We start from the raw sequence: 460,183 nt of genomic DNA on the forward strand, positions 1-460,183 counted from the left end.
CAAGTCCTCATGCACATGTCCGCCAAGCGCACAGTAGACCAGCCACTGGCGGTCCTGCACATTGATGGCAAAACCATCGATCAGCGCCTGTTGTTCATCGCTCTGGGCAACGAGGTAGAGGCGGTCCTGGTTTTCGGCGTGCAACATCAAAAAGCTCCGGGTCATCAAAAGGTCGACAGGGTCGCCTGTATTGATGACGAGCGGATGACAGATGAAATTTAACGACAGTTTGTCGCCAAGGCCGGGCGCCACGGTGCGACTTGGGTAGAATGCTGGCCTTTGCCACTGCTCACACCGAGGTTGCGTGATGTCCTTGCAAGTGCTCTGGGGGTTCCTGGCCGCCCATCCCACCAAGCTGATCAACCTGCTGGCGCTGCTGCTGACCTGCCCGGGCGGTTTGCTGCTGCACAGTGCGCGGCGGCGCGAGGCCGAAACCCGCGCGTACATGGCAGTAGACGAGGGGGTAGTGGACGCCTTCGAGCTTCGTGTGCCGAAATACTTCTACATCCTGGGCTTTTCGTGCCTGGCGATGGCGCTGCTGCTGTCCTGGTTCAGCACCTGGATCTAAGAACCATCGGGGCCGCGTTGCGGCCCAATCGCGACACAAGGCCGCTCCCACAAGGGTGGACGCAATTCCCTGTGGGAGCGGCCTTGTGTCGCGATTGGGCTGCAACGCAGCCCCCGGGATCAATCAGGCGACCGGCGTCTGCTGCCTGACCTGATACTGGTTGCGCACCGGCGTCGCATACTGCAACACCAGGTACGGCCGCTGCTCTTGCGGGCAGGCATCCAGACGCCGTTGCCATTCTTCCTTGGCCTTGGCCAGCTCATCCGCCGGGAACACTTTCTCGGCGCTTGGCACCTGCAGGGCTTCGTCCTTGCCTTCCCACATCGCATACGCCAGGTAATGCACCGGGAACAGTCGGTAGCCCCCCAGAATCTGCCGGTCGATCTCTGCCGCCAGCTGTTTTGTGTCTTCGTGGTACTCGGTGACCGGCGGCGCGAAGTTGATGTGGACTCGGCCCTTGTAGCCGGTAATGCCTTTGGCAATGCTGTTGTCATCTTCGCCCGGCGCCTTCTTGTAGGTGCCGGTTGTGGCGCGGATGTACAGCTCGCGGGCCTTGGCCTGGTCGCACGGGTCGTATTCGTAGCTGATCGACACCGGGGTCAGGTTCAGGCTCTGGATAACCGCACCGAACGGCTCGTCCTTGCGGCTCATGTGGAACATCTTGAGGATCGCCGAGTCGGTACGGTCGTCACCGTCCTTGGCCCGACCTTCGGCCTGGGCAATCCAGATCGAGGTGGCATCGTTGCGGATCGAGTGGTTGATGTAGGCCGATAGCAGTTGGTAGGCAGCCAGTTTTTCGCGCCGCCCGCTGATCGAACGGTGCACGATGAAGCTCTTGTTCAGGCGCATCATGTCGCTGACAAAGGGCTTTTGCAGCAGGTTGTCGCCAATGGCGATGCGCGGCGTGGGCAGGCCGGCGTGGTACACGGCATAGTTGACGAAGGCCGGGTCCATGACGATATCGCGGTGGTTGGCCAGGAACAGGTAGGCGGTGCCGGCCTTGAGCTGTTCCACACCCGAATAGGTGACGCCGTCGGTGGCGCGATCGATGGTCTGGTCGACGTAGTACTCGACTTTGTCCTGCAGGGTCGAGACACAGGTAACGCCGGCGAATTCCTTGCGCAGGCGGCGTGCGATCAAGGGCTTGAGCAACCAGCCGAGAGCACCGGCCGCACGCGGAAAGCGGAAGTGAGTGAGGATATCGAGGAATGCCGGGTCGCTGAGCAGGCGTGCCAGAACGGCAGGGACCTCAGCGTCGTCGTACGGTCGGATGGCATCGAATTCGCCCATCATGCTCTCTTGTTGGAAACGGCTAGGGTAATAAGGTAGGGACGGGCTCCGAAAAACGGCTCGGACGCACACAGACCCTGTAAACAGACCGGCAATTATACGCATAAGTCACTGCGGAGGCCGCGATGCTGGAAACCGACTTCTATGATTGCCCTTATTGTGGCGAACGTGTGGAAACTACCGTCGATCTGTCTGCGGGCGACCAGGTTTATACCGAGGATTGTCAGGTGTGCTGCCAGCCTGTGGTGTGCATTCTGCAGGTGCATGGTGACGAATGGATGCTTGAAGTCCGTCGCGAGGACGACGCCTGATGCAGCGCATCTACGAACCGGAAAGCCTGCTCGAGGCGCAAATGCTGGCAGGTATGCTTGCCAGCGAGGGGATCGATGTACACGTGGTCGGCCGTGACCTGCTCGGTGCCGCCGGCGAGCTGCCCTTGCAGGGCCTGCTGGGGCTTATCGTGGCTGATGAGCAGGCCGAATGCGCACGGCAGCTGATCGATGCGTACAATGATGCCCAGCCACTGGTTGGCGACGAACCGGAGCATGTCCCCGGTACCTTGATCTGCTAGGTTCTGAATTCGCCCATGTGTGGACGTTATGCCCTGTTTCGCTGGCCCCAGGCCCTTGCCAGTCTGCCGGGTTTTCCCGTCGGCCAGCCGGCCCAATGGAATATATCGCCAGGGGCGTCGGTGCTGATCCAGCGCCAGCTTGATGGCCAGCAGCAACTGGCCAAGGCGCGCTGGGGGTTGACCCCGGCCTGGCTCACCGACCTGTCCCGTACCCCCGCCCATGCCCGGGCCGAAACGCTGGCCGAGCAACCGATGTTTCGCGATGCATTTCGCCAGCGTCGCTGCCTGATGCCGGCCAACGGCTTTTACGAATGGCGTGGCAACGTGCGCAAACGCCCGTTCTGGTTGACCCCGGGGGAGGGCGCGTCGCTGTATTTTGCGGCGGTGTGGGAGGCCTACCCGGTGCAGGACCAGGTATGGCTGAGTTGCGCGGTGGTGACCCAGGCGGCCATGAACCAGCGTCGGCCGCTGATACTGGACGAGGCCGGGCAGGCGGCCTGGCTCGACCCGGACACGCCGGTTACCCGCTTGCACGAGCTGCTGGCCAGCCCACCTGCGACGTTGCGTGAGCGGGCCCTGGCCAACTTCGTCAATGACCCGAAGCTGGATGCGCCGGAGTGTCTTACCCCGGCTTGATGGGGGGCTGTGCCGGCCCTTTCGCGGGCAAGCCCGCTCCTACAATGATCGTGTTACCCCTGCGGTAGGAGCGGGCAAGCCCGCGCCTACCCACGGTTGTGTTACCCCTGTAGGAGCGGGCTTGCCCGCGAAGAGGCCGGTACAGGCGACGAAAATCTTCCCTGCGGCTATGGCAGCCACTGGCGACTCGGCCTAGGATACGCCGCATGTGGATAGGGAGTGTTTTCATGCGTAAGTCTTTTGTCGTCAGCCTACTGAGTGCTGGCATCCTGCTGGCCGGCTGCCAGGCGGTGAATACCACCAGCGGCGGTGCTGTTGGCGTCGAGCGCCAGCAGTACATGTTCAGCATGCTCTCGACCGATGAGGTCAACCAGATGTACGCCCAGTCGTATCAGCAGACCTTGGGTGAAGCATCGAGCAAGGGTGTGCTCGACAAGTCCAGCGCCGATGCCAAGCGTGTGCAGGCCATTGCCAACCGCCTGATCGCCCAGGCGCCCAAATTCCGCCCGGATGCCGCGCAGTGGGACTGGCAAGTCAACGTGATCAAGAGTGATGAACTGAACGCCAACTGCGGCCCGGGCGGCAAGATCATCGTCTACACCGGGCTGATCGATCAGCTCAAGCTCACCGATGCGGAAATTGCCGCAGTGGTGGGGCACGAGATTGCCCACGCCTTGCGCGAGCATAGCCGCGAGGCCATGTCCAAGGCATACGGTGTGGAAATGGCTCGTCAGGGTGCCGGTGCCATCTTCGGCCTCGGCCAGAGCAGCATGGCCATGGCCGACACGGTGGTGAACTACGCCATGACCTTGCCCAACAGCCGGGCCAACGAAAACGAGGCCGACCTGATTGGCCTGGAGCTGTCGGCCCGTGCCGGCTACGACCCGAATGCCGCGATCACCTTGTGGAACAAGATGAGCAAGGCTTCCGAAGGTGCACCGCCTGAGTTCATGAGTACTCACCCGGCGTCCGCGAGCCGTATTGCTTCGCTGCAGGCGGCGATTCCGAAGGTGATGCCGCTGTATCAGGCTGCAGCCAAGCAATAAATGCCTGAATCCTGGGGCTGCATGGCAGCCCCCGGTTTTCCCTTTATCCAATCCAGCCACTGGCCTTCATTGCCGAATAGACGGCCACGATCGCCAGCACGAAGAACGCCGTTGCCGCCAGGCGGCGAATCAGCGTCAACGGCAGTTTGTCAGCCGCGAAGTTACCCGCCAGTACCACCGGCACGTTGGCAATCAACATACCCAGGGTAGTGCCGATAATGACCATGATCAGGTGCGGATACTGCGCAGCCAGCATCACGGTGGCGACCTGGGTCTTGTCACCGATTTCGGCCAGGAAGAACGCAATCAGTGTCGTCAGGAACGGCCCGAAACGGCGAGCCGGGTTCTCGTCGTCATCCATCTTGTCCGGTACCAGGGTCCACAGTGCGGTGGCGGTAAAGCTCGCGGCCAGGATCCAGTGCAGTGCCGAATCGCTGAAGAAGCTGCCGACCCAAGCCCCCACGGCACCGGCTGCGGCATGGTTGGCCAAGGTGGCGGCGATGATGCCGGCGATGATCGGCCAGGGTTTGCGGAAGCGGGCAGCGAGAATGAGTGCGAGCAGTTGCGTCTTGTCGCCGATCTCGGCCAGGGCAACGATAGCGGTGGGGACCAACAGTGATTCCAGCATCAGGATTCCTACGGGGGCGGGTCGACACGGCTATGACACGTACAGCCTCCCCGCCCCGGGTAAGGTGTGCGTGTCATAGGTCTTGTCAAACCCTCGATCCGTCTATGCGGATCTCGCCATGCAGGCGTGCATGGTGGGTCGCACGCGCCATGGTCTGTGGACCAAGTATGTTGACACGTACCGGGCGAGCTGGGTGCTCGCGGGAGACTACTCCCCTAGGACGGTGCGGATTCTGCCTAGACAAAACGCTTTCGGCAAGCGCTGTTTTTATCCGTGAGTGGCCTGGTAGATGCGGAAACCGTCGGCCTCGTCACGTACCTGGCAGTTGCCCAGTGCCCCTTCGATCAGTGGCTGGTAACGCAGGAAACTGTTGGCCACCAAGCGCATTTCGCCACCTTTTCGCAGATGAACGGCGGATTTTTTCAGCAAGTTTTCCGAAGCCTGATAGTTGGTATGAACGCCGGTGTGGAATGGCGGGTTGCTCAGGATAAGGCTCAGTTCGGTAGGGGCGGCGTCGATGCCATCGCCGCTGATCACTTCGCCTTCCAGGCCGTTGGCAGCCAGCGTCAGGCGGCTGGCGGCCACGGCGAAGGCATCCACGTCCAGCAAGGTCACCCGGCTTTGTGGGTAACGGCGTTTGAGCGTGGCCCCCAGTACCCCGGCACCGCAGCCAAAGTCCAGCATGTGACCACCGGGCAGGCCGTCAAGATGCTTCAGGAGCAGGGCCGTACCTCGGTCGAGTCGGCCATGGCTGAATACCCCAGGCAGGCTGACCACCTGCAGCGGGCCGTCTTCCAGGGCCAGCTCGAAGCGCTCGGCCAGGCTTTCCAGCGGTTTTGCCTGCGGCGCCTGGTCGATGGTCACTTGCCACAGCTGGCAGTGCCGGGCGCTGTCGAGCTTGCGTGGCTTGCCAAAGGCCGCCAACTGCTTGGCCGCGCCCTCGATGCCACCGCGCTTCTCACCGACCAGGTACAGCTCGCGGCCAGCCAGGCGCGACGCCAGGGTGTTGAGCAGATAGGCGGCCAGCTCGCGGGATTTGGGCAGGAACAGCACGGCGCTTTCGAATGCTGCGGCAGGGGCCTCGACGCCGTAATGGCTGCGGCCTGCGAAGCGGCTTTCGAGCATGGCCTGATCGCCGGCATGCCAAGTCCAGGCCTGGGCCTGAGGCAACTGGCCGAGCAGGTCGTCGGCGGGGGCGCCGGCGATCAGCAGCGGCCCCTGAAACAGCTCTGCCTGACGGAGCAACACTTCACTGCGCGGGTCCATGGACGACGTCTCCTGGAAAAAAGTGGCGCAGTGTAGCAGAGGCGGGCGCCTGGCTCAGCTGACCACGCGGCGTGGCTGCCCGGCGAAGAAGGCCTGGGCGTTCTCGCTGAGCTGGCCGACGATGCGCTGGCGCGACTCCACGGCACCCCAGGCGCTGTGCGGGGTGATGATCAGGCGCGGGATGCCGGGCTCCAGCAGCGGGTTACCGTTGACCGGCGGTTCCACGCTCAGCACGTCGGTGGCCACGCCGCCCAAGTGACCATCGCGCAGGGCATCGGCCAACGCCTGTTCGTCGATCAGGCCGCCACGGGCGGTGTTGACCACCAGTGCATTGGGCTTGAGCAGGGCCAGTTCGCGGGCGCCGAGCATATGCCGGGTGTGCTCGTTCAGCGGGCAGTGCAGGGTCAGGGCGTCGATTTGCGGCAGCAACTCGTCCAGCGGCAGCCGGTCGGCGCGCTCCGGGCGGCCAGGGATCTGCCCGCTCAATACGCGCATGCCGAAGGCTTCGGCCAGCCTCGCCACTGCGCTGCCCAGTTCGCCGTGGCCGAGCAGGCCGAGGGTTTTGCCCTCCAGTTCGACGATAGGAAAGTCCAGCAGGCAGAACTGGCTGGCCTTGGCCCACTGGCCTTCGGCCACCGCCTGGTTGTAGTCGCACAGCCGGGTGGCCAGGGCCAGCAGCAGGGCCAGGGTATGCTGGGCGACAGACGGCGTGCCGTAGCCCTGGCAGTTACACACGGTGATGCCCTGGGCGCGGGCGGAGGCCAGGTCGACATTGTTGGTGCCGGTGGCGGCCACCAGGATCAGCTTCAGTTGCGGGTTGGCGGCCAGGGTAGCGGCGTCGAGCATGACTTTGTTGCTGACCACTGCCACGGCGCCCTGCAAGCGTTCCGCGACCTGGTCCGGGCGGGTGGCGGCGAACAGTTCGAACTGGTCGAACTGCTGCTTCAGGGGCGAAAGGTCGAGGTCGCCAAGGTCCAGGGACTGGTGATCGAGAAACACGGCGCGACGCGGGCTGGGCATGAAGATCTCCGGTGGCAGGGGGGATAAGGGTGTTGTGGCCATTCGCGGGCATGCCCGCACCCACAAGGTCACCACAACCCTTGCAGGAGCGGGCTTGCCGGCGAAGAGGCCCTCGGCTTCAGCACAAACCTGAAGCCGCCGCCGCAGTGTCTAGCTCAACCTTGCTGCCCGTCAACGCCCGCCACTCATACCTCTGCCACGCAAATCATTCCTTCGGCTGATTTGGCCGTCACATTGGCGAACTACAGTAAACCCAGACTTATCCGGCCCGCTTTTCAGAAAAGGGATCCCCATGTTGCAGACACGCATCATCAAGCCCGCCGAGGGCGCCTATGCCTATCCATTGCTGATCAAGCGCCTGCTGATGTCCGGCAGTCGCTATGAAAAGACCCGCGAAATCGTCTACCGCGACCAGATGCGGCTGACGTATCCACAGCTCAACGAGCGCATTGCACGCCTGGCCAATGTGCTGACCGAGGCCGGGGTCAAGGCCGGTGATACCGTGGCAGTGATGGACTGGGACAGCCATCGCTACCTGGAATGCATGTTCGCCATCCCGATGATCGGCGCTGTGGTGCACACCATCAACGTGCGCCTGTCGCCCGAGCAGATCCTCTACACCATGAACCATGCCGAAGACCGCGTGGTGCTGGTCAACAGCGACTTCGTGGGCTTGTACCAGGCCATCGCCGGGCAGCTGACCACTGTCGACAAGACCTTGCTGCTGACCGATGGCCCGGACAAGACTGCCGAACTGCCCGACCTGGTCGGGGAGTATGAGCAGCTGCTGGCTGCCGCCAGCCCGCGCTACGACTTCCCGGATTTCGACGAAAACTCGGTGGCCACTACCTTCTACACCACTGGCACCACCGGTAACCCCAAGGGCGTTTATTTCAGTCACCGCCAGCTGGTGCTACACACCCTGGCCGAGGCCTCGGTCACCGGCAGTATCGACAGCGTGCGCCTGCTGGGCAGCAACGACGTGTACATGCCCATCACCCCGATGTTTCACGTGCATGCCTGGGGCATCCCCTACGCTGCCACCATGCTCGGCATGAAGCAGGTGTACCCGGGGCGCTACGAGCCGGACATGCTGGTCAAGCTTTGGCGTGAAGAGAAGGTCACCTTCTCCCACTGCGTACCGACCATCCTGCAGATGCTGCTCAACTGCCCGAACGCCCAGGGGCAGGACTTCGGCGGCTGGAAGATCATCATCGGCGGCAGCTCGCTCAACCGTTCGCTGTACCAGGCCGCCCTGGCGCGTGGCATCCAGCTGACCGCCGCGTATGGCATGTCGGAAACCTGCCCGCTGATCTCCGCGGCACATCTGAACGATGAACTGCAGGCCGGCAGCGAGGATGAGCGCGTCACTTACCGTATCAAGGCCGGTGTGCCGGTGCCGTTGGTCGAAGCGGCCATCGTCGACGGCGAAGGCAACTTCCTGCCCGCTGATGGTGAAACCCAGGGCGAGCTGGTACTGCGTGCGCCGTGGCTGACCATGGGCTACTTCAAGGAACCGGAGAAGAGCGAGGAGCTGTGGCAGGGCGGCTGGCTGCACACCGGTGACGTCGCCACCCTCGACGGCATGGGCTACATCGACATCCGCGACCGCATCAAGGATGTGATCAAGACCGGTGGCGAGTGGGTTTCCTCGCTCGACCTGGAAGACCTGATCAGCCGCCACCCGGCCGTGCGCGAAGTGGCGGTGGTGGGGGTGGCCGACCCGCAGTGGGGTGAGCGCCCGTTTGCCCTGCTGGTGGTACGTGACGGCCACGATATCGACGCCAAGGCGCTGAAGGAACACCTCAAGCCATTCGTCGAGCAAGGTCATATCAACAAGTGGGCGATTCCAAGCCAGATCGCCGTTGTTACTGAAATTCCCAAGACCAGTATCGGCAAGCTCGACAAGAAACGCATCCGCCAGGACATCGTCCAGTGGCAGGCCAGCAACAGCGCGTTCCTTTCCACGTTGTAACTGTTGTGCGGGTCGCGCACGTCAGAGCGTGACCCGCACGCTAGAGAGCCCGCCGCCTTGCCAAACGACAGAAATGCGCCATCCTTGAGCACTACCAGCCCGCAACCGGAGCAAAACTGCAGCGAGTTGGTGGCATGGAGCGCAAATCACACTTTAGAGGGATCAAGCGCCTGTGCCTGCTGGCTATAGTCGGGGCCAGGGGATTTTCAGGAATGGGGGAGGGCGACATGCGCAAGCTGTGTCGCCGCGGGTGCAAGCCTGCAAACCGGTCGCTCGGGCCGTTCTTGAAAGGACTCACTGCCATAACAAAAAAGTACATGGAGTAGCGTCGATGAAATCTGCAAACCTGTTCTGGCGCCGGGCCAAGCTGCCCTTGGCCGTCAGCCTTGCTTCCACGCTCGCAAGTCCTGCTTTCGCTGTCAGCTTCAACATTGGTGAAATCGAAGGCCAGTTCGACTCGTCGCTCTCCATCGGCGCCAGCTGGTCGACGGCCAACCCCAACAAGAACCTGATAGGGGTGAACAACGGCGGCAAGGGCCTTTCACAGACATCCGACGATGGCCACCTGAACTTCAAGAAGGGCGAAACCTTCTCCAAGATCTTCAAAGGCATTCATGACCTGGAGCTCAAGTACGGCGACACCGGTGTGTTCGTGCGCGGCAAGTACTGGTACGACTTCGAGCTGAAGGACGAACACCGCGAGTTCAAGGACATCAGCGACTCCAATCGCAAGGAAGGCGCCAAGTCGTCCGGCGCCGAGCTGCTCGACGCCTTTGTCTACCACAACTACTCCATCGGCGATCAGCCTGGCTCGGTGCGTTTTGGCAAGCAGGTAGTGAGCTGGGGCGAAAGTACCTTCATCGGCGGCGGCATCAACTCGATCAACCCCATCGACGTGTCGGCGTTCCGCCGCCCCGGGGCCGAGATCAAGGAAGGCCTGATTCCCGTCAACATGTTCTACATCTCGCAGAGCCTGACCGACAACCTGTCGGCCGAGGCCTTCTACCAGCTCGAGTGGGACCAGACGGTCGTCGACAACTGCGGCACCTTCTTCTCCCAGCCGGACATCATTGCCGATGGTTGTACCGACAACTTGCGCGTGCTCAATAGCAGCCGCACGGTGCCGGGCGCTGCGCAGCAGTTCCTCGCCTCGCGGGGCGTGAACATCAACGAAGAGGGTGTGATGGTGCGCCGTGGTGCCGACCGCGATGCGCGTGACAGCGGCCAGTTCGGTGTAGCCATGCGCTATATGTTCGAGCCGTTGGACACGGAGTTCGGCGCCTACTTCATGAACTACCACAGCCGTGCACCCATCTTCAGTGCCACAGGGGCTCCGCCGTCCGTGTTCGCTGGGCTGAGCGCCCTGCCTGCACAGCTGCGCGCATTGGCGCCTCTGATTGTGGCGGGTAATTCCGAGTACTTTGTGGAATACCCCGAGGATATCCGCCTCTATGGCTTGAGTTTCTCCACCACGTTACCCACTGGCACCGCCTGGAGCGGCGAAGTCAGCTACCGCCCTAACGCGCCAGTGCAGCTCAATACCACGGATATCCTGTTCGCCGGTGTCCGTCCCATTGGCGGCGCGTTGAGCAACGCATCGTTGCTGACCGGTACGCCGGGGCAAGACCTGCATGGGTATCGCCGCAAGGAGATCACCCAGTTCCAGACCACCCTGACCCATTTCTTCGACCAGGTGATGGGCGCCAGCCGGATGACAGTAGTCGGTGAAGTGGGTGTCACCCATGTCGGCGGCCTGGAGAATGCCCACGATACCCGCTACGGTCGCGACCCGGTGTTCGGCCCAGGTCCATTGCCATCCACCGGTGGTGCCGATACCTGCCAGGCGCTCAATGGCAGCACCATCGCTGGCGCGGGTGCGGGGACATCCACCACCAACCTGAACCGCAAATGCGAGAACGACGGCTACACCACCAGCACTTCCTGGGGTTACCGCGCCCGTGTCATCTGGGACTACAACGACGTATTCGCGGGTATCAACCTGAAGCCGAGCGTGGCCTGGTCGCATGACGTGTCCGGCTATTCGCCGGGCCCTGGTGCCAACTTCGAGGAAGGCCGCAAGGCAGTCAGTCTGGGCCTGGACGCCGAGTACCAGAACACCTACACGGCCAGCCTGTCGTACACCAACTTCTTCGATGGCAAGTACAGCACCGTGGATGACCGCGACTTCGTCGCCCTCAGCTTCGGCGTGAACTTCTAAGCATACAGATCCAGGACGACACGACATGAACAAGACCAGAAGTCTACTGCAAGCCGGTGTACTGGGCCTGTCCCTGCTGGCGACCAGCGTCATGGCTGCGGTATCCGCCGACGAGGCGGCCAAGCTGGGCAGCACCCTGACCCCGATGGGTGCCGAGAAGGCCGGCAACGCCGACGGCTCGATCGGCCCGTGGGAGCCGCTGTCGAAGACCGCAGGCAGTGTTGACGGCAAGGGCTTCCTGTCCGACCCGTACGGCAGTGAAAAGCCGCTGTTCACCATCACTGCGCAAAACGCCGAGCAGTACAAGGACAAGCTTTCGCCGGGCCAGCTGGCCATGCTCAAGCGCTATCCGGACACCTTCAAGATCCCAGTATTCAAAACCCATCGCGGCTCCACGGTACCTGCGGACGTGTTCGCCGCCATCAAGAAAAACGCCACCCAGACCACGCTGACGGAAGGCGGCAACGGTTTGAACAACTTCAACACGGCGGTGCCGTTCCCGATCCCGAAAAGCGGCCTGGAAGTGATCTGGAACCACATCACCCGTTACCGAGGGGGCAGTGTCAGCCGCCTGGTGATCCAGGCCACGCCACAGCAGAACGGCTCTTTCAGCCCGGTTTACTTCTCCGACCAGTTCGTCTTCCGCGACAAGATGAAGGATTACGACCCGAACAACCCAGGCAACATCCTGTTCTACTTCAAGCAGGAAGTGACCGCGCCAGCGCGCCTGGCCGGGACCGTGCTGCTGGTGCACGAAACCCTCGACCAGGTGAAGGAGCCGCGCAAGGCGTGGATCTACAACGCCGGCCAGCGTCGCGTGCGCCAGGCGCCGCAAGTGTCGTATGACGGCCCGGGTACCGCCGCCGACGGCCTGCGTACCTCGGACAACCTGGACATGTTCAACGGTGCGCCAGACCGCTACGACTGGAAGCTGGAAGGCAAGAAGGAGCTGTACATCGCATCGAACGCCTTCAAACTGGATGATCCGAAGCTCAAGTATGCCGACATCATCAAGGCTGGGCACATCAACCAGGACCTGGCCCGTTACGAGTTGCGCCGCGTCTGGCACGTAGTCGCAACCCTCAAGCCAGGCCAGCGGCACATCTACGCCAAGCGTGATTTCTACATCGATGAGGACACCTGGCAGGCCGCAGTGATCGACCAGTACGACGGCCGTGGCCAACTGTGGCGCGTGTCCGAGGCCCATGCTCAGCCTTATTACAACGTGGAAGTACCTTGGTACACCCTGGAAACCATCTACGACCTGCAGTCCGGTCGTTACCTGGCCCTGGGCATGAAGAACGAAGAGAAGCGCGCTTACGACTTTGGCTTCAGTGCCAGCAAGGCCGATTTCCAGCCTGCAGCGCTGCGTCAGTCGGGTATTCGCTAAGCTGAAATCACTGAACGCCGTGTGATCCCCAGAACGCCCCGGCTCGCCGGGGCGTTTCTATTTCCTGAACCGGCCTCTTCGCGGGCGAACCCGCTCCTACAGGCTCCGCGCAGCCCTGTAGAAGCGGGTTCACCCACGAAGAGGCCGGACAACGCAATAAGCCGCCTGAATACCTCCCCAAACCCCCGCCCCAGCCCCTGTCCATCAGCCATGTTGCTTTTTGTCGCAGTCTTTTCCATGCCAATTGCGTCCATCATCTTCAAATGCGCAGCGTTAACGGCTAGTCTCGCAAACATCCATACCGCCGTTGTCTTCCAACCAGAACGAGCCGGCCATGACAGATCTGTCCCGTACGCATGGATTCGCGAGTCAGGCCCTTGGCCTGCGGGACGGGCGTTTCTTCCGGCCACCGCTGCCGGATGGCCATGTGCAGCGCCTGCGTTTGTGCCAGCGGCTGGAAGCCGGTTTGGGCGGGCGGCTGCTGCTGGTCAATGCCCCGGCAGGTTTCGGCAAAAGCTCCCTGGCCATCGAGTTTTGCGAAACACTGCCCGAGCACTGGCGTAGCCTGTGGCTTGGCCTGAGCCAGCGGGACGCCGACCCTGGCCGCTTCCTTGAGCGCTTGCTTGAAGGCCTGCAGCAATACTGCCCGGCACTGGGCGGCCAGGCCATGGGCCTGCTGAAAATGCGCCAGCGCCATCAGCCGTTTGCCTTTGAAGAGTGGCTCGACGGCCTGCTCGATGAGCTGGCGCTGTACCTGCAAGCTGATACGCCGCTGCTGCTGGTACTGGACGACTATCACCTGGCCCAAGGGCCGGTGCTTGACCGTTGCCTGCAGTTCTTCCTCAATCATCTGCCACCCGGCCTGGTGTTGCTGGTGACCAGCCGCCAGCGGCCAGACTGGCACCTGGCGCGGCTGCGCCTGTCCCGGCAGTTGGTCGAGCTTAACGAACAGGACCTGCGCCTCACTGCGGATGAGTCGTTGGCAGTGATCGGTCGCCAGCCTACCGGCCTGCGCGGCCAGGCACTGGACAACCTGATCCAGCGCAGCGACGGCTGGGTCGCCGGGCTGCGTTTCTGGCAGCTGGCGGCCAGCGACAGCGCCGACGAGCAAGCCTTGCCCCAGGCGCTGCATGGTGGCGAGGGACTGATCCGCGACTACCTGCTTGAAGAAGTCATCGATAGGCTACCTGCAGACGTGCAGGCTTTCTTGTACGAAACCGCCTGCCAGGAGCGTTTCTGCGCTCCGCTTTGCGATGCGATGCGTGGCCGCCACGACAGTGCCGCCGTCCTGAGCTTCCTGCAGGCGCATCAGGTGTTCCTTGTGCCGCTGGACGAGCATGGGCACTGGTTCCGCTATCACCATTTGTTCTCCGACCTGTTGCGCAGCCGCCAGGCGAGCGAATCGCAGGTCGCTCTGCATTTGCGGGCCTGCCGCTGGTTTGAAGCTCAGGACCTGCTGGACGAGGCGGTGGAGCAGGCTTTGCGTGCCGGCCACCTCGATGTTGCCGCCGACCTGGTGCAAAGTCTGTCCGAGGAGCAACTGCTGGCCGAGCAGAACGTCGGCATGTTGCTGCGTTGGAAGATGGACCTGCCCGACAGTCTGTTGATCAGCACGCCGCGGCTGATCGTGCTGTACAGCTGGGCGTTGGGCCTGGCTTGCCAGCTGGATGCTGCCGAGGAACTGGCCGGTTACCTCAGTCGCTTTCTGCCCGCGCCTTCGGCGACCGCGCAAAAGTCGATGCTGGCCCAATGGCTGGCACTCAGTGGGGTCATTGCCCGTGGCCGTGGCGACCGCGAGCGCACCCTGGCCTATTGCGGCGAAGCGCTGCAGAGCCTGCCGAGCAAGCGCTACGGCCAACGCCTGGTATGTTTGTCGACGCTGTCCAACCTGGCCATTGCCGATGGCGACTTCTGGCGGGCCCGAGGCTGGAACCGCGAGGCCCTGGAGCTGGCCCAGCGGGTCGGTAACCCCTTGTTCGAGGCGCTGGCGCATTACGACCGGGCGCGGGTGCTGCATGCCCGTGGCGAGGTGCTGCGCGCGCTGGACGAAGTGCGCCAGGGCCTGCAACGTCTGCAAGGGCTTTCGGCGCAGCGGCTGTATGCCGTGCGTGCGCGGTTGACGCTTTACGAAGGTTACCTGCTGGTCTCGCGTCTGCAGCCAGCTCAGGGCCGCGCGCGTTTGCGCGCCGGGCTGGGTGAGGCGCGAGCGTGCCGGGACATCAGTGTGCTCATCGGTCATTGCGTGATTGCCACGCTTGATGGCCGGGAAGGTCACTTTGCCGAGGCTTTTGCCGAACTGGCCGAGGCCGAGCGCTTGATGCACATCTGGGATGTGCCCCCGGTCTACTACCTGGCCATGATTACCCTGGTCAAATGCGAACTGTGGCTGGCCCAGGGGCGTACCGACCTGGCGGAGTCCTGGCTGCAGCGCCTGGGCCAGACCTATGGCGGCGAGCAGCCGGCGGCGGCACCGGAATTCCATCCGCTGCTGCCGTTGCACATTGCGTTGCAGCAGGCATTGCTCGATCGCATCCAGTTGCGTAGCGACGATGCCGTGCAACGCCTGGCATGCCTGGTAAAGCGCGGCCAGGCCAGTGGCGGCATGATGCTCGCCGTCAGCGCCCTGTGCCAATGGCTCTCCCTGCTGTTGGACGAAGGCAAGGAAGGGCAGGCCGCGCAGTTGCTGCCAAGTTTGCTGGAAGCGGCGCATGGCGGTGTGATACAGCCAATGCAGCCACTGCTGGAAAAACACCCGCAATGGCTTCATGAACAACTGCAGGCAGGCGCCGCTTGCCCGGTTCAGGCGGAACTGCTCAAGCACCTGCCGTCAGTGCCAATTGCCAGTACGGGCAACGGCGAAGCGCTGAGTGGCCGCGAAATGGCTGTGCTCGAACTGATTGCCCAAGGCTGTTCCAATCAGCAGATCAGCGAGCAGCTGTTCATTTCCCTGCACACGGTGAAGACCCACGCCAGCCACATCAACAGCAAGTTGGGCGTGGAGCGGCGCACCCAGGCGGTGGCCAAGGCCAAATCCCTGGGGTTGCTGGCGTGATACTGGCCCTGCAGGTCATTGCTCGTTAAAGTGATGGCCTGAAGCCATAGTTTTTGGCCGACAATGCTCTACCCTCATCTTTCCCGACCAGCTGCCGATACAGCGATCGGTGGCATCGCCTCGCGCGATTTTTCAATCATTCCAAGGCAGGTCGTGTTGATGCTGCAGTACGGGCAAAAGAGCTTTCTGATCGTCGACGACTTTACCGACTTTCGTACGTCGACCCGTTCCATGTTGCGCGAGTTGGGCGTGCGCGACGTGGACACCGCTGACAGCGGCGAGCAGGCGCTGCGCATGTGCGCGCAGAAGCGCTATGACTTCATCCTGCAGGACTTCCATCTGGGTGATGGCAAGAAGAACGGGCAGCAGGTGCTTGAAGACCTGATCATCGACAAGCACATCAGCCATGAGTGCGTGTTCATCATGGTCACTGCCGAGAGCAGTCAGGCGATTGTCCTTAGCGCCATCGAGCACGAGCCCGATGCCTACCTGACCAAACCGTTCAACCGGGTTGGCCTGGCCCAGCGCGTCGAGAAACTGTTCCAGCGCAAGACGTTGCTGAAGCCGATCCTGCAGGCGCTGGACCGCAACCGTCCGGCCGAAGTACTGGCGGCCTGCGCCGAGCTGTGCAAGAAGGATCCGCGTCTGGCGCCCTTGTGCTTGCGCTACCGGGCCGATGCCCTGCGCAACCTCAACCGTTTCGAGGAACTGGAAAAATTCCTCAAGGCCATCCTGGCCAGCCGTCCGCAGCCGTGGGTATATGCCGCGTTGGGCGCACTGATGCACAAGCGTGGTCAGAATGCCCAGGCCCAGGGTGTATACGAGCAGGCGCTCAAGGCGTTCCCGATCATGCCAGGCCTTTACGATGGCATGGCCGAGGTGCTGGTGGCGCAGGGTGATACCCGGCGCGCGCAGAACTTGCTTGAAGAAGCCGTGCGCCTGTCGCCTTTGTCGGTGCGTCGGCAGTCGACGCTGGGCAAGCTGGCGCTGGAGAATGAAGACTTCGAGAGCGCATCGAAGGCGTTCCGCCATGCGGTGAACCAGGGGCAGAGTTCGCGCTACAAGGATGCCGAAAACAACCTTGGCCTGGTGCAGGCGCTGATGAGCAAGAATGCAGGCTTCGGCCTGGACGCCCGCACCCGGGTCGAGATTAACACCACGCTCAGCGAAGTGGCCAAGGAAAACCCCGAGGACCAAGGCCTGCAGGTGCGTGCGCGGATGATGAAGGCTGCCAGCCTGCAGCAGGCCGGCGACCCGGAAACGGCCGGCAAGCTGACAGAACAGGCGATTCAGCGCCTGGACAAGATGAACCAGTTCTTCTCTGTCGATTCGGCCCTGACTGTCGCTGCGCAACTGCAGGCGATGGGGCAGGAAGCCGCCGCCATCGGCGTGCTGAAGAACTGCGTGGAAAGTTATGGCGATGACCCCAAGGTCATGGAGAAAGTGGGCAAGCTGACGGATGACCCCAGTGTGCTCAACGCCATTACCGAAGCGGTCACCCTCAATCGGCAGGGTGTGCGCAGTTACCAGGGAGGGCAGCTTGGCGAGGCGTTGCAACTGTTCCGAAAGGCATTGGGTTTACAGCCGAAGAACATCAGCATCGCCCTCAATACCGCCCAGGCGCTGCTGCGCATCGGCGGTGACAACCCTCAGCCTGCGATCATGCAGGAGTGCCGCGACGCCTTGACCAGCGTGGCCGGTATCCCTGCCAGCGACAATCGCTATGACCGTTACCGCAAACTGCACATCCGAGTGTTCGGCGCATGAATCAAGACAATCAGGGGCTGGATTTTTCCACGGTGATCGCCTCCACCGTGCACGACCTCAAAAGTTCGTTGTCGGCGCTGATCCAGTCCCACAGCCAGTGGGTGGAACGCTTGCCCGAGGAACTGCGCGGCGGTGCCGAACAGGGGATCATGGAGCATGAATTTCGTCACCTCAACGGCATGCTGGTGCAGTTGCTGGGCTTGTACAAACTGGGTGTGAACCAGTTGCCGGTATGCCCGGACTACCATGAGCTGGATGATTTCATCGAAGCCCAGTTGGCGGCGCACGAGGAAGTACTCAAGCACAACGACATTCTCGCCACCTGGCGTATCGACACCGACAACCCGCTGGGTTTCTTCGACCGCGAACTGGTGGCCTCGGTGATCTCCAACGTTATCACCAACGCCACCCGCTTTGCCGGGCACGCCTTGCTGATCACCATCGAAGAGGCCGATAACCAGTTGGCCATTTGCGTCAATGATGACGGCCCGGGTTATCCAAAGCACATGCTCGAGCGCCAGGAGGAGTACATCCAGGGCATCGACTCGACCAGCGGCAGTACCGGCCTTGGGTTGTATTTTGCGGCGCGGATCGCAGCGTTGCATGAAAGCGGCGGGGTGCGCGGGCGGATCGAGATCTCCAACGGCGGGGCGCTTGGGGGTGGGTTGTTCAGGTTGTTTTTGCCTTGAGGTATTGGGTGCCTGGGCGATCGAGCGCCGCCCGCGCGGCGCATCGCGAGCAAGCTCGCTCCTACATTTGTTTCGGGCCAGTATTGCCTGCACCCTCGCGCGCGACCGCCTTGTTTGTTCCACGCAATATCGAGGTGGGCACCAAGGTGGCGCGCACCTCCGCCTCAGGAATAACTGGCCCGAAACAAATGTAGGAGCGAGCTTGCTCGCGATGCGCCGCGCGGGCGGCGCTCGAGCTCACAGGCGCCACTTCGCTCAAGACATGAACCTCGTGCACCCACCCCATTTTCCTGTCAGGCTCCCAGCAGAACCCAGCTTCACCTGCGAGAACACCATGACCCAAGCCCCGCCTGCTCTCATCCGCGAAACCTTCCCCGTCGGCCCCTTGCAGTGCAACTGCACGCTGATCGGCGACCCCCTGACCAAGAAAGCCATGGTCGTCGACCCGGGTGGTGATGTGGACAAGATCCTTGCCCGCCTGCAGGTCCACGGCCTGACGCTGGTGAGCATCATCCACACCCATGCGCACTTCGACCACTTCCTCGCGTCAGGCAAGCTCAAGGAGCTGACGGGTGCCACGCTGCACCTGCACAAGGACGACCAGATGCTGTGGGACAACCTTGAGATGCAGTGCCAGATGTTCGGCGTACCTTACACCCCGGTACCGGCACCGGACCGCTGGCTGGGTGATGACGAAGAACTGGCCTGCGGCTGCGGTGTGGCGTTGCACACGCCAGGCCATACCCCGGGCTCGATGAGCTTTTGGTTCGCCGACGCCAAGTTGTTGATTGCCGGTGACACCCTGTTCCGCCGGGGGATTGGCCGCACCGATTTGTGGGGTGGCGACCAGCGGGCAATCGTGCGTTCCATCAAGGAGCGGCTGTACCGGCTGGACGAAGAGGCCATCGTGGTGACCGGCCACGGGCCCGACACCCGTTTGGGCGACGAGATGCGGGAAAACCCATTCGTGCGTGCCTGATGGCACATGAAGGCACTTTCATGGAATTTTTCGTTGCCGATGCGTTCCAAGGCTGGCATAGAACCCTTTGGGATCTGCCGCATTTATGAATTTCAGTAGGAGCTTGTCCATGTTCACCATGCGTCGTCTGATTATCGTCGCAACCGCCGCTGCACTGATGACCGGCTGTGCCGGCCAGAACCCCTACGACAACCAGGGTCAGGCGCAGGGCTCCACAGGGATGAGCAAGACCGCCAAGTACGGCGGCCTGGGGGCGCTGGCCGGTGCCATCGCCGGCGCTGCCATCGACCACAACAACCGTGGCAAGGGTGCACTGATCGGTGCTGCCGCTGTGGGTGCCGCTGCAGCCGGTTATGGCTATTACGCCGACAAGCAGGAAGCCGAGCTGCGCGCGCAAATGGCCAATACAGGTGTGGAAGTGCAGCGTCAGGGTGACCAGATCAAGCTGATCATGCCGGGCAACATCACCTTCGCCACCGACTCGGCCAACATCGCCCCAAGCTTCTACTCGCCGCTGAACAACCTGGCTGGCTCGTTCAAGCAATTCAACCAGAACACCATCGAAGTGGTTGGCTTCACCGACAGCACGGGCAGCCGCCAGCACAACATGGACCTGTCCCAGCGCCGTGCGCAGGCGGTCAGTACCTACCTGACTTCGCAGGGTGTGGATGCCTCGCGTATCTCTGTCCGTGGCATGGGCCCGGACCAGCCGATCGCCAGCAATGCTGACGCCAATGGTCGTGCGCAGAACCGCCGTGTGGAAGTGAACCTGAAGCCGATTCCGGGTCAGCAGTATGAGCAGCAAGGTCAGGTTCAGCAGTATCCCTGATTGACCTTCAGGGCTGCTTTGCGGCTCTGTGGGAGCGGGCAATCCCGCTCCCACAAAGCTTGCAAAGAAGCCTCTGCTTTTAGCGCGCCACGCTGGCCTGAATCGCCGTCAGGGCAATGGTATGCACGATATCGTCAACCTGCGCCCCACGCGGCAAGTCGTTCACCGGTTTGCGCAAACCCTGCAGCATCGGCCCCAGGCTGACCCCGTCGGCACTGCGCTGCACCGCCTTGTGGGTCGTATTGCCGGTATTCAGGTCGGGGAACACGAACACCGTGGCGCGCCCGGCCACCGGGCTCGCCGGCGCCAGCTCTCGTGCGATCGCCGGGTTGGCCGCTGCGTCATACTGCAACGGCCCATCGATCAGTAGCTCCTGGGCCGCGTCCTGTGCCAGGCGTGTCGCTTCGCGCACTTTCTCGACTTCTTCATCGCTGGCCGAATCGCTTGAATAACTGATCATCGCCACCCGTGGCGCGATGCCGAAGGCCTGCGCCGATTCGGCACTCTGCTGGGCAATCTCCGCCAGCTCGGCAGCGCTTGGGTGCGGGTTCATCACGCAGTCGCCGTACACCAGTACCTGCTCGGGGAACAGCATGAAGAACACCGACGAGACCAGGCTCGAGCCGGGTGCGGTCTTGATCAGCTGCAGGGCCGGGCGGATGGTGTTGGCCGTGGAGTGCACCAGGCCCGAGACCAGGCCGTCTACTTCGTCCAGGGCCAGCATCATGGTGCCGATCACCACCGGGTCTTCCAGCTGCTGCTCGGCCATCGGTGCGTTGAGGTTCTTGCTTTTGCGCAGCTCGACCATGGGTTCCACGTAGCGCCCGCGAATCAGTTCGGGGTCGAGAATCTCCAGCCCTGGCGGCAACGTGATGCCCTGGGCGCGGGCCACGGCGTCGACGTCTTCGGGTTTGGCCAGCAGCACGCAGCGGGCGATGCCGCGGGCCTGGCAGATGGCTGCGGCCTGCACCAACAGTGGCTCGGCGCCTTCTGGCAGGACGATGCGCTTGTTGGCTTGCTGCGCACGCTGGATCAGCTGGTAGCGGAACACTGCCGGCGACAGGCGCAGTTCGCGCGGCGTGCCGCAGCGTTGGTGCAGCCAGGCCGCGTCGAGGTGGCTGGCGACGAAGTCGGTGATGAACTCGGCACGCTCGCGGTCGTCCACCGGGATTTCGCGGTTCAGCGAGTTGAGCTGGTTGGCGGTGTCGTACGAGCCGGTGCTGACCGAAAGGATCGGCAGGCCGGCCTGCAGTGCACCGCGGCACAGGCCGAGGATGCGCACGTCAGGCTTGCTGTCGCTGGTCAGCAGCAAGCCGGCCAGGGGGACGCCATTGATCGCTGCCAGGCTGACAGCGAGGATGATGTCGTCGCGGTCGCCCGGGGTTACCACCAGGGTACCCGAGGTCAGTAGCGGGACCGTGTTGGCCACCGTGCGTGCACAGATGATGATCTTGCTCATGCGCCGCTGCTCGTAATCGCCGGCATTGAGCACCTGGGCGCCGAGCAGCTCGGCCACATCGCGTGTCCGCGGTGCGTTCAGCTCGGGCTGGTAGGGGATGCAGCCAAGCAGGCGGAAGTCATTGCCACGCAGCAATGGCGAGTGCTCGCGCAGGCGGGTGGCGAAGTCCGCCATGCTCTCGTCGGTACGCACCTTGTTGAGGATCACCCCGAGCACTTTCGGGTCGCGTGGGCCGCCAAACAGTTGGGCCTGCAGTTCGACCCGCCCAGACAGCTCGCTGAGCACTTCGTTTTCCGGGGCCGATACCAGGATTACTTCGGCATCCAGGCTCTTGGCCAGGTGCAGGTTGACCCGTGCTGCGTAGCTGGCGTGGCGTGTGGGCACCATTCCCTCGACCACAACCACGTCATTGCCGACGCAGGCTTGCTGGTAGAGGCGGATGATTTCTTCAAGCAGCTCGTCCAGTTGGCCATCGCCGAGCATGCGCTCGACGTGGGCCAGGCTCAGTGGGACCGGTGGCTTGATGCCGTGGGTGCGGGCGACCAGTTCGGTGGAGCGCTCGGGGCCGGTGTCACCCGGGTGGGGCTGGGCGATAGGCTTGAAGAAGCCGACCTTCAGGCCGGCACGCTCCAAGGTGCGCACCAGGCCCAGGCTGATCGAAGTCAGGCCGACACCAAAGTCGGTCGGCGCAATGAAAAATGTCTGCATGCGTGCTTCTCGAAATAAGCGGTGCAAGAAATTAACGGTCAAGGGTAGCGCTATCGGCCCCTTGTGCGCACCAGCCGCAAGCGAAAGGTTGGCCGATGTGTTGCGCACGTTGTGCCGGGTCGAGCACCCAGGGGCGTGCCTGCCACGGCGGCTGGTGGCGCAGGTGCTGGGTATGGCCGCACGAAAGTTCCACCACCCAGTGGCCTTCTTCGTCCCGATGAAAGCCGTTGATCCGACTGATGGGCCGTTGCTCGTCTGCACCACGTTCGCAATCGGACGATGGCAAGGTTACACTTGTCCGCTCTACATTCTTTTGCAAAAGGTCTTGCCCCATGCTGATCGCCGCCAACAAGGCTGTCTCCATCGACTATACCCTGACCAACGACGCCGGGGAGACCATCGACAGCTCCGCCGGTGGCGCGCCGCTGGTTTACCTGCACGGTGCCGGCAACATCATCCCGGGCCTGGAAAAAGCCCTGGAAGGCAAGCAGGCTGGTGACGAGCTGAACGTTTCCATTGAACCTGAAGAGGCCTACGGCGAGTACCTGGCCGAACTGGTCAGCACCCTGAACCGTAGCCTGTTCGAAGGTGTCGACGAGCTGGAAGTGGGCATGCAGTTCCACGCTTCGGCGCCGGACGGCCAGATGCAGATCGTCACCATCCGCGACATCGACGGCGACGACGTCACCGTTGATGGCAACCACCCGCTGGCCGGTCAGCGCCTGACCTTCCAGGTCAAGGTTGTGAACGTGCGTGACGCCAGCGACGAAGAAATCGCTCACCGTCACATCCACGGTGAAGGTGGCCATCACCACTGATTTTCTGCGCTAAGCTCAGAAAGTCGCCAGGCGCTCGGGCAAGCCGATTTGCCTTCCTACGGGAGGTGAACGGTTTGGACGAGCGCCTTTTTAGTGGGCGAAATTCGCCTGCACGGCAACCGGGAACCTGAGAGGGGATTTCATCATGAGTGCATTTCACGACCTGAAACTGGAAGCGCTGAACGGCGGAGAGCTGCCCCTCGCACCCTTCAAGGGCCAAGTGGTGCTGGTGGTCAACGTTGCCTCCAAATGTGGCCTGACGCCGCAATACAAGGCCCTGGAAAACCTCTACCAGATCTACAAGGACAAGGGCTTCAATGTGCTTGGCCTGCCGTGCAACCAGTTTGCCGGGCAGGAACCGGGTAGCGAAAAGGAAATCCAGGACTTCTGCAGCCTCAACTACGGGGTCAGTTTCCCGCTGGGGAGCAAGCTGGAGGTCAACGGGCCGCAGCGCCATTCGTTGTACCGCCTGCTGGCAGGTGAGGGGGCCGAGTTCCCCGGTGACATTACCTGGAATTTCGAGAAGTTTCTGGTGGGCAAGGATGGCCGGGTGCTGGCGCGTTTCTCGCCGCGCACGGCGCCGGATGACCCAGCGGTGGTGCAGGCCATCGAGAAAGCCCTGGCCTGAAGAGTGCCTGACGTGATGTTTTGGCACCTGTGAGATCGAGTGCCGCGCGGGTGGCGCTGGATCTCACAGGCGCTGCAAAAATTGCGCAGAACGCCCAGCCGTAGCACCAGGTTGCCGGCATGCGCTGTTCAGATACCCCTCGAACTGTTCGACAATCGCCGGCCAGCCCTGACGGCTGGCATGCTGTCGCGCATTCAGGCGCACCCTGCGCAAGGTCTCCACTTCTTCCAGCAACCAGCACGCTGCATCGACAAACGCTGCCTGGTCCCCCGGCATGGCCAGCGCGCCACTGTGGCCATGGCGAATATGCTGCGCGGCGGCCGCCTCGTCATAAGCACCTACCGCCAACCCTGAGGCCATGGCTTCGAGCACCACATTGCCGAAGGTCTCGGTCAGGCTCGGGAACAGGAACAGGTCGCCGCTGGCATAGTGCTCGGCCAGTCGTTCACCGCGCTGGGCGCCGCAAAACACGGCGTCCGGTATCTCTTGTTCAAGCCTGGCGCGCTGAGGCCCGTCGCCGACCATGATCAGGCGCAGGCGCTTCTGTGGATAGGTCGTGCGTAATGCCTCAAAGCAAGGCCTTAGGAGGCCTAGGTTCTTTTCCGCCGCCAGTCGCCCGACATGCAGTACGGCGATATCCTCCGGGCCTAGCCCCCAGCTTTCGCGCAGGGCCTGGCTGCGCCGGGCTGGATTGAACAGGCAGGCATCGACCCCTCGGGCCAGCAGCTCCAGGCGTTCGAAGCCGCGACGCTCCAGCTCCAGGCGCTGGCTGGCACTCGGCACCAAGGTGATTGCCGTGCGCCGATGGAACCAGCGCAAGTAGTGAGTGAGCAGGCGCGCCAGCAGGCCAAGGCCGTACTGGCCGGAATACTGCGGGAAGTTGGTGTGAAAGCCACTGACCACTGCCACCCCCAGGCGTCGGGCCGCGCGTAGGGCGCTGAGCCCCAGCGGCCCCTCGGTGGCGATGTACAGTACATCCGGGCGCTGCCGGCGCCAGCGGCGCAACAGCTTGTGCATCGACACCTCGCCCCACTGCAAACCCGGGTAGCCCGGCAGCGCCCAGCCACGGCACAGCATCAGGTGCGGGTCGTTGTACGCGTGCCCTTCGCCTGCCTGGCGTGGGCGCACCACCTCGACCTCATGGCCGCGTTGGCGCAACCCTTCACTGAGGCGGCCAAGGGTGTTGGCCACGCCATTGATCTCGGGTGGGAAGGTTTCGCTGACCAAGGTAATGCGTAGGGCGGGTGTATTCATGACAAAAAGTTTCCGCCTGCCGGGTTGCGCTAATGTGACCGCCTTGTGACGTAAAGATGACGCCTGACCGCTGGCACGTTTGCCTTCATGAATATTTCCTCGCACAGCACTCAAGAAGGTGTCCCCGGCAGCCGATGAAGATGCATTCGACTACGTGATGCGCTCCAGGAGAGCGGTGATGTTCAACAACAAGCTCAAGCAAGAAATCCGGCAACTGCGCGAAGACCTGATGTCCATCGAACAGGTCAAGAGTAGTCTCGACAGCGAGATGCTGGTGCTGCAGCTCGACCCTCAGGGACGGATCGAGATGGTCAACGGCAACTTCGAGAGCGAGATGCTCTACCGTGCCGAACAATTGCTTGGACGCAATATCGAGGACATCGTCCCCGCCCACGTAAAGTCGCTGGACTTCTACCAGCGCATGAAAAGTGCGATCAGCCGTGGCGAACACCTGAACGGTGCGTTCCGTCTTCTGCGGGGCAATGGTCAGGAAGCCTGGCTGCGCTCGATCCTGCAGCCGGTGAAGAACAGCGAGGGGCGCATCAAGTACTTCACCCTGCATTCCAGCGACCTGACCCGAACCATCGAGACCTCACGCGAGCACGAAAGCCTGATCAAGGCCCTGATGCGCTCTACTGCGGTGATCGAGTTCGACCTCGACGGCATCATTCTCACTGCCAACGATCGTTTCCTGGCCACCGTCGGCTATCGCCTGGAGCAGATTCGCGGTAAGCACCACCGCATGTTCTGCGAACCGCAGGAGGCCAACTCGGCCGGCTACCAAGCGTTCTGGGACCGGCTGCGCCGTGGCGAATATGTTGCCGAGCGCTTCAAGCGCATCGATGCCCATGGCCGGGTGATCTGGCTGGAGGCCTCGTACAACCCGATCTTCGATGCCCACGATGTGCTGTACAAGGTGGTCAAGTTCGCCACCGTGATCACCGATCAGGTCAACCAGGAGCTGGCAGTGGCCGAGGCGGCAGATGTCGCCTACAACACCTCGCTGGGTACCGATGTCAGTGCTCGCAAGGCCACCGAGGTGGTCACCCAGACTGTCACCGTGATGCGTGGACTGGAGGCTTCGATGCAAGAGGCGGCCGACGGGATCCAGGCGCTGGATACCCAGTCGCGGGTGATCGGTTCGATCATCAAGACCATCAGCGACATTGCCGGGCAGACCAACCTGTTGGCCCTTAACGCGGCCATCGAAGCCGCCCGTGCCGGTGAGCAAGGGCGGGGCTTTGCCGTCGTTGCCGACGAAGTGCGCCAACTGGCCTCTCGCACCAGCACCGCCACCGAAGAAATCGCCCGGGTGGTACAGCAGAACGAACAACTGGCGCAGGCGGCAGTGTCGATCATCGACACCAGCAAGCGCCAGGCCGAACAGGGGCTGGCGCTGGCGGATGAGACGGGCAGCGTGATTGTCGAGATCCAGGACGGGGCGAAGCGGGTAGTGGACGTAGTGGGGCAGTTTTCCAGCCGGTTGAGTCTTTGATATGGCTTGGGGTTTGTAATGGCCATGGGATCGAGCTTCGTCTGCGCGGCGCTCGATCTCAAGAACGATAAAAATTTCCAGCCTTACCCACAGCAACAACTGAACAGCTGAACTTCGCCGAGCATGCCGGAAACGAAGTCGCATTTTCCTATAACTGACTCAGAAACCTCCGATCCGAATCCATGATGGGATTTCCCCCTGCACACGTTGTCAGGGAGACACCTCATGTACCTGGATTACCTCGTGCCCTCCTGGCACGAGATCGAGTCACGTGTCATCGCCATGGTGGGCTACCCAAGCGGTGGCCAGTTCCGCACCAGCCTCAATGAAGAGGTCGCCTCACTGGGCCTCAACCTGCGCCGGATCGAAGCTGTCCGCACAGCCTTCTACCACGCCGAATGGCAGGCGGCGCACCTGCTACGCAGCGCTTCGCCGACCTCGACATCAACAGCATCGTCGACGAACTGCTGAGGGTCGTGCAGCAGATGGCGATGATCGTCGTCGGCAGCACCGTTACCGGTGGCCTGCTTGGCGCAGGGGTAGGCGCATTCGCCGGCGTCGCCGGAACCATACCGTTCGCTGGCGCAGGCGCGGCCATGGGCCTCAAGGTCAGTGGTTGGATCCTTGGCGCGCTGGGGCTGGCTTGCATTGCCGAGTTCTTCATCGAGGGCTTGCCCAGAGAGCGAGAAAAAAGGAGCAAGAATTTATCAAGGAAAGATTGAAAAAGAGCTCAGGAAAACCATGGGCCCATTTGAAATGCAACGGGTTGCAATAGAAAAAGCCAGAAACCGGATGTCAATTACAGCAGCACTGCACAATCCGGATCTCGTCGCCGGAGGTAGAGACGTCATATCGGACTTTGGGGACCGCCAGGTTAACTCAGTGATAGGCGCCCAATGGAAAACCAGGATACCCAACTTAAAGAAAACGGCCGAAAGGGTACCCCTGGAGTCCAGAGGCTCAATCCGCATGAATGTCAAATTACATAAGTGCTAAGTGAGACGGTTGAAATGGATAAAGTATTTGCCAATTTGATTGAGAATTTCGGTCCGCCGATTGAGCGCCGGGAAGTACCTGGCTCCACAATCGAAAGATACAGAGACAAGCTTCCTCCCAAGCTTTTGGAATATTGGTCCGAGCATGGGTGGGGGGGCTACGGTGAGGGCATATTCTGGCTAGTCAATCCGCAAGAATATGACTCCGTAGTTTCCTGCTGGATTGCAGGCACGGCACTTGCTTCGTACGACAGCTATCATTTGGTTGCAAGAAGTGCCTTCGGAGACTTGTATCTTTGGGGAGAAAAAACTGGATTTTCATTGGAAATAACAAGCGTTGGGTCTCAGTACATATTTTATCGAACTGAATTCACAAAGGAACAACTAAATACTGAGCTTCAAGGCTTTATTTTGTCAAGAGAAGTGGAGTCAATGGATTTCAATGGTCTCTTCAATCCCGCCAAGGAAAAACTGGGTAGGCTTAAACATGACGAGATGTACGGCTTTTTCCCCGCGCTCATGCTGGGCGGGGCAGACTCCCTGCAACATCTTAGAAAAGTCAGCGCTGTTGAACACTTGATCTTTCTGGCGCAATTGACAGATTTTCAACCTTACTCCTTTTCCGAGCAGCCAGATTAATGCCGCAGTCAACCGCCAGGCTGAGCAAAGGCTGGCGCTGGCCGACGAGACTGGCAGCGTGATTATAGGGATTCAGGACGGGGCGCAGCCGGTGGTGGATGTGGTGGGGCAGTTTTGCAGCCAGTGGGGCAGTGAACCAGGCCAGGCACGCTCTGCTTTTTTGTGGGAGCGGCCTTGTGTCGCGATAGGGCCGCAGAGCGGCCCCAGATTTCAGCGCCACTGCACAGATTGCCGGGGCCGCTTTGCGGCCCTATCGCGACACAAGGCCGCTCCCACAGGGGCCCGCGCCATTCATGTCAATCGCACACGGCCCAGGAATCAGCTCCGCTCCCGCACCCAGAACAACGTAGCCCCGGCCACTGCCGCCGGCATCATCAGCACGTTCACGCCTGGAATCATCAGCGCCAGGTAGGTGATGCCGCCAAAGCCCAGGCTCTGCCAGCGCTTCTGCCGCAGCCAGGCGAGCATGTCCTGCCAGCTCATCTTGTTGTTGTCCGCCGGGTAGTCGATGTACTGGATGGCCATCATCCACACGCCAAAGATCAGCCACAGCGGCGCAGCCACCACGTTGACCACCGGGATCAGCGACAGGATGAACAGGCCGATGGCGCGTGGCAGGAAGTAGCCCAGCTTGCGCATTTCGCGGCTGAAGGTGCGCGGTACCATGGCTGCCAGCTCGCCCCAGCTGAAGGCTGGGAAGGTGTCTTCGCCACGCACTACCACCTCGACCTTTTCCGCCAGAAAACCGTTGAACGGCGCGGCAATGATGTTGGCCACCAAGGTGAAGGTGAAGAACACCATCAGCACCAGCAAGGCAACGAACAGCGGCCAGAGGATGTAGCTGAGGAAGCTCAGCCAGTCAGGCAGCGTGGGCATCAGGGCATCGAGCCACAGGCCGAACTGGTGGCCGGCGAAGTAGATCAGGCCACCGAACAGCAACAGGTTGACCGCCAGAGGCAGCAGCACGAACAACCGCAGGTTGGGGCTCAGCACCAGTTTCAGGCCTTCGCGCAGGTATTGGGGGCCAGAGAGGACAGGGGCTTGCATCTAGATACTCCGCAGAGAAGGAAAACGCGCTGACCTTACCGAGTTTGCCGCGCCGACGAAAGGCACGCCGTGGGCGGGAAACGGGATGTAACAAAAGCGCCCGGGGCTTGTTTATCGATGAAATCGCAGCATAGGCGATGCCTATGAGGTGGATTGTCTAAGGATATTTCCTTAATCTTTGCGACCTCGCTACAGTGCGCTCAACTTTTCGCTTTGCGGGCCTGCGCGTTTTAGCCTTCCCCAAGTGCTGCGTGGGTCCTTTTTAATTTCTTGGCTGGCGCAGCCGGTACACCGATGCCGGCCCTGCGGCCCGCTCGACAGGAGTTCGACATGTCTGAAGTACGTCATTCGCGCGTCATCATTCTCGGTTCCGGCCCTGCCGGTTACAGCGCTGCGGTGTATGCCGCCCGTGCCAACCTCAAGCCGCTGCTGATCACCGGCATGCAGGCGGGTGGCCAGCTGACCACCACCACCGAAGTCGACAACTGGCCGGGCGACCCCCACGGCCTGACCGGCCCGGCTCTGATGCAGCGTATGCAAGAGCACGCCGAGCGTTTTGAAACCGAAATCGTCTTCGACCACATCAACGCTGTCGACCTGGCCAACAAGCCGTTCACCCTGCAGGGTGACAGCGGCAAGTACACCTGTGATGCGCTGATCATCGCCACTGGCGCCAGCGCTCGCTACCTGGGCCTGCCGTCGGAAGAAACCTTCATGGGCAAGGGTGTTTCGGCCTGTGCCACCTGTGACGGTTTCTTCTACCGCAACAAGCCGGTCGCCGTGGTCGGTGGTGGTAACACTGCCGTGGAAGAGGCACTGTACCTGGCCAACATCGCCAGCAAGGTGACCCTGGTACACCGTCGCGAAACCTTCCGCGCCGAGAAGATCCTGGTCGACAAGCTGAACGCCCGTGTGGCCGAAGGCAAGATCGAGCTCAAGCTCAACGCCACCCTGGACGAAGTGCTGGGTGACAACATGGGTGTAACCGGTGCGCGCCTGAAGAACAACGACGGCAGCAGCGACGAAATCAAGGTCGACGGCGTGTTCATCGCCATTGGCCACACCCCGAACACTTCGCTGTTCGAAGGCCAGCTGACCCTGAAAGACGGCTACCTGGTAGTCAACGGCGGCCGCGAAGGCAACGCCACCGCGACCAACGTCGAGGGTGTGTTTGCCGCTGGCGACGTGGCTGACCACGTTTACCGCCAGGCCATCACGTCGGCCGGTGCGGGCTGCATGGCGGCGCTGGATGTCGAGCGCTACCTGGACGGTTTGGCCAACGCCTCGTCCTGATCTGAGAAAAAGGGGGGCAAAGCGCCCCCAATAAAAAACCGGCCAAGCGCCGGTTTTTTATGGTCTGCAATCAGCTCACAGGCTCAGTCGCATCGACAGGTCCACCGCTTTCACATCCTTGGTCATGGCGCCAATCGAGATGTAGTCCACCCCCGTCTCGGCAATCACCCGCAGGGTCGTTTCGTTGACCCCGCCGCTGGCTTCAAGTTTGGCTTTGCCAGCGGTAATGCGCACGGCTTCGCGCATTTCGTCCAGGCTCAGCTCGTCGAGCATGATGATGTCCGCGCCAGCGGCCAGCGCCTGGCGCAGTTCGTCCAGGCTTTCGACCTCGATTTCCACCGGCTTGCCCGGCGCAATGCGGTGTGCTGCGGCCACCGCCTCGGCTACGCCGCCGCTGGCGGCGATGTGGTTTTCCTTGATCAGGAAGGCGTCGTACAGGCCTATGCGGTGGTTGTCGCACCCACCGCAGGTCACTGCGTATTTTTGCGCCAGGCGCAGGCCCGGCAGGGTTTTGCGGGTGTCCAGCAGGCGCACCTGAGTGCCTGCAACCAAGTCGGCGAGGAAGCGCGCACGGGTGGCGACCCCCGACAGCATCTGCAGGAAGTTCAGTGCGCTGCGCTCCCCACTGAGCAGCGAACGGGCCGGGCCTTCCAGGTGGAACAACGGCTGATTGGCAGTGGCCTGCTCACCGTCGGCCACCTGCCAGTGCACAGCAACGCGCGGGTCGAGCTGGCGGAATACGGCATCGACCCAAGCGGTACCGGCGACCACGCAGTTTTCACGGGTGATGATGGTCGCTTTGGCCAGGCGCTCGGCCGGAATCAGTTGCGCGGTGATATCGCCACTGCCGATGTCCTCCAACAGCGCGCGGCGCACGTTGGCTTCAATTTCAGCGGTCAGGTCGGCAAGGCGTAGGTTCGGCATGGTCGGCTCCACAAGCTAGGTGCCCGCGATTATAGGGCAGGGGGCCGGTGTGTACAGCCGCCTTGGCGCTGACCTTTGGTCGGGCGTTGTGAGTAATCGGAGCCGATCAGGGTCATTAGCCAGCCAGCGAAACGGCGCTGGTAGCTATACGGTTTTTTACCGATAATGGCGACTGGTATTTGGCGCCATGGCTTTGACGATTTTCAGCCCTTTCGGGCAAGACACCCTGCAAGGAGTCCAGGATGCAAAAAGAAGGCAAGGTGGTGCCCTTGGCGGCAGCCATCGACCGAGGGGGGCGCACGCCTCATCCTTGCCTTCCGGTCGTGTTGCTGCAGGTGCGCGACAAGGCCGCGTTGCAGTTGCGTCAGGGCCTGCAGGACTTGTTCGACAATGCCGATGACATGCTCTTCGAAATGGCCGACAAGGCCTCGGACCGCGGTGACCAGAACCTGTACTTCGAGGCCATGCGTGACCTGCGCCTGAAGCGCAAGAGCATCGAGCGTGGTTTTCTGGATACGTTCCATGATGCTTTCCTCCGAGCCGGCCAGGTCGACTTGCTGGCAAACCTGGTCGAGCCGGGCAACCCGCGCAGCAAGGCTCAAATGGAGCGGGCCGCCGCCATCGAGGGCATGGTGGCGCGGGTACTGTCACGCGATGGCATTGCCCTGCAGCAACTGGGTCTGCGCCTGCAGGCATTGCTCGACCGCCCCCTGTACGAGCAGCACAACCCATTGGGGCCAGCCGCGCTGTGTCGTTACTTCCTCGAGGCCGGGCGTAATCTGGGCGTTGGCCTGCGGGTCAAGCTGGTGCTGCTGAAGCTGTTCGAGCGTTATGTGCTACGTGATGCCGATGTGATCTATGGCGAAGCCAATCAGTTGCTGGCCGCTGCCGGCGTACTGCCCGAGCTGCAACCGGCGCCGCGCCGGCGTGCCGAAGACCGGCGCATGCGTGCGCGACCCGGGCCGGCGAACCTTGGCCAGGAGGAGGGGGCGGACGCCGCAGGGCAGGCGTTGTTTGCCTCGTTGCAGGCACTGCTGGCGCCGGTGCGCGGGCAGTTCGCTCCGCGCTTGCACGCGGTGGCTGCCGCCCAGCCGATCAGTACCGCTGACCTGCTCCGGCTACTGTCGCATTTGCAGCGCTATGTGCCCGCCACGTACGAGGCCGATGACTTCGAGCTCGGCCAGCAGCTTGAGCAGCTGCTGTTGCGGGTCAGCGTGCGCAGCGGCACGCGCCGGCGCCTTCACGTGGCTGATGAAGACATGATCAACCTGGTTGGCCTGCTGTTCGCGTTCATCCACAACGATGACAACCTGCCGGCCAGCCTGCGGGCGCTGATTGCGCGCCTTCATATTCCCCTGCTCAAGGTGGCATTACTGGACAAGGGGCTGTTCAGCCGGAGTAGCCACCCGGCGCGCCGTTTGCTCAACGAAATCGCCGGCGCCGCGATTGGCTGGGAGTGCGGCAGCGAAGGCCAGCGTGACAGCTTGCACGTGCGGGTAGAGCGTATCGTCCAGCGTTTGCTCAATGATTTTGCCGACGATGCCAGCCTGTTCGCCGAGTTGCTCGACGACTTCCTGGCATTCAATCAGGACGAACGGCGACGTAACGAGTTGCTGGAGCAACGCACTCGCGACGCCGAAGAAGGCCGTGCCCGGGCAATGCAAGCCAGGCAGCAGGTGCAGCACGTGCTCAACCAGCGCCTGCGTAGCCGGGTACTGCCGCAGGTGGTGGTGCAAATGCTGGTGCAGGCCTGGAGCCAGGTACTGCTGCTGGCTTGGCTGAAACAGGGCGAGGGCTCACAGGCCTGGCACGACGCAGTGCAGACGATGGACATGCTGCTGGCCAGCATCACGCCGCCACATGAGCCACAAGCCTTGCTGCAGCAAGTGCCAGGCCTGCTCAAGGCGCTGCGCGATGGCCTGGCCAGTGTAGCCCTGGACGCGGTGGCGACCCGCGAGTTCTTCCTGCAACTGGAACAGTTGCACCTGCGGGCCTGCGCAGGTAATGAGGCGCTGCCGGGCAGGGAGGGCCAATCCTTGGGCGATGTGCGGGTGGCCGAAGAGATTGTGCTGGCTATTGCCGAAGAGCCCGCCTGCGTGCCCCTGCACGCTGCCGACGGGCAGGCTGCAGCGCTGCGCCAGGCGCAACGCCTGCGCATCGGCACCTGGGTCGAGGTGCTCGACGAGGATGAACCACTGCGCTGCAAGCTGGTCGCGCGCATTGACAGCAGTGACAGGCTGGTGTTTGCCAACCGCACCGGCATGAAAGTGCGCGAGTGGAGCAGCGCCAGCCTGGCCCAGGCACTGCAGCGGCACGAAGTGCGCGTACTGGATGACCGCCTGTTATTCGAACGGGCGCTGGAGGCGGTACTTGAGAGCTTGCGGCAAGGGCAGGCGCAATAGGCAGACTCATTACAATCATTCACATGCACACGGTGTTGGCCGCAGGGCATACTGTGGGCATGTTCACGGCGTTTTTCAGGATCTGCCCATGCAATTGGACCGTGCCACTGGCTGGTTCCACGGAATCGGAATCACCCACTGCCCCTCGCCGAACTTCAATGCGCGCCCCGAAGGCGAATCGATTTCCCTGCTGGTGATCCACAACATCAGCCTGCCCCCGGCCTGTTTCGGCACGGGCAAGGTGCAGCAATTCTTCCAGAACCGCCTGGCCCCTGATGAACACCCGTATTTTGCCAGCATCAACCACTTGACTGTGTCGGCGCACCTGTTTGTCGAGCGTGACGGCGCGGTGACGCAGTTCGTGTCGTTGCATGACCGTGCCTGGCATGCGGGTGTGTCGAGCTTTGACGGGCGCGAAGGCTGTAACGACTTTTCCATCGGCATCGAGCTGGAAGGCACCGACGACCTGCCCTATACCGATGCCCAGTATGCGGTGCTGGAGCAACTCACCCGGCACATCCGCAGTGCCTGGCCGGCCATCGACCTGAACCGCATTCAGGGCCACAGCGACATTGCCCCGCAGCGCAAGACCGACCCCGGCCCGGCCTTCGACTGGCCGCGCTACCGCCAGGCGCTGCAGCACAACGAGGACAAGGCATGAGTTTTCTGGTGTTGGTGCTGGCGCTGTGGGTCGAGAAGTTTTCGGCGCTGCGCCATAAGGTGCAGCGTGACGGGTTCTTTCTTGGTGAACTGGTGCGCCTGGAACGCAGCGGCAAGGTGCACCCGTGGTGGACGTTGGCCATCCTGGTGTTGGCGCCGGTAGCGCTGCTGGTGTTGCTGCTGCATGTGCTGGAGCCTGTGGCGTATGGTTTGCTGGCGTTGCCGGTGCACCTGCTGGTGCTGATCTACAGCCTGGGCCGCGGCGATGCCAAGGCATCGTTGGGGGCGTTTCGTGATGCCTGGCGGCGGGGGGACGATCAGGCGGCGCTGCACGTAGCCGAGCGTGACCTGGGCCTGGTGGCCGATGAACCCCACAGCCTGCTGGTACGGGTGCAGGGTAACTTGCTGTGGCAGGTGTACCAGGGCTTTTTTGCGGTGATCTTCTGGTATTTCGTACTGGGCCCTGGCGCTGCGCTGGCTTATCGATTGTTGGCGCTGTGTAGCGAGCACAGCAAGCAGCCGGCTTTGAAGGCGCGTGCCGAGCAGTTGCGGCACATCATGGACTGGTTGCCGGTGCGGGCGCTGGCGTTGAGCTTTGCCCTGGTGGGCAACTTCCTCGCGGTGACACGGGTGATGCTGCACGAGGTGCTCAACTGGCACATCAGCGCCGGGCACCTGGTGGCTCGGGTGGGGCGGATTGCCGATGACATTCCCGAGGAAGAGGACAGCCAGCGCGGTTTGGGGCGGCTGGACAGTCTGTGGGAACTGCTGTTGCGCTGTGCAGTGCTGTGGTATGCCGGGTTCGCGCTGTGGACCGTGCTGGTCTGATTCGGGGCCAATCGCATCCCACGCGAATCCCGGTCACCCGAGTTTCACCAGCCGAACAACGTGCAAGCATTGCGGGTGCTGGCCTGTGCCAGCACCTCGACATCCAGCTCCATCACGTGCGCCAGCGCCGTGGCAATTTCCGGCAGATGCTCCGGGCTGTTGCGTACCCCCGGGTACATCGCCGGTGCCATGTCCGGTGCATCAGTCTCCAGCACCACACTGTCCAGTGGCAGCCGCGCCAGAGTCTTGCGCAGCCGCAGCGCCTGCGGCCAGGTACCCGCACCGCCTAACCCAAGCAGGAAGCCCAGCTTGATGTACTCGCGGGCCTCTTCGTAGCTGCCGGCAAACGCATGAATCACCCCCGCCCGCGCTGGCTTGTAGCGCTTGAGTGTGGCAATCACCTGGGCATGGCTGCGGCGCACGTGCAGCAGGGCCGGTAGTTCGAAGTCGCAAGCCATCTGCAGTTGCGCTTCGAACAGCGCCTGCTGGCGGGTCTTGTCAAGGTCTGCGAGGTAATAGTCCAGGCCAAACTCACCTACGGCACATAGCCGCGGGTTGTCGCGCAGGCGCTCCAGCCACTCGCGCAACTGCACCAGGTGCTCAGGGCGATGCTGGTCGAGGTAGACCGGGTGCAGGCCAAGCGCGGCGAACAGGCGCGGCTCGGCGCAGGCCAGCTCCCATACGCGCTGGAAATTCGCCTGGTACACCCCCAGCACCACCATCCGCTCCAGTCCACGGGCCGCCGCGTTGGCCAGCAGGCGCGGACGGTCGGCGTCGAAGTCGGGGAAGTCCAGGTGGGTGTGGGTGTCGATCAGGCGCATGTTCAGGCTGCTGAGATGCGTTGCTTGAAGGTGCGGCCAACGGCGTGCACGCCGGGTTCATAGCGTTTTTCCTCGATGGCGGCCAGTGCCAGTTCAAGCGCAGTGGCGGCAATGTGGCCATGCTGCTGGGCCATGGCATTGACCGGCAGCGGCAGGAAGTCGAGCAACTGGTTGTCGCCAAAGGTACCCAGCTGCAGTTGGCGCGAGTCGACCGGGCGCGCCTGCAGGGTGTCGAACACGCCCTGCAACAGCACGTACGAAGTGGTCACCAGAGCATCCGGCAGGCCCCCCAGGTCGTCGATCAGTTGCTGCATCAGGCGTTGGCCGCACTCACGGCTGAACGCTTCGCCCTGATAGCGGCGCACTTCGCCGGTATAGCCTTGCAGGGCTTCGTCGAATCCGCCGGCACGCGCCTGGCTAACCGACAGCTCGGGGCGTGCGCCAATCAGGGCGATGCTGCGTGGGGCCGAGCTGAGCAGGCTGGCGGCCAGCTGGCGGCTGGCATCGCGGTCGTCGCTGATCACCGAGCAGAAGTGTGCGGGGTCCAGACGGCGGTCGATGGCAATCACCGGCAGGCCTTTGTCCTGCAGCTCGCGGTAGCTGTCATCTTCTGGCGGCAGGCAACTGGCAACGAACAGCGCATCGCATCGGCGCGCACGGAACAGTTGCTGCAGTTGGCGCTCGCTGTCTGGCTGGTCGTCGCTGCTGGCGATCAGCAGCTGGTAGCCGCGGGCGCGGGCGCCTTGCTCCAGTTGCTTGGCAATGCGGGCGTAGCTGGGGTTCTCCAGATCCGGGAGAATGAAGCCCAGGGTGCGGGTATGCCGGCTGCGCAGCCCAGCAGCCTGCGGGTTGGGGGTGAAGCCGTGGGCTTCGACCACCGCGCGTACCCGCTCGACAGTACTGTTACTGATGCGCTGCTGTTCAGCCTTGCCATTGATGACGTAGCTGGCAGTGGTCACGGACACACCGGCCAGACGGGCGATATCGCTGAGTTTCACCGAATTTTCCTTGTTATTACCGGGGCTGGCTGTAAGGCCGGACCGGGTAGTTTGACCCGGTACAGGCATCACGCGCAGACGACCATTGTCGCAATTGTCCGACAGGATGGGGCTTTTTACTGGGCAGATTATCGAGTAACGTGGCCGTCTGGTCAGATTAAACGTTTCAGCTGCCGAATTTTCTGCCTCGGCTGCCACCTGCGCAAGGCTGCTGAACTGGCCCTTTATGTGAATTTCACAACAATACTCCAGTACCCGAACGGGAACTGCAAAAGGAGAAGGTCATGCTCGAGCTCGCCAATGAGCAGATAGCCATGGGCCAGAAGGCCGCCGACAAGGCCGAGGCATTGCGCCTTTTGGCGGATCGGCTGGTTGCGGACGGCCTGGTTGCCGACGGTTACCTGCAAGGGCTGCAGGCCCGGGAGGCACAAGGCTCCACGTTTCTTGGCCAGGGCATCGCCATTCCCCATGGTACGCCGCAAACACGTGACCTGGTGTATGCCACCGGCGTACGCCTGCTGCAGTTCCCCGAGGGAGTAGACTGGGGTGACGGGCAAATGGTCTACCTGGCCATTGGTATTGCCGCCCGCTCCGACGAACACCTGCGCCTGCTGCAGCTGTTGACCCGGGCGCTGGGCGAGACCGACCTGGCCGAAGCCTTGCGCCGTGCCAGCTCTGCCGAAGCGCTGCTCAAGCTGCTGCAGGGCGCGCCCCAGGCGCTGGCGCTGGATGCGCAGCTGGTCGGCCTGAACGTGCCGGCAGAAGACTTCGACGAACTGGCCTGGCGCGGTGCCCGCCTGCTGCAACGTGCCGACTGTGTCGACAGTGGCTTTGCCGCCGTGCTGCAGCAGGCCGAGCCGCTGCCGCTGGGTGAGGGCCTGTGGTGGCTGCACAGCGAGCGCCAGGTTCGTCAGCCGGGCCTCGCCTTCATCACCCCGCAGCAGCCGCTGCGTTACCGCGACCAGCCGCTCAACGGTCTGTTCTGCCTGGCCAGCCTTGGCGCCGCTCACGAGGCCCTGCTCGAGCGTCTGTGCGAAGTCTTGATCGAAGGCCGCGGGCAGATGCTCTACCAGGCCACCAGCAGCCGTGCGGTACTGGAAGTGTTGGGCGGTGAAGCGCCGGCGGACTGGCCTGGCGCACGTGTCGTGCTGGCCAATCCACATGGCTTGCATGCGCGCCCGGCCAAGGTGCTTGCACAACTGGCCAAAGGCTTTGAAGGGGAAATCCGTGTGCGCCTGGTCGATAGCGCGCAGCCAGCCGTATCGGTGAAGAGCCTGAGCAAGCTGCTCAGCCTCGGCGCACGCCGTGGTCAGGCACTGGAACTGGTCGCCGAACCGAGCATCGCTGCCGATGCCTTGCCGGTGCTGCTGGCGGCTATCGAGCAAGGCTTGGGTGAAGAGGTAGAACCGCTACCGCAGAGCGTCGCGCCCATTGCCGATAACGTACCCGAAGTACTGCAAGCGCCAGCGGCCGGCAGCCGTATCCAGGGTGTGGGCGCCGCCCCCGGCATTGCCAGCGGCCCGGCGCATGTCTGTGTCGAGCGTGAGTTCGACTATCCCTTGCGGGGGGAATCGTGCGCCCTGGAGCGGCAGAAACTGCGCGAAGCCTTGGCTACCGTCAATGGCGAACTGCAGGCTTTGGTCCTGCGCAGCGACAAGGCCATTGGCGAAATTTTCGTCACCCACCAGGAAATGCTTGCCGACCCGGCCCTGAGCGACGATGTCGAACAGCGCCTGGCCCAGGGCGAAAGTGCTGCGGCCGCGTGGATGGCCGTGATCGAAGCTGCGGCCCGTCAGCAAGAGGCGTTGCACGATGCGCTGCTCGCCGAGCGCGCCGCCGACCTGCGCGATATTGGCCGCCGCGTGCTGGCGCAGTTGTGTGGGGTGCAGGCGCAGGCTGAGCCCGAGCAACCCTATGTGCTGGTGATGACCGAAGTCGGTCCATCCGATGTCGCCCGCCTGGACCCCAACCGGGTTGCCGGCATTGTCACCGCCCAGGGCGGGGCCACGGCCCACAGTGCCATCGTCGCACGGGCGTTGGGCATACCAGCAGTGGTCGGCGCGGGTGCATCGATACTGCTGTTGGAGAGTGGTACGCCGCTGCTGCTCGATGGCCAGCGTGGTGTGGTCAGCGTCGCACCGCCAGCGGATGAGCTTCAGCGGGCGCTGGCCGAGCGTGACCTGCGCGAGCAACGCCTGCAGGCCGCCTGGGCCAACCGCTTCGAGCCGGCCATCACCCGTGATGGGCATGCCGTCGAGGTGTTTGCCAACATCGGCGATAGCAACGGCATCGCCAAGGTGGTGGAGCAGGGCGCCGAAGGTGTCGGCCTGCTGCGCACCGAACTGATTTTCATGGCCCACCCTCAAGCGCCGGATGTGGCTACTCAGGAAGCCGAGTACCGTCGCGTGCTCGATGGCCTCGATGGGCGCCCGCTGGTGGTGCGCACCCTGGATGTTGGCGGCGACAAACCGTTGCCTTACTGGCCGATCGCTGCCGAGGAAAATCCCTTCCTCGGCGTGCGCGGCGTGCGTTTGACCCTGCAGCGCCCGCAAGTGATGGAAGATCAGTTGCGCGCGTTGCTGCGGGCCGCCGACCAGCGCCCGTTGCGTATCATGTTCCCGATGGTTGGCCAGGTGCACGAGTGGCGTGAGGCTCGGGCCATGGTAGAGCGCCTGCGTGCAGAAATCCCGGTAGCCGACCTGCAACTGGGCATTATGGTCGAGGTGCCTTCAGCGGCCCTGCTGGCAGCGCAATTGGCGCGCGAGGTGGACTTCTTCAGCATCGGCACCAACGACCTGACTCAATACACCTTGGCCATCGACCGTGGCCACCCCAGCCTCTCGGCACAGGCCGATGGCCTGCACCCGGCGGTATTGAGCCTGATCGACATGACCGTGCGCGCCGCCCATGCCCACGGCAAGTGGGTGGGCGTGTGTGGCGAGTTGGCGGCCGACCCGCAGGCGGTGGCCGTGCTGCTGGGGCTGGACGTGGACGAACTCAGCGTCTCCGCGCGCAGCATCGCCGAAGTCAAGGCACTGGTTCGCCAGGCCGATCATCAGACAGCCCGCGCCCTGGCGCGCGAGGCCCTGCAACAGGACAGCGCCGCAGCAGTTCGCGCGCTGGTGGAGCGTTACTGAATGGCCAAGATCCTCACTCTTACCCTGAACCCTGCGCTGGATATCACCATCGGCCTGGACACTCTGCGCCCAGGGCAGGTCAACCGTAGCCAGGCGCAGCACAGTCACGCCGCAGGCAAGGGGCTGAACGTTGCCCAGGTACTGGCCGACCTGGGGCACAGCGTAACCGTGGGCGGTTTCCTCGGGCGCGACAATCTGCAGCCCTTCGAGGCGCTGATCGACGGCCGCGGTTTTACCGACTGCTTTGTCCGTGTGTCGGGCGAAACCCGCAGCAATATCAAGCTGGTCGAGGCCGATGGCCGCGTGACCGACATCAACGGGCAGGGCCCGGAGGTCGACGAGGCGGCACGCAGTGCCTTGCTGCACAGGCTGGAACAGATTGCCCCCGGTCACGATGCCGTGGTGGTGGCCGGTAGCCTGCCGCGTGGAATCAGTGCCGACTGGTTCCGCCAGTTGCTCGAACGGTTGAAGGCCCAAGGCCTCAAGGTAGTCCTGGACAGCAGTGGTGAAGCCCTGCGTGTCGGCTTGCAAAGCGCGCCCTGGTTGGTCAAGCCCAATACCGAAGAACTGGGCGAAGTGCTGGGCCTGGCTGTGGATAACCTGGCGCAACAGCGCGCCGCCGCCAAGCGCCTGCTGGACAGTGGCGTTGAACACGTGGTGGTGTCTGCGGGCGAGCAGGGCGTCACTTGGTTCAGTCGCGATCTGGCCCTGCAGGCCCGCCCACCCAAGGTGCGGGTGGCCAGCACGGTGGGGGCGGGGGATTCGCTGGTGGCCGGCATGGTCCACGGCCTGCTGCTGGCCGAGGCGCCTGCACAGACGTTGACCCGGGCCACTGCCATCGCCGCCCAGGCCGTTACCCAGGTTGGCTTCGGCATCCATGACCGCGAGCACCTGGCGCAGTTGGAAGCGGCCGTGCAACTGACAGAACAACAAGAGGGTTGCCGATGAACATTGCCATAGTCACCGCCTGCCCCAACGGCCAGGTATCGAGTGTACTGAGCGCACGCTTGCTGTCCGCCGCTGCCCAGCGGCGCGGCTGGAGCACCAGCGTCGAAGTGCAGAATACTGAACACCCCGAGCGGCAACTGAGCGCTGCACAGATCGCCGAGGCTGACTGGGTGCTTGTGGTCAGCACCGGGCCGGTGGACCTGGCCCGCTTCGTCGGCAAGCGCCTGTACCAAAGCACGCCGTCCCAGGCGCTGGCTGATCGCGAAGGCTTTCTCGACGAAGCGGCGGCCAACGCCGAACTGCTGGCCGCTGTGACAGGCACCCCCGCCGCAGTTGGCAGTGCTGGCGCCCGCATCGTTGCCGTCACGGCATGCCCGACCGGCGTAGCCCATACCTTCATGGCCGCTGAAGCCTTGCAGCAAGCCGCACAACAACTGGGCTACCAGCTTACCGTCGAGACCCAGGGCTCGGTCGGTGCGCGCAACCCCTTGTCCGCTGACGCCATCGCTGCGGCCGACGTGGTGCTGCTGGCCGCCGACATTGAAGTACCCACTGCACGTTTCGCCGGTAAACGTATTTACCGTTGTGGTACCGGCATTGCCCTCAAGCAGGCCCGCGCTACCCTGGACAAAGCCTTGGCGCAGGCCACGGTGGAAAACGCTGCCGACGCTGCAGCGGCGACCACGCCGGCCAAGGGCGAGAAAACCGGCGTGTACAAGCACTTGCTGACCGGTGTGTCGTTCATGCTGCCGATGGTGGTGGCCGGCGGTCTGCTGATTGCCCTGTCGTTCGTGTTCGGTATCGAGGCCTACAAAGAGGCGGGCACCTTGCCGGCGGCGTTGATGCAGATTGGCGGTGAAGCCGCCTTCAAACTGATGGTTCCGCTACTGGCAGGCTATATCGCCTGGTCCATCGCCGACCGCCCCGGGCTGGCCCCGGGCATGATTGGCGGCCTGTTGGCCAGCACCTTGGGGGCCGGCTTTATCGGTGGCATCGTCGCCGGTTTCCTCGCCGGTTACAGTGCCAAGGCCATTGCCCGATGGGCGCGCTTGCCCAGCAGCCTGGAGGCGCTCAAGCCGATCCTTATCATTCCATTGCTGGCCAGTCTGTTCACCGGGCTGGTGATGATCTACGTGGTCGGCCAGCCGGTAGCGGCGATGCTCGAAGGCCTGACGCACTTCCTCGACAGCATGGGCACCACCAATGCCATCCTGCTGGGGCTGTTGCTGGGCGGCATGATGTGCGTCGACCTTGGCGGGCCGATCAACAAGGCCGCCTATGCGTTCTCGGTGGGGCTGCTGGCCTCATCGAGCTACGCGCCAATGGCGGCGACCATGGCCGCCGGCATGGTGCCGCCGATTGGCTTGGGTATTGCCACCTTCCTGGCCAGGCGCAAGTTCGCCCAGAGCGAGCGCGAGGCGGGCAAGGCGGCGCTGGCGCTGGGGCTGTGCTTCATCTCCGAGGGGGCGATTCCGTTTGCCGCCAAGGACCCTTTACGGGTGATTCCGGCCAGTATCGCCGGTGGTGCGTTGACCGGGGCATTGTCGATGTATTTTGGCTGCAAGCTGATGGCGCCGCATGGCGGCTTGTTCGTGTTGTTGATCCCCAACGCGATCAACCATGCGTTGCTGTATTTGCTGGCGATTGTGGCGGGTAGCCTGGTGACAGCGGTGGTGTATGCGGTTATCAAGAAGAGCGAGGGTGTGGAGTTGGCCGTGGCGCCTGCTAAAAGTGTATGAGCAGACCTCGTTCTGTGGGAGCGGCCTTGTGTCGCGAAAGGGCCGCGAAGCGGCCCCGGCATTGTTTGCATCGACGCTGAAATCCCGGGGCTGCTGTGCAGCCCTTTCGCGACGCAAGGCCGCTCCCACACGGATCGCGCCAGCTTTCAGAAATTGAGCAAGACAGTTGCTCCCACAGAGCCCGTGTTGGCCTTTCAACGGCGATGCTTCTGCCGCAACGGCACCAGTAGATCACCCAGCCCGTTGTGATCGATCTCATGCATCAATGCCAGCAACCCGCCCAGTTCTCCTGCCGGGAAGCCCTTGCGCGCAAACCACGCCAGGTAGTCACCGGGCAGGTCGGCAATGATCCTGCCCTGGTACTTGCCGAACGGCATGCTGCGGGTCACCAGTAGTTCGAGGGTTTCCGGCTTCATCTTCGCGCACCTGGCTGTGGAAAGGCGCCGACCATACTGCAATCTGCACGAAGCCCCAAGCGGCAATCATGCAGAACGCCGTAACCAACAGTCGCCGATCAAGCTGTAAGTTATTGAATAGTAAGGGGTTCGCGTTTTTTAAAAGCGTGGCACGAACACTGCAATTCTCTAGAGGACTATCACCTGCCAAGGAGTTCGACCATGAGCAACCCCAACAAAGACGTGATCGACGTACTCAACGACCTGATCGAGTACAGCAAGGATGGCGAGAAAGGTTTCAAGGCCTCGGCCGATGATGTAAAGAACCCCGAACTGAAAGCGTTCTTCGTCCAGCGTGCGGGCGAGTGCGCCAACGCTGCCAGTGAATTGCAGGGCGAAGTGCGCCGCCTGGGCGGTGATCCGGAAACCTCTACCAGCATCAGTGGCGACCTGCACCGCGGCTGGGTCAACCTCAAGTCGATGGTCACCGGCAAGGACGAAGAAGCCGTGCTGAACGAGGTGGAGCGTGGCGAGGACCACGCCCTCAAGGCCTACAAGGAAGCCCGCGAAAAGCTGGTGAAACTGGGCCGCACTGCCAGCGACATGACCTACAGCCTGGTGGAAAAGCAGCTGCAAGGCGTGCAGCGCAACCATGACCAGGTCAAGGCCCTGCGCAACGCTGCCCGCGCCCGCTCCTAATCGAGCGGGCCCTCTACCCGATTTCGGCCATTGGCCTTGGCGCGGTAGAGCGCTTCGTCCGCAGCACCCAGCACCCTGCCAAGGTCGTGCTGGGTGCCGGACAGACCGATACCGATGCTCACGGTCACTGCGTGGGCATCATCCGCAAACGGTGCCAGCGCCTCGACGCTGGCGCGGATGCGTTCAGCCAGTAGCTGGGCCCCGGCCAGATCGGTTTCCGGCAGCACTACCTGAAACTCCTCCCCACCATAGCGCGCAGCCAGGTCTGCCGGGCGACGAATGCAGGCTTCGATGGCCTTCGCCACTTCGCGCAAGGCATGGTCGCCACCGGCATGGCCATGGCGCTGGTTGAATGCCTTGAAGTGGTCCACGTCCACCATCAGTATCGCCAACGGCTTACGGCTGCGTTGGGCGCGGGCCCATTCCTGGCGCAGCACATGGTCCAGCCTGCGGCGGTTAGCCAGGCCAGTCAGGCTATCGGTGGAAGCGAGCATGGCCAGGTTTTCTTCGGCTTCGTGGCGGCGGCGCAGTTCGCGGCCAAGCAGCAACGTCAGCCACAGAATGCCCACGCACAGACCGCCGGTGGCGACGCTGACCAGAATGGCGGTGCGGCGCCAGGACTGAAACACCTCGTCGGCCGAATCCACCACCAGTACGATCAGGGGCAATTGCGCGACCCGGGCGAAGGTGAATATGCGCGGCTTGCCGCTGCTGTGGGAGCGGGCGGTGAAGTTACCGCTTTGTTCACTGAGGATGCGCTTGAAATTGGGCCGTTCGGTGTAGTAAGTGCCAATCAGCGGGTCTTGCGCGGGGGAGGGCTGGCGGACGAGCAACTGCCCGTCGGTATTGAACAGGTTGATGCTGCTGTCGTGGCCAATGTCCAGGCGCTGGAACAACTCATTGAAGTACGACAGGCGCAGCGCACCCGCTGCCAACCCGGCGAACTCGCCATTGGGGCCCGAGATGCGTCGGCTGAAACTGATACACCAGTCCAGGTCGCCAAGCTTGGCCTTGAACGGGGGGCCCACCAGCAAGCCGAGGTTGGCATTGTGCTGGTGGGCCTTGAACACCCCGGTGTCGCCGAAGTTGGCCTTGCGTGGCACGCTGCTGGTGGAGTCGCCGACGACATTGCCTTGCTTGTCCAGCCACAGCACGTCACCGCGCTTGCGGTCGACGAAGGCTTCATTGAACAGCAGGCGCTGGCGTATCGGGCCGGGGACTTCCGGCAGTTCCTTGCGCCCGACGGCCCAGATCAGGCCTTGCAGTGATTGGTCGTAGAGTTCGACGTTGCGCAGAATGTCGCTTTCGATCAGCTGGACGATGTTGTTCGACGAGCGCACCGCCGACTGCTCGACACTCTCGCGCTCGCGGGCAAGCAGGTAGCTGACGATGGCCACGATGGCGAGCACGGCAAGGCAACTGCCCAGATTGAGGATCAGCTCGGGGTGCGACCTGTAGATTGCGAAACGCGGGGATTGGGTGGGCATGCTCGCTACTGCGTGGGCAGGGCCATTCGCGGCGGCGGTATTCTAGGGAAGCAGGGATTGTCGGACAAGATTTGTCCGACGGAAGCACGGTGTACTGTTCTTTTCGAGTTGCCGTGTGCCCCTGTAGGAGCGGATTTACCCGCGAACATCGGCGAAGCCTTCTTCGCGGGTGAACCCGCTCCTACACTGGCAGCAAAAGATCAGAACACGTTCAGTGGGTAGTCGACGATGACCCGCACTTCATCGTTGTCGCTGTTGCTGTCGATCGACGCATAACCCTGGCTGCCGCGGTGGGTGGCATAACGCACCAGCACCGACAGGTCCTTGAGGTCACCTTCCTGGAACACGTATTTCACGTCCAGGTCGCGTTCCCAGTGCATGGCGTTCTTGCCATCTTCACGGTAGTAGTCGTAGTGAGTGGTGTCCTGAGTGGCCTTGGTCAGGTCAGCCTCGCCGCGCGAGTAGGACAGCGAGGTAGACAAACCAGGCACGCCGACACCGGCGAAGTCATAGCCGTACTGCAGTTTCCACGAACGCTCGTTCGGCGCGTTGAAGTCCGAGTACATGCGCGAGTTGTCCAGGTACACGCTGTCGCCCAGGTTGATGTAGTCGAATGGCGTGTTGCCGTTCACTCGCTGGTAGGCGGCGGTGACGCTGTGGAAGCCTGCGTTGACGGTGAAGTGCACGCTGTAGGTGTTGTTGTCGATCTTGCCTAGCAGGGCCTGACCGGTGTCCTGGGTGTGATAGAAGTGCACGCCTGGGTTCAGGCTGACCAGGTCATTGACCACATAGGTGTAGTCGAAGTCCGCGTAGTACTGGTTCCAGATGTCCTTCAGCTCGGCGGCGTACAGGTTGGCGGTGATGTGCTCGGTACCGCTCCACGACGCGCCGGCCCAGTTCAGGTGCTTGCTCTTGTCGTGCTCGTCCAGTGACCCGTAGTAGGTGTCGATGCGGCGGTGGCCGCTCTGGTTGTACGGGTGGGTGAAGCTGACCTGGCCGCCTTCGAGCAACAGGCCATCAATGCTGGTGTTGGTCAGGCTTACACCGCGGAAAGTTTGCGGCAGCATGCGCGTTTCACCGCCGGCGATCACCGGGTTGGTGAGGAACAGGTCACCGGCTTTCAGTTCGGTGTCGAAGGCCTTGAGCTTGACCGCAGCACCGGCAGTGGAGAACGAATGCGGGGCAGCGCCCAGTTCGCCGTCGTCCTTGATGTGTTCGGGCAGGATGCTGGTGCCGGCATGGCCGCCACCGCCGTCGAGCTTCAGGCCCAGCATGGCATGAGCATCCAGGCCAAAGCCGACCACACCTGGGGTGTAGCCCGACTCGAAACGCGCTACCGCGCCTTGGCCCCACTCGCGGGTGTCGCGCACGCCGGCGTTGTGGTTGTCGCGGTTGAAGTAGGCATTACGAAAATGCAGGTTGAAGGACGAACCTTCGATGAAGCCATCAGCCTTGTCTTCATCTGCCTGGGCGGCGAAAGGGATCGTTGCAGTCAACGCAATGAAAAGCGGGGTAAAACGAAACGCGGAAGGCACCGGTACTAGCTCCTTTGGTCTGACGGTGGGGCAGTTTTTATATTTGAATGTGCGTCTTTTTATAGGTACACGTTACAGCCGGGCTGAGTGTTAAAGCACATAAAAAAAGCCGCTGATCGGCAGCGGCTTTAAAAGGCTAACATATCGGCACCGGAGGTGCCCATGGCGTAGCCAAGGGAAAGAAGGAACAGCGACAGCGTTTGATCAGCTGTCGGCATTGGCATCGACGTTCACTTTGGAAGCTGTCTGTTTCGCGTCTTTTGCGGTATCTGCCTTGTTTGCGGCAACAGCCTCACGGGCCTCTTGATGGACCGCCGCGAACGCTGCATTACGGGTAACGAAAGCCGGGGATTCTTCGGCCATGGCCAGGGGCGACAACAACAGGGAAGACAGGACGAAGACGCTGGCAATACCCATACTGTTGGACATTTGAAACTACCTTCTTGCGGTGCAAGTGCTAATGAGGACAGGGGTAAAGTTAGTCCTTTCAGTGCACTCGAAACAGAGCGAAGTGCGATAAGCACTGTTGCGCAAAAGGTAACGATCCTTGCGAAAATCAATAGGACTTTCGGCGAAAGTCCCGTGCTAGAGCACCTGCACAGGGTGCCGCCTTGGGCAAAATGGTCAGGCTAGAAACCGATAAAGGCGTAATAAACCGGGGTTTGATGGGTTGTGCGCAAACCCAGTGCCTGCAAGCTTGCCGTCAGCGCTTCATCCTGCACATGCAAGGTCCACTGTGCCGCTTCATTCCCCTGTACCTGCGCCAGTGCCGCAGCAAAGGCCCCCATATCCGGCAAGTAGGCGGTAAACCCATTCCCCTTGAGCGCACTGGTCGTCATGCCCAATGCCTGGCACACCGCCACCTTGGCGGCAATGTCATCGCGGTCGGCCTGGCGCGAAGCCTGTACCAGTGCCTGCAGTTCCACATCGACCAGTTGCGCGCCATGAATCAGCTCCGGCCCCTGTTGCCAAGCCTCAGGCGGGCAGTCTTTGCTGTCTGGCCGCAGCGGGATATGCGGGTTGATTTCTACCGGATAGATGCGACACACCAGCGGGCGCTGCTCATAGATGGTGCAGAGGTCGTTGGCGTCGAGGTTACGGCAACGTCCGGGGTTGAATGCAGCAAAGGTCACCGAGACGCGTGCCTCGCCCTCGCCACAATGCACTGGATGGGAGCGTCGCAGCACATGGTCACGCTGCTCCAGCGGCATGCCGGGGCCGTCCACGACGAAGGCCTCGATCAGTACCACCACCTGGCCGGCATCGTCCGCCCAGCGACGCGCTTCGGCCAGCGTCAGTGGCACATGGTGGCCGGTGCAGCATTTGCCGCAGCCGGTACAGCCGAAACGTAAGCGGTCGGTCACTTGGCCTCCGGGCTCCATTCACTGACGAAAGCACGCTGGTGCTGGCGGTCGTACAGGCACAGTTCGGTGCCGGTGCGCTGCTGCATGTGCTTCTGTGGGTAGACGCCTTCGATCAGCAGGGCACTCATGCCGACCTGGTCATCAAACTCGGCGGGCTTGCCGCGGGCATGGGCGTCCTTGAACTGGCTGGCGGTCAGGCAAGCCTTGAGCATCTGCTGGCGTTGCTCGTTCCAGGCCTGGCTACTGGAGGCCTGGGCAATACCGCTGAAGAGGGCGCAGCTGATCAAGATAGAGCTGAGAAGCTTCATACGCGATTCCGGCAATTTTCTTGCGAGGGGCGCGAATTATGCCCGAGTCACCCCCGGCGGCAAGCCGGGGAGTTTGTCGCTGAATATATCAGTGCTCGGCGAACACCACGGTACGCGCAGCCACCACCAGACAATCGGTCAGCTCTGGCGAGGAGAACTTGGTAAGGATGGCATTGGCCCCGGCCTGGGTCGCCTTTTCACTGCTCATGGCACTGTCCAGCGAGGTGTGCAGCAGCACGTACAGGTGCTGGAAGTCGGGGGTTTCACGCAGCGTGCGGGTGAAGGCGTAGCCGTCCATTTCGCTCATTTCGATGTCGGAGACGATGATGTTGATCTCCTGCGCGGTGCCTTGCAGCTCCAGCAGCACGTTGATGGCGTCTTTGGCGCTGCGCGCGGTGTGGCATTCGATACCGAGGTTGCGCAGGGTGTGCACTGACTGCTGCAGGGCCACCTGGCTGTCGTCCACCACCAGGATGTTGGCGGCGGCCAGCAGGCTGGCGTCTTCTTCGCTCAAGGTGCCGTGCGCTGGCTCGGCGACGGGCGGGGCGATGGCGTGTATGACTTTTTCGATGTCCAGCACCTGCACCAGGGTGTTGTCCACGCGCGTCACACCGGTGATGAACGAGCGGGTGCCCGAGGCGTAGGGCGGCGGTTTGATGTCGGTGCTCAGGCAATGCACGATGCGGCTGACTGCCTGTACATGCAGGCCTTGGCGTGAGCGGCTGATCTCTGTAACGATCAGGCAGCCACCCTGCGGGTCGACCAGTGGCTGTTCGCCAATGGCGCGAGACAAGTCGATGACCGACAGCGAGTGGCCCCGCAGGGTTGCCACACCTTTTACGTGGGGGTGTGACTCGGGCAGCTTGGTCAGCGGCGGGCAGGGGATGATCTCGCTGACCTTGAGCAGGTTGATTGCCATCAGCTTGCCGCTGCGCAGGGTGAACAGCAGCAGGGATAGCGAATCCGCGCGGGCATTTTGCGTGGCCATGGTGACCTTCGGTGGGGAGCAGGGGATATCCGGTTATCGGCCTGTTTTGGTCGGGCTTTAGGCAATTTGCACAGAACTCAGGAGTGCTTGGGCCCCTTGTGGAAGCGGGTATGCCCGCGAAACGTGCGTCGCGGTGCATGGCACCGGCTTCGCCGGTGTTCGCAGGCATGCCCGCGCGCACAGGGATGTGTGTAAATAACTGGATCAGCGTTCGCGCAGGGCCTCCTTGGCCCGGTTCAGCGGCTTGATCAGGTAATCGAGGATGGTTTTCTCGCCCGTTCGGATATCCACCGTGGCAATCATCCCTGGCACGATCGCAAAACGCTTGCCGGCCTTGTTTTGCAAGCTGTCCTGTTCGGTGCGGATGAACACGCGGTAGTAGTAGATTTCCGGTTTGACCTCGTCCTGCAGGGTATCCGGCGAGATGCCCACCACCTTGCCGTCCAGCCCACCATAGACCGAGTAGTCATAGGCACTGATCTTGACCTTGGCCGCCTGGTCGGGGTGAATGAAGGCGATGTCCCGTGGCGCGATGCGGGTTTCGATCAGCAGGCGTTCGTCCATCGGCACGATCTTCATCACCTGGCCACCGGGCTGCACCACGCCACCCAGGGTGTTGACCTCGATGTCCTTCACGATACCGCGCACCGGCGAGCGCAGGGTCAGGCGGGTGAGCGAGTCGCTGCGCCCACGGATCACTTCCGACAGGGCGTCCGCTTCGGCGCTGGCCTTGGCCAGTTCTTCCCGGGCGCGTACCAGATAGTCTGAGCGCGCCTCGTTGGCTTTGAGTTCCAGCTCGGAACGCTGGCGGTTCAGGCGGATCACTTCAACCCGGCTGGAGGCCCCCATCTTTGCCAGGTTCTCGGTGATTTTCAGCTCGCTGCGCACCAGCTGCAACGAGTCCTGAATGCCCGCCAGGGTCTGTTCCAGGCCGCGGCGGCGGGTCTGGTACAACGCGGTTTCGGCATCGATCAGGTCGGGAGAGTCGCGCAGGCTCGCCGGGAAGGTCAGGGGCTTGCCGGTCACCTCTGCCTGCAGGCGAGCCTGACTGGCTTTGGCAGCCCGGTACTTGGCCTCGCTTTCACCCACGCTGGAAGCCGTCTTGGTCGGATCGAGCTGGGCCAGCACTTGGCCGCGCTCGACCAGGTCGCCTTCGGCCACGCTCATCTGCGCGACGATACCGCCCTCGAACGACTGAATGACCTGCTCTCGCGAACTTGGGATGACCTTGCCTGTGCCGGTGGACACCTCGGTCACCTCGAACCAGGCCGCCCAGGCCAGGAACGCCGCCAGCATCAGCGCGCAGAGGGTGATGATGCGGCCGGCGCGGAATACCGCCTGGTCGTCCTGCCCGTCCAGGTAGGAAGCCGGGAGTTCATGGTTGCTCATGCCTGGGCTCCCTGCAGTTTGGCCAGTGCGGCATCGCGCGCGTCATCGATGACGATGCGCCCGGCGTCCAGCACCAGGATGCGGTCGACCCGCTGCAGAACACTCAGGCGATGGGTTGCGATCACCAGTGTACGGCCCTGACAGAAGCGCTCCAGGTTATCCAGCAGCTTGCGCTCGGTCATGTCGTCCAGCGACGCGGTCGGCTCGTCCAGCAGCAGTACTTGCGGCTGGCGTACCAGCAGGCGCGACAGCACCAGGGCTTGGCGCTGGCCGCCAGACAAGCCCAGGCCTCCTTCGAGGATCAAGTGGTCCATGCCCTTGGGCAGGCGGCGGACGAAGTCCAGTGCGCCAGTGGCGGCCAGCGCGGCCACCAGTTCCTGGTCGCTGGCCTGGCCGGCGCCGAGGGTGAGGTTTTCCCGCAGGGTGCCGTGGAACAGCCTCGCGTACTGCGGCAGCAGGCCGACGTCACGGCGCAGGTCAGCAGGGTCGAGGTGGGCCATGGCGATGCCGTCCAGGCTGATCTCGCCCTGTACCAGGTCCATGGCCCCACCCAGCGCCTGCAGCAAGGTTGATTTGCCGGCGCCGTTGCGGCCCAGCACGGCAATGCGCTCGCCCGGCTGGATGTCCAGCCGGCCAATGTTCAGCACTGGCGGGTAGTCTTCGCTGTAGCGGAAGTTGGCCTGGCGCAGGCGGTACTCGCCGTGAATGGCTGGCAGGTGCACGCGGGCTTCGCCTTCGGGGTGGTCGACTGGCGACTGCATCAGCTTGTCCAGGCCTTGCAGCGCTACCTTGGCCTGCTGCCAGCGGGTCAGCACATGGGTCAGCTGGGCGAGCGGTGCCATCATCCGCGACGAAAGCATGGATGCCGCCACCAGGCTACCCGTGGTGAGGTCGCCGGCGATGACCATGGGTGCGCCGATCACGATGACCACGGCAAACACGGCACCCTGCACGTTCTGCGTCCAGGTCACCAGGCCGTTGGTGAGGGTGCGCAGGCGCAGGTTGGTGTGCGCGCAGGCCGCGTTGTACTGGTTCCACTGCCGTTCGAAGCGAGCCTCCGCCTGCAGTGCCTTGATCTCGTCCAGGCCTTGGATACTTTCAACCAGCATGGCGTTGCGCAGCGCCGACTCACGCATCGAGGCATTGGCCAACCGTGCCAGGCGCCGTTGTGCAAGCAACCCGGGCAACACCATGGCCAGCAGCGCGACCAGCGGGATGAACACCAGTACGCCGCCGATCAGCCAGAACACGAACAGGAACAGCAGGAAGAACGGCAGGTCGGCCAGCACCGTGGCGGTGCTGGACGTGATCAGGTCGCGGATCGACTCCAGCTCGCGCAACTGCGAGATGAACGAGCCGGTGGACTTCGGCCGCACCGAGTTGCGCAGGCGCAGGGCATGGCCGTAGACCAGGTCGCTCACCCGCAGGTCGGCGCGCTTGCCGAGCAGATCGGTCACCTTTAGCCGCAGCAGGCGCATGCTGAAGTCGAACACCAGTGCCAACACCACACCGCCAAACAGGACGTAGAGGGTGGGCAGGGATTCAGCCGGTATCACTCGGTCGTACACCTGCATCGAGAACAGCACGCCGGCCAGCGCCAGCACGTTGGCCACCAGTGAAGCGATCATCACCTGCCCATAAGGGCGCAGGTCACGCAGTACGATGCGGGCGAACCAGTGGCGGTCGTAAGGCGCGGTGTAGTCGTCGGTGCGCACATCGCGCAGTGGCCGGGCCGGGCGCAGCAGGGCCACGCGGTTGATACGGCCTTTCAGGGTGTCGCGGGGCAGACGCGAAGTCAGGCCCTGGTCACCGGCGAACACCACTGCCAGGTCGTCCTCTTCGGTCACCGACTCGACCACCGCCAGCTGCCCATCGTCCAGCTCCAGCACCAGCGGCGTGCGCCATTGCCGCAGGCCCTTGGCATCGAAGTGCACGAAGCGCAATGCCAGCCCCGCCTGACGTGCCATGTGGCGGAGGATTTCATTCAACGGGCGGGCATCCTCCGCAGCGGCTAGGCGAATACGCTGGGGTGATACGTCCAGGCGGTAGTGGTGCGCCACCTGCAACATCACCTCAAGCCAGGGGCCAAGGTCTGGCCGGTGGGCGGCGGCCTGCTCCGGCGCGGGCGCCTGGTTGGGCAGGGTCACATCGATCGAATCACTCATGGCTGGATCTCCACACCTTGCAGGTTGCGCCCCTCAAGGCCAAAGGCCGTGCGCAGGGCGCCGGTGTTGTACAGGCAGTCGACATCCAGGCGCAGCAGATCGGAGCGGGTGCCGGCAAGTTCGAAGCGTGACTGGTAGATCTCCTGCTCGGCGTTGAGCAGGTCGAGCAGTGGCCGTGTCCCCAGGTCCAGGTACTGACGCCCGTAGAGCATGCGTGCCTCCTGGATGCTGACCTGGCGTGCTTCCAGCGAGGTTAGCCGGCGGCCCAGCCCGGAGGTTTGCGCCTTGGCCTCGGCCAGGCCTCGACGCGCTTGCAGGCGTGCGGCGTCTTCGGCGGCGTCGGCGGCGGTCAGCGCGTGGCCGGCGGCGCGGGTACGGGCGCTGATGGAGCCCCCTTGGTAGATGGGGACTTCGACGTTCAGGTAGATGCCCGCCTGGGTGCGGTCCAGCCGTGCGTTATCGCGGTTGTAGTCGTCGTCCAGGTAATGATTGACCTGCGGTTGCAACGACAGGGTAGGGTAGGCCTCCGCCTTTGCCTGGGCCAGCTCGGCCTGGCCCTGTGCGCGCTGGGCCAGGGCCATCAGCACGGCGGGCAGGCGGTCATCACCCTGTGCAGGGCGCTTGCAGGCCTGGTTCAGCTCGGCGGGTGAGCCTTCGGCCAGTGCCGGTGGGGTAACGCGGCCCATCAGCGCCGCCAGGGTCGAGCGCCAGCGCTCGTACTGCGACTGGTACTCTTCCAGGGTGGCACGGGCGCTTTCCACGCGGGACTCGGCCTGCACCACGTCGGAACGGGTACTGGCGCCCATGTCGCTGCGCTGGCGCGCCATGCCGGCAATGTCGCCCACGCCGCGAATCTGGTCGCGGGCAATCGTCATCAGTTGCTCGTAGCGGCGGGTTTCGATCCAGGCATAGGCTGTGTCGCGCGCCAGGTCGTCGACCACCAGCAGGATATTGGCCTGGGCGCGGGCGGCGGCCGCCTGGGCCGCGTTGACGGCGCTGTCGACCTTGCCGAAGTCATAGAGCATTTGCTTGAGCGACAGGTTCAGGGCCTGGCTATTGCGGTCGCCGCCATAGCCGGTGTCATAACCGGTGCGCAGGCCACCGGAAATCTGTGGGTAATACCCCGCACGGGCGACGTTGATGCCTTCGCCCTGCTTGTAAAGGTTGCCGATGGCCTCAGCGATGCTCGGGTGCCATTGCGCTGCCTGCAGCACCGCGTCGGTAAGGCTCAGCCGTTCGCCACTGGCGACCGGGGCCATGCCGATGGGGGGGCGGGCGGGCACCGCTTCGGGCGCATCGCGTAGCAGCGACGGCCCGATCTGGCGCAGGTGGGGGTCTATATCATCGGCTGCCTGGGCAACCGGGTGGAAGTTCAGGGCCAGGAGCCCGAAGGCTCCCAGCAACAGCGGTGACAGCGGACTGCTTCGCTTCACATAGTTCCCTTACTGCTGGTCGTCCATGCCGCCGGGTATTCACCCGACGGGTTTACAGCGGCCTCAAACCACATGGATACCGTTCTGTACCCACAGGTGATGGCTTGGATCCTCCTGGGCCGTGTACTGGTTATAGTCGATGCCGTCGGCAGTTTGGTTCCCGACCAGCGTCCAGTTGTCCGTCATGTGAACTGAGTCTTTGTCGTCCCCCTTGATGATCAGTGTGTCGGTACCGGTTTCGGTGATCGCCACCACATCCGCCAGGTTGAGGGTGAGCGCCACCGAACTGGTGTCGTTGAGGTCGAGGATTTCGATGTCGTGTACGCGCCCGGCCAGGTTGCCCAGGTCAATGCTGGCATCACCGCCGCCCCACAGCAGGGTGTCGGTTCCCGAGCCACCGTCGACGCTGGCGAAGTTCTGGTCGACCACCACCAGTGTGTCGTCACCCGCACCACCCTGCAGGGTGATGTGGCCACCCTGGCTGCCATCGAGGTGGTCGTTGCCGTCAGTGCCGGCGATCACATCGGTGGCCGCTGCCAGGCTGGCGAGTGCCGCGGACTCGTCGCCGGTATCGGCCAGCAGCGATGTGGTGGCGGTGAGGCCGGCGGCGCTGTCCACGTTGATGGTGAGGGTTGCGGTGTCGGTCGTGCCGTTCGGGTGGCTTAGCTCGTAGGTGAAGGTGTCGTGCTGGCCCACCACCGCCGAGGTGAGCCCTGCGTTCAGGGTGTAGGTGTAGCTGCCGTCGGCATGCACCAGCAACGTGCCGTAGGTGCCGGCCACGCTTACCCCGTTGTAGCCCGGGATGGTGTAGGTGTTGGCCGCTGTCAGCACGCTCAGCACGGTCAAGGCCGAACCGACATTGTCGTCAGCCAGCAGGTTGCCGGTGGCGGCTGTCGCGCCACTGACCACGAACTCGGTCAGGTACGTTGTAGTGGTGTTCAGGCTGGTGGTGATGGAGCTGAGCAAGCCGATGCCGCCGGCGGTGACACGTACGTGGTAGGTACCGGCGCCCTGGTTCTCGAAGGTATACCCGGCGCCGCCGCCCAGTATGCTGACCAGCGAACCACCTGGCACCGACTGCACCAGCACGTACTGGCCGGTGGCCGGGTTGAGCTTGAGCAGCTCGATGGTGGTGCCGTTGAGCAGGCTCAACAGGTTGGTGGAGTTGACCACCACCTGCAGGTCGGCCGTGGTATTGGCGGCAACCGTGGTGGTGTAGGTGGCCTGGCGGGTACCGATCACTGGCAGGTTCAGCGAGCCCAGCGTACTGCTGCTGGAGTCCACGCGGTTGTCCAGGGTGACCTGGCTGGTACCAACGTCGTTGACTGCGTCGACCACCGTGGCCGGTGCACCGTAGTTGGTGTCGCTCCAGACCTCCGTGGCTTGCGGGCTGTCGATGCGCACGTACAGGTTGGCGGCATCGGACAGGCCGTTAGGGTGCACCAGTTGGTAGCTGAACACGTCCACCTTGCCGACACTGTTCGGGCTGCCGTTCGGCGTGTAGGTGTAGCTGCCGTCCGCACGGATCACCAGGGTGCCGTACTGGCCCTGAACCGTCGTGGCGGTCCCGGCCGAGACGTAGCTGCCGTTTTTGAGCACTTGCAGCACGGCGGCGCTGTCCGGGCCACGAGCATCCACTGCGCCATCGGTACCCACGTCGGTAATGACGTTGCCAGAGGTGGCAATGCCGGTGCCGGTGAATTGGGTCAGGCTGGTGGAGACGATGTCCAGCGTGGTGCTCACTTCGGTGATCAGGCCGATGCCGCCACTGCCCACGGTCAGTCGGTAATCACCGGCTTGCAGCACGCCGATGTCCACCTGCAAGCCGATTGGCAACACGATCAGGTCGAGCAGGCCCTGAGTGTTACCGGTGGCGATGGTCACCCAGGTGCCGCTGGCGTCTTTCACCTGCAGGGTGAAGCTGGTGTTGTTGAGCAATGCCAGCACGCTGTTGGTGGTCAGCGTGAGGGTAGGGTCAGCCGTGGTGCCTGCTGCCACCGTCCAGGTGTAGGTCTTGGAGAACCCCGACAGTAGCGTGGTGAAGCTGTCGGTGTAGGTCTTCGTGGCGCTGACCGCTGCCAGGTTGACCGTGGCCGTGGCCAGGTTGTCGCTGGCGATGACCGGCGCGTTGGCATCCACATCCGGTGCAGTGACGTTGACGTTGCCCGACACGTTGCCGCGCGGGTCGCTGAGGGTCACCGAAAGGATCTGGCCGTTGTCCTGAGGCGGGCTCAGGGTCACGGTGAAGGTGCCGTCCGCCTGCACCGTCGCGGTCTGCAGCACGGTCCCGCCGGCGCTGCGTACGGTGACGGTGGCACCCACTTCGCCCGTACCGGTGAGGGTACCGCCGTCGGCACTGAACAGCAGGTTGCCGGCAGCCGCAGGCGGGGTCAGGTCCGGTGCGGTCAGTGCAGTGCCCGTGGACACGTTACCGGCGCTGTCGGTGAGGGTGACGCTGAGCGCCTGGTTGTCGATCTGCGCCGCAGTCAGGCTGACCACGAACAGGCCGTTGCTGCCCACCGTTGCGGTACCCAGTACGGTACCGGCGCTGTTGCGCACGGTGACCGTGCTGCCGACCTGGCCAGCACCACTGACCGAGGTGCCGTTGGCGTTGATGGTGGCCAGCGGGGCGGCTGGCGGGGTGGTGTCCGGCGCAGTCAGGCTGGTGCTGGCGGACAGGTTGCCGGCAGCATCGGCCTGGCGTACCACCAGCAGTTGCCCGTCGTTCTGTGGCGAGGTCAAGGTAATGCTGAAGGTGCCGTTGGCTTGTACCACACCGGTACCCACCTGGCCGTTCGGGCCTTGGACGGTAATGGTAGCGCCCGCCTCACCGCTACCGGTAAGCACGGTACCGGTGCCGTTGATGGCGACGTTGGTGGGGGCAGCAGGTGGCTGCAGGTCTGCGGCGGTGTAGCTTGTGCTGCCGGACACATTGCCTGCAGTGTCAGCCTGGCTCACGCCCAGTACCTGGCCGTTGAGCTGCGCGGCGTTCAGGTTGACGGTGAACACGCCACCGCCATTCACCACCGCCGTGCCGAGCACGTTGTTGCCGGCATCACGCACTGTCACCGTGGCACCGGCTTCACCCGTGCCGGTCAGCACCAGGCCATTGACAGACAGGCTGGTGACCACCGGGTTGGTCGGTGGCGTGATGTCGGCCGCTTGCAGGAAGGTCGGCTGCGATTCGCCGCCTATCAGCGCCACCGCTGTCACCGAAATGTGTTCGCCATTGAGCTGGGCTGCGTCCAGCGTCAGGGTGAAGGAGCCGTTCAGGCTTGCGACCCCTGTACCGATCAGGTTGCCTGCAGCGTCGTACACGCGAATGCCCACACCGCTGGGTGCACTGCCTGTCAGGGTCAGGCCGTCGCTGCCCAAGGTCACGTCGGTGGGCGGCACGGGTGGTGCGATCAAGGGTGTGAGGTAGGTCGCGACCGCAGACGTATTGATGCCGTCGGACTGTGTCACTTCCAGGGTTGCGAGCGAGCCCGCCGCCGGCACCAGCGTTATCTGGAAGTTGCCAGCGGCATCCACCACGCCGGTACCGATCACGTCTCCGTCGAGGCTGACGGTAACCGTGGCATTGGCTTCGCCCTTGCCGGTCAGCACGTTGAAGGTGTTGTTGATCGCCAGGTTGGTCACCAGGTCGGGTGGCGAGGTGTCGTTGGTCTGGTAAGGGACAGCCACCGAAGCGTTGCCAGCATCATCCGTGGACACCACCGTCAGCAACTGGCCGTTGTTCTGTGCCGGGCTGATCGGCACAGTGAACTGGCCGTTCTCACCCACTTCCACCGTGCCCACGATGTTGTTGTTCGGGCCGCGCACCGTGATGGTGCTGCCGGCTTCGGCCGTACCCGTCATCGACGTACCGGCTGCGTTGAGCAGCAGGTCGGTCGGCTGCACCGGTGGCGTCAGGTCTGGCGCAGTCACTGCCAGCGGTACCGACGGGTTGCCAGTGGCGTCCTGAGCGATGATGGTCAGCGTTTCGCCGTTGATTTGCGGGCGGTTCAGGTCAAGGACGAAGGTGCCGTCCGGCTCCACCGTTACCTGGCCCAGCAGGTCGCCGTTGTTGTTGACCACCGTGACGCGGGTGCCGGCTTCGGCAGTACCGATCACCTGGGTACCGCTGTCGTTGATGGTGGCGACCACGGCGGCCGGTGGTGTGGTGTCCACCGCCGTGACCGAACTGATTGGCGAGATGTTGCCGGCTGCATCGGTCAGGGTGACCTGCAGCACCTGGCCATCGAGCTGCGCTGCATCCAGCTCGACGATGAAGGTCCCGTCGACGCCCACTGTGCCGGTACCCACCTGCGTGATACCGACGTACACGCGCACGGTGGCGCCCACTTCGCCGACACCGCCCAACTCGTCACCTGCCGCATTGAGCCGCAGCTCGGTTGCTGCCGCTGGCGGCGTGAGGTCCGGCGCTTGCACGTTGACCGGCAGGCTGACGTTGCCGGGGGGATCGGCCTGCAGTACCGACAGTGTCTGGTTGTTGATTTGTGCGGGTGACAGTTCGACGCTGAAGCTGCCATCAGCCAATACGATACCCGTGCCCAGTACGGTACCGGCCGCGTTACTGACGATTACCGTGGCGCCGGCCTCGCCCAGGCCGCTGACCACACTGCCGTCGGTGTTGATCACCACTTGGGTGAGCGGGTCGGGCGGGGTGAAGTCGGGGGTTTGCAGGGTTGCCACTGCCGACACGTTGCCGGCCGCATCGGCCTGGGTGAAGCTGAGCAGCTCGGCGTTGCCCAGTGCCGGGCTCAGCGTGATGGTGAAGTGGCCACTGGCATCGACGGTGGCGCTGCCAATTTCCTCGCCTGCCGGGTTGGTCACGGTCACCCGCGCGCCCACTTCGCCGCGGCCGGTGAGGGTGACACCATCACCGGAAACGGCCAGTTCGCCGGGTGCCGTTGGCGGTGTGGTATCGGGTGCGGTGATGGCGCTGGCAGCAGACTGGTTGCCGGCCGCATCGGTCAGTACCACCTGCACCTGTTGGCCGTTGGCCTGAGGCGATGCGAGGCTGACCTGGAAAGTCCCGTCGGCGCGCACCGTGGCGCTGCCCAGCACCGAACCATCGGCGGCGAGCACACGCACGGCGGCACCCGCTTCGCCGGTACCGTTCAACAAGCTGCCACCCCCGGCGAAAGCCAGGTTGCCGGCAGCATCCGGCGCGACGCGGTCAGGGGCTGTCAGGCTGACGCTGTTGGACTCGTTGCCGGCCACATCGGACTGGCTGGCGCTGAGCTGTTCGCCGTTAATCTGCGCGCTGTTCAGGTTGACATTGAAGTTGCCATTGGCATCGACCACGGCAGTGCCCAGGTCGACACCGCCTTCGCCAATCACGGTAACGGTGGCACCTGCTTCACCGCGGCCACTGAGTACCAGGCCGTCGTTGGACAACGCCAGGTCGGTGAGGGGTTGCGGTGCCGTGGTGTCCGGGGCCTGTAGGGTAGCGGGCAGCGATACGGTGCCATCGGGGCCTGTTGCGCTGACCTGCAACACTTCGCCATTGGCCTGTGCACTGCCGAGATTGACAGTGAACGTGCCGTCGTTGGTGACCGGGCTGCTGCCCAGCAATACGCCGTTGGGGCCGTACACCTTGATTGTGCTGCCCGCCTCGGCGGTGCCGCTCACCGACAGGCCGTCGGCCGCCAGTATCAGGTTGTCCGGCGTGGCCGGTGCCAGCACGCCAGGCGCCGTCACGCTCTGTGCAGGGGAGACATTCTGTGCGGCATCGGCCTGAACCACGCTCAGGCTTTCACCCGTGATCGCTGCCGGCGACAGGGATACGCTGAAGTGACCGTCGGCGGCCACTGTAGCGTTGCCCAGCACGGTACCGTCCGGTGCCCGTACGGTCACGGTTGCGCCTGCTTCGCCATCGCCTGTCAGGGTGGCGCCATTGGCGGAGACAGCCAGGTTGGTCACGGCGGCCGGCGGCGTGGTGTCGGCTGCGGTGTAAGGTGCGGCCGGCGACACGTTGCCGGCTGCGTCGGTGGCGGTCACCTGCAGCGTCTGGCCATTGGTCTGGGCACTGTTCAGGGTGACCTGGAAGGTGCCGTTGCCACTGGCTACCGCTGTGCCCAGCACGTTGCCGCTGGCATCGCGCACGGTCACGGTGCTGCCGGCTTCGGCGTTACCGGTCAGTTGCAGCCCGGTACCGGACAGCACCAGTGCTGTCGGTGCCGTAGGCGGGGTGAAGTCTGGCGCGGTGACCGCCACGGCGGTGGAGGTGTTGTTGCCCGCGTCGGTCTGCGTAACGCTCAGGTGCTGGGCGTTGAGCTGGGCGCTGTTCAGGGTGAGGGTAAAGCTGCCATTGGCCGCCACCAGGCCGGTGCCGATGATGGTCCCGTCCTGGCCGTGAACGGTGACCGTGGCACCGGCTTCGCCCAGGCCGGTCAGGGTCAGGCCGTTGTTGTTCAGCACCACGTTGGTCAGCGGCGCGGGTGGGGTCAGGTCCGGGGTTGTCACATTGATTGCCGGCGAGGTGTTGCTGGCGGCATCCACTTGCGTCACGCCGATGACCTGGCCGTTGGTTTGCGGCGTGTCGAATGTCACCGTGAAGCGACCGTCAGCGCCCACCGTGGCGGAGCCGAGCAAGGCACCGGCGGCGTTGCGTACCTGTACCGTGGCGCCCGCTTCACCGCTGCCGGAAAGCTGCCGGCCGTCCTGGCTCAACACCGGGTTACTGATGGCCGCTGGCGGCGTGTGGTCTGGCGTGGCCAGGCTGGCCGGGCCGGACACATTGCCCGCGGCATCACTGAGGGTGACCTGTAGCGGGCTACCGGTCACCTGCGCGCTGGGCAGGGTGATCTGGAACTGGCCGCTCTGGTTGACGGTGCCGGTGGCCAGGATGGCGCCGCTGGCGTCGCGCACGGTGACGCTGGCACCGGCTTCGCCCTGGCCGCTGAGCACGGTGGCTGCGCTATTGAGGCTGAGGTTAGTGGCCGCCAGCGGTGCCTGCAGGTCAGGCGCTTGCAGGGTGGCCGCGAGCGAAACGTTACCTGCAGCATCAGCCTGGGTGACGATCAGGTTCTGCCCATTGGCCACGGCCGGCGAGAAGCTGACGCTGAACAGGCCATTGCTCGCGACGGTTGCAGTCCCCAGCAAGGTGCCTTGTAGGTCTGTCACGCGCACAGTTGCACCCACCTCGCCTTGGCCGGTCAGCGTACTGCCGGTGGCGTTGAGGTTTACCTGCGTCGGCGCGTCCGGTGCCGTGGTGTCATTGGCCACGATAATGGCCGGCACCGAAGGCTGGCCATCGACGGTAGCCTTGGCACTGACCTGCAAGATCTGGGCGTTGAGCTGGGCGTTCTGGAGGAACACACGGAAGGTACCGTCGCTGCCGACCGTGGCGCTGCCCAGCGTGGTGCCCCCGGAGGTTACGGTAATCAGCGAGCCGACCGTACCCTGGCCGGTCAGCAGGAAACCGTCGGCGCTGATGGCAAGGGCTGAAGGCGTGGCCACTTCGGTACCGGTCGGGCCAGCCAGTGGTATTTCAGGCGATTCGTTACCGGCAGGGTCGATCACCACCACATCGACGGTTTCACCTGATGCCAGCGGTGGGGCGACCGGGATCACGAAGGTGCCGTCCGGCCCTGTAGTTACAGTGCCGCGCACGGTGTCATCCGGGTTGCGGACTTCCACTGTGCTGCCAGGCTCGGCTGTGCCGCCGACCGTGCTGCCATCCGGGCTTACGGTAAGCCCGGTCGCCGGTTCTGGGTTGGTCGTGTCCGGCGCGGTGACAGAGACCGGCGCCGAGTCGTTGCCGGCTGCGTCGGTCACTACCACGGTTACGGTCTGGCCGTTGTTCTGCGGTGTATCCAGCGGCACGCTGAAACTGCCATCCGGGTTGACCGCAACGGTGATCACATTGCCGGCCCCATCGCTCACGGTCACCGAACTGGCGCCAGGTGCGTTACCGGTCACAGCCGTGCCATCGCTGCTGACTGCAACGTCGGTGGGCAGTGCCGGTGGCGTGATGTCAGGCGCAAGGATCTGGCTGGGCTGCGAAATGTTGCCGGCCGCATCGGTCAGCGTCACATCCAGGGCCTGGCCGTCCAACTGGGCGGGCGATAGTGGGACCGTGAAGCTGCCGCCTGCGGGCACGACGACGGTGCCTACCAACGTGCCGTCGGCAAGCTTCACTTCCACCGTGGCGCCAGCTTCACCGGTACCCTGGATGGCACTGCCGCCCGGGGTGATCGTGAGGCCGGCAGGTGCAGCTGGCGCGGTACTGTCGTCAGCGGTGAAAGTGGCCGACGGCGAGGCATTGCCGCCGCCATCGATCAGCACCACCGACAGCACTTCACCGTTGGTCTGGGCCGGGGAGAGTGCCACTTCGAACGTACCGTCTGCATTCACCGGGATGGTGCCTAGCAGGTTGCCTGCGGCATCACGTACCTCTACGGTGCTGCCTGCCTCGCCCTGCCCGCTGAGCAGTGTGCCGGTAGGATCAAGGCCCAGCCCTTGCGCCGGCAGCGGTGCCTCGAAGTCAGGTGCGGTCACGGTGCCAGCGGGCGAGCCGTTGCCGCTGTTGTCCGCCTGAGTGACAGACAGCGTCTGGCCATTGAGCTGTGGCGGGTCGATGGCCACCTGGAAGGAGCCATCGGGCTGGACCGTTGCGGTGCCCAGTACTGTGCCGCCAGTGCCGGTCACGGTCACCTGCGCACCCGGCTCGCCGCTGCCGCTCAGGCTGCTGCCGTCGCCAGCCAGGACCAGACCGGTGGGGCTATCGGGTGCCTGGGTATCCGGTGCCGACACGTCGACTGCCGCCGACAGGTTGCCGGCCGCGTCGCGTTGCTCCACGGTCAGTGCCTGGCCGTTGGTTTGCGGCGTGTCGAGGGTGATTTCGAAAGCGCCACCCGCGCCAACCACCGTGCTGCCCAGCACGCTGCCATCCGGCCCGCGCAGGGTCACGGTGGCGCCCGGTTCGCCGTTGCCGGTGATCGTGGTACCGGTGCCGTCGATGGCCGGGTTGGTGACCACTTGCGGCGGGGTAGAGTCGGGGGCGGTGAAGTCCACCGGCCCTGCGCTATTGCCCAGGTTGTCGGTCGCTTCGACGGTCAGGCTTTCGCCATTGCGCTGTGGCGCGTTGAGGGTGACGTCGAAACGGCCGTCGCCGCCCACGGTGGCAGTGCCCAGCACATTGCCGTCGGCGTCACGCACGGTGACGATGGAGCCGCTTTGACCCTGGCCGGTAAGGTGAATGCCAGCGGTATCGATAGCCAGCCCGGAGGGTTGCAGCGGGCCGTCGGTATCGGGCGCGACGATGTTGGCGGTCGAGGTGTTGCCAGCGGGGTCGCGCAGGACCACGTCCAGTTCCTGGCCGTCGGTCTGCGCTGGGTTCAGGACCACGCTGATCACACCGTCGGCACCGACCTGGGCGTTGCCCAGCACAGTGCCGTCGGCGCTGATGACCTGCACGGTGGTGCCCGGTTCGCCGCGACCGGTGAGCAGGCCGCCATCGGCACTCAGTTGCAGTTCACTGGCTTCATTGGGCGGGGTGATATCGGGCGCGGTGATCTGGGTCGGCAGCGAACTGTTGCCAGCTTCGTCGACCGCGACGACATCCAGTGCTTCCCCGTTGGCCTGTGCCGGGGTCAGGCCGATGGTGAAGCTGCCATCCGGGCCGGCCTGGGTGCTGCCCAGGACATTGCCCTGCGCGTCACGCACTTGCACCTGCGTATCTGCCGGTGCGGTACCGGAAACACTGGAGCCGTCACCGGCCACCACCACGCCGCTCGGGCTTTCGGGCAGCGGTGTATCGGCAACGGTCACGCTGACCCCTGCCGAGGTATTGCCAGCGGCATCGGTCTGCACCAGCACGAGGTTCTCACCTGCGGCCAGCGGTGCCTCCAGGTCAATCACGAAGGTGCCATTTGGCGCCACGGTGCCAGTACCGATGACTGCGCCTTGGGCATCACGCACTTCGACTGTGGCACCAGGCTCACCACGGCCAGACACGGCCAGGCTGCCATCGCCTGCCAGCACGTCAGTGACGATCGCCGGTGCGGTAATGTCCGGGGCCACGTAACTCAGCGGCACCGAGGTATTGCCTGCCGCATCGGTCACGGTGATGGACAAGGTTTCGCCATTGGCCTGGGGCGGGTTGAGGGTCAGGCTGAAGCTGCCATCCGGCTCGGCAATGACGCTACCGATCAGGTTGCCCAAGGCATCTTTGACCTCAATCCGTGCGCCCCCTTCTGCAGTACCGACCAGGCTGTCACCATTACTCAGCACCAGGTCGGTGGGTTGCAGCGGTGCTACCTGGTCGGGCGCCGTCAGCGGGCTAGGTGTAGAGACGTTGCCGGCGGCATCGGTCAGGGTCACTTGCAGGGACGAGCCATCCACCACCGGGGTTGGCAGTTGCACATTGAAGCTGCCATCGGGCTGAACGGTGCCGCTCACCAGCACCTGCCCCTGATCGTTGCGCACCTCCACGGTGGCGCCCGCTTCGCCGCGCCCGGAGACTGTGCGGCCATCGTTACTGATGGCCAGCTCGGTAGCGGGCTCCGGCGGTGTGGTGTCGCCGCCGTTGTCCACGATCGGTGCGGTGACGTTGCCGGCCGTGGAGGCGTTGCCTGCGACATCGGTGGCCGTCACCTGCAACTGCTCGCCTGCCACTTGTGGCGGGGTGAGGCCGATGCTGAAGGCACCGCTGGCCCCCACCACGACACTGCCCAGTACACTGATGCCATCGGCGGCCAGCACACGGACGGTGCTGCCTGCTTCGGCGCGGCCGCTGACAACGGTACCGTCGCCACTGATTGCCAGATCGCTTGGCGCCACAGGCGCGGTGATGTCTGGTGCGGCGACCTGCACCGGCAACGACGAGGTGCCGTTGTTGTCGATCGCCACCACGTCCAGTAATTCGCCATTGGCCTGGGCCGGTGTGAGCACCACGGTGAAGGTGCCCTCGGCACCCACCACGATGCTACCGACCATCGTGCCGTTGGCATCATGCACTTCCACGCGGCTACCAGCAGGAGCAGAACCGCTGATGCTGCTGCCATCGGCGGCGACGACCAGTTCGCTCGGGCTGGTCGGGGTGACCACCAGTGGCACGTCGTAGGTCAGCGCTTCAGAGGCGTTGCCGCTCGGGTCGGTCTGTACCAGGCTCAGGCGTTCACCCGGCAGTGCAGCCGGATCGAGGTCGATCAGGAAAGTACCGTTCGCGGTCACTGTGCCGGTACCGATCAGCGTGCCATTGGCATCGCGCACCTCGACGGTAGCACCGGCTTCGCCGCGACCGCCCAAGGTCAGGCCGTCGGCGCCGACGACAATGTTGCTGACTGCGGCAGGCACGGTGATGTCCGGGGCCTCGAACTGCAGGGGTGAAGAGACATTGCCGGCGGCATCGATCAGACGGATGTCGAGGATTTCGCCATTGGCCTGGGCCGGCGACAGGGTGATGCTGAAACTGCCGGTTTCAGTGACCAGGCCAGTGCCGAGCAAGTTGCCCAAGGCATCGCGTACCTGCACGGTCGCGCCTGGCTCGCCGTTGCCGCTCAGGGTCACGCCGTCGGCCAAGGCCACGCCGCTCGGTTGGGCCGGGGCCTGCAAGTCCGGGGTAACCACCGACGCCGGGGCAGAAGCATTGCCGCTGGCATCGGTCAGCACCACTTGCAGGTTGCTGCCATCTTTCACCGGTGGGTCAAGGGTGATCTGGAAGGTGCCGTCCGGGTTGACCGAGCCGTTGGCCAGTACATTGCCCTGGGCATCGCGCACCTGCACGCTGGCCCCGGCTTCGCCGCGGCCATTGAGCTGGGCCCCGGCCAGGCCGACTACCAAGTTGGTTGCGGCATCCGGTGGTGTGGTGTCGCCACCGTCGATGTCCGGCGCGGTGATGTCGCCGGCCGTGGAGGTGTTGCCGGCGGCGTCGGTGGCGGTGATTTGCAGTACCTCGCCGTTTACCTGTGGCGGGTCGAGGGTGATGCTGAAACTGCCAGTGGCGTCGACCACCACACTACCCAGCACGGTGGTGCCATCGGCGGCCACCACACGCACGGTGCTGCCCACTTCGGCGCGGCCGGTGACCTCGCTGCCGTTGGCACTGATCGCCAGCTCGCTCGGGGTGACCGGCGGTGTGATGTCTGGCGCAGCGATTTGCACCGGCAGGGACGAAGCGCCGGTGCCATCGATGGCCACCACGTCCAGCAGTTCGCCGTTGGCCTGGGCCGGGTTGAGGATGACGGTGAAGGTGCCACCGGCACCTACCACCACACTGCCGACCAGTGTGCCGTTGGCATCGTGTACTTCCACACGGCTGCCCGTCGGGGCCGTACCAGTGATGCTGGCGCCGTTCGCAGCCACCACCAGGTCGCTTGGGCTGGCTGGGGTCGTGGTTGCCGGGACTTCATATTGCAGGGCTTCAGAGGCGTTGCCGCTCGCATCGGTCTGCACCAGGCTCAATTGCTCGCCCGGTTGCGCGGCTGGGGTGAGGTCGACCAAGAAGGTTCCGTTGGCGCCGACTGTGGCGGTGCCTATGACAGAGCCGTTGGCATCACGTACCTGTACGGTAGCACCGGCCTCGCCACGGCCACTGAGCACCAGGCCATCGGCGCCCACCACGACGTTGCTGACGGCAGCTGGCGGCGTGACGTCCGGTGCAGTGAACGCCAGCGGCGTTGAACTGTTGCCGGCGGCGTCTACCACGCGAATGTCCAGGGCCTCACCATTGGCCTGGGCGGGGAACAGCGTGACGCTGAAGGTGCCGTCTTCGTTGACCAAGCCAGTGCCGATCAGGCTGCCGCTGGCATTGCGCACCTGTACGGTGGCACCGGGCTCGCCGCGGCCGGTAAAGGTCACGCCATCAACCAAGGCCAGCTCGGTTGGCTGCGCTGGGGCCAGCAGGTCTGGCGCGGCGACCGAACCGGGTTGCGAGACATTGCCGGCAGTGTCGGTCAGGGTCACTTGCAGGGTACTGCCATCGGTGATGGCCGGGTTCAAGGTGATGGCGAAGGTACCATCGGGATTGACTGTGCCCGTGGCAACTACGGTGCCTGCGTCATCGCGCACCTGAACGCTGGTACCGGCTTCGCCACGACCGCTGAGTTGGCTGCCGGCAGCACTGATCACCAGGTTGGTCGGGGTCTGCGGTGGCGTTGTGTCGCCGCCATCGATGTCCGGCGCGGTAAGGTTACTGGCGGTGGAGGCGTTGCCTGCCGCATCGGTGGCCGTCACTTGCAGCACTTCGCCGTCTATCTGTGGCGGGTCGAGGGTGATGCTGAAGCTGCCGGTAGCGCCAACTACCACGCTACCCAGCACAGTGGTGCCGTCGGCGGCCAGCACGCGTACGGTGCTGCCCGGTTCGGCACGGCCGGTGACCACGCTGCCGTCGGCATTGATCACCAGTTCGGTCGGTGCGGCAGGGGCGGTGATATCCGGTGCGGTGATTTGGGCGGGCAGCGAGGAAACGCCGCTGTCATCAATGGCGACCACGTCCAGCAGTTCGCCGTTGGCCTGGGCCGGGTCGAGGGTAACGGTGAAGCTGCCGTCGGGGCCCGCCACCACACTGCCAATCAGCGTGCCGTTGGCGTCATGCACTTCCACACGGGTGCCGGCAGGTGCGGTACCGCTGATGCTGCTGCCGTCTTCGGCGAATACCAGGTCGCTGGGGCTGGCAGGCGCAGTGGTGACCGGGACTTCGAATTGCAATGCCGAGGAAGCGTTGCCGCTTGGGTCGGTCTGCACCAGGGTCAACTGCTCGCCCGGCTGTGCGGCCGGGGCGAGGTCGATCAGGAAGGTGCCGTTGGCACCGACAACACCCGTGCCGATCACGGTGCCATTGGCATCGCGCACTTCGACAGTGGCACCTGGCTCGCCGCGACCGCTCAGGGCCAGGCCGTCAGCACCAACCGTAATATTGGTTACTGCCTCAGGTGGGGTGATGTCCGGCGCATCGAATTGCAGTGGCGCCGAGGCGTTGCCGGCGGCATCCACCAGACGCACATCGAGCGCTTCACCATTGGCCTGGGCAGGCGACAAGGTGAGGCTGAACAGGCCGTCGGCACCGACGACACCGGTGCTAATCAGGTTGCCGGCAGCATCGCGCACTTGCACGGTAGCGCCGGGCTCGCCGCGACCGGTGAAGGTGACGCCATCGGCCAGGGCCAGGTCAGTCGGTTGTGCGGGCGGCAGCACGTCAGCCGAGGTGACCGAGCCCGGTTGGGATACGTTGCCGGCGGCATCGGTGAGGGTGACTTGCAAGGTGCTGCCGTCGTTCACGGCAGGGGCCAGGGTGACGGTGAAGGTGCCATCTGCAGCGACAGTGCCGGTCGTGAGGATGTTGCCTGCCGCGTCACGTACCTGCACGGTGGAGCCGGCTTCGCCTCGACCGCTGAGCTGGCTACCGGCAACGCCGATCACCAGATTGGTCGGTGCTTCAGGCGGGGTGGTATCGCCGCCATCGATGTCCGGCGCGGTGACCGAGCTGGCAACGGAAGTGTTGCCAGCGGCATCGGTCGCGGTGGCCTGCAGCACTTCGCCGTCAACTTGTGGCGGATTGAGGTTGAGGCTGAACACGCCGGTCGGGCCGACCACGGCAGTGCCCAGTTCGGTGCCGTCGGCAGCCACGATGCGCACGGTGCTGCCCGGTTCGGCACGGCCGGTGATAACGCTGCCGTCCGCGCTGACCGCCAGTTCGGTTGGGGCGGCAGGGGCGGTGATGTCGGGCGCGGTGATTTGTGCGGGCAGCGAGGAAACGCCGCCGTCATCAATGGCCACCACGTCCAGCAGTTCGCCGTTGGCCTGGGCCGGGTCGAGGGTAACGGTGAAGCTGCCGTCGGGGCCCGCCACCACACTGCCAATCAGCGTGCCGTTGGCGTCATGCACTTCCACACGGGTGCCGGCAGGTGCGGTACCGCTGATGCTGCTGCCGTCTTCGGCGAATACCAGGTCGCTGGGGCTGGCAGGCGCAGTGGTGACCGGGACTTCGAATTGCAATGCCGAGGAAGCGTTGCCGCTTGGGTCGGTCTGCACCAGGGTCAACTGCTCGCCCGGCTGTGCGGCCGGGGCGAGGTCGATCAGGAAGGTGCCGTTGGCACCCACCACACCCGTGCCGATCACGGTGCCATTGGCATCGCGCACTTCGACAGTGGCACCTGGCTCGCCGCGACCGCTCAGGGCCAGGCCGTCAGCACCAACCGTAATATTGGTTACTGCCTCAGGTGGGGTGATGTCCGGCGCATCGAATTGCAGTGGCGCCGAGGCGTTGCCGGCGGCATCCACCAGACGCACATCGAGCGCTTCACCATTGGCCTGGGCAGGCGACAAGGTGAGGCTGAACAGGCCGTCGGCACCGACGACACCGGTGCTAATCAGGTTGCCGGCAGCATCGCGCACTTGCACGGTAGCGCCGGGCTCGCCGCGACCGGTGAAGGTGACGCCATCGGCCAGGGCCAGGTCAGTCGGTTGTGCGGGCGGCAGCACGTCAGCCGAGGTGACCGAGCCCGGTTGGGATACGTTGCCGGCGGCATCGGTGAGGGTGACTTGCAAGGTGCTGCCGTCGTTCACGGCAGGGGCCAGGGTGACGGTGAAGGTGCCATCTGCAGCGACAGTGCCGGTCGTGAGGATGTTGCCTGCCGCGTCACGTACCTGCACGGTGGAGCCGGCTTCGCCTCGACCGCTGAGCTGGCTACCGGCAACGCCGATCACCAGATTGGTCGGTGCTTCAGGCGGGGTGGTATCGCCGCCATCAATGTCCGGCGCGGTGACCGAGTTGGCAACGGAAGTGTTGCCAGCCGCATCGGTTGCGGTGGCCTGCAGCACTTCGCCGTCAACTTGTGGCGGATTGAGGTTGAGGCTGAACACGCCGGTCGGGCCGACCACGGCAGTGCCCAGTTCGGTGCCGTCGGCAGCCACGATGCGCACGGTGCTGCCCGGCTCGGCGCGGCCGGTGATAACGCTGCCGTCCGCGCTGACCGCCAGTTCGGTTGGGGCGGCAGGGGCGGTGATATCCGGTGCGGTGATCTGGGTAGGCAGCGAGGAAAGGCCGCCGTCATCGATGGCGACCACGTCCAGCAGTTCGCCATTGGACTGGGCCGGGTCGAGGGTTACGGTGAAGCTGCCGTCGGGGCCAGCCACCACACTGCCAATCAGCGTGCCGTTGGCGTCATGCACTTCCACACGGGTGCCAGCAGGTGCGGTACCGGTGAGGGTGGTGCCATCAGCATTGATGGCCAGATTGCTCGGGCTATCGGGCGCAGTGGTCAGCGGTACGTCGTACTCAGTAGCCACGGACGCATTGCCGCTTGGGTCGGTCTGCACCAGGCTCAACTGCTCGCCTGGCTGTGCGGCTGGGGCGAGGTTGATCAGGAAGGTGCCGTTGGCACCGACCACACCCGTGCCGATCACGGTGCCATTGGCATCACGCACTTCGACAGTGGCACCCGGTTCGCCGCGACCGCTCAGGGTCAGGCCGTCAGCACCAACTGTAATATTGGTTACTGCCTCAGGTGGTGTGATATCCGGCGCATCGAATTGCAATGGGGCAGAGCTGTTGCCGCCGGCATCCACCAGACGCACGTCGAGTGCTTCACCATTGGCCTGGGCAGGCGACAGGGCAATGCTGAACAGGCCGTCGGCCCCGACGACACCGGTGCCAATCAGGTTGCCGGCTGCATCGCGTACCTGCACGGTAGCACCGGGCTCACCGCGACCGGTGAAGGTGACGCCATCGGCCAGGGCCAGGTCGGTCGGTTGTGCGGGCGGCAGCAAGTCGGCCGAGGTGACCGAGCCCGGCTGCGATACGTTGCCGGCGGCGTCGGTGAGGGTGACTTGCAAGGTGCTGCCGTCGTTCACGGCAGGGTCCAGGGTGACGGTGAAGGTGCCATCTGCAGCGACGGTGCCAGTCGCGAGGATGTTGCCTGCCGCGTCACGTATCTGCACGGTGGAGCCGGCTTCGCCTCGACCACTGAGTTGGCTGCCGGCAACGCCGATCACCAGATTGGTCGGTGCTTCAGGCGGGGTGGTATCGCCGCCATCGATGTCCGGTGCGGTGACCGAGCTGGTAACGGAAGTGTTGCCAGCGGCATCGGTCGCGGTGGCTTGCAGCACTTCGCCGTCAACTTGTGGCGGGTTGAGGTTGAGGCTGAACACGCCGGTCGGGCCGACCACGGCAGTGCCCAGTTCGGTGCCGTCGGCAGCCACGATGCGCACGGTGCTGCCCGGTTCGGCACGGCCGGTGATAACGCTGCCGTCCGCGCTCACGGCCAGTTCGGTCGGTGCGGCAGGGGCGGTGATGTCGGGCGCGGTGATTTGGGCGGGCAGCGAGGAAATGCCGCCGTCATCGATGGCCACCACGTCCAGCAGTTCGCCGTTGGCTTGTGCGGGATTCAGTTCGATGCTGAAGCTGCCATCGGCGCTGGCAATGGCACTGCCAATCAACGTGCCGTTGGCATCATGCACTTCCACACGGCTGCCGGCCGGCGCGGTACCGGTGAGGGTGGTGCCATCAGCATTGATGGCCAGATTGCTCGGGCTGTCGGGCGCGGTGGTCAGTGGTACATCGTACTCGGTAGCCACCGAAGCATTACCGCTTGGGTCGGTCTGCACCAGGCTCAACTGCTCGCCCGGCTGTGCGGCTGGGGCGAGGTTGATCAGGAAGGTGCCGTTGGCACCGACCACACCCGTGCCGATCACAGTGCCATTGGCATCACGCACTTCCACAGTGGCACCTGGTTCGCCGCGACCGCTCAGGGCCAGGCCGTCAGCACCAACTGTAATATTGGTTACTGCCTCAGGTGGTGTGATGTCCGGCGCATCGAATTGCAATGGGGCAGAGCTGTTGCCGCCGGCATCCACCAGACGCACGTCGAGTGCTTCGCCATTGGTCTGGGCAGGCGACAGGGTGAGGCTGAACAGGCCGTCGGCACCGACGACACCAGTACCGATGACAGTACCGCCGGCATCGCGCACCTGCACGGTAGCACCGGGCTCGCCGCGACCAGTGAAGGTGACGCCATCGGCCAGGGCCAGGTCAGTCGGTTGTGCGGGCGGCAGCAAGTCGGCCGAGGTGACCGAGCCCGGCTGCGATACGTTGCCAGCGGCGTCGGTGAGGGTGACCTGCAAGGTGCTGCCGTCGTTCACGGCGGGGTCCAGGGTAATGACGAAGGTGCCATCTGCAGCGACGGTGCCGGTCGCGAGGATGTTGCCGGCCGCGTCACGCACCTGCACGGTAGAGCCGGCTTCGCCTCGACCACTGAGTTGGCTGCCGGCAAGGCCGATCACCAGATTGGTCGGTGCTTCAGGCGGGGTGGTATCGCCGCCATCAATGTCCGGCGCGGTGACCGAGTTGGCAACGGAAGTGTTGCCAGCCGCATCGGTTGCGGTGGCCTGCAGCACTTCGCCGTCAACTTGTGGCGGATTGAGGTTGAGGCTGAACACGCCGGTCGGGCCGACCACGGCAGTGCCCAGTTCGGTGCCGTCGGCAGCCACGATGCGCACGGTGCTGCCCGGCTCGGCGCGGCCGGTGATAACGCTGCCGTCCGCGCTCACGGCCAGTTCGGTCGGTGCGGCAGGGGCGGTGACATCCGGTGCGGTGATCTGTGCGGGCAGCGAGGAAACGCCGCCGTCATCGATGGCCACCACGTCCAGCAGTTCGCCGTTGGCTTGTGCGGGATTCAGTTCGATGCTGAAGCTGCCATCGGCGTTGGCAATGGCACTGCCAATCAGCGTGCCGTTGGCGTCATGCACCTCCACACGGGTGCCGGCCGGCGCGGTACCGGCGAGGGTGGTGCCATCAGCATCGATGGCCAGATTGCTCGGGCTGTCGGGCGCGGTGGTCAGTGGTACGTCGTACTCGGTAGCCACCGAAGCATTGCCGCTTGGGTCGGTCTGCACCAGGCTCAACTGCTCGCCCGGCTGTGCGGCCGGATTCAGGTCGATCAGGAAGGTGCCGTTGGCACCGACCACACCTGTGCCGATCACAGTGCCATTGGCATCACGCACTTCCACAGTGGCACCCGGTTCGCCGCGACCGCTCAGGGCCGTGCCACCTGGGCCGACCAGAATGTCGGTGACCGCCTCGGGCGGTGTGATATCCGGGGCTGTGAACTCCAGCGGTATCGAACTGTTGTCGGCGGCATCCACCAGACGCACGTCGAGTGCTTCACCATTTGTCTGGGCAGGCGACAGGGTGAGGCTGAACAGGCCGTCGGCACCGACGACGCCGGTGCCAATCAGGTTGCCGGCAGCATCGCGCACCTGCACGGTGGCACCAGGCTCACCGCGACCGGTGAAAGTGACGCCATCGGCCAGGGCCAGGTCAGTCGGTTGTGCGGGCGGCAGCACGTCAGCCGAGGTGACCGAGCCCGGTTGGGATACGTTGCCAGCGGCGTCGGTGAGGGTGACTTGCAAGGTGCTGCCGTCGTTCACGGCAGGGTCCAGGGCGATGGCGAAGGTGCCATCTGCAGCGACGGTGCCAGTCGCGAGGATGTTGCCTGCCGCGTCACGTACCTGCACGGTAGAGCCGGCTTCGCCTCGACCGCTGAGCTGGCTACCGGCAAGACCGATCACCAAGTCAGTCGGGGCTGCGGGTGGCGTGGTGTCGATCCCGTCGATATCCGGTGCGGTGACTGCGCTGCTTGGCGATGTGTTGCCAGCGGCATCGGTCGCGGTGGCCTGTAGCACTTCGCCGTCAACTTGTGGCGGATTGAGGTTGAGGCTGAACACGCCGGTCGGGCTGACCACGGCAGTGCCCAGTTCGGTGCCGTCGGCAGCCACGATGCGCACGGTGCTGCCCGGCTCGGCACGGCCGGTGATAACGCTGCCGTCCGCGCTGACCGCCAGTTCGGTTGGGGTGGCAGGGGCGGTGATGTCGGGGGCGGTGATCTGTGCGGGCAGCGAGGAAACGCCGCCGTCATCAATGGCGACCACGTCCAGCAGTTCGCCGTTGGCCTGGGCCGGGTCGAGGGTGACGGTGAAGCTGCCGTCGGGGCCAGCCACCACAGTGCCAATCAGCGTGCCGTTGGCGTCATGCACTTCCACACGGGTGCCGGCCGGCGCGGTACCGGTGAGGGTGGTGCCATCAGCATTGATGGCCAGATTGCTCGGGCTGTCGGGCGCGGTGGTCAGTGGTACGTCGTACTCGGTAGCCACCGAAGCATTGCCGCTTGGGTCGGTCTGCACCAGGCTCAACTGCTCGCCCGGCTGCGCGGCTGGGGCGAGGTCGATCAGGAAGGTGCCGTTGGCACCGACCACACCCGTGCCGATCACGGTGCCATTGGCATCACGCACGTCCACAGTGGCCCCCGGCTCGCCACGACCGCTCAGGGCCGTGCCACCTGGGCCGACCAGGATGTCGGTGACCGCATCGGGCGGTGTGATGTCGGGGGTTGTGAACTCCAGCGGTATCGAACTGTTGCCGGCGGCATCCACCTGGCGGATGTCCAGGGCTTCGCCGTTGGCCTGGGCAGGCGACAGGGCAATGCTGAACAGGCCGTCGGCCCCGACGACACCGGTGCCAATCAGGTTGCCGGCTGCATCGCGTACCTGGACGGTAGCACCGGGCTCACCTCGACCGGTGAAGGTGACACCATCGGTCAGGGCCAGGTCAGTCGGTTGTGCTGGCGGCAGCAAGTCGGCCGAAGTGACCGAGCCCGGCTGGGATACGTTGCCGGCGGCGTCGGTGAGGGTGACTTGCAAGGTACTGCCGTCGTTCACGGCAGGGTCCAGGGTAATGACGAAGGTGCCATCTGCAGCGACGGTGCCGGTCGCGAGGATGTTGCCGGCCGCGTCACGCACCTGGACGGTGGTGCCCACTTCGCCTCGACCACTGAGCTGGCTGCCGGCAAAGCCGATCACCAGATTGGTCGGGGCTTCAGGCGGGGTGGTGTCGCCGCCATCGATGTCTGGGGCGGTGACCGAGCTGGCAACGGAAGTATTGCCAGCGGCATCGGTCGCGGTGGCCTGCAGCACTTCGCCGTCAACTTGTGGCGGATTGAGGTTGAGGCTGAACACGCCGGTCGGGCCGACCACGGCAGTGCCCAGTTCGGTGCCGTCGGCAGCCACGATGCGCACGGTGCTGCCCGGTTCGGCACGGCCGGTGATAACGCTGCCGTCCGCGCTCACGGCCAGTTCGGTTGGTGCGGCAGGGGCGGTGATGTCGGGTGCGGTGATCTGTGCGGGCAGCGAGGAAACGCCGCCGTCATCAATGGCGACCACGTCCAGCAGTTCGCCGTTGGCTTGTGCGGGATTCAGTTCGATGCTGAAGCTGCCATCGGCGTTGGCAATGGCACTGCCAATCAGCGTGCCGTTGGCGTCATGCACTTCCACACGGGTGCCGGCAGGTGCGGTACCGGTGAGGGTGGTGCCATCAGCATTGATGGCCAGATTGCTCGGGCTGTCGGGCGCGGTGGTCAGTGGTACGTCGTACTCGGTAGCCACCGAAGCATTACCGCTTGGGTCGGTCTGCACCAGGCTCAACTGCTCGCCCGGCTGTGCGGCTGGGGCGAGGTCGATCAGGAAGGTGCCGTTGGCACCCACCACACCCGTGCCGATCACAGTGCCATTGGCATCGCGCACTTCGACAGTGGCACCCGGTTCGCCGCGACCGCTCAGGGCCGTGCCACCTGGGCCGACCAGAATGTCGGTGACCGCCTCGGGCGGTGTGATATCCGGGGCTGTGAACTCCAGCGGTATCGAACTGTTGCCGGCGGCATCCACCAGACGCACGTCGAGTGCTTCACCATTGGCCTGGGCAGGCGACAGGGTGAGGCTGAACAGGCCGTCGGCCCCGACGACACCGGTGCCAATCAGGTTGCCGGCAGCATCGCGCACCTGCACGGTAGCGCCAGGCTCACCGCGTCCGGTGAAAGTGACGCCATCGGCCAAGGCCAGGTCAGTCGGTTGTTCAGGGGCTGTGGTATCTGGGTTGTCGACGTCCGGCGCCGTGATGCTAGCAACTGGCGAGATATTGCCAGCCGCGTCTGCGGCGCTGATCTCCAGGGCCTGGCCGTCGATTTGTGGCGGTTGCAGAGTGATGCTGAACTGGCCGTCCGCACCGGCCACCGCAGTGCCCAGCAATATACCACCTGCGCCTCGCACGGAAACCGTCGAGCCGGGCTCGGCACGACCGGTGAGGGTGTTACCTTGCTCATTGATAGCCAGGTCGGTCGGCGCCAGTGGTGCAGTTGCGTCCGGCGCAGTGACAGTGCCAGGCGCCGAGACATTGCCGGCGGCGTCGGTCAGGGTGACATCAAGGTTTTCGCTGTTGATCTGCGGCGCATTCAGCGTCACGTTGAAACTGCCGTCGGCACCCACTGTGCCGCTGCCGATCAGGTTGCCGGCGGCGTCGCGGATGTTCACCGTGGTGCCTGCTTCGCCACGGCCGGTCAGACGCAAGCCATCCGGCGAAACCAGCAGGTCGATCGGTGTGGCCGGTGCGCTGGTGTCGGGGTCGGAACCGCCGCCGCTGCTGCTGCTGCCGCCGCCGTTGTTCGCCGCCGCCGCTGCGCCGCCCACGCCGAGCAGGCTGAGCCCGGCTATCGCCCACGTTGGCATGGCGCTACCGGCGGTGCCAATACCCGCGACCAGTTCGTCCAACGAGGCCACGTCTTCAAAAGTGAAGCCGGTGAACGCTGCTGCATCGTACTGGGCATGCCACAGGGTGCCATCGTCGCCGACGAAGACCATATCGCTGCCGACCCCGGCCTGGTCTACGGCGAAGAAGTTACCGATGGTGACCTTTTCGCCTGACTTCAGGGTGATGATCAGGTCCTGCCCGCGCTGGGTGACCGTGGCCACTTTGTCTGGAGAAACCGGTACCTGCACGACGCTTGGTGCTTTGAGATTGATATTGCCCCAGGTGCTCTGAGTGGCGACTTCGGATTGCTTATCGGCGACGACGATGTTGTCCATGGATGCTCCCTGCTGATATCCGGATCCCCCGGCCCGAGTGTTCGGGCCACAACCGACGTAACAGAGCCCTTTCAGGGGTCTTACGCACAGCCTCGACCAGGCAGTCGACAAACGGGTGGTTAGGGAGATATAGCAGCCGGTGCGGAAGCAACCAGATGGCTTTCTGGGTTAATCCTTTGGTAGAAAAGCCTCAGCGAAGCCCTAGCCTGCGGGCCAAACGGCTCAGGTTTGCGCGGTCCAGACCGAGTTCGCGGGCCGCTGCTGCCCAGTTGTCCTGATGCCGCTGCAGGCAGGCTTCGATCACCTGTCGCTGGTAAATATCGACGGCTTCACGCAAGCCGCCTTCCGGCGGGGTGACCACTTGCAGCGGTGCAGCGGGGGAGGGCAGCGTGCCTGGCGTGGTTGCCGACACACGCAGGTCCAGGTCGATGGCTTCGAGGGTGAGGATACGTGGCCGATCAGGGTGCTGGCCCAGCGCCTTGAGTGCCGAGCGGCCGATCAGGTGTTCCAGTTCGCGCACGTTGCCTGGCCAGTCGTAGGCGATCAACGCGGCTTGGGCCTCATGGCTCAGGCGCAGGCTGTTCAGGCCCAGCCGTGAACGGTTCTGTTCGAGGAAGTAGCCCGCCAATAGCAGCACGTCTCGCCCACGTTCGCGCAAAGGTGGTACGTGCAGCGGGTAAACGCTGAGGCGGTGATAGAAGTCGGCGCGAAAGTTGCCCGTACGCACCTCGGCAGCGAGGTCGCGGTTGGTAGCGGCGATCAGGCGCACGTCCACCCGGTGCTCGCGGTCCGAACCCAGGCGCTGCAGCTGGCCGCTTTGCAGCACGCGTAGCAGTTTCGCCTGCACCGTCAGCGGCAGTTCGCCCACTTCGTCGAGGAACAGCGTGCCGCCGTTGGCCAGTTCGAACTTGCCGCGGCGCTCGCCATGCGCGCCGGTGAAGGCGCCGCGCACATGACCGAACAGTTCGCTTTCCACCAAGGTGTCGGGCAGGGCGGCGCAGTTGAGGCTGACCAGCGGCTTGTCGGCGCGGTTACTGGCCTGGTGCAGGGCCTGGGCTACCAGCTCCTTGCCAACCCCGGTTTCGCCGGTGATCAGCACGGTCAGGTCGCTGCTGCCGACCAGACGAATTTCCTCCACCAGGCGTTTGTGCGCGGGGCTCTGGCCAATCAGCTCTCTATCCTGGCCGCTGGCCTGACGGTAGAGCTCGGCGCGATGGTGTTCGTCTTCGGCGCGCAGGGCCAGGTGCTCGATACGCTCGGCCACGGTAACGGTGGCGGCAGCCAGGCTGGCAAAGGCCTGCAGGGCATCCAGCTCCAGGCTCTGGAACTGCCCGGGGGTGAGGGCGTCGAGGGTGACCAGGCCCCATGGGCGCTCATCGACCATCAACGGGCAGCCCATGCAGTCGTGCACTTCAAGGTCGGCATCGGGGGCATTGACCAAACCATCGTAGGGGTCGGGCAGTTCGGAATCGCTGGCGAATCGGGTGGGTTCCGGGCGGCTGAGCAGTATCTGGAAACGCGGGTGCTCGCTGACCCGAAAGCGCCGGCCGAGGGTGTCGGGGCTAAGGCCATCCACTGCCAGCGGCACCAGCCATTCACCATCCAGTCGCAGCAGTGCTGCAGCATCGCACGGCAGCAGGCCACGCATGGCTTGCAACAGGCGGCGGTAGCGTTCCTGGTCGGGCAAATCGCGGGACAGGTCGCTGACCAGGGGCAGGAGGGTGGTGAGCAGTGGCTGTGTAGTCATATGGACTCCTATGGGTCGATATGACTATACGCAGAGGTGGGTCGTTTTGACATGATCTGCATCAAACCCCTGATTTTACTGGCGATAAAAGTTGGCACGATTGCTGTAATGGCAGGGGCAGTCATTTGAAGCCACAGGCTCAGGAGTTGTTGCAATGCTCAATGCCGAACAACGTGCAATCATCAAGGCCACTGTACCTCTGCTGGAAAGCGGCGGCGAAGCGCTGACCACCCACTTCTACAAGATGATGCTCAGCGAGTACCCCGAGGTACGGCCGCTGTTCAACCAGGCCCACCAGGCCAGTGGCGATCAGCCGCGTGCGCTGGCTAACGGCGTGTTGATGTATGCCCGCCATATCGACCAGCTGGAGCAACTGGGCGGCCTGGTCGGGCAGATCATCAACAAGCATGTTGCCCTGCAGATTCTGCCGGAGCACTACCCGATTGTCGGAAGCTGCCTGCTGCGCGCCATCGAGGAAGTGCTGGGCAAGGACATTGCCACCCCTGCGGTGATCGACGCGTGGGGCGCGGCCTATGGCCAGCTGGCCGACATTCTGATTGGCGCTGAAGAAAACCTCTATAAAGAGAAGGAAGAGGCCGAGGGTGGCTGGCGCGGTACCCGTGAATTCCGCCTGGTACGCCGCGAGCAGGAAAGCAGCGAGATCGTTTCGTTCTACTTCGCCCCGGTGGATGGCATGCCGGTGCTCAAGGCAGAACCTGGCCAGTACATCGGTCTGAAACTTGACCTTGACGGTGCCGAGCAGCGCCGCAACTATTCCCTGTCGGCGCTGTGCGACGGCAAGGAATACCGCATTAGCGTCAAGCGCGAGGCGGGCGGCAAGGTCTCCAACTACCTGCACGATGAGCTGGTGGTGGGCGATACCCTGCAACTGTTCCCGCCTGCGGGTGACTTCACCCTGGCAGCCAGCGACAAGCCGCTGGTGCTGATCAGCGGAGGGGTGGGCATTACCCCGACCCTGGCGATGCTGCAGGCAGCACTGCAAACCCGGCGCGAGGTGCATTTCATCCACTGTGCGCGTAACGGCGCGGTGCATGCCTTCCGGGACTGGATCGATGGCCTGGCGGCGCGCCATCCACAGCTCAAGCGCTTTTACTGCTATGCCGAGCCGGAAGGTGGCGCAGCGGCCGACGCCGTGGGTTTGCTCAGTGAAGACCTGCTTGCCGAGTGGCTGCCGCAGGAGCGTGACGTGGACGCCTACTTCCTCGGCCCCAAGGGCTTCATGGCGGCGGTCAAGCGCCAGCTGAAGGGCCTGGGTGTGCCGGAGCAGCAGAGCCGCTACGAGTTCTTCGGGCCGGCGGCAGCGCTGGAGTGATGTAGCACCTGCGCCGGCCTCTTCGCGGGCAAGCCCGCTCCCACAGGTATTGCACCGGTCTTGAATGTGGTGCAGTAGGAGCGGGTTTACCCGCGAAGGGGCCGGTACAGGCTTATAAAGTACTCGTCCCCCCGCTGCAGCACACCTTTCTGCCTATATATAAAGGAAAGATGAAACCGGGCGCTGCGCTTTCATCCTTAATCATCCTTTAATCACGGTATCCTTCACTCCCGGGTGTCGAGGGGCTTGCCCCTGCGCGGCACCTGGGCAGCCGTTTTTTTGCCGGCCGGCGTTGAACCGACGTCGTTGCGGCCGGTCTCAGCCACACTGGATAGCCTTGCGCAGTGCTTCCGCGACGCTCCCTCGGCATGCTCACAGGCCATGCCCAGCGTGTAGACTTGCGCCCAGGCAGGCGGACCACGCTGCCACTATCCATCGAAGGAACCGGCAATGAACGAACAAACATCGCGCCTAAATCGGGAACGGCGCTTTCTGGTGCTGTTGGGGCTGATCTGCCTATCACTGATCGGCGGCGCCCTCTACATGCAGGTGGTGCTAGGCGAGGCACCTTGCCCGTTGTGCATCCTGCAGCGTTATGCGTTGCTGTTCATTGCCGTGTTTGCCTTCATCGCTGCGGCGATGCCTGGGCGCCGCAGCCTGACCTTCTTCGAGGCATTGGTGGTGCTCAGTGCAATTGGCGGAATCGTTGCGGCTGGCAACCATGTGTATATACTCGCCAACCCCATGGTCAGTTGCGGTATCGATACCCTGCAGCCGATCGTGGATGACCTGCCACTGGCAAAGCTGTGGCCACTGGCGTTTCAGGTCGACGGCTTCTGCAGCACGCCGTATCCGCCGATCCTCGGCCTGTCGCTGGCGCAATGGGCACTTGTGGCGTTCGTGCTGACCGCCGTCCTCGTCCCGCTCGGTATCTACCGCAATCGACGCCAGGCTTAGACAAAAGTCCCGAATTGCATGGGGTCTTTTGCACCGCATGAGAAGAGGGAAAAGTTGCGCACCGCTTGATCCAGATCAACCCGCAGGCCTTGCAGAATGCGGCTTTGAGGCCTAGCAAGCGGGGTGCGACAAACTGTCGCGAAGTTGAATTATTGAGCAGCATTGTTACGGATTCTGTAAAAGACTGTTGCTCAATAAGTCATAGTCAAGGGTTGGCGACCTATCTACAATCGCCCCCAATTTCCGTTCGGCACTGCTTGCGAGTCGCAGGATTGAAGGAAGCCCCAGCGCTCCTTTTTGCTGACTTCGTCAAGTTTCGCCCAACGGCGATACCGGGCGGACACCCCTCCGCGTTTTCCCGCACCAAATGGACTTGGTCTGAAGTACAGGCCTGTTGCCTACGAAACCATAAGCACCGCTAACCCGCTTGAAGCCAAGGTCCTGCAGTCGGACCCCAGGCAGGAGCGAGTACGGGCGCGAAATGCCTCACTTGGCAGGACGAAGTGTTGGCTACCAAAACACAAATTGCATTGAAGCAAGCTGATCTAGAGGTCGTGAGATGAGTAAAAAGCGTTACCCCAGACTGTTTGGCATATTGCCCTTTTTAGGCATGCTTTTACTCAGTGGGTGCAACTGGACCCTGCTCGACCCGAAGGGCCAGGTCGGCATTGAGCAAAAGAACCTGATCCTGATCGCTACCGGCCTGATGCTGCTGGTGGTAATCCCTGTGATCATCATGACCCTGGCGTTCGCCTGGAAGTACCGTGCTTCCAACAAGGCAGCCACTTACACCCCTGACTGGTCGCACTCGACCAAGATCGAGGCCGCGGTATGGATCATCCCGATCCTGATCATCATCGCCCTGGGTTACGTCACCTACCACTCCACCCACAAGCTGGACCCTTATCGTCCGCTGGATTCGGACGTTAAGCCGATTCAGATCGACGTGGTCGCGCTGGACTGGAAGTGGCTGTTCATCTACCCGGAGCAGGGCATTGCCACGGTCAACAAGATCGTCTTCCCGGCTAACACTCCGGTCAACTTCCGCGTCACTTCCGACGCCGTGATGAACTCGTTCTTCATCCCGGGCCTGGGCGGCCAGATCTACGCCATGGCCGGCATGACCACCAAGCTGCACCTGATCGCCAACGAAAATGGCGAGTTCGACGGTATCAGCGCCAACTACAGCGGTGCTGGCTTCACCGGCATGAAATTCAAGGCTACTGCCACCTCTCAGGAAGACTTCGACAAGTGGGTCGCTGAGGTCAAGCAGTCGCCGAAGAAGCTGGACAAGGCCGAATACGACGCCTTGGCCAAACCAAGCGAAAACAACCCGGTCGCGCTGTATAGCGAGGCTTCGCCTGAGCAGTTCCAGCTGATCGTCGACAAGTACGAAGGCATGAACCGCGGTCGTAGCCACGAAGAAGCAGGCAGCAAAGATCTGGCCACAACCAAGGGTGTGGAATCGAGTATGCAACCAGCTGCCGGTGCAGAGGAGTAAGAGATGTTCGGTAAATTAAGCCTGGAGGCGATACCCTATCACGAGCCGATAGTCATGGTGACGCTTGCCATGATCGCGCTCGGCGGTATCGCTGTCGTCGGTCTTATCACCTATTTCCGCAAGTGGACCTACTTGTGGAGCGAGTGGCTGACTACTGTCGACCACAAAAAGATCGGCGTGATGTACATCATCGTCGCGATGGTCATGCTGCTGCGTGGCTTTGCCGACGCCATCATGATGCGTACCCAGCTGGCTGCCGCAACCGGCGGCTCCGAAGGCTATCTGCCGCCTGAACACTATGACCAGATCTTCACCGCTCACGGTGTGATCATGATCATCTTCATGGCGATGCCGTTCTTCACCGGCCTGATGAACCTGGCGGTTCCTCTGCAGATCGGTGCACGTGACGTTGCCTTCCCGTTCCTGAACTCCCTGAGCTTCTACCTGCTGCTGGCAGGCGTGCTGCTGGTCAACATCTCGCTGGGTGTTGGTGAATTCGCCAAGACCGGCTGGGTTGCCTATCCGCCGCTCGCGGGCATTCAGTACAGCCCTGGGGTGGGTGTCGACTACTACATCTGGGCGCTACAGCTATCCGGATTGGGTACGACGCTTACCGGCGTGAACTTCCTCGTCACCGTGATGAAGATGCGCGCACCTGGCATGAAACTGATGGACATGCCGATCTTCACCTGGACCTGCACCTGGGCCAACGTACTGATCGTCGCTTCGTTCCCGATCCTGACTGCTGCACTCGCTCTGCTGACTGTTGACCGTTATCTGGACTTCCACATCTTCACCAACGAGCTTGGTGGGAACCCGATGATGTACGTCAACCTGTTCTGGGCGTGGGGTCACCCTGAGGTTTACATCCTGATCCTGCCGGCCTTCGGCGTGTTCTCGGAAGTCACTTCGACGTTCTCTGGCAAACGCCTGTTCGGCCACCACTCGATGATTTACGCATCGGGCGCGATCGCCATCCTCGGCTTTGCTGTATGGCTGCACCACTTCTTCACCATGGGTGCCGGCGCCAGCGTCAACACCTTCTTCGGCCTGGCGACGATGCTGATCTCCATTCCGACCGGTGTGAAGCTGTTCAACTGGCTGTTCACCATGTACCAAGGCCGTGTGCGCTTCACCGCACCGATGCTCTGGACCCTGGGCTTCATGGTCACCTTCTCCATCGGTGGCATGACCGGCGTACTGCTGGCCGTTCCGGGTGCTGACTTCGTCCTGCACAACAGCCTGTTCGTAATTGCGCACTTCCACAACGTGATCATCGGTGGCGCGGTATTCGGCTACATCGCCGGTTTCGCCTTCTGGTTCCCGAAAGCCTTCGGCTTCACCCTGAACGAGAAGTGGGGCAAAGCTGCCTTCTGGTTCTGGCTGTCGGGCTTCTACGTTGCGTTCATGCCGCTGTACGCCCTGGGCTTCATGGGCATGACCCGTCGTCTGAACCACTCCGACAACCCACTGTGGGAACCCTACCTGTACGTAGCCGTTGTCGGCGCCGTGCTGATCCTGTTCGGTATCGCTTGCCAGCTGATCCAGATCTTCGTTTCGGTCCGCGACCGCAACCAGAACCTGGACGTGACCGGCGACCCATGGGGCGGCCGTACCCTGGAATGGTCGACTTCTTCGCCACCTCCGTTCTACAACTTCGCTCACATGCCTGAGAAAGTTGGCCTGGACTGCTGGCACGAAGCCAAGGAAGCGGGCGTTGCGTACAAGGCCCCGGCCAAGTACGAAGCCATCCACATGCCGAGCAACACTGCTACCGGTCTGTTCATGGGCCTGTTCCTGACCGTCTTCGGCTTCGCCTTCATCTGGCACATCTGGTGGCTGGTGGGCGCGAGCCTGGTTGCAACCATCGCTGTCTTCGTTCGCCACGCTGCACGTGACGACCAGGGCTACATGGTTCCGGCCGAAGAAGTGGCGCGCATCGAAGGCGAGCGTATGAAAGCGCTGGCCAAAGCAGGTGCTCTGCCTGCCGGCGCACGTGTCGAATCGTTTGAGCGGGTGTAATCAATGTCCAGTCAAGTAATGCACGGCGGCGCTGCTCATGGTCACGACCATGGGCATGACGACCACCACCACGACTCGGGCCAGATGACCGTACTGGGCTTCTGGCTGTACCTGATGACCGACTGCATCCTGTTTGCGTCGCTCTTCGCCACCTACGCGGTGCTGTCCGGCAGTTTTGCCGGCGGCCCGTCGGGTCATGACATCTTCCAGCTCGATTTCGTAGCTGTTGAAACGCTGTTCCTGCTGCTGTCCTCGATCACCTTCGGCTTCGCCATGCTGAAGATGTTCGATGGCAAGAAAGCGGGCGTACTGGGCTGGTTGGCTGTGACCTTCCTGTTCGGTGCAGGCTTCATCGCGATGGAAATCTATGAGTTCCATCACCTGATCAGCGAGGGCTTCGGCCCGCAGCGCAGTGGCTTCCTGTCGGGCTTCTTCGCCCTGGTAGGTACCCACGGTCTGCACGTGACTGCTGGTCTGATCTGGATGGCAATCATGATGTACCAGATCAACAAGCACGGCATCACGCCGACCGCCAAGACCCGCATGAGCTGCCTGAGCCTGTTCTGGCACTTCCTGGACGTGGTCTGGATCTGCGTATTCACCGTCGTTTACCTGCTGGGGGTTCTGTAATGGCTAACGCACACGACACTCATCACGAAGGTAATCACGGCAGCGTCAAGTCGTACATGATCGGTTTTGTACTGTCGATCATCCTGACTGCGATCCCGTTCGGCCTGGCCATGACTGCCAGCCTGCCGAAGAACCTGACCGTTCTGATCATTGTTGCCATGGCCGTGATCCAGGTAGTTGTTCACCTGGTTTACTTCCTGCACATGGACCGCTCGAAAGAGCAACGCAACAACGTTTCGACGTTCCTGTTCACCACCCTGGTGATCGCTCTGCTGGTCGGCCTGTCGCTGTGGATCATGTTCAGCATCCACTTCGAAATGTTGGCCAAGTGAGGTAAGACTGCATGTCCGTTAAGCACTTTATCCAAATCACCAAACCGGGGATCATTTTCGGTAACGTGCTTTCCGTGGCAGGCGGTTTCTTCCTTGCCTCGAAGGGCCATGTGGATTTCGCCCTGTTCCTGGCGGTGGTGATCGGTACTTCGCTGGTGGTCGCGTCCGGATGCGTGTTCAACAACTGCATCGACCGTGACATCGACCACAAGATGGAGCGCACCAAGAACCGCGTCATGGTCCAGGGCGGCATGTCGCTGCCCCTCGCGCTGATCTACGCCACCCTGCTCGGGGTGGCGGGTTTCAGCCTGCTGTATGTCCAGGCCAACCCGCTGTCTGCGTTCTGCGCACTGATTGGCTTTGTCGTCTATGTCGGTTTCTACAGCCTGTGGCTGAAGCGTAAATCGGTGCACGGCACCTTGGTCGGCAGCCTGTCCGGTGCCATGCCTCCGGTGATCGGCTACTGCGCCGTGAGCAACAGCTTCGACCTGGCTGCGGTAACCCTGCTGGTGATGTTCAGCCTGTGGCAAATGCCGCACAGCTTTGCCATCGCGATCTTCCGCTTCAAGGATTACAGCGCTGCCAACATTCCGGTCCTGCCGGTGGCACGTGGCATCCTCGCGGCGAAGAAGCAGATTGTGCTGTACGTGCTGGCCTTTGTGCTCGCCACCTTGATGCTCACCCTCGGCGGTTACGCCGGCCTCGGCTACCTGGCCGTGGCAGCTGCCATGGGCCTGTACTGGCTGTACATGGCCTGGGGTGGTTACAAGGCCGAGGACGACAGCAAGTGGGCCCGCAAGGTGTTCGGCTTCTCCATCCTTACCGTCACTGCCCTGAGCGTGATGATGGGTGTGGACAGCCAGACCGCTGCGGATGTGCTGATGACCTACGCACGCTGAAACTGCTGCCTGTTTCACGAAAACCCCGGCCACTGTGCCGGGGTTTTTTTTGGGTATTTTTCCTGTGCCGGCCTCTTCGCGGGTAAACCCGCTCCTACAAGGTTCCTGTAGGAGCGGGTTTACCCGCGAAGAGGCCAGCACAGGAAAATATAAATCTCTGATTTTCAAACAATAGATCTGAAAAGTTCTAACAAAACAGGAAATTATCCTTTACAAGGATCCTGTTTCGGCACTATCTTCTGATTCAGGCCGCCACATCGGCCAGCGTCGCTCGGACGGTTCCGGGCGCTTACGTCCTCAGAGGAAGCCATGGCCAACCCAGGTTCGCCGCGCCGCTTTGCGCGCATCGATCGTCTCCCCCCTTACGTCTTCAACATCACTGCCGAGCTCAAGATGGCCGCCCGCCGCCGTGGCGAGGACATCATCGACCTGAGCATGGGCAACCCCGATGGCGCCACCCCGCCGCACATCGTCGAGAAGCTGGTACAGGTCGCCCAACGTGAAGACACCCACGGCTACTCCACCTCGCGCGGCATCCCGCGCCTGCGCCGGGCCATCTCCAACTGGTACAAGGACCGCTACGAGGTCGACATCGACCCGGAAAGCGAAGCCATCGTCACCATCGGCTCGAAAGAGGGCCTGGCCCACCTGATGCTGGCCACCCTCGACCAGGGCGACACGGTGCTGGTGCCCAACCCCAGCTACCCGATCCACATCTACGGCGCAGTGATTGCCGGTGCCCAGGTGCGTTCGGTGCCGCTGGTGCCGGGTGTGGACTTCTTCAACGAGCTTGAGCGGGCCATTCGCGAGTCCATCCCCAAGCCGAAGATGATGATCCTGGGCTTCCCGTCCAACCCGACCGCCCAGTGCGTGGAGCTGGACTTCTTCGAGCGCGTGGTGGCCCTGGCCAAGCAGTACAACGTACTGGTGGTGCATGACCTGGCCTATGCCGATATTGTCTACGACGGCTGGAAAGCCCCGTCGATCATGCAAGTGCCGGGTGCCAAGGACATTGCGGTGGAGTTCTTCACCCTGTCCAAGAGCTACAACATGGCCGGCTGGCGCATCGGCTTCATGGTCGGCAACCCCGAGCTGGTCAGCGCCCTTGCGCGGATCAAGAGCTACCACGACTATGGCACCTTCACCCCGCTACAGGTTGCAGCCATTGCCGCGCTGGAAGGCGACCAACAGTGCGTGCGCGACATTGCCGAGCAGTATCGCCAGCGTCGCAACCTGCTGGTCAAGGGGCTGCACGAACTGGGCTGGATGGTCGAGAACCCCAAGGCGTCGATGTACGTGTGGGCGAAGATCCCGCCGGAGTATGCACACCTGGGTTCGCTGGAGTTCTCCAAGAAGCTGCTGGCTGAGGCCAAGGTCTGCGTGTCGCCGGGGATCGGCTTTGGTGACTATGGGGACGACCATGTGCGCTTTGCGTTGATCGAGAACCAGGACCGTATTCGCCAGGCCATCCGCGGGATCCGGCAAATGTTCCGGGCTGATGGTTTGGCTCGCAAGTAAGCCCATTGGGGCTGCGAAGCAGCCCCAACTGCCTCTTGGGTGAGTTTTCCGCCTGCCTTCTGGTTACCCGTACGCCTACCGTCAGCACTCATTTCTCACCAAAGAGATCTCCCCATGAGTGTCTTCACCGCCTACTTCTGCGGCACTGGCTCGCACCGTTTCGACGACGCCAATCCCAACTTCTGGAATGGCGAGCTGGTCTCGACCCTGGCCAGTAATGACCAGAGCCGGGAATTCGCCCACTGGATCGCCGTCGACGGCCCAGGCAGCGGCAACCTTCAGGATGACAACCTGTTCGTCGAACCCGGCGGCTATTTCAACTGGACCGGCCAGCTGTTTGGCCGCGGCTGGGAGGAGAACGTCAACCATGTGCTGCAGGTCATCAAAGGCGAAAGCAGCTGGCGGCGCACCAAACTCAGTGAGCAAGAATACGAGCGGCTGAAAGCTGCCGGCGTGCCCATTCCGGACGTGTCTTCCTCCGCCTCATGGTTCTGGCGAACCTACGACTATGGCGATCGCCACCCGACCCCGCAGGAACTGCAGGAGCGCATCATCAGCATGTTCCGCAAACCGCGCCTGCCAACCCAGGTCAACCTGGTGGGCTGGAGCAGGGGAGGGATCAGCTGCCACATGCTGGCCAATGCCATGGCGCAAGACCCTGTATTGCGGGGCATACCGGTGAACATATTTGCCATCGACCCGGTGCCTGGTGTTGGTAACGTGCAAGTCGAACGCGTAACGTTGGCGGATAACGTCAAAGAGTACGTAGGCTTCTACTCAAGGGATGAGCGCTCCAAAGGTTTTGCCTGCGTGATCCCTTCGGTCGCCAAAGGGACACGGATATGCGTTTATCCGATGCCGGGTCGCCATGCCACGCTGGTGGGCAACGCCTCGGCTGATGGCGCAGGCGATGGCAAGGTGCTGGCCGAACCTGGGCTGATCGTTCGCCACTTTGCCGAGGTTTGCCTGACCCGCTGGGGCGTGCACCTGGACAAACGTCTGGCCTTGAGCAGCAGCCAGTTGATGAAGTATCACCAGGTCATGGCGGCTGCCGACAGGCAGTATCAGGCCATGCGCAGTGAGTCCTACACGGTACTCACCGAGGGCGATAAAAATGATCGTCTGGTGCATTGTGGTGAGGTGCATACGCAGTTCAGCAAGGTACAGGGAGGCAGCTACAAGCCGAGCGCAGGCCTGGGTTTACAATGCTGGGACGCTGAAGCCTACCAGCCCATCTGCTAGCTGAAAGGGGGCGGCCGGTGAATGCACTGGTCGCCCTTGTTCAGTGGCCGGATCAGCGGCAACTTTTTTTGCATTCCCCCTCTATCCAGCGGCCCCTGGTTGGATTAAAAATGGCGCCGCGGGCCAGCCCCGATAACAACCACCTTCCCTCCGTGACATCATGTCTGAATATAACCCTTGCCTTGACTGCGGCGCCTGCTGCGGGTACTTCCGTGTGTCCTTCTTCTGGGGCGAATGCCAGTCTGCCGGGGGCGTAGTGCCGGACGACCTGGTGGTACAGATCAACCCCACGCGCGTTGCCATGATTGGCACCGATGCCAAGCCCTGCCGCTGTGTCAGCCTTCAGGGCGAGATCGGTAAAGAGGTGGCTTGTACGATTTACGCCAACCGTTCCAGCCCGTGCCGCGAGTTTGATGCGTCGTGGGAGGGTGGGGTGCATAACCCGAGCTGTGATGATGCGCGGGCAGCGTATGGCCTGCCACCCTTGACTCCGCCAGAGGCCAACGAGCCGCATTGGCCGGATGATGGGGCTGAGGTGGCCTGAAGTATCAATCAGCCTGACGCGGTCGATGTGGAGCCTTGCGTCGCGAAAGGGCCGCACAGCGGCCCCAGGCATCAGCGGCACCGCGAGAATTGCCAGGGCTGCTTTGCAGCCCCTTCGCGACGCAAGGCCGCTCCCACAGGTAGCGTGCAAGGCTCCTGGCCTGTGGTGAACCTGCCGGCGACGGGCTGCTAAGCTGCCCCGAGATGCCTGAACCCTGCACTTGACGTTAAACTGTCATCTCCCCAGCAATGGACAGGAGATCCGGCGTGACCCCTCCCCGCAGTTTCCCCAGTGACCTCTGCCTCGACAGCCCACGGCTGCAACTGCGCCCCATGCGCCATGCCGATGCCGCGCAGTGGCTGGCGATCATGGCCGACCCCGAGGTCATGCGCTATTGGCACCATGCACCCTGGCAAGACCTGGCCGAGGCCGAAAGCGCCCTGGCCGCCGACCGCGAAGCCTATGCCAATGGCGACCAACTCAAGCTCGGCATGTACCGCCGCGACAACGGCGAACTGATTGGCATGGTCCAGCTGTTCAACATCGACGACATTTCCCGCCGTGGCGAAATCGGCTACTGCCTGGCCAGCGCCGTGCAGGGCAGGGGCTACATGGACGAAGCGCTGACCTGCTTCATCGACTACCTCGCCCACACCCTGCACATGCGACGCCTGGAAGGTGAAATCGACCCGCGCAACCAGGGCTCGGCACGCACCCTGGAGCGGCAAGGTTTTGTGCTGGAAGGCACCTTGCGGGCGCGCTGGTGCGTGGCGGGTGAGCTGTCCGACTCGGGTATTTACGGCCTGCTGCTTGAGCCGCCAGTAGCCTGATCTCATAACACCCGAGCGTGAATTTGGAAGCGGGGCAGGGCCTGGGTTAAGGTCGTAGGCTGTCCCGTTTCTCTCAGGAATCCCCTTTGCCCGCTTTCTACCTGAGTATCAGCCTGCTGCTGTATTTGCTCGCCCTGTTCTTCGATGGCGCGCTGATGAGCGGCGAGCGTCATATGCCGGCCCTGCAGATGCTGCTGTACGGGCCATGGGGCATGCCGTTCGGCTTGTACCAATGGTTTGCCAATCCGCTGCTGGCACTGGCCATCCTGGCTCATCGGCGGTTTCGCCGGCTGGCCTTGCTGGCCGGGCTTGGTGCGGCGTATCTGGCTGCCAGCAGTTTTGGCATCGACCGCTTGCCGGATAACCGCAGCTATGAGTTTCATGACCTTACCGGTTTTGGTGCTGGCTTCTACCTGTGGCTGGTAGCGATGGTGGTGTTTTGCCTGGGGCAAGCCTGGTTTTGCTGGAAGGCGCGAAGGGCTGACGACATGCCAGGCTGGAACTGGCTTGATGTCGCCTTGATTGCCGCCCTGGGGGTAACGTTGTATGCAGCGACGCAAATGCCCTCGCTGCGCTTCGAGCCAGGCAAGGTGCTGATGCCTCCGGAGCAGCCGCAGACGCTTTGATACCCACAAGGAGGGTTAGCATGATCAAGCATTACCTGGCAGGCCTGGCACTGGCCTGCGCGCTACCGGTAGCGATGGCGGACGATTACACGGCGGCCTACGGGCAGTGCATGGACAAGGCCTCCAGCACCGTGGCCATGAGCGCGTGCATCGGGGCCGAAACGCAAGTGCAGGACCAGCGCTTGAACCGGGTGTACAAGCAGCTGATGGGCAAGCTGGATGCCGGGCAACAGAAGAGCCTGCGGGATGTGCAGCGCAAGTGGCTGGCCTACCGTGATGGCAATTGCCAGTTCCATGTACAGGCCAGTGGTGGAACCCTGGCGCAGCTGGAAGGTGGCAGCTGCATGATGGACATGACCCGCGACCGCGCTGCGGAGCTGGAGCGGGTGCTTAGCCCTGGGCAGTAGCGCCTGTTCAGGCATGATTTGCACACATTTGCAGGCGCGGGTTCAGCCGCGAACACCGGCTTTGCCGGTGTCATGCTCCGCGTTGCCTTCTTCGCGGGTGAACCCGCTCCTACAGGGCACTGCAGGGTGCTGGTTCTATTTGCGCGGTTCGCGCAGCGCCCGGGCCTTGAGGTACTCGCGCACTTCCACGGCATCCCCGGCAAACTCGATGCGCTCGGCCTTGGCTGCGCGCTGGTAGGCATACATCGGGTCGTAGTACTCGTTCAGCAAGCCTTCGATCCAGCCCCGGTGCAGGTCTACTGCGCCGCTGCGCTGCTGCTCTTGCAGGGCTTCGCGCAGCATCTCGGACAAGCGCTGATGGCGCTCTCCACCCAAACGCTTGTAGATGTTGGCCATGCTCTGCAGCATGCGCTCGGCAAACAGCCGGGGGCCGTCTTCTTCGCCATGCACGGCCTTGAACTCGGCGCTCAGGTTGACCACGTAGTCGCGCAGTATGCGCTCCACGCGGTTGGTGAAGCTGTCTTCAAGCCACACCAGCGGGTAATGCTGCATGCCTTGGTACAACTCCAGCGGCACCGTGCAGCTGCCAACAATGCGGCCTTCATCTTCCAGCACAAACTGCCCGATACCGCGGGCGCGCTTTTTCAGCACGTCGATTGCCAGCTGGTTTTCAAAGTCGATCTGCGCCGGTTGCGCCGTGGCGCGCTTGCCGAAACTGGAGCCGCGATGGTTGGCGTGGCCTTCAAGGTCCAGCACGTTGTCCAACTGGTGCAGCACATCGGTCTTGCCGGTACCGGTCAGTCCACCGACCAGTACGAAATCACATTGCTCCACCGCTTGCTGGGTAGTCTCCAGCAGGAAGGTACGCATGGCCTTGTAGCCGCCTTTGACACGCGGGTACTGAATACCCGCCTCATCGCGCAGCCAGCCCTGCACGATCTGCGAACGCAGGCCGCCACGGAAGCAGTACAGGTAACCGTCAGGGTGCGCCTTGGCAAACGCTGCCCAGGCTTCCAGGCGGGCTTGCTTGGTGGTGCCACTGACCAGCTGGTGGCCCAGGGCGATGGCGGCGGCCTGGCCCTGCTGCTTGTAGCAGGTGCCGACCTTCTGCCGCTCCTGGTCGTTCATCAGCGGCAGGTTTACCACGCCAGGGAAGGCGCCTTTGGCGAATTCGACGGGGGCGCGCATGTCCATCATCGGCACGTCGTCGAGGAACAGCTGACGGAAGTCGGTGCAGTCGGGGCGCATCAGATCACCTCGACCGCATGGCTCTGTCGCTCGACCAGCTTGCCGATCGGAGACAGTTTCAGGCCCAGTTCGGCAGCCACGGCGAGGAACTCGGTTTCACCCTCCGGGGCAACAGCAACCAGCAAGCCACCGCTGGTCTGCGGATCGCACAGCAGGTGCTTCTGGTCGTCGCTGAGGGCGCCGATCTTGTGCCCGTAGCTGTCGTAGTTGCGCAGGGTTCCACCGGGGATGCAGCCTTCGGCCAGGTAGTGGTCGACGCTGGGCAGGCGTGGCACGGCGGCGTAGTTCAGGTTCGCGGTGAGGCCGCTGCCTTCGGCCAGCTCGACCAGGTGGCCGAGCAGGCCGAAGCCGGTGACGTCGGTCATGGCCTTGACCCCGTCCAGCTTGCCGAAGCGGCTGCCGGGCGTGTTGAGGGTGCACATCCAGTCACGGGCCAGGCCTTGGTCTTGCACGCGCAGCTTGGCCTTCTTTTCGGCGGTGGTGAGGATGCCGATGCCCAGGGGCTTGGTCAGGTACAGCTGGCAGCCCGCGCTGGCAGTGTCGTTGCGTTTGAGGTGGCGTTTATTGACCACGCCGGTGACGGCCAGGCCAAAGATCGGCTCAGGCGCGTCGATCGAGTGGCCGCCGGCCAGCGGGATACCCGCTTCGGCACACACTGCGCGGCCGCCGCGGATGACTTCGCGGGCGACTTCCGGCGGCAGCACGTTGACCGGCCAGCCGAGGATGGCAATGGCCATCAGCGGGTCGCCGCCCATGGCATAGATGTCGCTGATGGCGTTGGTGGCGGCAATGCGGCCGAAGTCGTAAGGGTCATCGACGATCGGCATGAAAAAGTCGGTGGTCGAAACCACGCCGCGCTCGTCGTCCAGCGCGTACACTGCTGCATCGTCGCGCGAGGCATTGCCGACCCACAGTTTCGGGTCCAGGGCCTGGGTGCCGCTTTCGGCGAGGATCACGTCCAGCACCTTGGGGGAGATCTTGCAGCCACAGCCGGCGCCATGGCTGTACTGGGTCAGGCGAATCGGCTCGCTCATATGCACCTCTGCAGGTCAAATTGTTGCGCGATTGTAGCAAAGCTGGCCTTTAGGCCCTTGCCTCTTATAATTCCCGGTGTCGGCAAATGTGTCGGCACTTCCCCGCTATTGAACCGGAGAACACCCATGCTCAACCGCCCCCTGGCGCTTGCCGCCGGCCTCGTGCTGTCTTGCTGTGCCGTTGTCGTTCAGGCCGCCGAAACCCTGCGGGTCAGCGCCATCCCCGACGAAGCGCCGACCGAACTGCAGCGCAAGTTCAAGCCTTTGGGTGAGTACCTGGCCAAGCAGCTGGGCATGGAAGTGAAGTTCGTACCCGTGGCGGACTACCCAGCGGTGGTCGAGTCGCTGGCCGCAGACCGTCTCGACCTGGCCTGGCTGGGGGGCTTCACGTTCGTTCAGGTGCACCTGAAGGACCCGACCGCCACGCCACTGGTACAGCGTGAGCAGGACGCTCAGTTCACGTCCAAGTTCATCACCGCCAACCCCGACGTGAAAAGCCTGACCGACCTGAAGGGCAAGTCGTTTGCCTTCGGTTCCATTTCGTCCACCTCGGGCAGCCTGATGCCGCGTTACTTCATGCTCAAGCAGGACAATATCAAGCCTGAAGAGTACTTCAGCCGCGTGGCCTATTCTGGCGCCCATGATGCCACCGTGGCCTGGGTGCAGGCTGGCAAGGTCGATGGTGGCGTGCTGAACGCCAGCGTGTGGCAAAAGCTGGTGGATGCCGGCAAGGTCGACACCACCAAGGTGAAGGTGTTCGCCACCACCCCGACCTACTTCGACTACAACTGGACCGTGCGCGGCAACATGGACCCGGCGTTGAAACAGAAAATCAAGAAAGCCTTCCTGGACCTTGACCCGAGCAACCCGGAGCACAAGGCGATCCTGGACCTGCAGGCCGCCAGCCGCTTCATCGAGACCAAGCCTGAGAACTACAAGGGCACCGAACAAGCTGCACGCGAGGCCGGCCTGCTCAAGTGACAGCTTCGAATGCGGCAATCCATCTTCACGGTGCCAGCCTGCGTCATGGCCAGGTACGCGCGCTTGACGCGGTGAGCCTGCGGATCGCGCAGGGCGAGCGTGTCGCCATCATCGGGCCGTCGGGGGCGGGCAAGTCCAGCTTGCTGCACCTGATGGCAACGGCCGTTCAGCCCAGCAGTGGGCGCCTGGAGTTGCTTGGCGAGCAGCCTTGGGCGCTGTCGGCAAGGGCACGCCAGCGACTGCGCGCGCAGGTTGGCCTGGTGCATCAGGCGCCGCCGTTGCCACCGCGTCAGCGGGTAGTGACCGCAGTGCTGGCGGGTCGCCTGGGGCAGTGGGGTACGCTGCGCGGCTTGCTCAACCTGCTGTACCCCAGCGATGTACCGGGGGCGCGCCAGGTGTTGGCCGAACTGGGCCTGGCCGACAAGCTGTTCGTGCAGTGTGGGCAGTTGTCCGGTGGCCAGTTGCAGCGGGTGGGCATTGCTCGGGCGTTGTACCAGCGCCCGCAGGTGCTGCTGACCGACGAACCGGTGTCGGCCATGGACCCGGTGTTGGCCGACCACAGCCTGGCCTTGCTCAATCGCCATGCCCAAGCGACTGGCGTGACGTTGGTGGCGAGCCTGCACGCCGTAGAGCTCGCGCTGGCGCATTTTCCGCGGGTGATTGGCATTCGGGAAGGGCAGGTTGTGTTCGACTGCCCGGCCGAAGCGGTCACCGAGCAACTGCTGGACGCGCTATACGCCAACGAACAACTGGCTCCGCCGCCCACCCAGGGGCCGACCCTGACTGTGCAGATTCCGCGATGCTGAAGGCCGACGCCCGCGACCCGGCGCTGCTGCCGCGGTTGCTGCTGGCCCTGTTGGCGGTGGCAGTACTGTGGCCGGCTATCCAGACAAGCGAACTGAACCCCGGGGTGCTGTTGCAGGCGGACAACCGTCAGCAGATTGCCAGCTTTACCAGCGCGTTCTGGCCGCCGGCACATGATGCCGATTTTCTTGCACTGCTGTATGAAGCCACCTTGCAGACCCTGGCCGTGGCGACTGCCGGCATGGCGCTGGCGTTGTTGTTGGCGATCCCGGCTGGCTTGCTGGCCAGCCGTGCCTTGTCCTTGCGTGCTGCTTCACGCGGCGGGCGGGCCGGGTTGTGGTCGCGACTGTTGCGCCTGCCGGTGCGTGGGCTGCTGATTTTCCTGCGTAGCGTGCCGGAGATCGTCTGGGCGTTGCTGTTCGTGCGCGCCGTGGGGCTGGGGCCGACGGCGGGCGTACTGGCTATCGCCATCACCTACAGTGGCATGCTCGGCAAGGTTTATGCCGAAATCTTCGAGTCGGTCGACCAGCGCCCGGCGCATGCCTTGTTGCAGGCGGGCAGTGGCCGGCTGGCGGCGTTTTTCTACGGCATCCTGCCCAATGCTGCCTCCGAAGTGGTGTCGTACACCGTGTACCGCTGGGAGTGCGCGGTGCGGGCTTCGGTGGTGATGGGCTTTGTCGGTGCTGGCGGGCTGGGCCAGCAGATCGACCTGTCGATGCGCATGTTTGCGGGTGCGCAAGTAGCGAGCATGCTGTTGACGTTCTTGCTGCTGGTGATCCTGGCCGACCTGCTCAGCCGCCTGCTGCGCTGGAGGCTGGCATGAACCGGGTGATCAATTGGGTGTTGCTGGGCGCCATGGTGGCAGCGGCGGTGGCCTCGTTCGCGTATCTGGAACTGGACCTGCACGCACTGGTCGGCAATGGCGGGCTGGGGCAGATGGGCGAGTACGCCGGGCGCTTCCTGCAGCCGGATCTGTCTGCGGGGCACCTCAAGGCGGTGTGGCGCGGGGCCATGGAAACCCTGGCCATGTCTGGCATGGGCACCTTGTTGGCAATGGTAGTGGGGATGTTGCTGGCACTGCCGGCGGCGGGCCGCTTCGGTTGGCCGTTGCAAGGGGCCGCGCGTTTGCTGCTCAATGCCTTGCGTGCCATTCCTGAACTGGTGTGGGCAGCGCTGACTGTGCTGGCGGCTGGGCTGGGGCCGAATGCCGGTACCCTGGCTTTGGCGTTGCACACTGCTGGGGTGCTGGGGCGGTTGTTTGCCGAGGCGCTTGAGAACGCCCCGCCCGAGCCGGCGGCGGCGATCCGTTTGCAGGGGGGCAGCCAAGTGGCGGCGTTCTGCTTTGGTACCCTGCCCAACCTGTGGCCGCAGTTGCTGGCCTACAGCTTGTACCGCTGGGAGAACAACATCCGCATGGCCAGCGTGCTCGGGTTCGTCGGGGCGGGTGGGTTGGGGCAGATGCTGTACACCACCTTGAGCCTGTTCCAGGAGGCCCAGGCCAGCACGGTGATCATCGGTATGCTGGTGTTGGTGTTGCTGGTGGATGTGTCGAGTGATGTGTTGCGTCAGCGCTATGTGCGGGCCTGACGGAAAGCCCGGGCTGCAAAGCAGCCCTGACATCTTTCAGGCGTCTACAGCCTCGGCACACTGCGCCTCCCGCTGCATCGACTCCAGGTTACGCTCGATCGTCTCGCATATGGTATCCATCTGGATCTGATGCTCGCTGAACCTGAACGGGCTCTGCAAGTCCGTGCCGATCCGCTCGATGGCCAGCAACATGAACCCTACCACCGTCGACGCCAGCGGCGTGAACCAGCCCAACGACTCCACCAGCCCCACCGGCACGATCAGGCAGAACAGGGTGATGAACAGCCGTGGGAAATACACATAGGGGTAGGGCAATGGCGTATTGGCAATCCGCTCCATGCCGCCCTGGGCGTTAGACAGGTCTACCAGCGTCGACTCCAGCCGCGCCAGGCGAATGCTGTCCAGTCGCCCGGCCTGGTATTCCCGCGCCAGCAAGGCTGCCGAGCCGCCGAGAATGTCATTGGCGAAATTGTTCGAGCGGTTGCGCCGTTCGAACTCACCTGGCGGGATGAAGGCCATCAGCTCCTCCGGGCAGGGCTCACCTTTCAGGTGCGCCGCCAGGCAGTTCACATAGGCGATATGCCGGCGCAGCAGGGTGGCCTTGACCGGGTTCAGGCTGTCATCCGGGTCATCGATCAGCGTCAGCGTCTGCCGGGCGAAGCTGCGCGAACTGTTCACCAGCGCGCCCCACAGGGTGCGAGCCTCCCACCAGCGGTTGTAGGCGCTGCTGTTGCGAAAACTCACCAGCACCACCAAGGCTGAGCCCAGCAGGGTCAGCGGGATCAGTGGCAGGGTGAACTTGCTGTTCAAGAACAGCATGAAATCGATGGTGACCAGCACATCCCAGATCAGCAGCCAGAACAGCGACCAACCGATATAGCCGATGGTCTTCACCACCAGGCGGTACTTGCGGGCGATGACGTCTTTCACGCGGGGGTACCTCGAAACGCGGGGGATGCAGGATGGGACGCCGAGGCTCGTCGAAGGTTCGAGGGTTGAATGTTGCAAGGGATTTTGTAGCTGAAACGAAGGGAAAACTCCGACCAGCCTATCAGACGTGCCTGAATTCCTGATTCAGCTCAAAAACGACAGAGTGGGTCGCTTCAATCCTTGAATGGGTGTATCCATAAGGATACGATTGGGTGACCACTTGATGTTTCTCGTTGAACAGACGGAAAGCTTTGCCGCTTGGCTATCGAGCTTGAGAGATTTGAGGGCCAGGCTGGCGATAGGTCGTAGGCTGGAGCGAGCAGCGGCGGGCAATCTTGGTGACTTCAAGTGGCTTGGAGGCGGTATTGGTGAGCTTCGCATCGACGTAGCTGCCGGTTATCGCGTCTATTTCACGCAAAAGGGGCAGAGGTTGGTTTTACTGCTGGTCGGCGGCGACAAGTCCACCCAAGCCGCCGACATCCTCAACGCCAGAAAGCTGCTGAAGGAGATGAAATGAGCGAAAAATTGATCCCGTTTGATATGGCAGCCTTGTTGAGCAGCGATGAGGCAATCAGTGAATACCTTAGCCAGGTGCTATCAAATGGCGATACCGAGGAAATCATTCGAGCACTTGGCCATATCGCTCGTGCACGGGGCATGACACATATTGCTACGGAGAGTGGGCTGGGTAGAGAAAGCCTGTACAAGGCGCTGAGCCCTGGCGCGAAGCCTCGTTTTGACACTGTATTGAGGGTCATTCGTGCTCTGGGGGTGGACCTTCTCGTTCAGCCACATGCAATGACCCGCTGATCCAGCTCGGTTAAGTCAATATTTGCTTCATCTGCACCAACGCTACCCGCGTGCCGTCCCACGCCTGCCGCTCCTCGATGCCGAACGGTGTGAAGCCCAGCTGTGGATAAAGCAGCAAGCCTGCGGTGTTGTGATTGAAGCATGACACCCAGACCTCCCGGGCGCTGTACTGCTGGCGGGCGAGGTCGATCATGGCCGTTACCAGATAACGCGCTACACCAAGGCCGCGGGCGCTGGGTGCCACCACTACGTTGCCCAGGGCACATAGGCCGCCATGTTCGGCTTTGTAGAAATTGGCGAAGGCCAGGACAGCGTCGTTACCTTCCACTACCGTGGAGCCGCTGCGTTGGGCTATGGCGTCGCTCAGCTGGTTGGGGGTGAGGGGGTAGGTGGCTTTGGGGAACATGTAGAACAGTTCGTCCGGGCTCTGAGGGAAGCTGCAGATAACGGGGATGTCTTCAGGCCGGATGGGACGATGGGTCAGGTGCATGGCAGGTCCTTCTCGCGTTGGCTGGCAGGGCCTCTTCGCGGGTAACCCCGCTCTCACAGGTACTGCACAAGGCTCAAATCCTGTGCAGGCCCTGTAGGAGCGGGTTTACCCGCGAAGAGGCCATCAGCCTCACATCATAGGCCGCTTTCCATCCAACACCGCGCCCCGATTCACGGCTTGGCGGCCACCGCCACGTAGCCTTTGACCGCAGCCGGCGCCCTCGGCTTGGCCTGGTGTGCCAACAGGTACTGATAGCGCCGCCATTCCTTGTCGATCTCGCTAAACGACATGAACACGCTGATGCGATCTTTACCGGCCAGGTCCGGGCGCTTGCCGGCGTCGATCTCGCTGGTGGGAATGATGGCGACGTTGATGCCTACCACCGTGCCGTCATCGGCGAACACTGGCCCGCCCGACATGCCCTTGGTGATCGGGCCGTCATGCACCGAGTAGAAAACACTGCCAGGCGTACCTTCAAGCCGTACCAGTGACGGCAGGGCATGGCCCTTGCCCTGCATCGGCATCATGAAACTGTTGAAGCCCACCGCCGTCACGGCTTCCCCTGGCACGTACTGGCGCCAGTGCGGCACGCTGCTGGCTTTGTGCTTGAAGAACACTACGTCACCGAGGCCCTCGTGGACCACGTTGCGCAGGAAGGGGGTGTGTTTGGCGGTTACAGCGTAATCCTCGTTCCACTGGATGGCGCTGGCCATCAGCAACATCGGCAGAGGGGCACCAGAAGTGACCACGAAAGCCTGACTGTAGACGGGATCTGAAACGTACGACGTTGGCACTCCATTGCACCCACTGAGCAGCATCATTGCCGCCATGCAGGGCGCGATTGTTTTCATGGGATACACAGTGCGTGGAGAAAAGGGAGCGCTACTATGGCTAAGTGCCATTACGCTAACAATACTTTCGGAATATATCTGACGAATGACAGCTTAAGTGCCAGTGCACAGCGCGGCCAATAGAATGCAGGTATGGGGGGAGGCGCGGGAGTCAGGGGGGCGGCGTCAATGACGGGCATAAATCGCAAGCAAAAAAAAACCGACCGTAAGGTCGGTTTTTTCCGGATTTTGGTGCCCCGAGGGAGACTCGAACTCCCACTCCTTTCGAAAACGGATTTTGAATCCGCCGCGTCTACCAATTCCGCCATCAGGGCGTGGCGCGCAGTATAAAGAGGTGCCGCTGGTCGGTCAATCGGCTTTCATGGTCAATTTTCACACATTGGGCTAAACTTCCCGGCCCTGCCGAACCGAACATCATCATGCGCGTCGCCGATTTTTCCTTCGAACTCCCTGATTCCCTGATCGCCCGCCACCCGTTGGCCGAGCGCCATGGCAGCCGTCTGCTGGTGCTCGATGGGCCTACCGGCGCGCTGGCGCACCGGCAATTCCCCGACTTGCTCGACTATCTGCGCCCCGGCGACTTGATGGTGTTCAACAACACCCGAGTGATCCCGGCGCGGTTGTTCGGCCAGAAAGCCTCCGGCGGCAAGCTGGAGGTACTGGTCGAACGCGTGCTCGACAGCCACCGGGTGCTGGCCCATGTGCGCGCCAGCAAGGCGCCCAAGGTTGGCGCGGTCATCCTCATCGATGGCGGTGGCGAGGCCGAAATGGTCGCGCGCCATGACACGCTGTTCGAACTTCGCTTCACCGAAGAGGTGCTGCCGTTGCTCGACCGTGTCGGCCACATGCCGCTGCCGCCCTATATCGACCGCCCGGACGAGGGCGCCGACCGTGAGCGCTACCAGACCGTGTACGCCCAGCGCGCCGGCGCGGTTGCCGCGCCTACCGCAGGCCTGCACTTCGACGAGGCGCTGCTGGAAAAGATCGCCGACAAGGGCGTCGAGCGCGCCTTCGTCACCCTGCATGTGGGCGCCGGCACCTTCCAGCCGGTGCGGGTCGACAAGATCGAAGACCACCACATGCATAAAGAGTGGCTCGAAGTGGGCCAGGATGTGGTCGATGCCATCGAGGCCTGCCGGGCCCGTGGTGGTCGGGTGATCGCGGTTGGCACCACCAGTGTGCGTTCGCTGGAAAGCGCCGCGCGTGATGGCGTGCTCAAGGCCTTCAGTGGCGACACCGACATCTTCATCTACCCGGGCCGGCCGTTCCATGTGGTCGATGCCCTGGTCACCAACTTCCATCTGCCGGAGTCCACGCTGCTGATGCTGGTCTCGGCTTTCGCCGGCTACCCCGAGACCATGGCTGCCTACGCAGCGGCGGTCGAGCATGGGTACCGCTTCTTCAGTTACGGTGATGCCATGTTCATCACCCGCAATCCGGCGCCACGCGGGCCCGAGGATCAAGCATGAGTCGCACCTGTCGAATGTCCTTCGAACTGCTGGCCACCGACGGCAAGGCCCGTCGGGGTCGCATCACCTTCCCACGTGGCACCGTGGAAACCCCGGCATTCATGCCAGTGGGGACCTATGGCACGGTCAAGGGCATGCTGCCACGCGACATCGAGGCCATCGGCGCCGAGATGATCCTCGGCAACACCTTCCACCTGTGGCTGCGTCCGGGCACCGAGGTGATCAAGAAGCACAACGGCCTGCACGATTTCATGCAGTGGAAAGGCCCGATCCTCACCGACTCCGGTGGTTTCCAGGTATTCAGCCTGGGTGCCATGCGCAAGATCAAGGAAGAGGGCGTGACCTTCGCTTCGCCGGTCGATGGTTCCAAGGTGTTCATGGGCCCGGAAGAGTCGATGCAGGTTCAGCGTGACCTGGGCTCGGACGTGGTAATGATCTTCGACGAGTGCACCCCGTACCCGGCCGAGCACGATGTGGCACGCACTTCCATGGAGCTGTCGCTGCGCTGGGCCCAGCGCTCGAAGAACGCCCATGCCGACAACACCGCAGCGCTGTTCGGCATTGTTCAGGGGGGCATGTACCAGGACCTGCGCATGCGCTCGCTGGAAGGCCTGGAAAACATCGGTTTCGACGGCCTGGCCATTGGCGGCCTGTCGGTGGGCGAGCCCAAGCACGAAATGATCAAGGTGCTGGATTACCTGCCGGACCAGATGCCTGCTGACAAACCTCGTTACCTTATGGGGGTAGGCAAACCGGAAGATCTCGTTGAGGGTGTGCGCCGCGGCGTCGACATGTTCGACTGCGTGATGCCGACGCGTAACGCGCGCAACGGTCATCTGTTCGTTGATACAGGGGTGATCAAGATCCGCAATGCGTTCCATCGTCACGATGAATCGCCGCTGGATCCGACCTGTGACTGCTATACCTGCACCAACTTCTCGCGCGCCTATCTCCATCATCTGGACAAATGCGGCGAAATGCTGAGCAGCATGCTGAATACCATCCACAACTTGCGCCATTATCAGCGCTTGATGGCCGGTTTACGCGAGGCTATTCAACAGGGTAAATTGGCCGCCTTTGTCGACGCCTTCTACGCCAAGCGCGGGCTTCCTGTACCGCCCTTGGACTGACTGTCCGCATCCATTATTAGAAAATTACATTAGGAGTGCCCAATGAGCTTCTTCATCCCCGCCGCATACGCGGACGCTGCAGCACCTGCCGCTGGCCCAGCCGGTACCGGCTTCGAGTGGATTTTCCTGGTCGGTTTCCTGGTCATCTTCTACCTGATGATCTGGCGCCCGCAGGCCAAGCGCGCGAAAGAGCAGAAGAACCTGCTGAGCAACTTGCAGAAAGGTGACGAAGTTGTCACCAACGGCGGCATCGCCGGCAAGATCGTCAAGGTTTCCGATGACTTCGTGGTGCTGGAAGTGTCCGACACTGTCGAGCTGAAGTTCCAGAAGGGTGCCATTGCTGCGACCCTGCCAAAAGGTACGCTCAAGGCTATCTGAGTTACCGGTTTTATTTTCCAGTCGGGGCGCGCAACGCGCCCCGCGTCTTGAACGGGCGGCGTGATGCTGAACAAATATCCTCTGTGGAAATATGCACTGATCGTGCTGGTACTGGTGGTCGGTTTCATTTATTCCGCTCCCAACCTCTACCCGGATGACCCGGCGGTACAGATCAGCGGTGCCAGCTCGGCGCTGCAGGTGAATCAGGCCGACCTTGATCGCGTCAGCAAGGCGCTGGTCGATGCCAAGATCGCTGTCAAGGGCGCAAGCCTGGGTGAAAAGGGCAGCGGGCTGATCCGCCTGACCAATCAGGAAGACCAGCTGCCAGCCAAGGATGTAGTGCGCAAGGCACTGGGCGATGATTACGTCGTGGCCCTGAACCTGGCCCAGACTACCCCGCAATGGCTGCGCAACCTGGGCGCAAGCCCGATGAAACTGGGCCTGGACCTGTCCGGTGGTGTGCACTTCCTGCTGGAAGTGGACATGGACAAGGCCATGACTGCCCGCATGAAAGTCTACGAAGGCGAGGTCAAGACCTTGCTGCGCAAAGAGCGCGTCCGCTACCGCAGCCTGCCTCAGCAGGATGGCGGCATCATGCTGGGCTTCGCTGACGATGCCACCCGCGAACAGGCACGTGCCCTGATCCGCAAGAATTTCAATGATTTCGACCTGACCACCACCGACCGCAACGAGCTTGCGGTGCTGCGTCTGGCGCTGACCCAGGCGAAAGTCGCCGAGATCCGCGAATACTCGATCAAGCAGAACCTCACCACCGTGCGCAACCGCGTGAACGAGCTGGGTGTGGCAGAGCCTCTGGTACAGCGCCAGGGCGCCAACCGTATCGTGGTCGAGCTGCCAGGCGTGCAGGACACTGCCGAAGCCAAGCGTATCCTTGGTAAAACGGCCAACCTGGAGTTCCGCTTCGGTGCCGAACCGGGTGCATCCAAGGCCACTACCGAGGTGTTCGAGTTCCGTGATGGCGGCCGCTCCGCCGCAGTCGAGCGGGGCCTGATCATCACGGGTGACCAGGTTACCGACGCCCAGGCCAGCTTCGACGAGCATGGCCGCCCGCAGGTGAACATTCGCCTGGATGGCCACGGTGGCGAGCTGATGAGCCGTGCTACCCGTAGCAACGTCGGCCGTAGCATGGCGGTGATCTTCATCGAGCAGAAGCCGGTTACCCGCTACGTCAAGCAAACCGTCGGCGGCGTCGAGAAGGACGTTGCCGTACAAAGCTTCGTCGAAGAGAAAAAAATCATCAGCCTGGCGACCATCCAGTCGCCGCTTGGCAGCCAGTTCCGCATCACCGGTCTGAACGGCCAGGGCGAATCGTCCGAGTTGGCCCTGCTGCTGCGTGCTGGTGGTCTGGCCGCGCCGATGTACTTCGCTGAAGAACGTACCATTGGCCCAAGCCTGGGTGCTGACAACATCACCAAGGGTATCGATGCGTCGCTGTGGGGCATGCTGTTCGTCTCGCTGTTCATCATCGCCATCTACCGCGCCTTCGGTGTGCTGGCCACCATCGCCCTGGCGGGTAACATGGTGCTGCTGCTGGCGTTGATGTCGCTGCTGGGGGCGACCCTGACCCTGCCGGGTATTGCCGGCATCGTGTTGACCATGGGTATGGCGGTGGACGCCAACGTGCTGATCTTCTCGCGTATTCGCGAAGAGATTGCTGCTGGTATGTCGGTGCAGCGCGCTATCCACGAAGGCTTCAATCGCGCCTACTCGGCAATCGTCGACGCCAACCTGACCACCCTGTTGGTCGGCGGCATCCTGTTTGCCATGGGTACCGGCCCGGTCAAAGGCTTTGCGGTCACCATGTCCCTCGGGATTTTCACCTCGATGTTCACCGCCGTCATGGTGACCCGTGCATTGGTCAACCTGACCTGTGGCGGGCGTGACATCAAGAAGCTGTGGGTTTGAGGGAGCTGCGATGAAAACCATCAATTTCATGGGCGTGCGCAATGTCGCGTTCGCCGTCACCGTGCTCCTCACCGTGTTGGCGCTGTTCAGCTGGTGGCAAAAGGGCCTGAACTTCGGGCTGGACTTCACCGGGGGTACGCTGATCGAGCTGACCTACGAGCGTCCTGCCGACCTCAAGGCGGTGCGTGCCGAGCTGGTCAACTCCGGCTTCCACGAGGCGGTGGTGCAGAGCTTCGGCGCCACCACCGACCTGCTGGTGCGCATGCCGGGCGATGACCCGCAGTTGGGCAACAAGGTAGCTGCCGCGCTGCAGAAGGCAGGCGGTGACAACCCGGCCACGGTCAAGCGTGTCGAGTTCGTCGGCCCGCAGGTCGGTGAAGAGCTGCGCGACCAGGGCGGCATGGGCATGCTCCTGGCCCTGGGCGGTATCCTCATCTACCTGGCCTTCCGCTTCCAGTGGAAGTTCGCCGTGGGCGCGATCATCTCGCTGATCCACGACGTGGTGGTAACGCTGGGTATCCTGTCGTTCTTCCAGATCACCTTCGACCTGACGGTGCTGGCGGCGGTCCTGGCGATCATCGGTTACTCGCTGAACGACACCATTGTTGTGTTCGACCGGGTACGCGAGAACTTCCGCGTCATGCGCAAGGCCTCGCTGATCGAGAACATCAACATTTCCACCACCCAGACCCTGCTGCGTACCGTCGCCACTTCGGTTTCGACCTTGCTGGCCATTGCTGCGCTGCTGTTCTTCGGGGGTGACAACCTGTTCGGTTTCTCGCTCGCCCTGTTCATTGGTGTCATGGCCGGTACCTACTCGTCGATCTATATCGCCAACGTGGTGCTGATCTGGCTGAACCTGAACAGCGAAGACCTGATCCCGCCGACCAAGGCCGAGGGTGTGGATGATCGTCCGTAAGGGCTAGTCCATCACCGCCTGGCGGTGTAAAAGGCGCGAGTATTGAACTCGCGCCTTTTTTTTTGCTCCAAGGCTGGGAGAAGCGCGGGTTGATACCCGCTGGTACGATCAGGAGGTCCACGTGAATAAATCAATGCTGGTGGGTGCGGTACTGGGTGCTGTCGGTGTGACTGCCGGAGGTGCTGTCGCGACCTACAGCTTGGTCAACAAGGGGCCTGAGTATGCCCAGGTCACCGACGTGCAGCCGATCAAGCAACAGGTGAAAACCCCGCGTGAAGTGTGCAAGGACGTTACCGTTACGCGCCAGGCGCCGGTCAAGGACCAGCATCAGATCGCCGGCACCGTCGTGGGTGCGCTGGCCGGTGGCTTGCTGGGTAACCAGATTGGTGGTGGTACCGGCAAGAAGATTGCCACGGTGGCCGGTGCGGTCGGTGGTGGTTATGCCGGTAACAAGGTGCAGGAAGGCATGCAGGAGCGTGATACCTACACAACCACGCAAACTCGTTGCAACACGGTCAACGACATCAGCGAGAAGGTGGTGGGCTACAACGTGACCTATTCCATCGGTGATCAGGTAGGCAAGGTGAAGATGGATCGCGAGCCGGGATCGACCATTCCGCTGGACAAGAATGGCAAGTTGATCCTGAGCGAAGCGGGTCAGTAATTTGCGTGGTCTGTGCCGGCCTCTTCGCGGGTAAACCCGCTCCTACATGGAACGCATTGTCCCTGTAGGAGCGGGTTTACCCGCGAAGAGGCCGGCACAGGCCGCGCAAAACCACCAGGCACAAAAAAAGCACCTCGAGAGGTGCTTTTTGTTTGCCAGCAATCTGCGCTTAGCGCTTCATGCTTTCTGGCAGGTGCGGTTGGATGGCAGTCAGTACTGCCTTGAAGCACTTGATGTTGCCTGCAACGATGTGACCTTTGTCGAGGAAGTCGTGGCCACCGTTGAAGTCGCTCACCAAGCCACCGGCTTCCTGGATCAGCAGTACGCCAGCTGCCATGTCCCATTCGGACAGGCCCGACTCCCAGAAGGCGTCGAAGCGGCCAGCAGCCACGTAGGCCAGGTCCAGGCTGGCGGAGCCGGCGCGGCGGATGCCGGCGGTCTGGCCGGTCAAGGCGCGGAACATGCCCAGGTAGTTGTCCATGTCCGCCATCTGGCCGTCACGGAACGGGAAGCCGGTGCCCAGCAGGGCGCCTTCCAGGCTTGTGCGCGAGCTGACGCGCAGGCGGCGGCCATTGAGTTGGGCGCCACGGCCACGGCTGGCGGTGAATTCTTCCTGGCGAACCGGGTCGACGATCACGGCGTGCTCAAGGCGGCCGCGGTATTTGCAGGCGATGCTGACGGCGAAGTGCGGGATGCCACGCAGGAAGTTGGTGGTGCCGTCCAGCGGATCGATGATCCACAGGTAATCTTTGCCTTCTTCGCCGCTACCCGCGTGCAGGCCGGTTTCCTCGCCCTGGATGGAGTGGTTCGGGTAGGCCTTGCGCAGGGCGTTGACGATGCTCTGCTCGGCGGCGCGATCGACTTCGGAAACGTAGTCCTTGGCCTCTTTCTCATCGACCTTGATGCTATCCAGGCGTTCGATGGAGCGGAAAATCAGTTCACTGGCGCTGCGAGCGGCGCGCAGGGCGATATTCAGCATAGGCTGCATGGGCGGGTCACCTGGAGATGTTAAAGAAGAAAGCCGATCATTCTAGCAGAAAACTTTGGCGGCAGAAGTGTCACATTTGCTTTCATGGCGTTACGTCTGTCGGTTCTGTAAGATCGAAGGCCCTGATTCCTGCATCTGTGAGCACAACACCTTGCTGCAAAATATTCGTGTTGTTCTGGTCAATACCAGCCACCCCGGCAACATCGGCGGCGCTGCGCGTGCCATGAAAAACATGGGCTTGTCGCGTCTGGTGCTGGTGCAGCCGAAAGAATTCCCCGCCGTGGATGCCAGTGCCCGTGCTTCGGGCGCCGACGATGTGCTGGATAACGCCCAGGTGGTCGACAGCCTCGAACAGGCGCTGGTCGGCTGCAACCTGGTGATGGGCACCAGCGCCCGCGAGCGCAGCATTCCCTGGCCGTTGATCGGCCCGCGTGAATGCGGTGCCAAGGCGGTGGAGCATGCCAATGGCGGCGAGGAAATCGCCCTGGTGTTCGGGCGCGAGCACGCCGGCCTGACCAACGAAGAACTGCAGCGATGTCATTTCCACGTGCACATTCCCTCCAACCCCGACTTCAGCTCGCTGAACCTGGCGGCTGCCGTGCAGGTGCTCTCCTACGAGGTGCGCATGGCCTGGCTGGCTGCCGGTGAAGCACCGGGCAAAGTCGAGAAGGTTGACGCCGCTGAGCTGGCGACCATGGATGAAATGGAGCTGTTCTACGACCACCTGGAGAAAACCCTGGTGGGCATCGGCTTCCTCGACCCCGAAAAGCCCAAGCACCTGATGCCGCGCCTGCGCCGGCTGTATGGGCGGGTGGCGGTCGAGCGTTCGGAAATGAGCATTTTGCGCGGCATCCTCACCGAGACCCAGAAGGTGGTCCGGGGCGAGCCGCATAAACGGAAGGACTGACAGATGTTCGAACGTCTGCGTGAAGATATTCAAAGCGTATTCCACCGTGACCCGGCTGCACGCAATGCCTTCGAGGTGCTCACTTGCTACCCCGGCATGCATGCCATCTGGCTGCACCGCCTGGGCAATGCCCTGTGGAGGCGTGATTTCAAATGGCTGGCCCGGCTGGTGTCGAACTTCGGTCGCTGGCTGACCGGTATCGAAATCCACCCTGGCGCCACCATTGGCCGGCGCTTTTTCATCGACCACGGTATGGGCATCGTCATTGGCGAAACCGCCGAGATCGGTGATGACGTCACCCTGTACCAGGGGGTGACGCTCGGTGGCACCAGCTGGAACAAGGGCAAGCGCCACCCCACCTTGGAAAACGGCGTGGTGGTAGGGGCCGGTGCCAAGGTGCTGGGGCCTTTCACGGTCGGCGCCGGGGCCAAGATCGGTTCCAATGCGGTGGTTACCAAGGCGGTGCCGGCCGGGGCTACAGCGGTTGGCATTCCGGGGCGGATCATCGTCAAGAGCGAGGACACCGAAGTCGAGGCCAAGCGTAAGGCAATGGCCGAGAAGATCGGCTTTGACGCCTATGGTGTCAGTGGCGACATGCCCGATCCGGTGGCGCGGGCCATCGGCCAGATGCTCGATCATCTGCAGGCCGTCGACGAACGGTTGGAGGGTATGTGTGGCGCGCTGACCAAGATGGGCAGTGACTATTGCGCCAAGGAACTGCCGGCCTTGCCGGAAGACGACTTCACCGAGGTTACCCAGGTGGCCCAGCGCGACACTCAGCCGCATTGATCGCGCCGCACTGAAGTCATGGTGGCATGTGGGGCGTGTGCTCGCGCCCCTCGTCTGCTACAATCGCGCCCGCCTCCCTGATGCAAACCCGACTAAAGCAGTAGGTCTAATAGTTGACTTAAATGCTCGGGAATCGCATACTCGCACACATCCTGAAACTCCCGTGGTACCCAATAGCCATGCGACTGACTACCAAAGGCCGATACGCCGTGACCGCCATGCTCGACTTGGCGTTGCACGCGAAGCATGGGCCGGTGTCTTTGGCCGATATTTCCGAGCGCCAGGGCATTTCCCTCTCTTATCTGGAGCAGCTGTTCGCCAAGCTGCGTCGCAGCAGCCTGGTTTCCAGTGTGCGCGGTCCAGGCGGCGGCTATCAGCTGTCGCGGGGCATGGAAACCATCCAGGTGGCCCAGGTTATCGACGCGGTCAACGAATCGGTCGATGCCACCCGTTGCCAGGGGCTCGGGGACTGCCATGCCGGTGATACCTGCCTGACCCACCACCTGTGGTGCGACCTCAGCCAGCAGATCCATGAATTCCTCAGCGGCATAAGCCTGGCCGACCTCGTCAAGCGCCGTGATGTGCAGGAAGTCGCCCAGCGCCAGGACCTGCGCCGTGTCGCAGGACGAACCGCCCAGCTGGACAAGATTGAGACGTCTGCCGTCGATTGATCCCCTGGGACGACGAGCGACGCCACCGCCTGATAGGAGAGACAAATGAAGTTGCCGATCTACCTTGATTACTCTGCGACCACTCCGGTCGACCCACGCGTGGCCCAGAAGATGGCCGACTGCCTGCTGGTCGACGGGAACTTCGGTAACCCGGCCTCGCGCTCCCACGTCTTTGGCTGGAAAGCCGAGGAAGCGGTGGAGAACGGTCGCCGCCAGGTTGCCGAGCTGATCAACGCCGATCCGCGCGAAATCGTCTGGACCAGCGGTGCCACCGAGTCCGACAACCTCGCGCTCAAAGGTGTCGCGCACTTCTATCAGACCAAGGGCAAGCACATCATTACCTCCAAGATCGAGCACAAGGCGGTCCTGGATACCGCTCGCCAGCTGGAGCGCGAAGGTTTTGAAGTCACTTACCTGGAGCCAGGCGAAGACGGCATCGTTACCCCGGCCATGGTAGAAGCGGTGCTGCGCGACGACACCATCCTGGTCTCGCTGATGCATGTGAACAACGAAGTCGGCTCGATCAACGACATTGCTGCCATCGGTGAACTGACCCGTTCGCGCGGCGTATTGTTCCATGTCGACGCCGCCCAATCTGCCGGCAAGGTCGAAATCGACCTGCAAAAGCTGAAAGTCGACCTGATGTCGTTCTCGGCGCATAAGGTCTATGGCCCGAAAGGCATCGGCGCGCTGTACGTCAGCCGCAAGCCACGTGTACGTCTTGAAGCCATCATTCACGGCGGCGGTCATGAGCGCGGCATGCGTTCGGGCACCCTGCCGACCCACCAGATCGTCGGCATGGGCGAAGCCTTCGCCATTGCCAAGCAGGAAATGGTTGCAGAAAACGCACGCATCAAGGCCCTGAGCGACCGCTTCTTCAAGCAGGTCTCAAACCTTGAAGAGCTGTACGTCAATGGCAGCCAGACAGCACGTGTACCGCACAACCTGAACCTGAGCTTCAACTACGTCGAAGGCGAATCGCTGCTGATGTCGCTGAAAGACATCGCCGTATCGTCCGGTTCGGCCTGTACCTCCGCGTCGCTCGAGCCGTCCTACGTACTGCGTGCTCTGGGCCGCAACGACGAGCTGGCGCACAGCTCGATCCGCTTCTCCTTCGGCCGTTTCACCACCGAAGAAGAAGTCGACTACGCCGCGCAGAAAGTCTGCGAGGCCGTCAACAAACTGCGTGAGCTGTCGCCGCTGTGGGATATGTACAAAGACGGCGTTGACATCTCCAAGATCGAGTGGGCCGCCCACTAAGCAGTCGCCGGCAAGAGCGGCTCCCTGATGAGGAAGGAATTGCACCATGGCATACAGTGAAAAGGTCATCGACCACTACGAAAACCCGCGCAACGTCGGCAAGATGAATGCCGAAGACCCGGATGTCGGCACCGGCATGGTCGGCGCCCCGGCCTGCGGTGACGTGATGCGCCTGCAGATCAAGGTCAACGAGCAGGGCGTTATCGAAGACGCCAAGTTCAAGACCTACGGCTGCGGTTCGGCCATCGCGTCCAGTTCCCTCGCCACCGAGTGGATGAAGGGCAAGACCCTGGACGAGGCCGAAACCATCAAGAATACCCAACTGGCCGAAGAGCTGGCGTTGCCGCCGGTCAAGATTCACTGCTCGGTACTCGCCGAAGATGCCATCAAGGCAGCCGTACGCGACTACAAGCAGAAGAAAGGCTTGATCTAAGTCGCCTGTTGCAAGGTAAGGAGTTCTGATGGCTATCAGCATGACAGAAGCCGCCGCCAACCACATTCGCCGCTCCCTCGACGGGCGCGGCAAAGGTGAGGGCATTCGCCTGGGCGTGCGCACCACCGGTTGCTCGGGTCTGGCCTACGTGCTGGAATTCGTCGACGAACTGGCGGACGAAGACCAGGTGTTCGAAAACCATGGCGTCAAGGTGATCATCGATCCCAAGAGCCTGGTCTACCTCGATGGCACCGAACTGGATTTCGTCAAGGAAGGGTTGAACGAAGGCTTCAAGTTCAACAACCCCAACGTGCGCGGTGAGTGTGGCTGCGGCGAAAGCTTCAACGTTTGAGGCTGGCTGTGGGTACTCCTTGTCATTACGCATTGTTTGATCTCCAGCCAAGCTTCCGTCTGGATCTCGACAAGCTGGCCACTCGCTATCGCGAGCTGGCCCGCGAAGTCCATCCCGACCGCTTTGCCGACGCCTCCGAGCGTGAGCAGCGGGTAGCGCTGGAAAAGTCCGCAGCACTCAACGACGCCTACCAGACCCTGCGCAGTGCGCCGCGGCGCGCCCGCTATCTGCTGGCCATCAGCGGCCATGAAGTGCCTCAGGAAGTCACGGTCCACGACCCTGACTTCCTGTTGCAGCAGATGCAGTGGCGTGAAGAGCTCGAGGAGTTGCAGGACGAAGCCGACCTTGATGGTGTCGGCGCGTTCAAGAAGCGCCTCAAGGCTGCCCAGGACACGCTGAACGAGGACTTTGCCGCCTGCTGGGATGCCCCAGGCGAGCGCGACAAGGCCGAGCGCCTGATGCGCCGCATGCAGTTCCTCGACAAGCTCGCCCAAGAAGTGCGCCAACTGGAAGAGCGCCTCGACGATTAACCCGGTGTTGCCCGTGATGACACCTAAGGTATTCAGATAAGCATGGCCCTACTGCAGATTGCCGAACCCGGTCAAAGCCCTCAGCCTCACCAGCGCCGCCTGGCGGTGGGGATCGACCTGGGTACCACCAACTCTCTGGTCGCTGCACTGCGTAGCGGCCGCAGCGAGCCCCTGCCCGACGCGCAGGGCAACGTCATTCTGCCGTCCGCGGTGCGCTACCTCGACGGGCGTATCGAAGTGGGGCAGGCTGCGCGTGACGCCGCCTCCAGCGACCCGCTGAACACTGTGCTGTCGGTCAAGCGCCTGATGGGGCGCGGCCTGGCCGACGTCAAGCAACTGGGCGAGCAATTGCCGTACCGCTTCGTTGGCGGTGAGTCGCACATGCCGTTCATCGACACCGTGCAGGGGCCGAAAAGCCCGGTGGAAGTGTCTGCCGACATCCTGAAGGTGTTGCGCGAACGTGCCGAAGCTACCTTGGGTGGCGAGCTGGTAGGCGCGGTGATCACCGTGCCGGCCTATTTCGATGACGCCCAGCGTCAGGCTACCAAAGATGCTGCGCGTCTGGCCGGCCTGAACGTGCTGCGCCTGCTCAACGAACCGACTGCGGCCGCCGTAGCCTACGGCCTGGACCAGAACGCCGAAGGCGTGGTGGCCATCTATGATCTGGGCGGCGGTACTTTCGATATTTCCATCCTGCGCCTGACCGCTGGCGTATTCGAAGTGCTGGCCACCGGGGGTGATACCGCCCTTGGGGGGGATGACTTCGATCACACTATTGCCGGCTGGATCATCGAACAGGCGGGTTTGTCGTCTGACCTCGACCCGGCTACCCAGCGCGCGCTGCTGCAAACCGCTTGCGCCGCCAAGGAGGCCCTGACCGACGCTGACGTGGTCAACGTCAGCCACGGTGCCTGGCACGGTGAGCTGACCCGCAGCGCCTTCGAAGCCATGATCGAACCATTGGTTGCCCGCAGCCTGAAGGCTTGCCGCCGTGCGGTGCGCGACAGTGGTGTTGAGCTGGAAGAGGTCAGCGCCGTAGTCATGGTCGGTGGTTCTACCCGCGTGCCGCGTGTGCGTGAGGCCGTCGGTGCACTGTTCGGGCGCACCCCGCTGACCTCGATCGACCCAGACCAGGTGGTGGCCATCGGTGCCGCCATCCAGGCTGACACCTTGGCCGGCAACCGCCGCGAAGGTGGCGAGCTGCTGCTGCTCGATGTCATCCCGCTGTCGCTTGGTCTTGAGACCATGGGCGGGCTGATGGAGAAGGTGATCCCGCGTAACACCACCATTCCGGTGGCGCGCGCTCAGGAATTCACCACGTACAAAGACGGCCAGTCGGCCATGATGATCCACGTCCTGCAGGGCGAGCGCGAGCTGATCAGTGACTGCCGTTCGCTGGCCCGTTTCGAGCTGCGCGGTATTCCGGCCATGGTTGCCGGTGCTGCGAAAATCCGCGTTACCTTCCAGGTGGATGCCGATGGCCTGCTCAGCGTCGCTGCCCGCGAGCTGGGTTCGGGCGTTGAAGCCAGCATTCAGGTCAAGCCGTCCTACGGCCTGACCGACGGCGAAATCGCCCGCATGCTCAAGGACTCCTTCGAAAACGCCGGTTCCGACAAGCACGCCCGCCAGTTGCGTGAGCATCAGGTAGATGGCGAGCGGCTGCTCGAGGCGGTACAGGGCGCCCTAGACGCCGACGGCGAGCGCCTGCTCAGCAGTGACGAGCGCGACGCCATCGAGTTCCAGATGCAAGAACTACGTGATTTGCTGGCCGGCACCGATGGCGCAGCCATCGAGCAACAGACCAAGCGTCTGTCGCAGGTGACCGATGCATTTGCCGCCCGTCGCCTTGATTCGACGGTCAAAGCCGCACTGGCCGGGCGCAACCTGAATGAGATCGAGGAGTAATCGATGCCGCTGGTGACATTCCTGCCGCATGAGAAGTTCTGCCCCGAGGGGCTGACCGTGGAGGTCAAGCCCGGGACCAACATCCTGGAGCTGGCCCACGACCATCACATCGAGATGGAAAGTGCCTGCGGCGGCGTCAAGGCCTGTACCACTTGCCACTGCATCGTGCGCAAGGGCTTCGATTCGCTCGAAGAGGCTGACGAGCTGGAGGAGGACATGCTGGACAAAGCCTGGGGCCTGGAAGCGCAATCGCGCCTTGGTTGCCAGGTTTTCGTCGCTGACGAAGACCTGACCATCGAGATCCCCAAGTATTCGCTCAACCATGCTGCCGAAGCACCGCACTGAGGGCCTGTACATGAGTCTGAAATGGGTTGATGTACTTGAGATCGCAATCCAGCTTGCAGAAAGCAAGCCTGAGGTCGATCCTCGTTATGTGAATTTCGTGGACCTGCACCGCTGGGTGCTGGCATTGCCAGAGTTCAGCGACGATCCGTCACGCGGCGGTGAGAAAGTGCTCGAGGCAATCCAGGCCGCCTGGATCGACGAAGCCGACTAAGCGTCACTTGCAGGTTAGGCAATCCCCCGGAACCCGCGTATAATTCGCGGGTTTAATTTTTCGTAACACTCATATTCTGGAGTTTTCCATGGCTGTTCAACGTACTTTCTCCATCATCAAGCCTGACGCTGTTGCCAAAAACGTCATCGGCAAGATCACCACTCGCTTCGAAGAAGCCGGCCTGAAAATCGTTGCCTCGAAAATGAAGCAACTGTCCAAAGCCGAAGCCGAAGGCTTCTACGCTGAGCACAGCGAGCGCGGCTTCTTCGGTGACCTGGTTGCCTTCATGACTTCCGGTCCGGTCGTTGTCCAGGTTCTGGAAGGCGAGAACGCCATTGCCAAGAACCGTGAGCTGATGGGTGCTACCAACCCTAAAGAAGCTGCTGCCGGCACCATCCGCGCTGACTTCGCCGAGTCGATCGACGCCAACGCCGTTCACGGTTCGGACTCCGAAGCTGCTGCTGCTCGCGAAATCGCTTACTTCTTCGCTGCTACCGAGGTAACCACTCGCTAAGCGAAAGCTTACGGGTGAGGGTGAATCCATGACGACATCTACTGGCAAAATCAACCTGTTGGGTCTGACCCAGCCGGAAATGGAACAATTCTTCGACTCTATCGGGGAGAAGCGCTTCCGTGCCGGCCAGGTGATGAAATGGATTCACCATTTTGGCGTGTCCGACTTTGCGGCCATGACCAACGTAGGCAAGGTCTTGCGCGAAAAGCTCGAGGCCGTTGCCGAAATACGCCCACCGGAAGTGGTCAGTGAAGACATTTCCGCCGACGGCACCCGTAAATGGGTGATCCGCGTTGCCTCCGGCAGCTGCGTCGAGACCGTCTATATTCCAACCGACGACCGTGGCACCCTGTGCGTATCGTCGCAAGCCGGCTGTGCCCTGGACTGCAGCTTCTGCTCCACCGGCAAGCAAGGCTTCAACAGCAACCTCACTGCCGCCGAAGTGATCGGCCAGGTGTGGCTTGCCAACAAATCCTTCGGGACCGTTCCTGCCAAAGTCGACCGCGCGATTACCAACGTGGTCATGATGGGCATGGGCGAGCCCTTGCTGAACTTCGACAACGTCATTGCCGCCATGAAAATCATGATGGATGACCTTGGCTATGGCATTTCCAAGCGCCGTGTCACCTTGTCCACCTCGGGCGTGGTGCCGATGATTGACGAACTCGCCAAGCACATCGACGTGTCGCTGGCCCTGTCGCTGCATGCGCCGAACGACGAACTGCGTAACAAGCTGGTACCGATCAACAAGAAGTACCCGCTGAAGATGCTGCTGGAATCGTGCATGGGCTACATGTCCACCTTGGGCGGCAAGCGTGTGCTCACCGTCGAGTACACCCTGCTCAAGGACGTCAACGACCAGCCCGAGCATGCCGCGCAGATGATCGAACTGTTGCGCGATGTACCCTGCAAGATCAACCTGATCCCGTTCAACCCGTTCCCGCATTCGGGCTACGAGCGACCGAGCAACAACGCCATTCGTCGCTTCCAGGACCTGCTGCACCACGGTGGCTTCAACGTCACCACCCGTACCACGCGCGGCGACGACATCGACGCTGCCTGTGGCCAGCTGGTGGGCCAGGTCAATGACCGTACTCGCCGCAGTGAGCGCTACATCGCTGTTCGCCAGCTTTCTGCGGACGTCGAACTGCCAGACAGCGCCGCCAGCCACTGACAGGTACCTTGCCCATGAGCCTGCGCGCCGCGCTGTCGATCCTTGCGCTTTCGCTGCTGGCCGGCTGCGTGTCGGGCGGCGCGAGCGACCCCTTGGCCAGCCGCCAGGGCAGGGTGGAGGCGGGGCGGGCTTATGTGCAGCTTGGCTTGGGTTATTTGCAACAAGGGTTGACCGAACAGGCCAAGGCGCCGCTTGGAAAGGCCCTGGCGCTGAATGACCAGGATGTCGATGCGCACGCCGCCCTGGCAGTAGTGTTTCAAGCCGAAGGCGAGCCGGCGCTGGCCGAAGCACACTTTCGCAAGGCCTTGCTGATAAGCCGCGGTGACACGCGAATTCGCAACAATTACGGCAGTTTCCTTTATGCTCAGGGGCGATTTGCCGAAGCCAAGCAGATGTTTCGCCAGGCCAGTGCCGATACCCTGTATCCTGAGTGCTCACGCGTGTACGAAAATCTGGGCCTGACCGTCCTGAAGCTCGAACGCCGCGATCAGGCGCACGCGTATTTGTTGAAAGCGTTACAACTCAACCCGCGGCAACCAAAAGCGTTGCTGGAAATGGCTGAGTTGTCCTACGAAAACAGGCATTATGTGCCGGCCCGGGACTACTACGATCGTTTCAGCCAGTTGAGCGACCACGACGCCCGTAGCCTGCTGCTGGGCAGCCGCCTTGCCAGGGTGTTCGACGAGCAGGGCGCACTGGCCGAATTGGGCCAGCAATTACAACGACTTTATCCCGGTACGCCGGAATACCAGCAATACCTGTCGGAGCAACGATGAACGCCGCGCACCCCGAAGTAGCAGTAGCGCCTGGCCAGAACCCCGGTGAGCTTTTGCGCCTGGCCCGTGAGAAACGGGACTGGTCTCAAGCCGAGGTGGCCCGCAAGCTCAACCTCACTGTCAGTTCGTTGAACCACGTGGAAACCGGCGCCTTCGACAAGCTGCCCGGGCATACTTTCGCTCGTGGCTACATTCGTGCCTACGCCAAGCTGATGGACCTCGACCAGGCCGCCCTGGTAGACGCCTTCGACCGTTACACCGGTACCCACGCCAAAGGCAGCGACGTGCATTCGCTGGGCCGTATCGAAGAGCCTGTGCGTCTGTCGCACAACATCCTGCGCGGCGTCAGCCTGCTGTTGCTGGTGGCTGTGGTCGGTGGTGGCTTTTTCTGGTGGCAGGACCAGGGCAGCCTGCGGGGCAAGGACCTGGCCAAGATTGCCCTGGAGCATGTCGAGGTCGAAAGCGCCGACGGCACCACACAGATTCACCCGCTCGATGAGCCTGAAGACCAGGCCGTTTCCGCTGGCCAGCAAGCTGAAAGTGCGCCGCTGGCGCTGGAGCAGGGCGCTGCCGAGCAGCCTGCTGCCGCTGAACAAGCACCGGTAAGCTCTGAGGCCGCCATTGCCGCAGCGCCTGCTCCAGCACAGCAAGCGCCGGTGCAACCCGCCCCTGCTGCTTCGCCTGCACCGGTTACGCCTCCGGTACAGGCCACTGCTGCACCTGCACCGGCACCGGCCGTGGCGGCCACCGAGCCTGCCGCAGTGCCAGCTGGCAGCGCCAAGGTCGCCATCCAGTTCACCGCCGATTGCTGGACCCAGGTCAGCGACGGCAACGGCAAGGTGCTGTTCAGCGCCATCAAGCGCAAGGGGGACAACCTCGAGCTGACCGGCAAGCCGCCATTCGCGGTACGCCTGGGCTTTGCCCGGGGCGCCCAGGTCAGCTACAACGGCCAGGCCGTCGATGTTGCCCCATTCACCAGTGGCGAGACTGCTCGCCTGAAGTTGGGACAGTAAGTCATGCACGGCGAATCTCCGATCAAACGTCGCGAATCCCGCAAAATCTGGGTTGGCAATGTGCCGGTGGGTGGTGATGCGCCCATCGCGGTGCAGAGCATGACCAACACCGACACCAACGATGTCGCTGCTACCGTGGCGCAAATCCAGCGACTGGTCGATGCCGGCGTGGACATCGTGCGTGTCTCGGTGCCGGACATGGACGCCGCCGAAGCGTTTGGCAAGATCAAGCAACGGGTCAGCGTGCCGCTGGTCGCCGACATCCATTTCGACTACAAGATTGCCCTGCGCGTTGCCGAACTGGGCGTTGATTGCCTGCGGATCAACCCGGGCAACATCGGCCGTGAAGACCGTGTGCGCGCTGTGGTCGATGCCGCCCGCGACCGCGGCATTCCGATTCGTATCGGGGTCAACGCCGGTTCGCTGGAAAAAGACCTGCAGAAGAAGTATGGCGAACCGACCCCGGCCGCACTGGTCGAGTCGGCCCTGCGCCACGTCGAGCATCTCGACCGCCTGGATTTCCAGGACTTCAAGGTCAGCGTCAAGGCCTCGGACGTGTTCATGGCTGTCGAAGCCTACCGTCTGCTGGCCAAGCAGATCGTACAACCGCTGCACCTGGGCATCACTGAAGCCGGTGGCCTGCGTTCGGGGACGGTGAAGTCCGCCGTCGGCCTCGGTATGCTGCTGGCCGAGGGTATTGGCGATACCATTCGCATCTCGCTGGCGGCCGACCCGGTCGAAGAAGTGAAAGTCGGCTACGACATCCTCAAGTCGCTGCATCTGCGTTCGCGTGGCATCAACTTCATCGCCTGCCCGAGCTGCTCGCGGCAGAACTTCGATGTGGTCAAGACCATGAACGAGCTGGAAGGGCGTCTGGAAGACCTGCTGGTGCCGCTGGATGTGGCGGTGATCGGTTGCGTGGTCAACGGCCCGGGTGAAGCCAAGGAGGCCCATGTCGGGTTGACCGGCGGCACGCCGAACCTGATCTACATCGACGGCAAGCCGGCGCAGAAACTGACCAATGACAACCTGGTCGATGAGCTGGAAAAGCTCATCCGCCAGAAAGCGGCCGAAAAGGCCGAAGCTGACGCGGCGCTGATCGTCCGTGGCTGACACACCGAATTCGTAAGGACTTTTCGTGAGCAAATCGCTGCAAGCCATCCGTGGCATGAACGACATCCTGCCAGAACAGTCGCCGCTGTGGCGCTACTTCGAAGGCACCGTGGCCGGGCTGCTGGACACCTACGGGTACAGCCAGATCCGCACGCCGATCGTCGAGTTCACCGAGCTGTTCAAACGCTCGATCGGTGAAGTGACCGACATCGTCGAAAAAGAGATGTACACCTTCGAGGACCGCAACGGTGATTCGCTGACCCTGCGCCCTGAAGGCACCGCGGCCTGCGTGCGAGCGGTGCTCGAGCACGGCATCACCGGCAACGGTCAGGTGCAGAAGCTGTGGTACATCGGCCAGATGTTCCGCCACGAGCGCCCACAGAAGGGCCGCTACCGTCAGTTCCACCAGATTGGCGTGGAAGTGTTCAACCTGGACGGCCCGGACATCGATGCCGAGCTGATCATGCTGACCTGGCGCCTGTGGGGCCTGCTGGGCATCCAGGACGCGGTCAAGCTGGAGCTCAACAGCCTGGGCACCAGTGAAGCCCGCGCACGCTACCGTGACGCGCTGGTCGAGTTCCTCTCGGCGCGCCTGGAGCAACTGGACGAAGACAGCCAGCGCCGCCTGAAGAGCAACCCGCTGCGCATCCTCGACAGCAAAGACCAGAACACCCAGGCGGTGTTGGTCGGCGCGCCGAAGCTGGAAGACTACCTGGACGAAGAGTCGCGCGTGCACTTCGAAGGCCTCAAGGCCCGCCTGGACGCCGCCGGTATTCCGTTCGTGATCAACACCAAGCTGGTACGTGGCCTGGACTATTACAGCAAGACCGTGTTCGAGTGGGTAACCGACAAGCTCGGCGCCCAGGGCACGGTGTGCGCGGGTGGCCGTTACGACGGCCTGGTCGAACAGATGGGTGGCAAGCCGACCACTGGCGTTGGTTTCGCCATGGGCATCGAGCGCCTGATCCTGCTGTTGGAAACCTTGGGCAAGGTGCCGGAGTCCATCAGCCGTCAGATCGACGTTTACCTGTGCGCCTTTGGCGAGCAGGCGGAGCTGGCAGGCCTGCGCCTGTCCGAAGGCTTGCGCGACCGCTTGCCGGGCCTGCGCCTGGCTGTCAACGCCGGGGGTGGCAGCTTCAAGAGCCAGTTCAAGAAAGCCGACAAGAGCGGTGCACTGTTCGCCCTGATCCTCGGCGACGACGAGCTGGCCAAGCAAGAGATCGGCTTGAAGCCCCTGCGTGGCCAGGGCGAACAACAGAACATTGCCTGGGATGCTCTTGCAGAGCACCTGGAAACCGCGATCGCGCAGGCGTAACGCGGTTCAACAAGCGAATAGGCGAAAAGGAGTATTGGGGTGTCGAGTACCGATGATGATGACCTGGCAGGGGTCAAGGACTGGTGGAACCGCAACGGCAAGCCGCTGCTGACCGGTGCATTGCTGGCTGGCGTGGTGGTGTTGGGCTGGAATACCTGGCACAAGTACCAGACCAACCAGTCGCAAGGTGCCTCGCAGTTGTATCAGGCGCTGATTGAAACCAGCCTGACACCGACCGGCCAGCCGGACGCCACCAAGGTCGCGGAACTGGCCGGCAAGCTCAAGAGCGAGTTTGGCGGCACCGCTTACGCCCAGTACGGCAGCCTGTTCGTGGCCAAGGTCGCTGTCGACAGCGGCAAGCTCGATGACGCCGCAGCCGAGCTGAAAAGCGTGCTGGATAAACCGGCCGACGTTACCTTGGGCGAGATTTCGCGTCAGCGTCTGGCGCGCGTACTGGCAGCCCAGAACAAGGCCGAGGATGCCCTCAAGTTGCTCGACGGCGACGCCGACAAAGCCTTCCTGGCCAGCCGTGAAGAGTTGAAGGGTGACCTGCTGGTGCAGCTGGGTCGCGCCGACGACGCACACAGCGCTTACGAAAAAGCCAAGGCTGCGCTGTCCGATGACGCGGCGGTCGGTGGCCTGCAATTGAAGCTGGATGACCTGGCTAAAGGGGACGCGTAAGTGATCGGTTGGAAACATGCAGCAGTGCTGACCCTGGCCGTACTGGCCGCAGGTTGCAGCAGCAACAGCAAGAAGGAACTGCCCCCGGCCGAGCTGACCAAGTTCACCGAGGAAGTGGTGCTGAAGAAGCAGTGGAGCCGTTCGATCGGTGACGGCCAGGGTGAAACCTACAACACCCTGGTACCGGCCATCGAGAACGACCGTATCTACGCTTCCGACGTCAACGGCGAAGTCTTCGCCCTCGACCGCATCACGGGTGACGTGGTGTGGAAGAAGGACCTGGAGCTGCAGGTTTCCGGTGCAGTTGGCGTAGGCTATGGCCTGGTCATGCTCGGTACCCTCAAGGGTGAAGTCATTGCTCTGGACTCCAGCACCGGTGAGGAGCGTTGGCGCTCGCGCGTGACCAGCGAAGTGCTGGCCCCACCTGCCAACAACGGTGACGTGGTGGTGGTGCAGACCCAGGACGACCGCCTGATCGGCCTGGATGCCGCCACTGGCGACCGCCGTTGGATCTACGAAAACTCCCCGGCCGTGCTGACGCTGCGTGGCACCGGTGCGCCGATCGCCACCAACCGCCTGGCGGTTGCCGGCCTGTCCACCGGCAAAGTGGTCGCGGTTGACATCAACAACGGTGTGCCGGTGTGGGAAAGCCGCGTGGCCATCCCGAAGGGCCGTTCCGAGCTGGACCGTGTGGTTGATATCGACGGCGGCTTGCTGCTGTCTGGTGGTACCCTGTACGTCAGCACCTACCAGGGCCGTGTAGCGGGCCTGGACCTGGAAAGCGGCCGCGAGCTGTGGCAGCGCGATGCTTCCAGCTATGTGGGTGTCGCCCAGGGCTTCGGTAACGTCTACGTCAGTGAAGCCTCGGGTACCGTGGAAAGTGTGGATGAGCGCTCTTCCAGTGCCCTGTGGAGCAACGACAGCATGGCTCGCCGCCAGTTGACCGCCCCTGAAGTGTTCAGCAGCTACGTGGCTGTGGGTGACTTTGAAGGTTACCTGCACCTGCTGAGCCAGGTGGATGGCCGCTTCGTCGGCCGTGAGCGTATCGACAGCGATGGCCTGCGCGCCCGCCCACTTGTGGTCGGTGACACCATCTATGTCTTCGGCAACAGCGGCAAGCTCGAGGCACTGACCATCCGCTGAAGCTATGCTTGAAGCCTTGGCGGGCTTCAAGCCGCGGCGTAGGACACGCCGCCCAAACTCCGGCCGCTGCCTTGCAGCGGCCTTTGCATTTTCAAGAATTCGAGAGTGGAGAGCCGATGGTTCCCGTAATTGCCCTGGTGGGCCGCCCGAACGTCGGCAAATCCACCATGTTCAACCGCCTGACCAAGACCCGCGATGCCATCGTCGGTGACCTGTCGGGCCTGACCCGTGACCGCCAGTATGGTGATGCCAGCTGGCAGGGTCGTTCCTTCATCCTGATCGACACCGGTGGTATCACCGGTGACGAAGTGGGCATGGACGAAAAAATGGCCGAGCAGTCGCTCATGGCCATCGAAGAAGCCGACTACGTGCTGTTTCTGGTTGATGCCCGAGCGGGCATGACCGCAGCAGACCAGATGATCGCCGAGCACCTGCGCAAGCGGAACAAGGCCGCGATCCTGGTTGCCAACAAGATCGACAACATCGACCCCGACGTTGCCCGCGCCGAATTCTCGCCAATGGGCATGGGCAACGCCATTCCGGTGGCAGGCTCCCAGGGCCGGGGTATCAGCGCCTTGATGGAGGCCGTGCTCGGTCACCTGCCGCGTGATGCCGAAGACGAAGCCCTCGAACAGGACGTTGCTGAAGGTGAGGAAGCCGTGCGCATTCCTGGCCCAAGCGAGAAGGATGGCATCAAGATCGCCATCATCGGCCGCCCGAACGTTGGCAAGTCGACGCTGGTCAACCGCATGCTCGGCGAGGAGCGTGTGGTGGTCTACGACGAGCCGGGTACTACCCGTGACAGTATCTACATCCCGTTCGAGCGTGATGGTGACAAGTACACCTTCATCGACACCGCCGGTGTGCGCAAGCGTGGCAAGATCCACGAGGAAGTCGAGAAGTTCTCGGTGGTGAAGACGCTGCAGGCGATCAAGGACGCCAACGTCGTCATCTTCGTCATGGATGCCCGTGAAGGTGTGGTCGACCATGACCTGAACCTGCTGGGCTTTGCCCTTGAAGCCGGTCGCGCCATCGTCATTGCCCTGAACAAGTGGGATGGCATGGAGCCGGGTGAGCGCGCCTACGTGAAGACCGAGCTGGAGCGTCGGCTGTTCTTCGTCGATTTTGCTGACATCCACTTCATTTCTGCGCTGCATGGCACGGGCGTGGGCAACTTGTACAAGTCGGTGCAGGCTGCGTTCCAGTCCGCGGTCACCCGCTGGCCGACCAGCCGCCTGACGCAGATCCTCGAAGATGCCGTGAGCGAGCACCAGCCGCCGATGGTCAATGGTCGCCGCATCAAGCTGCGCTATGCCCACCTCGGCGGTGCCAACCCGCCGCTCATCGTGATCCACGGCAACCAGACCGACAGCATTCCCAAGTCGTACTCGCGTTACCTGGAAAACACCTATCGCCGGGTGCTCAAACTGGTCGGTACGCCGATTCGTATCGAGTACAAGGGTGGTGAGAACCCGTACGAGGGTAAGAAGAACACCCTTACCGATCGCCAGGTCAACAAGAAACGCCGCCTGATGTCGCACCACAAGAAGGCCGAGAAGAAGCGTCGCGACAAACGCTAAGTAGCGCCATGTGGGGGCGGGCAAGGCTGCCCCCACAGATGCCCTTTGATCCAGAGCAATCCCCCTATTGTTTCAACCTTTTTCCTGACCGCTCGATCCGCTATGCTCGGACTCCACCCCGTGCCGGATATACCCCAGGAAAGAGGGCTCCATGATCCGCAGCAAACTGCCGAATGTCGGCACGACCATCTTCACCACCATGTCCCAGCTCGCCGTGCAGACTGGCGCGCTCAACCTGTCCCAGGGCTTTCCTGACTTCAATGGCCCCCAGGCCCTGCTCGATGCAGTGGGCCGGCACGTGGCTGCCGGGCATAACCAGTATTCGCCGATGACCGGCCTGCCGGCCTTGCGCCAGCAGGTAGCGGCCAAGGTCGAGCGGCTGTATGGGGCCAGGGTGGACGCCGATCAGGAAGTGACTATCACCCCCGGCGCCACCGAGGCTATTTTCTGTGCCATCCAGGCGGTGGTGCATGCCGGTGACGAAGTGATCGTCTTCGACCCCTGCTACGACAGTTACGAGCCGTCCGTGGAGCTGGCCGGGGGCCGCTGTGTACATGTGCAGTTGAGCGACGGCGACTTCCGTATCGACTGGCAGAAATTCAGCGATGCTTTGAGCCCGCGCACGCGCATGGTCATCCTCAACTCGCCACACAACCCCAGCGGCGCGTTGATCACCCGCGAAGACCTCGACCAGTTGGCCGCACTTATTGCCGACCGCGATATCTACCTGGTCAGCGATGAAGTGTACGAGCACCTGGTCTACGACGGCGTACGCCACGCCAGTGTGCTGGCCCATGAGCAGTTGTACTCACGTGCCTTCGTGGTCAGTTCCTTCGGCAAGACGTACCACGTTACCGGCTGGAAGACCGGTTACGTGATCGCACCGCCAGCCTTGAGCGCCGAGCTGCGCAAAGTGCACCAGTACGTCAACTTCTGTGGCGTGACGCCGCTGCAGTGTGCTTTGGCCGACTTCATGGCCGGGCACCCCGAGCATATTGATGAGTTGCCGGCCTTCTACCAGGCCAAGCGCGACCTGTTCTGCGGTTTGCTGGACGGTTCGCGTTTCAACTTTACCCGCACGACGGGCACTTATTTCCAGCTGGTGGACTATTCGCAAATCCGTCCGGACCTGAACGATGTCGACATGTCGCTGTGGCTGACGCGTGAGCACGGCGTGGCGACCATCCCGGTATCGGTGTTCTACCAGCAACCCATCCCCGAGCAACGCCTGGTGCGCCTGTGCTTTGCCAAACGAGAGGAGACGCTGCGTCAGGCAGCGGAAAGACTATGCGCGATCTGAGTACACTGCCGAACCTGAAAGTCGCTCTGGTGCAAACCACCTTGGCCTGGCACGACCGCGAGGCCAACTATGCGCACTTCGAGGTGCTGCTGGAGCAGGTGGGTGAGGTTGACCTGGTGATCCTGCCGGAAATGTTTACCACCGGTTTTTCGATGCAATCGGAAAGCCTGTGCGAGCCGGAGAACGGTCCGACCTACAAATGGCTGAAGGCACAGGCCAAGAAGCACAACGCGGTGATTACCGGCAGTGTGATCATCCAGGCCGCCGATGGCAGCCACCGCAACCGCCTGTTGTGGGCGCGGCCGGACGGCGAGATTCTGCACTACGACAAGCGCCACCTGTTCCGCATGGCCGGTGAGCACAAACATTACACCCCAGGCGAGCGGCAGGTGCAGTTCGAGGTCAAGGGCTGGCGGATTCGCCCGCTGATCTGCTACGACCTGCGCTTCCCTGTGTGGAGCCGTGACGCCCAGGACACCGACCTGCTGCTGTACACCGCCAACTGGCCGGCCGCGCGTCGCCAGCACTGGAACCGCCTGCTACCGGCGCGGGGGATCGAGAACCTGTGCTATGTGGCGGCGGTGAATCGAGTGGGCACGGACGGTAAAGGCTTTGCTTATTCTGGTGACAGCCAGGTGCTGGATTTCCAGGGTGAGAGCCTGCTCAGTGCCGGGGAGGCGGACGGGGTGTTCACTGCAGTATTGAGCGCGGCGGAACTGGCGGCGTACCGGGCCAAGTTCCCGGCCAACCTGGATGCCGATACCTTCGAGCTGCACTGACAGCAGGGCCGGCTTCTTCGCGGGCTTGCCCGCGAAAGGGCCGGCCTGCTGGCCAATTTCCACCTGTCGTTCACCATTGCCGCCGCCACCGTATTCGCGGGAAAACCGCGCCTACACACGTATCGGCGGGTCACAGGCCGTTGTGTAGGAGCGGGTTCACCCGCGAAAGGGCCGGCCCTGCTGGCCAATTTCCATCCGACGTTCACCGTTGCCGCCGCCACCGTATTCGCGGGTAAACCCGCGCCTACACACGTATCGGTGGTTGGGGAAAGGCCGTCGTAGGAGCGGGTTTACCCGCGAAGAGGCCGGCCCTGCTGGCCAATTTCCACCGGCCGTTCACCGTTGCCGCCGCCACCGTATTCGCCGGTAAACCCGCTCCTACACACCGATCAATACACATCCCGCCGATACCGCCCATCCTCGATCAACTGCTGTACAGCAGCTTCACCCAGCATGCCTTTGAGCGCCGCATCCACCCCCGCCGCCATGCCTTGCAGGCTGCCGCAGACATACACGCAAGCCCCGTCGGCCACCCAGCGCTTGAAGTCCTCGGCCTGCTCCAGCATCACGTCCTGCACATACACCTTCTCAGCCTGATCGCGCGAGAACGCCAGGTCCAGCCGTGCCAGGTCACCGTTGTCCAGCCAAGCGTGCAGCTCATCGCCACACAGCAAGTCATGCGCCCGATTACGCTCGCCGAACAACAGCCAGTTGCGCTGCTCACCGGCATTGACCCGCGCGCGCAACAGGCTGCGAAGGCCCGCCAGGCCAGTGCCGTTGCCGATCAGGATCATCGGCGCAGCAGCCTCAGGCAGATGGAAGCCACTGTTACGCCGCAGGCGCAGGCTCAGGGTGCCATTCATTGGCAGGTATTCGGTCAGCCAGCCAGAGCCCAAGCCAAGGCTGCCGTCGGGGTGGCGTTCCTGGCGCACGATCAGCTCCAGCACACCATCGCTGGCGATCGAGGCAATGGAGTACTCGCGGCAACCGATTGGCACCAGTGCATCGACCAGCGCTTGTGGCTGCAAGCCGATCAGGTGGTCGCGGCGCGTCGGCAGTTGGCGGCCAGCGAGTGCCTGGGCAAGGGTTTCGCTCAGGCCATTCACCTGCACCTGGCTGCTGGCGTCCAGTGCCATGCCCTTGAGGAACGCGTCGATCCGTGGCTGCCCATTCAGCGGCAGTACCTCCACCAGGTCGCCGGCTTCCCAGCTCGCAGGTTCTGCAGCCTGCAGGCCAAGCAGGTACACCGGTTGGCCTTGGCTGCCGGGGTTGAGCAGTTTGCGGCGCACCAGCGACCAGTTGGCAAAGGTTGGCGGCTGCCAGGCGGCCACCGGCTGGACGCCCGTCAGTTGCGCCAGTTCCTGCTGCCATTGCTGCAGGGCGGCCTGGTCGGCGTTGTCCACTTCCACCGGGCTGAATGCACTGCTGGCACCGCGCTCCCCCAGCCACGCCTGGAGACGACGAGCGAAACCGCAGAAGTGCGGGTACTGACGATCACCGAGGGCGAGCAGGGCATAGTTGAGGTTGTTCAGTGCCCAAGGCTGGCCGAGCACCTTGCGCTCAAAGACGCGAGCGCTGTCGGGCGCTTCGCCGTCGCCGAATGTACTCACCACGAAGAGCGCGCGATGGGCCTGGCGCAGGTCGTTTTCACCCAGCTCGGCAAGGGCGCGCACTTGAACGGGCTGGCCAGCTGCCTGCAGCTGCTCGGCACTCTGCCAGGCCAACTGTTCGGCAAAGCCACTCTGGCTGGCGAAGCCGATCAGCCAGCCGTCGCCAGTGCCGCTGTTGGCGACGTTGCCACGGGCTGCGCGCACCTGACGTTTCTTGCGGCGGCGGTCGAGGTACAGCAGCCAGCCGGTGACGAAGAACAACGGCATGGTGAGGCTGGCGATGGTGACGATGATGCGCCCCGGCAAGCCGAAGTATTCGCCGACGTGCAAGGCGTAAACACTCTGCAGCAACTGCGCCTTGAATGACTTGTCGGTGTAGCGATCGTGCTTCTTAACTTGGCCGGTGGCCGGGTCAAGGACCAGGGTATTGAAGGCACGTGGGTGCGCGGCGTTGTCGAGCAGGTAGAACAGGTTGGCCGGCTGACCGCCAGCAGGTGGCAGGCGCAGGTTGTAGGTGGACAGGCCTGGGCCTGCGGCCTCCTGGAGGTTGGCCCAGATGGCGTCGTAGTCCACCACCAGCGGTGGCGCATTCTTGTCGACTGTTTGCGGCCCGTGCCGGCCACGGCCTTCACCTCGTTTTTGCTGCTGGCCCGCGGCTGGCGCGTCGGCCAGCAGCTTGTTCAGGCCTTCACGGTACCACTCATAGGACCAGAACAGCCCGGTCAGGGCGAACAGAAGATAGAACAGCAGGCACCAGGTGCCGGCAACGGCGTGCAGGTCCCAGTTGAAGGCGCGGCCTTTCTTGGCCCAGTCGAAGGTCAGCCAGGTGCGCCAGTCCAGCGCTTTACGCGGCCAGCGCAGGTAAAGGCCGGACAGGCAGAAGAACACCAGCATCAGGGTGCAGGCCCCGGTGATTTGCCGGCCAGTATCGCCCATGGCGAGGAAGCGGTGCAGCTTGAGCATGAGGTTGAAGAAGCCTTGCCCGGCCGCTTCGCCCTTGAGTTCGCCGGTGTACGGGTCGGCATAGCGCAGCTCGCCACGGCGTTCGCCCGGTGCGGGCATGAAGAAGATCCGTGCAGCGTTGCCTTCGCGCACGTCGACCCACAGCATCGAGACTTTGTCGTGTTGCTGGGCTTCGACCCGCTTAACCAGCTCGGCCGGCGGTAGCACGCCTTCGGCGCGTACTTCTACCTTGAGTACATCGGCATTGAATGCGCGCAGCAGTTCTTCCTGGAACGAGTACAGCGCCCCGGTAATGCCCATCAAGGCCAGCACCAGGCCAGCGGTGATGCCAAAGAACCAGTGCAATTGGAACAGCGTCTTCTTCACCACGTTTCTCACCTTGAGTTGCTGCCGCGACCCGCGCGGCGTGCATTATGCCTTGATACGCAAAAGCCCCGCTCACAGGAATGAACGGGGCCAGGTGGGCTGCTTTTCGTGTTGTCTGTGCGGGCCTCTTCGCGGCTAAGGCCGCTCCTGCACCGGCAACGCAGGAGCGGCTTTGGCCGCGAAAGGGCCCGCACAGGCGCAGCCCTTCAACAGATCAACCCAACCCAGACATCAGAAGTGCACGCTGGTGGTCAGCAGTGCCGTCCGCCCGGCCGCCTGGTTGGCGAAGTGGGTGGAGAAGGCCTTGTCGTAGTACACCTCGTTGGTCAGGTTCTGCACGTTCAGTTGCAGGTCGACGTTCTTGGTCAGCTTGTAGGCGGCCATGGCGTCGTAGCGTACGTAGCTGTCGACCATGGTGGTGTTGGCCACGCTGCCGTACACGTCATCCACGTAGAACGCACCACCGCCAACGGTCAGCTTTGGCGTGATCGAGTAGGTGGTCCACAGGCTGGCGCTGTTGTTTGGCGTGTTCGGCAGCTGGTTGCCGTCGTTGGCCTTGCCCACCGGGCCGCCGTCGATCTGGCGAGCCTGCATGTAGGTGTAGCCGGCGAACACCTGCCACTTGTCGGTCAGCTTGCCGCTGGCCGACAGTTCGATACCCTGCACGCGAGTTTCGCCGACGTTCTCGTAGGTAGTGGTGTCCACCTGAACGCGGGCGTTTTCCTTCTCAGTGCGGAAAAGCGCCGCTGCCAGCGACAAGCGTTCGTCCAGTAAGTCCCACTTGGTACCGATTTCGTAGTTGGTGGTTTCTTCTGGTTCCAGGTCGCTGCCCAGAATATTGCCGCTGCGGTCGGTTGTACCTGGCAGTGAGTTGGTCTCAGTACCTTCGCCGAGCATTGCGCCTGGCGGTGTCGCCGAGGTGGCGTAGGAAATATAGATGCTACCGTTCTCGGCTGGCTTCCACACCAGACCCAGCTGGCCCGTGAAGAATTCGCTTTTGTCGCGACCTTTGGTGGGTACGCCGTTCTTGTTCAAGACGGTTGCGCCGCTGGCGTCGTAGGTGCGGAACTTGGTATCGAAATGGTCGTAACGCAGGCCCATGTTCAGCAGCCATTGGGGTGTGAGCTCCAATGTGTCGAAGACATAGATCGCTCGGGTCTTGCCGCTGGTCTTGGTGCCGGCGTAGTTGCGCGAGACAGTGCCGTCCCAAGTGTCGTCCGGGTTAGGGTCGCTCAGTGAGGTGCAGCTACCACCATTGCCAGGCCCGGTGCAGGTGAGCTTGCTGTTTGGCGTGACGGTGTAGCTCTGGCGGTCGGATTCTTCCTTGGTGAGTTCGATACCGGTCGAGAAGTTGTTTTTGAAACCGCCGACGAAGAACTCGCCGAACAGGTCGGTCTGGTTGGTGGTGGTGGCGGTGTTACCCACGCGGGTGTTGGCACGACGCCATACACCGTTGTTGTTCACGTTGCCGGCACTGTCATCCGGCTGGGTCAGCACGTAGTCTTGCATGCTGTTGCCGTGACGCAGGGTGTTCTTGATGGTCAGCGAGTCGGTCAGGTCGTGCTCGATGGCGAAAGTGGCGATGTCCACGCGGCTCTTGCGGAAGTCGCGACCGGTTAAGCCGTAGAAGTTGTCGCTGTCACCGCCATCGATCGGCTTGCTCGGGTGCGCCGAAGTACGGGCAGCGCTGCCAGTAACGGGGATGCTGTAAGGGATACCCGAATCCGGCAGGTCGTCGCTTTCCAGGTGGTAGTAGTCAAGGTTGACGCGGGTCGGCGTGCCCAGGCCAAAGGCCAGCGACGGGGCGATACCCCAGCGGTCGTAGTTGACCTTGTCGCGGCCGGCGACGTTGCTTTCGTGGGTCATCAGGTTCAGGCGACCGGCAACGGTATCGCTGAACTGGTAGTTGCCATCGAAGGTGTAGCGCTGGGTCTGGTCGCTGCCCCAGGTCCAGGCGCCGTCCAGCGAGTTGCCCAGATGCGCGCGTTTGCTTACCAGGTTGATGGTACCGCCGGCCGCGCCGCGGCCACCGATGGCCGAGTTCGGCCCCTTGGCCACTTCAACGGATTCGATGGCGAAGATTTCGCGGGTTTGGGCGCCAGTGTCACGTACGCCGTCCAGGTAAGTATCGCCCTGGGCGTCGAAGCCGCGGATGAACGGGCGGTCACCTTGTGGGTTGCCGCCTTCGCCAGCGCCGAAAGTAATGCCTGGCACGGTGCGCAGGGCATCCTGCAGGGTCAGGGCGTTGGTGTCCTTGATCACTTGCTGCGGGATCACGGTTATCGAGCGCGGGGTGTCTACCAGCGGCGCGGTGTACTTCTGCGAGGCGGCCTTGTCCACCTTGTAATCGGTGCTGGCTTGTTCAGCCTTGCCGTTGACGCTGGTGGCATCGAGGGTGATGGCGCTGCTGGCGGCCGGATCGGCGGCATAGACCGACGAGGCACTCAGGGCGACACCGATGGCAGACACGATCAGGCGTGGCGAACTCACAGCAGATGGTACGTACTGGCGCATTGCAAAGAACCTTCCCCAAGGTATTGAGGCGGTGGATCTTAATGTAAGCAATTTTGACTAACAATTGAGACTCGTTACCATTCGTGAAGAATTTACAATCTTTACAATTTGTCTTTACGGTTTCATGCCGCTGAAACGTCTTAAGTGGCGAATGGGGCTTGTGTAGCGCAAAAGGGAATCAATATCATTGCGCCTTTACATTTCCTAACGGTGCCGTTGCCATGCTGCTTCACATCCCAGGCCTGTTCGACGCTGATGAACTGGCCCGTATCTGCGAGGCGCTGGAGCGGGCCGACTGGGCCGATGGCAAGGTTACGGCGGGTTATCAGTCGGCCAAGGCCAAGCACAACCTGCAGTTGCCGGAAGGTCATGCGCTGGCCAAGGAAATCGGCAGTGCGCTGATCGACCGCCTGTGGAAAACCCCACGCTTCATGTCGGCAGCCTTGCCGCACAAGGTGTTCCCGCCGCTGATCAACTGCTACCGCGAAGGCGGCAACTTCGGTTTCCACATCGACAACGCCCTGCGCCAGCCCAAGGGCAGCCCGGAGCGGGTGCGTACCGACCTGTCTTCCACGCTGTTCCTCAGTGACCCGGAAAGCTACGACGGCGGTGAGCTGGTGATCCAGGACACCTATGGCGTGCAGCAGATCAAGCTGGCCGCCGGTGACATGGTGCTGTACCCCGGCACAAGCCTGCACAAGGTCAACCCAGTAACCCGTGGCCAACGCTATGCCGCATTCTTCTGGACCCAGAGCCTGGTGCGCGATGACAGCCAGCGGGCGCTGCTGTTCGAGATGGACAACGCCATCCAGCAACTGACTGCCGATGTGCCGGACCATCCTTCGCTGTTGCAGCTGACGGGCACCTACCATAATTTGCTGCGCCGCTGGGCTGAGGTCTGAGCCGTGTCCTACCTGCTGCGACGTGAGGAAGTGGTGGATGTGGCCGGCTTGCAGGCCATGCTCGAGGAAACCCCCGGCAAGGCCGCCCAGGCGATTCTGGCGGCAGCGGGGCAGGGCGCGGTCGAGGCGCAGTTGCTGCTGGGGCAGATCCTGCTGGATGGGCGTGGCATCCAGCAGGATGCCACGGTTGCCCGGCGTTGGTTCGGTATCGCTGCACAGGGTGGCAGTGCCATGGCGCACAACATGCTCGGGCGTTGCCTGGAGCATGGCTGGGGCGGCGAGGTGAGTTTGGTGCAGGCGGCCGTTCACTACGCCCGTGCGGCCGATTCGGGTTTGGACTGGGGCCTGTATAACCTGGGCAACCTTCTGGCGACCGGGCGTGGGGTGCCGGCCAATCAGGCGCAGGCACTGATGTGCTACGAGAAGGCTGCGCAGCTGGGGCATGCCAAATCGATGAACCTGTATGGGCGTTACCTGGAGCAGGGCATTGCCACGGCACCCAGCCCGGCGCGGGCGGTGCGCTGGTATCGGCGTTCGGCCGAGGCGGGGGATTTTCGTGGGATGTTCAGCCTGGCGCTGGTGCTGGTCGAACGTGGCCAGGTGGCGGAGGCCGCGCCTTGGTTGGAGCGGGCGCGGATCGAGGGCAACATGAACTTCCTGCGCGCTGCACTGGTGACCTTGCAGAAGGCGGGGCCGATGCTCATGGCCTTTGCCGGGCGCTATGCCGAGGAGATCGAACGGCGTGGTGAGTGAGGTTGACTGTGCTGGCCAATTTCCACTGGCCGTTCACCGTTGCCGCCTCCACCGTATTCGCGGGTAAACCCGCGCCTACATACGCATCGGTGGTTGGGCACAGGCCGTTGTACGGTTTACCCACCAAGAGGCCAGCATCGACAGCACGCACATGAAAACGGGGCCTTTCGGCCCCGTTGTGCATTACAGGTAGTAAGCCTTCAGCGGCGGGAAACCGTTGAATTCCACTGCGCTGTAGCTGGTGGTGTAGGCGCCGGTCGACAGCCAGTACAGGCGGTCACCGATGGCCAGGTTCAGCGGCAGCCCGTACTTGTAGTTCTCGTACATGATATCGGCGCTGTCGCAGGTCGGGCCGGCGATGACCACTTCCTCGGCTTCGCCTTTCTTCTCGGTCCAGATCGGGAACTTGATGGCTTCGTCCATGGTTTCGATCAGGCCGGAGAACTTGCCCACGTCGGTGTAGATCCAGCGCTCGACGGCGGTACGCGACTTACGTGCGACCAGCACCACTTCGCTGACCAGGATACCGGCGTTGGCGATCAGCGAACGGCCGGGCTCGAGGATGATTTCCGGCAGTTCGTCACCGAAGTCTTCCTTGAGGAAGCGGATGATTTCTTCGGCGTAGGTTTCCAGGCTGTTGGTACGGGTGATGTAGTTGGCCGGGAAGCCACCACCCATGTTGATCAGCTTCAGTTCGATGCCGTCTTCTTCTTTCAGGCGTTCGAAGATTACCTTGACCTTGGCGATGGCGGCGTCCCATACGCTGATGTCGCGTTGCTGCGAGCCCACGTGGAAGGAGATGCCATAAGGCACCAGGCCCAGGTCGCGGGCGAGGATCAGCAGGTCCATGGCCATGTCGGTCTGGCAGCCGAACTTGCGGGACAGTGGCCAGTCGGCAGTGGTGGAGCCTTCAGTCAGAATACGCACGTACACTTTCGAGCCCGGTGCGGCCTTGGCGATGTTGCGCAGGTCGGCTTCCGAGTCGGTGGCGTACAGGCGCACGCCCTTCTCGTAGAAGTAGCGGATGTCCTTGGACTTCTTGATGGTGTTCCCGTAGCTGATACGGTCGGCGCTGACACCGCGGCCCATCACTTTGTCCAGCTCGTAGATCGAGGCGATGTCGAAGCTCGAACCTTTCTCTTTGAGCAGGTCGATGATTTCAACGGCCGGGTTGGCCTTGACCGCGTAGTAAACCTTGGCAAATTCGAAACCGGCGCGCAGGTCGTCGTACGCCTGGCTGATCATCTGGGTGTCGATGAGTACGAACGGGGTTTCCTGCTTGTCAGCGAACGCCTTCATTTTCTGGAAGGTTTCACGCGCGAAATAGTCTTCGACCTGGATCGACATGCTCAGGGACTCCATGGGCAAACTGAAAGATTAAGTGGCTGCAAACTGAACGTCCTCCGTATCCCCACTTTGGTTCGCCTACTCAGTACTTGAGCCGGATGGATCGTTTCCAGCATGGACGTTCGGCGCGCACTTTAGGGCGTGAAGAATGCAGAATCAACAGGCAATCCGGGCGTGATCGACGTGGATCGACGACCAGCCATTTGAATAACCGACTCGTGTGACCGGCTGATGTTCCCTGCGATCTTTCAAGCGTAAAAAATTGTGGAATGGAGCGTGTTGGGCCCTTCGCGGGCAAGCCCGCTCCTACAGGGGATACGCGTTCCATGTGGGGGCGGGCTTGCCCGCGAAAGGGCCGGAGGTGTTCATATTTATGGCCACATTTTCCTGGTACCCCCGTACAGGAAATCGCCCATAAATTTTTTGTTACCGACTGGCGGATTTGCTGCTTTTGATGCGAAACATTACTATTCGCACCCTTATCTGCCTCCCTGATGACCCCCGACCGTGTCCGGACACAAAGGCTTCCTCGACCACTACCATGAGCTGATCGGCACCTGGACGCGCAAGCTGCGCAGTCGTCAGCAGGCCGAGGACCTCACCCACGATGCCTTTGTCCGGGTACTGGAAACCCCGCGCGAGCAGGTTGAACAGCCGCGCGCCTACCTGCATCAGGCTGCGCGCAACATCGCTGTGGATGGCTTCCGTCGCGAAGACCGCCGCCAGGCCCTGGAGCGGGAAGCCTTCGAAGAAGGCGCAACCGGCAGTGGCGACCCGGAAGCCTACGTGCATGCCCTGGAGCTGGCCGACAGCGTCGAGCGGGCTCTGGCCGAGCTGCCACTCAACTGCCGGCAGGTGTTCATCTGGCAGAAGCTCGAAGGCCTGACCCAGGCCGAGATTGCCGAGCGCATGGGGTTGAGCAAGAACATGGTCGAAAAGTATATGATCCGCACGCTCCGGCACCTGCGTGAGCACCTGGATGTGTCGGCATGAAGAGTCAGGAGACCTTTTCGATGAAACAGCACGGTACCGATGCCGTCCGCGAGCAGGCGGCCGCATGGTTCGCCCGCGTGCAGGATGCACCTCGGGATGCCGGGCTGCACACGCAGTTGCATGCCTGGTTGGCGAGCGACGAGCACCACCGGGAAGAATATGAGCATCTCTGCCGCGTGTGGCAGGCCGCCGACTTCATTCCACGTCAGCACCTGGAGGCGCTGTGCCAGCCAGACCCGGTGCAGCAGCTGCCACGACGGCGTTTCATGCGTCAGGCGTTGGCCGCCAGTGTCGCGGTAGTGGCGCTGGGCCTGGGCTGGGGCGGCTGGCACCACCTGCAACTGAACCATCAAGGCAGCCTGCAGACGGCCTTCAATGAGCGCCGTCAGGTCGAACTGCCGGATGGCTCGCATCTGGAGCTCAATGGCAACACGCAGTTGCAGGTCGAGTTCAGCGCCGGCCGGCGGCACGTGCGCCTGAACGCCGGTGAAGTGATGTTCAGCGTCGCCCATGACAGTAACCGGCCATTTGTGGTCGACACTGCTCAGGGCAGTGTGATCGTCACAGGTACCCGCTTTGACGTCCGCCTGGACCCAGCCAGCACCCGTGTGGCGGTGGAACAGGGGTCGGTGCGGGTGCAGGGCAAGGGCGACTCGCCGGCGCTACTGACGGCCGGGCAGGGGTCGCATATAGATGCACAGGGCCTGGTCGCCGCACCCTATGCGGTCAACACCGGCGCCATGACCGCATGGCGACAGGACAAGCTGGTGTTCGACAACGCAACCCTCGCCGAAGTAGTGGCCGAAACCTCGCGCTACCGTCGCCAGCCATTGCGGGTCGCCCCTGGGAAAGTCGCCCGGCTGCGCCTGTCCGGTACCTTCAGTACCAACGATACAGACGCTCTGCTGCGGGCCTTGCCGAGCATCCTCCCGGTGGCCATCAAAGCCCATGAAGACGGCTCCAGCGAAATAATCGCCAACTAGATTCAGGTTTTTTTTCACTCGTTCGTCTTCCTCGCCAGCTGCAACTGCCAAGCATTTCCATTTGCACGCGGTTGGCGTTTATTCCGCATTCCAGGATGTTTCGACGACGTGAACAACAACAAACCTCTCCCACGCTTTCGCGCCCTGGCGCTGGCCCTGGCGGTCAGTACTGTGGCCGTTGGCAGCCAGGCCGCAGAGGCCGCTAATGCCCTCCACATCCAGGCCCAGCCGTTGGGTTCGGCGCTGAACCAGCTCGGCCAGCAAACCAGCCTGCAGCTGTTTTTCAGCCCCGAGCTGGTCGCCGGCAAACAGGCCCCGGCGGTATCGGGCAACCTGGCGCCGGTGCAGGCGCTGCAACAGCTGTTGCAAGGCAGCGGGCTCACCTACGAGATGTCCGGGGACACCGTTGTGGTGAAGCCTCTGCCGACTACCCTTGACCTGGGCAGCGGCAGCCTGGAGCTGGCACCCACCGACATCAAGGTGGTCGGTGACTGGCTGGGTGATGCCCAGCAGAGCGTGGTACAGAACCACCCTGGGGCACGCACCGTGGTACGCCGCGAGGCAATGGTGGAGAAGGGCGCAATGAACGTGCGCGACGTGCTGCGCGGCATCCCCGGCGTGCAAGTGCAGGACTCCAACGGGACCGGTGGCAGCGACCTGTCGCTGAACGTGGGCGTACGCGGCCTTACTTCGCGCCTGTCGCCGCGCTCCACGGTACTGATCGATGGCATCCCGGCCGCCTTCGCGCCGTATGGCCAGCCACAGCTGTCGATGGCACCGATTTCTTCTGGCAACCTCGACAGCATCGACGTCGTGCGCGGTGCCGGCTCGGTGCGCTATGGCCCGCAGAACGTGGGCGGCGTGATCAACTTTGTAACCCGGGCGATTCCGGAAAAGGCCTCGGCAGAGCTGTCCACCACCCTGGAGACCTCTCAGCACGGTGGCTGGAAACACACCGAGTCAGCCTTCGTCGGTGGCACGGCCGACAATGGCATGGGCGTGGCGCTGTTGTACACCGGGGTGAATGGCAACGGTTACCGTGAAAGCAACAACGGCAACGACATCGACGACGTTATCCTCAAGACGCATTGGGCGCCAACCGATGTCGATGAGTTCTGGCTCAACTTCCATTATTACGATGGCCGTGCCGACATGCCGGGTGGCTTGACCCAGGCCCAATACGACAGCAACCCGTACCAGTCGCTGCGCGATTACGACTACTTCGCTGGTCGGCGCAAGGATGTGTCGTTCAAATGGCAGCGGCAGCTCGACGATGCCACCCAGTTCGAAGTGCTGACCTACTACACCGACAGCTTCCGCGGCAGCACCATCGCCTCGCGGGACATGAAGACGTTGTCGTCGTACCCGCGCAACTACCACACCTTTGCCATCGAACCCCGTGTGTCGCGCATCTTCTTTGCCGGCCCAACCACCCAGGAAGTCAGTGTCGGTTACCGTTACCTGAAGGAAGCGATGCGCGAACAATCGACTCGCCTGGCGCTGATCGACAACGTGCCGACGGTGACCCCGACTTCCGACGGCCACGTGTTCCAGGACCGCAGTGGCGGCACCGAGGCCAGCGCCTACTACATCGACGACAAGATCGACGTGGGCAACTGGACCATCACCCCTGGCGTGCGCTTCGAGCACATCAATACCGACTGGCGCGACCGCCCGGTGCTGGACGCCAACAACCGCCCGGTAGCCGAGAAGAAGCGCAGCATCACCAGCAATGAGCCTTTGCCGGCACTGAGCGTGATGTACCACGTTTCCGATGCCTGGAAGGTATTCGCCAACTACGAGACTTCGTTCGGTAGCCTGCAGTACTTCCAGCTGGGCCAGGGCGGTTCTGGCAACAGTACGGCCAATGGCCTGGAGCCGGAAAAAGCCAAGACCTACGAAATCGGTACCCGTTATGACAATGGCGGCTTTGCCGGTGAGCTGACGGCGTTCTACATCGACTTCGATGATGAGCTGCAGTACATCAGCAACGACGTGGGTTGGACCAACCTTGGTGCGACCAAGCACCAGGGTATCGAGGCTTCGGTGCGTTATGACCTGGCCGGGCTGGACCCACGCCTGGACGGGCTGTCGGTGAGCGGTGGCTACACCTATACCCGCGCAACCTATGAAGGGGATATCCCGGGGTTCAAGGGCCGAGACCTGCCGTTCTATTCACGCCAGGTGGCCACTGCCGGGGTGCGTTACGCAGTTAACCGCTGGACCTGGAACCTGGACGCCTATGCCCAATCGAAGCAGCGTGCGCCGAGAACCGGGATCAATGCCGACGGCAGCTTCAATGGCGATTACATTACCCAGCCAAGTGCCGACGGGCAGTATGGCGATATTCCGGGTTATGTGACCTGGCATGCCCGCGGTGGGTATGAATTCGGGCCTGAACTGTCCAACCTGAAGCTGGCGGCGGGGGTGAAGAACCTGTTCGACAAGCAGTACTTCACCCGCTCCAGTGACAACAATGCCGGCCTTTACGTGGGTGAGCCGCGGACCTTCTACGTGCAGGCCAGTGTTGGGTTTTGATCCGAGATTGTCGGGGCCGCTTTGCGGCCCTTCGCTCGCTCTTGTAGGAGCGGGTTTACCCGCGAAAGGGCCGGGCCTGCTGGCCAATTTTCACCAGTCGTTCACCGTTGCCGCCACCACCGTATTCGCGGGTAAACCCGCTCCTACACATGATCGGTGGTGGACATACATCGGGGATTGAACACAGGCCGTTGTAGGAGCGGGTTTACCCGCGAAGGGGCGCAAAGCGCCCCCGACGATTACGAAACCACCGCCTCGGCCGGCGAAACGATACTGCTTTTCGCCCCCCGCGATCTCCCCGAGCTCAGGTACGCGGCAATCGACTCCTGCGTCACCTCGCCCAAGAACACCTGCTCGGCATCCAGCACCGGCAACCACGCGCGGTTGAACTCGTACATGCGCGACAGCAGGATGCGCAAGTGCTCATCGTACGAGGCCGTGGCATTGAACGGCCGCAGGAAATCGCCACACGTCCCTTGCTGGCGGTGCATGTCGCGCCGGCGCACATAGCCCAAGGCCTTGTTTTGCGCATCGGTCACCACCACGTAGCGGCGGTCGTGCTCATCCAGCAGCTCCAGCGCGTCGCCCACCGGTGTTTCCGGGCTCACCGAGGGCGCGTTGTCCGCAGCATCCTCGGCACGCACCAGCAACAGGCGTTTGAGGGTGCTGTCCTGGCCCACAAAACTGCTGACGAAATCATCCGCCGGGTGCGCCAGCAGGGTATCCGGGTGATCCAGCTGCAACAGCTTGCCGGCACGGAAGATGGCAATCTTGTCGCCCAGCTTGATCGCTTCGTCGATGTCGTGGCTGACCATGATCACGGTCTTGTTCAGCGCCCGCTGCATTTCGAAGAACTCGTTCTGGATCATTTCGCGGTTGATCGGGTCGACCGCGCCGAACGGTTCATCCATCAACAGCACGGGTGCATCTGCTGCCAGGGCGCGAATCACGCCGATACGCTGTTGCTGGCCGCCAGATAGCTCGCGCGGGTAGCGTTGCAGGTACTGCTTGGGTTCGAGCTTGATCATGTGCATCAGCTCGCGAGCCCGCTCGTGGCATTTCTGCTTGTCCCAGCCAAGCAGGCGCGGGACCACGGTAATGTTCTCCTCGATGGTCATGTTGGGGAACAGACCGATCTGCTGAATCACATAGCCGATGTGCCGGCGCAGGGTAACTTCGTCCAGGCCGGTGGTGTCTTCGCCATTGATGAACACCTGGCCCGAGGTGGGCGTGATCAGGCGGTTGATCATTTTCAGCGTGGTGCTCTTGCCGCAGCCCGACGGGCCGAGGAACACGCAGATTTCCCCTTCATTGACGGTGAGGCTTACCGAGTCGACGGCTTTGACGTCCTTGCCGTTGACGTTGAAGGTTTTGCTGAGGTTCTTCAGTTCGATCATGAGCGCAGTCCTTCTGGAGTCAGGGCACGTTGCAGGGTTTGCAGCAGCAGGTCGGCGATGATCGCCAGCAGGCTGACCAGTACGGCACCGACCAGCAGCATCGACATGTCGCTGCGGCTGATGGAAGTCAGGATCAGCACGCCGAGGCCGCCGGCGCCGATGGTGGCGGCAATGGTCATCACACCGATGTTCATCACCACGGCGGTGCGCACGCCGGCGAGGATCACCGGTACGGCGATGGGCAGCTCGACCATGCGCAGGCGCTGGCCGAAGGTCATGCCGATGCCACGCGCGGCTTCACGGATACCGGGCTCGACATTGGTCAGGGCCAGGTAGGTGTTGCGCATGATTGGCAGCAGCGAATAAAGAAACACGGCAGTGATCGCCGGCAAGGGGCCCAGCCCCTGGCCGAACTTGGAGTAGAACGGCAGCAGCAGGCCGAACAACGCAATCGAGGGGATGGTCAGCAGCACTGTGGCGCTGGCCTGCAGCGGGCCGGCCACCGCCGGGAAGCGGGTCATCAGGATGCCCAGCGGCACGCCAACGAGGATCGCCAGGCCGACGGCGATGCCGACCAGCATGATGTGCTGCCAGGTCAGTTGCAGCACCTGGGCCCAGTCGAGGTGGGCGAACGTGTCGAGCAGGCTCATGGCTGTACCTCCTTGAGGGGATGCTCTCGCAGGAATGCGGCGGCCACAGCGGTCGGGTTCTGGTGGTCTACGTCAACCTTGGCATTGAGCTGGCGCATGGTCTCGTCATCGAGCTGCTCGGCCAGTGGCTTGAGTAGGGCGACCAGTTGCGGGTTGGCGTCGAGCACGGCCTTGCGCACCACCGGGGCGGCGGTGTAGTCGGGGAAGTAGTGCTTGTCGTCTTCGAGCAGCTTGAGGTTGAACGCGCTCAGGCGACCGTCGGTGGTGTAGACCAGGCCTGCGAACACCTGGTTGTTGTGCATGGCCGTGTAGACCAGGCCCGCGTCCATCTGGCGGATGTTGGCGCGGCCGACCTGCAGGTCGTACATTTCCTTGAGCCCGACCAGGCCGTCGGGGCGGTTGGCGAACTCGGTGTCCAGAGCCACCAGGTGATTACGCTTGCGCTCGTCGCGCAGCACCTGATTGAGGTCGCTGATCGAGTTGATCTGCGGGTAGGCCTCGGCGACCTGCTTCGGCAAGCCGAGGGCATAGGTGTTGCTGAATTTCGACGGGGTCAGCCAGATCAGGTCTTTTTTGGCATCCAGCTCCTTGACCTTGGCGTAGGTGGCCTCGGCGCTGGGCATACGCTCATCGATATGGTTGTAGGACACCAGCGACACCCCGGTGTATTCCCACATCAGGTCGAGCTGGCCGGTTTCCTGGGCCTGGCGAGCAATGCTGCTGCCCAGGCCGGTGGTGACGCGTACGTCAAAGCCGTTGGCGCGCAGGTACTGCGCGGTGATTTCGGCGAGCACGGTCTGTTCGGTGAACACCCGCGCGCCGATGCGCACCAGGGGTTTTTCCGCTGCCTGGGCAACTCCTGCGAACAGCAGGGCCGCGCCCAGCAGCAAGGCGATTCTCTTCTTCATACGTTTCCTATCCTTATTGGGCCAGGCCACGTTCCAGCCAGCGCCTGCTGGAGAAACTCACCGCCGCGTCCAGCACCAGTGCCAGCAGCGCGGTGCAGGCGGCACCCAGCAGCAGCTGCGGCTGGTTGTTCAGGGCGATGCCGGGGAAGATCAGGCTGCCCAGGCTGTTGGCGCCGATCAGGAATGCCAGCGGTGCGGTGCCCACGTTCAACGCCAGGGCCACGCGTACGCCGCCGACGATGATCGGCACGGCGTTGGGCAGTTCCACCTGCCAGAGTTGCTGGCGCGGGGTCATGCCGATGCCGGTAGCGGCTTCCTTGAGCGAGGCGGGGACGTTTTTCAGGCCTTCGTAGGTGTTGCGCACGATGGGCAGGAGGGACGCGAGGAACAGTGCGAAGATCGCAGGCCCGGCGCCGATGCCCAGGATACTCAGGGCGATGGCCAGAACGGCCAGAGGGGGGATGGTGTTGCCAACGTTGAAGAACTGCATGAAACGCTCGGCTTTGTCGACCCGGTGCGGTCGACTTAACGCAATGCCGGCGGGGATGCCCACGGCCAGCGCCGCCACCATCGAAGCCAGCACCAATACCAGGTGCGCTTGCAGGTAGAACCCAAGATCGTCGCGATAACGCGCGATCGTGTCGATGCCGATCCAGTGGACCAGCAGGGCCAGGATGACGAGCACGGCGGCCCATCCCAACAGCCCCTTTCCGTAGCGTTTAGCCACAGGCGGACTCCTTGTGTTGTCGGCGAGCACACTTCTTGGAAGCCGGCCAATCCTGGCGGCGGGTGGTGTGTTCGCGAGTAGCAGCGAGATGCAAGCCGAAGGCTGCGATCAGGCCATGAGCCGAACCCCGTCGGGCCCGAAAATGCTGATGAAACCAGTCCCCAACCGAAGCGGGTTGCAGGGGAGTGGACGTCTCCGTGGGCGTAAAGGTTCCCATCTGAGGCGGCATTTGGCCAGCGTTAATCGCTGGGTTGCGGGATTTTTGGCGAGAAAAAACAGCGGCTTAATACGCTGCAGGCGTTGAAATAACTGCGCTTTTGGCATTTGTCGTGATAAATCGATTGCCTGTTGGATTTCTTTTGTCTGTGCCGGCCTCTTCGCGGGTAAACCCGCTCCTACAGTGACTGCACCGCATCCGAACCCTGTGTCGTACCTGTAGGCGCGGGTTTACCCGCGAAGAGGCCGGCACAGGCGCCATTCATTCGGCAGATTTTGGTCCAGGCCCAACTTCAGGTATGATACTGCCCCTTTCAAATCCCCCAGTCAGGCGATTTCCCATGACCAACCAGGCCGCCGAAGTCGCGAAGCGCCGCACTTTCGCAATCATTTCCCACCCCGACGCCGGTAAGACCACCATCACCGAGAAGCTGCTGTTGATGGGCAAGGCCATTGCCGTCGCCGGTACCGTGAAGTCGCGCAAGTCCGACCGCCATGCCACCTCCGACTGGATGGAAATGGAGAAGCAGCGCGGCATCTCCATCACCACCTCGGTGATGCAGTTCCCGTACCGCGAGCACATGATCAACCTGCTCGACACCCCCGGCCACGAAGACTTCTCGGAAGACACCTACCGCACCCTGACCGCGGTGGACTCGGCGCTGATGGTGCTCGACGGCGGTAAAGGTGTAGAGCCGCGTACCATCGCCCTGATGGACGTGTGCCGCCTGCGCGACACGCCCATCGTCAGCTTCATCAACAAACTCGACCGAGACATCCGCGACCCGATCGAACTGCTCGACGAGATCGAAGCCGTTTTGAAGATCAAGGCCGCGCCAATCACCTGGCCGATCGGTTGCTACCGCGACTTCAAAGGCGTGTACCACCTGACCGGTGACTACATCGTGGTGTACACCCCGGGCCATGGCCACGAGCGCACCGAAGCCAAGATCATCCAGAAGCTGGACTCGGACGAAGCCCGCGCGCACCTGGGCGACCAGTACGATTCGTTCGTCGAGCAACTGGAGCTGGTGCAGGGCGCTTGCCACGAGTTCAACCAGGAAGAGTTCATCAACGGTCAGCTGACCCCGGTGTTCTTCGGTACTGCGCTGGGCAACTTCGGTGTCGACCACGTGCTCGACGCCGTGGTCGACTGGGCGCCGCGCCCGCTTGGCCGTGTGGCCCACGAGCGCACCGTGGAGCCTGTGGAAGAGAAGTTCACCGGCTTCGTGTTCAAGATCCAGGCGAACATGGACCCGAAACACCGCGACCGTATCGCCTTCATGCGCATCTGCTCGGGCAAGTACGAGAAGGGCATGAAAATGCGCCACGTGCGCTTGAACAAAGACCTGCGTATCGGCGATGCGCTGACGTTCTTCTCCTCCGAGCGTGAGCAGCTGGAAGAAGCCTTTGCCGGTGACATCATCGGCCTGCACAACCACGGCACCATCCAGATCGGCGACACCTTCACCGAAGGCGAGGCGCTGGGCTTCACCGGTATCCCGCACTTCGCGCCGGAGCTGTTCCGCCGCGTCCGCCTGAAAGACCCGCTGAAATCCAAGCAACTGCGTCAAGGCCTGCAGCAGCTGGCCGAAGAAGGTGCTACTCAGGTGTTCTTCCCTGAGCGCAGCAACGACATCATCTTGGGTGCGGTCGGTGTGCTGCAGTTCGACGTGGTCGCCAGCCGCCTGAAGGAAGAGTACAAGGTCGAGTGCGCCTACGAGCCTATCACCGTCTGGTCGGCGCGCTGGATCAGCTGCGATGACAAGAAGAAGCTCGAGGAATTCCAGACCAAGGCCATGGAAAACCTGGCTATCGACGGCGGCGGTCACCTGACCTACCTGGCGCCGACCCGGGTCAACCTGGCGCTGATGGAAGAGCGCTGGCCGGACATCAAGTTCCGCGCTACCCGCGAGCACCACTGATCTCAGTCGCCTGCTCCTGACCCTGTGTAGGAGCGGGTTTACCCGCGAATGCGGCGTCAAGTCTACCGACGCATTCGCGGGTAAACCCGCTCCTGCCAGTGATCGCGTAGCGGGTGAAATCAGTTCCCTGCTTTGATACTGGTCCAGATTCGCGTACGAATACGGTCGATCTTCGCCGGCATCGCCTCCAGCGCATACAGCTTGCCCATCACCTCGTCGCTCGGGTAAATCATCGTATTACCCTTCATCGCCGGGTCCACCAGCCCGTCCGCCTTGAGGTTGCCGTTGGCGTACTGGACGTGGTTGCTGATGTTGGCCATCACCTCCGGCTGCAGCAGGTAGTTCATGTAGGCATATCCGGCCTTTTCATCCGGCGCATCGACGGGCATGGCGACCATGTCGAACCACATCGGCGCGCCCTCCTTGGGTATCGAATAGCCCACCTTCACGCCATTGTTCGCCTCATCGGCGCGGTTCTTCGCCTGCAGCACATCCCCCGAGAACCCCACTACCACGCAGATATCGCCGTTGGCCAGGTCGCCCGTGTACTTGGACGAGTGGAAATAGCTGATGTAAGGCCGCACTTTCATCAGCAGGTCCTTGGCCTTCTCGTAGTCCTTGGGGTCTTGGCTGTGATGGGGCAAGCCCAGGTAGTGCAGGGCGATCGGCAGCAGTTCGGGGCCATTGTCCAGCACCGCGACGCCACAGCTTTTCAGCTTGCTCATGTACTCGGGCTTGAAGATCAGGTCCCAGGAGTCCAGGGGCGCGTTGTCGCCGAGCACCGCCTTGACCTTGTCGATGTTGTAGCCAATACCGGTACTGCCCCACAGGTACGGGAAGCCGTACTGGTTGCCCGGGTCGTTCACCTCCAGCGCCTTGAGCAGCACCGGGTTGAGGTTGTGCCAGTTAGGCAGCTGGGATTTGTCCAGGCGCTTCAAGGCCTTGCCCTGGATCTGCCGGGCCATGAAATGGTTGGAGGGGAACACCACGTCGTAGCCGGAATTGCCGGTCATCAACTTGCCATCGAGGGTTTCATTGCTGTCGTACACGTCATAGGTCGGCACGATGCCGCTGGCTTGCTGGAAGTTCTTCAACGTATCGGGGGCCACGTAGCTGGACCAGTTGTAGATCTTCACCGTTTCAGCGGCGCTGGCCACGCTGGCGGCCAGCATCAGGGGGGCGAGGAGGAAGGTGCGCATGTCGGGTTTACCTTGCTTTGTCTGTTGTTATCGAAGGCAGGCGATCAGCGGATCAGAAAATAAGCACGTAGGTCTTGCGCACGGTCTCCAGGATGTCCCAGGTGCCGGTGCTGTTGGCCGGTAGCATCAATGCGTCTCCGGCTTCTATGACCAGGGGCTCGCCACCGTCGGGGGTGAACGTGCAGCGGCCCTTGATGAAATGGCAGAACTCCTGTTGCACGATCTGCCGCCGCCAGCGCCCTGGGGTGCATTCCCAGATGCCGGTTTCAACGCCATCGCTGCGCTCCACGCAGGTGACTGACGTGACTGCCACGGGTTCGCCGAGCGGTACCGCGACCGGGTTGGAGCTGTCGAGCACGGCAAATTCGGTGTTCTTGAACTGGGTGATGCTCATGACCGGTGGATCCTGTACGAGTGAAAAGGGAAGTCAGTGCATGAAGCCTTCCATGAAGTCCGCAACCGAGATGGCCAGGCGCCGCCTCCACGGCGCACTGGCGGGGTTGGCGAGGGTCCGGTCCTCATGGACGAAACTCTGGATGATCGCGTTGTAGCCCAGCCAGCGGCAGGGCTCGGGAGGCCAGCTGGCCAGGCTCGATAGCGGGCGGTTGTCGAGCACCCAGGGTTGCGCCGTCAGTTCGTTGCGCTGGTTGAGGATCAGCGCCGCCAGGGTGCGCCCACCCAGGTTGGTAGCCCCGACGCCTTCGCCGCCGTAGCCGCCGGCAAGGGCGATGCCGCGCTGGCGGTCGCAGAGCATGTGTGGGCGGAAGCGTCGCGCCATGCCGAGGTTGCCGCCCCAGGTATGAGTGATGCGTACCTGTTTGAGCTGCGGGAACAGTTCGCCGAACAGGTAGCGGCGCAGTTCGACTTCGTGTTCGTCGAGGTTGAAGTTCTCGCGCAGACGCCCACCGAAGCGGTAGCCACCGCGAGCACCGAAGACCAGGCGGTTGTCGGCGGTGCGCTGGCCGTAGGTGACCTGGCGGCTGCTTTCACTGAAGGCTTGGCCCTGGCTCAGGCCAATCTGCTCCCAGGTGGCCTCCGGCAGCGGCTCGGTGGCCACCAGCAGGCTCTGTACCGGCAATTGGTGTTTGCCCAGTGGCGGCAGGCTGGCGGCGTAACCCTCCACGGCAGGCACCATCCACTGGCAGCGAATCTGTGCCAGCGGGGTACGCACCTCGCTCGGCTGCCAGTCGATGGCCGGGGTGTTTTCGTAGATCGATACGCCCAGCGCCTCCACTGCCCGGGCAAGGCCGCGCACCAGCTTGGCTGGCTGGATGGTCGCCGTGTGCGGGCTGTAGATGGCTCCAAACGCATTGCTGACCCGTAACTGGTTACCCAGCTGCTCGGGGCTCAGCCAGCGGTAGTCGTCCTCGGTCATGCCTTGGCGATACAAGTCGTCGAGGTAGGCGCGCAGGCTGCGTTCCTGCTCCGGGTAGCGCGCCGCGCAATAAAGTACGCCGCCTTTGCGGTAGTCGCAGTCGATGCCTTCGCTTTGCAGCACGCGATGCACTTCATCCGGGATGCCGTGCAGCAGGTCGATGCTGGCGCGGCGCTTTTGCGGCGAGAGGGTGCCGAGCAGGCGGTCTTCGCCGAGCAGGTTGCCCATCAGCCAGCCCCCATTACGGCCGGAGGCGCCGAAGCCAGCGATTTGGGCTTCGATCACCGCGATGTTCAGCTGGGGTGCCTGGCGCTTGAGGTAGTACGCGGTCCAAAGGCCGGTATAGCCGGCACCGATGATGCACACGTCAACGTCGAGGTCATTGCGCAGTGCCGGGCGCGCGCACAGCGGCTCGTCGAGCTGGTCCATCCACAGGCTGAGCGTGCGCAGGGGTTGCATCGGGTTCGGCTCCACATCCGTCAAGGTCTGTGGGCGATGCTAGTGGTGTCAGTGGGCGGCTGTCTTACGTGCGTGCACGCAGGGAAATTTGCTTCAGGTAGGCCTTGGGCGTGAGCCCGGTGTGCTCACGGAAGCACTTGTAGAACGCCGACAGCGAGTTGAAGCCGGCACTGAAGGCCAGCTCGTCGATCGTCGCCTCGACGCTGTCGTCGCCGAGGCTGGCCATCAGGTGCTGCAGGCGTGCCTGGTTGACGTAGCGGTAGAAGCTTTGCCCCAGCACCTGGTTGAGCAGGTAGGAAATCTGGTTGCGGCTGTAGCCGCTGGCGTCGGCGACCTGTTGCAGGTCGAGCTCCGGGTCGAGGTAGGGGCGTTGACGCTGGAAGTAATGCTCCAGGTCCTGGGCCATGGTCGACAACTGCCGGGGCGACAGGCCCAGGCGGCTGGTGGCGGGGCGCGGACCGCTGTTGGCGTGGCCTGTGCCGTTCTGGCGGACCAGCGTGGCGTATTCGTTGACCCGCCAGATCAGCCCGTCCCTGACGGTGATCGCCTCGCTGGACTGGAACGCAACCAGGCCGTCGCCGCCCTGGACCGTGACCTGATACTGGATGAATGCGGTGCAGCCATCGACGCGGATGCGGTCGCTGTGGACGATGTCTTCGCCGGCTTCATGGGGCAGGCAGCCGCGTACGTAGTCGCGCAGTTCCTGATGGCCGAGCACGCGATTCTGGAAGAAGTCGTGGTACTGGATATCGGGGTGGTAGAGCGCCATGACACCGTCGAGGTCGCGATGCTTCCAGCAGAGGTGGTAGCGCAGCACGATTTCGGCGGTAAGCGGCGTTTGCTCGGGGCCGTCGGGGAGGGTGATGGCGATCATGGGTGGATAGTGCATTGCAGAACACCCAGGTGCAAGGGCGTGGATCCTGCATATTGCACGGTTTGCTCAGGCGGCTTGGAGGGTAAGCCTTTGATTCTTATGAATGTAGTTTTTTGATACAACTGGCATGGCGGCTGCACCTTTCTTGTCACCATCGAACAAGGAGAAAGGCCATGCGCTCGATACTGCTTTGGATGATTGGGGTGCCGATTCCGGTGATCATTCTGATCTGGTTCTTTATGCATTGAGATTTTGGGGGCCGCTTTGCGGCCCTTTTGCTACAACTCTTCGCTACAAAAGGCATGTGCAAGGTAGGCAGGCGCGAACATAGTCGAATCCCCAGATTTTGTAGGTTTGGAGAAAACCGCACCCACAGGTAACGTCGCAGAATGCCCTGGGCAAAGCCCTCAGTTATCTGGCCAGCAACTGGTACTAGGTGAGGGTTTCCACCGCTTTGTTGTTCGCCACCCGCTTGATGTCGGTCAGGCGACCCAGCGGGTTGTCGTAATTCAGGCGCACGTGGGTGCAGCCGGTGGCGCTGAAGTCGGTCAGTTTGCCGTCGGACGTTGTAGGCTTACCGCTGTTAAACTCAAGCGAACAACCAAGGTGACCCCGGGCACTTAGCATTAGTCATCCGAAAATGCCATTAGAAAATACAAGCTCACATATCATCCCGACCTTCAACAAAACAAATACCAATCACAGCCTTATCCTGAAGCGACTCAGCTGCCCGATTCGACACTACGATGCGCGACATGCTTTCCAATGCGCGAAAAATTGAATGAGTTGGTTCGATATCCTGCAGAACGATCCTACTGAATCTTTTAGGCCCGTCAGGCAATGATTTTATTAAGGGTTTATAAATGCACCTTTCCATATCAAAAGCGCTTTCTGATGCTAAATAGTTCACTGCGTAATAATCATTATACACATCACCATTGATCACAATACATGCAGGTACAAACTGAATCTCACCTTCAAGCCCCATACCAAGAAAAATATTGAAAAGCCTAGACGTTATAATGTCAGGCCCATCACTAAAAAGATAGTCATACTTCCTAAACGCACTCAAGCCGACCTTTTGCTTGAGTGAAAGCTGAACTGGCAAATCAGAACCCGAAATCAGTTTACACTCTTGAAAGCTCAAGTGATCTATGTTGGTCCCATGATCATAGGAAAGCCAATATTTTTCAGGATAATTATCCACAGGCTCAATCAGTTTCATTAACATGCCACCCCTCTAATTGAGTTTTTATTGAGTTTTATTTTGCCCTTGCGCAAGCCTTGACGATTTTCGCTAATAATATCTTCAACAGCTGCCTTATATTGGGCTTGTGTCCATTTTTCCTGACGCCCAATTTTCTCTACCTCATTCAAACTTGCTTTGACATCTCGACTATACCCCGGGTGAGATCCTCTGTGGACTGTTCGCGTAGGATGGAGCTCTTCATGCGTCGGGAGATAAATTATATTATTCAGCGCGTGTATATTCATGCCTGACGCTTTTAAAACAGGATGATCCACTAGCTGCTGTGGGATAATATGGTGTTTTTGGAACCCTTCGATGCCCGGCATGGTGTTATACGTTGCCAGCCCCATTGGGTCGAGCCAGAGAATAGGGCTAGGGGCATATAAATAAAGATTAAATCCTCCTTCAAGCCCAATTGGATCTTGCGTAACGAACCTCCCGCACTCCGGATCATAGTGCCTGAAAGTATTGTAGTGCAGACCTGATTCATCATCAAAGTACTGGCCTTGGAAGCGTATATTTTGCTCAATCTCATCGACTGCAAGATGTTCCAGTGCCCCCCATGACCGATAAGTCGCCTGCCAAACGATCTTGCCGTCGCTGTCCGTCAACTCCAACGGTGTACCAATCTGGTCAGTATGGAAGTAATAGACCTTCTGCCCTTCCCCTTCAACCTGATCAACCCGCGCCAACGGCGCATAGCTACCCGGCTCGTACAGGTACAGGATGCTCTGCCCTGGCGTTTCCTCCCGCAGCATCCTCAGCCCCTGCCAGAGGAAGCGCTTCTGCTCGACCTCGCCATTGATTTCAGCCTGCTTGGCTATTCGCCTCCCCAAGCTGTCGTAACGATACTCGCCTTGGCTTTCCAGCTTGCCATTGACCAACGTCTCCGCCCGCACCAGCCGGTTCTCGCAGTCATAGCTGAAGTGCTGCAGCTTGCTGTGCCCCGAGCGCTTCTCGATCTGGTTGCCCCACGGATCGTAGCGGTACTCCTGATCGCGCCACTGTTTGATCCGATTGTCCTTGACCTTGTCGAACTGCCGCGCATTGAAGTCCAGGCGGTTGGCTGCCGGGTCGTAGCGGAATTCCTCGCTGCCGATCAACGAGCCGGTATCACGACTGCGCAACTGGCCGTTGGCTTCGTATTCGTACTTGATCTCGCCGCGTAGCTTGTCGAGGGTACGCACCAGTTCACCCGCCGGGTCGTACTGATAACGGCGGTGGATCGGGTTGTAGGCGTGCTCGACCAGCAACGAGGTATTGATGCCGGTGTTGTGCACCTGCGAAAGCTTGTCGGCCGGCAAGGTCGAGGCAAACTGCCAGGCCTTGCGCCCCATGGCGTCATAACCGAAGCAACTGGTGAGCTTGCCTTGGGTCCGGTACACCTCGCGGTGCAGGTCGTCACGCTCCATGTCGCTGATCACCAACCCGTCCAGGTTCAGCTGGTGCAGGTGGCCGCTGCCGTAGTACAGGTGATTGACCTTGCGCCCATCCGGGAGGGTCAGCGTGGTCAGGTTGCTGAGCGGGTCGTACTCGTAGCCAAGCGTGCCGTCAGGGGTGATTTCTTTGGTCAGACGGCCGAGCAGATCGTAGGTGTATTCCAGCTTTTCTTCCGTGATCCCAAGCTGCTTGCCGATCCCGGTCGGTTGCCGCTCGATGCTCAGCAACCGGTCACCGTCGTCGTATGCGAATGTCTGGCTCGCATCACGGTTGATCTTGGCAACCAAACGCCCAATGGCATCACGCTCGAACAGCGTATGGCGCTCCGGCCGTTCGGCATTCTCGCCATAGCCAATCTCATCCAGTCGTGTGAGATGGCCACCGACGTCGTAGCTGAAACGCCGGGTCAGGTTATCCACCCGCACTTCTTCGCTCAGCCGGTCCGAAGCGTCGTAGGCAAAGCTGTACGTGGCGTTGTTCTCGTTGACCAGCGCGGTCAGGCGAATGGCCTTGTCGTACTCGTAGCGAACCCGCTGGCCCTTGGCATCCTGGCGGCTGCTCGGCAGGCCGCGGGCGGTGCGCATCAGGCGAGTGGTCTGGCCCTTGCCGTCGGTGTGGCTGAGCACCTGACCGTATACGTTGTAGGTGAAGCTTTCCGTGGTGCCGTCCGGGTGGCTGATGCGCAGCACTTCGCCGTGGGGCTTGCGCGCCAGCGTGGTGGTCTGGTTTAGCGCATCGGTCACCGCCACCAGGTGCTGGCGTTCGTCATAGCGGTAGTACGTACTCTTGCCCGAGCAGTCCTGGTAGCGCTCGACCTGGGCCAGGGTGTTCCACCACAGGTACTTGGACTTGTAGGTCGCATCGATGATGGTGTGCGGCAGGCCGTCATCGCTGTTCAGGTACTCGGTCATCTGGCCGAGGGCATCGAATTCGGCGAGCAGGTTGCCCTTGTCGTCGTAACGCGCTCGCCAAGTGCTGCCATCCGGGTAGCTAACCTGGGTCACCAGTGTGGTCAGGTGGTGATATTCGTAGGTGGTCTTGCGGCCCAGCGGATCGGTCTCTTCTAGCAAGCGGGAGAATTCGTCGTACTTGAATTGCAGGCGGTTACCGTCCGGCAAGGTCAGACCGACCATATTGCCGTGTTCGTCCAGCTCGATGGCGTAACGCTCGCCGCCATAGTCGCGGCTGGCGACCACGCGGTGGTCGGCGTTGTACCGTACTTCCAGCTCGCGGCCGAGCACGTCGGTGGCCCAGCTAGTGCGGCTATCGAGGTCGTAGCGGAAGTGGTAGTGCTCGCCGTCGCTGGTCCAGTGTTCGACCACACGTGGCTTGTCGCCCAGGGTTTGCCAACGGTAGTGGCAGCCCAGCCCCAGCGCGTTGCTGTGGGTCACCATCAGGCCGTCGGCGTAGCTGAAGCTGCGCACGGTGTCGCCGTTGCGGTTGATCACCGTGCTCAGCTGGCCGTGTTCGTCGTAGCGGTACTGGGTAAGCGTTTCCACCGCTTCGTTGTTCACCACGCGCTTGATGTCGGTCAGGCGACCCAGCGGGTTGTCGTAGTGCAGGTGTACGCGGGTGCCGCCGGTGGCGCTGATGTCGGTCAGTGTGCCGTCGGGCGTGCGGGTGAAGTGCAGGAAGTGGCCGAGGACGTTCTCGATACGCTGCAGCGGCACTTCGGTGTTGGTGTCTGGCACTTCGCCAAAGTAGAAGAACAGGTTGTCGAGGGTCTGCAGGATGTAGTGGCCGCCCTCGGTGCACACCAGGTACACCTGCTCGTGCGGGTTGTAGATGCGCTGCCCCGGTTGCAGGGTCACGAACGGGACTTCGCGGCCCTGGTTGTCGGTGAGGTAGATGAATGCCCCCTGGCGGCGCAGGCTCTGCTCCCAGGGCAGCACCCAGCCGCGGCCGAGTACGCTGTCGACCGTCAGGTCGCTGGCGTAGAAGCGCGACCACTCGATCGGCATCAGGCCCGGCAGGCTGAAGTCGATTTCATCGGGGATCAGCTTGCGGCCCGTCGTGAGGTCGACGGGGTTGCCGACCAGGCCGCCGATAGCCTTGCGGGCCACGGGTTCGACCACGTAACGGCTGGCCACCTCACCGGCGACGAAGCCGGCCGTGAACTTCAGCGCGCAAGGCATGACGGCTTTCATGCCGGCCTGGGTACCCGCCTTGATCAGCTGGGCGATACCGCCTGCGGCACCGGCGATGGCCATCAGCACATCCACGGTGGTGCGCAGCCACTCCGGGACTTCATCGTCCACGGGCAGGTAACGGTAGGTGCCGCCGCCGATGATGACGTTGTCCGAACCACCGGAAATGGTGGCGCCGCAGGTCAGCTTGTCGCCCTTGCGCGCGGCGGCGACGCTGTTGATGAAGACGTTGGTCGAGCCTTCGGCAATCTGCACCGGCCCTGGGTGCTTGTCGCAGGCACCGATGCTTTTTTCGACGCGGGCGGCCTTGCGGCTGTTGATGAACACGTTGGGTGAGGCAGTGGTTATCGTCCCTGAGGGGGACGAGAACATACTGCCTATCGCCTCTCCGGCGGCAGTCAGCAAGCTGCCCCCGATGCCGGCTGCGAGGCCGGCCAGCAAGGCCACGCCGAACCCGCAGGTGAACGTGGCGATGGCCACCGTGGCCACCAGCGCAATCCCCAGGGCGGCCCCGATCAGGAAGCCCCCCAGCGCGCTGGTGTGCGATATCTCGTCGCCGAACCTGGCCGCTTCGAACATGAGGGGTTACTCCTGTTCGCCAGATACGGGACAACGTGCGACCCGGTCGAGTCGATCCATGATCATGGGCATCTCCCTGAAATGCACGGTGAGCGTTTCAATCCAATTGCCGTGTAATCTTCCGTGAAAGGTGTCAAGTAAATAGACCCGTGCGCCGCTCTGTCAACGATGCGAAAGCCAAGTATGGTAAGGGTTATGCGCGGTTTAGCGTGGTGTCATAGAGCCACGTCCCGGGAGTTTTCTGGGTTGTAGAGAGGGGAGGGGCTTTGCGCACGAAGTCTGTATTTTTTTGAGTTTCAGAGGCGCCTGTCAGAAAAGTCGTAGTTGTTGGAGGAGTTGCACTCAGCTCAGTAATGCATCATTCCTTATCAGCGTTTCGATGAAGGGGACCGAAGCCTGGAGCAGTTCACACTACCCCGGCAGCCTCATCGGCTTTCTCGTCCCCTTCGCGTATCACCTCACAAGATTAGAGAAATTGCTCGGCATAGTGACAAGCCACCTGCCGCGTACTCACCTGCCTCAGCGCCGGCACCTCCTTGGCACACCGCTCGGTCGCATACGGGCAGCGTTTGTGGAACGCACACCCATCCGGCGGGTTCAGCGGGTTGGGCAGCTCCCCGACGATACGAATCTTCGGCTTCAACGGATCTGGATGAATCGCCGGTGTCGCCGACAGCAGCGCCTGGGTATAGGGATGCAGCGGCTTGTTGTAGATGTCCTCCTTCGGCCCCATTTCTGCCGGCCGCCCCAGGTACATCACCAGTACCTGATCCGCCACATGCCGCACCACCGCCAGGTTGTGCGAGATGAACACGTAGGCAGTGTTGAACTCCTTCTGCAGATCCATGAACAGGTTCAGCACCTGCGCCTGAATCGACACGTCCAGCGCGGAGGTCGGTTCGTCGGCCACCAGCACCTTGGGTTGCAGCATCATCGCCCGGGCCAGGGCGATACGCTGGCGCTGGCCGCCAGAGAACATGTGAGGGTAGCGCTGGTAGTGCTCGGGGCGCAGGCCGACCTGCTCCATCATCTTCTGCACTTTGTCGCGGCGCTCGGCCTTGCTCAGCGAGGTGTTGATCAGCAGCGGTTCGGCCAGTTGGTCACCGATCTTCTGCCGTGGGTTGAGCGAGGCGTAGGGGCTCTGGAACACCATCTGCACATCGCGGCGCAGTTGTTTGCGCTCTGCCTTGCTGGCGCCCTTCACCTCAGTGCCGGCAATTTGCAGCGAGCCGGACGACGGCTCTTCGATCAGGGTCAGGGCGCGGGCCAGGGTCGACTTGCCGCAGCCCGACTCGCCGACCACGGCCAGGGTCTTGCCGGCCTCCAGTTCGAACGACACGCCATTGAGCGCGCGCACCAGCGCATGGCCCTTGAACAGCCCGCGGGAGACTTCGTAGTGCCGGGTCAGCTCCCGGGCAGATAGAACGACGGCCATCACGCCACCTCCTGGTTCAGCGGGTAGAAGCAACGCACCAGGCTGTGGGCCTGTGGGTCGAGGGGCGGGCGCTGGCGCCGGCAATTGTCCTGTACATAGGGGCAGCGTGGTGACAGCAGGCAGCCGACCGGGCGGTCGTAGCGGCCGGGGACGATGCCAGGCAGTGTGGCCAGGCGCTCGGCGCCAATGCTGTGCTCGGGGATCGCGGCGAGCAGGGCTTCGCTGTAAGGGTGGGCGGGCACATCGAACAGTTCTGGCACCTGGCCCACTTCCACGGCTTGGCCGGCGTACATCACGCACACCCGCCTGGCGGTTTCGGCGACCACGGCGAGGTCGTGGGTGATCAGGATGAGCGCCATGTTGCGCTCCTTCTGCAGGTTGACCAGCAGTTCCATGATCTGTGCCTGGATGGTCACGTCGAGGGCCGTGGTCGGTTCGTCGGCGATCAGCAGCTTGGGCTCGCCGGCAATGGCCATGGCGATCGCCACACGTTGGCTCATGCCGCCTGACAGCTGGTGCGGGTAAGCGTCCAGGCGGCTTTCGGCGGCCGGAATCTCGACCTTCTTCAAGAGCTCCAGAGCACGCTGGCGGGCAGCCTTGCCCTTGAGGCCCAAGTGCTGGCGCAGCACTTCCTCTATCTGGAAGCCCACGGTGTAGCTGGGGTTGAGCGCGGTCATCGGGTCCTGGAAGACCATGGCGATGTCCTTGCCCACCACCTTGCGCCGCTGACGGCCGCTGAGCTTGAGCATGTCGGTGCCGTCGAAGGTGAGGGCGTCGGCGGTGATGCGCCCGGGCGCATCGATCAGGCCCATCAGGGCCATCATGGTGACCGACTTGCCCGAGCCAGACTCGCCGACGATGGCCAGGATTTCGCCGGCATCCACCGCCAGGTCCAGGCCATCGACCACCGGTACCGCATTGGCGTCGCCGAAGCGCACGTTGAGGTTGTTGATATGCAACAGTGACATGGCGTTCTCCTCAGGCGGCGTTCTTGAGTTTCGGGTCCAGCGCATCGCGCAGGCCGTCGCCCATCAGGTTGATTGCCAGCACACTGAGCAGAATGGTCAGGCCGGGCAGGCTTACCACCCACCAGGCGCGCTCGATGTAGTCTCGGGCCGAAGCCAGCATGGTGCCCCACTCGGGGGTTGGCGGCTGTACGCCGAGGCCGAGGAAGCCCAGTGCGGCGGCGTCAAGGATGGCCGAGGAGAAGCTGAGCGTGGCCTGCACGATCAGCGGTGCCATGCAGTTGGGCAGCACGGTGACGAACATCAGTCGGGGCAAGCCGGCGCCGGCCAGGCGGGCAGCGGTGACGTAGTCGCGGTTCAGTTCGCCCATCACCGCGGCGCGGGTCAGGCGCACGTAGGACGGCAGGGAAACGATGGCGATGGCGATCACGGTGTTGATCAGGCCAGGGCCGAGGATGGCGACGATGGCCACGGCCAGCAGCAGTGACGGCAGCGCCAGCATCACGTCCATCAGGCGCATGATCGACGGGCCGAGCAACTGCGGGAAAAAGCCGGCCAGCAGGCCAAGGAGAATGCCCGGGATCAGTGACATCACCACTGACGACAGGCCGATCAGCAGCGACAGCCGTGCACCTTGAATCAGCCGCGAAAGCAGATCACGGCCCAGTTCGTCGGTGCCCAGGATGAACTGCCAGGTGCCGCCTTCCAGCCACACCGGCGGGGTCAGCAGGAAGTCGCGGTACTGCTCGCTCGGGTCATGCGGGGCGACCCAAGGCGCGAACAGCGCGCAGAACACCACCAGGCACATGAAGGCCAGGCCCATCACCGCGCCCTTGTTGCGCGCGAAGGCTTGCCAGAATTCTTTGTACGGGGAGGGGTAGAGCAGGCTCTGGTCCACCGGGCTGGCCGGTGACACGGATTTTGTAATCGGGCTAGTCATGGCAAGGGCCTCAGCGCTGATGACGGATGCGTGGGTTGGCCAGGCCGTAGAGGATGTCCACGACGAAGTTGACCAGAATCACCAGGCAGGCGATCAACAGGATGCCGTTCTGGACCACGGGGTAGTCACGGGCACCGATGGCTTCGATCAGCCATTTGCCGATGCCCGGCCAGGAAAAGATGGTTTCGGTCAGCACCGCCCCGGCCAGCAGCGTGCCGACCTGCAGGCCGAACACCGTCAGCACCGGGATCAAGGCATTGCGCAGGCCATGGACGAACACCACACGGGCCGGCGACAGGCCTTTGGCGCGGGCGGTGCGGATGTAGTCTTCGCGCAGTACTTCGAGCATCGACGAGCGGGTCATGCGGGCGATCACCGCCAGCGGGATGGTGCCGAGCACGATGGCCGGCAGGATCAGGTGCATCACAGCGTCCTTGAACGCGCCTTCTTCATCGCTGAGCAGGGTGTCGATAAGCATGAAGCCGGTTTTCGGCTCGATGTCGTAGAGCAGGTCGATGCGCCCGGATACCGGGGTCCAGCCAAGGCTCACGGAGAAGAACATGATCAGGATCAGGCCCCACCAGAAAATCGGCATCGAGTAGCCGGCCAGTGATATGCCCATGACCCCGTGGTCGAACAGCGAACCGCGCTTGAGTGCGGCGATTACACCGGCCAGCAGGCCGACGACGCCGGCGAACAGCAGGGCGGCGAAGGCCAGTTCCAGGGTGGCCGGGAACAGGGTGAGGAACTCGCGCCACACGCTTTCGCGGGTGCGCAGCGATTCGCCAAGGTCACCCTGGGCAAGTTTGCCGACGTAGTCCAGGTACTGGACCGGCAGTGGCTTGTTCAGGCCCAGGCGTTCCATGGCCTGGGCATGCATTTCGGGGTCGACCCTGCGCTCGCCCATCATCACTTCCACCGGGTCGCCGGGGATCAGGCGTATGAGCGCGAAGGTCAGCAAGGTGATGCCGAAAAAGGTCGGTATCAGCAGGCCAAGGCGCCGGGCAATAAAACTCAACATTGTCGGGGTTACCTCATCAGGCCGTGGGGCGATCAGCCCGGTACGGCAGTGCCGCCGGTCCCCGTGTGGGTGGCCGGCGGTCGTTGTTGTTCTACTTCACCTTGGTCGTGGCGAAGTTATTGTTGGTCAGAGGGCTGATCACGTAGCCCTCCACGTTGTCACGCATGGCCGTGAACACCTTGGGGTGGGCCATGCTGATCCAGGGTTGGTCGTCATCGTACACCTTCAATGCCTCGCTATAGAGCCTTGCGCGCTCGTCGTTGTCGATCACCTCGCGGGCACGGGTGATCAGTTCCTGGAATTTCGAGTTGCACCAGCGCGCGTAGTTCTCACCGTTTTTGGCGGCCTCGCAACTGAGCAACGGGCCAAGGAAATTGTCCGGGTCGCCGTTGTCGCCTGCCCAGCCGGTGGACACCAGGTCGGCTTCGCCCTGCTTGGCGCGGCGCAGCATCTCGGCCCATTCCATCACGCGAATATCCAGCTTCAGGCCGATCTGCTTGAGGTCGGCTTGCAGCATTTCGGCGGACAGGCGCGGGTTAGGGTTGGTCATGCCGCCGCCGTTGCGGGTGAACAGGGTGATTACCGTGCCCTCGGGTACACCGGCCTGCCTGAGCAAGGCGCGGGCTTTATCGAGGTCGCGCGGTGGGTTCTGGTTGTGGGTGTTGTAGCCGATCATGGTGGGTGGGTAGGGGTTTACACCCACCAGTGCGTTGCCTTTGCCAAACAGTTGGTCGACATGGGTCTGGCGGTCGAAGGCCATGTTGATGGCTTTACGCACGCGCACGTCGTTGAGGTATTTGTGCTGGGTATTCATGGCGATGTAGCCGGTGACCAACGCTTCGGTCTCTGCGACCTTGAGCCTGGCGTCGGCCTTTATCGACGGCACGTCCTCGGGTTTGGGGTACAACGCCACCTGGCACTCGTTGGCGCGCAGTTTCTGCAGGCGCACGTTGCTATCGGTAGCGATGGCGAATATCAGGGCGTCGGCTGGCGGCTTGCCGCGAAAGTAATCCGGGTTAGGTTTGAAGCGGACCTGCGCATCCTTGTTGTAGCGCTGGAAGATGAACGGGCCGGTGCCGATCGGCTTGCTGTTCAGCGCTGCGGTCTTGCCGGCCTTGAGCAACTGGTCGCCGTATTCGGCGGAGTAGATCGAGGTGAACCCCATCGCCATGTCCCGCAGGAACGGCGCTTCCGGGCGGGTGAGTGTGATCACCACCGTGTGGTCGTCGGTTTTGTCCACCGACTTGAGCAGTTGCTTGAAGGCCATGCTTTCGAAGTACGGGTAGCCGACGCTGGTCTTGTCGTGCCATGGATGGGCGGGGTCGAGCTGGCGGCGCAGGCTCCACAGCACATCGTCGGCGTTGAATTCACGGGTAGGGGTGAAGTACTCGGTGCTGTGGAACTTCACCCCCTGGCGCAGGTGAAACGTGTAGGTCAGGCCGTCGGCTGAAATGTCCCAACGCTCGGCCAGGGCCGGCTGGATATCGGTGGTGCCGGGCTTGAAGTCGACCAGGCGGTTGAACAGCGTTTCGGACGCGGCATCGAAAGTGACCCCAGTGGTGTACTGAACCACGTCGAACCCTTCCGGGCTGGCTTCGGTACACACCACCAGCGGCTTGGCGGCCAGATGCGTGGCGCTGCCCAGTATCAGCGCTGCCAGGGTAAGGCGCAGCACTGGCGTTTTCCTGAAAGCTATCTGCATAGGTTGAAGTCTCCCTGCGTGCATTGATTCCAGCGTAGCTGCCACGGCCCGCAGCGAAACAGGCCGTGGCGCCCGCGCTCAGAGAATGTTGAACGGAATGGTGGTGACCACGCGGAACTCATCCAGGCTGCCATCGCCCTGGGCCTTGCTGGCGCGATGGGTGGTGTAGGTGGCGCGTATGCTGGTGTCTTTCAGCGGCCCGCTCTGCAGCGCGTAGCTGGTGCCGATACCCCACTCATAGTGGGTTTCGCCATCCAGGCCATTCACGTCGTAGGCAGTGCCGCGGTAGTGAGTGCCGTCGATACCCCAGCCGCGGGCGTTGTACAGGTTGAACTTCAGGCCAGGCACGCCATAGGGCGCCATGTTCAGCACATAGGAAATCTGCAGCGATTTCTCGTTGGGGCCGTTGAAGTCCGACAGCAGCGAGTTGGCCAGGAAGATGCCGTTGGTTTCGTGCAGGTAGTCGAAGTACTCATTGCCGTTGACCTGCTGCCAGGAGGCGCTGAGGGTGTGGGCCTGATGGGTCAGGCCCAGTGACAGGCTGTAGGTGTCGTTGTCGATCTTGCCCATTTTCTGGCTGCCGGCGTCGACGGTCTTGTAGTAGTTCAGGCCGGTGCTCAGGCTGAGCACTGCGCTGTCGCCGAGCACATGGTTGGCGCCGAAGTAGTACTGGTTCCAGAAGTCGTCGACCTTGGTGGCGTACAGGCTGGTACTCAGGCTCTTGAATGGCTGGTAGTTGATGCCGGCGGTGCTGGCACGGTCGGTTTCCACGCCGGTGGCGCTGTACTCGCTGCGGAACTTGCTGAGGCTCTGTTCGGTACGTGGCGAGACGCGGTCGAAGGTGCCCAGGTCGAGGCTGAGGTTGTCGAATTCAGCGCTGTGCAGGAACGCGCCCTGGAAGCTCGAGGGCAGGGCGCGGTTGCCGATGTAGGCGATCATCGGCGTGTCCACCGACTGGCGGCCAAGGGTAAGGGTGGTGTTGGACACGCGCGCCTTGATATTGCCCAGGCCCAGTTTGCTCCACTGGCCGACGGGGTCGCCATCGCTGTGGGTGAGGGTGCGGTTGTTGGGGCCGGCAATGGCTTCGCGGCTCTGCTGCAGGGCGATGGCGTTGTAGCCGGCAGCCTCGACGGCGAAGCCCACGGTGCCCTGGGTGAAGCCGGAGCTGTAATTGAGGATGGTGCCCTGGACCCAGTTTTCACGGCTGTGGGTGTCGTGGCGGGTGCCGTCGTTCTTGTAGTACTTCCACAGCGGCGCGCGTGCGGCACGTTCGCGGGCATACCAGTTGCGGGTGCTGCCGGACAGGCTTTGGCCGTCGATGAAGCCGCTGGCTTGCGCTTGCTCGCTGCTGCTTTTGAGGGTGAGCGGGAGGTAGTCCTGGCTCTGCGGATCTGCCTGGGCCACCGTGGAAAAGGCACCGATGGATAACGCCAGTGCGGTCAAGGTGAATACTTTCAAGGTTAAAGCTCCCTTTCTTTTCTAGTTATGGCCGGCCTTGTGGGCCGGGTGATTGCTGCGGTGTTGCCAGGGGTGCCGCGGGATCGCCGGGCAGAATCGGGGCGTTGTGTTGGCCGTTCTGGCCTCGTCGCGGGCAAGCTCGCTCCCACAGGTAGGGCGCAGTGTCCGAACCTGTCGAGATCCTGGACTGCCCCCAAGAAGTTGGACACCAATCCAACCCTTGGGGGATCTATGGGTAAGTACACCGAGCAATTCAAGCTCACAGCGATCACAGCCTACCTGGATGGCAGCAACGGTTTCCGAAAGGTGGCTCAACACTTAGGTATCGATTTCAGCCTGCTTCGACGCTGGGTGGCCAGTTATCAGGCCAATAATGGCATTGGTCCAGGCTCGCATGGGCGGCGCTATACCAGTGATTTCAAACAGCAGGTGCTTAGCTATATGCACGAGCATCGGCTTTCGCTGCGCCAGACCGCTGCCCACTTTGGTCTTGGGCAGTCTTCTCAGATAGGCATTTGGCAGCGGCAGTACTACAGTGGCAGTCCTGCACCCTCTACTGCCATCAAGCCAAGAAAGCCAATCGACGTGTCGAAGAAGATCAAGCCTGCCAAACCCACCGATACCAATGATGATCAGAAGTCTCGAGATCAGCTGATGGCTGAACTTGAGTACCTGCGCATGGAGAATGCTGTCCTAAAGGAGCTCAAGGCTCTGCGCGAGGAAAAGGAACGAACACGCGGGAAAAAGTCCTGATCGTTTCCAAACTCAAGCGCAGGTTTCCTTTGCCTGACCTCCTTCAACTGGTCGAGCTGGCGCGCAGCACCTTCTACTACCAGCTCAAAGCTCAGCAGAAGCCAGATCGGCATGCTGAGCTCAAGGCATTGGTGCATCGCGTCTACCACGAGCAGAAAGGGCTTTATGGTTATCGCCGTATCGCACTCGTAATCAGGAAGGAAAAGCGGGTGAACAAGAAGGTCATTGAACGGCTGATGGCTGAGCAGGGATTGAAATCAGTAGTGCGCCCCAAGAAATATCGCTCCTATCGAGGTACCGTCGGTAAAGTGGCAGCGAATGTACTGGAGCGAAATTTTATCGCTCAACGCCCAAACCAAAAGTGGGTGACTGACGTAACCGAGTTCAAAGTAGCTCAACAGAAGCTCTATCTGTCGCCCGTGATGGATTTGTACAACGGCGAAATCGTGGCCTACGAAATGGCCAGCCGCCCGTGCTATAGCCTGGTTGGGAACATGCTTGGCAAAGCGCTCGATTGCCTGGGAGAGAAACCGAAGCTCGTGCTGCATTCGGATCAGGGATGGCATTACCAGCAGGCGCAATACCGCCGTAAGCTAAGCGAATGTGGGGTAAAGCAGAGCATGTCTCGAAAAGGCAATTGCCTGGACAACGCGGCCATGGAAAGCTTCTTCGGCACGCTCAAGTCTGAGTTTTTCTACCTGAAGCGTTTCGAGAGCATTGATGAGCTGAGAGCGGGTCTGGATGAGTACATTCACTACTACAACCATGATCGCATCAAGCTGAGGCTCAATGGCCTGAGCCCTGTGGAGTACAGGGCTCAGGCTGCAGCTTAAAACTGTCCAACTTTTGGGGGGCAGTCCATCCTGTGGGAGCGGGCTTGCCCGCGAAGAGGCCGGTACTGGCTAACGCTTAATCAACACTCACACCGGAAAAATCATTGCGCCCAAACGGGCTGACCTTGAACTGGGAAACCTTGACGCTAAGCGGCTGGCTCACGGTGGAATGCGCCACCGGCGTAATCGGTACCTGCTGCTTTAGCCGCTGCTGGGCCTGCTGGTACAGGGCGGTGCGTTGCGTACGGTCGGTCACTTGCTTGGCCTGCTTGACCAGGCTGTCGTACTGCGGGTCGCACCACTGCGAGTAGTTGTTGCTGCCGATGGCATCGCAGCTGTAGAGGGTGCCCAGCCAGTTGTCCGGGTCGCCGTTGTCACCGGTCCAGCCGATCAGGGCGATGTCGTGCTCACCGTTTTTCATGCGCTTGAGGTATTCGCCCCATTCGTAGCTGACGATGCGCACCTTGAAACCGAGTTTGCTCCAGTCGGCCTGGAGCATTTCGGCCATCAGCTTGGCATTGGGGTTGTACGGGCGTTGCACCGGCATGGCCCACAGGGTGACCTCGGTGCCAGGTTTGACACCGGCCTGCTGGAGCAGCTGTCTGGCCTTTTCGGGCGCGTACGGGGCGTCCTTGATGCTGTCGTCATAGGACCACTGGGTTGGTGGCATGGCGTTGACCGCCCGTTGGCCGGCGTCCTGATACACCGCCTGGAGGATGGCTTTCTTGTTGACCGCCATGTCCATTGCCTGGCGCACTTCCAGGCGGTCGAATGGCGGGTGCCGGGTGTTGTAGGCGATGTAGCCGAGGTTGAAGCCTGGTTGCTGGAGCACCTGCAGCGTGCTGTCGGCCTTGAGCGCCGGCAGGTCAGCCGGGCGGGGGTGCAGGGTGACCTGGCATTCGTTGCGGCGCAGCTTCTGGATGCGCACCGACGGGTCGGTATTGATCGAGAACACCAGGTTGTCGATCTTCACCTCGTTCGCTGCCCAATAGTCCTTGTTGCCCTTGTAGCGGATCTGCGAATCCTTCTGGTAGCGCTGGAACACGAACGGCCCGGTACCGATAGGCTGCTGATTGATGTCGCTGGGGCGTCCACTGGCCAGTAGCTGTTCGGCGTATTCAGCGGAGAGGATGGAGGCGAAACTCATGGCCAGGTTCTGGACGAACGCGGCATCGACGGTGTTCAGGGTGAACACCACGGTCAATGGGTCGGTCTTCTCGACGCGGGCGATGTTCTTGTCCAGGCCCATGCCGTTGAAATAGGGAAACTCGGTAGGGTAGGCCTGACGGAACCGATGCCCCTTGTCGAGCATGCGGTTGAAGGTGAACAGCACATCGTCGGCGTTGAACGTGCGGCTCGGGCTGAAGGCCTTGTTGCTGTGGAACTTGACCCCTTCACGCAGGTGGAAGGTGTAGCGCAGGCCGTCGTCGGACACCTCCCAGTGCGTCGCCAGGGCCGGGTGCACGGCGGTGCCGCCACGTTCGAACTCGACCAGGCGGTTGTAGATGGGTTCGGCGGCGTCGTTGTCGGTGGCGCTGGTGTACTGGGCGGTGTCGAAGCCAGCTGGGCTGCCCTCGGAGCAGAACACCAGATTGTTGGCCAAAAGGGCCGGGGATTGGCTGATCAGGCCCAGGGCCAGCAGGGTCGAAAGGCGTTTGGCGTGGCGCATGGCAGTTCCTTTTTCATCTGTTTGCGCCGCCTCGGGGTGCGAATGGCGGCAACAGTTAGCCGACCCCGCAGCGGATAGCCGCAGGACGACATGAAAGGGTGGCAAGGAGGGAGGGGCACCCGCCGCTCAGCGGGTGCCACGGTCAGCCTATTTGTCCACGCTGACGCCGTAGAAGGCGTTCAGCGCGAATGGGCTGATCTTGAAGTCCTTCACCTTGGCGCTCATGGGCTGGTAGACGGTGGAGTGGGCGATCGGGGTGATCGGTACCTGCTCCTTGAGGATGTGCTGCGCCTTCTGGTACAGCTCGGTGCGCTTGGCCTGGTCGGACGTGGCCTTGGCCTGCTTGATCAGGTCGTCATAGGGTTTGTAGCACCACTTGGAGAAGTTGTTGCCATCGACGGCATCGCAACCGTAGAGGGTACCCAGCCAGTTGTCCGGGTCACCATTGTCACCGCTCCAGCCAATCAGCATGGCACCCTGTTCGCCACCTTTGGAGCGCTTGATGTACTCGCCCCATTCATAACTGACGATCTTCGCCTTGATACCGATCTTGGCCCAGTCGGACTGGAGCATTTCAGCCATTAGTTTGGCATTGGGGTTGTACGGGCGTTGCACGGGCATGGCCCACAGGGTGATTTCGGTGCCTTCCTTGATGCCGGCTTCCTTGAGCAGTTGCTTGGCTTTCCCGGGGTCGAAGGCGGCGTCCTTGATGCTGTCGTCATAAGACCACTGTGTGGGCGGCATGGCGTTGACCGCCAGCTGGCCGGCGCCCTGGTACACCGACTCGATGATCTTTTTCTTGTCCACGGCCATGTCCAGCGCCTGTCGGACTTTCAGCTGGGCCATGGGGTTGGCCTCGTTGCTGCCCTTGATCTTGTCCATCACGTTGTAGGCGATATAGCCGAGGTTGAAACCGGCCTGCTGCGGCATTTGCAGGTTCTTGTCGGCTTTTAGCGGCTCGATGTCGGCCGGGCGTGGGAACAGGGTGACCTGGCACTCGTTCTTTTTAAGCTTCTGCATGCGCACCGAGGCGTCGGTGGTGATGGCAAAGATCAGGTTGTCGATCTTCACGTCCTCGGGCTTCCAGTAGTCCTTGTTGCCCTTGAAGCGGATCTGCGCGTCCTTCTGGTACTTGCTGAACACGAACGGGCCGGTGCCGATCGGCTTCTGGTTGATGTCGGCGGCCTTGCCATTCTTGAGCAACTGGTCGGCGTATTCGGCGGACTGGATCGAGGCAAAGCTCATGGCCAGGTTCTGGATGAACGCGGCGTCCACCTCGTTGAGGGTGAACTTAACCGTGTGCTCGTCAAGCTTCTCCACCTTGGCAATGTTCTTGTCCATGCCCATGTCGGTGAAGTATGGAAACTCGGTGGGGTACGCCTTGCGGAACGGGTTGTCCTTGTCGAGCATGCGGTTGAAGGTGAACAGCACGTCGTCGGCGTTGAACGGGCGACTGGGCTTGAAGTAGTCGGTGGTGTGGAACTTGACCCCTTCACGCAGGTGGAAGGTGTAGGTCTTGCCGTCGTCGGACACTTCCCATTTGGTCGCCAGGCCCGGGATGACCGCAGTGCCGCCGCGCTCGAACTGGGTCAGGCGGTTGAACACGGTCTCTGCCGAGGCGTCGAAGTCGGTCCCGGTGGTGTACTGCCCCGGATCGAAGCCGGCTGGGCTGCCTTCGGAGCAGAACACCAGGTTGGATGCGGCAACGGCCGACGGTGCGCCGCTGAGCAAGCCTGCACCCAGCAGGAACGGAATGACTGCGTGTTTGAGCATGGTGGCCTCATTGTTGTCATTTTTTGGATGAGGTGGCCTCGTGAGCCGACCTGCGGATACTTATGCAGGGGGTGTTCCCAATGCAACAGGTACAAGGATAGTTGGCGTCAGAAAAGTGGTACGACCGTACATGGATGTCGCATCGGTATAACTTTTGGCGAAGTTAAACGTTTGCGTAGGCAAAATGATGGCGTTTTGCGCGATGTTTCTAGGCAAGGGTAAACGTAGGACGCACCTTGATGGTGCGTAAGAAAGGTCTGAAAATCGTGAAAATGGCGCGTTCACCTGTAGGAGCGGGTTTACCCGCGAACACGGGCGAAGCCCGTGCCATCCACCGCCGTGTCTTGCTCGCGGGCTCCCACAGATGATGCGTGGACGCCTTATGGCATCTGCACTTCGATCAGGCCATCGGCATTCATGCTCACTTCACTGGTGCCCGCCTCGATATCTGGCGCCGGTGCTGCTTCATCAGCCCCCATGGCCTTCATTGCCATCGGCGCGCTACGCAAGTACGGGCGCGGGTAGCCGCTGCTGTTGAGGTTCAGGCTCACCACTTTGTAGCCTTTGCCACCCAGCGCTTCAGTCGCCAGTTGCGCGCGTGCCTTGAAGGCATCGACCGCATCCTTGAGCAGAGCATCCTCGCTGGCCTTGCGCGTGGCCGGGGCGATGGAGAAGTCCATGCCAGCCATTTTCAGCTCTTGCAACAAATCGGCGGTAAGCTGGGACAAGGCCGGGAAGTTGGCGCTTTCAAGGCGCAGTTCGGCGCGTTCGCGCCAGCCGGTAATTTTCTGGCCCTTGCTGTCATACACCGGGTAGCTGTTGCGGCTGCCTTGGCTGATCTTCACGTCCTTGACCTGGCGTGACTGCTGCACGGCCTTGTTCATGGTTTCGGTAATCTGCTTGGCGAGCTTGCCCGGGTCGCTGTTCTGCGCTTCGCTGTACAGGGTCACGACCATCAGGTCGCGCGCCACTTCCTTGCTGACTTCGGCACGCAGCGATACCTGGTTGAAGCGCGGTTCATCGGCGGCCAGTGCCGGCAGGCTGGCGAGCAGGCCGCAAGACATGATCAGGGCAGCGCCGCGACGTGGGATTTGCATGTGGTACTCCTTGGCATTTAAAGGCGTGGGGGCTGGTCATCCATTCCACGCATGGCCCATAAGACCGGCAACAGTGTAGTGGGTTCAAAAGTGCCATCATGAACCTGTGACAAAGTGTGGCGCTTTGCCGCATCGCTGCAGCGAGGCGCCCGGCTTCGGTATACTCCAGCCGATTTTTCTGGAGCACTCATCAGGAGAGCTCATGCTCGCCGCCGTACAACCGTTGTCCGCTACCCGCCAGAACCTCTGGCGCCTGACCGTCATTCGGGTCCTGGTCCTGGCTGCCCAGGCCGGCTCGGTGGGCGTTGCCTACTGGACCGAACTGCTGCCGTTGCCCTGGCTGTCACTGGCCGGCACCTTGGCCTTGTCTTCGTTGCTGTGTGCCTTCACGGCCCTGCGCCTGCGGCTGTCGCTGCCCGTCACCGAAATGGAGTACGCCCTGCAGCTGGCCTGTGACCTGCTGATCCACAGTGCCTTGCTGTATTACTCCGGCGGCTCGACCAACCCGTTCGTGTCGTATTACCTGGTGCCGCTGGCGATTGCCGCGGTGACCTTGCCGTGGCTGTATTCGCTGATCCTGTCGGGCATTGCGCTGACGGCCTACAGCTTGCTGCTGGTGCAGTTCTACCCGCTCGAAGGGCTGCCGATGGCGCGGGACAAGATGCAGGTCTACGGCATGTGGCTGAGCATTGCCCTGGCGGCGGCTGTGATCACCTTCTTTGCCGCGCGCATGGCCGAAGAGCTGCGCCGCCAGGAGCAGCTGCGTTCAGAGCGGCGTGAAGAAAGCCTGCGCGACGAGCAACTGCTGGCTGTGGCTACCCAGGCCGCCGGTGCCGCCCATGAACTGGGTACGCCGCTGGCGACCATGAGCGTGCTGATCAACGAAATGCGCCAGGACCACACCGACCCGCTGTTGCAGGAGGACCTGCAAATCCTCCAGGACCAGGTAAAGCTGTGCAAAGAGACCTTGCAACAGCTGGTGCGCGCAGCCGAAGCCAACCGGCGCCTGGCCATCGTGGAGCAGGATGTGACTGCCTGGCTGGACGAGGCGCTCAACCGCTGGCACCTGATGCGCCCGGAAGCCAGCTACCGCTTCCAGCGCCTGCGCGACGGCAAGGTGCCGCGTCTGGCGCCGCCGCCAGACCTGACCCAGGCGTTACTGAATCTGTTGAACAATGCCGCCGATGCCTGCCCTGATGATCTGGAGGTTCGCCTGGACTGGGACGCCCAGGACATCGTCATCAGTATCCGCGACCATGGTCCTGGTGTACCGCCAGCCATTGCCGAAGCCATTGGCAAACCTTTTATTACCACCAAGGGCAAAGGCTTCGGCCTGGGCCTGTTCTTGAGCAAGGCCAGCGTGACCCGTGCGGGCGGCTCGGTGAAACTCTATAGTCATGAACAGGGTGGCACCCTGACCGAACTGCGCCTGCCCTATGGCAAGCGAGGAGATGAATGATGAGCGAAGAAAACCAGGTCGAAAGCGAAGAGCTGCCGCACCTGCTGCTGGTGGATGACGATGCCACCTTCACCCGGGTCATGGCCCGGGCCATGAGCCGTCGCGGTTTCCGTGTGAGCACTGCCAGTTCTGCCGAAGAAGGCTTGATTCTGGCCCAGCAGGACCTGCCGGACTACGCCACGCTGGACCTGAAGATGGATGGCGACTCCGGCTTGGTGCTGCTGCCCAAGCTGCTGGAACTGGACCCAGAAATGCGCGTGGTGATCCTGACCGGGTACTCGAGCATTGCCACCGCAGTGGAGGCGGTCAAGCGCGGTGCCTGCAACTACCTGTGCAAGCCGGCTGACGCTGATGATGTGTTGGCAGCACTGCTGTCGGAGCACACCGACCTGGATACCCTGGTGCCGGAAAACCCGATGTCGGTCGATCGCCTGCAGTGGGAACATATCCAGCGCGTGCTGAACGAGCATGAAGGTAATATCTCGGCCACCGCGCGGGCGTTGGGCATGCACCGACGGACGTTGCAGCGCAAGCTGCAGAAGCGGCCGGTTCGGCGCTGATTCTGTATTGATGATGTTGGCCTGTTCGCGGGGGCATCCGCTCCTGCAACTGTGAGCGCGGGCTTGCCCGCGAAGGGCTGCAAAGCAGCCCCCATCAAGGCGAGCACGATGAAGGTACTGTTGGTCATCCTTGCGCTGGTTGCAGGTAGCGCCAAGGCGGAGGACTGGCCCGACCCGCAGTGGCAGAACGACCCCGCCACCCTCGACTGGCAGGCCGTCGACGCTTACGCCTTTCCTGCACGCTCCCCCTCGGAGCGCAGCGGCATCCGCACGGACGCTCTGCTGATCATCCGCGACGGGCGTATCCTCCACGAGCGCTACACCGCGCCCACCCGTGCCGCCACCGCGCACTTGACCTGGTCGGTAAGCAAGAGCGTACTGGCCACGATAATGGGCGTGGCCCAGGGCGAAGGCCGCTTCCAGCTGCAAGACCCGGTCAGCCGCTTCTATCCACCCATGCGCGCCCACCCCGGCGTGCGCGTGGCCGACCTGCTGCACTGGGCCAGTGGCCTCGAGTGGCAGGAAGACTACGAATACGCGCCGCTGAAGTCCTCGGTGGTGGCCATGCTGTATACCCGTGGCCGCGCAGACATGGCTGCCTACGCGGCGGCGCAGGGTGTTGCCGCCAGCCCCGGTCAGCGATTCCTCTACTCCAGCGGCGACAGCAACCTGCTGGCCGCCGCGCTGCGCGGCATGCTCGATGCCGGGCAGTACCCCGACTACCCCTGGCACGCACTGTTCACCCCGTTGGGTATCGGCAGTGCGGCGTGGGAGCGTGACCGGGCAGGCACCTACGTAGGCTCTTCCTATCTCTACCTCAGTGCCCGTGATTTGGCCCGTATTGGCCTGCTGATGCAGCGCGACGGGCGCTGGCAGGGCCGACAATTGCTGCCCAAGGCCTGGGTCGCCTTCAACCGCACCCCGTTTGCCCAGGCCCAAGCGCTGCCTGGTGAGGCCGTCCCTGGTGGCCATTGGTGGCTCAACCAGTCGCTGGCTGGCGCCGAGCGGCCTTGGCCCAGTGCACCGGCAGACACCTTCGCCGCCCTTGGCCACTGGGGGCAGGCGTTATATGTGCTGCCTGAGCAAAAGCTGGTGATCGTGCGCTACGCCGATGACCGCGACGGCAGCTATCGACACGACGAATTGCTCAAGCGGGTGCTGGCGGTACTGGCCGGGGAGGGGGCATGAAGCGGTTAGTGCTGCTGGCGCTGGCAGGGCTCCTGTACTGGGCCTGGCAGGAACGCCAGGCGCTGGCGGACTTCCCCGGCATACTCTCGGCCTACTCGGCCAAGGAATACTGTTCCTGCCGCTTTGTCATGGGCTTCGACAAGGTGTATTGCCAAGGGTACGTGAAGCAGTGGCTGCCACTGAGCCTGCTGGAGGAAAACAGCCAGCAGCAGCGAGTCACCGCTGAAGGCCTGGGGCGACGCAGCCAGGCGGCCTGGCAAGGCGCGCGTGAGGGCTGCCGCTTGCTGCCATGAATGCAGGCGGGTAAGGTTGGCGGCCTGGTTTCACGAGATCTGTCATGTTCAAGTTGCCCCGTCTGCTGCCTGCCTTATTGCTGGCTTTGTGCCTGCCCGCTCATGCCAATTGGCACCTGGATGGCGAATCCTCACGGCTGTCATTCATCACCGGCAAGAACGGCGACACCGCCGAAGTGCATCGCTTTCTGGTGTTGCATGGCACGGTCGATCGCAAGGGTATGGCCGGGTTGAGGATCGAGATGGACTCGGTGAGCAGTGGTATTCCGCTGCGTGACGAGCAAATGCGCGACAACCTGTTCGAGGTCGAGCGCTTCGCCGAGGCCACCGTGAAGGCGCAGATTGACCTGCAGCCGATCAATGACCTGGCCGACGGTGCACAGATCGAATTGCGCCTGCCGCTGACGGTCACCCTGCATGGCCAGTCGCACAGTTACAGTGTTCTGTTGCTGGCTACCCGCCTGGATGCGCGGCGCTTCCAGGTGGTGACCCTTGAGCCTCTGGTGCTGCGCGCCGAAGATTTTGGCTTGCTGCCGGGGCTGGAAAGCCTGCGCAAGTTCGCCAGGTTGAAGTCCATCAACCCGTCGGTACCGGTTAGCGCGGTGCTGATCTTCACTGCGCGCTGACATGGCGGGGCCGGTCTTCCCCTGGCGTGATGGCAATCAGTTCGAACTGCTTATCGACGGCCCTGTGTTTTTTCCGCGCATGCTCCAGGCGATCATGCGTGCCGAGTTCCAGGTTGACCTGGAGCTGTACCTGGTCGAGGCCGGGGCCTGTGCCGATGCAGTGGTCGACGCGCTGGAGCGGGCTGCCCGGCGTGGCGTACGGGTGCGGTGCCTGTTTGATGACTACGGTTCATTGGCCTTCAACAGCGCGTTGCGTCAGCGCCTGCTGGACGCTGGCGTGTACTTGCGCTGGTATAACCGCCTGCGCTGGAAGCGTGGCCTGCGTAATCTCTACCGTGATCATCGCAAATTGCTGCTGGTTGACGAACGTTGGGCCGTGGTGGGGGGGACGGGCGTTACCGACGAGTTCTGGACGCCCGGTGAGGCGACCAGCGAATGGCACGAAGTGATGGTGCAGATGCAGGGGCCGGTGGTGAGCGACTGGCAGTTGCTGTTTGACCGTCAGTGGCAAGCCAACAACCGCCGCACCGCCTGGCGCCCTGCTGAAGGCTTTGGTCTGCCGCGTCTGCCCAAGGTGCCTGCGCAGGGGCAGGGCATGGGCCGGGTCGCTTATGCCGACGCCCGCCAGCACCAGGACATCCTTCACGCGCTGGTACGGGCGCTGAACAGCGGCAAGAAACGGGTGTGGCTGGCCACGCCGTACTTCTTGCCGACCTGGAGCGTGCGCCGTTCATTGCGTCGGGCCGCCAGCAAGGGGCTCGACGTGCGTCTGTTGTTGACCGGTCCGCGCACCGATCACCCCTCGGTACGCTACGCCGGGCATCGGTACTACCCGCGTCTGTTGCGTGCGGGCGTGCGGATTTTCGAGTACCAGCCGTGCTTCCTGCACCTGAAGATGGCTGTGGTAGACGACTGGGTCAGCGTCGGTTCGTGCAACTTCGACCACTGGAACTTGCGCTTCAACCTTGAAGCCAACATCGAAGCGCTGGACCCGCCGTTGACAGCGGCGGTGGTGGCCAGCTTCGAGCGCGACTTCGCCCAGAGCGAAGAAGTCGACCTCGCCCACTGGCATGCGCGCCCTTTGTGGCGCAGGGTGAAGCAACGGATCTGGGGCTGGCTTGATCGGTTGGTGGTCAACTTCCTCGACCGCCGTGACTGACAGCGGCTATCGTGCAGTGACTATTCACAGTTAACCGAAGGAGTGGGCGAGATGACGGCGAAGAAAATTCTCATGCTGGTGGGCGACTACGTCGAAGATTACGAAGCGATGGTGCCGTTCCAGGCCTTGAGCATGGTGGGCCACACGGTGCATGCGGTGTGCCCGGAAAAGCTGGCGGGGCAGACCGTGCGTACCGCGATTCATGACTTTGAGGGTGAACAGACCTACAGCGAAAAGCCAGGGCACAATTTTGCCCTGAATTATGATTTCGTACGGGTGCGGCCCGAGAGTTATGACGCGCTGCTGATCCCAGGTGGCCGCGCGCCGGAGTACCTGCGCCTGAATGAAAAGGTGTTGGACCTGGTGCGGGCGTTCGACCAGGCCGGCAAGCCGATTGCGGCGGTGTGCCATGGGGCCCAGTTGCTGGCGGCGGCAGGGGTGCTGGAGGGGCGTGAGTGCAGCGCGTACCCGGCATGTGCGCCAGAAGTGCGCCTGGCGGGTGGCACGTTCATCGACATCGCGGTGGACCAGGCGCATGTGGATGGCAACCTGGTGACCGCACCGGCATGGCCCGCGCACCCGGCCTGGCTGGCGGCGTTCCTTCAAGTGCTGGGCACGCGTATTGTCTGACAGGCTTGATTGAATTGGCAGCGGGTTGCTTCAGGCAACCTGCTCAACCCAGTCATTGAGGTTGTAGTAGTTGGTCACCCGGGCAATCTTGCCACAGTGAATATAGAAGAACGCCCCCGCCGGCAGCACATAGGTTTGGCCGTTTGCTGTCGGCAACCCTTCGTCATCGGCCAGGTACTGGCCATGCACGGTGAACTCCGCCGCCGCGCGGCTGCCATCGGCGTTCTGCATCACCACGATGTCGGCCAGGCGCTCGCGGTAGCAGCGGTTCATCTTGTCCATGAACGCGGCGAACCTGGCCTTGCCCATCTGACGCTCGCCCTGGTTGATGTCGTGGATCACGTCTTCGCTGAGCAGCGCCAGAAAGCCCGGCATGTCACCCGCGTTGAAGGCGGCGTAGTAAGCATTTACCAGTTCGGTTGCGGTCATGGAACATTTCCTGTCGTGTAGGGAAAAGGCGGGTCGTTACCTCGGATGATAGGGTTTCCCCTCAAGCCCGGCTTAGCCGAGCGCGTCATCCACATCGACAAAACGACCGCCAAACATGGAAATACGCCTGTTGCACGGTGCCGCTATCGCGCCTTACATCGATGACCTCGCTCGCCTGCGCCTTACTGTGTTCCGCGAGTTCCCCTACCTGTACGACGGCACCCCGGAGTACGAGGCCGACTACCTGGCCAACTATGCCCGCTCCGGGCGCAGCCTGGTTGTGCTGGCGCTGGACGACGGCAAGGTGGTTGGCGCCTCTACCGGCCTGCCGTTGGTGGATGTCGCGCCCGAATTCCAGCAGCCATTCCTGGCCCAGGGGCGCGACCCGGCCAGTGTGTACTACTTCGGGGAGTCGCTGGTGTTGCCGGCATACCGCGGTCAGGGCCTGGGGGTTCGCTTCTTCATCGAGCGCGAGTCCTACGCACACAAACTGGCCGAGTTCGATTACTGCGCGTTCTGCGCGGTCGAGCGACCCGGTGCGCACCCGCGCCGGCCAGCCGAATACAAACCCCTGCACGGCTTCTGGCGCAACCGCGGCTTCCTGCACGACCCATCGCTGCGTACCACCTACGCCTGGCGCGACCTGGACGAGCAGGAAAGCTCCGACAAGCTGATGTCGTTCTGGCTCAAGGCACTGCCGATATGATCCGCCTGGCAGCCTGCCAGTACGCCATCGAGCTGCACGAAACCTGGGACGCCTACGCCGACCACCTGCAAGGCCTGTGCGCCGAAGCGGTGGAGGCGGGGGCACGCTTGCTGCTACTGCCGGAGTACGCCGGGCTGGTGCTGAGCGGCCAGCTGAATGCCGGGCAGCGGGAAGACCTGAAGGCTTCGATTGCCGGCATTCAGCCGCTGATCGAACCCTGGAAAGCGTTGTGCGAGAGCCTTGCCCGACGCTGGGGGATCTACTTGCAACCGGGCAGTGTGCCGGTGCTGGACAACGATGGGCGCTACCGCAACCGTGCCTGGCTGTTCGGCCCCCAAGGTGTGCTGGGTTATCAGGACAAACTGATGATGACCCGCTTCGAGCACGAGCAGTGGGACATCGCTGCAGGCCAGGGGCTGCAGGTGTTCGAAACCGAACTGGGGCGCTTGGGCATTCTGATCTGCTACGACAACGAGTTCCCGATGCTGGCCCGCCGCTTGGCCGAGTGTGGTGCCGACCTGATCCTGGCGCCGAGTTGTACCGATACCGAGGCCGGTTACCACCGGGTGCGTATTGGCGCCCAGGCGCGAGCCCTGGAGAACCAGATTGCCGTGTTGCAGAGCCCTACGGTGGGCGTGGCGCCCTGGTCGCCGGCATTGGACGAGAATATCGGCCGGGCAGGCTTGTTCGTACCGCCGGATCACGGGATGCCGGGGGATGGGGTGGTGGCGTTGAGTGAGCAGTTGAACCCGGACTGCAGCCAGTGGCTGGTGTGCGAGGTAGATCTGCAGGAAGTACGGCGGGTGAGGCGGGAAGGGCAGGTGTTTACCTGGCGGGACTGGCCGGAGCAGTTCGAAAGAGTCCTGTGATGACAGTGCGGCCTCTTCGCGGGCAAGGCCGCCCCACAGGTAACGCGTAGCCTTCTGGCTTGCGCTGTACGTGTGGGAGCGGGCCTGCCCGCGAAGCCGCCGCCGCAGTTACATCAGGTTACTTCACTTCGACGGCCAGGCTTTCGGCAATCTTGCTCTGCCACAGGGCAGGGCCAGTGATGTGTACCGACTCGCCGTTGCTGTCCACAGCGACGGTCACCGGCATGTCCTTGACCTCGAACTCGTAGATCGCTTCCATGCCCAGCTCGGCGAAGGCCAGTACCTTCGACTTGCGGATGGCCTGGGCGACCAGGTAGGCAGCGCCGCCAACAGCCATCAGGTACACGGCCTTGTTGTCCTTGATCGCCTCGATGGCGGTCGGGCCACGCTCGGACTTGCCGATCATGCCCAGCAGGCCAGTCTGCTCAAGGATCTGGCGGGTGAACTTGTCCATACGGGTAGCAGTGGTCGGGCCGGCTGGGCCTACCACTTCGTCACCCACCGGGTCGACCGGGCCGACGTAGTAGATGAAGCGGCCTTTCAGGTCTACCGGCAGCTCTTCACCACGGTTGAGCATTTCAACCATGCGCTTGTGCGCGGCATCGCGGCCGGTCAGCATCTTGCCGTTGAGCAGGATGGTTTCGCCCGGCTTCCAGCTGGCCACTTCTTCCGGAGTAATGTCGTCGAGGTTGACGCGACGGGCGCTTGGGCCGGCTTCCCAGACGATTTCCGGGTAGGCGTCCAGCGACGGCGCTTCCAGTTCTGCCGGGCCGGTGCCATCAAGCACGAAGTGGGCGTGGCGGGTAGCGGCGCAGTTGGGGATCATGCACACCGGCAAGGACGCCGCGTGGGTCGGGTAATCCATGATCTTGACGTCGAGCACGGTGGTCAGGCCACCCAGGCCCTGGGCGCCGATGCCCAGCTGGTTGACCTTGTCGAACAGCTCCAGGCGGATTTCTTCCAGGCGGTTCTGTGGGCCACGGGCTTTCAGTTCGTGAATGTCGATGGACTCCATCAACACTTCCTTGGCCATGACCGCGGCCTTCTCGGCGGTACCGCCGATGCCGATGCCGAGCATGCCAGGCGGGCACCAGCCAGCACCCATGGTCGGCACGGTTTTCAGTACCCAGTCGACGATCGAGTCGGACGGGTTGAGCATGGCCATCTTCGACTTGTTTTCCGAGCCGCCGCCCTTGGCTGCGACATCGACTTCCACCTTGTCGCCGGGGACGATGGAGTAGTGGATCACTGCCGGGGTGTTGTCCTTGGTGTTCTTGCGGGCACCGGCCGGGTCGGCCAGGATCGAAGCGCGCAGGACGTTTTCAGGCAGGTTGTAGGCGCGACGCACACCTTCGTTGATCATGTCGTCGACACTCATGGTGGCGCCGTCCCAGCGCACGTCCATGCCCACGCGGATGAACACGGTGACGATACCGGTGTCCTGGCAGATTGGACGATGGCCGGTGGCGCACATGCGCGAGTTGATCAGGATCTGGGCGATGGAATCGCGTGCAGCAGGCGATTCCTCACGCAGATAGGCCTCGTGCATGGCCTGGATGAAATCGACGGGGTGGTAGTACGAGATGAATTGCAGGGCGTCGGCGACGCTCTGAATCAGGTCGTCTTGCTTGATCACGGTCATGCAGCGCGCTCCTCTTAAAGACGGGAACATTCAAAAAGACGCTCGACATAGCCGACCAGCACGTCGAAGCGCCTTGCAAGGCGCCGGCAGGTCAGGCCGACGGAAAAAGGCGCGGCAGTATAGCGCGCATCCGTGCCCGGCACACCTGCGGCCGGTCTGGACCATGGTCGGTAACGGGCAGGCATGGTTTTTCTGCCAAGCGTGACGTCGCAGGCGACAGGTATCCAAGAGGCTGAGTGGTGATAGGGGGTGAGCCGACTGAAGAATATGGAGGGTACAGGCCGAGCTCGTGCACGGGTTAAGGTGAACTCGGCCTTTGATCACTACAACGTAGCAGAGGTGATGGGGTCAACTGTCCGTGTTGCAACGGAGTAAAAAGCCCAAGCGGGCACGACCGGACTCGAAATCGATTCCGCAGATGATGGTTTTGCCATTCACTTCGGCGCTGGAACTCCAGGCAACTTCGACGCTGTCACCCAATGCAATGCGTCCCCAGCCGCGGTTTTCACCAAATGCTGTGTCAGGAGTTCCGTCAAGGTTGAAGCGCCCGACGACGACATCAGCTTCTTCACCGCCTAACGTGGAACCGGTGGTGATAATTTTCTCCAAGGAACGGTTGACGTATCCGCTTGTCCACTGCCCGCCCTCACCACCAAAATCGGTGGCGCCACCGAAGCCGGGGATTTTCGAGCCGCTGCGCGTAAAGGCCGTCAGGTAGCCTTTTTGCAGGCCCTCCGAGGCGATGCAAACGATACTGCCTTCATCATTCAGCGTATCCAGATCATGGAAATACAAGCCGCTCGCGAGCTCCGATAGTAAATACCCATTCGCACAAAACTCTCCATCTTCCAACCCCGTGTCTTTCAAGCAGAGTATGTAGGGGCCACTGTCGCCATTGATTGTAGTGAAGCCGCAGACATAGATTTTTCTGCCTGTGATCAAGCAGACTCTCCCGGAGCTTTCGGAACATAGAGGAGGGGTCAGGAATTTATATCCAACCTTATTGAAGCTGGTGTCGTAATCTCCGTCGAAGTTGAACTTCATCAGCACGCTGAGTGACCAGGGGTACTGGTAGGTGACAAAAACTCCGTCTGCGCTGGATATGCTGGTGAGGGTCGGTGCCGCTGCCGGCTTCGTTGTCGGATTTGTTGAGGACTTCGGAGGTGCCGGGGGCAGTTCGATGACTTTGTGTCCATGGCTGCCGAATCGGGTGTCCAACTGCCCGTTCGCAGTGAAACGAGCCAGCGCCGGAAAATGCAAGTTGGTCGATGGGTCGTGGTAGAGGCCTGTGATGATGATGTGCTCGCCGTGCAGATGAATGCCTCCGGCTGTAGAGTTGAAGCCCTCTTTGAAGGTTCCGGTAGCCAAGCCGCCTTTGCCAAACGTAGTATCCAGTTTCCCGTTGTGGTCTATGCGCATGAGCGCATAACCCATCGCCTCGCCAATACGGGTCTCCCCCACGCACAGGCGCCATTTATCATGTTTGACTGAGACTATTGAGGCGTTTATTGCCACCACGTCCGGGTCTGGATGAACAATGCCTTGTTCGCCGTAGCTAGGGTCTAATAGTTCTGACTTTATAGATGTGAATTTCATGATGGGTACCTCCACGCTTGAGGAGATCCCAGCGTGATGTGTTAACCATCAAGGTTAAACTGTCAAATTTGTCAGTTGACACTCAATTCGTTGATTGTAAAAAATAATTCTGCCGTCGCTGTGGTACATTCGCCATGAAACCCGCCGTCAGGTTCCTTGTTTTGGAGAAACTGTAATCATGCCCATAATCTATGTGGGCTTGCGCCGTTGGACTGTGCCCATTGGCAGCAACCTGCTCGATGCCCTCAACGAGGCGGGGCTGAATGTGCCTTACAGTTGCCGTGCTGGTAGTTGCCACGCCTGCCTGGTGCGCTGCCTGGAAGGGCAACCGGCAGACGCATTGCCCGAGGCATTGGCATTGGAGAAACACGCCCAGGGCTGGCGTCTGGCTTGCCAGTGCCGGGTGGTCGAGGACCTGCGTGTGGCGTTGTACGACCCCCAGCAGGGTGGCGTACCGGCACAGGTCTGTGCGTTGGACTGGTTTGGCGATGTATTGCGCCTGCGGTTGCGCCCCGATCGGGTGGTGCGTTACCAGGCGGGGCAGCACGTGGTGCTGTGGCTAGGCGCGGTTGCTCGGCCTTATTCCTTGGCCAGCCTGCCGGGTGAGGACGATTTTCTCGAGTTTCATATCGATTGTCAGCGGCCTGGTGCCTTTTGCGACAAGGCGCGTGGTCTGCAGGTCGGCGATCAGATGCGTTTGGGGGAGTTCAGAGGCGGAGCCCTTCATTACGACCCTGATTGGCAGGAGCGGCCGCTGTGGTTGCTGGCTGCGGGAACCGGGCTGGCGCCGCTCTGGGGTATCTTGCGCGAAGCGTTGCGCCGGGGGCATCGGGGCGAAATCCGGGTGGTGCATGTGGCGCGGGATCCGGCTGGGCACTATCTGGCGGAGAAGCTGCTGGAGCTGCCCGGGGTGAGTGTCGAGCTGGTGCTGGTGGAGCATGTGGATGAAGCGTTGGCTGGGATGCGGCTGTTGTCGCGCCAGACGGTGGCGCTGCTGTGTGGGGCACCGGCGAGTGTCGAGCGGTTTGCCCGGCGGATGTTCATGGCAGGGGTACCGCGGGGGCAGGTGTTTGCTGATGTGTTCGTCGAGCATGCCTGAGGGTCGCCTTGAAGTGCGAAGGGCCGCAAAGCGGCCCCTCTTTCATGCGGCGCTGCGCTCGGCGACGGGTACCTCGGCCAGCCCCCGCCGATAGAGAACCAGGTAATACGACCCCAATCCGATCAACCAGCAGAACACTGCCGTCCACATATTGTGCGACAGGAAGTGCGCCCCCTGCATCATCCTGCCCACCGACAGTACCGACCCTGCTATCAAGGCCACTGCAAGCGCCACCCGCGCCAGGCGCGGCTTGCGATCACGCAGCATGAAGAACAAGGCGAACAGGCAGAAACCGGTCGCTGCATGCCCGCCCGGCCAGCACAGGCCAGGCTTGTCGGTAGGCGGCCGTGGTTCCAGCAGCTTGCTGTAGGTTTCGGTGCCGCCAAACTGGGTCAGGCTCCAAGGGCACTGCACCTGGGTGACTTTTTTCAGCGGTGTGACAAACGCCGTGGACAAGCCCAGTGCCAGCGCCAGGCAGCCCAGTTCACGGCGCCAGCCAAACAGGCGCTTCCAGAAAAAGCTCGCGGCAAAGGTCAGCAGCGATATCACCCCCAACAGGATCACCACTTGCTTGACCCGGTCATGCAGGATGTTTTCCAGCAGGTAACTGTGGCGGCCAATGAACTGCCCGACAGCGGGGTCGAAGAACAGGTTGGCGACATCCATGTCGACTGAAGTCAGCTCCAGCAGGATCAAGGCCAGCGCAGTCGCCAGGGGAATTCCCAGGTACAGCCAATAGTTGATCGGGCGAGGGGAGGTGCGTTGCTGCATGACGGCTCCAGGGCGCGAAAAAGATCGGGTATTGTCGGCCGCCCGCTATCCTGTGTCCGTGAAGGATCAGTGAAAAAACCGTCAAGTGCGGTGAATTTTCCCTAGGGCTGGCACCGTGCAGGCATAGGCCTTAAGCTGCGCCTGCCGCGCACCACAGCGAAGAGCGCCGCACAGGAGAAACCGATGCGCATTCTTTTGGTTGAAGACAACCGCGATATCCTGGCCAACCTGGCCGATTACCTGGGCATGAAAGGCTACACCGTCGACTGTGCCCAGGATGGCCTGTCCGGGCTGCATTTGGCCGCCACCGAACACTACGACCTGATCGTACTCGACATCATGCTGCCAGGCATCGATGGCTACACCCTGTGCAAGCGCTTGCGTGAAGATGCCCGCCGTGACACGCCGGTGATCATGCTCACTGCCCGTGACCAGCTGGACGACCGCCTGCAGGGCTTCCGCTCTGGGGCTGACGACTACCTGCTCAAGCCATTTGCCTTGTCGGAGCTGGCGGCGCGCATCGAAGCGGTGCTGCGCCGTGCCCAGGGCGGTGGGCGCCGCACCCTCCAGGTGGCTGACCTGAGCTACGACCTCGATACCCTTGAGGTAACCCGCCAGGGGCGCCTGCTGAAGCTTAACCCGGTCGGCCTCAAGCTGCTGGCGGTACTGATGCAGAAAAGCCCGCACGTACTGCGCCGCGAGGTGCTGGAAGAAGCCTTGTGGGGCGATGACTGCCCCGATAGCGACAGCCTGCGCAGCCATGTGCATCAGTTGCGCCAGGTGATCGACAAACCGTTTGAAAAACCGTTGCTGCATACCGTCCATGGCGTCGGCTATCGCCTCGCCGAGGGCCGCGATGGAGTTTAAGCAAAGCCTTGCCCAGCGCATCATCATCGCCTTTGCCCTGATGAGTGCGCTGGTGGCCGGGGCCTTCGCATTCGGTATCGTTGGCACGGTGCACCTGGTCGAAGAGCGACTGATTTCCTCGGTACTGGGCGGTGACCTGCAGCGCCTGCTGCGTATGGACAGCGTCAGTGACTGGAGTCATCGGCCTCGTCCAGACCAGCTGTTCTATTTCAGCGGCGGGCGTGACGACTTCGAGCTGCCCAAGGACCTGCGGCACCTCGACCGCGGTTTCCACGAAGTGTTCCGAGACCAGCTGTCCTACCACGCCATGGTTGAGATCGTCGATGGTCGCCGTTATGTACTGCTGCAGGACCAGAGCGACTTCGAGGAGCGCGAGCGCGTACTGTTTGCCGTGGTTGTGGTGGGCTTCGTGCTCAGCCTGGTGTTGGCGGTCATCCTTGGCTGGCTGGTTGCACGTCGGGTAATGGCACCGGTCATCCGCCTGGCGCGTCAGGTGCGCCACCGCGATCAACTACTGGGCCTGGCCCCGCCGCTGGCTCCGGATTATGCGGCGGACGAAGTCGGCCAGCTTGCAGTGGCTTTCGACGACACCCTGGGCCGCCTGCGTGATGCGCTGACCCGCGAGCGGCTGTTCACCAGCGACGTCAGCCACGAGCTGCGCACGCCTTTGATGGTGTTGGCGACCTCGTGTGAGCTTCTGATGGAAAACCCCGGCCTCGATGCCCGTGCGCGTAGCCAGGTGGAGCGCGTGGCGCGGGCCACCGAAGAAATGCGCGAGCTGGTCAAGACCTTCCTTATGTTGGCCCGCGCGCAGCGTGATGAGGGGGCAGTGGCGTCACGGGCGACCCTGCGCGAAGTGGCCGACGAGCTCATCGGGGTGTGGCGCGACACCATCGAACAGAAAGGCCTCACCCTGTATTTCGATGGCCGCGTGAGCGCTAGCCCTGTGCTGTACAACGCCACCTTCCTGCAGTCGGTGATGGGCAACCTGCTGCGCAATGCGGCGCACTACACCGACAGTGGGTATATCCGCCTGAGCCTGGAAGCCAACGGTTTCAGCGTAGAGGACAGCGGCGTGGGTATCCCCGAAGAGCAGCGTGAGGCCATGTTCAGGCCGTTCGTGCGCGGCGATGAACGGCGTGGCGAGGGCCTGGGGCTAGGGCTTTCGCTGGTGCAGCGGATCTGTGACGACCAGGGTTGGCGTGTCACCCTGACATCCACCTTGCCGCATGGCTGCCGCTTCCAGGTGGACCTGAGCAACACCGTGGCCAAAGGCGACCCGGACGCCCTGGCCGAGTAATTTCTTGTATCAGGTCAAATGGTGTTCAACGTTTTTTTCACATTGGCATGACCTGATTCCAACGCTTGCATACCTAATGTGGGCGCAATGGAGTCAGGAGATGTCCAATGCGTAGCCCCATCAAGCTTGAATTTTCCGAGAAGTACGACAAAGACCATGCGCGCGAGTACTTTCTCAAGCACCAGGACGGCCTGGCGCGACGCCTTTCCCACAAGCGAGATGAGCAGTTGGCGCGCCGCGCCCTGGCATTGGCGGGCGAGCCTGGTTTGGTACTGGACCTGCCATGCGGAGCGGGCCGTTTCTGGCCGCTGTTGGCGGAAAAGCCCAATCGGGTAATCATCGGTGCCGACAACTCCGAGGCCATGATCGAGACCGCCTGTGCGGCGCAACCGCCAGAAGTGGTGGCACGGGTACGGCCTTTGCAGACTTCGGCATTTGCCATCGACCTGCCAGATAACGCCGTGGACAGCATTTTCTGCATGCGCCTGTTCCATCACATTGGCGAGGCAGCGCACAGAAAGACCATTCTTTCGGAATTTCAACGGGTTAGCCGTGATAGCGTGATCCTGTCACTGTGGGTGGATGGCAACTTCAAGGCCTGGCGCCGGAAAAAGCTGGAGCAGCGCCGTAGCGCCAAGGCCGAACAGGATAATTACCAGAACCGTTTCGTGTTACCTGCCGAAACGGTCGAAGAAGAATTCAGGGCCGCCGGCTTCAGAATCCAGGAACGCCTGGACTTCCTGCCGTTCTATGCCATGTGGCGGGTCTATGTATTGCGTAAGGGGTAGTGTTTGATGGCTGTAGCCCATAAAGGGGAAGCGCAGTTCGATTTTTACTGGCGCCAGCAAGGCGAGTGGGTCGAGGAGCCTAACCAGCGCCGCGGCGGCGAGAGTGGCGTGCAACGCCTTAACGATGCCGATGGCAAGCTGCTGTATGCCAAACGCCAGGTCGGGCATATCTACCGCAGCCTGTTGCACCCTTTTGGTCGGCCGACCGTGTTGCGTGAACTCGATGCGCTGAACAGTTTCGAGCAGTTGGGCGTGCGTGTACCGCGCATCGTCTTCTGTGGCGCACAGCGTGATGCCGAGCACCAGTGGCGCGCGCTGCTGGTCAGCGAAGCGCTGGACGGTTTTGTCGAACTCGACACCTGGCATGCCGAAGGTGCCCGCGAGCGTTACCCGCAGGTGGTGCATGAGCGCATGCTCAAGGACCTGGCGGACAACCTGGCGCGGATGCACCTGGGGCACTGGCAGCACGGCTGCCTGTACGGCAAGCACGTATTCATCAAGGTAATCGGCGAGGGCGAGCAGGCCCGCGTCGAAGTGGCGCTGCTGGACCTGGAAAAGTGCAGGCGGCGCATCAGCTGCCAGCGGGCGGCCGGCAATGACCTGCGTCAGCTACGCCGCCATTCGTCGCTCAATGACGCGGAATGGCAGACACTGCTCTACTTTTACAAGATGGCGTTTGGCAGCGCTGTCAAAGGGTTAGAGTAATGAAGCTAGAAATTGCTCGAGCTTTGTTCCTGGTAGCTGGCCTGGCGGTGACCACCGTGGCGGTGGCTGCCTGGGAAGAGCCGAGGCCGACCGTGTTCAGCAAGGCTGAGATGGCAGACCAGTGCGCGTTGCCGCGGGATGCAAAACCGCAGCAGCAGGCCCAGAGCGAGCCGGACCAGGACCTTTTGCTGTTCCTGTTTGGCCTGCGTCAAGGGTTGCGGCCATTTGGATGAACCCTGCGTTAGCTGAAAAAGCCAGAGGCCTCGCGATTGCGGGGCCTTTGGCTTTTTGCGTCTGCGTTGCCGGCCTCTTCGCGGGCAAGCCCGCTCCCACAGGTCGGTTCAAGCGATTGCAGGTGCCTTGGCGCTCGCCTTGTGCGCCAGCAGGGTGTAGATGCACGGCAACACAAACAAGGTAAACAGCGTGCCAATCGACATCCCGGTGGCAATCACCATACCGATGTCAAACCGGCTGACCGCTCCCGCCCCGGTTGCCAGAATCAGCGGCACCATGCCGAACACCATAGCCGCAGTGGTCATCAGCACCGGCCGCAGGCGAATGGCCGCTGCTTCCTCGATCGCTTCGCGCACACTCAGGCCACGCTCATCGCGTAGCTGATTGGCGAACTCGACGATCAGGATTCCGTGCTTGCTGATAAGCCCGATCAATGTCACCAGCCCGACCTGGGTGTAGATGTTCATGCTCGACACACCCAGGAACAGCGGCAAAAGCGCGCCACAGATGGACAACGGCACGGTCACCAGAATCACCAACGGGTCGCGGAAGCTTTCGAACTGTGCAGCCAGCACGAGGAAAATGATCGCCAGCGCCAGGCCGAAGGTGACCCACAATGCGCTGCCTTCCTGCACATACTGGCGGGCCACGCCGGCGTAGTCGAAGGCAAAGCCCTCCGGGGCCTCTTCGCGAGCGATGTCCTGCACGGTCTTCAGTGCCTCGCCCAGGCTGACCATGGGGACGCCCTGGATGATCGCAGCGTTCAGTTGCTGGAACTGGTTGAGCTGGCGTGGGCGAGCGCGGTCGGTGAGGGTGATCAGGGTCGACAGCGGCAACAACTGGCCCTGCTCGTTCTTCACGTAGTAATTGTTCAGCCAGCCGGGGTTGTCGCGGTAAGGCCGTTCAACCTGGGCGATCACCTTGTAACTGCGGCCTTCAAGGGTGAAGCGGTTGATTTCCGCCTCGCCCAGCAGGGTCGCCAGGGTGCCGCCGAGGGTGTCCATCGACACCCCCATCTGCGCCGCCTTTGCCCGGTCGATGTCCACCACCACTTCGGGCTTGTCGAAGGCAAGATCGATATCGAGGAAGGCGAACTTGCCCGATGCCTGAGCGCGCGTCTTGATGCGCTGGGCCACGTCCAGCAGTGCCGGGTAGTCGCCAGCGGTATTGATCACAAACTGGAATGGCAAGCCCTCGCCAGTGCCGGGCAACGACGGCAGGTTGAAGCCGAAGATCTGCAGCCCGCTGATTTCCATGAGTTTGGCCTGCACCAGCGGCAGTAGCTCCATCTGTGTGCGTTCGCGCTCGTTCCAGGGCTTGAGCAAAAAACCACCGATACCAGTCTGCACGCCGTTGAAGCCGTTGATCTGAAACGACGAGTAATACTCGGGGAAGGTCTTGAACAGCGGTGTGAACTGGTCGGTGTAGGCGTTGAGGTAGTCGAGGTTGGCCGGTTGAGGCGAGCTGCTCATCATGAAAATCACCCCCTGGTCCTCGTTGGGTGCCAGTTCGTTCTGGGTGAATTTGAGCAGCACCGGGATCAGGCACAGGATGATCACGGCAAACACCAGCACCACCGGCCGGCTGTCGAGGGTGGCGTGCAGCACGCGCTGGTAGCGCCCTTTCAGGCGTTCGAACAGCTGGTCGAGGCGGTGGGCCAGGCCGCTCGGGTTCTGCTCCCGGCGCAGCAGCAGGGCGCACATCATTGGTGACAGCGTCAGGGCAACGATACCGGAAATGACCACCGCCCCGGCCAGCGTCAGGGCAAACTCCTTGAACAGCGCGCCGGTGAGCCCGGTGAGGAAGCCGATCGGTGCATACACGGCAGCAAGGGTGATGGTCATGGACACCACTGGCATGGCAATTTCGCGCGCGCCTTCCAGGGCTGCGTCGAACGGCGACTTGCCTTCTTCCATGTGCCGGTGAATGTTTTCCACCACCACAATGGCATCGTCCACCACCAGGCCGATGGCCAGCACCATGGCGAGCAGGGTCAGCAGGTTGAGCGAGTAGCCCATCATCTGCATGAAGAACAGTACACCGATCATCGACAGCGGTATGGTCACCACCGGAATCAGTACCGAGCGCAGGGCGCCAAGGAACAGGAACACCACGACGATGACGATCAGCACCGCTTCGCCCAAGGTCTTGATCACTTCGTCGATCGAGGCCTGGATGAACCGCGTGGCGTCCTAGGCAATCGACACTTTCAATGCCGAGGGCAGCTGGCTTTCCAGCTCAGGCATGATGCGACGCACTTCCTTGATGACATCCAGTGGGTTGGCGGCCGGGGTGGCCTTGATGCCGATATAGACCGACGGGGTGCCGTCGAATGAGCTGACCGTGTCGTAGTTTTCTGCGCCCATCTCGACCCGCGCCACATCGCCCAGCAGCACGCGGCTGTCACCGCTGGTCTTGAGCGGCAGGGCGGCGAACGCCTCGGCCGACTTCAGCTCGGTGCTGGCGTTGACGCTGGTGACCACGTATTCGCCTTTCACCTCGCCAGCGGCGGAAAGGAAGTTGTAGCGGCGTACGGCATTGGTCACGTCGGTAGCCGAAAGGCCGAAGCCGGCCAGCTTCACCGGGTCCAGCCAAAGGCGCATGGCGAACACCTGGTTGCCGAGGATCTCCGCCTCGGCCATGCCCGGCAAAGTGGCCAGCTTGGGCTGGATCACACGTGACAGGTAGTCGGTGATCTGCGGGTTGCTCATTTCCTTGCTGTAGAAGCTGACGTACATCAGCGCCGAGGCGTCGGCAGCTTCCTTGCTCAGTACCGGGTCTTCGGAGTCCTGGGGTAGCTTGTTACGCACCTCATTGGCCTTGGCCAGCAGCTCGGTGAACAGCCGGTCGCTGTCGGCGCCAACGCGCGCGTAAATGGAAATGATCGAGAAGTTCTGCCGGCTCACCGAGGTCATGTAGTCAATGCCTTCGGCGCTGGCCAGGCTTTGCTGCAATGGCTGGGTGATATAGCCCTGAATGGTTTCGGCGTTGGCCCCGGGGTAGGCGGTGGTGACCGTGATCAGGGCGTTTTCCATTTGCGGGTACTGGCGGATCTGCAGCTTGTTCCAGGCCTGGAAGCCGAGCAGCAGAATCAGCAGGCTGACCACGCTGGCCAGCACCGGGCGGCGGATGAACGGGTCGGTGAACGCCATGCCAGCCTCCTGTCAGTCCTTGGCCGCTGCGCCCGGTTCGGGCTTGAGGGCGTTGTCCTGGCCAATGCGTATCGCGGCACCGGGTGTGAGTTTCAGCTGCCCGGCGGTGACCACCTGTTCCCCGGCCTGCAGGCCTTCGCTGACTACAACCACGCCGTCTCGGCGCTCGCCAGTCTTTACCGTGCGCTGTTCGGCGACCAGCTGGGGTTGGCCCTTGTCGTCGTACTCCGGCTTGCCGTCCTTGTCCTTTTTCGGTGAGGCGACATACACCGAGTTGCCATACAGGGTGTAGGTAATGGCGCTTTCCGGCACCACCACTTGTGGCTGCGGGTTGGGCAGCAGGATCAACAGGCTGGCGAACATGCCTGGCAGCAGTTTGCCGTCGGGGTTGGCCATGGTGGCACGTACCAGCAGGTTGCGCGTGGTTTCCTCGACCTTGGGGTTGATGGCGCTAAGGCTGGCGGGGAAGCGCTGGCCGGGGTAGGCGGCCACTTGCACCAGCACCTGCTGGCCCAGGCTCAGGCGTGGCAGGGCCTGTTCCGGCACGTTGAAGTCTACGTACAGGCTGGACGTGTCTTGCAGGGTGGCGATCACAGCCCCGGCGGCCAGGTACTGGCCGATGTCCACCTGGCGGATGCCGATGGTGCCGCTGAAAGGTGCATTGATGCGTTTCTTGATCTTCTGCGCCTTAAGCTGCTCGACCACTGCCTGGTTGCGCCGGTACTGGGAGGAAAGGCGGTCGAACTCGCCGCGGGAGATGGCCGAATCGCCCACCAGCTGGCTGCCACGGCCGAAGTCGACCTTGGCCAGGCCCAGGTCGGCCAGGGCGGTACCGAGCAGGGCTGTTTCCTGATCGTCGTTGAGCTGCAAGAGCAGTTGCCCGGCCTTGACCTGCTGGCCTGAGTCGAAGTGCAGGGATTTGACGATGCCTTCCACCTCCAGGCTCAGATCCACACCCTGCAGCGCCTTGAGGCTGCCGACAGCGGGCAGGCGCTCTTGCCACGGGCGCTGTTCAGCCATGGCAGCCGCCACGGTGATAGGGGGCTTGGGGGCAGTGAACATCTGGATCTGCTGGTAGATCGAGAAGGCTTTGTAACCCCCCAGGGCCAGCACGATCAGCAGAACCACGGCCAACATGATGAGCATGCGGCGGCGCAGCATAGGTCCGGTTCCTTGGATGCAGTTGTTATTCGCTTCTACACGACAACGGGCGATCCTGCCCACGTGTGGATGGGGGAAGTATTGACTGTTTTTCCGGAGATGGGGGGGTGAAATGCCTGTGCCGGCCTTTTCGCGGCTAAAGCCGCTCCTACAGGGACTGTGTAGAACCCTGTGGGATCGGCTTTAGCTGCGAGAAGGCCAGTGAGTGCAACAGAACAATCAGACGAGATGCAGGTGGTTGTCCCAGAAGCCGGACGGCAGGTTCATCGGTTGCCCGACCAGTTCGGCCTTGCGGCAATCGTAGAACCGGCAGCGGCCCTGCCCGGAGGTGACGACAAAGCCGTCCTTCACCGCGCCAACGCCTGCGCAGTCGGGCATCGGGGCATCCAGCCGCACCGCGCCGCTGTCCAGGTCCCAGACGAACAGGCGGTTGGCCCGCGGTGCCGTCAGCGCCACCAGCCGCAGCTCGCTGTGGATGGCAACGCTTGCGGTGTATTGGGCCATGGCTTGCAGTTGCCGCTCCGGCACCGGGAAGGCCTTGAATGGCTCGCCCGGGCGCTTGATCGCCAGCAGCTCGGCAGTTTCATCGGCATCGCCCATGAACTGCTGGCAGGCGGCGATGGTGCCATCGCTGGCCACTGCCAGGTGTCGCACGCTGTTCATCTGCTGGGTCAGGGTTTCCTTGCTCAGCAGGGTGCCGTCGCGCTGCATCAGCACCAGGCTCGGTTGCATGGCGTCGAGGTTCATCTCGACACGGCTTTCGGCTTCGGTACGGATACCGCCGTTGGCCACGACCAGCGTTTCACCGTCAGGCAGCCAGGCAACCTCGTGCGGGCCGATACCGTGGGTCGGGATCTCACCGGTGTGCACCAGGCGTTCGCCTTCGAAACGATACACGCCAAGTACGCCGCGCCCGGGGTCGGTGGTGTCGTTCTCGGTGGCATACAGCCATTCGCCGCCTTTGTGCACGACGGCGTGGCCATAGAAGTGCCGGTTCGGCTGCGAGGTTACTGTTTGCAGCAGGCGCCCGTCACGCAGGTCGATCAGGTAGCTTTCGGTGCCTGGGCGCCGGGCGACGAACAGGGCGATGGGCAGCTCGGGGTGGTGGATGATGGCATGGCAACGCTGAGCGACCTGGGTGCTGAACACCTGTGTGCCGTCCAGGCGAAAACCTACGGCAAAGTGCTGGCCGTTGCCGTTGTCACGCGCCGAGAGCAGCAAGGGTTCGCTGCCTTTGTTGCGGAACAGGCTCCAGCCGCCCAAGGTGAGGGCACTGAGCAATACGCTACCGAGTTTGAGTGCCTGGCGTCGCAGCATGATCAGTCACCGTCGTTGGCATTGAAGCCCAGCTGGATGTTCAGCGCCTTGGCAAGATCGCCTTCGTGCAGGCGGTGGACGACGTTCAAGCTGTCGTAGATCTGGTTGAGGGTTTGCTGACCGGCGTCGTCGGCCAGCAGCTCACCGAGCGTTTTCTGGTTGTCGGCAAGCAACTTGAGCGAAGTAGCGTAGGCGGCGTCGATCTTGTCCACCAGCGCTTTTTGATCGCTGGGCAACAGGCCGCGCAGGCCCTTGTTGTCTACCCCGACCCAGACAGCTTCGGCGGCCTTGAGGCTGGCCTGCAGGCTGTTCATCGAGTTGTGGCTGCGCCAGGCCTCGGCCTGCAGCGGCTGCGGAATGCCCTTGCTCTGACGGCCCATCGGTGCGCCGAGCTTCTTCTTCAGGGTGTCCAGGGCGGTCACCTGGGCGCGCAGCAGATCGGCGATAGCCTCGTGGGAGTCGGCGTAGCGCTGGTTGGGGAACTTGGTCAACTGCGAGAGCATGCCGTCGGTACTGTTCCAGCCTTTGAGAATCTCCTCTGCCAGGGCTTTCTGGTGTGCGCCGATGGCCACCAGCAGCGGGCAGTAGCGGGCTTTCTGTTCGGCAGTGGCGATGTCCGGCTTGCTGTCGAACAGGATGTACTCATAGGCCGACAAGCCACGTACCACTACACTGGACTTGCCCAAAGCCTCAGCATCAACCGGCTTGTCGCCGTTGACCAGCTGCTCGACCTGACGGCCGACCAGGTTTTTCTTGTCAGGCCAGAATTGGACCTGCCAGGCGCGGTTGCCTTCAGCCAGCGGGCCGACCAGTAGCGGTTGCAGCTCGGCCCAGGCTTTTTGTGCATTGAGGAAGTCGGCGCGGGCTTTGTCCAGGCTTTCCTTGCCTTCGCAATACGCCAGGGCACTGGCAGCCAGCGTACGATCGGCCTCGACCCAGCGGCTGTAGGTAGGCAGGATCACCTGGTTGGCGATGGCGGCGGAGGTCACTGCTTGCGGGTCTTGTGGCGAGCAGGCACCGAGGGCGAGTGCGGCGAGGCTGGTGAACAACAGTTTGGGTCGGAACATGCCCGGCTCCTTTGCGCGTTTAAAGTGAGTTCAGGAACGCCAGCAACGCGGCGCGCTGCTCGGCATTGAAAGTGAGTACGAAGTTGCGTGCCGCCTCGGCTTCGCCACCGTGCCACAGCACGGCTTCAAGCAGGTTGCGGGCGCGGCCGTCATGCAGGAACTGGCTATGGCCACTGACCGTTTCGCTCAGGCCTATGCCCCACAGTGGCGGCGTACGCCAGTCCTGGCCGTTGGCGGCGAATTCGGTGCGCTCGTCGGCCAGCCCCGGGCCCATGTCATGCAGCAGCAAGTCGCTGTAGGGGCGGATGACCTGGTTGGCCAACGCGGGTTCGGTGGCGTCGGCGGCGGTGGTGAACTGCGGTGTGTGGCAACCTTGGCAACCCGCCTGGTAGAACAGGTTCTTGCCCGCCAGCACCTGTGGCGAGCCGACGTCGCGGCGGGCCGGCACCGCCAGGTTGCGGGTGTAGAACGTGACCAGGCGCAGGATGTTGTCGCTGACTTCTTTCTCGCCATCGGCACCGTCGCCGTTGGGCGCAGCCAGGCAGCCGGTTTGTGCCGGAGTGCAATCGTCGTTGGGCAGCAGGGTGCTGGTCAGGCCCATGTCGCCGGCAAAGGCGTGCACGTTCTGCTGGTTGACGTTGGGCTGCCCGGCTTTCCAGCCGAAGCGGCCGATCACTGTTTTGCCCTGGGCGTCGTCCCATACACGGTTGGCCCGCCCGCGGATGCCATCGCGGTTACGGTCGTCCGGGTCTTCGTTGGCCAGCAGGTCGGCTTCGGGGATCGCTTCAAGCAGGCCCAGGCCGATCATCGGTGGTGCCACCCGCGCAGAAAAGCGCGTGTCGGGGTGCATCACTCCATAGCCGAGCTGGGTGATTTGCAGGGCTGGCTTGCGCAACTCGACCTGATGGCCGTCCTTGAATGACACGGTTTCGCGGGTGTAGCTCACCCGCACCTTGCCTTCGGGCGCCACGCCGGGAATGGCCATGTCCTGCAACTGGGTACCGTAGACAGGTTCTGGCACCACGCCGAGGCGCTCGATCACTTTGGCCAGGTAGGGTTGGTCGGGGATCGACAGGCGTACCAGCATACCCACCGCGTTGACGTCGCCCGGCTCTGGCGGGTGGCCACGGCCATCGCGCACGTGGCAGTTCTGACAGGCGTTGGTATTGAACAGCGGGCCCAGACCATCACGCGCGGTGGTGGTTGACGGCGCGATCACCCAGGGGTTGCGAAAGAAGCTGTTGCCAACGGCGAAGTCCAGGCGCAGCGCTGGCGAGAGGTTGGCCGAGGGCAGGGAATAGGCATTGCGGTCGCTGCGCTGCACGGTCGCCTGGCCACCCGACAACGCTTCGCCGGGCTCGGCGTGAGTGAAACGCGGGGCGTCGTCACAGGCGGCCAAGGCCAAGGCCAGCAGCAAGGGAAGGAGTCGGGACAGCGACAAGGACATCGAGAATCCTGGGCGTGAGCGAAAAACCGGCGTGCAGCTTAGCAGGCCCAGGATCATTGAATAAGAGCAATTTGCGTTTGCTTGATGAAATCGCTGCCAGCGCGGTTGCTCAGGCCATATAGAGCATGAAGTGTCGGTTGACCAGGTTGACGATCAGGTTCTTGTTGCCGCCACCGCGATTATCGCCGATGACTTCGATGACGTCTTCGCTGGTGTATTCCATGGAGGAGGCGGTAATGCACTTGACCGCGTCCATGTGCGCAGGTTGCCAGTAATCCTGGAATAACCAGATGCTGGTGTCGGCAGACGGGCCGAGGATCAGGCGCAAGGCCTTGTGGTTCTCAGTCGATCTGCCGATCCACGGGATGGCCAGCGAGCCATTCCAGACGTGCTGGGCGCCGACTGCCAGGCTGTTGCTGCGGTTTTCACCGTCGATCAGGGTCAGGGTATAAGGCGTGTTATTGGCGATGGAGCGCAAGTAGGTGACGTTGGCCATGTAGTGTTTTCCTTTCAATGTTCAGTTTTCGGGCGTGGCAACGGGCTGGTCGGGGCGCGATAGACATAAGCCGCGAGCAAAGTGATTTCGTTGAACGGAGGGTCGAGCTCGGCGGGATGAAAGCGTCCGAGCAGTTGCATCCCTTGGTCAATGGCGACTGCCTCGAACATACGGCGGTCAGTTTCGTTGGGGTCGTACAGGTAGATCTTGCCGGGGCGGGCGACTACCCGGCACATTTCCTCGGCCACATGCCGGGTGATCGGAGCGCCCATCAGCGTCACGTGAGGGACTGCATGGTCGTCGAGGGGAAAGTCCGGAGCATCGTATTCGTATACGACAATGAGGTTGGGAATGTGCCCACCAGCGAACGGCCCGTTGGAGATGAGCTGGCCAGCCTTGTTCAGGTTGTACGCATCGTTGAATCCGGTGATGAGGTCTTCCCCATTCATGCGCTGGACGATTCGGCCTTCGCCCCAGACATCAAGAATCTGCAGCACTGTGCCTCCTGTTAGCTTTGATCGAAGGCCTACAGGATGAGCATCTGCGTGCACGCCAGGCAGCGGGAAGCGTTTTACCCGGCAGCAAACGAAAACGCCCGGCACAAGGCCGGGCGTTTTCGATGAAGCGCTACAGCAGGATCAGAACTCGTGATCCGCAGTGTCCGGGTTCAGGTTGGCAATGCCCAGCTTGCCCGCGGCCTGCTCGATCGAGCCGGTCTGCTTGACCAGGGAGGCGATGGCGTCACGCACGATCTGGTTGCCTGCAGCGTTGTCGGCGGCGATCAGCTGGTCGTAGTGCTCGCCTTTGAGGGCGTGGTCGACGATCACCTGAAGCTTGGCCTCGGTGGCTTCCAGATCGGCCTTGAGGGCTGCATCGGCGGCCGGGTCAACCTTGGCGACCAGCGACGACAGGCTAGGGCCGGTCAGCTTGGTGCCGTCCGGGCGGGTGTACTCGCCCAGGTAGACGTTGCGGATGCCCTTGGCGTCGTAGAAGTGCGAATAGTGAGTGTTGTCGCTGAAGCAGTCTTGCTCGTCTTCTGGCGAGTTGGCTTCCAGCGAAACTTTCATGCGCTCGCCAGCCAGTTCGCCCAGCGACAGGCTGCCCATGCCGAACAGCATCTTGCGCAGGCCGTCGTTGACAGGCTCGGCTTCCAGCTTGGCGCGGTAGTTGTCGGCGACGTTCGGTGCCCAGTTGCCGACCATCTCTTCGAGGTCGGTGACCAGCAGGTCGGTAACCGCTTTGAGGTAGGCGCGGCGGCGGTCGTTGTGGCCGCCGGTGGCGCCCTGGCCTTCCAGGTAGTCGGATGCCGGGCGGTTGCCAGCGCCAGGGCCGGTGCCGTTCAGGTCCTGGCCCCAGAGCAGGAATTCGATGGCGTGATAGCCCGTGGCAACGTTGGCCTCGGAGCCAGCCAGCTCGTTCAGGCTAGCCAGTTTTTCGGGGGTGATGTCCTTGACGTCGACCTTCTCTTCGCCCACCTGGATCTCGGTGTTGGCGATGATGTTGGCGCTGGCCCCCGGGTTGCCCAAGGCGTGCTCGTAGCTCTTGTCGACGTAGTCGATCAGGCCTTCGTCCAGGGGCCAGGCGTTCACCTGACCTTCCCAGTCGTCGATGATGGTGTTGCCAAAGCGGAAGGTTTCGCTCTGCAGGTACGGTACGCGCGCGGCGAACCAGGCTTCCTTGGCGGCTTTCAGGGTTTCGTCGTTGGGCTTGGCCAGGAACGCGTCGACTGCGCTCTGCAGTTTCTTGGCAGTGCTCAGCGAGTCGCTGTACACGGCGTAGACCATGTCGGTGTAATGCTTGACCACGGCTTTGCCGGCGGCTTCGTCGACAGCCCCTGGCGCAACAGCGGTGGTGGCGGCAGCAGGTGCCTGGGCTTGCGGCGCGGCGGCTTTTTCGTCCTTGCCTTCACCGCAACCGGCGAGGGCGATGGCAATGGCCAGCAGACTGGCGGAGGCCAGAGGCATTCGAATCATTATTGGTTTTCCTGCATCGTGTGGTTGGACCAAAGGGGTGGACCGTGCGCCGTGGCACGCAAAACTACAACATCATGCGAAAGATTTGCATTTGCTGTAAAGGGGCGGGCGCGCAATTCATGTAAATCAGGGGCACGGCCTGTAACCGGGCAGGTGGCCTCAGGACACCGAAACCCGGTTGCGTTGCGCTTGTTTGAGGAAGTGGGTCAGTTCACGGGCCGAAAGGGGCTTGCTGTAGTGGTAGCCCTGGCCCTCGTGGCAACCCTGGGCAACGATGTAGGTTTCCTGCTCGGCAGTCTCCACGCCCTCGGCGATGACCTGCATCCCCAGGCTCTTGCCCAGCTGGATGATGGCGCGAACGATGGTGGCGTCGTCATCATCGTCGAGCAGGTCCTGAACGAAGCTCTTGTCGATCTTGATCTTGTCCAGTGGCAGCGACTTCAGGTAGCTGAGGGACGAGTAGCCGGTGCCGAAGTCGTCGATGGCAATCAGCGCCCCGGAGCGGCGCAGGCTCAACAGGTGCTGGGCGGCGGTGCTGATGTCTTCCATCAGGCCGGTTTCGGTGACTTCCAGTTCCAGGCTGCGCGGTGGTAGGCGATAGGCTTGCAGCAGGTTGTTGACCACCCGTGGCAGCTCGCTGTGGTGCAGTTGCACGGTAGACAGGTTGACCGCCATGCGCAGGTCGCTGAAGCCTTGGTCGTGCCATTCGCGCAGTTGCCGGCAGGCCTGGTCAAGCACCCATTCGCCGATGCTGATGATGCTGCCGTTCTGCTCGGCCAAGGGGATGAACTGGTCGGGTGGCACCATGCCCAGTTCCGGGTGCTGCCAGCGCAGCAGGGCCTCTACGCCAACTACCCGGTGGTCGCGGTAGCTGATCTGTGGCTGATACACCAGGTAAAGCTGGTTGCGGGGCAGGGCTTCACGCAGGTCCTTTTCCAGTTCGCGACGGCGACGCATCTCGCTGTCGACGCTGGCGATATAGAACTGGTAGCGGTTGCGCGAGCGGGCCTTGGCCAGGGTCATGGTCTGTTCGGCTTTCTGCAGCAGTTTTTCGGTGCTGTCACCGTCTTCGGGGAACAGGGTGATGCCGATGGTCGCGCGCAGGCGGATTTGCTCGTGGTCGAGGTCGAACGGTACTTCCAGGTCATCAAGGATGCTTTGCGCCAGTTCGGCAGCCTCGTAGGGCTGCTCGATATTGGCCTGTACCAGGGCGAACTGGTCGCCGCCCAGCCGCGCCAGAGCGCCCAGGCGGCCGCTGTGGGCGCGTAGTCGATCGGCCAGGGCCAGCAGCAACTGGTCACCGACCTGGTAGCTGAACTGTTCGTTGATACCCTTGAAGTCGTCCAGGCCAACGCACAGCACTGCCACACGGTGCTGCAGACGGCCGCCGTCGACGAGGATCTTGTCCAGTTGCTGCTGCAGTTGCTGGCGGTTGGGCAGGCCGGTAAGGAAGTCGTACTGGGCCATGCGTTGCAGGCTGTTTTCCGCCTCGTGGCGCAGATGGGTGTTGCGCTCGATCGAGGCCAGCAACTGGTTGGCGGTGTTCACCCATAGGCCCAGTTCGTTTTTCTCGTGGCCCTTGAGCAGCGGTATCTGGTGCTGGCTGGGGCGGTCAGGGTTGATCTGGGTGAGGTGCTCGATGATCTTCGACAGCGGTTTGGTCAGCAGCCAGTGGTAGACCAGGTAAAGCACCAGGCCCATGGCCATGGCCCGCAGCACGCCGGATATGAAGATGATCACCGCGTTGATCAGGAAATCTTTGCCGTAGGAGGAGGTATCGAGGGTAATGCTGAGGTCGCCGTAGTATTCGCTGTAAGGGCCACGGCCGACCAGTTGCGTGGTGTAGGTGCGCTCCTGGCCGAGGATGAGGTCGGTAAGCCAGCGCATGGACATGTCCTGCAGCGGGCGGGACTTTTCTGCCAGCATGGTTTCGTTGGGGTGGCCAATGGAGGCCATGCGCACTGATTCGTCCTGGAACAGGCCTTCCATGACCTGCATGCCCATTTCACGGTCGAGGCTGTAAACCGCCTGGGTCGAGGGATCGCGGAACATGTCGAGGATGCGCTGGGCATCGTTGTCCACGGCCTGGCGGGTCTTGTAGGTGTCATAGACGATTTGCGCACAGCTGAGCACGACGCCAACCGCCAACGCCGACAGCAGCACGACCCTGAGCAACTTGACCGACAAGCTGTTCCGCAATTCCAGCTTCAATGGGGTTTCCTTAATCCATGCGCATGGCATCATTTTGCCATCAACGATGACGATACACTACCGGCCGACCGTTAGCAGTGTATCGGTTGCCTGACCCCGCAACTTGAATGCGCTGTATCAATCTTCCAGAGGTTTGATGTTAGCGTGGTATGCGGCCTGAGCAAGCGTTTTGCGGGTGGGGCGCAGGTGAAATGCGTGCTGGCTGCTTCGCGGATAGCCCGCCCCCCCAGGCATGGCAAACTCCTCGAACAGAGGGCCGGTGGAGCGGAAGTAACCGATGGCTGCCCCTGAAAGGCAGCGCTATTTCTCCGGCAGCGCCCAGGCAATGATGCTGTCACCCAGCTTGGTCGGAATCCGGTCATGCCCGCCGACCACGGCAACCACGTACTGGCGGCCTTCGCTCACGTAGGTCAGGGGCGACGCCTGGTTGCCGGCCGGTAGGCGTTCTTCCCACAGCAATTCACCACTTTCGCTGTTGTAGGCGCGCATGAAACGGTCGATGGCAGCGCCGATGAAGGTCACGCCGCCGGCTGTAGCCACGCCGGTGGCATCGCTCGGTGTACCGATTTCGAAGCGCAGTTTCGAGGCGATGCCCAAGGGGCCACTGTCATAGCCGGTGCCGAATGGGCGGCTCCAGCGCACTTCACGGGTGCGCAGGTCGATAGCGGAGATGAACCCCCAGGGTGGCGCGATGCACGGTTGTTCCAGCGCCGACATCCATGGGTCCTTGATGGCCCCATACGGCAGGCCGGCCTGGACGCGGAACCCTTGGTTATTGCCGGGCGACTCCTGAAACGATTTGGCATTGATCGCATCGAGCTGCTCGCGTGGAACCAGCCCCTGCATGTACGGCAGCCGCTGGTTGTTGATGATCAGCAGGCCTCGCTGCAGGTCCACCATCACGCCGCCCCAGTTCAGGCCGCCGTGGTGCCCGGGGAAGATCAGGCTTTGCTGGCCGACTACCGGTGGCGTAAAAATCCCTTCGTAACGCGCCTGGCGAAACTCGATGCGACATTGCAGCTGATCGAACGGTGTCAGGCCCCAGGCATTGGCTTCGTTCAGCACTTCCGGGTTTTTCGATGGGCGGCCCATGGTGCTCGGCATGCCCGGTGACAACGGTTGCGTCGCCGCGGTGTAGTCCCCTGGGGCCGTGCCCTGTGGGACGGCAGCCTCCGAGATATCGACCAGCGGTTCGCCGGTGGCTCGGTCCAGGACGAACAACTGGCCTGACTTGGTGGCTTGAATGACTGCCGGGCGTGTGCCGTTGGCGGTGGGGAAATCGATCAGCGCCGGTTGTGGGCTCAGGTCGTAGTCCCAGAGGTCGTGATGGACGGTCTGGAAGTGCCATTTGACCTTGCCGGTGAGGGCATCCAGGGCCACCAGCGAAGAGCTGAACGTGTCTTCCTGTTCGGTACGGGTACCGCCATAGAAGTCACCTGCAGCATTACCAGTGGTGATGTAGACCAGCCCCAGCTCGTCGTCGGCGGAAATCGGCGCCCATGAGTTGGGCGTGCTGAGCGTATAGGTTTCATCTGCCTCGGCAGAGGCAGTGCTATCGGGACGGCCAAGATCCCAGGCCCACTTTTGTTTGCCGCTGACTGCATCGTAGGCGCGAACCACGCCTGACGGTGCCGGGCGCACATCCGAGTCCAGCACCCGGCCACCGGTGATGACCACCCCGCGGATGACCAGCGGTGCGGAAGTGATGCCGGTGGAGCCTTTACGGAACGTACCCAGGCCGTCCTTGAGGTCGGCAAAGCCTGCCGTGCCGAAGTCTGGGCAGGCCTGCCCGGTAAGCGCATCAACTGCACCCAGGCGGATGTCGTTGGTGCCCCAGATGATGCGTTTGGCGCACAGCCCGCTGGCATTGGGTACTTCGTAGTACGAGACACCACGGCAATAGGCACCGCCGTTGGCGAAGTAGCCCGGGTCGACTTTCGAATCGTAGCGCCAGTTCTCTTTGCCGTTGGTCGCGTTCAACGAAATGATGATTTGCTTCGGCGTGCAGGTATACAGCGAGTCGCCAACCTTGATGGGTGTCGCCTCGTTCAGATACTTGGTTTTTTCGCCAGGCTGTTTGACATCGCCATGGTGGTATTCCCACGCCTTGACCAGGCCGGAAACGTTAGCTGGAGTAATCTGCGCTGCAGCGGAATAGTGGTTGCCGAGGTTCGAGCCGGCATAGGCGGTCCAGTTGGTCTTGTCGTGAGACGCGGCGACGTTGGCGTCTGGTGATGCCACCGTGCTGCGGCTGAACGGTTGCTGTGAATGCGCGGTGATCGCCGGCGAGTCGGCCAGATGAACGGTGTTCGGGAAGAACAGCGGTGCCAGGATGGTGGCCGCCATCAGCAGCGGCAGCACGCCCATGATGCTGAAGTACAGTGCCTTGTTGATTTTGGCGAAGTCGCGGCGGACCAGTGGCCAGAAAGCCAGAAAGATCACACTGAGCAGTACCAGCCAGGCCAGGCGTGGAAGATAGGCCCAGCCGTTGTAGCCCGACTCCCAGATCGCCCAACCGTAGGTGGCCAGGGATGCTGCGCCATAGAGGTAGATTCCGACCGCCTTCTTCAGGCCCATGAGTGCGGCGGCCAGCAACAATACGGTGCCCATCATCGCGTAGTACGGCGAGCCACCGGCATTGACCAGCGCGCCTCCCTGATAGGCCAGTGTCAGGCCAAGCAGGGCCAGCAGAATCGTGTAGACCCCGAACAGAAGGCTCGAGACCCCCGTCCCTTTAGCCAACGTTCCTCGTTCCATTGCATCCATTCCTGTGTGATTCGGTGCCACAGTGCGTCCGAGCGGTGCGCATATTGCTTATTGTTACAATGAAATACAATAAGTGGCGCGAAATTTACGGCGAGCGCTGATTTTTCAGGTTGCTTTGTATCTTGTGTCAAAAGGAGGCAATAGCTAAGCTGCCATGCCTGATTCACGCGCGGGTTTGAAGGGAGGTGGGAGAAGGGTTATGCCGGCTGGCTTTCCTGCAAGGCAGCCTGGCCGGTTTTGAGGCGGCCTACTTCGTCCAGATGTTTCCAGAGAAACCGTGCCGCCTCTTCGCGCCGACCGGATTCGATCAGGTCGAGCAGGTGCAGGTGCTCCAGGCATTGCGTCATCAGGCGACTGCGGTCGACATTGGCTTTGTAGCTCATGAAGCGTCTGAGCTGGTTTTGCCGGCGTATGGCATCGATGAAGAAGAGGTTGCCCGAGCATTGCACGATCATTTCGTGAAACTGGGCGCCGATTTCAAACAGTTGGGCACGTGACAGCGTGTGAATCTCGCCGTCGAGCATGGCCTGCTGTTGCGCCCTGGCTTTGGCAAAGGCGGCCTGGTTCACGTTGTAGCCCGGCTCACGCAGTGCGGCCGGCTCGATGGCCATGCGGAAGCGGTAGCTCTGGATGTGGGTCTGGGCGTTGTGCACGAATTCGTTGAGGCTCCAGCCTTGCCCGGGCTTGCGCTCGACCATGGCCTCGCTTGCCAGCCGGTTGAGGACCTTGAGCAGTTGCCCGCGAGGCACAGAGTAGCGTCGCAGGAGCTGGGCTTCGAAGAATTCGGCAGGGATTTCCCCGTTGAGGATGTCGTCCACCACACGCAGGTAGAAGTCTTCGAAGGGGTCGCAGACGGGCGGTACGGTGGCTTCCTGGATCTGCCCGGCGTCCTGTTTCAGAAAATAGCCGCGATTGGGCTCCTGGACCGCGATGTTCCACTCGGCGAGCAGGGCGAATACCCTGCGGATCGGGGAGCGGGAGACATCGAAGGCTTGGGCGAAGGTTTGCTCGCGCAATGGCTCGCCGGCCTTCATCGACCGGGCGCGGATCATCTCGATGACGCGAGGGGCCAATTGCAGGGCGAGGTCTTTCTTGATCACAGGCTGTATTCCGAATGTTTGACTTCAGTCGATCCGGCAGATTTGGGTCGGACTGGGGCAGGAAAATACCACACACGAAGGACCTGAGTATCTGCACGCAGCGAGCTGGCGCAGTTGCCGCCAGCGCAGTGCCTGAGCCGCGGCTCAGGATTTGGAACGACGAATGTTTTCTTCCCGGGATGGATCTTTACACATGCTCAAATTCAATGCTCACCTCGGCTTCCAGTTCAACGAAATGCCTTTTCTGCAGCGTATCGAAGCCGCCGCTGCCGCCGGATTTCGCGCGGTGGAATTCCCCTCGCCCTATGAGTTGGATGCGAGTTTGTTGGCTGATGAACTGGCGAAGTACGCGTTGCCATTGGTCCAGTTTGCCGCACCGGCTGGCGTTTCCAAGGGCATTGCTGCGGTGGCGGGCAGGGAACCCGAGTTTCGTGACGGGTTGCGCCAGGCAGCCAGCTATGCCCGCACACTGGCATGTACGGATGTGCACCTGATGTCCGGGATAACCCACGAGGATGGCGCCGGCAAGGTGTACGCGAGCAACCTGGACTATGCCGTGAAGTACTTCGAGGACCAAGGGCTGCGGCCATTGATCGAAGTGATCTGCACGCAGGAAATGCCAGGGTATTACATGTCCGACTTCAGCAAGGCACAGCAGGTGCTGGAGACGCATGTGAGTCTCGGGCTGATCCTTGATCTTTACCATGCGCAGTTGTTGACCGGAAATGCGGCCGATGTGTTGGCACAGTTCTTTGAGCGGACGGTGCATGTGCAGGTGGCCGACTGTCCTGGGCGGCATCAACCGGGGACGGGGCAGATGGATATTGCAGGGTTGTTTGCGACGCTGGAGCAGCGCGGGTATGCGGGCTGGGTCGGGTGTGAGTACCGGCCTACGGGCGCTACTGCGGATAGCCTTGGCTGGCTTGGTCAGTACGCCTCATGAAAGCCCTGTGCGCTGGCCCGTTCCAGAACCCTTGAAAAAAAACCGATGCCAGAAGACTGGCATCGGTTTTTCGAGGAAGCCCGGCGTGGATGGCAATGCTGGACTGCCAGCATTACGGCGCGAGGCCGGGTTTCTTGCTCAAGGCTGAGGGACTCAGGCCTTGAAGGTCTTGCCTTCGAACTGCTCGGCAACGAAGGCCCAGTTGACCAGGTTCCAGAACGCCTCGACGTACTTCGGACGCAGGTTGCGGTAGTCGATGTAGTAGGCGTGTTCCCAGACGTCGCAGGTCAGCAGCGGGGTGTCGCCGCTGGTCAGTGGGCAGCCGGCGCCGATGGTGCTGGCCAGGGCCAGGGAACCGTCAGCTTTCTTCACCAGCCAGCCCCAGCCGGAACCGAAGGTGCCAACCGAAGTCTTGGTGAACTCTTCCTTGAACTTGTCGAAGGAACCGAAAGCGGCGTTGATGGCGTCAGCCAGTGCACCGGTAGGCTGGCCGCCGCCGTTTGGCGACAGGCAGTTCCAGTAGAAGGTGTGGTTCCAGACTTGAGCGGCGTTGTTGAAGATGCCGCCCGAAGAGCTCTTGACGATCTCTTCCAGGGTCTTGCCTTCGAATTCGGTGCCTGGGACCAGGTTGTTCAGGTTCACGACATAGGTGTTGTGGTGCTTGTCGTGGTGATACTCCAGGGTTTCCTTGGAGATGTGCGGCTGCAGGGCATCATGGGCGTACGGCAGCGGCGGCAATTCAAAAGCCATGGTGGATCTCCTGATTCAGGTCTGTTTGCGGTTTGCGCAAGGCCGATCACGGGCGGCCCGATAAGCGTCGGCGAGTCTGTACTCTTTGCGACGCAAGGGCTGGATCATAGCACCGGGCCCGGCGCATAACCACGCAACAAACATAGGGAATAGAGGTTCCGGAGGGGTTGGGCTGTACCGACCAGTGGCTCGCCGTTGCGTTGGTGTTGCCAGTGAGGGCGAGCGTCGCTCGATCTGGCAGGCGATGAATATGCCGCACCAAGCCCCGAGGTCAGTTGAAGATCAATTGTGCCGCCACCGCGAACATCATCACCGCCACCATCAGGTCGAGCATGCGCCAGGTCGCAGGCCGCGCCAGCCACGGTGCCAGCCACGCCGCGCCAATGGCCAGGGTCGAGAACCACAGCAGCGAAGCGCTGGCCGCACCGGCCACGTAGGCGCCAGGGGCGGACTGTTGGGCGCCCAGCGAGCCGATCAGCAACACCGTATCGAGGTACACGTGCGGGTTCAGCAGGGTCACCGCCAGGGCGCTGAGCAGTACGGCGCGACGTGAGCGAACGCCCTGGCCTTGCTGGTGCTGCAGGCTCTGCTTGGAGCAGGCACTGCGCAGCGCCTTGGCGCCGTACCAGATCAGGAACACTGCGCCGCCCCAGCGGGCGATTGCCAGCAAGGTCGGGTTGTGTGCCAGCACGGTGGCCAGGCCGAATACCCCGGCGGCCACGAGGATGGCGTCACAGACGATGCACAGCGCTGCCACCGGCAGGTGATGCTCACGGCGCAGGCTCTGGGCGAGGACGAAGGCGTTCTGGGCGCCGATGGCCATGATCAGGCCGAAGGCCACCAGCATGCCATTGAGATAGCTTTGCCACATGGCAGGGCTCTCCAAAAAGGGTCACGGAAGATGCTGGCCATTGTGATGTTCGGCGCTGTATAAGAAAAACAAATAAAGCTGATCACCCATTAGGAAAATCGATGTTCGACTACAAACTGCTGGCTGCCCTCGCGGCCGTGATCGAACAAGGCGGTTTCGAGCGTGCGGCGCAGGTGCTGGGCTTGTCGCAATCGGCCATTTCCCAGCGCATCAAGTTGCTTGAGGCGCGGGTCGGCCAGCCGGTGTTGGTACGTGCCTCGCCGCCCGGCACGACCGAAGTCGGTCGGCAGCTACTCAACCATGTGCAGCAGGTGCGCCTGCTTGAACGCGACCTGCAGCGCCAGGTACCGGCGCTGGATGAAGAGGGCATGCCGGAGCGCCTGCGTATCGCCCTCAACGCCGATAGCCTGGCCACCTGGTGGGCCGGCGCGGTGGGCAACTTCTGCGCACAACAGAACGTGCTGACCGACCTGGTGGTTGAGGACCAGGAAGTGGGCCTGAAACGCATGCGTGCCGGCGAAGTGGCGGCCTGCCTGTGTGGGAGCGAGCGGCCGGTAGCCGGCGCACGCAGTTTGCCACTGGGGGCCATGCGCTACCGGGCATTGGCCAGTCCCGTGTTCATGGCGCGGCACTTCCCCCAAGGTTTTGTCGCCAGCCGCCTGGCCCGTACGCCAGCGATCGTGTACGGCCCGGACGATTTCCTGCAGCATCGCTACCTGGCATCGCTGGGCATAGAGGGTGGTTTCCTGCACCACCTGTGCCCTTCATCCGAAGGCTTCCTGCGCATGACCGAGGCCGGGTTGGGATGGGGCCTGGTGCCCGAACTGCAGGCCCGGGAGCAACTGGCCAGTGGGCAATTGGTGGAAATCTGCCGCGATACCCCTATCGATGTGCCGCTGTACTGGCATCATTGGCGCAATGGCGGGCAATTGCTCGCGCAACTGACCGACCACCTGCGGCACACCGCACAGCATTGGCTGGTGCCCTTGTAGCCGTGGCTGGCGTCAGTTGCATCTGAAATCTGGCAAGACGGAGTGTTACATGCGAATTCTGGTCACCGGCGCGAGTGGCTTCATTGGCGGGCGTTTTGCGCGTTTCGCCCTGGAGCAAGGCCTGGACGTGCGCGTCAGCGGCCGCCGTGCCGAAGGGGTCGAGCATCTGGTCAAGCGTGGCGCACAGTTCATCCCGGGTGATCTGGGTGACGCCGAGCTGGCCCGGTGTTTGTGCCAGGGTGTCGAAGCCGTGGTGCATTGCGCTGGCGCGGTGGGTAACTGGGGGCGCTATCAGGATTTCTACCAAGGCAACGTGGTGGTGACCGAGAACGTGGTCGAGGGCTGCCTGAAAGAGCACGTACGGCGCCTGGTGCATCTGTCTTCGCCGTCGATTTACTTCAATGGCCGTTCGCGTCTGGACGTCCGTGAAGACCAGGTACCGCGTCGCTTCCACGATCACTATGGGCAAACCAAGTACCTGGCCGAGCAGAAAGTGTTCGGTGCCCAGGAGTTCGGCCTGGAAGTGCTGGCGCTGCGTCCGCGCTTCGTTACCGGTGCGGGCGATGCCAGTATCTTCCCGCGGCTGATGCAGATGCAGCGCAAAGGGCGTGTGGCGATCATCGGCAACGGCCTGAACAAGGTCGATTTCACCAGTGTGCACAACCTCAACGAGGCGCTGCTAAGTGCATTGTTCGCTGATGACCGGGCGCTGGGCCAGGCGTACAACATAAGCAACGGCCAGCCACTGCCGCTGTGGGACGTGGTCAACTACGTGATGCGCCAGATGCAGCTTCCCCAGGTGACCCGCTACCGTTCCTATGGTCTTGCCTACAGCCTGGCCGCGCTCAACGAGGCGGCCTGCATGTTATGGCCAGGGCGCCCGCAACCGACCTTGTCGCGCCTGGGGATGCAGGTGATGAGCCGTGATTTCACCCTGGATATCAGCCGTGCCCGGCAGTACCTGGACTACCAACCCAAGGTCAGCCTGTGGACGGCGCTGGATGAATTCTGCGGCTGGTGGAAGCATTTGCCGCCCGGCTGACAATGGTCATCAATGCGCCGCGCTGGCGGTTTATACTCGTGCCTCTTTGTGACTACCGCGGTTGAATGTATCCATGCGTAACCATGCTCACGATGACTTTGATGACGTGCCTGCCTTGCGGGCGGGCACCGTTGATGATGACGAACTGATGCCGGCGCATGTGATGCGCAGCCGCCAGAAAGCCGCCCGCGGGGCTAGCACGGCGCCGTTGTGGGCGTTGATCGGTGCCGCGTTCATCGCGTTGGCGGGCCTGGGTTGGTGGAGCTTTCAGCAGATCTCGCTGATGGAGCAGCAACTGGTGGCGACCCAGGAAAGCTTTGCCCGCATCAGTGAAGAGGCGGCTGGCCGCCTTCAGGCGATCAGTGGCAAGGTGGCGGCCAGTGAGTCTGGCGCCACTACCAGCAGTGAGGCATTGAAGCTACAGCTGCGCCAGTTGCAGCAGGGTGTTGCCGGGCAGACCGGCGACCTGGGCAAGCGTCTGGAGCAGGTGCTGGCCGATACCCGAGAACAGCAGAAGGCTGTGACCGAGCTGCAAAGCCAGTTGCAGGCGCAACTGAAGCTGGTGAATGGCGAGTTGGCGGCGCTGCGTTCGGGCCAGGTCGATGGTGGCAAGCTGGATGCCCAGTTCAAGAGCCTGAGCGAGCAGGTTGCCGCGCTGAAAGCCTCACAGGTGGATGGCGGCCAGCTGGACGGCCAGCTCAAGAGTTTGGGTAGCGAGGTGGCGGCCTTGAAGAAACAGGGCAACCCAAGCGCTGAGATTCAGAGCCTGCAGCAGGACATGCTGGTGTTGAAGAGCCAGGTCGACAACCGCCCGGCCGCGGCGTCATCCAGTGGTGCTTCGGTGCAGGAGTTCGATGCCTTCCGTGCGCAGATGACGCGTAACCTGAATACGCTGCAGAGCCAGATTCAGAACCTGCAGCAACAGATCAACGCTCGGCCGTGACGCCGCAGGGGAGGGCGTTGCCCTCCTATCGCGACACAAGGCCGCTCCCACTATGTACGGTGTACGCCGATTGAGCTGCGCCCCGGCAATCTTGATTACAACCGCGGGTAGTCGATGTACCCCACCGGCCCCTTGCCATAGAAGGTTTCGGGATGTGCCTCATTCAACGGCGCATCCGCTGCCAGCCGTGCTGGCAGGTCGGGGTTGGCGATGAACGGCACACCAAACGCCACGGCATCCGCTTTGCCACTGGCCAGGGCCGCAGTGGCACTGGCCTTGTCGAACCGCTCGTTGACGATGTACGGGCCACCGAATGCCTCTTTGATCAGCGGCCCGATGCTGTCGTCGGCTTCCCGCTCCCGCGAGCAGATGAAGGCGATGCCGCGCTTGCCCAGCGCTCGGGCCACATAGGTGAAGGTCTCGGCGCGGTCGGCGTCGCCCATGTCATGGGCGTCGGCTCGCGGTGCCAGGTGCACACCTACGCGCTGCGCGCCCCACACTTCAATGGCCGCATCGGTCACCTCCAGCAGCAGGCGCGCGCGGTTTTCCAGCGAGCCACCGTAACGGTCGGTGCGCTGGTTGGTGCTGCTTTGCAGGAATTGGTCGAGCAGGTAACCGTTGGCGCCATGGATCTCCACACCATCGAAACCGGCAGCCTTGGCATTTTCGGCACCACTGCGGTAGGCCTCGACGATGTCGTTGATTTCTTCGGTTTCCAGCGCCCGCGGGGTAGGGTAGTCACTCAGCGGGCGCACCAGGCTCACATGGCCCTTGGGCTGGATCGCGCTGGGGGCCACAGGCAGTTCGCCATTCAGATAGCTGGGGTGGGAGATACGACCCACGTGCCACAGCTGCAGGAAGATGCGACCGCCCGCGGCATGTACGGCCTTTGTCACATTGTTCCAGCCACGTACCTGTTCATCGTTCCAGATGCCGGGGGTATCTGGGTAGCCGACGCCCATTGGGCTGACCGAAGTGGCCTCGCTGAGGATCAGCCCGGCGCTGGCACGTTGTACGTAGTATTCGGCCATCAGCGCATTGGGCACACGGCCTTCATCGGCACGGCAGCGGGTGAGCGGGGCCATGATGATACGGTTGGGCAGTTGCAGGTCGCCCAGTTTGATCGGATCGAAAAGCGTGGTCATTGTGGTTACCTGCCTTGTCAAAGTGCTTGGCGCAGTTGTTCGAGGAACGCCTGGATGGTGGCTTCGTCGCGTTTGAAGAAGTGCCATTGGCCAATCTTCTGGCTGCTGATCAGCCCGGCGCGCTGCAACGTGGCCAGGTGGGCAGAGACGGTCGACTGCGACAGGCCGCAGCGTTGGTCGATTTGCCCCGCACACACACCGTTTTCGGTGCTGTGGTACTGGTCCGGAAACTGGGTTGCCGGGTCTTTCAGCCAGCTGAGAATTTCTCGCCTGACCGGGTGGGCCAGTGCTTTTATGATTTCGTCGAGATCGAGTGGCATGGTTTGAGGCTCGTTGTAGCGGTATATCGCGATAGGCCGAAATATAATTCGCTGAATTCCGATATACAAATACGAAGGCGTTCTGAGCTGAGCGCGAATCGATATATCGCGTTATAACGATATGCTGGGTGGCGATGCTAGACTGCGCTCATGAACTACCTCGCACACTTGCACCTGGGCGGCCCGGCGCCGCAACAACTGCTTGGCAGCCTGTATGGCGACTTTGTCAAAGGCTCCTTGGAAGGGCGCTTTCCGCCTGCGCTGGAGGCGGCCATCCGGCTGCACCGGCATATCGACAGTTACACTGACCAGCATCCGTTGGTGCTGGCGGCTCTGGCACGTTTTCCGCGCGAGCGGCGGCGCTTTGCCGGCATCGTCCTGGATGTGTTTTTCGACCATTGCCTGGCACGGCACTGGGGCAACTACGCCGATCAGCCGCTGGAGCAGTTCACTGGCGCGTTTTATCGGGTATTGCTGGCAGAGCCCGAGCTGCCTGGGCGGCTGGCGCGGATTGCGCCGTTCATGGCAGCGGATGACTGGCTAGGGGCGTATGGCGATTTCGACACGCTGGAGCAGGTGTTCAACGGCATTGCCCGGCGCTTGTCACGGCCTGAGGGGATGGCCGGGGTGATGGTGGAACTGGAGCGACTGTATGAGCCGCTGCTGGCGGATTTTCGCGAGTTCTACCCGCAGCTGCAGGCGTTTGCGGCGGTAGGGCGGATGTCTGACAGTTAGAGGTGTGTGGGTGATACTGGCCCCTTCGCGGGTAAACCCGCTCCTACGGGCAATGCGCTCGGTGTAGGAGCGGGTTCACCCGCGAAAGGGCCAGAACAGGCAGTACACGCATTCAGGCAGCCCGCGCCTGTCGACGTGGCGCCATCTCTACGTCTTCAACCCCAAACAGCGCCAGGTGAATCGCCTGCTGTGCCTGCAATGCCAGCACCGCACGTTCCTTGCCCACGCTACCTATTGGCTGCAGGAGGTGGATGCACACCTCGCCCCGCGGCAGGGCGAACAGGCGCATAAGGTGGGACACCAGGTCGTCCTCACCAATGAACGGCGCTACCGGGTCGATCTGGCCATCACGCAGGTACTGGATAGCGACTGGCTGCACTGCCACGCCACGGTCGATGGCACCTGCCAGCAGGCGGCCATGAAAGGTGCGCAACGTGCGGCCGCTGGTAGTGGTACCTTCGGGGAATATGAGCAGCGGGCGGGCCAGCCCCAGTTGCCCGGCGATCTGTTCGCGCAGGCGCTGACTGTCGCCACCACCACGGCGAATGAACAGCGTGCCGGCCTTTTCCGCCAGCCAGCCGGCCACCGGCCAGTGGCGCACTTCGGCCTTGGACAGGAAAGACAGCGGCGTGAGCATGCCAAGCAGGGGGATGTCGGTCCAGGAAACATGGTTGCTGACCCATAGCATCGGTCGCTGTGGAAGTTCGCCAACTACCTTCACGTCGAAGGGCAGGGCGGCGACCAGGCGCTTCATGAACAGGCAGGTCCAGCGCTGGCGCCGTTCGATCGGCGCCTTGAAGCCCAAGCGTTCGCCAAAGGCGATAATGCTGGCCATCAGCATGCCTTGCGCCAGCACCAGCAGCAGTCGGATGAGGCGGGCCAGTACCCGCAACTTCGGCATCAGACCGCCGCCTTGAAGTGGCGGGCGTAGCGTGGGCACAGCTCGTCGCGTTTGAGCAGGATGAACACGTCTGCCACCTGGAAATCCTCGTCCCAGCATGGCTCGCCGCAAATCTTCGCGCCCAGGCGCATATAGGCCTTGAGCAGCGGGGGCATTTCGGCAATGACGTTATTGGGCAGGGCCAGTTTCGGCAGCGGGTTCTTCGGCTCGGCACGCAAGTGTTCGGTGCACAGGTAACGTTCACGCAGGCGCTGCATCACTGCATGGGCCTGCACGCCGCCGTCCTGCATGGGGATACTGGCGCAGCCCATCAGATAGCTGTAGCGACCCTCGTTGAGCACCTCGGCCAGTTCGCCCCAGAGCACGGCGATGGTACCGCCGTTGCGGTAGTCGGGGGCGACGCAGGTACGGCCCAGTTCGAGGATTGGGCCTTGCAGCTGCAACAGGCCGTGCAGGCTGAATTCTTCTTCGCTGTAGAAACGGCCCAGGCTGCTGGCGGCCTGGTGATCGAGCAGGCGGGTGGTGGCAACCAGTTCGCCGGTGCTCAGATCGCGTACACCAATGTGGCGGCAGTGCACGTCGTAGTCGTCCATGTCCAGGCCCTGCTCGGCACCTTTGAGCTTGGCCTTGAATTCTGCGCTGAATACGGTATAGCGCAGAGCCTGGGCTTCTTGCAGCGCCGCGGCGCCAACCAGGCGTTCGGCTTGCAGACGGCGTTCAGTGCTGTAGTCGCCAGCGGTAGCGATCCGAGTCATTACGAGTCTCCATAAGCCAGCCAAGAAGGGTTGCGGCCGGTCGGCTTTGTTGTGCAAAGTCAGCCTAGGTAGACCCAGTGTCACCCCTGTGAATGTTTGGTGATGCTTGCGTGACACACCCTGAGCCTTAACTGAAAGCCCTCCAGCAAGGAGCTGTTCCATGGCCTGGTTGCAACGACTCAACGATCCGCTTCGCCTCGCGCCGACAGGCACCCTGGGCGAAACCTACGCCGCGCTGCTTGAGCGCCTCGGCCCGGTTGCCCCGTTCGAATTGGCGGTACTGGGTGGGCGTGCAATGGCCACCCCGGGCCTGGCCTTCCTGGTGGGTTACCAGGCTGCCCTTCGCGTGCTGTGGCCCAGTGCGCCGCACAGTCTTGGCGCCTTGTGTGCCACCGAGCGGCGCAGCGTGCGGCCGGCAGACATGCACACACGGCTGGACGCTCTGCGGCTGTCGGGCTGCAAAGACTTCGTTACCGCAGGCCTGGAGGCGGAGTGGTTGCTGGTGGCGGCGCGTAGCGAAGCGGCTGGCGCGGCGCCACAACTGAGCTTGGCGGTGGTCTACCCCGGGGAGCCTGGGGTGACACTGGAGCCATTGCCGACCCTGCCGCTGATGCCGGAAGTCGGGCACGGCCGACTGCTGCTGGAGCAGGCATCGTGCGAGTTGCTGGCCGGTGACGGCTGGGATGCCTACGTGAAGCCGTTCCGTTCGCTGGAGGATTTGTATGTGCTCACGGCGCTGACCGCTTGGTTGTATGGCGTTGGGCAGGAGTGCGCCTGGCCGCAGGGGCTTCGCCTGCAGTTGCTTGGGCTGTTGGCCGGCTGCGCCGAGGGTAGCCGGCAGTGTGCCGATAGCATGGGTTGTCACTTGTTGCTGGGCGGGTTGTTTGCACAGTTCCAGGCGTTGCGGGGGGAGATCGATGCGGCGTTGGCGACAGGGCCGGGGCATTGGGCGCACATCTGGCAGCGTGACCAAGGGGTGATGGCGCTGGCGGCGTCGGCACGGGAGAAGCGGCTGAACAAGGCGTGGGTTGCTGCGGGTTTGTCATGAATGGCTGACAGGTTTGTGTGAACCGATGAGCCGCGGCGTGGTACCTGTGGGGGCGGGGTTAGGTGCAAAGCGGCCGGTACTGGCAGCAGAAAACCTGAAAGACATGTCCTTTTATCGCGCTTGATCCCCGCAAATCCCAGCCGTTGACGTATCATTGGCCGCCTGACGGCAACCCCTCCAGGATCGCTTGCGCATGCTCGCCCTTCTTATCCAGACCCTGAACATCACGGCACCGGTTTTCGCCATGCTGTTCATGGGCGTCCTGCTCAAACGCATTCACTTGATCGACGACAACTTCAACCGCGTCGCCTCGCAGCTGGTATTCAACGTCTGCATGCCGGCGCTGCTCTTCCTCGGCATCTACCACGCCGACCTGGCCGCAGCGGTCAAGCCCGGTGTCATCCTGTATTTCATCGTCGCCACCCTGGCCGGTTTCGCCCTTGCCTGGGGCATGGCCATCTGGCGCAGCCCGATGGCCGACCGAGGCATCTATACCCAGGGCGCCTTCCGCGGCAACAACGGTGTGATCGGCCTGGCCCTGGCCGCCAGCCTGTACGGTGACTATGGCATTTCCCTGGGGGCAGTACTCGCAGGCCTGGTCATCCTCATGTACAACTCGCTGTCAGCGGTGGTTCTGGCGGTGTACAGCCCGGACCTCAAGTCCGACCCGTGGAGCATCTGCAAGAGCATTTTCAGCAACCCGCTGATCATCAGCGTGCTGGTGGCCGCGCCGATGGCTTACGGCCAGGTGCCATTGCCCAACTGGCTGCTGACCTCGGGCGACTACCTGGCACAGATGACCCTGCCGCTGGCGCTGATCTGTATCGGTGGCACGCTGTCGCTGGCAGCGCTGCGTAACTGTGGCCGGCTGGCCATCGATGCCAGCCTCGTGAAAATGCTCTGGCTGCCGCTGCTCGGCACCCTTGGGGCCTGGTTGTGCGGGTTTCGCGGGGCGGAGCTGGGCATCCTGTTCCTGTACATAGGCAGCCCGACCGCTGCGGCCAGCTACGTGATGGCGCGGGCGGCCAACGGCAATCATGAACTGGCCGCGTCGATCATCGTGATTACCACGCTAATGGCGGCGATCACCACCAACATTGGTATTTTCATCTTGCAGTGGGGCGGATGGATCTAGATCCTTGACTGCAAATAACAGCAACAACACTGCCTCACTGAGCTAAAGGACACTTCATGCAAGACCAGAGCACGCCCGAGCGGTTACAGCGCGGGCTGAAGAATCGCCATATCCAGCTGATCGCGCTGGGCGGGGCCATCGGTACCGGGTTGTTCCTGGGCATTGCCCAGACCATCCAGTTGGCCGGCCCCTCCGTGTTGCTGGGCTACGCCATCGCCGGCCTGATGGCCTTCCTGATCATGCGCCAGCTGGGTGAAATGGTGGTGGAAGAGCCGGTTGCCGGCAGCTTCAGCCACTTCGCCCACCAATACTGGAGCGAGTTCGCCGGCTTTGTCTCAGGCTGGAATTACTGGGTGGTGTACGTGCTGGTCGGCATGGCCGAGCTGACGGCAGTCGGTATCTACGTGCAGTACTGGTGGCCGGACTTCCCCACCTGGGCCACGGCGGCGATCTTCTTCGTGGTGATCAACCTGATCAACCTGACCCAGGTAAAGGTCTATGGCGAGATGGAGTTCTGGTTCGCCCTGGTCAAGGTAGTAGCCATCGTCAGCATGATCGGCTTTGGTGCCTGGTTGCTGGGCAGCGGTCATGGTGGCCCGGATGCCAGCGTGGCCAACCTGTGGCAGTACGGCGGCTTCTTCCCTAACGGCGTCACGGGTCTGGTAATGGCCCTGGCGGTGATCATGTTCTCGTTTGGTGGCCTGGAGTTGGTCGGCATCACGGCTGCCGAGGCTGACAACCCGCGCGAGAGCATCCCCAAGGCCACCAACCAGGTGGTGTACCGCATCCTGATTTTCTACATCGGTGCCTTGGCAGTGCTGTTGTCGCTGTACCCGTGGCAGAAGGTGGTGCAGGGCGGCAGCCCGTTCGTGATGATCTTCCACGAACTGGACAGCGACCTGGTGGCGACCATCCTCAATATCGTGGTGCTGACGGCTGCGCTCTCGGTGTACAACAGCTGTGTGTACGCCAATAGCCGTATGCTGTTCGGCCTGGCCAGCCAGGGCGATGCGCCGCGTCAGTTGCTGAAGGTGAGCCGTAGCGGCGTACCGCTGACTGCGCTGGCCGTGTCGGCCTTTGCGACCGGCCTGTGCGTGCTGATCAATTACCTGATGCCGGGCGGGGCCTTTGGCTTGCTGATGGCGTTGGCAGTGTCCGCGTTGGTGATCAACTGGGCGAGCATCAGCATTACCCACCTCAAATTCCGCAAGGCCAAGCTGGCCGCCGGGATCACCCCCTTCTACAAAAGCCTGGGGCACCCACTGACCAACTACCTGTGCCTGGCGTTCATCGTGCTGATCCTGGTGGTGATGTACCTGACGCCGCCGATTCGCATCTCGGTAATGCTGATCCCGGCATGGATCGCTGTGCTGTGGGTGGCCTTCAAGCTGAAGAAGGCTCGCCAGGCCAAGGGCTGATCGGGTTTGTTCGTAAGGGGCATGCCGTTAGGTTTTCGGCGCCTGTGAGATCGAGCGCCGCCCGCGCGGCGCTCGATCTCACAGGCGATGAAAGCCTAAAGGCATGCGTCTGGCGGCCCTGACGCGTGCCCCTTCCATGCCCCTCAATGCTGCCTCCGCCAGGCACGCACAGTGGTGTACAGCAACACCGCAGCGAGCACCGGCAGTACATAGAACAGCATCAATCGCTCCAGGCGGCCAGCCAGCGGCATACCCATGGTAAAAGCCGCCACATGAAGGCCGTAGGCCAGGTACAGGCAAAGAAACACCAGGCCTTCGGCGCGAGTGATGCGGTAACCGGAATAGAACACTGGCAGGCTCAGGACAGCAACGCCGAGCATTACAGGCAGATCGAAAGACAGCGCGTTAGGCGAGATCGACAGGGGTTCCGGGGTGATCAGTGCGGTCAGGCCCAGTACGGCCAGCAGGTTGAACAGGTTGCTGCCGATCACCGTGCCCACGGCGATCTCCCGTTCGCCACGCAAGGCGGCGATCAGCGCAGCGGCCAGTTCCGGCATGGAGGTGCAGATGGCGACGACCGTCAGGCCGATAATACGCTCGGACAGGCCCAGGTCGGTGGCCATCTCGATGGCAGCTTCCAGTAGCAAGTGGCCCGCCAGGCTCAGCAGGCCAAGGCCGACCAGTATCTGCAGCAGCGTACCTGACCAGAAGCGCCCGGCCCCGGACCTGGCGGCGTCCGGGGCCGGGTAGGTGCGTGCGTAATGGCGCGACTGATGCCAGAGCATTGCCAGGTAACCGGCCAGCCCCAGCAATAGCAGTGCCCCTTCAACCCTACCCAGGTGGGCATTGGCGGACAGTGCATACACCAGCCCGCTGGCGACGATCATCAAGGGAAGATCCAGGCGCACCAGCTGACGAGACACCCGTAGCGGGATGATCAGCGCGGCCAGGCCGAGAATGACCAGCACGTTGAAGATGTTGCTGCCGATCACGCTGCCTACTGCCACATCCGGCGCGCCCTGGTAGGCGGCCTGCAGGCTTACGGTCAGTTGTGGCGCGGTACTGCCGAAGGCCACCAGGCTCAGGCCTATGATCAGCGGGCGAACGTGCAGGCGTTGCGCCAGGCGCAAGGCGGAGCGCACCAATAGCTCGGCGCCACCGATCAGCAACAACAGGGCAACGCCCATTTGCAGCAGGCTAAAAGTGGGGAGGGTGGCCAGGTCGAAAATGGTCGGACTCCTGTCGCGTCAGTCGCTAAGCCCTTGTACGCGCACGCGCGCTGTTCCGCTACGGAGCATACCGATTTTTTCTGCTGCTGCGCGAGACAGGTCGATCAGGCGGCCGCGGGTGTGCGGGCCACGGTCGTTGATGCGTACCACCACACTGCGCTGGTTGGCCATGTTGGTCACCCGTACACGTGTGCCGAAGGGCAGGCTGCGGTGCGCGGCGGTGAGGCCGTGCTGGTTGAACGGTTCGCCACTGGCGGTGCGTTTGCCATGGTGGCGCGAGCCGTAGTAGGAAGCGGTGCCCGTCTGGTCGTAGCCGCGCGGGTCGATGTCATGGCTGGCGCAGCCGGCCAGGAAAGAAAACAGGGCGAGGGTGCCGAGGGAACGTTTTAGCAAGTCAGGTGCTCTCCGGTGCGACCATTCGCGGGTAAACCCGCTCCTACAGGGAAAACGCTGGCTTGTGTAGGAGCGGCTTCAGCCGCGAACGAGGGCGAAGCCCTCGCAGCATTACAGGGGTAAAACCATCACCCTTCGAGCTTGGCCTTGAGCAATTGGTTCACCTGCCCCGGGTTGGCCTTGCCTTTGGAGGCTTTCATGGCCTGACCGACGAAGAAGCCGAACATCTTGCCGCGCTTGGCCTCATCGGCTGCGCGATATTGTTCGACCTGCTCGGCATTGGCTGCCAGCATTTCGTCGAGCATCTTGTCGATCGCACCCGTGTCGGTAACCTGTTTCAGGCCTTTGCTCTCGATGATGCTGTCGGCATCGCCTTCACCGGCGGCCATGGCCTCGAACACGGTCTTGGCAATCTTGCCGCTGATGGTGTTGTCACGAATGCGCAGCAGCATGCCGCCCAGTTGCGCAGCGCTGACCGGCGCCTGATCGATTTCGACACCCAGCTTGTTCAGCAGGCTACCCAGTTCGACCATGACCCAGTTGGCCGCCAGCTTGGCATCACCGCCGATCTTCACCACTTCTTCGAAGTAGTCAGCCTGTTCGCGGCTGGAAGCCAACACGTTGGCGTCGTAGGCCGACAGACCGTACTGAGTCTGGAAGCGCTCGACCTTCTGTGGCGGCAGCTCTGGCAGGCCGGCGCGAATGGTTTCGAGGAAGCTGTCCTCGATGACCACCGGCAGCAGGTCGGGGTCGGGGAAGTAACGGTAGTCGTTAGCTTCCTCTTTGCTGCGCATGGAGCGGGTTTCGTCCTTGTTCGGGTCGTACAGGCGTGTTTCCTGCACGACTTTGCCACCGTCTTCGATCAGGTCGATCTGGCGCTGGATTTCGCTGTTGATCGCGCGCTCGATGAAACGGAACGAGTTGACGTTCTTGATTTCGCAGCGAGTGCCGAACTCGGTCTGGCCTTTCGGGCGGATCGATACGTTGCAGTCGCAGCGCAGCGAACCTTCGGCCATGTTGCCGTCGCAGATGCCCAGGTAGCGCACCAGCGCGTGGATTGCCTTGACGTAAGCCACGGCTTCCTTGGCGCTGCGCATGTCAGGCTCGGAGACGATTTCCAGCAGCGGGGTGCCGGCACGGTTCAGGTCGATACCGGTGGAGCCGCTGAAGTCTTCGTGCAGGCTCTTGCCGGCGTCTTCTTCCAGGTGCGCGCGGGTTACGCCGATGCGCTTGATGGTGCCGTCTTCCAGCGCGATGTCCAGGTGGCCCTTGCCGACGATCGGCAGGTCCATCTGGCTGATCTGGTAGCCCTTGGGCAGGTCGGGGTAGAAGTAGTTCTTGCGTGCGAACACGTTGCGCTTGCCGATCTCGGCATCGATGGCCAGGCCGAACATGCACGCCATGCGCACGGCTTCCTCGTTCAGCACCGGCAGTACACCGGGCATGCCCAGGTCAACCAGGCTGGCCTGAGTATTCGGCTCGGAGCCAAAGGTGGTAGCGCTGCCGGAGAAGATCTTCGACTGGGTGGCGAGCTGAGTGTGGATTTCCAGCCCGATCACAACTTCCCATTGCATGTGTGAATTCCTCAGAAGCCGTTGGGGGCGCGGGTATGCCAGTCGGTCACCTGTTGGTAGCGGTGCGCGACGTTGAGCAGGCGGCCTTCCTGGAAGTAGGGCGCCAGCAGTTGCACGCCGACCGGCAGGCCGTCGACGAAGCCCGCAGGCATCGACAGGCCAGGCAGGCCCGCCAGGTTGGCGGTGATGGTGTAGACGTCTTCGAGATAGGCGGCAACCGGGTCGCTGCTCTTGGCGCCAAGCTTCCAGGCCGGGTTTGGCGTGGTCGGGCCGAGAATCAGGTCGACATCGTTGAAGGCGGCCATGAAGTCGTTCTTGATCAGGCGGCGGATTTGCTGCGCCTTCACGTAATAGGCGTCGTAGTAGCCGGCCGACAGGGCGTAGGTACCGACCATGATGCGGCGCTGTACTTCAACGCCGAACCCTTCGCCGCGTGAGCGCTTGTACAGGTCGGTGAGGTCTTTCGGCTCTTCACAGCGGTAGCCGAAGCGTACGCCGTCGAAACGCGACAGGTTGGAAGAGGCTTCAGCCGGGGCGATCACGTAGTAGGCCGGAATGGCATGCTGCATGTTCGGCAGGCTGATTTCCTTGACCACTGCGCCGAGCTTTTCCAGCTCTTTGACGCTGGCCTGGACCAGGTCGGCGATGCGTGGGTCTAGACCGGCACCGAAGTACTCTTTCGGCAGACCGATGCGCAGGCCCTGCAGCGAAGCGTTCAGGCTGGCGCTGTAGTCCGGCACCGGTTCTTCGATGCTGGTGGAGTCCTTGGCGTCGAAACCGGCCATACCTTGCAGCAGCAGCGCGCAGTCCTCGGCGGTGCGGGCCAGTGGGCCGCCCTGGTCGAGGCTGGAGGCGTAGGCGATCATGCCCCAGCGCGACACACGACCGTACGTCGGCTTGAGGCCGGTGAGGTTGGTCAGTGCCGCTGGCTGGCGGATCGAGCCGCCGGTGTCGGTGCCCGTGGTGGCGGGCAGCAGGCGCGCGGCCACAGCAGCGGCCGAACCACCGGACGACCCGCCCGGAACGTGCTCGAGGTTCCACGGGTTCTTCACCGCGCCGTAATGGCTGGATTCGTTGGCCGAACCCATGGCGAACTCGTCCATGTTGGTCTTGCCCAGGGTGACCATGCCGGCTTCGGCCAGCTTGGCGACCACGGTGGCGTCATAGGGCGCCTTGAAGTTGTCGAGCATCTTCGAGCCGCAGCTGGTGCGTACGCCGTTGGTGCAGAACAGGTCTTTGTGGGCGATCGGTGCACCCAGCAGCGCGCCGGTTTCGCCAGCGGCGCGACGGGCATCGGCGGCACGCGCCTGAGCCAGGGCCAGGTCGTCGGTGATGCTGATGAAGCTGTTGATCTGCGGGTCGAGCTGTTTGATGCGCGCCAGCAGGGCGCCGGTCAGCTCTTCGGAAGAAAACGATTTGTCGGCGAGTCCGCGGGCGATCTCGGCCAGGGTCAATTGATGCATGGCAGGCTCTATCCCTTACTCGATGACTTTGGGAACCAGGTACAGACCGCTTTCGGTCGACGGCGCGATGGCCTGGTAGGCATCGCGCTGGTTGCTTTCGGTGACTTGGTCAGGACGCAGGCGCTGGCTGGCCTCCAGCGGGTGGGCCAGGGGCTCGATGCCAGTGGTATCGACCGCTTGCATCTGGTCGACCAGGCCGAGAATGCTGTTCAGGGCGTCGGTAATGTGTGGCAGTTCGCCATCATTCAGGCCCAGGCGGGCCAGATGGGCGATCTTTTCCACGTCGCAGCGTTCAAGCGCCATGAGGATCTCCAAGGGAAACAAAGAACGGAATTTGGGTCCGCGGTGAGGAACATGTCAGCTTTCTGGCGGTCTAACGGCCGCGAAATTCTGCTGGCGTGCTCGGAAAAACAGCCAATTTAACATATTGGCTCCTTGCCCAAAATCCCTGCCATTGTTAGAGTTTGCCGCACTTTTTTACCCACGCTTTCCCCAGGGTCACTTTCCCATGTTCAAGAAACTGCGTGGCATGTTTTCCAGCGATCTTTCTATCGACCTGGGTACTGCCAACACCCTTATTTACGTGCGTGAGCGCGGTATCGTCCTGAATGAGCCCTCGGTTGTTGCCATCCGTACCCATGGCAACCAGAAAAGCGTCGTCGCCGTCGGTACCGAAGCCAAACGCATGCTGGGCCGTACGCCTGGCAACATTGCAGCCATTCGTCCGATGAAGGACGGCGTCATTGCCGACTTCAGCGTCTGCGAAAAAATGTTGCAATATTTTATCAACAAGGTTCACGAGAACAGCTTCCTGCAGCCGAGCCCGCGCGTGCTGATCTGCGTGCCGTGCAAGTCGACCCAGGTCGAGCGCCGCGCCATCCGTGAGTCGGCCCTCGGTGCGGGTGCCCGAGAAGTGTTCCTGATCGAAGAGCCAATGGCCGCTGCCATCGGTGCCGGCCTGCCGGTTGAAGAGGCCCGCGGTTCGATGGTCGTCGATATCGGTGGCGGTACCACTGAAATCGCCCTGATCTCGCTCAACGGCGTGGTCTATGCCGAGTCCGTCCGCGTTGGCGGTGACCGCTTCGACGAAGCCATCGTGACCTACGTGCGCCGCAACTACGGCAGCTTGATCGGCGAATCCACCGCCGAACGTATCAAGCAGGAAATCGGTACTGCCTACCCAGGTGGCGAAGTACGTGAAGTCGACGTGCGTGGTCGTAACCTGGCCGAAGGTGTACCGCGTGCCTTCACCCTGAACTCCAACGAAGTGCTCGAAGCGCTGCAGGAATCGCTGGCGACCATCGTCCAGGCGGTCAAGAGCGCCCTCGAGCAATCGCCGCCGGAGCTTGCCTCGGACATCGCCGAGCGCGGCCTGGTGCTGACCGGTGGTGGTGCGCTGCTGCGTGACCTCGACAAACTGCTGGCCCAGGAAACCGGCCTGCCGGTGATCGTCGCCGAGGACCCGTTGACCTGCGTCGCCCGTGGCGGCGGTCGCGCCCTGGAGATGATGGACAAGCACGCGATGGACCTGCTCTCCAGCGAGTGATCCCGCTCGCTGTTCACGAGCGCCCGGTTTACAGGTAGTACGTACAGTGCTACCTGTATGCGCTGGGCTGGCGCCCGTTTGGGCGCCGTATCCGTCAACCCGCAACCAGGCTGGTGCGTTGTTCCATGTCCAATGACCTCCTGAGTCGTCCACGAGGAACGGCCCATTAAACCGCTTTTCTCCAAGGGCCCTTCGCTGGGCGTTCGCCTGCTCGTTCTGGTGGTGATGTCGGTCGCGTTGATGGTTGTCGACGCGCGCTTCGACGTGCTCAAACCCGTGCGCAGCCAGATGGGCCTGGTGCTGATGGAGTCGTACTGGATCACCGATTTGCCACAGCGTGCCTGGCAAGGTGTGGCCGGCCAGTTCGGTAGCCGCACCGAGCTGATTGCCGAAAACGAGAAGCTCAAGACCGAAGCCCTGCTGCTGCAGGGGCGCCTGCAGAAGCTGGCGGCCCTGACCGAGCAGAACGTGCGGCTGCGCGAGCTGCTCAACTCTTCGGCGCTGGTCAACGAAAAGGTTGAAGTTGCCGAGCTGATCGGTGTCGACCCCAACCCGTTTACCCACCGCATTCTGATCAACAAGGGTGAGCGTGATGGTGTGTTCCTGGGCCAACCGGTGCTCGATGCCCGCGGCCTGATGGGCCAGGTCGTAGAGTTGATGCCCTATACCGCGCGGGTGCTGTTGCTGACCGATACCACCCACAGCATTCCGGTGCAGGTCAACCGCAACGGTCTGCGAGCCATCGCCAGCGGCACTGGCAACCCGGAGCGCCTGGAGTTGCGGCATGTGGCCGACACGGCCGACATCAAGGAAGGCGACCTGCTGGTCAGTTCCGGCATGGGGCAGCGCTTTCCTGCCGGCTACCCGGTGGCCACGGTCAACGAAGTGATCCACGATTCCGGCCAACCCTTTGCCATCGTCCGTGCCATCCCCACCGCCGCGCTTAACCGCAGCCGCTACATGTTGCTGGTGTTCAGTGACCGGCGTAGCCCGGAGCAGCGTGCCACCGATGCCGCCATTGCCCAGGAAGAGGCTGACCGAAAGGGGGCTGCACCTGCTGGCCAGCCGGCCGCTACCCGTGATCCGGTCGCACCCGCCGCTGGTACGCCTGCCGCGTCGGTCACACCGGCAGCACCGGCCACTCCGGTCGCGCAGCCAGCAGCCCCGTCTGCTGCACCTGCCACGCCGGCCGCACCCGCTCAACCCCGGAGGCAATGATGGCTGCATCACGCCGCAATAACGGCTGGGTCATCTGGCTTACGTTCGCCATCGGCCTGCTGCTCAGTGTTTCCCCCATGCCGCAGTTCATGGAAGTGTTCCGGCCCATGTGGCTGGCCTTGCTGGTGTCGTTCTGGACCCTTGCCGTGCCGAACAAGGTCGGCATGACCACGGCATTCGTGCTGGGCCTTGCCGAGGACGTGCTGTATGGCACGCTGCTGGGGCAGAATGCGCTGGTCCTTACCCTCATCACCTTTCTGGTGCTGTCCCTGCAGCAGCGTCTGCGCATGTTCCCCATGTGGCAGCAAAGCCTGGTCATTCTGGTGATCTTTGGTATCGCCCAGTTGATCCAGCTGTGGCTCAGTGCACTGACCGGCAACCGCCTGCCCACCCTGGCGCTGGTCTGGTCGGCGGTGATCAGTGCCTTGCTCTGGCCATGGATCAGCTTTGCCTTGCGCGACCTGCGTCGACGCTTGCACATCAACTGACGGCAACGCGCCACTGACAGGGAGATGTCTGCATGACCCCGCTATACCTGGCTTCAGGCTCGCCCCGTCGTCGTGAACTGCTGACGCAGATCGGCGTGCCGTTCATTGTCATCAGTGCCCCCATCGATGAATCTCCGCTACCCAGCGAAAGCGCCCCTGCCTACGTCGAACGCCTGGCCCGGGCAAAGGCCGCCGCCGGCCTGGCCCGTGTCGACGGCCCGGCTGTAGTGCTCGGCGCAGACACTGCCGTGGTGCTCGATGGTCGTATTCTCGGCAAACCGGAAAACCGTGAAGATGCCTTGGCCATGCTGGCTGACTTGTCAGGCCGCGAGCATCAGGTGCTGACCGCTGTCGCCCTGGACGATGGTCAGCGTGTGCACAGTTTTTGCGTGACCAGCACAGTGCGCTTTCGCGCCATCAGCACCGATGAAGCGCAACGCTATTGGGCCAGCGGTGAGCCAGCTGACAAGGCTGGCGGCTATGCCGTCCAGGGGCTGGGTGCGGTCTTCGTCACCGGTCTTTCCGGCAGCTATTCGGCGGTGGTCGGCTTGCCGCTCTGTGAAACGGCCGATTTGCTTGGCCAGTTCGGCATCGCCTGCTGGCAATCGCTCGCGCATACGCCAGAGGTAACAAACCCGCAGTAGCCAGCAGTGCATACGCCATCCATCATTAGAAAGAACCTTTGACGAGAGCCTGCCATGAGTGAAGAGATCCTGATCAACATCACCCCGATGGAGTCACGTGTGGCGGTGGTGGAAAACGGGGTGCTGCAGGAAGTGCATGTCGAGCGCACCCAGCGCCGTGGCATCGTCGGCAATATCTACAAGGGCAAGGTGGTGCGTGTGCTGCCAGGCATGCAGGCGGCCTTCGTCGACATCGGCCTCGAGCGCGCAGCGTTTATCCATGCCTCGGAAATCTCCCAGCGCGAAGGCTCGGCGGTAGAGAACATCACCGCACTGGTACATGAAGGCCAGGCCCTGGTGGTGCAGGTGACCAAGGACCCGATCGGCACCAAGGGGGCGCGCCTGACCACCCAGCTATCGATCCCGTCGCGCTACCTGGTGTACATGCCACGCAGCAGCCATGTCGGTATTTCGCTGAAAATCGAGGACGAGGCCGAGCGTGAGCGCCTCAAGCAAGTGGTCAGCGACTGCATGGACAGCGAGAACATCAAGGATGCCGGCGGCTTCATCTTGCGCACCGCCGCCGAAGGCGCGCGTGCCGAGGAGATCTTGCAGGACATCCGTTACCTGCGCCGCCTGTGGGAGCAGATCGGCACCCAGATCAAGACCTGCGGCGCGCCCACGGTCATTTACGAAGACCTTGGCCTGGCCCTGCGTACCCTGCGCGACCTGGTCAATCCGAAGATCGAGAAGATCCGCATCGACTCGCGGGAAACCTTCCAGAAGACCACGCAGTTCGTTGGCGAGTTGATGCCGGAAATTGCCGACCGCCTCGAACATTACCCCGGCGAGCGCCCAATCTTTGACCTGTACGGTGTCGAAGACGAGATCCAGCGGGCTCTGGAGCGCAAGGTGCCGTTGAAGTCCGGCGGTTACCTGGTGGTCGACCCGGCCGAAGCGATGACCACCATCGACGTCAACACCGGGGCTTTCGTCGGTCATCGCAACCTCGAAGAAACCATCTTCAAGACCAACCTCGAGGCCGCTACCGCCATCGCCCGGCAACTGCGCCTGCGCAACATTGGCGGCATCATCATCATCGACTTCATCGACATGGAAGACGAAGATCACCAGCGTCAGGTACTGCGTACCCTGGAAAAACAGCTGGAGCGCGATCACGCCAAGACCAACATCATCGGCATCACCGAGTTGGGCCTGGTGCAGATGACCCGCAAGCGTACGCGGGAAAGCCTGGAACAGGTGCTTTGCGAGCCGTGTCTGGCCTGTCAGGGCCGCGGCAAGCTGAAAACACCCGAGACCATCTGTTACGAAATATTCCGCGAGATCCTGCGTGAGGCCCGTGCCTATCAGGCTGAAGGCTACCGTGTGCTGGCCAACCAGAAGGTGGTCGACCGCCTGCTGGATGAAGAGTCAGGCAACGTGGCGGAACTGGAAGCCTTTATCGGTCGAACCATTCGCTTCCAGGTCGAGTCGATGTATTCGCAGGAACAATACGACGTGGTGCTGCTCTGAGGTCTTCTGAAACACGCCACTGCATTGTCGTCCTGGCAAAACCGGCACGACGGGCCATCATGGATAAACGACTTGGAGGGCCATGGCCATGGGACGTCTGAACCGCGTTCTTGTTGCTCTGACCCGCTGGGGGTTGGGCATATGTGCCCTGCTGGCCGTATTGGTGGCGCTGTATGTCAGCCTTGGTCGTGAACTGGTGCCGCTGGTAGCCGAGTACCGTGCCGACGTAGAAAGCAAGGCCGAGCAGGCGCTGGGCCTGCCCGTGCATGTCGGTGCCCTGGAAGGGCACTGGAGCGGACTGGCCCCTGTGCTGCGGGTGCGCGACCTGCAATTGGGCGAAGGCACCAAGGCGCTCCGGCTGGACGACGTCATGGTGGTGCCCGACATCTGGGCCAGCCTCACCGCCCGCGAAGTGCGCCTGGCGCGCATCCAGCTGGGCGGGCTGCAACTGATCCTTCGCGAGAACGAGCAGGGCGCCTGGAGCCTGGAAGGCCTGCCGAAGAAGGACGACGCGCCGCTGGACCCTGCCGACTTGCTGCAGCGCCTGCGCCAGCTGGGGCGCATCGATGTGTTCGACAGTCTGGTCACTCTGCACCCCTGGCAGCGCGACCCGCTGACCCTGACTTATGTGAGTGCCGGCCTGCAGGCCGGTGCCACCCGTCAGGCCTTGGATTTGCGTGCGACCCTGCCTGACGGCCAACCCCTGGCGTTGAGCCTGAACAGCCGTATGTCGGCCGACGCTTGGCGTGATGGCGAGGTAGACGCCTATGTCAGCCTGCCGCAAAGTGACTGGGCACATTGGTTGCCGCCCAAGGTGTTGGGTCAGTGGCATGCTGACACCCTGCGGGCGGGCGGTGAGTTCTGGATCGGCTGGGGCAAGGGGCAGTTGCAACGGGCCGTCGTAAGGCTCAATGCACCCAGGCTGGAGGGGGCCTATGCCGGGCGCAAGGCTGCCAACCTGAATAATCTGGCTTTGGGTGCCTGGTTCCAGCGCCGGGAGCAAGGCTTCGATGTGGTCGTCGACTCGTTGGCCATGGACCTCGGCAAGGCCCGCTGGGAGTCTCACCTGCAGTTGCAGCAGCGCCCTGGCCAGAACGTAGCCGATGAAAGCTGGCAGTTACAGGCCGACCGCCTCGACCTCACCCCGCTGACTCCGCTGATCGATGCCCTGGCCCCCCTGCCGGACAAGGTCAAGGATGTGGTCGATGGCTTGAAGGTGACCGGTGCGTTGCGCAATGTGCGCCTCGAGGCCAGGCCCAAGGCCGAGGGTGACCAGCGCCTGCAGTTCGCAGCCAACCTGGAGAAGGTAGGCTTCGATGCTTATCACAACGCCCCGGCGGCCGGTAACGTCAGTGGCAGCATCAGTGGTGACCTGGGCCACGGCGAGCTGCGCCTGGATACCGATGCGTTCATGCTGCATCTGTACCCGATCTTCGCCAAGCCCTGGCATTACCAGAAGGCGAATGCGCGCTTGACCTGGACCTTGGACAAAGACGGTTTCACCCTGATTGCGCCCTACCTCAAGGTGCTGGGCGAGGAGGGCAAGATCGCCGGTGACTTCCTGATTCGCCTGTTGTTCGAGGAAGGTCGCGAGGACTATATGGACCTGCGCGTCGGCCTGACCGAAGGCGATGGCCGCTATACTGCCAAGTATCTGCCCGAGGTGCTCAGTCCGGCCCTCGACGAGTGGCTGCGCAGCGCTATCGTCAAAGGCGCTGTGGATGAAGGCTACTTCCAGTATCAGGGCTCGCTGAACCATGGCGCAGCGCCGCAAGCGCGCAGCATCAGCCTGTTCTTCAAGGTGCATGACGCCGCGCTGGATTTCCAGCCCGGTTGGCCACAGGTGCAGCACGTCGATGGTGATGTGTTCATCGAGGACAGTGGCGTGCGCATCAAGGCCCAGCGAGGCGTGCTGCTCGACACCAAGGTCAGCGATGTGAATGTCGATATCCCGCATGTCGAGGGTGGCCAGCACAGCCACCTCTACCTGGATGGCGATTTCGACGGTAGCCTGGGTGATGGCCTGAAGATTCTCAAGGAAGCGCCAATCGGCACCGGGGAGATTTTCGCCGGCTGGGAAGGTGAGGGGCCGCTGAAGGGCAAGGTCAAACTCGATATCCCACTGGCCCATGGGCAGCGCCCAAAGGTGCAGGTGGACTTCGCCACCCACGATGCGCGCCTGAAAGTGGCCCCGCCAAGCCTGGAGTTGAACCGCCTGAAGGGCGACTTCAGCTTCGACTTCGACAAGGGCCTGAGTGGCAAAGGCATCAGCCTGCAGGCTTTCGGCAAGCCGGTAACGGCGCAAATAACCGCTGAAGGTCAGGCTGGGCAGATGCAGACCCGCATCAATGCCAATGGCCAGGTATCGCTCAAGACACTGACTGACTGGCTGCAGTTCAAGCAGGCCTTGCCGGCCTCCGGTGAACTGCCCTATCAGTTGCAGCTCAGTCTGGGGAGCCGGGACAACCGCCTGAATGTCACTTCCAGCCTCAAGGGGCTGGCCATCGACCTGCCGGCTCCGTTCGGCAAAGCGGCAGCAGATACCCGTGACAGCCGTTTCAACATGAGCCTTCAGGGCCCGGAGCGGCAATTCAACGCTGCCTACGCCGACCTTGCCCGCTTTGCCTATGCTGCACCGGCTGAAACGTTGACTCAGGGCCGTGGCGAGCTAGTGCTGGGCACAGGCGACGCCCGGGTACCTGCCAGCCAGGGGCTGAGGGTGCGCGGGCGCCTGGAGACCCTGGACCTGGCCCCTTGGCAAGAGCAGGCAGGCCGGCTGGCTGGGGATGACCCCGGTGGCAGCGCGCGGCAGAACCTGCAAAGCGTCGACCTGAGCATCGGCCAGTTGAAAGCCTTTGGCATGGACCTGAACCAGGCCGTGGTACGCCTGGCCCGGGGCGGCCCGGCCTGGGATTTGCGCCTCGACAGCAAGGAAGTCATCGGTAATGCGCGCGTACCGGATGCCAAGGGCGCGCCCATGGTCGTGCGCATGCAGACCTTGCGGCTGCCTGCCGCCAGCGCCGCTGAACAGCAGGCTGAAGACGGCCCCGACCCGCTTGCCTCGTTCGATCCGCGCAAAGTCCCGGCACTGGACCTGAGCATCGACAAGCTCTATCGCGGTGACGATCTTTACGGCAGCGCCGCGATCAAGCTGCGGCCGACCCCACGTGGCGTCACAGCCAGTGATATCGACCTCGACCTCAAGGGGTTGCGCATCGATGGCGGTGGTGGCTGGGAGGGTGAAACGGGCAAAACCAGCAGTTGGTACAAAGGGCGCCTTGACGGCAAGAACCTGGCGGATGTGCTCAGCGCCTGGGGCTTTGCCCCGACGGTGACCAGCCGCGACTTCCGCCTGGATGTGGATGGCCGCTGGCCGGGTTCGCCGGCCGCGGTGGGCCTGAAACGCTTCTCGGGCAGCATGGATGCAGCACTGCGCACCGGCCAGTTCGTCGAGGTCGAAGGCAGCGCACAGGCGCTGCGGGTGTTCGGCCTGCTCAACTTCAACTCGATTGGCCGGCGCCTGCGTCTGGACTTTTCCGACCTGTTTGACAAGGGCCTGGCCTATGACCGGGTCAAGGGCTTGCTGGTGGCCAGCAGTGGCGTGTACGTGACCCGCGAACCGATTACCGTGACCGGCCCGTCGAGCAACTTCGAACTCGACGGCACGCTGGACATGGTCAGCGACCGGGTCGATGCTGACTTGCAGGTGAGCCTGCCGGTGACCAACAACCTGCCGCTGGCGGCGTTGATCGTCGGCGCGCCGGCGGTGGGCGGTGCGCTGTTCCTGGTCGATCGGCTGATCGGTGACCGCGTGTCACGCTTTGCCAGCGTGCACTACCGTGTCGAAGGGCCGTGGAAAGAGCCTAGAATCACCTTTGTGAAACCTTTCGAGAAATCCCGCTAGGAGTACCCATGAAGGCAGCGGTAATCCAGATGGTCAGCCAGGACGACGTGCAGACCAACCTGCAGCGTGCCGGTGCCCTGTTGGAGCAGGCCGCATTGGGCGGCGCACGGTTGGCGGTGCTGCCGGAAAACTTTGCCGCCATGGGGCGCAAGGACGCTGCTGCCATCGGCCGTGCCGAAGCCTTGGGGGAAGGGCCCATTCTGCCGTGGTTGAAACGCACCGCCCGCGACCTCAAGTTATGGATTGTTGCCGGTACTTTGCCCTTGCCACCGTTCGGCCAGCCCGATGCCAAGGCCCATGCGTGCTCGCTGCTGGTCGATGAACACGGCGAGGTGGCGGCAAGGTATGACAAGCTGCACTTGTTTGATGTGGACGTGGCCGACAACCGGGGCCGTTACCGCGAGTCGGATGACTACGCGCAGGGTGCTCAGGTGGTGGTGGCTGATACGCCGGTCGGGCGGCTGGGGCTGAGCGTGTGTTACGACCTGCGCTTTCCCGAACTGTACAGCGCGCTGCGCGCTGCCGGCGCGGAGCTGATCACCGCGCCAGCAGCTTTTACCGCAGTGACCGGCGCAGCACATTGGGAGGTGCTGGTGCGTGCCCGGGCCATCGAAACCCAGTGTTACCTGCTGGCTGCGGCACAGGGCGGCGCCCATCCTGGCCCACGGGAAACCCATGGCCATGCGGCGATCGTCGACCCTTGGGGGCGCATTCTCGCAGAACAGGCGCAAGGTGAAGCGGTACTGCTTGCCGAGCGCGCCATTGAAGAACAAGCGTCCATTCGGGCGCGCATGCCGGTGGTATCGCACCGGCGCTTTTTTTCGCAGGGCGCGTTGCGACCTGCGCATACCTCGGAGTGACTATGAGCCAGATGTTATCCACCGTCAGTGAGCAGCTCCTGGCCCCAGGCGGCTTGACCCTGGACAGCCTGCAGAGCGTGCTGGGTGAGTTGGCTGGCCCCGGCATCGACGCCGCCGACCTGTATTTCCAGGGCCAGATCTCGGAAACCTGGGCGCTGGAGGACGGTATCGTCAAAGAGGGCAGCTTCAACCTCGACCAGGGCGTGGGCGTGCGTGCCCAGTCCGGCGAAAAAACCGGCTTCGCCTACAGCAACGCGATCAACCTTGAAGCGCTGACCTCGGCAGCCCGTGCCGCCCGTTCGATTTCCCGTGCCGGGCAAAACGGCACGGTGCAAGCCTTCCGCAGCCAGGAGGTGGCCGCCCTGTATACCGCGGACAACCCGCTGGACGTGCTCAGCCGTGCCGAAAAGGTCGAGCTGCTTAAGCGTGTCGATGCCGCCACCCGTGCCCTGGACCCGCGCATTCAGCAAGTCAGCGTGAGCATGGCCGGGGTCTGGGAACGCATTCTGATTGCCGCGGCCGATGGCAGCCTGGCTGCCGACGTACGCCCGCTGGTGCGCTTCAATGTCAGCGTCATCGTCGAGCAGAACGGCCGTCGTGAACGCGGTGGGCAGGGCGGTGGCGGGCGTACCGATTACCGCTACTTCACCGAGGAGCGGGTGATGGGCTATGCCCGCGAGGCCCTGCGCCAGGCCCTGGTGAATCTGGAAGCGATCCCGGCACCGGCCGGTACCTTGCCGGTAGTGCTGGGCTCGGGCTGGTCGGGCGTGCTGTTGCACGAGGCCGTCGGCCATGGCCTGGAAGGCGACTTCAACCGCAAGGGCAGTTCGGCGTTCAGTGGCCGCATTGGCGAGAAAGTGGCGTCGAGCCTGTGCACCATCGTCGACGATGGCACCCTTGAAGGCCGCCGTGGTTCTCTGAGCGTGGATGACGAAGGCACCCCGACCGAATGCACCACGCTGATCGAGAATGGCGTGCTCAAGGGGTACATGCAGGACAAGCTGAACGCGCGCCTGATGGGCATGGCTGTGACCGGCAACGGCCGCCGTGAATCCTACGCGCACCTGCCGATGCCACGCATGACCAACACCTACATGCGTGCCGGCGAAAGCGACCCACAGGAGATTATTGCGTCGGTGAAGAAGGGTATCTACTGCGCCAACCTCGGTGGTGGGCAGGTGGATATCACCAGCGGCAAGTTCGTGTTCTCCACCAGTGAGGCCTACCTGATCGAAGACGGCAAGATTACCGCGCCAGTGAAGGGCGCAACCCTGATCGGCAATGGTCCCGAGGCGATGAGCCGGGTTTCGATGGTCGGTAACGACCTGGCACTGGACAGCGGAGTAGGGACGTGCGGCAAGGACGGGCAGTCGGTGCCGGTTGGGGTGGGGCAGCCTACCTTGAAACTGGATGCGATTACCGTGGGCGGTACCGGGGCTTGATGGCTTCGGGAGCCATTGTAGGAGCGGGCACGCCCGCTCCCACAAGGCCCCAGTCCGTCAGCGCAACCCGCGCTGCAACTCGTCGAGGTCGCGGATGTACTTGAACACCTTGCGCGCGGCGGCAGGCGGCTTGTTCCGCGCCTTCTCGTGCTGGGCATGGCGCACCAGCGAGCGCAGCTGCTGGCGGTCGGTGTCGGGATACTCGTTGACGAAGCGCTCGAGGTCTTCGTCGTTACCGTCGATCAACCGGTCACGCCAGCGCTCCAGGCTGTGGAAACGTTCGTTGTACTGGCGAGTCGAGCTGTCCATCTGTTCGAGCAAGGCGTGGATGGCATCGAGGTCTTGCACGCGCATGAGCTTGCCGACGAACGACATGTGGCGTTTACGGGCGCCATGAGCGGTGTGCTTGCTGGCCTCGGCCAGTGCCTTGCGCAGCTCGTCGGTCAAAGGCAGGCGCGCCAAGGTATCGGCCTTGAGGGTGGTAAGCCGCTCGCCGAGTTCGACCAGCGCATGCAGTTCGCGCTTGATCTGGGTTTTGCTTTTTTCGCCGTCGAAGGCGTCGTCGTTTGAATCAACCATGGTGGCAGTCCGCTAGAAATCGCCGCCATGATAACCAGTCGGGGGCCGCTTGTCCGGCCCGGTCGTAGAATGACCCCAAGCCGTACGCAGAATTTGAGTGGAGAGAACCATGAGTGCAGTCCAGAGCGTAGGTCCGAAAGACCTGCCAGCATTGCAGGAACAGGTCGAGGCGATCATCGCCGAGGCGCGTCGGCAGGGGGCCAGTGCCTGCGAAGTGGCGGTGTCGCTGGAGCAAGGGCTGTCCACCACCGTGCGCCAGCGTGAGGTCGAAACGGTCGAGTTCAACCGCGACCAAGGCTTTGGTATCACCCTTTATGTTGGCCAGCGCAAAGGTTCGGCCAGCACCTCGGCCAGTGGTCCGGAGGCGATTCGCGAGACCGTCACTGCAGCGTTGGCAATTGCCAGGCATACCTCCGAGGATGAATGCTCGGGCTTGGCCGACGCAGCGCTGATGGCGCGTGAAATCCCGGACCTGGACCTGTACCACGACTGGGGTATCGAGCCTGAGAAGGCCATCGAAATGGCCCTGGCCTGCGAGGCAGCGGCGTTCGACGCCGACCCGCGCATCCTCAACGCCGATGGCACCACCCTCAATACCCACCAAGGCTGCCGCGTGTATGGCAACAGCCATGGGTTCATCGGTGGTTACGCCTCGACCCGGCACAGCCTGAGCTGCGTGATGATTGCCGAAGGCGACGGGCAGATGCAGCGTGACTACTGGTACGACGTGAACCGCCAGGGCAACCTGCTGGCCGACCCGAGCAGCATCGGCGTGCGCGCTGCCCAGCGTGCCGCTAGCCGCCTTGGCGCCCGACCGGTGCCGACTTGCGAGGTACCGGTGCTGTTCTCGGCCGAATTGGCCGGTGGCCTGTTCGGCAGCTTCCTGTCGGCCATTTCCGGCGGCAACCTGTACCGTAAGTCGTCGTTCCTGGAGGGTACCATTGGCCAGCGCCTGTTCCCTTCCTGGCTGACCCTCGACGAACGCCCGCATATTCCGCGCGCGTTGGGCAGCGCCGCCTTCGACGGTGATGGCCTGGCCACCTATGCCAAACCGTTTGTCGACAAAGGTGAGCTGGTGTCGTACTTGCTGGGTACCTATTCGGGGCGCAAGCTGGGTTTGCCGAGTACGGCCAATTCCGGTGGCGTGCACAACCTGTTCGTCAGCCACGGTGTCGAAGATCAGGCCGCGCTGATTCGCCGCATGGGGCGCGGGCTGCTGGTGACCGAACTGATGGGGCATGGCTTGAACATGGTGACGGGGGACTATTCCCGTGGTGCGGCGGGGTTCTGGGTCGAGAATGGCGAGATTCAGCATGCCGTGCAGGAAGTCACCATCGCCGGAAACATGAAGGACATGTTCCAGCAGATTGTCGCGATTGGTAGCGATCTTGAAACCCGTAGCAACATTCATACGGGCTCGGTGCTGATCGAGCGGATGACCGTTGCTGGTAGCTGATCTTTAGCCTGCGCCGGCCCTTTCGCGGATCAATCCGCTCCTACACGGTAGTGGACGCACATCGGGGTTGGACACCGGCCGCTGTAGGAGCGGGTTTACCCGCGAAGAGGCCTACACAGCACTACACCTTTCTCTGCAAATCCGAAGACCCGGCCCTCGCGCCGGGTTTTTATTTCATCACCTTTTTTCTTGAAGTGATTCTGTTTATCACTTAATAATGAATATCATTATCCAGTAACTCGGCGATGATGTTCATGAAATCCGTCCTCCGCGAACTGCCCTACCTGGAAAACTGGCGCTGGCTCAGCCGGCGCATTCGCTGTGCGCTCGACCCCGACGAGCCGCGCCTGATCGAGCATTACCTGGCCGAAGGCCGCTATCTGGTGTGCTGCACCGAAACCTCGCCATGGACGGTGGCGCTGACAGCGTTTCGCTTGCTGCTGGATACCGCCTGCGATCGCATGCTCCCCTGGCATTGGCGTTGTCTGTGCCTGGACCAAGCCTGGCGCCCTCTGCTGGACCTGCGCAACCTCGACCGCCAGGAACAGAACCAACGCTGGCAACCCTACGCCCTGCAGTTGGCCAATTGCCGTCTGCTGCCTTCGATTTCTCCCGATGAACTGATGCAAGGATTTGATGATGAGTGATACCCGTATCGAGCGTGACAGCATGGGTGAGCTGCAGGTGCCGGCCCAGGCCCTCTACGGCGCCCAGACCCAGCGCGCGGTCGACAACTTCCCGATCAGCGGCCAGCGTATGCCGGCCCAGTTCATTCGTGCCTTGTTGCTGGCCAAGGCCGCTGCGGCCAAGGCCAACGTCGAACTGGAGCAACTGTCTGCCGGGCAGGGCCAGGCTATCGTCAAGGCTGTCGAGCAATTGCTGGCCGAGGACTTCATCCAGCACTTCCCGGTGGATGTGTTCCAGACAGGCTCTGGCACCAGTTCGAACATGAACGCCAATGAGGTGATCGCCACCTTGGCTACCCATGTACTGGGTGAGGCGGTCAACGCCAATGACCACGTCAACTGTGGCCAGAGCAGCAATGACATCATTCCGACCACCATCCATGTCAGCGCCGCGCTGGCCCTGCACGAGCAGTTGCTGCCAGCCCTGGCGCACCTGGTACAGGTGATCGAGGTCAAGTCGGCACAAGTACATCAATTCGTGAAGACCGGTCGTACTCACCTGATGGACGCGATGCCCGTGCGCATGAGCCAGGTGCTGGATGGCTGGGCTGCGCAGATCAATGCTGCCAAGGCGCACATCGAAGGTGTGCTGCCGCACTTGCAGGCGCTGGCCCAGGGCGGAACCGCCGTGGGTACCGGCATCAACGCCCATCCGCAGTTCGCTGTCGGTTTCGCTCGCCAGCTCAGTGGCCTGACCAAGGTCGAGTTCACGCCCGGCCAGAACCTGTTCGCACTGATCGGCTCGCAGGACACTGCCGTGGCTTTGTCTGGCCAGCTCAAGACCACCGCGGTGGCGTTGATGAAAATCGCCAACGATCTGCGCTGGATGAACTCCGGCCCGCTGGCCGGTCTGGGCGAAATCGAGCTGCAAGCTCTGCAGCCGGGCTCTTCGATCATGCCAGGCAAGGTCAACCCGGTGATCCCGGAGGCCACTGCCATGGTCGCCGCCCAAGTGATTGGCAACGACGCGACCATCGCCGTCGCAGGCCAAGCCGGTAACTTCGAGCTGAACGTGATGCTGCCGGTGATCGCTCGCAACCTGCTGGAAAGCATCGAGCTGATGGCCAATGTCAGCCGTTTGCTGGCCGACAAAGCCATCGCCAGCTTCAAGGTCAACGAAGACAAACTCAAGGAAGCCCTAGCCCGCAACCCGATTCTGGTCACGGCGTTGAATCCGATCATCGGCTACCTCAAGGCCGCCGAAATCGCCAAGACCGCCTACAAGCAGGGTCGTCCAATCATCGATGTGGCGCTGGAGCACACCGACCTGTCCCGCGACCAGCTTGAAGCGCTGCTGGACCCGGAAAAACTCACCGCCGGCGGTATCTGACCTGCGTCACCGCCCAGGAGACAACCATGCAGCACTGGAAACGCACCACGGAAACCGCCAACCGCCTATTCGAACAAGGCGAGCTGGTGGACGCCCGGGAACACTACCTGCAAGCCTTGGCGTTGGCCCAGGTGCTGTTCGAGCGCTGGCATGACGTGGACGAAGCGGTGGCTGCATTCGTCATCGCCCACCACAACCTGGCTGACCTGCACCTGCGCCTTGACCAGCCGCATGAAAGCGCCGACTACCTGTGCGCGGCTCATCAGCGACTGCTGCAGGCCTGCCAGGAAGCGCGCCTGCCTCAGGGGCTGCGTGATGCAGCCTTGCGCCACAGTGCGCGCACTTACACCGAGCTGCTGAGTTTCATTGCCGAGTATGGCCAGTATCCGCGTACCGAGCGCTTGCTCAACCGCCACAGCGCCGGGGCCAGCGAGCTCGCTGCCCTACCGGATGTGGCGCCCAGAACCCATGCCTACGGAATTCACTGACATGCCCCATACCTTGCCTGCATTGCCATACGCCTACGATGCGCTGGAACCACACATTGATGCCCAGACAATGGAAATCCACCACACCAAGCATCACCAGACTTACGTGAACGGCCTCAACGCCGCCCTCGAAGGTACCGAGTGGGCCGAATGGCCGGTGGAAAAACTGGTCGCTGCCGTCAAGCAACTGCCGGAGAACCTGCGTGGCGCTGTGACCAACCACGGTGGCGGTCACGCCAACCACAGCCTGTTCTGGACTGTCATGTCACCTCAGGGCGGTGGCGAGCCTGTGGGCCAGCTGGCGCAAGCCGTCACAGCACAACTTGGCGGCTTCGAGGCTTTCAACGAGGCTTTCACCAAAGCCGCGTTGACCCGCTTCGGCAGCGGTTGGGCCTGGCTCAGCGTCACGCCGCAAAAAACGTTGGTGGTGGAGAGTAGCGGCAACCAGGACAGCCCGCTGATGCACGGCAATGCGCCGATCCTGGGCCTGGACGTGTGGGAGCACGCTTACTACCTCAAGTACCAGAACCGTCGTCCGGAATACATCGGTGCCTTCTACAACGTCATTGACTGGGTGGAAGTTGAACGTCGTTACCTTGAAGCCCTGAAGTGAGTCGGACCGGTATGCGCTCTGAGGTGATGTCTGTCAGCAGTGTGCGCCTGTTCCGCCTGGCGCTTGGGACTTTGCTTTTGCTGGCTGGCGCCGCGTTACTGGTGGCACGGGGCCTCGCCTGGCTAGACCTCGATCCGCGCATGCTGCGCGCCCTGGAGGGCGGTGCTTTATGCGCGCTGGGTACGGCACTGGGCGCAGTACCGGTACTGGTCATTCGCAATATGCCCGTGGCGCTGGCGGATACGCTGTTGGGCTTCGGTGCTGGCGTGATGCTGGCGGCCACCGCGTTTTCCCTGATCATGCCAGGCCTGGCGGCGGCTCAGTCTATTGGCTTCAGCCCTTGGGGGGCAGGTGGCCTGGTCAGTTTTGGCCTGATGTTCGGGGCGTTGTGCCTGTTCCTGGTCGACCTCAAGGTATCCTGGGCTTCGCCTGAAGCGTTGGTGGGCACAGCAAACCAGCCGGTGATTGCAGCGCGCATCTGGCTGTTCGTGATTGCCATCATTGCCCACAACATCCCCGAAGGTATGGCCATTGGTGTGTCGGCCGGGGGAGGTATGGCCGACGCCGACAGCCTGGCCATGGGCATTGCCTTGCAGGATGTGCCTGAGGGGCTGGTGATCGCGCTGGTGCTGGCAGGGGCGGGCATGCCGCGCTTCAAGGCCTTCCTGATAGGCGCAGCCTCAGGCTTGGTCGAGCCGGTGGCGGCGTTGATCTGTGCCTGGCTGGTGAATGTTGCCGAACTGCTGCTGCCGCTGGGGCTGGCCTGTGCAGCAGGGGCGATGTTGCTGGTGGTCACCCAGGAAATCATCCCCGAATCGCGCAGCAACGGCCATCATCGTCTGGCCAGTCTTGGGCTGTGTACAGGCTTCTGTCTGATGATGGTGATGGATACCGCGATGTCCTGATCTTGTGCAAGCGCAGGTTTGCGAGGCCTATTCGCCTTCGTCAAAGAAATTGTTGATCAGTTCGACCAGTGCATCCATGGCGTCGTTGTCCTGCTCACCCTCGGTATGCAGGTGCACCTGGGTGCCTTTGCCTGCGGCCAGCATCATCACCGCCATGATGCTCTTGCCATCCACCAGCTTGTCCGGGGCGCGACCCACCCGTACCTGGCAGGGGAAGCGGCCGGCCACACCGACGAACTTGGCTGCCGCCCGGGCATGCAGACCCAGCTTGTTGATGATGGTGATTTCGCGGGCGGGCATCAGGGGTGGATCCTTGGGCTAGAGGTCGCGATGACGGACCTGGACGTTTTTCAGGGTTTGCTGCAGCTGTTGACCAAGGCGCTCGGTGATGTACACCGAACGGTGATGGCCGCCAGTGCAGCCGATGGCAATGGTTACGTAGGCGCGGTTGCTGGCAGCGAAGCGGGGTAACCATTTGAGCAGGTAGCTGGAGATGTCGTTGTACATGTCTTCGACATCCGGTTGTGCGGCCAGGTAGTCGATCACGGGTTGATCGAGACCTGAGTGCTCACGCAGTTCTGGTTTCCAGTAGGGGTTGGGCAGGCAGCGCACGTCAAAAACCAGGTCGGCGTCGACCGGCATGCCCCGTTTGAACCCGAACGACTCGACCAGAAACGCTGTGCCAGGCTCGGGTTGGTTGAGCAGACGCAGTTTGATCGAGTCACGCAACTGGTACAGGTTCAGGTTGGTGGTGTCGATCTTCAGGTCGGCCAGGTCGGCAATGGGGCCCAACAAATCGCTTTCCACGCGGATCGCTTCCGCGAGCGAGCGGTTGGCGTTGGTCAGGGGGTGCCGCCTGCGGGTTTCCGAGAAACGCTTGAGAAGGACCTCTTCATCGGCATCCAGGTACAACACGTCGCACTGGATGTGCCGTGCGCGGGCTTCTTCAAGCAGCTCGGGAAAACGCATCAGGTGGCTGGGCAGGTTGCGTGCGTCGATCGAAACCGCCACCTTGGGCTGCAGCAATTCGGTGTTGATCAGTGCATTTTCCGCCAACTGCGGCAATAGCCCGGCTGGGAGATTGTCGATGCAATAGAAACCGCTGTCTTCCAGGACATCGAGGGCGGTGCTCTTGCCGGAGCCGGACCGGCCGCTGACGATGATCAGGCGCATGTTCAGTGCTCGTTCTGTACGTCCAGGACAACCTGGAACAGGGCCTCGTTGCTGGTGGCCGCACGCAGTCGATCACGGACCTCCTTGCGATCGAGCATGCTGGCGATCTGACGCAGAAGTTCAAGGTGGGCATCGGTGGCCGCTTCGGGCACCAGCAGCACAAACAGCAGGTCCACCGGCGCGCCATCGATGGCGTCGTAATCGATAGGCGCTTCCAGGTGCAGCAGGGCGCTGACTGGCGCAGAGCATCCTTCAAGCCGGCAGTGCGGGATGGCGATGCCATTGCCAAAACCGGTAGAACCGAGCTTTTCCCGAGCTACCAGTTTTTCGAAGACGTCCTGCATCTCCAGTTCTGGCACTTGGTCGGCGATGACAGTGGCGACCTTTTCCAGGGCGCGCTTCTTGCTGCCGCCCGGCACGTTCACGAGGGAACGGCCGGGGGTCAGGATGGTTTCAAGTCGGATCATGGATGAGGGGGATCAGCGGGCAGCTGCACCTTGCAGCAGGCTTTGCTGTTTTTCCTTGTGTTTTTTCAGTTGGCGGTCGAGCTTGTCGGCCAAGGCGTCGATCGCTGCATACATGTCTTCGTGTTCGGCGTTGGCTACCACTTCGCCGCCGGGAATCTGCAGGGTCGCCTCGACCTTCTGCTGAAGCTTCTCGACTTTCATGATTACCTGCACGTTGGTGATCTTGTCGAAGTGACTCTCCACGCGGGCGAGCTTTTCAAGCACGTAATCGCGCAGTGGCTGGGTGACTTCTACATGCTGTCCACTGATATTGACTTGCATACAGCTTCTCCTTTGTTGCCCGTGCATAAAGAGGCAGGTCTTGCACCTGCCACGAAAACGCTGTGGCACATCTCAGGGGCTACATCAGTCGCTTGCGTTCGCTCGACGGTGCGATGCCGAGGGACTCGCGGTACTTGGCGACGGTGCGACGGGCTACCTGGATGCCTTGTGCCTCCAGTAAACCAGCGATCTTGCTGTCACTCAATGGCTTTTTCTGATTTTCCGCCGCAACCAGTTTCTTGATGATCGCGCGGATCGCCGTGGACGAGCATTCTCCGCCTTCGGAGGTGCTGACATGGCTGGAGAAAAAGTATTTCAGTTCGTAGATGCCACGCGGGGTGTGCATGTATTTCTGCGTGGTAACCCGCGAGATGGTCGATTCGTGCATGCCTACGGCTTCGGCAATGTCATGCAGTACCAACGGCTTCATCGCTTCGTCGCCGTGGTCGAGGAAGCCGCGCTGGTGCTCGACGATCTGCGTGGCAACTTTCATCAGGGTTTCGTTACGGCTTTGCAGGCTCTTGATGAACCAACGCGCTTCCTGCAGCTGGTTGCGCATGAAGGTGTTGTCGGCACTGGTGTCGGCACGGCGCACGAAGCCGGCGTATTGTGGGTTGACGCGCAGGCGTGGGATGGCTTCCTGGTTCAGTTCTACCAGCCAACGGTCGCTGTCCTTGCGCACGATGACGTCGGGCACCACGTACTCGGGCTCGCTGGACTCGATCTGCGAACCAGGGCGCGGGTTAAGGCTTTGCACCAGTTCGATGACCTGGCGCAGCTCGTCTTCCTTGATTTTCATCCGCCGCATCAGCTGGCTGTAGTCACGGCTGCCGAGCAGGTCGATGAAATCGGTGACCAGGCGCTTGGCTTCGGTCATCCACGGGGTTGTAGCGGGCAGTTGGCGCAGTTGCAGCAACAGGCATTCGCCCAGATTGCGGGCGCCGACGCCAGCCGGCTCGAACTGCTGGATGCGGTGCAGTACGGCTTCGACCTCGTCCAGCTCGATATCCAGCTCCGGGTCGAAACCGGCGCAGATTTCTTCGAGTGTGTCTTCCAGGTAGCCCTGGCCGTTGATGCTGTCGATCAGGGTCACGGCAATCAAGCGGTCGGTGTCGGACATCGGCGCCAGGTTCAACTGCCACAGCAGGTGGCTTTGCAGGCTTTCGCCGGCCGATGTGCGCGTGGTGAAGTCCCATTCGTCATCATCGTTGCTCGGCAGGCTGCTGGCGCTGGTCTGGTAGATGTCTTCCCAGGCCGTATCGACCGGGAGCTCGTTGGGGATGCGCTCGCTCCACTCACCGTCTTCCAGGTTGTCGGCGCTGACGGTGCTTTCCTGGAAGCTGTTGTCCTGAACTTCGGCGGCCGGCTTGTTCTCGGCGTTGTCGGCCATCGGGTCGCTGTTGTCGAAGTCCTCGCCGTCTTCCTGACGTTCGAGCATCGGGTTCGACTCCAGCGCTTCCTGGATTTCCTGTTGGAGGTCCAGGGTAGAGAGCTGGAGCAGGCGGATGGCCTGTTGCAACTGAGGTGTCATCGTCAGTTGCTGGCCCATTTTTAGGACGAGCGATGGTTTCATGGCAGGGGCTTAATACCTTGTTCGCCGGCGCGCATGCGCCATCCACTACACGAGGGCGCCGAAGCGCCAGATCAAGCAAGTTTTATGCCTTAAATTGTAGCGTTTGCCTAGAGTACCGTAACAACTTTACCCGCAGTCTCAGGGCTGTTTGCCAGTACTTCAGGCGCGTGCCGGGTCAGAGGCGGAACTCGTGGCCCAGGTAAACTTCTTTGACCAAGTCGTTTGCCAGGATGGTTTCAGCGTCGCCTTCGGCGATCAATCGGCCATCGTTGACGATATAAGCGGTTTCGCAGATATCCAGGGTTTCACGCACGTTGTGGTCGGTAATCAGTACGCCGATACCTTTGGCCTTGAGGTGATGGATGATCTGCTTGATGTCGCCGACCGAAATCGGGTCGACACCGGCGAACGGTTCGTCCAGCAGGATGAACTTGGGTGCGGTCGCCAGGGCGCGCGCAATTTCGACGCGGCGGCGTTCACCACCGGACAGGCTCATGCCGAGGTTGTCCCGGATGTGGCTGATGTGGAACTCCTGCAGCAGGCTTTCCAGCTCTTTGCGGCGGCCGTCCCGGTCGAGGTCCTTGCGGGTCTCGAGGATGGCCATGATGTTGTCGGCGACCGACAGCTTGCGGAAGATCGAGGCTTCCTGCGGCAGGTAGCCGATACCGGCGCGAGCGCGGCCGTGCATGGGCTGGTGGCTGACATCGAGGTTGTCGATCAGTACGCGGCCCTGTTCGGCCTGGACCAGCCCGACAATCATGTAGAAGCAGGTGGTCTTGCCGGCGCCGTTGGGGCCGAGCAGGCCGACGATCTGGCCGCTGTCGATAGACAGGCTGACATCACGTACTACCTGCCGCCCCTTGTAGCTCTTTGCCAGGTGCTGGGCTTTGAGGGTTGCCATTTACTCGGCCTTCTTCTTGGGCTGGATCACCATGTCGATGCGCTGACGGGGTGTTGTCACATTGCCGCCACGGCCGGCGGTCGCCACCTGGGTCTGAGTGTTGTAGACGATCTTTTCGCCTTCGGTGGTATTGCCTTCGCTCTCGACCTTGGCGCGGTCGGTGAGAATGACCAAGTCCTTCTGCGACTGGTACTGGATGGTTACGCCCCAGCCTTTCATCTTGTCCGGCTTGGCTGCGCTCTGCTGCTGCTCGAAGTAGGCCAGGTTGCCCACCGAGGTCACTACGTCGATATCGCCAGAGGCGGAGCGGGTAATGGTCACGGTGTTGCCTTTGATCATCATCGAACCCTGAGTGATGATCACGTCGCCGGTGTAAGTGGCCACGCCTTGTTTGTCATCCAGGTGAGCGTTGTCGGCCTGGATGCGGATAGGCTGGTCACGGTCGTTCGGCAGGGCGAGGGCGCTCGCGCTTCCCAGTGCTGCGCTCAGGCTGAGCAAAAGGGGGAGGGTTTTAACGAGCCTCATACTGTCCTCTTACGTTAGAGAGCAAGTCCATCTTGCCTTCTTTCAAATACGCTTTCATGCCTTTGCCCGTAGTGGTGCCTCCGGCGCCGTCGATTCTAACGGCTTGCTCGGTCTGCGCATATTGCTTCTGCGGGAACACGGTCATGCGTGAGCTGGTAATGATGGTTTCACGCTGCCTTTCATCGGTGCGGGCAATCCGTACCTTGTCGATCAGTTCGACCTCGGTACCGTCAGGATTGACCTCGGCGCGCGTGCTCTGCACATGCCACGGGTACTCGGTGCCGCGGTACAGGTGCAGGTCCGGTGTGGTCACCTGGGTGACTTCGCTGGTCTTGAGGTGTTCGATTCTGTCGGCGGTCATTTCGTATTGCAGCTTGCCGTCGGGCAGGAACTGCACGCTGTGGGCGTTGATCGCGTAGTAATCGATGGCGCTTTCGTCGACTTGGGCCACGGGCTTGTCGAGGAAGCTTTCCGGGCTGACATTCCAGTAGCCAATGGCTACCAACAGGGCGGCTATCGCCCCGAGCAGCGCAATGTTTCGGGCTTTCTTGCTGAGCATGGGCAGCCTTACAGGTAGTTGGCGTTGGCAGCGTCCAGGGTGCCCTGGGCCTGCATGATCAATTCGCAGAATTCACGGGCCGCGCCTTCGCCGCCACGTGCCTGGGTCACGCCGTGGGCGTGCTGGCGTACGAACGGTGCAGCGTTGGCTACGGCCATGCCCAGAGCCACTCGGCGAATCACTGGCAGGTCGGGCAGGTCGTCGCCCAGGTAAGCCACTTGATCATAGCTTAGGCCCAGTTCGGCGAGCAGGCCGTCAAGCACCACCAATTTGTCCTCCCGGCCTTGGTAGAGGTGCGGGATACCGAGGTTACTGGCCCGGCGTTCGACCACGGGGGTCTTGCGCCCGCTGATGATCGCGGTGGTCACGCCCGAGGCCATTAGCATCTTGATGCCCTGGCCGTCGAGGGTATTGAACGTCTTGAATTCGCTGCCATCCTCGAGGAAGTACAGGCGCCCGTCGGTGAGCACGCCGTCCACGTCGAAGACTGCCAGCTTGATGCCTTTGCCGCGTTGCATGAGGTCCTGGTTCATTCCATCGCTCCTTTACATTACGCCGGCGCGCAGCAGGTCATGCATGTTCAGGGCGCCGGTCGGGCGGTCTTCACGGTCCACCACCACCAGGGCGTTGATCTTGTGGTCTTCCATTATCTTCAGGGCTTCGGCGGCGAGCATGTCGGCACGCGCAGTCTTGCCATGAACGGTCATGACCTGGTCGATCAGGGTGGTGTGCACATCGATATTGCGGTCCAGGCTGCGGCGCAGGTCACCGTCGGTGAAGATCCCGGCCAGTTTGCCATCGGCTTCGACGATCACGGTCATGCCCAAACCTTTGTGGGACATTTCCAGCAGCGCGTCCTTGAGCAGGGTGCCGCGTGATACTTGAGGCAGATCGTCGCCGGCGTGCATCACGTTCTCGACCTTCAGCAGCAGGCGGCGGCCCAGCGCGCCTCCCGGGTGCGAGAAGGCGAAGTCCTCGGCGGTGAAGCCGCGGGCTTCGAGCAAGGCGATGGCCAAGGCGTCGCCCAGTACCAGCGCTGCCGTGGTGGAGGAGGTGGGGGCCAGGTTCAGCGGGCAGGCCTCTTGTGCGACACGTGCGTCAAGGTTGACCTCGGCGGCCTGGGCCAGCGGCGAGTCCGGGTTGCCGGTCAGGCTGATCAGCTTGATGCCAAGGCGTTTGATGAACGGCAGCAGGGTGACGATTTCGGCGGTGCTGCCGGAGTTCGACAGCGCAAGGATGACATCATCCCGGGTGATCATGCCCATGTCGCCATGGCTGGCTTCGGCCGGATGCACGAAAAACGCCGGTGTGCCGGTGCTGGCCAGGGTCGCGGCGATCTTGTTGCCGATGTGCCCGGACTTGCCCATGCCGACCACGACGACCCGGCCCTTGCTGGTCAGAATCAGTTCGCAGGCTTTGACGAAATTGTCGTCAATGCGCGCCAAAAGGGCCTCTACGGCCTCGAGTTCCAGGCGCAGAGTGCGTTGGGCGGATTGGATCAGCTCGCTGGATTGGCTCATGTCGAAAAAGCAATGCCTGATGAAAGGGCGACGATTATACGCGCAATGATGAAAACCCTCACCTCCTCGATTGTTGCAGTGAATACCACCAAAGCCTGTCCCTGGGCTGAACGACTGCTTGCCCGGCCTTGGGGCGGGGCTGTCAGCGGTGCTATAGTTCGCCGCTATTCGGCCTGTCAGGGGTGCGTGTGCCTTCCAGATGGAGGCCGGCGTCCATTAGGACGAGGCTGCATTAGCAAGGAGTCTAGATGAGTGTGGATAGCGCCTACGCGGTCGAGTTGAAGGGTGTAACCTTCAAACGTGGTTCGCGCAGCATTTTCAGCAACGTGGACATCAGCATCCCGCGCGGCAAGGTCACCGGCATCATGGGGCCATCGGGTTGCGGCAAGACGACGTTGCTCCGCCTGATGGGCGCACAGTTGCGTCCCGCGAGCGGTGAGGTATGGGTTGCCGGGCAGAACCTGCCGACGCTGTCGCGCAGCGACCTGTTCGACGCCCGCAAGCAGATGGGCGTGCTGTTCCAGAGCGGCGCGTTGTTCACCGACCTCGATGTGTTCGAGAACGTCGCGTTCCCGCTGCGCGTGCATACTCAGCTGTCGGACGAAATGATCCGTGACATCGTGTTGATGAAGCTGCAGGCCGTGGGCCTGCGCGGTGCCATCGACCTGATGCCCGACGAGCTGTCCGGTGGCATGAAGCGCCGTGTGGCACTGGCCCGGGCGATTGCCCTGGACCCGCAGATCCTCATGTACGACGAACCGTTCGTCGGCCAGGACCCGATCGCCATGGGGGTACTGGTGCGCCTGATTCGCCTGCTCAACGATGCCCTGGGCATCACCAGCATCGTGGTTTCCCATGACCTGGCAGAAACCGCCAGCATCGCCGACTACATTTACGTGGTAGGTGACGGCCAAGTGCTGGGCCAGGGGACGCCTGATGAGCTGATGGGTTCGGACAATCCACGGATCCGCCAATTCATGAAAGGCGACCCGGATGGCCCGGTTCCCTTCCACTTTCCCGCGCCTGACTACCGCGCCGACCTGCTGGGGGCGCGTTGATGCGCAGAAAATCCTTACTCGAACGTGTCCGCCTGCTGGGCCGCTCGGCAATCGACGTGCTGGCCGTGCTCGGGCGTTCGTGCCTGTTCCTGTTCCATGCGCTGGTCGGTCGCGGTGGTATTGGCGGCGGCTTCCAGCTGCTGACCAAGCAGTTGTACTCGGTGGGTGTGCTGTCGCTGGCGATCGTCGTCGTGTCCGGTGTGTTCATCGGCATGGTGCTGGCGCTGCAGGGCTACAGCATCCTGACCAAGTACGGCTCGGAGCAGGCGGTAGGGCAGATGGTCGCCCTGACCCTGCTGCGTGAACTTGGCCCGGTGGTAACGGCGTTGCTGTTTGCCGGGCGTGCCGGTTCCGCGTTGACCGCCGAAATCGGCAACATGAAGTCCACCGAGCAGTTGTCGAGCCTGGAAATGATCGGTGTCGACCCGCTCAAGTACATCGTTGCGCCACGCCTGTGGGCCGGTTTCATCTCGCTGCCGCTGTTGGCGCTGATCTTCAGCGTGGTCGGTATCTGGGGTGGCTCGTGGGTGGCGGTGGACTGGCTGGGTGTCTACGAGGGCTCGTTCTGGGCCAACATGCAGAACAGTGTTTCTTTCACTGACGACGTGCTCAACGGGCTGGTCAAGAGCCTGGTGTTTGCTTTCGTCTCGACCTGGATCGCCGTATTCCAGGGGTACGACTGTGAGCCCACCTCAGAAGGGATCAGTCGTGCAACCACCAAGACCGTGGTCTATGCCTCGTTGGCAGTGCTGGGTCTGGACTTTATTCTGACCGCCTTGATGTTTGGAGATTTCTGATGCAAAACCGCACCCTGGAAATCGGTGTCGGCCTGTTCCTCCTGGCCGGGATCCTGGCGCTGCTGCTGCTGGCCCTGCGTGTCAGCGGGCTGTCGGCCAGCCCGACCACTGATACCTATAAAGTTTATGCGTACTTCGACAATATCGCCGGTTTGACGGTCAGAGCTAAAGTGACCATGGCCGGTGTGACCATCGGCAAGGTCACCGCCATCGATCTGGACCGTGATTCCTACACCGGTCGGGTGACGTTGCAGCTGGACAAGTCGGTCGATAACCTGCCGACCGACTCCACTGCCTCGATCCTGACCGCCGGTTTGCTTGGTGAGAAGTACATCGGCATCAGCGTGGGCGGTGAAGACGATGTCCTCAAGGATGGTTCAACCATCCATGACACTCAGTCGGCACTGGTGCTGGAAGATCTGATTGGCAAGTTCCTGCTCAACTCTGTTGGCAAGGAACCGAAAGAAGCGCAACCGGCTAATTAAGGAGTACCCATGATTTCGATCCTGCGACGTGGCTTGCTGGTGCTGCTGGCGGCCTTCCCCCTGCTGGCCCTGGCTGTGCAGACACCGCACGAAGTGGTTCAAAGCACCACCAATGAACTGCTCGGCGACCTCAAGGCCAACAAGGAGCAGTACAAGTCCAACCCCAACGCCTTCTATGACTCGCTCAACCGCATTCTCGGCCCGGTGGTGGATGCCGACGGTATCTCGCGTAGCATCATGACCGTGAAGTACTCGCGCAAGGCGACCCCGGAGCAGATGCAGCGCTTCCAGGAAAACTTCAAGCGCAGCCTGATGCAGTTCTATGGCAATGCCTTGCTCGAGTACAACAACCAGGGCATCACTGTCGACCCGGCTAAAGCCGATGACGGCAAACGCGCCAGTGTCGGCATGAAGGTTACCGGCAACAACGGTGCCGTGTACCCCGTGCAGTACACCCTGGAGAACATTGGCGGCGAGTGGAAGGTGCGTAACGTGATCGTCAACGGCATCAACATCGGCAAGCTGTTCCGTGACCAGTTCGCCGATGCCATGCAGCGCAACGGCAATGACCTGGACAAGACCATCGACGGCTGGGCTGGCGAAGTGGCCAAGGCCAAGCAGGCTGCCGACAACTCGCCAGAGAAGACCGTCAAATGAGCGAGGCCGCTGTAAGCATGGCAGAGCCGGGCGTGCTGCGTCTGGCTGGCGTGCTGGATTACCGCAGCGGCCCGGCCTTGCGCAAGCAAGGCAAGGTGCTGATCGATGGCTCGCGCGAGCCGCGACTGGTGCTTGATTGCTCGGCTGTCGAGAAGTCGTCGAGTGTCGGCTTGTCGTTATTGCTTGCGTACATGCGTGATGCTCAGGCCACTGGCAAGGCGTGCGAAGTGCGTGGCATGCCTGACGACATGCGGGAAATTGCCGAGGTCTATGATCTCGATGAAGTGCTGGCAAGCTAGTGGCCCGGCACGGATGATGGCCCCTCGGTCAGCGAAGCCTTCGTTGGGCTTCGCAGGCGAGGGGCTTTTTTGTATGATGGCCGACCCGTGCGCATCGGGCGCCGATTGAGGTTGAGCATGCAGGCCGTAGAAGTTAAAAGCTTCCTTGAAGAGAAATTGCCGGGTTCCCGGGTCGAAGTTGAAGGCGAAGGCTGCAACTTCCAGTTGAACGTGATCAGCGACGAGTTGGCTGGCCTGAGTCCGGTCAAACGCCAGCAGGCGATCTATGCTCACCTGAATCCGTGGATCGCCAATGGCAGCATCCATGCGGTAACCATGAAATTTTTCAGCAGCGCAGCCTGGGCTGAGCGCACCTGAGCCAACTTGGCGGCGAGACTCCAATGGACAAACTGATTATTACTGGCGGCGCTCGCCTTGACGGCGAGATCCGCATTTCGGGCGCGAAAAACGCAGCCCTGCCGATTCTGGCAGCGACCCTGCTGGCCGATGGCCCGGTCACCGTGGGCAACCTGCCGCACCTGCACGACATCACCACCATGATCGAGCTGTTCGGGCGCATGGGCATCGAGCCTGTGATCGACGAAAAGCTGTCGGTGGAGATCGATCCCCGCACCATCAAGACCCTGGTCGCGCCGTACGAGCTGGTCAAGACCATGCGCGCCTCGATCCTGGTGCTGGGCCCGATGGTTGCCCGTTTCGGCGAAGCCGAAGTGGCCCTGCCTGGCGGTTGCGCCATTGGCTCGCGCCCGGTCGATCTGCACATCCGTGGCCTTGAGGCCATGGGGGCGAAGATCGAAGTGGAGGGCGGCTACATCAAGGCCAAGGCGCCTGAAGGTGGCCTGCGTGGCGCGCACTTCTTCTTCGACACCGTCAGCGTGACCGGTACCGAGAACATCATGATGGCCGCTGCCTTGGCCAAGGGCCGCAGCGTGTTGCAGAACGCCGCGCGTGAGCCTGAAGTGGTCGATCTGGCCAACTTCATCAACGCCATGGGCGGGAACATTCAGGGCGCAGGTACCGACACCATCACTATCGATGGTGTCGAACGACTGGATTCGGCCAACTACCGCGTCATGCCGGACCGCATCGAGACCGGTACCTACCTGGTTGCCGCTGCCGTGACCGGTGGCCGCGTCAAGGTCAAGGACACCGACCCTACCATCCTTGAAGCCGTGCTTGAAAAACTCAAGGAAGCGGGTGCCGACATCAACACCGGCAAGGACTGGATCGAGCTGGACATGCATGGCAAGCGGCCGAAAGCCGTGAACCTGCGTACTGCCCCGTATCCGGCGTTCCCGACCGACATGCAGGCGCAGTTCATCTCGCTGAACGCCATTGCCGAAGGCACTGGCGCGGTAATCGAGACCATCTTCGAAAACCGCTTCATGCATGTTTACGAAATGCACCGCATGGGCGCGCAGATCCAGGTCGAAGGCAACACCGCCATCGTCACTGGCGTCAAGGCGCTGAAGGGTGCCCCGGTCATGGCCACCGACCTGCGTGCTTCCGCCAGCCTGGTGCTGTCGGCGCTGGTTGCCGAAGGCGATACTCTGATCGATCGCATCTACCACATCGACCGTGGTTACGAGTGCATCGAGGAAAAACTGCAGATGCTCGGCGCGAAAATCCGCCGCGTACCGGGCTAGTACCCCGCGGGTGCAAGGACGCACCTTTTGAATTGAATGCGGCCAGGTCGATGACCTGGCCGGCAGCAGCCGCTTAAGGACCGACGTTCCAATGTTGACCATCGCGCTTTCCAAAGGCCGTATTCTCGACGATACCTTGCCGTTGCTCGCCGAGGCCGGCATCGTGCCGACCGAAAACCCGGACAAGAGCCGCAAACTGATCATCCCCACCACGCAGGACGATGTGCGCCTGCTGATCGTGCGTGCCACCGACGTGCCGACCTATGTCGAGCATGGTGCTGCCGACCTGGGTGTGGCCGGCAAGGACGTGCTGATGGAGTACGGCGGCCAGGGCCTGTATGAGCCCCTGGACCTGCAGATTGCTCAATGCAAGCTGATGACCGCGGGCGTAGTCGGCGCAGCCGAGCCCAAGGGCCGCCTGCGTGTGGCCACCAAGTTCGTCAACGTAGCCAAGCGTTACTATGCCGAACAAGGTCGCCAGGTCGACATCATCAAGCTGTATGGCTCGATGGAGCTGGCGCCGCTGATCAACCTTGCCGACAAGATCATCGACGTGGTCGACACCGGCAACACCCTGCGTGCCAACGGCCTGGAACCCCAGGAACTGATCGCCACGATCAGCTCGCGCCTGGTGGTCAACAAAGCCTCCATGAAAATGCAGCACGCCCGTATCCAGAGCCTGATCGACACGCTGCGTCAAGCGGTCGAATCGCGACACCGCGGTTGACTCCTGCGCGCGACCTTCGCTGTCGCGCCCGTCTATCCGCGTCATAGCCATTTTTCTCGGGTGCCCGCGCGGATGGACTGGTAGCTTGGGATTGTGCGAAAAGTCGCCGAGCGGCGATCATGCAAGAACGAAAACAGGCGAGGAACGGCCGGGGTCGCGCCCGACTTTGCTGGTTGCAAATGAGCATTCCGAGCCTGTTTTTAACGTAGCATGATCGTCGCGCAGGCACTTTTCGCACAATCCCCTAGGGCGCCTGAGCATTCGCTAATATTACGAGGCCCTCGCCATGACCGTGTCCACTGCAATTGCCCGTCTCAACGCCGCTGATCCGGATTTCGCTCGACATCTGGATCATCTGCTGAGCTGGGAAAGTGTGTCCGATGACGCGGTCAATCAGCGCGTGCTCGACATCATCAAGGCCGTGCGTGAACGCGGTGATGCGGCGCTGGTGGAATTCACCCAGCGCTTCGATGGTGTTGACGCCAAGTCGATTGACGACCTGATCCTCAATCGCGCGCGCCTGGAACTGGCGCTGACCCGTATTACCCCGGTCCAGCGCGAGGCCCTGGAAAAGGCCGCCAACCGTGTGCGCATTTATCACGAGCGGCAGAAGCAGGACTCCTGGCAGTACACCGAGGCCGACGGCACCGTGCTCGGCCAGAAGGTCACCCCGCTGGACCGTGCTGGCCTGTATGTGCCGGGCGGCAAGGCGTCGTACCCGTCGTCGGTGCTGATGAACGCCATCCCGGCCAAGGTCGCGGGCGTGGCTGAAGTGGTGATGGTGGTACCGACCCCGCGTGGTGAGGTCAACGAGCTGGTGCTGGCGGCTGCCTGCATCGCCGGTGTCGACCGGGTGTTCACCGTCGGTGGTGCCCAGGCCGTGGCTGCGCTGGCCTACGGTACTGAAAGCGTGCCGCAGGTGGACAAGATCGTCGGCCCGGGCAACATCTACGTTGCCACCGCCAAGCGCCACGTGTTCGGCCAGGTAGGCATTGACATGATCGCCGGCCCCTCGGAAATTCTCGTGGTGTGCGACGGTCAGACCGACCCGGACTGGATTGCCATGGACCTGTTCTCCCAGGCCGAGCACGACGAAGACGCCCAGGCCATCCTGGTCAGCCCGGATGCCGCCTTCCTTGATCGTGTGGCTGCCAGCATCGACAAGCTGATGCCGACCATGGAACGTGCCGATATCATCGAGAAGTCGATCAATGGCCGTGGTGCGCTGATCCAGGTGCGTGACATGCAGCAGGCCATGGACGTGGCCAACCGCATTGCACCGGAGCACCTGGAGCTGTCCGTGGCCGACCCGCAAGCCTGGCTGCCACACATTCGCCACGCTGGCGCGATCTTCATGGGCCGCCACACCAGCGAAGCGCTGGGCGATTACTGCGCTGGCCCTAACCACGTGCTGCCCACTTCAGGTACCGCGCGTTTTTCGTCGCCGCTGGGGGTGTATGACTTCCAGAAGCGTTCGTCGATCATCTTCTGCTCCGAACAGGGCGCTTCCGAACTGGGCCACACTGCCTCGGTTCTGGCCCGTGGCGAGTCGCTGACCGCCCACGCCCGCAGCGCTGAATACCGTATCCTGACCCAAGAGAAGGGGAACTGAGCATGAGTCGATTCTGGAGCCCCTTCGTCAAGGACCTGGTGCCTTACGTGCCGGGCGAGCAACCCAAGCTGGCCCGCCTGGTCAAGCTGAACACCAACGAAAACCCCTATGGCCCGTCGCCCAAGGCGCTGGAGGCCATGCGCGGCGAGCTGAACGATAACCTGCGCCTGTACCCGGACCCGAACGGTGACCGTCTCAAGCAAGCGGTGGCCGAGTACTACGGCGTGACCCCGGCGCAAGTGTTTGTCGGCAACGGCTCGGACGAGGTGCTGGCGCACATCTTCCACGGCCTGTTCCAGCACGATGCGCCCCTGCTGTTCCCGGACATCAGCTACAGCTTCTACCCGGTGTACTGCGGCCTGTACGGCATTGCCTTCGAACAGGTGGCGCTGGATGAGCAGTTCCAGATCCGTATTGAGGACTACAAAAAGCCCAACGCTGGCATCATCTTCCCCAACCCCAACGCGCCGACCGGTTGCCTGATGCCGTTGCAGGTGGTGGAGCAGCTGCTGCAGGCCAACCGTGATTCGGTGGTGGTAGTGGATGAGGCCTACATCGATTTCGGTGGTGAAACGGCGATCAGCCTGGTGGACCGCTACGATAACCTGCTGGTTACCCAGACGCTGTCGAAGTCGCGCTCGCTGGCGGGGCTGCGAGTGGGCCTGGCGGTGGGGCACCCGGACCTGATCGAGGCCTTGGAGCGGATCAAGAACAGCTTCAACTCCTATCCGCTTGACCGTGCAGCTATCGTCGGTGCGGCGGTGGCGTTCGAAGACCGTGAGTACTTCGAGGACACCTGCCGCAAGGTGATAGACAGCCGGGAGGTGTTGGTCGGTCAGCTGCAGGCCAAGGGTTTTGAGGTGCTGCCGTCGGCTGCCAACTTCATCTTCGCCCGCCACCCGCAGCAGGATGCCGGCGAGCTGGCGGCACGCTTGCGCGAGCAGGGCGTGATCGTGCGTCACTTCAAGCAGCCGCGTATTGCCCAGTTCCTGCGGATCACCATCGGTACTCCGGAAATGAACCAGGCACTGCTGGATGCGTTGAGCTGACGTGTAGGAGCGGGTTTACCCGCGAATACGGTAGCGGCGGCAACGGTGAACGGCGGGTGGAAACTGGCCAGCAGGCCCGGCCCATTCGCGGGTGAACCCGCTCCTACAACAGCCTGTGCGCGTCCATCGTAGGAGCGGGTTTACCCGCGAATACGGTAGCGGCGGCAGCGGCGAACGGCGGGTGGAAACTGGCCAGCAGGCCCGGCCCTTTCGCGGGTGAACCCGCTCCTACAACAGCCTGTGCGCGTCCAATGTAGGAGCGGGTTTACCCGCGAATACGGTAGCGGCGGCAGCGGCGAACGGCCGGTGGAAATTGGCCAGCGGGCCCGGCCCTTTCGCGGGTGAACCCGCTCCTACAACAGCCTGTGCGCGTCCAATGTAGGAGCGGGTTTACCGGCGAATACGGTAGCGGCGGCAACGGTGAACGGCGGGTGGAAACTGGCCAGCAGGGCCGGCCCTTTCGCGGGTGAACCCGCTCCTACGGGGATCGCGCCAGCCCTTGAGGAACGACAGAACTGTTGCTTCTCAAGGGCTTAATAGCGGCGGTCTTCGATCACAAATGGCTTGGCTGCCGGCCTGTTGCGCACCGCCGCCGGTGTACCATCCAGCACCAGTACATAATCGTTCTGCTTGTCCATCCCCTCCGGATCGATCCATTGATCGTCTCTGGCCGCAACCTGGGCAACCACATGGCCGTTCTTGATAATGGTCAGATAACCCTTGGCGTTACTGTTCCAGCGTAGCCGTCCTTTGTTTTCATCGGCCCGCGCCTTGCGCACGCCGGTATCACCCAGTAAAGGCGTGCCGTCCAATAGCCATTCCGGCTGCAGCTTGAGGCCCATGTGACGCAGCACCGTGGGCGCTACCGAGGTCTGCGCGGGAAGCCCGTACAGGCCGCCGGGCCCAGGCATCTCCACAGGAATGCTCAGCTCGGTCAGTTCCTGATTCAACGGCTTGTTGCTGGCGATGAAGATACTCTTTTCCTGCTCCGAAGCGCCGCCATGGCCTTTCCCCCAATAGTCCCGGCCATGGTTGGTGCTGACGAGTACCAGCCAGTCTTCCTGTGGGAACATGCGACGCCGCTGGTCTACCTTGTCCAATAGCCGCCCGATCTCGCTGTCGGCCTTGCGCAACGCCTGCGCATAGTGCTCACCGTAACCCCTTTGATGGCCGATCTGGTCAGGTTCGTCCAGTTGAATGAACGTGAAGTCAGCGGGTGTGTCACCCAGGATCTGCAACGTACGCGCAATCACCTGTTCATCTGGCAAACCACTTTCGCGTACATCGGCGTCATGGGCGTCCTCCAGCAGAAATGCCGTGTTGATGGGTGACCAGTTGACGATGCTGGAGAGGTAGGCATTGGGGTAGGCCAGGCGTAGCCGCTTGAACAGGCTGGGAAACGCCGGGTTGACCCGTTGCGAGTCGTCGTCCGATTCAACGCCATGCTTGTTGCTCCACACGCCGGTCAGCAAAGTGATCCAGCCAGGGCCGCTCAACGTGAGCTGCTCGCTGGCTTTACCATTGATACACCCGGCGTAAGCCTTGCCGTAGTAAAGCCGCTGCTCCAGGTTGGTTGCATCGCCCAGTTGCAAATACTGCTGCAGTTGCACGCCATCAAGGCCGATGAGCAAGGTCTTGGGGCGGCTCGGGTGGCGGGCCGGGTCACAGCCTGGCTGCAGGGCCAGGAACAGCAGTAACAGCAAACTCGCCATTCGCATGTGGGCGCATCCTTGAAAGCACGCAACGAGCGTTGCAACAAAGTGGCATGCCCACAACTGGCAGAAATACCAGGTGGTTTACGTCTTCGCCTGCAATCCAGTAAGCTGCGGCAATTCATCGGATGATTGGTTGAGTGACATGAATACAGAGCTGACCAAGCGTTCCCTGGTGGAGTTGGCGGTAGAGCGCATGCGCGAATGCATCGTGCTGGGCGATTGGCAGGTCGGTCAGCGCCTGCCTACCGAGCCCGAGCTTGCCTTGCAACTGGGCATTAGCCGTAACACGGTGCGTGAGGCCATGCGCGTGCTGGCGTTCAGTGGCCTGGTGGAAATTCGCCAGGGAGACGGCAGCTACCTGCGCACTGCCCAGGACCCGCTGCAGGCGGTGCACGCGATGTCCCGATGTACGCTCGAGCAGGCCCGCGAGACCCGCCATATCCTCGAGGCGGAGGCCATCGGCCTGGCGGCTTTGCGTCGTAACGATGCCGACCTGCAAGCGCTGAAGGATGCCCTGGAAGGCAGTGCGGGGCACTTTCACGGCGATGTCGATGCCTATGTCGCCTGCGATCTGGTCTTCCACCAGCGGCTGGTCGATGCCGCCCATAACCCGGCATTGAGCGAGCTGTACCGTTACTTCTCCGGGGTCGTGGCTGCCGCTCTGCAACACAATATGGCCACCGTTCCGCGCTGCCAGGCCACGTTCGACTTGCATGGGCAGATCCTCGACGCCATCGAGCAACGTGACGCTGAACGGGCCAAGCGCCTGAGCCGTACCCTCATTGAATCCTGACACCGAGAAGGCCATGGCTGAATCCATCACCCGTAATACCCCATCGAACGAGCGGGATCTCGATGAGCTGCTGATCGACGCTGAAGCTGACGACGAACAGGTCCAGCAACAGGCTGTGGTGTTGCGGCGGCCCTGGCTGTTGCTGCTGGGCCTGGTGCTGGTGGCCTTGAACCTGCGCCCGGCATTGTCGAGCATGGCGCCGGTGCTGGGCCAAGTATCTGAAGGCTTGGGGATGAATGCTTCGCAGGCGGGCTTGCTGACCACCTTGCCGGTGCTCTGCCTGGGCCTGTTTGCTCCCTTGGCGCCAGTGCTGGCGCGGCGCTTTGGCAGCGAGCGGGTGATTCTTGGCATCCTCGTCACCCTGGCGCTTGGCCTCGTGGTACGAAGTACCTTTGGGGCTGTCGGCGTGTTCCTCGGCAGCCTGATGGCAGGGGCCAGCATCGGCATTATCGGCGTATTGTTGCCAGGTATCGTCAAGCGCGACTTTCCGCAACACGCTGGCACGCTGACCGGTGTATACACCATGGCATTATGCCTGGGCGCGGCCATGGCCGCGGGTGCCACCGTGCCGTTGGCCCAGCATTTCGACGGCAGCTGGGCACTGGGGTTGGGCTTCTGGGTGCTGCCGGCTTTGCTGGCCATGCTGGTGTGGCTGCCACAGGCCCGTCAGGGGCATGGGCTGCACAGGGTGGCCTATCGCGTGCGAGGCTTGTGGCGTGACCCACTGGCCTGGCAGGTGACCCTGTATATGGGCCTGCAGTCATCACTGGCCTACATCGTGTTCGGTTGGTTGCCATCGATCCTGATCGGTCGCGGCCTCAGCCCTACCGAGGCAGGGCTGGTGCTGTCGGGGTCGGTAATCGTGCAGTTGATCAGCTCGCTCAGTGCTCCCTGGCTGGCCACCCGCGGCAAGGACCAGCGGCTGGCAATCGTGCTGGTCATGTCAGGTACGCTGGCGGGGCTGTTCGGTTGCCTGTATGCGCCACTTTCCGGGTTGTGGGGGTGGGCCATTGTGCTGGGCCTGGGGCAGGGCGGTACCTTTGCCCTGGCGCTGACCTTGATCGTGCTGCGCTCGAAAGATGCCCACGTGGCGGCGAACTTGTCGAGCATGGCCCAAGGGGTGGGTTATACCCTGGCCTCGATGGGGCCTTTCGCGGTGGGCCTGGTGCATGACCTGACCGGCGGCTGGGCGGCATTGGGTTGGATTTTTGCGGTACTGGGCGTTGGCGCCGTCGTGTTCGGGCTGGGTGCCGGGCGGGCACTGCAGGTGCAGGTGACCTGCGAAAAAGTCTGAGGCCTGTTTTTGCAGTACCGTCCTCTTGCCTGCCAAGAGGACGGTACTGGCATAAGCCATCGGGGCAGATTATCGTGCAGTTTTCGAACCTAGGACGGACAAGCCCACAATGAGCGATGCCAACCGCGCCCTGATTACCCGTTTCTACCAGGCTTTCCAGCGCCTGGATGCCGACGCCATGCTGGCCTGCTACAGCAGCGATATCGTTTTCAGCGACCCGGTGTTCGGTACCCTGCGCGGCAAGGACGCAGGCGATATGTGGCGGATGCTCACCACCCGCGCCAAGAACTTCACCCTGACATTCGACAGCATACGTGCAGATGAGCACAGTGGCAGCGCGCACTGGGTGGCTACCTACCTGTTCAGCCAGACCGGCCGTGTTGTGGTCAACGATATCCAGGCACGCTTTGTCATGCGTGATGGGCTGATTTGCCAGCATGACGATACCTTTGACCTGTGGCGCTGGTCGCGGCAAGCGTTGGGTGTTCCTGGAATGCTGCTGGGGTGGTCGCCGCTGATGCAGAACAAGGTCCGCCTGCAGGCATTCAAGGGGTTGCGCGCATTCCAGCAGGCCCAGGGTGAGTGAAGTCGTCGAACCTGCCGTTGGTAAGCCCTGGTTTGTCTATCTGGTAAGGGCAGCCAATGGCTCGTTGTATTGCGGCATCAGCGATGACCCGCAGCGTCGGTTCGCCGCGCATCAGAAAGGGCAGGGCGCCCGCTATTTCAAGACCAGCCCGGCCCAGGCGCTGGTGTATGTGGAGCAGTGGCCGGACAAGGGCGCGGCGCTGCGCCAGGAGCGGTTGGTGAAACGGCTGCGCAAGTCGGCGAAGGAGGCACTGGTGGCCTCCTTTGGCGGCTTGGGGGAAATCAGTCCTTGCGGCGCTTCAGCTGATCCACCAAGGTTGTCGGCAGCCCCTTGATGATCAAGGTCCCCGCCGCTTCGTCATACTCCACCTTGTCCCCCAGCAAATGTGCCTCGAAGCTGATCGATAGCCCCTCGGCACGCCCGGTGAAACGGCGGAACTGGTTGAGGGTGCGTTTGTCAGCAGGGATTTCCGGCGACAGGCCGTAGTCCTTGTTGCGGATGTGGTCGTAGAACGCTTTGGGGCGGTCCTCGTCGATCAGGCTGGACAGCTCTTCAAGCGTCACCGGCTCGCCCAGCTTGGTCTGGGTGGTGGCGTACTCGACCAGGGTCTGGGTCTTTTCGCGGGCGGATTCTTCCGGCAGGTCTTCGCTTTCGACGAAATCGCTGAAGGCCTTGAGCAGGGTACGCGTTTCGCCCGGGCCGTCGACGCCTTCCTGGCAGCCGATGAAGTCGCGGAAGTAATCCGACACCTTCTTGCCGTTCTTGCCCTTGATGAACGAAATATACTGCCTGGAGTTCTGGTTGTTCTTCCACTCCGACAGGTTGATGCGTGCTGCCAGGTGCAGCTGGCCCAGGTCGAGATGACGGGAAGGGGTCACGTCGAGCTCGGCATTCACCGCCACGCCTTCGCTATGGTGCAGCAGGGCGATCGCCAGGTACTCGGTCATGCCTTGCTGATAGTGGGCAAACAGGATGTGGCCGCCGGTGGACAGGTTGGACTCTTCCATCAGCTTCTGCAGATGCTCGACAGCCACGCGGCTGAAGGCGGTGAAGTCCTTTTCCCCCTCCAGGTACTGCTTCAGCCAGCCGCTCAGCGGGTAGGCGCCCGATTCGCCGTGGAAAAAGCCCCAGGCCTTGCCTTGCTTGGCGTTGTAGCTGTCATTGAGGTCGGCCAGGAGGTTTTCGATGGCATCGGAGGCAGCCAGTTCGGAGTCGCGAGCATGCAGCACGGCGGGGCTGCCATCGGGCTTTTTGTCGATCAGGTGAACGATGCAATGACGGATTGGCATGGAATTCTCGGCGAGCTGCAAAAGTTGCCAAGTTTAACCTAGACCTGAGGTGATGCAGTGGCCGTATGTTGGCAGATATGTCGGTTGTTCGTTTTTTGTTCAATTTTGTGTGTTTTCAGCTGAAACCCCCGAAAAACCTGCATTTAATCAAAGTGCGAGGCGGATATTTATCCATTCATGTGGTAGTTTTGCGCGGTCTTGCGCCCCTCGTGTGCGCATTGCTGGCAGCATGCTGTCGTCGTGTCGAACCAAACGCCGATTTTCGTATCTACATACGCAATTGGCGCGGCCCTCCATTTCAAGGGGCTGGCCCGATAACGTCGTAGTCCGCTGCATAACCATCGAATTTGATAGGGAAGGAACACCACCATGGCATTGACCAAAGACCAACTGATTGCCGACATCGCCGAATCGATCGCCGCGCCAAAAGCCACCGCCAAGAACGCTCTGGAGCAACTGGGCCAGATCGTTGCCGACCAACTGGAAAACGGCGCTGAAATCACTCTGCCAGGCATCGGCAAGCTGAAAGTCTCCGAGCGTCCTGCCCGTACCGGCCGCAACCCTTCGACTGGCGCTGCCATCGAAATCGCTGCCAAGAAAGTCGTCAAGTTCGTTCCAGCCAAAGTGCTGACCGACGCTATCAACAAGTAATTGTTGTTTTGACGAAACCGCGTCCGGCTTGCCCGGGCGCGGTTTTTTCATGCCTGTGATTTACGCTGGGCGTGCCAGGCCTGGCGTGCGGCGTCGTCATGGAAGCTCCAGGCGACCATGCGGCTCTGTTTCTGCCCCTGGCCCATCTCGATGATGCGCACGGCCTTGGCGCCGGACTTCTTCAACGCGGCCTCGATGCCCGGCAGGTTGCTGGCCTTGGACACCAGGCTGGTGAACCACAGCACCCGTTCGGCGTACTGCACGCTTTCGCCAATCAACTGGGTGACAAAGCGGATTTCGCCACCTTCGCACCACAGTTCATTGTTCTGGCCACCGAAGTTCAGCACCGGCAGCTTGCGTTTGGGGTCCTGCTTGCCGAGGTTCTTCCATTTGCGCTGGCTGCCGCGGGTGGCTTCGTCGCGTGAGGCATGGAAGGGCGGGTTGCACAGGGTCAGGTCAAAGCGTTCGCCCTCCTGCAGCAGGCCGCTGAGGATGTGCGCTCGGTTGGCCTGCTGGCGCAGGGTAATGGCTTTGCCCAGGCCATTGGCCTGGACGATAGCCTTGGCCGAGGCCAGAGCCACGGGGTCGATGTCTGAACCGAGGAAGCGCCAGCGGTAGTCGCTGTGGCCCAGCAGTGGATAGATGCAGTTGGCCCCCACGCCGACGTCCAGCGCACGCACTTGGGCGCCCCTTGGGACGTCGCCAGCATTGTCATCGGCCAACAGGTCGGCGGCTACGTGGATGTAGTCGGCACGGCCAGGAATGGGCGGGCACAGGTAATCGGCTGGGATGTCCCAGTGCTGGATGCCGTACTGGGCCTTGAGCAGTGCACGGTTGAACACGCGGACGGCTTCGGGGTTGGCAAAGTCGATGCTGGGCTTGCCGTGGGGGTTGGTGATGGTGAAGCGGGCCAGGTCAGGGTGGGCCTTGATCAGGCTGGGGAAGTCGTAGCGACCCTGGTGGCGGTTGCGCGGGTGCAGGGTGGGTTTGTTCGGGGTCATGGCAGTGTCCAGCCCTATACGAGCGGTGGCTTGAAGAACCTGGGGCTGCTACGCAGCCCTTTCGCGACACAAGGCCGCTCCCACAGGGTGGTGGCGCCTTGAAGGTTGGCGCCGTCCTGTGGGAGCGGCCTTGTGTCGCGAAAGGGCCGTGCAGCGGCCCCAACGGTCTCTCTAGTGATTACAGCGCTGCAATCCGCGCATGCTGCTCGGTGAAGTTGGCCAGGGCCTGTTCGGACTCGGCCAGCTTGGCGCGTTCCTTCTCGATCACCGCAGGCGGGGCCTTGTCGACGAAGGCTGCGTTGGACAGCTTGCCGCCAACACGTTGCACTTCACCTTGCAGACGCTGGATTTCCTTGTTCAGGCGCGCCAGCTCGGCATCCTTGTCGATCAGCCCGGCCATTGGCACCAGCACTTGCAGGTCACCGACCAGGGCGGTAGCGGACAGCGGCGCTTCGTCGGCATCACCCAGTACGGTGAACGACTCGACCTTGGCCAGCTTCTTCAGCAGCGCTTCGTTTTCCTGCAGGCGGCGCTGGTCGTCGGCGTTGGCGTTCTTCAGGAACAGCGGCAGCGGCTTGCCGGGGCCGATGTTCATTTCGGCGCGGATATTACGCAGGCCGACCATCAACTCTTTCAGCCACTCGATGTCGCCTTCGGCGGCGGCGTCAATGCGCGTTTCGTTGGCCACTGGCCATGGCTGCAGCATGATGGTCTTGCCGTCGATGCCGGCCAGCGGCGCGATGCGCTGCCAGATTTCTTCGGTGATGAACGGCATGAACGGATGCGCAAGACGCAGTGCCACCTCCAGCACGCGCACCAAGGTGCGGCGGGTGCCACGGGCGCGCTCTACCGGGGCGTTTTCGTCCCACAGTACCGGTTTGGACAGCTCCAGGTACCAGTCGCAATACTGGTTCCAGATGAACTCGTACAGCGCCTGGCTGGCCAGGTCGAAGCGGAACTGCTCCAGCTGGCGGGTTACTTCGGCTTCGGTACGCTGAAGTTGCGAGATGATCCAGCGGTCTGCCAGCGACAGCTCGTAGGCTTCGCCGTTCTGGCCGCAGTCTTCACCCTTGTCCAGCACGTAGCGGGCAGCGTTCCAGATCTTGTTGCAGAAGTTACGGTAGCCTTCGACGCGGCCCATGTCGAACTTGATGTCGCGGCCTGTCGAGGCCAGCGAGCAGAAGGTGAAGCGCAGGGCGTCGGTGCCGTAGCTGGCAATACCTTCGGGGAACTCGGCCTTGGTCTGCTTGGCGATCTTCTCGGCAAGCTTGGGCTGCATCATGCCGCTGGTGCGTTTTTCCAGCAGGGCGTCGAGGGTAATACCGTCGACGATGTCCAGCGGGTCCAGCACGTTGCCCTTGGACTTGGACATCTTCTGGCCCTGGCCGTCACGTACCAGGCCGTGCACGTACACGGTCTTGAACGGTACCTGCGGGGTGCCGTCTTCGTTCTTGATCAGGTGCATGGTCAGCATGATCATGCGCGCAACCCAGAAGAAGATGATGTCGAAGCCAGTCACCAGCACGTCGGTGGAGTGGAACTTCTTGAGGAATTCGGTCTGTTCCGGCCAGCCCAGGGTGGAGAATGTCCACAGGCCCGAGCTGAACCAGGTGTCGAGTACGTCGTCATCCTGACGCAGGACCACGTCGGCGCCCAGCTTGTGCTTGGCGCGCACTTCTTCCTCGTTGCGGCCAACGTAGACCTGGCCGGCCTCGTCGTACCACGCAGGAATGCGGTGGCCCCACCACAGTTGGCGGCTGATGCACCAGTCCTGGATATCGCGCATCCAGGAGAAGTACATGTTCTCGTATTGCTTGGGCACGAACTGGATGCGGCCATCTTCCACGGCGGCGATGGCAGGCTCTGCCAGCGGCTTGGTGGAAACGTACCACTGGTCGGTCAGCCACGGCTCGATGACCGTGCCGGAGCGGTCGCCTTTCGGCACTTTCAGGGCGTGGTCGTCGATGCTGACCAGCAGGCCCTGGGCGTCCAGGTCGGCGACGATCTGCTTGCGCGCGACAAAGCGGTCAAGGTTGGCGTACTGGGCCGGCAGCTGGGTGTCGACCTGCTCGTTAACGCTGCCGTCGAGGTTGAAGGCCTGGGCGCTGGCCAGCACGAAGGCGTTCTTGTCGAAGATGTTCAGCAGCGGCAGGTTATGACGCTTGCCGACTTCGTAGTCGTTGAAGTCGTGGGCCGGGGTGATCTTCACGCAACCGGTACCGAACTCGGGGTCGCAGTAGTCATCGGCGATGATCGGGATGCGGCGGCCGACCAATGGCAGTTCGACGAATTTGCCGATCAGTGCCTGGTAGCGTTCGTCGTTCGGGTTGACGGCCACGGCAGCGTCACCCAGCAGGGTTTCCGGACGCGTGGTGGCAACTACCAGGTAGTCCTGGCCTTCGGCGGTCTTGGCGCCGTCGGCCAGTGGGTAGCGCAGGTTCCACAGGTGGCCTTTCTCGTCGTGGTTTTCCACTTCGAGGTCGGAGATGGCCGTGTGCAGCTTGGTGTCCCAGTTGACCAGGCGCTTGCCGCGGTAGATGAGGCCGTCTTCATGCAGGCGCACGAACGCTTCTTTAACCGCTTCGGAGAGGCCGTCGTCCATGGTGAAGCGCTCGCGGCTCCAGTCTACCGATGAGCCCAGGCGGCGAATCTGGCGGCTGATGTTGCCGCCGGACTGATCCTTCCATTCCCAGACTTTTTCCAGGAACTTTTCGCGGCCCAGGTCATGACGGTTCTGGCCTTTGGCTTCAAGTTGGCGCTCGACCAGCATCTGCGTGGCGATACCCGCGTGATCGGTACCCGGCTGCCACAGGGTGTCGCGGCCTTGCATGCGGCGGAAACGGATCAGGGCGTCCATGATCGCGTTGTTGAACCCGTGGCCCATGTGCAGGCTGCCGGTTACGTTCGGCGGCGGGATCATGATGGTGTAGGACTCGCCTGCACCTTGTGGAGCGAAATAGTTCTCGGACTCCCAGGTGTTGTACCAGGAAGTTTCGATTGCGTGCGGCTGGTAGGTCTTATCCATGCGCGGCGGGACCCTGTGCATTTATTCGGGAAAGCCGGGAAGTATAACCAAGCTGGGGGCCGCAGGCGACAAGCTGCTGACAACTGTCGGAACAGAGTCGCCTGCTTCGCGGGCAAGTCCGCTCTTACGGGCAAAGCGCAGGCTCAGAACCTGTGGGAGCGGGCTTGCCCGCGAAGCAGGCGACACCGTTGCCCGGTTCTACTCGGAACGCTTGATCAGCCGCTCGATCCGCGCATCCAGCCGGCGCTTGATTTCGTTCTCGATATGCGGGGTAAAGTCGTTGATCACGTCCTGCATGATCATCTGCGCTGCGGCGCGCAGCTCGCTTTCCAGGTGCAGCAGGGTGTCCTGGCGGCGGGTCTGCGGGTCGTCCTCGGGTTCGGCAGCTACAGGTTCGGCGGGCGCCGCGGGGTCGCTGGCGGCTTCGTCCAGCAGCAACGGAATCTGCTCTACCGTCTCGGTGAGCAGCGGCGGTTGCAGGTCGGCGTCGCCAAGCAGCTGACGGATCGACTCGAGGTCATCGAGCAGATGGGCGGAATCGGGCAAAGGGGAGGGCTTGTCCATCGTCGTCAAAGTCGCTGTAAGCGGTGGTCTTGCAGAGCATAGCCCTGTTCACGGTAGAAACGGAATCGCTCACGGGCTGATTGGCGGATAGCCGGCTCTTCAACAACGATTTCGGCCACCCGCTCGAACTGCCCGACAAAGCCCGGCACGCTGGCGCCGAGGTTGATCAGCAGGCCGTGGTGCTCGCCGGCGTTGTCAGCCAGGCCCAGAACCACGTCAGCATCGGCATGCACCTCGGCGAGGTCGTGGGGCACGAAGGCCTCGCCCTTGAAGCGCCACAAGCGTTGGTCCAGTTCACTGCGCTGTTCTGCATCCTGGCAGTGCAAATAGACCTGGTGGCCAAGGCGCCAGGCCTTCTCGCACAGCTTGCAGGCGAAATCGAGCCGCGCCGACAGCGAGTCGGTGGGCAGAATGTAGAAGTCGACTTTGCTCATGGTGGGAATCGCCGGCCGGTGGCGCGCAAGGCACCACCGGCTTCACGGCTTCAGGCGCCAGCGCGGTCCAGCAGGTACTGGGTCAACAGAGGTACCGGGCGGCCAGTGGCGCCCTTGTCCTTGCCGCCACTGACCCAGGCGGTGCCGGCGATGTCCATGTGCGCCCAGTTGTAGGCTTTGGCGAAGCGCGACAGGAAGCAACCCGCGGTGATCGTACCGGCCTTCGGCCCACCGATGTTGCCCATGTCGGCGAACGGGCTGTCCAGCTGCTCCTGGTATTCATCGAACAGCGGCAGCTGCCAGGCACGGTCGTCGGCGCGCTTGCCGGCATCGAGCAACTGCCCGACCAGGTCGTCGTTATTGCCCATCAGGCCGGAGGTGTGGCTGCCCAGGGCGACGATGCAGGCGCCGGTCAGGGTGGCGATGTCGATCACCGCCTGCGGCTTGAAGCGCTCGGCGTAGGTCAGGGTGTCGCACAGCACCAGGCGGCCTTCAGCGTCGGTGTTGAGGATTTCCACGGTCTGACCGCTCATGGTGGTGACGATGTCACCTGGGCGGGTGGCGCCGCCGCTTGGCATGTTCTCGGCGCAGGCCAGCAGGCACACCAGGTTGATCGGCAGTTGCAGCTCGAGCACTGCACGCAGGGTGCCGAACACGCTGGCGGCGCCGCACATGTCGTACTTCATTTCATCCATGCCGGCGCCTGGCTTGAGGCTGATGCCGCCGGTGTCGAAGGTAATGCCTTTACCCACCAGCACGAATGGCTTGTCGGCCTTTTTGCCGCCCTGGTAATTGAGCACGATCAGGCGTGGCGGCTGGTCGCTGCCCTGGCCCACGGCGTAGAACGCGCCCATGCCCAGGTCCTTGATCTTTTTCTCGTCCAGCACTTCAACCTTGAGGGCCTTGTGCGCCTTGCCCAGTTCCTTGGCCTGTTCGGCCAGGAAGCTTGGGTGGCAAAGGTTGGGTGGCAGGTTGCCGAGGTCACGGGTGAAGGCCATGCCGCTGGCGATGGCGCTGGCATGCTTGACCGCACGCTCGACTTCGGCCTGGCCGGCTTTGTCGGCCAGCAGGGTGACCTTTTTCAGCGCACGCGGCTCGGCTTTCTGGCTTTTGAAACGGTCGAACACATATTCGCCGTCCAGCAGGGTTTCGGCCAGCAGGCGGTATTTGCCGTAATGGGCGTCGCGGTTGCTGACCGCGATATCGTCCAGGGCCAGTACTGCGTCAGCGCCGTTCAGGCCCTTGAGCACGCCAGCGACACTGGCCACCAGTTTGCGCCAGGCGCGGTCGCCCAAGGCTTCTTCCTTGCCGCTACCCACCAGCAGCACGCGCTCGGCCTTCAGGCCCGGGAGGTTCTGTAGCAGCAGGGTCTGGCCCGGCTTGCCGGCCAGGTCGCCGCGCTTGAGCACGGCGCTGATGGCGCCTTCGCTGGCCTGGTCGACAGCCTTGGCAACAGCGCCGAGCTTGCGGTTTTCACCTACCGGAAGGACCAGTGTGGCGGTTTTTACGGATGCAGCAGCTACGCTTTTTACAACCAGTTCCATGTCAGGATCCCCGAATGATCGATACGAATGGCGCTGTGTGTTCCAGCGCTCTGGACGGGCCTGGCCGCGTCGTCGCGCACCAGCGGAAAAGCTGCCAGTTTGAGCCTGTGGCAAGCGTGCTGACAACCCCGTTGTGCACCTTCGTACGCGGCCAAGTGACAGGGGCGGTCAATCACAGGATAATGCGCGCACTTTACATGGAGGTTCGCCTTTGGCGAACCGGCATTGGTCTTGGATGTACTAAGTCATTGTTTGGCGCCATTGCATGGCAGTCCGCCCTGACAACCCAGGAGTGTCTGGTTTGATCGTCTTTCGTTATCTGTCCCGCGAGGTCCTGGTCACCTTGAGCGCCGTCAGCGCTGTGCTGTTGGTGATCATCATGAGCGGGCGCTTCATCAAGTACCTGGCCCAGGCTGCCCAGGGCGTGCTCGACCCTGGCGTGTTGTTCCTGATCATGGGCTTCCGCTTGCCAGGCTTCCTGCAACTGATCCTGCCTCTGGGGCTGTTCCTCGGCATCCTCCTGGCTTACGGGCGCCTGTACCTGGAGAGTGAGATGACCGTGCTGTCGGCCACTGGCATGAGCCAGCAGCGCCTGCTGGGCATGACCATGGCGCCGGCTGCCCTGGTTGCCCTGCTGGTGGCCTGGTTGAGCCTGAGCCTGGCCCCGCTGGGCGTGGCCCAGGTGCAGCAGATCATCAGCCAGCAGGATGCCCTGACCGAGTTCGACACCTTGGTGCCGGGCCGCTTCCAGACCTTGCGTGATGGTTCGCGGGTAACCTATACCGAGCAATTGTCGGATGACCGCATCAACCTGGGCGGGGTGTTCATCTCCGAGAAGCGCTTCAATCAGGACAAGACCAAGGACCGCGCCCCCTCGGTGCTGGTCGCCGAGAAGGGCCACCAGGAAATCCAGGCCGACGGCAACCGCTATCTGGTGCTGGAAAACGGTTACCGCTACGACGGCAACCCGGGCCAGGCCGACTACCGCGCCATCAAATATGACACCTACGGCGTGCTGCTGCCCAAGCCGGAAGTCGCCGAGGAAGTGACCGAGCGCGAAGCGCTTCCCACCTCCGAACTGATCGGCAAGGAGGGCCTGCGTGAGCGCGCCGAGCTGCAATGGCGGTTGTCGCTGCCGATCCTGGTGTTCGTCGTCACCCTGCTGGCGGTGCCGCTGTCGCGGGTCAACCCGCGCCAGGGCCGTTTCCTCAAGCTGCTGCCGGCAATTCTTCTGTACATGGCCTACCTGACAATGCTGATTTCCGTACGCGGCGCCCTCGAGAAGGGCAAACTGCCGATCGCCCTGGGCATGTGGTGGGTACACGGTCTGTTCCTGCTGATCGGCCTTGGCCTGATGTACTGGGAGCCGCTGCGCCTCAAACGCGCCGCCCGCCGTGCGGAGGTGGCCCATGGCTAAGCTCGATCGCTACATCGGCCAGAGCGTGCTGCTGGCCATCCTGGCCGTGCTGGGGATCATCCTCGGCCTGGCTTCGCTTTTCGCCTTCATCGATGAGATGGGCGACCTGAGTGACACCTACACGGTGCTGGAGGCAGGCAACTTTGTCCTGCTTACTGCACCTCGGCGGCTGTATGAAATGCTGCCAATGGCCGCCCTGATCGGTTGCCTGATCGGCCTGGGCAGTCTGGCCAGCAGCAGCGAGCTGACCATCATGCGTGCGGCCGGCGTGTCCATCGGTCGTATCGTCTGGGCGGTGATGAAACCCATGCTGGTGCTGATGCTGGTGGGGCTGCTGATTGGCGAATATGTGGCACCGGTGACCGAGAACAAGGCTCAGGCCGACCGTTCCCTGGCCCAAGGTGGTGGTGAAGCACAAAGTTCCAAACGTGGCATGTGGCACCGCCAGGGCGAGGAGTATGTGCACATCAACGCCGTACAGCCCAATGGCCTGCTGCTGGGCGTGACCCGCTACCGCTTCGACAGCGAGCGCAAGATTGTCACCTCGAGCTTTGCCCGCCGTGCGCAGTACCAGAACGACCACTGGCTGCTCGCTGATGTGCGTACCACCTATTTCCGTGGCGACCACACCGAGGTGGTCAACGCGCCGGAGGAGCGCTGGGATGTTTCGCTCACCCCAGAACTGCTCAATACCGTGATCCTCGCGCCGGAGTCGCTTTCGATTACCGGCTTGTGGGACTACATCCACTACCTGTCTGACCAGGGCCTGAACAACTCCCGATATTGGCTGGCATTCTGGACCAAGGTGCTGCAGCCGATGGTAACGGCGGCCCTGGTGCTGATGGCGATTTCGTTCATCTTTGGCCCGCTGCGTTCGGTTACCCTTGGTCAGCGCGTGTTCACGGGTGTGCTGGTGGGCTTCGTGTTTCGCATTGGCCAGGACCTGCTCGGGCCTTCGAGCCAGGTATTCGGCTTCCCGCCGCTGCTGGCGGTGGTGATACCGGCGGGCATCTGTGCCTTGGCCGGTGTGTGGTTGTTGCGCCGGGCAGGGTAATAGCCAGAGCTGCACAAGAAAGCCGACCTCAGGGTCGGCTTTTTCATGGCTGTTTATCTGGCCCGGCGCGTTCGCGGGGCAAACCCGCGCCTACAGGTATCGCGCAGGCATCAGGAAAGGGCCCGAACCGGCAACGCCAATCCTCTGGCTCATTTCTTCTGTTTAGGCACCCGCACCAGCTGGCTTTCCGAATAGATGTCATGCCAACCACGCTTGCGCTTGTCGATCAGCACCCAGAAAAAACCCAGCCCCAGGCACAGCCACGAGGCAATCGACACGACGAACCGCAAGAGCGCCTGCCACAGGCTGATGGCCGAGCCATCGGCATTCTGCACCCGAACGCCCCATACCTGCATACCCAGCGTCTGCCCACCGTGGGTCCAGAACTTGGCAAAAAAGCCGAACAGGGCAAACAGCAGTACCGTAGACAGCAATGGGTCGCCATCCAGTGCACCGGCCTCGGTCAGCTCGCGCATACGTGCTTCGCCGATGATCGACATCTGAATCATCTTGTAGGCACCGGCGGTCACGATCAGCAGCGCGGTGCACAGTAGAAAGTCATAGAACATCGCTGCCAGGCGCCGGCCCAGGCCGACCGGCGGAAAATCACCCTGGGGTGTGAGCAGAGGCTTGGACATGCAGGACAGCTCCAGAAGACGAGCCTGCTATTCTACGGGCAAAAAAAAACCCCTGCACTTGGCAGGGGCTTTTCAAAGTCTGGCGCTGGATCAGACAGGTTGAACCTTGTCAGCCTGCATGCCTTTCTGGCCCTGAACTGCTTCAAAGGTAACCTTCTGGCCTTCTTTCAGGCTTTTGAAGCCGCTACCTTCGATAGCGCGGAAGTGCACGAACAGATCCGGACCGCTTTCTGGGGTGATGAAGCCGTAACCTTTTTCGTCATTGAACCACTTGACGGTACCGTTCTGACGCTCAGCCATTGTCTTATTTCCTATGAAGCTTAAATTTTGATGACAGTTTCTTTCGCACTTTTTTGTAAGCGAAAGATTACTGGGCTGGGTTGCAGGAAGTAAGAGACGTCGAACGGGTTGTAGCAAATCTCGGCTACTGGCCCAGGTCACGAACTGTTGCGACCCATGCAAACACAGTGCAGTGACTCTACGCCAACTCCCGAGCGAAAAACAAGCCCTTGGTCGTATGGAAAACTGGCCGCTTGCCGATAACCGACCGATTTGTCGGAAACGGCATGGCGCCTGGCCTGGCGCCATGTTCAAAAGTTATTGGGCAGGTTCGAAAACGAATATGTCGACGCTGCCCAAAACCTTCACAAAGCTGTTTCAGCTACGGTAGTAACGTGGTGTCACGAAAGGCATTTTGCTGACTTTCAAGGCCACCTTCTTTCCACGCACCACGGCAAACAGTGCGGTGTCGAGTGCTGCATGTTCACTATCGATATAACCCATGGCGACAGGTGCGGCGAGTGTCGGGCCAAAGCCCCCGCTGCACACTTTGCCTACCGGTTTATCGTTTGCGTCGACAATGTCCGCACCTTCACGAACAGGCGTACGCTCCTGCGGCAACAGGCCGACACGTTTGCGCGCAACACCATCGCGCACGTGGGCGAAGATCGTCTCGGCACCCGGGAAGCCGGCAGCGCGTGCACCCTCGGCACGGCGCACCTTGGAAATTGCCCACAGCAGGCTGGCTTCGATCGGCGTAGTCTCGCTGTTCATGTCGTGGCCATACAGGCACAGGCCAGCTTCCAGGCGCAGCGAGTCGCGTGCGCCCAAGCCGATCGGCTGTACTTCCGGCTCGGCCAGCAGGCGGCGAGCCAGGGCGTCGGCAGCGTTGACCGGTACCGAGATCTCGTAGCCGTCTTCGCCGGTGTAGCCCGAGCGGCTGACGAAGCAGTCCACACCCAGCAGTGTTACTCGGCGGAACTGCATGAAGGTCATGCCGGCCACTTCTGGAGCCAGGCGTTCCAGCACCTTGACTGCAGCCGGGCCTTGCAGGGCGAGCAGGGCACGCTCCTCGAACAGCGGCTGCACCTCGCAACGGTTGCCAATGTGGGATTGCAGGTGAGCCAGGTCCTGCTCCTTGCAGGCGGCGTTGACTACCAGGAACAGGGTGTCCTCGCCCAGGTTGGCCACCATCAGGTCGTCGAGAATGCCGCCTTGCTCATTGGTGAACATGGCATAACGCTGCATGCCCACCGGCAGGTCGATGATGTCCACCGGTACCAGGCTTTCCAGCGCCTTGGCGGCGTCAGCGCCACGCAGAACGATCTGGCCCATGTGCGAGACGTCGAACAGGCCGGCCTGCTCGCGGGTGTGCAGGTGTTCCTTGAGCACGCCCAGCGGGTACTGCACCGGCATGTCGTAGCCGGCGAACGGCACCATGCGTGCACCCAGTTCCAGGTGCAAGGCATGCAGTGGGGTCTTGAGCAGTGTTTCGGACATCGATGACTCCTTGCTGTCATTGTTGGGTCAACATTCGATGATGTTGACGGCCAGGCCGCCACGGGCGGTCTCTTTGTATTTGCTTTTCATGTCGGCGCCGGTCTGGCGCATGGTGCGGATGACCTTGTCCAGCGACACGTAGTGCTGCCCGTCGCCGCGCAGGGCCATGCGTACCGCGTTGATGGCCTTCACCGAGCCCATGGCATTGCGCTCGATACAGGGCACCTGTACGAGGCCGCCGATCGGGTCGCAGGTCAGGCCCAGGTTGTGTTCCATGCCTATTTCGGCTGCGTTCTCCACCTGCTGCACGCTACCGCCCATCACTTCGCACAGTGCCCCGGCGGCCATCGAACAGGCAACGCCGACCTCGCCCTGACAGCCCACTTCGGCCCCGGAGATGGAGGCGTTTTCCTTGTACAGGATGCCGATGGCTGCGGCGGTGAGCAGAAAGCGCACCACCCCGTCCTCGCTGGCACCGGGGACGAAGCGCATGTAGTAGTGAAGGACTGCCGGGACGATGCCCGCCGCACCATTGGTAGGGGCGGTGACCACACGACCGCCGTAGGCGTTTTCCTCGTTCACCGCCAAGGCGTAGAGGTTGACCCAGTCGAGCACTGACAGGGCATCACGCAGGCTGGCTTCCGGGTGGCCGCTCAGTTGGCGGTACAGGGCCGGTGCGCGGCGTTTGACCTTGAGCCCTCCCGGTAATATGCCCTCATGCTGGCAACCTGCCGCGACGCAATCTTGCATCACCTGCCAGATGCGCAGCAGCCCGGCTCGGGTTTCTGCTTCAGGGCGCCAGGCGGTCTCGTTGGCCAGCATGACCTGGCTCACCGACAGGTCATGCGCGGTGCAGTGGCCGAGGAGCGCCTTGGCGGTCTTGAACGGATAGGCCAGCACCGTGGTGTCTTCGACGATGCGGTCATGGCCGGCAGCGTCCTCGTCGACCACGAAACCACCGCCTACCGAGTAATACTCGCGGCTTCGGATTTGCAGGCCTGCGTCGTCGAAGGCGCGAAATATCATGCCGTTGGGGTGGTAGTCCAACGGCTTGCGGATCATCGCCAGGTGCTGCTTTTCGATGAACGCAATGCTGTGTTCGCCCAGCAGGTTGATGCGTCCGCTGTCGCGGATGACCTGCAGGCGGGCGGGAATGCTGTCGGTGTCGATAATGTCCGGGTGTTCGCCTTCAAGGCCCAGCAGCACGGCTTTGTCACTGCCGTGGCCTTTGCCTGTGGCGCCCAGTGAGCCATACAGCTCGGCTTTGACGCTGGCGGTGCGGGCCAGCAGGCCGTCACGGCGCAGCCCTTCGGCAAACCGCGCAGCGGCGCGCATCGGGCCGACCGTGTGGGAGCTGGAGGGGCCGATGCCGATCTTGAACAGGTCGAAGACGCTCAGTGACATGTTGACCTCCTGCCAGATTGTTGGGCGGACGTTGAGCCCTGTAGGCGCGGGTTAACCCGCGCCTACACAGAGCCCGCCACCCAAGCCAGGTGGCGGGGAGGGGCTATCAGGCGTCCTGATAGCTCTCGATCGACGGGCAGGCGCACACCAGGTTGCGGTCGCCGAACACGTTGTCGACCCGGCCCACCGGCGGCCAGTACTTGCCTTCCACCAGGCTCGCCAGGGGGTATACCGCCTGCTCGCGGCTGTAGCCATGGGTCCATTCGCCAACCAGCTCAGCCGCAGTGTGCGGTGCGTTTTTCAGCGGGTTGTCGTCCTTGTCCAGGCTACCGTCCTCCACCGCGCGGATTTCTTCGCGGATCTGGATCATCGCGTTGCAGAAGCGGTCCAGTTCTTCTTTGGACTCGCTTTCGGTCGGTTCGATCATCAGCGTGCCAGCCACCGGGAAGGACATGGTCGGGGCGTGGAAGCCAAAGTCGATCAACCGCTTGGCCACGTCGTCGACACTGATGCCGCTGGTGTCCTTCAGTGGGCGCAGGTCGAGAATGCACTCGTGAGCCACCAGGCCGTTACCGCCGGTATACAGAACAGGATAGTGCTCTTCCAGGCGGCGGGCGATGTAGTTGGCGTTGAGGATTGCCATCTGCGAGGCACGTTTGAGGCCGGCACCGCCCATCATGCGGATATACATCCATGTGATGGGCAGGATGCTGGCGCTACCGAACGGCGCAGCGCATACCGCGCCTTGGGTGTTTTCCAGCTGTGCATGGCCTGGCAGGAACGGCGCCAGGTGCGACTTGACGCCAATCGGGCCTACGCCCGGGCCACCACCACCGTGCGGGATGCAGAAGGTCTTGTGCAGGTTCAGGTGGGAAACGTCGCCGCCGAACTTGCCGGGTGCGCACAGTCCGACCATGGCGTTCATGTTGGCGCCGTCGATGTACACCTGGCCACCGTTGTCGTGGATGATCGCGCAGATTTCGCCGATCGCTTCCTCGAACACGCCGTGGGTCGACGGGTAGGTGATCATGATTGCGGCCAGGCGCTCGCGGTGCTCGATGGCTTTGGCGCGCAGGTCCTCGACATCGACGTTGCCACGGGCGTCACAGGCGGTAACCACGACACGCATGCCAGCCATGTGTGCGGTGGCCGGGTTGGTGCCATGGGCCGACGACGGGATCAGGCAGATATCGCGGTGGCCTTCACCCCGGCTGCGGTGGTAGGCGCGGATCGCCAACAGCCCGGCGTATTCGCCCTGCGAGCCGGCGTTGGGCTGCAGCGACACGGCATCATAGCCAGTGGCCGCGCACAGCATGGCCTCCAGCTCGGTGGTCATCTGCAGGTAGCCCTGGCTCTGCTCGGCCGGGGCGAATGGGTGCAGGTTGCCGAACTCGGCCCAGGTGACCGGGATCATCTCGCTGGCGGCGTTCAGCTTCATGGTGCACGAGCCCAGCGGAATCATGCTGCGGTCCAGCGCCAGGTCCTTGTCGGCCAGGCGGCGCAGGTAGCGCATCAGCTCGGTTTCGCTGTGGTAGCGGTTGAACACCGGGTGTTCGAGGATGGCCGACTGGCGCAGCAGGGCGGCAGGCAGCAGGGAACCGGTGCTGGCGGCCAGTTCGGTGAAGTCAGGCTGTGCCTGCTCGCCCCCCAACAGCTGCCACAGCGATTCGACGTCAGCCTGAGTGCTGGTTTCGTCCAGAGACAGGCCCACATGGGCGGCATCGATCTGGCGCAGGTTGATGCCCTGGGCGCGTGCCTTGTCATGCAGGCTGGCGGTGGCAGTGCCGGTGGCCAGGGTCAGGGTATCGAAAGCGCTGGCGCCCACCACTTGTACGCCCAGCGCCTTCAGGCCGGCGGCGAGGATCGCGGTCAGGGCATGGGTGCGCTCGGCAATGCGCTTGAGGCCGGCAGGGCCGTGGTACACGGCGAACATGCTGGCGATGTTGGCCAGCAGCACCTGGGCGGTGCAGATGTTGCTGGTGGCCTTTTCGCGGCGGATGTGCTGCTCGCGGGTCTGCATGGCCAGACGCAGGGCGGTTTTGCCGAAGCGATCGATCGACACGCCGACCAAGCGGCCAGGCATGTCGCGCTTGAACGCGTCGCGGGTGGCGAAGTAAGCCGCGTGCGGGCCACCGAAGCCCAGTGGCACGCCGAAGCGCTGTGCGCTGCCGATGGCCACATCGGCGTCGAATTCGCCCGGTGGGGTCAGCAGGGTCAGGGCCAGCAGGTCTGCCGCTACGGCGACCAGGGCGTTGGCCGCGTGGAAGCGCTGCACGACCTCGCGGTAGTCGAACACTTCACCGTTGCTGGCCGGGTATTGCAGCAGGGCCCCGAAGAAGGCGCTGACATCGCCCAGCTCGCGTTCGTCGCCAACCACAACCTCGATACCCAGCGGCTCGGCACGGGTGCGCAGCACGTCGAGGGTTTGCGGGTGACAGTGCACGGAGGCGAAGAAGGCATGGCTGGACTTGTTCTTCGACAGGCGCTTGCAGAAGGTCATGGCCTCGGCCGCAGCCGTGGCTTCGTCGAGCAAGGAGGCGTTGGCGATCGGCAGGCCGGTGAGGTCGCTGATCAGGGTCTGGAAGTTCAGCAGCGCTTCCAGGCGGCCCTGGGAAATTTCTGGCTGATACGGGGTGTAGGCGGTGTACCAGGCCGGGTTTTCCAGCAGGTTGCGCAGGATCGGTGCCGGGGTGTGGGTGTTGTAGTAGCCCTGGCCGATGTAGCTTTTGAACAGCTGGTTCTTGCTGGCGATGGCCTTGAGTGCGGCGAGTGCGTCGGCCTCGCTCTGGCCGTCGTGCGAGCCAAGCACGCTGGTGCCTTTGATGCTGTCGGGGATGACCGCAGCGGTCATGGCGTCCAGCGAGTCGAAGCCCAGTGCAGTGAGCATGGCCTGTTCGTCAGCGGCGCGCGGGCCTATGTGACGGGCGATGAATTCGTTGGCGGTGCCGAGGTTGATGGTCATGGCGGGATTCCTCAGGCGTCGTCGTTGGCTTTGAGCAGGCGGTCGTAGGCGTCCTGATCGAGCAGAGCGGTGACGGCTTCTGCATCGGCAGGGATGAAGCGGAAGAACCAGCCTTCGCCCATCGGGTCTTCGTTGACCAGTTCCGGGCTGTCTTCAAGCTGGCCGTTGACCTCGACCACTTCACCCGTCAGTGGCATGTACACGCCGCTGGCGGCCTTGACCGATTCGACGGTGGACGCTTCGCTGCCTTTCTCATACTGCTGCAACTCTGGCAGTTGCACGAAAACCACGTCGCCCAGGGCATTCTGGGCGTAGGCGGTGATGCCCACGGTGACGCTGCCATCGGCTTCGACGCGCAGCCATTCGTGATCTTCAGTGAAACGCAACTCGCTCATGGGGAATCCTCGGGAAGCAGGGCGTTGGGGGCGCGGTGGCGCCGCGCTCTTAGGGTAGGATTCCCTTAGCAATAATGCGGCCAACCTATAAAACTTCTTATTTATCAATATGTTACGTAAATAGGCGGAGAAGCCGTATTTTTTGTATGGAATGATATCGTTCCAGGTGCTCATGGGAGGAAAAGGTTTTGAGCATCAAACCCTTGTGCACCCACGTCGAGGAGTGTGTGTATCGTTTTAGTTACGACGTATTGAAAACGATACACATGGTGTCCGACAGGCCAGGTGCCAATGGCCTCCGGTCATCTCACTTTCAGCATATGATCCAGCGAAAACGCGCCGGCGCCACGTGCGACCAGGAGCAGCAAGAGCCCCGCCCAGGTCAGGTGGGTGGGCCACGCATCGGGGTAGACGAACACTTCGATCACCAACGTCATGCCCAGCAGTGCCAGCGCTGATAGCCGGGTCATCAGCCCGAGCACCAGCAATAGCGGGAACAAGTGCTCAGCGTAGGCGGCCAGGTGCGCTGCAAGCCAGGGCGAGAGTAGCGGCAGCGCGTACTCGGTGCGGAACAGCTCATAGGTGCTGGGTGTAAGGGTGAGGAAACCCTCCACTTTGGTGCGTCCGGAAAGAAAGAATACCGAGGCGATCCCGAACCGGGCGACCAGGCACAACAGGTCATCGCTCAAACGGTGCTCGAGGCTCTGTGCAATGTGGTTCCAGGCGCGCCGCAGGCTGCTGGCCGGGGGCGTGAAGTCGGCACTAGCCATGAGGGTGTTCTCCTGTGAAGGCGAGTGGGCGAAAAGCCTGGGCTGTCATCAGGCGCCCGAGCATCTCGGTGAAATCCAGGTCGGTTTCAGCGTGTTGCGCCAGTTCCGAGGCCTGCATCAGCGACTGTCCGGCCGCACAGGCCTTGAGAAACGCATGGCCACCTTTCCCCAGCGGCTGATGGCATACGCCATCAGCGGTGCCGACAAACAGCACCCCTTCGCCCACCCATGGCTGGTCATGGGGCCAGGCAACCTGCTCGCGGGCGCAGCGCCACAGGGTGTACACAGGATGCGCTTCGCACCAGTACCAGCGAGCACTGGCACGGGGGGGCAAGCAACCGTGATCAAGATCACTGGGGGTCATGCCTGCCAGTTCGACAAGGTTCAGGCACGTTTCGTACGGCGCGCTGAAGGCTTCTGTCCAATGCAGGTCCAGGCGGGCGACATCCGCCAGATACGGCACAGCGTGCTGTGACTGAATGTCTTCGAGGAAATCCGGGAAGGTTGCGCCATAGCAGATCAGCCGGGGATCGCTGGGGGGGAATTGCCGCGCGTAAACTGCCGCGGTCTCATCCATCCAGGCGCGCCCGACGAGTGTGCACACGCTCGGAAAGTTTGCGCGCAGCGCATCCACGCAGCCGGCCAGCACCGTGTTGCGATAAACCGCGAACGCCGCCTGTTCGGTCACTCCTGAAAGCTCGGGAGCAGGACGGGAATAGAGCGCCTTGATGAACGCTTGCTGGAACTGACCAAGGGAAAGGTTCATGGCAATACACCTGGGCAAGACATGATCGACTGTGCGATGGACCGTTCAGCAAGCAGCTCGGTGAACGGGGGAAGCTTGTCGTCACGTTCAATAAGTGTCGGGCGCGGGCCGACACGGGAAACCAGTTGGCGGTACAGCGCCCACACAGGCTCGGCCACCTGTGCATCATGAGAGTCGATCAACAGGCTGCCTTGGTCATCATCGCTGTGCCCGGCCAGATGAACTTCTGTGATGGCTTGCGCTGGAAAGCGGTCCAGGTAGGCAGTTGCCGAAAACCCCAGATTGTGAGCACTCACATAGACGTTGTTGATGTCCAGCAGCAGGCCACAACCGGTGCGACGTGTCAGTTCGTCAAGAAAGTCGATCTCGTCCCAGTCATGGCCCTGCAGCTGCAAGTAATGACTGGGGTTTTCGATGGATATACGCCGGCCCAATACCTCCTGGCATCGCTGGATGTTTTCAGCGATGCGCTGCAGGGCTTCTTTGCTGCGGGGAAATGGCAGCAGGTCTGGATGGTAGTGCCCCTGCCAGGTGGACCAGGCCAGGTGCTCTGACACAAGTACCGGTTCGATCTGATCGCACAGTGCGCGCAGACGCTGCAAATGGTCCTGATCGGGGGGCGCGTCAGCCGCAAGCGAAAGTGCTACACCATGCAATGAGACCGGGTGAAGTGCTGCGATTCGGTTCAGCCAGGCAAGGCGAGGGCCACCGACCATGTAGTTCTCCGGGTGAACCTCAAACCAGAGCCCTTCGAGATTGCACGCCAGCGCCTGGTCGTAGTGCTCGGCCTTCAGGCTGATTCCGGCGCCCATTCGTGCGTCTGCGTTCATGGTCGGTTTCCCCTGATCAAGACTTTTGAGGTGTCAGCGAGCCCATGCCGGCAGGTGTCTTGATCGATGTGCAGGTGCCGGCGGGGACGTTTTTCCAGTGCATGCCGTCGTAGTCCTTCTTCGCACTGCCGGCGCAGCTGGTACCGGCGCCGGCCTTGCAATCGTTCTTTCCTGCCATGGCGACGCCGTAGCATTTCTCCATGGCAGCGCCACTGCCTGCGGGTTGCGTGCTGTCGGCCGCCATGGCAACGCCTGCAAGCGAGGCGAGAGCGAGTGCTGCAGTGGTGAGGGCGAGGGTTTTCATGGGTCAATCTCCTGAGAATGTGGCCGTGGTCTTTACCGGCGGCTCATGGAGTAGTTCGTGCCTTGCGTAAAACGGGTTACAGCCTTGGAAGAAATTTTTTCAGGGCGTGTCTTCACGACCTGATGTTGAAGCCAAGGGCATGGCATATTTGCAGCACCTGCGTGCCACACGCCGGGAGCGGATGAATCAAGTCAATTGTATTCAGGGTGTAACCCAGGCGACCCATGCAGCGAACTAACTCACAGGATGAGCTCGAGGCTCGCGAGGCCCGGTTGAAAGCACTGTTGCTTCGGGGGCTGACAGGCGACCAGCTGGCCTATCAGGATTTTCTTGGCACGCTTGCGCTGCATGTACGTGCGTTTCTGCGCAGCCGTCTGAGCAGGCGCCCGGCCGAGATAGAGGACATGGTGCAGGATGTGCTGCTGGCGGTGCATAACGCGCGCCACACGTACCAGCCGCAGCAGCCGTTGACCGCCTGGGTGCAGGCGATCGCCCGTTACAAGCTGGCGGATCATCTGCGAAGTGTTTCACGTCGCGACGCCCGGCATGATGTGCTGGACGATGATGCGCAACTGTTTGCCGTCTCGGAGGTTGAATCAGCCGAGGCCAGCCGAGACCTGACCAAGCTGCTCAAGCAACTGCCAGAGCGGCAACGACTGCCGATTGTTCATGTCAAGCTGGAGGGGTTGTCCGTCGAGGAGACGGCACAACTTACCGGGCTTTCCAGTTCAGCGGTAAAGGTGGGGATACATCGAGGTCTGAAAGCGCTATCCAGGCTGATTGGAGGAGCCAACAACCATGAAGACTGACGATTTGATCGCCTTGCTGGCTGCAGGCGAAGGGCCAGTACCGCGCCACGCCGTTTGCAATCGGATGGCAGTGGCTGTGCTGGGCGGGCTGACCGCCGCACTGCTGCTGACAATTACCCTTTACGGTGTACGCAGTGATATCACAGAGGTCGCACAAACCCCGTTGTTCTGGGGCAAAGTCGCCTTTCCAACCAGCTTGGCGTTGATCGGGCTGTGGTTGACGAGCCGCTTGGCCAGGCCAGGAGGGAAGGGCGCTGCAGGCTGGAAGATGCTTGGCTTGCCACTGCTGCTGGTCTGGTGCGGGGCGGCGGTCAGCATCGCCGGGGCGCCTGTGGAGGCGCGCGCCGACCTGTTGTTCGGGCGCACATGGCGTACCTGCGCACTGAATATCACGTTGCTGTCGGTGCCGGCCTTTGTCACCGTGTTCTGGGCGCTGAAAGGTCTGGCGCCCACCCGGTTACGGCAAGCGGGCGCTGCCGGTGGCCTGCTGGCGGGCTCGACCGCAACGGTTGCCTACTGCCTGCATTGTCCGGAAATGGGCGTACCGTTCTGGGGTGTGTGGTATGTCCTAGGCATGCTCGTGCCGACGGTATTCGGTGCCTGGTGGGGCCCCCGCATGCTGCGTTGGTAGGCTGTACCGGCAGGCCCCACGCCACTCAGAACGATGTCATTCAAGGGGAGCGTGAGATCGCTTAACCCGCAACAAACCAGGGCAATGCCAGGTACAGCTTGATCACGATGACATTGATGATGTCGATGAAGAACGCCCCCACCATCGGCACCACCAGGAAGGCAAGGTGCGAGGCACCAAAGCGTTGTGTCACCGCCTGCATGTTGGCGATGGCTGTCGGTGTTGCACCCAGGCCGAAGCCACAGTGGCCAGCAGCCAGGACTGCTGCATCGTAGTTGCGCCCCATTACCTTGAACGTCACGAAGATTGCGAACAGCGCCATGACCAGTGTCTGCGCGGCCAACAAGGTAAAGAAGGGTAACGCCAGGGCTGCCAGGTCCCACAACTTGAGCGACATCAAGGCAATGGCCAGGAACAGGGACAAACTCACATTGCCCAGTACCGACACTTCCCGTTCGAATACTTTGTAAACGCCTAAAGCCCGAAGCCCATTGCGCAACACTACACCGACGAAGAGTACGCAAACGAAGGTCGGTAGTTCGAATGCTGTGCCTTTCAACAAGCCATTAAGTAATGTGCCCGTCAGTAAGCTGACCGCAATAAGTGCCAAGGTTTCTATAAATGAAAACGATGTGATCAGGCGCTCTTTGTCGGGTTGTTCGAAGCCCTTGGGTAATTGCGGTGCTTCTTCTTGCACGCCAGGTGTTTCGACCCGTTTGATCAGCAACCGGGCGACTGGCCCACCGATCAAACCGCCCAACACCAGGCCGAAAGTGGCAGAGGCCATTGCCAGTTCCGAAGCCGAAGCCAGGCCGAACCGCTCAGTGAAGGTCGCGCCCCAGGCAGCGCCTGTACCGTGGCCACCCGACAAGCTGATCGAACCGGCCAGCAGGCCCATCAGCGGGTCGAGCCCCAGTGCGGTTGCCAGGCCGATGCCCATGGCGTTCTGAACCATTAGCAAACCCGTCACCACCAAAAGGAATACGGCGACCACGCGTCCCCCCTTCTTCAGGCTTGCGAAGTCTGCACTCAAGCCGATGGTAGCGAAGAATGCCAGCATCAACGGTGTTTGCAACGAGGTATCGAATTGGACGTGTACATCGAAACTGCGCAATGCCAGGAGTAACAGGGCAACGACCAGGCCGCCTGCAACAGGCTCCGGGATATTGTATGCGCGCAGGAAACCAATGCGTGCAACCAGGCCGCGTCCCAGTAGCAGTACCAACGAGGCGGCTACCAGTGTCCCGTAAAAATCGAGTTCGAACATCAGGGGACTCTTCGTTCAGGGTGACAAGCAAAATTGCAATGTCGCCATTCTACGGGGAGCACTCCAGTCACATGTGGCTGAGCGGCTAGGAAAAGTCCGATTCAATTATGGGTTTTGACCACAGCCGTCATGGTTTCCCGGGTATTCCATATTTACGCAGCCTCTGCGCGATAGCCGTGTGCGAAGTTTGCAAGCGCCCGGCCAGTTGCCGTGTTGACGGGTAGCTGGCATACAAGCGCTGTAACAGTTCACGCTCGAAATCACCTACAGCCTGTTCCAGGCTGGCCACTTCGCCATCTTGCCCGCGTGCCACCGAGGTGCCGGCGATGTCCAGGTCGCCGATATCCACCAGGTTGCCCTCGCAGATAGCCGCAGCGCGGAAGATCACGTTCTGCAATTGGCGCACATTGCCCGGCCAAGGGTTGGCTAGCAGTGCCGAATGGGTGGAGGGGGTCAGCCGACAGGCTGGGCGCTGGATCTGTGTGCACGCCTGCTGCATGAAGAAGTGCGCCAGCATCAGGATGTCCTGGCCACGGTCGCGAAGCGGCGGTACCTCCAGGTTAAGCACGTTCAGGCGGTAGAACAGGTCTTCGCGAAAGCTGCCTTCGGCGACCATGCGCTCCAGATCGCGGTGGGTGGCGCTGATGATGCGCACATCCACCTTCACTTCACGGTCGCCACCCACCCGGCGGAAGCTGCCATCGCTGAGAAAACGCAGCAGCTTGGCCTGCAGGTAGGGCGACATTTCACCAATTTCATCGAGAAACACGGTGCCCTGGTTGGCCAGTTCCATCAGCCCAGGCTTGCCACCTCGTTGCGCGCCGGTAAAGGCCCCGGGCGCGTAGCCGAACAGCTCGCTTTCGGCCAGGCTCTCGGGCAGCGCGGCGCAGTTCAGCGCCAGGAACGGGGCCGCATGGCGGCTGCTGACGGCATGGCAGGCGCGGGCGACCAGTTCTTTGCCGGTGCCGGTCTCGCCATGCACCAGCAGCGGCGCATCGAGCGCAGCCACGCGTAAGGCGCGGGCCTTGAGGGTGCGGATGGCCGGCGACTCGCCAAGCAAGGCATCGAAGCCTTCGGCGTGGTCGTGGTGCAAGGCCGACAGGCGTTCGCCCATGCGCGAGGGGGGGTACAGCGTCAGCAGGCCACCGGCGTTGGTAATCGGCATGGCGTCCAGCAGCAGGCTATGGCCGTTCAGCTGCATTTCGCGCATGGGCAGGTGGAAGTTGTTGTCCAGCAGCGCTTGCAGCAGCGCGGGATCGCCAAACAGCTCACCCACCGAGCGCCCGGCAGATTCGCGGCCGCACAGTTCGATCAGCGCCGGGTTGGCCAACAGCACCAGGCCTGCGCTGTCCACCGCCAGCACCGGGTCGCTCATGGCGGCCAGCAGGGCATCGAGCTGCAGGTGGCGGCGCTGGCCGGGGAGGATGTCGACCACGTCCACCGATTGCACGCCGTGTACTTCGAACAGCGCGTCGTGCAGTTCTTCAAGTACGGCGGGGCTGAGGGTGGGGGCGTCGATGTAGACGTTCGGCGGGACCATCTCCACGGCGTCCAGGTTGAGGTTGCGGGCACCGAGCAGGGCGAGGACTTCCTGGGTGATGCCGACGCGGTCGATGAAGCTGACGTGGATGCGCATGGGGTTCGAACAGTTGGCAACGGAGGCCGCCAGTATGCCCTGAGACGGGGTTCAGGCCCAAGGTCGGCGGTGGCGCATTCGCGGGCGTGCCCGCTCCCGCAGGGTTGCTGCTGTAGGGGCGGGCTTGCTCGCGAAAAGGGTCACTCCAGATGTTCAGGTTTGATCGGGTCGCCCGATTTCACGTCGAGCTTTTCGCGGATGTCCGCAAACATATGGTCATAGAGCTTGTGCGGCGAACTCAGGGTCTCGAATTTTTTCGGCGGCGCCAGATACGACTGCGCCTTGCGGGTCAGCAGCATGAGGAAGCTGGGCAAGGCCTGGTCCTTGGCCAGGAAGAACTTTTCTTCCACCGTTTTGCCTTCGATGCTGCCATGCATGTGGAACTGAATGCCTCTGCCTTCCTTGGGGTCCGACACAGCTTCGTACTCGATGTTCAGGTCATAGCTGTGGTCGGCGTTGTTCAGCGCAGAGCGCTCGATGTGTACATGACCAGGCTGATACTGGGCCATGGCTATCTCCTTTGGAAGGTCGAAAATGGCGGGCCGCGTAAGCCCGCCGACTGCATTCAACGGTAGCTGATCCCCGGCTTCTCGGTGGAAACCCGAGTGCCGGCTTTGCCTTTGACGATGCCTTCGATGTTCTCCAACGAACTGATCACCGCCACCTTGCCGGTGTTGCGGGCAAAGTCGCAGGCAGCCTGCACCTTCGGCCCCATGGAGCCGGCGGCAAACCCCAGCGTTTCCAACGCGTCCGGGTGGGCCTGGGCGATGGCCTTCTGCGTCGGCTTGCCCCAGTCAATGTAGGCTGCATCGACGTCGGTGGCGATAATCAGAAGGTCGGCTTCCAATTGCTCGGCCAGCAGCGCCGAGCACAGGTCTTTGTCGATCACCGCCTCGATGCCTTTGAGCTTGCCGTTTTCATCGTACATGGTGGGGATGCCGCCACCGCCTGCGCAAATCACGATGCTGCTTTTTTCCAGCAGCCACTTGATCGGGCGAATTTCGAAGATGCGCTTGGGTTTCGGGCTGGCTACCACGCGGCGGTACTTGTCGCCGTCGGCCTTGACCACCCAGCCCTTTTCCTTGGCCAGGCGCTCGGCCTCTTCCTTGCTGTAGACCGGGCCGATGAACTTGGTCGGGTCCTTGAAGGCAGGGTCGTTGGCGTCCACTTCCACCTGGGTCAGGAGGGTGGCGAACGGCACTTCAAAGTCCAGCAGGTTGCCCAGTTCCTGTTCGATCATGTAACCGATCATGCCCTCGGTCTCGGCACCCAGCACGTCCAGCGGGTAGGCCTCGTCTGGCTTGTACGACAGGGCCTGAAGCGACAGCAGACCCACTTGCGGGCCGTTGCCGTGGGCGATGACCAGCTCGTTGCCAGGGTGAATCTTGGCGATCTGTTCGGTGGCGGTGCGGATATTGGCGCGCTGGTTGTCAGCGGTCATGGGCTCGCCGCGACGAAGCAGGGCGTTGCCGCCCAATGCAACAACGATACGCATGGTAATGTCCTTTGGTGAAAGAGGGGACGCTGCTCTCGGACCGTACCGCTCCCAGTTGTAGGAGCGGGTTTACCCGCGAATGCGTCGGTAGCACCAACAGCGTTACCTGGGCTGACGCCTTCGCGGGTGAACCCGCTCCTACACACACACAAGGGCGGGGTGGCCGCGCTATCGAGACAGCCCTTACAGATCAGCCAGGGTCGATACCAGGATCGCCTTGATCGTGTGCATGCGGTTTTCCGCCTGCTCGAAGGCGATGCACGCTGGCGATTCGAACACGTCATCGGTCACTTCGATGCCGTTGGCCAGGTCCGGGTATTGTTCGGCGATCTGCTTGCCTACCTTGGTGTCGGAGTTGTGGAATGCCGGCAGGCAGTGCATGAACTTGGTCCGCGGGTTGCCGGTGGACTTCATCAGTTCGGCATTCACCTGATAAGGCTTGAGCTGCTTGATGCGCTCACCCCAGGCTTCGATCGGCTCGCCCATCGATACCCACACGTCGGTATGCACAAAGTCGACACCCTTGACCGCGGCTTTCGGGTCTTCGGTGAGGGTAATGCGTGCGCCGCTTTCTTCAGCGTACTGCTTGCAGCGCTCGACCAGGTCGTCGTGCGGCCACAGTGCCTTGGGCGCGGCGATGCGCACATCCATGCCAAGCTTGGCGCCGATCAGCAGCAGCGAGTTGCCCATGTTGTTGCGGGCATCGCCCAGGTAGGCGTAGCTGATGTCGTGCAGCGGCTTGTCGCTGTGCTCACGCATGGTCAGCACGTCTGCGATCATCTGGGTGGGGTGATATTCGTCGGTCAGGCCGTTGAACACCGGTACGCCGGCGAACTTGGCCAGCTCTTCGACGATTTCCTGCTTGAAGCCACGGTACTCGATGGCGTCATACATGCGCCCGAGCACTCGGGCGGTGTCCTTCATGCTTTCCTTGTGGCCGATCTGCGAGGAGTTGGGGTCGATGTAGGTGACGTTGGCGCCTTGGTCATAGGCTGCGACTTCGAAGGCACAACGGGTACGGGTGGAGGTTTTTTCGAAGATCAGGGCGATGTTGTTGCCCTTCAGGTGCTGCTGCTCGGTGCCGGTGTACTTGGCGCGCTTGAGGTCGCGGGACAGGTCCAGCAGGTAGCGCAACTCGCGGGTGGTGTGGTGTTCCAGGCTGAGCAAGTTGCGGTTGTGAATGTTGAACGCCATGACAGTTTCTCCTTGAGTTCGGTGATGTCCCGGCCGCCACTTCATGGGTGCGGCCGGGCGTAATGGTCGTTAGTAGTCGATCGGGTCGCGCACGATAGGGCAGGTCATGCAGTGGCCGCCGCCACGGCCCCGGCCCAGTTCGCCGGCGCTGATGGTGATGACCTCGATGCCGGCCTTGCGCAGCAGGGTGTTGGTGTAGGTGTTGCGGTCGTAGCCAATGACCACGCCCGGCTCGATGGCCACCACGTTGTTACCGTCATCCCACTGTTCGCGCTCGGCGGCGAAGCTGTTGCCGCCGGTCTCGACCACGCGCAGCTTGACACCCAGTTGCTCGCCCACCACTTCGATGAACGACTTGTTGATGCGGCGTACATCCATTCCGTAAGGCTTGCTTTCGTCCGGGCGGATGATGAATGGCACAATCTCTTTCACCACTTCCGGGAAGACCGTGACCAGGTCGCGGTCGCAGAAGCTGAAGACAGTGTCCAGGTGCATGGCGGCGCGGGACTTTGGCAGGCCGGCGACGATCACTTCCTTGACGGCGCCCTTGGCGAACAGGTTTTGCGCGAGCTGGCCGATGGCCTGGCGCGAGGTGCGCTCACCCATGCCGATGAGCACGATGCCATTGCCGATCGGCATCACATCACCGCCTTCGAGGGTGGCATTGCCATGGTCCTTGTCCGGGTCGCCATACCACACCTGGAAGTCGGCCTCGGTGAACGCCTTGTGGAACTTGTAGATGGCGGTGGTCAACAGGGTTTCCTGGCGACGCGCCGGCCAGTACATCGGGTTCAGCGTCACGCCGCCGTAGATCCAGCAGGTGGTGTCGCGGGTGAATTGGGTGTTGGGCAGGGGTGGCAGGATGAAGCTGGAGTGGCCCAGGTAGTCGTTGTACATCTTCACGACTTCGGCGCCTTCGCTCTGCGGCAGGTCCTGGCCTGCCACGCCGCCGATCAGGAATTCGGCCAGGTGGCGTGGCTCCAGGCCTTCGAGCCAGCTGCGCACTTCGTTGGTCAGGCCTACGCCGACGGTATCAGGGGTGATCTTGCGGTCGAGGATCCACTTGAGCGCCTCTTTGTTCTGCACGATATCGGTCAGCAGGTTGTGCATCTCCAGCACATCCACACCACGCTCGCGCATCTTGGTGACGAAGTCGAAATGGTCACGCTTGGCCTGGTCGACCCAGATCACATCGTCGAACAGCAGTTCGTCACAGTTGCTCGGCGTCAGGCGCTTGTGCGCCAGGCCCGGTGCGCAAACCATCACTTTGCGCAGTTTGCCGGCTTCGGAGTGGACACCGTACTTCTGTTTTTCAGCGGACATGGTTTCATTCCTCCAATTGAGCGAAGACGTGGGTCAAAGGGTCAGGAAGCCGTCATACAGGCCAAAGGCTGCCACCAGGGCGCCAATGACCACGGCTGCGAAGATCAGTTTTTCCACGTTGGTGAAGACCGGTTTGCCCACCTCACGCTTGGCCTTGGCGAACAGGATGGCGCCAGGTGCGTAGAGCAGGGCAGAGAGCAGCAGGTATTTCACGCCGCCGGCGTACAGCAGCCAGATGGCGTACAACAGGGCGATGCCACCGATGATCAGGTCCTTCTTGCGTTCGGCCAGGGCCTGTTCGTAGGTTTCGCTGCGCAGTGCCAGCAAGAACGCATAGGCGGCCGACCACAGGTAGGGCACCAGGATCATCGAGGTGGCGAGGTAGATCAGAGACAGGTAGGTGCTGCTTGAGAACAGCGTGATGACCAGAAAGATCTGCACCATGGCGTTGGTCAGCCACAGGGCGTTGGCCGGTACCTGTTTGGCGTTCTCGCGGCGCAGGAACTCCGGCATGGTGTGGTCCTTGGCTGCGGCGAACATGATCTCGGCGCACAACAGCACCCACGACAGCAGCGCCCCGAGCAGCGAGATGACCAGGCCGACGCTGATCAGCACCGCCCCCCAGTGGCCGACCACATGCTCCAGCACGGCAGCCATCGATGGGTTCTGCAGCTTGGCCAGTTCCGGTTGAGTCATGATGCCCAGCGACAGCACGTTGACCAACACCAGGAACAGCAGCACGGTCACGAAGCCGATCACCGTTGCCTTGCCCACGTCGGTGCGTTTTTCCGCCCGCGCCGAGAAGATGCTCGCGCCCTCGATGCCGATGAATACCCACACGGTAACCAGCATCATGTTGCGCACTTGGTTCATGACGCTGCCAAGCTCTGGCGTGCCTACGGCCCAGATATCGGCGGTGAAGATGTCGAGCCTGAAGGCGAACAGGCAGATCAGGGCGAACAGCACCAGCGGCACCACTTTGGCCACAGTGGTGACCAGGTTGATGAAGGCTGCCTCCTTGATGCCGCGCAGTACCAGAAAGTGCACCGCCCACAACAGGATCGATGCGCCAATGATGGCGGCTGGGGTGTTGCCTTCACCGAAGATCGGGAAGAAGTAACCCAGGGTGCTGAACAGCAGTACGAAGTAGCCGACGTTGCCCAGCCAGGCACTGATCCAGTAGCCCCAGGCCGAGGAAAAGCCCATGTAGTCGCCGAAGCCGGCCTTGGCATAGGCATACACCCCGCCATCCAGGTCAGGCTTGCGGTTGGCCAGGGTCTGGAACACGAAAGCCAGGGTCAGCATGCCGACCGCGGTGATCCCCCAACCGATCAGCACGGCCCCAACCCCTGCGCTGGCGGCCATGTTTTGCGGCAGCGAGAAGATCCCGCCGCCAATCATCGAACCGACGACAAGTGCAACTAATGCGCCGAGCTTTAGTTTTCCGGATGAATCAGACATTTAACAACTCCTGCCAGGAGAAAGTTGACGACAGAATAGATCCGACGCCGTTGCCTTGACCTGACTTACGTCAGTTTAAGGCGACGTGAAGGTAGGAAATTTCCTTCACGGGTGCTCCTGGAGAGTGCCGACAGCTTGAGCTGCAGGCCTTGTGTGCTGGCACCTCCATGTCCTTCTAGAGCAAACGCTCTGTTCAGCCTGCGAAGCTTGAAATTAGCCGCTTTTGCCGCTTTAGCAAATTTTTCACAAGAATTTCGAGTTTTATCAGTTTCTTTTCTAGTTGCTGGACTGCTGCTAGTTTTGAGGGAGCAGGTACATAGACAAAGCAGTTATTAGTGATATAGGTTGGGCGCACGGCTTCAGTATAAGTAACGGTATTTATATAGCCAGCAAGGCTGTTTCAAACGCATGACAGGGCTGGAAGAAAGGGAGGCTCATGAGCGAACCGGGACAGAAGCTGCGCCTGGGCGCGCTGATCGCGCTGGTGGTCGGGTCGATGATTGGCGGCGGGATCTTCTCGCTACCGCAGAACATGGCCGCGCGTGCTGATGTGGGTGCAGTGCTGATCGGCTGGGGGATCACCGCTGTCGGCATGTTGGCCCTGGCTTTCGTGTTCCAGACCCTGGCCAACCGCAAGCCGGAACTGGACTCAGGGGTATATGCCTACGCCAAGGCCGGCTTTGGCGAGTACATGGGCTTTTCCTCGGCCTGGGGCTACTGGATCAGCGCCTGGCTGGGCAATGTCGGCTACTTCGTACTGCTGTTCAGCACCCTGGGTTTCTACTTCCCGGTGTTCGGCGAAGGCAACACGCCCATCGCCATCGGATGTGCCTCGTTGCTGCTGTGGTCGGTGCACTTCCTGGTACTGCGCGGCATCAAGGAGGCGGCCTTCATCAACCAGGTCACCACCGTCGCCAAAGTGGTGCCTTTGCTGATTTTCGTGGTGATCGCTGCATTTGCCTTCCGCGCCGATATCTTCACCCGGGATATCTGGGGCTTGAGCAACCCACAATTCGGCAGCGTGCTGGAGCAGGTGCGCAATATGATGCTTGTGACCGTATTCGTGTTCATCGGCATAGAGGGCGCCAGCGTGTATTCCGGGCGTGCCCAGCGTCGGTCAGACGTGGGCAAGGCCACGGTCATCGGTTTTCTGGGTGTGCTGGCGCTGCTGGTGCTGGTCAACGTGCTGTCGCTGGGCATCATGACCCAACCGGAACTGGCCGGGCTGCAGAACCCCTCACTGGCCTCGGTGCTGGAGCATATTGTCGGCCCTTGGGGCGCCTTGCTGATCAGCCTCGGCCTGGCGGTCTCGCTGCTTGGCGCCTTGCTTTCATGGGCGTTGTTGTGTGCCGAAATCCTCTACGCCACGGCGCGGGACAAGACCATGCCGCGCTTTCTGGCCAAGGAAAACGCCAACCATGTGCCGGCTAACGCCCTGTGGCTGACCAACTGCATGATTCAGGGTTTCCTGCTGATTACGCTGTTCTCCGCCGGTACGTACACCAGTCTGATCTACCTGGCCTCGTCGATGATCCTGGTGCCCTACCTGTGGTCTGCGGCGTATGCCGTGCTGCTGGCGATGCGCGCAGAAACCTATGCCGGGCAGCCGAGGTTGCGGCGCAAGGACCTGCTGGTGGCGCTGGTTGCCCTGCTGTATGCCGTGTGGCTGCTGTATGCCGGCGGGCTCAAGTACCTGCTGCTTTCGGCGCTGCTGTACGCCCCCGGCGTCATCTTGTTCGCGAGGGCCAAGCATGAGCAGGGGCAGACGTTGTTCACGGCCTGGGAAAAGCTGATTTTCGCCGCCGTGCTGGTGGGCGCCGCGCTGGCGGCCTACGCCTTGTATTCAGGGCTGCTGAGCTTGTGACGGGGCAGGGCAGGCGTGTTCCGGGCGTGACCAGATCCACAGGTTGCCCAGGGTCATGCCGGCGATTGCCAGGAATACTGGCCAGTGGTGTTCCAGAAAGGTCAGCATCAGGCCCGCGCACAGCAGCATGCTGATGGTTGCGCTGACCTTGGCCCGGCGCTGGATCACCTTGCCGTTGCGCCAGTTATGCAGAATTGGCCCGAACAGCCGGTGGTTCTCCAGCCATGCCGACAGGCGCGGTGAGCTGCGCGTGGCGGCCCAGGCGGCCAGCAGGATGAACTCGGTGGTCGGCAAGCCAGGAATCACAATGGCGACCAGGCCCACCCCGAGGCTCACGTAGGCCAGGATTCCATACAACAGGCGGGCGAGTTTCGAGCGGGCTGGTCGGGTCATGTTCTCACTGCATAAAACGGTTCGGCCACCGGAGGGGTGGCCGGCTTCGGCGTATCAGACCAGCGCGGCATCCGCAGCGTAGGCGTGCTTGAGCAGCTCGGTGAAGCGCTCGAAAGCGGCCACTGCACCGCGCTCGGCAGCCGCTTCCTCTTCCGGCGAGAGCGCCAGGCCATCGAGGATGCGGGTGAACTGCTTCCAGCCTTCGGCACGGCCACCGGCGGGCTCCCCCAGGTGACGGGCACCGAAGCTGTCGGACAGTTCCAGGGCCACGGCACGCTTGATCAGAAACGCAGCGCCCAGTTTGGAGCCTTCGGAGACGAAGATCCAGCCCATTGCCTCGCCCAGGCTCAGCTTGCCCACGGCACCCGGTACGGCGGCCGGTACTTCGGTGTCGAGGTCGGCAAGGTCCAGGCGGGCCTGGTCGGCACGGCAGCGCTCAGCCAGATCAGGGACGATGGCGATCAGCTGAGGGTCGTTGTACAGGGCCTGCAGCTCGGACTGGAACAGGTACTGCGCGACGACGAAGCGGGCGAAGCTTTCGCGGCTGTCGAAAGGCGCGTGGGATTTGACCAGGGCATCCAGTTCGGCGTGCGGGGCGTGGGTGATCTGGTTCAGGCGCTGGGAGCGCAGGGATGGGCGTTCGGTCATGGGGCAGTCCTTGGAAAGAGGGCGTCTAGATACAAGACGAAACAGCGGGAGCGGGACAGTAAAAAAAGCCGGTATTTGTGTTGCCAGTACCGGCCTCTTCGCGGGTTTACCCGCAAAGAGGCCGGTACAGACGTAACGCCTCAGATATCCCAAACCACATTGATACCGAAGTTGCGCCCCGGCATGGTCAGGCGGTCGATGTTGGCTGGCTGGGTCACAGCCGCCTCACCCTGGCCGTCGTAGCTGCGCACCGAATCCCACTGCCAGTACTTCTTGTCGGTAAGGTTGTACAGCCCGGCGTTGATGGTGACGTCGTCGGTGACCTTGTAGTAGCCGGTCAGGTCCATCACACCGTAGCCCGGGGTGCGGAACTTCGAGGTAGAACCGTCAGGCGAATAAAAGGTGCTGTCGTCGACACGGGTCTTGCGCTTGACCAGCGTCCAGCTCAGCAAGCCACCGTAGTTCTGCTGCTCGTAGCCCAGGCCGAATACGCCCTTGAGCGGGTTGACACTGTTCAGCGGTTGACCGGTGTCATCGTTACGACCATAGGTGTAGGCAATCGAGGTTTGGGTATAGAGGCCCTGCGGTGCGCCGAAGTGGTCGAGGTTCAGGCGGCCCTTGAATTCGGCACCCTTGATGGTGGCGTGCTTGATGTTGTTGGCCTGGAAGGTCTGTTCCAGGTTGGCGCTTTGCACGGCATCTTCGTCGATGAAATCACGGTACTTGTTGTAGAACACTGCCACGTCGAAGTTGCCGGCGTCGAAGTTGCCACGCAGGCCGGTTTCGTAGCTTTTGCTCTTTTCAGGCTCAAGGTTCGGGTTGCCCTCCACGCGGTAGCCTTGGTCCAGGTTCTGGAAGCGGCCATACATGGCTTTGGCGGTCGGCGTGCGGAAGCCCTCTGCATATTGGCCGTACCAGGTGTAATTGTCGTTGAAGGCGTAGGTCAGGCCGAACTTGGGCGAGACGCGGTGCCACTTCTTGTCCGAATCGTCCTGGGAGGTAGGCGCTGTACCGCTGGACTCCAGGCCACGCAGGAATGCCTCGGTGAATTTGGGCTCCATACGGGTGTAGTCGTAGCGCGCGCCGGGCATGAAGGTCCAGTTGTTCCAGCGGATTTCATCCTGCGCGAACAGGCTGTAGGTATTCACGGTCGGGTCCGGGAAGTCGCTGACCAAGGCCTGGCCGTCACGCGCGCTGTCCTGTCCGATGGCTGTACAGGTACCCCCGATGTTCAGGCAAGTGCCGGTGCCGCTACGTGAACCCGTTACTTTCTCCTGTTTGAATGTGGTGCCGTAGGTAAACAGGTGGTCGGTTTGGCCAATGCTGAAGGCCTTGTCCAATTGGGCGTCGAATACCCACTGGCGATCCTTGTAGGTAGTCTGCCGGTCCCGAAGCACTTGGCGTCCCGAGGCGACATACAGCTCATCGGTACGTTGGTCGGTCTTCGCGATCTGGTAGTTGAGGCTCCATTTGACGTGATCTGCGACCACGCTATCGAGGTCGAATTCATGATTGAGGCCGAAGCGTTCACGGGTGATCGTGTCGTTGCCTTGGCGCATGCGGTACGAGTTCATGCCACCAAAGCCGGGGATGAACGGCCCACCCACCGCGCTGAGGATGTTCTGGTCGCGGTCATCTTTGTAGCGCTCGTAGGTGAACCCCAGACGCGCGTCGTCGGCGTAGTTCCAGCCCAGCTTGGCCAGCACGTTGGTGGTGCGCACGTCCATCGGGTTGGCTTCGGTGCGCGACAGGCCGTCGCCACTGTGGCTGCCGTGGGTTTCGGTCTCGTGGCCGTTGCGCTGGCTCAGGTGCAGCAGGCCGTCGAAATCACCCTGGCGGCCGGCGACGGTGGCGGAGGTCAGCCAGCTTTCGTCGGCCGAGCTGTAGCCGGTTTTCAGGCGTGCACCCACGTCTTTACCGGGCTTGATGATGTCGTCCGGGTCGAGGGTGAAGTAGCTCACCGCACCGCCGATGGCGTTGCTGCCATACAACACCGAGGCCGGGCCGCGGAGGATTTCCACACGCTTGACGATTTCCGGGTCGACGTAGTTGCGCTGGGTCTGGGCGTAAGGGCCGTAGAAGAAGCTGTCGGGGATCGACACGCCGTCGACTTGGGTGAGGATCCGCTCGCCGTCGATACCACGGATGTTGTAGCCGTTCAGCCCGCTGCGTTGGCCGGTTCCGGATACCGACACCCCCGGCTCGTAGCGCACCAGATCCTGGATATTGTTCACGTTCTGCCGGTCCAGTTGCTCACGGGTCTGCACGCTGACAGTGCTCGGCACCTGGCTGACGTCCTGTGCGCTGCGGGTGGCGCTGACGGTCACCTGCTGCAGGGCGATCACGTTGCTTGCGGTTTGGCGCTCCAGTACCACATTGCCGTTGCTGATCTTGCGAAAGCTCAGCCCGGTGCCCCGCAACAGGCGCTTGAGGGCAGCAGCTGGCGGCAGCGAACCTTGTACGCCTGGCGAAGCCACGCCGTCGGCCAGCTCGGCGCTGAAGCCGACCTGCCAGCCGGTGACCTGGCTGAAGGCGTTGATCGCCGACACCAGCGGCTGCTGGTCGATGCTGAAGCGGTAGTCGCCCATGCGCGGGCTGCTGGCCTGGGCCGGCTCGGCGGCCAGCGCCGGCAGGCTGCAGGCGCCGCTGGCGAGCAGAGCAAGGGTCAACAGGGACAGTTGTCCTGTACGGCGGGGAAGGTTGGACGAGCGGGTAGGACCAGTGGACATCGGAAGCGCTCCCAGACGCGCGGGCTGTTATAGGTGATGGCTGTTCTTGCTTTAAACAAGAATCAGTTGCATTGGCTATAACGAGACGGGCGGGCGAGTGCGATCGCGTAAAAATAATTCAGGGGTCAGTTCAGGATGACCAGCGCCGGGTACTCATGCAGTTGTGCCGAGGTGATGTGGGCCAGTGCGCGCAGGGTTTCCAGCGGCTGGTCGAGGCGGTAGTTACCGGTGACGGCAACGTTCTCCAGCTGCGCATTGCGGTTGATGATCCAGCCCGGGTAGTAGCGCTGCACTTCGGCCAGTACCTGGCTCAACGGGCAGTTCTCGAACACCAGACGGCCGTCGATCCAGGCCAGGTCCTTGTGCATGTCGGGGCGCTGGCGCTGGCCAAAGCCCTGGGGGCCGACGCTGATGCTGTCGCCGGCAGTCAAGCGGATGCGCTGGTCACGATCCCCCTGCAGGTCGACATCACCGCGTTGCACCCGTACCTGGGCCTCGCCGTCAAGGTAGCGCACGGCAAAGTCGGTGTCGCGCACCTGTGCGCGCAACGGCCCGGCTTCAACCTCCAGCGGCAATTGAGCGCCCTCGGGGACCTGGAAGTAAGCCTCGCCCTGTAGCAGGCGGGCGACCTGGCGGCCGTCCTGGCGTTCGCTGGCAAACGCTGAATTGGTGTTGAGCAGCACTTTTGCGCCGTCTTCCAGTTGCAAGCGCTGGCGCTCGCCGACCACCGTAAGGTGGTCGGCCTGCAGGCGCATGGGCAGGTTACCGACGGTGAACAGCCCGACCAGCAGCATCGCCGCGGTGGCCAGGGGTTTCCAGTGACTGCGCAGGCGCCCGCGTAATGAGCGGCGTTGCCGCTGGTGCATGTGCGTGGCCACCTGATGCAACGGCGCACCGTTCCACAGTGCCTCAGCCTCGACATAGGCCTCGGCGTTTTCTGGCGCGGCGCTCAGCCAGGCTTCAAAGGCCTGGGTGTCCTCGGCATCTGCGCATTGCAGGCGCACCAGCCAGTCCAGCGCCTCGTCCATGGCACGAGCACAGGCAATAGGCCTGGCAGGTGACGGGCGAGGGGCAGGGCTGTCGGTCACGGTGAATCCTTGAATGGTTTTTTGCGAATGATCAAGACTAAGGCGGGGTGTGGCAAGGGCTTTGCGTTGCCGTTCGCCTGCGGTCAGCTTACTTGAGTCGTTCGGCAACACCCATGCAGATTGCCATGATCAGTTTCAGTTCCTTTTGTACCGTGCTGGGCGAAACACTCAGTTGTTCGGCGATTTCCAGATAGGTGGCGCCATGCAGGCGGCTTAGGATGAAAATGCGTTGTTGGCGCTCGCTCAGTTGATTGAGGCTGACGCTGAGGTGCTTGAGCAACTGCTCGGCGTGCGCGGCATCCTCGCTGCTGGTGGCGGGCGCGGCGACACTGTGCAGCACTTCGTCGGGCACGTCGTCGACCAGCATGCGTGCCTGCACCCGGCGTGCACGCAGGTGGTCCAACGCCAGGTTGCGCGCGGTCTGAAACACAAACGGCTCGATGTGCTCGATGGGCCGCTCGCCCAGCGCGCGGGACACCCGCAGGTAGGTTTCCTGCAGCAGGTCTTCGGCCGTGCTGGGGTTACCGACCATGCGCTGCAGGGTACGCAGCAGGGTGAGGCGCTGAACGAGGAAGACGGAATTGAACCGGGACTGACTCACGGGGGGACCTGGCCGACGAAAGGTTAATGATAATGCTTATCATCCGCGCTGCAGGTCAAGTGTGGAATTATCAGGAAAAGGTAAAGATTGTAGTCGCGGGATGCCGTGTGCTTTTTTGTGGGAGCGGCCTGCAACCTTGAGCCTGCCCCAACCATTCATCGGTCACGGTGCGTTATACCTTGGTCGACGACCACGTTTGCCACGAGGCCTGAGCAACCCTTGTGGGAGCGGCCTTGTGTCGCGATAGGGCCGCAAAGCGGCCCCAGCAATCTATGCATGATGCGGAGATCCTGGGGCCGCTGCACGGCCCTTTCGCGACGCAAGGCCGCTCCCACAGGGATCGCGCCAGCTTTTAGAAATTGAGCAGGGCAGTTGCCCCCACACGGGTCGCGTCAGCCAGCCCGGTGCAGCGCCAGGCAGTTATCCAGCATCCGGTTGCTGAACCCCCACTCGTTGTCATACCAGGCCAGCACCTTGAGCATCCGCCCGTTGGCCCGGGTATGGTTGGCATCGAAGATCGACGACAGCGGGTTGTGGTTGAAATCGCAGGAAACCAATGGCAGGGCGTTGTAGCCCAATACCTTGGAATGCTTGCTGGCCTCGAGGAACAGCTGGTTGACCTGCTCGGCCGTGGCCTCGCGCTTGAGGTTGACGGTGAGGTCCACCAACGACACGTTGATGACGGGCACCCGCACCGCCATGCCGGTCAGCTTGCCGGCCAGCTCCGGCAGCACCAGGCCCACGGCCTCGGCGGCACCGGTCTTGCTCGGGATCATCGACTGGGTGGCTGAACGCGCACGGTACGGGTCGCTGTGGTAAACGTCAGTCAGCACCTGGTCGTTGGTGTAGGCGTGAATGGTGGTCATCAGGCCTTGCTCGATGCCGAACTCCCGGTGCAGCACCTGGGCGATCGGCGCCAGGCAGTTGGTGGTGCAGGAAGCATTGGAAATGACTTGGTGCGAGGCCCGCAGGATGTCGTGGTTGACCCCGTACACCACAGTGGCATCGGCACCCTTGGCCGGAGCCGAGACAATCACCTTGCCCGCCCCGGCGGCCAGGTGCGCAGCGGCTTTGGCGCGGTCGGTGAACAGCCCGGTGCACTCGAACACCACGTCGATCGCCTCGGCCTTCCAGGGCAGTTCGGCCGGATTGCGAATGGCACTGACCGCAATACGGTCCCCGTTGACCGTCAGGCTTTCGTGGTCGGCCTCGACGGTCGCGTCGAAGGTGCCGTGGACACTGTCGTACTTGAGCAGGTGGGCATTCATGGCGCTGTCGCCCAGGTCGTTGATGGCGACGACCTGCAGGTCCTGGCGGTAGCCTTGGGTATACAGTGCGCGCAGGACGTTGCGCCCGATTCGGCCGAATCCATTGATGGCGATGCGAAGGGTCATGGCAGTACCTCTGGCAGTTCGAGTGAAACCTGTGGCACAAAGGAGCTTCACTGAAACGGTTTTGTTGTTGGAATTACAAGATTATTCACTGGCTGATAGAAAACAAGCCTTTTTAGTGGCAGTATTTTGTTTAAATATACAACGAGTGGTTGGGCGACGTGCCTCCACCGATGCAGCGGGCTCCTAACCATGAGCCTAGGCCGCAATCGTTTGGAGGGGAAATGCCCGGTAAACCGCCCTTACAATTAGCCTGGAGTCCAGTACATGCATCCGCGCATCCTTGAGGTCACCCAGCGGCTGGTCGAACGCAGCCGCGCCACCCGCGAACGCTACCTGCAACTGATTCGCGGTGCGGCCAGTGAAGGCCCCATGCGTGCCAGCCTGCAGTGCGCCAACTTCGCCCACGGCGTGGCCGGTTGCGGCAGCGAAGACAAGCAGACTCTGCGCCTGATGAACGCGGCCAACGTGGCCATCGTCTCGGCCTACAACGACATGTTGTCTGCCCACCAGCCTTACTTGCACTTCCCCGAGCAAATCAAGCAGGCCCTGCGCGAGGTCGGCTCGGTCGGCCAGTTCGCCGGTGGCGTGCCGGCCATGTGCGACGGGGTGACCCAGGGCGAGCCGGGCATGGAGCTGGCGATCGCCAGCCGTGAAGTGATCGCGATGTCCACGGCGGTAGCGCTGTCGCACAACATGTTCGACGCAGCACTCATGCTGGGCATCTGCGACAAGATCGTTCCCGGGCTGATGATGGGCGCGCTGCGCTTTGGCCACCTGCCGACCATCTTCGTCCCGGGTGGGCCTATGGTTTCCGGCATCTCCAACAAGCAGAAGGCCGATGTGCGCCAGCGCTATGCCGAAGGCAAGGCCAGCCGCGAAGAGCTGTTGGAGTCCGAGATGAATTCCTACCACAGCCCCGGCACCTGCACCTTCTACGGCACCGCCAACACCAACCAGCTGGTGATGGAAGTGATGGGGCTGCACCTGCCGGGCGCCTCGTTCGTCAACCCGTACACGCCGCTGCGTGACGCACTCACCGCCGAGGCTGCGCAGCAGGTGACGCGCATGACCAAGGCCAGCGGCAGCTTCATGCCGCTGGGCGAAATCGTCGACGAGAAGGCGCTGGTCAATTCCATCGTCGCGCTGCACGCTACTGGCGGCTCGACCAACCACACCCTGCACATCCCGGCGATTGCCCAGGCTGCCGGTATCCAGCTGACCTGGCAGGACATGGCTGACCTCTCCGAAGTGGTGCCGACCCTGTCGCACGTGTACCCCAACGGCAAGGCCGACATCAACCACTTCCAGGCTGCCGGCGGCATGGCTTTCCTGATTCGTGAACTGCTCGATGCCGGCCTGCTGCACGAAGATGTCAACACCGTGGCCGGCCATGGCCTGCGCCGCTACACCCAGGAACCCTTCCTCGACAATGGCAAGCTGGTGTGGCGCGAAGGGCCGCAACACAGCCTGGACGAAAGTATCCTGCGCCCAGTGTCGCGACCATTCTCGGCCGAAGGCGGCCTGCGGGTGATGGAGGGCAACCTGGGCCGTGGCGTGATGAAAGTCTCTGCCGTTGCCCCCGAGCACCAGGTGGTCGAGGCCCCGGCGCGGGTGTTCCAGGACCAGCAGTCGCTGGCCGACGCGTTCAAGGCCGGTGAGCTGGAGCGTGACTTTGTCGCGGTGGTGCGCTTCCAGGGCCCGCGTTGCAATGGCATGCCGGAACTGCACAAGCTCACCCCGTTCCTCGGTGTATTGCAGGACCGTGGCTACAAGGTTGCGCTGGTTACCGACGGGCGTATGTCCGGTGCCTCGGGCAAGATCCCCGCGGCCATCCACGTTTGCCCGGAGGCTTACGACGGCGGCCCGCTGGCGCGGGTGCGCGATGGTGATATCGTGCGGGTCGACGGAGTCGAAGGCACGTTGCGGATCATGGTGTCGGCCGAAGAACTGGCCAGCCGTGAGCTGCCGCCAGCCCCCCAGGGCAACGACCTGGGGTGTGGGCGCGAGCTGTTCGGCTTCATGCGCATGGCGTTCAGCCCGGCAGAGCAGGGCGCCAGTGCCTTTACCTCGGCCCTGGAGCACCTCAAATGAAGCACCTGCTGGTTGGTGATATTGGCGGCACCAATGCCCGTTTTGCGTTGTGGCGTGACAACCAGCTGCATGAAGTAAATGTTTTCGCCACCGCGGACTACACCAACCCCGAGCAGGCCATCGAGGCCTACCTGGAAAGCCAAGGTATCGCCCGCGGTGGCTTGGCGGCGGTGTGCCTGGCGGTGGCCGGCCCGGTCGATGGCGATGAATTCCGCTTCACCAACAACCACTGGCGCCTGAGCCGCACGGCATTTTGCAAGACCTTGCAGGTCGAGCGACTGTTGCTGATCAATGATTTCACCGCGATGGCGCTGGGCATGACGCGTCTGCGCGAAGGCGAGTTCCGCGAGGTGTGCCCCGGCCAGGCCGACCCCTCGAGGCCGGCACTGGTGATCGGGCCAGGTACTGGCCTGGGTGTGGGCTCGCTGCTGCGTCTGGGCGAACAGCACTGGAAGGCCCTGCCGGGTGAAGGCGGGCATGTTGACTTGCCGGTAGGCAATGCTCGCGAAGCGGCAATCCACCAGCAGATCCACAGTCAGATCGGCCATGTCAGCGCCGAGGCCGTGCTCAGTGGGGGTGGCCTGGTGCGGCTGTACCAGGCGATCTGTGCGCTGGACGGCGACACGCCCAGGCACAAGACTCCGGCGCATATCACCGATGCCGCACTGGGCGGTGAGCCACGGGCGCTGGCGGTGGTCGAGCAGTTCTGTCGTTTCCTTGGGCGAGTGGCGGGTAACAATGTGCTGACGCTGGGCGCGCGAGGCGGGGTCTATATTGTGGGCGGCGTGATTCCGCGTTTTGCCGAGCTGTTCTTGCGTAGCGGGTTTGCCGCGAGTTTTGCCGACAAGGGGTGTATGAGTGGCTATTTCACCGGGGTGCCGGTGTGGCTGGTGACGGCGGAATTTTCCGGGTTGGAGGGGGCAGGGGTAGCGTTGCAGCAGGCGTTGGATCACTGATGGAGCCGCTTTGCGGCGCCAATGGCACTACCCGACAGCAGGCAAAAAGACCTGCAATCAACAAGAGGAAGGACCACCTTGAGCACTGCCGGCAAATCGATCCTGATGGTCGACGACGACCAGGAAATCCGTGAACTGCTGCAAACCTACCTGAGCCGCTCCGGCTTCCAGGTACATGCCGAGGCTGACGGCAAGGGCTTTCGCCACGCGCTGGAAACCACGCCCTGCGACCTGGTCATTCTTGACGTCATGTTGCCCGACGAAGACGGCTTCAGCTTGTGCCGCTGGGTACGCCAGCACCCACGCCAGGCGCGCGTACCTATCATCATGCTCACCGCCAGCTCCGACGAGGCCGACCGGGTCATCGGCCTGGAGCTGGGCGCTGACGACTATCTGGGCAAGCCGTTCAGCCCCCGCGAATTGCAAGCGCGAATCAAGGCTTTGTTGCGCCGCTCCGAGTTCGGCCAGGCGGCGCCGGGCAGTGCCGTATTGGCCTTCGACGACTGGCGCCTGGACACGGTCAGCCACCGCCTGTTCCACCGTGATGGAGAGGAGGTGATCCTCTCTGGCGCCGACTTTGCCCTGCTCAAACTGTTCCTCGATCACCCGCAGCAAATCCTCGACCGCGACACCATCGGCAACGCCACCCGTGGCCGCGAACCGATGCCGCTGGACCGTATCGTCGACATGGCGGTCAGCCGTCTGCGCCAGCGCCTGCGCGATACCGACAAACCTCCCCGGCTGATCCGCACCGTGCGTGGCAGTGGCTACTTGTTGGCGGCGCATGTCTGCTGTGCGCCCTGAGCGGCGCTGGCGCCTGCTGCCGCGCTCCTTGCTGGGGCGCATGCTGCTGCTGACCTTGCTGGTTGTCCTGCTGGCCCAGGGGTTGTCCAGCATCATCTGGGTGTCCCAGCTGCGGGCCAGCCAGCTTCAGGGGCTGCGTGCCAGCGCCAGCAGCCTGGCCCATTCCATGAGTGCCAGCGTCAGTTACTTCCGCTCGCTGCCGGTGGCCTATCGGCCGCTGGTGCTCGACCAATTGCGCAGCATGGGTGGCACGCGTTTCTTCGTGTCGCTCAACGCCACGCCGCTGGACATGCAGGCACTGCCCGTCACCCCTCGCAAGCAGGCGGTGATCGATGAATTCCAGCAGGTGCTGCACGAGCGCCTGGGTTCGCAGATGGAAATTTCCGTGGAGTTTGTCGGGCCTGACGACCTGCGCATCTTCAACAGCGGCCTCAAACTCGACGAGCTGCCGCGCTCATGGGCCCATTATTCGCTGACCCTGGAGCCGCTGAAACCCCCGGTACTGGTCACGCAGATCCGCTTGGGCGAGGGCGAATGGTTGTACATCGCCTCACTGTTGCCCGAACCGTACACGGGGCTGGAAGCCGAACGCCTGCCGCGCCAGCAGATCGGCTTCATCGTGCTGACCACGGCCTTGCTGTTGCTGTTCATCGGCTTGCTGGTGCATTGGCAAAGCTGGCCACTGAAGCGCCTGGCGCGGGCCGCCCGAGAGATGTCGCTGGGTGCCGATGTGGCGCCAGTGGCTGAAGCTGGCGGCAGCGAAGTGGTCGAGGTGAGTCGGGCATTCAACAGCATGCGCGAGCGTATCAGCCGTTACCTGACCGAACGCAGCCAGCTGTTCAGCGCCATTTCCCACGACCTGCGCACGCCGATCACGCGCCTGCGCCTGCGCGTCGAACTGCTGGAGGACGAGCGCCTGCAGGCCAAGTTCAGCCAGGACCTGGACGAGCTGGAGTTGCTGGTCAAAGGCGCCTTGCAGTGTGTAAAGGACACCGACATCCACGAAAACATCGAGCCGGTCGACCTTAACCAGGTGCTGGAGATTCTGGCCGAGCCTTACCTGGGCGATGGTCGCATCACCGTCGAGGGCCAGGCGCTGGCGCCTTACCCGGGCAAGCCGCTGGCGTTGCGTCGCTGCATCGGCAACCTGATCGACAACGCCATCAAGTACGGCGAACGGGCGCGGCTACGTATCATCGACGGGGCAGAGGGCTTTGTGCTGCAGGTGGATGACCAGGGGCCCGGGGTGCCGCAACAGCAGCTGGAACAGGTGTTCGAGCCGCATTTCCGTCTGGCCGGGCAGCAGCAGGGCTATGGGCTGGGGTTGGGCATTGCGCGCAACATCGCCCATAGCCATGGGGGCGAGGTGAGCTTGCTGAACCTGCGTGAGGGCGGGCTGCGGGTGACCCTGTATCTGCCGCGGGGTATGGATTGAATTTTTGGGGTGCCAGTGCGGGCCTCTTCGCGGGTGAACCCGCTCCTGCGACGACCGAGTCAGGTTTGCGTCGTAGGAGCGGGTTCACCCGCGAAGAGGCCCGCACAGGCACCCAAAATGTCACTGCCCGGTGACAATCCCGTCGTCCTTCGTGACATCCGCCATGACCCCGCTGGCTAGAATTCGCAAACGACTGGCAAGGATCAAGCTGGCCCATGATTTCCCTCAACCTGTCCGCTCACAGCTGGCTCAATGCCCCGGCCCACACCGCCTGGCGCCTGGCCGAAGCGCAGCGCCTGCTGGCATTCGCCAAAGCTGCGAAACTGCCTGACGGCTTTGGCAACCTGGATGCCAAAGGCCAGCTCGCTCCGGGCGCCTGCGCCGAAACCATGAACACCGCGCGAATGACCCACTGCTTCGCCCTGGCCCATCTGCAGGGCATTCCCGGTAGCCTGGCCTATGCCGAACACGGTGTGGCTGCCCTGCGTGGGGCCATGCAGGACGCCAGCTACGGTGGCTGGTTCGCCCACCCCGGCGGCCAGGAAGACAGCGGCAAGGCCGCCTACCTGCATGCCTTCGTCGCCCTTGCCGCCAGCTCTGCAGTGGTGGCCGGTGCAGCCGATGCCCAGCTGTTGCTGGCCGATGCAACCGAGGTGATCGAAACGCACTTCTGGAGCGAAGCCAAGGGTGCCCTTCGAGAGACCTTCTCTCGCGCATGGCAACTGCCTGAGCCGTACCGTGGCGCCAACAGCAACATGCACGCGACCGAGGCCTTCCTGGCCCTGGCCGATGCCACCGGCAACAGCCTTTGGCTGCAACGCGCCTTGCGCATTGCTGAGCGCATTATCCATACCCATGCCGCCGCCAACGGTTATCGGGTCATCGAACATTTTGACGCCCATTGGCAGCCGCTGCCGGATTACAACCGCGAGCACCCCGCTGACCACTTCCGGCCCTATGGCACTACGCCCGGGCATGCCATGGAATGGGCACGGCTACTGTTGCACCTGGAGGCCAGCCTGCAACGGGCCGGGTTGCTCGCCCCGCAGTGGCTTCCAGACAGTGCCTGCAGATTGTTCGATGCCGCCTGCCAGCATGCCTGGAACGTCGATGGCGCTGCAGGTTTCGTCTACACCCTGGACTGGGCCAATCGCCCGGTGGTGCATGCACGCCTGCACTGGGTGCACGCCGAAGCTTGCGCCGCCGCAGCAGCCTTGTTGCAGCGCACCGGCGAAGCCCAGTACGAGCAGTGGTACCGCAACTGCTGGGGCTTTATCGCCAACCATTTCATCGACCCTGTCGCTGGCAGCTGGCACCACGAACTCGATGCCCGCAACCGGCCAGCGGGGACCCTCTGGCCAGGCAAGCCCGACCTCTACCACGCCTACCAGGCGCTGCTGCTGCCAGGCTTGCCGCTGGCACCCAGCCTGGCCAGCAACCTGGCCAGTTCCAGCTATGTAACCAGATGATGACATTCACGCATCGCTTCGTTACCTGACGAGGCGGGCACGCTGTTTAGACTTCATGCTACGCAAGCGATCGACTTGCACGGCATAACAACAAGAAAGGTGCTCCGATGAATTCCACGCTCCGTCTCGCTGCCGCAATCTCTCTGGCTTCTTTACTTCCTTTGGGGGCTTCGGCTGCCGAATCCAAAGGCAGTGTCGAGGTCGTGCACTGGTGGACCTCTGGCGGTGAAAAGGCGGCGGTCGATGTGCTCAAGGCGCAGGTCGAGAAAGACGGCTTCACCTGGAAGGACGGCGCTGTTGCCGGTGGTGGTGGTGCCACGGCCATGACCGTGCTGAAAAGCCGCGCCGTCGCAGGCAACCCGCCCGGTGTCGCGCAGATCAAAGGCCCCGACATCCAGGACTGGGCGGCCACCGGCTTGCTCGACGCCGATGTGCTCAAGGATGTGGCCAAGGCCGAAAAGTGGGACTCGCTGCTCGACAAGAAAGTGGCCGACACCGTGAAGTACGACGGTGACTACGTTGCCGTACCGGTGAACATCCACCGCATCAACTGGTTGTGGATCAACCCCGAGGTGTTCAAAAAAGCCGGCATCGACAAGGCGCCTATCACCCTCGACGAATTCTACGCCGCCGCCGACAAGCTCAAGGCGGCCGGCTTCATCCCGCTGGCTCATGGTGGCCAGCCGTGGCAGGACAGCACCGTGTTCGAAAGCGTGGTGCTGGCAGTGATGGGCGCCGACGGCTACAAGAAGGCCATGGTCGACCTCGACAGCGCAACGCTGACCGGGCCGCAGATGGTCAAGGCGCTGACCGAGCTGAAGAAGGTCGCCACCTACATGGACCCGGACGGCAAGGGCCAGGACTGGAACCTGGAAGCCGCCAAGGTCATCAACGGCAAGGCCGGCATGCAGATCATGGGCGACTGGGCCAAGAGCGAATGGACCCTGGCGAAGAAAACCGCCGGCAAGGATTACCAGTGCGTGCCGTTCCCCGGTACCGACAAGGCCTTCCTGTACAACATCGACTCGCTGGTGGTGTTCAAACAGAACAACGCCGGCACCTCTGCCGGGCAGCAGGACATCGCGCGCAAAGTGCTGGGGGAGGACTTCCAGAAGGTCTTCAGCACCAACAAAGGGTCGATCCCGGTGCGTAACGACATGCTCGCCGACATGGGCAAGCACGGTTTTGATGCCTGCGCGCAAACCTCCGCCAAGGACTTCCTTGCCGATGCCAAGACCGGCGGCCTGCAACCGAGCATGGCGCACAACATGGCCACCACGCTGGCCGTGCAGGGCGCGTTCTTCGATGTGGTGACCAACTACATCAACGACCCCAAGGCCGACCCGGCCGATGCGGCGAAGAAGCTGGCGGCGGCGATCAAGGCTGCCCAGTAACGGCTGTTCGCGGGCACGCCCGCTCCCAGATGGGCCCTGCTCACCACTGTTCCTGGTCATGACGCCGGACCTGTGGGAGCGGGCTTGCCCGCGAAGCGGTGCGTAGCACCGCCACTACCTCGGGATCCAAGACATGACTACGACCACCGCCCAACTGCGGGCCTCACCCCTGGACGCGCTTCAGCGCTGGCTGCCCAAGCTGGTGCTGGCACCCAGCATGTTCATCGTCCTGGTGGGCTTCTACGGCTACATCCTCTGGACCTTCGTGCTGTCCTTCACCACCTCGACCTTTCTGCCTACCTACAAGTGGGCGGGCCTTGCGCAATACGCCCGTCTGTTCGACAACGACCGCTGGTGGGTGGCGAGCAAGAACCTGCTTCTGTTCGGCGGCCTGTTCATCGCCATCAGCCTGGCCATCGGTGTGTTGCTGGCAGTGTTGCTCGACCAGCGCATCCGTCGCGAGGGCTTCATCCGCACTATCTACCTGTACCCCATGGCACTGTCGATGATCGTCACCGGCACGGCCTGGAAGTGGCTGCTCAACCCGGGCATGGGCCTGGACAAGTTGTTGCGTGACTGGGGCTGGGAGGGTTTTCGCCTGGACTGGCTGATCGATCCCGACCGGGTGGTGTATTGCCTGGTGATCGCGGCCGTGTGGCAGGCTTCGGGCTTCATCATGGCCATGTTCCTTGCCGGCTTGCGTGGCGTTGACCCGTCGATCATCCGCGCTGCGCAGATGGATGGTGCCAGCCTGCCGCGTATCTACTGGACCGTGGTGCTGCCCAGCCTGCGCCCGGTGTTCTTCAGTGCGCTGATGATCCTTTCGCACATTGCCATCAAGAGCTTCGACCTGGTCGCGGCGATGACCGCTGGCGGCCCGGGTTACTCCTCCGACTTGCCGGCAATGTTCATGTACTCGTTCACCTTCAGCCGCGGCCAGATGGGCATGGGCTCGGCCAGCGCCATCCTCATGCTCGGGGCGATCCTGGCGATCCTCGTGCCTTACCTGTACTCGGAGCTGCGGAGCAAACGCCATGCATAGTCCTGTCGACAAGCCGGTGCTCAGCCTCAGCCGCATGGCCATCCATGCCGTGTTGCTGATCGCCGTGCTGCTGTATCTGGTACCGCTGGTGGTGATGCTGCTGACCAGCTTCAAGACCCCCGAAGACATCAGCACCGGCAACCTGCTGAGCTGGCCTGCAGTGATTACCGGCATAGGCTGGGTCAAGGCCTGGGGAGCGGTCAGCGGTTACTTCTGGAACTCGATCATGATCACCGTGCCCGCGGTGCTGATCTCCACCGCGATTGGTGCACTGAACGGCTATGTGCTGTCGATGTGGCGCTTCCGAGGTTCGCAACTGTTCTTCGGCCTGCTGCTGTTCGGCTGTTTCCTGCCGTTCCAGACTGTGCTGCTGCCGGCCTCGTTCACCCTCGGCAAGCTTGGCCTGGCCAGCACCACCGGTGGCCTGGTGCTGGTGCATGTGGTCTACGGCCTGGCCTTCACCACGCTGTTCTTCCGCAACTTCTACGTGAGCATCCCCGACGCCTTGGTCAAGGCCGCAAGGTTGGATGGTGCCGGGTTCTTCACCATCTTCCGCCGCATCATCCTGCCGATGTCCACGCCGATCATCATGGTCTGCCTGATCTGGCAGTTCACCCAGATTTGGAACGACTTCCTGTTCGGCGTGGTGTTCTCCAGCGGCGACTCGCAACCGATTACCGTAGCCCTGAACAATCTGGTCAATACCAGCACCGGGGCCAAGGAATACAACGTCGATATGGCGGCAGCGATGATCGCTGGCCTGCCAACCCTGCTGGTCTACGTGGTGGCAGGCAAATATTTCGTGCGCGGGCTGACGGCCGGCGCGGTCAAGGGGTAAGCCATGGCAACGCTCGAACTTCGCAATGTGAACAAGACCTACGGCAGCGGCCTGCCGGATACCCTCAAGGACATCCAGCTGTCGATCAAGGATGGCGAGTTCCTGATCCTGGTGGGCCCGTCGGGCTGCGGCAAGTCGACCTTGATGAACTGTATCGCCGGCCTGGAGCAGATCACCGGCGGCGCCATCCTCATTGACGAGCAGGACGTCAGTGGCATGAGCCCCAAGGACCGCGATATCGCCATGGTGTTCCAGTCCTATGCGCTGTACCCCACCATGAGCGTGCGCGAGAACATCGAATTCGGCCTGAAGATCCGCAAGCTGCCCCAGGCCGCCATCGATGAGGAAGTGGCGCGGGTGGCCAAGTTGCTGCAGATCGAACACTTGCTGGCGCGCAAGCCGGCGCAGCTGTCCGGCGGCCAGCAGCAGCGCGTGGCCATGGGCCGGGCACTGGCGCGGCGACCCAAGATCTACCTGTTCGATGAACCCCTGTCCAACCTCGATGCCAAGCTGCGGGTCGAAATGCGCACCGAAATGAAGTTGATGCACCAGCGCCTGAAGACCACCACGGTGTACGTCACCCATGACCAGATCGAGGCCATGACCCTGGGCGACAAGGTGGCGGTGATGAAGGACGGCATCATCCAGCAGTTCGGCACCCCGCAGCAGATCTACAACGACCCGGCCAACCAGTTCGTGGCCAGCTTTATCGGTTCGCCACCAATGAACTTCATTCCGGTGCGTCTGGCCAGGCAGGACGGCCGCTTGCTGGCGTTGCTCGACAGCGGCCAGGCGCGCTGCGAGCTGCCCTTGGGGGGGGCTGCTGACGCGCTTGAGGGGCGCGAGATCATCCTCGGCATCCGCCCTGAGCAGATTGCCCTGGGCGCTGCTGACGGCAATGGTTTGCCGGCTATCCGCGCCGAGGTGCAGGTCACAGAGCCCACCGGGCCGGACCTACTGGTGTTCGTCACGCTCAACCAGACCAAGGTGTGCTGCCGCCTGGCGCCAGATGTGGCGTGCCGGGTGGGTGACACCCTCAACCTGCAATTCGACCCGGCCCGGGTGCTGCTGTTCGACGCTGCCAATGGCGAGCGCCTGCACCTGGCCGGCACTGGCGCAACCGCAAAGGACAACGTGGCTCACTTCAAAGGCCGTTGAATCGTCTACACCATCAATAAGAAAAAGAGGACGCAAAGGGATGGAACAGCGCAAACGCATCAAGACACTGGGATCGCTGGCTCTGCTTGCACTTGTAGGCAGCAGCGGTACACAGGCTGCCGAGGCTTTTTCCAGCGAATCCAAATGGATGACCGGCGACTGGGGCGGCACCCGGACCGAGCTCCTGGACAAAGGCTATGACTTCACCCTTGATTATGTAGGTGAGGTGGCTGGCAACCTGCATGGCGGCTACAACGACGACAAGACCGCACGCTACAGCGACCAGTTCGCCCTCGGCGCGCATCTGGACTTGCAGAAAATACTGGGCTGGCATGATGCCGAGTTCAAGCTGGCGATCACCGAGCGAAGCGGTCGCAACCTGTCCAACGACCGCATCAGCGACCCGCGCGCCGGGCAGTTCAGCTCGGTGCAGGAGGTGTGGGGCCGTGGCCAGACCTGGCGCCTGACCCAGATGTGGATCAAGCAAAAGTACTTTGACGGCGCGCTTGACGTGAAATTTGGCCGTTTTGGCGAGGGGGAGGACTTCAACAGCTTCCCTTGCGACTTCCAGAACCTGGCCTTCTGCGGCTCGCAGGTGGGCAACTGGGTGGGCGGTATCTGGTACAACTGGCCGGTCAGCCAGTGGGCGCTGCGGGTGAAGTACAACATCACCCCGGCGTTCTTCGTGCAGGTCGGGGCCTTCGAGCAGAACCCCTCCAACCTGGAAACCGGCAACGGCTTCAAGCTGAGCGGTAGCGGTACCAAGGGTGCGATCTTGCCGGTGGAAGCGGTGTGGTCGCCCAAGGTCAATGGTCTGCCGGGCGAGTACCGCCTGGGTTACTACTACAGCACGGCCAAGGCTGACGATGTGTACGACGACGTCAACGGCAACCCGCAGGCGCTGACCGGTGAAGCCTTCAAGTCGCATTCCAGCAAGCACGGATGGTGGGTGGTGGCGCAGCAGCAGGTCACTGCCCATGGCGGCGACGTCAACCGTGGCCTTAGCCTGTTCGCCAACTTCACCGTGCACGACAAGGCCACCAACGTGGTCGACAACTACCAGCAGGTGGGGCTGGTCTACAAAGGCGCTTTCGACGCTCGGCCCAAGGATGATATCGGCTTCGGCGTGGCGCGAATTCATGTGAATGACGACGTGAAGAAGCGTGCCGAACTGCTCAACGCACAGAGCGGCATCAACGATTACGACAACCCTGGTTTCGTACCGCTGCAGCGTACCGAATACAACGCAGAGCTCTACTACGGCTTCCACGTCACCAACTGGCTGACCGTGAGGCCCAACCTGCAGTACATCAAGAGCCCTGGCGGGGTGGACGAGGTGGATAACGCGCTGGTCGCTGGCTTGAAGATTCAGTCGTCATTCTGAGGCAACTTGTTGTAAATTTACGCCAATCCATTTTCGGTTCCCGGCACCCACTGGTCTGCAGTGGGTGTTGGGGATAGGCCGAGACAGCGCTATCTCAAACAACAAGAGCTCTGAACCATGCCCGAACATCCGCTCCATCGCTTCTTCTCCTCGCAGCGGCCCCGGCCGACATTCGAGTGGGAGCGTTATCAGCAGCGCGATGTCCTGATCATCGATCACCCCCGTTGCCAGGCGGTGTTCAGCCGCCAGGGCGCGCAGTTGTTGCACTTTCAACCAGCGGGTGAACGGCCGTGGCTGTGGTGCGCCGAACAGTGGCCGCAGGTTGGGGCGATCCGGGGTGGTGTGCCGGTGTGCTGGCCCTGGTATGGCCGTCATCCCAGCGAAGACCTGTGGCCGGCCCATGGTTGGGCGCGGCTGCTGGACTGGAAGCTGGTGGACAGCCGTGAGGACGAGGAGGGCGTGACCCTGAAATGGCGGCTGGACCTGTGCGATTGGCAGGTCGACCTGCACGCCCGGCTGGGTAGCCGCATGGAACTGAGCCTGAGCACCGAGCATCAGGACAGCGAACCCTGCCAGTTGAGCCATGCACTGCTGGCGTACTGGCGCATCAGTGACGTGTCCGAGATAGCGCTGTCTGGGTTGGAAGATATTGAGGGCTACGACCGCCTCAACCGTCAGGCTTGCCGTGAAGATGGCGCGCTGAAGCTCAAGGGCGGGTGCCAGAAGGTCTACCCCGGTACGCCACGGGTGCAATTGCAGGACCCGGCCTGGCAGCGCGAGCTGTGCATCGATACCGGTGACAGCGACGACACCGTGGTCTGGCACCCTGGCAATCGCCCGCTGATGGGGGTGACTGGCCGCGAGTCGCAGCGTTTTGTCTGCGTCGAGGCGACCAGCGGCAGTGGTGAGGGCCTGAGCCTGGCGCCTGGGCAGCGTGCGCACCTGCGTTTGCAGGCGCACCGGCTCAGTTGAGTTCGTCGTCCTCGATCGGGTAGCGGCTGGCGTTGAGGCTTTCCTTGATCTTGCGCAGGTGGGGCTGGAAGTCCACGCCGCGGCGCAGGGTCATGCCGGTGGCCAGTACATCGAGCACGGTCAGCTGGATTATCCGCGAGGTCATCGGCATGTAGATGTCGGTATCTTCCGGCAGCGGGATGTGCAGGCTCAGGCTGCAGGCATTGGCCAGTGGCGAGCCCGCGGCGGTCAGGCCCAGCACCGAAGCGCCGTTTTCACGTGCCAGGCGCGCCACTTCGACCAGTTCGCGGGTGCGCCCGGTGTAGGAAATGATCACGAACAGGTCGCCGGTGTGGGCGACCGAGGCCAGCATGCGCTGCATCAGCACATCGGCGTGGGCCGACACGGCCAGGTTGAAGCGGAAGAACTTGTGCTGCGCATCCAGGGCCACCGGGGCCGAGGCACCGAGGCCGAAGAAGTGGATCTGCCGGGCCTGGATCATCATGTCCACAGCGCGGCTGACCTGTTGCGGGTCCAGTTGCTGGCAGGCGCTGTCAAGCGAGGCGATGGCGCTGGCGAAGATCTTCTGGGTATAGGCGGCCGGGTCATCGTCGGCCTCCACTGCGCGGCTGACATACGCAGCACCACTGGCCAGGCTCTGCGCCAGTTGCAGCTTCAGCTCGGGGTAGCCGCTGACGCCGAACGAGCGGCAGAAGCGGTTGACGGTCGGTTCGCTGACCTTGGCCGCCTGGGCCAGCGCAGCGATGCTGAAACGGGTGGCTTGTTGCGGGTTGAGCAGGATGACTTCGGCGACTTTGCGTTCGGCCTTGTTCAGCTCGTCGAGGCGGCCCTGGATCTGTTCCAGGAGGTTTCGCACGCGGTCCATGGGTGTGTCCTTGGGTCGGGAAGACAGCCGGCTGTGGGAGCAGCAGGCTTTTTGCACGGTCGTCTATCGTACTGTCGGTGCGGTTGGCGCACCACTTGTCTGTAACACTTGCGTGTAATGTTGTGGTTTTTACTACATTTTCCCTTGAAAACCGTGTGTGAAAGCGGTATTCCTAGACCAACTTTAGGAAAGAACCAACATCATGGCTGCAATCAGTGTCGAACCTTGCACCTTTGCCCTGTTTGGCGCCCTCGGCGACCTGGCATTGCGCAAGCTGTTTCCTGCGCTCTACCAGCTCGACCGGGCCAACCTGTTGCACCCGGACACTCGCCTGCTGGCCCTCGCCCGTGAGGTCGGCAGTGCGCAGGAGCACCTGGACAGCATCGAAGCCCACCTGCGCCGGCACGTGCCCGAGGCAGATATCGAGCCTGCCGCGCTAGGTCGCTTCCTCGCCCGCCTGAATTACCAGCATCTGGACTTCCTTCAGCCCGAGGGCTATCAGGCCCTGGCCGAGCAACTGCCGGGCGAGCTGCCGCTGATTGCCTACTTCGCCACGGCGGCGGCGGTGTATGGGGCCATCTGCGAAAACCTCGACAAGGTCGGGCTGGCTGCGCGCACCCGGGTAGTGCTCGAGAAACCGATTGGCCACGACCTGGAGTCGTCGCGCCGGGTCAACGATGCCGTTGCGCGGTTTTTCCCTGAAAGCCGGGTTTACCGCATTGACCACTACCTGGGCAAAGAGACGGTGCAGAACCTGATTGCCCTGCGCTTCGCCAATAGCCTGTTCGAAACCCAGTGGAACCAGAACTCCATCTCCCATGTGGAGATTACCGTCGCGGAAAAGGTCGGTATCGAGGGCCGTTGGGGTTATTTCGACAAGGCCGGCCAACTGCGCGACATGATCCAGAACCACCTGCTGCAGTTGCTGTGCCTGATCGCCATGGACCCGCCCAGCGAACTGTCCGCCGATGCCATCCGCGACGAGAAGGTGAAAGTGCTTAAAGCCCTGGCACCGATCACTGGTGACGGTTTGAGCACCAGTGTGGTGCGTGGCCAGTACATTGCCGGCTACAGCGAAGGCAAGCCGGTACCTGGTTACCTGGACGAAGACAACGCCAACGCCCAGAGCGACACCGAAACCTTCGTCGCCCTGCGCGCAGACATCCGTAACTGGCGCTGGTCGGGCGTGCCGTTCTACCTGCGAACCGGCAAGCGCATGCCGCAAAAACTGTCGCAGATCGTCATTCACTTCAAGGAAACGCCGCATTACATCTTCGCCCCGGAACAGCGTTTGCAGATCGGTAACAAGCTGATCATCCGCCTGCAACCGGACGAAGGCATTTCTTTACGGGTGATGACCAAGGAGCAGGGCCTGGACAAGGGCATGCAACTGCGCAGTGGCCCATTGCAGCTGAATTTTTCCGATGCCTGGCGCAGTGCACGAATTCCGGATGCCTACGAGCGGCTGTTGCTCGAAGTGATGCGCGGCAACCAGAACCTGTTCGTGCGCAAGGACGAAATCGAGTACGCCTGGAAGTGGTGCGACCAGTTGATCGCCGGCTGGCGTAATGCGGGCGATGCGCCCAAGCCATACGCGGCGGGCTCCTGGGGGCCGATGAGCTCGATTGCACTGATCACACGCGATGGGAGGGCGTGGTATGGGGATATCTGAATTGAAACTGCCAGCGGCCGTGAAGGCTCATGAACTGGCGGATGCCAAGGCACTGTCCGTGTCCTTGGCCCATGATGTGGCTGAGCGCCTGCGCGCCGCGATTGCCGCCAAGGGGCAGGCCTGTGTGGTGTTGTCTGGCGGCCGCAGCCCGGTGCCGTTCCTGGAGAAGCTGGCCAGCGAGCAGCTGGACTGGGCCAAGGTCATCGTCAGCCTGGCTGATGAGCGCTGGGTGCCAGTGGAGCACGCTGACAGCAATGCCGGCCTGCTGGCCCGCCACCTGTTGAAGGGCGCAGCGGCCAAGGCCCGCTTCGTTGGCCTGTACCAGCAGGCGGAGAACCTTGATGCAGCTGCGCTCAAAGCTGACCAGGCCTTGGCCGAGCTACCGCCGATCGACGTGCTGGTGCTGGGCATGGGCGACGATGGCCATACCGCCTCGCTGTTCCCCGCCAGTCCCAACCTGGAAGCAGGCCTGGACCCGGCCGGCCCGCGCCGCTGCCTGCCATTGCTGGCGCCGAGCGTGCCGCACCAGCGCCTGTCGATGACCCGTTCGCTGCTGGCCAGCGCGGCCTTCATCGCGCTGTCTGTGCAAGGCCAGGGCAAACTCGCTACCCTGCGCGCCGCGCTGGCGGGCAATGACCTTACTGAAATGCCGATTCGCGCTTTTCTTCACGACCCCCTGGACATCTACTGGTGCCCATGAGCCAAGGATCCACAGTCATGACCACCCTTGAACGCCCACAGCCCAAGCTCTCGATGGCTGATAAAGCCGCGCGGATCGACGCCATTTGCAAAAAGGCGCGCATCCTGCCGGTAATCACCATTGCTCGTGAGGAAGACATCCTGCCGCTGGCTGACGCCCTGGCCGCTGGCGGTATCCGTACCCTGGAAGTGACCCTGCGCTCACAGCATGGCCTCAAGGCCATTCAGGTGCTGCGTGAGCAGCGCCCGGAGCTGTGTGTCGGCGCCGGTACCGTGCTCGACCGCAGCATGTTCGCGGCGGTTGAAGCTGCGGGCGCGCAGTTCGTCGTTACCCCAGGTATTACCCAGGACATTCTCGAGGCTGGCGTGGACAGTGAAATCCCGCTGTTGCCGGGCATCAGCACGCCGTCCGAAATCATGATGGGCTATGCCCTGGGCTACCGCCGGTTCAAGTTGTTCCCGGCGGAAATCAGCGGCGGCGTAGCGGCGATCAAGGCCTTTGGTGGCCCGTTCGGCGATATTCGTTTTTGTCCTACCGGTGGTGTAAACCCGGCCAACGTGCGCAACTACATGGCACTGCCAAACGTGATGTGCGTGGGGGGAACCTGGATGCTCGACAGCAGCTGGATCAAGAACGGTGACTGGGCGCGGATCGAAGCGTGCAGTGCCGAGGCGATGGCACTGCTGGACGCCAACTGAAAACTGTTGTGTGCTTTACGGCTTGTGGGGCGCTTGGTCGGCGCCCCTTTTTTTGCCTGGGGTATTTGCAGTGGTTGTGCTGGCCCTTTCGCGGGTAAACCCGCTCCTACGCACCGATCTGCGGTGGACATACACCGGGGGGCACAGGCCGTTGTAGGAGCGGGTTCACCCGCGAATGGGCCGGGCCTGCTGGCCAATATCCCTGGCCGTTAACCGTTGCCGTGGCCTCCGTATTCGCGGGTAAACCCGCTCCTACACCTGATCGACGGTGGACACACATTGGTGATTGGACACAGGCCGTTGTAGGAGCGGGTTTACCCGCGAAAGGGCCAGTGCAGGCCAACAAAAAAGCCCGCATCAAACGATGCGGGCTTTCTCATCCCTCATTCCAGGCTTCAGGCCGCCTTGGCTTCCTGCTGGCTCAGCGAGCGGTTCAGCGCGCTGAACAGGGCCTTGAAGCTGGCCGTGGTGATGTTCTCATCGATACCCACGCCATGCACCGGACGGCCACCGGCTACACGCAGTTCAATGTAGGCCGCGGCCTTGGCATTGGTGCCAGCGCCAATGGCGTGCTCGTTGTAGTCCATGATCTCCACGGCAATCGGCAGGCCGGCCACCAGTGCTTCCAGGGCGCCGTTGCCCTTGCCGCGCCAGTGCAGGGTGGTTTCGCCTTCACCGGCAACTTCCACTTCCACAGCGCTGTGGCCGTTTTCTTCCTGCAGGCGATGGCTGACCAGTGCGTATGGCGCGTTGGCCTGGAGGTATTCCTTGTGCAGCAGGCTGTAGATCTGCTGGGCGGTCATTTCCAGGCCCAGGCGGTCAGTCTCACCCTGCACCACCTGGCTGAATTCGATCTGCATGCGACGCGGCAGGCTGATGCCATATTCCTGCTCGAGCAGGTAGGTGATACCGCCTTTGCCCGACTGGCTGTTGACGCGGATTACCGCTTCGTAGCTGCGGCCGATGTCGGCCGGGTCGATCGGCAGGTAAGGCACCTCCCACAGCTCCCCATCCTGCTGCTTGGCGAAGCCCTTGCGGATGGCGTCCTGGTGCGAGCCGGAGAACGCGGTATGGACCAGGTCGCCCACATACGGGTGACGTGGGTGCACCGGCAACTGGTTGCACTCTTCGACCACCTTGCGCACACCGTCGATGTCGGAGAAGTCCAGCAACGGGTCGATGCCCTGGGTGTAGAGGTTCAGTGCCAAGGTCACCAGGTCGACGTTACCGGTACGCTCGCCGTTGCCGAACAGGCAGCCTTCGGCACGGTCGGCGCCGGCCATGAGGCCCAGTTCGGTGGCAGCGATGCCGGTGCCGCGGTCGTTGTGGCAGTGCAGGCTGATGATCACGCTGTCGCGGCGGCTGACGTTGCGGCAGAACCACTCGATCTGGTCGGCGTAGATATTTGGCGTGGACACTTCCACGGTGGCCGGCAGGTTGAGGATGATCTTGTGTTCAGGGGTAGGGTTCCACACCTCGATGACCGCGTCGCAGACTTCCTTGGCGAACTCCATTTCAGTGGCGCTGAAGGTTTCTGGCGAGTACTGGAAGGTCCACTGGGTTTCCGGCTGCTGGGCGGCGTACTTGACGAACAGCTTGGCCGCGTTCACCGCGATGTCCTTCACGCCTTGCTTGTCCTGATTGAAGACGATGCGGCGGAACGACGGGCTGGTGGCGTTGTACAGGTGGACGATGGCCTTCTTCGCACCGCGCAGCGATTCGAAGGTGCGGGCAATCAGGTCTTCACGTGCCTGGGTGAGCACCTGGATGGTGGTGTCATCCGGGATGTGGCCGTCCTGGATCAGGGTGCGCACAAAGTCGAAATCGGTTTGCGAGGCAGACGGGAACGAGGCTTCGATTTCCTTCACGCCAACCTGCACCAAGGTCTTCCAGAAGCGCAGTTTCTTCTCCGAGTCCATCGGCTCTATCAGCGACTGGTTGCCGTCACGCAGGTCGGAACTGCACCAGATAGGTGCCTGGGTGATGGTCTTCGACGGCCAGGTACGGTCAGGCAGGTCGATGGTCGGGAAAGCGCGGTATTTCTTCGAAGGGTCTTTGAGCATGGTCATGGAAGCAATCCTTTTGTGTGCGGCCGAGATCGGGCCTGCCGAGCGATAACGATATGAAGAGGCGAGGCGACGCGATTCAGCCTGGTAGTCGGGCGCTGACCAGGCAGAGGCTGCGATGTTGTCGGAGCAGGATGAGGGTGCTGAAGGTTTTCATGCCTTCAAACTTAACCAGTGGGGTGGGGGATGGCAAGCGTTCGGGGAAAATTGAGAGAAATGCTTAAAAAAAGCCATTAGGCGAGATTTTATGGCTTGATTGGGCTGAGTGCTTCGTTGCTTTTGCGCGGTATTTTTCGATGGCGCAACACAATGGAAGAAATGCCAGCGGTGCTGGCCCATTCGTGGGTAACCCCGCGCCTACAGGTACGCCGCCCCTTGTAGGAGCGGGTTTACCCGCGAATGGGCCGGCCCAGGCAGCGCACCGTTCAGGGCTGGAACGCCCCAATGAAAATCGCCGGGTCCACCCGCGCATCGTTCAGGCTGACGTTCCAGTGCATGTGCGGCCCGGTAGCCCGCCCGGTCGAGCCCACGCGCCCGACCACCTCGCCACGACGCAGTTGCTGGCCCACCTGCACATCGATTTTCGACATGTGGCAGAACATGCTGATAAAGCCCTGCCCATGGTCGACGAACACCGTGCGGCCGTTGAAGAAATAGTCTCCCACCAGAATCACTTTGCCATTGGCGGGTGTCTTGATCGGCGTGCCTGCCGGCACCGCAAAATCCAGCCCCGCATGCGGGTTGCGTTCTTCGCCGTTGAAGAAGCGGCGCACGCCGAACTTGCTCGACAGCGGGCCGTTGACCGGCTTGTCGAGAACCAGGTTGCTCGGCAGGTTAGGGCTGAAGCTGCGGTAGGCCTTGATCTGCTCGGCCAGTTCGCGGTCGATGCGCTTGAGGTCGGCCGGGTTCGGGTTGACCTGGCGCGTGTTCTTCAGGGTGATGCGCTGCTCAGGGTACTTCTTGCTGCCTACGCTGAAAGGCAGGGTGCGCCCGCCCTGGTTCAGCACTGCGGTGCCGGGCTTCTGGGTCAGCGGGATGCCGACGATGGCCAGCCAGTTGTCCTGCTCCTTCACCACCAGCACCGGTTTGCCGTCGAAACGGGCGCTGGGTGCGTTGGCGGCGGGGCCCAGGTCGACGACTGCCACACCGCCGGGTACCGGTTTGTTCAGTGTGCGGGTGATGTAGCTGGCCTGGGCGCCGCCGGCCAGCAGCAACAGGGAAAGGGCAAGCAGGGGCGCGAGCACGCGGGGCATGTGTCAGTCCAGTAGTGAGAGGGTGACCGGGGTCAGGTGGTTGTCTTCGACCCGCACCAGCAGCTCGCCTTCGTTCAGGCGGGCGGTCAGGCGTTGGCCGTTGCGGGTCTGTTCCGCGCTGCGAATGGCCTGGCCTTGTTCATCCAGCAAAATGCTGTATCCGCGGGCCAGGGTGGCCAGCGGACTGACCACCTGCAGTGTCTGCAACTGGGCCTGGAACCGCTGGCGACGGTCCTTGAGCACCTCACGCATGGCCCGTGGCAGGCGCTCGGCCAGGCTGTCCAGGCGCTGGTTCAGCAGTTTCAGGTTACGCCCCGGATGCTGCGCGGCCAGGCGGGCGTCCAGGCGTGCCAGGCGTTCGCGGCGCTGGTTGAGGTTGAGCATGAACGCGCGACGCAGGCGCATGTCCAGGTCGTCCAGGCGTTGAGCCTGCTGGCGCAAACGCTCGCCTGGATGACGCAGGCGGCGGGTGAGTGACTCCAGGCGCAGGCGGTCGTGGGTCAGGCGGTTCTGCATGCGCAGCAGCAGGCGCCGTTGCAGGCCATCCAGGCGTTGCCGAAGGCCGCTGTTGTCAGGGGCCAGCAGCTCGGCGGCAGCCGACGGGGTGGGTGCGCGCACGTCAGCCACGAAGTCGCTGATCGACACGTCGGTTTCATGGCCCACGGCGCTGACAATTGGCGTGACGCAGGCGGCCACGGCACGCGCCACGGCTTCCTCGTTGAAACACCACAGGTCTTCCAGCGAACCACCACCACGCGCCAGAATCAGCGCATCGAAGCCGAGGCTGTCGGCCAGGCGGATGGCGCGTACGATCTGCGCGATGGCTTCGCGGCCCTGTACCGCCGTAGGGATCAGGTTCAGCTCCACCTGCGGGGCACGGCGGCCGAACACACTGATGATGTCGCGGATCACCGCGCCAGTGGGCGAGGTGATGATGCCGATGCGCTGCGGGTGAGCCGGCAGTGGCTTCTTTCGTTCGGTGCTGAACAGTCCCTCGGCACCGAGCTTTTCCTTCAGGGCCTCAAAAGCCAGGCGCAGCGCGCCATCACCGGCGGGTTCGACGGTGTCGAGAATCAGCTGGTAGTCGCCACGTCCCTCGAACAGCGAAACCTTGCCGCGCACCCGCACCGCCAGGCCGTCTCGCAGTGCCTGGCGTACCCGCGTGGCGTTCTGCCGGAACAACGCGCAACGCACCTGGGCGCCGCTGTCCTTGAGGGTGAAGTACATGTGGCCGGACGCCGGGCGGGCGAGGTTGGAGATTTCGCCTTCCACCCACACGCTGCGGAAAACGTCTTCCAGCAGCACGCGGGCGCGGCCGTTGAGTTGGCTGACGGTAAGGACCTCGCGGTCCAGCCCGAGTCGTTCGAAAGGGTCTTTGATCATGGCAGGCATCATAAATGACATCGGCCCCGGTTGTCTGTCTTGCCCCTACTGTCAGCCTTGACCCAATCCTTGTGGGAGCGGCCTTGCGTCGCGAAAGGGCCGCAACGCGGCCCCGGCACTTCATGCGGCGAAGCTGAAAACCTGGGGCCGCATCGCAGCCCTTTCGCGACGCAAGGCCGCTCCCACAAGACCGCAACCGGTGCCTTCAGCCCTGCATCGTCGCCACGAACTGCCGCACCAGTTGCCCCGCATCACGGCGACAGGCCAGTGCCACTGTGCTCTGGCAATCACCCTCCAGCGCTACGAAGCTGACTGAAGCCGGGGCAATCTCGCACATGCACCGCGGCAACAACGCCACCCCAAACCCCGCCTGTATCAGCTGCAACTGCGTAGTCTTGCGCGACAGTACCTGCGCCGCCTGCGGGAAGAACCCTGCCCCCATGCACAACGAGGCAGACAGGTAGCTCAAGCCACCGCGATCCCGGTGCGGGATGGAAATGAAGCGTTCTTCCTTCAATTGCTCCAGTTGCACGTGCCGAGTACCCGCCAAGGGGTGCCCAGCGGCGACCGCCAGCAACAAGGGTTCGTCGAACAGTTCATGCAGCACCACGCCTTCATGCTGGCGCAGCACCGGCAAGCGCAACAGGCCGATATCCAGCCGTCCGGCAGCAATGTCTTCCAGTTGTGCCTCCGACGACTGCTGCGCAATCTCCAGCGAAACCCCTGGGTTGTGCTTCAGGTAGTTCCCCAGGCGAGCCAGAAGCCCGCCGGTCAGCGGCACGGTGCTGGAATGGTTCAGGCGCAAGCTGCCTTGCAACCCTTGGCCAATGTCACGGGTAACCCGCTCCGCCTGTGCCAGGTCAGCCAGCAAGCGTCGCGCCCGTTCAAGAAAGGCCTGACCGGCCAGCGTCAGGCGAGGCAGGCGCGCCGTGCGTTCGAACAGCGGCGTGCCCAGTTGCTGCTCCAGCTCCTTGATCTGCCGGCTAAGGGCCGACTGGGCAACGTACAGTCGCTCGGCTGCACTGCTGAAACTGCCACACTCGGCGATTTCCACGAAGTAACGCAACTGTCGGATCGACGTCATGTCATGCCTTTTTGAGATGGCTCTTGGGATAAAGGCATATTAGTCGGCATGGCTCATGGCTGGCTAACCTTTGCCTGTCTTCCCAGGAACTGCTGCCATGCTTGCCCAACTGTCGTTTTCCGGCCTTGACTGGCTGCCGATCCTGTTCGCCATCGCTGCGGCCTACATCGTCTTCGGCATCGCCGGCTTCGGTACTGCACTCGTGGCGGGGCCGGTGCTGATTCACTTCATGCCGTTGTCACGCATCATCCCGTTGCTGGTGCTGCTGGATTTCGTGGCCGCGTTCGGCAACCTGCTGCCGTCGCGCCGGGATGTGGTACGCAGTGAATTGCTGCGGCTGCTGCCCTTCATGGCCTTGGGTTGTACGTTGGGCGTGGTGTTCCTGCTGCAACTGAAGTCCGACCTGTTGCTGCTGTTGATGGGGGTATTCGTGACTGCCTATGCACTTTACGGGCTGGCAGTGAAAGTGAGGCCAGCCAGCCTGTCCGGCTTCTGGGCGGTGCCGATGGGCACGGCAGGCGGGTTGTTCGGGGCTTTGTTCGGCAGCGGCGGGTTTCTCTATGCCCTTTACCTGAGCGCACGGCTGGAGGTGAAGGAACAGGTACGCGCCACCCAGAGCGCGCTGATCAGCTGCAGTACGATAGTGCGTCTGTCGCTGTTCCTGATCGCCGGTGTCTATGCCGACCAAAGCCTGCTGCTGCTCGCCGCCTGCCTGCTGCCTGTCATGTTCATTGGCCTGTGGGTAGGGCGTCGGTTGACCCACCGGTTATCCCTTGAAGCGTTCGTACGGCTGGTCACCTGGCTGGTGCTGGCCAGTGGGCTGGCGTTGATTGGTCGCTACCTGAGCGCCTGAGCGGTAGAATTGCGTCATTACCGGCGTTTCTCAGGCTTGTCCCGTTCATGAACACCCAGAGCATCATCGTTCCAAAGCTGTCTACCGTCCCGGTGCATGAAGCCCGTGCCCGCGCCATCCTGCGCTGGCTGGTGCGCGAAAAGGTCGTCGAGGAGCAGCTGACCACCTGTGGCCGCACCGGTAACCGCATGGGCCATGCCCTGGCGGCAGGGGCGCGCAAAGTGGCCCTGCACCCAGAAAAACTGCCCTTCGGCGAACCGGTCAACGGCCTGGAAGTGATGCTCAAGCGCTGCATCTATACCCCCACCGAAGGCTTCCTCGAAGAAGCCGGTTGCCCGGAGTGCCGGCGCGAGGTAGGCGAGCCGTTGTTCGAAAGCCTGGAAGAGTGGATGCCGGCAGTGAGCGACAACTTTACCTGCCCACTGTGCGGCTTCGAAGATGACATCAATGGCTTCATTTACCTGCAGCCATGTGCCTTTTCCAACCTGGGGTTCATCTTCAACAACTGGGGCGAGGCCGGGTTCACCCAGGCCTTTCTCGACAGCTTCGCCGACTGGCTCGACCAGCCGGTGGCCGTGGTGCAGGTAAAACTGCCACAAGCCTGACCGAAGGCCCTTATTTTGCATTGAGCGGCGCGCCATGCATGAGTATAATGGCGCGCTTCCATTTTTCCCGCCCGGGAGCCCCCGCGATGCTGCGTATCAGCCAAGAAGCCCTGACCTTCGACGATATCCTCCTTGTACCTGGCTATTCCGAGGTACTGCCCAATGAAGTCAGTCTCAAGACCCGTTTGACCCGTGGCATCGAGCTGAACATTCCGCTGGTTTCCGCTGCCATGGATACCGTGACCGAAGCGCGTCTGGCCATTGCCATGGCTCAGGAAGGCGGTATCGGCATCATCCACAAGAACATGACCATCGAACAACAGGCCGGCGAAGTGCGCAAGGTCAAGAAGTTCGAGGCTGGCGTGGTCAAGGACCCGATCACCATCGACGCCGATGCCACTGTGCGCGACCTGTTCGAGCTGACCCGCCTGAACAACATCTCTGGCGTGCCGGTACTGGCGAACGGCGACCTGGTCGGCATCGTCACCTCCCGTGACGTGCGCTTCGAAAATCGCCTGGACGCCAAGGTTCGCGACGTGATGACGCCGAAAGAGCGCCTGGTCACCGTCCGCGAAGGCGCCGATAAAAACGAAGTTCGCGAGCTGCTGCACAAGCATCGCCTGGAAAAAGTCCTGATCGTTGACGACAAGTTCAACCTCAAGGGCATGATGACCGTCAAGGACATCGAAAAAGCCAAGGCTTACCCGCTGGCCAGCAAGGACGACCAAGGTCGCCTGCGCGTCGGCGCCGCCGTCGGCACCGGCAAGGACACCGGCGAGCGCGTTGCTGCGCTGGTGGCAGCTGGCGTTGATGTCGTCGTCGTCGACACTGCCCACGGCCACTCCAAAGGTGTGATCGACCGCGTACGCTGGGTGAAAGAAACCTACCCGCAAGTGCAGGTGATCGGCGGCAACATCGCCACCGGCGCTGCCGCCAAGGCCCTGGCCGAAGCGGGTGCTGATGCGGTCAAGGTCGGTATCGGCCCTGGCTCTATCTGCACCACCCGTATCGTTGCCGGTGTCGGCGTGCCGCAAATCAGCGCCATCGCCAACGTCGCAGCAGCACTGGAAGGCACTGGCGTGCCACTGATCGCTGACGGCGGTATCCGCTTCTCCGGTGACCTGTCCAAGGCCATCGTTGCCGGTGCGTCCTGCGTGATGATGGGTTCGATGTTCGCCGGTACCGAAGAGGCCCCGGGTGAGGTCGAGCTGTTCCAGGGTCGTTCCTACAAGGCCTACCGCGGCATGGGCTCGCTGGGTGCCATGGCACAGGCGCAAGGCTCGTCCGACCGTTACTTCCAGGACTCCTCGGCCGGCGCCGAGAAGCTGGTACCGGAAGGCATCGAAGGCCGCGTTCCTTACAAAGGCGCCCTGGCCGCGATCATCCACCAGCTGATGGGCGGCCTGCGTTCGTCCATGGGCTACACCGGCAGCGCAACCATCGAAGAAATGCGCACCAAGCCGGAGTTCGTGCGCATCACCGGTGCCGGCATGGCCGAATCCCACGTGCACGACGTGCAAATCACCAAAGAAGCCCCTAACTACCGCGTAGGCTGAGGCTTCCAGCTACAACATAAAGCGGGGCTGTCATGACAGCCCCGCGTCGTTTCCGATTTCCACTGACGAGATTGAGTCATGGCCCTCGACATTCACGCTCACCGCATCCTGATCCTCGATTTCGGTTCCCAGTACACCCAGCTGATCGCCCGCCGCGTGCGCGAAATCGGCGTGTACTGCGAACTGCACCCGTTCGACATGGACGATGAAGCGATCCGCGAATTCAACCCGCGCGGCATCATCCTTGCCGGCGGCCCCGAGTCGGTCCACGAAGCCAACAGCCCGCGCGCTCCGCAAGCCGTGTTTGACCTGAATGTGCCTGTGCTGGGTATTTGCTACGGCATGCAGACCATGGCCGAGCAGATGGGCGGCAAGGTAGAAGGTTCCGACCTGCGTGAGTTCGGTTATGCCCGCGTGGACGTTGTCGGCAAGAGCCGCCTGCTCGACGGCATCGAAGACCACGTTGACGACGACGGCGTGCTGGGCCTGGACGTGTGGATGAGCCACGGTGACAAGGTCACCCAGATGCCTGGCAACTTCAACATTCTGGCCAGCACCCCAAGCTGCCCGATCGCTGGCATGTACGACGACGTCCGCGGCTACTACGGCGTGCAGTTCCACCCTGAAGTGACCCACACCAAGCAAGGGGGTCGCATCCTGTCCCGCTTCGTGCAGGACATCTGCGGCTGTGAAGCCCTGTGGACGGCGTCCAACATCGTCGAAGACGCCATCGCCCAGGTGCGTGCGCAAGTCGGTTCGGCCAACGTCCTGCTGGGCCTGTCCGGCGGCGTTGACAGCTCGGTGGTTGCCGCGCTGCTGCACCGCGCCATCGGCGACCAGCTGACCTGCGTATTCGTCGACAACGGCCTGCTGCGCCTGCACGAAGGCGACCAGGTGATGGCCATGTTCAAAGAGAACATGGGCGTCAAGGTGATCCGCGCCGACGCTGAAAAGCAGTTCCTGGACAACCTGGCCGGCGAAGCCGACCCTGAGAAGAAGCGCAAGATCATCGGCCGCACCTTCATCGACGTGTTCGATGCCGAAGCCAGCAAGCTGGAGAACATCCAGTTCCTCGCCCAGGGCACCATCTACCCGGACGTGATCGAGTCGGCTGGCGCCAAGAGCGGCAAGGCTCACGTGATCAAGTCGCACCACAACGTTGGTGGCCTGCCGGAGGAGATGAACCTCAAGCTGGTCGAGCCGCTGCGTGAGCTGTTCAAGGACGAAGTGCGCAAGATCGGCCTGGAGCTGGGCCTGCCGTACGACATGGTCTACCGCCACCCGTTCCCGGGCCCGGGCCTGGGCGTGCGTATCCTTGGTGAAGTGAAGAAGGAATACGCCGACATCCTGCGTCGCGCCGACCACATCTTCATCGAAGAGCTGCGCAAGGCCGACTGGTACCACAAGACCAGCCAGGCATTCGTGGTGTTCCAGCCGGTCAAGTCGGTCGGCGTCGTCGGCGACGGCCGTCGCTACGCCTGGGTTGTGGCCCTGCGTGCCGTCGAGACCGTGGACTTCATGACCGCGCGTTGGGCACACCTGCCGTACGAGCTGCTGGAAACCGTCAGCGGTCGTATCATCAACGAAATCGACGGTATCTCGCGCGTTACCTACGACGTGTCGAGCAAGCCGCCTGCCACTATCGAGTGGGAATAAGCTGAACCCCAAGGGCGCCGCAAGGCGCCCTTGTCGTATCTGCGCCTTGCCTGGCTCAAGGGGCGATGTGATGCATGCCGCGTAATCTCAATTGGGCATGAAGCTCGCCCAGGTTTTGAAAGCGACGTTCATGGATGGTTGGCCAATCGGGGCGCTCCAGGTAGTAAAAGCGCCCATCGCGCTGGATCAGCGTGCGTCGCAAGGTCGAGTCCCGGCTGCGGTTGATCAGGTATTCCTCGCCCTGGGTGCGTTCGATCGCGTAATCGCCAGGCCTCACCAGCAGGCTGTCAAAGTCTGGTGATGGCGGGCGGGTGGTCAATACGGCGGCGCGTAGCCGCAGGTCACTTTGCACATGCCTTACGGTGCCACCTTCGTCCAAGGCATCCACACCAGGGTCTGCGCTGTAAGCGTCAGGTTCGCCGATCGGGCGGTCTTCGACACGCAGTCCAATCGCGCCTTCGGTTTCGGCCAGCCCGGTTACGCCATGGAAGGTGTTGGCGTGGGTACTGCCGACCAGCGCAATCCATTTTCCCGAGCCGCGCGCGGCCTGGTCTGCCTCGATGATCAAGTGTGCATGGAAGTTCATCATGCGCTGGCGTGCCACATCGGAAACGGGATTTGCCCACGCCTGGCGGTAACTGGCCATGCAGTCGATGGACTGTATGCGTACGCCGTTTTTCTGTGCGCTGACCAGTACCTGCCGAAAGGTGTAGCGGCCCTCGGGGTCGGTGCGGTGGCCGACATCCTGGCTTTCCACGTAGCGATCCAGCTCCTGCGGCATCACGCCGGTGCGGTTGAAGGTATCCAGGTCTGCTTGCTGGAAGTCGGTGGTGAAGTGCTCCATGTACAGCGTCTTTACCTTCAGTTTGCGTAGCTGGCGCATGTTGTCGATCAGCAATCGCTTGCTGCCAAGGCCACTGTGCGCTTCGCCAATGACCAAGCCGTTACTGTTGTTGTAGAGACTTTTCAAAATGTATTTGGAAGAAGCGTTGGCGGGTAATTCTGGTATATGCGGCCGTGCCGGTGTTTGCACTGTGGTCATGAACGTTTGGGCATCGGCGGCCAGTTGATCACGTAGTTGGCGAAATCGGGCGATGGCGGCCTGTCGATCAGGGGCATCGAGGAACGCTCGCGCACCGGTAATCTCATCGTCAGAAACATCCTTCAGTGAGGCGCGCAAATCGGCTGGCACTGCGTAAGGTGTTTCAGCCAAGGGTGGCACGCTTGCTCTTGCTGACGGCCGGCCCCAGATTTTCAGGCTCGACAGCATGCCTCCGTTGAGGCCAAGGCGTTCCACTGGGTGCCACTGGCCTGCGCCATCCAGGCGGATGGGCAAGCTTTTGTAAAATGAGAAGGGGTTTTCAGGATCGACGATGGTCCAGGATTTCAGTTCGGGTACAAAACGTACTTGGTAAGGCATCTCATCGATCAATGCGTAAAACTGCCCATCTTGCAGATGGATACCTTCAAGAAACCCTGTACCAGGTTTGCCGCCAAGCACTACATTCGTTTCGAAAGGGCGCAGTGCAGCCCACCTTTCGCTTGGCTGGAAGGGCTGAGGTACCCAGGTTTCAATCGCCTCTGCCACCTCTGAAGCACTTTCATCAGTGGGTTCCCCGCTGTGTTCATGCGCTGATTCTTCCGCCGGTATCGGGGCTTCCCCTTCCTCAGTCGCAGCGCCTGCTTCAGCCACCTCTGCGAACTCGTCAAGGGGTTTGCCTGGTGCGCTGAGCAGAAAGGTCGCGTTGAACAGTGTCTCGATGGCGGCGAAAATGGCGCCGGTTGTACCTGCCTTGCGTTCACGCGTTGTGTGCCCGTGTACCGCCTGGTAGATGTTCAAACCCATTTCAGCAATGCCTGCCCCCACCAGCGCCAACGCTACCGGCCAACTCACTGCCGCCATGGGGCCGAACACCTGCAGGCCCGCCTTCAGATAACCGATCCACAGTTGCCTGCGCAGGTCGGCGTTGGAGCGCAAAGAGAAATGCGCATCATCGATCATCCGCTTGCGAGCCTTGTTGCGCAGCCAGTCGAAGGCATCCTCTTCAATGGTCAGGTCGAGGGTATTGAGGCCGCTGTAATCATGGTTGCCCCAGCCGTGAAAGAGCAGATCGATCAGATGATTCAACCCGACTTTGCCGTCAGCCTCTTCACGATCGTCGAGGGAAAAATGTGCCAGAAAGCGGGTTCGGTTTTCGACATAGGTGCAGTTTGTGAGCACCCACCAGAACAGTGCCTGGTCGTTCTGGAAGTAATGTAAGCCGTCGACATCGCCCGGCATGTAAATCAGCTGGCTGCCATTGGCCAATTGCAGGCGAAGGATGTCCGTCGCCACATACCCGCCAATGTCCAACGCGCATACGCGCGTTGCGCCACCCGGCAAGACCCTTTGTTGCAGTGCTTCCAGCGACGGCGGCCAGGTCGTCTCGCCCACCAGGGCATGAGCGATATCCTGGCCGTGACGGGCTAGCGCGGAGGAGGGCTCTTGCGCGCAGGCTTCCAGTAATTTGCTCATGAAGTTGGCTTTGGCCAGCGTGCGGAAGTGCTCTGAATGTTTTGCCCAGAACGAGGTCATCCGCGTCTTGAAACCCGAGGCAAAATCAATGCGCCAGAAATACTCCAGCACGTCCTTGGGGTCGAGTCGAACTTCATTGCGCTCGTCATACACGTCTTTGCCTGGTCCATCGCTGTAAAAGCCAGCGAGGTAACTGAGCACGTCAGCGTTGTCCCGGGCTTGGGCATCGAAGCGGTGCATCACCAGTTGTGGCAGGGTCAGGGATTCAAAGGGCTGATCCAGGTGCTGCCAGCCGTTGAAGGTTCGAGGGCTGCTGACGGCGGTGTGGAAACGGTGCAGGTAGACATTGTCGGGCTCGAGTGCTTTCAGGTCATGACGCGCAAGGAGCTGTTGTGCGACTTCGCGCGCCATCTCGCGCATGTCAGGGCAGTCTTCAGTGAGTTGTCCGGCGAGGGTCATCAGCATTTGCTGGTCGCTGGGGAGGGTGTCGGCAAGCATCACGGTTGTCCAATAGAGGTGAAAGGCTGCCAGTTTTGAACGGTCGTGAGCCAGGGCGGTGGTGCTTATTGCTTGTCCGGTCGCTTCGTGACGCCGGGTTTTCACTTAATATTTCCCGTTTGCAGGTGTATCGTATTCGCCTTTATCGTCAGTCCTGCTGGCAGTTTGATTGCACCGAAGCGAGGTACCCGCACCGATGTCCTTCACCCGTCGACAAATGCTCAAAGGCCTCACTGGCCTGGTTGTAGTAGGCCTGGGGGCCGGAGGCGCGGCGCGATACTGGTTGGGCAAGGTCGAGGACGAGAACGCCGGGCACGACTACGAGCTGATTGCCGCCCCGCTGGAAGTGGAGCTGGTGCCGGGTTTCAAGACCGAGGCCTGGGCTTTTGGCCCTTCAGCGCCGGGGACGGAGTTGCGAGTACGCCAAGGCACCTGGTTGCGGGTGCGCTTCATCAATCACCTGCCGGTCGAAACCACTATCCATTGGCACGGCATTCGCCTGCCGCTGGAAATGGACGGCGTACCCTATGTGTCGCAGTTGCCGGTCAAGCCGGGTGAGTACTTCGATTACAAATTCCGCGTGCCGGACGCCGGCAGTTACTGGTACCACCCGCACGTCAGCAGCTCCGAGGAGCTAGGCCGCGGTCTGGTCGGGCCGCTGATCGTCGAGGAACGTGAACCCACCGGGTTCCAGCATGAGCGCACGCTGAGCCTGAAGAACTGGCATGTGGACGAGCAGGGCGCATGGCTGCCTTTCAGCATTCCGCGCGAGGCTGCGCGCAACGGCACTGCCGGGCGGTTGATCACCATCAACGGCCAGGCCGACTCGATCACCGAGCTGCCGGCCGGCCAGGTGGTGCGGGTGCGCGTGCTGAACCTGGACAATACCTGGACCTACCGCCTCAACCTCAAGGGCAACTGCGAGGCGAGAATCTATGCCCTCGACGGCAACCCGGTGACCCCGCGTGCGCTGGACGAATATTGGCTAGGCCCTGGCATGCGTATCTGCCTGGCCATCCGCATTCCTGAGGCGGGTGAGGAAATTTCCCTGCGCGACGGTTTCGTGCGCCTGGGCACCCTGCGTTCGGTGGCCAGCAACGACGCGCCGAGTGACTGGCCGCCCGCGCTGCCACCCAATCCGATCGCCGAGCCGGACCTGGAGAATGCCGAAAAGCTGAACTTCAATTTCGAGTGGGCGGCCGGCGTCTCTGTCACCGCTGATCCGGCCAAACCGTCGAGCATGTGGCAGATCAACGGCCAGGCCTGGGATATTACCGACAAGACCTGTGCCGACCGCCCCATCGCCACGTTGCAGAAGGGCAAGAGCTACATCTTCGAGCTTAAGAACATGACCCAGTACCAGCACCCGATCCACTTGCATGGCATGAGCTTCAAGGTGATCGCCTCCAACCGTCACGACATCAAGGAACCGTGGTTCACCGACACCTACTTGCTGGGCAAGAACGAGCGCGCCCAGGTAGCACTGGTGGCGGATAACCCAGGGACCTGGATGTTTCACTGCCACGTCATCGACCACATGGAAACCGGCCTGATGGCCGCGATTGCGGTGGTCTGATGCGCCCGCAGATCATCGATCGCAGTCGCGATCAGGAGTTCATGCGCCTGGCGCTGGCCTTGGCCGCCGAAGGCGCGGTGCTGGGCGAGGTGCCGGTGGGGGCGGTGCTGGTACAGCATGGGCAGGTGATCGGCCAGGGTTTCAATCGGCCGATCATCGACAGCGACCCCAGCGCGCATGCCGAGATGGTGGCGATCAGGGCGGCAGCCAGGTCGGCCAGCAACTACCGGCTACCCGGCAGCACCCTGTATGTGACCCTGGAACCGTGCAGCATGTGTGCGGGGCTGATCGTGCATTCGCGGGTGATGCGCGTGGTGTTTGGCGCGCTGGAGCCCAAGGCGGGGATCGTGCAGAGCCAGGGGCAGTTCTTTGGCCAAGGCTTTCTCAATCACCGGGTGATGGTGGAGGGCGGGGTGCTGGCGCAAGAGTGCGGGCAGATCCTCAGCGACTTCTTCAAGGCCCGCCGGGCCAAGGCTTGAGCTGTACCGGCCTCTTCGCGGGCAAGCCCGCCCCTACAGGTTCTGCGCAAATCTTGTAGCCGCGGGTTTGCCCGCGAAGAGGCCTACTGGCTTACATCGGCGACGACTTATCCGCTGGCTTGTCCTTGTTGACCCCGGGCACATGCAGGTTGCCCTCGGCCACCTGGCCTTCGAGCTGCGGCTGGGTCACCCAGGTGAGGATGTCGTAGTAACGACGGATGTTGGCCACGAAATGCACCGGTTCGCCCCCACGGGCATAGCCGTACTTGGTCTGCCGGTACCACTGCTTCTGAGCCAGCCGCGGCAGCATCTTCTTCACGTCCAGCCACTTGTTCGGGTTGAGCTTCTCGCGCTTGGCCAGGGTGCGGGCGTCTTCCAGGTGGCCGCTGCCGACGTTGTAGGCCGCCAGGGCAAACCAGGTGCGATCCGGTTCCTGAATGCTGTCGTCAAGCTCTTCCTTGATCTTCATGAAGTACTTGGCGCCGCCCTGGATGCTCTGCCTCGGGTCCAGGCGGTTGGACACGCCCATGGCCTGGGCGGTGCGCTGGGTCAGCATCATCAGGCCGCGCACGCCGGTCTTGGAGGTGACTTCCGGCTGCCACATCGATTCCTGGTAGCCGATGGCGGCCAGCAGGCGCCAGTCGACCTGCTCGACCTTGGCGTAGCTCTTGAAGTGCTTCTCGTACTTGGGCAGGCGCTGCTGCAGGTGCTGGGCGAAGGTGTAGGCGCCGACATAGCCAAGCACGTCGACATGGCCGTAGTAGCGGTCCTTCAAGCGTTGAAGGGTGCCGTTTTTCTGTGCCTTGTCGAGAAATTCGTTGATTTCGTTGAGCAGGCTGTTGTCTTCGCCTGCTGCCACTGCCCAGCGCTGGTCGCGGGTGTCGCCCAAATCGAAGGCGACCCGCACGTTGGGGAAATACACCTGGTTCATCGCCAGTTCGTTGGAGTCCACCAGGGTCAAGTCGATCTGACCTTCGTCCACCATGCGCAGCAGGTCGACCACTTCGACGGCGTCGGATTCCTCATATTGCAAGGCAGGGTACTGCTTTTTCAGCTCGGCCAACTGGTCAGCATGGCTGCTGCCCTTGAGCACCATGATCTTCTTGCCGACCAAACCCTGGGCGCCGGTGGGGCGCGGGCGGCCGTTGCGGTAGATGACCTGCGGGGTCACCTCCAGGTAGGGATGGGAGTATTTCACCTGGGTTTTGCGCCGTTCACTGCTGACCAGGCCGGCGGCAGCCAGTACCGGGCCGGAGGGCTTGCCGAGGGAGTCGTAGAGCTCGTCCAGGTTGTCGGCGGTCTCGATCTGCAGCTTTACGCCGAGATCGTCGGCGAAATGCTGGACCAGTTCGTACTCGAAGCCGGTTTCGCCGTTACGGTCCTGGAAGTAGGTTGCCGGGCTGTTGCGTGTGATCACGCGCAGCACGCCATCCTCCTTCACGCGCTCGAGGGTGCTGGGTTTTTCAACGCAGGCACCTAGCAGCAGAAAGAGTCCGGTTGCGAGAAGCCATTTGGCGCAACGCTGGCGCAAAGCAGTGTGGGCGAACATAGGTTGCAGTATACGCAAAGGACTGGCCCAACCATATCTCGACAACGGTTAGCTTGTCTGGTAGCGGGTTGTGTGGTTGGGGAGGGGGAGGGGAGGGGGAGGGGATTGCATCAAGGCTACCAGGTGCCCTTCTTGAGATATTCAGCGCCTATGAGATCGAGCGCCGCCCGCGCGGCGCTTCGCGGGTAAACCCGCTCCTACGTTTGTTTCGGGCCAGTCCATCCTGTGCCTGGCGCGCGCGACCGCCTTGTTGGTACGACGCGATATCGATATAGGCACCAAGGCGTTCGCGCGCAAATCCCACAGGCATAATTGGCCCGAAACAAACGTAGGAGCGGGTTTACCCGCGAAGCGCCGCGCGGGCGGCGCTCGATCTCACAGGCGCAGAATGTCTTAAGGCGGACACCTGCGGCGCTCGATCTCACAGGCGCAGAATGTCTTAAGGCGGACACCTGCGGCGCTCGATCTCACAGGCGCAGAATGTGTCGAGGCGGACACCTGCGGCGCTCGATCTCCCAGGCGCTGAATGTCTCAAGCCGGACACCCGGCGGCGCTCGATCTCACAGGCGCAGAATGTCTTAAGGCGGACACCTGCGGCGCTCGATCTCCCAGGCGCAGAATATCTTAAGGCGGACACCTGCGGCGCTCGATCTCCCAGGCGCAGAATGTCTTAAGGCGGACACCTGCGGCGCTCGATCTCCCTGGCGCTGAATGTGTCGAACCGGACACCCGGCGCCGCTCGATCTCGTCTCAAGCCGGACACCGCTGAAAACTGACCCCGAAGTCCGGTTCCGCCGCCCGGCAGGCGTGGCTTAGAGCAGGTGCCGAAAGCCATCGAATTAGGCTAGAATGCACGGCCTCTAAGCACACCCCTTCCTGAGGCTGTCCCGACGATGTTGATCCTGCGCGGCGCTCCTGCCCTTTCTGCCTTTCGCCACGGTAAATTACTCGAGCAACTGAGCCAGAAAGTCCCCGCTGTTACTGGTTTGTATGCCGAATTTGCCCACTTCGCCGATGTTGACGGCGAGCTGACCGCCGACCAGCAGCAGGTGCTGGGCCGTCTGCTCAAGTACGGCCCGAGCGTGCCGGTACAGGAGCCGACGGGTCGTCTGTTCCTGGTGGTACCGCGCCTGGGCACCATTTCGCCATGGGCCAGCAAGGCCAGCGACATCGCCCACAACTGCGGCCTGCAGTCGATCCAGCGCCTGGAGCGCGGCATCGCCTACTACGTGGCCGGCACCCTGAGCGACGCTGACGCCGCCCTGATCGCCGCCGAACTGCACGACCGCATGACCCAGCGTGTGCTCAGCCAGCTGGAGCAGGCCGCTGACCTGTTCAGCCACGCCCAGCCCAAGCCTATGACCTCGGTGGACATCCTTTCCGGCGGTCGCGATGCCCTGGCCAAGGCCAACATCGACCTGGGCCTGGCCCTGGCCGAAGACGAGATCGACTACCTGGTCAATGCCTTCCAAGGCCTCAAGCGCAACCCGAACGACATCGAACTGATGATGTTCGCCCAGGCCAACTCCGAGCACTGCCGCCACAAGATCTTCAACGCCAGTTGGGATATCGACGGCCAGGCCCAGGAAAAAAGCCTGTTCGGCATGATCAAGAACACCTACCAGATGCACAACGAAGGTGTGCTGTCGGCGTACAAGGACAACGCCTCGGTGATCGTCGGCAACGTTGCCGGCCGCTTCTTCCCGAACCCTGAAACCCGCCAGTACGGCGCGGTGCAGGAGCCGGTGCACATCCTGATGAAGGTGGAAACGCACAACCACCCGACCGCCATCGCCCCGTTCTCCGGCGCCTCCACCGGCTCCGGTGGCGAAATCCGCGACGAAGGTGCGACCGGCCGTGGCGCCAAGCCCAAGGCCGGCCTGACCGGCTTCACCGTGTCCAACCTGCGCATTCCGGGCTTCGAACAGCCTTGGGAGCAGGCCTATGGCAAGCCCGAGCGTATCGTCGACGCCCTCGACATCATGATCGAAGGCCCTCTTGGCGGCGCTGCGTTCAACAACGAATTCGGCCGCCCGGCCCTGACCGGTTACTTCCGTACCTTCGAGCAAGCCATCAGCACCCCGCACGGTGAAGAAGTGCGCGGCTACCACAAGCCGATCATGCTCGCCGGCGGTATGGGCAACATCCGTGAAGACCACGTGCAGAAGGGTGAAATCACTGTCGGCGCCAAGCTGATCGTGCTCGGTGGCCCGGCCATGCTGATCGGCCTGGGCGGCGGCGCTGCTTCGTCGGTGGCTACCGGTGCCAGTTCGGCTGACCTGGATTTCGCTTCGGTACAGCGTGAAAACCCGGAAATGGAGCGCCGTTGCCAGGAGGTCATCGACCGTTGCTGGCAGCTGGGCGACAACAACCCGATCGCCTTCATCCACGACGTGGGCGCTGGCGGTATTTCCAACGCCTTCCCTGAGCTGGTCAACGACGGTGGCCGCGGTGGCCGCTTCGAGCTGCGCAACGTGCCCAACGACGAGCCGGGCATGGCCCCGCACGAAATCTGGAGCAACGAATCGCAAGAGCGTTACGTGCTGGCCGTCAGCGCGGTCGACTTCGAGCGCTTCAAGGCCATCTGCGAGCGCGAGCGTTGCCCGTTTGCCGTGGTCGGTGAAGCCACTGAGGAACCGCACCTGACCGTCAGCGACAGCCACTTCGGCAATACCCCGGTGGACATGCCGCTGGACGTGCTGCTGGGCAAGCCGCCGCGCATGCACCGTTCGGTTACCCGCGAAGCCGAGCTGGGCGATGACTTCGACCCGAGCGAACTGGACCTGGACAGCGCCGTCCAGCGCGTGCTGAACCACCCGGCCGTGGCCAGCAAGAGCTTCCTGATCACCATTGGCGACCGCACCATCACCGGCCTGGTTGCCCGCGACCAGATGGTCGGCCCGTGGCAGGTTCCGGTGGCTGACTGCGCCGTTACCGCCACCAGCTTCGACGTCTACACCGGTGAAGCCATGGCCATGGGCGAGCGTACGCCGCTGGCGCTGCTGGATGCCCCGGCGTCCGGCCGCATGGCCATCGGCGAAACCCTGACCAACCTGGCGGCTTCGCGCATCGAAAAGCTGTCCGACATCAAACTGTCGGCCAACTGGATGTCCGCTGCTGGTCACCCAGGTGAAGACGCACGCCTGTACGACACCGTGAAGGCTGTCGGCATGGAGCTGTGCCCGGAGCTGGGCATCACCATTCCGGTCGGCAAAGACTCGATGTCGATGAAGACCAAGTGGAGCGACGAGGGCGTCGAGAAGAGCGTCACCTCGCCGATGTCGCTTATCATCACCGGCTTCGCCCCGGTCACCGACATCCGTAAGACCCTGACCCCGCAACTGCGCATGGACAAGGGCGAGACCGACCTGATCCTGATCGACCTGGGCCGCGGCAAGAACCGCATGGGCGCCTCGATCCTGGCCCAGACCTACGGCAAGATCGCTGCCCAGGCACCGGACGTCGACGACGCCGAAGACCTCAAGGCCTTCTTCGCCGTGATCCAGGGCCTGAACGCCGACGGCCACCTGCTGGCCTACCACGACCGTTCCGACGGCGGCCTGGTTACCACCGTGCTGGAAATGGCCTTCGCCGGCCACTGCGGCCTCGACCTGCAACTCGACCCGCTGACCGACAGCAAGGGCGAAGTGCCGGCCATCCTCTTCAACGAAGAGCTGGGTGCGGTGATCCAGGTTCGCCAGGATGCTACCCCGGACGTGCTGGCTCAGTTCAGCGCTGCTGGCCTGGGTGAAGAGTGCGTCGCGGTGATCGGCAAGCCAGTCAACAACGCTGAAGTGACCATCAGCCTGAACGGCGAAGTGCTGTTCGACGATGACCGTCGCATGCTGCAGCGCCAGTGGGCTGAAACCAGCTACCAGATCCAGCGCCTGCGCGACAACGCCGACTGCGCAGACCAGGAGTTCGACCTGCTGCTCGAGGAAGACAACCCGGGCCTGTCGGTGAAGCTGGGCTTCGACGTCAACGACGACATCGCGGCGCCTTACATCAAGAAAGGCGTGCGCCCGCAAGTGGCCATCCTGCGCGAGCAGGGCGTCAACGGCCAGGTCGAGATGGCTGCTGCCTTCGACCGCGCCGGCTTCGCCGCCATCGACGTGCACATGAGCGATATTCTCGCTGGCCGTGTCGACTTCGAAGCCTTCAAGGGCCTGGTCGCCTGTGGCGGCTTCTCTTACGGTGACGTGCTGGGCGCTGGCGAAGGCTGGGCCAAGTCGGCGCTGTTCAACGCCCGTGCCCGTGACGCCTTCCAGGCCTTCTTCGAGCGTACCGACAGCTTCGCCCTGGGCGTGTGCAACGGTTGCCAGATGATGTCCAACCTGCACGAGCTGATCCCGGGCACCGAGTACTGGCCGCACTTCGTGCGCAACCGCTCGGAGCAGTTCGAGGCCCGCGTGGCCATGGTCGAAGTGCAGAAGTCCAACTCGATCTTCCTGCAGGGCATGGCCGGTTCGCGCATGCCGATCGCCATTGCCCACGGCGAAGGCCATGCCGAGTTCGCCAGCGAAGAAGCACTGCTGGCCGCTGACGTATCCGGTTGCGTGGCCCTGCGCTACGTCGACAACCACGGCAAGGTCACCGAAGCCTACCCGGCCAACCCGAACGGCTCGCCGCGTGGTATCACTGGCCTGACCAGCCGCGACGGCCGCGTGACTATCATGATGCCGCACCCGGAGCGTGTGTTCCGCGCTGTGCAAAACTCCTGGCGCCCGGACGAGTGGCAGGAAGATGCCGCGCTGATGCGTATGTTCCGCAACGCGCGGGTGTGGGTGAACTAAGGCGTGTACAAGCTCGCCTTCTTCGTCCCCGCCAGCCATGTCGAAGTGGTCAAGGCCGCTGTGTTCGCCGCTGGCGGCGGGCGCATCGGTGACTATGAGCACTGCGCCTGGCAAACCCTTGGCCAGGGCCAGTTCCGCCCGTTGGACGGCAGCCAGCCGTTCCTCGGGCAAACCGGCCAGGTCGAGGTGGTGGAAGAGTGGAAGGTGGAGCTGGTGGTGGCTGACGAGCTGGTGGCCCAGGTCGTCGCTGCGCTCAAGCAGAGCCACCCGTACGAGACGCCAGCCTATGAAGTCTGGCGGCTCGCCGAGTTCTAGAACGCATCACGGCTATTCGCGGGCACGCCCGCTCCCACAGGGATATCACAATCTTCAGAACCTGTGATATCCCTGTGGGAGCGGGCGTGCCCGCGAAAGGGCTCTACAATCCAGCCACAATCTCCTTGCCTGGCTCCGGCCGCTTCAACATTCCACAAGCCAGCAACCCCACCTCGAACAGCACCCACATCGGCACTGCCAGCATCGTCTGCGAAAACACATCCGGCGGTGTCAGGATCATCCCCACCACAAAGCACCCGACGACCACGTAGGGCCTGCTGCGCCGCAATGTGGCCACATCGGCCAACCCTGCCCAGACCACGATGAACGTCGCCACCGGGATCTCGAACGCCAGCCCGAAGGCCAGAAACAGCGCCAGGATAAAGTCCAGGTACTGGCTGATATCGGTCATCATCGCCACGCCGTCCGGCGTCACACTGGCAAAGAAACCGAACATCATCGGGAACACCAGAAAGAACGCGAACGCCATGCCGGCATAGAACAAAACGATGCTCGATACCAGCAGCGGCAGGGCAATGCGCCGTTCACGGCGGTACAGCCCCGGCGCCAGAAAGCCCCAGGCCTGATGCAGCAGCAGCGGCATGGCCAGGAACAGGGCGCACATCGCGGTCAGCTTGAACGGTGCCAGAAAGGGCGAGGTGACGCTGGTGGCGATCATGCTCGCGCCTTCCGGCAAAAAGCGCCGTAGCGGCTCGGATATGAGCGTGTACAGCGTCTGGGCAAAGGGGAACAGGCCGGCGAACACCAAGGCCACCAGCGCCAGGCAACGCACCAGGCGTTTGCGCAGGTCGCGCAGGTGTTCGGTCAGGGGCATGCTCGCGGCAGGGTCCATGGCAATACTCATGAAGCATTTTCCTTGGGCAGCACGGCCGTGGCCGCATCATTGGCCGGTTCCACGTTCAGGCTGATGCCCTGGCGGATCTCCTGTTCCAGGCGTTGCAGAGGTGCCTGGTCGAGGTTGGGCATCTCGATTTCGCGCTCCACCTGCGTGCGCAAGGCGTGCATGGCCCGGCGCGCCTGGCCCAGGCCGCGGCCGAGGGTGCGGGCTGCCACCGGCAGGCGCTCGGGGCCCAGCACCAACAGCGCGACGACGCCGATCAGCAGCAACTCGCTGAAGCCTACCTCGAACATCAGGCCTGGCGGTCCGCTTGAGATTGCTGGGCAACTTGGCCGTTCAGCGGGCACTGTTGCTGCACGTGCGCCTGGTCAGCGGCGCTGGCGTCATTGTCACCACCCATGGACTTGCGAAAACCCTGGATCGCCTCGCCCACATCGCTACCCAGCCCCTTCAGGCGCTTGGTACCAAACAGCAAGAACACGATCAGCAGTACGATCACCAGTTGCCAGATTCCAATGCCACCCATAGCGACCACTCCTGTAAGGTCATGAAAAGGAAGGGCAATCCTGCCTTGCCTAGATGACGAGCACATGACGAACGGGCACTGCCATCTACCTGAAACACCCCGCGTGTTGACTGGCGTTTTTATTCCGCAAGCGAGGCACGCACCGATGGGTGGAAGGCAACAGCAGGGTGCGGCCCTGTTGATGGTGATGGTGGTGCTGGCAATGCTGGCGGCGGGCATGGCCTGGCTGGTGGAAGATGGCCGGCGTCAGGTCGACGAAGTGCGCCTGTTGCACCAGCGAGTGCAGGTGCGGGCCATGGAGCAGGCCGGCCTGGCCTATGCCGGGCAGGCCCTGCGTGATCCCGCCTGGCGGCTCAGTCCGCTGTTCTGGCAAGCCTTGCGCGGGCAGCCGCTTAACTACGATTTTGGCGCTGGCCAGGCGCAGTTGCGGGTACGCGACCAGCACACCTGCTTCAACGTCAATGCGTTGCTGGGGGCCGATGGCGAACGCGCCGAGCGCCAGTTGCGTTATTTGCTGGGCAATGACATGGCGGCCGAACGCCTGGTCGATGCCCTGGCCGACTGGCTCGATGCCGACAGTGATGCCCGCCTGCAGGGCGCCGAGAGCGCCCAGTACCTGCGTCAGCAACCGCCACGGCTGGCGGCTGACCAGCCGATGCTCGACACCAGCGAGCTGAACCTGTTGCTGGAGCCGGACGCCAACCGCCAGGCGCGTTACCCGATGCTGTGCGCCTTGCCCCAGACCACGGGTTGGCGGCTCAACGCCAATGCGCTGGGGTTGGAGCATCTGCCCCTGCTGGAGGCGCTGTATGAAGGGCGTTACTCGCGTTCGTTGCTCAGCCGCATTGTCAGCGGCAGGCCGGCGTCGGGGTATGTGGACGCGGCTGCACTGCGTCAGGCGCTGGGGGCGGTGGATGACGAAACGTTCGAACGGTTGAGCGAAGGGCTGCTGCTCAACAGCGGGCATTTTCTGTTGCAGCTGTCGTTCGAGGAAGAGGGGCGGGTGATGCGCAGCGAGTTCCAGGTGGAGGCGCTGGGGGTGGTGCAATGGCATGCCCGGGTGCCGGCACAGCAGGTGCGGGTGCGTAGTAGAGAGCCTATAGCCTGGTAGGTTACCGCAGATCAGGCAGTGCCGATCTCACCACCATCGCTCCGCGGTAGAGGCCCGCGGCCGCCCTTCTCCTCAACTCGTCGTGCGGCTGATGGTGGTGCGATACACGCTTGGAAAGCGCTGCACAAGCTCACACCGTCTTCCAAACTTTTCCACTATTCCGAGTCATAACGATAACGACTATAAGGATAATGGGGCATTTGATCAGTTCCGGTTCGTAATTGTAATGCCATATCTCTGTACACGTTGCGCTCGAGATAGGCGTAAGTTAATGTACCGGCGGCAAAACCGACAGGTATACTTGCTGCGCCAACGGCGCTGTGACTCGCAAGATATATTCCATAACCGAGCCCACCTGATATGGCACCATTTTCGTAACGGGTCATCATAGTTCCCCAGAATTCGGCTAGATCATTTGACCTCCTGAAAATTTCCCTTGCCCCGTGCGCAATGGTCTCGATTCCATTGATCTCTAGGGTAACGTGGGGCGCGTTGGGTGGCGGGGTTTGTCCTGCCCTATACAAATTGATTCTCGGATCAAGATGTTGAACGGTGCTGTTGCCGTTACTGGTACTTAAAAGTGGTCTGACTACAGAAATGCGTGGAAGCTGACCGACCACCCAGTTCACTGCTCGACTCACTCCTCGCTGCACGCTTCGGCTGAACCACTCCCAAAACTGTCCAGTCGGGTCATTACGATTGATGGGGTCGTTCTGACAATAGCTGTATCCGTTGGTCCCACCTTTACGAAATGGAGACTGAGTGTCAGGTTGGATAAATCGCCTCAACGTGGGGCTGTAGAATCGGTGCCCATTGCCAAGTGGGTAACAGTGCAGCATCTGATCAAGTCGTTGCCCGCTATACGCGACAAGTTGTGAAGCGGGCAGCGTGTGAAGAAAACCATAGGGTGTATAGTTCTGTGGCAAGCCTTCAGGAACGATGCGCAAAGCAGTATTTGCATGGTCAGACTGTAGGATCAGGCCTGCCTGTGTGGGGGCGTCTAACTCTGCTAAAGCGATACCATTGCCCCGTAACAATTGACGTGGGCTGTCACCGACTTCACAAGCCAAATGGTCGACTTGGAAGAAGAAATTTTTCCTGTTTGACAGCCACTTGGTTGAGCGCATATGCGTGATCCGTGGAGTGGTAGGTGGCCTAATGATTTTCTACGCGCATGTTGATGTCTACTGGCAGATTTATCAGGTCGCTTGGACACGCCACTGTGTATGCGGCTTCCGAGCGAAGTGGAAAGAGAACGTTTGCTGATTGCGGTGCAGCCCATCGCAACATAAGGCCGCTCCACGAAATACGCGATCCCTGGTAGGCGCGGGCTCACCCGCGAAGAGGCCTGCACAGCCAGCACAAGGCTGGCTGTGTTACCGCAGGTCAGGCGGTGCCGATCTCACCGCCATCGATCCGCTGAATCACCACCGTCGAAGCCCGCGGCCGTACGGTAGCCCCAGCCGGCGTCGCATCGGTCGCCTTGTCGGTATACGGCCAGTTGTCCGGGTGTTGAATGTTGACGAACAGCGTCTTGTTGTCCGGGGTAAAGGTAATCCCGGTCACCTCGCAACCATTTGGCCCGACAAAGAAGCGCCGCAGGTCCACCTGGTTCTGTGCGTTCACCGGCACCTGCTTGCCGCTGGCATCCACCAGGTCGGTAGGGATCACCGCCAGCAACTGGTCGTTGGTGTAGTCGGTCAAGGTGGTTTCGCCGTTGTCGGTCTCAAACCACAGCACGCCGCGGCTATCGAAGCTCATGCCGTCGGGGCTGGCGAACTGGTTCAGTTCGGTCAGGCCGGAGCGGTTGATGTCGGCGGTGCCGGCAGCGTTGGCGCCGAACACGAAGATGTCCCAGGTAAAGCTCAGTTGGTCGTCGCTGTCGTGCCAGCGAATGATGTGGCCGTGTCGGTTCGGGCCGCGTGGGTTCGCTGCATCGACCTTGTCCGGGGTACGTGCACTGTTGTTGGTCAGGGTCAGGTATACGTCGCCGTTCAGCGGGTTGACCGTGGTCCATTCCGGGCGGTCCATCGGCGTTGCGCCCACGGCATCGCCAGCACCACGGGTGTTGAGGATGATGCCCGGCAGGTCACCATACAGCGCGCCCAGGGTGCTGCCGCCGGTGGTGGCGGTGGCCACGTCCAGCAGCAGCCATACGCCGGTGCCGTCGGCATTGAAGCGGGCCACGTAGAGTTTGCCTTGGTCGAGGTACTTGGCGCCGGTGGCCAGGCGGTCGGCCGGGTTGGCATCAGCGGCGTCCCACACGGCGGTGGACACCCACTTGTACAGGTACTCGTTGTTCGAGTCGTCACCCATGTACCACACCAGCGGCTTGCCGGCGACGGGCAGGCCGGGGGCGCAGCCCTCGTGGCGGAAGCGGCCCAGCGCAGTGCGTTTGGTGGCCAGGGTGCTGTTGTTGTACGGGTCGATCTCGACGATGTAACCGTAGGTGCTGGCTTCGTTGCGGTAGTCGTCGGTGGCGCTGGCGCCTTTGACGGTAACGTCGAAGCGGGCGAATTCGTCGTCCACTTCGCTGGCGTCACCGGCAGCGGTTTCCCACTTGTACTGGCCGCTGGAGGTGCCCACGCCAATGCGGCGCTGGTCCTCGGGGCGGGTGCCCTTGTTGACGAAGATGCCCGGCCAGTTCTCTTCGCAGGTCAGGTAGGTGCCCCACGGGGTGTAGCCGTTGCCGCAGTTGTTGTTGGTGCCACGGCAGTGGGTGCCAGCAGTGGAGTATTTGGTCTTGACGTGGTCGGTGCCACGCAGCGGGCCGGTGATTTCCATGCGTGAAGCCGTGGTGAAGCGACGGTTCAGCGGGTCGTTGTCGACCACTTGCCAGCGGCCGTTGATCTTCTGCAGGCGTACAACGCCAGCACCGTGAGCGTTGATTTCCTTGCGCACTTCTTCAACCGGGCGCTTGCCGTTGACATCGGTAGTGGGGCCGGCCGGGTGCAGGGCGGCAGTGTCGATGTACTCGAAATTGATTGCCAGCAGGCCGTCTTCCGAGCTGCCGTTGATGGGGAAGAAGTGCATGCCGTCGTGGTGCATGCCCATGGCGTTGGCCTGGTCGGTCGAGGTGTTGCTGCCGTCGGACTTCCACGGGTTGCCGTTGCTGTTCAGTGGCGTCCCCCAGGGCGCCAGCACGTAGGCGCTGTAGCCGGCGGCGACTACACAGGCGTCGGTGCGCGAGCCTGGGATGGACTGAAAGCCCAGTGCCAGTTTCGGCACTTCCGGCTCGGTGACTGGCGGTTCGGTCACCGGGGGCTCGGTGACCGGATCATCGTGATCGGAACCACCACCGTCGAAGCAGCCTGTCAGGCCGGTACCGGCGATCATGGCGATGGCGGCGCCCAGGCTGCCGCGCATGACGCTACGGCGGCTCAGGTAGGCGTCCATGACGTTGGCCATCGGCAGGTTGCCGCTTTGGTTCCGGTCCAGGTTGTCGCCGGTATCTCGACTCATCAGGGTGTCCTTGTGTTGGCTGAGTTGGAGGAAACCGCGACTTTAAGGCGCAAGTGTGATGATTCCTTGGCAGAAATGTTAACGAGCTTTTAAAACTGCCAGTTCTTAGATTTGTGGTCTACAGATCAAATTGGAATTGCTGTCGGATTTCTGCCATCAAACTGTAATGCCAACGCCGCAACATCCGGGTCCCTGAATGGACGTGGATAAGGATGGCGGATGCGATGGCGAGCAGTGTGCACAGGCGCGAAGTGATCGGCTGGATGGGTATCGGTGCCTTGGCACCGCTGCTCGGCGCCTGCACAGCCTTCCCAGGGCAGCAGGGCGGCAACGCCCAGCTCGACTTGCTGTACGTCGCCGATACCCTCGATGCCCGCCAGCCTGGCCAGGCGGTGGTACCGGCTACCCGGTTGGGGCCGGTCAGCCATTTGGGCCGCGCGCCCTGGATGACTGGCCGCAGTGCCAGTATCGCCTACCCGCAACTGGCGCCGCTGCTGGATGCCAGCCAGGCAACGACAGCGCAACTGGGCGGTTATGCGGTGCTCGCGGCGTTGCTGGAACAACTGCGTGGCGAGGCCGGTGCGGGCAACAGCCTGACCCTGGAGAACGGCCAGGGCTGGAATGGCAGTGGCCTGGCGTACCTGACCCAGGGCGAAAGTGGTGTGCAAGGCAGCCAACTGCTGGGCATCGAAGCGCGGGTCAGCAGCGATGAGCGTGTGCTGTGGCCACAACGCAGCACGGGCCTGTATCGCCAGGCCAGCGCCATTACCCTCGGCGCCGGGCTGGCTGACGCACAACGCCAGGCACTGGGTGTGCAAGCCCTGCACGTTTTCGAGCGCGGCGGTGCCCGTATCGCAGTGGTCGGCGTGACCGACCCGTACGCCCAGGATCAGAAAGCCTCACTTAAACAGTGGTACCAGTCTCTGCTGCCGGTATTCGAACAAGCCCGGCACGAGGCTGACCTGGTGGTGGCCATGGCCGATGCAGGCACGGGCCCCGGCCTGTGGCTGGCTGAACGGGTGCCGCAAATCGACGTGCTGTTGTGCGCCCGTGGTCAGGACCTGTGGCCCGCGCCGGTCGAGGTCACCCAGGCCAGCGGTCGCCGCGTACCGGTGCTGTTTGCCGGCTGCCGGGGCAGCGGTGCCTTCCGCCTGCGCTGCCAGCGTGTGGCCGGCCAGTGGCAGTTCGACGGGCGTTTTTTCCCGGCCTTTGAACAGCAACTGGCGCCTGCCGCGCAGCTGCGTGTCGCGCAATTACAGGCGCAACTGCGCCAGCAACGGGCCGGCCACGCGGCCTGGCTCGACCAGCCGCTGGCCCACGCGCCCCAGGCCTTGTGGCGCCGCGATACCCGTGGCGGCAGCTGGGACCGCCTGCTGCATCAAGCCTTGGCCGACGATAGCAGCATGCCCGTGTTGCTGCCGGGCCTGCGTTATGACTACCCGGTGGCAGCAGGGGCGCCCATTACCCGCGAACACCTGATCAGCCTTACCGGTGGCTACCCGGCGCCAGTGGTCGAGGCACCGGCCAGGCAGGTCGAACAAGTGCTGGAAAACGCCGCTGAACAATTGTTCGGTGACCCGCTGCTGCTGGACAACAGCCAGGACCTGCCGCGCTGGCAGGGCCAGGCCTGGAGCGTCAGCTACAGCCCACAAGGCAAGCGCATCACGGGGCTGGAGCCGGTGCAGGGCCTGTGCCGCACCTTTGGCCTGCAATTCGAAAGCCAGGCCGGCGAGCCACTGTGGCAGCGGGTCGAAGCCTGGCTGGCCCGTCAGCCTGACAACTGGCAACTGGCGCCGCTGCAACTGCCCGAAGTGCGTTACGTGCAGGGGCACCCAGGCTGGCACCCACGGCAGTTGGCCTCGTGATGCTCACCTCGCGTCTGCTCACCGGCGCTGGCCTGACCCTGGCCGGCTGGTTGTCTGCGCAGTGTGTGCTGCAGTTGAGCCGGCAGCCACACCCGGCCACGGCGTCTGCGGTGGCCGACAGCCTGCTGCCCGGGCTGATGGTCGGTCACTGGCAGGCGCCGCCCGACGACGGCGCCATCACCATTACCCGTCTGCCGCTGCAATACCTCGGCGGCCTCAAGGCCCAGCCATTGGCCGCCAGTGTGGTGGTGCTGCGCTACGGCGAGCAAGTGCGCACCCTGGCCCGCGGTCAGCGCCTGGCGCCAGGGATCGTGCTGCAGGACATCGACAGCGATGGCCTGATTTTCAACAACCAGGGGCGGCGTGAGCGCCTGCCCTGGCCGCCACGCCCCGCCGTGACCGGCTTCAAGCGGCAAGGATGAACGATGCCTGTTAGATACTGCATGGCGGCTGCGCTGAGCCTGGCCTTGTCCATGGCCTATGCCCAAGAGCCGGTGTTCGATGACAACGGTACGCCGATGTACGAAGTGAATTTCGTCGATACCGAACTCGGCGAGTTCATCGACAGCGTGTCGCGTATCACCGGCACCACCTTCATCGTCGACCCCCGGGTCAAGGGCAAGGTCAACGTGCGCACTGTCGACCTGCACGACGCCGACGCCATCTACGACATCTTCCTGGCCCAACTGCGCGCCCAGGGCTATGCCACCGTCGACCTGCCCAACGGCAGCGTGAAAATCGTGCCCGACCAGGCCGCGCGCCTGGAGCCGGTGCCGGTAGAGGCGGGCGGGCAGCAGGGCGAGGGCAGCGACAGCGTGGCCACCCGCGTATTCAGCGTGCGCAACGCCGCCAGCGAACAGGTACTGGGCATCCTCAAACCGCTGATCGACCCGCGGGTTGGGGTGATTACACCGTACCCGGCGGCGCACCAGTTGGTGGTGACTGACTGGCGCAGCAACCTCGAACGCATCGCCAGCCTGCTGCGCCAGCTCGACCGCCCTCAAGAGGCACCGGGCAGCGGCAGCACCCAGGTGATCTACCTGCGTCATGCCAATGCCGGTGAAGTGGTCAAGGTGCTGCGAGGGCTCAGCCAGGAAGGGGCGGTGCCGGCTGAAGGCGCGGGCGAGGCAGAGGGCAAGGACCGGCCGGTGATGCCAGCCTCCGGTGGCCCGGGTATCCGCCTGGAATACGAAGAAGGGACCAATGCCGTGGTCATGGTCGGCCCCGACAGCGAGCTGGCAGCGTACCGGGCCATTGTCGAGCAACTGGACATTCGCCGTGCCCAGGTGGTGGTCGAAGCGATCATCGCCGAGGTGTCCGACAGCAGCGCCCAGGAGCTGGGCGTTCAGTGGCTGTTCGCCGACGAGAAGTTCGGTGCCGGTATCGTCAACTTCGGCAGTAACGGGGTGAATATCGCCAGCATTGCCGGGGCCGCCGCGAGTGGCGACAACGAGGCCCTGGGTGACCTGTTGTCCACCACCACCGGTGCCACGGCGGGCATCGGCCATTTCGGCGGGGGCTTCAACTTCGCCATGCTGATCAACGCGCTGAAAGGCAAGAGCGGCTTCAACCTGCTGTCCACGCCCACCTTGCTGACCCTGGACAACGCCGAGGCATCGATCCTGGTTGGCCAGGAAGTGCCCTTCGTCACCGGCTCCGTGACGCAGAACAACGCCAACCCGTACCAGACCATCGAGCGCAAGGAAGTCGGGGTGAAGCTGCGCATCAAGCCGCAGATCAATGTCGACAACAGCGTGCGCCTGGACATCGTTCAGGAGGTGTCGTCGATTGCCGACACCAGCTCGGCCAGCGACGTGATCACCAACAAGCGCGAGATCAAGACCAAGGTCATGGTCGAGGACAACGGCCTGGTGATACTTGGCGGCCTGATCAGCGACGAGTTGAGTACCAGCAACCAGCGTGTGCCGCTGCTCGGCGACATTCCTTATCTTGGCCGGTTGTTCCGCTCCGATGCCACCAGGAACGCCAAGCAGAACCTGATGGTGTTCATCCGCCCGCGCATTCTGCGCGACGGCCCGAGCCTGGCGGGCCTCAGTGAAGACAAGTACCGCACCCTGCAGCAGACCACACCGCTGCAATTGCCGGACCTTGCAGAGGGCACGCGGCTGTTGCAGGTATTCCCCGCCAGCCGCGCACGCCTGGAAGGCGGTGACTGGTGATGCTGCCCTATCGCCAGGCACGGCAGAGCGGAGTGGCCATGGCCCCGGCAGAGCAGGGCTGGCAGCTATGGCTGCGGCCCGACGCCGACAATGCCCAGTTGCAGGAGTTGCTGCGTGTGCATGGCCAGCCAAGCCTGCTCGAATACCTGGAACCTGCGCTGTTCGACGAGCGCCTTGGCCAGCTGTACCAGGCCGGCGATGCCGCCACCGAAGCGCTGATCGAAGGCATTGGCGACCAGGTCGACCTGGATAGCCTGATGAGCGAGATGCCGCGCATCGAAGACCTGCTTGAAAGCGACGACGAAGCCCCGGTGATCCGCCTGATCAACGGCCTGTTCGGCCAGGCGCTGCGGCTGCGCGCCTCGGACATCCATATCGAGACCTTCGAGCAGAGCCTGGTGGTGCGTTTGCGGGTCGATGGCCACCTGCGTGAGGTGCTGCGCCCTCCACGTGCGTTGTCGGCCATGCTGGTATCACGGATCAAGGTCATGGCCCGCCTGGACATTGCTGAAAAGCGTCAGCCCCAGGACGGCCGCATCACCTTGCGCGCGGCGGGGCGCGAAGTGGACGTACGGGTCTCGACCTTGCCCGGCATCCACGGCGAGCGGGTGGTGATGCGCGTGCTCGACAAGCAGGCCAGCCTGCTGGCGCTGGATAACCTGGGCATGCCGGCAGCGGTATTGCAGGGCCTGCGCAGTTGCCTGGCGCGGCCCAACGGCATCGTGTTGTCCACCGGCCCGACCGGTTCGGGCAAGACCACGACCCTGTACGCCAGCCTGAACAGCCTCAACGATGGCAGCCGCAACATCCTCACCGTCGAGGATCCGGTGGAGTACGCCATCGCCGGCATTGGCCAAACCGCCATCAACCCGCGTGCCGGGCTGACGTTTGCCAGTGGCCTGCGCGCCATCCTGCGTCAGGACCCTGACGTGATCATGCTCGGCGAAATCCGCGATCAGGAGACTGCGCAGATCGCCGTGCAGGCCAGCCTCACCGGCCACCTGGTGCTGTCGACCTTGCACACCAACAGCGCGGTAGGCGCAGTGACCCGCCTGCGCGACATGGGCATCGAGCCCTTCCTGATCGCCTCGTGCCTACGCGGCGTCCTGGCCCAGCGCCTGGTGCGGCGTTTGTGCGGCTGTGCGGTGGCGCACCCGCTACAGGCCGCCGAGCGCGAGCTGTGGCCCGAGCTGGCGGCACTGGACAGCACTTATCACGCCGTGGGCTGCGAGCAGTGCCAGGGCAGCGGTTATATCGGGCGACTGGGTCTGTACGAATTTATCGAACTGGACGCTGGGCTCATCGGCTTGTTGTACGACGGCGCCAGTGAGCTGGCCATGCAGGATTACCTGGCTGATCGGCGCCAGAGCCTGGTGGCGATGGCCAGCGATTGCCTGGCCCGCGGCGAGACCAGCCTGGCTGAAGTGCTGCGCGTGGTGCAGGGCTAAGGCATGCCGACCTATCGCTACCAGGCCGTTGACCTCGCCGGCAAATCGCACAAGGCCAGCGTGCAGGCTGACAGTGAACGCCACGCCCGCCAGCTGTTGCGCGAGCAGGGCCTGTTCGCCCGCCAGTTGCAGCGTCATGAAGCCGGCAGCCGACAACCCCGTCGCCAGCGCCTGAGCCGCGCCCAGCTGTGTGAGCTGACCCGTCAGCTGGCCACCTTGACCGGGGCCGGCATTCCCTTGGTCGATGCCCTTGCCACCCTTGAACGGCAACTGCGTCAGCCCGCCTTGCACAGTGTGCTGGTGGCCTTGCGCGGCTCGCTGGCCGAAGGCCTGGGCCTGGCCCGCAGCCTGGCCCGGCAGGGTGCACCGTTCACTGGCCTGTACTGCGCGCTGGTCGAGGCCGGCGAACGTTCCGGGCACCTGGCCCAGGTGCTGACCCGCTTGGCCGACCACCTGGAGCAGGTGCAACGCCAGCAACACAAGGCCCGCACAGCGCTGATCTACCCCGCTGTGCTGATGGGTGTGTCGCTGGCCGTGGTGATGGGCCTGATGACGTTCGTCGTGCCCAAACTCACCGAGCAATTCGCCCACGCCGGGCAAAGCCTGCCGCTGATCACCTCGCTGCTGATCGGCCTGAGCCAGGGGCTGGTGCACGCCGGGCCGTGGTTGTTAGGGGTGGCGCTGTTGCTCGGGGGGCTGGCTGGCTGGTTGTTGCGCAAACCGCACTGGTGCCTGCGTCGCGACCAGCTGCTGCTGCGCCTGCCGCGTATTGGCAACCTGCTGCAGGTGCTGGAGAGCGCGCGCCTGGCGCGCAGCCTGGCGATTCTCTGTGGCAGTGGCGTGGCCCTGCTCGAAGCCTTGCAAGTGGCCACCGAAACCATCGGCAACCGGCGTATCCGCCTGGCCATGGAGCAGGTGCGCCAACACGTGCAGGGCGGCACCAGCCTGCACCGTGCGCTGGATGCCAGCCAGCAATTCCCGCCGCTGCTGGTGAACATGGTCGGCAGCGGCGAGGCCAGCGGCACCCTGGCGGACATGCTCGAGCGCGTGGCCGACGACCAGGAGCGCGGCTTTGCCCGCCAGGTCGATACCGCCATGGCGCTGTTCGAACCCCTGATGATCCTGGTGATGGGCGCCGTGGTGCTGTTCATCGTGCTGGCGGTGCTGCTGCCGATTATGCAACTCAACCAGGGCCTGCAATTGTGACGACAAGGAGTATTGCCATGCAGCATCGACGTAACCGCCAACGCGGCTTCACCCTCATGGAGATCATGGTGGTGATCTTCATCATCGGCCTGCTGATCGCCGTGGTCGCGCCCAGCGTGCTGGGCAACCAGGACAAGGCCATGAAGCAGAAGGTGATGGCCGACCTGGCCACTCTGGAGCAGGCGCTGGACATGTACCGGCTGGACAACCTGCGCTTCCCCAGCAGCGAACAGGGCCTGGCCGCGCTGGTGAAAAAGCCGGCTCAGGAGCCAGTGCCTCGGGCCTGGCGCAGTGATGGCTACGTGCGTCGCCTGCCGGAGGACCCGTGGGGCACCCCGTACCAGTACCGCATGCCCGGCGAACATGGCCGGGTCGATGTGTACTCGCTGGGTGCCGATGGCCTGCCGGGTGGCGAAGGCCAGGATGCCGACCTGGGTAACTGGGCGCTGTAACGGTGCGTCATCAGCGCGGCTTCAGCCTGATCGAACTGTTGGTGGTACTGGCCATTGCCGGGCTGGTGACCGGGCTGGCGGTGGCCGGCCTTGGCAACGGCCAGGCCAGTGTCGAGCAGGCCCTGCAACGGCTGGCGGTCGAGGTCCGCGGCCAGGCCGCGCTGGCCCGGCATGCGGGGCAACTGCGCGGGTTGCGCTGGAATGGCCAGCGCCCGGAGTTCGTCCGCCGCGAGGGCAATGCCTGGGTGGTCGAAGCGGTCCCGCTCGGCGACTGGCCCAAGGGCCTGCACCCGGACTGGCCGGCCAGCCCGCAACCGCGCGTGCTGTTCACGCCGCATGGCTGGGCGCAGGCGGGTAGTGTGCGCTGGCGCTGGGCCGATGGCAGTCAGCAATGGGCCTGGAGCCGCACCGATGGCATGTGGGTCGTGCCATGAAGCAAGCACAGCGTGGTTTCACTCTGCTGGAGGTGACCGTAGCCCTGGCAATCGCTGCCGTGCTGGCGGTGATCACCAGCCAGGTGCTGCGCCAGCGGCTGGCCGTTCAGGACAACCTGCAACAGCACCGCCTTGGCCTGCTGTGCGCGCGTGAGCTGCAAGCCCGCTTTGCCGTCGAGCAGTACTGGCCTGCCAAAAACCAGGTAGCCGGCGAGCTCGGCCAAGGTGGCCAATTGTGTCACTGGCAACTGCAACTGCGCCGCACTGGCGTGCGAGACCTGCGCCGTGGCGAACTGCAATTGTTCGCCGACCGCGATAAGCGCCTGCCACTGGGCCAGTACACCGTGTTTCTGGAGCGCCCATGAAACACCGCCAAACCGGCCTGACCCTGATCGAACTGATGGTCGCCCTGGCCCTGACAGCCGTGCTCGGCATCATGCTGGCCGCCCTGGTCAACGGCTGGCTGAAGGTGCGCGAACGCCTGCAGGACACCACTCGGCAAACCTCGGTGCTGGACTTTTGCCTGGCCCTGGAGCGGCGCTTCGACAGCCCGGTGTTGCGCCGTGTCTATGACCAGCGTCTGCCGCTGGCCAGCCGTTGGCTGGACTGGCAGCCCGCCAGCAACCAGTTGCTGTGGGTCGCCAGCACCGGCCTGCCGGCAGCCGAAGGTGGCTCGCGCCTGCAACGCCAGCGCCTGCGGTTCGAGGCCCGCGAGCAACGCCTGCTGCTGGAAAGCTCGGCGGACTTGTACGCCGCCGTCGCCCCGCACTGGGTACAGCGCGAACGACTCGACCAGGTCAGTGCCATGAACGTTCTGTACTACCAGGGCGGCCGCTGGCTGGCCTGGCCTTCTGACCAACCGGTGCACCCAGGCCGTGGTGTGCGTCTGGAACTGCTGCGTGATGGAGCCTCCTATGTCTGCACCTTCGCCCTTCCATGGGGGCGCTCATGAAATTTGAATGGCGGCGGCGTATGCCGGCCCAGGCGTGGCTGCTGGTGCGCCCGGGTACTGTCTGGCATTGGGCGCTGGTCCAGGACGGTATTTTGCAAAGCCAGGGGCAGGGCGAGCCACCGGCCAACCCGCAGGCCCATGTTGCGCTGGTCCTGCCTGCCGAGGCGTGCAGCCATTTTCGCGTGCCGGCCCCGCCCGGGCTCAAGCGCGAAGAGTGGCCTTTGCTGCTTGAGGATCGCTTGCTGCAGGCCCCGCATGAGGTGGCCTGTGCCTGCCTGGCCCGTGAACCCGGGTACCTTCGTCTGCTGGTAGTGGCGCGTCAGCAGCTGGATGACTGGCGTGGCCAATGTGCCGAATGGGGCTTGCAGACGGTGCGTTGCTGGGCGGAGCTGCAGCTGCTGCCATCACCCGAGCCAGGATGCGCCTGGCAATGGCAACGCACCCCCGGCCTGTCCCTCTACAAAGGCTTGGCCGAAGACGGACAGGAGCACTGGCTGGCATGGCTTGATGCCTTGGGTGGCGTGCCGCAGCCACCGTGGGCAGGGCTGCACAAGACGTCGCTGAACGGCAATTGGCCAACCGTATTTGCGCCGCTCGCCACATTGCCTGGCCTGTTCGAGCGCGCCCGCAAGGTGCGCTCGTTGCCGGCGGCCTCCCGCCAGCAGCAGCGGCTGCTGGCAGCTTGCCTGGTGCTGGCCACCGTTTGGGGTGGCCTGTGGGTGAGCCAGCAATGGCGTCAGGCGCAACTCTGGCGCAACCAGGTCGTTGCCGTGACCGGCGAGCAGGCCAGCCCTCGGCACGCGGCACAGGCCCTCAAGCGCCTGCGCGAGAGCGTACTGCAGCAGCAACTGCGTACACGTCAGCTAGACGACCTGCAGGCTCGCTTGCAGACCTGGCTGCGTGCCAACCCCGGCTTGCGCCTGCAAGCGGTGCGCTTCGATGGTCAGCGTTGGCACCTGCGCCTGGAGGGCGAGGGCAGTGCGCCGCCATGGCGTGATATGGCGGCTGCCGCTGGCGCCACAGTGCAGGTTCAAGAAGGCCAAGTGATCTTCGACCTGGGAGCAGCCTCATGAACCGGGACTGGCTACAGCGTCATCGCTTCACGTTCGCCTGGGGACTGATCGCCCTGCTGCTGGCCTTCCTGGCCCTGCGCGAAGGCGTTGCGCAATGGCGCGTGCTTGGCCAGTGGCGTGTGCTGGCCGAACAGGCGGCCAGCCTGCAAGGCGGGCCCGGTTTGAACCTGGAGCGGCTACGTCAGTCGGCCCAGGCCCGTGGGGTTGAACTGACCGAAGTCGATACGCAAGGCAAGGCCTGGCAACTGCGCGGGCAGGTGGCCGATGAGCGCATGCTGCAAGGCTGGGTGCAGAGCCTGCGTGCAGAAGGCGCACTGCCGTTGCAATGGGGACTGGAGCAGCAGGGCAAGGGTTTGCGATTTGATCTGGTGGTGCAGCCATGAGCCGCAGTGCAGCAATGGCCTGGGTGTTACTGGTATTCGTGCTCACGCTGTTTATCGAGCTTCCGGCCAATTGGGTGGTGCGTGCGTTCGGCCTGCCGGTACGCGATGTCGGTGGAAACCTCTGGCAAGGGCAGGCACAACAATGGGGGCCGGTCGGGCCTTTGCGCTGGACGCTGCAGCCCTGGCGCTTGCAGGCGAATGCGCAAGTGGGGTTCCAGGGGCAGGCCTGGCAGTTGCGTGCAGAAGGCTGGCCCTGGCGTTGGCGGCTGGAGGCATCAGCCAAGGGGCCTTTGGCGACGGTCTCGACGGATTACCGCCTGGCCGGCCAGTGGCAGGGTGTGTTGAGGATGCAGGGGGCAGGGCGGCAATGCCAGGCCAGTGAAGGCCGCGTGATCGTAACCGACCTTGCCCTGAGCGACCCTTGGTCCCTAGGCCTTGGGCACGGCTGGCTGGAAATGGATTGCCGCAGTGGCTGGCACCTGCGCGGGCAGTTGGCGCAGCAAGGGCAACATCAACTGGCCGTGGATGCCGACCTGGCAGGACGCCAGGCGCAGGTGGTGTTCCAGCTGCAGCCTGAAGCGCAGTTGACGCCATTGTTGCGTGGGGCCCAATGGCTTGGGCCGCAGGCCTTGGCGGGGCAGCGAGACCTTCGTTGGTAAGCAACAACGTGGCGCGGCCTCCTGTAGGTACGCTGCGAGCGGTCGAGCTTTTCTGAGGTGCTCGGGGCTGAAGCGCTTGGTCGTATCGATGGTGCATACCCGCGAAGCAGGCGGCGCGTTGCGTGGCACCGGCTGCGCCGGTGTTCGCGGGTGAACCCGCTCCTACAACGGCCTGTGCCCAACCGCCGATTTGTGCCCAACCGCCGATTTGTGTCCAACCACCGATTTGTGCCCAACCGCCGATTTGTGCCCAACCACCGAGTTGTGTCCATCCCCGATCAGTGTAGGAGCGGGCTTGCCCGCGAAGACGGCAGATCAGGCAATCACGATCACTCGTCGTCGGCAGTCCCGTTGGCCCGCCAGTAGGCTGCAGCCTTTAGCGCGTCTTCCTTTACCCCTTTCTCCAGCAACAACGCCTTGGCCTGGCGAGTCAGGGCTTTTTCCAGCGCTACCCAGGCATACAGCCGGCCTTGCGGCAAGCTCAGGTTCCGCACCAGTTCCAACAAGTCTTCCTCTTGGCGACGTACCCAGATCACTTCCACCTGCGCCTTGCTTGGCAGCGGCTGGCGCTCGTGCTCGTCTTCGATCTGGATGACTGCCAGCACCTGGCGGCCCGCCGGCAACTCCTCCAGCCGACGGCCAATGGCCGGGATGGCAGTTTCATCACCGATCAGCAGGTAGCTGTCGAAAATATCCGGCACCACCAGCGAGGCCCGTGGCCCTGCGATGTCCAGGGTTTGCCCGGGCGCGGCTTGCGCGGCCCAGGTAGAGGCAGGGCCGTCGCCGTGCAGCACGAAGTCGATGTCCAGCTCATGTGCCACCAGGTCGATGCGCCGTGGTGTGTACTCGCGCATGGTGGGCCGCGCGCCACCGTCCTTGCCCAGGTTGCGGGCCTCGATGGCCTGTTGTTGCTCCGGCGTTTCGGCGAACAGCAGCTTGATATGGTCGTCGCTGCCCATGCTGGTAAAGCCTTGCAGCTCGGCACCCCCCAGGGTGATGCGGCGCATGCGCGGGGTCAGCTCGGTGACCCGCAGCACCTGCAGACGGCGCTGGCGGATCTCGTGGTTTACGCGGTGAATGGTGTCACTCATGGGGCGTCTCCCTGAAAGGTTCGGTGGGCCCGGAGGCGATGGCCTTGGCGGTATGGTTGAGCAGGTCACGGACCCGTTCGATTTCTTCCACTGTCCAGCGGCCGCTGTGCATGTGCAGTGCATGGCGCAGGTTGCCGACCGCTTCATGAATCTCTGGCGGGCGGTCGTGGCCGCGCAGGGCGCGTTTGCTGACCTCGATGCGCATGCGCACGCCATCCAGGGCTACTGCCTGATCCGCCAAGGCGCTGCGGCCGGCATCGGTGATGGCGTAGAGGCGTTTGCTGCCTTGTACCTGGCCGCTGATCAGTTCGGCCTCTTCGAGGAAGTTCAGCGTGGGGTAGATCACCCCAGGGCTTGGGCTGTAGCTGCCGTCGAACAGATTTTCGATCTGGCGGATCAGGTCGTAACCGTGGCCGGGCTGCTCGGCCAGCAAGTCCAGCATCAGCAGCTTGAGGTCACCCGGGGCGAAGACACGCGGGCCGCGCTCGCCACGGGCGGGGCGCCGCTCGAAGGGATCATGAGGGGGATGTTCGCGCATAAGGATAGGGCTCCGTCGTTTGCGATATATCTTAAGATATTACTCAAGATATATCTAAAGACAAGCCTTTAAATGCTGATGATTATCATCTACTGCGTCGATGTGTTCCCTGCCGGTGGCGGTGTGTGCAGGGCAACCTGTGGCGGCTTGCATTCATTCGGATTGCCCGGCTGCAGGTATGGCATGAGGATCGGTGCCATGCCCTTGAGCACCTGCACTGGCAGCGCCGAAGTAAATTTGAACGCTTCTGCCGTGCGACCCGGCACGAAGGCGGTCAGCGTGCCGAAATGGTTGTCGCCGAGGAAGAACACGAAGGTGGCGGTGCGGTTCAGCGAGCGCGAGCCGATCAGCCGGCCGCCGGCGCCAAAGCTCTCGATTCGGTTGTCGCCGGTACCGGTCTTGCCGCCCATCACCAGTGGGGTGCCGTCCTGCAGCTTGAAGCTGCCGGAAATACGCCGCGCGGTACCTGCATCGACCACTTGCGACATGGCGCCTTTGAGTGCACGCGCCACTTCGACTGGCAGAATTCGCACGCCCCGGTCCGGGTCTGTGATCAACTTGGTCTCGTAGGGTGTGTTGGCTGCGAAGTGCAGGGTGTCGATGCGCAGGGTCGGCAGGCGAACACCGTCGTTCTGGATGATCCCGACCAGTTCGGAGAGGGCAGCAGGGCGGTCGCCGGAGCTGCCGATGGCGGTGGCCAATGAGGGCACCAGGTGGTCGAATGGATAGCCCACGCGTTTCCAGCGTTGGTGGATGTCGAGGAAGGCTTCGATTTCGACCATGGTGCGGATGCGGCTGTCACGGGCGCCCTGGTAGCGGCTCTTGAACAGCCAGCCGTATACCTCCTGGCGTTCGAAACGGCTGGCGTTGATCATCTCGGTCAGTGTCGAGCTTGGGTTCTTCAGCAGGTAGCCAAGCAGCCACAGGTCCAGCGGGTGGACCTTGGCGATGTAACCCTGATCAGGCAGGTCGTACTTGCCGGGGCCGTAAGCTGCGTACATCTCTGACAGACGGCCATCGGTCAGTTTGCCCAACACGGCCTTGTCGCCCTTGAGGTGGGCACGCACGAAGGCGTTGAAGGTTTCCTGGCCTGCCTCGGGGAACAGGTAGCGGTGTACCGCCGCCAACCGCTGCGGGGTCACGCGCATGCTGTCGAGGAAGGTGTCCAGGCGTTGTTGCGAGGTTTTACGCTGGTACTTCTTCCAGAAGCGCATCAGGTAGTTGGTGCCTTCCTTGTCGGCAAAGCGCGCAAGGTATTCCTGGCGGCGCGGGTCGGCATCGTCCTTGAGCAGTGGCACGCGGTTGTACGGCTGCTGGTAAGTCACGTAGCGCACCAGGTCGCGCATCAGGCGGATGAACGGCAGGTTGATCGACTCGCGCAGTGCATCCTTGAGTGTCGGGTTGCGGTTGTTGTCTTCCTTGCGGAAGTTGTTGAATACATGCATCCCGCCACCGGTGAAAAACGCTTCGCCGGTGTTGGCCGAGTACTTGCGCTCGAGCGCGGCGTCGAGCATGGCGTCAAGGCTCTGGTTCTTGCTGTTCAGCGCCAGCCATTCCAGCGACCATTGCGTGATGCGGTCGAGTTCGGCCACTTCGACCTTCTTCAGCTCGGCGGCAGGTTTGCCGGCGTACTTGTCGTGCAGCTCGGCGATAATTTCAAGGTAGGTGGTCAGTACCCGCAGCTTGGCGGTTGAGCCCAGCTCCAGCTTACTGCCTTCGTTGATGTCGAAGGGCTGGTTGGTGCTGTCGGTCTGCACCCGGACCCGCGAGCCATCGGCGGTGCGTTCGAACAAGGTGAAGCTGTAGCTCACTTGGTCGGTGGTCTTGGCAGTGAGCAGCCGCTCGCCGATCAGGCCGATCTGTGCGGCAAACTCCGGGTCGGCAAGGTTTTTCAGGTACTGGCTGATCTGCAACTGCAGGTCGGCCTGCAAGGTACTGGTGGCTGACAGGTCGAGGCGGTCGAGGTCGTACAGCGGGCGATTGAGCATGGCCGACAGGCGGTTGCGTGCCAGGCTGATGCCCTTGTTGGTAATGATCGGTACGATGGTCGGCTGCGCGACCCAGTCGCGGTACACCGCCTTGCTGGCCAGCGCGGCATCGGCCAGTGGCTGATCGATGACCTTGTTGGCGGCGAGCACGCGGATGTGCGCGTCGGTCAGTTCGGCCAGCTCGACCCGGCCCTTGGACAAGTAATGCGAGGGGCGGCGTTGGGCAATCATCAGCGACAGCACCTGGCGCAGGGCCAGGCCGCGTGCGGCCATGCTCTCGGGGTCGGTGGCGGTGGCGTTCAGGGCCTGGTTGACCTGGTCGAAGTCGGCGCCGTACCACACCCGCAGGCCCTCGGCCATGCCATGTACTTCACCATGCCCAGGCACAGCCGACAGCGGTACGCTGTTGAGGTAGTCACGCACGATGCGCTGGCGTGCCTCGGTGGTGTCGGGGCCGCCCTGGTAGGCACGCACGCTGGCAGAAATCATCTGCCGGATTTTCTCTGCGCCCGACACCGTCAGGCCGTCGGGTGAGTGGCGATATTTCTCCAGCTGCGTGGCCAGGGTGCTGCCGCCGGCAGACTGGCCGGGCAGGGCCAGGTACTTGGCGACCTGGCTGTAGGCGGCCTTGGCAAAGCGTGGCCAGTCCACTGCCGGGTTGTTACGTGGGTCCTGGGTATCCAGCAGGTCGCGGTTTTCGATGAACAGCAAGCTGTTGACCATCACGGGAGGGATCGCTGCAAAGTCCGGGTACAGGTGCTGGGGGTAGTTGTACTGGTACAGCGTGTCGCCGCGGCAGTCGGTGATCGACAGGCCGGCCTGGATTTTCTCGATATAGGGCGCGAACAGCCCATGATCGACGTAGTTCATCAATGCGGGTGAGAACTTCACCTGTTCGCTGATGAGGTAGTCGCGCTTGAGCAGGCGTGGCAGGAATTCACCCAGGGCGCTATAGCCCAGGCGTTTGTCGAACGGCCCATCACCGGGATAGATGATGGCATCGCTGGGTCCGGGTTGCAGTGAATAGGTCAGTGTACCGGCCAGTTTGCTGAACTCGCGCGATTGCAGTTCGGAGGTACGGAATTCGTCATACGCGGCAACACCTATGGCTACCAGTGCCACCAGCAGGATGAGGATGATCAGCCGCCACCATAGCCGACGCTGACGGGGGGACTTGGGTTGTGGCGTCTCGGCCGGAGGTATCTCGGGTGCTTCCGTTCTGCTTGGTTCCGATTGCCACAGTGCGCCCATAGTCTTCTATCCGGCCAAGTATTTTCGTCTTGCTTGTCTGAAGCTTAGACGTTGAGTGGATAGGGTGAAAAATTTGTAAGAAGAAGGAAAGTGGTGAGGGGCTATGCGGCTTTGGTGTGGGTTCCTTCAACGGCCGATGTTGCTATGGTGCCCCGGCGATTTTTGGGGCGGGTAGCGGCCCCAGAGTTCTAGCCAAATTTCTGCATATATACAGTGAAAACTCCTACAACGGTCTTCCTATACTGCTCGCCCCCTTCGCCTTGCCGGGCGCTCTACTCCGGCACACGGGCCGGTCCACAAGGCCAGCCTGGCAAGCCAATGCCACGCCTATCGGCTTGGTCGCGGCGGCACGAAGGTCAAATCCAATAACAAAATGAGGTTGTATTGCTATGCCAGTCGGCAACCACTCTGCCCACGGCCAGGCCACAGAAGGCGGCCCGCTCAAGCGTGAACTGGGCGAACGGCACATCCGCCTGATGGCGCTGGGCGCCTGTATCGGTGTCGGTCTTTTCCTCGGTTCGGCCAAGGCGATCGAAATGGCCGGTCCGGCCATCATGTTGTCCTACATCATCGGCGGCCTGGCCATCCTGGTGATCATGCGCGCCCTTGGTGAAATGGCCGTGCACAACCCCGTCGCCGGCTCGTTCAGCCGTTATGCCCAGGATTACCTTGGCCCATTGGCGGGCTTCCTGACCGGCTGGAACTACTGGTTCCTGTGGCTGGTGACCTGTGTTGCCGAAATCACGGCAGTGGCCATCTACATGGGCATCTGGTTCCCCGACGTTCCGCGCTGGATCTGGGCCCTGGCGGCGCTGGGCAGCATGGGCGCGGTCAACCTGGTGGCGGTGAAGGCTTTTGGTGAGTTCGAGTTCTGGTTCGCGCTGATCAAGATCGTCACCATCATCGCCATGGTGCTTGGCGGCATCGGCATCATTGCCTTCGGCTTTGGCAATGACGGTGTGGCAGTGGGGATCTCCAACCTGTGGAGCAACGGCGGCTTCATGCCCAATGGCGTGACCGGCGTGCTGATGTCGCTGCAGATGGTGATGTTCGCCTATCTGGGTGTGGAAATGATCGGCCTCACCGCCGGTGAAGCACGCAACCCGCAAAAGACCATTCCCCAGGCCATCGGCTCGGTGTTCTGGCGCATCCTGCTGTTCTACGTCGGCGCGTTGTTCGTGATCCTGTCGATTTACCCGTGGAACGAAATCGGCAGCCAGGGCAGCCCGTTCGTCATGACCTTCGAGCGCCTCGGCATCAAGACCGCTGCCGGCATCATCAATTTCGTGGTCATCACGGCGGCGCTTTCGTCGTGCAACGGCGGCATCTTCAGCACCGGGCGCATGCTCTATAGCCTGGCGCAGAACGGCCAGGCGCCGGCGGCCTTTGCCCGCACCTCGAAGAACGGCGTGCCACGCAATGCGCTGCTGCTGTCGATCGGCGCGTTGCTGCTGGGCGTGCTGGCCAACTACCTGGTGCCAGAAAAGGTCTTCGTCTGGGTGACCTCGATCGCCACCTTCGGTGCGATCTGGACCTGGGTGATGATCTTGCTGGCGCAGCTGAAGTTCCGTGCCGGTCTTACCACGGCCGAGCGCAAGGCACTGAAGTACCGCATGTGGCTGTGGCCGCTGAGCTCGTATCTGGCACTGGCCTTCCTGGTGCTGGTGGTCGGGCTGATGGCGTACTTCGAGGACACGCGTGTGGCCCTGTACATCGGCCCGGCGTTCCTAGTGTTGCTGACAGTGCTGTATTACACGTTCCGCCTGGCGCCGAAAGACGCACAAGGTGTGACGAGTACCGCCTCCTGACCTGACGTGGGGCCGCTTTGCGGCCCCAGCGTTCTCTCAGGCCGCCACTTCGCTGTGCGGCTCGAAACTGTCCGCCCGGGCCAGTTGCCACATCCGCGAATAGAACTGCCCGTTCACCTCGCCGGTCAGCAGCTCACCTGGCTTCAAAAACACATGCATCTGCGAGAACAGCTTGATCTCGGTGGCTGAAATGCGCCGCACCAGGTGCTTGGCCTCCAGTTGTGCCGGATGCTCCAGGCCGGCCGCCGCCAGCATTTCTGCCAAGGCACGCAACGTGTTGTGATGGAAGTTCAGCACCCGCTGGGCTTTGTCGGGCACCACCAGCGCACGCTGGCGTAGCGGATCTTGCGTGGCCACACCGGTCGGGCACTTGTTGGTGTGGCAGCTTTGCGACTGGATGCAGCCGATGGCGAACATGAAGCCCCGTGCCGAGTTGGCCCAGTCGGCGCCAATGGCCAGCACGCTGGCGATGTCGAAGGCGCTGACAATCTTGCCGCTGGCGCCCAGCTTGATCTTGTCGCGCAGGTTCAGGCCGACCAGGGTGTTGTGCACGAACAGCAGGCCTTCACGCAGTGGCACGCCGATATGGTCGGTGAACTCCACGGGCGCTGCGCCGGTGCCGCCTTCCTTGCCATCGACGACGATGAAGTCGGGCAGGATGCCGGTTTCCAGCATGGCCTTGGCGATGCCCATGAATTCCCACGGGTGGCCCAGGCAGAACTTGAACCCCACTGGCTTGCCACCGGACAGTTCACGCAACTGGGCGATGAACTGCATCATTTCGATCGGTGTCGAGAAGGCGCTGTGGCGCGACGGTGAGATGCAATCCTCGCCCATCAGCACGCCACGGGTTTCGGCAATTTCCTGGGTGACCTTGTGTTTGGGCAGTATGCCGCCATGGCCAGGCTTGGCACCCTGGCTCATCTTGATCTCGATCATGCGCACCTGAGGGCTGCGCGCCTGGGCCGCAAAACGTTCGGGATCGAAGCGCCCATCTGGCGTGCGGCACCCGAAGTAGCCGCTGCCCAGTTCCCACACCAGGTCACCACCGTGCTCGCGATGGTAGGGGCTGATGCTGCCCTCGCCGGTGTCATGGTGGAAATTGCCCAGTTTGGCGCCCTGGTTGAGCGCACGGATGGCATTGGCGCTGAGTGAGCCGAAACTCATGGCCGAAATGTTGAAGATCGACGCGGAGTACGGCTGGCTGCACTGCGGCCCACCGACGATGACGCGGAAGCTGGCTGGGTCGGCCAGCGGTGCCGGGCGCATGGAGTGGCCGATGAACTCGAAACCGGATTCATATACGTCGATCAGGGTGCCGAAAGGTTTGTCCGAGGCTTCGTTCTTCGCCCGGGCATACACCAGCGAACGCTGGGCGCGGGAGAAGGGCAGGGCATCGCTGTCGGACTCCAGCAGGTACTGGCGGATTTCCGGGCGAATGGCCTCGACCAGATAGCGGATGTTGCCAAGAACCGGGTAGTTACGGCGGACGGCGTGGCGCTGCTGCAGCAGGTCGAACAGGCCGATCAGGCTGAGAATGCCTGTGGTCAGGGTGAACGGCCACAACCATTCGTGGTGGCTGAAGGGGAGGCTCGCCAGGGTGAACAGCACACAGGCGGCGAAGAAGGCATAACGACTGAGAAGTGACAGGCTCATACAGGGTCCTTGCGATGGCGCGGTCAGGCTCAGGGCCTGGGGGCAAACCCCGACCATAGCCAAGTTGCCGGGCACTGCAAAATAAAATTGGGGTAGCGAAAATCATTCTCGACCCGAGCCAAATTGCCTGGTCGCAACGCAGATCGGTGGTGGACACACATTGATGATTGGGCGCAGGCCGTCGTAGGCGCGGGTTTACCCGCGAAGGGGCCGGGCCTGCTGGCCAATTTCACCCGCCGTTCACCGTTGCCGCCGCCACCGTATTCGCGGGTAAACCCGCTCCTACAGGGTGTCGCGCAGCAGTTTTTGCCGCCAGCTTTCCTGATCCTGTGCGGACGCCTCGACCAGATACGCGTAACGCCCGGCCATCCGCACCGCCACCGGTATCCCGTCGCGATACAGAAGCCGGTTGCCAATCACTGCCGGCACTTTCGCCCCGGGCAGCAACGAGCCGATCAGGTTCAGCGGGTCACCGGCGCTCACCACCTGCAGCGTTCCGTCCGGTTCACGTCGTCTCACTTGCCGCAGCAATACTACCGCCTCAGGCAAGGCGAACTGTTCACCGGCCAGCCCGGCAATGAAGCGCCCGCCCCGGATCTCGCCACGCGCTTCCAATCGGTGATAGCAGCGCAGCAGCTCACGCCAGGGCGGCAGTACATCACTCTCGCGCGCCAACAGCCGCCAGCAGATCACGCCATAGCGGCGCAGCAGCGTGCGGGCAATGTGCTCCAGGCGCTGGTCGTGATCCGGTGGCGCATCGCTGCGGCGCAGCAGGGCCCAACGTCCGGCATGCGCCATGCTGCTGGAAAGCGGCGGGTGGCCTCGGCGGCTGTTACGTGAGCTGCGCTTGGTTGCAGGCGTGATCAGGCTGCGCAAGCCAGTGAAACTGTCCGCCCCGGCCAGGCCCGAGCCCACCAGCTCCTGCAGTGCAGTTTCCAGTTCACTGGGCAGCAGGTGTGCCTCATGTGCCAGTTCATCGAAGAACAGCGCACCCTGGGTTTTCAGCGCTTCGTGCACACGTTGCGCACGTAGGCCAAGGGCGTCGACAGCAGGTGCGGGCGCCAGGCTGCGCCACGTGTTCAACTGGTCCCGCGGCAGCAACACCAGTGGGGTACTGGTCAACGTGCTGCTCGCCACTGTTGCCGCCAGCCGGCTCCAGGCAAACTGGCCGCTTCGGCAGGCTTCGTCGAGCCAGTGCGGACTGTAGTCTTTGATACGCGCCGGCAGCAGCTCCGCCTCCCAGGCCGCTGCGGCGCTGGGGAACCCTTGTAACCGGCCCAGCACTTCGGCCACCGCCTGCGGACCACGCAGGCGCTCGTCAGGCGCCAGGTGCTGCCAATCGAACAGAAAGCGCATGAAGTCTTGCAGGCTGACCGGTTCGATCTCGCGGCGCAGGCGTTTGACCGTGTAGCGGTGGATGCGCGCCAGCAAGTGGCGTTCGCACCATTGCAGGTCAGTGGCACCTGGGCTGAAATGCCCGCGCAGCACATAGCCTTCGGCTTCCAGGCGGGCCAGCGCCTGTTCGATATCGGTTACCGGTTTGCCCAATGGCGCAGCGATTTGCGCCAGGGTCTGTGGGCCATGGCCGCTCAGGCGGGCGCGCAGCAGTTCGCTCAGTGCGTTGTCGGGCTCGATGGGCTGGTCGAAGCCAGCGAGCCGTTCGAGCGCTGGCTCCCTGTGCGCTGTGGGGTACAGTGCCAGCAGCAGGTTCAGGCGTTCGCGGGCCAACCAGAGCTTGTCATCGGGCAGGCGCAAGGCACGCCCGGCCTTGGCCAGCTGCCTTAGCAGCACATCCCAGCAGGGGTTGGCATCTACCTCGACCTGACCGATGGCACCCAGGCTCATCAATGCTTCGTGCATTTCGTCGGGATTGGCCGGCTGTGGCCAGGCCTCGGCCGCTACGGCAGCAATGGCATCAGCGTCCAGCGCGCCCAGGTCGTCGCTACTGTGCACGTCGTTCCAGCGCCGGTTGAGTACCGCCTGGGTACGTCGTTCTTCCAGTGGCGCATCGTCCAGAAAGGCATAAGGCCGGGCATTGAGAATCGCTGAAGCCAGCGGCGAGGGGGCGGGCAAATCCCTGCACAGCAAGCGCACTGCACCGCTTTCCATGCGCCGCAGCAGGGCCAGCCAGCCTTCGCTGTCCATTGCCTCGTGCAGGCAATCGTCAAGGGTTTGCTCGACCAGCGGATGGTCGGGAATCTGCCGCTCGCCGACGATGTTCTCCAGGCAGGCGATCTGGTCGGGGAACACGGCGGCAACCAGGTCCTCACTCTTCATGCGCTGGATTTGTGGCGCCACCTTGCGTCCGCCCACAAAGCGCGGCAGTGCCATGGCCACGCCTGCATTCCAGCGCCAGCGCACGCCAAACAGCGGTGCATCGAGCAGGGCCTGGATGAGAATCGGCTCGGCGCTGCGGCTGTTCAGGTAACGCCACACTTCGTCCAGCTCGAAACTGTGGCTGGTCGACAGAGACAGCACGATGGCGTCCTCGCTGGCGGCAGCCTGCAGTTCGAAGTTGAAGGTGCGGCAGAAGCGCTTGCGCAGGGCCAGGCCCCAGGCGCGGTTGATGCGGCTACCGTAGGGTGAATGAATGATCAGTTGGGTCCCGCCGGACTCATCGAAAAAACGTTCCATCACCAGCGTATCCTGCGAGGGCAGGGCGCCAAGCACTTCACGGGTGCGGGCCAGGTAGTCGAGCAACTGGCCCGCACAAGCTTCGTCCAGTTCGAAGGTCGCCTGCAACCAGGCCAGTACCTCCACCGTGTCGCCGCCTGCCTGCGCCAGTTGCTGGTCGATTCGCGCCTGCAGCCGGGCCACGGCGGCAGACAGCTCGTCACTGCGCCCCGGCGCTTCACCCAGCCAGAACGGAATGGTCGGTGGCAGGCCATGAGCATCCTCTACCCGCACCCGGCCCGGCTCGACGCGCAGAATGCGATAGGAGGCGTTGCCCAGCTGGAAAATATCGCCGGCAATGCTTTCCACGGCAAAGTCTTCATTGACGCTGCCGATGTTCAGCGCCTGCGGTTCCAGCAACACGGCGTAGTCGGCGTTGTCGGGGATGGTGCCGCCGCTGGTCAGCGCGGTCAGTTGGCTGCCACGTCGGCCACGCAGCGTGCCGCTCACTGCGTCACGGTGCAAGTAGGCACTGCGCACACCCTGGCGGCCGTTGTAGCCCTCGGCGAGCATGCGCAGCAGGGCCTGGTAATGGTGCTGGTCAAGCTCGGCGTAAGGTGTGGCCTGGCGCAGGCAATCCAGCAGATCCTGTTCGTGCCAGGCCTGGTTGCTGGCTTCTGCGACGATCTGCTGGGCCAGCACATCCAGCGGTGCCCGGGGGATGTGCAGTGCGTCCAGTTCGCCCTGTCGAACGCAGTCAAGCAAGGCAACGCATTCGATCAGGTCATCGCGTGAGGTGGGGAACAGGCGCCCCTTCGGCACACCATCGACCTGGTGTCCAGCGCGGCCAACCCGTTGCAGGAAGCCGGCAATCGAGCCCGGCGAGGCGATCTGGCAGACCAGGTCGATATCGCCGATATCAATGCCAAGCTCCAGCGATGCGGTCGCGACCAGCACCTGGAGCTGGCCGCTCTTGAGCCGCTGCTCCGCATCCAGGCGCAGCGCTTTGGACAGGCTGCCATGGTGTGCGGCAACCGCCTCCTTGCCCAGCCGGTCGCTGAGGTGGCGGGTGATACGTTCGGCCAGGCGCCGGGTATTGACGAATACCAGCGTGGTGCGGTGTTCACGGGCAAGGGTGGCCAAGCGGTCATACACCAGGCCCCAGACATCAGTGGCCATCACCGCCCCCAACGGTACCGGCGGCACTTCGATGGCCAGGTCACGCTTGCGGGCATGGCCGATATCGACAATGGCGCAGGGGCGCCCGCTACCCACCAGAAACTGCGCCACCCGTTCGACCGGGCGTTGGGTAGCGGACAGGCCGATCCGCCGCAGTGGCTTTTTGCACAAGGCTTGCAGGCGTTCCAAGGTCAGGGCCAGATGGGCGCCACGCTTGTTACCGGCCAAGGCATGGATTTCGTCGACGATTACCGTGTGCACATAGGCCAGGCCTTCACGGCCAGACGCCGAGCCCATCAGCACGTAAAGCGATTCGGGGGTCGTCACCAGAATGTGCGGGGCCAGCTTGCGCATGGCGGCGCGTTCCTTCTGCGGAGTATCGCCGGTGCGTACCGCCGTGGTGATGCGTGGGGCGTTCAGGCCTTGCTCTGCAATGGCTTGGCTGATGCCTTCGAGCGGGGCCTGCAGGTTCAGACGAATGTCATTGGACAGGGCCTTCAGAGGTGAAACGTAGATCACCAGTGTCTGTGCGGGCAGTTCGCCCTGGTGCTTCATGCCTTCACGCAGCAGCTCATCTAGCACGGCCAGAAAAGCGCTCAGGGTCTTGCCTGAGCCGGTCGGCGCGGCCAGCAGCATGGATTGCCCGGCGTGGATCAACGGCCAGGCCTGTGCCTGGGCATCGGTGACCGTGGCGAAGCGGCGGCGGAACCAGGTGCTGACGGCAGGGTGGAACAGCTCGAGCACCGGGTGGTGTTTGGCGGGCAGGTTCATGTGGTGTTTATGGAGGGTGTGCAACAGGTTGGCAAGGGGCCGCTCGTCTGCCAGGCCGACACAGGAATGACCGGCCTTGTCAGGCCAATGACCCCATGGGATCCTCGCGGGTCATTTTATTCAGCGAGCCCACTTCATGCCCAACATCATCCGCATCGCCGCCGCCCTGCTGATCGACCCTCAGGGCCGCACGCTGCTGGTGCGCAAGCGTGGCACCGAGGCTTTCATGCAGCCAGGCGGCAAGATCGATGCCGGTGAAACGCCGGTACAGGCGCTGGTGCGCGAGTTGCAGGAGGAACTGGGCCTGCGCATCGACCCGGCTCAGGCCATGCACCTGGGCCAGTTCAGTGCCCCCGCCGCCAACGAACCAGGCTTCGAAGTGCAAGCTGAACTGTTCCGTGTCGACAGCGCCGCTGCCGTGGTGCCGGCCGCAGAGATCGAGGAGGTGGTCTGGCTGGCTGCAGATCAGGCGCCCGTCATGCCACTGGCTCCCCTGACCCGCGACTTGATCCTGCCGCTGTATCGCCAGGCGCTCAACGCACCGCGCTGACGCCGTCGAGGGTAGCGAACGAGGTGTCCTTGGCCGTCAGCAAAAAGTCGCGCATGTACGGGGCATCGAGCATGTCGGTGCGTACGGCGGCATAAAGCGTGGCAAACAAGCCTTTCTCGCCCAGGCGTTTGCCCTTCACATAGCCGCGCGAGCTGTACTCGTGCAGCGCCCAATGCGGCATGCCGCATACGCCACGGCCGCTGGCCACCAGCTGCATCATCATCACCGTCAGCTCCGAGGTACGCACGGCGGCTGGCTCGATATCGGCCGGCTCCAGGAAGCGCGTGAAGATGTCCAGGCGATCGCGCTCCACCGGGTAGGTGATCAGCGTCTGGTCGAGCAAGTCTTGCGGCACGATGTAAGGCTTGCTGGCCAGCGGGTGCTGGTTGGCCACTGCCAGCATCGCCTCGTAGGTGAACAGCGGCACATAAGTGATGCCTGCCAGGTCCACCGGGTCGGAGGTCACCACCAGGTCAAGGTCGCCGCGGGCCAGGGCCGGTAGCGGGGCGAAGGCAAAGCCCGAGGCCAGGTCCAGTTCCACTTCCGGCCAGGCATCACGGAACTGGTCGATGGTCGGCATCAGCCACTGGAAGCAGCTGTGGCATTCGATAGCCATGTGCAGGCGTCCGGCAGTGCCTCCGGCCAGGCGTGCGATGTCACGTTCGGCGCTGCGCAGCAACGGCAGGGTGGCATCAGCCAGTTGCAGCAGACGCAGCCCGGCGCTGGTGAAGCGGATTGGCTTGGTCTTGCGCACGAAAATCGGGAGGCCCAGGCGCTCTTCCAGCTCCTTGAACTGGTGCGACAACGCCGACTGTGTCAGGTGCAGGCGTTCGGCGGCCTCCACCAGGCTGTCGGCTTCGCGCAGGGCATGAAGGGTTTTCAGGTGACGGATCTCCAGCACAGATGACTCCGGGGTGTGGAATTGAAGAAACAGGGAATGAATTGAGTTTCTCTCATGATGCGGCATCTGTCGACTGGGCGATCGTCGCACCGCCTGGCGGGAGTCATGAAACTGTCACCGAACTGTGGCAGCGCGCCCGAACAGAATTCATCAGACTCGCGCTCTACTGGGGATCTGCATTCTGGTGTTTCTTTCATGCGGGCTTTTTGGCTTTTTCTTTTCTTCCTGTTCAGCGTTCCGGCGAGTTTCGCCGAACAGCGCTGTGACGCCCAGGTGCCGGTGCAGCGTGCCGAACTCGGTGCCGTCAGCCTGGTGTACCAGAGCGTCGGTGCGCCACGCGACCCGGCCTTGCTGCTGGTCATGGGCTTGGGCGGACAGCTGATTCATTGGCCAGATGATGTGGTCGAGGCATTGTGCCGCCAAGGTTTTCGGGTGATCCGCTATGACAACCGCGATGTCGGCCTGTCACGCTGGAACCAGGTACCACCGCACGCCAACCTGACGCTCGAACTGTTGCGTTACAAGTTGGGCCTGCCCGTGTCGGCGCCCTATACGCTGACTGATATGGCCGATGACGGCTTGCGCCTGATGGACGCGTTGGGCGTGCGCCAGTTTCATGTATTGGGGGTGAGCATGGGCGGCATGATTGCCCAGCACCTGGCGGCGATGGCGCCTGAGCGTGTGCGCAGCCTGACGCTGGTCATGTCCAGTTCAGGGGCGGCGGGGCTGCCGGCGCCGGCCCCGGCGTTGGTGCAGTTGCTGGCCCGGCGCAGCGCGCCGAACCGTGAAGTGGCTATCGAGCAGCAGGCCGACCTGCTGGCGGCCCTGGGCAGCCCTGAGGTACGAGACGACCGCGAAGTGTTGCTGCAGCAGGCGGCGCAGGCCTACGACCGGGCGTTCAACCCTGACGGGGCCAAGCGCCAGATCATGGCGATACTGGCCGAGCCGAGCCGCGTCGAGTTGCTCAACCAGTTGCGAGTGCCGACCCTGGTGGTACACGGCACGGCTGATCCGTTATTGCCGGTGATGCATGGCGTGCACCTGGCGGCGCATATCCAGGGCAGCCAGTTACGCTTGATCCCGGGGTTGGCGCACCGTTTTCAGGAGCCGTTCAAGGCGCCGTTACTGGGGGCGGTGTTGCCTTATTTGCAGGCGCACAGGCAAGCGGTCACGCACATCGCAGGGCTCTGAATCTGCGCTGGCTGCTTTCGATCAGTGCATCCGCACCCACACAGTCACCAGCACGGTCGCGGCGATCAGCCAGGCCAGCGTGGCCAGCGCCATCGATGCCTCGAGGCGCAAGCGGTCGACCAGTACATACAGGGTTGCCAGGTACACGAAATACGGAATGATCGACCACATGCCAAACAGGATGGTGGTCTTCAGGTCGGCAATGCTGCGCCCCTTGCCGACGATGTAGTGGGCAATCAGGGCGAAGGTGGGGAACAGCGGCACCAGCCCTGCGATGTAGTAGTTGCGCGTTTTCGACAGCACCGCCAGCAACAGCACCACGCCTGCGCCCAGGGCCGCTTTGAATACCAGGTCCACGTTGTTTTCCAGTTTGGGTTCAAGTCAGCCGAGGCCGTATTTTTTCACTTTGTCGAACAGCGTGGTCTTGGCCATGCCCAGCTCCTGGCTGGCCTGGCTCAGGTTGCCGCCCGTGCGTTGCAGGGCATCAGTGAGCAGGTTGCGTTCGAATGCTTCCACCGCCTCGGCAAAAAGCAGGCCTTGGTTGGCACCTCCGCTGGGGCCTTTCTTGAATGCTGGCAGGCCGAGGGCATAGCGTTCGGCCACGTTGCGCAACTCGCGCACGTTACCCGGCCAGTCATGGGCCATCAGGCGCGACAGGGTCTGACTGTCCAGTGTCGGTGTTTCGCGGTCGAAGCGCAGGGCCGACTGCTGCAGGAAATGTTCGAACAACTGCAGGATGTCTTCACGGCGCTCACGCAGCGGCGGCAGCTCCAGGGTGACCACGTTCAGCCGGTAATACAGGTCGCTGCGGAACTGGCCGCTCTGGCCCAAGGCATCGAGGTCGGCCTTCGTCGCGGCGATCACCCGGCAATCCACCGGGATGCTCTGGTTCGAGCCCAATCGCTCCAGGGTGCGCTCCTGCAGCACGCGCAGCAGCTTGATCTGCAGGTTGATCGGCATGCTCTCCACTTCATCGAGGAACAGCGTGCCGCCATTGGCGTGTTCGATCTTGCCGATGCGGCGTTTGCCGGCTCCGGTGAAGGCGTTGGCCTCGTGGCCGAATATCTCGCTTTCAAACAGGTTTTCCGGCAGGCCGCCACAGTTCAGTGCCACGAACGGGTGGCTCTGGCGACGGCTGAAGTCGTGCAGGCAGCGCGCGACCAGCTCTTTGCCGGTGCCGGTCTCACCTTCGATCAGCACGTTGGCTGAGGTGTCGGCGACGTTGGCGATCAGTTCGCGCAAGTGCTCCATGGCCGGTGAGCGACCAATGATGCGTCCCTCCAGGCTGCTCTGCTCGGCCAGCTGGCGGCGCAGGGCCACCACTTCGCGTGACAGCCCGCGCTGTTCCAACGCGCGGCGCACCACATCGACCAGGCGCTCGGGGGAGAACGGTTTTTCCATGAAGTCGTAGGCGCCGTTACGCATGGCGCCAACGGCCATGTCGATATCGCCATGGCCAGTGATCAGCACCACCGGCAGGCTGCGGTCACGGGCCTTGAGGCGATTGAGCAGCTCCAGGCCATCAATACCCGGCAGGCGGATATCGCTGACGACAATGCCGGCGAAATCGTCGCCGATGCGTTCCAGTGCCTGTTCGGCGCTGCCCACGCCCTCGCAGGCGATATCCTCCAGGGCCAGCGCCTGCTGGCAGCCGAGCAGCACATGCGGGTCGTCTTCGACAATCAGGACGGTAAGAGGCGCTTGGTTCATGGATGCTCTGCCGATTCGCTAGGGGGGGAAACCAGGGGCAAGGCCAGGACGAAGGCTGTGCCGCCGGTGGCGGGATGCTCGACGTTGAGGCTTCCCTTGGCGGCGGCGGCAAGGGAAGCCGACAAGGTCAGGCCCAGGCCCAGGCCATGCTCGCCCGGTTTGGTGGTAAAGAAGGGTTCGAACAGGTGCTTGCGCGCTTCGGCGTCAATGCCGTGGCCGTTGTCGCGCACCTGCAAACGGTACTTGTCGCCCTGCAACTCGCCTTCCAGCCACAGCTCAGGCTGCGGTTGCGCGGCCATCGCGTCAAGGGCGTTGCCGATCAGGTTGACCAGAATCTGCTCCAGGCGGGTCTGGTCGATGGCCAGTTGCTGGTCCTCGAACTGATGGTGCAATTGCAAGTGACAGGCACTGACGCGGTTGGCCAGCACCTGCAGGGTGGCCTCTACCGCCTTGGCCAGTGAAGCCTGGCCGCTGTCATCGCCGCGCCGGGCGAACGAGCGCAGGCTGGCGGTGATGCGGCCCATGCGGTCGATCAGGTCATTCATGGTGCGCAGGTTGGTGCTGGCGGTTTCCAGCGCCCCGCGCTCAAGGAAGCGCACCGTATTGCCAGACAAGGTGCGCAGCGCAGCCAAGGGTTGGTTCAGCTCGTGGGCAATGCTGGTAGACATTTGCCCGATGGCGGCCAGCTTACCTGCTTGCACCAGCTCATCCTGGGCGTGGCGCAAGGTCTGTTCGGCATGCCGGCGCTCGCGAATCTGGCCCTTGAGGCGTTCGTTGCTGGCGCGCAGGTCGGCGGTGCGTTCGGCAATCCGCCGCTCCAGCTGGCTGTTGGCCTCTTCAAGGGCTTCGCGGGCCGCCAGGCGTGTGGCGATCACTTTGCGCCGCTCGTTCCAGGCAATGCCGAGGATCGCCAGCAAGGCAAAGGCCACGCCCACCAGAATGCCCTGCACCATGGATTCGCGACGCAGGTCCTGCAGTGGGGTCAGCAGGGTGAAATGCCAGGGCGTGTCGACCAGGCGGCTGGTTTGCGCCAGGTACGCCACTTCGTGCGGTTTTCCATGAGCGGTTTCGGTGTTGGCCGGGAAGGTCAGCTTTTCCACACCATCGGCCAGGGTTTCCCGCGCCAGAGGCTGCAATTCGTTCAGCGGCCACCAGTAGTATTGCAGGCTTCGCGCCAGGCGCTCCTTGATTTGCGGGGTCAGCGGGCGCACCGACTTAAGACGGCGGGCCGGGTCGCTGGAGAGAATGATGATGCCATTCTCGTCGCTGACGAACGCCTCCAGGCGGGCACGCTGCCAGCGCTCCTCGAGGGTGTCCAGGCGCACCTTGATCACCGCAACGCCTATGATCTTGCCGTGCTCCTCAAGCCCATGGGCCAGGTAATAGCCAGCCTCGCCAGTGGTACTGCCGATGCCGTAGAAACGCCCGGGCTCGCCGCGCACGGCAGTCTGGAAGTAGGCGCGGAACGACAGGTCTTCACCCAGGAACGAGTCGGCATCGCGCCAGTTGCTGGTGGCCTGCACCCGGCCATTGGTGTCGAGGACGAAGATGGCCCGACTGCGACTGCGACGGTTCAGGCCTTCAAGGTATTCGTTGACCGTCTGGCGTGAAGCGCCGTCCGGGTCGGTGAGCAGGTGCGAGACGCTGTCTTCCAGCTCCAGCAGGCTCGGCAAGTAGGTGTACTTGCTGATTTCGCTTTCGACCGTGCGTGCATGCAGCTCCAGCTGGCGTTCGCCGTTTTCGCTGAGGGCGCGGATACCATTGCTCTCGCTGAACAGGTAGCCAGCCATTCCCAGGCCGACCATCAGCAGGATGATCAGTGGTGGTAACAGCAATTGACGGATCAGGCGGGAATTCACGGCAGGCTTGGCAGGGCGAAGTAGCGAGGGATCGCATTTCATCACAGTGGCCTTGTTACGACCAGCTTCCGCTGCCTGGTGGGGCCGTGGCAGCGGAAGCTGTGGCCGGGTCAGTGCTGCAGGATCTTGCTGAGGAAGTGCTGGGTGCGCTGGTCGCGGGCGCTCTGGTCACCGAAGAACGCTTCCTTGGTGCAGTCTTCGATGATGCTGCCCTTGTCCATGAAAATGACCCGGTTGGCGACTTTGCGGGCAAAGCCCATCTCGTGGGTTACGCACATCATGGTCATGCCTTCTTGGGCCAGTTGAACCATCACGTCCAGTACCTCGCTGACCATTTCGGGGTCCAGTGCCGAGGTGGGTTCGTCGAACAGCATGACGATCGGGTCCATCGCCAGGGCGCGGGCGATGGCCACGCGCTGCTGCTGGCCACCGGAGAGCTGGCCGGGGTGTTTCTTGGCATGGGCACTGAGGCCTACACGCTCGAGCAGCGCCAGGCCCTTCTTGGTGGCTTCCGCCTCGCTGCGGCCCAGCACCTTGCGCTGGGCAATGGTCAGGTTCTCGGTGATGGTCAGGTGCGGGAACAGCTCGAAGTGCTGGAACACCATGCCTACTCGCGAGCGCAGCTTGGGCAGGTTGGTCTTCGGGTCGGCAATCGAAGTGCCATCGACCACGATGTCGCCCTTCTGGAACGGCTCCAGCGCGTTGACGCACTTGATCAGGGTGGACTTGCCCGAGCCCGACGGGCCACAAACCACCACTACCTCACCTTTCTTGACCTCGGTGCTGCAGTCGGTCAGTACCTGGAAGTCGCCGTACCACTTGTTGACGTTCTTGATGGAAATCATACGGTGATCCTTTTTTGCAGGCGCTTGACCAGCCACGAAGCGGAGAAGCTGATGAGGAAGTAGACGACGCCGGCGAAGATCAGGAACTCATGGGAGCGCCCGATGATGTCGCCGTTGGAGCGTGCCGAGTTGAGGAAGTCGACCAGGCCCACGGTGTATACCAGCGAGGTGTCCTGGAACAGGATGATGCTCTGCTGCAGCAGCAGCGGGGTCATCTTGCGGAAGGCCTGGGGCAGGATGATCAGGCGCATGGTCTGCGCGTAGTTCATGCCCAGCGCTTGCGCGGCGCCCATCTGGCCCTTGGAGATCGACTGCACACCGGCGCGGACGATTTCGCAGAAATACGCGGCCTCGAACATCATGAAGGCGACCACGCAGGAGGTGAAGGCACCCACCGGGGTATCTTCGCCGGTGATCCAGCGCAGCACGAACGGGACCGCCAGGTAGAACCAGGTGATCACCAGCAGCAGCGGGATCGAGCGGAAGTAGTTGACGTAGGCGCCGGCCACGTTCGACAGCAGTTTGCTCGACGACAGGCGCATCAGGGCCAGGATGGTGCCCAGCACGATACCGCCGATGACGCCCATGACCATCAGTTTGAGGGTCATGACCATGCCCTCCCAGAGGGCAGGCAGGGCAGGGATGATTTCGCTGAAATCCATTTCCATTTACTTGCCCCCCACGGAAATCAGGCCAGGCACGGCGACTTTCTTCTCGATCATGCGCATGAGCAACATCAGGCCCATGTTCAGGGTGAAGTAGATCAGCGTGGCCAGGGTGAACGCCTCGAACAGGTTGGCGGAAAACTCTGCGGTCTGTTTGGTCTGCGCCAGCAGCTCCATCAGGCCGATCAGCGACGCCACCGAGGAGTTCTTGAACACGTTGAGGAACTCGGAGGTGAGCGGCGGAATGATGATCCGGTAGGCCTGCGGCAGCAGCACATTGTTGTAGATCTGCGGGAGGCTGAAGCCCATGGCGCGGGCGGCAGCTTCCTGGCCTTTGGGCAGCGCCTGAATACCGGTACGCACTTGCTCACAGACGCGTGCGGCGGTGAACAGGCCCAGGCAGACGACCACGCTGATCAGCGCCGAAGTGGTCGGGTTGAGGTCCTGCTTGAACCATTCCTGCAAGCCTTCTGGCAGAAGGTCCGGTACCAGGAAGTACCAGATGAACAGTTGCACCAGCAGTGGCACGTTGCGGAACAGTTCCACGTAGGCGGTGGCGATACCCGATACCAGGCGGTTCGGTACGGTGCGCATGACACCGAGGACTGACCCCAGCAGCAGCGCGATGATCCAGGCGGTGATGGCGATGGCGATGGTCCAGCCCAGGCCGGTGATGTACCAGTCCAGATAGGTTTCGCTGCCCACGCCGGTGGACTTGAAGAACACGCCCCAGTCCCAGTTGTAATTCATCGGGATTTCCCCTCAGACGGTTGTTTCACGGGCACCTTCGAGCATCCGGGGGCGCAAGGCGCCCTCGGATGAAAGGTTAGACACTAATGAGTGGCCTGCAGAATTGATTCGTGCTTGTGAGCACCAGGCCACTATTTGCTGAGGATCAGGACTTCTTCTCGTCCGCAGCCTTGTCGGTCGGCTCGGCGATCAGTTTTTTCAGCTCTTCGCTCATCTGGAAGTTGAGGTTCAGGCCTTTAGGCGGGATCGGCTGCATGAACCACTTGTCGTAGCTCTTGTTGACTTCGCCCGACTTGAAGTAGGCCACGATGGCGTCGTCGACCGCTTTCTTGAACGCAGCGTCTTCCTTGCGCACCATGCAGCCGTAGATTTCGTACGACTGTGGCGTACCGGTGATGACCCAGTCGGATGGCTTGCGCGCCTTGGCCATTTCACCGGCGAGCAGGGCGTCGTCCATCATGAAGGCCACGGCGCGGCCGCTTTCGAGCATGTTGAAGGCTTCACCGTGGTCCTTGGCGGAAATCACGTTCATCTTCATCTGCTTGTCGGCGTTCATCGCCTTGAGGATGCGCTCGGAGGTGGTACCAGCGGTGGTCACCACGTTCTTGCCGGCCAGGTCCGGGAAGTCTTTGTATGCAGGCTGACCGTCCTTGACCTTGGTCAACAGGCGGGTACCGACTTCGAAGATGCCGACCGAGAAGCCGACTTGCTGCTGGCGCTCGACGTTGTTGGTGGTGGAGCCGCACTCCAGGTCGACGGTGCCGTTCTGCACCAGCGGAATACGGGTTTGCGAGGTGACCAGGTTGTAACGGACCTTGATGTCCGTGCCCAGTTGCTTTTTCAGCGCGTCGACGACGGCCAGCTGGATGTCATGCGAGTAACCGACGGGCTCGGGTTTGCCGGCCAGGTAGGAAAATGGAATGGAGGAGTCGCGGTGCCCCAGTGTGATGGTGCCCGATTCCTTGATCTTCTTCAGGGTGCCGGTGAGCTCCTCGGCCATGGCCGGCGAAGCGATGACTGCAGCCGCGATGGCTGCGCCCAGCAATTGACGAACGATACGCATCAAATTTTCCTCGACGTGTTTGTTTTTTTTATGGAGCCGTTGGCGGACTCTTCGTTCAACGAATACAGCAAGAAGCGGGTGCATTCGGCTACCAAGTGTAGAGCATGACTCGTGCCAAGCCTTGCTGTCGACCTTAAACCGCTTGTATTGCTCGCGCTTGACAGTCTCGACATCTCTCCGGGGTTCGCCAGGCCGAATAAATAGCGCTTGCTCGTTCGGTTATCCGAACGCATGGGTCGCCGCACATCCAGATATCGCGTGTGGTAACTATGCAGTGCGCGGCAAGGGCGCAGACGTAGTGTGCTCTGCTCTTTGCCTGGAGAGCTCCACAGATGTCACCGCACCGGCCCCCGAACGATTCCATCGATAGCCTGATTGCCCAAAACTTGCCTGGATGGCTAGTCGACCACGCGCAACCGGAAAGGCTCGATGCGTTACGAAACGCCCTGCGGCGGCAGGCGAACTGCAATGCGCGGCTTGGCCCGATCCTCCAGGCCATCCCTTCTTTGCAGGCCTACGCAGCAGCGTTGCTCAAAACGAAACTGCGCAAGAGCGGCTTCAGCAACCCGGACGTGACGGGCTGGAGGGTAAGGGTCTCGCAGCGGCTGTTGCTGCCCAGCGCTTCGCCTGCGCTGCTGCGGCCCACCTATGTTCGTCGTTCCAGGCGGTCATTGCTGGAGGCGGCGCTGCATAACTATCATCGCAGGGAGACACGCCCCGGGCTCACGCTCAAAGGTGAACTGGTCGATGGCAACGGTAACCGCCTGCCGATGAGCTTCCACGCGTTTGCCTCCGCATGTCGCGAGGTTGACGCAGGGGGCAAGTACCAGGCGTTGCTCACCCACCATCTACAGCCTGAAGATGGCCCGGAGGATGAACCGGGCCAGGCCGTTTCCCGCTTGCACGGGCTGTTCGAAGCGAGTTTCAAGGCCCATTTCGAGGTGGCGATGCGGGTCGCTGCGTTGAAACAGGACATTGACGAGCGCACGTATTTTTTTCTGTTGCCGCTTATTGCCGAAAAGCCGGTGGTGCCTGCGCTGGTTGGCACTGTGGTTCCCCGACAGTTGTACCTGCTGGGCCGCCCGGTTCAAGGCGTGCTGACGCTGGAAGTGCGTCCGTCAGCTGAGGGCGCAGTGGAGTCGGTGGTGCTCTGGGTACCCGATGACCCTCATCAGCCCGTCTCCCGTCATGCCAGCTGGGATGCACTCGACAAGTACCTCGGTAAGCGCTTCCGTGCGCCGGCCTATCGGCGCTTTTTCGCGCGCTTCATTAACGAGCGTCAGCGCATCAATTTCTATCGGGTATTAAACGAACGGGTCGCGCAGGCATCGGCAGCCGGGGTGGAACTCGACGCCCGTTCTGCACCGATCACTGACGCACCGTTCGTACACCTGCGCCGGCAACACCTTGCCAAGATCAGGGATGACGCCAAGGTGCTCGCCGTGCCCACCGATGTCGAAGATGACGAAGACCGCGAAGCGCGCATGCAGGGCTACAAAGAGCTGGGTATGAACTTGCTGAATGTGGCGGGGGCCTTCGTGCCTGTGCTTGGCGAAGTGCTGCTGGTGGCAAATGCGGTTCAGATTGCTGACGAAGTGTATGAAGGGTATGAAGATTGGCGCATGGGTGATCGCGAAGGGGCGTTGAACCACCTGTTCAACGTTGCCGAGAATGTCGTGCTCGGCGGGATGATCGCAGCCGGCAGCCAAGTGGCCGTGCGTGCCCTTGAGCGTCTGGCCTTCGTGGATGACTTGGCACCGGTGTGCACCTCCGCAGGCAAGGTCAGGCTCATGGCCACGGATCTGCCCGGTTACGATGCCCAACCGTTGCGGGGTGTCGGCGCACAAGAATGGTTGTGGCACCTCGATGAGGGGCGTTATCGGGTGATGGAGGATCCGCAGGATGGTCGCTCCAGGATCCTGCACCCTGGTCGCCCCAGGGCCTACCGGCCAGTGATCGAGCAGAATGGCGCCGGCGGCTGGCGCCATGAACTGGAAGCGCCCCAATACTGGGAAGGGCGAGCCAATCTGGTACGCCGTTTGAGTACGCCCCTGGCAGAGCTACCGGAACCGACATGCGACTACCTGCTCCAGGTGACAGGGCTGAGTGAAGCGCAGATTCGCCGTTTACACGTTGAGCACATGGGCGCACCTGCACGGTTGCTCGATGCCCTGGAGCTTTATCAGGCACATGAGTTACACCCGGACTTCAGCGCGCCGCGACTGGCGCAGTACGTTGCTGATCGGCAAGTGCAGCCCAATGGCATCGAGCGGATATTGCGGCGCACTTTCCCCGGCCTGTCGGCTCGCTGTACCCGTGAGCTGCTTCAGCAATGCAGCGGTGCGCAGCTCGATACACTCAGCACCGCGCAGCGGATCCCTTTGGCAGTGGCCGAGCGTGCACGATGGTCGCTGCGCGAAAGCCGTCTGGACAGGGCCTGTGCCGGTTTGCGCCTGCCGCGTTGCGTCAATCCGGACACCGAACGCCTGGCTTTGGGCTTGCTCGAGCGTCAGCTGAAATGGCCGGACACCCTGCGCATCGAACTGCGCGAAGGTAGCCCGAGTGGCCGGTATCTGTCCGGTATCGGCGCAGAGTCTGCGCAGGATGTACGGTGTATCGTGCGCCGCGGCGACGGCTATCGCTACGCCGGTCAAGGTACATCCGGCCCCTACCTGGCGGCACTGTTGGCTGCGCTGGACGAGACGCAGACAGCCGATCTCGGCGATGCCGCTGTCAGTCCAGGCGCCCTGGGCTCGTTGTTGATCGAGGCCGCTGCCGGGGATCGCACCCAAGCGGCTGAGCTCTGTGGCATGCCCCGCCTGGGCGTTGGCCTTCGACCCCCGACCCGTTTTGGAGATGGGCGTATCGGGTATGCCTTGAGTGGGCGAGGCGAGAGCAGTCGGCGTGCCATAGGGCGTGGTATTCACCAAGTGTTTCCGACGATGACAGACGGGGAGCTACAAGCCTATCTGCTTGACCTCATGGAGCGGCGAGTAGGGTTGTGGGAGCACTACAGCCAGCTGACGGGGCAGTTGGCGCGCCTGCGTCAGAGCCTGCGCCAGTGGCGCAGGGATGCCAGTAACCCACTGGACGCGCTGCGCCGCCGTCGGGTCGCTACTGCCGTACGGCGAAGCTGGCGGCGCAAGATAACCGACGAGGCCGGGGACTACGCGCTGATCATCAGCGGAGAGCGTATCGGGAGTCTGCCCGAATTACCGGAGGGGGTGAGCTTTGATCATGTGCGACGGCTGATCCTCAGTGACCTGGGCCTTGGTGAAATCAATGCGGACTTTCTTCGACGCTTTCCCAACCTGATTGAGCTCGACCTGTCCGGCAATCGCCTGACTGCGATCCCTCACGGCATTGAACATATGCCCCGCCTGCGGCAGCTAAACCTGCGCCGCAACAGCGTGATAATGGATGAGGCCGGTGAATTGCGTCTTGCCGGGATGAGTGCGCTGCGGTACCTGGACCTCAGCCACAACCCGTTGGGAAGGGCGCCGGTACTGACGCGCCTGGGCAATTTGCGTGAAGTCAACTTGCGCTCTGCCGGCCTGGAGGCGTTGCCTGAGCAGATTTCATTTCGTGCCCATGTGGACGTGCGTAACAACAACATTCGCACACTGCGCCGAGAGTTGCAGCAGCTGCGCCTGCAGGTGCACCAGTTGTCCTTGCACGATAACCCACTTGGCGAAGCTGACGCATTGCTGCTCGATGAGGCACGAGGTGTGGCCCCGGGCCAGTGGGGGTCAGCGTCCGCACGCCATCGCGCCATTGACAGTGACCTGTTCAATACCTGGGCCAACAGCACAGCCGACGCTGAACGTGATCGCCAGCAGACCATATGGACAGCGCTGCTTGAGGAACCGCATTCAGATGGAATGTTCCGCTTTCTGGCAGACTTCGTCCACGGCGAGGACTTTGAACAGCACCCTGGGCATTACCGCAGCCGAATCTGGCGGATTCTGGAAACGTGTGAGCAGCACGAGCAGTTGCGTCATCAATTGTTTCTTGAGGCATCTGGCCGGCGCAGTTGTGAGGACCGCCTGCTGCTGTTGCTGGAGCAGATGGAAATTGGGGTTTTGGTACTGCGCGCCGTCGAAGATGCTCATGGCAGCCGGATGGAAGCTCGTTTGCTGAGCCTGGCGCGTGGTTTGTTTCGCCTGGACGAGGTCGACCGCCACGCGACGTTGCACGTGCAACGCATGCATGCCGAGCACGCCCCACATATCGATGAAATCGAGACAAGGCTTTTTTACCGACAGCGGCTTGCGCGTCCGCTGGGCTTGCCGATCGAGCTCGACGAAATGCACTACCCAAGTTTTGCAAACGTAACCACCAGCGACCTGCTGCGGGTCCAGGACGCGGTTCTGCAAAATGAGTCGACGGATGCCCTGATTGCCTCGTTGGCACAGCGGCCTTTCTGGGAGCAATACGCGCGCGAGTTTCATGCGCAGCGATTTGAAGACCTGGTACAGCCACTGCACCAGCGGATGGAGGCCCTGCAGGCTCAGGTAGATGAGCAAGTGATCAGCGAAAACGAGTTTCTGCAACGCTGTGAAGCACTGAAGGCTGATTTCGATCGCAGCGAGCGGGCATTGCTGGCGCGGTTGGCGCGTGAAGCCTACGAGCGCTGGGCGAATACGCCCCCTTGACGGATCAAGAGGGCTTCACCGTCGGTATCAGGCTGCGCGGCTATTCGCGCGCACCTTGCGGGCTTGCTGCAGATACGCCTCCAGGGCCATCTGCTCCTGTGCGGTCAGCGACAGGCCCAGCTTGGTGCGACGCCAGATAATGTCAGCGGTTTGCTCTGCCCATTCCTCTTCCAGCAGGTAGTCCACCTCGCGGGTGAACAGCCCGGCCCCTATAGCCTGCCCGAGGTCTTCGGGGCCGTGAACGCCATCGAGCAGTCGCCACACACGGCTGCCATAGGTGAGCACCCAGCGTTTGGCCAGGTCTACAGGCAACCAGCCGCAACGTGCCAGTACGGCATCGATCAGCGCCTGTACCGTTGTCATGCCCTCTGCGCCCGGCAGTGGCGCACTGGCGGTCCAGGGGCCGCGCATCTGGGTGAAGAAGGGCTTGAGTTCAGCCATGGCCGATTCGGCCAGCTTGCGGTAGGTGGTGAGCTTGCCACCGAACACCGACAGCAGCGGTGCCTGGCCAGCTTCTGCCGAAAGGGCGAGTGTGTAGTCCCGGGTCACCGCCGAAGGGTTGTCCGACTCGTCGTTGCACAGCGGCCGAACGCCGGAGTAGGTATGCAGGATGTCGGCTTGGCTCAGTTGGTGGTTGAAGTGCTCGTTGACGACCTTCAACAGGTAATGTGTTTCCTGCTCGGTAATGGCGACCGCGGCCGGGTCGCCGCTGTATTCCCGGTCAGTGGTGCCGATCAGGGTAAAGCGGTCCAGGTACGGGATGCAGAAGACGATGCGCTGGTCTTCATTCTGCAGAATGTAGGCATGTTCACCTTCATACAGGCGCGGCACGATAATGTGGCTGCCCTGGATCAGGCGGATGCCGTAAGGCGCATCGAGCTTGAGGTCGTCCTTGATGAAGCTGGCCACCCACGGGCCGGCAGCGTTGACCAGCGCGCGGGTATGGATCGTCTGGAGGCTGCCGTCGGCGTGCTGCAGCTCTACCTGCCACAAGCCCTCTACACGTTCGGCGCGCAAGCAGCGGGTGCGGGTGTGGATGTGTGCGCCCAGCTCACGGGCCGCCATGGCGTTGAGTACTACCAGGCGGGCGTCATCGACAGCGCAGTCGGCGTATTCGAAGCCGCGGGTGATTGCCGGCTTCAGCGGGTAGCCCGGGCCGAAGCGCAGGCTACGCGAGGCGCCCAGGCGCTTGCGCTTGCCCAGGTGGTCGTAGAGGAACAGGCCGGCGCGGATCATCCATGCAGGGCGCAGGTGCGGGCGGTGCGGAAGCACGAAGCGCATAGGTTTGACGATGTGCGGGGCCTTGGCCAGCAGCACTTCGCGTTCAGCCAAGGCCTCGCGTACGAGGCGAAACTCGTAGTGCTCCAGGTAGCGCAGGCCACCGTGAATCAGTTTGCTGCTGGCTGACGACGTGTGTTGGGCCAGGTCGTCTTTTTCGCAAAGGAAGACCTTCAAGCCGCGACCAGCGGCGTCGGCAGCGATGCCCACGCCATTGATGCCACCGCCGATCACGACAAGGTCATAGCAGTCGGCTGTTGGGGGCTGGGACGAAACTGGCTGGGACACGGGCAAGGCCTCCTGGGGCTGTTCACATCGAATATGAACATTGATGTTCGTTTGCGAAAATATTAGCGCAACAGAAAGCCGGTCGCCAGTCAGTCTCTATAGAAAAAACTGATCAAATGACAACGAAGTGAACATTTCCGAAAATTTAGGGGGTGGCTTTGGTTATGGGGGGGGCGCTGTCTCAGGCATAACTGGCCCGAAACCGATGCAGGCGCGAGCCACGTTCGCGATGCGCCGCGCGGGCCGCACTTGATCTCACGGCCGCCACACATCTGGCGGCATGCACCCACCAGCCCTCAAACCACCTCAAGCCTGATCTTGTTCTGGTTCAACAATTGGGTCAGGGTTGGGGTTGGTGTCTGGTCGGTCACCAGGCAGTCGACCAGGTCGATCGAGCCCAGACGCACCATGGCATTGCGCCCGAACTTGCTGGAATCGGCCGCGAGGATCACTTGCCGGGCATTGGCGATGATGGCTTGCGACACCCGCACTTCCTGATAGTCGAAATCGAGCAGGCTGCCATCCTCGTCGATACCGCTGATGCCCACCAGGGCGAAGTCGACCTTGAACTGGTTAATGAAATCGACACTGGCCTGGCCGACTACACCACCATCACGGCGTACCGTGCCACCCGCCACCAGCACTTCGAAATCGTCCTTGGCGGCCAGGATCGCCGCCACGTGCAAGTTGTTGGTGATGACTTTCAGGTGGTTGTGGTTGAGCAGCGCCCGTGCGATCGATTCGGTGGTGGTGCCGATGTTGATGAACAGCGACGCATGGTCGGGAATCTGCCGGGCTACGGCGTCGGCAATGCGCTGCTTTTCGTCGCGCATCTGGTCGGCACGCATGGCGTAGGCGGTGTTCTCGATGCTCGAATCGTAAGCCGCGCCGCCGTGATAACGACGCAGCAGGTTGAGCTCGGCAAGCTGGTTGATGTCGCGTCGGATGGTCTGGGGAGTGACAACGAACAGCTGCGCCATTTCCTCGATACTGACATAGCCGCGTTCGCGTACCAGTTCGAGGATTTGTTGTTGGCGAGGGGGCAGATTCATGGGCGGTCCTTTGGGGCTGCCGGACAAATTCTGCAATGATGCCGTAGGAAGGGGATGACGGCCAGTGGACGATTGGGGCCGCATGGCGGCCCCAACAGCTATCATGCCTCGTGATCTTCCCAATCACGGGTACGCTCGACCGCCTTCTTCCAGCCGGCATACAGCTTTTCTTTCTGCGTTTCGTCCAACTGCGGGCTGAACTCACGCTCGATGATCGCCTTGTCGCGCAGCTCGTCCAGGCCACTCCAGAAGCCACAGGCCAGGCCTGCCAGATAGGCGGCGCCCAGCGCCGTGGTTTCGCGCATCTGCGGCCGCTCGACGCAGGTGCCGAGGATGTCGGCCTGGAACTGCATGAGGAAGTTGTTGGCCACTGCACCACCGTCCACGCGCAGCTCGGACAAGCGCTGGCCACAGTCCTGCTGCATGGCGTCGAGGACATCGCGGGTCTGGTAGGCGATGGACTCCAGTGCGGCGCGAATGATGTGGTCCACCTTTACACCACGTGTCAGGCCGAACAATGCACCGCGGGCATACGGGTCCCAATACGGGGCACCCAGGCCGGTAAAGGCGGGCACCAGGTACACGCCGTTGCTGTCCTTGACCTTGCTGGCGAAATACTCGGTATCCAGGGCGTCGTTGACGATCTTCAGTTCGTCACGCAACCATTGCACGGTAGAGCCACCATTGAATACCGCACCTTCCAGTGCATAGGCCACCTCACCACGCGGGCCGCAGGCAATGGTCGTGAGCAGGCCGTGGGATGACTTCACCGCCTGGTCGCCCGTGTTCATCAACAGGAAGCAGCCGGTGCCGTAGGTATTCTTGGCTTGACCCGGCTCAACGCACATCTGGCCGAACAGTGCCGACTGCTGGTCGCCGGCGATACCGGCAATGGCAATGCCGCTCTTGGTGTGGCCGTACACTTCCGAAGATGGGCGCACCTCAGGCAGCATTTGCCGCGGGATGCCCAGGATTTGCAGCAGCTTGTCGTCCCACTGCAGGCTGTGGATGTTGAACATCAGCGTGCGGGAGGCGTTGGTGTAGTCGGTGACGTGAACCTTGCCACCCGTAAACTTCCAGATCAGCCAGGTGTCGATGGTGCCGAACAGCAGTTCGCCACGCTCGGCGCGTTCACGGGCGCCGTCGACATTGTCGAGGATCCACTTCAGCTTGGTGCCGGAGAAATACGGGTCGGTAACCAGGCCGGTGGTTTCACGAATGTAGCCTTCGTGGCCGTCACGCTTGAGCTGGGCACAAATCTCGGTGCTGCGGCGGCACTGCCAGACAATGGCGTTGTACACCGGGCGTCCGGTTTCCTTGTCCCACACCACCGTGGTTTCGCGTTGGTTGGTGATGCCCAGCGCAGCGACCTGGGCGTGGCTGATACCCGCCTGGGCAAGGGCCTCGACCATGGTGGCGCTTTGTGTGGCGAAAATCTCCATCGGGTCATGCTCGACCCAGCCCGCCTGCGGGTAATGCTGTGCGAACTCGCGCTGGGAGGTACCTACAACATTGGCGTCACGGTCGAAAATGATCGCCCGTGAGCTGGTGGTACCCTGGTCCAGGGCGATGATGTAGTTCTTATCCTGGGTGTCTGTCATGGTCGTAGGCCTTGCAAGAATAGGGGGTCAGGGCTGTGCGTGATGGCGGCATCAATTGGCTTGAGTATCGCCCTGGCGAATGTCATTTGTCTCAGGGGTCGCGGCAGGCGCCATTGGCAGGTTGCGTGCAATCAGGCCGCGATAGCTCGCTGCACCCAAGCAGGCGCCAAGGATCGGTGCAAATACCGGAACCAGGAAATAGGGAATATCCCGCCCGCCAGTGAAGGCGATTTCGCCCCAACCGGCCAGGAAGGTCATGAGTTTTGGCCCGAAATCGCGGGCCGGGTTCATCGCAAAGCCAGTCAATGGGCCCATGGCGCTGCCAATCACTGCAATCAGCAGGCCGATCAGCAGCGGGGCCATGGCGCCGCGCGGCAGGCCGTTGTTGTCGTCGGTCAGGGCCATGATCACGGCCATCAGAATGGCAGTGATCACCACTTCGACCAGAAACGCCTGGCTGGTGGACAGCGACGGGTGCGGGTAGGTGGAGAACACCGAGGCCAGCTCCAGGCTGCCTTCGCTACCGCGCAGCATGGCGTGGGCTTGTTCGAAATCGAAGAACAGATTGCTGTATAGCGTGTAGACCAGTGCTGCGCCACAGAATGCGCCGCATACCTGGGCCAGCATGTAGAAGGGCAGCTTGCGCTTGTCGAACCCTGCGAACAGTGTGAGGGCGATACTCACGGCTGGGTTCAGGTGCGCACCGGAAATACCGGCGGTGAGGTAGATGGCCATGCTGACGCCCACGCCCCAGATGATACTGATTTCCCAAAGCCCGAAGCTGGCGCCGGCCACCTTGAGCGCGGCGACGCAGCCGGTACCGAAGAAGATGAGCAGGGCGGTGCCGAGAAACTCGGCCAGGCATTGGCTGGACAGTGTGGGTTGGCGCAGAGCAGTCGTCATGTATGACCTCGTTTTTTTTGTTGTGAGGCGCGTGGCGCTCGACAGCAAAACCCGGTGTCTATCCCCATTGACCCCGGGTGATGTAGGAAATGCACCTTATAAGTGCACCGCTTATTCAGAAACGAAAAAATATAGACAAGAAACGCTGATGTCAAAGGTCGAAAGTGAACGGTCAGTCACGATATGGTCGCTAGAATCAGCTGCTGATCCCTGTACTAGACGCGCGCGATTGCGGTGCGGTGGCTGGGATGTGGGAATTGTCCTAAAGTAGCCGCCGAGTCGTCCCTGACTGGAGCCCTTGCATGACCCCCGCCCTAGACTTGTTGAAGAAGCACCGTGCCGAGCATCGTGTGCACAGTTATGAACATGACCCGAAGTCGGCGTCGTATGGCCTGGAGGCGGCAGAAAAGCTCGGGCTCGACCCGCAACAGGTGTTCAAGACGTTGCTGGCAAGCAGCGAGAAAGGGGAATTGCTGGTAGCGGTTGTGCCTGTGGTGGGTACCCTGGACCTCAAGGCCCTGGCCCATGCTGCCGGCGTGAAGAAGTGCGAGATGGCCGACCCGGCGGCGGCGCAGCGGGCGACCGGTTACCTGGTGGGTGGCATCAGCCCGCTGGGGCAGAAGAAGCGCCTGCGGACCTTCATTGATGACTCGGCGCAGAATTTTGCAACTATCCATGTCAGCGCCGGCAGGCGTGGCCTGGAAGTGGAGTTGGCAGCGGCGGTGCTGGCGGAGTATACGCAGGGCACGTTTGCCGGGATTGGTCGAGGCTGAGAACAGGGGGCCGCCAAGCGGCCCCCTGGCGCTGAAGTCAAGTCGCCGAACTGTATCGACGCACGCCATTCTCCTGGCGTGGCAACTGTGCTGCAACGCTACCCGGTACCGGGAATAGCACCAGGTGATCGGCCTTCACTGCAATCTCCACATTCTCACCGACCTCGTGGTCGTTATGGCTAGGGAAGATCGCTTCGAGCTGGCTGCCGGTGGGTAACTGCAGGCGGTAGAGCGTGGATGCCCCAAGGAAACTCTTGCCCACGATGTTTGCCAGGAGCGCGCTGCCAGGTGCATGCACGATATCATCCGGGCGCAGCAGTACATCCACCGAACTGCCCGGCGCCATGATGTAGGCGCGGTTACCGCGCAGCTCACCCACTTCGGTATTGACTGCCTCGTGGCTGCTCATTTGCCCACGGATGAAGTATCCCTGGCCGATGAAACTCGCCACGAATGGCGTCTGCGGTTCGTGGTAAAGGTTATAGGGCGTATCCCACTGTTCCAGGCGGCCTTCCTTGAAGACGCCAACCTGGTCGCTGACGGCAAAGGCTTCTTCCTGGTCATGGGTGACCAGAATGGCGCTGGTACCGCGGCTTTTGAGAATATCGCGAACCTCATGGCTCAGGCGCCGGCGCAGCTCCACGTCGAGGTTGGAGAATGGCTCGTCAAGCAGCAACAGTTGCGGCTCGGGCGCCAGCGCCCGGGCCAGGGCGACACGTTGCTGCTGGCCGCCAGACAGCTCATGCGGGTAACGCCCGCCCAGCCCGCCGAGTTTGACCAGCTCCAGCATCTCTTCGATGACGGCGGCCTGGCGTGGGTGTTTGGCGATACCAAAGGCAATGTTCTGCGCCACGGTCAGGTGCGGGAATAGCGCGTAGTCCTGAAATACCATGCCGATGCGGCGCTTTTCCGGAGCCAGGGTGAAGCCAGCCCGGGAAATGACCTCACCGGCCAGGTGGATTTCACCTTCGTGCACCGGCTCGAAACCGGCGATGGCACGCAGGGTGGTGGTCTTGCCACAACCGGATGAACCCAGCAGGCAACCGATGTCGCCTGCGTTCAGGTGCAGGTTGAGGTTCTGGACGATGCGCTGGTCGCCATAGCCGCAGGCGAGGTTGCGCAGGTTGAGCAGTAGGGGTTGACTCATGCGTGGTGGTAAGCCGGTTCTACAAGGAATTCGAGAAGCGCCTTCTGTGCATGCAGGCGGTTTTCAGCTTCGTCCCAGGCGACCGAACGTGGGTCGTCGAGCAGGTCCTGGCTGATTTCCTCGCCACGGTGGGCGGGCAGGCAGTGCATGAAGAGGACATCGGGTGCAGCCAGGTCGAGCAGTTCGCGGGTGACCTGGTAAGGCGCGAAATGCGCCAGGCGCCGTGCAGTTTCCTCCTCCTGACCCATGGAAGTCCAGACATCGGTGACCACCAGGTGTGCATCACGCACAGCTTCCCTGGCATCCCGGATGATCTGCACGCGGTCACCGCCCAGTGCCATGAAGCGTTGATCCGGCTCATAGCCTTCGGGGCAGGCGATGCGCAGCTGGAAATCGAACTGCCTGGCGGCTTCGATATAGGAGTTGCACATGTTGAAGCCATCGCCGATCCAGGTCACGGTCTTGCCCTGAATCGAGCCGCGGTGTTCAACGAAGGTCTGCATGTCGGCCAGCAGTTGGCACGGGTGCGATTCGTCGGACAGGCCGTTGATCACGGGCACACGCGACTTGGCGGCGAACTCGGTCAGGGTGCTGTGGGCGTGGGTCCGGATCATCACCACATCAACCATGCTCGACAGCACGATGGCGCTGTCACCAATCGGCTCGCCGCGGCCCAGCTGGGTGTCGCGGGGCGACAGGAAGATGGCCTGGCCGCCGAGCTGGATCATGCCGGCCTCGAACGACACGCGGGTACGGGTCGAGGACTTTTCGAAGATCATGCCCAGCACACGGTTCTTCAGCGGTTCGAACAGCACGCCTCGCTTGCGCAGGTCCTTCAGCTCGATGCCGCGGCGGATCACCCCGAGCAATTCGTCGGTGGTGAAGTCCAGCAGGGAGAGAAAGTGCCTAGCGCTCATGAGTGACTACCTTATCTGCAACGGTATGCAGGTCGACCGTATGGTTTTTTTGACAACGGGGGTGACCTGCGGCGTAAGCCGCACGGGGCGGACGAAATAGGGAAAGGCGCAATACTATAAGTAAATGTCGCCTGAAGCCAAGAGGGGAAAAGCGGGGTGATCGCAAAGGGTATTGCAAAGGGTGTCTTTACCCGTTGGCCCGTGCTGTTCTTTATTTGCTACAGACGGTTGTACACGGCTTGCTGGCAATTTGGCAAATGGCTGTCGTAAATCGTGCGCCTGATGTCGGTGGATTCACGCGGCGAAGCGCACTGGCCGCGGGGCGGGGGCGGGCGCATAGTCACTGTTCGACAACAACAAGGCAGAGGCGGCCATGACCAAGACCCTGCATCACCGTGCCTGTCACCTGTGCGAAGCGATCTGCGGGCTCAACATCGAAGTCAGCCATGAGGAAGACGGGCGGGCCCTGATCAGCTCGATCAAGGGCGACCCCATGGACCCGTTCAGCCGTGGCCATGTCTGCCCCAAGGCCGTGGCGTTGCAGGACATTCAGAACGACCCGGATCGCCTGCGCCAGCCCCACAAGCGGGTCGGCGAGCATTGGCAGGCCATTGGCTGGGATGAGGCTTTCGCACTGGCAGCCGAAAAATTGTGGGCGGTCCAGCAAGCCCATGGGCGCAATGCCGTGGCGGTCTACCAAGGCAACCCGAGCGTGCACAATTACGGCTTGATGACCCACAGCAACTACTTTCTGGGCCTGCTCAAGACCCGTAACCGTTTCTCAGCCACTTCAGTGGACCAGTTGCCCCAACACCTGGTCAGCCACTTGATGTATGGGCATGGGCTGCTGCTGCCGATTCCGGACATCGACCACACGGGGTTCATGCTGATTCTTGGCGGCAACCCGCTGGCCTCCAATGGCAGCATCATGACTGTTCCGGACGTGGAGAAGCGCCTGAAGGCCCTGCGGGCGCGTGGTGGGCGCCTGGTGGTGGTTGACCCGCGGCGTAGCGAAACGGCGGCAATGGCTGACAGCCATTTGTTCATACGCCCCGGTGGTGATGCAGCCCTGTTGTGCGGCTTGCTCAACACATTGTTCGAAGAGGGCCTGGCACGGGTCTCGCACTTGCCGGTCAACGGCCTGCAGCAGGTGCGCGAGGCCATTGCGCCGTTCAGTGCCGAGGCCGTGAGCGCCCAATGTGGTATTGCTGCAGCGGATATTCGCCAGCTGGCACGCGACTTCGCCGCTGCCGGGCAGGCCGTGTGCTACGGCCGCATGGGCGTCTCGACCCAAGCATTCGGTACCCTTTGCCACTGGCTGGTGCAACTTGTGAACCTGGTGACCGGCAACCTCGACCGCACAGGCGGCGCGTTGTGCACGGAGCCTGCCGTCGACCTGGTGGCAACCACCTCGGGCGGCCATTTCAACGCCTGGCAGAGCCGTGTGTCGGGTTTGCCCGAGTACGGCGGCGAGCTGCCGGTGGCTGCCCTGGCCGAGGAAATGCAAACACCGGGCGAAGGGCAGGTGCGGGCCCTGGTGACCGTTGCCGGTAACCCTGTGTTGTCCACGCCTAACGGCCGCCAGCTGGATACGGCGCTGGAGGGTTTGGAGTTCATGCTCAGTATCGATCTCTACATCAACGAAACCACCCGCCATGCCGACTTGATCCTGCCCTCCACCTCAGCGCTGGAGAACGACCATTACGACAGCACCTTCAACTTGCTGGCAGTGCGCAATGTCACGCGCTTCAACCGGGCGATCCTGGCCAAGCCGGAGGGGGCACTGCATGACTGGGAGATCTTTGTCGGCCTGGCCCAGGCGTTTGCCCAGCGTGCCGAGTTGGCGTTGAAGCCGACCTGGTCGCCTGCGCAGATGATTGATCAAGCCCTGCGCAAAGGGCGCTATGGTGAAGCAACGCCTTGGCAGCTCTCCCTGGCAACACTGGACGATCACCCGCACGGGCTTGACCTGGGGCCGTTACGCAGCAACCTCGCTGGGCGCTTGGCGACCGCCAGCAAGGCTGTCGAAGCAGCCCCTCAGGTCTTGCTGGACGACTTGCACCGCCTGGCGCGAATGACGCCCCCAGTGCCGGGCGAGCTGCTGCTGATCGGGCGCCGCCATGTGCGCAGCAACAACTCGTGGATGCACAACTTCCATCGCCTGGTAAAAGGCAAGCCACGGCATCAGTTGTTGATGCACCCGCAAGATTTGCAGCAGCGGCAACTGCAGGATGGCCAGCGCGTGCGCATCCGTTCGCGTACTGGCTCACTGGAGGTCGAGGTGCAGGCCTGCGAGGACATGATGCCCGGTGTGGTCAGCTTGCCCCATGGTTATGGTCATGGTCGTCAGGGCGTGCACCTGCAGATCGCCCAGGCGCAACCCGGCGTGAGTGCCAATGACCTGACCGATGAGCGCTTTCGGGACCAGGTTTCCGGAAACGCTGCGCTCAATGGCGTACCCGTGCAGGTCGAGGCCGCTTGAGGAACGGCAAGGCCGAGCACGGCGCTCGGCTTTCCGATACAATGCGACACCGTGCCGACGACTGTGTCGGATAGTTCAGCCGAGGTGCTACATGGATATCATCGAAACGATCAAAGAGCAGATTGCCAACAACACCATTCTGCTTTACATGAAAGGCTCGCCGAATGCCCCGCAGTGCGGCTTCTCTGCGCGTGCATCGCAGGCCGTGATGGGTTGTGGCGAAAAGTTCGCCTACGTCGACATCCTGCAGAACCCGGAAATTCGCGCCAACCTGCCAAAATACGCCAACTGGCCGACCTTCCCGCAACTGTGGGTAGCCGGTGAGCTGGTTGGCGGCAGCGACATCATGCTGGAAATGTTCGAGAAGGGTGAGCTGCAAACCCTGATCAAGGAAGCGGCTGCCAAGGCCAAGGCTTCTGAAGCCTGATCTTCCGGCAAGCATAAAAAAACCCGCGATCAGCGGGTTTTTTTATGGGGCGAATAGTTACTCTTCGCCCATCTGCGACTGCAGGTAGTTCTCGATACCGATCTTGTCGATCAGCCCCAGTTGGGTTTCCAGCCAGTCGATGTGTTCTTCCTCGGACTCGAGGATATCTTCGAGCACGTCACGCGAGCCGAAGTCGCCAGCGGTTTCACAATGGGCGATGGCGGCCTTCAGGTCGACCAGGCCTTGCTGTTCAATCTTCAGGTCACACTCGAGCATTTCCTTGGTGTGCTCGCCGATCAGCAGTTTGCCCAGGTCCTGAACGTTAGGAATACCTTCGAGAAACAAAATACGCTTGATCAGTTTGTCAGCGTGCTTCATTTCATCGATGGATTCTTTGTACTCGTGCTTGCCGAGTTTGTTCAGCCCCCAATCTTCGTACATGCGTGCGTGCAGGAAGTACTGGTTGATCGCGACCAGCTCGTTTCCGAGGATCTTGTTGAGATGCTGGATGACGCTTACGTCGCCTTTCATGTCGGGTTCCTGCCCTGTAGAAGTGTGTCAATCCACTGAAGTTTGAGCCCGATACTTAGGTGTGTCAAACCTAAGTTCTTGAATACTAAGTGAAAATTAATAGGAATAAGAATGTTTGTGAACCGCGTTGCAACGCTAACTTGTTGAATTGCGGGCATAAAAAAACCGGACACCAGGTCCGGTTCTTGAAATTCTGCGTTCAGGCAGCGGTAAATTCGACGGGGTAGGGCAAGGCCGCCTGGCTGACCTGAAGCTCGGTCAGGGTCTCGCGGACCACCTGCTTGGCCACGCAGGCGCATTTCCCACACTGGCTGGCGACATTGGTGGCGGCTCGCACTTCCTTGTAACTGCAGCATCCTTCATAGATCGCATCGCGGATCTGTCCGTCGGTAACGCCGACACAAAGACACACATACATAAGGGCTGACCATCGCTGGTTGGGTCGATGGGTTGGAGCTTAATGTTAATGAGAATGCTTGTCAAAGATCTTTCTGAGGGTGCTGTGCTTGAGCGACCGGTGGTCGCTTTGTCGACGGAGTCGGCCTGTCATGAGAAGCCGTGTATGATGGTCGGCCTTTGTTGGATGTCGGGCAAGCCCGTCTGGCCCGGCAAACGGTTTTTCACCCTCATCAGGAGATTACAATGAGCGTACTCGTTGGTAAGAAAGCCCCCGATTTCACCGTTCCGGCCGTGCTGGGCAATGGCGAGATCGTCGATAGCTTCAACCTGGCCTCGGCCATCAAGGGCAAGTACGGCCTGGTGTTCTTCTACCCGCTGGACTTCACCTTCGTCTGCCCGTCCGAGCTGATCGCCCTGGACAACCGCATCCCTGACTTCCAGGCGCGCAACGTGGAAGTGATCGGCGTGTCGATCGACTCGCACTTCACCCACAACGCCTGGCGTAACACCCCGGTCAACAACGGCGGCATCGGTCAGGTGAAGTACACCCTGGCTGCCGACATGACCCACGAAATCTGCAAAGCCTACGACGTCGAGTCCGAAGGCGGCGTGGCCTTCCGTGGTGCCTTCCTGATCGATACCAACGGTGTTGTCCGTTCGCAGATCGTCAACGACCTGCCACTGGGCCGTAACATGGACGAGCTGCTGCGTCTGGTCGACGCTCTGCAGTTCCACGAAGAGCACGGCGAAGTGTGCCCTGCCAACTGGAAAAAAGGCGACAAGGGCATGAACGCTTCGCCTGAAGGCGTTGCTGCCTACCTGAGCGAGAACGCTGGCAAGCTGTAATTGCTGCGTGCATGAAAAAACCGGCCTTCGTGGCCGGTTTTTTTATGCCTCACTGTGCAGGTCTCTTACGGACGCGCTCGCGAATGCTTTTGGCAGATCAATCGTTGAAATCGCGCCAGCCGCCCATTTCTTTCCAGCGGTTGACGATGCCGCAGAACAGCTCAGCGGTTTTCTCGGTGTCATAACGTGCCGAGTGCGCCTCACGCCCGTCGAAGTCGATGTCGGCGCTCTGGCAGGCTCGTGCCAGCACGGTCTGGCCATACGCCAGGCCCGCCAGGGTGGCGGTGTCGAAGCTGGAGAACGGGTGGAACGGGTTGCGCTTCAGGTCATTGCGCGCCACTGCTGCATTGAGGAAACCCAGGTCGAAGCTGCTGTTGTGGCCGACCAGAATCGCCCGCTTGCAGCCGTTGGCCTTGAGTGCCTTGCGCACGCCGCGGAAGATGTCGGTCATCGCGCTTTCCTCGCTGACCGCCATGCGCAGCGGGTGGTCCAGCTTGATCCCGGTGAACTCAAGTGCGGCCGGCTCGATGTTGGCGCCCTCGAACGGCTCCACGCGGTGGAAGTAGGTATGTTCGGGGAACAGGAAGCCTTTCTCGTCCATGCCGATGGTGACGGCGGCAATTTCCAGCAATGCATCGGTAGCGCTGTTGAAACCACCGGTTTCAACATCCACCACGACCGGCAGATAGCCGCGGAAGCGCTCAGCCATCGGATGGCGAGGACCGCTGCTGCCTTGGGTGTCCAGGTCGTCTTCGTAAAGGTCTTCGCTCACGCGTTTTTCTCCAGCAGGCGCCAGCGCAGTTTTTCGCCAGCGCGCAGCGGGACTACGGTTTGCTCGCCAAATGGCAGGCTTTCCGGAGCGGTCCATTCTTCGCGGACCAGGGTAATGGTGTCGGTGTTCGCCGGCAGGCCATAGAAGGCCGGGCCGTGCAGGCTGGCGAAGCCTTCCAGCTTGTCCAGCGCGTTACGCTGCTCGAACGCTTCGGCGTACATCTCGATGGCCGCATAGGCGGTGTAGCAACCCGCGCAACCGCAGGCTGCTTCCTTGGCGTGACGGGCATGAGGTGCCGAGTCGGTGCCGAGGAAGAACTTCGGATTGCCGCTGGTGGCTGCGTCCAGCAAGGCCACCTGGTGGGTGTTGCGCTTGAGGATCGGCAGGCAGTAGAAGTGCGGGCGAATGCCGCCGACCAGCATGTGGTTGCGGTTGTACAGCAGGTGCTGGGCGGTGATGGTCGCACCCACGTTGGCCGGGGCCTCGGTGACGAACTGCGCGGCATCGCTGGTGGTGATGTGTTCGAACACCACTTTCAGCGTCGGGAAGCGCTCGACCACACGGCGCATGTGCTCGTCGATGAAGCGCTTCTCGCGGTCGAACACGTCGATCTCGCTGCGGGTCACTTCGCCATGCACCAGCAGCGGCATGCCCACTTCCGCCATTGCCTCTATGGCCGGGAAGATGTTGTCGATGTTGGTCACGCCGGAATCGGAGTTGGTGGTGGCGCCGGCCGGGTACAACTTGGCGGCGTACACGAAACCGCTGGCCTTGGCCGCGCGGATGTCCTCGGGGCTGATGTTGTCGGTGAGGTACAGCACCATCAGCGGCTCGAAGCGGCTGCCGGCCGGGCGGGCAGCCAGAATGCGCTCACGGTAGGCGCCGGCCTCGGTGGCATTGCGCACCGGCGGCACGAGGTTGGGCATGATGATGGCACGGGCGAAGGTACGCGCCACGTCGCCAACGGTGTGGGGCAGGACGGCACCATCGCGCAGATGGATGTGCCAGTCGTCGGGGCGCAGGAGGGTCAGGCGATCGGACATTGGGGATTCCAGGCGGGTCGAACTCAAGCCCCAATCCTACCGGAAAACCCCGGGGCGAGCACGGCTATCAAGTTTTCCGGACAGCGTCCGATAGCCTGCAGGTAAGCCGTCAGAATTTGTGGAGCCGCCCGTGCGCCAGCGTTACCTAGCCCTGTTGACCCTGTTCGCCAGCCTGCCGGCCGGCGCACTGACTTTCCAGACGCGCATGGAGAACATTGCCTGGAAGGTCGAGGGTGACCAGTTCGAGTGCCGTCTGAGCCAGCCGATCGAAGGTTTCGGCAGCGGTACGTTCGTGCGTCGGGCAGGCGAGCAGCCGGTGTTCCAGCTGCGGTCGGACAGCAACGTACTGGGTGCCGGCACCGCCAGCCTGCTGGCTGCGGCAGCGCCGTGGCAACCTGGGCGTGGCGATATCAACCTGGGCAATGTGCGTATGGCCCGCAGTGGCGTGCTGTTCAGCTCCTCCCAAGGGCAGGCCAGCCGGCTGATCAACGGCTTGCTCGACGGGCGTAGCACCGTCGTGCGCAACTACACCGGTGAGGCGGGCAGGCCGATGGAGGTGCGTGTGCTGCCGGTCAGCTTCGCCAAAGCCTACAATGACTATCAGGTCTGTGCTGGCAAGCTGTTGCCGATGAACTACGACCAGGTGCGCCAGACCCAGGTGGGTTTCCCCGGGGGCGGTATCGAGCTGGATGCAGCAGCCAAGGCGCGGCTGGACGTGATCCTCGATTACATGAAAGCCGACCCGACGGTGAATCATGTCGAGCTCAATGGGCATTCCGACAACAGTGGCAACCGCCTGGCCAACCGCGACCTGTCACGCCGCCGCGCATTGGCCGTTGCCGATTACTTCAAGGCTAACGGTGTGCCGGAGGAGCAGATCACTGTGCGCTTCCATGGCGAACGTTATCCGCTCGCGAAGAACAACAGTGCGTCGAATCGGGCGCGTAATCGGCGGGTGAATATCGAGCTGGATCGGGTGGCGGTGGTTGAGAAACCGGTGGAAAAGCCGGTTGAGCAAGCGGCGCCGGTTGTTGCACCTGCCTCGGGCGTCCCGGGGGCGAAGGCGCCCTGAGATCTGGTCGGTGCATGTCATGGGCTCGCATCAAGGCCGCCAGGGGTTCGTCACAACATTTTCAGCGCCTGTGAGATCGAGCGCCGCCCGCGCGGCGCTTCGCGGGTAAACCCGCTCCTACGTTTGTTTCGGGCCAGTCCATCCTGTGCCTGGCGCGCGCGACCGCCTTGTTGGTACGACGCGATATCGAGATAGGCACCAAGGCGTTCGCGCGCGAATCCCACAGGCATAATTGGCCCGAAACAAACGTAGGAGCGGGTTTACCCGCGAAGCGCCGCGCGGGCGGCGCTCGGTCTCACAGGCGCAGAATGTGTCGAGGCGGACACCTGGCGGCGCTCGACTCACAGGCGCAGAATGCGTCGAGACGGACACCTGGCGGCGCTCGGTCTCGCAGGCGCAGAATGTGTCGAGGCGGACACCTGGCGGCGCTCGGTCTCACAGGCGCAGAATGTGTCGAGGCGGACACCTGGCGGCGCTCGGTCTCGCAGGCGTAGAATGTGTCGAGGCGGACACCTGGCGGCGCTCGATCTCGCAGGCGTAGAATGTGTCGAGGCGGACACCTGGCGGCGCTCGATCTCACAGGCGCAGAATGTGTCGAGGCGGACACCTGGCGGCGCTCGGTCTCACAGGCGCAGAATGTGTCGAGGCGGACACCTGGCGGCGCTCGATCTCACAGGCGCTGAACTCCTCAAGGCATGCACGCTGCGGCTCGACGCCCCTCCATGGTCCTCATGCCACATCCCGCAACCGACCGCCCGTCGCCCCTACGAAAGTTCCTGTCGCTTTGTCGTCAGAAGCTGTCGCCCCACTGTAAATTTATCCGCAACGCCGGTAGAATCGGTCCCTTTCCGTACAACCCCGTGGAGTGATGGCATGGCGGACGTAAAAAAGGTCGTACTGGCGTATTCCGGCGGCCTTGATACTTCGGTGATTCTCAAGTGGCTGCAGGATACCTACAACTGCGAAGTGGTGACCTTCACTGCTGACCTGGGGCAGGGCGAAGAGGTCGAACCGGCCCGTGCCAAGGCCCAGGCAATGGGCGTTAAAGAGATCTACATCGACGACCTGCGCGAAGAATTCGTGCGTGATTTCGTGTTCCCGATGTTCCGCGCCAACACCGTCTACGAAGGCGAGTACCTGCTGGGTACTTCCATCGCCCGTCCGCTGATCGCCAAGCGCCTGATCGAAATCGCCAACGAAACCGGCGCTGACGCCATTTCCCATGGCGCCACCGGCAAGGGTAACGACCAGGTGCGCTTCGAGCTGGGTGCCTATGCCCTGAAGCCAGGCGTCAAGGTCATCGCCCCATGGCGTGAGTGGGACCTGCTGTCCCGCGAAAAGCTGATGGACTACGCCGAGAAGCACGGCATCCCGATCGAGCGCCACGGCAAGAAGAAGTCGCCGTACTCGATGGACGCCAACCTGCTGCACATCTCCTACGAAGGCGGTGTCCTGGAAGATACCTGGACCGAGCACGAAGAAGACATGTGGCGCTGGAGTGTCTCGCCTGAGAACGCCCCGGACCAGGCTACCTACATCGAGCTGACCTACCGCAATGGTGACATCGTTGCCATCGACGGCGTCGAGAAATCCCCGGCCACCGTCCTGGCAGACCTGAACCGTATCGGTGGTGCCAACGGCATCGGCCGTCTGGACATCGTCGAAAACCGTTACGTCGGCATGAAGTCGCGCGGTTGCTACGAAACGCCTGGCGGTACCATCATGCTCAAGGCACACCGTGCCATCGAGTCGATCACCCTGGACCGCGAAGTCGCTCACCTGAAAGATGAGCTGATGCCAAAGTATGCCAGCCTGATCTACACCGGCTACTGGTGGAGCCCGGAGCGTCTGATGCTGCAGCAGATGATCGATGCTTCGCAGGTCAACGTGAATGGTGTGGTGCGCCTGAAACTGTACAAGGGCAATGTGACCGTGGTTGGCCGCAAGTCGGACGATTCGCTGTTCGATGCCAACATCGCCACCTTTGAAGAAGATGGTGGTGCCTACAACCAGGCAGATGCTGCTGGCTTCATCAAGCTCAATGCACTGCGTATGCGCATTGCCGCCAACAAGGGCCGTTCGCTGCTCTGATTGCTGGTGTGTGCGAAAACCCCGGCTCAGTCCGGGGTTTTTTTATGCCCGCGCAAAGGTGGGTCGTTCAACTTCGATGGCTCGCATCATCGCCCTCAAGTGCGCTGATCGAAAGCTGCGCACATTGACGTCTGTCCAGATTGCAAAAGCGCCAGACTCGCGTTGGCTCGGGCGGTTGGGCAAGTGCGTGCAAGAGTTGCTGCTCCATCATGCGATAGGCGTCTGGGCCGGAGAACATGAACGTGACAGGCTCGCCCTGTACCGCCTCACGGGCATCATTGGAAATCGCGGGTGTGGCCACACTGTTCAGTGCTGGCGTGTTGGGCTGTGCTGTGGTGTCGGGTAGCGGGTTGTAGAACGACTTGTAATTGAAGTTGAGCGTCAGAAAGAACAGTGCCGTCAGAAAGAATGGAAAGCCTACCAGGAACCAGGTGTAGAGCTTTTGGCTGGACTCGCCGAGAAATGGCAGTGTGGCAAGGGCGGAGGCTTCGATGATCCCCGCGAAGATGGCAATGATCGTCAGCGGGGCGACAGGTTGTGCTTGGGTCATATGGGCCGTCTCCAGCGGTTTTGTCCATCTTTACCTTACTGCTGTACTCAACTAAAGGCTGGATTGTTTCCCGGGGGAGGAATGATCGTCAGAGAACCTCGTTGTATGGCTTTTTCAACGTGTTTGAATCGGAAGTTTTCCTCTGCTCAAGATCAGTATTCAACTGGTACGTTTATGTCTGTGGGTGGTACCGTTTCTTTCGGTAATAAGTAATTTGTTTGTTACAACCCTAGTCATTATGTGTAGGAAGTTTCTGTAAGTTCTGTAGGCTTTTTCTGTCCATCGCTTTCGCTGGTAAATCGCCGCGCCAGCAAGCGTCCTGTCGGTTATCGTGGCGTGCCAAAGCAACAACAATGTATGGATATCGCATGAATAAAGTGCTTATCGTGGATGATCATCCGGTCATACGCCTGGCCGTACGCATGCTGATGGAGCGGCATGGGTATGACGTTGTGGCGGAGACTGACAATGGGGTAGCTGCGCTGCAGCTGACGCGGCAACACCTGCCGGATATTGTGGTGCTGGATATCGGTATCCCGAAGCTGGATGGCCTGGAGGTGATCGCCCGCATGGCGACATTCAGCCCGGGTAGCAAGGTACTGGTGCTGACGTCGCAGGCCCCCGGCAACTTTTCGATGCGCTGCATGCAGGCAGGGGCGGCGGGTTACGTGTGCAAGCAGCAGGAGCTTACCGAACTGCTCAGCGCTATCAAGGCTGTGTTGTCGGGTTACAGCTACTTCCCCAACCAGGCCTTGCATGCGTCACGTGGCAGGGGGGCGGGCAGCGAGACGGATATGGTGAATCGCCTGTCTGCGCGAGAAATGACGGTGCTGCAACAACTGGCGCGAGGGCGTTCGAACAAGGAGATTGCCGACAGCATGTACCTCAGTAACAAGACGGTCAGTACCTACAAGTCACGGCTGCTGCTCAAGCTCAATGCACGGTCATTGGTTGACCTGATCGAGCTGGCGCAACGGCAAGGTCTGAACTGATCGCCAAGCCTTGAAGCCTCCAGCCAGGAGGCTTTGCCAGGGCTATCGGTCCTTGACTACGGGACCCGCACTACAGGTCGTAATCGAAATCGGCCAACTGCTTTTGCAGGCGCCGTTCTTCCAGCATGTTGTCGATGGTGCGGCGTTTGCTCAGGTTGGTTTTTGCTGTTTCAACCTGTGGCTCCGCGTCATCGTCTGCGGCAACAAAATCATCATCGATCGACAGGTCGTCTTTATCGGTACTCATGAGTCGCTCCAAGCCAAGGGGCCATTGGCCGTCCTTATAACCAGAAAGCAGACGCTGGTAAAAAAGATTTTTTCAATCGACGTGAGTGGTTTTTGGCAATCGGCTCAATCGTCGGAGGTTTTGTGCTTGTACTCGCACAAATCTTCGATCCTGCAGCTGCCGCACCTTGGCTTGCGCGCCTGGCATACGTAGCGCCCGTGCAGGATCAGCCAGTGGTGGGCGTCGAGCAGGTAGTCCTTGGGTACAAACTTGACCAGTTTCTTTTCCACTTCCAGCACCGTTTTGCCTGGCGCGATGCCCGTGCGGTTACTCACCCGGAAAATATGAGTATCCACGGCCATGGCCGGTTGGCGAAACGCCGTGTTAAGCACCACATTGGCGGTTTTGCGGCCGACGCCGGGTAGCGCCTCCAACGCTTCGCGGGTTTGCGGTACCTGGCTGTCGTGGCGCTCGATCAGCAGCCGGCACGCTTCTATGACATTCTTGGCCTTGCTGTTGTAAAGCCCGATGGTCTTGATGTATTCGCTGAGGCCTTCAACGCCCAGGGCATAGATGGCCTCGGGGGTGTTGGCGACGGGGAACAGGCGGGCAGTGGCCTTGTTGACGCCGACGTCGGTGGATTGCGCGGACAGTGTCACGGCGACCAGCAGTTCAAACGGGGTCGTGTAGGCCAGTTCGGTCTTGGGGTCGGGGTTGTCTTCGTGCAGCCTGCGAAAAATCTCCAGGCGTTTGGCGGCATTCATGAAATCAGGGCTTTCCTTGACGATGTGGGTGGGCAGGGCCCGGAAGCAGGCGATTGTACAAGGCCAACAGCAGTCCCAGCAGCAGTAGCGCACCGGGGGCGAGGCTGGCCAGGTGCAGCTCGGCATGGTCAGCCAGCCATTGGCGGCTGGCGCCCAGCAGCAGGCAACTGGCAAAGACAGCGCCGAGGTGCGTTGCGAGCAGGCGCCAGCGGTGTTGGTCAGGCAACAGGTGGTCACTGGCCAGGCATTGCAGGCACAACAATGCGGGATAGTGGCCCAGGGCAATGGCCAGCGGTAGCAGCCAGGCCCGCATGGCCAATTGCAGGCAACTGGCCAAGGCTGCCAGCAGCAGCAGGCTAGCCAGTACATAGGCCCAGCTGGCCATGTGTTTACGCAGTGGCGCCAGCAACAGTTGGTGCAGGCACCCCATCACTACTGCGCACAGGCCGATGGCCGCGCCTTCAGCCAGCGTTCGGGTGGCACCCAGCAGTGGCGCCAGGCTCATGGCCAGCAGGCAGAACCTATTCATGCGCGGCGCCCTCCAGCAATACACTACGCTGCTCGTCGAAATAGCTCAGCGTGTCTTGCAATGCGGCGATCACCGCTCGCGAGGTCACGGTTGCGCCGGCCAATTGGTCAAAGTCACCCTGGTCCCGCTTCAGTGCCCAGTGATCGCCCTGATCGCGGTTGTTGAACTGACTCAGCCAGTGCAATCGCGGATCTCCCAGGCGGTCGCCCAGCCCGGGGCTTTCCTGTTGTTCGACAACCTGGCTGCCGATCAGCCGGCCGTCCGTGGTGATGGCGACGCTCAGTACGATCGGCCCGGCATACCCCTGGGTCTGTGTGATCAGGATAATGGCGCTTGGCTTACCTGCCAAAGTGGCACGGTAAGCCGCCAGGATACGGCTGTTGGGCCGCTGTGCGGCGGGCCTTGGCAGCGGGCTTTCCAGGGGCTGGTTGTCATAGCTACCGTCGGGCAGCACGGCCAGCCGCTGGCGGCTTTGCAGCTGCTTTTCAGCGCCGGCGATGGCCGGACCGGTCCACTGCCGCCAGGCCAGGGTGGCAGACACTGCCAATACTCCAGTCAGCAGCAGCAGGCCCACATCCCGAACCCCGCGCTTCATCGGGCTGCCTGCTGACGCCGCACAGCCATACGATCGAGCGCCGGTGCCAAAAGGTTCATCAGCAGGACGGCGAACGCGGTGCCATCCGGGTAGCTGCCCCAGGTACGAATCAGGTAGATGAGCACCCCTGTCCCCACGCCGAAGCACAGCTTGGCCCAGTCGTCTCTGGGGCCGGACACTGGCTCGGTCGCAATGAAGAAGGCTGCCAGCATGGTCGAGCCGGAAAACAGGTGCAGCAAAGGCGAGCCATTGGAGTCCGACCCCGAACCGTTCCAGCCCAACAGGCTGAATACCACTAGCCCTGCCAGCAAACCTGCCGGCGCATGCCAACTGATCACCTTGCGTTGCATCAAGAACAGGCCGCCAAGCAGGAATGCCAGGTTGACCCATTCGCTGCCTGCCCCGCCAATGTTGCCAAAGCCTGGATGGCTGGCGAACAGCTCGTCGATGGTCAGGCTGCGGTTGTGGCGCAAGCCGTCGAGCAATGTCGGACGGGCCCAGGCATCGATCTGTTCGCCCCCAGCGAACACCTGCTGCACGCTGTCGAGCAGGCCTGGGGCCTGCCCAGGCCAATGGTTCATCTGCAACGGGAAGCTGAGCAGCACGAAGGCATAACCCACCATGGCCGGATTGAACAGATTTCGCCCGACCCCACCGTAGGCCTGCTTGCCGATACCGATCGCGACACTTGCCGCGATGACCGGCAGCCACCATGGCGCCAAGGTGGGCAGGGCGGCCGCCAGCAGCACGGCGGTCACCAGTGCGCTGCCGTCGTTTAGCGTCTGGCTCAGTGATTGGCTGCGCAGTGCCAGCAGCAATGCCTCGCACAGCAGCGCGGCGCTGGCGCACAGCAACAGGTTCAGCATCATGCCCCAGCCATGCAGCCAAAACAGCGCCAGCAGTCCAGGCGTGCAGGCGAGCAAGACCAGGCGCATGCTGGTGCGTAGGCGCGGATCGGGACTGCTCATTGGCCAAACATTCCGTTGAAACCGTAAAGCGCCATGGCCATCACCCCGGCACCAATCAATTCGATGGGCAGGCCGCGCAGCGCGTTGGGGATATCGGCGTGGGCGCTGCGCTGGCGCAGGTCGGCGAACACCATCAGCGCCAGCCAGAAGCCGCCCCCCGTCAGCAAGCCTTGGAGCAGCATGGTTGGCCAGGTGCCGTCGTCGCTTGTCTGTTGCAGGGCCAGCCCAAGTACTGCTGCATTGCTCAACAGCAACGCTGGCAACCCCACTACAGGCCAGGCCGGGCGCCACTTGGCCAAAAGCCAGGGCAGGCCCCAGGCGAGCAAAGCCAGCCAGGGCAATAGCAGAAACAGGGCAAGATCGTGAATGTGCAGCGGGGCAAGTACCGCGTGCACCAGCAGCTGCGCGCCGATTACGCCCAGGGCGATGCACAGGGCGCAGGCCAGGCCGTGCACCTGCAGTTGCAGCCCGGAGAGTGGCTGTCGGAGCAGGCACAGGTGATTGATCAGTGCGGCGCTGATCAGGACCAGGATGTAGTCATTCATGAGATGACGATAGCCGGGAATCGGGGCGATTGTCCGGGTTTGGCATGAAGGGCCTGCGTAATTGTGGGAGCGGGCAGGCCGCTCCCACAATGGCCCGCAGGGCGGTTACTTGATGCGCTGGCCTGGCTTGGCGCCGCTGTCCGGGCTCAGCAGGTAGATTTCTTCACCGCCAGGGCCGGCAGCCATGACCATGCCTTCGGACACGCCAAAGCGCATCTTCCGGGGTTTGAGGTTGGCTACCATCATGGTCAGGCGGCCTTCCAGCTTGGACGGGTCTGGGTAGGCTGACTTGATGCCGGAGAACACGTTGCGGCGCTCGTCACCAATGTCCAGGGTCAGTTGCAGCAACTTGTCGGCACCCGCCACGGCTTCAGCCTTGACGATCAGCGCCACACGCAGGTCGACGGCAGCAAAGGTATCGAACTCGATCTCTGCCGACAGCGGGTCCTTGGCCAGCTCGCCATTGCCCGCCGGGGCCTTGGCTTCGGCAGCCAGCAGGTCTTCCTTGCTGGCAGCGACCATGGCTTCGACCTTGGCCGGCTCGATACGGCTCATCAAGGCCTTGAACGGGTTAAGCGTGTGGTTTTCCAGGCGTGTCAGGTGGTCGTTCCAGGTCAGCGGGGCCACGTTGAGGAAAGCCTCGGCATCAGCGGCCAGCACCGGCAGCACCGGTTTGAGGAAGATCACCAGCTGGCGGAACAGGTTGATGCCTTGGGCGCAGATGGCCTGGACTTCATCCTGCTTGCCTTCCTGCTTGGCCAGTGACCATGGTGCCTTGTCGGCGATCCAGGCGTTGGCGCGGTCGGCCAGTGCCATGATTTCGCGCATGGCGCGGCCAAAATCACGGGCTTCATAGGCTTCGGCGATGGAGGGGGCGGCAGCCAGGAAGGCTTCGGTCAGCTCTGGTGCGGCATCACCGCCGACCATCACGCCTTCGTTGCCCTTGTGGATGAAGCCGGCGCAGCGGCTGGCAATGTTGACGACCTTACCGACCAGGTCGGAGTTGACCTTCTGCACGAAGTCTTCCAGGTTCAGGTCCAGGTCGTCGACGCCACGGCCCAGCTTGGCCGCATAGTAGTAACGCAGGTATTCCGGCTGCAGGTGATCCAGGTAGGTGCGGGCCTTGATGAAGGTGCCGCGCGACTTGGACATCTTGGCGCCGTTGACCGTCAGGTAGCCGTGCACGTTGACTGCGGTCGGCTTGCGGAAGCCGGCGCCTTCGAGCATGGCAGGCCAGAACAGGGCGTGGAAGTTGACGATGTCCTTGCCGATGAAGTGGTACAGCTCGGCCTTGGAGCCTTCGTTCCAGAAGGCGTCGAAGTCCAGCTCCGGGCGGCGTGCGCAGAGGTTCTTGAAGCTGGCCATGTAGCCGATTGGCGCATCCAGCCATACGTAGAAGTATTTGCCAGGCTCACCCGGGATCTCGAAGCCGAAGTACGGCGCGTCGCGGGAGATGTCCCACTCCTGCAGGCCGGAGTCCAGCCATTCAGCCAGCTTGTTGGCTACCGCGTCCTGCAGGGTGCCGCTTCGGGTCCACTGCTGCAGCATGGCCTGGAAGTCTGGCAGCTTGAAGAAGAAGTGCTGGGAATCACGCAGTACCGGGGTAGCACCGGAGATCGCTGACTTGGGGTTCTTCAGCTCGGTGGGTGCGTAGGTGGCGCCGCATTTTTCGCAGTTGTCGCCGTACTGGTCTTCGGCCGCGCACTTCGGGCAGGTGCCCTTGATGAAGCGGTCGGCAAGGAACATACCTTTTTCCGGGTCGAAGTACTGGGTCACCGAACGGGTGGCGATGTGCCCGGCTTCACGCAGGCGCGAGTAGATCAGGCTCGACAGCTCGCGGTTCTCTTCGCTATGAGTGGAGTGGAAATTGTCGAAGTCCACCAGGAAGTCGGCGAAATCGCTGCTGTGCTCGGCCTGGACGTTGGCGATCAGCTGTTCCGGGGTGATGCCTTCCTTTTCGGCGCGCAGCATGATGGCCGAACCGTGGGCGTCGTCGGCGCAGACATAGATGCACTGGTTGCCGCGCAGCTTCTGGAAGCGCACCCACATGTCCGTCTGGATGTACTCCAGCATATGGCCGAGATGGATCGATCCATTGGCATAGGGCAGGGCGCTGGTGACGAGAATCTGGCGTGGCTCGGACATGGTGGCTCGGCTACTTATCTGGCTACGGGGTAAAAATGAGGGTGATCGGCCACTATAAAGGGCTGGCGAAGATATTTCACCCCGCAAGCGCATCTGCTGACGATTGACGGGTTAGGATAGGCGGCTGTTTTACATTCAGTTTGCCAATGGGAGTCTCCATGAGTGCCGTCACCCGTGCCGCCGTTGAAGGCGTGCTTCGCCAGTACACCGACCCCTACCTGAACCAGGACCCGGTCAGCGCCGGCTGCGTGCGCGCCATCGATATCCAGGGCGGGCAGGTCAGCGTGCAGTTGCAGTTGGGTTATGCCGCAGGGCTGTTCAAGAACGGCTGGGCCCAGGTGCTGCAGACCGCCATTGGCAGCCTCGAGGGAGTCACTGGCGCCCAGGTTTCGATTGATTGCGTGGTGGCTGCGCACAAGGCCCAGGCCCAGGTGCCAGCCATGGCCAACGTCAAGAACATCATCGCCGTGGCCTCGGGCAAGGGCGGTGTGGGCAAGTCGACCACCGCTGCCAACCTGGCCTTGGCCCTCGCACGCGAAGGCGCACGGGTAGGTATTCTCGATGCCGATATCTACGGCCCCAGTCAGGGGGTGATGTTCGGTATCGCCGAGGGTACCCGTCCACAGATTCGTGAGCAGAAGTGGTTCGTGCCGATCAAGGCCCACGGCGTGGAAGTCATGTCCATGGCCTTCCTCACCGACGACAACACGCCGATGGTATGGCGTGGCCCGATGGTGTCTGGCGCGCTGCTGCAACTGGTCACCCAGACCGCCTGGGATGACCTGGATTACCTGGTGATCGATATGCCGCCGGGTACCGGTGACATCCAGCTGACCCTGGCACAAAAGGTGCCGGTGGTCGGCTCGGTGATCGTCACCACGCCACAGGACCTGGCGCTGCTGGATGCCAAGAAGGGCGTGGAAATGTTCCGCAAGGTCAACATTCCGGTGCTGGGTGTGGTCGAGAACATGGCCGTGCATATCTGCTCGAATTGCGGCCATGCCGAACACCTGTTCGGTGAAGGTGGTGGCGAGAAGCTGGCCAGCCAGTATGGCGTCGACCTGCTGGCGTCGCTGCCGTTGTCGATGCTGATACGTGAGCAGGCCGACAGCGGCAAGCCGACGGCGATCGCCGAGCCGGAAAGCCAGATTGCCATGGTTTACCAGGAACTGGCCCGCCAGGTGGGCGCGCGGATCGTGCTGCAGGAAGCTGCGGCGCCGGCAATGCCCAGCATTACCATCAGCGAAGACTGACGCATTCCCTGTGGGGCAACTGTCTTGCTCAATTTCTAAAAGCTGGCGCGATCCCTGTGGGAGCGGCCTGGCGTCGCGAAAGGGCCGCGCAGCGGCCCCAGGATCTCGGCATAATGCATAGATTGCTGGGGCCGCTTGCGGCCCTTTCGCGACACAAGGCTCCACACACTTGCAATGCATGGCCTTCAGACAGGCATAAAAAAACCCGCCAGAAGGCGGGTTTTTTTGAAAGCTAGGAAGCTAGATCGACTTAGGCGATCTGAACTTCTTCAGCCTGCATGCCTTTCTGGCCGCGGGTAGCGACGAAAGTAACAGCCTGGCCTTCTTTCAGGGTTTTGAAGCCGTCAGCTTGGATGGCTTTGAAGTGCACGAACAGGTCATCGCCCGACTGAGGGGTGATGAAGCCGTAGCCTTTCTCATCGTTGAACCACTTAACAACACCGGATTGACGGTTGGACATTTTTCTGTCTCCTTGGACAATTTGATAACGGTCAGGAAAAACCCTGCCCGGGACTGAGCGCAAAGAGAGCAGAAAATTCAGCGATGGGCCGATCAGGATCGTGCATCAAACTAGAGATTCTCGGTGTCACGTGCAGCACAGTGGCAACACCTTACCCCACTTTCCGCAACCTGCCAATGGTCAGAAGACGCTTTAGGCAAATTCGGATCGGCGGCGGCTGCAGCCCCCACCCGGCGCGGGATGTGGGATGGAACTTTAACCTGGGCGCCGGGACCGGTAATATGCGCGTCACGATTTTCACCTCGCAACTCTTCAGGACACCCCGCCATGAGCATCAAATCGGACAAGTGGATTCGCCGCATGGCGCAGGAACACGGCATGATCGAGCCGTTCGTCGAGCGCCAGGTGCGCGGCGAGCAGGACAGCCGCGTGATCTCCTTCGGCGTCTCCAGCTACGGATACGACGTACGCTGCGCCGACGAATTCAAGGTGTTCACCAACATCAACTCGGCCACCGTCGACCCGAAAAATTTCGATGCTGGCAGCTTCGTCGATATCAAGAGCGACGTGTGCATCATCCCGCCAAACTCTTTCGCCCTGGCGCGTACTGTCGAATATTTCCGCATTCCCCGTGACGTGCTGACCATTTGCCTGGGCAAGAGCACCTACGCCCGGTGCGGCATCATCGTCAACGTCACGCCGCTCGAGCCCGAGTGGGAAGGCCACGTGACGTTGGAGTTCTCCAACACCACCACGCTGCCGGCGAAGATCTACGCCAACGAAGGCGTGGCGCAGATGCTGTTCTTGCAGTCCGACGAAGAGTGCGAAGTGTCGTACAAGGACCGTGGCGGCAAATACCAGGGCCAGCGCGGCGTCACGCTGCCGCGTACCTGAGCCGACAAGCGCGGGGAATTACCCGCGCCTTTGGCACTCCAACGAAGTAACGCCGGTGTGCATGATGTACATCGGCTTTCGTCAGGAGCAGCCAATGAAACTCCATCCCGCAATCAGTGCCAAGCTGGCAGGCCTGCAGCCCAATCACGTAGGGTTGTTGCCCTGGTCACTGCTGGCGCACCCGCTGCCCATGCAAGCGGGGGGCGTGCCCCATCAACCTGACCCCGATACCCCGCAACCGCCGGAACCCGGTGAGACGCCTCCCATGGAGCCGGGTGAGCCGACCTTGCCGGACGAGCCGCCTCCCGCCCCTGTCGCTTAAGCGTCGCTAAAGCGGCCAGACGCGGTCAGCGCCAACCAGGTACAGCCGGCTGGCGCTGGCGGGGGTGATTTCCCATCCTCCGGTGAACTCACCGAATGCAGGTAGCAGGCTGACTTGCTCATCGATCACGAAGCAAGGCAGGCGCAAGCGCTGACGGGCCTTGCCGCGCAGGACGAAGACGGGGTGTACGTGGCCCGCCAGTACCGGGTGTGTGTGGTGGGGCTGCGGCTCGTGCTGCAGGGCAAAGGGCTCCAGAACCCAAGGCTCGTCCACGACCTGAATATCGAGCGAGGCGGGTGGATCGCCGGCGTTGCGGTCATGATTGCCGCGTATCAGCACTATTTTCAGTTCATTGTGCCGCTTGCGCCAATCATCCACTTTGGCCAGCGTTGCCGGTGCACGGGCCGCGCGGGCATGCAGAAAGTCGCCCAGGATGATCAGTTGCTCACAGTCCTGTGCGGCCAGCAGGCGATCGAGCCTGGCGAGTGTCGCCTCAGTCGTTCCACGTGGCACCGGTTGATGCAGGGCGCGGTAGCTGGCGGCCTTTCCGATGTGCACGTCAGCCACCAGCAAGGCGCGGCGGGCGGGCCAGTAGATGGCTTTGTCGGCAAGCAGCCAGAGCGCCTGCCCCCGGTGTTCGATGGGTTGGTAATTCATCCCGCGTTCGCCGCTTGTTCCAGTTCCGCCACCATCCGCGCAATGCGGTCTGCCAGCTTCTCGGTGCTCAATGTCTCGCGCATGCCTTCCACCAACAAGGCAAACGCCAGGGGCCCTGGCCGCTCCAACGCCCGCAGGTCCAGTTGCAACTCACTCATTTTTAGCAGTTGCCGATGCAGCCGTTCGATTTCCAGCTCTTCGCTCAAGACTTCATCCCGCGCCTGGCCAAGCAGCAAATTCCCCGCGTCGTGCTTGCGAAACACCTCATAGAACAACCCGCTGGAGGCCTGGATTTGCCGCGTGCTCTTCTGCGCGGCGGGATAGCCGCCAAACACCAGCCCGGCAATCTGGGCAATTTCACGAAAGCGCCGCAGTGCCATTTCCCCGGCATTCAGGCTGGCCAGCACATCTTCCAGCAGGTCCGCGGTGCCGAGCGCTTGTGGCAAGTGCCTGGCCCAGTCCACCTGGGCAGGGCTGAGGAGTTCGAATCCGTAGTCATTGACGGCAATCGATACCGACAGTGGTTGTGCGCGGCTAACCCGCCAGGCAATCAGATTGGCCAAGCCCAGGTTGGCCATGCGCCCGGCAAAGGGATACAGGAACAGGTGCCAGCCCTGGCGGGATTTGAAGGTCTCGGCCAGCAGCGTGCCTGTGGTGGGTAAGGCTGACCACTGCGCCTGAAGCGCAAGCAGCGGGCGTACTGCCCGCATTTCCGGCCCGTCAAAGCGTTCATGGGCGGCAGCATCGAGTTGCTCGACCAGCGCCTCGGCCAGTTCGCTCGAGAGCGGCATACGCCCGCCGTTCCAGCGCGCTACCGCAGCCTTTCGCGCCGTGCTGCGACGCACATAGGCCGTCATGTTTTCCACGCGTACCAGCTCCAGTACCCGCCCGGCAAATACCAGCGTATCGCCGGGGCGCAGGCGGGCGATGAACGCTTCTTCAACACTGCCCAGCGTTTTCCCGCCGCCGCCCTTGCTCCAGTATTTCAGTTGCAGGTTGGCATCGCTGACGATGGTCCCGATGCCCATGCGGTGGCGCCGCGCCAGGCGTTCGCTGGTAACCCGGTAAACACCGTCGGCCTGGCGCTCGACGCGCTGGTAGTCCGGGTAGGCGGTCAGTGAGCTGCCGCCGTGGCAGACGAAGTCCAGCGCCCATTGCCATTGGCTGTCGCGCAACTGGCGAAAGGCCCAGGTGCTGCGCACTTCGGCGAGCAGTTGCTCCGGGCGAAAACCGCTGCCCAAGGCCATGCTGACCAGATGCTGTACCAGCACGTCCATGCACAGGCGCGGTGAAAAGCGGGCTTCGATGTGGCCGGCTATCAGCGCCTGCCGGGCCGCCGCCGCTTCCACCAGTTCCAGGCTATGGGTGGGCACCAGGGTGACCCTGGAGCGCCGCCCAGGCGCGTGTCCTGAGCGACCCGCCCGCTGCATCAGGCGGGCGATGCCCTTGGCCGAGCCGATTTGCAGCACCCGTTCCACGGGCAGAAAGTCCACGCCCAGGTCCAGGCTGGAGGTGCAGATCACCGCCTTGAGGCTGCCTTGCTTGAGGCTGCGCTCGACCCAGTCGCGGGTATCACGGGCCAGCGAGGCGTGGTGCAGGGCGATCAGCCCGGCCCAGTCCGGGCGGGCCTCAAGCAGGGCCTGATACCAGATTTCTGCCTGGGCACGGGTGTTGGTGAACACCAGGCTACTGGCACTGGCGTCGACCTCATGACTGACCTGGTCGAGCATCTTCAGGCCCATGTGTCCAGCCCAAGGGAAGCGCTCGATCGCTGCTGGCAGCAGGGTGTCGACTTGCAGTGCCTTGTCTTGCCGGCCTTGTACCAGCAGGCCGCCTTGAGGCAGCAAGACATCCCGTGCGTGTTGCAGGTTGCCGAGCGTTGCCGACAAGCCCCAGGTCGGTAGGCCTGGGGGCCAATGCCGCAGGCGCGCCAAGGCCAGCTGCAGTTGTACCCCGCGCTTGTTGCCAAGCAGCTCGTGCCATTCATCCACTACCACCAGTTGCAGCGTGGCGAAATCCTCATGTGCCTGTGCCCGGGTCAGCAGCAGGGTCAGGCTTTCGGGGGTGGTGATCAGCACACTGGGTAGCCGCCGGGCCTGTCGGGCGCGCTCGGCACTGTTGGTGTCGCCGCTGCGCACCCCTACGCTCCAAGGCAGCTGGAGCTCATCAAGCGGCGCTTGCAACGCACGTGCGGTGTCGGCGGCCAGGGCACGCATGGGCGTCACCCACACCACCTGTATGGGGGCCAACTGGCGGCTTTGGGGCCTGGGCTTGAACGCACGTAGTGCAGCGAGCCAGACCGCATAGGTCTTGCCGGCACCGGTACTGGCATGCAGCAAACCGGACTCGCCCCGTTCGACGGCAGCCCATACGCGCCGTTGGAAAGCGAAGGGCTTCCAGCCGCGCTTGGCAAACCAGGCATTGGCGAGGTCGGTAGCAGCAGGCATGAGGCAGGTGGCCCTCCGAAGGCTGTGCTTCTACAGACCACTTGCCGGCTGCAATGGTTTTACCGGATCAATTGGCCAACAGGTAGCCGCTGCGGCATACCTGTTCGCCGGCCACATGGGCGATGACCATGCCAGCCGTGGCCATGCGCCGTACGCTACGCGCATACAGCAGGCCTGGCTGGCGGTTGCGCAGGGCGGTGACTCGGTCACTGAGCGGGTCGATGACTTCGGCAATCAGTTGGCCGGCCTCCAGGTGCTGGCCCGGTTTGGCGTGGTAAACCAGCAACCCACCCAGTGGCGTTGCCACGGGTTCCACCGCGGCCAACGGCGTGGCGTGGCGTAACAGCGCGGGCAGAGCGGCGCTGGTGCCTTCGATGACACCCGCATGGGTCAGGAAGTCAAGGATCGCCTGGCAGTCCTTGCTGGCCAGATCATGGCTGACATCCGCCTGGCCGCGCAGCTCGACGGTGACCGAGCAGCAGCCCAGCGGAATCGGGAAGCGTTTGCCGAAACGTTGCTGCAATTGCCACCAGACCAGGCTGAAACATTCATCGAACGACTGCCCGCCCGAGTCCGTTGCCAGCAGGCTGGCCTGGGCGCCCAGGTAACGGGCCAAGGGTTCGATCTGGGGCCAGGCATCGGGTGTGGTGTACAGGTGCTCGACTGCTTCGAAGTCGCAGTGCAGGTCCAGCACCATATCGGCATCGCAGGCCAGGCGCTGCAGTATCAGGCGCTGGGCCTGCAGGGGTGTGCGGGCCGGGTGTGCGTCCAGGCCGCGGCGCAGGTATTCGCGGATCAGTGCAAGGTTGTGCGTCGGGTCCTGGGTGAGGTGTTCTTCGATCAGGTCGCCGATGCTGTCCGACAGGTCGACGAAGTTGCGATTGAAGTTCTCGCCGCTTTGCAGTTCAAAACGCCCCAATGGCGCATCCAGCAGCACTTGCTCCAGGCCCACCGGGTTGGCCACCGGCACCAGAATGATCTCGCGCTGCAGTCGGCCTTGCTGTTCCAGCTCGACCAGACGGCGCTTGAGGTGCCAGGCTACCAGCATGCCCGGTAGCTCGTCGGCGTGCAGTGAGGCCTGTATATAGACTTTGCCACCACTGCGAGGGCCGAAGTGGAAACTGTGCAGTTGGCGGGTGATGCCCGGTACGGGGGAGAGCAGGTCATGGGTTGAATGGTGCATGTTGGTCCTGGCTGCGTGGCGAAAACGGTCTGCGACACGGGTCGGCTCAAAAATAGAAGCATAGTTTCAGCGAATGCGCCTCATCCTGCAGCAGTCGGGCATCGCAAACTTTTTCAGGCCAGTAGCGCCTGCAAGGTGGCCAGGTCATCTGCCTCCTCCACCGGCTTGTCCAGCCGCCAGCGCAGCATGCGCGGAAAGCGCACGGCGATACCGCTTTTGTGGCGCCGGGACAGGGCGATGCCTTCGAAGCCCAGCTCGAACACCAACGTTGGGGTCACACTGCGCACCGGCCCGAACGTTTCCACCGTGGTCTTGCGGATGATGGCGTCGACCTTGCGCATTTCTTCGTCACTGAGCCCTGAATAGGCCTTGGCAAAGGGCACCAACGCCCGACCAGGGGTACCTGCCGGTGCATCCCATACGGCAAAGGTGTAGTCGCTGTACAGACTGGCCCTGCGGCCGTGGCCGCGTTGGGCATAGATCAGCACCGCATCGACGCTGAACGGGTCGATCTTCCACTTCCACCAAATGCCCATGTCCTTGGTGCGCCCCACGCCGTACAGGGCCTCGCGCTGCTTCAGCATCAGCCCTTCCACGCCCAGGCTGCGTGACTGTTCGCGCTGGCGGGCAAGGTCGGCCCAGTCCGGGCCTTGCAGCAAAGGCGACAACAGCACGGGGGCAAGTGGGTGTTCATCCACCAGGCGTTCCAGCTGGCTTCGGCGTTCGTGCTGCGGTCGGCTGCGCCAGTCATCGCCCTGCCACTCCAACAGGTCGTAGGCCTGCAACACCACCGGCGCATCGTTCAGCAGCTTTTTGCCCAGCGTTTTGCGACCGATGCGCTGTTGCAGCAAGGCGAAAGGCTGCACGGCCAGTTCCGTCTCGGTTTCACCGGGTTTCCAGACCAGAATCTCGCCATCGAGCACCACGCCATCGGGCAACGTCTGTGCCAGGCCATGCAGTTCGGGGAAACGCTCGGTAACCAGTTCTTCGCCGCGTGACCACACCCACAGCTGGCCATCGCGCTTCACCACTTGCGCCCGAATGCCGTCCCACTTCCATTCGATTTGCCAATCGCTTGGTGGCCCGAGCAGGGTATCGAATTGATCGCTGGACACTTGCAGCGGATGGGCCAGGAAGAAGGGGTAGGGCTGGCCGCCACGCTGGTTGTGTTCATCGGCGGACTCTGGGGCGATCAGCCTCTGGTAACTGGCTGCAGTGGGGCGATGGCCTATATCGGTGTAGCCGACCAGGCGCTGGGCCACGCGTTTGGCGTCCAGCCCGGCCAGTTGCGCCAGGGCGCGGGTGACCAACAGCTTTGACACGCCCACGCGAAAGCTGCCAGTGATCAGCTTCAGGCATAGCATCAGGCTGGCGCGGTCCAACCGGGCCCAGAGCGGCGGCAGGCGCTGGCGGACTTGCTCAGGCGGCAGCCCGCGCAGGGGCAGCAAGTGCTGTTCCACCCAGGTGGCCAGGCCTTCATCGTTGCCATCGGCGTGCAGCGGCAGCAGCAGCGAAATGGTCTCGGCCAGGTCGCCCACGGCCTGATAGCTTTCTTCGAAAAGCCAGTCCGGCAGGCCAGCCAGTGCCGTTGCCAGTTCGCGTAGAAGGCGGGTGGGCACCAGTTGGCGTGGGCGCCCGCCGGCCAGGAAATACACCGCCCAGGCAGCATCGTCGGCGGGCGCCATGTCGAAGTAGTCGCGCAGTGCCTCGAGCTTGGCATTGCTGGAGGTGGTCGCGTCCAGGCGCAGGAACAGCGTAGCGAAGGCTTTCATGGCGAGGGGGCGGTGTTGGGCACATCGTCTTCGTCGCCATACTCGGTGACAAAGGCGCGGGCATCCAGGCCTTGTTCGGTGAGGTAGCGCACCAGTACGTCGACTGAGCCGTGAGTGACCATCACCCGTTGGGCACCGGTCTGGCCAATGGCCCAGAGCAGGCCGGGCCAGTCGGCGTGGTCGGACAGCACAAAGCCTCGGTCCACGCCGCGCCGTCGGCGGGCGCCGCGTAGCAGCATCCAGCCGCTGGCGAAGGCATCACTGTAATCGCCAAAACGGCGCATCCAGCTACTCCCGCCGGCCGATGGGGGCGCCAGGACCAGTGCCTGGCGCAGCAGAGGATCGTTGCGCGGTATATCGCCTGCGTAGCGGGTTTCCGGCAGGCGGATACCGGCATCCCGATACACCCGGTTGAGCGGCTCCATGGCGCCATGCACGAGGATTGGGCCGATGCTGGCATCCAGCCCATGCAGAATCCGCTGGGCCTTTCCGAAGGCATAGCAGAACAGCACGCTGGCCTTGCCCTGTTCACGGTTGGCCCGCCACCAGGCATTGATGCTGGCGAAGATCTCACTTTGGCTTGGCCAGCGGTAGATCGGCAGGCCGAAGGTCGACTCGGTGATGAAGGTGTGGCACGCCACCGGTTCGAAGGGCGTACAGGTGCCATCGGGTTCTACCTTGTAGTCACCGGATGCAACCCAGACTTCACCTCGATACTCCAGGCGCACCTGTGCCGAACCCAGCACGTGCCCGGCTGGGTGCAGGCTCAACGTCACGCCTTGGTGCAGCAGGCGCTCACCGTAGGGCAGGGTCTGCAAATGGATGTCCTGGCCCAGGCGGCTGCGCAGAATGCCGGCACCGGGGCTGGCGGTCAGATAATGGCCATTGCCGCTGCGTGCGTGGTCGCCGTGGCCGTGGGTAATGACAGCCCGGTCCACGGGCCGCCAGGGGTCGATGTAGAAATCTCCGGGCGGGCAGTACAGGCCTTCGGGGCGGGCGATGACAAGGTCCATGGCACGGGCACTGGTTCTGGGGTTATCCGTTAAGAGGCATGGTGCCAGACGTTAGTTCGGATGGATTTGGGAGGGCGCTGCTGAAAAACTTCATCAAGCCCCCTCATGCCCCCTGAAGAATGCCGTTACCGCCCCGGTACCAATGTAAGCCGCTGGTTGCCATACGCCCTGCCGAAATTCTGCTGTTGCAGTGGCAGGCTCATGAAGCGCCCTTTGAACCAGGCATCCAGCCCGTCGCGGTAATGCGCGCTGGCCGGGTTGCCGGACTGGCCGCTGCTGGTCAGTATCTGCAACGGTTCGGCCTGGCCGAAGTCGACGATCATCCGTGCCGAGGCTGGCAGATGCGTGTCGAAGTCGCTGCCCCAGGCGAATGGTGTGAGGGCCAGGGTAGTGAAGTCGCCGCCTGCGGCAAGCGGCGCACGGCTGATCGCATCACCCAGGCCATGGTAGGCCGGTGCCGGCCAGCGGTACTGATGCAGCTGGCCCCACTGCCAGGTGCGTCGGTCGGCACCCAGCTGCGCGATCCCGGCCTCCATTGCGCCCGCCAGGCTGCGGGCGAGGATGGCGGGCTTGTCTTCTTTTTGCGGCGTGTTGCGGTCATCCCAGAAGGGGCTGTCATCGCGGCCCAGCAGATGATCGGCCTGCGCCGAGAACGACAAACGTGCATTGCTGACGAATGCCTGCCACGCCGGGCCGGCCTCCGGGCCCAGGTCATCGAGGAAGGTCTGGCGAGCGACCTCCTGCAAGAACAACTCGTACAGCGCGGCATCGGCCGACACCGGGCTCAGGCGGCCATCGAAGGCCTTGAGCCGGGCCAGCGTGTCGCGGGCCTTGTCGCGCTGCCCGGCGGGGAGGGCGTCGATCGCCTGCTTCAGTGGCTGGGCCATGCCGGGGGCGTCGAACATCTGCTTGAGCTTGTTGGCCAGCAGGGTCACTTGGTCGTTCTGCAGGGCCATCAGGCTGCGACTGTCGTGGCGACCGTTGCCGGCCAGCTGTGCCAGGCGTTCGGCACGTTCGGGGTAGTACCAGGTGCTGGACAGCTGCATGCCATAGCCGCGCGGCAGGCTGCGCTGGTTGGCGTGGCGGATCCAGCCTGCGGGCGGGTCCTGGTCGTACGGGTGCAGCATCGGGTCGGCATAGCCGTCCCAGTCGTAACGCCCGTCCCAGCCCGGCGAGGGCAGCAGGCCCTGGCCTTCGCGGCGATTGGGGTAGCGGCCACTGACTTGCCAGCCGATGTGCTCAGGCTCGGCGAAAACAAAGTTGACGGCAGCAGCCGTCACTTCACGTGTGCTGTCGAAGGCCCGCTCCACGTTCTTGGCCCGCGTCAGGTCGAACAGAGCATCCAGGCTGCGATCACCTTTGAATTGGGGCAGGTTCAGCGCCAGGCCCAGGCTGGCGTTTTCTGGCTGGGCCAGCAGGGTGCCGTGGCGGGTGTCGTACATCACTTCGCGCACGGGTCGCTGGCCACGTACAAAGTAGGTTTCGCTGCGGGCGCGGGCCGGCAGCCATTTACCATCGGCCAGGTAGCTCAGCTGATTGCCTTGGCGGCGCAGCCGCTCGAGGAACAGGTCCTGATTGTCGGCCATGACCGCGCTGCTGCTCCAGGCCAGCTTGCCATTGTAGCCGGCCAGCACAATTGGCAGGCCCGGCAAGGACAGGCCGGCAACCTGGTACTTGTTGGTATTGATTTGTACCGGGCTCAAGGCCCAGGCGGCGCGGCTGTCGCTGGCCAGCAGGCTCTTGCCGCTGCGGCTGCGCTGCGGGCCCAGGGCCAGGTTGGCCGACCCCGGGCTACCGAGCAGGTCGAGGTCGGCGAGCTTCTGGCTGGCAGCTGCCAGGGCTGGCAGCCCCGGCAACTGGCTGGCCAGGTTCAGGCCCTTGAGCTTGTCCACTTCCATTTCGGCCAGCGGCTCGTCCGGGGCCCCGGGCAGCAACCAGGCCAGCTTGTCGCTACCGGCTTTCTGCGCCAGGGTCAGGGCGCTGAGTTCCTCTTGCAGGTTGACCGACTGGCTGAACGCGTACAGGCAGAAGATCAGCGCCGAGTCTTCAGGCTTCCAGTATTCGGGGCGATAGCCACTACTGGCCAGGCCTGCTGGTAGCTTGTCGCGGTAGCGGAACAGGTAGGCGTTGACCCCGCGCGCGTACACTTCGAAGAAGCGCTTGAGCCGTGGCGATGCGTCGGCGTATTGCTGGGCGGCACTTTGCTTGAGGTTGGCGGCGCGCATGAGGCGGTCGATATCCAGCGCCTCGCTGCCGGCCAGTTCGGCCAGACGGCCTTGGGCGAGCAGGCGCATGGCGACCATCTGTTCGATGCGGTCGCCGGCGTGCACATAGCCCAGGCTGAACAGCGCATCATGGAAGCTGCTGCTTTCGATCAGCGGCGCGCCCATGGCATTGCGCCGTACCGAAACATTCTGTGCCAGGCCTTTGAGCGGCTGCACGCCGCTGGTCGGTGGCACGCTATCCTGGTAGCCGCCCGTCTGGCAGCCGGCCAGCCCGAGCATGCCGAGCAGGGTGGCAGCGGTTGCGAACCGCAGGCGGAAGGGAGGAAAGGCGGGGGCGGCCATGGCAAGGGCTCCTGCAAGGCGAGGCTGGTTTGGAAAGGCGCTAAGGTAGTAAGCGCGCAGGCGCCATGCAAGGTCCCAGGTCGGTTTATTTGATCGCGCCGGGTCAAACCTCGAAGTGCTCGGCCAAGGCGTCGGAAAAATGCGTGCAATTGATGCGCGTGTAGCGTTGGTAGTCACGGCTCACCGCGAATGCAGAGCCCGGCATCAGCAGGATCTTGTGTTGCTCCAGTTTACGCATGAAAGGTTGCAGGTCGGGCAGGTCCGGGTGGTAGACCCAAAGGAACATACCCCCTTGCGGCGCTATATCGAACTGCCAGCCGCGCTCGAGCAGCAAGCGTTGGGTTTGCACTTGCTGGCGGATCAGGCGCTGCTGCACGTCTTTCATGTGCCGGGCATACGTGCCATCCGACAATATGGTGTTGACGAAGCGTTCGCAAAACGCAGGGACGGCGACGCAGGTCAGCAGTTTAAGGCGTGTGAGCGGTTCGATCAGGTCTTGCGAGCAGGCAATGAACCCCACGCGCAGCGAGGCCGACAGGCATTTGGAGAAGCTGCCGATGTAGATAACCCGGTCAAGGTTGTCCAGCTCGGCAAAGGTCTGGCGCACAGCAGGGCTGAAGTCCCCATAGACATCGTCCTCGACCACGAAGAACTCGTGCTCCACCGCCAGGCGCAGGACGCTGAAGGCGTTGTGCGGGCTGATGTTGCTGCCGGTCGGGTTGTGGAAGGTGCTGTTGCAGAAAAACGCCTTGACCTTGTGCCTGGCCAGGTGGCTTCTCATTTCTTCCACATCTGGCCCGTCCTGGGTCCGCCGAATGCCGACGACGTGCCCGCCAGCCAGTTGGATCAGCTTGATCAGGTTGCCGTTGCCCGGCTCGTCGACGAAAACGTGGTCGCCCGGTTTGATCAGCAACCGTGCAACCAGGTCCAGGCCTTGCGTGGCACCCAGTGTGGTCAGCAACTGGTTGGGCCGGGCTTCGACACGGGTCAGCCGTTTCATGTGCACGCACAGCTGTTTGCGCATGGGCAGGTACCCCTGGATGTCGCCGTACTCTGCCAGCGAGCTTTGCTCCAGCCGCGCCGTGCGACGAATTGCCTTGGCCAGCAGTTCGGTGTCGCGCCACGCGGGGGGCAGCCAGCCGCTGCCCAGCTTGGTGAAGTGCTGGCCGCCCTGCAGCAGCCGGAACAGGGGGTCGCCGGCCATGCATTCGGGTTCGTGGATCACGCTGGTCTGCCTGGCGCGGTTTGCCACGAAGTAGCCTCGCCCAGGTGATGCCGTCAATACCCCTTCGCTGACCAGCTGGGCATAGGCCGACACGACGTCGTGGTAACTGAAGTCCACTGCAGCGGTCAGCTTGCGGATGGAGGGCATGCGTTGCCCGGGCAACCACTCGCCTGCATCCAGGCGTTCTTTCAAAAGGTGATGAAGGCTGCAGGGGATCATGGCAGGTCCGAAACCGTTAGAAAAAAAAGCCTAACAGTTAACGGAAATGCTTGTCGACTGTTCGTTTGCAAATGGCCAGCACATGCCAATATCCCCGTGTCGGAACTTTCGGCTGCCAACAAAGGCGGCACTTTTAGCGTCTGTGCAGACCAGACAACTGGATATCAAGCCCATGCACCCTATGGACATGCAATCAGCCGTCATTGCCAGGCTTCCTGTCCCTGACGAACTGGAGTCATTCAAAGTTGTAAAGAATCTTGTGACCTCGGCGTTATTGGAGTGTTGTTCAATCGTCGAGTTCGAAGCACTGAAAGAAACACCGGTCATTGAACGTGTGACTGAACAGGCACATGCCGATTTACAGGCATTTGCCATGAAAGATCCGGCTGCCGGCCGCGACCTGGTCTTCATTGCAAAAACCTACACCTCTTATTCTGCGGTTTTGCATTATCGGCTGGCCCATTGGATCTACAACAATAGCGCCGCGACCTACGGCGCCGGCGGTCAATGCCTGGCCGCCATGATCTCCAGGCGCGGAAAAATGCTTTCGGGGGCGGAGATCCATTTCCGCAGCCGCATTGGTGCGCGCTTCATCATCGATCACGGCATGGGCACCGTCATTGGTGAAACGTCGACCATTGGTGACGATTGCTACGTGCTTGGCGGCGTAACCCTGGGCGCCCGCGGTATCAGTGACAACCCCTCGAGCCCCAGGCACCCGACGTTGGGTAACCGGGTGCAGATCGGCGCTTTCGCCAGTGTGCTGGGCGCAATTCATGTCGGTGACGGTGCGTTTATCGGGCCGGGCTGCATTGTGACCAAAGACGTCCCGGCCGCTGCCCGGGTACAGGTTAAAACATCATTGCAGGTGGTATTGGAATCATGAACGCTCTGAACTATGAAGTTTTAAGAAATACCGAAAAACTGTATTACAAAGACCAGTACCTGGCGGGCGCGAATACGCAAGTAGCGCGGGTGCACAGTGACGGCATCGAGTTGCTGAGTACGGTGGCCTATCCAGAAGGGGGGGGGCAGGAAGCGGACTTCGGCACCATTGAATTACCGGTGGGTACCGTGCGATTCGTCTGGGTTAAAAAACTCTACGGTAGCCCTATTCGCCTGGACGGTTTCAAAGGCGGAAAACTGGGCGGCATTATTATTCACAGCCTGCACCCGGATGATTTACACCTGTTGGATGAAGTCACCGTGGGCATGCCGGCCCGCGTCACTATCGATATTGAACGGCGCGAACGGCTGACGTTGTCTCACAGTGCCAGCCACTTCCTGTATGCCGCCGCCATCGGGCTGCGTGAAGAACTGAAGCAATGGACGATCGGCTGCCATATCAAGGAGGACACGGCCCGTTTCGACTTCCTGGTCGAGGACGCTTTCACGGCTGAAGACGTACTTGAAATAGAACGACGGGCGAATGAACTGATTGGCTGCGATGCGCCGATCGAGCACTACGCGGTTCAAGGCCTGGAAGACGCGCGTTTGTGGACCTACGACGGCATCGAAATCCCCTGCGGTGGTACGCACCTCGATTCGCCTCGGCGCATCGGGCGCCTTAGCGTCAAGCGCAAACGCCTGGGTAAAGGCAAGGAACGGCTGATCTGCGTGTTCCCCGAGGCCGAAATCGACTTGTCCACTTATCACGAGCACGCACTATGAACAGTACGTTACCGCGGCGCACGTACCTGTACTTCACCGCACAGTCGATCAACCTGACGACTGCCGTGATGTCGGTGACGATGGCCGCCATTGTCGGGGCTGCGCTGGCGCCTGATGCCGCATGGTCCACGGTGCCGTACGGGTTCCAGTTTCTGTGCCTGATGTTGGCAACTTATCCGGTCTCCAGGCTGATGAGCCGCATCGGCCGTAAAAAGGCGTTCATGCTGGGCGCGATTCCCCTGGCGCTGTCTGGCGTCAGCGGCTTTCTGGCGGTGGAGCACCAGCATTTTCCAACGCTGGTCCTCAGCCACTCTGCATTGGGTGTGTACATCGCGTTCGCCAACTTCAACCGGTTCGCGGCAACCGACAATCTTTCCCAGGCCTTGAAGCCCAAGGCACTTTCGCTGGTCGTAGCGGGCGGGGTCATCGCGGCTGTCGTCGGGCCGACGCTTACCGAGTGGCTGCGTGACGTGGGTGGCTACCCACTGTTTTCGCTGTGTTATGCCGCGTTTGTCGGCCTGGCGTTGCTTTCATTGTTGATTGCGCTTTGCCTGCCCAACGATGCCGGTATGGCCAGCGCGGTCAACAGCGCAGCAAAGCCGGCCAGTGTCCGTGCCGAGCCGGCAGGCCCGAGCGTGGTTGTGGCAATGGCTGTCGCTGCGTTGGGCTACGGGATCATGAACCTGCTGATGATCCAGGCCTCGATGCACATGAAACACATGCACGAGGACTTCACTGACGTCCGCCTGGCGATCCAGTGGCATGTGATTGCCATGTTTGCCCCGTCGTTCTTCACCGGCGCCATCATCCAGCGGCTGGGTATCAAGACCACCATTTGTGCGGGCCTGGCCCTGTTGATCGGTTGCTCGGCGATGAATATCTGGTCGCACAGCTACGCCATGATGACCTTGGCACTGATTGCCCTCGGGCTGGGCTGGAACCTCACTTACGTAGGCGGAGGTGCCTTGCTGGCCCAGTCACTGCAGAACAGCCCGGCAGCGATGCAGATGCAGGGCAAGAACGACCTGGCGATTGCCATTTTTGCCACCCTCGGCGCATTCAGCCCCTCGTTGTTGCTGAGCTCGGTTGGCTGGGACGGTACCAACGCCATCTGCATGGTCCTCTGCCTGGGGCTGCTGGTTGCCACTGCCGGCCTGCTGCAGAACAAGGCCTGCCTGCAAACGTCAATGGAAGGTAGCCGCAAATGAGCGAGCTCATCAGTGTCAGCGATCGTATCTACACCAAGCTGGAAATGAACAACCCGGGCGGTAGCCACAAATACCGGGCGGCGCGGCGGATCATCGAACATGCCGTGCGCAAGGGTGACATCATTCCCGGGGTGACGACCGTCATCGAAAAAACCGGTGGCAGCTTCGGCTTTGGCTTGCTGGCGGCCTGCCACAAGTACCAGGTCGCTGTAGAGCTAGCGGTCGGGCTGAGTTTCAGCCAGACGAAGCGGGATCTGCTGGAGTGTTTCGGTGCTCGGCTGATCGGCAAGGAAATGCTGATGGCCGGTGCCACGCCCAAGGACGTGGTGATGCATCACCTGGATAACCAGGCCGCGTTGGGCAAGTCATACTTCTACACCGACCAGTTCAACAACCCGGTGGGCATCGAGGCCCATCGTTATCAGACCGCCAGTGAACTGGCCCTGCAACTGACCAACGCCGGGGCAGGGCGGCAGATCCTGTTCGTGGGCTGTGCGGGTACTGGCGCCAGTTTCACGGGTATCACCCTGGGGCTGAAAGACCATGGCTTCGACGTGTCGACGGTGCTGGTCGACCCCAATGGCTGTGATTCGAGGGCTGGCGTGTTCGCCGATCATCGTTTTGAAGGCATGGCCGTGGGCGTTTGCCCGCCGTTCATGGACTGGTCGCTGGTGGACGAGCGGGCTCAGGTGCAACATGCAGAAATGCTCGCCGCACAGCGCTGGTTCTACATGCAGAGTGGCATTTTTGTCGGTAATACAGCCGCTGCCTGCCTGGCGGTTGCCCAGCGCATGGCCCAGCACCCGCGGTATGTCGAGACCACCCTGGTGACCATCGCCTATGATGCCGGCCTTTGGTACCAGGATCTGCTGGGGGCTAACCGGCGAAAGGCCGCGTAGCCTCCTGTGTCAGGCTCATGATCCAGAGGCTGGCACGCTACCTGGGGAGCGGGCAAGCACGCGAAGCATGCGACGCGGTGTATGGCACGGGCTTCGCCCGTGTTCGCGGGCGCGCCCGCTCCCACAGTGATCGCGCAATCGATCAGATGTTGAATCGCGTCAGTCGATCAGGCGCCGTGGCACTTCTTGTACTTCTTTTCGCTACCGCACGGGCACGGGTCGTTACGGCCAACGTCCTTCAGGGCGTTGCGCACCGGCTCCTGGTGGCCGTGGTTGCAGTGCGGGCCGTGTACATGGCCGTGGTCGTGGTGGTGATCATGGTCATGGTTGCAGTCAGGGCCATGAACGTGGGGTTGTTGGGACATTGCAGGGTTACTCCGGTATGTGATCGCCGGGGATTATCTCACCACTGCGCGAGAAGTGCAGGTCCTGATGGATGAGCAATCCGGTCGCCAGTTCGCCCTGCAGGGTGTAATGCAGCGGCTGCTTGCTTCTGAGCAGCTTGGCCAGTGGCTTCAGGTGCTGCCACAGGTTGGTTCGTGCGGTGATCTTGAAAGTGCGCCCTGCATGCCCGCCCACGCTGCGCCATATGCTGGCTTCATCCTGCACCAGTAGCAGGTCATTGAGGCGTATTGCATACGACACGTTACGAATGAACAGGCGGCTGTCATTGGGGTTGTCGACCCGCAGGTGCAACACGAACTCCTGTTCCAGCAACCTGGCCTTGACCGTTTCGACCTCGACCAGATGCACTTCGGGTTCGCGCCAGTCCTCACCCCAACTGGCACAGCCCGTCAGCCATGCCAGTAGCGCACCGAGCAGTAGCAGACGGGTGCGCTTGATCATGTTCAGTTCCCTACGTAGCTGGCGCAGCATTTCTTGAATTTGTGCCCGCTGGCGCAGGGGCAGGGGTCGTTGCGCCCGGCCTTCAACCCGACCGTTGGGTCGATGAAGTACCAGCGGCCGGCATGCTGGACGAACGCCGAGCGTTCGCGGTGCTGATGATCGCCGTCTTGGTCGTGCCAGCGTGCGGTGAAGGTGACGAAGCTGTGCTCGGGTTGGCCGCCCAGCACTTCTGCGCTTACCACCTCCAGGCCCAGCCAGGTGCTCTGTGCACTCCAGTCGGCCATGGCAGCACGGTCCAGGCCGGCTTGCTGGGCCGGTAGGGTGGTGGCTACCAGGTAGTCGACCAGGCCCAGCACGTAGGCACTGTAGCGTGAGCGCATCAGGGCCTGGGCATCCGGTGCCGGAGTACCGGCATGGTAATGCCCGCAGCAGGCGTCAAGCAGGTTGCCACTGCCACAAGGGCAGACCGAGACACTCATCATCACCACCAGTACTTGCCGAAGTTTTCAGGGTTGGCCCAGAACCTGGCATTGAGCCAGTCCGGGACCTGCTTATAGTCATGTAGATCATAGGTGAACAGGTTCAAAACCTGTTGCTCACGGCAGAATTTCTCGCTGGCCGACATGGCCAGGGCGAAAAAGTCGGTGTCCTGCCAGCCGCAGGCAGCCAGGTCGGCCAGCACTGCAACCCGGCTGGCATTGAGGTTGCGAATGCCGCCGAGCAGCTCCAGGCCGGTGCGCTTGGGCAAGTGCTCCAGGCAGTCCACCAGTACCGCCAGGTCAAAGCGCTTGGCGGCCAGTTCAGCCGGCAGCGGCCCGGGGGCGGCGGTGTCGATGGTTACCTGGGGGTGTGCCTGGGCGAAAGCGTCCAGCGCTGGGAAGCGCGTACCCACCAGCAGCAGCCGTTGTGGAGTGAAGCGCTCGAGCAGGGCTGCCAGGGCCTGTTGCGGGGTGCGTTTGGAGAAACCTTCGGTCATTGCCATTCCTCGTTCAAGTCATCCAAGACTAGCGGGCTGCGGCGTGCGGGCAAAGGGGCATGTGACCGTGTCGTAGCTTATTGCTGGCAGGGTTGGAATGCGCGGTCTTTACTCCCAGAGATCGGCCTTATGCCGATTCCCCCTAGGAGAAGCAATGAAATGAGCATAGTACGCACAGCGATACCCCTGGTACTGCTCACCAGTGTGTTGACTGGTTGTGCAGGTTTGCAAAAAACCGACTGGCCGAAATGTGCCGCCGTCGGGGGTGTAGGCGGCGCCGCCCTGGGCGCCATCGAAAGTTCCAGCTGGGCTGGCTGGGGTGCGTTGCTGGGCGGTGGCCTGGCGGCGGGCTATTGCTGGGCCCATGGCGATGGCGACGAGGATGGCGACGGCGTGCCCGACAGCCGTGACAAGTGCCCTGGCACCCCGCGTGGTGTGCAGGTCGATGCCAACGGATGCCCGCCTGAGCCGGTTGCGGTGGTCGAAGAAGTGGTGGTGCAGAAGGAAGAAGTCATTGTCATCCGCGATGTGCACTTCGAGTTCGATTCTGCGCGCCTGACGGCCAGTGACAAAGAGCGCCTCAATACCATTGCCACGCGCCTGAAACAGGAAGCGCCCTCTGCCCGCCTTAGCGTCAGCGGCCATACCGACAGCGTCGGTTCCGACAGCTACAACCAGAAACTGTCCGAGCGACGTGCCCATTCGGTGACCGATTACCTGGTCGAGAGCGGTGTACCGCGCAGCAGCTTCGTTTCGGTGGTCGGCGCGGGTGAAACCCAGCCGGTGGCAGACAACGCCACGGCCGAAGGGCGTGCCATGAACCGTCGTACCGAGATCAAGATCCAGCGGTAAGACGGCGGGCGCCCGTGCCTCGAGCAGTGGCACGGGCGCGTCTTCATGCCGGCCAGCCGTTTGTGGCCAATGACACAGGAGCATTCAGCATGAGTGTGACGTCGAAGGCGGCTTTGCCGCTGTTGGTGGCTGCCAGCCTGCTCACGGGCTGCGCTACGCACAGCGATGGCAGCGCGCCCCTCAATCAAAGGACCTGGCCCATCTGTAGCCTGCTGGGCGGCTTGGTCGGTGGTGGCCTTGGTGCCATCGAGAGTTCTTCCTGGGCTGCCGGTGGCGGCGCCTTGGGTGCCATCGCCGGCGGGCTGATTTGTTACGCCCAGGACGGTGACGAAGATGGTGACGGCATTTTCGACCGGCGCGATCACTGCCCCGAGACCCCGGCCAACACGGCGGTCGACCACATGGGTTGCCCACTGAAGCAGTACCCGGCCGCGCCACCTGCCAGTGCACCCGAACCCTCGCCAGAGGTGATCACCCTCGATGACAACGGCGCGGTGATGTTCGCCTTCGACTCCGCCGAACTGACGCCGGCGGCCCAGCAACGCCTGCAAGGCCTGGTGGAGAAGCTCAATTCACCGACGGTGGCCAAGGTTCGTGTGATCGGGCACACCGACGGTGTGGGCTCCGACAGCTACAACCAGGCACTTTCCGAACGCCGCGCCAGTAGCGTTGCCGAGTACCTGATCGGCCAGGGCTTGGAGATGGGCAAGGTCACCAGCCAGGGCCGTGGGGAAAGCGAACCGGTTACCGACAACGAAACCGAGGAGGGCCGCGCGCGCAACCGACGGGTGGAGCTGCACCTCAACTGAGTGGTGCTGGTGCCTGTCTTGGCATTGCCGTTAATGTTGTTCGCACGGTTTGCTCGATCAGGCCACCTCGACATGACAACTCTCTATAGGGGCGTGGTATGAAGTTCATCCTGGGCCTGGGCAAGGTCCTGACGGTCGCTTTCTGGGGGGTGGTGCTGTTCAATCAGCTGATGCCACAACCCTTGCCCTTCAATCTGCTGATCAATGCCGCAGGCATCGTCTTGTTTGGCCTGCACCTGCTAGAAGTGCTGTTTTTCAATCGCAGCCTGCGCGGGCGCAGTCACCGCTGGTTTGACCGTTTGCAAATCCTGCTGACGGGTATCTTCCATGTCATGTCCATTCCCCGTCCGCGGGAGGCGCCGCGGGTGAACTGATCTTGCAGCGCCTCTGATGCTCACTGCGATCCCTTGCCGGAGCGGGCTTGCCCACGAACACCGGCAACGCCGGCGCCATGCACCGTGGCACCGGCTTCGCTGCAGGTTGCACGCAGCGCCTGTCAGATGACCAGTCGCGAACTGGCCACCGCAACCACTGCCAGCCCCAGCAGCAGATTGATCCCCACCATCCGCCGAATGCGCCCCAGTACCGCCGCACCCGTCGGCCAGTCCTCGGCCTGCACCGCTGCCTTCAATTCCGGCAGCAGCAACGCCTGAATGCGCATGAACAAGGCAAACATGGCGATCCCGCCACCGATCATCACGTGCACGTACCGGGGCGCCGTCTCGAAACCGCTGAAGCGCATGTGCAACATGCCGATACCACTTATCGCCAAAATCGCCACCGCCAGCCAGACCCAGCCGAAGAAGCGTCGGAAAACTTCCACCCACAAGCGCAGGCGGGCAGGCCCTTCAAGGGCTGCAACCGTTGCCGGGCGCAGCACCAGCCAGGCGAAGAACATGCCGCCGACCCATACGAGTGCGGCCAGAACATGCAGGGTGTAGGGCAGGGCAAAGGCGAGCATTCGGATCTCCATGCGGCAGAAAGGGCAATAGCGGGGTATGATAGCCGCCCCATGCGAAACACTGAAAATATATCCAGCCCTCCGGGCGCCTGCAGACCATGATCAGCAACGAACTCAAAGCCACTATCCAGGGCGCCTATTCGCGTTTTCTCGAAGCCAAGAGCCTCAAGCCGCGCTATGGGCAGCGCCTGATGATCGCCGAAGTGGCCAAAGTGCTTGGCGACATTGCCTGCGACGATGAAGGCCGCCGCGCTGGCGAGCCTGCCGTGGTGGCCGTGGAAGCGGGCACCGGTACCGGCAAGACGGTAGCCTACAGCCTGGCGGCCATCCCGGCTGCCAAGGCCGCCGGCAAACGCCTGGTGATCGCCACGGCCACCGTGGCCCTGCAGGAACAGATCGTCTTCAAGGACCTGCCCGACCTGATGCGCAGCAGCGGCCTCAACTTCAGTTTCGCCCTGGCCAAGGGCCGTGGCCGCTATCTGTGCCTGTCCAAGCTCGACATCCTGTTGCAGGAAGGCCACGCCCAGTCAGCCACGGCTCAGTTGTTCGAGGAAGAAGGCTTCCGCATCGAAGTCGACGAGCGCAGCCAGAAGCTGTTCAACAGCATGATCGAGAAGCTTGCCGGCAACCGCTGGGACGGTGACCGTGACAGCTGGCCAGAGGCCCTGGAAGACCAGGACTGGGCACGGCTGACCACCGACCACAGCCAGTGCACCGGCCGCCACTGCCCCAACTTCCAGCAGTGCGTGTTCTACAAGGCCCGCGAAGGCATGGGCAAGGTCGATGTGATCGTCACCAACCACGACATGGTCCTGGCCGACCTGGCCCTGGGTGGCGGTGCAGTGTTACCCGACCCACGCGATACCATGTACGTGTTCGACGAAGGCCATCATCTGCCAGACAAGGCCATCGGCCATTTCGCCCATTATTCGCGGCTGCGTTCCACCGCCGACTGGCTGGAACAGACCGCCAAGAACCTGACCAAATTGCTGGCCCAGCATCCGCTGCCCGGCGACCTGGGCAAGTACATCGAGCAGGTGCCGGAGCTGGCGCGAGAAGTACGCACCCAGCAGCAGTTCATGTTCACCCTTTGTGAACAGGTGGCTGACTTCCGTCCCAGCGAGGACACCGAAGGCCGTGAGCGCCCGCGTTACCGTTTCGAGGGTGGGGTGGTGCCGGAGCAGATTCGTGAAGTGGGCATCGAACTGAAAAAGGGCTTTGCCCGCCTCAACGATCTGTTCACCCGCCTGGCTGACCTGCTCAAGGAAGGCATGGACGGCGAGGTCAATATCGGCATCGCCAGCCATCAGGCCGAAGAGTGGTATCCGCTGTTCGGCAGCCTGGTCACCCGTGCCCAGGGTAACTGGGAGCTGTGGACGGCCTTCACCGCCGAAGACCCGGAAGACAGCCCGCCCATGGCGCGCTGGCTGACCTTGGCCGAAAGTGGCGCGCTGTTCGACATCGAAGTCAACGCCAGCCCCATCCTCGCCGCCGATATGCTGCGGCGTAGCCTGTGGAGCGTGGCCCACGGCGCGCTGGTGACCTCGGCGACATTGACCGCGCTGGGCAAGTTCGACCGTTTCCGCATGCGCTCGGGGTTGCCGCGCGACGCAGTCACCTGCGTGGTGCCCAGCCCGTTCGTGCATGGCGATGCCGGCCTGTTGCGGGTCCCCGACCTACAGGCCGACCCACGCGATGCAGCAGCGCACACCGCGGCGATCATCCGCGAGCTGCCGAACATCGTCGAGGATGCCCGTGGCGCGCTGGTGTTGTTCTCGTCACGCAAGCAGATGCAGGATGTGTTTGACGGTCTGGACCGTGACTGGCGCAAGCTGGTGCTCATCCAGGGTAACCTTTCAAAGCAGGAAACCCTGAACAAGCACAAGGCGCGGGTCGACGATGGCCAGCACAGCGTGCTGTTTGGCCTGGCCAGCTTTGCCGAAGGTGTCGACCTGCCGGGTGCGTATTGCGAGCACGTGGTCATCGCCAAAATTCCCTTTGCTGTGCCCGACGACCCGGTCGAAGCTGCGCTGGCTGAGTGGATCGAGGCACGTGGCGGCAACCCGTTCATGGAAATTGCCGTGCCTGACGCCTCGTTGAAGCTGATCCAGGCCTGCGGCCGCCTTCTGCGTACCGAGCAGGATCGCGGCGTTATCACCTTGCTTGACCGGCGCTTGGTCACGCAGCGCTACGGCAAGGCTATTCTCAATGCGCTGCCGCCGTTCCGGCGGGAAATTTCCTGACCGCCGGAGCACTTGCGCCGGCGCATTGTCCATCACCCGTCTTGGGCCCATCAGGGCCCTGAAGGAGAGCCCCAGCCTTATGATCCGCCGCACCCTGCCCGCCGTATTCGCCTTGTTGTGCAGTTCGCCCTTGCTGGCCGGGCAGCAGACGCTGTTCAGCTTCGTGCGCCCGGCTTCGGTGGTTAATGTGGCGACGGTGGATGCCGGCATGCCGCAGTACAACGCGGAACAAACGGCCGAGGGCGAGGTGTTGCGGCGTGTGGTGTTCAACCCGGCCCAGCAGCCGACCCTACGCCTGAGCCCGCAGAGTGGGGTGTGGGACTGGTCCGCTGGGCAGTTCCTGACCTTGCGCCTGCGAAGTGCCATGGACTGGGCATTGACCGTGGATGTCACCGTGCAAGGCAGCGATGGCCGCACCTTGACCAGCCGTATCGACCTGCCCGCGGGGCCCGCGCAAACCGTGCTGGTGCCCCTGACGGCCAGTTCGCCGCTGGACCAGGGCATGCGCGCCGGCCCGCCGATGCCCTGGAACCATGGTGGTCAGCGCCTCCTTTTGACCAGCAGTGCCGGTGCAGTCGACCTCAAGCAGGTGACCTCGGTCAGCCTGAGCATCCCCAGCCCCAAGGTGGCGCAGAGCCTGCTGATCGAGCGTGTCGGTATCCAGGATGACGACCAGGCGTACAGGGCGGCCTACCACGAGCTGATTGATGCTTATGGCCAGTCGACTCGCGGTAACTGGCCCGAGAAGGTATCCAGTGACGAGCAGCTCAAGGCGGCCGATACCCGTGAACAGCAACAGCTCAAGGGCTGGTTGGCAGAGCGCGGCAAGCAGCAGCTGGACGCTTACGGTGGCCTGGTGGGCGGTCCGGCCTTTGCAGCCAAGGGCTTCTTTCGCACTGAAAAGCGTGATGGCCGCTGGTACCTGGTAACGCCGGATGGGCACCCGTTCTATTCCCTGGGGGTAAACGCCGTGGCGGCAGACGGCGGGCGTACGTATGTCGCCGGGCGCGAAGGCATGTTCAAGGCCTTGCCCGCTGAGGGCGATGCACTGGCCGCGTTCTATGGCGAAAGCAACAACGACGATGGCAATGCCTCGTCGCAAGGGCGCAATTTCAAGCAGGGGCGCTGGTTCGACTTCTACGCCGCCAACCTGCAGCGTACCTATGGCAAACCCTGCCCGCCCGCAGTGGAGGGCCAGCCAGCCAGCTGCGCGCCGCCGGTACTGGATGCCGACCGCTGGCAGGCGCATGCGCTTGACCGCCTTCAGGCCTGGGGGTTTAACACTATTGGCAACTGGAGCGAGCCGGCGCTTGGCCAAGCCAGACGCATGCCGTATACCTTGCCGCTGTCGATCGTAGGCGACTACGCCAGCATCAGCACTGGCATGGACTGGTGGGGCCGCATGCCCGACCCGTTCGACCCGCGTTTTGCCATGGCCACCGAACGTGCCGTGGCCATCGCCGCGCGTGATCACCGTGACGACCCTTGGCTCATCGGTTACTTCGCCGATAACGAACTGGCCTGGGCAGCCCCTGGAAGCGACCCCAAGAGCCGCTATGGCCTGGCCTACGGCACCTTGCGTCTGACCACCGACGTGCCAGCCAAACGCGCATTCCTCAAGCAGTTGCGCGACAAGTATCGCAACCAGGAAGGGTTGTCCAAGGCCTGGGGCATCGAACTGACCGCTTGGGAACTCATGGAAGATCCTGGCTTCGAGGCGCCGTTGCCTGACCCGGAGCACCCGGAAATCGAACGTGACTACCAGCACTTCCAGCGGGTATTTGCCGAGACCTACTTCAAGACCATTTCCGATTCGTTGAAGTGGCATGCGCCCAATCACATGCTCCTGGGTGGCCGCTATGCGGTCAGCACACCGGAGGCGGTCAAGGCCTGCGCCGAGTTCTGCGATGTTCTGAGCTTCAACTTCTATACCCTCAAGCCGCAGGACGGCTACGACTTTGCCCGCCTGGCGGAGCTGGACAAGCCGGTGCTGGTGTCCGAGTTCCAGTTCGGCTCGCGTGATCGCGGGCCGTTCTGGCCGGGGCCATTGGAGCTGGCGCGGGAAGAGGATCGCGGCCCGGCCTACGCAAACTTCCTCAAGGCGGCCCTGGCGCAGCCTATGATCGTTGGTGCGCACTGGTTCCAGTACCTCGACCAACCGGCCAGCGGTCGCCTGCTCGATGGTGAGAACGGCCACCTTGGGCTGGTGGCGATTACCGATATGCCCTATCCAGGGTTTGTCGATGCCGTGCGCAAAAGCAATCTGCAAACCATGAACCAACTGCGTGCCGAGCTGGAAAAACCGGCCCCTTGAGATCAGGCAGATGCAGTCAACCCAGGTGAGAGCGGCCTTGTGTCGCGACCACTTGGCCCAAGCCTGTTTGCAAAACACCCAACTACTGAAACAATGCACACCTTTTTGGATAATGGTCGTACGGAGAGCAGCGGGTGCAGATCCAGGGTCACTATGAGCTGAAGTTCGAAGCTGTGCGCGAAGCTTTTGCCGCGCTGTTCGATGATCCCCAGGAGCGTGGCGCCGCGCTGTGCATCCAGGTGGGTGGCGAAACCGTCGTTGACCTGTGGGCTGGCAGTGCCGACAAGGACGGCCAGCAGGCCTGGCACAGCGATACCATCGCCAACCTGTTCTCATGCACCAAGACTTTCGCGGCTGTTACCGCCCTGCAGCTGGTCGGCGAGGGCAAGCTGGCCCTCGATGCTCCGGTTGCCAACTACTGGCCCGAGTTTGCCCAGGCGGGTAAGCAGTCGATCACCTTGCGTCAGCTACTCAGCCACCGTGCCGGCTTACCGGCCATACGCAAGCTGTTGCCGGCTGAAGCCTTGTATGACTGGCAGTTCATGGTCGATGCCCTGGCAGCCGAGACACCGTGGTGGACGCCAGGCACAGAACACGGCTATGCCGCCATCACCTATGGCTGGCTGATCGGCGAGCTGATTCGCCGTGCCGACGGCCGTGGCCCTGGCGACTCGATCGTGGCCCGCACCGCCCGCCCATTGGGGCTGGATTTCCATGTTGGCCTGGCCGACGAAGAGTTCCACCGCGTGGCGCATATCGCCCGTGGCAAGGGCAATGCTGGAGACAGTGCAGCGCAACGCTTGCTGCAGGTGACCATGCGCGAGCCTGAGGCACTGTCGACCCGTGCCTTTACCAATCCGCCCGCGATACTGACCAGCACCAACAAACCGGAATGGCGGCGCATGCAGCAGCCAGCGGCCAATGGCCATGGCAACGCACGCAGCCTGGCAGGGTTCTATGCCGGGCTGCTGGACGGCAGCCTGCTTGAATCCGAACTGCTCGATGAGCTGACCCGCGAGCATAGCCTTGGCCAGGACCGTACCTTGCTCACCCAGACCCGTTTCGGCCTGGGCTGCATGCTCGACCAGCCCGATGTGGCCAATGCCACCTTTGGTCTCGGCGCCCGCGCCTTTGGCCACCCCGGTGCCGGTGGTTCGGTCGGTTTTGCCGACCCGGAGTACGATGTGGCCTTCGGTTTTGTGGTCAATACCCTCGGCCCTTACGTGCTGATGGACCCACGCGCCCAGAAACTGGTACGCGTCCTTGCCAGTTGCCTTTGATCGGGTAATGCGGGTATTGCCACACCCCTTTGACTATCCTCAATGCCAACGCCTGAAGTTCGTAGGCAAAATATCTTTCTATTTCATGGTGTATCGCTGATGTCTTCACATAAAACCTTAGCACTCGCCCTGTGCCTGACCGCCGTTACCGGCTGCGCCAGTCACTCCCCGGACGGCTCCAAGGAAGGTGGCTCCAGCTGGTGGCCTTTCGGTTCGGACAAGGTTGCCGAGCAGGAAGTGAAGTCAGCCGTCACTGAAAACGTGGCCAAAGCCGATGCCAAATCCGAAAGCTCCAGCCGCTGGTGGTGGCCGTTTGGCGGTGACGACAAGCAAGCCAAGGGGCCGGTGGTGCCAAAGATCGATCAGAAGGCCACTCAGGCCTGGCTGGACGAATACGAGCCCAAGCTGCGCGAAGCGATCAAGGACAGCAAGCTGGAGCTGGAGCGTCGTGACAATGTGCTGGCGGTAACCCTGCCGGTGGACAGCTCGTACAATCCCGATCGCCCGAACATGTTGCTGCCCATGTCCCTGGGCCCGATCACCCGCGTCGCCAAGACAGTCGAAGGCGACCCCAAGACTGCCGTACTGGTACTGGGCCATGCCGACAGCAGCGGTGCCGCCGTTGCCAACCAGAAGCTCAGCCTGGAGCGCGCCGCTTCGGTATCGGCCATCTTCCGCCTCAGCGGCCTGCAGCGTGACCGCCTGACCCTCAAGGGCATGGGTTCGGTGATGCCGCGCGCTGCCAACGACAGCGCCGAGGGGCGCGCCCTGAACCGCCGCGTGGAAATGTTGCTGACCCCGCAAAACACCATGGTCGCGCTGCTGGCCAAATACCAGCAGGCCGCCCCGGCACCCGTCCCGGCCTCGATGGTGGCGGTGCAGGATGCCAAGGCACCCGCCGCCAAGGCCGCTGGCAGCAAACCGGCCGTCAAGGCTGCGGCGAAGAAACCTGTAGCCAAGGCCAAAACGCCTGCGAAGACTGCAGCCAAGAAAAAAGCTGCGCCGGCCAAGCCTGCCGCCAAGAAAGCTGCCGTTGACAAGAAAGTAGCTGCCAACAGCCCTGCGAAGACCAACTGATCGTCAAGGAACCGCAGTAATGACCCAATCCCTGGCCGATATGCGCCGCGACTACACCCGTGATGGCCTGGCCGAAGCCCAGGCACCAGGGGAGCCGTTCGCCCTGTTCCACCAGTGGTTCGCCGATGCGGTGAAAACCGAGCAGGTACCGGTAGAAGCCAACGCCATGACCTTGGCCACGGTGGACGGCGAAGGTCGCCCGCATTGCCGTGTTTTGCTGTTGAAGGGGCTCGACGAGCAGGGTTTCACCTTCTTCACCAACTATGACAGCGCCAAGGGCCAGCAACTGCAAGCCAACCCCTTTGCGGCAATGACCTTCTTCTGGCCGGCCCTGGAACGTCAGGTGCGCATTGAGGGCCGGGTGCAGAAGGTCACGGCGCAGGAGTCGGATGCCTACTACCAGGTACGCCCGCTGGGCAGTCGCCTAGGGGCTTGGGCTTCGCCACAGAGCCGCGTGATTGCCGGGCGTGAAGAGCTGGAGGGCCTGGTTAAGGCCACCGAAGCGCGTTTCTCCGACACCCAGCCGCACTGCCCTGAGCATTGGGGGGGATACCGTTTGTTGCCCGAGCGCATCGAGTTCTGGCAGGGGCGGGCAAGCCGCCTGCATGATCGTTTGAACTATCGGCTGGTGGATGGGCAGTGGCGGCGAGAGCGGCTGGCGCCCTGAGCAACTGGGGCCGCCAAGCGGCCCCAGCCATTGATCAAGCTACCCCGGATAACCTGCCGCCTCGCGCTCCAACCACCCCGCCAGTTGCTTACGCCCCACCTTCTCCTGGCGCGCCTGCGCCAACCTTTCCAGCATGAACGCGCGTTTTTCAGGATCGGCCCCTGCCAGCGACAACGCCAGGTCGCGGTCCATCCAGCGGCGCATGCGCACATACAACCACCAGTGGAAATACAGTCCCGTAACGGTGGTGACCACGACGATGAAGTAATCCATGGCTATTCTTGGTCTCACTTGAAAGGCCTTCGACACAGCCCGGCAGGCTGTACCCCGGCTGAATGAAAACAATTTTATTACGTTTGTACCGTGACAGCCGTCAATGTGCAGCGTCTAATGAGCACCTGACTTATGGAGACTTTACCCATGCGTAAATCCGCTTTGCTGGTGGCGACCTTTACCACCATGTCGCTGCTGCTGGGGGGCTGTGCCTCGAGCCTGACCGGTGACAGCTACTCTCGTGACGAAGCCCGCCGCGTGCAAACCGTGCGTATGGGTACCATCGAATCCCTGCGCCCGGTCAAGATCGAGGGCACCAAGACCCCGATTGGCGGCGGTGCCGGTGCCATTGTGGGTGGCGTTGCCGGCAGCGCCGTGGGCGGTGGTCGTGGCAGCATCGTGGCTGCCGTGATCGGTGCCGTGGCCGGTGGCTTGGCGGGTTCCGCAGCAGAAGAAGGCCTGACCCGTACCCAAGGTGTCGAAATTACCGTTCGTGAAGATGATGGCAGCATGCGCGCCTATGTGCAGGCCGTGCAGGAGAACGAAGTCTTCCGCGTTGGCGAGCGCGTGCGCATCATGACAGTTGACGGTACCAGCCGCGTTTCGCACTGACCGTAGCGCAGTAAAACAAAACCCCGACATGGCTGCTGCCAGTCGGGGTTTTTTCATGCTTCAGCCAAGTCAGGCAACGCTGGTTTTGCGGCTGGCCATTGCGGTGACGGCGTAGCCGATCACCGCGGCAAAGAACGAACCAGTAAGAATACCCATGCGGTCCATGCCGGCATACTCACTGCTACCCGGGGCGAAGGCGAGCGAGCCTACGAACAGGCTCATGGTGAAGCCAATGCCGCAGAGTATCGCCACCCCCAGAATTTGCCCCCAACCCGCACCCGCAGGCAGCGCGGCCAGGCGCAGCTTGACCGCCACCCAGGTCAGGCCGAAAACCCCCACGGTCTTGCCCAGCAACAGGCCGACCGTGATGCCCATCGGCACGGGGTGGGTGAAGCTGTCTACGGTCATGCCTGCCAGCGAAACGCCGGCATTGGCGAAGGCGAAAATGGGCAGGATGGCATAGGCCACCCAAGGGTGCAGGGCGTGTTCCAGCGCCAAAAGAGGTGACGATTCAGCATTGCGTGTACGCAGCGGGATGCAAAGGGCCAGGGCGACACCGGCCAGAGTGGCGTGCACGCCACTTTTGAGCACGCAGACCCACAGGATCAGGCCAACGATCATGTAGGGCCCGAGCTTGACGACGCCAAGCCGGTTCATCGCCACCAGTACCACCAGACAGGCCGCAGCCAGCAGCAGCGACACACTCGACAGGGTGCCGGAGTAGAACAGGGCGATGACAATGATCGCACCCAGGTCGTCGATGATCGCCAGGGTCATCAGGAACAACTTCAGTGACACCGGTACGCGCTTGCCGAGCAGGGCCAGGACGCCGAGGGCGAAGGCGATGTCGGTGGCGGTAGGGATCGCCCAGCCTGCCACGGCTGCAGGGTTGTCACGGTTGATGAACCAGTAGATCAGCGCTGGCACCACCATGCCGCCCACGGCTGCGGTGGCAGGCAGAATCACTTGTGAGGGCTTGGACAGGTGACCGTCGACCACCTCGCGTTTGACCTCCAGGCCGATGAGCAGGAAGAACAGGGCCATCAGGCCGTCGTTGATCCACAGTAGCAATGGCTTGGCGATGTTCAGCGCGCCGACCTGGACGGCGACGGGTACGTCGAGCAAGCCGCCGTACAGGTAGGACAGTGGCGAGTTGTTGATGATCAGGGCCAGAACGGCGGCGGCGATCAGCAGCAGGCCGCTGGCAGCTTCGAGCTGGAAGAAACGGGTAAACAGGCTACGCACGGGCTGTAGGCCCTCCATGAGCAGTTTACGAAGGGTGCGGGCGTACACCCTAGCCTGTGACGATGTTCCTTAAAACAAAAAACATATTCGTTTTTGTTATATGTTGTTGCTGACAGGCCTGGGGCAAGCCTAGACGGATTTGGGGAAGGATGGGGGAGGGGAAGTCTGGAGTAGGTGCCGGAATAGTCTGGTGCCGGACCGGGCCCTTTCGCGGGTAAACCCGCTCCTACAGGGGGCCATTGTTCCGTGTAGGAGCGGGTTTACCCGCGAAGAGGTGTCAGTCGATAAAGAGTCAGAGGCCGAGCATATCCCGCGCCACCGCCTCTGCGATGCGAATGCCATCCACACCGGCTGACAGGATCCCGCCCGCGTACCCGGCCCCTTCACCCGCCGGGAACAGCCCTTTGAGGTTCAGGCTCTGGTAATCCTCACCGCGGGTAATCCGCAGTGGCGACGAGGTACGCGTCTCGATCCCGGTCAACACCGCATCATGCAGGTTATAGCCCTTGATCTGCCGGTCGAACGCCGGCAGTGCCTCCCGAATCGCCTCAATGGCGAAGTCCGGCAGGCTCGGCGCCAGGTCACCCAAGGTCACGCCCGGCTTGTAGGACGGCTCGACACTGCCCAGTGCGGTCGAGGGCCGGCCGGCGACAAAATCACCCACCAGCTGCGCCGGGGCCTGGTAGTTGCTGCCGCCCATTACATAGGCGTGCGCCTCCAGGCGCTCCTGCAGTTCGATACCGGCCAACGGGCCACCCGGGTAGTCGCGCTCGGGGTCGATGCCGACGACGATGCCGGAGTTGGCGTTGCGCTCGTTACGCGAATACTGGCTCATGCCGTTGGTGACGACCCGCCCAGGCTCGCTGGTGGCCGCGACCACGGTGCCACCCGGACACATGCAGAAGCTGTATACCGAGCGGCCATTCTTGGCGTGGTAAACCAGCTTGTAGTCGGCGGCACCCAGTTTCGGGTGGCCGGCGTACTTGCCCAGACGTGCCTTGTCGATCAGCGTTTGCGGGTGCTCGATACGGAAGCCCACCGAGAACGGCTTGGCTTCCATGTAGACACCTTTGGCGTGCAGCATGCGGAAGGTGTCGCGGGCGCTGTGGCCCAGGGCCAATACCACATGGCGAGAGTGCAACTGCTCGCCGCTTTCAAGCACTACACCGGTCAGTTGGCCATCTTCGATCAACAGGTCGGTGACCTTCTCCTGGAAGCGCACGTCGGCCCCCAGGGCGATCATGTCCTGGCGCATCTGTTCGACCATGCCGGTGAGGCGGAAGGTGCCGATGTGCGGCTTGTTGATGTACAGGATTTCGTCTGGCGCACCGGCCTTGACGAATTCTTCCAGCACTTTGCGGCCGTGGTGTTGCGGGTCCTTGATCTGGCTGTACAGCTTGCCGTCCGAGAAGGTACCGGCGCCGCCTTCACCGAACTGCACGTTGGACTCAGGGTTGAGCACGCTTTTACGCCACAGGCCCCAGGTGTCCTTGGTGCGCTGGCGCACTTCCTTGCCGCGTTCGAGGATGATCGGCTTGAAGCCCATTTGTGCCAGCAACAGGCCGGCAAAGATGCCGCACGGGCCGAAACCGACCACGATCGGGCGCTCCTGCAGGCCTGCCGGGGCCTGGCCGACAAACTTGTAGGTGACGTCTGGGGCTGGGCCGATGTTGCGATCATCGGCGAACTTGCTGAGCAGCTCGGCTTCGTTGCTGGCTTCCAGGTCGATGGTGTAGATGAACAGCAGTTCGCTGTTCTTCTTGCGCGCATCGTAGCTGCGCTTGAACAGGTTGAAGCTGAGCAGTTGCTCGTCGCGGATGCCCAAGCGCTGGACGATGGCTTCGCGCAACGCTTCGTCGGGATGGTCCAGGGGCAGCTTCAGTTCGGTGATTCGTAGCATGGCAGGGTCCAGTATCCCGGCCATGGGCGGCCGGCGGCTTTACACAAACCGCCAAGTATAAGCTGTTAGACGCCCTGACTGGCAGGATAAAAGTGCCCGGCGATCAGTTGTCGCGCGCACCACCGTAGTAACCGCAGCCGCGCAGGGTCTGGCCGTCGATGCGCAGTTCGGCGCGCAGGTGGTGGATGGCGCCGGTGGCGCTGTCGACGCAGCGTTGCGGGGCGACCCACAGTTCCACGTGCTGGCCGTTGGCTTCGCTGGTCAGGGTCAGGCCGCCGCCGGGCACTTCTTCTTCGAGAAATGGCAGTGGCAGCGGGTCTTTGCCGATGCGGTTGAGCACCATGCCCTTGCCGCTGGCCTTGATGTCCCAGTCCGGTTCATGGCCATTGGCGCGCAGGGTCAGCTGCTTGAAGTTGGGGTCGTCGCAAGCGCGGGTGGAGGGTTCCAGGCGGTACAGGCGGCTGACTTCCAGCTGGCCGTCGTTGTCGGCCTGCTTGGCGCCCGTGAGGCGACCGCGCACGTCGGCGAACAACTTGGCATTGGCGTCCTTGGCCAGGTTGGCGGACTCTTGCAGGATGCCGGTGCCGGCGACGTCGTTGATCACGAAGCGGCGTGCTTCGCTGCAGGGCTTGAACAACAGGCGGCCGCCGTTGGCGCTCAGTTCGCCCTGCATGCGTGTGGTGCCGATGTTCGGGTCACGGGGCTGCTCGGCCAGTAGCTGGCAGCCAGCGAACAGCGGCAGCAGGGCACTGAGCAGCAGGATAGGGGTGAGGCGCATGGGGCGGGCTCCGGGGAATCTTTGCCAAAGAGCTGGCCACGATACACGTCCTGCGGGCAGAAAAAAGGGCCCGAAGGCCCTTTTTCATTCAACCCCCCAGGTAGGCATCGCGCACCTTCGGGTCGGTCAGCAGTGCCTCACCGGTGCCCTGCATCACCACCCGACCGTTCTCCAGCACATACGCCCGGTCAGCGATCTTCAGCGCCTGGTTGGCGTTCTGCTCCACCAGGAACACCGTCACGCCATCGCGGCGCAGCTGTTCGATGATGTCGAAGATCTGCTGGATGATGATCGGCGCCAGGCCCAGCGAAGGCTCGTCGAGCAGCAGCAGCTTGGGCTTGCTCATCAGCGCCCGGCCGATGGCCAGCATCTGCTGCTCGCCACCGGACATGGTGCCGCCGCGCTGGATGTAACGCTCTTTCAGGCGCGGGAACAGTTGCAGGACCTTGTCCAGTTGCTCCTGATAGTCGCCCTTGTCGGTGAAGAAACCGCCCATGGCCAGGTTTTCCTCGACCGTCAGGCGAGCGAACACGCGACGGCCTTCCGGCACTACCGCGATGCTTTTGCGCATGATGTGCGAGGACGGCTGGCCGACCAGCTCTTCACCCAGGTACTTGATGCTGCCGCTGTGCGCCTGCGGCGAGCCGCACAGGGTCATCAGCAAGGTCGACTTGCCGGCACCGTTAGCGCCGATCAGGGTGACGATCTCGCCCTGGTTGATCTCCACGTTGACGCTGTGCAGCGCCTGGATCTTGCCGTAGAAAGTGGAAACGTTTTCGAACTTCAGCATTTACGCTTCCCCCAGGTAGGCTTTGATCACGTCAGGGTTGTCGCGGATCTCCTCCGGCGTGCCATGGGCCAGGGGGGTACCCTGGTTGATCACCACGATATGGTCGGAAATGCTCATCACCAGCTTCATGTCGTGCTCGATCAGCAGCACGGTGACGTTGTGCGACTCACGCAGGTAGGCGATCAGAGCCTTGAGGTCTTCGGTTTCCTTCGGGTTCAGGCCGGCTGCCGGTTCATCGAGCATGATGATGCGTGGCTGGGTCATCATGCAGCGGGCAATTTCGAGGCGGCGTTGCTGCCCGTAGGCGAGGGTGCCGGCCGTACGGTTGGCGAACTCGGTCAGGTTGACCTTCTCCAGCCAGTACTGCGCGCGTTCCATGGCCTCCTTCTCGCTGCGGCGGAAGCTCGGGGTCTTGAACAGGCCGGCGAAGAAGTTGGTGTTGAGGTGGCGGTGCTGGGCGATCAGCAGGTTTTCCAGTGCGGTCATTTCCTTGAACAGCCGCACGTTCTGGAAGGTCCGCACCACGCCCTTGCGGGCGATCTGGTGGCCGGCCAGGCCCTGAATCGGCTGGCCATCGAGCAGGATGGTACCGCCGCTGGGCTTGTAGAAGCCGGTCAGGCAGTTGAACACGGTGGTCTTGCCGGCGCCGTTCGGGCCGATCAACGCCACCACCTGTTTTTCCTTGACGGTCAGGGCCACGCCGTTGACCGCCAACAAGCCGCCGAAGCGCATGCTCAGGCCGCTGACTTGCAGAATTTCGCGGCTCATCGACGCAGCTCCATGTGTGGACGTTGCATAGGCAGCAGGCCTTGCGGACGCCAGATCATCATCAACACCATCAGCGCACCGAACATCAGCATGCGGTATTCGCTGAACTCACGCATCAGCTCAGGCAGCAGGATCATCACGATGGCCGCGAGAATCACGCCCAGTTGTGAACCCATGCCACCCAGCACGACGATGGCGAGGATGATCGCCGACTCGATGAAGGTGAACGACTCCGGCGTCACCAGGCCTTGGCGCGCGGCGAAGAAGCTGCCGGCGAAACCGGCGAAGCAGGCACCCAGGGTGAATGCCGAGAGCTTGATCACGGTCGGGTTCAGGCCCAGTGCACGGCAGGCGATCTCGTCTTCACGCAGGGCTTCCCAGGCACGGCCGATCGGCATGCGCAGCAGGCGGTTGATCACGAACAACGCCAGCAGGGCCAGCAGCAGGGCCACCAGGTACAGGAAGATGACCTTGTTGATCGAGTTGTATTGCAGCCCGAAGAACTCGTGGAAGGTCTGCATGCCCTCGGCCGCACGGCGTTCGAAGGTCAGGCCGAAGAACTCCGGCTTGGGGATGTTGCTGATGCCGTTGGGGCCGCCGGTCCAATCGGTGAGGTTACGCAGGAACAGGCGGATGATCTCACCGAAACCGAGGGTCACGATCGCCAGGTAGTCACCACGCAGGCGCAGCACCGGGAAGCCGAGCAGGAAGCCGAAGGTGGCAGCCATCAGGCCGGCAATCGGCAGGCACACCCAGAAGCTCCAGCCCAGGTAATGCGAGAGCATGGCGTAGCTGTAGGCACCGACGGCATAGAAGCCTACGTAGCCGAGGTCGAGCAGGCCCGCCAGGCCGACCACGATGTTCAGGCCCAGGCCCAGCAACACGTAGATCAGGATCAGCGTGGCGATGTCGACCGCACCGCGAGAGCCGAAGAATGGCCATACCAGTGCCATCACGATCAACCCGATGATGACGTAGCGCTGGGTCTTGGGCAGGGTGAGGTAGTTGCTGACTGCCGGGGGGATCAGCTTGCGATCCGATCGGCGGCCCATCACCGAACTCCACTGCTTGTCGAACAGCACGCGCAGGAACATCAGCACCGAACACACGGCGATGATGCTGATGGTGAACGAGCCCTGACTGTGCACGACCAGGCTGATCCCGTCGATGCTCAGTTTCAGGCCCAGTACCGGGAAGGCCACGGCCCACACCAGCAAGGCGCTGAAGAACGCCTGTTTGAGATTTCTGTTCATACTTTTTCAACCTCCGGGCGGCCCAGGATGCCGGTCGGCCGGAATAGCAGGACAAGAACCAACAAGCCGAATGCCACCACGTCCTTGTACTGGTCGCCGAAGATATCGGCACCGAACGCTTCGGCCACGCCCAGCACCAGCCCGCCGAGCATGGCGCCCGGGATGCTGCCGATGCCACCCAGTACCGCCGCGGTGAAAGCCTTCAGGCCCACCAGGAAACCGGCGTTGGGGTTGATCACCCCGTACTGCATGCTCAGCAGCACGGCCGCCACGGCAGCCAGGGCGGCACCGATGACGAAGGTGAGGGCGATGATGTTGTTGGTGTTGATGCCCAGCAGGTTGGCCATCTTGATGTCCTCGGCACAGGCGCGGCAGGCGCGGCCCAGGCGGGAACGAGAGATGAACAGGGTGAGCAGGGTCATGGCCACCAGGGTGACAACGAACACCAGGACTTGCATGTAGCTGATCAGTACTTCTTCAGCACCGCCTGGCCCGAAGGAGAAGCTCCCGGGGATCAGGTTGGGGATGGACTTGTCCTTGGAGTCCTGCGAAAGCAAGACCGTGTTCTGCAGGAAAATCGACATGCCGATGGCGGAAATCAGCGGGATCAGACGGTTGCTGTTGCGCAGGGGGCGGTAGGCAACCCGTTCGATGCTGTAGCCATAGGCACTGGTGACGAAGATCGTCGCGACGAAGGCGACGGTCATCAGGATCGGCAGCGAATGGATACCCATCATGGCCAGGCCCGCCAGGGCAATGAAGGCCACGTAGGAACCGATCATGTACACCTCGCCGTGGGCGAAGTTGATCATGCCAATGATGCCGTACACCATCGTGTAGCCGATGGCGATCAAGGCATAGGTGCTGCCGATGGTCAATCCATTAACCAGTTGTTGGAAGAAATGGTAGATCTCAGGCATTACAGCGCTCCTAAAAACCTGATTTGCATTTCACTGGCAGGGGTACGGCCAGGAAACCGCGGGTGACGGTTTTAAGATTTTCAGGTGAGCCTGCCCCCGGATCGCGGGGATCGGGCCCATGAACCTCATAAAACGAAGCCCACTGCTCGCACAGTGGGCTCGTAGGTCAGCTATTAGTCACGCAGTTACTGAGGGGAGACTGCGGTCTTCGGCTTGCCGAAGTGCCATTCGTAGACCACGAACTTGAAGTCTTTCAGGTCGCCTTTGTCGTCGAACGACAGTTCGCCGGTCGGGGTCTTGAAGGTGCCTTTGTGGATGGCCTCGGCCACCTTGTCGGTATCATCGGAACCGGCTTTCTTGATGCCTTGAGCGATCAGCTCGACAGCCGAGTAGGCAGGGAATACGAACGGGCCACTTGGGTCCTTGCCGTCAGCCTTGATGGCGTCGACGATCTTCTTGTTCGCCGGGTCTGCGTCGAACGATTTCGGCAGGGTGACCAGCAGGCCTTCGGAAGCGTTCTGGGCGATCTGCGAAATGGAGTCGTTGCCCACGCCTTCCGGACCCATGAACTTGGCTTTCAGGCCTTTTTCCTGAGCCTGGCGCAGGATCAGGCCCAGCTCTGGGTGATAGCCGCCGTAGTAGACGAAGTCGACGTTGTTCTGCTTGAGCTTCTGGATGATCGAGGAGAAGTCCTTGTCACCGGCATTCAGGCCTTCAAAGACGGCAACCTTGGTGCCTTTCTTCTCAAGGGTTTGCTTGACGGCGGTGGCGATGCCTTCACCGTACTGCTGCTTGTCGTGCAGGACGGCAACGACCTTCGGCTTGACGTGGTCGGCGATGTAGTCGCCGGCGGCCGGGCCCTGGGCGCTGTCCAGGCCGATGGTGCGGAAGATCAGCTTGTAGCCACGGGCGGTGATTTCCGGCGAAGTGGCGGCCGGGGTGATCATGATCACGCCTTCGTCTTCGTAGATGTCGGACGCAGGCTGGGTGGAGCTGGAGCACAGGTGGCCGACCACGAACTTGACGCCGTCGTTGACCACTTTGTTGGCGACTGCCACGGCCTGTTTAGGGTCGCAGGCGTCGTCGTATTCCTTGGCTTCGAGCATCTTGCCATCCACGCCGCCCGCGGCGTTGATATCCTTGATGGCTTGCTTGGCGCCGATGAACTGCATGTCGCCGTACTGGGTCACAGGACCCGTCTTGGGACCGGCGATGCCGATCTTGATGGTATCGGCGGCAAACGAATGGCTGGCTACCCCGGCCAGTACCATTGCGGCGAACAGCTTGGAAATCTTGATCATAGTGCTCCACTCATTCTGTTGTAATTCTTATAGTCCTGGCGGCCAGGGCTACAGACCGGGCGGGATTTGCGGCGTGGCCATGCCAACGCGCTAGCCCACCTTCCCCCGGAACATGTCCCGGAACTGTACCGGTACAGTGTAGAGCGCTGTTCGAGCGCTTGAAAAGCGGTCGAAAAGTGCGTCTTTCCTGCGTTGTCGCTTGATCGACAGAAAGATACAGAAAGGCGCCATCAAACTGCCTGCATCTGCGATCCCGCCCCACAACTTCGGGGTCAATCGACCAAATTACATATTTGAAACCGGGTTTTTCTGCAAAAATGCCGGCCTTTTTTATTGACCGATTTTTTGCGGATACCACCCATGACTGATCAAACAAGCACCCTCTATGCCAAATTGCTTGGCGAGACGGCAATCATCGAGTGGAAAGCGCTGGAGCGTTTTTGGGCCAAGGGTGACCTGATTTGGGTCGACCCCTGCCTTGACCTGATCGCCGTTGCTGAGGCGATGGCCGAGAATCGCAGCGAGATCTTCGCCAAGTGGCGTAGTGATGGCACTGTTGGGCCGGTATCGGCCGAGCAGGCATTGGACCTGCAAAGCCGCGACCCAGAGATCTGGGCGGTGGTGGTTTCGCCGTTCATCGTGATACAGGTGAAGGGCCAGGAAGAAGCGTGATCTTTTTTGGTGCGCAAAAATACGCATCAGCTCCGTTTTGGTGCTTGAAAGCGATCAAGGCGGGTAGAGGGAAGTAACAATTCGGCGTGGCGGTAACAGTTTACGGGATGCGTAATGTGGCCGCCGTTCTGGCAGGCGCCAACGGAATCGTAGCCCGCCTGGGAAATGTTCGAATCAGTCAGGAGTTTATCGATGAGCACTGCACTACCTTCGCTTGGATTCGCCGGCATCGGCCTGATGGGCCTGCCCATGTGCCGCCGCCTGCTGGCAGCGGGTTATCCGCTGACGGTATGGAACCGCAGCCCGGACAAGTGCGCCGCACTGGTCGCTGCTGGCGCGCGCCTGGCCAGCAGCCCGGCCGAATTGTGCCGTGACAGCGACATGGTATTACTGTGCCTGGCCGACACGGCGGTGGTGCGTGAGGTGGTGTTTGGCGAGCAAGGCATTGCCCAGGGCGGGCGCAGCGGCCAGTTGCTGATCGATTTCTCTAGCCTGGAACCCACCGCCACCCGTGAAATGGCTGCCGAACTGGCAGCACTGTGCGGCATGGCCTGGCTGGATGCACCTGTCTCTGGCGGTACGCCCGGTGCCGAAGCGGGCACGCTGGCGATCATGGTGGGCGGTGAAGCGGCCGATCTGCAGCGTGCACGCCCGGTGCTGGAGGTGCTTGGTCAGCGCGTGACGCATATGGGCGCGGTAGGCACGGGACAGGTGACCAAGGCGTGCAACCAGATGATCGTCGCGTGCAATGCCCTGGTAATTGCAGAAGTGGTGGCACTGGCCGAACAGTCGGGCGTGGACGCGACGCTGATCGCTGAGGCGCTGGCGGGTGGCTTTGCCGATTCCAAGCCATTGCAGATTCTTGCGCCGCAAATGGCCGAGAGCCGCTTCGAGCCAATCAAGTGGCACGTACGCACGCTGCTCAAGGACCTCGATGGCGCGGTCAAGTTTTCCCGCGAGCAAGGCTCGGCGACGCCGCTCAGTGGCCTTGCCGCGCAACTGATGCGCTTGCACGGTAGCCAGGGTTACCTGCAAAAAGATCCGGCGACCCTGGTAGAGCTGTATCGCAACAAGGTGTGATCCGGCCGTTCTGGCGCTGCAACCGCTCCAGCAGTGGGCGCAACTCGGCCAGCGGTACGGGGCGCCCCAACAGGTAGCCCTGCAGGTAGTCGCAGCCATGGCTTTCGAGGAACGCCTGCTGTTCGGCGGTTTCCACGCCCTCGCTGACTACCCGCAGGTGCAGGGTATGCGCCATGGCGATGATCGCCTGGACAATTTCCCGGTCTTTCTGGCTGCCCGGTACATCCTGCAGGAAGGTGCGGTCGATCTTCAGCACATCCAGCGGCAGGCGCTTGAGGTAAGCCAGTGACGAGTAGCCGGTACCAAAATCATCGATCGAAAGTGCCACCCCCAAAGCCCTGACGCGTTTGAGCAGGCTGACCGTGCGCTGGATATCGCCCACCAGGGCGTTCTCGGTCACCTCCAGCTCCAGGTGGCGCGGCGCAAGGGCGGCGTGGAACAGCGCCTTTTCTACTTCCTTAGGCAGTTCGTCGTGGCTGAGGGTGACTGCCGAGCAATTGACCGTGACCTGGACCTCGCCGTAGCCGTGGCGCTGCAAGTGGGCCAGGTCGGCACAGGCATGGCGCAGCACCCACAGGTCAAGGTCGATGATCAGGCCGTTGGCTTCGGCAATGCCGACAAAACGGTCGGGCCCGAGCAGGCCGTGTTGAGGATGCTGCCAGCGTACCAGCGCTTCCAGTTTGGCCACTTGCCCGCTGCGCAGGTCGAAGATCGGCTGGTAGTGCACACACAGCCCGCGCTCCTCGAGCAGGGCCAGGCGCAGCTCTTCTTCCAGTTGCAAGGCGATCGACGCGCGAGCCTTCAGGCTGTCATTGAAGAAATTCAGGCTGTTGCGCCCGTTGTCCTTGGATTGGTAGAGGGCCAGGTCGGCATGCTTGAGCAGCTCTTCGGCTGTGCTGCCATCGTCCGGGAAGATACTTATACCAATGCTGGTGGTCATGACCATGCGCCGCCCGCCCAGGTCGATGGGTTCTTTCATCCGTTGCATGATGCGCTGGGCCAGGTGGCGGGCTTCGTCGCGGCTGTTCAGGCTGGTGACCACACAGAACTCGTCGCCACCAAAGCGCGCAACCAGGTCGTGGTTGCGGGTAGCGGCCTTGATGTGGTGGGCGATCACCTTGAGCAGCTCGTCACCGGCATCGTGGCCAAGGCTGTCGTTGATACGCTTGAAATGGTCGATGTCGAGAAACATCACGGCCAGGCGGTTTTCGCTGGCCTGAGTTTCGACCAGGCGCTCGGCGAACACCTGGTTGAATCCGCGGCGGTTGAGCAGGTTGGTCAGGGCATCATAGTGCGCCGCCTGCTGCAGCGAAGCGCGGGCCTGGTCCAGTTGGCTGAGCAGTACGCTGACCCGGCGCAGGTCGTGCTCCTTGCTTTGCAGCTTCTTGTCGGCCAGTGCGGCGCTGATGCTGGCGCCACTGATCAGCAGGGTGATGAAGCCGATGCCCAGTCCCAGCTGCAGGCTGTTGTCGCCAGACGGCAGGCGCAGTGCGGTATCGGCAGGGATGATCAAGGTCATGGCCGACATCGCGGTGAAATGAGTGGCGACGATGCCGCCCGCCATCAGCAGGCTGGCGCCGTACTTCATGGCCTGGTACAGGGTGCCGCTGCCATTGCGCAAGTAGCGGGCCAGGTACAGCGAGGTCAGGGCGGTGAGCAGGGCAATGGCGGCAGAGGCAAGTAGCAAGCCGGTTTGGTAGTACTGGCGGGCACCCGTTTCCATCGCGGCCATGCCGACAAAATGCATGAGGATGATGCCCAGGCCGATCAGCCCTGCGCTCAGCACGAAGTGGTGCGCGCGCATCTTGCTGCGTTCGAGGCTGTGCATGGCCAGCCAGGCCACGCCCAGTGCGATGAGCAGCGAAAGAATGGTCAGGGATACGTCGTAGTGCACGTCCACCGGGGCCCGAAAGGCCAGCATGCTGATGAAGTGCATGGCCCATATGCCGCCTGCCAGGCAGCAAGCTCCAAGCATGTTCCATTGCCGGTGGGCGGTGGGGTCGTCGCTGTGGGACTGGCGCTCGGCCATGTCGAGGGTGGCGAAACAGGCCGCGCAAGCAACGAAATAGGCGAGCAGAACCAAGAGCGGTTCATGACGGCAGTCGATGACGATGCGCCCGGTTGCGGGAAGATCGGCGAACAGTTGCAGCCCCAGCCATTCCATGGAATGCCTCTTGATCGAGTTTTCACTCGTCTGCGCTACAACCCTGTGCAGACTGTCCAGAGGCAGTATAGGAAGGAGTGCTTAAGCCTTCCTGACTAATGGCACAATGATTTCTACGATTTGGTTATAACTCCAATCGCAGTGAGGAATAAATTTGGGGCCCTGATGCCTTCCTGTGGGAGCGGGCGAGCCCGCGAAGCATCCACTGCGATGGATGCCACCGGCTTCGCCGGTGTTCGCGGGCGTGCCCGCTCCCACAAGGGCGCGGGGCCTGCGTTAGCCAGCCACCAGCACGCGAATGGCTTCCAGGCGCAGGGCGGCCTTCTCCAGCATTGCCAGGCCATCTTCGCGCCGCTTGCGCAGGGCGTCGATTTCGCTGTCACGCACACTTGGGTTGACCGCTTGCAATGCCACCAGGCGCGCCAGCTCTTCGTCGGCCTCGGCTGTCAGGCGGCGCTGGGCTTCGGCCACGCGCTCGTTGTGGGCCGGCAGGATCTTCTCCTCGCCGCCACTGATACGCTTGGCCAGCACATCGCGCTGGGCCTGGACGAACTTGTTGGCGCTGGCGCGCGGTACGCTCTCGAGCTGGTCGTTGAGGGTTTCGAAGGCCACGCGTGACGCCAGGTCGTTGCCATTGGCGTCGAGCAGGCAGCGCAGTGCCGCCGGCGGCAGGTAGCGGCCCAGTTGCAGGCTGCGGGGTGCCACCACCTCGCTGACGAACAGCAGTTCAAGCAGTACGGTGCCTGGTTTGAGCGCTTTGTTCTTGATCAACGCCACGGCGGTGTTGCCCATCGAGCCTGACAGCACCAGATCCATGCCACCCTGCACCATCGGGTGCTCCCAGGTGAGGAACTGCATGTCCTCGCGTGACAGCGCCTGGCCACGGTCATAGGTGATGGTCACGCCTTCATCGTCGCCCAGCGGGAAGCTGGCATCGAGCATCTTCTCGCTCGGCTTGAGGATCAGTGCGTTCTCGGAATGGTCTTCGCTGTCGATGCCGAAAGCGTCGAACAGGGTTTCCATGTAGATCGGCAGGGCGAACTGGTCGTCCTGTTCGAGAATGGCCTCGACCAGCGCCTGACCTTCGCCGGCTCCGCCGGAGTTGAGCTCCAGCAGGCGGTCACGGCCAGTGTGCAGTTCGGCTTCCAGGCGCTCGCGCTCGCTGCGGGCGTCGGCCACCAGGGTATCCCAGGCCTTGTGATCGCCGCCTTCCAACAGCGGCAGCAGGCGTGGGCCGAACTGGTGCTGCAGGGCATTGCCGGTGGGGCAGGTGTTGAGGAAGGCGTTGAGCCCTTCGTGGTACCACTGGAACAGGCGCTCTTGCGGGCTGTCTTGCAGGTACGGGATGTGCAACTGGATAGTGTGCTTCTGACCAATCCGGTCAAGGCGGCCGATGCGCTGTTCGAGCAGGTCGGGGTGCGCTGGCAGGTCGAACATCACCAGGTGATGAGCGAACTGGAAGTTGCGGCCTTCGCTGCCGATTTCCGAGCAGATCAGGACCTGGGCGCCAAACTCTTCATCGGCAAAGTAGGCAGCGGCACGGTCGCGCTCGAGGATGCTCATGCCTTCATGGAACACCGAGGCCGGGATGCCGGAGCGCACGCGCAGGGCGTCCTCCAGGTCCATGGCGGTTTCGGCGTGGGCGCAGATCACCAGTACTTTGGTGCGCTTGAGCATCTTCAGGGTGTCGATCAGCCAGTCGACGCGTGGGTCGAAACGCCACCAGCGCTCGTCATCGGCCACTTCACCCTGGGCCTGGAAGGCAACTTCCGGGTACAGCTCGGCATGCTCGCCGGCTGGCAGGTTGCGGTATTGCTCGGGCGTGGCCAGCGGGTAGGGGTGCAACTGGCGCTCGGGGAAGCCCTGAATCGCCGCACGGGTGTTACGGAACAGCACGCGTCCGGTGCCGTGGCGATCCAGCAGTTCGCGAATCAGCCGGGCGCTGGCCTGGGTGTCGCCGTCGCTGACCGCAGCCAGCAGGGCTTCGCCTTCGGCACCCAGGAAGCCCAGGATGGTGGCGTGGGCCTTGGGCGACAGGCGGCCCTCGTCGAGCAGTTCCTGCACCGCCTCGGCTACCGGGCGGTAGTGCTCGCTTTCGGCGCGGAAAGCGGCCAAGTCATGAAAACGGTTGGGGTCGAGCAGGCGCAGGCGGGCGAAGTGGCTGTCCTGGCCCAGCTGCTCGGGGGTGGCGGTGAGCAGCAGTACGCCCGGAATCACTTGGGCCAGTTGCTCGACCAGGCCGTATTCGGCGCTGACCTGGTCTTCGTGCCAGACCAGGTGGTGGGCTTCGTCGACGACCATCAGGTCCCAGCCAGCGGCAAACAGTGCGTCCTGGGCCTTTTCGTCGTCGACCAGCCACTCCAGGGCAACCAACGCCAGTTGGGCATCCTCGAACGGGTTGCTGGCGTCGCTTTCGATGAAGCGCTCGGCGTCGAACAGCGCCACTTGCAGATTGAAGCGCCGGCGCATTTCCACCAGCCACTGGTGCTGGAGGTTTTCCGGCACCAGGATCAGTACGCGGCTGGCGCGACCCGACAGCAGCTGGCGGTGAATGACCAGGCCGGCTTCGATGGTTTTGCCCAGGCCCACTTCGTCGGCCAGCAGAACGCGTGGGGCGCTGCGGTCGGCGACTTCGCGGGCAATGTGCAGTTGGTGGGCGATGGGCTGTGCGCGGCAGCCGCCCAACCCCCACAGTGCCGACTGCATCTGCTTGCTGGTGTGCTGCAGGGTGTTGTAGCGCAGGCTGAACCACGACAGTGGGTCTATCTGCCCGGCGAACAGGCGGTCGCTGGCCAGGCGGAACTGAATGAAGTTCGACAACTGGGTTTCGGGCAGGGTGCGAGGCTGGTTCTGCCCGTCCAGGCCGTGGTAGACCATCAGCCCGTCGATGTCCTCGACTTCGCGTACGGTCAGCTTCCAGCCTTCGAAGTGGGTGATCTGGTCACCTGGCGAGAAGCGCACGCGGGTCAGCGGCGCATTGCGCAGGGAATACTGGCGGGTGTCGCCAGTGGCCGGGTAGAGCACGGTCAACAGGCGGCCATCCTGCGCCAGGATGGTACCCAGGCCGAGCTCTGCTTCGCTGTCGCTGATCCAGCGTTGCCCCGGTTGATACTGCTGCGCCATACTGCCTGAACTCCCGCGATGAAAAAGCCGATTATGTTAACGGATCGGCCGGTCAGACCAAAGTGCCGAGAGCACCGAAAGGTATCGAAAGGCACAGTCTAGTCGTTTCATCGCCCTGCACAGCGCCGCCGATGAGGGCCCCGGATCAACATGTCTGCCAAGCACCGCTGGATCAGCGCTTCGATGGCCGTGGGCAGCCTGGTGCTGCTGAGCGCCTGCGAGCAGAAAAACTTTGAGACATTGCCCCCCATTCCGATGGAGCAGCTTGAGGTACTGGGCGTGCAGACGCCGATAAAGAGCGTGCACTTTCGTGACAGTGACGGCGAAGGGCTGTTGGTCCTGAGCCGCAGCGATGGCCAGGCCAGCGACCTGGAAAGCGAACAGGAAGTGGACAAGGTGGTGCTCAAGGCCACCTTGTACGGGCGCACGGCCGAGAACGACACCTTCAAGGCGCGTTGGCAGGTCGAGCAGGAAACGACCTGCCCGGGGCTGGACCTGGACGTGGACTTCTATAATGACGTCAGTGATGTGAGCGACCTGAACAAGAATGGGGTGGCCGAGATAACGGTGGCCAGCCATGCGTTCTGCGGCGGCGGTATCGACCCGCATGACATCGCCATCGAGATGCGTGAAGGGCAGGCCAGTTACACCATTACCGGCCAGTCGCTGATCACCCCGGCGGGCGAGGAACCGATCGGTGGTGAGCGCGAGGACAGCGCTTCGCTGAAAGCCGCGCCACAGGTGTTACGCGATCATATGGATGCGGTTTGGCAACAGGTGTACAAGCGGCCCTGGAGCGAGGCCAGTCCGCCAGTCGACGACGAGCCGGGTGACGAAGCCGAGTAAATGTTGTCCATGACATCAAGGTAAAGCTGCGCCTGCCGATACAGGGGGCATAGGAGAACGTCCATGCTGCCGCCGATCATTCCGCTCAGTGCCGCCCCGGTCACCTCGCAACAGGACCCGGTCAAGCCAACCCCCGATATCAAGCCGGTGGTGCCGACGCAGCCTGCGTCCGGCGAAAGTGCCATTGACCTCAAGCGCCAGCGCGACCCGCAGGAGCAGGTATTGTTGCTGCGCGATGAACAGCGCCGCCAGCAGCAACGCCGCAATAAGGGCGAGCAGGAACGCTACGATGCCGTCCCGGGTGACGAGGTCAATGCCGACAATACCGTGCCGGTAGCGCCATTGATGGGCGAGCATGTACGCCAAGGACTGCTGGTGGACATCGAAGTCTGATACGGGGCTGGTCAGCGCCTGCGCCTGGCTTCATCATGCATTTCTCTGTTGATCGTCGAGCCCACCCATGAGCCAAGACAACCTCATCGATTTCGATGCCGAACGTGCCAAGCGCGTCCACGACCTCAAGGAAAAGCGGCTGAACGAAATGCGCAATGCTTTCGAGCAGGCCCTGCCTTTGAGTACCAGCAAGAAAAAGAAGCCCAAGGGCAAACCTAAGAAGCGTTGAAACTTGACGCAGGTCAACCCTGCGCCCCCCTCGCGTGCCCGGCCTCGGGCACCATTGACACTGATCAATTTTCCCCGCCGCCACATTGGTTAACGTGTACCCATCGGACAACGGCAAACGAATGGGGAGGCCAGCATGTTCTTCGACAACGTGGTTATCGCCGGTGTGGTAACGGTCGGGCTGATGGTCGCCTTCTTTGCCGGTCTGGGCATTTTCATCTGGAAGGACTCGAACAAGCGCAAGCCGCGCTGACCTTCCGGGTACACGAGCACGCAAGGCATTTAGGGCGACTTCGGTCGCCCATTTTTTTTGCCTGCATTTTTTATTGCCTGAGCTGTCCCTCTCGGTGCAGGCCCATCGCATATACATGATTAGCTAGCTAATTAATCGTTTCCGCTTTATTCTGCTCATCATTGTCTATCTTTTCAGCAAGACTTTTCCCCGCAAGGTCCGCCTCGTGCCCATCACCTTTCAGGCCCTGTTCGCGCCCAACAGCCTCGCCCTCAAGTTTGCCATCAAGACCCTGCTCGGTGGCGGCCTGGCGTTGTGGCTGGCGATGCGCTGGGGGCTGGAGCAACCCTCCTGGGCATTGATGACTGCTTTCATCGTCGCCCAGCCGCTATCGGGCATGGTGGTGCAGAAAGGCTTGGCGCGGTTAGCCGGCACGTTGGTCGGCACAGTCATGTCAGTGCTGTTCATCGGCCTGTTCGCCCAGACCCCCGGGCTGTTCCTGCTTGCCTTGGCGCTGTGGCTGGCCCTGTGTACCGCCGCGTCCACCCAGTTGCGCAGCGCCTGGGCCTATGCTTTCGTGCTGGCCGGCTACACCGCAGCGATCATTGCCTTGCCGGCCATTGACCACCCCCTGCAGGTATTCGACCAGGCCGTGGCGCGCTGTACCGAGATCTGCCTGGGTATTTTCTGTGCAACAGCCAGCAGTGCCTTGCTCTGGCCCATGCGGGTCGAGCAGCAACTGGGCGGGCAGGCACGGCAGGCCTGGCAGAACGGCCTGCAGGCCGCCAGAGCCATGCTGGGCGGAGAGGACGAGGCGCGCAAGGGCCTGCTGGAAAGCCTGGGACGCATCGTTGCCATCGACAGCCAACGTGAGCATGCCTGGTTCGAGGGCAATCGCGGGCGCCAACGTGCCCGTGCCATTCGTGGCCTTAGCCAGAAACTGCTGGTGCTGTTGCGTATTTCCCGTTCGGTGCGCCGCCAGTGGCGGCAACTGGATGAGTGTGAGGTCGAGCACTTGACGCCTTGGTTGCAGGAAGTGCGTACGCTGCTCGACCAACCCGACCAGCCCAGCCTGTTGTTGTTGCGTCAGCGTATCTGGGATGCCGCACACGACGAGCAGATCAGTTCGGCGGAGCACTTCTGCCTGGCGCGCATGGCCCTGCTATTGGACTATGCCATGGCCGCCAGCCAGGCACTTGAGGATGTGGAGGCGGGCAGGGCGCCCAAGGACGTGTCCCAGGGGCTGGCCGTGCACCGAGACTGGTCGCTGGCCTTGCTGTTCGGCTCGCGCAGTGCGCTGGCCTTCCTGGTAATGAGTGGTTTCTGGCTGGCCACGGCCTGGCCTTCGGCACCGGGTGGCCTGGTGCTGACCTGCGTGGTCTGCAGCCTGTTCGCCAGTCGCGAAAACGGCGCACAGATCGGCCTGAGTTTTCTGCGCGGGATATTCCTGGCGATACCGGCGGCGTTTCTGGTCGGGCAGATCATGCTGCCGCAATGGAGCAGCTTCGCCATGCTCTGCCTGGGCATGGGCGTGCCACTGTTTCTTGGTGCACTGGGCATGGCCCATCCGCGTACCGGGGCTACGGCCACTTCCTATTGCCTGCACTTCATTGTGCTGGTGTCGCCGCTGAACGCCATGCAGTTCGGCGTGGCGACCATGTTGAACAGTGCCTTGGCCATGCTGGTGGGGGTGTCGGCAGCGGTCATGGCCTTCCGCTTGCTGGTGTTCCGCCACCCGGCCTGGCTGGGCCGGCGCTTGCGTGCTGCAACGCAGAACGACTTGGTGCGCCTGACCCGGCGCGACCTGCGCGGGGCTGACAGCTGGTTTGGCGGGCGCATGGCCGACCGGCTGATGCAACTGGCGCGGCATGCCAGTGAATTACCGGAAGGCGAACGCAAACGCTGGGATGACGGCCTGCACGGGCTGGATATCGGCGACGAACTGGTGCACCTGCGCATGTGCCTGGCGGTCGCCCAGGCCCCTTTGGGGCGGGCCGAGCGCGAGTACCTGCAACACGTGGAGGCAGTGCTGGCCAAAGGGCCGGCTGCCGGGCGTGGGCAGCGGCTGGATGCTGCCAGTGAGCAGTTCATTGCAGCCTTGCGTCGGTTGCCAGCCAGCGACCCGCTCCGGCTGGCCGAGGGGGCGGTGCTGCAATTGCAGAAAAGCTGGGGCAAATGGTGCCGCTGGCAGGAGGATACCCATGGGTTTGCGTGAGTGGGAAGTGGGCGGTGTGCTGCTCAGCCCGTTTCTGCTTTATGTGTTGTTGGCGCTGCTGATCACCGGCCTGCTGCGCCTGGTGGTGCAGGCCACACCGTTGGGGCGCTGGATCTGGCATGAAGCGCTGTTCGACGCAGCGCTGTTCGTCTGTGTGTTGTTCCTGGTGGTACGCCTGCTGGGAACTTTATAAAGGAGTGTTTCGATGCGTGCGGCCGTACGTATTCTGGTGACCCTGTGTGTGGTGGCCCTGGCCGTGTTGGCCGGCTACCAGCTGTGGCAGTACTACATGCTCACCCCATGGACGCGCGATGCCCGTGTGCGCGCCGATGTGGTGGTGATTGCGCCTGACGTGTCTGGCTGGGTTCGCGAACTCAAGGTTCATGACAACCAGCAGGTCAAGGCTGGCGACCTGTTGATGAGCATTGACCGCGAGCGCTTCCAGGCCGCGTTCGATCAGGCCAGCGCGGTGACCGAGACCCGCGCCCAGCAATTGCGCTTGCGCGAGCGTGAAGCAGCCCGGCGTACTGCCTTGGGGCCAGAGGCGATCAGTGCCGAGTTGCGTGAAAACGCCCAGATCAATGCCGCCATCGCGCGTGGCGAGTTGCATGAGGCCGAGGCGCAGTTGCAGGTGGCCAGGATCAACCTGGCGCGCAGTGAGGTGCGGGCACCGCGCAGCGGGCATATCACCAATCTGCGTCTGGCCGAAGGCAATTATGTGAACACCGGGGAATCGGTGATGGCGCTGGTGGATGATTCGACGTTCTACATCCAGGCCTATTTCGAGGAAACCAAGCTGCCGCGCATTCGCGTTGGGGACACTGTGAAGGTGTGGCTGATGGGCACGGGTGAACCGATGCAGGGGCACGTGGAGAGCATCAGCCGCGGCATCACCGACCGCAACAGCAACCCGGACAGCCAGTTGCTGCCGGAGGTAGAGCCGACCTTCAACTGGGTACGACTGGCCCAGCGCATACCTGTGAGGATTCGCCTGGATCAGGTGCCGGAAGGGCTGACCTTGAGTGCGGGTATGACGGCGAGTGTGCAAGTGCATGAGGACCGCGACCCGCAGTGATGGTGCTGCCCAATAGACAGAGATGTAACGGTCGAAGCGGTACAGCCGGGTCGTGTGGTGAAGGCAGTACAGCTTGAGTTCGTCGACGACGTTGGGCAGGCACGAAAAAATTTGGCGAACGGCCCGCCAGTTGCGTTAGGCTGCCGCTGTGAGTTGCCCGACAGAGGCAACCCTTCTTCCGCCAGGCGTGCGTATCTTCCGATTTCATTGCGAGGTTACGTCATGGCCATCACTTCCCAGGATATCTGCAACGCCGCCGATCAGCTAAAGGGCTTTGTCGGTTTTCACGGCAAGCGCGGTGTTCATATCGTGCGTTTCTCCGAGGACGCGTTCGGCATGGACGTGGCCGACGCCAGTATCACCCCCTGCAGCGAGTTTGTCTGGCGGCCCGAGCAAGGGCAGCGCATGGCGTTGTGCCGCGAACGGCTGTCGCTGTTGCTGGATCAGCATGTGGATGACCGCTTGAACATTGGTGAACCGCTGCGCGCCTACCTGCGCCGCTGTGATCTGCCCGAAATCGTGGCGCAGCGCAGCCTGCAGCAGCACACCCAGTCTGTTTAGGAGCAAGGCCGCGTCTACAAGGGCTGTGCAGTGCTTTGGGAGGTTTGGTGCAACAACGCCGCCAATCCGGCGCTGTCCAGGGGCATGCTCAGGTAATAGCCTTGCACTTCATGGCAGCGATCGTTTTCCAGCGCCTTGAGTTGATGTTCGCTTTCCACGCCTTCGGCTGTCACTGTCAGCCCCATCGCCTCACCCAGGTTGATGATGGCCTGGACCACAGCGCGGTCGCTGCCGCCGTTGTTGTTCAGGCCGCTGATGAAGCGTTTGTCGATCTTGATGCTGTCGAACGGGTAAGTACGCAGGTAGCCCAACGACGAATAGCCGGTGCCGAAATCATCCATGTTCAGGCGCACCCCTAGCTCCTTGAGCGACAGCATGGTGCCTAGCGCGCCCTCGATGTCGTTGAGCATCACGTTCTCGGTAATCTCCAGTTCCAACCGCTGGGCGGGGAAGGCCGTGTCGAGCAAAATTTCGCGCACGTCGGCTACCACATCGCTGCGCAAGAACTGCGCAGGCGACAGGTTGACCGAAACCAGCACGTCGGCTGGCCAGTCATGGGCAGTGCGGCAAGCTTCGCGAAGCACCCAGCGGCCCAGCGCAACAATGATGTCGCTCTGCTCGGCCAACGGAATGAAGGTGTCCGGCCCCAGTAACCCTTCCTGTGGATGCCGCCAGCGCACCAAGGCCTCGACCGCGACGATACGCAGGTCGTCGAGGCGGTAGCGCGGCTGGTAATGCAACTCGAACTCCTCATTGCGCAGGGCCCGGCGCAGGTCGTTCTCCAGCTGGCGGCGGTACTGGATCTGCTGGTTCATTTCGGCAACGAAGTAGCGCCATGTGTTCTTTCCATCGGCCTTGGCCTGGTACAGGGCGATGTCGGCGCAGCGGATCAGCTCACCTGCATCGAAGCCCTGGTTACGCGTCTGGGCAACGCCAATGCTGGCACCGATGTGCAGCGGCTGGCTTTCGAAGACGATGGGTTGCTGCAGCAGGCCGATCAGGCGCGCACAGAAGCGGTCGATCTCGCTGCTGTTGTCCATGCCGCTGAGTACCAAGATGAACTCGTCGCCGCCCAGACGCGCGACCAGGTCGCCATCGCGGGTGGTGTCGCGCAGGCGCGTTGCCACTTCTTGCAGCACGGCATCTCCGGCGGCATGACCGAGCGAGTCGTTGATCGGCTTGAAGTTGTCCAAGTCCAGCAGCAACAAGGTCAGCGGCGGCGAGTCACTGCCGCGCAACAAGGCCTGCTCCAAGTGCCGGGCGAGTTTGTTGCGGTTGGCCAGCCCGGTCAGTGGGTCGTGCAGCGAAAGATGCTGGATGCGCGCGTGGGCGTCGACTTCGTCGGTGATATCGCTGGCGGTACCCCGAAAACCGATGGCCTTGCCATCGCGCCAGATAGCGCGGGCGGATATCCGGCAGTAGCGGTTCTGGCCATTCTGGTCGCGGTAAGTGCAACGCAGGTTGGCCAATTGCTGCGGGTCGGCGGTAGCCAGGGCGTCGAGCCAAGGTGACAACGGCGTGGTGTCGCAGGCTAGCAACTGGTTGAGCGGGTGGCCCAGCCAGCCGTCTACCGGGTAGCCGGTGACGTTGGCGAAGCGTTGCGACAGGTAGGTCAGGCGTTGTTGCCGGTCGGTTTCCCAGATCCAGTCGGATGCCGACTCGGCCACCGCGCGGAAACGCTGCTCGCTGGCCTCCAGGGCCTGGTTGCTTTGTTGCAGATGCACGAGCGTGAGGCCGATTGCCCGGGAGCTGCGCAAGGCATGACGGAACAGGTACAGCATCACCAGGCCAAGTATCAGTAGTGCGCACAACAGTGCTGGCAACACTGCCCGCAGCATCTGACGCCCCGGCAGTGGGCTGTTCCAGGTCAGATGGTAGCCGGTGTCGCCCAGGTCGATGCGCAGGTGGCTGTGATCCTGCATATCCTCCTTTTCCACGTGCATGCCCGTCAGGCCGGCGCCGTGGCCCAACTGCGCCAGTTTGCTTTCGTTGAGCTGGTCAATGAACAGCATCACTGGCGCTTGGCTCACCTCGCTGTCGGTAACCTCCCGGTCCGGGCGCACGGCTGCTGCACTGAGTGCGGCCGGCCAGCCGTTGAACAGCACGAAATGGGTGATTTGCTCGCGTGAAACTGCCGCTGCGCGGGCTTGTTCGATGATCGGTTGCAGCGGTGTGTCTATATAGGTGTTGGCACCTGCCTGGCTGGGCTGGCCTTTGAACAAGGCATAGGTGGTGCGGTCGTTTTCCACTACGAACACCCCTTCGTAGCCGCTGGCGCTGTACAGCGACTCGCCTATGTTTTTTTCCTCGTAGGCCCATTGCCAGTCGGCTTGGCCCGACAAGTGCTCGAAGGCTGCATCCCATACGGCATAGCTGGACAGAAACTGGCGCGAGGCGAGCAGCCGTTGTTCCAGCGCCTGGTTCGCATGGAAGGCGCTACGCTGGCGCTCCTGTTGGTCGAGTGTACTGGCGATATTGAACAGAGCGCCGAGAATGACCAGGCAAGCCAGGCCGAACACTGCGCTGAAACCGGCAATGAGGTGGCGCACCTGAAAGCGCGGTGTGGGGCTAGCGGGTGGAAGCTTGGCGGTCCTGGCCATGCGCGAGCGGCTCCTTCAGGCAACCTCCCGCCAGGCAGTCAGGAAGGAGGTTCAATCAGAATAGGCCAGCCTGAGCGCGGCAGCTTCACTGCGGGCAAAATTGACCTGATCGCGGCCAGCGTGCTTGGCGATGTACAGCGCCTTGTCTGCCTGTTCGAGCCAGTGTTCGGGGGACTCGAGGTTGGCCTCGAAGGGGGACAGGCCGATACTCAGGCTGATGCGCAGGTGCGGTAACTGTGGGTTGCGGTAGCTGGAAACCCGCTCGCGCAGACGCTCCATGACTTGGCAGGCCTGGGCTTCACTGAT

The 460,183-nt window shown here is 62.5% G+C and carries 397 protein-coding genes, 1 tRNA gene, 3 pseudogenes and 1 riboswitch (2 of these 402 only partly in view); of the genes and pseudogenes, 211 read left to right on the forward strand and 190 right to left on the reverse strand.

Translation table 11 applies throughout. The features are described from left to right. Positions 1 to 147, reverse strand: the 5' portion of a protein-coding gene (locus KW568_RS04210; RefSeq protein WP_003247353.1) for a hypothetical protein. The gene continues 60 nt to the left of window position 1, outside the view; 147 of the gene's 207 nt are visible here — the first part of the coding sequence; it begins with the start codon at positions 145 to 147; the stop codon falls past the left edge of the window. A 160-nt stretch (positions 148 to 307) separates the two neighbouring features. Between KW568_RS04210 and KW568_RS04215 the strand changes: the two genes are divergently transcribed. Then, positions 308 to 568 carry a hypothetical protein gene (locus KW568_RS04215; protein ID WP_003247352.1) on the forward strand — a complete coding sequence of 87 codons (261 nt, stop codon included), beginning with the start codon at positions 308 to 310 and terminating at the stop codon, positions 566 to 568. A 123-nt stretch (positions 569 to 691) separates the two neighbouring features. On the opposite strand, the gene KW568_RS04220 is transcribed toward KW568_RS04215, so the two are convergent. Beyond that, positions 692 to 1,861, reverse strand: coding sequence for a 1-acyl-sn-glycerol-3-phosphate acyltransferase (locus KW568_RS04220; RefSeq protein ID WP_003247351.1), 1,170 nt, complete (start codon positions 1,859 to 1,861; stop codon positions 692 to 694). 122 nt (positions 1,862 to 1,983) lie between these two features. On the opposite strand from KW568_RS04220, the gene KW568_RS04225 reads away from it, so the two are divergent. The 4 genes from KW568_RS04225 (at position 1,984) to KW568_RS04240 (ending at position 4,111) form a co-directional block, all read left to right on the forward strand. Next, positions 1,984 to 2,169 (forward strand): CPXCG motif-containing cysteine-rich protein, encoded by a 186-nt coding sequence (locus KW568_RS04225; RefSeq protein WP_003247349.1) that lies wholly within the window; start codon positions 1,984 to 1,986, stop codon positions 2,167 to 2,169. Beyond that, positions 2,169 to 2,429 (forward strand): putative signal transducing protein, encoded by a 261-nt coding sequence (locus tag KW568_RS04230; RefSeq protein WP_003247348.1) that lies wholly within the window; start codon positions 2,169 to 2,171, stop codon positions 2,427 to 2,429. Before KW568_RS04225 ends, KW568_RS04230 begins: the two co-directional genes overlap by 1 nt. A gap of 15 nt (positions 2,430 to 2,444) precedes the next feature. After that, on the forward strand, positions 2,445 to 3,065 hold the full coding sequence (locus KW568_RS04235) for an SOS response-associated peptidase (RefSeq protein ID WP_003247346.1): 621 nt from the start codon (positions 2,445 to 2,447) through the stop codon (positions 3,063 to 3,065). A 227-nt stretch (positions 3,066 to 3,292) separates the two neighbouring features. Next, positions 3,293 to 4,111, forward strand: coding sequence for a M48 family metallopeptidase (locus KW568_RS04240; RefSeq protein WP_003247344.1), 819 nt, complete (start codon positions 3,293 to 3,295; stop codon positions 4,109 to 4,111). 43 nt (positions 4,112 to 4,154) lie between these two features. Here KW568_RS04240 and KW568_RS04245 read toward each other — a convergent pair whose 3' ends face one another. The 3 genes from KW568_RS04245 to KW568_RS04255 all read right to left on the reverse strand — a co-directional run bounded on the left by KW568_RS04245 (position 4,155) and on the right by KW568_RS04255 (position 7,025). Next, complete coding sequence (locus tag KW568_RS04245) at positions 4,155 to 4,739, reverse strand: TMEM165/GDT1 family protein (RefSeq protein WP_003247342.1); 585 nt, start codon at positions 4,737 to 4,739, stop codon at positions 4,155 to 4,157. Positions 4,740 to 4,827: 88 nt separating this feature from the next. After that, positions 4,828 to 4,967, reverse strand: a riboswitch (yybP-ykoY riboswitch). 39 nt (positions 4,968 to 5,006) lie between these two features. Beyond that, positions 5,007 to 6,005: a class I SAM-dependent methyltransferase gene (locus KW568_RS04250; RefSeq protein WP_004575879.1), complete on the reverse strand. Its 999-nt coding sequence runs from the start codon at positions 6,003 to 6,005 to the stop codon at positions 5,007 to 5,009. A 54-nt stretch (positions 6,006 to 6,059) separates the two neighbouring features. Then, entirely contained in the window at positions 6,060 to 7,025 is a 966-nt protein-coding gene (locus KW568_RS04255; RefSeq protein WP_004575878.1) for a 2-hydroxyacid dehydrogenase, read from the reverse strand. A 292-nt stretch (positions 7,026 to 7,317) separates the two neighbouring features. On the opposite strand from KW568_RS04255, the gene KW568_RS04260 reads away from it, so the two are divergent. From KW568_RS04260 to KW568_RS04295, 8 genes are all read left to right on the forward strand, one after another. Continuing rightward, positions 7,318 to 9,000 carry a fatty acid--CoA ligase gene (locus tag KW568_RS04260; protein ID WP_259537745.1) on the forward strand — a complete coding sequence of 561 codons (1,683 nt, stop codon included), beginning with the start codon at positions 7,318 to 7,320 and terminating at the stop codon, positions 8,998 to 9,000. A gap of 331 nt (positions 9,001 to 9,331) precedes the next feature. Beyond that, positions 9,332 to 11,218: a DUF1302 domain-containing protein gene (locus tag KW568_RS04265; RefSeq protein WP_004575876.1), complete on the forward strand. Its 1,887-nt coding sequence runs from the start codon at positions 9,332 to 9,334 to the stop codon at positions 11,216 to 11,218. A 25-nt stretch (positions 11,219 to 11,243) separates the two neighbouring features. Then, entirely contained in the window at positions 11,244 to 12,608 is a 1,365-nt protein-coding gene (locus KW568_RS04270) for a DUF1329 domain-containing protein (protein WP_003247334.1), read from the forward strand. Between the two features lie 334 nt (positions 12,609 to 12,942). Beyond that, positions 12,943 to 15,660: a LuxR C-terminal-related transcriptional regulator gene (locus KW568_RS04275; RefSeq protein WP_004575874.1), complete on the forward strand. Its 2,718-nt coding sequence runs from the start codon at positions 12,943 to 12,945 to the stop codon at positions 15,658 to 15,660. Positions 15,661 to 15,819: 159 nt separating this feature from the next. After that, on the forward strand, positions 15,820 to 17,427 hold the full coding sequence (locus KW568_RS04280; protein ID WP_003247330.1) for a tetratricopeptide repeat-containing response regulator: 1,608 nt from the start codon (positions 15,820 to 15,822) through the stop codon (positions 17,425 to 17,427). Beyond that, complete coding sequence (locus KW568_RS04285) at positions 17,424 to 18,116, forward strand: sensor histidine kinase KdpD (RefSeq protein WP_003247329.1); 693 nt, start codon at positions 17,424 to 17,426, stop codon at positions 18,114 to 18,116. Before KW568_RS04280 ends, KW568_RS04285 begins: the two co-directional genes overlap by 4 nt. Positions 18,117 to 18,450: 334 nt before the next feature. Then, positions 18,451 to 19,095: an MBL fold metallo-hydrolase gene (locus KW568_RS04290; RefSeq protein ID WP_004575872.1), complete on the forward strand. Its 645-nt coding sequence runs from the start codon at positions 18,451 to 18,453 to the stop codon at positions 19,093 to 19,095. Positions 19,096 to 19,204: 109 nt separating this feature from the next. Then, positions 19,205 to 19,924 carry an OmpA family protein gene (locus tag KW568_RS04295; protein ID WP_003247328.1) on the forward strand — a complete coding sequence of 240 codons (720 nt, stop codon included), beginning with the start codon at positions 19,205 to 19,207 and terminating at the stop codon, positions 19,922 to 19,924. A gap of 79 nt (positions 19,925 to 20,003) precedes the next feature. Here KW568_RS04295 and pta read toward each other — a convergent pair whose 3' ends face one another. Beyond that, positions 20,004 to 22,091 carry a phosphate acetyltransferase gene (gene pta, locus KW568_RS04300; protein ID WP_003247327.1) on the reverse strand — a complete coding sequence of 696 codons (2,088 nt, stop codon included), beginning with the start codon at positions 22,089 to 22,091 and terminating at the stop codon, positions 20,004 to 20,006. A 31-nt stretch (positions 22,092 to 22,122) separates the two neighbouring features. Continuing rightward, the gene (locus KW568_RS04305) at positions 22,123 to 22,425 is read right to left on the reverse strand and encodes a DUF3565 domain-containing protein (protein WP_060545828.1); all 303 of its coding nucleotides are present in this window, start codon (positions 22,423 to 22,425) and stop codon (positions 22,123 to 22,125) included. Between KW568_RS04305 and KW568_RS04310 the strand changes: the two genes are divergently transcribed. Beyond that, complete coding sequence (locus KW568_RS04310; RefSeq protein ID WP_003247325.1) at positions 22,424 to 22,909, forward strand: peptidylprolyl isomerase; 486 nt, start codon at positions 22,424 to 22,426, stop codon at positions 22,907 to 22,909. The genes KW568_RS04305 and KW568_RS04310 overlap by 2 nt on opposite strands. A gap of 145 nt (positions 22,910 to 23,054) precedes the next feature. Next, positions 23,055 to 23,537: a glutathione peroxidase gene (locus KW568_RS04315; RefSeq protein WP_004575870.1), complete on the forward strand. Its 483-nt coding sequence runs from the start codon at positions 23,055 to 23,057 to the stop codon at positions 23,535 to 23,537. Between the two features lie 63 nt (positions 23,538 to 23,600). Here the strand turns inward: KW568_RS04315 and KW568_RS04320 are convergent, their stop codons facing one another. After that, positions 23,601 to 24,791: a glycosyltransferase family 1 protein gene (locus KW568_RS04320; protein WP_004575869.1), complete on the reverse strand. Its 1,191-nt coding sequence runs from the start codon at positions 24,789 to 24,791 to the stop codon at positions 23,601 to 23,603. A 307-nt stretch (positions 24,792 to 25,098) separates the two neighbouring features. On the opposite strand from KW568_RS04320, the pseudogene KW568_RS31025 reads away from it, so the two are divergent. The 6 genes and pseudogenes from KW568_RS31025 to KW568_RS04335 form a co-directional block, all read left to right on the forward strand. Beyond that, a pseudogene (locus KW568_RS31025) lies at positions 25,099 to 25,692 on the forward strand (PAS domain-containing protein); the annotation flags it as partial. Positions 25,693 to 25,872: 180 nt separating this feature from the next. Then, positions 25,873 to 26,286, forward strand: a pseudogene (locus KW568_RS31030) (methyl-accepting chemotaxis protein); the annotation flags it as partial. A 225-nt stretch (positions 26,287 to 26,511) separates the two neighbouring features. After that, positions 26,512 to 26,757 (forward strand): hypothetical protein, encoded by a 246-nt coding sequence (locus tag KW568_RS31035; protein WP_050562520.1) that lies wholly within the window; start codon positions 26,512 to 26,514, stop codon positions 26,755 to 26,757. Continuing rightward, positions 26,685 to 27,008: a DUF6861 domain-containing protein gene (locus KW568_RS31040; protein WP_409077984.1), complete on the forward strand. Its 324-nt coding sequence runs from the start codon at positions 26,685 to 26,687 to the stop codon at positions 27,006 to 27,008. Before KW568_RS31035 ends, KW568_RS31040 begins: the two co-directional genes overlap by 73 nt. A 34-nt stretch (positions 27,009 to 27,042) precedes the next feature. Further along, the gene (locus KW568_RS31045; RefSeq protein ID WP_409077987.1) at positions 27,043 to 27,282 is read left to right on the forward strand and encodes a polymorphic toxin type 15 domain-containing protein; all 240 of its coding nucleotides are present in this window, start codon (positions 27,043 to 27,045) and stop codon (positions 27,280 to 27,282) included. Positions 27,283 to 27,296: 14 nt separating this feature from the next. Next, complete coding sequence (locus tag KW568_RS04335; RefSeq protein ID WP_004575867.1) at positions 27,297 to 27,920, forward strand: GAD-like domain-containing protein; 624 nt, start codon at positions 27,297 to 27,299, stop codon at positions 27,918 to 27,920. A gap of 318 nt (positions 27,921 to 28,238) precedes the next feature. On the opposite strand, the gene cysZ is transcribed toward KW568_RS04335, so the two are convergent. Further along, a complete protein-coding gene (gene cysZ, locus KW568_RS04340) occupies positions 28,239 to 28,967 on the reverse strand; it encodes a sulfate transporter CysZ (RefSeq protein ID WP_004575866.1) in 729 nt (242 codons plus the stop codon). 330 nt (positions 28,968 to 29,297) lie between these two features. Here cysZ and trxB point away from each other — a divergent pair, with 330 nt between their 5' ends. Further along, positions 29,298 to 30,260 (forward strand): thioredoxin-disulfide reductase, encoded by a 963-nt coding sequence (gene trxB, locus KW568_RS04345; protein WP_004575865.1) that lies wholly within the window; start codon positions 29,298 to 29,300, stop codon positions 30,258 to 30,260. A 75-nt stretch (positions 30,261 to 30,335) separates the two neighbouring features. Here trxB and nadC read toward each other — a convergent pair whose 3' ends face one another. Continuing rightward, positions 30,336 to 31,184, reverse strand: a complete 849-nt coding sequence (gene nadC / locus KW568_RS04350) for a carboxylating nicotinate-nucleotide diphosphorylase (protein ID WP_004575864.1) — start codon at positions 31,182 to 31,184, stop codon at positions 30,336 to 30,338. Between the two features lie 242 nt (positions 31,185 to 31,426). Between nadC and KW568_RS04355 the strand changes: the two genes are divergently transcribed. The 3 genes from KW568_RS04355 (at position 31,427) to ampE (ending at position 35,074) form a co-directional block, all read left to right on the forward strand. Next, the gene (locus KW568_RS04355) at positions 31,427 to 33,586 is read left to right on the forward strand and encodes a DUF1631 domain-containing protein (protein ID WP_004575863.1); all 2,160 of its coding nucleotides are present in this window, start codon (positions 31,427 to 31,429) and stop codon (positions 33,584 to 33,586) included. Between the two features lie 88 nt (positions 33,587 to 33,674). After that, positions 33,675 to 34,247, forward strand: coding sequence for a 1,6-anhydro-N-acetylmuramyl-L-alanine amidase AmpD (gene ampD / locus KW568_RS04360; protein WP_004575862.1), 573 nt, complete (start codon positions 33,675 to 33,677; stop codon positions 34,245 to 34,247). Next, positions 34,244 to 35,074 (forward strand): regulatory signaling modulator protein AmpE, encoded by an 831-nt coding sequence (ampE, locus tag KW568_RS04365; protein ID WP_003247314.1) that lies wholly within the window; start codon positions 34,244 to 34,246, stop codon positions 35,072 to 35,074. Before ampD ends, ampE begins: the two co-directional genes overlap by 4 nt. 44 nt (positions 35,075 to 35,118) lie before the next feature. Here ampE and KW568_RS04370 read toward each other — a convergent pair whose 3' ends face one another. Next, a complete protein-coding gene (locus tag KW568_RS04370) occupies positions 35,119 to 35,895 on the reverse strand; it encodes a TatD family hydrolase (protein WP_003247313.1) in 777 nt (258 codons plus the stop codon). A 2-nt stretch (positions 35,896 to 35,897) separates the two neighbouring features. Next, the gene (cra, locus tag KW568_RS04375) at positions 35,898 to 36,893 is read right to left on the reverse strand and encodes a catabolite repressor/activator (RefSeq protein WP_004575861.1); all 996 of its coding nucleotides are present in this window, start codon (positions 36,891 to 36,893) and stop codon (positions 35,898 to 35,900) included. Positions 36,894 to 37,177: 284 nt separating this feature from the next. Between cra and ptsP the strand changes: the two genes are divergently transcribed. From ptsP to KW568_RS04390, 3 genes are read left to right on the forward strand one after another with little or no spacing between them, the layout of a single operon-like run. Continuing rightward, entirely contained in the window at positions 37,178 to 40,030 is a 2,853-nt protein-coding gene (gene ptsP / locus KW568_RS04380) for a phosphoenolpyruvate--protein phosphotransferase (protein ID WP_004575860.1), read from the forward strand. Beyond that, on the forward strand, positions 40,031 to 40,978 hold the full coding sequence (pfkB, locus tag KW568_RS04385) for a 1-phosphofructokinase (protein ID WP_004575859.1): 948 nt from the start codon (positions 40,031 to 40,033) through the stop codon (positions 40,976 to 40,978). Next, positions 40,975 to 42,717, forward strand: coding sequence for a PTS fructose-like transporter subunit IIB (locus KW568_RS04390; protein ID WP_003247309.1), 1,743 nt, complete (start codon positions 40,975 to 40,977; stop codon positions 42,715 to 42,717). The genes pfkB and KW568_RS04390 overlap by 4 nt, the downstream gene beginning before the upstream one ends. Before the next feature lie 194 nt (positions 42,718 to 42,911). Here KW568_RS04390 and KW568_RS04395 read toward each other — a convergent pair whose 3' ends face one another. Continuing rightward, positions 42,912 to 43,133, reverse strand: a complete 222-nt coding sequence (locus KW568_RS04395; protein ID WP_003247308.1) for a DUF3820 family protein — start codon at positions 43,131 to 43,133, stop codon at positions 42,912 to 42,914. A gap of 201 nt (positions 43,134 to 43,334) precedes the next feature. Here KW568_RS04395 and KW568_RS04400 point away from each other — a divergent pair, with 201 nt between their 5' ends. Beyond that, positions 43,335 to 43,811, forward strand: a complete 477-nt coding sequence (locus tag KW568_RS04400) for a PA2169 family four-helix-bundle protein (protein WP_003247307.1) — start codon at positions 43,335 to 43,337, stop codon at positions 43,809 to 43,811. Here KW568_RS04400 and KW568_RS04405 read toward each other — a convergent pair. The 11 genes from KW568_RS04405 to norR all read right to left on the reverse strand — a co-directional run bounded on the left by KW568_RS04405 (position 43,808) and on the right by norR (position 79,087). Next, positions 43,808 to 45,298: a sensor domain-containing diguanylate cyclase gene (locus KW568_RS04405; protein ID WP_003247306.1), complete on the reverse strand. Its 1,491-nt coding sequence runs from the start codon at positions 45,296 to 45,298 to the stop codon at positions 43,808 to 43,810. The genes KW568_RS04400 and KW568_RS04405 overlap by 4 nt on opposite strands. Before the next feature lie 200 nt (positions 45,299 to 45,498). After that, a complete protein-coding gene (locus tag KW568_RS04410) occupies positions 45,499 to 46,833 on the reverse strand; it encodes an OprD family porin (RefSeq protein ID WP_003247305.1) in 1,335 nt (444 codons plus the stop codon). Positions 46,834 to 47,037: 204 nt separating this feature from the next. Further along, on the reverse strand, positions 47,038 to 47,262 hold the full coding sequence (locus KW568_RS04415; RefSeq protein ID WP_003247304.1) for a hypothetical protein: 225 nt from the start codon (positions 47,260 to 47,262) through the stop codon (positions 47,038 to 47,040). A 200-nt stretch (positions 47,263 to 47,462) separates the two neighbouring features. Beyond that, the gene (locus KW568_RS04420) at positions 47,463 to 48,197 is read right to left on the reverse strand and encodes a YkgJ family cysteine cluster protein (protein ID WP_003247303.1); all 735 of its coding nucleotides are present in this window, start codon (positions 48,195 to 48,197) and stop codon (positions 47,463 to 47,465) included. Then, positions 48,194 to 48,505, reverse strand: coding sequence for a hypothetical protein (locus tag KW568_RS04425; RefSeq protein ID WP_003247302.1), 312 nt, complete (start codon positions 48,503 to 48,505; stop codon positions 48,194 to 48,196). Before KW568_RS04425 ends, KW568_RS04420 begins: the two co-directional genes overlap by 4 nt. Before the next feature lie 88 nt (positions 48,506 to 48,593). After that, positions 48,594 to 49,493 (reverse strand): chemotaxis protein, encoded by a 900-nt coding sequence (locus KW568_RS04430; RefSeq protein ID WP_004576925.1) that lies wholly within the window; start codon positions 49,491 to 49,493, stop codon positions 48,594 to 48,596. Between the two features lie 204 nt (positions 49,494 to 49,697). After that, complete coding sequence (locus tag KW568_RS04435) at positions 49,698 to 50,882, reverse strand: HlyD family type I secretion periplasmic adaptor subunit (protein ID WP_003247300.1); 1,185 nt, start codon at positions 50,880 to 50,882, stop codon at positions 49,698 to 49,700. Beyond that, positions 50,879 to 53,047 (reverse strand): type I secretion system permease/ATPase, encoded by a 2,169-nt coding sequence (locus KW568_RS04440; protein WP_004576926.1) that lies wholly within the window; start codon positions 53,045 to 53,047, stop codon positions 50,879 to 50,881. Before KW568_RS04440 ends, KW568_RS04435 begins: the two co-directional genes overlap by 4 nt. Beyond that, positions 53,044 to 54,480 carry a TolC family outer membrane protein gene (locus KW568_RS04445; protein WP_004576927.1) on the reverse strand — a complete coding sequence of 479 codons (1,437 nt, stop codon included), beginning with the start codon at positions 54,478 to 54,480 and terminating at the stop codon, positions 53,044 to 53,046. The genes KW568_RS04440 and KW568_RS04445 overlap by 4 nt, the downstream gene beginning before the upstream one ends. Before the next feature lie 63 nt (positions 54,481 to 54,543). Further along, a complete protein-coding gene (locus tag KW568_RS04450) occupies positions 54,544 to 77,340 on the reverse strand; it encodes a BapA/Bap/LapF family large adhesin (RefSeq protein ID WP_259537759.1) in 22,797 nt (7,598 codons plus the stop codon). Positions 77,341 to 77,530: 190 nt separating this feature from the next. Next, entirely contained in the window at positions 77,531 to 79,087 is a 1,557-nt protein-coding gene (gene norR / locus KW568_RS04455; protein WP_003248614.1) for a nitric oxide reductase transcriptional regulator NorR, read from the reverse strand. A gap of 154 nt (positions 79,088 to 79,241) precedes the next feature. On the opposite strand from norR, the gene hmpA reads away from it, so the two are divergent. The 13 genes from hmpA (at position 79,242) to KW568_RS04520 (ending at position 91,928) form a co-directional block, all read left to right on the forward strand. After that, positions 79,242 to 80,420: an NO-inducible flavohemoprotein gene (hmpA, locus tag KW568_RS04460; protein WP_003248611.1), complete on the forward strand. Its 1,179-nt coding sequence runs from the start codon at positions 79,242 to 79,244 to the stop codon at positions 80,418 to 80,420. A gap of 450 nt (positions 80,421 to 80,870) precedes the next feature. Next, complete coding sequence (locus KW568_RS04465) at positions 80,871 to 81,377, forward strand: disulfide bond formation protein B (RefSeq protein WP_003248609.1); 507 nt, start codon at positions 80,871 to 80,873, stop codon at positions 81,375 to 81,377. Positions 81,378 to 81,936: 559 nt separating this feature from the next. After that, complete coding sequence (cyoA, locus tag KW568_RS04470; RefSeq protein ID WP_003248605.1) at positions 81,937 to 82,878, forward strand: ubiquinol oxidase subunit II; 942 nt, start codon at positions 81,937 to 81,939, stop codon at positions 82,876 to 82,878. Between the two features lie 3 nt (positions 82,879 to 82,881). Next, complete coding sequence (gene cyoB / locus KW568_RS04475; protein WP_003248603.1) at positions 82,882 to 84,900, forward strand: cytochrome o ubiquinol oxidase subunit I; 2,019 nt, start codon at positions 82,882 to 82,884, stop codon at positions 84,898 to 84,900. 3 nt (positions 84,901 to 84,903) lie between these two features. Next, positions 84,904 to 85,530 (forward strand): cytochrome o ubiquinol oxidase subunit III, encoded by a 627-nt coding sequence (gene cyoC, locus KW568_RS04480; protein WP_012051225.1) that lies wholly within the window; start codon positions 84,904 to 84,906, stop codon positions 85,528 to 85,530. Further along, positions 85,530 to 85,862, forward strand: coding sequence for a cytochrome o ubiquinol oxidase subunit IV (gene cyoD, locus KW568_RS04485; protein WP_003248599.1), 333 nt, complete (start codon positions 85,530 to 85,532; stop codon positions 85,860 to 85,862). Before cyoC ends, cyoD begins: the two co-directional genes overlap by 1 nt. 11 nt (positions 85,863 to 85,873) lie before the next feature. Beyond that, positions 85,874 to 86,761 carry a heme o synthase gene (gene cyoE, locus KW568_RS04490; protein WP_003248596.1) on the forward strand — a complete coding sequence of 296 codons (888 nt, stop codon included), beginning with the start codon at positions 85,874 to 85,876 and terminating at the stop codon, positions 86,759 to 86,761. A gap of 309 nt (positions 86,762 to 87,070) precedes the next feature. Then, a complete protein-coding gene (gene alaC, locus KW568_RS04495; protein ID WP_004576357.1) occupies positions 87,071 to 88,279 on the forward strand; it encodes an alanine transaminase in 1,209 nt (402 codons plus the stop codon). A gap of 114 nt (positions 88,280 to 88,393) precedes the next feature. Then, on the forward strand, positions 88,394 to 89,521 hold the full coding sequence (locus tag KW568_RS04500) for a hypothetical protein (RefSeq protein ID WP_004576356.1): 1,128 nt from the start codon (positions 88,394 to 88,396) through the stop codon (positions 89,519 to 89,521). Positions 89,522 to 89,681: 160 nt separating this feature from the next. Then, a complete protein-coding gene (locus tag KW568_RS04505; RefSeq protein WP_003248590.1) occupies positions 89,682 to 90,065 on the forward strand; it encodes a YkgJ family cysteine cluster protein in 384 nt (127 codons plus the stop codon). Between the two features lie 266 nt (positions 90,066 to 90,331). Next, a complete protein-coding gene (locus KW568_RS04510) occupies positions 90,332 to 90,895 on the forward strand; it encodes a GNAT family N-acetyltransferase (protein ID WP_003248588.1) in 564 nt (187 codons plus the stop codon). Positions 90,896 to 90,981: 86 nt separating this feature from the next. Then, on the forward strand, positions 90,982 to 91,521 hold the full coding sequence (locus tag KW568_RS04515) for a hypothetical protein (RefSeq protein WP_004576355.1): 540 nt from the start codon (positions 90,982 to 90,984) through the stop codon (positions 91,519 to 91,521). A 20-nt stretch (positions 91,522 to 91,541) separates the two neighbouring features. Next, positions 91,542 to 91,928 carry a lysozyme inhibitor LprI family protein gene (locus KW568_RS04520; protein WP_004576354.1) on the forward strand — a complete coding sequence of 129 codons (387 nt, stop codon included), beginning with the start codon at positions 91,542 to 91,544 and terminating at the stop codon, positions 91,926 to 91,928. Positions 91,929 to 92,063: 135 nt separating this feature from the next. On the opposite strand, the gene mnmH is transcribed toward KW568_RS04520, so the two are convergent. Both mnmH and selD read right to left on the reverse strand, forming a co-directional pair. Continuing rightward, positions 92,064 to 93,176 carry a tRNA 2-selenouridine(34) synthase MnmH gene (gene mnmH, locus KW568_RS04525; protein ID WP_004576353.1) on the reverse strand — a complete coding sequence of 371 codons (1,113 nt, stop codon included), beginning with the start codon at positions 93,174 to 93,176 and terminating at the stop codon, positions 92,064 to 92,066. Then, positions 93,176 to 94,210 carry a selenide, water dikinase SelD gene (gene selD / locus KW568_RS04530; RefSeq protein WP_004576352.1) on the reverse strand — a complete coding sequence of 345 codons (1,035 nt, stop codon included), beginning with the start codon at positions 94,208 to 94,210 and terminating at the stop codon, positions 93,176 to 93,178. The genes mnmH and selD overlap by 1 nt, the downstream gene beginning before the upstream one ends. Positions 94,211 to 94,336: 126 nt before the next feature. Here selD and KW568_RS04535 point away from each other — a divergent pair, with 126 nt between their 5' ends. Genes KW568_RS04535 through phnE form a run of 4 tightly spaced genes read left to right on the forward strand, consistent with a single transcriptional unit; the run spans position 94,337 to position 97,582 of the window. Next, positions 94,337 to 95,191, forward strand: a complete 855-nt coding sequence (locus KW568_RS04535) for a putative selenate ABC transporter substrate-binding protein (RefSeq protein WP_003248578.1) — start codon at positions 94,337 to 94,339, stop codon at positions 95,189 to 95,191. Beyond that, positions 95,188 to 95,997, forward strand: a complete 810-nt coding sequence (locus KW568_RS04540; RefSeq protein WP_004576351.1) for a phosphonate ABC transporter ATP-binding protein — start codon at positions 95,188 to 95,190, stop codon at positions 95,995 to 95,997. The genes KW568_RS04535 and KW568_RS04540 overlap by 4 nt, the downstream gene beginning before the upstream one ends. Then, entirely contained in the window at positions 95,991 to 96,818 is an 828-nt protein-coding gene (locus KW568_RS04545; RefSeq protein ID WP_004576350.1) for an ABC transporter permease, read from the forward strand. The genes KW568_RS04540 and KW568_RS04545 overlap by 7 nt, the downstream gene beginning before the upstream one ends. Next, on the forward strand, positions 96,815 to 97,582 hold the full coding sequence (phnE, locus tag KW568_RS04550) for a phosphonate ABC transporter, permease protein PhnE (protein WP_004576349.1): 768 nt from the start codon (positions 96,815 to 96,817) through the stop codon (positions 97,580 to 97,582). The genes KW568_RS04545 and phnE overlap by 4 nt, the downstream gene beginning before the upstream one ends. Before the next feature lie 36 nt (positions 97,583 to 97,618). On the opposite strand, the gene KW568_RS04555 is transcribed toward phnE, so the two are convergent. Beyond that, positions 97,619 to 98,512 carry a bestrophin family protein gene (locus KW568_RS04555; protein WP_003248571.1) on the reverse strand — a complete coding sequence of 298 codons (894 nt, stop codon included), beginning with the start codon at positions 98,510 to 98,512 and terminating at the stop codon, positions 97,619 to 97,621. 223 nt (positions 98,513 to 98,735) lie between these two features. On the opposite strand from KW568_RS04555, the gene KW568_RS04560 reads away from it, so the two are divergent. Next, positions 98,736 to 99,029 (forward strand): type II toxin-antitoxin system RelE/ParE family toxin, encoded by a 294-nt coding sequence (locus tag KW568_RS04560; RefSeq protein WP_004576348.1) that lies wholly within the window; start codon positions 98,736 to 98,738, stop codon positions 99,027 to 99,029. Beyond that, positions 99,026 to 99,322, forward strand: coding sequence for an addiction module antidote protein (locus KW568_RS04565; protein WP_004576347.1), 297 nt, complete (start codon positions 99,026 to 99,028; stop codon positions 99,320 to 99,322). The genes KW568_RS04560 and KW568_RS04565 overlap by 4 nt, the downstream gene beginning before the upstream one ends. Before the next feature lie 10 nt (positions 99,323 to 99,332). Here KW568_RS04565 and KW568_RS04570 read toward each other — a convergent pair whose 3' ends face one another. From KW568_RS04570 to KW568_RS04580, 3 genes are all read right to left on the reverse strand, one after another. Next, a complete protein-coding gene (locus tag KW568_RS04570; protein ID WP_004576346.1) occupies positions 99,333 to 99,812 on the reverse strand; it encodes a GNAT family N-acetyltransferase in 480 nt (159 codons plus the stop codon). Positions 99,813 to 99,982: 170 nt separating this feature from the next. Continuing rightward, positions 99,983 to 100,630, reverse strand: a complete 648-nt coding sequence (locus KW568_RS04575; RefSeq protein WP_033726680.1) for a trypsin-like peptidase domain-containing protein — start codon at positions 100,628 to 100,630, stop codon at positions 99,983 to 99,985. 262 nt (positions 100,631 to 100,892) lie between these two features. Continuing rightward, positions 100,893 to 100,977 (reverse strand) — tRNA-Leu (locus KW568_RS04580). 105 nt (positions 100,978 to 101,082) lie between these two features. Here KW568_RS04580 and queA point away from each other — a divergent pair. From queA to KW568_RS04610, 6 genes are all read left to right on the forward strand, one after another. Continuing rightward, the gene (gene queA, locus KW568_RS04585; RefSeq protein ID WP_004576301.1) at positions 101,083 to 102,132 is read left to right on the forward strand and encodes a tRNA preQ1(34) S-adenosylmethionine ribosyltransferase-isomerase QueA; all 1,050 of its coding nucleotides are present in this window, start codon (positions 101,083 to 101,085) and stop codon (positions 102,130 to 102,132) included. A 14-nt stretch (positions 102,133 to 102,146) separates the two neighbouring features. Next, complete coding sequence (gene tgt / locus KW568_RS04590) at positions 102,147 to 103,262, forward strand: tRNA guanosine(34) transglycosylase Tgt (RefSeq protein WP_003248558.1); 1,116 nt, start codon at positions 102,147 to 102,149, stop codon at positions 103,260 to 103,262. A gap of 42 nt (positions 103,263 to 103,304) precedes the next feature. Then, the gene (gene yajC / locus KW568_RS04595) at positions 103,305 to 103,640 is read left to right on the forward strand and encodes a preprotein translocase subunit YajC (RefSeq protein WP_003248556.1); all 336 of its coding nucleotides are present in this window, start codon (positions 103,305 to 103,307) and stop codon (positions 103,638 to 103,640) included. A 63-nt stretch (positions 103,641 to 103,703) separates the two neighbouring features. Beyond that, positions 103,704 to 105,566, forward strand: a complete 1,863-nt coding sequence (secD, locus tag KW568_RS04600) for a protein translocase subunit SecD (RefSeq protein ID WP_003248555.1) — start codon at positions 103,704 to 103,706, stop codon at positions 105,564 to 105,566. Between the two features lie 10 nt (positions 105,567 to 105,576). Beyond that, positions 105,577 to 106,485 (forward strand): protein translocase subunit SecF, encoded by a 909-nt coding sequence (gene secF, locus KW568_RS04605; RefSeq protein ID WP_003248552.1) that lies wholly within the window; start codon positions 105,577 to 105,579, stop codon positions 106,483 to 106,485. A 121-nt stretch (positions 106,486 to 106,606) separates the two neighbouring features. Further along, positions 106,607 to 107,149, forward strand: a complete 543-nt coding sequence (locus KW568_RS04610) for a glycine zipper 2TM domain-containing protein (RefSeq protein WP_003248550.1) — start codon at positions 106,607 to 106,609, stop codon at positions 107,147 to 107,149. A 169-nt stretch (positions 107,150 to 107,318) separates the two neighbouring features. On the opposite strand, the gene suhB is transcribed toward KW568_RS04610, so the two are convergent. Next, positions 107,319 to 108,137 (reverse strand): inositol-phosphate phosphatase, encoded by an 819-nt coding sequence (suhB, locus tag KW568_RS04615; protein ID WP_003248548.1) that lies wholly within the window; start codon positions 108,135 to 108,137, stop codon positions 107,319 to 107,321. Between the two features lie 151 nt (positions 108,138 to 108,288). Between suhB and trmJ the strand changes: the two genes are divergently transcribed. From trmJ to KW568_RS04720, 21 genes are all read left to right on the forward strand, one after another. Continuing rightward, entirely contained in the window at positions 108,289 to 109,044 is a 756-nt protein-coding gene (gene trmJ / locus KW568_RS04620; protein WP_004576300.1) for a tRNA (cytosine(32)/uridine(32)-2'-O)-methyltransferase TrmJ, read from the forward strand. Positions 109,045 to 109,047: 3 nt separating this feature from the next. Continuing rightward, the gene (cysE, locus tag KW568_RS04625; protein ID WP_003248544.1) at positions 109,048 to 109,833 is read left to right on the forward strand and encodes a serine O-acetyltransferase; all 786 of its coding nucleotides are present in this window, start codon (positions 109,048 to 109,050) and stop codon (positions 109,831 to 109,833) included. Positions 109,834 to 110,012: 179 nt separating this feature from the next. After that, positions 110,013 to 110,504 (forward strand): Fe-S cluster assembly transcriptional regulator IscR, encoded by a 492-nt coding sequence (gene iscR, locus KW568_RS04630; protein ID WP_003248542.1) that lies wholly within the window; start codon positions 110,013 to 110,015, stop codon positions 110,502 to 110,504. Positions 110,505 to 110,549: 45 nt separating this feature from the next. After that, entirely contained in the window at positions 110,550 to 111,764 is a 1,215-nt protein-coding gene (locus KW568_RS04635; protein ID WP_003248541.1) for an IscS subfamily cysteine desulfurase, read from the forward strand. Between the two features lie 46 nt (positions 111,765 to 111,810). After that, complete coding sequence (gene iscU, locus KW568_RS04640) at positions 111,811 to 112,197, forward strand: Fe-S cluster assembly scaffold IscU (protein WP_003248539.1); 387 nt, start codon at positions 111,811 to 111,813, stop codon at positions 112,195 to 112,197. Between the two features lie 28 nt (positions 112,198 to 112,225). Further along, positions 112,226 to 112,549, forward strand: coding sequence for an iron-sulfur cluster assembly protein IscA (gene iscA / locus KW568_RS04645; protein ID WP_003248536.1), 324 nt, complete (start codon positions 112,226 to 112,228; stop codon positions 112,547 to 112,549). 8 nt (positions 112,550 to 112,557) lie between these two features. Continuing rightward, the gene (gene hscB, locus KW568_RS04650; protein WP_259537777.1) at positions 112,558 to 113,079 is read left to right on the forward strand and encodes a co-chaperone HscB; all 522 of its coding nucleotides are present in this window, start codon (positions 112,558 to 112,560) and stop codon (positions 113,077 to 113,079) included. Positions 113,080 to 113,121: 42 nt separating this feature from the next. Then, the gene (gene hscA / locus KW568_RS04655) at positions 113,122 to 114,984 is read left to right on the forward strand and encodes a Fe-S protein assembly chaperone HscA (RefSeq protein ID WP_003248532.1); all 1,863 of its coding nucleotides are present in this window, start codon (positions 113,122 to 113,124) and stop codon (positions 114,982 to 114,984) included. A 3-nt stretch (positions 114,985 to 114,987) separates the two neighbouring features. Next, entirely contained in the window at positions 114,988 to 115,329 is a 342-nt protein-coding gene (gene fdx, locus KW568_RS04660; RefSeq protein ID WP_003248531.1) for an ISC system 2Fe-2S type ferredoxin, read from the forward strand. A gap of 10 nt (positions 115,330 to 115,339) precedes the next feature. Then, positions 115,340 to 115,540, forward strand: a complete 201-nt coding sequence (iscX, locus tag KW568_RS04665) for a Fe-S cluster assembly protein IscX (RefSeq protein ID WP_003248529.1) — start codon at positions 115,340 to 115,342, stop codon at positions 115,538 to 115,540. 88 nt (positions 115,541 to 115,628) lie between these two features. Then, positions 115,629 to 116,054 carry a nucleoside-diphosphate kinase gene (gene ndk, locus KW568_RS04670; RefSeq protein WP_003248526.1) on the forward strand — a complete coding sequence of 142 codons (426 nt, stop codon included), beginning with the start codon at positions 115,629 to 115,631 and terminating at the stop codon, positions 116,052 to 116,054. A 28-nt stretch (positions 116,055 to 116,082) separates the two neighbouring features. Beyond that, positions 116,083 to 117,228, forward strand: a complete 1,146-nt coding sequence (gene rlmN / locus KW568_RS04675; RefSeq protein ID WP_003248524.1) for a 23S rRNA (adenine(2503)-C(2))-methyltransferase RlmN — start codon at positions 116,083 to 116,085, stop codon at positions 117,226 to 117,228. A gap of 14 nt (positions 117,229 to 117,242) precedes the next feature. Then, on the forward strand, positions 117,243 to 118,004 hold the full coding sequence (pilW, locus tag KW568_RS04680) for a type IV pilus biogenesis/stability protein PilW (RefSeq protein ID WP_004576299.1): 762 nt from the start codon (positions 117,243 to 117,245) through the stop codon (positions 118,002 to 118,004). Then, positions 118,001 to 119,017: a RodZ domain-containing protein gene (locus tag KW568_RS04685; RefSeq protein WP_003248520.1), complete on the forward strand. Its 1,017-nt coding sequence runs from the start codon at positions 118,001 to 118,003 to the stop codon at positions 119,015 to 119,017. Before pilW ends, KW568_RS04685 begins: the two co-directional genes overlap by 4 nt. 3 nt (positions 119,018 to 119,020) lie before the next feature. Next, positions 119,021 to 120,130, forward strand: coding sequence for a flavodoxin-dependent (E)-4-hydroxy-3-methylbut-2-enyl-diphosphate synthase (gene ispG, locus KW568_RS04690; RefSeq protein ID WP_003248517.1), 1,110 nt, complete (start codon positions 119,021 to 119,023; stop codon positions 120,128 to 120,130). 25 nt (positions 120,131 to 120,155) lie between these two features. After that, positions 120,156 to 121,445 (forward strand): histidine--tRNA ligase, encoded by a 1,290-nt coding sequence (hisS, locus tag KW568_RS04695; protein ID WP_003248516.1) that lies wholly within the window; start codon positions 120,156 to 120,158, stop codon positions 121,443 to 121,445. 39 nt (positions 121,446 to 121,484) lie between these two features. After that, positions 121,485 to 122,126, forward strand: a complete 642-nt coding sequence (locus KW568_RS04700; RefSeq protein WP_003248514.1) for a tetratricopeptide repeat protein — start codon at positions 121,485 to 121,487, stop codon at positions 122,124 to 122,126. Beyond that, complete coding sequence (gene bamB, locus KW568_RS04705) at positions 122,127 to 123,269, forward strand: outer membrane protein assembly factor BamB (RefSeq protein WP_004576298.1); 1,143 nt, start codon at positions 122,127 to 122,129, stop codon at positions 123,267 to 123,269. It abuts the gene before it with no gap. Between the two features lie 116 nt (positions 123,270 to 123,385). Beyond that, a complete protein-coding gene (gene der / locus KW568_RS04710; protein WP_003248512.1) occupies positions 123,386 to 124,849 on the forward strand; it encodes a ribosome biogenesis GTPase Der in 1,464 nt (487 codons plus the stop codon). Between the two features lie 151 nt (positions 124,850 to 125,000). Beyond that, positions 125,001 to 126,149 carry a pyridoxal phosphate-dependent aminotransferase gene (locus KW568_RS04715; RefSeq protein WP_003248511.1) on the forward strand — a complete coding sequence of 383 codons (1,149 nt, stop codon included), beginning with the start codon at positions 125,001 to 125,003 and terminating at the stop codon, positions 126,147 to 126,149. After that, positions 126,137 to 126,928, forward strand: coding sequence for an amidohydrolase (locus KW568_RS04720; protein WP_003248510.1), 792 nt, complete (start codon positions 126,137 to 126,139; stop codon positions 126,926 to 126,928). Before KW568_RS04715 ends, KW568_RS04720 begins: the two co-directional genes overlap by 13 nt. A 389-nt stretch (positions 126,929 to 127,317) precedes the next feature. On the opposite strand, the gene KW568_RS04725 is transcribed toward KW568_RS04720, so the two are convergent. Together KW568_RS04725 and KW568_RS04730 are read right to left on the reverse strand one after the other, a co-directional pair. Then, the gene (locus KW568_RS04725) at positions 127,318 to 129,870 is read right to left on the reverse strand and encodes a sulfite reductase flavoprotein subunit alpha (protein ID WP_033726950.1); all 2,553 of its coding nucleotides are present in this window, start codon (positions 129,868 to 129,870) and stop codon (positions 127,318 to 127,320) included. A gap of 228 nt (positions 129,871 to 130,098) precedes the next feature. Then, the gene (locus KW568_RS04730; RefSeq protein ID WP_004577176.1) at positions 130,099 to 132,381 is read right to left on the reverse strand and encodes a TonB-dependent siderophore receptor; all 2,283 of its coding nucleotides are present in this window, start codon (positions 132,379 to 132,381) and stop codon (positions 130,099 to 130,101) included. A gap of 221 nt (positions 132,382 to 132,602) precedes the next feature. Between KW568_RS04730 and KW568_RS04735 the strand changes: the two genes are divergently transcribed. After that, positions 132,603 to 133,283, forward strand: coding sequence for a Fe2+-dependent dioxygenase (locus tag KW568_RS04735; RefSeq protein WP_004577175.1), 681 nt, complete (start codon positions 132,603 to 132,605; stop codon positions 133,281 to 133,283). 3 nt (positions 133,284 to 133,286) lie between these two features. Continuing rightward, positions 133,287 to 134,036 carry a tetratricopeptide repeat protein gene (locus KW568_RS04740; protein WP_004577174.1) on the forward strand — a complete coding sequence of 250 codons (750 nt, stop codon included), beginning with the start codon at positions 133,287 to 133,289 and terminating at the stop codon, positions 134,034 to 134,036. A 183-nt stretch (positions 134,037 to 134,219) separates the two neighbouring features. On the opposite strand, the gene KW568_RS04745 is transcribed toward KW568_RS04740, so the two are convergent. Beyond that, positions 134,220 to 135,383, reverse strand: coding sequence for a type III PLP-dependent enzyme (locus tag KW568_RS04745; protein ID WP_003248498.1), 1,164 nt, complete (start codon positions 135,381 to 135,383; stop codon positions 134,220 to 134,222). A gap of 507 nt (positions 135,384 to 135,890) precedes the next feature. Between KW568_RS04745 and KW568_RS04750 the strand changes: the two genes are divergently transcribed. From KW568_RS04750 to KW568_RS04760, 3 genes are all read left to right on the forward strand, one after another. After that, entirely contained in the window at positions 135,891 to 136,376 is a 486-nt protein-coding gene (locus KW568_RS04750; RefSeq protein ID WP_003248496.1) for an RNA polymerase sigma factor, read from the forward strand. A gap of 20 nt (positions 136,377 to 136,396) precedes the next feature. Beyond that, complete coding sequence (locus KW568_RS04755; protein WP_004577173.1) at positions 136,397 to 137,359, forward strand: FecR family protein; 963 nt, start codon at positions 136,397 to 136,399, stop codon at positions 137,357 to 137,359. A gap of 108 nt (positions 137,360 to 137,467) precedes the next feature. Further along, positions 137,468 to 139,897 carry a TonB-dependent siderophore receptor gene (locus KW568_RS04760; RefSeq protein WP_004577172.1) on the forward strand — a complete coding sequence of 810 codons (2,430 nt, stop codon included), beginning with the start codon at positions 137,468 to 137,470 and terminating at the stop codon, positions 139,895 to 139,897. 239 nt (positions 139,898 to 140,136) lie between these two features. Here the strand turns inward: KW568_RS04760 and KW568_RS04765 are convergent, their stop codons facing one another. Genes KW568_RS04765 through KW568_RS04780 form a run of 4 tightly spaced genes read right to left on the reverse strand, consistent with a single transcriptional unit; the run spans position 140,137 to position 143,579 of the window. Then, positions 140,137 to 141,294: a betaine/proline/choline family ABC transporter ATP-binding protein gene (locus KW568_RS04765; RefSeq protein WP_004575996.1), complete on the reverse strand. Its 1,158-nt coding sequence runs from the start codon at positions 141,292 to 141,294 to the stop codon at positions 140,137 to 140,139. Beyond that, complete coding sequence (locus KW568_RS04770) at positions 141,291 to 141,944, reverse strand: ABC transporter permease (RefSeq protein WP_003248487.1); 654 nt, start codon at positions 141,942 to 141,944, stop codon at positions 141,291 to 141,293. The genes KW568_RS04765 and KW568_RS04770 overlap by 4 nt, the downstream gene beginning before the upstream one ends. Beyond that, entirely contained in the window at positions 141,941 to 142,852 is a 912-nt protein-coding gene (locus tag KW568_RS04775; RefSeq protein WP_004575997.1) for a glycine betaine ABC transporter substrate-binding protein, read from the reverse strand. The genes KW568_RS04770 and KW568_RS04775 overlap by 4 nt, the downstream gene beginning before the upstream one ends. A gap of 13 nt (positions 142,853 to 142,865) precedes the next feature. Next, entirely contained in the window at positions 142,866 to 143,579 is a 714-nt protein-coding gene (locus tag KW568_RS04780; protein ID WP_004575998.1) for an ABC transporter permease, read from the reverse strand. 557 nt (positions 143,580 to 144,136) lie between these two features. Here KW568_RS04780 and KW568_RS04785 point away from each other — a divergent pair. Then, complete coding sequence (locus tag KW568_RS04785; RefSeq protein ID WP_003248481.1) at positions 144,137 to 145,720, forward strand: peptide chain release factor 3; 1,584 nt, start codon at positions 144,137 to 144,139, stop codon at positions 145,718 to 145,720. Between the two features lie 119 nt (positions 145,721 to 145,839). Here the strand turns inward: KW568_RS04785 and KW568_RS04790 are convergent, their stop codons facing one another. The 13 genes from KW568_RS04790 to KW568_RS04850 all read right to left on the reverse strand — a co-directional run bounded on the left by KW568_RS04790 (position 145,840) and on the right by KW568_RS04850 (position 162,563). Beyond that, positions 145,840 to 146,919 (reverse strand): polyamine ABC transporter substrate-binding protein, encoded by a 1,080-nt coding sequence (locus tag KW568_RS04790; RefSeq protein ID WP_004575999.1) that lies wholly within the window; start codon positions 146,917 to 146,919, stop codon positions 145,840 to 145,842. 52 nt (positions 146,920 to 146,971) lie between these two features. Next, positions 146,972 to 147,313: a cupin domain-containing protein gene (locus KW568_RS04795; RefSeq protein ID WP_003248474.1), complete on the reverse strand. Its 342-nt coding sequence runs from the start codon at positions 147,311 to 147,313 to the stop codon at positions 146,972 to 146,974. Between the two features lie 33 nt (positions 147,314 to 147,346). Continuing rightward, positions 147,347 to 148,753 carry an FAD-binding oxidoreductase gene (locus tag KW568_RS04800; protein ID WP_004576000.1) on the reverse strand — a complete coding sequence of 469 codons (1,407 nt, stop codon included), beginning with the start codon at positions 148,751 to 148,753 and terminating at the stop codon, positions 147,347 to 147,349. 64 nt (positions 148,754 to 148,817) lie between these two features. Next, positions 148,818 to 149,642 (reverse strand): nuclear transport factor 2 family protein, encoded by an 825-nt coding sequence (locus KW568_RS04805; RefSeq protein WP_177342686.1) that lies wholly within the window; start codon positions 149,640 to 149,642, stop codon positions 148,818 to 148,820. 417 nt (positions 149,643 to 150,059) lie between these two features. After that, positions 150,060 to 150,254, reverse strand: a complete 195-nt coding sequence (locus tag KW568_RS04810) for a hypothetical protein (RefSeq protein WP_003248463.1) — start codon at positions 150,252 to 150,254, stop codon at positions 150,060 to 150,062. A gap of 34 nt (positions 150,255 to 150,288) precedes the next feature. Next, a complete protein-coding gene (locus KW568_RS04815) occupies positions 150,289 to 150,852 on the reverse strand; it encodes a hypothetical protein (protein WP_003248461.1) in 564 nt (187 codons plus the stop codon). Continuing rightward, positions 150,852 to 155,042, reverse strand: a complete 4,191-nt coding sequence (locus tag KW568_RS04820) for an RHS repeat-associated core domain-containing protein (protein WP_259537797.1) — start codon at positions 155,040 to 155,042, stop codon at positions 150,852 to 150,854. Before KW568_RS04820 ends, KW568_RS04815 begins: the two co-directional genes overlap by 1 nt. Before the next feature lie 466 nt (positions 155,043 to 155,508). Beyond that, positions 155,509 to 156,477, reverse strand: coding sequence for a peptide ABC transporter ATP-binding protein (locus KW568_RS04825; RefSeq protein ID WP_003255261.1), 969 nt, complete (start codon positions 156,475 to 156,477; stop codon positions 155,509 to 155,511). Next, positions 156,477 to 157,445, reverse strand: coding sequence for an ABC transporter ATP-binding protein (locus KW568_RS04830; protein WP_004574958.1), 969 nt, complete (start codon positions 157,443 to 157,445; stop codon positions 156,477 to 156,479). The genes KW568_RS04825 and KW568_RS04830 overlap by 1 nt, the downstream gene beginning before the upstream one ends. Positions 157,446 to 157,455: 10 nt before the next feature. Further along, a complete protein-coding gene (locus KW568_RS04835) occupies positions 157,456 to 158,382 on the reverse strand; it encodes an ABC transporter permease subunit (RefSeq protein ID WP_003255259.1) in 927 nt (308 codons plus the stop codon). A gap of 10 nt (positions 158,383 to 158,392) precedes the next feature. Beyond that, a complete protein-coding gene (locus tag KW568_RS04840; protein WP_003255257.1) occupies positions 158,393 to 159,403 on the reverse strand; it encodes an ABC transporter permease subunit in 1,011 nt (336 codons plus the stop codon). 91 nt (positions 159,404 to 159,494) lie between these two features. After that, entirely contained in the window at positions 159,495 to 161,105 is a 1,611-nt protein-coding gene (locus KW568_RS04845) for an ABC transporter substrate-binding protein (RefSeq protein ID WP_033726404.1), read from the reverse strand. A 78-nt stretch (positions 161,106 to 161,183) separates the two neighbouring features. After that, positions 161,184 to 162,563, reverse strand: a complete 1,380-nt coding sequence (locus KW568_RS04850) for an OprD family porin (RefSeq protein WP_003255254.1) — start codon at positions 162,561 to 162,563, stop codon at positions 161,184 to 161,186. A 231-nt stretch (positions 162,564 to 162,794) separates the two neighbouring features. On the opposite strand from KW568_RS04850, the gene KW568_RS04855 reads away from it, so the two are divergent. Further along, positions 162,795 to 164,149, forward strand: a protein-coding gene (locus KW568_RS04855) for an IS3 family transposase (protein ID WP_085983016.1) whose coding sequence is annotated in 2 segments (ribosomal slippage) — positions 162,795 to 163,268 and positions 163,271 to 164,149 — 1,353 coding nt in all. Because the reading frame shifts where the segments join, the coding sequence is not laid out codon by codon here. 76 nt (positions 164,150 to 164,225) lie between these two features. Here KW568_RS04855 and KW568_RS04860 read toward each other — a convergent pair. The 3 genes from KW568_RS04860 to KW568_RS04870 form a co-directional block, all read right to left on the reverse strand. Beyond that, positions 164,226 to 165,818: an ABC transporter substrate-binding protein gene (locus KW568_RS04860; RefSeq protein ID WP_004574404.1), complete on the reverse strand. Its 1,593-nt coding sequence runs from the start codon at positions 165,816 to 165,818 to the stop codon at positions 164,226 to 164,228. Positions 165,819 to 165,965: 147 nt separating this feature from the next. Then, positions 165,966 to 167,591, reverse strand: coding sequence for an ABC transporter substrate-binding protein (locus KW568_RS04865; RefSeq protein ID WP_004574406.1), 1,626 nt, complete (start codon positions 167,589 to 167,591; stop codon positions 165,966 to 165,968). A gap of 380 nt (positions 167,592 to 167,971) precedes the next feature. Beyond that, a complete protein-coding gene (locus KW568_RS04870; protein WP_003255248.1) occupies positions 167,972 to 168,688 on the reverse strand; it encodes an SIMPL domain-containing protein in 717 nt (238 codons plus the stop codon). A 202-nt stretch (positions 168,689 to 168,890) separates the two neighbouring features. On the opposite strand from KW568_RS04870, the gene KW568_RS04875 reads away from it, so the two are divergent. The 7 genes from KW568_RS04875 to KW568_RS04905 all read left to right on the forward strand — a co-directional run bounded on the left by KW568_RS04875 (position 168,891) and on the right by KW568_RS04905 (position 174,603). Next, a complete protein-coding gene (locus tag KW568_RS04875; protein ID WP_003255246.1) occupies positions 168,891 to 170,147 on the forward strand; it encodes an ATP-binding protein in 1,257 nt (418 codons plus the stop codon). Next, a complete protein-coding gene (locus KW568_RS04880; protein WP_003255244.1) occupies positions 170,147 to 170,707 on the forward strand; it encodes a response regulator transcription factor in 561 nt (186 codons plus the stop codon). The genes KW568_RS04875 and KW568_RS04880 overlap by 1 nt, the downstream gene beginning before the upstream one ends. 108 nt (positions 170,708 to 170,815) lie before the next feature. Next, positions 170,816 to 171,895: a serine hydrolase gene (locus KW568_RS04885; RefSeq protein WP_003255243.1), complete on the forward strand. Its 1,080-nt coding sequence runs from the start codon at positions 170,816 to 170,818 to the stop codon at positions 171,893 to 171,895. Beyond that, positions 171,892 to 172,188, forward strand: coding sequence for a hypothetical protein (locus tag KW568_RS04890; protein ID WP_004574417.1), 297 nt, complete (start codon positions 171,892 to 171,894; stop codon positions 172,186 to 172,188). Before KW568_RS04885 ends, KW568_RS04890 begins: the two co-directional genes overlap by 4 nt. 44 nt (positions 172,189 to 172,232) lie before the next feature. Then, positions 172,233 to 172,814, forward strand: coding sequence for a YceI family protein (locus tag KW568_RS04895; protein ID WP_004574419.1), 582 nt, complete (start codon positions 172,233 to 172,235; stop codon positions 172,812 to 172,814). 1 nt (position 172,815) lies between these two features. Continuing rightward, positions 172,816 to 173,973 carry a phosphatidylserine/phosphatidylglycerophosphate/cardiolipin synthase family protein gene (locus tag KW568_RS04900; protein ID WP_004574420.1) on the forward strand — a complete coding sequence of 386 codons (1,158 nt, stop codon included), beginning with the start codon at positions 172,816 to 172,818 and terminating at the stop codon, positions 173,971 to 173,973. Between the two features lie 51 nt (positions 173,974 to 174,024). After that, a complete protein-coding gene (locus tag KW568_RS04905; RefSeq protein WP_003255238.1) occupies positions 174,025 to 174,603 on the forward strand; it encodes a DJ-1/PfpI family protein in 579 nt (192 codons plus the stop codon). 30 nt (positions 174,604 to 174,633) lie between these two features. Here the strand turns inward: KW568_RS04905 and KW568_RS04910 are convergent, their stop codons facing one another. Further along, a complete protein-coding gene (locus KW568_RS04910) occupies positions 174,634 to 175,032 on the reverse strand; it encodes a nuclear transport factor 2 family protein (protein WP_003255237.1) in 399 nt (132 codons plus the stop codon). A gap of 115 nt (positions 175,033 to 175,147) precedes the next feature. On the opposite strand from KW568_RS04910, the gene KW568_RS04915 reads away from it, so the two are divergent. Both KW568_RS04915 and KW568_RS04920 read left to right on the forward strand, forming a co-directional pair. Then, positions 175,148 to 175,738: a GNAT family N-acetyltransferase gene (locus KW568_RS04915; protein ID WP_003255235.1), complete on the forward strand. Its 591-nt coding sequence runs from the start codon at positions 175,148 to 175,150 to the stop codon at positions 175,736 to 175,738. Further along, positions 175,735 to 176,607 (forward strand): carbon-nitrogen hydrolase family protein, encoded by an 873-nt coding sequence (locus KW568_RS04920; RefSeq protein ID WP_004574425.1) that lies wholly within the window; start codon positions 175,735 to 175,737, stop codon positions 176,605 to 176,607. Before KW568_RS04915 ends, KW568_RS04920 begins: the two co-directional genes overlap by 4 nt. 118 nt (positions 176,608 to 176,725) lie before the next feature. Here KW568_RS04920 and KW568_RS04925 read toward each other — a convergent pair whose 3' ends face one another. Together KW568_RS04925 and KW568_RS04930 are read right to left on the reverse strand one after the other, a co-directional pair. Continuing rightward, positions 176,726 to 178,249, reverse strand: a complete 1,524-nt coding sequence (locus KW568_RS04925; protein WP_003255232.1) for a fumarate hydratase — start codon at positions 178,247 to 178,249, stop codon at positions 176,726 to 176,728. Between the two features lie 348 nt (positions 178,250 to 178,597). Then, complete coding sequence (locus KW568_RS04930) at positions 178,598 to 179,845, reverse strand: hypothetical protein (protein ID WP_004574427.1); 1,248 nt, start codon at positions 179,843 to 179,845, stop codon at positions 178,598 to 178,600. Between the two features lie 178 nt (positions 179,846 to 180,023). On the opposite strand from KW568_RS04930, the gene KW568_RS04935 reads away from it, so the two are divergent. After that, a complete protein-coding gene (locus tag KW568_RS04935) occupies positions 180,024 to 180,944 on the forward strand; it encodes an iron-sulfur-binding ferredoxin reductase (protein WP_004574428.1) in 921 nt (306 codons plus the stop codon). 42 nt (positions 180,945 to 180,986) lie between these two features. On the opposite strand, the gene KW568_RS04940 is transcribed toward KW568_RS04935, so the two are convergent. Next, positions 180,987 to 181,715, reverse strand: coding sequence for a phosphatase PAP2 family protein (locus tag KW568_RS04940; RefSeq protein WP_004574430.1), 729 nt, complete (start codon positions 181,713 to 181,715; stop codon positions 180,987 to 180,989). Between the two features lie 183 nt (positions 181,716 to 181,898). Here KW568_RS04940 and colR point away from each other — a divergent pair, with 183 nt between their 5' ends. The 5 genes from colR (at position 181,899) to KW568_RS04965 (ending at position 185,608) form a co-directional block, all read left to right on the forward strand. Beyond that, positions 181,899 to 182,582 (forward strand): two-component system response regulator ColR, encoded by a 684-nt coding sequence (gene colR, locus KW568_RS04945; RefSeq protein WP_003255215.1) that lies wholly within the window; start codon positions 181,899 to 181,901, stop codon positions 182,580 to 182,582. Next, on the forward strand, positions 182,572 to 183,882 hold the full coding sequence (locus KW568_RS04950; RefSeq protein WP_003255212.1) for a HAMP domain-containing sensor histidine kinase: 1,311 nt from the start codon (positions 182,572 to 182,574) through the stop codon (positions 183,880 to 183,882). Before colR ends, KW568_RS04950 begins: the two co-directional genes overlap by 11 nt. Positions 183,883 to 183,989: 107 nt before the next feature. Then, complete coding sequence (locus KW568_RS04955; protein WP_003255211.1) at positions 183,990 to 184,670, forward strand: class I SAM-dependent methyltransferase; 681 nt, start codon at positions 183,990 to 183,992, stop codon at positions 184,668 to 184,670. A 6-nt stretch (positions 184,671 to 184,676) separates the two neighbouring features. After that, positions 184,677 to 185,375 carry a lipopolysaccharide kinase InaA family protein gene (locus tag KW568_RS04960; protein ID WP_004574440.1) on the forward strand — a complete coding sequence of 233 codons (699 nt, stop codon included), beginning with the start codon at positions 184,677 to 184,679 and terminating at the stop codon, positions 185,373 to 185,375. Then, on the forward strand, positions 185,375 to 185,608 hold the full coding sequence (locus tag KW568_RS04965; RefSeq protein WP_003255207.1) for a hypothetical protein: 234 nt from the start codon (positions 185,375 to 185,377) through the stop codon (positions 185,606 to 185,608). Before KW568_RS04960 ends, KW568_RS04965 begins: the two co-directional genes overlap by 1 nt. A 108-nt stretch (positions 185,609 to 185,716) precedes the next feature. Here the strand turns inward: KW568_RS04965 and KW568_RS04970 are convergent. The 11 genes and pseudogenes from KW568_RS04970 to KW568_RS05020 form a co-directional block, all read right to left on the reverse strand. Then, positions 185,717 to 188,761 (reverse strand): annotated as a pseudogene (locus KW568_RS04970) (multidrug efflux RND transporter permease subunit). Positions 188,762 to 188,773: 12 nt separating this feature from the next. Then, entirely contained in the window at positions 188,774 to 189,922 is a 1,149-nt protein-coding gene (locus KW568_RS04975) for an efflux RND transporter periplasmic adaptor subunit (RefSeq protein ID WP_003255202.1), read from the reverse strand. A 219-nt stretch (positions 189,923 to 190,141) separates the two neighbouring features. After that, on the reverse strand, positions 190,142 to 191,239 hold the full coding sequence (locus KW568_RS04980) for a DUF1513 domain-containing protein (RefSeq protein WP_004574444.1): 1,098 nt from the start codon (positions 191,237 to 191,239) through the stop codon (positions 190,142 to 190,144). 2 nt (positions 191,240 to 191,241) lie between these two features. Next, a complete protein-coding gene (locus KW568_RS04985) occupies positions 191,242 to 192,306 on the reverse strand; it encodes an imelysin family protein (protein WP_004574445.1) in 1,065 nt (354 codons plus the stop codon). 19 nt (positions 192,307 to 192,325) lie between these two features. Next, the gene (locus KW568_RS04990; protein WP_003255199.1) at positions 192,326 to 193,753 is read right to left on the reverse strand and encodes a di-heme oxidoredictase family protein; all 1,428 of its coding nucleotides are present in this window, start codon (positions 193,751 to 193,753) and stop codon (positions 192,326 to 192,328) included. A 109-nt stretch (positions 193,754 to 193,862) separates the two neighbouring features. Further along, entirely contained in the window at positions 193,863 to 194,249 is a 387-nt protein-coding gene (locus KW568_RS04995) for a hypothetical protein (RefSeq protein WP_003255197.1), read from the reverse strand. Between the two features lie 14 nt (positions 194,250 to 194,263). Continuing rightward, complete coding sequence (locus KW568_RS05000) at positions 194,264 to 194,746, reverse strand: hypothetical protein (RefSeq protein ID WP_003255196.1); 483 nt, start codon at positions 194,744 to 194,746, stop codon at positions 194,264 to 194,266. 141 nt (positions 194,747 to 194,887) lie between these two features. Further along, positions 194,888 to 196,222, reverse strand: a complete 1,335-nt coding sequence (locus KW568_RS05005) for an imelysin family protein (protein ID WP_004574448.1) — start codon at positions 196,220 to 196,222, stop codon at positions 194,888 to 194,890. 159 nt (positions 196,223 to 196,381) lie between these two features. After that, on the reverse strand, positions 196,382 to 198,433 hold the full coding sequence (locus KW568_RS05010) for a bifunctional diguanylate cyclase/phosphodiesterase (RefSeq protein ID WP_003255193.1): 2,052 nt from the start codon (positions 198,431 to 198,433) through the stop codon (positions 196,382 to 196,384). Positions 198,434 to 198,733: 300 nt separating this feature from the next. Next, positions 198,734 to 201,190, reverse strand: coding sequence for a membrane-bound PQQ-dependent dehydrogenase, glucose/quinate/shikimate family (locus KW568_RS05015; RefSeq protein ID WP_004574451.1), 2,457 nt, complete (start codon positions 201,188 to 201,190; stop codon positions 198,734 to 198,736). A gap of 206 nt (positions 201,191 to 201,396) precedes the next feature. Further along, positions 201,397 to 202,299, reverse strand: coding sequence for a GntR family transcriptional regulator (locus KW568_RS05020; protein ID WP_003255190.1), 903 nt, complete (start codon positions 202,297 to 202,299; stop codon positions 201,397 to 201,399). A 193-nt stretch (positions 202,300 to 202,492) separates the two neighbouring features. Between KW568_RS05020 and KW568_RS05025 the strand changes: the two genes are divergently transcribed. Beyond that, complete coding sequence (locus KW568_RS05025; protein WP_004574452.1) at positions 202,493 to 203,242, forward strand: hydroxypyruvate isomerase family protein; 750 nt, start codon at positions 202,493 to 202,495, stop codon at positions 203,240 to 203,242. Between the two features lie 153 nt (positions 203,243 to 203,395). Here the strand turns inward: KW568_RS05025 and KW568_RS05030 are convergent, their stop codons facing one another. Together KW568_RS05030 and KW568_RS05035 are read right to left on the reverse strand one after the other, a co-directional pair. Continuing rightward, positions 203,396 to 203,992, reverse strand: a complete 597-nt coding sequence (locus KW568_RS05030; protein ID WP_003255187.1) for a superoxide dismutase — start codon at positions 203,990 to 203,992, stop codon at positions 203,396 to 203,398. Between the two features lie 271 nt (positions 203,993 to 204,263). After that, the gene (locus tag KW568_RS05035) at positions 204,264 to 204,863 is read right to left on the reverse strand and encodes a LysE/ArgO family amino acid transporter (RefSeq protein WP_003255185.1); all 600 of its coding nucleotides are present in this window, start codon (positions 204,861 to 204,863) and stop codon (positions 204,264 to 204,266) included. A 101-nt stretch (positions 204,864 to 204,964) separates the two neighbouring features. On the opposite strand from KW568_RS05035, the gene KW568_RS05040 reads away from it, so the two are divergent. The 3 genes from KW568_RS05040 (at position 204,965) to KW568_RS05050 (ending at position 207,840) form a co-directional block, all read left to right on the forward strand. Continuing rightward, a complete protein-coding gene (locus KW568_RS05040) occupies positions 204,965 to 205,855 on the forward strand; it encodes a LysR family transcriptional regulator ArgP (RefSeq protein ID WP_003255184.1) in 891 nt (296 codons plus the stop codon). A gap of 49 nt (positions 205,856 to 205,904) precedes the next feature. Further along, positions 205,905 to 206,897 (forward strand): NAD(P)-dependent oxidoreductase, encoded by a 993-nt coding sequence (locus KW568_RS05045; RefSeq protein WP_259537807.1) that lies wholly within the window; start codon positions 205,905 to 205,907, stop codon positions 206,895 to 206,897. 73 nt (positions 206,898 to 206,970) lie between these two features. Further along, positions 206,971 to 207,840: a hypothetical protein gene (locus KW568_RS05050; RefSeq protein ID WP_003255181.1), complete on the forward strand. Its 870-nt coding sequence runs from the start codon at positions 206,971 to 206,973 to the stop codon at positions 207,838 to 207,840. A 95-nt stretch (positions 207,841 to 207,935) separates the two neighbouring features. Here the strand turns inward: KW568_RS05050 and KW568_RS05055 are convergent, their stop codons facing one another. Next, complete coding sequence (locus KW568_RS05055) at positions 207,936 to 208,985, reverse strand: alkene reductase (RefSeq protein WP_004574455.1); 1,050 nt, start codon at positions 208,983 to 208,985, stop codon at positions 207,936 to 207,938. 17 nt (positions 208,986 to 209,002) lie between these two features. Continuing rightward, complete coding sequence (locus KW568_RS05060; protein ID WP_003255178.1) at positions 209,003 to 209,305, reverse strand: helix-turn-helix transcriptional regulator; 303 nt, start codon at positions 209,303 to 209,305, stop codon at positions 209,003 to 209,005. 150 nt (positions 209,306 to 209,455) lie between these two features. Here KW568_RS05060 and KW568_RS05065 point away from each other — a divergent pair, with 150 nt between their 5' ends. After that, complete coding sequence (locus KW568_RS05065; protein ID WP_004574459.1) at positions 209,456 to 210,040, forward strand: ACP phosphodiesterase; 585 nt, start codon at positions 209,456 to 209,458, stop codon at positions 210,038 to 210,040. Positions 210,041 to 210,152: 112 nt separating this feature from the next. Here KW568_RS05065 and KW568_RS05070 read toward each other — a convergent pair whose 3' ends face one another. Both KW568_RS05070 and olsB read right to left on the reverse strand, forming a co-directional pair. After that, the gene (locus KW568_RS05070) at positions 210,153 to 210,941 is read right to left on the reverse strand and encodes a lysophospholipid acyltransferase family protein (protein ID WP_004574461.1); all 789 of its coding nucleotides are present in this window, start codon (positions 210,939 to 210,941) and stop codon (positions 210,153 to 210,155) included. Continuing rightward, on the reverse strand, positions 210,941 to 211,696 hold the full coding sequence (gene olsB, locus KW568_RS05075) for an L-ornithine N(alpha)-acyltransferase (RefSeq protein ID WP_003255175.1): 756 nt from the start codon (positions 211,694 to 211,696) through the stop codon (positions 210,941 to 210,943). Before olsB ends, KW568_RS05070 begins: the two co-directional genes overlap by 1 nt. Positions 211,697 to 211,856: 160 nt before the next feature. Here olsB and KW568_RS05080 point away from each other — a divergent pair, with 160 nt between their 5' ends. The 3 genes from KW568_RS05080 to KW568_RS05090 all read left to right on the forward strand — a co-directional run bounded on the left by KW568_RS05080 (position 211,857) and on the right by KW568_RS05090 (position 215,297). Continuing rightward, positions 211,857 to 212,744 carry a hypothetical protein gene (locus KW568_RS05080; RefSeq protein ID WP_003255174.1) on the forward strand — a complete coding sequence of 296 codons (888 nt, stop codon included), beginning with the start codon at positions 211,857 to 211,859 and terminating at the stop codon, positions 212,742 to 212,744. A 193-nt stretch (positions 212,745 to 212,937) separates the two neighbouring features. Continuing rightward, on the forward strand, positions 212,938 to 213,879 hold the full coding sequence (locus KW568_RS05085; RefSeq protein ID WP_003255173.1) for an AEC family transporter: 942 nt from the start codon (positions 212,938 to 212,940) through the stop codon (positions 213,877 to 213,879). Between the two features lie 56 nt (positions 213,880 to 213,935). Continuing rightward, the gene (locus KW568_RS05090; protein WP_003255172.1) at positions 213,936 to 215,297 is read left to right on the forward strand and encodes an amino acid permease; all 1,362 of its coding nucleotides are present in this window, start codon (positions 213,936 to 213,938) and stop codon (positions 215,295 to 215,297) included. Positions 215,298 to 215,440: 143 nt separating this feature from the next. On the opposite strand, the gene KW568_RS05095 is transcribed toward KW568_RS05090, so the two are convergent. The 5 genes from KW568_RS05095 to gatC all read right to left on the reverse strand — a co-directional run bounded on the left by KW568_RS05095 (position 215,441) and on the right by gatC (position 220,259). Continuing rightward, a complete protein-coding gene (locus tag KW568_RS05095) occupies positions 215,441 to 216,484 on the reverse strand; it encodes a calcium/sodium antiporter (RefSeq protein WP_004574464.1) in 1,044 nt (347 codons plus the stop codon). A 60-nt stretch (positions 216,485 to 216,544) separates the two neighbouring features. Further along, the gene (locus KW568_RS05100; protein WP_003255170.1) at positions 216,545 to 216,919 is read right to left on the reverse strand and encodes a septal ring lytic transglycosylase RlpA family protein; all 375 of its coding nucleotides are present in this window, start codon (positions 216,917 to 216,919) and stop codon (positions 216,545 to 216,547) included. A 128-nt stretch (positions 216,920 to 217,047) separates the two neighbouring features. After that, positions 217,048 to 218,493 (reverse strand): Asp-tRNA(Asn)/Glu-tRNA(Gln) amidotransferase subunit GatB, encoded by a 1,446-nt coding sequence (gene gatB / locus KW568_RS05105; protein ID WP_003255169.1) that lies wholly within the window; start codon positions 218,491 to 218,493, stop codon positions 217,048 to 217,050. A gap of 11 nt (positions 218,494 to 218,504) precedes the next feature. After that, complete coding sequence (gene gatA / locus KW568_RS05110) at positions 218,505 to 219,956, reverse strand: Asp-tRNA(Asn)/Glu-tRNA(Gln) amidotransferase subunit GatA (protein ID WP_004574465.1); 1,452 nt, start codon at positions 219,954 to 219,956, stop codon at positions 218,505 to 218,507. Positions 219,957 to 219,971: 15 nt separating this feature from the next. Then, a complete protein-coding gene (gene gatC, locus KW568_RS05115) occupies positions 219,972 to 220,259 on the reverse strand; it encodes an Asp-tRNA(Asn)/Glu-tRNA(Gln) amidotransferase subunit GatC (RefSeq protein WP_004574467.1) in 288 nt (95 codons plus the stop codon). Between the two features lie 205 nt (positions 220,260 to 220,464). Here gatC and mreB point away from each other — a divergent pair, with 205 nt between their 5' ends. The 8 genes from mreB (at position 220,465) to tldD (ending at position 231,570) form a co-directional block, all read left to right on the forward strand. Continuing rightward, positions 220,465 to 221,502, forward strand: coding sequence for a rod shape-determining protein MreB (mreB, locus tag KW568_RS05120; protein ID WP_003255163.1), 1,038 nt, complete (start codon positions 220,465 to 220,467; stop codon positions 221,500 to 221,502). A 165-nt stretch (positions 221,503 to 221,667) separates the two neighbouring features. After that, positions 221,668 to 222,720, forward strand: a complete 1,053-nt coding sequence (gene mreC, locus KW568_RS05125) for a rod shape-determining protein MreC (RefSeq protein WP_080634910.1) — start codon at positions 221,668 to 221,670, stop codon at positions 222,718 to 222,720. Continuing rightward, the gene (gene mreD, locus KW568_RS05130) at positions 222,720 to 223,208 is read left to right on the forward strand and encodes a rod shape-determining protein MreD (protein ID WP_003255161.1); all 489 of its coding nucleotides are present in this window, start codon (positions 222,720 to 222,722) and stop codon (positions 223,206 to 223,208) included. The genes mreC and mreD overlap by 1 nt, the downstream gene beginning before the upstream one ends. Before the next feature lie 32 nt (positions 223,209 to 223,240). After that, positions 223,241 to 223,852, forward strand: coding sequence for a nucleoside triphosphate pyrophosphatase (locus KW568_RS05135; RefSeq protein WP_003255159.1), 612 nt, complete (start codon positions 223,241 to 223,243; stop codon positions 223,850 to 223,852). 54 nt (positions 223,853 to 223,906) lie between these two features. Then, the gene (gene rng / locus KW568_RS05140) at positions 223,907 to 225,364 is read left to right on the forward strand and encodes a ribonuclease G (RefSeq protein ID WP_003255158.1); all 1,458 of its coding nucleotides are present in this window, start codon (positions 223,907 to 223,909) and stop codon (positions 225,362 to 225,364) included. Between the two features lie 82 nt (positions 225,365 to 225,446). Beyond that, a complete protein-coding gene (locus KW568_RS05145) occupies positions 225,447 to 229,268 on the forward strand; it encodes a YhdP family protein (RefSeq protein ID WP_033726390.1) in 3,822 nt (1,273 codons plus the stop codon). A gap of 8 nt (positions 229,269 to 229,276) precedes the next feature. Then, entirely contained in the window at positions 229,277 to 230,128 is an 852-nt protein-coding gene (locus tag KW568_RS05150) for a carbon-nitrogen hydrolase family protein (RefSeq protein ID WP_004574479.1), read from the forward strand. 2 nt (positions 230,129 to 230,130) lie between these two features. After that, a complete protein-coding gene (gene tldD, locus KW568_RS05155; protein WP_003255154.1) occupies positions 230,131 to 231,570 on the forward strand; it encodes a metalloprotease TldD in 1,440 nt (479 codons plus the stop codon). A 57-nt stretch (positions 231,571 to 231,627) separates the two neighbouring features. Here tldD and yjgA read toward each other — a convergent pair whose 3' ends face one another. Beyond that, the gene (yjgA, locus tag KW568_RS05160) at positions 231,628 to 232,149 is read right to left on the reverse strand and encodes a ribosome biogenesis factor YjgA (RefSeq protein WP_003255152.1); all 522 of its coding nucleotides are present in this window, start codon (positions 232,147 to 232,149) and stop codon (positions 231,628 to 231,630) included. 109 nt (positions 232,150 to 232,258) lie between these two features. Between yjgA and pmbA the strand changes: the two genes are divergently transcribed. The 6 genes from pmbA (at position 232,259) to KW568_RS05190 (ending at position 237,627) form a co-directional block, all read left to right on the forward strand. Then, on the forward strand, positions 232,259 to 233,605 hold the full coding sequence (pmbA, locus tag KW568_RS05165) for a metalloprotease PmbA (RefSeq protein WP_003255150.1): 1,347 nt from the start codon (positions 232,259 to 232,261) through the stop codon (positions 233,603 to 233,605). 245 nt (positions 233,606 to 233,850) lie between these two features. Beyond that, complete coding sequence (locus KW568_RS05170) at positions 233,851 to 234,252, forward strand: hypothetical protein (protein ID WP_012051310.1); 402 nt, start codon at positions 233,851 to 233,853, stop codon at positions 234,250 to 234,252. Then, complete coding sequence (locus tag KW568_RS05175) at positions 234,245 to 235,621, forward strand: lyase family protein (protein WP_004574481.1); 1,377 nt, start codon at positions 234,245 to 234,247, stop codon at positions 235,619 to 235,621. The genes KW568_RS05170 and KW568_RS05175 overlap by 8 nt, the downstream gene beginning before the upstream one ends. A 26-nt stretch (positions 235,622 to 235,647) precedes the next feature. Then, positions 235,648 to 236,109 (forward strand): hypothetical protein, encoded by a 462-nt coding sequence (locus KW568_RS05180; RefSeq protein ID WP_004574483.1) that lies wholly within the window; start codon positions 235,648 to 235,650, stop codon positions 236,107 to 236,109. Position 236,110: 1 nt separating this feature from the next. Continuing rightward, on the forward strand, positions 236,111 to 236,722 hold the full coding sequence (locus KW568_RS05185) for a superoxide dismutase (protein ID WP_004574485.1): 612 nt from the start codon (positions 236,111 to 236,113) through the stop codon (positions 236,720 to 236,722). 11 nt (positions 236,723 to 236,733) lie between these two features. Further along, on the forward strand, positions 236,734 to 237,627 hold the full coding sequence (locus KW568_RS05190) for a ZIP family metal transporter (protein WP_003255142.1): 894 nt from the start codon (positions 236,734 to 236,736) through the stop codon (positions 237,625 to 237,627). A 27-nt stretch (positions 237,628 to 237,654) separates the two neighbouring features. Here the strand turns inward: KW568_RS05190 and KW568_RS05195 are convergent, their stop codons facing one another. From KW568_RS05195 to KW568_RS05240, 10 genes are all read right to left on the reverse strand, one after another. Further along, positions 237,655 to 237,927 (reverse strand): HPr family phosphocarrier protein, encoded by a 273-nt coding sequence (locus KW568_RS05195; protein WP_003255140.1) that lies wholly within the window; start codon positions 237,925 to 237,927, stop codon positions 237,655 to 237,657. 18 nt (positions 237,928 to 237,945) lie between these two features. Beyond that, positions 237,946 to 238,800, reverse strand: a complete 855-nt coding sequence (gene rapZ, locus KW568_RS05200; protein WP_003255139.1) for an RNase adapter RapZ — start codon at positions 238,798 to 238,800, stop codon at positions 237,946 to 237,948. 2 nt (positions 238,801 to 238,802) lie between these two features. Beyond that, on the reverse strand, positions 238,803 to 239,267 hold the full coding sequence (gene ptsN / locus KW568_RS05205) for a PTS IIA-like nitrogen regulatory protein PtsN (protein WP_003255137.1): 465 nt from the start codon (positions 239,265 to 239,267) through the stop codon (positions 238,803 to 238,805). Between the two features lie 12 nt (positions 239,268 to 239,279). After that, positions 239,280 to 239,588, reverse strand: coding sequence for a ribosome hibernation-promoting factor, HPF/YfiA family (gene hpf, locus KW568_RS05210; RefSeq protein WP_003255135.1), 309 nt, complete (start codon positions 239,586 to 239,588; stop codon positions 239,280 to 239,282). A gap of 79 nt (positions 239,589 to 239,667) precedes the next feature. Beyond that, positions 239,668 to 241,161, reverse strand: coding sequence for an RNA polymerase factor sigma-54 (locus KW568_RS05215; protein WP_003255133.1), 1,494 nt, complete (start codon positions 241,159 to 241,161; stop codon positions 239,668 to 239,670). 175 nt (positions 241,162 to 241,336) lie between these two features. Further along, the gene (gene lptB / locus KW568_RS05220; protein ID WP_003255132.1) at positions 241,337 to 242,062 is read right to left on the reverse strand and encodes an LPS export ABC transporter ATP-binding protein; all 726 of its coding nucleotides are present in this window, start codon (positions 242,060 to 242,062) and stop codon (positions 241,337 to 241,339) included. Continuing rightward, positions 242,063 to 242,587 carry a lipopolysaccharide transport periplasmic protein LptA gene (gene lptA / locus KW568_RS05225; protein ID WP_003255131.1) on the reverse strand — a complete coding sequence of 175 codons (525 nt, stop codon included), beginning with the start codon at positions 242,585 to 242,587 and terminating at the stop codon, positions 242,063 to 242,065. Beyond that, on the reverse strand, positions 242,574 to 243,146 hold the full coding sequence (gene lptC / locus KW568_RS05230) for an LPS export ABC transporter periplasmic protein LptC (protein ID WP_004574491.1): 573 nt from the start codon (positions 243,144 to 243,146) through the stop codon (positions 242,574 to 242,576). Before lptC ends, lptA begins: the two co-directional genes overlap by 14 nt. A gap of 8 nt (positions 243,147 to 243,154) precedes the next feature. After that, positions 243,155 to 243,679: an HAD family hydrolase gene (locus KW568_RS05235; RefSeq protein ID WP_003255129.1), complete on the reverse strand. Its 525-nt coding sequence runs from the start codon at positions 243,677 to 243,679 to the stop codon at positions 243,155 to 243,157. A 12-nt stretch (positions 243,680 to 243,691) separates the two neighbouring features. Further along, positions 243,692 to 244,666: an SIS domain-containing protein gene (locus tag KW568_RS05240; protein WP_003255128.1), complete on the reverse strand. Its 975-nt coding sequence runs from the start codon at positions 244,664 to 244,666 to the stop codon at positions 243,692 to 243,694. Between the two features lie 248 nt (positions 244,667 to 244,914). Between KW568_RS05240 and KW568_RS05245 the strand changes: the two genes are divergently transcribed. From KW568_RS05245 to hisC, 10 genes are all read left to right on the forward strand, one after another. Beyond that, a complete protein-coding gene (locus tag KW568_RS05245; RefSeq protein ID WP_003255127.1) occupies positions 244,915 to 245,724 on the forward strand; it encodes an ATP-binding cassette domain-containing protein in 810 nt (269 codons plus the stop codon). After that, positions 245,724 to 246,521, forward strand: coding sequence for a lipid asymmetry maintenance ABC transporter permease subunit MlaE (gene mlaE / locus KW568_RS05250; RefSeq protein ID WP_003255125.1), 798 nt, complete (start codon positions 245,724 to 245,726; stop codon positions 246,519 to 246,521). Before KW568_RS05245 ends, mlaE begins: the two co-directional genes overlap by 1 nt. Continuing rightward, positions 246,521 to 247,006, forward strand: coding sequence for an outer membrane lipid asymmetry maintenance protein MlaD (gene mlaD / locus KW568_RS05255; protein WP_003255124.1), 486 nt, complete (start codon positions 246,521 to 246,523; stop codon positions 247,004 to 247,006). The genes mlaE and mlaD overlap by 1 nt, the downstream gene beginning before the upstream one ends. 9 nt (positions 247,007 to 247,015) lie before the next feature. Continuing rightward, positions 247,016 to 247,663 carry a phospholipid-binding protein MlaC gene (locus KW568_RS05260; RefSeq protein ID WP_003255123.1) on the forward strand — a complete coding sequence of 216 codons (648 nt, stop codon included), beginning with the start codon at positions 247,016 to 247,018 and terminating at the stop codon, positions 247,661 to 247,663. After that, positions 247,660 to 247,962 (forward strand): lipid asymmetry maintenance protein MlaB, encoded by a 303-nt coding sequence (locus tag KW568_RS05265; protein WP_003255122.1) that lies wholly within the window; start codon positions 247,660 to 247,662, stop codon positions 247,960 to 247,962. Before KW568_RS05260 ends, KW568_RS05265 begins: the two co-directional genes overlap by 4 nt. A gap of 117 nt (positions 247,963 to 248,079) precedes the next feature. Then, on the forward strand, positions 248,080 to 248,319 hold the full coding sequence (locus tag KW568_RS05270; RefSeq protein ID WP_003255121.1) for a BolA family protein: 240 nt from the start codon (positions 248,080 to 248,082) through the stop codon (positions 248,317 to 248,319). Between the two features lie 23 nt (positions 248,320 to 248,342). Then, complete coding sequence (gene murA, locus KW568_RS05275; protein WP_004574499.1) at positions 248,343 to 249,608, forward strand: UDP-N-acetylglucosamine 1-carboxyvinyltransferase; 1,266 nt, start codon at positions 248,343 to 248,345, stop codon at positions 249,606 to 249,608. Between the two features lie 91 nt (positions 249,609 to 249,699). Next, on the forward strand, positions 249,700 to 250,335 hold the full coding sequence (gene hisG, locus KW568_RS05280; RefSeq protein WP_003255118.1) for an ATP phosphoribosyltransferase: 636 nt from the start codon (positions 249,700 to 249,702) through the stop codon (positions 250,333 to 250,335). 286 nt (positions 250,336 to 250,621) lie between these two features. Next, on the forward strand, positions 250,622 to 251,947 hold the full coding sequence (hisD, locus tag KW568_RS05285; RefSeq protein WP_003255117.1) for a histidinol dehydrogenase: 1,326 nt from the start codon (positions 250,622 to 250,624) through the stop codon (positions 251,945 to 251,947). Between the two features lie 2 nt (positions 251,948 to 251,949). Next, positions 251,950 to 252,996, forward strand: a complete 1,047-nt coding sequence (gene hisC / locus KW568_RS05290; protein ID WP_004574500.1) for a histidinol-phosphate transaminase — start codon at positions 251,950 to 251,952, stop codon at positions 252,994 to 252,996. 533 nt (positions 252,997 to 253,529) lie between these two features. Here hisC and KW568_RS05295 read toward each other — a convergent pair. Further along, positions 253,530 to 254,714: an alkaline phosphatase family protein gene (locus tag KW568_RS05295; RefSeq protein WP_004575661.1), complete on the reverse strand. Its 1,185-nt coding sequence runs from the start codon at positions 254,712 to 254,714 to the stop codon at positions 253,530 to 253,532. A 139-nt stretch (positions 254,715 to 254,853) separates the two neighbouring features. Between KW568_RS05295 and KW568_RS05300 the strand changes: the two genes are divergently transcribed. The 4 genes from KW568_RS05300 (at position 254,854) to KW568_RS05315 (ending at position 257,718) form a co-directional block, all read left to right on the forward strand. Beyond that, positions 254,854 to 255,504: a FadR/GntR family transcriptional regulator gene (locus KW568_RS05300; protein ID WP_004575660.1), complete on the forward strand. Its 651-nt coding sequence runs from the start codon at positions 254,854 to 254,856 to the stop codon at positions 255,502 to 255,504. A 13-nt stretch (positions 255,505 to 255,517) separates the two neighbouring features. Continuing rightward, complete coding sequence (locus tag KW568_RS05305; RefSeq protein WP_003255112.1) at positions 255,518 to 256,798, forward strand: MFS transporter; 1,281 nt, start codon at positions 255,518 to 255,520, stop codon at positions 256,796 to 256,798. A 109-nt stretch (positions 256,799 to 256,907) separates the two neighbouring features. Continuing rightward, complete coding sequence (locus KW568_RS05310; RefSeq protein ID WP_003255111.1) at positions 256,908 to 257,384, forward strand: nuclear transport factor 2 family protein; 477 nt, start codon at positions 256,908 to 256,910, stop codon at positions 257,382 to 257,384. Further along, a complete protein-coding gene (locus tag KW568_RS05315) occupies positions 257,377 to 257,718 on the forward strand; it encodes a GIY-YIG nuclease family protein (RefSeq protein WP_003255109.1) in 342 nt (113 codons plus the stop codon). The genes KW568_RS05310 and KW568_RS05315 overlap by 8 nt, the downstream gene beginning before the upstream one ends. On the opposite strand, the gene yejK is transcribed toward KW568_RS05315, so the two are convergent. Next, on the reverse strand, positions 257,666 to 258,673 hold the full coding sequence (gene yejK, locus KW568_RS05320) for a nucleoid-associated protein YejK (protein ID WP_003255108.1): 1,008 nt from the start codon (positions 258,671 to 258,673) through the stop codon (positions 257,666 to 257,668). The genes KW568_RS05315 and yejK overlap by 53 nt on opposite strands. Positions 258,674 to 259,042: 369 nt before the next feature. On the opposite strand from yejK, the gene KW568_RS05325 reads away from it, so the two are divergent. Beyond that, positions 259,043 to 259,324, forward strand: coding sequence for an HU family DNA-binding protein (locus KW568_RS05325; protein ID WP_003255106.1), 282 nt, complete (start codon positions 259,043 to 259,045; stop codon positions 259,322 to 259,324). Between the two features lie 47 nt (positions 259,325 to 259,371). On the opposite strand, the gene rlmF is transcribed toward KW568_RS05325, so the two are convergent. The 5 genes from rlmF to KW568_RS05350 form a co-directional block, all read right to left on the reverse strand. After that, positions 259,372 to 260,325, reverse strand: a complete 954-nt coding sequence (rlmF, locus tag KW568_RS05330; RefSeq protein WP_004575659.1) for a 23S rRNA (adenine(1618)-N(6))-methyltransferase RlmF — start codon at positions 260,323 to 260,325, stop codon at positions 259,372 to 259,374. Positions 260,326 to 260,503: 178 nt separating this feature from the next. Continuing rightward, entirely contained in the window at positions 260,504 to 263,350 is a 2,847-nt protein-coding gene (locus KW568_RS05335) for a valine--tRNA ligase (protein ID WP_004575658.1), read from the reverse strand. 198 nt (positions 263,351 to 263,548) lie between these two features. Further along, a complete protein-coding gene (locus tag KW568_RS05340; protein WP_003255102.1) occupies positions 263,549 to 263,914 on the reverse strand; it encodes a hypothetical protein in 366 nt (121 codons plus the stop codon). Positions 263,915 to 263,919: 5 nt separating this feature from the next. Next, complete coding sequence (locus KW568_RS05345; RefSeq protein ID WP_004575657.1) at positions 263,920 to 264,348, reverse strand: DNA polymerase III subunit chi; 429 nt, start codon at positions 264,346 to 264,348, stop codon at positions 263,920 to 263,922. Positions 264,349 to 264,398: 50 nt separating this feature from the next. Next, a complete protein-coding gene (locus tag KW568_RS05350; protein ID WP_004575656.1) occupies positions 264,399 to 265,892 on the reverse strand; it encodes a leucyl aminopeptidase in 1,494 nt (497 codons plus the stop codon). Between the two features lie 301 nt (positions 265,893 to 266,193). Here KW568_RS05350 and lptF point away from each other — a divergent pair, with 301 nt between their 5' ends. Next, positions 266,194 to 267,309 carry an LPS export ABC transporter permease LptF gene (lptF, locus tag KW568_RS05355; protein WP_004575655.1) on the forward strand — a complete coding sequence of 372 codons (1,116 nt, stop codon included), beginning with the start codon at positions 266,194 to 266,196 and terminating at the stop codon, positions 267,307 to 267,309. After that, entirely contained in the window at positions 267,302 to 268,363 is a 1,062-nt protein-coding gene (gene lptG / locus KW568_RS05360) for an LPS export ABC transporter permease LptG (protein WP_003255095.1), read from the forward strand. The genes lptF and lptG overlap by 8 nt, the downstream gene beginning before the upstream one ends. 149 nt (positions 268,364 to 268,512) lie before the next feature. On the opposite strand, the gene KW568_RS05365 is transcribed toward lptG, so the two are convergent. The 10 genes from KW568_RS05365 to KW568_RS05410 form a co-directional block, all read right to left on the reverse strand. Continuing rightward, positions 268,513 to 269,001, reverse strand: a complete 489-nt coding sequence (locus tag KW568_RS05365) for an RDD family protein (RefSeq protein ID WP_003255094.1) — start codon at positions 268,999 to 269,001, stop codon at positions 268,513 to 268,515. Between the two features lie 90 nt (positions 269,002 to 269,091). Then, positions 269,092 to 269,301, reverse strand: coding sequence for a cold-shock protein (locus KW568_RS05370; protein ID WP_003255093.1), 210 nt, complete (start codon positions 269,299 to 269,301; stop codon positions 269,092 to 269,094). A gap of 357 nt (positions 269,302 to 269,658) precedes the next feature. Continuing rightward, the gene (gcvT, locus tag KW568_RS05375; RefSeq protein ID WP_004575654.1) at positions 269,659 to 270,780 is read right to left on the reverse strand and encodes a glycine cleavage system aminomethyltransferase GcvT; all 1,122 of its coding nucleotides are present in this window, start codon (positions 270,778 to 270,780) and stop codon (positions 269,659 to 269,661) included. Between the two features lie 27 nt (positions 270,781 to 270,807). Next, a complete protein-coding gene (locus KW568_RS05380; RefSeq protein WP_004575653.1) occupies positions 270,808 to 272,184 on the reverse strand; it encodes an L-serine ammonia-lyase in 1,377 nt (458 codons plus the stop codon). Between the two features lie 106 nt (positions 272,185 to 272,290). Then, a complete protein-coding gene (gene gcvP / locus KW568_RS05385) occupies positions 272,291 to 275,146 on the reverse strand; it encodes an aminomethyl-transferring glycine dehydrogenase (protein WP_004575652.1) in 2,856 nt (951 codons plus the stop codon). 11 nt (positions 275,147 to 275,157) lie between these two features. After that, on the reverse strand, positions 275,158 to 275,541 hold the full coding sequence (gcvH, locus tag KW568_RS05390) for a glycine cleavage system protein GcvH (protein WP_003255087.1): 384 nt from the start codon (positions 275,539 to 275,541) through the stop codon (positions 275,158 to 275,160). Between the two features lie 302 nt (positions 275,542 to 275,843). Continuing rightward, complete coding sequence (locus KW568_RS05395; protein ID WP_004575651.1) at positions 275,844 to 276,311, reverse strand: DoxX family protein; 468 nt, start codon at positions 276,309 to 276,311, stop codon at positions 275,844 to 275,846. Then, entirely contained in the window at positions 276,304 to 277,077 is a 774-nt protein-coding gene (locus KW568_RS05400; RefSeq protein WP_004575650.1) for a DNA-binding domain-containing protein, read from the reverse strand. The genes KW568_RS05395 and KW568_RS05400 overlap by 8 nt, the downstream gene beginning before the upstream one ends. Further along, positions 277,074 to 277,907 (reverse strand): DUF692 domain-containing protein, encoded by an 834-nt coding sequence (locus tag KW568_RS05405; RefSeq protein ID WP_004575649.1) that lies wholly within the window; start codon positions 277,905 to 277,907, stop codon positions 277,074 to 277,076. The genes KW568_RS05400 and KW568_RS05405 overlap by 4 nt, the downstream gene beginning before the upstream one ends. 16 nt (positions 277,908 to 277,923) lie before the next feature. Then, a complete protein-coding gene (locus KW568_RS05410; RefSeq protein ID WP_003255083.1) occupies positions 277,924 to 278,211 on the reverse strand; it encodes a DUF2282 domain-containing protein in 288 nt (95 codons plus the stop codon). 224 nt (positions 278,212 to 278,435) lie between these two features. Between KW568_RS05410 and KW568_RS05415 the strand changes: the two genes are divergently transcribed. Beyond that, a complete protein-coding gene (locus KW568_RS05415) occupies positions 278,436 to 279,020 on the forward strand; it encodes a sigma-70 family RNA polymerase sigma factor (protein WP_003255081.1) in 585 nt (194 codons plus the stop codon). Beyond that, positions 279,010 to 279,651 carry a DUF1109 domain-containing protein gene (locus KW568_RS05420; RefSeq protein WP_003255080.1) on the forward strand — a complete coding sequence of 214 codons (642 nt, stop codon included), beginning with the start codon at positions 279,010 to 279,012 and terminating at the stop codon, positions 279,649 to 279,651. Before KW568_RS05415 ends, KW568_RS05420 begins: the two co-directional genes overlap by 11 nt. A 61-nt stretch (positions 279,652 to 279,712) precedes the next feature. On the opposite strand, the gene gltS is transcribed toward KW568_RS05420, so the two are convergent. The 7 genes from gltS to arcD (KW568_RS05455) all read right to left on the reverse strand — a co-directional run bounded on the left by gltS (position 279,713) and on the right by arcD (KW568_RS05455) (position 288,027). Next, on the reverse strand, positions 279,713 to 280,918 hold the full coding sequence (gene gltS / locus KW568_RS05425; protein WP_003255079.1) for a sodium/glutamate symporter: 1,206 nt from the start codon (positions 280,916 to 280,918) through the stop codon (positions 279,713 to 279,715). A 127-nt stretch (positions 280,919 to 281,045) separates the two neighbouring features. After that, positions 281,046 to 282,554, reverse strand: coding sequence for a sigma-54-dependent transcriptional regulator (locus KW568_RS05430; RefSeq protein WP_003255078.1), 1,509 nt, complete (start codon positions 282,552 to 282,554; stop codon positions 281,046 to 281,048). A gap of 140 nt (positions 282,555 to 282,694) precedes the next feature. Next, positions 282,695 to 283,063 carry a DUF5064 family protein gene (locus KW568_RS05435; RefSeq protein WP_003255077.1) on the reverse strand — a complete coding sequence of 123 codons (369 nt, stop codon included), beginning with the start codon at positions 283,061 to 283,063 and terminating at the stop codon, positions 282,695 to 282,697. Between the two features lie 56 nt (positions 283,064 to 283,119). Continuing rightward, the gene (gene arcC / locus KW568_RS05440; RefSeq protein WP_004575648.1) at positions 283,120 to 284,049 is read right to left on the reverse strand and encodes a carbamate kinase; all 930 of its coding nucleotides are present in this window, start codon (positions 284,047 to 284,049) and stop codon (positions 283,120 to 283,122) included. Between the two features lie 183 nt (positions 284,050 to 284,232). Further along, entirely contained in the window at positions 284,233 to 285,243 is a 1,011-nt protein-coding gene (locus tag KW568_RS05445; RefSeq protein ID WP_003255074.1) for an ornithine carbamoyltransferase, read from the reverse strand. A 69-nt stretch (positions 285,244 to 285,312) separates the two neighbouring features. Then, positions 285,313 to 286,566, reverse strand: a complete 1,254-nt coding sequence (arcA, locus tag KW568_RS05450; protein WP_003255072.1) for an arginine deiminase — start codon at positions 286,564 to 286,566, stop codon at positions 285,313 to 285,315. Between the two features lie 33 nt (positions 286,567 to 286,599). Then, positions 286,600 to 288,027 (reverse strand): arginine-ornithine antiporter, encoded by a 1,428-nt coding sequence (gene arcD, locus KW568_RS05455; RefSeq protein ID WP_003255071.1) that lies wholly within the window; start codon positions 288,025 to 288,027, stop codon positions 286,600 to 286,602. Positions 288,028 to 288,463: 436 nt separating this feature from the next. Here arcD (KW568_RS05455) and arcD (KW568_RS05460) point away from each other — a divergent pair, with 436 nt between their 5' ends. Beyond that, positions 288,464 to 289,891, forward strand: a complete 1,428-nt coding sequence (arcD, locus tag KW568_RS05460; protein ID WP_003255067.1) for an arginine-ornithine antiporter — start codon at positions 288,464 to 288,466, stop codon at positions 289,889 to 289,891. Here arcD (KW568_RS05460) and KW568_RS05465 read toward each other — a convergent pair. The 6 genes from KW568_RS05465 to gap all read right to left on the reverse strand — a co-directional run bounded on the left by KW568_RS05465 (position 289,871) and on the right by gap (position 296,744). Further along, the gene (locus KW568_RS05465) at positions 289,871 to 290,284 is read right to left on the reverse strand and encodes a YbaN family protein (RefSeq protein WP_003255065.1); all 414 of its coding nucleotides are present in this window, start codon (positions 290,282 to 290,284) and stop codon (positions 289,871 to 289,873) included. The two genes, arcD (KW568_RS05460) and KW568_RS05465, sit on opposite strands and share 21 nt — an antisense overlap. Before the next feature lie 54 nt (positions 290,285 to 290,338). Further along, positions 290,339 to 290,932 (reverse strand): biliverdin-producing heme oxygenase, encoded by a 594-nt coding sequence (locus KW568_RS05470; protein ID WP_003255063.1) that lies wholly within the window; start codon positions 290,930 to 290,932, stop codon positions 290,339 to 290,341. Positions 290,933 to 291,072: 140 nt separating this feature from the next. Continuing rightward, positions 291,073 to 293,661, reverse strand: a complete 2,589-nt coding sequence (locus KW568_RS05475; RefSeq protein WP_033726474.1) for a TonB-dependent receptor — start codon at positions 293,659 to 293,661, stop codon at positions 291,073 to 291,075. Positions 293,662 to 293,786: 125 nt separating this feature from the next. Continuing rightward, entirely contained in the window at positions 293,787 to 294,749 is a 963-nt protein-coding gene (locus KW568_RS05480) for a FecR domain-containing protein (protein ID WP_033726473.1), read from the reverse strand. Positions 294,750 to 294,837: 88 nt separating this feature from the next. Then, on the reverse strand, positions 294,838 to 295,350 hold the full coding sequence (locus tag KW568_RS05485) for an RNA polymerase sigma factor (RefSeq protein WP_003255059.1): 513 nt from the start codon (positions 295,348 to 295,350) through the stop codon (positions 294,838 to 294,840). A 392-nt stretch (positions 295,351 to 295,742) separates the two neighbouring features. Next, on the reverse strand, positions 295,743 to 296,744 hold the full coding sequence (gap, locus tag KW568_RS05490; RefSeq protein ID WP_003255058.1) for a type I glyceraldehyde-3-phosphate dehydrogenase: 1,002 nt from the start codon (positions 296,742 to 296,744) through the stop codon (positions 295,743 to 295,745). A gap of 264 nt (positions 296,745 to 297,008) precedes the next feature. Between gap and edd the strand changes: the two genes are divergently transcribed. From edd to KW568_RS05545, 11 genes are all read left to right on the forward strand, one after another. Beyond that, the gene (gene edd / locus KW568_RS05495) at positions 297,009 to 298,835 is read left to right on the forward strand and encodes a phosphogluconate dehydratase (protein ID WP_003255057.1); all 1,827 of its coding nucleotides are present in this window, start codon (positions 297,009 to 297,011) and stop codon (positions 298,833 to 298,835) included. Next, complete coding sequence (locus tag KW568_RS05500; RefSeq protein WP_004575645.1) at positions 298,832 to 299,791, forward strand: glucokinase; 960 nt, start codon at positions 298,832 to 298,834, stop codon at positions 299,789 to 299,791. Before edd ends, KW568_RS05500 begins: the two co-directional genes overlap by 4 nt. A 78-nt stretch (positions 299,792 to 299,869) precedes the next feature. After that, positions 299,870 to 300,595 (forward strand): two-component system response regulator GltR, encoded by a 726-nt coding sequence (gltR, locus tag KW568_RS05505; protein WP_003255055.1) that lies wholly within the window; start codon positions 299,870 to 299,872, stop codon positions 300,593 to 300,595. Further along, positions 300,576 to 302,030, forward strand: coding sequence for an ATP-binding protein (locus tag KW568_RS05510; RefSeq protein ID WP_004575644.1), 1,455 nt, complete (start codon positions 300,576 to 300,578; stop codon positions 302,028 to 302,030). Before gltR ends, KW568_RS05510 begins: the two co-directional genes overlap by 20 nt. A gap of 215 nt (positions 302,031 to 302,245) precedes the next feature. Then, on the forward strand, positions 302,246 to 303,499 hold the full coding sequence (locus KW568_RS05515) for an AGE family epimerase/isomerase (RefSeq protein WP_004575643.1): 1,254 nt from the start codon (positions 302,246 to 302,248) through the stop codon (positions 303,497 to 303,499). A 107-nt stretch (positions 303,500 to 303,606) separates the two neighbouring features. Beyond that, a complete protein-coding gene (locus KW568_RS05520) occupies positions 303,607 to 304,893 on the forward strand; it encodes an ABC transporter substrate-binding protein (protein WP_259537848.1) in 1,287 nt (428 codons plus the stop codon). A 133-nt stretch (positions 304,894 to 305,026) separates the two neighbouring features. Then, positions 305,027 to 305,935, forward strand: a complete 909-nt coding sequence (locus KW568_RS05525) for a carbohydrate ABC transporter permease (RefSeq protein WP_003255050.1) — start codon at positions 305,027 to 305,029, stop codon at positions 305,933 to 305,935. Then, positions 305,928 to 306,773 (forward strand): carbohydrate ABC transporter permease, encoded by an 846-nt coding sequence (locus KW568_RS05530; protein ID WP_003255048.1) that lies wholly within the window; start codon positions 305,928 to 305,930, stop codon positions 306,771 to 306,773. The genes KW568_RS05525 and KW568_RS05530 overlap by 8 nt, the downstream gene beginning before the upstream one ends. A 3-nt stretch (positions 306,774 to 306,776) precedes the next feature. Further along, on the forward strand, positions 306,777 to 307,931 hold the full coding sequence (locus tag KW568_RS05535; RefSeq protein ID WP_004575642.1) for an ABC transporter ATP-binding protein: 1,155 nt from the start codon (positions 306,777 to 306,779) through the stop codon (positions 307,929 to 307,931). A 40-nt stretch (positions 307,932 to 307,971) separates the two neighbouring features. Continuing rightward, on the forward strand, positions 307,972 to 309,315 hold the full coding sequence (locus KW568_RS05540; protein WP_004575641.1) for a carbohydrate porin: 1,344 nt from the start codon (positions 307,972 to 307,974) through the stop codon (positions 309,313 to 309,315). A 117-nt stretch (positions 309,316 to 309,432) separates the two neighbouring features. After that, the gene (locus KW568_RS05545; protein ID WP_003255044.1) at positions 309,433 to 310,287 is read left to right on the forward strand and encodes a D-hexose-6-phosphate mutarotase; all 855 of its coding nucleotides are present in this window, start codon (positions 309,433 to 309,435) and stop codon (positions 310,285 to 310,287) included. On the opposite strand, the gene hexR is transcribed toward KW568_RS05545, so the two are convergent. Then, entirely contained in the window at positions 310,280 to 311,143 is an 864-nt protein-coding gene (hexR, locus tag KW568_RS05550) for a DNA-binding transcriptional regulator HexR (protein ID WP_169774905.1), read from the reverse strand. The two genes, KW568_RS05545 and hexR, sit on opposite strands and share 8 nt — an antisense overlap. Before the next feature lie 211 nt (positions 311,144 to 311,354). Here hexR and zwf point away from each other — a divergent pair, with 211 nt between their 5' ends. Genes zwf through KW568_RS05565 form a run of 3 tightly spaced genes read left to right on the forward strand, consistent with a single transcriptional unit; the run spans position 311,355 to position 314,222 of the window. After that, positions 311,355 to 312,824 carry a glucose-6-phosphate dehydrogenase gene (gene zwf / locus KW568_RS05555; RefSeq protein WP_003255039.1) on the forward strand — a complete coding sequence of 490 codons (1,470 nt, stop codon included), beginning with the start codon at positions 311,355 to 311,357 and terminating at the stop codon, positions 312,822 to 312,824. Beyond that, entirely contained in the window at positions 312,811 to 313,524 is a 714-nt protein-coding gene (gene pgl / locus KW568_RS05560; protein WP_003255038.1) for a 6-phosphogluconolactonase, read from the forward strand. Before zwf ends, pgl begins: the two co-directional genes overlap by 14 nt. A 17-nt stretch (positions 313,525 to 313,541) precedes the next feature. After that, complete coding sequence (locus tag KW568_RS05565) at positions 313,542 to 314,222, forward strand: bifunctional 4-hydroxy-2-oxoglutarate aldolase/2-dehydro-3-deoxy-phosphogluconate aldolase (protein ID WP_003255037.1); 681 nt, start codon at positions 313,542 to 313,544, stop codon at positions 314,220 to 314,222. Positions 314,223 to 314,617: 395 nt separating this feature from the next. Here KW568_RS05565 and leuA read toward each other — a convergent pair whose 3' ends face one another. The 4 genes from leuA to KW568_RS05585 all read right to left on the reverse strand — a co-directional run bounded on the left by leuA (position 314,618) and on the right by KW568_RS05585 (position 320,008). Beyond that, positions 314,618 to 316,291 carry a 2-isopropylmalate synthase gene (gene leuA / locus KW568_RS05570; RefSeq protein ID WP_003255035.1) on the reverse strand — a complete coding sequence of 558 codons (1,674 nt, stop codon included), beginning with the start codon at positions 316,289 to 316,291 and terminating at the stop codon, positions 314,618 to 314,620. A gap of 422 nt (positions 316,292 to 316,713) precedes the next feature. After that, positions 316,714 to 317,541 (reverse strand): M23 family metallopeptidase, encoded by an 828-nt coding sequence (locus tag KW568_RS05575; protein WP_003255034.1) that lies wholly within the window; start codon positions 317,539 to 317,541, stop codon positions 316,714 to 316,716. Positions 317,542 to 317,544: 3 nt separating this feature from the next. Beyond that, positions 317,545 to 318,924 (reverse strand): exodeoxyribonuclease VII large subunit, encoded by a 1,380-nt coding sequence (xseA, locus tag KW568_RS05580; RefSeq protein ID WP_004575640.1) that lies wholly within the window; start codon positions 318,922 to 318,924, stop codon positions 317,545 to 317,547. A gap of 205 nt (positions 318,925 to 319,129) precedes the next feature. Next, complete coding sequence (locus KW568_RS05585; RefSeq protein WP_003255031.1) at positions 319,130 to 320,008, reverse strand: LysR family transcriptional regulator; 879 nt, start codon at positions 320,006 to 320,008, stop codon at positions 319,130 to 319,132. Positions 320,009 to 320,105: 97 nt separating this feature from the next. On the opposite strand from KW568_RS05585, the gene KW568_RS05590 reads away from it, so the two are divergent. The 4 genes from KW568_RS05590 (at position 320,106) to guaA (ending at position 324,678) form a co-directional block, all read left to right on the forward strand. Continuing rightward, on the forward strand, positions 320,106 to 320,861 hold the full coding sequence (locus tag KW568_RS05590; protein ID WP_004575639.1) for a sulfite exporter TauE/SafE family protein: 756 nt from the start codon (positions 320,106 to 320,108) through the stop codon (positions 320,859 to 320,861). Positions 320,862 to 320,908: 47 nt separating this feature from the next. Continuing rightward, complete coding sequence (locus KW568_RS05595; RefSeq protein ID WP_003255027.1) at positions 320,909 to 321,466, forward strand: hypothetical protein; 558 nt, start codon at positions 320,909 to 320,911, stop codon at positions 321,464 to 321,466. 86 nt (positions 321,467 to 321,552) lie between these two features. Beyond that, positions 321,553 to 323,022, forward strand: a complete 1,470-nt coding sequence (gene guaB / locus KW568_RS05600; protein ID WP_003255025.1) for an IMP dehydrogenase — start codon at positions 321,553 to 321,555, stop codon at positions 323,020 to 323,022. Positions 323,023 to 323,100: 78 nt separating this feature from the next. Further along, positions 323,101 to 324,678: a glutamine-hydrolyzing GMP synthase gene (gene guaA, locus KW568_RS05605; RefSeq protein ID WP_003255024.1), complete on the forward strand. Its 1,578-nt coding sequence runs from the start codon at positions 323,101 to 323,103 to the stop codon at positions 324,676 to 324,678. A 55-nt stretch (positions 324,679 to 324,733) separates the two neighbouring features. On the opposite strand, the gene KW568_RS05610 is transcribed toward guaA, so the two are convergent. Then, positions 324,734 to 327,691, reverse strand: coding sequence for a membrane-targeted effector domain-containing toxin (locus tag KW568_RS05610; protein WP_004575638.1), 2,958 nt, complete (start codon positions 327,689 to 327,691; stop codon positions 324,734 to 324,736). A gap of 196 nt (positions 327,692 to 327,887) precedes the next feature. On the opposite strand from KW568_RS05610, the gene KW568_RS05615 reads away from it, so the two are divergent. Together KW568_RS05615 and tadA are read left to right on the forward strand one after the other, a co-directional pair. Next, positions 327,888 to 329,267, forward strand: a complete 1,380-nt coding sequence (locus KW568_RS05615) for a multicopper oxidase family protein (protein WP_003255022.1) — start codon at positions 327,888 to 327,890, stop codon at positions 329,265 to 329,267. Further along, on the forward strand, positions 329,267 to 329,746 hold the full coding sequence (tadA, locus tag KW568_RS05620; protein ID WP_003255021.1) for a tRNA adenosine(34) deaminase TadA: 480 nt from the start codon (positions 329,267 to 329,269) through the stop codon (positions 329,744 to 329,746). Before KW568_RS05615 ends, tadA begins: the two co-directional genes overlap by 1 nt. 91 nt (positions 329,747 to 329,837) lie before the next feature. On the opposite strand, the gene mltF is transcribed toward tadA, so the two are convergent. Beyond that, positions 329,838 to 331,295, reverse strand: coding sequence for a membrane-bound lytic murein transglycosylase MltF (gene mltF / locus KW568_RS05625; RefSeq protein WP_003255019.1), 1,458 nt, complete (start codon positions 331,293 to 331,295; stop codon positions 329,838 to 329,840). Between the two features lie 893 nt (positions 331,296 to 332,188). Between mltF and purL the strand changes: the two genes are divergently transcribed. Beyond that, positions 332,189 to 336,088, forward strand: coding sequence for a phosphoribosylformylglycinamidine synthase (gene purL / locus KW568_RS05630; RefSeq protein WP_004575686.1), 3,900 nt, complete (start codon positions 332,189 to 332,191; stop codon positions 336,086 to 336,088). A 3-nt stretch (positions 336,089 to 336,091) separates the two neighbouring features. After that, a complete protein-coding gene (locus KW568_RS05635) occupies positions 336,092 to 336,403 on the forward strand; it encodes an NIF3 1 (RefSeq protein WP_003255016.1) in 312 nt (103 codons plus the stop codon). A 103-nt stretch (positions 336,404 to 336,506) separates the two neighbouring features. On the opposite strand, the gene tatC is transcribed toward KW568_RS05635, so the two are convergent. From tatC to tatA, 3 genes are read right to left on the reverse strand one after another with little or no spacing between them, the layout of a single operon-like run. Then, positions 336,507 to 337,268, reverse strand: a complete 762-nt coding sequence (gene tatC / locus KW568_RS05640; protein ID WP_003255015.1) for a twin-arginine translocase subunit TatC — start codon at positions 337,266 to 337,268, stop codon at positions 336,507 to 336,509. Then, positions 337,265 to 337,555, reverse strand: coding sequence for a Sec-independent protein translocase protein TatB (tatB, locus tag KW568_RS05645; RefSeq protein ID WP_004575685.1), 291 nt, complete (start codon positions 337,553 to 337,555; stop codon positions 337,265 to 337,267). The genes tatC and tatB overlap by 4 nt, the downstream gene beginning before the upstream one ends. Next, positions 337,555 to 337,788 (reverse strand): twin-arginine translocase TatA/TatE family subunit, encoded by a 234-nt coding sequence (tatA, locus tag KW568_RS05650; protein WP_003255011.1) that lies wholly within the window; start codon positions 337,786 to 337,788, stop codon positions 337,555 to 337,557. The genes tatB and tatA overlap by 1 nt, the downstream gene beginning before the upstream one ends. Positions 337,789 to 337,933: 145 nt before the next feature. Between tatA and gspK the strand changes: the two genes are divergently transcribed. Next, positions 337,934 to 338,899: a type II secretion system minor pseudopilin GspK gene (gspK, locus tag KW568_RS05655; RefSeq protein ID WP_004575684.1), complete on the forward strand. Its 966-nt coding sequence runs from the start codon at positions 337,934 to 337,936 to the stop codon at positions 338,897 to 338,899. A gap of 155 nt (positions 338,900 to 339,054) precedes the next feature. On the opposite strand, the gene KW568_RS05660 is transcribed toward gspK, so the two are convergent. Both KW568_RS05660 and KW568_RS05665 read right to left on the reverse strand, forming a co-directional pair. Then, a complete protein-coding gene (locus KW568_RS05660; RefSeq protein WP_004575683.1) occupies positions 339,055 to 340,026 on the reverse strand; it encodes an RHS repeat-associated core domain-containing protein in 972 nt (323 codons plus the stop codon). Between the two features lie 259 nt (positions 340,027 to 340,285). Further along, positions 340,286 to 342,361, reverse strand: a complete 2,076-nt coding sequence (locus KW568_RS05665) for a PhoX family phosphatase (protein WP_004575682.1) — start codon at positions 342,359 to 342,361, stop codon at positions 340,286 to 340,288. Between the two features lie 224 nt (positions 342,362 to 342,585). Here KW568_RS05665 and KW568_RS05670 point away from each other — a divergent pair, with 224 nt between their 5' ends. From KW568_RS05670 to KW568_RS05725, 12 genes are read left to right on the forward strand one after another with little or no spacing between them, the layout of a single operon-like run. Next, positions 342,586 to 344,226 (forward strand): hypothetical protein, encoded by a 1,641-nt coding sequence (locus KW568_RS05670; protein ID WP_004575681.1) that lies wholly within the window; start codon positions 342,586 to 342,588, stop codon positions 344,224 to 344,226. Beyond that, complete coding sequence (locus tag KW568_RS05675) at positions 344,226 to 344,648, forward strand: hypothetical protein (protein ID WP_003255004.1); 423 nt, start codon at positions 344,226 to 344,228, stop codon at positions 344,646 to 344,648. Before KW568_RS05670 ends, KW568_RS05675 begins: the two co-directional genes overlap by 1 nt. Before the next feature lie 21 nt (positions 344,649 to 344,669). After that, a complete protein-coding gene (gspD, locus tag KW568_RS05680) occupies positions 344,670 to 346,406 on the forward strand; it encodes a type II secretion system secretin GspD (RefSeq protein WP_004575680.1) in 1,737 nt (578 codons plus the stop codon). Beyond that, a complete protein-coding gene (locus tag KW568_RS05685; protein WP_004575679.1) occupies positions 346,406 to 347,854 on the forward strand; it encodes a GspE/PulE family protein in 1,449 nt (482 codons plus the stop codon). The genes gspD and KW568_RS05685 overlap by 1 nt, the downstream gene beginning before the upstream one ends. Positions 347,855 to 347,857: 3 nt before the next feature. Beyond that, positions 347,858 to 349,060, forward strand: a complete 1,203-nt coding sequence (gene gspF / locus KW568_RS05690; RefSeq protein WP_004575678.1) for a type II secretion system inner membrane protein GspF — start codon at positions 347,858 to 347,860, stop codon at positions 349,058 to 349,060. 17 nt (positions 349,061 to 349,077) lie between these two features. Then, the gene (gspG, locus tag KW568_RS05695) at positions 349,078 to 349,512 is read left to right on the forward strand and encodes a type II secretion system major pseudopilin GspG (protein WP_004575677.1); all 435 of its coding nucleotides are present in this window, start codon (positions 349,078 to 349,080) and stop codon (positions 349,510 to 349,512) included. 2 nt (positions 349,513 to 349,514) lie between these two features. Beyond that, complete coding sequence (gene gspH, locus KW568_RS05700; protein ID WP_004575676.1) at positions 349,515 to 349,946, forward strand: type II secretion system minor pseudopilin GspH; 432 nt, start codon at positions 349,515 to 349,517, stop codon at positions 349,944 to 349,946. Further along, positions 349,943 to 350,311 (forward strand): type II secretion system protein GspI, encoded by a 369-nt coding sequence (locus KW568_RS05705; RefSeq protein ID WP_004575675.1) that lies wholly within the window; start codon positions 349,943 to 349,945, stop codon positions 350,309 to 350,311. The genes gspH and KW568_RS05705 overlap by 4 nt, the downstream gene beginning before the upstream one ends. Further along, positions 350,308 to 350,898 carry a type II secretion system protein gene (locus KW568_RS05710; protein ID WP_004575674.1) on the forward strand — a complete coding sequence of 197 codons (591 nt, stop codon included), beginning with the start codon at positions 350,308 to 350,310 and terminating at the stop codon, positions 350,896 to 350,898. Before KW568_RS05705 ends, KW568_RS05710 begins: the two co-directional genes overlap by 4 nt. Continuing rightward, positions 350,895 to 351,971 (forward strand): type II secretion system protein GspL, encoded by a 1,077-nt coding sequence (locus KW568_RS05715; RefSeq protein WP_004575673.1) that lies wholly within the window; start codon positions 350,895 to 350,897, stop codon positions 351,969 to 351,971. The genes KW568_RS05710 and KW568_RS05715 overlap by 4 nt, the downstream gene beginning before the upstream one ends. Then, positions 351,968 to 352,354, forward strand: a complete 387-nt coding sequence (gene gspM, locus KW568_RS05720) for a type II secretion system protein GspM (RefSeq protein ID WP_003254992.1) — start codon at positions 351,968 to 351,970, stop codon at positions 352,352 to 352,354. Before KW568_RS05715 ends, gspM begins: the two co-directional genes overlap by 4 nt. After that, positions 352,351 to 353,013 carry a hypothetical protein gene (locus KW568_RS05725; protein ID WP_004575672.1) on the forward strand — a complete coding sequence of 221 codons (663 nt, stop codon included), beginning with the start codon at positions 352,351 to 352,353 and terminating at the stop codon, positions 353,011 to 353,013. Before gspM ends, KW568_RS05725 begins: the two co-directional genes overlap by 4 nt. Before the next feature lie 329 nt (positions 353,014 to 353,342). Here KW568_RS05725 and KW568_RS05730 read toward each other — a convergent pair whose 3' ends face one another. The 3 genes from KW568_RS05730 to KW568_RS05740 all read right to left on the reverse strand — a co-directional run bounded on the left by KW568_RS05730 (position 353,343) and on the right by KW568_RS05740 (position 357,881). Then, positions 353,343 to 354,104, reverse strand: coding sequence for a siderophore-interacting protein (locus tag KW568_RS05730; protein ID WP_004575671.1), 762 nt, complete (start codon positions 354,102 to 354,104; stop codon positions 353,343 to 353,345). Then, a complete protein-coding gene (locus KW568_RS05735; protein WP_003254989.1) occupies positions 354,097 to 354,642 on the reverse strand; it encodes a PadR family transcriptional regulator in 546 nt (181 codons plus the stop codon). Before KW568_RS05735 ends, KW568_RS05730 begins: the two co-directional genes overlap by 8 nt. An 89-nt stretch (positions 354,643 to 354,731) precedes the next feature. Continuing rightward, a complete protein-coding gene (locus KW568_RS05740; RefSeq protein ID WP_004575670.1) occupies positions 354,732 to 357,881 on the reverse strand; it encodes a transglycosylase domain-containing protein in 3,150 nt (1,049 codons plus the stop codon). A gap of 389 nt (positions 357,882 to 358,270) precedes the next feature. On the opposite strand from KW568_RS05740, the gene KW568_RS05745 reads away from it, so the two are divergent. Continuing rightward, on the forward strand, positions 358,271 to 359,689 hold the full coding sequence (locus KW568_RS05745; RefSeq protein ID WP_003254987.1) for an amino acid permease: 1,419 nt from the start codon (positions 358,271 to 358,273) through the stop codon (positions 359,687 to 359,689). 36 nt (positions 359,690 to 359,725) lie between these two features. On the opposite strand, the gene KW568_RS05750 is transcribed toward KW568_RS05745, so the two are convergent. Further along, a complete protein-coding gene (locus KW568_RS05750) occupies positions 359,726 to 361,345 on the reverse strand; it encodes an FMN-binding glutamate synthase family protein (RefSeq protein WP_004575669.1) in 1,620 nt (539 codons plus the stop codon). 282 nt (positions 361,346 to 361,627) lie between these two features. Continuing rightward, the gene (locus KW568_RS05755; protein ID WP_004575668.1) at positions 361,628 to 365,908 is read right to left on the reverse strand and encodes a DEAD/DEAH box helicase; all 4,281 of its coding nucleotides are present in this window, start codon (positions 365,906 to 365,908) and stop codon (positions 361,628 to 361,630) included. Between the two features lie 136 nt (positions 365,909 to 366,044). Here KW568_RS05755 and KW568_RS05760 point away from each other — a divergent pair, with 136 nt between their 5' ends. Then, complete coding sequence (locus KW568_RS05760) at positions 366,045 to 366,458, forward strand: NUDIX domain-containing protein (RefSeq protein WP_003254983.1); 414 nt, start codon at positions 366,045 to 366,047, stop codon at positions 366,456 to 366,458. On the opposite strand, the gene metR is transcribed toward KW568_RS05760, so the two are convergent. Then, on the reverse strand, positions 366,442 to 367,359 hold the full coding sequence (gene metR, locus KW568_RS05765) for a transcriptional regulator MetR (protein WP_003254981.1): 918 nt from the start codon (positions 367,357 to 367,359) through the stop codon (positions 366,442 to 366,444). The two genes, KW568_RS05760 and metR, sit on opposite strands and share 17 nt — an antisense overlap. Positions 367,360 to 367,554: 195 nt before the next feature. Here metR and KW568_RS05770 point away from each other — a divergent pair, with 195 nt between their 5' ends. After that, positions 367,555 to 368,550, forward strand: a complete 996-nt coding sequence (locus tag KW568_RS05770) for an alpha/beta fold hydrolase (protein ID WP_003254979.1) — start codon at positions 367,555 to 367,557, stop codon at positions 368,548 to 368,550. Between the two features lie 21 nt (positions 368,551 to 368,571). On the opposite strand, the gene KW568_RS05775 is transcribed toward KW568_RS05770, so the two are convergent. The 7 genes from KW568_RS05775 to KW568_RS05805 all read right to left on the reverse strand — a co-directional run bounded on the left by KW568_RS05775 (position 368,572) and on the right by KW568_RS05805 (position 375,442). Continuing rightward, positions 368,572 to 368,907, reverse strand: coding sequence for a GlpM family protein (locus KW568_RS05775; RefSeq protein WP_003254977.1), 336 nt, complete (start codon positions 368,905 to 368,907; stop codon positions 368,572 to 368,574). A 24-nt stretch (positions 368,908 to 368,931) separates the two neighbouring features. Next, complete coding sequence (locus tag KW568_RS05780) at positions 368,932 to 370,260, reverse strand: sigma-54 dependent transcriptional regulator (RefSeq protein ID WP_003254975.1); 1,329 nt, start codon at positions 370,258 to 370,260, stop codon at positions 368,932 to 368,934. Further along, on the reverse strand, positions 370,257 to 372,161 hold the full coding sequence (locus KW568_RS05785; protein WP_259537865.1) for an ATP-binding protein: 1,905 nt from the start codon (positions 372,159 to 372,161) through the stop codon (positions 370,257 to 370,259). Before KW568_RS05785 ends, KW568_RS05780 begins: the two co-directional genes overlap by 4 nt. A 68-nt stretch (positions 372,162 to 372,229) precedes the next feature. After that, on the reverse strand, positions 372,230 to 372,964 hold the full coding sequence (locus KW568_RS05790) for an amino acid ABC transporter ATP-binding protein (protein WP_003254971.1): 735 nt from the start codon (positions 372,962 to 372,964) through the stop codon (positions 372,230 to 372,232). Further along, the gene (locus KW568_RS05795; protein ID WP_003254970.1) at positions 372,961 to 373,632 is read right to left on the reverse strand and encodes an amino acid ABC transporter permease; all 672 of its coding nucleotides are present in this window, start codon (positions 373,630 to 373,632) and stop codon (positions 372,961 to 372,963) included. The genes KW568_RS05790 and KW568_RS05795 overlap by 4 nt, the downstream gene beginning before the upstream one ends. Beyond that, positions 373,633 to 374,379: an amino acid ABC transporter permease gene (locus KW568_RS05800; protein ID WP_003254968.1), complete on the reverse strand. Its 747-nt coding sequence runs from the start codon at positions 374,377 to 374,379 to the stop codon at positions 373,633 to 373,635. Positions 374,380 to 374,524: 145 nt separating this feature from the next. Beyond that, the gene (locus tag KW568_RS05805) at positions 374,525 to 375,442 is read right to left on the reverse strand and encodes a glutamate/aspartate ABC transporter substrate-binding protein (protein ID WP_003254967.1); all 918 of its coding nucleotides are present in this window, start codon (positions 375,440 to 375,442) and stop codon (positions 374,525 to 374,527) included. A gap of 332 nt (positions 375,443 to 375,774) precedes the next feature. On the opposite strand from KW568_RS05805, the gene KW568_RS05810 reads away from it, so the two are divergent. Next, positions 375,775 to 380,097, forward strand: a complete 4,323-nt coding sequence (locus KW568_RS05810) for an NEL-type E3 ubiquitin ligase domain-containing protein (protein WP_004575667.1) — start codon at positions 375,775 to 375,777, stop codon at positions 380,095 to 380,097. 27 nt (positions 380,098 to 380,124) lie between these two features. Here KW568_RS05810 and glpD read toward each other — a convergent pair whose 3' ends face one another. From glpD to KW568_RS05830, 4 genes are all read right to left on the reverse strand, one after another. Continuing rightward, positions 380,125 to 381,663: a glycerol-3-phosphate dehydrogenase gene (glpD, locus tag KW568_RS05815; RefSeq protein ID WP_003254964.1), complete on the reverse strand. Its 1,539-nt coding sequence runs from the start codon at positions 381,661 to 381,663 to the stop codon at positions 380,125 to 380,127. A gap of 296 nt (positions 381,664 to 381,959) precedes the next feature. Further along, entirely contained in the window at positions 381,960 to 382,715 is a 756-nt protein-coding gene (gene glpR, locus KW568_RS05820; protein ID WP_003254962.1) for a DNA-binding transcriptional repressor GlpR, read from the reverse strand. A 101-nt stretch (positions 382,716 to 382,816) separates the two neighbouring features. Then, positions 382,817 to 384,316, reverse strand: a complete 1,500-nt coding sequence (gene glpK, locus KW568_RS05825) for a glycerol kinase GlpK (RefSeq protein ID WP_004575666.1) — start codon at positions 384,314 to 384,316, stop codon at positions 382,817 to 382,819. A gap of 51 nt (positions 384,317 to 384,367) precedes the next feature. Next, positions 384,368 to 385,219 (reverse strand): MIP/aquaporin family protein, encoded by an 852-nt coding sequence (locus KW568_RS05830; RefSeq protein WP_003254959.1) that lies wholly within the window; start codon positions 385,217 to 385,219, stop codon positions 384,368 to 384,370. Positions 385,220 to 385,521: 302 nt separating this feature from the next. On the opposite strand from KW568_RS05830, the gene ybaK reads away from it, so the two are divergent. Beyond that, the gene (ybaK, locus tag KW568_RS05835) at positions 385,522 to 385,992 is read left to right on the forward strand and encodes a Cys-tRNA(Pro) deacylase (RefSeq protein WP_003254957.1); all 471 of its coding nucleotides are present in this window, start codon (positions 385,522 to 385,524) and stop codon (positions 385,990 to 385,992) included. A gap of 37 nt (positions 385,993 to 386,029) precedes the next feature. Here ybaK and KW568_RS05840 read toward each other — a convergent pair whose 3' ends face one another. Both KW568_RS05840 and argF read right to left on the reverse strand, forming a co-directional pair. Beyond that, positions 386,030 to 387,139, reverse strand: a complete 1,110-nt coding sequence (locus tag KW568_RS05840) for an ABC transporter ATP-binding protein (protein WP_003254955.1) — start codon at positions 387,137 to 387,139, stop codon at positions 386,030 to 386,032. After that, positions 387,136 to 388,056 carry an ornithine carbamoyltransferase gene (gene argF, locus KW568_RS05845; RefSeq protein ID WP_003254953.1) on the reverse strand — a complete coding sequence of 307 codons (921 nt, stop codon included), beginning with the start codon at positions 388,054 to 388,056 and terminating at the stop codon, positions 387,136 to 387,138. Before argF ends, KW568_RS05840 begins: the two co-directional genes overlap by 4 nt. Before the next feature lie 373 nt (positions 388,057 to 388,429). Here argF and KW568_RS05850 point away from each other — a divergent pair, with 373 nt between their 5' ends. Together KW568_RS05850 and grxD are read left to right on the forward strand one after the other, a co-directional pair. Further along, positions 388,430 to 390,538 (forward strand): molybdopterin-dependent oxidoreductase, encoded by a 2,109-nt coding sequence (locus tag KW568_RS05850; RefSeq protein ID WP_004575665.1) that lies wholly within the window; start codon positions 388,430 to 388,432, stop codon positions 390,536 to 390,538. Between the two features lie 91 nt (positions 390,539 to 390,629). Beyond that, positions 390,630 to 390,965, forward strand: a complete 336-nt coding sequence (gene grxD, locus KW568_RS05855; RefSeq protein WP_003254949.1) for a Grx4 family monothiol glutaredoxin — start codon at positions 390,630 to 390,632, stop codon at positions 390,963 to 390,965. A gap of 57 nt (positions 390,966 to 391,022) precedes the next feature. On the opposite strand, the gene bfr is transcribed toward grxD, so the two are convergent. Together bfr and KW568_RS05865 are read right to left on the reverse strand one after the other, a co-directional pair. Then, a complete protein-coding gene (gene bfr, locus KW568_RS05860) occupies positions 391,023 to 391,496 on the reverse strand; it encodes a bacterioferritin (protein WP_003254948.1) in 474 nt (157 codons plus the stop codon). A 199-nt stretch (positions 391,497 to 391,695) separates the two neighbouring features. Next, a complete protein-coding gene (locus KW568_RS05865) occupies positions 391,696 to 391,914 on the reverse strand; it encodes a bacterioferritin-associated ferredoxin (protein ID WP_003254947.1) in 219 nt (72 codons plus the stop codon). 224 nt (positions 391,915 to 392,138) lie between these two features. Between KW568_RS05865 and KW568_RS05870 the strand changes: the two genes are divergently transcribed. Continuing rightward, positions 392,139 to 392,741, forward strand: a complete 603-nt coding sequence (locus KW568_RS05870) for a peroxiredoxin (protein WP_003254945.1) — start codon at positions 392,139 to 392,141, stop codon at positions 392,739 to 392,741. Between the two features lie 97 nt (positions 392,742 to 392,838). Here KW568_RS05870 and rnt read toward each other — a convergent pair whose 3' ends face one another. Together rnt and pyrC are read right to left on the reverse strand one after the other, a co-directional pair. Continuing rightward, a complete protein-coding gene (gene rnt, locus KW568_RS05875) occupies positions 392,839 to 393,450 on the reverse strand; it encodes a ribonuclease T (protein WP_010952252.1) in 612 nt (203 codons plus the stop codon). A 59-nt stretch (positions 393,451 to 393,509) separates the two neighbouring features. Beyond that, complete coding sequence (pyrC, locus tag KW568_RS05880) at positions 393,510 to 394,556, reverse strand: dihydroorotase (protein WP_004575663.1); 1,047 nt, start codon at positions 394,554 to 394,556, stop codon at positions 393,510 to 393,512. A 130-nt stretch (positions 394,557 to 394,686) separates the two neighbouring features. On the opposite strand from pyrC, the gene KW568_RS05885 reads away from it, so the two are divergent. Further along, positions 394,687 to 395,628, forward strand: coding sequence for an OmpA family protein (locus KW568_RS05885; RefSeq protein ID WP_004575662.1), 942 nt, complete (start codon positions 394,687 to 394,689; stop codon positions 395,626 to 395,628). Positions 395,629 to 396,501: 873 nt separating this feature from the next. Then, complete coding sequence (locus KW568_RS05890; RefSeq protein WP_003254941.1) at positions 396,502 to 397,719, forward strand: argininosuccinate synthase; 1,218 nt, start codon at positions 396,502 to 396,504, stop codon at positions 397,717 to 397,719. 67 nt (positions 397,720 to 397,786) lie between these two features. On the opposite strand, the gene KW568_RS05895 is transcribed toward KW568_RS05890, so the two are convergent. Then, positions 397,787 to 398,269, reverse strand: a complete 483-nt coding sequence (locus KW568_RS05895; protein WP_004576226.1) for a hypothetical protein — start codon at positions 398,267 to 398,269, stop codon at positions 397,787 to 397,789. A gap of 368 nt (positions 398,270 to 398,637) precedes the next feature. On the opposite strand from KW568_RS05895, the gene KW568_RS05900 reads away from it, so the two are divergent. Next, positions 398,638 to 399,261, forward strand: coding sequence for a response regulator transcription factor (locus KW568_RS05900; protein WP_003254939.1), 624 nt, complete (start codon positions 398,638 to 398,640; stop codon positions 399,259 to 399,261). Positions 399,262 to 399,331: 70 nt separating this feature from the next. Here the strand turns inward: KW568_RS05900 and KW568_RS05905 are convergent, their stop codons facing one another. The 7 genes from KW568_RS05905 to metG form a co-directional block, all read right to left on the reverse strand. Next, entirely contained in the window at positions 399,332 to 399,508 is a 177-nt protein-coding gene (locus KW568_RS05905) for a PA3496 family putative envelope integrity protein (RefSeq protein WP_003254937.1), read from the reverse strand. A gap of 104 nt (positions 399,509 to 399,612) precedes the next feature. Then, positions 399,613 to 400,251 carry an endonuclease III gene (gene nth / locus KW568_RS05910; RefSeq protein WP_003254935.1) on the reverse strand — a complete coding sequence of 213 codons (639 nt, stop codon included), beginning with the start codon at positions 400,249 to 400,251 and terminating at the stop codon, positions 399,613 to 399,615. Positions 400,252 to 400,255: 4 nt separating this feature from the next. Beyond that, a complete protein-coding gene (locus KW568_RS05915; RefSeq protein ID WP_003254934.1) occupies positions 400,256 to 400,780 on the reverse strand; it encodes an Rnf-Nqr domain containing protein in 525 nt (174 codons plus the stop codon). Beyond that, positions 400,773 to 401,375, reverse strand: coding sequence for an RnfABCDGE type electron transport complex subunit G (locus KW568_RS05920; RefSeq protein WP_004576225.1), 603 nt, complete (start codon positions 401,373 to 401,375; stop codon positions 400,773 to 400,775). The genes KW568_RS05915 and KW568_RS05920 overlap by 8 nt, the downstream gene beginning before the upstream one ends. After that, on the reverse strand, positions 401,372 to 402,343 hold the full coding sequence (locus KW568_RS05925; protein ID WP_003254929.1) for an RnfABCDGE type electron transport complex subunit D: 972 nt from the start codon (positions 402,341 to 402,343) through the stop codon (positions 401,372 to 401,374). The genes KW568_RS05920 and KW568_RS05925 overlap by 4 nt, the downstream gene beginning before the upstream one ends. Then, positions 402,340 to 402,888 carry an Rnf-Nqr domain containing protein gene (locus KW568_RS05930; protein ID WP_004576224.1) on the reverse strand — a complete coding sequence of 183 codons (549 nt, stop codon included), beginning with the start codon at positions 402,886 to 402,888 and terminating at the stop codon, positions 402,340 to 402,342. The genes KW568_RS05925 and KW568_RS05930 overlap by 4 nt, the downstream gene beginning before the upstream one ends. Before the next feature lie 105 nt (positions 402,889 to 402,993). Next, a complete protein-coding gene (metG, locus tag KW568_RS05935) occupies positions 402,994 to 405,033 on the reverse strand; it encodes a methionine--tRNA ligase (RefSeq protein ID WP_004576223.1) in 2,040 nt (679 codons plus the stop codon). Between the two features lie 158 nt (positions 405,034 to 405,191). Here metG and apbC point away from each other — a divergent pair, with 158 nt between their 5' ends. Further along, entirely contained in the window at positions 405,192 to 406,286 is a 1,095-nt protein-coding gene (gene apbC / locus KW568_RS05940; RefSeq protein ID WP_003254924.1) for an iron-sulfur cluster carrier protein ApbC, read from the forward strand. 250 nt (positions 406,287 to 406,536) lie between these two features. On the opposite strand, the gene KW568_RS05945 is transcribed toward apbC, so the two are convergent. Next, complete coding sequence (locus tag KW568_RS05945) at positions 406,537 to 406,746, reverse strand: cold-shock protein (RefSeq protein WP_003254922.1); 210 nt, start codon at positions 406,744 to 406,746, stop codon at positions 406,537 to 406,539. Between the two features lie 327 nt (positions 406,747 to 407,073). Between KW568_RS05945 and dcd the strand changes: the two genes are divergently transcribed. Next, entirely contained in the window at positions 407,074 to 407,640 is a 567-nt protein-coding gene (dcd, locus tag KW568_RS05950) for a dCTP deaminase (protein WP_003258001.1), read from the forward strand. A gap of 94 nt (positions 407,641 to 407,734) precedes the next feature. Continuing rightward, positions 407,735 to 407,962 (forward strand): hypothetical protein, encoded by a 228-nt coding sequence (locus KW568_RS05955; protein ID WP_003254918.1) that lies wholly within the window; start codon positions 407,735 to 407,737, stop codon positions 407,960 to 407,962. 6 nt (positions 407,963 to 407,968) lie between these two features. Here the strand turns inward: KW568_RS05955 and pdeM are convergent, their stop codons facing one another. From pdeM to KW568_RS05990, 7 genes are all read right to left on the reverse strand, one after another. Next, on the reverse strand, positions 407,969 to 408,619 hold the full coding sequence (gene pdeM / locus KW568_RS05960; protein ID WP_003254916.1) for a ligase-associated DNA damage response endonuclease PdeM: 651 nt from the start codon (positions 408,617 to 408,619) through the stop codon (positions 407,969 to 407,971). Next, a complete protein-coding gene (locus tag KW568_RS05965) occupies positions 408,616 to 411,066 on the reverse strand; it encodes a ligase-associated DNA damage response DEXH box helicase (protein WP_259537880.1) in 2,451 nt (816 codons plus the stop codon). Before KW568_RS05965 ends, pdeM begins: the two co-directional genes overlap by 4 nt. Before the next feature lie 67 nt (positions 411,067 to 411,133). Next, positions 411,134 to 412,249, reverse strand: a complete 1,116-nt coding sequence (locus tag KW568_RS05970) for a succinylglutamate desuccinylase/aspartoacylase family protein (protein ID WP_004576221.1) — start codon at positions 412,247 to 412,249, stop codon at positions 411,134 to 411,136. Between the two features lie 113 nt (positions 412,250 to 412,362). Continuing rightward, positions 412,363 to 414,021, reverse strand: a complete 1,659-nt coding sequence (locus tag KW568_RS05975) for an ATP-dependent DNA ligase (RefSeq protein ID WP_004576220.1) — start codon at positions 414,019 to 414,021, stop codon at positions 412,363 to 412,365. Then, the gene (locus KW568_RS05980; RefSeq protein WP_004576219.1) at positions 414,018 to 415,034 is read right to left on the reverse strand and encodes a ligase-associated DNA damage response exonuclease; all 1,017 of its coding nucleotides are present in this window, start codon (positions 415,032 to 415,034) and stop codon (positions 414,018 to 414,020) included. Before KW568_RS05980 ends, KW568_RS05975 begins: the two co-directional genes overlap by 4 nt. Positions 415,035 to 415,159: 125 nt before the next feature. Next, positions 415,160 to 417,601, reverse strand: a complete 2,442-nt coding sequence (locus tag KW568_RS05985) for a penicillin acylase family protein (protein ID WP_259537882.1) — start codon at positions 417,599 to 417,601, stop codon at positions 415,160 to 415,162. A 103-nt stretch (positions 417,602 to 417,704) separates the two neighbouring features. After that, a complete protein-coding gene (locus KW568_RS05990; RefSeq protein ID WP_004576217.1) occupies positions 417,705 to 419,045 on the reverse strand; it encodes a PLP-dependent aminotransferase family protein in 1,341 nt (446 codons plus the stop codon). A gap of 172 nt (positions 419,046 to 419,217) precedes the next feature. On the opposite strand from KW568_RS05990, the gene KW568_RS05995 reads away from it, so the two are divergent. Genes KW568_RS05995 through KW568_RS06010 form a run of 4 tightly spaced genes read left to right on the forward strand, consistent with a single transcriptional unit; the run spans position 419,218 to position 422,823 of the window. Further along, the gene (locus KW568_RS05995; RefSeq protein ID WP_003254905.1) at positions 419,218 to 419,931 is read left to right on the forward strand and encodes a serine O-acetyltransferase; all 714 of its coding nucleotides are present in this window, start codon (positions 419,218 to 419,220) and stop codon (positions 419,929 to 419,931) included. Next, a complete protein-coding gene (locus tag KW568_RS06000) occupies positions 419,928 to 420,716 on the forward strand; it encodes an alanyl-tRNA editing protein (protein WP_004576216.1) in 789 nt (262 codons plus the stop codon). The genes KW568_RS05995 and KW568_RS06000 overlap by 4 nt, the downstream gene beginning before the upstream one ends. Further along, the gene (locus KW568_RS06005) at positions 420,713 to 421,924 is read left to right on the forward strand and encodes an MFS transporter (protein WP_004576215.1); all 1,212 of its coding nucleotides are present in this window, start codon (positions 420,713 to 420,715) and stop codon (positions 421,922 to 421,924) included. Before KW568_RS06000 ends, KW568_RS06005 begins: the two co-directional genes overlap by 4 nt. After that, positions 421,921 to 422,823 (forward strand): pyridoxal-phosphate dependent enzyme, encoded by a 903-nt coding sequence (locus tag KW568_RS06010; protein ID WP_004576214.1) that lies wholly within the window; start codon positions 421,921 to 421,923, stop codon positions 422,821 to 422,823. Before KW568_RS06005 ends, KW568_RS06010 begins: the two co-directional genes overlap by 4 nt. Before the next feature lie 167 nt (positions 422,824 to 422,990). On the opposite strand, the gene KW568_RS06015 is transcribed toward KW568_RS06010, so the two are convergent. From KW568_RS06015 to KW568_RS06030, 4 genes are read right to left on the reverse strand one after another with little or no spacing between them, the layout of a single operon-like run. Beyond that, positions 422,991 to 423,188 (reverse strand): SEC-C metal-binding domain-containing protein, encoded by a 198-nt coding sequence (locus KW568_RS06015; RefSeq protein ID WP_003254900.1) that lies wholly within the window; start codon positions 423,186 to 423,188, stop codon positions 422,991 to 422,993. Between the two features lie 7 nt (positions 423,189 to 423,195). Then, positions 423,196 to 423,669: an LEA type 2 family protein gene (locus KW568_RS06020; protein WP_004576213.1), complete on the reverse strand. Its 474-nt coding sequence runs from the start codon at positions 423,667 to 423,669 to the stop codon at positions 423,196 to 423,198. Between the two features lie 2 nt (positions 423,670 to 423,671). Further along, the gene (locus KW568_RS06025) at positions 423,672 to 424,148 is read right to left on the reverse strand and encodes a YchJ family protein (protein WP_004576212.1); all 477 of its coding nucleotides are present in this window, start codon (positions 424,146 to 424,148) and stop codon (positions 423,672 to 423,674) included. Between the two features lie 2 nt (positions 424,149 to 424,150). Continuing rightward, positions 424,151 to 424,645, reverse strand: coding sequence for a DUF6231 family protein (locus KW568_RS06030; RefSeq protein WP_004576211.1), 495 nt, complete (start codon positions 424,643 to 424,645; stop codon positions 424,151 to 424,153). Positions 424,646 to 424,804: 159 nt separating this feature from the next. On the opposite strand from KW568_RS06030, the gene KW568_RS06035 reads away from it, so the two are divergent. The 3 genes from KW568_RS06035 to KW568_RS06045 all read left to right on the forward strand — a co-directional run bounded on the left by KW568_RS06035 (position 424,805) and on the right by KW568_RS06045 (position 426,680). Beyond that, positions 424,805 to 425,497 carry an OmpA family protein gene (locus KW568_RS06035; RefSeq protein ID WP_003254894.1) on the forward strand — a complete coding sequence of 231 codons (693 nt, stop codon included), beginning with the start codon at positions 424,805 to 424,807 and terminating at the stop codon, positions 425,495 to 425,497. 89 nt (positions 425,498 to 425,586) lie between these two features. Further along, positions 425,587 to 426,306, forward strand: a complete 720-nt coding sequence (locus KW568_RS06040; RefSeq protein ID WP_004576210.1) for an OmpA family protein — start codon at positions 425,587 to 425,589, stop codon at positions 426,304 to 426,306. Between the two features lie 98 nt (positions 426,307 to 426,404). Further along, a complete protein-coding gene (locus KW568_RS06045) occupies positions 426,405 to 426,680 on the forward strand; it encodes a DUF1145 domain-containing protein (protein WP_003254892.1) in 276 nt (91 codons plus the stop codon). A gap of 122 nt (positions 426,681 to 426,802) precedes the next feature. On the opposite strand, the gene KW568_RS06050 is transcribed toward KW568_RS06045, so the two are convergent. After that, complete coding sequence (locus KW568_RS06050) at positions 426,803 to 427,267, reverse strand: CopD family protein (protein WP_003254890.1); 465 nt, start codon at positions 427,265 to 427,267, stop codon at positions 426,803 to 426,805. A 98-nt stretch (positions 427,268 to 427,365) separates the two neighbouring features. On the opposite strand from KW568_RS06050, the gene dinG reads away from it, so the two are divergent. The 5 genes from dinG (at position 427,366) to pdxH (ending at position 434,848) form a co-directional block, all read left to right on the forward strand. Then, a complete protein-coding gene (dinG, locus tag KW568_RS06055; protein WP_003254889.1) occupies positions 427,366 to 429,510 on the forward strand; it encodes an ATP-dependent DNA helicase DinG in 2,145 nt (714 codons plus the stop codon). Between the two features lie 79 nt (positions 429,511 to 429,589). After that, a complete protein-coding gene (locus KW568_RS06060; protein ID WP_004576209.1) occupies positions 429,590 to 431,824 on the forward strand; it encodes a beta-galactosidase in 2,235 nt (744 codons plus the stop codon). A gap of 134 nt (positions 431,825 to 431,958) precedes the next feature. Continuing rightward, positions 431,959 to 433,104 carry an EstA family serine hydrolase gene (locus KW568_RS06065; RefSeq protein WP_004576208.1) on the forward strand — a complete coding sequence of 382 codons (1,146 nt, stop codon included), beginning with the start codon at positions 431,959 to 431,961 and terminating at the stop codon, positions 433,102 to 433,104. A gap of 99 nt (positions 433,105 to 433,203) precedes the next feature. After that, positions 433,204 to 434,181, forward strand: a complete 978-nt coding sequence (locus KW568_RS06070) for an OmpA family protein (protein ID WP_003254886.1) — start codon at positions 433,204 to 433,206, stop codon at positions 434,179 to 434,181. Between the two features lie 19 nt (positions 434,182 to 434,200). After that, entirely contained in the window at positions 434,201 to 434,848 is a 648-nt protein-coding gene (gene pdxH / locus KW568_RS06075) for a pyridoxamine 5'-phosphate oxidase (protein ID WP_004576207.1), read from the forward strand. A gap of 39 nt (positions 434,849 to 434,887) precedes the next feature. Here the strand turns inward: pdxH and KW568_RS06080 are convergent, their stop codons facing one another. Further along, the gene (locus KW568_RS06080) at positions 434,888 to 435,121 is read right to left on the reverse strand and encodes a hypothetical protein (protein ID WP_003254884.1); all 234 of its coding nucleotides are present in this window, start codon (positions 435,119 to 435,121) and stop codon (positions 434,888 to 434,890) included. 147 nt (positions 435,122 to 435,268) lie between these two features. Here KW568_RS06080 and KW568_RS06085 point away from each other — a divergent pair, with 147 nt between their 5' ends. Further along, entirely contained in the window at positions 435,269 to 435,733 is a 465-nt protein-coding gene (locus KW568_RS06085; protein ID WP_003254883.1) for a glycine zipper 2TM domain-containing protein, read from the forward strand. A 69-nt stretch (positions 435,734 to 435,802) separates the two neighbouring features. Here KW568_RS06085 and nhaA read toward each other — a convergent pair whose 3' ends face one another. From nhaA to KW568_RS06125, 8 genes are all read right to left on the reverse strand, one after another. Next, a complete protein-coding gene (gene nhaA / locus KW568_RS06090) occupies positions 435,803 to 436,996 on the reverse strand; it encodes a Na+/H+ antiporter NhaA (protein WP_179052744.1) in 1,194 nt (397 codons plus the stop codon). Positions 436,997 to 437,270: 274 nt separating this feature from the next. Continuing rightward, positions 437,271 to 438,878: an NAD(P)/FAD-dependent oxidoreductase gene (locus KW568_RS06095; protein ID WP_003254881.1), complete on the reverse strand. Its 1,608-nt coding sequence runs from the start codon at positions 438,876 to 438,878 to the stop codon at positions 437,271 to 437,273. A gap of 103 nt (positions 438,879 to 438,981) precedes the next feature. Further along, positions 438,982 to 439,656, reverse strand: coding sequence for a COG3650 family protein (locus KW568_RS06100; protein WP_004576205.1), 675 nt, complete (start codon positions 439,654 to 439,656; stop codon positions 438,982 to 438,984). An 88-nt stretch (positions 439,657 to 439,744) separates the two neighbouring features. Then, the gene (locus KW568_RS06105) at positions 439,745 to 440,446 is read right to left on the reverse strand and encodes an ABC transporter ATP-binding protein (RefSeq protein ID WP_003254879.1); all 702 of its coding nucleotides are present in this window, start codon (positions 440,444 to 440,446) and stop codon (positions 439,745 to 439,747) included. Beyond that, positions 440,447 to 441,214, reverse strand: coding sequence for a high-affinity branched-chain amino acid ABC transporter ATP-binding protein LivG (livG, locus tag KW568_RS06110; protein WP_003254878.1), 768 nt, complete (start codon positions 441,212 to 441,214; stop codon positions 440,447 to 440,449). Next, entirely contained in the window at positions 441,211 to 442,467 is a 1,257-nt protein-coding gene (locus tag KW568_RS06115; RefSeq protein WP_003254877.1) for a high-affinity branched-chain amino acid ABC transporter permease LivM, read from the reverse strand. Before KW568_RS06115 ends, livG begins: the two co-directional genes overlap by 4 nt. Next, positions 442,464 to 443,387 (reverse strand): high-affinity branched-chain amino acid ABC transporter permease LivH, encoded by a 924-nt coding sequence (livH, locus tag KW568_RS06120; protein ID WP_003254876.1) that lies wholly within the window; start codon positions 443,385 to 443,387, stop codon positions 442,464 to 442,466. The genes KW568_RS06115 and livH overlap by 4 nt, the downstream gene beginning before the upstream one ends. 185 nt (positions 443,388 to 443,572) lie before the next feature. Continuing rightward, a complete protein-coding gene (locus KW568_RS06125; RefSeq protein WP_004576204.1) occupies positions 443,573 to 444,688 on the reverse strand; it encodes a branched-chain amino acid ABC transporter substrate-binding protein in 1,116 nt (371 codons plus the stop codon). 360 nt (positions 444,689 to 445,048) lie between these two features. Between KW568_RS06125 and KW568_RS06130 the strand changes: the two genes are divergently transcribed. Then, positions 445,049 to 445,360 carry a DUF2288 domain-containing protein gene (locus KW568_RS06130; protein WP_004576203.1) on the forward strand — a complete coding sequence of 104 codons (312 nt, stop codon included), beginning with the start codon at positions 445,049 to 445,051 and terminating at the stop codon, positions 445,358 to 445,360. A 192-nt stretch (positions 445,361 to 445,552) separates the two neighbouring features. Next, positions 445,553 to 446,440, forward strand: coding sequence for an NAD(P)-dependent oxidoreductase (locus KW568_RS06135; protein WP_003254870.1), 888 nt, complete (start codon positions 445,553 to 445,555; stop codon positions 446,438 to 446,440). On the opposite strand, the gene KW568_RS06140 is transcribed toward KW568_RS06135, so the two are convergent. Together KW568_RS06140 and rapA are read right to left on the reverse strand one after the other, a co-directional pair. Beyond that, a complete protein-coding gene (locus KW568_RS06140; RefSeq protein ID WP_004576202.1) occupies positions 446,340 to 448,604 on the reverse strand; it encodes a bifunctional diguanylate cyclase/phosphodiesterase in 2,265 nt (754 codons plus the stop codon). The two genes, KW568_RS06135 and KW568_RS06140, sit on opposite strands and share 101 nt — an antisense overlap. Before the next feature lie 276 nt (positions 448,605 to 448,880). Beyond that, the gene (rapA, locus tag KW568_RS06145) at positions 448,881 to 451,727 is read right to left on the reverse strand and encodes an RNA polymerase-associated protein RapA (protein ID WP_003254868.1); all 2,847 of its coding nucleotides are present in this window, start codon (positions 451,725 to 451,727) and stop codon (positions 448,881 to 448,883) included. Between the two features lie 150 nt (positions 451,728 to 451,877). Between rapA and KW568_RS06150 the strand changes: the two genes are divergently transcribed. The 8 genes from KW568_RS06150 (at position 451,878) to KW568_RS06180 (ending at position 457,277) form a co-directional block, all read left to right on the forward strand. Next, on the forward strand, positions 451,878 to 452,573 hold the full coding sequence (locus KW568_RS06150) for a M949_RS01915 family surface polysaccharide biosynthesis protein (RefSeq protein ID WP_004576201.1): 696 nt from the start codon (positions 451,878 to 451,880) through the stop codon (positions 452,571 to 452,573). Between the two features lie 63 nt (positions 452,574 to 452,636). Further along, positions 452,637 to 452,966: a hypothetical protein gene (locus KW568_RS06155; protein ID WP_003254865.1), complete on the forward strand. Its 330-nt coding sequence runs from the start codon at positions 452,637 to 452,639 to the stop codon at positions 452,964 to 452,966. Between the two features lie 67 nt (positions 452,967 to 453,033). After that, positions 453,034 to 453,195, forward strand: coding sequence for a hypothetical protein (locus KW568_RS06160; RefSeq protein WP_003254864.1), 162 nt, complete (start codon positions 453,034 to 453,036; stop codon positions 453,193 to 453,195). A 135-nt stretch (positions 453,196 to 453,330) separates the two neighbouring features. Continuing rightward, entirely contained in the window at positions 453,331 to 453,447 is a 117-nt protein-coding gene (ccoM, locus tag KW568_RS30930; protein WP_003254862.1) for a cytochrome c oxidase subunit CcoM, read from the forward strand. Between the two features lie 205 nt (positions 453,448 to 453,652). Then, positions 453,653 to 455,641, forward strand: coding sequence for an FUSC family protein (locus tag KW568_RS06165; RefSeq protein ID WP_004576200.1), 1,989 nt, complete (start codon positions 453,653 to 453,655; stop codon positions 455,639 to 455,641). Beyond that, a complete protein-coding gene (locus KW568_RS06170) occupies positions 455,628 to 455,834 on the forward strand; it encodes a DUF1656 domain-containing protein (protein WP_004576199.1) in 207 nt (68 codons plus the stop codon). The genes KW568_RS06165 and KW568_RS06170 overlap by 14 nt, the downstream gene beginning before the upstream one ends. A 12-nt stretch (positions 455,835 to 455,846) precedes the next feature. Further along, positions 455,847 to 456,716, forward strand: a complete 870-nt coding sequence (locus KW568_RS06175) for an HlyD family secretion protein (RefSeq protein ID WP_003254857.1) — start codon at positions 455,847 to 455,849, stop codon at positions 456,714 to 456,716. Between the two features lie 222 nt (positions 456,717 to 456,938). Beyond that, entirely contained in the window at positions 456,939 to 457,277 is a 339-nt protein-coding gene (locus KW568_RS06180) for a DUF2025 family protein (protein ID WP_003254855.1), read from the forward strand. A gap of 14 nt (positions 457,278 to 457,291) precedes the next feature. Here KW568_RS06180 and KW568_RS06185 read toward each other — a convergent pair whose 3' ends face one another. Together KW568_RS06185 and KW568_RS06190 are read right to left on the reverse strand one after the other, a co-directional pair. Next, on the reverse strand, positions 457,292 to 459,877 hold the full coding sequence (locus tag KW568_RS06185; RefSeq protein WP_003254854.1) for an EAL domain-containing protein: 2,586 nt from the start codon (positions 459,875 to 459,877) through the stop codon (positions 457,292 to 457,294). Between the two features lie 51 nt (positions 459,878 to 459,928). Further along, on the reverse strand, positions 459,929 to 460,183 hold the 3' portion of the coding sequence (locus tag KW568_RS06190; protein ID WP_004576198.1) for a diguanylate cyclase. Its footprint extends 819 nt past the window's final position; 255 of the gene's 1,074 nt are visible here — the last part of the coding sequence; its start codon lies off the right edge, out of view; its stop codon occupies positions 459,929 to 459,931.

It is taken from the genome of Pseudomonas sp. HD6515, assembly GCF_024971855.1.
Taxonomy (GTDB): domain Bacteria; phylum Pseudomonadota; class Gammaproteobacteria; order Pseudomonadales; family Pseudomonadaceae; genus Aquipseudomonas; species Aquipseudomonas alloputida.

Bases quoted from the DNA above. Each gene is read 5' to 3' on its own strand.
- KW568_RS04215 (WP_003247352.1), top strand. From the start codon at position 308: ATGTCCTTGCAAGTGCTCTGGGGGTTCCTGGCCGCCCATCCCACCAAG.
- KW568_RS04220 (WP_003247351.1), bottom strand. From the start codon at position 1,861: ATGATGGGCGAATTCGATGCCATCCGACCGTACGACGACGCTGAGGTC.
- KW568_RS04225 (WP_003247349.1), top strand. From the start codon at position 1,984: ATGCTGGAAACCGACTTCTATGATTGCCCTTATTGTGGCGAACGTGTG.
- KW568_RS04230 (WP_003247348.1), top strand. From the start codon at position 2,169: ATGCAGCGCATCTACGAACCGGAAAGCCTGCTCGAGGCGCAAATGCTG.
- KW568_RS04235 (WP_003247346.1), top strand. From the start codon at position 2,445: ATGTGTGGACGTTATGCCCTGTTTCGCTGGCCCCAGGCCCTTGCCAGT.
- KW568_RS04240 (WP_003247344.1), top strand. From the start codon at position 3,293: ATGCGTAAGTCTTTTGTCGTCAGCCTACTGAGTGCTGGCATCCTGCTG.
- KW568_RS04245 (WP_003247342.1), bottom strand. From the start codon at position 4,739: ATGCTGGAATCACTGTTGGTCCCCACCGCTATCGTTGCCCTGGCCGAG.
- KW568_RS04250 (WP_004575879.1), bottom strand. From the start codon at position 6,005: ATGGACCCGCGCAGTGAAGTGTTGCTCCGTCAGGCAGAGCTGTTTCAG.
- KW568_RS04255 (WP_004575878.1), bottom strand. From the start codon at position 7,025: ATGCCCAGCCCGCGTCGCGCCGTGTTTCTCGATCACCAGTCCCTGGAC.
- KW568_RS04260 (WP_259537745.1), top strand. From the start codon at position 7,318: ATGTTGCAGACACGCATCATCAAGCCCGCCGAGGGCGCCTATGCCTAT.
- KW568_RS04265 (WP_004575876.1), top strand. From the start codon at position 9,332: ATGAAATCTGCAAACCTGTTCTGGCGCCGGGCCAAGCTGCCCTTGGCC.
- KW568_RS04270 (WP_003247334.1), top strand. From the start codon at position 11,244: ATGAACAAGACCAGAAGTCTACTGCAAGCCGGTGTACTGGGCCTGTCC.
- KW568_RS04275 (WP_004575874.1), top strand. From the start codon at position 12,943: ATGACAGATCTGTCCCGTACGCATGGATTCGCGAGTCAGGCCCTTGGC.
- KW568_RS04280 (WP_003247330.1), top strand. From the start codon at position 15,820: ATGCTGCAGTACGGGCAAAAGAGCTTTCTGATCGTCGACGACTTTACC.
- KW568_RS04285 (WP_003247329.1), top strand. From the start codon at position 17,424: ATGAATCAAGACAATCAGGGGCTGGATTTTTCCACGGTGATCGCCTCC.
- KW568_RS04290 (WP_004575872.1), top strand. From the start codon at position 18,451: ATGACCCAAGCCCCGCCTGCTCTCATCCGCGAAACCTTCCCCGTCGGC.
- KW568_RS04295 (WP_003247328.1), top strand. From the start codon at position 19,205: ATGTTCACCATGCGTCGTCTGATTATCGTCGCAACCGCCGCTGCACTG.
- pta (WP_003247327.1), bottom strand. From the start codon at position 22,091: ATGCAGACATTTTTCATTGCGCCGACCGACTTTGGTGTCGGCCTGACT.
- KW568_RS04310 (WP_003247325.1), top strand. From the start codon at position 22,424: ATGCTGATCGCCGCCAACAAGGCTGTCTCCATCGACTATACCCTGACC.
- KW568_RS04305 (WP_060545828.1), bottom strand. From the start codon at position 22,425: ATGGGGCAAGACCTTTTGCAAAAGAATGTAGAGCGGACAAGTGTAACC.
- KW568_RS04315 (WP_004575870.1), top strand. From the start codon at position 23,055: ATGAGTGCATTTCACGACCTGAAACTGGAAGCGCTGAACGGCGGAGAG.
- KW568_RS04320 (WP_004575869.1), bottom strand. From the start codon at position 24,791: ATGAATACACCCGCCCTACGCATTACCTTGGTCAGCGAAACCTTCCCA.
- KW568_RS31035 (WP_050562520.1), top strand. From the start codon at position 26,512: ATGTACCTGGATTACCTCGTGCCCTCCTGGCACGAGATCGAGTCACGT.
- KW568_RS31040 (WP_409077984.1), top strand. From the start codon at position 26,685: ATGGCAGGCGGCGCACCTGCTACGCAGCGCTTCGCCGACCTCGACATC.
- KW568_RS31045 (WP_409077987.1), top strand. From the start codon at position 27,043: ATGCAACGGGTTGCAATAGAAAAAGCCAGAAACCGGATGTCAATTACA.
- KW568_RS04335 (WP_004575867.1), top strand. From the start codon at position 27,297: ATGGATAAAGTATTTGCCAATTTGATTGAGAATTTCGGTCCGCCGATT.
- cysZ (WP_004575866.1), bottom strand. From the start codon at position 28,967: ATGCAAGCCCCTGTCCTCTCTGGCCCCCAATACCTGCGCGAAGGCCTG.
- trxB (WP_004575865.1), top strand. From the start codon at position 29,298: ATGTCTGAAGTACGTCATTCGCGCGTCATCATTCTCGGTTCCGGCCCT.
- nadC (WP_004575864.1), bottom strand. From the start codon at position 31,184: ATGCCGAACCTACGCCTTGCCGACCTGACCGCTGAAATTGAAGCCAAC.
- KW568_RS04355 (WP_004575863.1), top strand. From the start codon at position 31,427: ATGCAAAAAGAAGGCAAGGTGGTGCCCTTGGCGGCAGCCATCGACCGA.
- ampD (WP_004575862.1), top strand. From the start codon at position 33,675: ATGCAATTGGACCGTGCCACTGGCTGGTTCCACGGAATCGGAATCACC.
- ampE (WP_003247314.1), top strand. From the start codon at position 34,244: ATGAGTTTTCTGGTGTTGGTGCTGGCGCTGTGGGTCGAGAAGTTTTCG.
- KW568_RS04370 (WP_003247313.1), bottom strand. From the start codon at position 35,895: ATGCGCCTGATCGACACCCACACCCACCTGGACTTCCCCGACTTCGAC.
- ptsP (WP_004575860.1), top strand. From the start codon at position 37,178: ATGCTCGAGCTCGCCAATGAGCAGATAGCCATGGGCCAGAAGGCCGCC.
- pfkB (WP_004575859.1), top strand. From the start codon at position 40,031: ATGGCCAAGATCCTCACTCTTACCCTGAACCCTGCGCTGGATATCACC.
- KW568_RS04390 (WP_003247309.1), top strand. From the start codon at position 40,975: ATGAACATTGCCATAGTCACCGCCTGCCCCAACGGCCAGGTATCGAGT.
- KW568_RS04395 (WP_003247308.1), bottom strand. From the start codon at position 43,133: ATGAAGCCGGAAACCCTCGAACTACTGGTGACCCGCAGCATGCCGTTC.
- KW568_RS04400 (WP_003247307.1), top strand. From the start codon at position 43,335: ATGAGCAACCCCAACAAAGACGTGATCGACGTACTCAACGACCTGATC.
- KW568_RS04405 (WP_003247306.1), bottom strand. From the start codon at position 45,298: ATGCCCACCCAATCCCCGCGTTTCGCAATCTACAGGTCGCACCCCGAG.
- KW568_RS04415 (WP_003247304.1), bottom strand. From the start codon at position 47,262: ATGTCCAACAGTATGGGTATTGCCAGCGTCTTCGTCCTGTCTTCCCTG.
- KW568_RS04425 (WP_003247302.1), bottom strand. From the start codon at position 48,505: ATGAAGCTTCTCAGCTCTATCTTGATCAGCTGCGCCCTCTTCAGCGGT.
- KW568_RS04430 (WP_004576925.1), bottom strand. From the start codon at position 49,493: ATGGCCACGCAAAATGCCCGCGCGGATTCGCTATCCCTGCTGCTGTTC.
- KW568_RS04435 (WP_003247300.1), bottom strand. From the start codon at position 50,882: ATGAGCAACCATGAACTCCCGGCTTCCTACCTGGACGGGCAGGACGAC.
- KW568_RS04440 (WP_004576926.1), bottom strand. From the start codon at position 53,047: ATGAGTGATTCGATCGATGTGACCCTGCCCAACCAGGCGCCCGCGCCG.
- KW568_RS04450 (WP_259537759.1), bottom strand. From the start codon at position 77,340: ATGGACAACATCGTCGTCGCCGATAAGCAATCCGAAGTCGCCACTCAG.
- norR (WP_003248614.1), bottom strand. From the start codon at position 79,087: ATGACTACACAGCCACTGCTCACCACCCTCCTGCCCCTGGTCAGCGAC.
- hmpA (WP_003248611.1), top strand. From the start codon at position 79,242: ATGCTCAATGCCGAACAACGTGCAATCATCAAGGCCACTGTACCTCTG.
- KW568_RS04465 (WP_003248609.1), top strand. From the start codon at position 80,871: ATGAACGAACAAACATCGCGCCTAAATCGGGAACGGCGCTTTCTGGTG.
- cyoA (WP_003248605.1), top strand. From the start codon at position 81,937: ATGAGTAAAAAGCGTTACCCCAGACTGTTTGGCATATTGCCCTTTTTA.
- cyoB (WP_003248603.1), top strand. From the start codon at position 82,882: ATGTTCGGTAAATTAAGCCTGGAGGCGATACCCTATCACGAGCCGATA.
- cyoC (WP_012051225.1), top strand. From the start codon at position 84,904: ATGTCCAGTCAAGTAATGCACGGCGGCGCTGCTCATGGTCACGACCAT.
- cyoD (WP_003248599.1), top strand. From the start codon at position 85,530: ATGGCTAACGCACACGACACTCATCACGAAGGTAATCACGGCAGCGTC.
- cyoE (WP_003248596.1), top strand. From the start codon at position 85,874: ATGTCCGTTAAGCACTTTATCCAAATCACCAAACCGGGGATCATTTTC.
- alaC (WP_004576357.1), top strand. From the start codon at position 87,071: ATGGCCAACCCAGGTTCGCCGCGCCGCTTTGCGCGCATCGATCGTCTC.
- KW568_RS04500 (WP_004576356.1), top strand. From the start codon at position 88,394: ATGAGTGTCTTCACCGCCTACTTCTGCGGCACTGGCTCGCACCGTTTC.
- KW568_RS04505 (WP_003248590.1), top strand. From the start codon at position 89,682: ATGTCTGAATATAACCCTTGCCTTGACTGCGGCGCCTGCTGCGGGTAC.
- KW568_RS04520 (WP_004576354.1), top strand. From the start codon at position 91,542: ATGATCAAGCATTACCTGGCAGGCCTGGCACTGGCCTGCGCGCTACCG.
- mnmH (WP_004576353.1), bottom strand. From the start codon at position 93,176: ATGCGCCCCGACTGCACCGACTTCCGTCAGCTGTTCCTCGACGACGTG.
- selD (WP_004576352.1), bottom strand. From the start codon at position 94,210: ATGAGCGAGCCGATTCGCCTGACCCAGTACAGCCATGGCGCCGGCTGT.
- KW568_RS04535 (WP_003248578.1), top strand. From the start codon at position 94,337: ATGCTCAACCGCCCCCTGGCGCTTGCCGCCGGCCTCGTGCTGTCTTGC.
- KW568_RS04545 (WP_004576350.1), top strand. From the start codon at position 95,991: ATGCTGAAGGCCGACGCCCGCGACCCGGCGCTGCTGCCGCGGTTGCTG.
- phnE (WP_004576349.1), top strand. From the start codon at position 96,815: ATGAACCGGGTGATCAATTGGGTGTTGCTGGGCGCCATGGTGGCAGCG.
- KW568_RS04560 (WP_004576348.1), top strand. From the start codon at position 98,736: ATGTTTCTCGTTGAACAGACGGAAAGCTTTGCCGCTTGGCTATCGAGC.
- KW568_RS04565 (WP_004576347.1), top strand. From the start codon at position 99,026: ATGAGCGAAAAATTGATCCCGTTTGATATGGCAGCCTTGTTGAGCAGC.
- KW568_RS04570 (WP_004576346.1), bottom strand. From the start codon at position 99,812: ATGCACCTGACCCATCGTCCCATCCGGCCTGAAGACATCCCCGTTATC.
- KW568_RS04575 (WP_033726680.1), bottom strand. From the start codon at position 100,630: ATGCTGCTCAGTGGGTGCAATGGAGTGCCAACGTCGTACGTTTCAGAT.
- queA (WP_004576301.1), top strand. From the start codon at position 101,083: ATGCGCGTCGCCGATTTTTCCTTCGAACTCCCTGATTCCCTGATCGCC.
- tgt (WP_003248558.1), top strand. From the start codon at position 102,147: ATGTCCTTCGAACTGCTGGCCACCGACGGCAAGGCCCGTCGGGGTCGC.
- yajC (WP_003248556.1), top strand. From the start codon at position 103,305: ATGAGCTTCTTCATCCCCGCCGCATACGCGGACGCTGCAGCACCTGCC.
- secD (WP_003248555.1), top strand. From the start codon at position 103,704: ATGCTGAACAAATATCCTCTGTGGAAATATGCACTGATCGTGCTGGTA.
- secF (WP_003248552.1), top strand. From the start codon at position 105,577: ATGAAAACCATCAATTTCATGGGCGTGCGCAATGTCGCGTTCGCCGTC.
- suhB (WP_003248548.1), bottom strand. From the start codon at position 108,137: ATGCAGCCTATGCTGAATATCGCCCTGCGCGCCGCTCGCAGCGCCAGT.
- cysE (WP_003248544.1), top strand. From the start codon at position 109,048: ATGTTCGAACGTCTGCGTGAAGATATTCAAAGCGTATTCCACCGTGAC.
- iscR (WP_003248542.1), top strand. From the start codon at position 110,013: ATGCGACTGACTACCAAAGGCCGATACGCCGTGACCGCCATGCTCGAC.
- KW568_RS04635 (WP_003248541.1), top strand. From the start codon at position 110,550: ATGAAGTTGCCGATCTACCTTGATTACTCTGCGACCACTCCGGTCGAC.
- iscU (WP_003248539.1), top strand. From the start codon at position 111,811: ATGGCATACAGTGAAAAGGTCATCGACCACTACGAAAACCCGCGCAAC.
- iscA (WP_003248536.1), top strand. From the start codon at position 112,226: ATGGCTATCAGCATGACAGAAGCCGCCGCCAACCACATTCGCCGCTCC.
- hscA (WP_003248532.1), top strand. From the start codon at position 113,122: ATGGCCCTACTGCAGATTGCCGAACCCGGTCAAAGCCCTCAGCCTCAC.
- fdx (WP_003248531.1), top strand. From the start codon at position 114,988: ATGCCGCTGGTGACATTCCTGCCGCATGAGAAGTTCTGCCCCGAGGGG.
- iscX (WP_003248529.1), top strand. From the start codon at position 115,340: ATGAGTCTGAAATGGGTTGATGTACTTGAGATCGCAATCCAGCTTGCA.
- ndk (WP_003248526.1), top strand. From the start codon at position 115,629: ATGGCTGTTCAACGTACTTTCTCCATCATCAAGCCTGACGCTGTTGCC.
- rlmN (WP_003248524.1), top strand. From the start codon at position 116,083: ATGACGACATCTACTGGCAAAATCAACCTGTTGGGTCTGACCCAGCCG.
- pilW (WP_004576299.1), top strand. From the start codon at position 117,243: ATGAGCCTGCGCGCCGCGCTGTCGATCCTTGCGCTTTCGCTGCTGGCC.
- KW568_RS04685 (WP_003248520.1), top strand. From the start codon at position 118,001: ATGAACGCCGCGCACCCCGAAGTAGCAGTAGCGCCTGGCCAGAACCCC.
- ispG (WP_003248517.1), top strand. From the start codon at position 119,021: ATGCACGGCGAATCTCCGATCAAACGTCGCGAATCCCGCAAAATCTGG.
- der (WP_003248512.1), top strand. From the start codon at position 123,386: ATGGTTCCCGTAATTGCCCTGGTGGGCCGCCCGAACGTCGGCAAATCC.
- KW568_RS04715 (WP_003248511.1), top strand. From the start codon at position 125,001: ATGATCCGCAGCAAACTGCCGAATGTCGGCACGACCATCTTCACCACC.
- KW568_RS04720 (WP_003248510.1), top strand. From the start codon at position 126,137: ATGCGCGATCTGAGTACACTGCCGAACCTGAAAGTCGCTCTGGTGCAA.
- KW568_RS04730 (WP_004577176.1), bottom strand. From the start codon at position 132,381: ATGCGCCAGTACGTACCATCTGCTGTGAGTTCGCCACGCCTGATCGTG.
- KW568_RS04735 (WP_004577175.1), top strand. From the start codon at position 132,603: ATGCTGCTTCACATCCCAGGCCTGTTCGACGCTGATGAACTGGCCCGT.
- KW568_RS04745 (WP_003248498.1), bottom strand. From the start codon at position 135,383: ATGTCGATCCAGGTCGAAGACTATTTCGCGCGTGAAACCTTCCAGAAA.
- KW568_RS04755 (WP_004577173.1), top strand. From the start codon at position 136,397: ATGAAACAGCACGGTACCGATGCCGTCCGCGAGCAGGCGGCCGCATGG.
- KW568_RS04765 (WP_004575996.1), bottom strand. From the start codon at position 141,294: ATGATCGAACTGAAGAACCTCAGCAAAACCTTCAACGTCAACGGCAAG.
- KW568_RS04770 (WP_003248487.1), bottom strand. From the start codon at position 141,944: ATGAGCCTGCTCGACACGTTCGCCCACCTCGACTGGGCCCAGGTGCTG.
- KW568_RS04775 (WP_004575997.1), bottom strand. From the start codon at position 142,852: ATGAAGAAGAGAATCGCCTTGCTGCTGGGCGCGGCCCTGCTGTTCGCA.
- KW568_RS04785 (WP_003248481.1), top strand. From the start codon at position 144,137: ATGACCAACCAGGCCGCCGAAGTCGCGAAGCGCCGCACTTTCGCAATC.
- KW568_RS04790 (WP_004575999.1), bottom strand. From the start codon at position 146,919: ATGCGCACCTTCCTCCTCGCCCCCCTGATGCTGGCCGCCAGCGTGGCC.
- KW568_RS04795 (WP_003248474.1), bottom strand. From the start codon at position 147,313: ATGAGCATCACCCAGTTCAAGAACACCGAATTTGCCGTGCTCGACAGC.
- KW568_RS04800 (WP_004576000.1), bottom strand. From the start codon at position 148,753: ATGCAACCCCTGCGCACGCTCAGCCTGTGGATGGACCAGCTCGACGAG.
- KW568_RS04805 (WP_177342686.1), bottom strand. From the start codon at position 149,642: ATGCACTATCCACCCATGATCGCCATCACCCTCCCCGACGGCCCCGAG.
- KW568_RS04810 (WP_003248463.1), bottom strand. From the start codon at position 150,254: ATGCTAAGTGCCCGGGGTCACCTTGGTTGTTCGCTTGAGTTTAACAGC.
- KW568_RS04815 (WP_003248461.1), bottom strand. From the start codon at position 150,852: ATGAAACTGATTGAGCCTGTGGATAATTATCCTGAAAAATATTGGCTT.
- KW568_RS04820 (WP_259537797.1), bottom strand. From the start codon at position 155,042: ATGTTCGAAGCGGCCAGGTTCGGCGACGAGATATCGCACACCAGCGCG.
- KW568_RS04825 (WP_003255261.1), bottom strand. From the start codon at position 156,477: ATGGCCGTCGTTCTATCTGCCCGGGAGCTGACCCGGCACTACGAAGTC.
- KW568_RS04830 (WP_004574958.1), bottom strand. From the start codon at position 157,445: ATGTCACTGTTGCATATCAACAACCTCAACGTGCGCTTCGGCGACGCC.
- KW568_RS04835 (WP_003255259.1), bottom strand. From the start codon at position 158,382: ATGACTAGCCCGATTACAAAATCCGTGTCACCGGCCAGCCCGGTGGAC.
- KW568_RS04840 (WP_003255257.1), bottom strand. From the start codon at position 159,403: ATGTTGAGTTTTATTGCCCGGCGCCTTGGCCTGCTGATACCGACCTTT.
- KW568_RS04845 (WP_033726404.1), bottom strand. From the start codon at position 161,105: ATGCAGATAGCTTTCAGGAAAACGCCAGTGCTGCGCCTTACCCTGGCA.
- KW568_RS04860 (WP_004574404.1), bottom strand. From the start codon at position 165,818: ATGCGCCACGCCAAACGCCTTTCGACCCTGCTGGCCCTGGGCCTGATC.
- KW568_RS04865 (WP_004574406.1), bottom strand. From the start codon at position 167,591: ATGCTCAAACACGCAGTCATTCCGTTCCTGCTGGGTGCAGGCTTGCTC.
- KW568_RS04870 (WP_003255248.1), bottom strand. From the start codon at position 168,688: ATGCAAATCCCACGTCGCGGCGCTGCCCTGATCATGTCTTGCGGCCTG.
- KW568_RS04875 (WP_003255246.1), top strand. From the start codon at position 168,891: ATGCTCGCCGCCGTACAACCGTTGTCCGCTACCCGCCAGAACCTCTGG.
- KW568_RS04880 (WP_003255244.1), top strand. From the start codon at position 170,147: ATGAGCGAAGAAAACCAGGTCGAAAGCGAAGAGCTGCCGCACCTGCTG.
- KW568_RS04885 (WP_003255243.1), top strand. From the start codon at position 170,816: ATGAAGGTACTGTTGGTCATCCTTGCGCTGGTTGCAGGTAGCGCCAAG.
- KW568_RS04890 (WP_004574417.1), top strand. From the start codon at position 171,892: ATGAAGCGGTTAGTGCTGCTGGCGCTGGCAGGGCTCCTGTACTGGGCC.
- KW568_RS04895 (WP_004574419.1), top strand. From the start codon at position 172,233: ATGTTCAAGTTGCCCCGTCTGCTGCCTGCCTTATTGCTGGCTTTGTGC.
- KW568_RS04900 (WP_004574420.1), top strand. From the start codon at position 172,816: ATGGCGGGGCCGGTCTTCCCCTGGCGTGATGGCAATCAGTTCGAACTG.
- KW568_RS04905 (WP_003255238.1), top strand. From the start codon at position 174,025: ATGACGGCGAAGAAAATTCTCATGCTGGTGGGCGACTACGTCGAAGAT.
- KW568_RS04910 (WP_003255237.1), bottom strand. From the start codon at position 175,032: ATGACCGCAACCGAACTGGTAAATGCTTACTACGCCGCCTTCAACGCG.
- KW568_RS04915 (WP_003255235.1), top strand. From the start codon at position 175,148: ATGGAAATACGCCTGTTGCACGGTGCCGCTATCGCGCCTTACATCGAT.
- KW568_RS04920 (WP_004574425.1), top strand. From the start codon at position 175,735: ATGATCCGCCTGGCAGCCTGCCAGTACGCCATCGAGCTGCACGAAACC.
- KW568_RS04925 (WP_003255232.1), bottom strand. From the start codon at position 178,249: ATGACCGTGATCAAGCAAGACGACCTGATTCAGAGCGTCGCCGACGCC.
- KW568_RS04930 (WP_004574427.1), bottom strand. From the start codon at position 179,845: ATGAAATTCACATCTATAAAGTCAGAACTATTAGACCCTAGCTACGGC.
- KW568_RS04935 (WP_004574428.1), top strand. From the start codon at position 180,024: ATGCCCATAATCTATGTGGGCTTGCGCCGTTGGACTGTGCCCATTGGC.
- KW568_RS04940 (WP_004574430.1), bottom strand. From the start codon at position 181,715: ATGCAGCAACGCACCTCCCCTCGCCCGATCAACTATTGGCTGTACCTG.
- colR (WP_003255215.1), top strand. From the start codon at position 181,899: ATGCGCATTCTTTTGGTTGAAGACAACCGCGATATCCTGGCCAACCTG.
- KW568_RS04950 (WP_003255212.1), top strand. From the start codon at position 182,572: ATGGAGTTTAAGCAAAGCCTTGCCCAGCGCATCATCATCGCCTTTGCC.
- KW568_RS04955 (WP_003255211.1), top strand. From the start codon at position 183,990: ATGCGTAGCCCCATCAAGCTTGAATTTTCCGAGAAGTACGACAAAGAC.
- KW568_RS04960 (WP_004574440.1), top strand. From the start codon at position 184,677: ATGGCTGTAGCCCATAAAGGGGAAGCGCAGTTCGATTTTTACTGGCGC.
- KW568_RS04965 (WP_003255207.1), top strand. From the start codon at position 185,375: ATGAAGCTAGAAATTGCTCGAGCTTTGTTCCTGGTAGCTGGCCTGGCG.
- KW568_RS04975 (WP_003255202.1), bottom strand. From the start codon at position 189,922: ATGCTGCGCCGCCGCATGCTCATCATGTTGGCCGTGGTTCTGCTGATC.
- KW568_RS04980 (WP_004574444.1), bottom strand. From the start codon at position 191,239: ATGCTGCGACGCCAGGCACTCAAACTCGGTAGCGTATTGCTCAGTGCC.
- KW568_RS04985 (WP_004574445.1), bottom strand. From the start codon at position 192,306: ATGTTCCGACCCAAACTGTTGTTCACCAGCCTCGCCGCACTCGCCCTC.
- KW568_RS04990 (WP_003255199.1), bottom strand. From the start codon at position 193,753: ATGTCCTTGTCGCTGTCCCGACTCCTTCCCTTGCTGCTGGCCTTGGCC.
- KW568_RS04995 (WP_003255197.1), bottom strand. From the start codon at position 194,249: ATGGCCAACGTCACCTACTTGCGCTCCATCGCCAATAACACGCCTTAT.
- KW568_RS05005 (WP_004574448.1), bottom strand. From the start codon at position 196,222: ATGATTCGAATGCCTCTGGCCTCCGCCAGTCTGCTGGCCATTGCCATC.
- KW568_RS05015 (WP_004574451.1), bottom strand. From the start codon at position 201,190: ATGGAACGAGGAACGTTGGCTAAAGGGACGGGGGTCTCGAGCCTTCTG.
- KW568_RS05025 (WP_004574452.1), top strand. From the start codon at position 202,493: ATGCTCAAATTCAATGCTCACCTCGGCTTCCAGTTCAACGAAATGCCT.
- KW568_RS05030 (WP_003255187.1), bottom strand. From the start codon at position 203,992: ATGGCTTTTGAATTGCCGCCGCTGCCGTACGCCCATGATGCCCTGCAG.
- KW568_RS05035 (WP_003255185.1), bottom strand. From the start codon at position 204,863: ATGTGGCAAAGCTATCTCAATGGCATGCTGGTGGCCTTCGGCCTGATC.
- KW568_RS05040 (WP_003255184.1), top strand. From the start codon at position 204,965: ATGTTCGACTACAAACTGCTGGCTGCCCTCGCGGCCGTGATCGAACAA.
- KW568_RS05045 (WP_259537807.1), top strand. From the start codon at position 205,905: ATGCGAATTCTGGTCACCGGCGCGAGTGGCTTCATTGGCGGGCGTTTT.
- KW568_RS05050 (WP_003255181.1), top strand. From the start codon at position 206,971: ATGCGTAACCATGCTCACGATGACTTTGATGACGTGCCTGCCTTGCGG.
- KW568_RS05055 (WP_004574455.1), bottom strand. From the start codon at position 208,985: ATGACCACGCTTTTCGATCCGATCAAACTGGGCGACCTGCAACTGCCC.
- KW568_RS05060 (WP_003255178.1), bottom strand. From the start codon at position 209,305: ATGCCACTCGATCTCGACGAAATCATAAAAGCACTGGCCCACCCGGTC.
- KW568_RS05065 (WP_004574459.1), top strand. From the start codon at position 209,456: ATGAACTACCTCGCACACTTGCACCTGGGCGGCCCGGCGCCGCAACAA.
- KW568_RS05070 (WP_004574461.1), bottom strand. From the start codon at position 210,941: ATGCCGAAGTTGCGGGTACTGGCCCGCCTCATCCGACTGCTGCTGGTG.
- olsB (WP_003255175.1), bottom strand. From the start codon at position 211,696: ATGACTCGGATCGCTACCGCTGGCGACTACAGCACTGAACGCCGTCTG.
- KW568_RS05080 (WP_003255174.1), top strand. From the start codon at position 211,857: ATGGCCTGGTTGCAACGACTCAACGATCCGCTTCGCCTCGCGCCGACA.
- KW568_RS05085 (WP_003255173.1), top strand. From the start codon at position 212,938: ATGCTCGCCCTTCTTATCCAGACCCTGAACATCACGGCACCGGTTTTC.
- KW568_RS05090 (WP_003255172.1), top strand. From the start codon at position 213,936: ATGCAAGACCAGAGCACGCCCGAGCGGTTACAGCGCGGGCTGAAGAAT.
- KW568_RS05095 (WP_004574464.1), bottom strand. From the start codon at position 216,484: ATGGGCGTTGCCCTGTTGTTGCTGATCGGTGGCGCCGAGCTATTGGTG.
- gatB (WP_003255169.1), bottom strand. From the start codon at position 218,493: ATGCAATGGGAAGTTGTGATCGGGCTGGAAATCCACACTCAGCTCGCC.
- gatA (WP_004574465.1), bottom strand. From the start codon at position 219,956: ATGCATCAATTGACCCTGGCCGAGATCGCCCGCGGACTCGCCGACAAA.
- gatC (WP_004574467.1), bottom strand. From the start codon at position 220,259: ATGGCGCTTGAACGCTGCGACGTGGAAAAGATCGCCCATCTGGCCCGC.
- mreB (WP_003255163.1), top strand. From the start codon at position 220,465: ATGTTCAAGAAACTGCGTGGCATGTTTTCCAGCGATCTTTCTATCGAC.
- mreD (WP_003255161.1), top strand. From the start codon at position 222,720: ATGGCTGCATCACGCCGCAATAACGGCTGGGTCATCTGGCTTACGTTC.
- KW568_RS05135 (WP_003255159.1), top strand. From the start codon at position 223,241: ATGACCCCGCTATACCTGGCTTCAGGCTCGCCCCGTCGTCGTGAACTG.
- rng (WP_003255158.1), top strand. From the start codon at position 223,907: ATGAGTGAAGAGATCCTGATCAACATCACCCCGATGGAGTCACGTGTG.
- KW568_RS05145 (WP_033726390.1), top strand. From the start codon at position 225,447: ATGGCCATGGGACGTCTGAACCGCGTTCTTGTTGCTCTGACCCGCTGG.
- KW568_RS05150 (WP_004574479.1), top strand. From the start codon at position 229,277: ATGAAGGCAGCGGTAATCCAGATGGTCAGCCAGGACGACGTGCAGACC.
- tldD (WP_003255154.1), top strand. From the start codon at position 230,131: ATGAGCCAGATGTTATCCACCGTCAGTGAGCAGCTCCTGGCCCCAGGC.
- yjgA (WP_003255152.1), bottom strand. From the start codon at position 232,149: ATGGTTGATTCAAACGACGACGCCTTCGACGGCGAAAAAAGCAAAACC.
- pmbA (WP_003255150.1), top strand. From the start codon at position 232,259: ATGAGTGCAGTCCAGAGCGTAGGTCCGAAAGACCTGCCAGCATTGCAG.
- KW568_RS05170 (WP_012051310.1), top strand. From the start codon at position 233,851: ATGATGTTCATGAAATCCGTCCTCCGCGAACTGCCCTACCTGGAAAAC.
- KW568_RS05175 (WP_004574481.1), top strand. From the start codon at position 234,245: ATGAGTGATACCCGTATCGAGCGTGACAGCATGGGTGAGCTGCAGGTG.
- KW568_RS05180 (WP_004574483.1), top strand. From the start codon at position 235,648: ATGCAGCACTGGAAACGCACCACGGAAACCGCCAACCGCCTATTCGAA.
- KW568_RS05185 (WP_004574485.1), top strand. From the start codon at position 236,111: ATGCCCCATACCTTGCCTGCATTGCCATACGCCTACGATGCGCTGGAA.
- KW568_RS05190 (WP_003255142.1), top strand. From the start codon at position 236,734: ATGCGCTCTGAGGTGATGTCTGTCAGCAGTGTGCGCCTGTTCCGCCTG.
- KW568_RS05195 (WP_003255140.1), bottom strand. From the start codon at position 237,927: ATGCCCGCCCGCGAAATCACCATCATCAACAAGCTGGGTCTGCATGCC.
- rapZ (WP_003255139.1), bottom strand. From the start codon at position 238,800: ATGCGCCTGATCATCGTCAGCGGCCGGTCCGGCTCCGGCAAGAGCACC.
- ptsN (WP_003255137.1), bottom strand. From the start codon at position 239,267: ATGATCCGACTTGAAACCATCCTGACCCCCGGCCGTTCCCTCGTGAAC.
- hpf (WP_003255135.1), bottom strand. From the start codon at position 239,588: ATGCAAGTCAATATCAGTGGACAGCATGTAGAAGTCACCCAGCCACTG.
- KW568_RS05215 (WP_003255133.1), bottom strand. From the start codon at position 241,161: ATGAAACCATCGCTCGTCCTAAAAATGGGCCAGCAACTGACGATGACA.
- lptB (WP_003255132.1), bottom strand. From the start codon at position 242,062: ATGGCAACCCTCAAAGCCCAGCACCTGGCAAAGAGCTACAAGGGGCGG.
- lptA (WP_003255131.1), bottom strand. From the start codon at position 242,587: ATGAGGCTCGTTAAAACCCTCCCCCTTTTGCTCAGCCTGAGCGCAGCA.
- lptC (WP_004574491.1), bottom strand. From the start codon at position 243,146: ATGCTCAGCAAGAAAGCCCGAAACATTGCGCTGCTCGGGGCGATAGCC.
- KW568_RS05235 (WP_003255129.1), bottom strand. From the start codon at position 243,679: ATGAACCAGGACCTCATGCAACGCGGCAAAGGCATCAAGCTGGCAGTC.
- KW568_RS05240 (WP_003255128.1), bottom strand. From the start codon at position 244,666: ATGAGCCAATCCAGCGAGCTGATCCAATCCGCCCAACGCACTCTGCGC.
- KW568_RS05245 (WP_003255127.1), top strand. From the start codon at position 244,915: ATGAGTGTGGATAGCGCCTACGCGGTCGAGTTGAAGGGTGTAACCTTC.
- mlaE (WP_003255125.1), top strand. From the start codon at position 245,724: ATGCGCAGAAAATCCTTACTCGAACGTGTCCGCCTGCTGGGCCGCTCG.
- mlaD (WP_003255124.1), top strand. From the start codon at position 246,521: ATGCAAAACCGCACCCTGGAAATCGGTGTCGGCCTGTTCCTCCTGGCC.
- KW568_RS05260 (WP_003255123.1), top strand. From the start codon at position 247,016: ATGATTTCGATCCTGCGACGTGGCTTGCTGGTGCTGCTGGCGGCCTTC.
- KW568_RS05265 (WP_003255122.1), top strand. From the start codon at position 247,660: ATGAGCGAGGCCGCTGTAAGCATGGCAGAGCCGGGCGTGCTGCGTCTG.
- KW568_RS05270 (WP_003255121.1), top strand. From the start codon at position 248,080: ATGCAGGCCGTAGAAGTTAAAAGCTTCCTTGAAGAGAAATTGCCGGGT.
- murA (WP_004574499.1), top strand. From the start codon at position 248,343: ATGGACAAACTGATTATTACTGGCGGCGCTCGCCTTGACGGCGAGATC.
- hisG (WP_003255118.1), top strand. From the start codon at position 249,700: ATGTTGACCATCGCGCTTTCCAAAGGCCGTATTCTCGACGATACCTTG.
- hisD (WP_003255117.1), top strand. From the start codon at position 250,622: ATGACCGTGTCCACTGCAATTGCCCGTCTCAACGCCGCTGATCCGGAT.
- hisC (WP_004574500.1), top strand. From the start codon at position 251,950: ATGAGTCGATTCTGGAGCCCCTTCGTCAAGGACCTGGTGCCTTACGTG.
- KW568_RS05295 (WP_004575661.1), bottom strand. From the start codon at position 254,714: ATGCGAATGGCGAGTTTGCTGTTACTGCTGTTCCTGGCCCTGCAGCCA.
- KW568_RS05300 (WP_004575660.1), top strand. From the start codon at position 254,854: ATGAATACAGAGCTGACCAAGCGTTCCCTGGTGGAGTTGGCGGTAGAG.
- KW568_RS05305 (WP_003255112.1), top strand. From the start codon at position 255,518: ATGGCTGAATCCATCACCCGTAATACCCCATCGAACGAGCGGGATCTC.
- KW568_RS05310 (WP_003255111.1), top strand. From the start codon at position 256,908: ATGAGCGATGCCAACCGCGCCCTGATTACCCGTTTCTACCAGGCTTTC.
- yejK (WP_003255108.1), bottom strand. From the start codon at position 258,673: ATGCCAATCCGTCATTGCATCGTTCACCTGATCGACAAAAAGCCCGAT.
- KW568_RS05325 (WP_003255106.1), top strand. From the start codon at position 259,043: ATGGCATTGACCAAAGACCAACTGATTGCCGACATCGCCGAATCGATC.
- rlmF (WP_004575659.1), bottom strand. From the start codon at position 260,325: ATGACCCCGAACAAACCCACCCTGCACCCGCGCAACCGCCACCAGGGT.
- KW568_RS05335 (WP_004575658.1), bottom strand. From the start codon at position 263,350: ATGGATAAGACCTACCAGCCGCACGCAATCGAAACTTCCTGGTACAAC.
- KW568_RS05340 (WP_003255102.1), bottom strand. From the start codon at position 263,914: ATGGACAAGCCCTCCCCTTTGCCCGATTCCGCCCATCTGCTCGATGAC.
- KW568_RS05345 (WP_004575657.1), bottom strand. From the start codon at position 264,348: ATGAGCAAAGTCGACTTCTACATTCTGCCCACCGACTCGCTGTCGGCG.
- KW568_RS05350 (WP_004575656.1), bottom strand. From the start codon at position 265,892: ATGGAACTGGTTGTAAAAAGCGTAGCTGCTGCATCCGTAAAAACCGCC.
- lptG (WP_003255095.1), top strand. From the start codon at position 267,302: ATGGCTAAGCTCGATCGCTACATCGGCCAGAGCGTGCTGCTGGCCATC.
- KW568_RS05365 (WP_003255094.1), bottom strand. From the start codon at position 269,001: ATGTCCAAGCCTCTGCTCACACCCCAGGGTGATTTTCCGCCGGTCGGC.
- KW568_RS05370 (WP_003255093.1), bottom strand. From the start codon at position 269,301: ATGGCTGAGCGTCAGAACGGTACCGTCAAGTGGTTCAATGACGAAAAA.
- gcvT (WP_004575654.1), bottom strand. From the start codon at position 270,780: ATGTCCGAAACACTGCTCAAGACCCCACTGCATGCCTTGCACCTGGAA.
- KW568_RS05380 (WP_004575653.1), bottom strand. From the start codon at position 272,184: ATGTCACTGAGCGTCTTCGACCTGTTCAAGATCGGCATCGGCCCCTCC.
- gcvP (WP_004575652.1), bottom strand. From the start codon at position 275,146: ATGACCATCAACCTCGGCACCGCCAACGAATTCATCGCCCGTCACATA.
- gcvH (WP_003255087.1), bottom strand. From the start codon at position 275,541: ATGAGCGAGTTGCGTTTCACTGAAGATCACGAATGGCTGCGCGTCGAA.
- KW568_RS05395 (WP_004575651.1), bottom strand. From the start codon at position 276,311: ATGGCTAGTGCCGACTTCACGCCCCCGGCCAGCAGCCTGCGGCGCGCC.
- KW568_RS05400 (WP_004575650.1), bottom strand. From the start codon at position 277,077: ATGAACCTTTCCCTTGGTCAGTTCCAGCAAGCGTTCATCAAGGCGCTC.
- KW568_RS05405 (WP_004575649.1), bottom strand. From the start codon at position 277,907: ATGAACGCAGACGCACGAATGGGCGCCGGAATCAGCCTGAAGGCCGAG.
- KW568_RS05410 (WP_003255083.1), bottom strand. From the start codon at position 278,211: ATGAAAACCCTCGCCCTCACCACTGCAGCACTCGCTCTCGCCTCGCTT.
- KW568_RS05415 (WP_003255081.1), top strand. From the start codon at position 278,436: ATGCAGCGAACTAACTCACAGGATGAGCTCGAGGCTCGCGAGGCCCGG.
- KW568_RS05420 (WP_003255080.1), top strand. From the start codon at position 279,010: ATGAAGACTGACGATTTGATCGCCTTGCTGGCTGCAGGCGAAGGGCCA.
- gltS (WP_003255079.1), bottom strand. From the start codon at position 280,918: ATGTTCGAACTCGATTTTTACGGGACACTGGTAGCCGCCTCGTTGGTA.
- KW568_RS05430 (WP_003255078.1), bottom strand. From the start codon at position 282,554: ATGCGCATCCACGTCAGCTTCATCGACCGCGTCGGCATCACCCAGGAA.
- KW568_RS05435 (WP_003255077.1), bottom strand. From the start codon at position 283,063: ATGGCCCAGTATCAGCCTGGTCATGTACACATCGAGCGCTCTGCGCTG.
- arcC (WP_004575648.1), bottom strand. From the start codon at position 284,049: ATGCGTATCGTTGTTGCATTGGGCGGCAACGCCCTGCTTCGTCGCGGC.
- KW568_RS05445 (WP_003255074.1), bottom strand. From the start codon at position 285,243: ATGGCGTTCAACATTCACAACCGCAACTTGCTCAGCCTGGAACACCAC.
- arcA (WP_003255072.1), bottom strand. From the start codon at position 286,566: ATGTCCGCTGAAAAACAGAAGTACGGTGTCCACTCCGAAGCCGGCAAA.
- arcD (WP_003255071.1), bottom strand. From the start codon at position 288,027: ATGTCTGATTCATCCGGAAAACTAAAGCTCGGCGCATTAGTTGCACTT.
- arcD (WP_003255067.1), top strand. From the start codon at position 288,464: ATGAGCGAACCGGGACAGAAGCTGCGCCTGGGCGCGCTGATCGCGCTG.
- KW568_RS05465 (WP_003255065.1), bottom strand. From the start codon at position 290,284: ATGACCCGACCAGCCCGCTCGAAACTCGCCCGCCTGTTGTATGGAATC.
- KW568_RS05470 (WP_003255063.1), bottom strand. From the start codon at position 290,932: ATGACCGAACGCCCATCCCTGCGCTCCCAGCGCCTGAACCAGATCACC.
- KW568_RS05475 (WP_033726474.1), bottom strand. From the start codon at position 293,661: ATGTCCACTGGTCCTACCCGCTCGTCCAACCTTCCCCGCCGTACAGGA.
- gap (WP_003255058.1), bottom strand. From the start codon at position 296,744: ATGACCCTTCGCATCGCCATCAATGGATTCGGCCGAATCGGGCGCAAC.
- edd (WP_003255057.1), top strand. From the start codon at position 297,009: ATGCATCCGCGCATCCTTGAGGTCACCCAGCGGCTGGTCGAACGCAGC.
- KW568_RS05500 (WP_004575645.1), top strand. From the start codon at position 298,832: ATGAAGCACCTGCTGGTTGGTGATATTGGCGGCACCAATGCCCGTTTT.
- KW568_RS05510 (WP_004575644.1), top strand. From the start codon at position 300,576: ATGTCTGCTGTGCGCCCTGAGCGGCGCTGGCGCCTGCTGCCGCGCTCC.
- KW568_RS05515 (WP_004575643.1), top strand. From the start codon at position 302,246: ATGATTTCCCTCAACCTGTCCGCTCACAGCTGGCTCAATGCCCCGGCC.
- KW568_RS05520 (WP_259537848.1), top strand. From the start codon at position 303,607: ATGAATTCCACGCTCCGTCTCGCTGCCGCAATCTCTCTGGCTTCTTTA.
- KW568_RS05525 (WP_003255050.1), top strand. From the start codon at position 305,027: ATGACTACGACCACCGCCCAACTGCGGGCCTCACCCCTGGACGCGCTT.
- KW568_RS05530 (WP_003255048.1), top strand. From the start codon at position 305,928: ATGCATAGTCCTGTCGACAAGCCGGTGCTCAGCCTCAGCCGCATGGCC.
- KW568_RS05535 (WP_004575642.1), top strand. From the start codon at position 306,777: ATGGCAACGCTCGAACTTCGCAATGTGAACAAGACCTACGGCAGCGGC.
- KW568_RS05540 (WP_004575641.1), top strand. From the start codon at position 307,972: ATGGAACAGCGCAAACGCATCAAGACACTGGGATCGCTGGCTCTGCTT.
- KW568_RS05545 (WP_003255044.1), top strand. From the start codon at position 309,433: ATGCCCGAACATCCGCTCCATCGCTTCTTCTCCTCGCAGCGGCCCCGG.
- zwf (WP_003255039.1), top strand. From the start codon at position 311,355: ATGGCTGCAATCAGTGTCGAACCTTGCACCTTTGCCCTGTTTGGCGCC.
- pgl (WP_003255038.1), top strand. From the start codon at position 312,811: ATGGGGATATCTGAATTGAAACTGCCAGCGGCCGTGAAGGCTCATGAA.
- KW568_RS05565 (WP_003255037.1), top strand. From the start codon at position 313,542: ATGACCACCCTTGAACGCCCACAGCCCAAGCTCTCGATGGCTGATAAA.
- leuA (WP_003255035.1), bottom strand. From the start codon at position 316,291: ATGACCATGCTCAAAGACCCTTCGAAGAAATACCGCGCTTTCCCGACC.
- KW568_RS05575 (WP_003255034.1), bottom strand. From the start codon at position 317,541: ATGCCCCGCGTGCTCGCGCCCCTGCTTGCCCTTTCCCTGTTGCTGCTG.
- xseA (WP_004575640.1), bottom strand. From the start codon at position 318,924: ATGATCAAAGACCCTTTCGAACGACTCGGGCTGGACCGCGAGGTCCTT.
- KW568_RS05585 (WP_003255031.1), bottom strand. From the start codon at position 320,008: ATGACGTCGATCCGACAGTTGCGTTACTTCGTGGAAATCGCCGAGTGT.
- KW568_RS05590 (WP_004575639.1), top strand. From the start codon at position 320,106: ATGCTTGCCCAACTGTCGTTTTCCGGCCTTGACTGGCTGCCGATCCTG.
- KW568_RS05595 (WP_003255027.1), top strand. From the start codon at position 320,909: ATGAACACCCAGAGCATCATCGTTCCAAAGCTGTCTACCGTCCCGGTG.
- guaB (WP_003255025.1), top strand. From the start codon at position 321,553: ATGCTGCGTATCAGCCAAGAAGCCCTGACCTTCGACGATATCCTCCTT.
- guaA (WP_003255024.1), top strand. From the start codon at position 323,101: ATGGCCCTCGACATTCACGCTCACCGCATCCTGATCCTCGATTTCGGT.
- KW568_RS05610 (WP_004575638.1), bottom strand. From the start codon at position 327,691: ATGCTTGCCGACACCCTCCCCAGCGACCAGCAAATGCTGATGACCCTC.
- KW568_RS05615 (WP_003255022.1), top strand. From the start codon at position 327,888: ATGTCCTTCACCCGTCGACAAATGCTCAAAGGCCTCACTGGCCTGGTT.
- tadA (WP_003255021.1), top strand. From the start codon at position 329,267: ATGCGCCCGCAGATCATCGATCGCAGTCGCGATCAGGAGTTCATGCGC.
- mltF (WP_003255019.1), bottom strand. From the start codon at position 331,295: ATGTTCGCCCACACTGCTTTGCGCCAGCGTTGCGCCAAATGGCTTCTC.
- purL (WP_004575686.1), top strand. From the start codon at position 332,189: ATGTTGATCCTGCGCGGCGCTCCTGCCCTTTCTGCCTTTCGCCACGGT.
- tatC (WP_003255015.1), bottom strand. From the start codon at position 337,268: ATGAGTATTGCCATGGACCCTGCCGCGAGCATGCCCCTGACCGAACAC.
- tatB (WP_004575685.1), bottom strand. From the start codon at position 337,555: ATGTTCGAGGTAGGCTTCAGCGAGTTGCTGCTGATCGGCGTCGTCGCG.
- tatA (WP_003255011.1), bottom strand. From the start codon at position 337,788: ATGGGTGGCATTGGAATCTGGCAACTGGTGATCGTACTGCTGATCGTG.
- gspK (WP_004575684.1), top strand. From the start codon at position 337,934: ATGGGTGGAAGGCAACAGCAGGGTGCGGCCCTGTTGATGGTGATGGTG.
- KW568_RS05660 (WP_004575683.1), bottom strand. From the start codon at position 340,026: ATGCGCTCAACCAAGTGGCTGTCAAACAGGAAAAATTTCTTCTTCCAA.
- KW568_RS05665 (WP_004575682.1), bottom strand. From the start codon at position 342,361: ATGAGTCGAGATACCGGCGACAACCTGGACCGGAACCAAAGCGGCAAC.
- KW568_RS05670 (WP_004575681.1), top strand. From the start codon at position 342,586: ATGGCGAGCAGTGTGCACAGGCGCGAAGTGATCGGCTGGATGGGTATC.
- KW568_RS05675 (WP_003255004.1), top strand. From the start codon at position 344,226: ATGCTCACCTCGCGTCTGCTCACCGGCGCTGGCCTGACCCTGGCCGGC.
- gspD (WP_004575680.1), top strand. From the start codon at position 344,670: ATGGCGGCTGCGCTGAGCCTGGCCTTGTCCATGGCCTATGCCCAAGAG.
- KW568_RS05685 (WP_004575679.1), top strand. From the start codon at position 346,406: ATGCTGCCCTATCGCCAGGCACGGCAGAGCGGAGTGGCCATGGCCCCG.
- gspF (WP_004575678.1), top strand. From the start codon at position 347,858: ATGCCGACCTATCGCTACCAGGCCGTTGACCTCGCCGGCAAATCGCAC.
- gspG (WP_004575677.1), top strand. From the start codon at position 349,078: ATGCAGCATCGACGTAACCGCCAACGCGGCTTCACCCTCATGGAGATC.
- KW568_RS05705 (WP_004575675.1), top strand. From the start codon at position 349,943: ATGAAGCAAGCACAGCGTGGTTTCACTCTGCTGGAGGTGACCGTAGCC.
- KW568_RS05710 (WP_004575674.1), top strand. From the start codon at position 350,308: ATGAAACACCGCCAAACCGGCCTGACCCTGATCGAACTGATGGTCGCC.
- KW568_RS05715 (WP_004575673.1), top strand. From the start codon at position 350,895: ATGAAATTTGAATGGCGGCGGCGTATGCCGGCCCAGGCGTGGCTGCTG.
- gspM (WP_003254992.1), top strand. From the start codon at position 351,968: ATGAACCGGGACTGGCTACAGCGTCATCGCTTCACGTTCGCCTGGGGA.
- KW568_RS05725 (WP_004575672.1), top strand. From the start codon at position 352,351: ATGAGCCGCAGTGCAGCAATGGCCTGGGTGTTACTGGTATTCGTGCTC.
- KW568_RS05730 (WP_004575671.1), bottom strand. From the start codon at position 354,104: ATGAGTGACACCATTCACCGCGTAAACCACGAGATCCGCCAGCGCCGT.
- KW568_RS05735 (WP_003254989.1), bottom strand. From the start codon at position 354,642: ATGCGCGAACATCCCCCTCATGATCCCTTCGAGCGGCGCCCCGCCCGT.
- KW568_RS05740 (WP_004575670.1), bottom strand. From the start codon at position 357,881: ATGGGCGCACTGTGGCAATCGGAACCAAGCAGAACGGAAGCACCCGAG.
- KW568_RS05745 (WP_003254987.1), top strand. From the start codon at position 358,271: ATGCCAGTCGGCAACCACTCTGCCCACGGCCAGGCCACAGAAGGCGGC.
- KW568_RS05750 (WP_004575669.1), bottom strand. From the start codon at position 361,345: ATGAGCCTGTCACTTCTCAGTCGTTATGCCTTCTTCGCCGCCTGTGTG.
- KW568_RS05755 (WP_004575668.1), bottom strand. From the start codon at position 365,908: ATGAACCTGCCCGCCAAACACCACCCGGTGCTCGAGCTGTTCCACCCT.
- KW568_RS05760 (WP_003254983.1), top strand. From the start codon at position 366,045: ATGCCCAACATCATCCGCATCGCCGCCGCCCTGCTGATCGACCCTCAG.
- KW568_RS05770 (WP_003254979.1), top strand. From the start codon at position 367,555: ATGCGGGCTTTTTGGCTTTTTCTTTTCTTCCTGTTCAGCGTTCCGGCG.
- KW568_RS05780 (WP_003254975.1), bottom strand. From the start codon at position 370,260: ATGAACCAAGCGCCTCTTACCGTCCTGATTGTCGAAGACGACCCGCAT.
- KW568_RS05785 (WP_259537865.1), bottom strand. From the start codon at position 372,161: ATGAAATGCGATCCCTCGCTACTTCGCCCTGCCAAGCCTGCCGTGAAT.
- KW568_RS05790 (WP_003254971.1), bottom strand. From the start codon at position 372,964: ATGATTTCCATCAAGAACGTCAACAAGTGGTACGGCGACTTCCAGGTA.
- KW568_RS05795 (WP_003254970.1), bottom strand. From the start codon at position 373,632: ATGGAAATGGATTTCAGCGAAATCATCCCTGCCCTGCCTGCCCTCTGG.
- KW568_RS05800 (WP_003254968.1), bottom strand. From the start codon at position 374,379: ATGAATTACAACTGGGACTGGGGCGTGTTCTTCAAGTCCACCGGCGTG.
- KW568_RS05805 (WP_003254967.1), bottom strand. From the start codon at position 375,442: ATGCGTATCGTTCGTCAATTGCTGGGCGCAGCCATCGCGGCTGCAGTC.
- KW568_RS05810 (WP_004575667.1), top strand. From the start codon at position 375,775: ATGTCACCGCACCGGCCCCCGAACGATTCCATCGATAGCCTGATTGCC.
- glpR (WP_003254962.1), bottom strand. From the start codon at position 382,715: ATGAATCTGCCCCCTCGCCAACAACAAATCCTCGAACTGGTACGCGAA.
- glpK (WP_004575666.1), bottom strand. From the start codon at position 384,316: ATGACAGACACCCAGGATAAGAACTACATCATCGCCCTGGACCAGGGT.
- KW568_RS05830 (WP_003254959.1), bottom strand. From the start codon at position 385,219: ATGACGACTGCTCTGCGCCAACCCACACTGTCCAGCCAATGCCTGGCC.
- ybaK (WP_003254957.1), top strand. From the start codon at position 385,522: ATGACCCCCGCCCTAGACTTGTTGAAGAAGCACCGTGCCGAGCATCGT.
- KW568_RS05840 (WP_003254955.1), bottom strand. From the start codon at position 387,139: ATGAGTCAACCCCTACTGCTCAACCTGCGCAACCTCGCCTGCGGCTAT.
- argF (WP_003254953.1), bottom strand. From the start codon at position 388,056: ATGAGCGCTAGGCACTTTCTCTCCCTGCTGGACTTCACCACCGACGAA.
- KW568_RS05850 (WP_004575665.1), top strand. From the start codon at position 388,430: ATGACCAAGACCCTGCATCACCGTGCCTGTCACCTGTGCGAAGCGATC.
- grxD (WP_003254949.1), top strand. From the start codon at position 390,630: ATGGATATCATCGAAACGATCAAAGAGCAGATTGCCAACAACACCATT.
- bfr (WP_003254948.1), bottom strand. From the start codon at position 391,496: ATGAAAGGCGACGTAAGCGTCATCCAGCATCTCAACAAGATCCTCGGA.
- KW568_RS05865 (WP_003254947.1), bottom strand. From the start codon at position 391,914: ATGTATGTGTGTCTTTGTGTCGGCGTTACCGACGGACAGATCCGCGAT.
- KW568_RS05870 (WP_003254945.1), top strand. From the start codon at position 392,139: ATGAGCGTACTCGTTGGTAAGAAAGCCCCCGATTTCACCGTTCCGGCC.
- rnt (WP_010952252.1), bottom strand. From the start codon at position 393,450: ATGGCTGAGCGCTTCCGCGGCTATCTGCCGGTCGTGGTGGATGTTGAA.
- pyrC (WP_004575663.1), bottom strand. From the start codon at position 394,556: ATGTCCGATCGCCTGACCCTCCTGCGCCCCGACGACTGGCACATCCAT.
- KW568_RS05890 (WP_003254941.1), top strand. From the start codon at position 396,502: ATGGCGGACGTAAAAAAGGTCGTACTGGCGTATTCCGGCGGCCTTGAT.
- KW568_RS05895 (WP_004576226.1), bottom strand. From the start codon at position 398,269: ATGACCCAAGCACAACCTGTCGCCCCGCTGACGATCATTGCCATCTTC.
- KW568_RS05900 (WP_003254939.1), top strand. From the start codon at position 398,638: ATGAATAAAGTGCTTATCGTGGATGATCATCCGGTCATACGCCTGGCC.
- KW568_RS05905 (WP_003254937.1), bottom strand. From the start codon at position 399,508: ATGAGTACCGATAAAGACGACCTGTCGATCGATGATGATTTTGTTGCC.
- nth (WP_003254935.1), bottom strand. From the start codon at position 400,251: ATGAATGCCGCCAAACGCCTGGAGATTTTTCGCAGGCTGCACGAAGAC.
- KW568_RS05915 (WP_003254934.1), bottom strand. From the start codon at position 400,780: ATGAATAGGTTCTGCCTGCTGGCCATGAGCCTGGCGCCACTGCTGGGT.
- KW568_RS05920 (WP_004576225.1), bottom strand. From the start codon at position 401,375: ATGAAGCGCGGGGTTCGGGATGTGGGCCTGCTGCTGCTGACTGGAGTA.
- KW568_RS05925 (WP_003254929.1), bottom strand. From the start codon at position 402,343: ATGAGCAGTCCCGATCCGCGCCTACGCACCAGCATGCGCCTGGTCTTG.
- KW568_RS05930 (WP_004576224.1), bottom strand. From the start codon at position 402,888: ATGAATGACTACATCCTGGTCCTGATCAGCGCCGCACTGATCAATCAC.
- metG (WP_004576223.1), bottom strand. From the start codon at position 405,033: ATGTCCGAGCCACGCCAGATTCTCGTCACCAGCGCCCTGCCCTATGCC.
- apbC (WP_003254924.1), top strand. From the start codon at position 405,192: ATGAGTGCCGTCACCCGTGCCGCCGTTGAAGGCGTGCTTCGCCAGTAC.
- KW568_RS05945 (WP_003254922.1), bottom strand. From the start codon at position 406,746: ATGTCCAACCGTCAATCCGGTGTTGTTAAGTGGTTCAACGATGAGAAA.
- dcd (WP_003258001.1), top strand. From the start codon at position 407,074: ATGAGCATCAAATCGGACAAGTGGATTCGCCGCATGGCGCAGGAACAC.
- KW568_RS05955 (WP_003254918.1), top strand. From the start codon at position 407,735: ATGAAACTCCATCCCGCAATCAGTGCCAAGCTGGCAGGCCTGCAGCCC.
- pdeM (WP_003254916.1), bottom strand. From the start codon at position 408,619: ATGAATTACCAACCCATCGAACACCGGGGGCAGGCGCTCTGGCTGCTT.
- KW568_RS05965 (WP_259537880.1), bottom strand. From the start codon at position 411,066: ATGCCTGCTGCTACCGACCTCGCCAATGCCTGGTTTGCCAAGCGCGGC.
- KW568_RS05970 (WP_004576221.1), bottom strand. From the start codon at position 412,249: ATGCACCATTCAACCCATGACCTGCTCTCCCCCGTACCGGGCATCACC.
- KW568_RS05975 (WP_004576220.1), bottom strand. From the start codon at position 414,021: ATGAAAGCCTTCGCTACGCTGTTCCTGCGCCTGGACGCGACCACCTCC.
- KW568_RS05980 (WP_004576219.1), bottom strand. From the start codon at position 415,034: ATGGACCTTGTCATCGCCCGCCCCGAAGGCCTGTACTGCCCGCCCGGA.
- KW568_RS05985 (WP_259537882.1), bottom strand. From the start codon at position 417,601: ATGGCCGCCCCCGCCTTTCCTCCCTTCCGCCTGCGGTTCGCAACCGCT.
- KW568_RS05990 (WP_004576217.1), bottom strand. From the start codon at position 419,045: ATGATCCCCTGCAGCCTTCATCACCTTTTGAAAGAACGCCTGGATGCA.
- KW568_RS05995 (WP_003254905.1), top strand. From the start codon at position 419,218: ATGCACCCTATGGACATGCAATCAGCCGTCATTGCCAGGCTTCCTGTC.
- KW568_RS06000 (WP_004576216.1), top strand. From the start codon at position 419,928: ATGAACGCTCTGAACTATGAAGTTTTAAGAAATACCGAAAAACTGTAT.
- KW568_RS06005 (WP_004576215.1), top strand. From the start codon at position 420,713: ATGAACAGTACGTTACCGCGGCGCACGTACCTGTACTTCACCGCACAG.
- KW568_RS06010 (WP_004576214.1), top strand. From the start codon at position 421,921: ATGAGCGAGCTCATCAGTGTCAGCGATCGTATCTACACCAAGCTGGAA.
- KW568_RS06015 (WP_003254900.1), bottom strand. From the start codon at position 423,188: ATGTCCCAACAACCCCACGTTCATGGCCCTGACTGCAACCATGACCAT.
- KW568_RS06020 (WP_004576213.1), bottom strand. From the start codon at position 423,669: ATGATCAAGCGCACCCGTCTGCTACTGCTCGGTGCGCTACTGGCATGG.
- KW568_RS06025 (WP_004576212.1), bottom strand. From the start codon at position 424,148: ATGAGTGTCTCGGTCTGCCCTTGTGGCAGTGGCAACCTGCTTGACGCC.
- KW568_RS06030 (WP_004576211.1), bottom strand. From the start codon at position 424,645: ATGACCGAAGGTTTCTCCAAACGCACCCCGCAACAGGCCCTGGCAGCC.
- KW568_RS06035 (WP_003254894.1), top strand. From the start codon at position 424,805: ATGAGCATAGTACGCACAGCGATACCCCTGGTACTGCTCACCAGTGTG.
- KW568_RS06040 (WP_004576210.1), top strand. From the start codon at position 425,587: ATGAGTGTGACGTCGAAGGCGGCTTTGCCGCTGTTGGTGGCTGCCAGC.
- KW568_RS06045 (WP_003254892.1), top strand. From the start codon at position 426,405: ATGAAGTTCATCCTGGGCCTGGGCAAGGTCCTGACGGTCGCTTTCTGG.
- KW568_RS06050 (WP_003254890.1), bottom strand. From the start codon at position 427,267: ATGCTCGCCTTTGCCCTGCCCTACACCCTGCATGTTCTGGCCGCACTC.
- dinG (WP_003254889.1), top strand. From the start codon at position 427,366: ATGATCAGCAACGAACTCAAAGCCACTATCCAGGGCGCCTATTCGCGT.
- KW568_RS06060 (WP_004576209.1), top strand. From the start codon at position 429,590: ATGATCCGCCGCACCCTGCCCGCCGTATTCGCCTTGTTGTGCAGTTCG.
- KW568_RS06070 (WP_003254886.1), top strand. From the start codon at position 433,204: ATGTCTTCACATAAAACCTTAGCACTCGCCCTGTGCCTGACCGCCGTT.
- pdxH (WP_004576207.1), top strand. From the start codon at position 434,201: ATGACCCAATCCCTGGCCGATATGCGCCGCGACTACACCCGTGATGGC.
- KW568_RS06080 (WP_003254884.1), bottom strand. From the start codon at position 435,121: ATGGATTACTTCATCGTCGTGGTCACCACCGTTACGGGACTGTATTTC.
- KW568_RS06085 (WP_003254883.1), top strand. From the start codon at position 435,269: ATGCGTAAATCCGCTTTGCTGGTGGCGACCTTTACCACCATGTCGCTG.
- nhaA (WP_179052744.1), bottom strand. From the start codon at position 436,996: ATGGAGGGCCTACAGCCCGTGCGTAGCCTGTTTACCCGTTTCTTCCAG.
- KW568_RS06095 (WP_003254881.1), bottom strand. From the start codon at position 438,878: ATGCTACGAATCACCGAACTGAAGCTGCCCCTGGACCATCCCGACGAA.
- KW568_RS06100 (WP_004576205.1), bottom strand. From the start codon at position 439,656: ATGCGCCTCACCCCTATCCTGCTGCTCAGTGCCCTGCTGCCGCTGTTC.
- KW568_RS06105 (WP_003254879.1), bottom strand. From the start codon at position 440,446: ATGCTGAAGTTCGAAAACGTTTCCACTTTCTACGGCAAGATCCAGGCG.
- livG (WP_003254878.1), bottom strand. From the start codon at position 441,214: ATGAGCCGCGAAATTCTGCAAGTCAGCGGCCTGAGCATGCGCTTCGGC.
- KW568_RS06115 (WP_003254877.1), bottom strand. From the start codon at position 442,467: ATGAACAGAAATCTCAAACAGGCGTTCTTCAGCGCCTTGCTGGTGTGG.
- livH (WP_003254876.1), bottom strand. From the start codon at position 443,387: ATGCCTGAGATCTACCATTTCTTCCAACAACTGGTTAATGGATTGACC.
- KW568_RS06125 (WP_004576204.1), bottom strand. From the start codon at position 444,688: ATGATCAAGATTTCCAAGCTGTTCGCCGCAATGGTACTGGCCGGGGTA.
- KW568_RS06130 (WP_004576203.1), top strand. From the start codon at position 445,049: ATGACTGATCAAACAAGCACCCTCTATGCCAAATTGCTTGGCGAGACG.
- KW568_RS06135 (WP_003254870.1), top strand. From the start codon at position 445,553: ATGAGCACTGCACTACCTTCGCTTGGATTCGCCGGCATCGGCCTGATG.
- KW568_RS06140 (WP_004576202.1), bottom strand. From the start codon at position 448,604: ATGGAATGGCTGGGGCTGCAACTGTTCGCCGATCTTCCCGCAACCGGG.
- rapA (WP_003254868.1), bottom strand. From the start codon at position 451,727: ATGGCGCAGCAGTATCAACCGGGGCAACGCTGGATCAGCGACAGCGAA.
- KW568_RS06150 (WP_004576201.1), top strand. From the start codon at position 451,878: ATGTCTGCCAAGCACCGCTGGATCAGCGCTTCGATGGCCGTGGGCAGC.
- KW568_RS06155 (WP_003254865.1), top strand. From the start codon at position 452,637: ATGCTGCCGCCGATCATTCCGCTCAGTGCCGCCCCGGTCACCTCGCAA.
- KW568_RS06160 (WP_003254864.1), top strand. From the start codon at position 453,034: ATGAGCCAAGACAACCTCATCGATTTCGATGCCGAACGTGCCAAGCGC.
- ccoM (WP_003254862.1), top strand. From the start codon at position 453,331: ATGTTCTTCGACAACGTGGTTATCGCCGGTGTGGTAACGGTCGGGCTG.
- KW568_RS06170 (WP_004576199.1), top strand. From the start codon at position 455,628: ATGGGTTTGCGTGAGTGGGAAGTGGGCGGTGTGCTGCTCAGCCCGTTT.
- KW568_RS06175 (WP_003254857.1), top strand. From the start codon at position 455,847: ATGCGTGCGGCCGTACGTATTCTGGTGACCCTGTGTGTGGTGGCCCTG.
- KW568_RS06180 (WP_003254855.1), top strand. From the start codon at position 456,939: ATGGCCATCACTTCCCAGGATATCTGCAACGCCGCCGATCAGCTAAAG.
- KW568_RS06185 (WP_003254854.1), bottom strand. From the start codon at position 459,877: ATGGCCAGGACCGCCAAGCTTCCACCCGCTAGCCCCACACCGCGCTTT.